Source organism: Bacillus sp. FSL K6-1366, assembly GCF_037976695.1.
Taxonomy (GTDB): Bacteria; Bacillota; Bacilli; order Bacillales; family Bacillaceae; genus Bacillus; species Bacillus subtilis.
Genome location: NZ_CP150268.1, coordinates 286,545 through 744,930, shown reverse-complemented (window position 1 = coordinate 744,930; position 458,386 = coordinate 286,545). Strand labels below are relative to the sequence as shown.

521 protein-coding genes, 1 tRNA gene, 1 other RNA gene, 19 pseudogenes and 4 riboswitches (2 of these 546 only partly in view) are annotated in these 458,386 nt (G+C 42.3%); of the genes and pseudogenes, 425 read left to right on the top strand and 117 right to left on the bottom strand.

Annotated features, from left to right (window positions below; genetic code table 11):
• From oatA to MHI44_RS04095, 4 genes are all read right to left on the bottom strand, one after another.
• Positions 1-208, bottom strand: the start of a protein-coding gene (oatA, locus tag MHI44_RS04110) for a peptidoglycan O-acetyltransferase OatA (RefSeq protein WP_339202949.1). Its footprint begins 1,697 nt before the window's first position; 208 of the gene's 1,905 nt are visible here — the first part of the coding sequence; the start codon lies at positions 206-208; its stop codon lies off the left edge, out of view.
• Between the two features lie 110 nt (positions 209-318).
• The gene (gene rsiV / locus MHI44_RS04105; RefSeq protein WP_212058923.1) at positions 319-1,176 is read right to left on the bottom strand and encodes an anti-sigma-V factor rsiV; all 858 of its coding nucleotides are present in this window, start codon (positions 1,174-1,176) and stop codon (positions 319-321) included.
• The gene (gene sigV / locus MHI44_RS04100) at positions 1,176-1,676 is read right to left on the bottom strand and encodes an RNA polymerase sigma factor SigV (RefSeq protein ID WP_015251591.1); all 501 of its coding nucleotides are present in this window, start codon (positions 1,674-1,676) and stop codon (positions 1,176-1,178) included. The genes rsiV and sigV overlap by 1 nt, the downstream gene beginning before the upstream one ends.
• A gap of 196 nt (positions 1,677-1,872) precedes the next feature.
• Positions 1,873-2,700, bottom strand: a complete 828-nt coding sequence (locus MHI44_RS04095) for a TrmB family transcriptional regulator (protein WP_208555880.1) — start codon at positions 2,698-2,700, stop codon at positions 1,873-1,875.
• Positions 2,701-2,853: 153 nt separating this feature from the next.
• On the opposite strand from MHI44_RS04095, the gene MHI44_RS04090 reads away from it, so the two are divergent.
• Positions 2,854-3,486, top strand: a complete 633-nt coding sequence (locus MHI44_RS04090) for a LysE family transporter (RefSeq protein ID WP_014477480.1) — start codon at positions 2,854-2,856, stop codon at positions 3,484-3,486.
• A gap of 84 nt (positions 3,487-3,570) precedes the next feature.
• Here the strand turns inward: MHI44_RS04090 and MHI44_RS04085 are convergent, their stop codons facing one another.
• Both MHI44_RS04085 and MHI44_RS04080 read right to left on the bottom strand, forming a co-directional pair.
• The gene (locus MHI44_RS04085; protein ID WP_015251593.1) at positions 3,571-4,959 is read right to left on the bottom strand and encodes an amino acid permease; all 1,389 of its coding nucleotides are present in this window, start codon (positions 4,957-4,959) and stop codon (positions 3,571-3,573) included.
• 38 nt (positions 4,960-4,997) lie between these two features.
• Positions 4,998-5,137 (bottom strand): annotated as a pseudogene (locus MHI44_RS04080) (hypothetical protein).
• A 555-nt stretch (positions 5,138-5,692) separates the two neighbouring features.
• On the opposite strand from MHI44_RS04080, the gene levR reads away from it, so the two are divergent.
• The 7 genes from levR to sacC all read left to right on the top strand — a co-directional run bounded on the left by levR (position 5,693) and on the right by sacC (position 13,480).
• Positions 5,693-8,500, top strand: a complete 2,808-nt coding sequence (gene levR / locus MHI44_RS04075; RefSeq protein WP_119899615.1) for a transcriptional regulator LevR — start codon at positions 5,693-5,695, stop codon at positions 8,498-8,500.
• Between the two features lie 189 nt (positions 8,501-8,689).
• Positions 8,690-9,130: a PTS fructose transporter subunit IIA gene (gene levD / locus MHI44_RS04070; protein ID WP_003246144.1), complete on the top strand. Its 441-nt coding sequence runs from the start codon at positions 8,690-8,692 to the stop codon at positions 9,128-9,130.
• Positions 9,130-9,618 carry a PTS fructose transporter subunit IIB gene (gene levE, locus MHI44_RS04065; protein ID WP_029318159.1) on the top strand — a complete coding sequence of 163 codons (489 nt, stop codon included), beginning with the start codon at positions 9,130-9,132 and terminating at the stop codon, positions 9,616-9,618. Before levD ends, levE begins: the two co-directional genes overlap by 1 nt.
• Positions 9,619-9,634: 16 nt before the next feature.
• Positions 9,635-10,441 (top strand): PTS fructose transporter subunit IIC, encoded by an 807-nt coding sequence (levF, locus tag MHI44_RS04060; protein ID WP_086344127.1) that lies wholly within the window; start codon positions 9,635-9,637, stop codon positions 10,439-10,441.
• 21 nt (positions 10,442-10,462) lie between these two features.
• A complete protein-coding gene (gene levG / locus MHI44_RS04055) occupies positions 10,463-11,290 on the top strand; it encodes a PTS fructose transporter subunit IID (protein ID WP_003229834.1) in 828 nt (275 codons plus the stop codon).
• Between the two features lie 80 nt (positions 11,291-11,370).
• Positions 11,371-11,538, top strand: coding sequence for a hypothetical protein (locus tag MHI44_RS04050; RefSeq protein WP_119123072.1), 168 nt, complete (start codon positions 11,371-11,373; stop codon positions 11,536-11,538).
• Complete coding sequence (gene sacC, locus MHI44_RS04045) at positions 11,471-13,480, top strand: levanase (protein ID WP_339203516.1); 2,010 nt, start codon at positions 11,471-11,473, stop codon at positions 13,478-13,480. Before MHI44_RS04050 ends, sacC begins: the two co-directional genes overlap by 68 nt.
• Positions 13,481-13,523: 43 nt before the next feature.
• On the opposite strand, the gene yraA is transcribed toward sacC, so the two are convergent.
• From yraA to MHI44_RS04030, 3 genes are all read right to left on the bottom strand, one after another.
• Positions 13,524-14,033 (bottom strand): cysteine protease YraA, encoded by a 510-nt coding sequence (gene yraA / locus MHI44_RS04040; RefSeq protein WP_003229836.1) that lies wholly within the window; start codon positions 14,031-14,033, stop codon positions 13,524-13,526.
• A gap of 129 nt (positions 14,034-14,162) precedes the next feature.
• Positions 14,163-15,212, bottom strand: coding sequence for a formaldehyde dehydrogenase AdhA (adhA, locus tag MHI44_RS04035; protein WP_014480388.1), 1,050 nt, complete (start codon positions 15,210-15,212; stop codon positions 14,163-14,165).
• Between the two features lie 130 nt (positions 15,213-15,342).
• Positions 15,343-15,537 carry a carboxymuconolactone decarboxylase family protein gene (locus MHI44_RS04030; RefSeq protein ID WP_256682903.1) on the bottom strand — a complete coding sequence of 65 codons (195 nt, stop codon included), beginning with the start codon at positions 15,535-15,537 and terminating at the stop codon, positions 15,343-15,345.
• Between the two features lie 182 nt (positions 15,538-15,719).
• Between MHI44_RS04030 and adhR the strand changes: the two genes are divergently transcribed.
• On the top strand, positions 15,720-16,142 hold the full coding sequence (adhR, locus tag MHI44_RS04025) for an aldehyde stress transcriptional regulator AdhR (protein ID WP_004398725.1): 423 nt from the start codon (positions 15,720-15,722) through the stop codon (positions 16,140-16,142).
• 262 nt (positions 16,143-16,404) lie between these two features.
• On the opposite strand, the gene MHI44_RS04020 is transcribed toward adhR, so the two are convergent.
• Genes MHI44_RS04020 through MHI44_RS04000 form a run of 5 tightly spaced genes read right to left on the bottom strand, consistent with a single transcriptional unit; the run spans position 16,405 to position 18,721 of the window.
• The gene (locus MHI44_RS04020; RefSeq protein WP_080529600.1) at positions 16,405-16,704 is read right to left on the bottom strand and encodes a spore coat protein; all 300 of its coding nucleotides are present in this window, start codon (positions 16,702-16,704) and stop codon (positions 16,405-16,407) included.
• Between the two features lie 15 nt (positions 16,705-16,719).
• A complete protein-coding gene (locus MHI44_RS04015; RefSeq protein WP_014480384.1) occupies positions 16,720-16,917 on the bottom strand; it encodes a hypothetical protein in 198 nt (65 codons plus the stop codon).
• Positions 16,918-16,934: 17 nt separating this feature from the next.
• A complete protein-coding gene (locus MHI44_RS04010) occupies positions 16,935-18,071 on the bottom strand; it encodes a zinc-dependent alcohol dehydrogenase (RefSeq protein ID WP_003229843.1) in 1,137 nt (378 codons plus the stop codon).
• Between the two features lie 18 nt (positions 18,072-18,089).
• Positions 18,090-18,458 carry a spore coat protein gene (locus MHI44_RS04005; protein ID WP_041333484.1) on the bottom strand — a complete coding sequence of 123 codons (369 nt, stop codon included), beginning with the start codon at positions 18,456-18,458 and terminating at the stop codon, positions 18,090-18,092.
• A gap of 17 nt (positions 18,459-18,475) precedes the next feature.
• The gene (locus MHI44_RS04000) at positions 18,476-18,721 is read right to left on the bottom strand and encodes a hypothetical protein (RefSeq protein WP_014477469.1); all 246 of its coding nucleotides are present in this window, start codon (positions 18,719-18,721) and stop codon (positions 18,476-18,478) included.
• Positions 18,722-18,995: 274 nt separating this feature from the next.
• On the opposite strand from MHI44_RS04000, the pseudogene MHI44_RS03995 reads away from it, so the two are divergent.
• The 4 genes and pseudogenes from MHI44_RS03995 (at position 18,996) to MHI44_RS03980 (ending at position 20,659) form a co-directional block, all read left to right on the top strand.
• Positions 18,996-19,381: pseudogene (locus tag MHI44_RS03995) on the top strand (VOC family protein).
• Positions 19,382-19,525: 144 nt separating this feature from the next.
• A complete protein-coding gene (locus MHI44_RS03990) occupies positions 19,526-19,627 on the top strand; it encodes a hypothetical protein (protein ID WP_121572432.1) in 102 nt (33 codons plus the stop codon).
• 263 nt (positions 19,628-19,890) lie between these two features.
• Positions 19,891-20,250: an SH3 domain-containing protein gene (locus MHI44_RS03985; protein ID WP_004399021.1), complete on the top strand. Its 360-nt coding sequence runs from the start codon at positions 19,891-19,893 to the stop codon at positions 20,248-20,250.
• Positions 20,251-20,302: 52 nt separating this feature from the next.
• Positions 20,303-20,659 (top strand): SH3 domain-containing protein, encoded by a 357-nt coding sequence (locus tag MHI44_RS03980; RefSeq protein ID WP_004398671.1) that lies wholly within the window; start codon positions 20,303-20,305, stop codon positions 20,657-20,659.
• 406 nt (positions 20,660-21,065) lie between these two features.
• Here MHI44_RS03980 and MHI44_RS03975 read toward each other — a convergent pair whose 3' ends face one another.
• Positions 21,066-21,881, bottom strand: a complete 816-nt coding sequence (locus MHI44_RS03975; protein WP_339202941.1) for an alpha/beta hydrolase — start codon at positions 21,879-21,881, stop codon at positions 21,066-21,068.
• Positions 21,882-22,017: 136 nt separating this feature from the next.
• Positions 22,018-22,281: a CD3324 family protein gene (locus MHI44_RS03970; RefSeq protein WP_003229850.1), complete on the bottom strand. Its 264-nt coding sequence runs from the start codon at positions 22,279-22,281 to the stop codon at positions 22,018-22,020.
• 442 nt (positions 22,282-22,723) lie between these two features.
• On the opposite strand from MHI44_RS03970, the gene csn reads away from it, so the two are divergent.
• The gene (csn, locus tag MHI44_RS03965; RefSeq protein WP_256682900.1) at positions 22,724-23,557 is read left to right on the top strand and encodes a chitosanase; all 834 of its coding nucleotides are present in this window, start codon (positions 22,724-22,726) and stop codon (positions 23,555-23,557) included.
• Between the two features lie 269 nt (positions 23,558-23,826).
• Here the strand turns inward: csn and MHI44_RS03960 are convergent, their stop codons facing one another.
• A complete protein-coding gene (locus MHI44_RS03960) occupies positions 23,827-24,930 on the bottom strand; it encodes a 2-methylaconitate cis-trans isomerase PrpF family protein (RefSeq protein ID WP_339202938.1) in 1,104 nt (367 codons plus the stop codon).
• A gap of 143 nt (positions 24,931-25,073) precedes the next feature.
• Between MHI44_RS03960 and MHI44_RS03955 the strand changes: the two genes are divergently transcribed.
• Positions 25,074-25,943 carry a LysR family transcriptional regulator gene (locus MHI44_RS03955; RefSeq protein WP_339202936.1) on the top strand — a complete coding sequence of 290 codons (870 nt, stop codon included), beginning with the start codon at positions 25,074-25,076 and terminating at the stop codon, positions 25,941-25,943.
• Positions 25,944-26,057: 114 nt separating this feature from the next.
• Positions 26,058-27,374, top strand: a complete 1,317-nt coding sequence (locus tag MHI44_RS03950) for a citrate:proton symporter (protein ID WP_015251605.1) — start codon at positions 26,058-26,060, stop codon at positions 27,372-27,374.
• Positions 27,375-27,647: 273 nt separating this feature from the next.
• On the opposite strand, the gene MHI44_RS03945 is transcribed toward MHI44_RS03950, so the two are convergent.
• Positions 27,648-28,628 (bottom strand): aldo/keto reductase, encoded by a 981-nt coding sequence (locus tag MHI44_RS03945; RefSeq protein WP_339202934.1) that lies wholly within the window; start codon positions 28,626-28,628, stop codon positions 27,648-27,650.
• Between the two features lie 135 nt (positions 28,629-28,763).
• On the opposite strand from MHI44_RS03945, the gene sigZ reads away from it, so the two are divergent.
• From sigZ to MHI44_RS03930, 3 genes are all read left to right on the top strand, one after another.
• A complete protein-coding gene (gene sigZ, locus MHI44_RS03940; RefSeq protein ID WP_015251607.1) occupies positions 28,764-29,294 on the top strand; it encodes an RNA polymerase sigma factor SigZ in 531 nt (176 codons plus the stop codon).
• 132 nt (positions 29,295-29,426) lie between these two features.
• On the top strand, positions 29,427-30,185 hold the full coding sequence (locus tag MHI44_RS03935; RefSeq protein ID WP_339202931.1) for a metal-binding protein ZinT: 759 nt from the start codon (positions 29,427-29,429) through the stop codon (positions 30,183-30,185).
• A gap of 53 nt (positions 30,186-30,238) precedes the next feature.
• Positions 30,239-30,376, top strand: a complete 138-nt coding sequence (locus MHI44_RS03930) for a hypothetical protein (protein ID WP_339203514.1) — start codon at positions 30,239-30,241, stop codon at positions 30,374-30,376.
• 319 nt (positions 30,377-30,695) lie between these two features.
• On the opposite strand, the gene MHI44_RS03925 is transcribed toward MHI44_RS03930, so the two are convergent.
• The 4 genes from MHI44_RS03925 to MHI44_RS03910 form a co-directional block, all read right to left on the bottom strand.
• Positions 30,696-30,773 carry a YjcZ family sporulation protein gene (locus tag MHI44_RS03925; protein ID WP_072175780.1) on the bottom strand — a complete coding sequence of 26 codons (78 nt, stop codon included), beginning with the start codon at positions 30,771-30,773 and terminating at the stop codon, positions 30,696-30,698.
• Between the two features lie 576 nt (positions 30,774-31,349).
• The gene (locus tag MHI44_RS03920) at positions 31,350-32,057 is read right to left on the bottom strand and encodes a YrpD family protein (RefSeq protein WP_339189431.1); all 708 of its coding nucleotides are present in this window, start codon (positions 32,055-32,057) and stop codon (positions 31,350-31,352) included.
• Positions 32,058-32,438: 381 nt separating this feature from the next.
• The gene (gene murI, locus MHI44_RS03915) at positions 32,439-33,236 is read right to left on the bottom strand and encodes a glutamate racemase (protein WP_192858457.1); all 798 of its coding nucleotides are present in this window, start codon (positions 33,234-33,236) and stop codon (positions 32,439-32,441) included.
• A gap of 348 nt (positions 33,237-33,584) precedes the next feature.
• Positions 33,585-34,628: a nitronate monooxygenase gene (locus tag MHI44_RS03910; RefSeq protein WP_339202929.1), complete on the bottom strand. Its 1,044-nt coding sequence runs from the start codon at positions 34,626-34,628 to the stop codon at positions 33,585-33,587.
• Between the two features lie 392 nt (positions 34,629-35,020).
• Between MHI44_RS03910 and aadK the strand changes: the two genes are divergently transcribed.
• A complete protein-coding gene (aadK, locus tag MHI44_RS03905; RefSeq protein ID WP_014477445.1) occupies positions 35,021-35,875 on the top strand; it encodes an aminoglycoside 6-adenylyltransferase AadK in 855 nt (284 codons plus the stop codon).
• A gap of 226 nt (positions 35,876-36,101) precedes the next feature.
• On the top strand, positions 36,102-36,605 hold the full coding sequence (locus MHI44_RS03900; protein ID WP_015251612.1) for a DinB family protein: 504 nt from the start codon (positions 36,102-36,104) through the stop codon (positions 36,603-36,605).
• 229 nt (positions 36,606-36,834) lie between these two features.
• Here the strand turns inward: MHI44_RS03900 and MHI44_RS03895 are convergent.
• Positions 36,835-36,951: pseudogene (locus tag MHI44_RS03895) on the bottom strand (TetR-like C-terminal domain-containing protein); the annotation flags it as partial.
• 265 nt (positions 36,952-37,216) lie between these two features.
• Here MHI44_RS03895 and MHI44_RS03890 point away from each other — a divergent pair.
• The 11 genes and pseudogenes from MHI44_RS03890 to MHI44_RS03840 all read left to right on the top strand — a co-directional run bounded on the left by MHI44_RS03890 (position 37,217) and on the right by MHI44_RS03840 (position 44,681).
• Complete coding sequence (locus MHI44_RS03890) at positions 37,217-37,372, top strand: hypothetical protein (RefSeq protein ID WP_014477443.1); 156 nt, start codon at positions 37,217-37,219, stop codon at positions 37,370-37,372.
• A 45-nt stretch (positions 37,373-37,417) separates the two neighbouring features.
• On the top strand, positions 37,418-37,789 hold the full coding sequence (locus tag MHI44_RS03885; RefSeq protein WP_010886579.1) for a YrdB family protein: 372 nt from the start codon (positions 37,418-37,420) through the stop codon (positions 37,787-37,789).
• A 228-nt stretch (positions 37,790-38,017) separates the two neighbouring features.
• The gene (locus MHI44_RS03880; RefSeq protein ID WP_015251614.1) at positions 38,018-38,581 is read left to right on the top strand and encodes a cysteine hydrolase family protein; all 564 of its coding nucleotides are present in this window, start codon (positions 38,018-38,020) and stop codon (positions 38,579-38,581) included.
• A gap of 98 nt (positions 38,582-38,679) precedes the next feature.
• Positions 38,680-39,180: a GNAT family N-acetyltransferase gene (locus MHI44_RS03875; RefSeq protein WP_250620402.1), complete on the top strand. Its 501-nt coding sequence runs from the start codon at positions 38,680-38,682 to the stop codon at positions 39,178-39,180.
• A 51-nt stretch (positions 39,181-39,231) separates the two neighbouring features.
• Positions 39,232-40,464, top strand: coding sequence for a cytochrome P450 (locus MHI44_RS03870; protein WP_181217278.1), 1,233 nt, complete (start codon positions 39,232-39,234; stop codon positions 40,462-40,464).
• A 271-nt stretch (positions 40,465-40,735) separates the two neighbouring features.
• A pseudogene (locus tag MHI44_RS03865) lies at positions 40,736-41,007 on the top strand (barstar family protein).
• 332 nt (positions 41,008-41,339) lie between these two features.
• Positions 41,340-41,813: an azlBCD operon transcriptional regulator AzlB gene (azlB, locus tag MHI44_RS03860; protein ID WP_015251617.1), complete on the top strand. Its 474-nt coding sequence runs from the start codon at positions 41,340-41,342 to the stop codon at positions 41,811-41,813.
• 12 nt (positions 41,814-41,825) lie between these two features.
• The gene (gene azlC, locus MHI44_RS03855) at positions 41,826-42,590 is read left to right on the top strand and encodes an azaleucine resistance protein AzlC (protein ID WP_009969035.1); all 765 of its coding nucleotides are present in this window, start codon (positions 41,826-41,828) and stop codon (positions 42,588-42,590) included.
• Positions 42,587-42,919, top strand: a complete 333-nt coding sequence (gene azlD / locus MHI44_RS03850; protein WP_041339917.1) for a branched-chain amino acid transporter AzlD — start codon at positions 42,587-42,589, stop codon at positions 42,917-42,919. The genes azlC and azlD overlap by 4 nt, the downstream gene beginning before the upstream one ends.
• A 164-nt stretch (positions 42,920-43,083) precedes the next feature.
• Entirely contained in the window at positions 43,084-44,406 is a 1,323-nt protein-coding gene (gene brnQ / locus MHI44_RS03845) for a branched-chain amino acid transport system II carrier protein (protein ID WP_029318143.1), read from the top strand.
• Positions 44,364-44,681 carry a hypothetical protein gene (locus MHI44_RS03840; protein WP_015251620.1) on the top strand — a complete coding sequence of 106 codons (318 nt, stop codon included), beginning with the start codon at positions 44,364-44,366 and terminating at the stop codon, positions 44,679-44,681. The genes brnQ and MHI44_RS03840 overlap by 43 nt, the downstream gene beginning before the upstream one ends.
• 157 nt (positions 44,682-44,838) lie before the next feature.
• Here the strand turns inward: MHI44_RS03840 and gltR are convergent, their stop codons facing one another.
• Positions 44,839-45,729: a glutamate biosynthesis transcriptional regulator GltR gene (gene gltR / locus MHI44_RS03835; protein WP_019712544.1), complete on the bottom strand. Its 891-nt coding sequence runs from the start codon at positions 45,727-45,729 to the stop codon at positions 44,839-44,841.
• Between the two features lie 332 nt (positions 45,730-46,061).
• On the opposite strand from gltR, the gene MHI44_RS03830 reads away from it, so the two are divergent.
• The 3 genes from MHI44_RS03830 to MHI44_RS03820 all read left to right on the top strand — a co-directional run bounded on the left by MHI44_RS03830 (position 46,062) and on the right by MHI44_RS03820 (position 48,812).
• Complete coding sequence (locus MHI44_RS03830) at positions 46,062-46,451, top strand: tautomerase family protein (RefSeq protein WP_004398711.1); 390 nt, start codon at positions 46,062-46,064, stop codon at positions 46,449-46,451.
• Between the two features lie 288 nt (positions 46,452-46,739).
• A complete protein-coding gene (gene czcD, locus MHI44_RS03825) occupies positions 46,740-47,687 on the top strand; it encodes a CDF family zinc transporter CzcD (protein WP_015714362.1) in 948 nt (315 codons plus the stop codon).
• Between the two features lie 87 nt (positions 47,688-47,774).
• On the top strand, positions 47,775-48,812 hold the full coding sequence (locus MHI44_RS03820) for an NAD(P)/FAD-dependent oxidoreductase (RefSeq protein ID WP_339202924.1): 1,038 nt from the start codon (positions 47,775-47,777) through the stop codon (positions 48,810-48,812).
• Positions 48,813-48,934: 122 nt separating this feature from the next.
• On the opposite strand, the gene czcR is transcribed toward MHI44_RS03820, so the two are convergent.
• Positions 48,935-49,801: a LysR family transcriptional regulator CzcR gene (czcR, locus tag MHI44_RS03815; RefSeq protein WP_004398672.1), complete on the bottom strand. Its 867-nt coding sequence runs from the start codon at positions 49,799-49,801 to the stop codon at positions 48,935-48,937.
• Positions 49,802-49,926: 125 nt separating this feature from the next.
• Here czcR and MHI44_RS03810 point away from each other — a divergent pair, with 125 nt between their 5' ends.
• From MHI44_RS03810 to MHI44_RS03800, 3 genes are all read left to right on the top strand, one after another.
• On the top strand, positions 49,927-50,892 hold the full coding sequence (locus tag MHI44_RS03810; RefSeq protein ID WP_004398909.1) for a DMT family transporter: 966 nt from the start codon (positions 49,927-49,929) through the stop codon (positions 50,890-50,892).
• A gap of 17 nt (positions 50,893-50,909) precedes the next feature.
• The gene (locus tag MHI44_RS03805; protein WP_014477437.1) at positions 50,910-51,053 is read left to right on the top strand and encodes a YrzO family protein; all 144 of its coding nucleotides are present in this window, start codon (positions 50,910-50,912) and stop codon (positions 51,051-51,053) included.
• 262 nt (positions 51,054-51,315) lie between these two features.
• Positions 51,316-52,620 (top strand): hemolysin family protein, encoded by a 1,305-nt coding sequence (locus tag MHI44_RS03800; RefSeq protein ID WP_339187319.1) that lies wholly within the window; start codon positions 51,316-51,318, stop codon positions 52,618-52,620.
• Positions 52,621-52,772: 152 nt separating this feature from the next.
• Here MHI44_RS03800 and bltD read toward each other — a convergent pair whose 3' ends face one another.
• Together bltD and blt are read right to left on the bottom strand one after the other, a co-directional pair.
• Positions 52,773-53,231, bottom strand: a complete 459-nt coding sequence (gene bltD / locus MHI44_RS03795; RefSeq protein WP_041850101.1) for a spermine/spermidine acetyltransferase — start codon at positions 53,229-53,231, stop codon at positions 52,773-52,775.
• A gap of 168 nt (positions 53,232-53,399) precedes the next feature.
• Positions 53,400-54,602, bottom strand: coding sequence for an MFS transporter (gene blt, locus MHI44_RS03790; RefSeq protein WP_212059449.1), 1,203 nt, complete (start codon positions 54,600-54,602; stop codon positions 53,400-53,402).
• 116 nt (positions 54,603-54,718) lie between these two features.
• Here blt and bltR point away from each other — a divergent pair, with 116 nt between their 5' ends.
• The 15 genes and pseudogenes from bltR to MHI44_RS03715 all read left to right on the top strand — a co-directional run bounded on the left by bltR (position 54,719) and on the right by MHI44_RS03715 (position 63,395).
• The gene (gene bltR / locus MHI44_RS03785; protein WP_256682891.1) at positions 54,719-55,540 is read left to right on the top strand and encodes a multidrug efflux transcriptional regulator BltR; all 822 of its coding nucleotides are present in this window, start codon (positions 54,719-54,721) and stop codon (positions 55,538-55,540) included.
• 64 nt (positions 55,541-55,604) lie between these two features.
• Positions 55,605-55,736: pseudogene (locus MHI44_RS03780) on the top strand (hypothetical protein); the annotation flags it as partial.
• Positions 55,714-55,857 carry a hypothetical protein gene (locus tag MHI44_RS03775; RefSeq protein ID WP_076458315.1) on the top strand — a complete coding sequence of 48 codons (144 nt, stop codon included), beginning with the start codon at positions 55,714-55,716 and terminating at the stop codon, positions 55,855-55,857. The pseudogene MHI44_RS03780 and the gene MHI44_RS03775, both read left to right, overlap by 23 nt.
• Before the next feature lie 225 nt (positions 55,858-56,082).
• Complete coding sequence (locus tag MHI44_RS03770; protein WP_339202920.1) at positions 56,083-56,643, top strand: cupin domain-containing protein; 561 nt, start codon at positions 56,083-56,085, stop codon at positions 56,641-56,643.
• A gap of 383 nt (positions 56,644-57,026) precedes the next feature.
• The gene (locus MHI44_RS03765) at positions 57,027-57,344 is read left to right on the top strand and encodes a sulfurtransferase (protein WP_339202918.1); all 318 of its coding nucleotides are present in this window, start codon (positions 57,027-57,029) and stop codon (positions 57,342-57,344) included.
• Positions 57,345-57,365: 21 nt separating this feature from the next.
• Complete coding sequence (locus MHI44_RS03760; protein WP_003237170.1) at positions 57,366-57,626, top strand: metal-sensitive transcriptional regulator; 261 nt, start codon at positions 57,366-57,368, stop codon at positions 57,624-57,626.
• 148 nt (positions 57,627-57,774) lie between these two features.
• A complete protein-coding gene (locus tag MHI44_RS03755; RefSeq protein ID WP_015251635.1) occupies positions 57,775-58,257 on the top strand; it encodes a DsrE/DsrF/DrsH-like family protein in 483 nt (160 codons plus the stop codon).
• A 23-nt stretch (positions 58,258-58,280) separates the two neighbouring features.
• Positions 58,281-58,376 (top strand): annotated as a pseudogene (locus MHI44_RS03750) (rhodanese-like domain-containing protein); the annotation flags it as partial.
• A 66-nt stretch (positions 58,377-58,442) separates the two neighbouring features.
• Complete coding sequence (locus MHI44_RS03745; RefSeq protein WP_181217271.1) at positions 58,443-59,000, top strand: sulfurtransferase TusA family protein; 558 nt, start codon at positions 58,443-58,445, stop codon at positions 58,998-59,000.
• A gap of 20 nt (positions 59,001-59,020) precedes the next feature.
• Positions 59,021-59,306, top strand: a pseudogene (locus MHI44_RS03740) (DsrE/DsrF/DrsH-like family protein).
• A gap of 29 nt (positions 59,307-59,335) precedes the next feature.
• A pseudogene (locus MHI44_RS03735) lies at positions 59,336-60,470 on the top strand (MBL fold metallo-hydrolase).
• Between the two features lie 33 nt (positions 60,471-60,503).
• Complete coding sequence (locus MHI44_RS03730; RefSeq protein WP_069322778.1) at positions 60,504-60,731, top strand: sulfurtransferase TusA family protein; 228 nt, start codon at positions 60,504-60,506, stop codon at positions 60,729-60,731.
• 59 nt (positions 60,732-60,790) lie between these two features.
• Positions 60,791-61,567 carry a sulfite exporter TauE/SafE family protein gene (locus MHI44_RS03725; RefSeq protein ID WP_212059456.1) on the top strand — a complete coding sequence of 259 codons (777 nt, stop codon included), beginning with the start codon at positions 60,791-60,793 and terminating at the stop codon, positions 61,565-61,567.
• A gap of 582 nt (positions 61,568-62,149) precedes the next feature.
• On the top strand, positions 62,150-62,626 hold the full coding sequence (locus MHI44_RS03720; protein ID WP_004398792.1) for an HXXEE domain-containing protein: 477 nt from the start codon (positions 62,150-62,152) through the stop codon (positions 62,624-62,626).
• A gap of 244 nt (positions 62,627-62,870) precedes the next feature.
• Entirely contained in the window at positions 62,871-63,395 is a 525-nt protein-coding gene (locus MHI44_RS03715; RefSeq protein WP_003246192.1) for an NAD(P)H-dependent oxidoreductase, read from the top strand.
• Between the two features lie 488 nt (positions 63,396-63,883).
• On the opposite strand, the gene MHI44_RS03710 is transcribed toward MHI44_RS03715, so the two are convergent.
• The 3 genes from MHI44_RS03710 to MHI44_RS03700 all read right to left on the bottom strand — a co-directional run bounded on the left by MHI44_RS03710 (position 63,884) and on the right by MHI44_RS03700 (position 66,170).
• Complete coding sequence (locus MHI44_RS03710; protein WP_029318133.1) at positions 63,884-64,441, bottom strand: GNAT family N-acetyltransferase; 558 nt, start codon at positions 64,439-64,441, stop codon at positions 63,884-63,886.
• 344 nt (positions 64,442-64,785) lie between these two features.
• Positions 64,786-65,034: a hypothetical protein gene (locus MHI44_RS03705; RefSeq protein ID WP_144483143.1), complete on the bottom strand. Its 249-nt coding sequence runs from the start codon at positions 65,032-65,034 to the stop codon at positions 64,786-64,788.
• Positions 64,959-66,170 (bottom strand): DUF418 domain-containing protein, encoded by a 1,212-nt coding sequence (locus tag MHI44_RS03700; RefSeq protein ID WP_339202913.1) that lies wholly within the window; start codon positions 66,168-66,170, stop codon positions 64,959-64,961. The genes MHI44_RS03705 and MHI44_RS03700 overlap by 76 nt, the downstream gene beginning before the upstream one ends.
• A gap of 267 nt (positions 66,171-66,437) precedes the next feature.
• On the opposite strand from MHI44_RS03700, the gene yrkP reads away from it, so the two are divergent.
• From yrkP to MHI44_RS03675, 5 genes and pseudogenes are all read left to right on the top strand, one after another.
• Positions 66,438-67,133, top strand: coding sequence for a two-component response regulator YrkP (yrkP, locus tag MHI44_RS03695; RefSeq protein WP_339202911.1), 696 nt, complete (start codon positions 66,438-66,440; stop codon positions 67,131-67,133).
• Complete coding sequence (yrkQ, locus tag MHI44_RS03690) at positions 67,120-68,418, top strand: two-component system sensor histidine kinase YrkQ (RefSeq protein WP_003246194.1); 1,299 nt, start codon at positions 67,120-67,122, stop codon at positions 68,416-68,418. Before yrkP ends, yrkQ begins: the two co-directional genes overlap by 14 nt.
• A gap of 45 nt (positions 68,419-68,463) precedes the next feature.
• Entirely contained in the window at positions 68,464-68,880 is a 417-nt protein-coding gene (gene psiE / locus MHI44_RS03685) for a phosphate-starvation-inducible protein PsiE (RefSeq protein WP_003246154.1), read from the top strand.
• A 544-nt stretch (positions 68,881-69,424) separates the two neighbouring features.
• Positions 69,425-69,589: a hypothetical protein gene (locus tag MHI44_RS03680; RefSeq protein WP_010886576.1), complete on the top strand. Its 165-nt coding sequence runs from the start codon at positions 69,425-69,427 to the stop codon at positions 69,587-69,589.
• A pseudogene (locus MHI44_RS03675) lies at positions 69,532-69,732 on the top strand (recombinase family protein); the annotation flags it as partial. The gene MHI44_RS03680 and the pseudogene MHI44_RS03675, both read left to right, overlap by 58 nt.
• Here the strand turns inward: MHI44_RS03675 and MHI44_RS03670 are convergent.
• The 3 genes and pseudogenes from MHI44_RS03670 to MHI44_RS03660 all read right to left on the bottom strand — a co-directional run bounded on the left by MHI44_RS03670 (position 69,698) and on the right by MHI44_RS03660 (position 70,697).
• Positions 69,698-69,814 (bottom strand): hypothetical protein, encoded by a 117-nt coding sequence (locus tag MHI44_RS03670; protein ID WP_003229898.1) that lies wholly within the window; start codon positions 69,812-69,814, stop codon positions 69,698-69,700. The pseudogene MHI44_RS03675 and the gene MHI44_RS03670 sit on opposite strands and share 35 nt — an antisense overlap.
• Positions 69,814-70,206, bottom strand: a pseudogene (locus MHI44_RS03665) (sigma-70 family RNA polymerase sigma factor); the annotation flags it as partial. The gene MHI44_RS03670 and the pseudogene MHI44_RS03665, both read right to left, overlap by 1 nt.
• A gap of 5 nt (positions 70,207-70,211) precedes the next feature.
• Complete coding sequence (locus MHI44_RS03660; RefSeq protein WP_326132435.1) at positions 70,212-70,697, bottom strand: ImmA/IrrE family metallo-endopeptidase; 486 nt, start codon at positions 70,695-70,697, stop codon at positions 70,212-70,214.
• 154 nt (positions 70,698-70,851) lie between these two features.
• Here MHI44_RS03660 and MHI44_RS03655 point away from each other — a divergent pair, with 154 nt between their 5' ends.
• Positions 70,852-71,388: an AAA family ATPase gene (locus MHI44_RS03655; RefSeq protein WP_106073593.1), complete on the top strand. Its 537-nt coding sequence runs from the start codon at positions 70,852-70,854 to the stop codon at positions 71,386-71,388.
• Positions 71,389-71,583: 195 nt separating this feature from the next.
• Here MHI44_RS03655 and MHI44_RS03650 read toward each other — a convergent pair whose 3' ends face one another.
• Together MHI44_RS03650 and MHI44_RS03645 are read right to left on the bottom strand one after the other, a co-directional pair.
• Positions 71,584-72,126 carry a PadR family transcriptional regulator gene (locus MHI44_RS03650; protein WP_029318118.1) on the bottom strand — a complete coding sequence of 181 codons (543 nt, stop codon included), beginning with the start codon at positions 72,124-72,126 and terminating at the stop codon, positions 71,584-71,586.
• On the bottom strand, positions 72,123-72,965 hold the full coding sequence (locus tag MHI44_RS03645) for a sialate O-acetylesterase (RefSeq protein ID WP_339202907.1): 843 nt from the start codon (positions 72,963-72,965) through the stop codon (positions 72,123-72,125). Before MHI44_RS03645 ends, MHI44_RS03650 begins: the two co-directional genes overlap by 4 nt.
• A 421-nt stretch (positions 72,966-73,386) precedes the next feature.
• Here MHI44_RS03645 and MHI44_RS03640 point away from each other — a divergent pair, with 421 nt between their 5' ends.
• The 11 genes and pseudogenes from MHI44_RS03640 to MHI44_RS03590 all read left to right on the top strand — a co-directional run bounded on the left by MHI44_RS03640 (position 73,387) and on the right by MHI44_RS03590 (position 80,303).
• Positions 73,387-73,788, top strand: coding sequence for a hypothetical protein (locus MHI44_RS03640; RefSeq protein ID WP_080529581.1), 402 nt, complete (start codon positions 73,387-73,389; stop codon positions 73,786-73,788).
• Between the two features lie 149 nt (positions 73,789-73,937).
• Positions 73,938-74,243 (top strand): annotated as a pseudogene (locus MHI44_RS03635) (ATP-binding protein); the annotation flags it as partial.
• The gene (locus tag MHI44_RS03630; RefSeq protein WP_254491044.1) at positions 74,234-74,383 is read left to right on the top strand and encodes a hypothetical protein; all 150 of its coding nucleotides are present in this window, start codon (positions 74,234-74,236) and stop codon (positions 74,381-74,383) included. The pseudogene MHI44_RS03635 and the gene MHI44_RS03630, both read left to right, overlap by 10 nt.
• 74 nt (positions 74,384-74,457) lie before the next feature.
• Positions 74,458-74,906 (top strand): annotated as a pseudogene (locus MHI44_RS03625) (RusA family crossover junction endodeoxyribonuclease).
• Between the two features lie 81 nt (positions 74,907-74,987).
• Positions 74,988-75,194 carry an XtrA/YqaO family protein gene (locus MHI44_RS03620; RefSeq protein ID WP_327842656.1) on the top strand — a complete coding sequence of 69 codons (207 nt, stop codon included), beginning with the start codon at positions 74,988-74,990 and terminating at the stop codon, positions 75,192-75,194.
• Positions 75,195-75,324: 130 nt separating this feature from the next.
• Positions 75,325-77,406 (top strand): RHS repeat-associated core domain-containing protein, encoded by a 2,082-nt coding sequence (locus MHI44_RS03615; RefSeq protein ID WP_327842655.1) that lies wholly within the window; start codon positions 75,325-75,327, stop codon positions 77,404-77,406.
• Between the two features lie 9 nt (positions 77,407-77,415).
• Positions 77,416-78,039 (top strand): hypothetical protein, encoded by a 624-nt coding sequence (locus MHI44_RS03610; RefSeq protein WP_268292864.1) that lies wholly within the window; start codon positions 77,416-77,418, stop codon positions 78,037-78,039.
• A 102-nt stretch (positions 78,040-78,141) separates the two neighbouring features.
• Positions 78,142-78,597 carry a sigma factor-like helix-turn-helix DNA-binding protein gene (locus MHI44_RS03605; protein ID WP_339202900.1) on the top strand — a complete coding sequence of 152 codons (456 nt, stop codon included), beginning with the start codon at positions 78,142-78,144 and terminating at the stop codon, positions 78,595-78,597.
• A gap of 261 nt (positions 78,598-78,858) precedes the next feature.
• Positions 78,859-79,221, top strand: a complete 363-nt coding sequence (locus tag MHI44_RS03600) for a hypothetical protein (protein ID WP_339202897.1) — start codon at positions 78,859-78,861, stop codon at positions 79,219-79,221.
• Positions 79,193-79,615 (top strand): hypothetical protein, encoded by a 423-nt coding sequence (locus MHI44_RS03595; protein WP_339202894.1) that lies wholly within the window; start codon positions 79,193-79,195, stop codon positions 79,613-79,615. Before MHI44_RS03600 ends, MHI44_RS03595 begins: the two co-directional genes overlap by 29 nt.
• Before the next feature lie 400 nt (positions 79,616-80,015).
• Entirely contained in the window at positions 80,016-80,303 is a 288-nt protein-coding gene (locus MHI44_RS03590; protein WP_327842653.1) for a hypothetical protein, read from the top strand.
• A 280-nt stretch (positions 80,304-80,583) separates the two neighbouring features.
• Here MHI44_RS03590 and MHI44_RS03585 read toward each other — a convergent pair whose 3' ends face one another.
• Together MHI44_RS03585 and MHI44_RS03580 are read right to left on the bottom strand one after the other, a co-directional pair.
• Positions 80,584-80,676 carry a YjcZ family sporulation protein gene (locus MHI44_RS03585; RefSeq protein WP_088326573.1) on the bottom strand — a complete coding sequence of 31 codons (93 nt, stop codon included), beginning with the start codon at positions 80,674-80,676 and terminating at the stop codon, positions 80,584-80,586.
• A gap of 40 nt (positions 80,677-80,716) precedes the next feature.
• On the bottom strand, positions 80,717-80,803 hold the full coding sequence (locus tag MHI44_RS03580) for a YjcZ family sporulation protein (protein ID WP_073991391.1): 87 nt from the start codon (positions 80,801-80,803) through the stop codon (positions 80,717-80,719).
• Between the two features lie 181 nt (positions 80,804-80,984).
• Here MHI44_RS03580 and terS point away from each other — a divergent pair, with 181 nt between their 5' ends.
• From terS to MHI44_RS03555, 5 genes and pseudogenes are all read left to right on the top strand, one after another.
• Entirely contained in the window at positions 80,985-81,755 is a 771-nt protein-coding gene (gene terS, locus MHI44_RS03575) for a phage terminase small subunit (protein ID WP_339202891.1), read from the top strand.
• A pseudogene (locus tag MHI44_RS03570) lies at positions 81,752-81,937 on the top strand (phage terminase large subunit); the annotation flags it as partial. The gene terS and the pseudogene MHI44_RS03570, both read left to right, overlap by 4 nt.
• 26 nt (positions 81,938-81,963) lie before the next feature.
• Positions 81,964-82,104: pseudogene (locus tag MHI44_RS03565) on the top strand (phage holin family protein); the annotation flags it as partial.
• 44 nt (positions 82,105-82,148) lie between these two features.
• Positions 82,149-82,969 (top strand): annotated as a pseudogene (locus MHI44_RS03560) (N-acetylmuramoyl-L-alanine amidase).
• Positions 82,970-83,162: 193 nt separating this feature from the next.
• Complete coding sequence (locus MHI44_RS03555; RefSeq protein WP_144483135.1) at positions 83,163-83,885, top strand: NPP1 family protein; 723 nt, start codon at positions 83,163-83,165, stop codon at positions 83,883-83,885.
• A 205-nt stretch (positions 83,886-84,090) separates the two neighbouring features.
• Here the strand turns inward: MHI44_RS03555 and MHI44_RS03550 are convergent, their stop codons facing one another.
• Positions 84,091-84,555 carry an SMI1/KNR4 family protein gene (locus MHI44_RS03550; protein ID WP_268353621.1) on the bottom strand — a complete coding sequence of 155 codons (465 nt, stop codon included), beginning with the start codon at positions 84,553-84,555 and terminating at the stop codon, positions 84,091-84,093.
• 13 nt (positions 84,556-84,568) lie between these two features.
• A pseudogene (locus MHI44_RS03545) lies at positions 84,569-86,334 on the bottom strand (T7SS effector LXG polymorphic toxin).
• 142 nt (positions 86,335-86,476) lie between these two features.
• On the opposite strand from MHI44_RS03545, the gene MHI44_RS03540 reads away from it, so the two are divergent.
• From MHI44_RS03540 to spoIVCA, 5 genes and pseudogenes are all read left to right on the top strand, one after another.
• A complete protein-coding gene (locus MHI44_RS03540) occupies positions 86,477-87,010 on the top strand; it encodes a hypothetical protein (protein WP_076458142.1) in 534 nt (177 codons plus the stop codon).
• 316 nt (positions 87,011-87,326) lie between these two features.
• Positions 87,327-88,457: a hypothetical protein gene (locus MHI44_RS03535; RefSeq protein ID WP_106073588.1), complete on the top strand. Its 1,131-nt coding sequence runs from the start codon at positions 87,327-87,329 to the stop codon at positions 88,455-88,457.
• 834 nt (positions 88,458-89,291) lie between these two features.
• Positions 89,292-90,389, top strand: coding sequence for a glycosyl hydrolase (locus tag MHI44_RS03530; RefSeq protein ID WP_339202883.1), 1,098 nt, complete (start codon positions 89,292-89,294; stop codon positions 90,387-90,389).
• Positions 90,390-91,045: 656 nt separating this feature from the next.
• Positions 91,046-91,224 (top strand): annotated as a pseudogene (locus MHI44_RS03525) (hypothetical protein).
• The gene (spoIVCA, locus tag MHI44_RS03520; RefSeq protein WP_339203511.1) at positions 91,182-92,642 is read left to right on the top strand and encodes a site-specific DNA recombinase SpoIVCA; all 1,461 of its coding nucleotides are present in this window, start codon (positions 91,182-91,184) and stop codon (positions 92,640-92,642) included. The pseudogene MHI44_RS03525 and the gene spoIVCA overlap by 43 nt, the downstream one beginning before the upstream one ends.
• A gap of 185 nt (positions 92,643-92,827) precedes the next feature.
• On the opposite strand, the gene MHI44_RS03515 is transcribed toward spoIVCA, so the two are convergent.
• The 3 genes and pseudogenes from MHI44_RS03515 to MHI44_RS03505 all read right to left on the bottom strand — a co-directional run.
• A complete protein-coding gene (locus tag MHI44_RS03515; RefSeq protein ID WP_339202881.1) occupies positions 92,828-94,240 on the bottom strand; it encodes an MDR family MFS transporter in 1,413 nt (470 codons plus the stop codon).
• A gap of 150 nt (positions 94,241-94,390) precedes the next feature.
• A complete protein-coding gene (locus MHI44_RS03510) occupies positions 94,391-94,861 on the bottom strand; it encodes a MarR family transcriptional regulator (protein ID WP_339202879.1) in 471 nt (156 codons plus the stop codon).
• Between the two features lie 145 nt (positions 94,862-95,006).
• Positions 95,007-95,351 (bottom strand): annotated as a pseudogene (locus MHI44_RS03505) (sigma-70 family RNA polymerase sigma factor); the annotation flags it as partial.
• Positions 95,352-95,546: 195 nt separating this feature from the next.
• On the opposite strand from MHI44_RS03505, the gene nucB reads away from it, so the two are divergent.
• Positions 95,547-95,957, top strand: coding sequence for a sporulation-specific Dnase NucB (gene nucB / locus MHI44_RS03500; RefSeq protein ID WP_009967785.1), 411 nt, complete (start codon positions 95,547-95,549; stop codon positions 95,955-95,957).
• Between the two features lie 32 nt (positions 95,958-95,989).
• Here the strand turns inward: nucB and MHI44_RS03495 are convergent, their stop codons facing one another.
• Positions 95,990-96,712: a hypothetical protein gene (locus MHI44_RS03495; protein ID WP_010886572.1), complete on the bottom strand. Its 723-nt coding sequence runs from the start codon at positions 96,710-96,712 to the stop codon at positions 95,990-95,992.
• 251 nt (positions 96,713-96,963) lie between these two features.
• On the opposite strand from MHI44_RS03495, the gene gnd reads away from it, so the two are divergent.
• A complete protein-coding gene (gene gnd / locus MHI44_RS03490; RefSeq protein ID WP_217011418.1) occupies positions 96,964-97,857 on the top strand; it encodes a phosphogluconate dehydrogenase (NAD(+)-dependent, decarboxylating) in 894 nt (297 codons plus the stop codon).
• Between the two features lie 18 nt (positions 97,858-97,875).
• On the opposite strand, the gene MHI44_RS03485 is transcribed toward gnd, so the two are convergent.
• A complete protein-coding gene (locus MHI44_RS03485) occupies positions 97,876-98,502 on the bottom strand; it encodes a TVP38/TMEM64 family protein (RefSeq protein WP_101172378.1) in 627 nt (208 codons plus the stop codon).
• Between the two features lie 186 nt (positions 98,503-98,688).
• Between MHI44_RS03485 and cwlH the strand changes: the two genes are divergently transcribed.
• Both cwlH and MHI44_RS03475 read left to right on the top strand, forming a co-directional pair.
• Positions 98,689-99,441: an N-acetylmuramoyl-L-alanine amidase CwlH gene (gene cwlH, locus MHI44_RS03480; RefSeq protein WP_015251672.1), complete on the top strand. Its 753-nt coding sequence runs from the start codon at positions 98,689-98,691 to the stop codon at positions 99,439-99,441.
• A gap of 251 nt (positions 99,442-99,692) precedes the next feature.
• The gene (locus MHI44_RS03475) at positions 99,693-100,424 is read left to right on the top strand and encodes an SGNH/GDSL hydrolase family protein (RefSeq protein ID WP_003229964.1); all 732 of its coding nucleotides are present in this window, start codon (positions 99,693-99,695) and stop codon (positions 100,422-100,424) included.
• A gap of 305 nt (positions 100,425-100,729) precedes the next feature.
• Here MHI44_RS03475 and MHI44_RS03470 read toward each other — a convergent pair whose 3' ends face one another.
• Complete coding sequence (locus tag MHI44_RS03470; protein WP_003226124.1) at positions 100,730-100,870, bottom strand: sporulation histidine kinase inhibitor Sda; 141 nt, start codon at positions 100,868-100,870, stop codon at positions 100,730-100,732.
• A gap of 361 nt (positions 100,871-101,231) precedes the next feature.
• Between MHI44_RS03470 and MHI44_RS03465 the strand changes: the two genes are divergently transcribed.
• From MHI44_RS03465 to MHI44_RS03430, 8 genes are read left to right on the top strand one after another with little or no spacing between them, the layout of a single operon-like run.
• On the top strand, positions 101,232-101,750 hold the full coding sequence (locus tag MHI44_RS03465) for a YqeG family HAD IIIA-type phosphatase (RefSeq protein WP_003226126.1): 519 nt from the start codon (positions 101,232-101,234) through the stop codon (positions 101,748-101,750).
• Between the two features lie 3 nt (positions 101,751-101,753).
• Positions 101,754-102,854, top strand: a complete 1,101-nt coding sequence (gene yqeH, locus MHI44_RS03460; RefSeq protein WP_003229966.1) for a ribosome biogenesis GTPase YqeH — start codon at positions 101,754-101,756, stop codon at positions 102,852-102,854.
• Between the two features lie 17 nt (positions 102,855-102,871).
• The gene (aroE, locus tag MHI44_RS03455; protein WP_029317883.1) at positions 102,872-103,714 is read left to right on the top strand and encodes a shikimate dehydrogenase; all 843 of its coding nucleotides are present in this window, start codon (positions 102,872-102,874) and stop codon (positions 103,712-103,714) included.
• Complete coding sequence (gene yhbY / locus MHI44_RS03450) at positions 103,708-103,998, top strand: ribosome assembly RNA-binding protein YhbY (protein WP_003226133.1); 291 nt, start codon at positions 103,708-103,710, stop codon at positions 103,996-103,998. Before aroE ends, yhbY begins: the two co-directional genes overlap by 7 nt.
• 11 nt (positions 103,999-104,009) lie before the next feature.
• Positions 104,010-104,579, top strand: coding sequence for a nicotinate-nucleotide adenylyltransferase (locus MHI44_RS03445; RefSeq protein WP_339202875.1), 570 nt, complete (start codon positions 104,010-104,012; stop codon positions 104,577-104,579).
• The gene (yqeK, locus tag MHI44_RS03440; protein ID WP_029317884.1) at positions 104,569-105,129 is read left to right on the top strand and encodes a bis(5'-nucleosyl)-tetraphosphatase (symmetrical) YqeK; all 561 of its coding nucleotides are present in this window, start codon (positions 104,569-104,571) and stop codon (positions 105,127-105,129) included. Before MHI44_RS03445 ends, yqeK begins: the two co-directional genes overlap by 11 nt.
• 17 nt (positions 105,130-105,146) lie before the next feature.
• Positions 105,147-105,503, top strand: a complete 357-nt coding sequence (rsfS, locus tag MHI44_RS03435; protein ID WP_014480315.1) for a ribosome silencing factor — start codon at positions 105,147-105,149, stop codon at positions 105,501-105,503.
• Complete coding sequence (locus tag MHI44_RS03430; protein WP_029317885.1) at positions 105,500-106,243, top strand: class I SAM-dependent methyltransferase; 744 nt, start codon at positions 105,500-105,502, stop codon at positions 106,241-106,243. The genes rsfS and MHI44_RS03430 overlap by 4 nt, the downstream gene beginning before the upstream one ends.
• Positions 106,244-106,308: 65 nt before the next feature.
• Here MHI44_RS03430 and comER read toward each other — a convergent pair whose 3' ends face one another.
• Positions 106,309-107,130 (bottom strand): late competence protein ComER, encoded by an 822-nt coding sequence (comER, locus tag MHI44_RS03425; RefSeq protein WP_014480313.1) that lies wholly within the window; start codon positions 107,128-107,130, stop codon positions 106,309-106,311.
• Positions 107,131-107,213: 83 nt separating this feature from the next.
• Between comER and comEA the strand changes: the two genes are divergently transcribed.
• The 3 genes from comEA (at position 107,214) to MHI44_RS03410 (ending at position 110,801) form a co-directional block, all read left to right on the top strand.
• The gene (gene comEA / locus MHI44_RS03420; RefSeq protein WP_029317886.1) at positions 107,214-107,831 is read left to right on the top strand and encodes a competence protein ComEA; all 618 of its coding nucleotides are present in this window, start codon (positions 107,214-107,216) and stop codon (positions 107,829-107,831) included.
• Positions 107,832-107,897: 66 nt separating this feature from the next.
• The gene (locus MHI44_RS03415; RefSeq protein ID WP_003229978.1) at positions 107,898-108,467 is read left to right on the top strand and encodes a ComE operon protein 2; all 570 of its coding nucleotides are present in this window, start codon (positions 107,898-107,900) and stop codon (positions 108,465-108,467) included.
• A gap of 3 nt (positions 108,468-108,470) precedes the next feature.
• Positions 108,471-110,801, top strand: a complete 2,331-nt coding sequence (locus MHI44_RS03410; RefSeq protein ID WP_339202871.1) for a DNA internalization-related competence protein ComEC/Rec2 — start codon at positions 108,471-108,473, stop codon at positions 110,799-110,801.
• Positions 110,802-110,840: 39 nt separating this feature from the next.
• On the opposite strand, the gene MHI44_RS03405 is transcribed toward MHI44_RS03410, so the two are convergent.
• Positions 110,841-110,975, bottom strand: coding sequence for a YqzM family protein (locus MHI44_RS03405; protein WP_003229983.1), 135 nt, complete (start codon positions 110,973-110,975; stop codon positions 110,841-110,843).
• Between the two features lie 40 nt (positions 110,976-111,015).
• Here MHI44_RS03405 and MHI44_RS03400 point away from each other — a divergent pair, with 40 nt between their 5' ends.
• Positions 111,016-111,165, top strand: coding sequence for a hypothetical protein (locus tag MHI44_RS03400; protein ID WP_003229985.1), 150 nt, complete (start codon positions 111,016-111,018; stop codon positions 111,163-111,165).
• Between the two features lie 39 nt (positions 111,166-111,204).
• Positions 111,205-112,248, top strand: a complete 1,044-nt coding sequence (gene holA / locus MHI44_RS03395; RefSeq protein WP_029317888.1) for a DNA polymerase III subunit delta — start codon at positions 111,205-111,207, stop codon at positions 112,246-112,248.
• Positions 112,249-112,262: 14 nt separating this feature from the next.
• Here holA and rpsT read toward each other — a convergent pair whose 3' ends face one another.
• Entirely contained in the window at positions 112,263-112,529 is a 267-nt protein-coding gene (gene rpsT / locus MHI44_RS03390) for a 30S ribosomal protein S20 (RefSeq protein WP_003229989.1), read from the bottom strand.
• Positions 112,530-112,732: 203 nt separating this feature from the next.
• Here rpsT and gpr point away from each other — a divergent pair, with 203 nt between their 5' ends.
• From gpr to mtaB, 12 genes are all read left to right on the top strand, one after another.
• Positions 112,733-113,839: a GPR endopeptidase gene (gpr, locus tag MHI44_RS03385; RefSeq protein WP_109962781.1), complete on the top strand. Its 1,107-nt coding sequence runs from the start codon at positions 112,733-112,735 to the stop codon at positions 113,837-113,839.
• A gap of 62 nt (positions 113,840-113,901) precedes the next feature.
• The gene (spoIIP, locus tag MHI44_RS03380; RefSeq protein ID WP_088326541.1) at positions 113,902-115,107 is read left to right on the top strand and encodes a spore autolysin SpoIIP; all 1,206 of its coding nucleotides are present in this window, start codon (positions 113,902-113,904) and stop codon (positions 115,105-115,107) included.
• Between the two features lie 16 nt (positions 115,108-115,123).
• On the top strand, positions 115,124-115,462 hold the full coding sequence (locus tag MHI44_RS03375; protein WP_033884453.1) for a YqxA family protein: 339 nt from the start codon (positions 115,124-115,126) through the stop codon (positions 115,460-115,462).
• 133 nt (positions 115,463-115,595) lie between these two features.
• The gene (gene lepA, locus MHI44_RS03370) at positions 115,596-117,434 is read left to right on the top strand and encodes a translation elongation factor 4 (RefSeq protein WP_003229999.1); all 1,839 of its coding nucleotides are present in this window, start codon (positions 115,596-115,598) and stop codon (positions 117,432-117,434) included.
• Between the two features lie 52 nt (positions 117,435-117,486).
• Positions 117,487-118,626: a radical SAM family heme chaperone HemW gene (gene hemW / locus MHI44_RS03365; RefSeq protein ID WP_015251676.1), complete on the top strand. Its 1,140-nt coding sequence runs from the start codon at positions 117,487-117,489 to the stop codon at positions 118,624-118,626.
• Positions 118,627-118,706: 80 nt separating this feature from the next.
• Complete coding sequence (gene hrcA / locus MHI44_RS03360) at positions 118,707-119,738, top strand: heat-inducible transcriptional repressor HrcA (protein ID WP_003246126.1); 1,032 nt, start codon at positions 118,707-118,709, stop codon at positions 119,736-119,738.
• 71 nt (positions 119,739-119,809) lie between these two features.
• Complete coding sequence (gene grpE, locus MHI44_RS03355; protein WP_029317891.1) at positions 119,810-120,373, top strand: nucleotide exchange factor GrpE; 564 nt, start codon at positions 119,810-119,812, stop codon at positions 120,371-120,373.
• 23 nt (positions 120,374-120,396) lie between these two features.
• Positions 120,397-122,232 (top strand): molecular chaperone DnaK, encoded by a 1,836-nt coding sequence (gene dnaK / locus MHI44_RS03350; RefSeq protein WP_004398786.1) that lies wholly within the window; start codon positions 120,397-120,399, stop codon positions 122,230-122,232.
• 199 nt (positions 122,233-122,431) lie between these two features.
• Positions 122,432-123,559, top strand: coding sequence for a molecular chaperone DnaJ (gene dnaJ / locus MHI44_RS03345; protein ID WP_003230010.1), 1,128 nt, complete (start codon positions 122,432-122,434; stop codon positions 123,557-123,559).
• Between the two features lie 24 nt (positions 123,560-123,583).
• Entirely contained in the window at positions 123,584-124,519 is a 936-nt protein-coding gene (gene prmA, locus MHI44_RS03340) for a 50S ribosomal protein L11 methyltransferase (protein ID WP_004398884.1), read from the top strand.
• Positions 124,520-124,541: 22 nt separating this feature from the next.
• Entirely contained in the window at positions 124,542-125,312 is a 771-nt protein-coding gene (locus MHI44_RS03335) for a 16S rRNA (uracil(1498)-N(3))-methyltransferase (RefSeq protein WP_339202868.1), read from the top strand.
• Positions 125,312-126,667: a tRNA (N(6)-L-threonylcarbamoyladenosine(37)-C(2))-methylthiotransferase MtaB gene (mtaB, locus tag MHI44_RS03330; RefSeq protein ID WP_014114458.1), complete on the top strand. Its 1,356-nt coding sequence runs from the start codon at positions 125,312-125,314 to the stop codon at positions 126,665-126,667. Before MHI44_RS03335 ends, mtaB begins: the two co-directional genes overlap by 1 nt.
• A gap of 35 nt (positions 126,668-126,702) precedes the next feature.
• On the opposite strand, the gene MHI44_RS03325 is transcribed toward mtaB, so the two are convergent.
• Entirely contained in the window at positions 126,703-127,626 is a 924-nt protein-coding gene (locus tag MHI44_RS03325; protein ID WP_221776794.1) for a Na/Pi symporter, read from the bottom strand.
• A 172-nt stretch (positions 127,627-127,798) separates the two neighbouring features.
• Between MHI44_RS03325 and rpsU the strand changes: the two genes are divergently transcribed.
• From rpsU to MHI44_RS03200, 25 genes are all read left to right on the top strand, one after another.
• Positions 127,799-127,972 (top strand): 30S ribosomal protein S21, encoded by a 174-nt coding sequence (gene rpsU, locus MHI44_RS03320; RefSeq protein WP_003152957.1) that lies wholly within the window; start codon positions 127,799-127,801, stop codon positions 127,970-127,972.
• 14 nt (positions 127,973-127,986) lie between these two features.
• Positions 127,987-128,433 (top strand): GatB/YqeY domain-containing protein, encoded by a 447-nt coding sequence (locus MHI44_RS03315; protein ID WP_003230022.1) that lies wholly within the window; start codon positions 127,987-127,989, stop codon positions 128,431-128,433.
• Positions 128,434-128,563: 130 nt separating this feature from the next.
• On the top strand, positions 128,564-129,877 hold the full coding sequence (locus MHI44_RS03310; RefSeq protein ID WP_339202865.1) for a nodulation protein NfeD: 1,314 nt from the start codon (positions 128,564-128,566) through the stop codon (positions 129,875-129,877).
• 21 nt (positions 129,878-129,898) lie between these two features.
• A complete protein-coding gene (gene floA, locus MHI44_RS03305) occupies positions 129,899-130,894 on the top strand; it encodes a flotillin-like protein FloA (RefSeq protein ID WP_014477375.1) in 996 nt (331 codons plus the stop codon).
• Between the two features lie 24 nt (positions 130,895-130,918).
• Complete coding sequence (locus MHI44_RS03300) at positions 130,919-131,338, top strand: hypothetical protein (RefSeq protein WP_339202861.1); 420 nt, start codon at positions 130,919-130,921, stop codon at positions 131,336-131,338.
• Positions 131,339-131,394: 56 nt separating this feature from the next.
• The gene (gene yqfC / locus MHI44_RS03295) at positions 131,395-131,676 is read left to right on the top strand and encodes a sporulation protein YqfC (protein WP_003226191.1); all 282 of its coding nucleotides are present in this window, start codon (positions 131,395-131,397) and stop codon (positions 131,674-131,676) included.
• An 18-nt stretch (positions 131,677-131,694) separates the two neighbouring features.
• Positions 131,695-132,891 (top strand): sporulation protein YqfD, encoded by a 1,197-nt coding sequence (yqfD, locus tag MHI44_RS03290; RefSeq protein ID WP_003230033.1) that lies wholly within the window; start codon positions 131,695-131,697, stop codon positions 132,889-132,891.
• Positions 132,888-133,847: a PhoH family protein gene (locus tag MHI44_RS03285; protein ID WP_014477373.1), complete on the top strand. Its 960-nt coding sequence runs from the start codon at positions 132,888-132,890 to the stop codon at positions 133,845-133,847. The genes yqfD and MHI44_RS03285 overlap by 4 nt, the downstream gene beginning before the upstream one ends.
• Before the next feature lie 78 nt (positions 133,848-133,925).
• The gene (pgpH, locus tag MHI44_RS03280) at positions 133,926-136,061 is read left to right on the top strand and encodes a cyclic-di-AMP phosphodiesterase PgpH (protein WP_010886570.1); all 2,136 of its coding nucleotides are present in this window, start codon (positions 133,926-133,928) and stop codon (positions 136,059-136,061) included.
• Positions 136,062-136,535 (top strand): rRNA maturation RNase YbeY, encoded by a 474-nt coding sequence (gene ybeY / locus MHI44_RS03275; RefSeq protein ID WP_003230039.1) that lies wholly within the window; start codon positions 136,062-136,064, stop codon positions 136,533-136,535.
• Positions 136,516-136,887, top strand: a complete 372-nt coding sequence (locus tag MHI44_RS03270; protein ID WP_015384119.1) for a diacylglycerol kinase family protein — start codon at positions 136,516-136,518, stop codon at positions 136,885-136,887. Before ybeY ends, MHI44_RS03270 begins: the two co-directional genes overlap by 20 nt.
• A 118-nt stretch (positions 136,888-137,005) precedes the next feature.
• On the top strand, positions 137,006-137,416 hold the full coding sequence (locus MHI44_RS03265; protein ID WP_003230049.1) for a cytidine deaminase: 411 nt from the start codon (positions 137,006-137,008) through the stop codon (positions 137,414-137,416).
• Positions 137,397-138,302: a GTPase Era gene (gene era / locus MHI44_RS03260; RefSeq protein WP_003230051.1), complete on the top strand. Its 906-nt coding sequence runs from the start codon at positions 137,397-137,399 to the stop codon at positions 138,300-138,302. Before MHI44_RS03265 ends, era begins: the two co-directional genes overlap by 20 nt.
• A gap of 147 nt (positions 138,303-138,449) precedes the next feature.
• Entirely contained in the window at positions 138,450-138,593 is a 144-nt protein-coding gene (locus MHI44_RS03255; RefSeq protein ID WP_003230053.1) for a YqzL family protein, read from the top strand.
• Between the two features lie 36 nt (positions 138,594-138,629).
• On the top strand, positions 138,630-139,397 hold the full coding sequence (gene recO, locus MHI44_RS03250; protein WP_014477369.1) for a DNA repair protein RecO: 768 nt from the start codon (positions 138,630-138,632) through the stop codon (positions 139,395-139,397).
• A 296-nt stretch (positions 139,398-139,693) separates the two neighbouring features.
• Positions 139,694-140,581 carry a glycine--tRNA ligase subunit alpha gene (gene glyQ / locus MHI44_RS03245; RefSeq protein WP_003226213.1) on the top strand — a complete coding sequence of 296 codons (888 nt, stop codon included), beginning with the start codon at positions 139,694-139,696 and terminating at the stop codon, positions 140,579-140,581.
• Complete coding sequence (gene glyS / locus MHI44_RS03240) at positions 140,574-142,613, top strand: glycine--tRNA ligase subunit beta (protein WP_339202858.1); 2,040 nt, start codon at positions 140,574-140,576, stop codon at positions 142,611-142,613. Before glyQ ends, glyS begins: the two co-directional genes overlap by 8 nt.
• A 132-nt stretch (positions 142,614-142,745) precedes the next feature.
• Entirely contained in the window at positions 142,746-143,384 is a 639-nt protein-coding gene (gene ccpN / locus MHI44_RS03235; protein WP_003237058.1) for a transcriptional regulator CcpN, read from the top strand.
• Positions 143,385-143,409: 25 nt separating this feature from the next.
• Positions 143,410-144,222 (top strand): pyruvate, water dikinase regulatory protein, encoded by an 813-nt coding sequence (locus tag MHI44_RS03230; RefSeq protein WP_003230064.1) that lies wholly within the window; start codon positions 143,410-143,412, stop codon positions 144,220-144,222.
• A gap of 253 nt (positions 144,223-144,475) precedes the next feature.
• Entirely contained in the window at positions 144,476-144,970 is a 495-nt protein-coding gene (locus MHI44_RS03225) for a YaiI/YqxD family protein (RefSeq protein ID WP_003230065.1), read from the top strand.
• A 33-nt stretch (positions 144,971-145,003) separates the two neighbouring features.
• On the top strand, positions 145,004-146,815 hold the full coding sequence (dnaG, locus tag MHI44_RS03220; RefSeq protein ID WP_064671022.1) for a DNA primase: 1,812 nt from the start codon (positions 145,004-145,006) through the stop codon (positions 146,813-146,815).
• Between the two features lie 198 nt (positions 146,816-147,013).
• Positions 147,014-148,129: an RNA polymerase sigma factor RpoD gene (gene rpoD, locus MHI44_RS03215; protein ID WP_003226225.1), complete on the top strand. Its 1,116-nt coding sequence runs from the start codon at positions 147,014-147,016 to the stop codon at positions 148,127-148,129.
• Between the two features lie 329 nt (positions 148,130-148,458).
• Positions 148,459-148,821: a cytochrome c550 gene (cccA, locus tag MHI44_RS03210; RefSeq protein ID WP_003230068.1), complete on the top strand. Its 363-nt coding sequence runs from the start codon at positions 148,459-148,461 to the stop codon at positions 148,819-148,821.
• Positions 148,822-149,077: 256 nt separating this feature from the next.
• Positions 149,078-149,728, top strand: coding sequence for a tRNA (adenine(22)-N(1))-methyltransferase TrmK (gene trmK, locus MHI44_RS03205; RefSeq protein ID WP_069837638.1), 651 nt, complete (start codon positions 149,078-149,080; stop codon positions 149,726-149,728).
• The gene (locus tag MHI44_RS03200) at positions 149,721-150,842 is read left to right on the top strand and encodes a Nif3-like dinuclear metal center hexameric protein (RefSeq protein WP_131227635.1); all 1,122 of its coding nucleotides are present in this window, start codon (positions 149,721-149,723) and stop codon (positions 150,840-150,842) included. The genes trmK and MHI44_RS03200 overlap by 8 nt, the downstream gene beginning before the upstream one ends.
• A 22-nt stretch (positions 150,843-150,864) precedes the next feature.
• Here MHI44_RS03200 and MHI44_RS03195 read toward each other — a convergent pair whose 3' ends face one another.
• Both MHI44_RS03195 and MHI44_RS03190 read right to left on the bottom strand, forming a co-directional pair.
• Positions 150,865-151,809: a 4-hydroxy-3-methylbut-2-enyl diphosphate reductase gene (locus tag MHI44_RS03195; RefSeq protein ID WP_014477361.1), complete on the bottom strand. Its 945-nt coding sequence runs from the start codon at positions 151,807-151,809 to the stop codon at positions 150,865-150,867.
• Between the two features lie 122 nt (positions 151,810-151,931).
• Positions 151,932-152,681 (bottom strand): YqfQ family protein, encoded by a 750-nt coding sequence (locus tag MHI44_RS03190; protein ID WP_256682879.1) that lies wholly within the window; start codon positions 152,679-152,681, stop codon positions 151,932-151,934.
• 168 nt (positions 152,682-152,849) lie between these two features.
• Between MHI44_RS03190 and cshB the strand changes: the two genes are divergently transcribed.
• Positions 152,850-154,166 (top strand): DEAD-box ATP-dependent RNA helicase CshB, encoded by a 1,317-nt coding sequence (cshB, locus tag MHI44_RS03185; RefSeq protein WP_004399101.1) that lies wholly within the window; start codon positions 152,850-152,852, stop codon positions 154,164-154,166.
• A 9-nt stretch (positions 154,167-154,175) separates the two neighbouring features.
• Positions 154,176-155,069, top strand: coding sequence for a deoxyribonuclease IV (locus MHI44_RS03180; protein WP_009967756.1), 894 nt, complete (start codon positions 154,176-154,178; stop codon positions 155,067-155,069).
• A gap of 26 nt (positions 155,070-155,095) precedes the next feature.
• Here MHI44_RS03180 and MHI44_RS03175 read toward each other — a convergent pair whose 3' ends face one another.
• Positions 155,096-155,350, bottom strand: coding sequence for a DUF2624 domain-containing protein (locus MHI44_RS03175; RefSeq protein ID WP_003230076.1), 255 nt, complete (start codon positions 155,348-155,350; stop codon positions 155,096-155,098).
• Between the two features lie 115 nt (positions 155,351-155,465).
• On the opposite strand from MHI44_RS03175, the gene MHI44_RS03170 reads away from it, so the two are divergent.
• Both MHI44_RS03170 and zur read left to right on the top strand, forming a co-directional pair.
• Positions 155,466-156,347, top strand: a complete 882-nt coding sequence (locus tag MHI44_RS03170) for a YitT family protein (protein WP_003230077.1) — start codon at positions 155,466-155,468, stop codon at positions 156,345-156,347.
• A gap of 137 nt (positions 156,348-156,484) precedes the next feature.
• On the top strand, positions 156,485-156,922 hold the full coding sequence (gene zur, locus MHI44_RS03165) for a zinc uptake transcriptional repressor Zur (RefSeq protein ID WP_003230079.1): 438 nt from the start codon (positions 156,485-156,487) through the stop codon (positions 156,920-156,922).
• A 42-nt stretch (positions 156,923-156,964) separates the two neighbouring features.
• Here zur and MHI44_RS03160 read toward each other — a convergent pair whose 3' ends face one another.
• On the bottom strand, positions 156,965-157,546 hold the full coding sequence (locus MHI44_RS03160; protein ID WP_003246215.1) for a nucleotidase: 582 nt from the start codon (positions 157,544-157,546) through the stop codon (positions 156,965-156,967).
• A gap of 132 nt (positions 157,547-157,678) precedes the next feature.
• On the opposite strand from MHI44_RS03160, the gene MHI44_RS03155 reads away from it, so the two are divergent.
• Positions 157,679-158,068: a DUF308 domain-containing protein gene (locus MHI44_RS03155; protein WP_339203508.1), complete on the top strand. Its 390-nt coding sequence runs from the start codon at positions 157,679-157,681 to the stop codon at positions 158,066-158,068.
• A 25-nt stretch (positions 158,069-158,093) separates the two neighbouring features.
• Here MHI44_RS03155 and ispG read toward each other — a convergent pair whose 3' ends face one another.
• From ispG to MHI44_RS03140, 3 genes are all read right to left on the bottom strand, one after another.
• Positions 158,094-159,227: a flavodoxin-dependent (E)-4-hydroxy-3-methylbut-2-enyl-diphosphate synthase gene (gene ispG / locus MHI44_RS03150; RefSeq protein ID WP_010886567.1), complete on the bottom strand. Its 1,134-nt coding sequence runs from the start codon at positions 159,225-159,227 to the stop codon at positions 158,094-158,096.
• Positions 159,228-159,349: 122 nt separating this feature from the next.
• Positions 159,350-159,649, bottom strand: a complete 300-nt coding sequence (locus MHI44_RS03145) for a LysM domain-containing protein (RefSeq protein ID WP_003230087.1) — start codon at positions 159,647-159,649, stop codon at positions 159,350-159,352.
• A 94-nt stretch (positions 159,650-159,743) separates the two neighbouring features.
• Positions 159,744-160,505, bottom strand: coding sequence for a DUF1189 domain-containing protein (locus MHI44_RS03140; RefSeq protein ID WP_015384107.1), 762 nt, complete (start codon positions 160,503-160,505; stop codon positions 159,744-159,746).
• Positions 160,506-160,614: 109 nt separating this feature from the next.
• On the opposite strand from MHI44_RS03140, the gene MHI44_RS03135 reads away from it, so the two are divergent.
• From MHI44_RS03135 to pstB (MHI44_RS03095), 9 genes are all read left to right on the top strand, one after another.
• Positions 160,615-161,097: a DUF456 domain-containing protein gene (locus MHI44_RS03135; protein WP_004398518.1), complete on the top strand. Its 483-nt coding sequence runs from the start codon at positions 160,615-160,617 to the stop codon at positions 161,095-161,097.
• A gap of 178 nt (positions 161,098-161,275) precedes the next feature.
• Positions 161,276-161,884 (top strand): superoxide dismutase SodA, encoded by a 609-nt coding sequence (gene sodA, locus MHI44_RS03130; protein ID WP_004398583.1) that lies wholly within the window; start codon positions 161,276-161,278, stop codon positions 161,882-161,884.
• 106 nt (positions 161,885-161,990) lie between these two features.
• Entirely contained in the window at positions 161,991-163,283 is a 1,293-nt protein-coding gene (locus MHI44_RS03125; RefSeq protein ID WP_339202851.1) for an MFS transporter, read from the top strand.
• A 113-nt stretch (positions 163,284-163,396) separates the two neighbouring features.
• Positions 163,397-165,550, top strand: a complete 2,154-nt coding sequence (pbpA, locus tag MHI44_RS03120; protein ID WP_339202849.1) for a penicillin-binding protein 2A — start codon at positions 163,397-163,399, stop codon at positions 165,548-165,550.
• Between the two features lie 154 nt (positions 165,551-165,704).
• Positions 165,705-166,607: a phosphate ABC transporter substrate-binding protein gene (locus MHI44_RS03115; protein WP_339202847.1), complete on the top strand. Its 903-nt coding sequence runs from the start codon at positions 165,705-165,707 to the stop codon at positions 166,605-166,607.
• 68 nt (positions 166,608-166,675) lie between these two features.
• On the top strand, positions 166,676-167,605 hold the full coding sequence (gene pstC, locus MHI44_RS03110) for a phosphate ABC transporter permease subunit PstC (protein WP_014477352.1): 930 nt from the start codon (positions 166,676-166,678) through the stop codon (positions 167,603-167,605).
• On the top strand, positions 167,605-168,489 hold the full coding sequence (gene pstA / locus MHI44_RS03105) for a phosphate ABC transporter permease PstA (RefSeq protein ID WP_003230103.1): 885 nt from the start codon (positions 167,605-167,607) through the stop codon (positions 168,487-168,489). The genes pstC and pstA overlap by 1 nt, the downstream gene beginning before the upstream one ends.
• A gap of 20 nt (positions 168,490-168,509) precedes the next feature.
• Positions 168,510-169,319 (top strand): phosphate ABC transporter ATP-binding protein PstB, encoded by an 810-nt coding sequence (pstB, locus tag MHI44_RS03100; RefSeq protein ID WP_015384102.1) that lies wholly within the window; start codon positions 168,510-168,512, stop codon positions 169,317-169,319.
• A 10-nt stretch (positions 169,320-169,329) separates the two neighbouring features.
• Positions 169,330-170,112: a phosphate ABC transporter ATP-binding protein PstB gene (gene pstB, locus MHI44_RS03095; protein ID WP_014480273.1), complete on the top strand. Its 783-nt coding sequence runs from the start codon at positions 169,330-169,332 to the stop codon at positions 170,110-170,112.
• A 28-nt stretch (positions 170,113-170,140) separates the two neighbouring features.
• On the opposite strand, the gene MHI44_RS03090 is transcribed toward pstB (MHI44_RS03095), so the two are convergent.
• The gene (locus MHI44_RS03090) at positions 170,141-170,605 is read right to left on the bottom strand and encodes an endolytic transglycosylase MltG (RefSeq protein ID WP_042976512.1); all 465 of its coding nucleotides are present in this window, start codon (positions 170,603-170,605) and stop codon (positions 170,141-170,143) included.
• Positions 170,602-170,955 carry a hypothetical protein gene (locus tag MHI44_RS03085; RefSeq protein ID WP_003245993.1) on the bottom strand — a complete coding sequence of 118 codons (354 nt, stop codon included), beginning with the start codon at positions 170,953-170,955 and terminating at the stop codon, positions 170,602-170,604. The genes MHI44_RS03090 and MHI44_RS03085 overlap by 4 nt, the downstream gene beginning before the upstream one ends.
• A gap of 179 nt (positions 170,956-171,134) precedes the next feature.
• Here MHI44_RS03085 and MHI44_RS03080 point away from each other — a divergent pair, with 179 nt between their 5' ends.
• From MHI44_RS03080 to MHI44_RS03025, 12 genes are all read left to right on the top strand, one after another.
• Positions 171,135-171,605 (top strand): hypothetical protein, encoded by a 471-nt coding sequence (locus MHI44_RS03080; RefSeq protein ID WP_009967744.1) that lies wholly within the window; start codon positions 171,135-171,137, stop codon positions 171,603-171,605.
• On the top strand, positions 171,602-172,681 hold the full coding sequence (locus tag MHI44_RS03075; protein ID WP_339202844.1) for a glycosyltransferase family 4 protein: 1,080 nt from the start codon (positions 171,602-171,604) through the stop codon (positions 172,679-172,681). Before MHI44_RS03080 ends, MHI44_RS03075 begins: the two co-directional genes overlap by 4 nt.
• Before the next feature lie 83 nt (positions 172,682-172,764).
• A complete protein-coding gene (gene rpmG, locus MHI44_RS03070; RefSeq protein ID WP_003153056.1) occupies positions 172,765-172,914 on the top strand; it encodes a 50S ribosomal protein L33 in 150 nt (49 codons plus the stop codon).
• 84 nt (positions 172,915-172,998) lie between these two features.
• Positions 172,999-173,562: a 5-formyltetrahydrofolate cyclo-ligase gene (locus MHI44_RS03065; protein WP_003230122.1), complete on the top strand. Its 564-nt coding sequence runs from the start codon at positions 172,999-173,001 to the stop codon at positions 173,560-173,562.
• Positions 173,563-173,628: 66 nt separating this feature from the next.
• Positions 173,629-173,802: a hypothetical protein gene (locus MHI44_RS03060; protein WP_003230126.1), complete on the top strand. Its 174-nt coding sequence runs from the start codon at positions 173,629-173,631 to the stop codon at positions 173,800-173,802.
• A gap of 89 nt (positions 173,803-173,891) precedes the next feature.
• Positions 173,892-175,415: a rhomboid protease YqgP gene (yqgP, locus tag MHI44_RS03055; RefSeq protein WP_128441727.1), complete on the top strand. Its 1,524-nt coding sequence runs from the start codon at positions 173,892-173,894 to the stop codon at positions 175,413-175,415.
• Positions 175,416-175,524: 109 nt separating this feature from the next.
• Complete coding sequence (locus MHI44_RS03050; RefSeq protein WP_004399107.1) at positions 175,525-175,740, top strand: YqgQ family protein; 216 nt, start codon at positions 175,525-175,527, stop codon at positions 175,738-175,740.
• Positions 175,741-175,750: 10 nt separating this feature from the next.
• Positions 175,751-176,716, top strand: coding sequence for a glucose kinase GlcK (gene glcK / locus MHI44_RS03045; RefSeq protein WP_130572563.1), 966 nt, complete (start codon positions 175,751-175,753; stop codon positions 176,714-176,716).
• A gap of 116 nt (positions 176,717-176,832) precedes the next feature.
• Positions 176,833-178,749 carry an LTA synthase family protein gene (locus MHI44_RS03040; protein ID WP_003230133.1) on the top strand — a complete coding sequence of 639 codons (1,917 nt, stop codon included), beginning with the start codon at positions 176,833-176,835 and terminating at the stop codon, positions 178,747-178,749.
• An 82-nt stretch (positions 178,750-178,831) separates the two neighbouring features.
• On the top strand, positions 178,832-179,962 hold the full coding sequence (locus MHI44_RS03035) for a M14 family metallocarboxypeptidase (RefSeq protein ID WP_339203506.1): 1,131 nt from the start codon (positions 178,832-178,834) through the stop codon (positions 179,960-179,962).
• A gap of 61 nt (positions 179,963-180,023) precedes the next feature.
• Positions 180,024-181,085 (top strand): hypothetical protein, encoded by a 1,062-nt coding sequence (locus tag MHI44_RS03030; protein ID WP_339202840.1) that lies wholly within the window; start codon positions 180,024-180,026, stop codon positions 181,083-181,085.
• A gap of 2 nt (positions 181,086-181,087) precedes the next feature.
• Positions 181,088-181,402, top strand: a complete 315-nt coding sequence (locus MHI44_RS03025; RefSeq protein WP_003230139.1) for an MTH1187 family thiamine-binding protein — start codon at positions 181,088-181,090, stop codon at positions 181,400-181,402.
• A gap of 31 nt (positions 181,403-181,433) precedes the next feature.
• On the opposite strand, the gene MHI44_RS03020 is transcribed toward MHI44_RS03025, so the two are convergent.
• Positions 181,434-181,607 carry a DUF2759 family protein gene (locus MHI44_RS03020; RefSeq protein WP_003230141.1) on the bottom strand — a complete coding sequence of 58 codons (174 nt, stop codon included), beginning with the start codon at positions 181,605-181,607 and terminating at the stop codon, positions 181,434-181,436.
• A gap of 156 nt (positions 181,608-181,763) precedes the next feature.
• Between MHI44_RS03020 and MHI44_RS03015 the strand changes: the two genes are divergently transcribed.
• Positions 181,764-182,399 carry an MBL fold metallo-hydrolase gene (locus MHI44_RS03015; RefSeq protein ID WP_042976503.1) on the top strand — a complete coding sequence of 212 codons (636 nt, stop codon included), beginning with the start codon at positions 181,764-181,766 and terminating at the stop codon, positions 182,397-182,399.
• Positions 182,400-182,438: 39 nt separating this feature from the next.
• On the opposite strand, the gene MHI44_RS03010 is transcribed toward MHI44_RS03015, so the two are convergent.
• Positions 182,439-182,684 (bottom strand): DUF2626 domain-containing protein, encoded by a 246-nt coding sequence (locus MHI44_RS03010; RefSeq protein ID WP_003226300.1) that lies wholly within the window; start codon positions 182,682-182,684, stop codon positions 182,439-182,441.
• A 231-nt stretch (positions 182,685-182,915) separates the two neighbouring features.
• On the opposite strand from MHI44_RS03010, the gene mgsR reads away from it, so the two are divergent.
• On the top strand, positions 182,916-183,296 hold the full coding sequence (gene mgsR, locus MHI44_RS03005) for a transcriptional regulator MgsR (protein WP_014477337.1): 381 nt from the start codon (positions 182,916-182,918) through the stop codon (positions 183,294-183,296).
• A 66-nt stretch (positions 183,297-183,362) separates the two neighbouring features.
• On the opposite strand, the gene MHI44_RS03000 is transcribed toward mgsR, so the two are convergent.
• A tRNA-Gln gene (locus MHI44_RS03000) sits at positions 183,363-183,433 on the bottom strand.
• 86 nt (positions 183,434-183,519) lie between these two features.
• On the opposite strand from MHI44_RS03000, the gene rsbRD reads away from it, so the two are divergent.
• Positions 183,520-184,356, top strand: coding sequence for an RsbT co-antagonist protein RsbRD (gene rsbRD, locus MHI44_RS02995; RefSeq protein ID WP_041850019.1), 837 nt, complete (start codon positions 183,520-183,522; stop codon positions 184,354-184,356).
• A 52-nt stretch (positions 184,357-184,408) separates the two neighbouring features.
• Here rsbRD and MHI44_RS02990 read toward each other — a convergent pair whose 3' ends face one another.
• The gene (locus MHI44_RS02990; protein ID WP_003230150.1) at positions 184,409-185,737 is read right to left on the bottom strand and encodes a hemolysin family protein; all 1,329 of its coding nucleotides are present in this window, start codon (positions 185,735-185,737) and stop codon (positions 184,409-184,411) included.
• Between the two features lie 142 nt (positions 185,738-185,879).
• On the opposite strand from MHI44_RS02990, the gene corA reads away from it, so the two are divergent.
• The 10 genes from corA to MHI44_RS02940 all read left to right on the top strand — a co-directional run bounded on the left by corA (position 185,880) and on the right by MHI44_RS02940 (position 191,435).
• Positions 185,880-186,833, top strand: coding sequence for a magnesium transporter CorA (gene corA, locus MHI44_RS02985; protein ID WP_015483432.1), 954 nt, complete (start codon positions 185,880-185,882; stop codon positions 186,831-186,833).
• 1 nt (position 186,834) lies between these two features.
• Positions 186,835-187,032 carry a CBS domain-containing protein gene (locus tag MHI44_RS02980; protein ID WP_014480259.1) on the top strand — a complete coding sequence of 66 codons (198 nt, stop codon included), beginning with the start codon at positions 186,835-186,837 and terminating at the stop codon, positions 187,030-187,032.
• A 211-nt stretch (positions 187,033-187,243) separates the two neighbouring features.
• Complete coding sequence (gene comGA / locus MHI44_RS02975; protein WP_004399124.1) at positions 187,244-188,314, top strand: competence protein ComGA; 1,071 nt, start codon at positions 187,244-187,246, stop codon at positions 188,312-188,314.
• Positions 188,301-189,338 (top strand): comG operon protein ComGB, encoded by a 1,038-nt coding sequence (gene comGB, locus MHI44_RS02970; RefSeq protein WP_029317912.1) that lies wholly within the window; start codon positions 188,301-188,303, stop codon positions 189,336-189,338. The genes comGA and comGB overlap by 14 nt, the downstream gene beginning before the upstream one ends.
• A gap of 13 nt (positions 189,339-189,351) precedes the next feature.
• Positions 189,352-189,648, top strand: coding sequence for a comG operon protein ComGC (gene comGC / locus MHI44_RS02965; protein ID WP_003230162.1), 297 nt, complete (start codon positions 189,352-189,354; stop codon positions 189,646-189,648).
• Complete coding sequence (gene comGD / locus MHI44_RS02960; RefSeq protein ID WP_014480256.1) at positions 189,638-190,069, top strand: comG operon protein ComGD; 432 nt, start codon at positions 189,638-189,640, stop codon at positions 190,067-190,069. The genes comGC and comGD overlap by 11 nt, the downstream gene beginning before the upstream one ends.
• Entirely contained in the window at positions 190,053-190,400 is a 348-nt protein-coding gene (gene comGE / locus MHI44_RS02955) for a ComG operon protein 5 (RefSeq protein ID WP_014480255.1), read from the top strand. The genes comGD and comGE overlap by 17 nt, the downstream gene beginning before the upstream one ends.
• A gap of 25 nt (positions 190,401-190,425) precedes the next feature.
• Entirely contained in the window at positions 190,426-190,809 is a 384-nt protein-coding gene (gene comGF / locus MHI44_RS02950; protein ID WP_029317913.1) for a ComG operon protein ComGF, read from the top strand.
• Complete coding sequence (gene comGG, locus MHI44_RS02945) at positions 190,810-191,184, top strand: ComG operon protein ComGG (protein WP_029726722.1); 375 nt, start codon at positions 190,810-190,812, stop codon at positions 191,182-191,184.
• A gap of 71 nt (positions 191,185-191,255) precedes the next feature.
• Positions 191,256-191,435 (top strand): YqzE family protein, encoded by a 180-nt coding sequence (locus MHI44_RS02940; RefSeq protein ID WP_014480252.1) that lies wholly within the window; start codon positions 191,256-191,258, stop codon positions 191,433-191,435.
• Positions 191,436-191,476: 41 nt separating this feature from the next.
• Here the strand turns inward: MHI44_RS02940 and MHI44_RS02935 are convergent, their stop codons facing one another.
• Positions 191,477-191,803, bottom strand: a complete 327-nt coding sequence (locus tag MHI44_RS02935; protein ID WP_003246051.1) for a YqzG/YhdC family protein — start codon at positions 191,801-191,803, stop codon at positions 191,477-191,479.
• A 271-nt stretch (positions 191,804-192,074) separates the two neighbouring features.
• Here MHI44_RS02935 and tapA point away from each other — a divergent pair, with 271 nt between their 5' ends.
• From tapA to tasA, 3 genes are all read left to right on the top strand, one after another.
• A complete protein-coding gene (gene tapA, locus MHI44_RS02930) occupies positions 192,075-192,836 on the top strand; it encodes an amyloid fiber anchoring/assembly protein TapA (RefSeq protein WP_029726724.1) in 762 nt (253 codons plus the stop codon).
• Positions 192,820-193,392, top strand: a complete 573-nt coding sequence (locus MHI44_RS02925; RefSeq protein WP_003230181.1) for a signal peptidase I — start codon at positions 192,820-192,822, stop codon at positions 193,390-193,392. Before tapA ends, MHI44_RS02925 begins: the two co-directional genes overlap by 17 nt.
• Positions 193,393-193,455: 63 nt before the next feature.
• A complete protein-coding gene (gene tasA, locus MHI44_RS02920) occupies positions 193,456-194,241 on the top strand; it encodes a biofilm matrix protein TasA (RefSeq protein WP_015251717.1) in 786 nt (261 codons plus the stop codon).
• Positions 194,242-194,333: 92 nt separating this feature from the next.
• Here tasA and sinR read toward each other — a convergent pair whose 3' ends face one another.
• The 4 genes from sinR to MHI44_RS02900 all read right to left on the bottom strand — a co-directional run bounded on the left by sinR (position 194,334) and on the right by MHI44_RS02900 (position 197,547).
• A complete protein-coding gene (sinR, locus tag MHI44_RS02915) occupies positions 194,334-194,669 on the bottom strand; it encodes a transcriptional regulator SinR (RefSeq protein ID WP_003226345.1) in 336 nt (111 codons plus the stop codon).
• A gap of 33 nt (positions 194,670-194,702) precedes the next feature.
• Entirely contained in the window at positions 194,703-194,876 is a 174-nt protein-coding gene (locus MHI44_RS02910) for an anti-repressor SinI family protein (RefSeq protein WP_003230187.1), read from the bottom strand.
• Between the two features lie 182 nt (positions 194,877-195,058).
• The gene (locus MHI44_RS02905; protein ID WP_003230200.1) at positions 195,059-195,853 is read right to left on the bottom strand and encodes a YqhG family protein; all 795 of its coding nucleotides are present in this window, start codon (positions 195,851-195,853) and stop codon (positions 195,059-195,061) included.
• 20 nt (positions 195,854-195,873) lie between these two features.
• On the bottom strand, positions 195,874-197,547 hold the full coding sequence (locus tag MHI44_RS02900) for an SNF2-related protein (RefSeq protein ID WP_029726726.1): 1,674 nt from the start codon (positions 197,545-197,547) through the stop codon (positions 195,874-195,876).
• A 168-nt stretch (positions 197,548-197,715) separates the two neighbouring features.
• Positions 197,716-197,817: riboswitch (glycine riboswitch) on the top strand.
• Positions 197,818-197,988: 171 nt separating this feature from the next.
• On the opposite strand from MHI44_RS02900, the gene gcvT reads away from it, so the two are divergent.
• The 3 genes from gcvT to gcvPB are packed head-to-tail and all read left to right on the top strand — an operon-like array spanning position 197,989 to position 201,912.
• Complete coding sequence (gene gcvT / locus MHI44_RS02895; RefSeq protein ID WP_339202833.1) at positions 197,989-199,077, top strand: glycine cleavage system aminomethyltransferase GcvT; 1,089 nt, start codon at positions 197,989-197,991, stop codon at positions 199,075-199,077.
• 29 nt (positions 199,078-199,106) lie between these two features.
• Positions 199,107-200,453, top strand: a complete 1,347-nt coding sequence (gene gcvPA, locus MHI44_RS02890; protein ID WP_029317920.1) for an aminomethyl-transferring glycine dehydrogenase subunit GcvPA — start codon at positions 199,107-199,109, stop codon at positions 200,451-200,453.
• Positions 200,446-201,912 (top strand): aminomethyl-transferring glycine dehydrogenase subunit GcvPB, encoded by a 1,467-nt coding sequence (gene gcvPB / locus MHI44_RS02885; protein WP_015714246.1) that lies wholly within the window; start codon positions 200,446-200,448, stop codon positions 201,910-201,912. Before gcvPA ends, gcvPB begins: the two co-directional genes overlap by 8 nt.
• A gap of 34 nt (positions 201,913-201,946) precedes the next feature.
• On the opposite strand, the gene MHI44_RS02880 is transcribed toward gcvPB, so the two are convergent.
• A complete protein-coding gene (locus MHI44_RS02880) occupies positions 201,947-202,327 on the bottom strand; it encodes a rhodanese-like domain-containing protein (protein WP_004398485.1) in 381 nt (126 codons plus the stop codon).
• Between the two features lie 190 nt (positions 202,328-202,517).
• Between MHI44_RS02880 and lipM the strand changes: the two genes are divergently transcribed.
• From lipM to MHI44_RS02865, 3 genes are all read left to right on the top strand, one after another.
• Positions 202,518-203,354 carry an octanoyltransferase LipM gene (gene lipM, locus MHI44_RS02875; RefSeq protein ID WP_014664579.1) on the top strand — a complete coding sequence of 279 codons (837 nt, stop codon included), beginning with the start codon at positions 202,518-202,520 and terminating at the stop codon, positions 203,352-203,354.
• A gap of 99 nt (positions 203,355-203,453) precedes the next feature.
• On the top strand, positions 203,454-203,882 hold the full coding sequence (gene mntR, locus MHI44_RS02870) for a transcriptional regulator MntR (RefSeq protein WP_003236923.1): 429 nt from the start codon (positions 203,454-203,456) through the stop codon (positions 203,880-203,882).
• A gap of 125 nt (positions 203,883-204,007) precedes the next feature.
• Positions 204,008-204,883, top strand: a complete 876-nt coding sequence (locus tag MHI44_RS02865; protein WP_015251724.1) for a patatin-like phospholipase family protein — start codon at positions 204,008-204,010, stop codon at positions 204,881-204,883.
• Here MHI44_RS02865 and MHI44_RS02860 read toward each other — a convergent pair.
• On the bottom strand, positions 204,880-205,275 hold the full coding sequence (locus tag MHI44_RS02860) for an SA1362 family protein (protein WP_003226367.1): 396 nt from the start codon (positions 205,273-205,275) through the stop codon (positions 204,880-204,882). The genes MHI44_RS02865 and MHI44_RS02860 overlap by 4 nt on opposite strands.
• Positions 205,276-205,314: 39 nt before the next feature.
• On the bottom strand, positions 205,315-206,271 hold the full coding sequence (locus tag MHI44_RS02855) for a DUF1385 domain-containing protein (RefSeq protein ID WP_339202831.1): 957 nt from the start codon (positions 206,269-206,271) through the stop codon (positions 205,315-205,317).
• A 226-nt stretch (positions 206,272-206,497) separates the two neighbouring features.
• Between MHI44_RS02855 and MHI44_RS02850 the strand changes: the two genes are divergently transcribed.
• From MHI44_RS02850 to spo0A, 27 genes are all read left to right on the top strand, one after another.
• A complete protein-coding gene (locus MHI44_RS02850; protein WP_003230222.1) occupies positions 206,498-207,034 on the top strand; it encodes a YqhR family membrane protein in 537 nt (178 codons plus the stop codon).
• An 86-nt stretch (positions 207,035-207,120) separates the two neighbouring features.
• The gene (gene aroQ / locus MHI44_RS02845; protein ID WP_003230223.1) at positions 207,121-207,567 is read left to right on the top strand and encodes a type II 3-dehydroquinate dehydratase; all 447 of its coding nucleotides are present in this window, start codon (positions 207,121-207,123) and stop codon (positions 207,565-207,567) included.
• Positions 207,564-208,625: an aminopeptidase PapA gene (gene papA, locus MHI44_RS02840; protein WP_339202829.1), complete on the top strand. Its 1,062-nt coding sequence runs from the start codon at positions 207,564-207,566 to the stop codon at positions 208,623-208,625. Before aroQ ends, papA begins: the two co-directional genes overlap by 4 nt.
• 24 nt (positions 208,626-208,649) lie before the next feature.
• A complete protein-coding gene (efp, locus tag MHI44_RS02835; RefSeq protein WP_003226377.1) occupies positions 208,650-209,207 on the top strand; it encodes an elongation factor P in 558 nt (185 codons plus the stop codon).
• Between the two features lie 146 nt (positions 209,208-209,353).
• The gene (locus MHI44_RS02830) at positions 209,354-209,635 is read left to right on the top strand and encodes a YqhV family protein (protein WP_004398639.1); all 282 of its coding nucleotides are present in this window, start codon (positions 209,354-209,356) and stop codon (positions 209,633-209,635) included.
• A gap of 75 nt (positions 209,636-209,710) precedes the next feature.
• Positions 209,711-210,634, top strand: coding sequence for a stage III sporulation protein AA (spoIIIAA, locus tag MHI44_RS02825; protein WP_144483064.1), 924 nt, complete (start codon positions 209,711-209,713; stop codon positions 210,632-210,634).
• Positions 210,628-211,143, top strand: a complete 516-nt coding sequence (gene spoIIIAB, locus MHI44_RS02820; RefSeq protein ID WP_014477309.1) for a stage III sporulation protein SpoIIIAB — start codon at positions 210,628-210,630, stop codon at positions 211,141-211,143. The genes spoIIIAA and spoIIIAB overlap by 7 nt, the downstream gene beginning before the upstream one ends.
• 22 nt (positions 211,144-211,165) lie before the next feature.
• Positions 211,166-211,372, top strand: coding sequence for a stage III sporulation protein AC (gene spoIIIAC / locus MHI44_RS02815; RefSeq protein ID WP_003153142.1), 207 nt, complete (start codon positions 211,166-211,168; stop codon positions 211,370-211,372).
• Between the two features lie 6 nt (positions 211,373-211,378).
• Positions 211,379-211,780 (top strand): stage III sporulation protein AD, encoded by a 402-nt coding sequence (gene spoIIIAD / locus MHI44_RS02810; protein ID WP_003230228.1) that lies wholly within the window; start codon positions 211,379-211,381, stop codon positions 211,778-211,780.
• Positions 211,781-211,798: 18 nt separating this feature from the next.
• Positions 211,799-212,998 (top strand): stage III sporulation protein AE, encoded by a 1,200-nt coding sequence (gene spoIIIAE / locus MHI44_RS02805; RefSeq protein WP_048655108.1) that lies wholly within the window; start codon positions 211,799-211,801, stop codon positions 212,996-212,998.
• A 13-nt stretch (positions 212,999-213,011) separates the two neighbouring features.
• Entirely contained in the window at positions 213,012-213,632 is a 621-nt protein-coding gene (gene spoIIIAF, locus MHI44_RS02800; RefSeq protein WP_015251730.1) for a stage III sporulation protein AF, read from the top strand.
• Positions 213,625-214,314, top strand: a complete 690-nt coding sequence (spoIIIAG, locus tag MHI44_RS02795; protein ID WP_017696430.1) for a stage III sporulation protein AG — start codon at positions 213,625-213,627, stop codon at positions 214,312-214,314. Before spoIIIAF ends, spoIIIAG begins: the two co-directional genes overlap by 8 nt.
• A complete protein-coding gene (spoIIIAH, locus tag MHI44_RS02790) occupies positions 214,315-214,971 on the top strand; it encodes a stage III sporulation ratchet engulfment protein SpoIIIAH (protein WP_003230250.1) in 657 nt (218 codons plus the stop codon).
• A gap of 155 nt (positions 214,972-215,126) precedes the next feature.
• Entirely contained in the window at positions 215,127-215,606 is a 480-nt protein-coding gene (accB, locus tag MHI44_RS02785) for an acetyl-CoA carboxylase biotin carboxyl carrier protein (protein ID WP_003230252.1), read from the top strand.
• 11 nt (positions 215,607-215,617) lie between these two features.
• On the top strand, positions 215,618-216,970 hold the full coding sequence (gene accC, locus MHI44_RS02780) for an acetyl-CoA carboxylase biotin carboxylase subunit (RefSeq protein ID WP_003230253.1): 1,353 nt from the start codon (positions 215,618-215,620) through the stop codon (positions 216,968-216,970).
• A gap of 20 nt (positions 216,971-216,990) precedes the next feature.
• The gene (gene yqhY / locus MHI44_RS02775) at positions 216,991-217,398 is read left to right on the top strand and encodes a fatty acid biosynthesis protein YqhY (protein ID WP_003230254.1); all 408 of its coding nucleotides are present in this window, start codon (positions 216,991-216,993) and stop codon (positions 217,396-217,398) included.
• 263 nt (positions 217,399-217,661) lie between these two features.
• Positions 217,662-218,057, top strand: a complete 396-nt coding sequence (nusB, locus tag MHI44_RS02770; protein WP_003230256.1) for a transcription antitermination factor NusB — start codon at positions 217,662-217,664, stop codon at positions 218,055-218,057.
• 11 nt (positions 218,058-218,068) lie between these two features.
• Entirely contained in the window at positions 218,069-218,920 is an 852-nt protein-coding gene (gene folD, locus MHI44_RS02765) for a bifunctional methylenetetrahydrofolate dehydrogenase/methenyltetrahydrofolate cyclohydrolase FolD (protein ID WP_003230259.1), read from the top strand.
• A gap of 137 nt (positions 218,921-219,057) precedes the next feature.
• Positions 219,058-220,404, top strand: coding sequence for an exodeoxyribonuclease VII large subunit (gene xseA / locus MHI44_RS02760; protein ID WP_015251733.1), 1,347 nt, complete (start codon positions 219,058-219,060; stop codon positions 220,402-220,404).
• Positions 220,401-220,655: an exodeoxyribonuclease VII small subunit gene (locus MHI44_RS02755; protein WP_003226409.1), complete on the top strand. Its 255-nt coding sequence runs from the start codon at positions 220,401-220,403 to the stop codon at positions 220,653-220,655. The genes xseA and MHI44_RS02755 overlap by 4 nt, the downstream gene beginning before the upstream one ends.
• The gene (locus MHI44_RS02750) at positions 220,645-221,535 is read left to right on the top strand and encodes a polyprenyl synthetase family protein (protein WP_003230262.1); all 891 of its coding nucleotides are present in this window, start codon (positions 220,645-220,647) and stop codon (positions 221,533-221,535) included. The genes MHI44_RS02755 and MHI44_RS02750 overlap by 11 nt, the downstream gene beginning before the upstream one ends.
• 174 nt (positions 221,536-221,709) lie before the next feature.
• Positions 221,710-223,611, top strand: a complete 1,902-nt coding sequence (gene dxs / locus MHI44_RS02745; protein WP_339202825.1) for a 1-deoxy-D-xylulose-5-phosphate synthase — start codon at positions 221,710-221,712, stop codon at positions 223,609-223,611.
• Positions 223,608-224,453, top strand: a complete 846-nt coding sequence (locus tag MHI44_RS02740; protein WP_003230264.1) for a TlyA family RNA methyltransferase — start codon at positions 223,608-223,610, stop codon at positions 224,451-224,453. Before dxs ends, MHI44_RS02740 begins: the two co-directional genes overlap by 4 nt.
• A gap of 97 nt (positions 224,454-224,550) precedes the next feature.
• Positions 224,551-225,000: an arginine repressor ArgR gene (argR, locus tag MHI44_RS02735; RefSeq protein WP_003230265.1), complete on the top strand. Its 450-nt coding sequence runs from the start codon at positions 224,551-224,553 to the stop codon at positions 224,998-225,000.
• Between the two features lie 36 nt (positions 225,001-225,036).
• Positions 225,037-226,767, top strand: a complete 1,731-nt coding sequence (gene recN / locus MHI44_RS02730; protein ID WP_003230267.1) for a DNA repair protein RecN — start codon at positions 225,037-225,039, stop codon at positions 226,765-226,767.
• A gap of 174 nt (positions 226,768-226,941) precedes the next feature.
• Positions 226,942-228,222, top strand: a complete 1,281-nt coding sequence (gene spoIVB / locus MHI44_RS02725) for a SpoIVB peptidase (RefSeq protein ID WP_004398697.1) — start codon at positions 226,942-226,944, stop codon at positions 228,220-228,222.
• 275 nt (positions 228,223-228,497) lie between these two features.
• Positions 228,498-229,301: a sporulation transcription factor Spo0A gene (spo0A, locus tag MHI44_RS02720; RefSeq protein WP_003226427.1), complete on the top strand. Its 804-nt coding sequence runs from the start codon at positions 228,498-228,500 to the stop codon at positions 229,299-229,301.
• A gap of 464 nt (positions 229,302-229,765) precedes the next feature.
• On the opposite strand, the gene MHI44_RS02715 is transcribed toward spo0A, so the two are convergent.
• A complete protein-coding gene (locus tag MHI44_RS02715) occupies positions 229,766-230,884 on the bottom strand; it encodes an NADH-dependent flavin oxidoreductase (protein WP_042976476.1) in 1,119 nt (372 codons plus the stop codon).
• A gap of 72 nt (positions 230,885-230,956) precedes the next feature.
• On the bottom strand, positions 230,957-231,109 hold the full coding sequence (locus tag MHI44_RS02710; RefSeq protein WP_014480226.1) for a hypothetical protein: 153 nt from the start codon (positions 231,107-231,109) through the stop codon (positions 230,957-230,959).
• A 307-nt stretch (positions 231,110-231,416) separates the two neighbouring features.
• Here MHI44_RS02710 and MHI44_RS02705 point away from each other — a divergent pair, with 307 nt between their 5' ends.
• From MHI44_RS02705 to prpB, 9 genes are all read left to right on the top strand, one after another.
• A complete protein-coding gene (locus tag MHI44_RS02705) occupies positions 231,417-231,713 on the top strand; it encodes a hypothetical protein (protein WP_029317929.1) in 297 nt (98 codons plus the stop codon).
• A 19-nt stretch (positions 231,714-231,732) separates the two neighbouring features.
• On the top strand, positions 231,733-232,353 hold the full coding sequence (locus MHI44_RS02700) for an N-acetylmuramoyl-L-alanine amidase (protein WP_151262328.1): 621 nt from the start codon (positions 231,733-231,735) through the stop codon (positions 232,351-232,353).
• 78 nt (positions 232,354-232,431) lie between these two features.
• Positions 232,432-233,163: a glycerophosphodiester phosphodiesterase gene (locus tag MHI44_RS02695; RefSeq protein WP_015714234.1), complete on the top strand. Its 732-nt coding sequence runs from the start codon at positions 232,432-232,434 to the stop codon at positions 233,161-233,163.
• Between the two features lie 126 nt (positions 233,164-233,289).
• Positions 233,290-234,471 (top strand): acetyl-CoA C-acetyltransferase, encoded by a 1,182-nt coding sequence (locus MHI44_RS02690; RefSeq protein ID WP_339202824.1) that lies wholly within the window; start codon positions 233,290-233,292, stop codon positions 234,469-234,471.
• 24 nt (positions 234,472-234,495) lie between these two features.
• Positions 234,496-235,359, top strand: coding sequence for a 3-hydroxybutyryl-CoA dehydrogenase (locus MHI44_RS02685; RefSeq protein ID WP_339202821.1), 864 nt, complete (start codon positions 234,496-234,498; stop codon positions 235,357-235,359).
• A 27-nt stretch (positions 235,360-235,386) separates the two neighbouring features.
• Positions 235,387-236,526, top strand: coding sequence for an acyl-CoA dehydrogenase (locus MHI44_RS02680; protein ID WP_032726112.1), 1,140 nt, complete (start codon positions 235,387-235,389; stop codon positions 236,524-236,526).
• Positions 236,527-236,559: 33 nt separating this feature from the next.
• On the top strand, positions 236,560-237,678 hold the full coding sequence (gene mmgD, locus MHI44_RS02675; protein ID WP_339202819.1) for a citrate synthase: 1,119 nt from the start codon (positions 236,560-236,562) through the stop codon (positions 237,676-237,678).
• 14 nt (positions 237,679-237,692) lie between these two features.
• The gene (locus tag MHI44_RS02670) at positions 237,693-239,111 is read left to right on the top strand and encodes a bifunctional 2-methylcitrate dehydratase/aconitate hydratase (RefSeq protein ID WP_080333419.1); all 1,419 of its coding nucleotides are present in this window, start codon (positions 237,693-237,695) and stop codon (positions 239,109-239,111) included.
• Between the two features lie 16 nt (positions 239,112-239,127).
• Positions 239,128-240,033, top strand: coding sequence for a methylisocitrate lyase (gene prpB / locus MHI44_RS02665; RefSeq protein WP_003230302.1), 906 nt, complete (start codon positions 239,128-239,130; stop codon positions 240,031-240,033).
• A gap of 41 nt (positions 240,034-240,074) precedes the next feature.
• Here the strand turns inward: prpB and MHI44_RS02660 are convergent, their stop codons facing one another.
• Complete coding sequence (locus MHI44_RS02660; protein ID WP_003230304.1) at positions 240,075-240,311, bottom strand: DUF2627 domain-containing protein; 237 nt, start codon at positions 240,309-240,311, stop codon at positions 240,075-240,077.
• Positions 240,312-240,463: 152 nt separating this feature from the next.
• On the opposite strand from MHI44_RS02660, the gene MHI44_RS02655 reads away from it, so the two are divergent.
• The 8 genes from MHI44_RS02655 (at position 240,464) to bfmBB (ending at position 250,535) form a co-directional block, all read left to right on the top strand.
• Positions 240,464-242,542, top strand: a complete 2,079-nt coding sequence (locus MHI44_RS02655) for a sigma 54-interacting transcriptional regulator (protein WP_339202816.1) — start codon at positions 240,464-240,466, stop codon at positions 242,540-242,542.
• Between the two features lie 124 nt (positions 242,543-242,666).
• Complete coding sequence (yqiS, locus tag MHI44_RS02650) at positions 242,667-243,566, top strand: phosphate butyryltransferase (protein WP_160245086.1); 900 nt, start codon at positions 242,667-242,669, stop codon at positions 243,564-243,566.
• A gap of 11 nt (positions 243,567-243,577) precedes the next feature.
• Positions 243,578-244,672, top strand: a complete 1,095-nt coding sequence (gene bcd, locus MHI44_RS02645) for a branched-chain amino acid dehydrogenase (RefSeq protein ID WP_003230309.1) — start codon at positions 243,578-243,580, stop codon at positions 244,670-244,672.
• Between the two features lie 18 nt (positions 244,673-244,690).
• Positions 244,691-245,782 carry a butyrate kinase gene (buk, locus tag MHI44_RS02640; protein ID WP_015384053.1) on the top strand — a complete coding sequence of 364 codons (1,092 nt, stop codon included), beginning with the start codon at positions 244,691-244,693 and terminating at the stop codon, positions 245,780-245,782.
• 20 nt (positions 245,783-245,802) lie between these two features.
• Entirely contained in the window at positions 245,803-247,227 is a 1,425-nt protein-coding gene (lpdA, locus tag MHI44_RS02635) for a dihydrolipoyl dehydrogenase (protein WP_167408276.1), read from the top strand.
• 21 nt (positions 247,228-247,248) lie between these two features.
• A complete protein-coding gene (gene bfmBAA / locus MHI44_RS02630) occupies positions 247,249-248,241 on the top strand; it encodes a 3-methyl-2-oxobutanoate dehydrogenase subunit alpha (protein WP_021479991.1) in 993 nt (330 codons plus the stop codon).
• A 13-nt stretch (positions 248,242-248,254) separates the two neighbouring features.
• Positions 248,255-249,238 carry a 3-methyl-2-oxobutanoate dehydrogenase subunit beta gene (gene bfmBAB, locus MHI44_RS02625; protein WP_004398638.1) on the top strand — a complete coding sequence of 328 codons (984 nt, stop codon included), beginning with the start codon at positions 248,255-248,257 and terminating at the stop codon, positions 249,236-249,238.
• A gap of 22 nt (positions 249,239-249,260) precedes the next feature.
• Positions 249,261-250,535: a branched-chain alpha-keto dehydrogenase complex dihydrolipoyllysine-residue (2-methylpropanoyl)transferase gene (gene bfmBB / locus MHI44_RS02620; protein ID WP_339202813.1), complete on the top strand. Its 1,275-nt coding sequence runs from the start codon at positions 249,261-249,263 to the stop codon at positions 250,533-250,535.
• 61 nt (positions 250,536-250,596) lie between these two features.
• Here bfmBB and bmrR read toward each other — a convergent pair whose 3' ends face one another.
• From bmrR to MHI44_RS02605, 3 genes are all read right to left on the bottom strand, one after another.
• Positions 250,597-251,433 (bottom strand): multidrug efflux transcriptional regulator BmrR, encoded by an 837-nt coding sequence (gene bmrR, locus MHI44_RS02615; protein ID WP_003230325.1) that lies wholly within the window; start codon positions 251,431-251,433, stop codon positions 250,597-250,599.
• Between the two features lie 72 nt (positions 251,434-251,505).
• A complete protein-coding gene (gene bmr / locus MHI44_RS02610) occupies positions 251,506-252,675 on the bottom strand; it encodes an MFS transporter (RefSeq protein WP_213385683.1) in 1,170 nt (389 codons plus the stop codon).
• A 100-nt stretch (positions 252,676-252,775) separates the two neighbouring features.
• Entirely contained in the window at positions 252,776-253,669 is an 894-nt protein-coding gene (locus tag MHI44_RS02605) for a diacylglycerol kinase family lipid kinase (RefSeq protein ID WP_029317938.1), read from the bottom strand.
• Between the two features lie 160 nt (positions 253,670-253,829).
• Between MHI44_RS02605 and brxB the strand changes: the two genes are divergently transcribed.
• The 6 genes from brxB to MHI44_RS02575 all read left to right on the top strand — a co-directional run bounded on the left by brxB (position 253,830) and on the right by MHI44_RS02575 (position 258,378).
• On the top strand, positions 253,830-254,267 hold the full coding sequence (gene brxB / locus MHI44_RS02600; RefSeq protein ID WP_003226477.1) for a bacilliredoxin BrxB: 438 nt from the start codon (positions 253,830-253,832) through the stop codon (positions 254,265-254,267).
• A 267-nt stretch (positions 254,268-254,534) separates the two neighbouring features.
• On the top strand, positions 254,535-255,302 hold the full coding sequence (gene artP / locus MHI44_RS02595) for an arginine ABC transporter substrate-binding protein ArtP (protein WP_004398706.1): 768 nt from the start codon (positions 254,535-254,537) through the stop codon (positions 255,300-255,302).
• A gap of 80 nt (positions 255,303-255,382) precedes the next feature.
• Positions 255,383-256,042 carry an arginine ABC transporter permease ArtQ gene (gene artQ, locus MHI44_RS02590; protein ID WP_003230340.1) on the top strand — a complete coding sequence of 220 codons (660 nt, stop codon included), beginning with the start codon at positions 255,383-255,385 and terminating at the stop codon, positions 256,040-256,042.
• Positions 256,035-256,757 (top strand): arginine ABC transporter ATP-binding protein ArtR, encoded by a 723-nt coding sequence (gene artR, locus MHI44_RS02585; protein WP_032730384.1) that lies wholly within the window; start codon positions 256,035-256,037, stop codon positions 256,755-256,757. The genes artQ and artR overlap by 8 nt, the downstream gene beginning before the upstream one ends.
• Before the next feature lie 70 nt (positions 256,758-256,827).
• Complete coding sequence (locus MHI44_RS02580; RefSeq protein ID WP_032730386.1) at positions 256,828-257,796, top strand: aromatic acid exporter family protein; 969 nt, start codon at positions 256,828-256,830, stop codon at positions 257,794-257,796.
• A gap of 51 nt (positions 257,797-257,847) precedes the next feature.
• Positions 257,848-258,378: a L,D-transpeptidase gene (locus MHI44_RS02575; protein WP_004398604.1), complete on the top strand. Its 531-nt coding sequence runs from the start codon at positions 257,848-257,850 to the stop codon at positions 258,376-258,378.
• 19 nt (positions 258,379-258,397) lie between these two features.
• Here the strand turns inward: MHI44_RS02575 and prli42 are convergent, their stop codons facing one another.
• A complete protein-coding gene (prli42, locus tag MHI44_RS02570) occupies positions 258,398-258,490 on the bottom strand; it encodes a stressosome-associated protein Prli42 (protein ID WP_003226489.1) in 93 nt (30 codons plus the stop codon).
• A gap of 89 nt (positions 258,491-258,579) precedes the next feature.
• Here prli42 and mce point away from each other — a divergent pair, with 89 nt between their 5' ends.
• The 3 genes from mce to MHI44_RS02555 are packed head-to-tail and all read left to right on the top strand — an operon-like array spanning position 258,580 to position 261,651.
• The gene (gene mce / locus MHI44_RS02565) at positions 258,580-259,002 is read left to right on the top strand and encodes a methylmalonyl-CoA epimerase (RefSeq protein ID WP_004399095.1); all 423 of its coding nucleotides are present in this window, start codon (positions 258,580-258,582) and stop codon (positions 259,000-259,002) included.
• On the top strand, positions 258,995-260,518 hold the full coding sequence (locus tag MHI44_RS02560; protein WP_072692739.1) for an acyl-CoA carboxylase subunit beta: 1,524 nt from the start codon (positions 258,995-258,997) through the stop codon (positions 260,516-260,518). The genes mce and MHI44_RS02560 overlap by 8 nt, the downstream gene beginning before the upstream one ends.
• Before the next feature lie 17 nt (positions 260,519-260,535).
• Positions 260,536-261,651, top strand: a complete 1,116-nt coding sequence (locus MHI44_RS02555) for a tripeptidase T (protein WP_003230352.1) — start codon at positions 260,536-260,538, stop codon at positions 261,649-261,651.
• Positions 261,652-261,690: 39 nt separating this feature from the next.
• Here the strand turns inward: MHI44_RS02555 and MHI44_RS02550 are convergent, their stop codons facing one another.
• The 3 genes from MHI44_RS02550 to mifM all read right to left on the bottom strand — a co-directional run bounded on the left by MHI44_RS02550 (position 261,691) and on the right by mifM (position 263,746).
• On the bottom strand, positions 261,691-262,419 hold the full coding sequence (locus tag MHI44_RS02550) for a DUF2071 domain-containing protein (protein ID WP_339202811.1): 729 nt from the start codon (positions 262,417-262,419) through the stop codon (positions 261,691-261,693).
• A gap of 181 nt (positions 262,420-262,600) precedes the next feature.
• Positions 262,601-263,428, bottom strand: coding sequence for a membrane protein insertase YidC (locus MHI44_RS02545; protein ID WP_003230359.1), 828 nt, complete (start codon positions 263,426-263,428; stop codon positions 262,601-262,603).
• A gap of 30 nt (positions 263,429-263,458) precedes the next feature.
• Positions 263,459-263,746 (bottom strand): membrane protein insertion/folding monitor MifM, encoded by a 288-nt coding sequence (gene mifM / locus MHI44_RS02540; RefSeq protein ID WP_010886563.1) that lies wholly within the window; start codon positions 263,744-263,746, stop codon positions 263,459-263,461.
• Positions 263,747-263,818: 72 nt separating this feature from the next.
• Between mifM and MHI44_RS02535 the strand changes: the two genes are divergently transcribed.
• Positions 263,819-265,063 (top strand): DNA polymerase IV, encoded by a 1,245-nt coding sequence (locus MHI44_RS02535; RefSeq protein ID WP_015251756.1) that lies wholly within the window; start codon positions 263,819-263,821, stop codon positions 265,061-265,063.
• A 109-nt stretch (positions 265,064-265,172) separates the two neighbouring features.
• Positions 265,173-266,582 carry an NADP-dependent phosphogluconate dehydrogenase gene (gndA, locus tag MHI44_RS02530; protein WP_003230365.1) on the top strand — a complete coding sequence of 470 codons (1,410 nt, stop codon included), beginning with the start codon at positions 265,173-265,175 and terminating at the stop codon, positions 266,580-266,582.
• 122 nt (positions 266,583-266,704) lie between these two features.
• Here gndA and zwf read toward each other — a convergent pair whose 3' ends face one another.
• The gene (gene zwf, locus MHI44_RS02525; protein WP_003230367.1) at positions 266,705-268,174 is read right to left on the bottom strand and encodes a glucose-6-phosphate dehydrogenase; all 1,470 of its coding nucleotides are present in this window, start codon (positions 268,172-268,174) and stop codon (positions 266,705-266,707) included.
• Positions 268,175-268,400: 226 nt separating this feature from the next.
• Between zwf and rnz the strand changes: the two genes are divergently transcribed.
• Positions 268,401-269,324, top strand: a complete 924-nt coding sequence (rnz, locus tag MHI44_RS02520) for a ribonuclease Z (RefSeq protein WP_080529516.1) — start codon at positions 268,401-268,403, stop codon at positions 269,322-269,324.
• 81 nt (positions 269,325-269,405) lie between these two features.
• Complete coding sequence (rpmG, locus tag MHI44_RS02515) at positions 269,406-269,555, top strand: 50S ribosomal protein L33 (protein ID WP_003226511.1); 150 nt, start codon at positions 269,406-269,408, stop codon at positions 269,553-269,555.
• A 43-nt stretch (positions 269,556-269,598) separates the two neighbouring features.
• Here the strand turns inward: rpmG (MHI44_RS02515) and MHI44_RS02510 are convergent, their stop codons facing one another.
• Positions 269,599-270,360 carry an alpha/beta hydrolase gene (locus tag MHI44_RS02510; RefSeq protein ID WP_003230373.1) on the bottom strand — a complete coding sequence of 254 codons (762 nt, stop codon included), beginning with the start codon at positions 270,358-270,360 and terminating at the stop codon, positions 269,599-269,601.
• 109 nt (positions 270,361-270,469) lie between these two features.
• Complete coding sequence (gene namA, locus MHI44_RS02505; RefSeq protein WP_003230377.1) at positions 270,470-271,486, bottom strand: NADPH dehydrogenase NamA; 1,017 nt, start codon at positions 271,484-271,486, stop codon at positions 270,470-270,472.
• Positions 271,487-271,657: 171 nt separating this feature from the next.
• Here namA and MHI44_RS02500 point away from each other — a divergent pair, with 171 nt between their 5' ends.
• The gene (locus MHI44_RS02500; protein WP_339202808.1) at positions 271,658-273,301 is read left to right on the top strand and encodes a M20/M25/M40 family metallo-hydrolase; all 1,644 of its coding nucleotides are present in this window, start codon (positions 271,658-271,660) and stop codon (positions 273,299-273,301) included.
• A 39-nt stretch (positions 273,302-273,340) separates the two neighbouring features.
• Here MHI44_RS02500 and proC read toward each other — a convergent pair whose 3' ends face one another.
• On the bottom strand, positions 273,341-274,177 hold the full coding sequence (proC, locus tag MHI44_RS02495; RefSeq protein WP_212058854.1) for a pyrroline-5-carboxylate reductase: 837 nt from the start codon (positions 274,175-274,177) through the stop codon (positions 273,341-273,343).
• 404 nt (positions 274,178-274,581) lie between these two features.
• On the opposite strand from proC, the gene MHI44_RS02490 reads away from it, so the two are divergent.
• From MHI44_RS02490 to MHI44_RS02470, 5 genes are all read left to right on the top strand, one after another.
• The gene (locus MHI44_RS02490; RefSeq protein ID WP_043857773.1) at positions 274,582-275,541 is read left to right on the top strand and encodes an MBL fold metallo-hydrolase; all 960 of its coding nucleotides are present in this window, start codon (positions 274,582-274,584) and stop codon (positions 275,539-275,541) included.
• Between the two features lie 5 nt (positions 275,542-275,546).
• Positions 275,547-276,326 carry an SDR family oxidoreductase gene (locus tag MHI44_RS02485; protein ID WP_015483409.1) on the top strand — a complete coding sequence of 260 codons (780 nt, stop codon included), beginning with the start codon at positions 275,547-275,549 and terminating at the stop codon, positions 276,324-276,326.
• Between the two features lie 75 nt (positions 276,327-276,401).
• Positions 276,402-277,748: a D-serine ammonia-lyase gene (dsdA, locus tag MHI44_RS02480; protein ID WP_192857883.1), complete on the top strand. Its 1,347-nt coding sequence runs from the start codon at positions 276,402-276,404 to the stop codon at positions 277,746-277,748.
• Between the two features lie 71 nt (positions 277,749-277,819).
• Positions 277,820-278,779 (top strand): type I pantothenate kinase, encoded by a 960-nt coding sequence (coaA, locus tag MHI44_RS02475; protein WP_003245966.1) that lies wholly within the window; start codon positions 277,820-277,822, stop codon positions 278,777-278,779.
• Positions 278,780-278,783: 4 nt separating this feature from the next.
• The gene (locus tag MHI44_RS02470) at positions 278,784-279,170 is read left to right on the top strand and encodes a VOC family protein (protein WP_192857882.1); all 387 of its coding nucleotides are present in this window, start codon (positions 278,784-278,786) and stop codon (positions 279,168-279,170) included.
• Here MHI44_RS02470 and MHI44_RS02465 read toward each other — a convergent pair.
• The 3 genes from MHI44_RS02465 to MHI44_RS02455 all read right to left on the bottom strand — a co-directional run bounded on the left by MHI44_RS02465 (position 279,167) and on the right by MHI44_RS02455 (position 281,367).
• Positions 279,167-279,325 (bottom strand): hypothetical protein, encoded by a 159-nt coding sequence (locus MHI44_RS02465; RefSeq protein WP_004398585.1) that lies wholly within the window; start codon positions 279,323-279,325, stop codon positions 279,167-279,169. The two genes, MHI44_RS02470 and MHI44_RS02465, sit on opposite strands and share 4 nt — an antisense overlap.
• Positions 279,326-279,354: 29 nt before the next feature.
• On the bottom strand, positions 279,355-280,608 hold the full coding sequence (locus MHI44_RS02460) for an MFS transporter (RefSeq protein WP_015714218.1): 1,254 nt from the start codon (positions 280,606-280,608) through the stop codon (positions 279,355-279,357).
• A 552-nt stretch (positions 280,609-281,160) separates the two neighbouring features.
• Complete coding sequence (locus tag MHI44_RS02455; protein ID WP_339203502.1) at positions 281,161-281,367, bottom strand: YqzH family protein; 207 nt, start codon at positions 281,365-281,367, stop codon at positions 281,161-281,163.
• A 165-nt stretch (positions 281,368-281,532) separates the two neighbouring features.
• Here MHI44_RS02455 and MHI44_RS02450 point away from each other — a divergent pair, with 165 nt between their 5' ends.
• The 7 genes from MHI44_RS02450 to MHI44_RS02420 all read left to right on the top strand — a co-directional run bounded on the left by MHI44_RS02450 (position 281,533) and on the right by MHI44_RS02420 (position 285,712).
• On the top strand, positions 281,533-282,771 hold the full coding sequence (locus tag MHI44_RS02450) for a DNA polymerase IV (RefSeq protein WP_080121355.1): 1,239 nt from the start codon (positions 281,533-281,535) through the stop codon (positions 282,769-282,771).
• Complete coding sequence (locus tag MHI44_RS02445; protein ID WP_024572747.1) at positions 282,768-283,106, top strand: YolD-like family protein; 339 nt, start codon at positions 282,768-282,770, stop codon at positions 283,104-283,106. Before MHI44_RS02450 ends, MHI44_RS02445 begins: the two co-directional genes overlap by 4 nt.
• A 185-nt stretch (positions 283,107-283,291) precedes the next feature.
• Positions 283,292-283,762 (top strand): GNAT family N-acetyltransferase, encoded by a 471-nt coding sequence (locus tag MHI44_RS02440; RefSeq protein ID WP_004398668.1) that lies wholly within the window; start codon positions 283,292-283,294, stop codon positions 283,760-283,762.
• A 9-nt stretch (positions 283,763-283,771) separates the two neighbouring features.
• The gene (locus MHI44_RS02435) at positions 283,772-284,116 is read left to right on the top strand and encodes an antibiotic biosynthesis monooxygenase (protein WP_339202801.1); all 345 of its coding nucleotides are present in this window, start codon (positions 283,772-283,774) and stop codon (positions 284,114-284,116) included.
• Positions 284,109-285,140 (top strand): GNAT family N-acetyltransferase, encoded by a 1,032-nt coding sequence (locus MHI44_RS02430; protein WP_339202799.1) that lies wholly within the window; start codon positions 284,109-284,111, stop codon positions 285,138-285,140. Before MHI44_RS02435 ends, MHI44_RS02430 begins: the two co-directional genes overlap by 8 nt.
• On the top strand, positions 285,137-285,460 hold the full coding sequence (locus MHI44_RS02425; protein WP_003226552.1) for an iron-sulfur cluster biosynthesis family protein: 324 nt from the start codon (positions 285,137-285,139) through the stop codon (positions 285,458-285,460). Before MHI44_RS02430 ends, MHI44_RS02425 begins: the two co-directional genes overlap by 4 nt.
• A gap of 12 nt (positions 285,461-285,472) precedes the next feature.
• On the top strand, positions 285,473-285,712 hold the full coding sequence (locus tag MHI44_RS02420; protein ID WP_003230411.1) for a YqkC family protein: 240 nt from the start codon (positions 285,473-285,475) through the stop codon (positions 285,710-285,712).
• Between the two features lie 39 nt (positions 285,713-285,751).
• On the opposite strand, the gene MHI44_RS02415 is transcribed toward MHI44_RS02420, so the two are convergent.
• The gene (locus tag MHI44_RS02415; protein ID WP_003230413.1) at positions 285,752-286,669 is read right to left on the bottom strand and encodes an alpha/beta hydrolase; all 918 of its coding nucleotides are present in this window, start codon (positions 286,667-286,669) and stop codon (positions 285,752-285,754) included.
• A gap of 159 nt (positions 286,670-286,828) precedes the next feature.
• Between MHI44_RS02415 and MHI44_RS02410 the strand changes: the two genes are divergently transcribed.
• On the top strand, positions 286,829-287,053 hold the full coding sequence (locus MHI44_RS02410) for a YqkE family protein (RefSeq protein ID WP_003230416.1): 225 nt from the start codon (positions 286,829-286,831) through the stop codon (positions 287,051-287,053).
• Between the two features lie 31 nt (positions 287,054-287,084).
• Here MHI44_RS02410 and MHI44_RS02405 read toward each other — a convergent pair whose 3' ends face one another.
• Both MHI44_RS02405 and mciZ read right to left on the bottom strand, forming a co-directional pair.
• The gene (locus MHI44_RS02405) at positions 287,085-288,005 is read right to left on the bottom strand and encodes an aldo/keto reductase (protein WP_033884657.1); all 921 of its coding nucleotides are present in this window, start codon (positions 288,003-288,005) and stop codon (positions 287,085-287,087) included.
• A 62-nt stretch (positions 288,006-288,067) separates the two neighbouring features.
• Entirely contained in the window at positions 288,068-288,190 is a 123-nt protein-coding gene (gene mciZ / locus MHI44_RS02400) for a Z-ring formation inhibitor MciZ (RefSeq protein ID WP_003230420.1), read from the bottom strand.
• A 74-nt stretch (positions 288,191-288,264) separates the two neighbouring features.
• On the opposite strand from mciZ, the gene nudF reads away from it, so the two are divergent.
• Together nudF and MHI44_RS02390 are read left to right on the top strand one after the other, a co-directional pair.
• A complete protein-coding gene (nudF, locus tag MHI44_RS02395) occupies positions 288,265-288,822 on the top strand; it encodes an ADP-ribose pyrophosphatase (protein WP_004398600.1) in 558 nt (185 codons plus the stop codon).
• The gene (locus tag MHI44_RS02390) at positions 288,819-289,982 is read left to right on the top strand and encodes a TIGR00375 family protein (protein WP_339202797.1); all 1,164 of its coding nucleotides are present in this window, start codon (positions 288,819-288,821) and stop codon (positions 289,980-289,982) included. Before nudF ends, MHI44_RS02390 begins: the two co-directional genes overlap by 4 nt.
• An 8-nt stretch (positions 289,983-289,990) precedes the next feature.
• Here MHI44_RS02390 and ansR read toward each other — a convergent pair whose 3' ends face one another.
• Positions 289,991-290,341, bottom strand: a complete 351-nt coding sequence (gene ansR / locus MHI44_RS02385; RefSeq protein WP_004399024.1) for an HTH-type transcriptional regulator AnsR — start codon at positions 290,339-290,341, stop codon at positions 289,991-289,993.
• Between the two features lie 181 nt (positions 290,342-290,522).
• Here ansR and ansA point away from each other — a divergent pair, with 181 nt between their 5' ends.
• From ansA to lysA, 23 genes are all read left to right on the top strand, one after another.
• The gene (gene ansA, locus MHI44_RS02380) at positions 290,523-291,512 is read left to right on the top strand and encodes an asparaginase (protein WP_004399032.1); all 990 of its coding nucleotides are present in this window, start codon (positions 290,523-290,525) and stop codon (positions 291,510-291,512) included.
• Between the two features lie 44 nt (positions 291,513-291,556).
• Positions 291,557-292,984, top strand: a complete 1,428-nt coding sequence (gene aspA, locus MHI44_RS02375) for an aspartate ammonia-lyase (protein ID WP_014480179.1) — start codon at positions 291,557-291,559, stop codon at positions 292,982-292,984.
• Between the two features lie 140 nt (positions 292,985-293,124).
• Positions 293,125-294,531: a malate-H+/Na+-lactate antiporter MleN gene (mleN, locus tag MHI44_RS02370; RefSeq protein WP_003230432.1), complete on the top strand. Its 1,407-nt coding sequence runs from the start codon at positions 293,125-293,127 to the stop codon at positions 294,529-294,531.
• Between the two features lie 17 nt (positions 294,532-294,548).
• The gene (locus MHI44_RS02365) at positions 294,549-295,868 is read left to right on the top strand and encodes a malic enzyme-like NAD(P)-binding protein (protein WP_339202795.1); all 1,320 of its coding nucleotides are present in this window, start codon (positions 294,549-294,551) and stop codon (positions 295,866-295,868) included.
• Between the two features lie 99 nt (positions 295,869-295,967).
• On the top strand, positions 295,968-296,183 hold the full coding sequence (locus MHI44_RS02360) for a hypothetical protein (RefSeq protein WP_015714209.1): 216 nt from the start codon (positions 295,968-295,970) through the stop codon (positions 296,181-296,183).
• Positions 296,184-296,283: 100 nt separating this feature from the next.
• On the top strand, positions 296,284-296,928 hold the full coding sequence (spoIIM, locus tag MHI44_RS02355) for a stage II sporulation protein M (protein ID WP_225722038.1): 645 nt from the start codon (positions 296,284-296,286) through the stop codon (positions 296,926-296,928).
• A gap of 112 nt (positions 296,929-297,040) precedes the next feature.
• Positions 297,041-297,490, top strand: a complete 450-nt coding sequence (fur, locus tag MHI44_RS02350) for a ferric iron uptake transcriptional regulator (protein WP_003223972.1) — start codon at positions 297,041-297,043, stop codon at positions 297,488-297,490.
• Positions 297,491-297,614: 124 nt separating this feature from the next.
• On the top strand, positions 297,615-297,842 hold the full coding sequence (locus MHI44_RS02345) for a YqzK family protein (protein WP_014477240.1): 228 nt from the start codon (positions 297,615-297,617) through the stop codon (positions 297,840-297,842).
• A gap of 7 nt (positions 297,843-297,849) precedes the next feature.
• Positions 297,850-298,740 (top strand): site-specific tyrosine recombinase XerD, encoded by an 891-nt coding sequence (gene xerD, locus MHI44_RS02340; RefSeq protein ID WP_004398985.1) that lies wholly within the window; start codon positions 297,850-297,852, stop codon positions 298,738-298,740.
• A gap of 160 nt (positions 298,741-298,900) precedes the next feature.
• Entirely contained in the window at positions 298,901-300,085 is a 1,185-nt protein-coding gene (gene deoB, locus MHI44_RS02335) for a phosphopentomutase (RefSeq protein WP_003230444.1), read from the top strand.
• A gap of 12 nt (positions 300,086-300,097) precedes the next feature.
• Positions 300,098-300,913, top strand: a complete 816-nt coding sequence (locus tag MHI44_RS02330) for a purine nucleoside phosphorylase I, inosine and guanosine-specific (protein WP_003230447.1) — start codon at positions 300,098-300,100, stop codon at positions 300,911-300,913.
• Between the two features lie 154 nt (positions 300,914-301,067).
• On the top strand, positions 301,068-302,237 hold the full coding sequence (gene dacF / locus MHI44_RS02325; protein WP_004398637.1) for a D-alanyl-D-alanine carboxypeptidase DacF: 1,170 nt from the start codon (positions 301,068-301,070) through the stop codon (positions 302,235-302,237).
• 95 nt (positions 302,238-302,332) lie between these two features.
• Positions 302,333-302,686 carry an anti-sigma F factor antagonist gene (spoIIAA, locus tag MHI44_RS02320; protein ID WP_004398633.1) on the top strand — a complete coding sequence of 118 codons (354 nt, stop codon included), beginning with the start codon at positions 302,333-302,335 and terminating at the stop codon, positions 302,684-302,686.
• Positions 302,683-303,123 carry an anti-sigma F factor gene (spoIIAB, locus tag MHI44_RS02315; protein ID WP_014477237.1) on the top strand — a complete coding sequence of 147 codons (441 nt, stop codon included), beginning with the start codon at positions 302,683-302,685 and terminating at the stop codon, positions 303,121-303,123. Before spoIIAA ends, spoIIAB begins: the two co-directional genes overlap by 4 nt.
• Before the next feature lie 11 nt (positions 303,124-303,134).
• Positions 303,135-303,902, top strand: coding sequence for an RNA polymerase sporulation sigma factor SigF (gene sigF, locus MHI44_RS02310; RefSeq protein WP_003230458.1), 768 nt, complete (start codon positions 303,135-303,137; stop codon positions 303,900-303,902).
• A gap of 126 nt (positions 303,903-304,028) precedes the next feature.
• On the top strand, positions 304,029-304,649 hold the full coding sequence (gene spoVAA / locus MHI44_RS02305) for a stage V sporulation protein SpoVAA (protein ID WP_015714205.1): 621 nt from the start codon (positions 304,029-304,031) through the stop codon (positions 304,647-304,649).
• A complete protein-coding gene (gene spoVAB / locus MHI44_RS02300) occupies positions 304,639-305,064 on the top strand; it encodes a stage V sporulation protein SpoVAB (RefSeq protein WP_003230463.1) in 426 nt (141 codons plus the stop codon). Before spoVAA ends, spoVAB begins: the two co-directional genes overlap by 11 nt.
• Positions 305,065-305,076: 12 nt before the next feature.
• Positions 305,077-305,529 carry a stage V sporulation protein AC gene (gene spoVAC, locus MHI44_RS02295; RefSeq protein ID WP_003223947.1) on the top strand — a complete coding sequence of 151 codons (453 nt, stop codon included), beginning with the start codon at positions 305,077-305,079 and terminating at the stop codon, positions 305,527-305,529.
• A 12-nt stretch (positions 305,530-305,541) separates the two neighbouring features.
• Positions 305,542-306,558: a stage V sporulation protein AD gene (spoVAD, locus tag MHI44_RS02290; protein WP_003230465.1), complete on the top strand. Its 1,017-nt coding sequence runs from the start codon at positions 305,542-305,544 to the stop codon at positions 306,556-306,558.
• 1 nt (position 306,559) lies between these two features.
• Positions 306,560-306,910 carry a stage V sporulation protein AE gene (gene spoVAE / locus MHI44_RS02285; RefSeq protein ID WP_003230467.1) on the top strand — a complete coding sequence of 117 codons (351 nt, stop codon included), beginning with the start codon at positions 306,560-306,562 and terminating at the stop codon, positions 306,908-306,910.
• A gap of 7 nt (positions 306,911-306,917) precedes the next feature.
• Positions 306,918-307,529, top strand: coding sequence for a stage V sporulation protein SpoVABEA (gene spoVAEA, locus MHI44_RS02280; RefSeq protein ID WP_003230469.1), 612 nt, complete (start codon positions 306,918-306,920; stop codon positions 307,527-307,529).
• Positions 307,480-308,961, top strand: a complete 1,482-nt coding sequence (gene spoVAF / locus MHI44_RS02275; RefSeq protein WP_003230471.1) for a spore germination protein SpoVAF — start codon at positions 307,480-307,482, stop codon at positions 308,959-308,961. Before spoVAEA ends, spoVAF begins: the two co-directional genes overlap by 50 nt.
• A 105-nt stretch (positions 308,962-309,066) precedes the next feature.
• Entirely contained in the window at positions 309,067-310,386 is a 1,320-nt protein-coding gene (gene lysA, locus MHI44_RS02270; RefSeq protein ID WP_273796683.1) for a diaminopimelate decarboxylase, read from the top strand.
• 29 nt (positions 310,387-310,415) lie between these two features.
• On the opposite strand, the gene MHI44_RS02265 is transcribed toward lysA, so the two are convergent.
• Complete coding sequence (locus MHI44_RS02265) at positions 310,416-311,288, bottom strand: DUF1002 domain-containing protein (RefSeq protein ID WP_009967658.1); 873 nt, start codon at positions 311,286-311,288, stop codon at positions 310,416-310,418.
• Between the two features lie 256 nt (positions 311,289-311,544).
• Here MHI44_RS02265 and MHI44_RS02260 point away from each other — a divergent pair, with 256 nt between their 5' ends.
• Positions 311,545-311,976 carry a peptidylprolyl isomerase gene (locus MHI44_RS02260; protein WP_003223931.1) on the top strand — a complete coding sequence of 144 codons (432 nt, stop codon included), beginning with the start codon at positions 311,545-311,547 and terminating at the stop codon, positions 311,974-311,976.
• Positions 311,977-312,111: 135 nt separating this feature from the next.
• On the opposite strand, the gene MHI44_RS02255 is transcribed toward MHI44_RS02260, so the two are convergent.
• Positions 312,112-312,324, bottom strand: a complete 213-nt coding sequence (locus MHI44_RS02255) for a spore germination protein (RefSeq protein ID WP_003230479.1) — start codon at positions 312,322-312,324, stop codon at positions 312,112-312,114.
• Positions 312,325-313,003: 679 nt separating this feature from the next.
• Here MHI44_RS02255 and MHI44_RS02250 point away from each other — a divergent pair.
• Positions 313,004-313,221 (top strand): annotated as a pseudogene (locus MHI44_RS02250) (hypothetical protein).
• Between the two features lie 620 nt (positions 313,222-313,841).
• On the top strand, positions 313,842-314,048 hold the full coding sequence (locus MHI44_RS02245) for a zinc ribbon domain-containing protein (RefSeq protein WP_003230483.1): 207 nt from the start codon (positions 313,842-313,844) through the stop codon (positions 314,046-314,048).
• Here the strand turns inward: MHI44_RS02245 and MHI44_RS02240 are convergent.
• Positions 313,991-314,227, bottom strand: a complete 237-nt coding sequence (locus MHI44_RS02240) for a hypothetical protein (protein ID WP_010886560.1) — start codon at positions 314,225-314,227, stop codon at positions 313,991-313,993. The genes MHI44_RS02245 and MHI44_RS02240 overlap by 58 nt on opposite strands.
• 266 nt (positions 314,228-314,493) lie before the next feature.
• Here MHI44_RS02240 and lepB point away from each other — a divergent pair, with 266 nt between their 5' ends.
• The 7 genes from lepB to ribT all read left to right on the top strand — a co-directional run bounded on the left by lepB (position 314,494) and on the right by ribT (position 319,959).
• Entirely contained in the window at positions 314,494-315,048 is a 555-nt protein-coding gene (gene lepB / locus MHI44_RS02235; RefSeq protein ID WP_003246166.1) for a signal peptidase I, read from the top strand.
• A 234-nt stretch (positions 315,049-315,282) separates the two neighbouring features.
• Positions 315,283-315,627: a hypothetical protein gene (locus tag MHI44_RS02230; RefSeq protein ID WP_003230488.1), complete on the top strand. Its 345-nt coding sequence runs from the start codon at positions 315,283-315,285 to the stop codon at positions 315,625-315,627.
• A 119-nt stretch (positions 315,628-315,746) separates the two neighbouring features.
• Positions 315,747-315,891: riboswitch (FMN riboswitch) on the top strand.
• A gap of 129 nt (positions 315,892-316,020) precedes the next feature.
• Entirely contained in the window at positions 316,021-317,106 is a 1,086-nt protein-coding gene (gene ribD / locus MHI44_RS02225) for a bifunctional diaminohydroxyphosphoribosylaminopyrimidine deaminase/5-amino-6-(5-phosphoribosylamino)uracil reductase RibD (protein WP_004398763.1), read from the top strand.
• A gap of 10 nt (positions 317,107-317,116) precedes the next feature.
• Positions 317,117-317,764 carry a riboflavin synthase subunit alpha gene (gene ribE, locus MHI44_RS02220; protein WP_029317961.1) on the top strand — a complete coding sequence of 216 codons (648 nt, stop codon included), beginning with the start codon at positions 317,117-317,119 and terminating at the stop codon, positions 317,762-317,764.
• A gap of 14 nt (positions 317,765-317,778) precedes the next feature.
• Entirely contained in the window at positions 317,779-318,975 is a 1,197-nt protein-coding gene (locus MHI44_RS02215; protein WP_014480160.1) for a bifunctional 3,4-dihydroxy-2-butanone-4-phosphate synthase/GTP cyclohydrolase II, read from the top strand.
• 32 nt (positions 318,976-319,007) lie between these two features.
• Positions 319,008-319,472 carry a 6,7-dimethyl-8-ribityllumazine synthase gene (gene ribH, locus MHI44_RS02210; RefSeq protein WP_003223915.1) on the top strand — a complete coding sequence of 155 codons (465 nt, stop codon included), beginning with the start codon at positions 319,008-319,010 and terminating at the stop codon, positions 319,470-319,472.
• Positions 319,473-319,584: 112 nt separating this feature from the next.
• Positions 319,585-319,959 (top strand): GNAT family N-acetyltransferase RibT, encoded by a 375-nt coding sequence (ribT, locus tag MHI44_RS02205; RefSeq protein WP_003223910.1) that lies wholly within the window; start codon positions 319,585-319,587, stop codon positions 319,957-319,959.
• A gap of 13 nt (positions 319,960-319,972) precedes the next feature.
• Here ribT and MHI44_RS02200 read toward each other — a convergent pair whose 3' ends face one another.
• Entirely contained in the window at positions 319,973-320,497 is a 525-nt protein-coding gene (locus tag MHI44_RS02200) for a DUF309 domain-containing protein (RefSeq protein WP_076458070.1), read from the bottom strand.
• Between the two features lie 280 nt (positions 320,498-320,777).
• Here MHI44_RS02200 and scpA point away from each other — a divergent pair, with 280 nt between their 5' ends.
• From scpA to aroD, 15 genes are all read left to right on the top strand, one after another.
• The gene (gene scpA / locus MHI44_RS02195) at positions 320,778-321,533 is read left to right on the top strand and encodes a segregation/condensation protein A (RefSeq protein WP_015714192.1); all 756 of its coding nucleotides are present in this window, start codon (positions 320,778-320,780) and stop codon (positions 321,531-321,533) included.
• Positions 321,523-322,116 carry an SMC-Scp complex subunit ScpB gene (gene scpB, locus MHI44_RS02190; protein WP_003223904.1) on the top strand — a complete coding sequence of 198 codons (594 nt, stop codon included), beginning with the start codon at positions 321,523-321,525 and terminating at the stop codon, positions 322,114-322,116. The genes scpA and scpB overlap by 11 nt, the downstream gene beginning before the upstream one ends.
• Positions 322,117-322,170: 54 nt before the next feature.
• A complete protein-coding gene (locus MHI44_RS02185) occupies positions 322,171-322,710 on the top strand; it encodes a YpuI family protein (RefSeq protein ID WP_014477219.1) in 540 nt (179 codons plus the stop codon).
• A gap of 122 nt (positions 322,711-322,832) precedes the next feature.
• Complete coding sequence (dacB, locus tag MHI44_RS02180) at positions 322,833-323,981, top strand: D-alanyl-D-alanine carboxypeptidase DacB (RefSeq protein WP_003230505.1); 1,149 nt, start codon at positions 322,833-322,835, stop codon at positions 323,979-323,981.
• The gene (spmA, locus tag MHI44_RS02175; RefSeq protein ID WP_004398980.1) at positions 323,969-324,559 is read left to right on the top strand and encodes a spore maturation protein SpmA; all 591 of its coding nucleotides are present in this window, start codon (positions 323,969-323,971) and stop codon (positions 324,557-324,559) included. The genes dacB and spmA overlap by 13 nt, the downstream gene beginning before the upstream one ends.
• 4 nt (positions 324,560-324,563) lie before the next feature.
• On the top strand, positions 324,564-325,100 hold the full coding sequence (spmB, locus tag MHI44_RS02170; RefSeq protein ID WP_029317965.1) for a spore maturation protein SpmB: 537 nt from the start codon (positions 324,564-324,566) through the stop codon (positions 325,098-325,100).
• A gap of 91 nt (positions 325,101-325,191) precedes the next feature.
• Positions 325,192-325,926 carry a 23S rRNA pseudouridine(2605) synthase RluB gene (gene rluB / locus MHI44_RS02165; protein ID WP_004398815.1) on the top strand — a complete coding sequence of 245 codons (735 nt, stop codon included), beginning with the start codon at positions 325,192-325,194 and terminating at the stop codon, positions 325,924-325,926.
• A 94-nt stretch (positions 325,927-326,020) separates the two neighbouring features.
• Positions 326,021-326,560, top strand: coding sequence for a thiol-disulfide oxidoreductase ResA (gene resA, locus MHI44_RS02160; protein ID WP_003230513.1), 540 nt, complete (start codon positions 326,021-326,023; stop codon positions 326,558-326,560).
• Positions 326,557-328,185 (top strand): cytochrome c biogenesis protein ResB, encoded by a 1,629-nt coding sequence (resB, locus tag MHI44_RS02155; protein ID WP_038429221.1) that lies wholly within the window; start codon positions 326,557-326,559, stop codon positions 328,183-328,185. The genes resA and resB overlap by 4 nt, the downstream gene beginning before the upstream one ends.
• Before the next feature lie 19 nt (positions 328,186-328,204).
• Complete coding sequence (gene resC, locus MHI44_RS02150; protein WP_339202788.1) at positions 328,205-329,380, top strand: cytochrome c biogenesis protein ResC; 1,176 nt, start codon at positions 328,205-328,207, stop codon at positions 329,378-329,380.
• An 80-nt stretch (positions 329,381-329,460) separates the two neighbouring features.
• On the top strand, positions 329,461-330,183 hold the full coding sequence (resD, locus tag MHI44_RS02145) for a DNA-binding response regulator ResD (protein ID WP_003246107.1): 723 nt from the start codon (positions 329,461-329,463) through the stop codon (positions 330,181-330,183).
• Positions 330,180-331,949: a sensor histidine kinase ResE gene (resE, locus tag MHI44_RS02140; RefSeq protein WP_015714187.1), complete on the top strand. Its 1,770-nt coding sequence runs from the start codon at positions 330,180-330,182 to the stop codon at positions 331,947-331,949. The genes resD and resE overlap by 4 nt, the downstream gene beginning before the upstream one ends.
• 203 nt (positions 331,950-332,152) lie before the next feature.
• Positions 332,153-332,737 carry an RNA polymerase sigma factor SigX gene (gene sigX / locus MHI44_RS02135; RefSeq protein WP_003230521.1) on the top strand — a complete coding sequence of 195 codons (585 nt, stop codon included), beginning with the start codon at positions 332,153-332,155 and terminating at the stop codon, positions 332,735-332,737.
• The gene (gene rsiX / locus MHI44_RS02130; RefSeq protein ID WP_339202786.1) at positions 332,673-333,779 is read left to right on the top strand and encodes an anti-sigma-X factor RsiX; all 1,107 of its coding nucleotides are present in this window, start codon (positions 332,673-332,675) and stop codon (positions 333,777-333,779) included. The genes sigX and rsiX overlap by 65 nt, the downstream gene beginning before the upstream one ends.
• A 111-nt stretch (positions 333,780-333,890) precedes the next feature.
• The gene (aroD, locus tag MHI44_RS02125) at positions 333,891-334,658 is read left to right on the top strand and encodes a type I 3-dehydroquinate dehydratase (RefSeq protein WP_003230523.1); all 768 of its coding nucleotides are present in this window, start codon (positions 333,891-333,893) and stop codon (positions 334,656-334,658) included.
• Between the two features lie 42 nt (positions 334,659-334,700).
• Here the strand turns inward: aroD and serA are convergent, their stop codons facing one another.
• The gene (serA, locus tag MHI44_RS02120; protein WP_004398713.1) at positions 334,701-336,278 is read right to left on the bottom strand and encodes a phosphoglycerate dehydrogenase; all 1,578 of its coding nucleotides are present in this window, start codon (positions 336,276-336,278) and stop codon (positions 334,701-334,703) included.
• A 208-nt stretch (positions 336,279-336,486) separates the two neighbouring features.
• Positions 336,487-336,621, top strand: a riboswitch (FMN riboswitch).
• A 153-nt stretch (positions 336,622-336,774) separates the two neighbouring features.
• Between serA and fmnP the strand changes: the two genes are divergently transcribed.
• A complete protein-coding gene (gene fmnP, locus MHI44_RS02115) occupies positions 336,775-337,347 on the top strand; it encodes a riboflavin transporter FmnP (RefSeq protein ID WP_004399159.1) in 573 nt (190 codons plus the stop codon).
• A gap of 39 nt (positions 337,348-337,386) precedes the next feature.
• Here the strand turns inward: fmnP and MHI44_RS02110 are convergent, their stop codons facing one another.
• The gene (locus MHI44_RS02110; protein ID WP_003225461.1) at positions 337,387-337,635 is read right to left on the bottom strand and encodes a ferredoxin; all 249 of its coding nucleotides are present in this window, start codon (positions 337,633-337,635) and stop codon (positions 337,387-337,389) included.
• 265 nt (positions 337,636-337,900) lie between these two features.
• On the opposite strand from MHI44_RS02110, the gene MHI44_RS02105 reads away from it, so the two are divergent.
• The 17 genes from MHI44_RS02105 (at position 337,901) to fni (ending at position 353,754) form a co-directional block, all read left to right on the top strand.
• The gene (locus tag MHI44_RS02105) at positions 337,901-338,959 is read left to right on the top strand and encodes a helix-turn-helix domain-containing protein (protein WP_004398594.1); all 1,059 of its coding nucleotides are present in this window, start codon (positions 337,901-337,903) and stop codon (positions 338,957-338,959) included.
• Complete coding sequence (locus MHI44_RS02100) at positions 338,952-340,442, top strand: ATP-dependent DNA helicase RecQ (protein WP_015251799.1); 1,491 nt, start codon at positions 338,952-338,954, stop codon at positions 340,440-340,442. Before MHI44_RS02105 ends, MHI44_RS02100 begins: the two co-directional genes overlap by 8 nt.
• 26 nt (positions 340,443-340,468) lie before the next feature.
• The gene (locus MHI44_RS02095; protein ID WP_014477208.1) at positions 340,469-341,071 is read left to right on the top strand and encodes a CPBP family intramembrane glutamic endopeptidase; all 603 of its coding nucleotides are present in this window, start codon (positions 340,469-340,471) and stop codon (positions 341,069-341,071) included.
• Complete coding sequence (locus MHI44_RS02090) at positions 341,022-341,744, top strand: LysM peptidoglycan-binding domain-containing protein (protein ID WP_264099018.1); 723 nt, start codon at positions 341,022-341,024, stop codon at positions 341,742-341,744. The genes MHI44_RS02095 and MHI44_RS02090 overlap by 50 nt, the downstream gene beginning before the upstream one ends.
• A gap of 62 nt (positions 341,745-341,806) precedes the next feature.
• Positions 341,807-342,250: a YpbF family protein gene (locus tag MHI44_RS02085; protein ID WP_003230531.1), complete on the top strand. Its 444-nt coding sequence runs from the start codon at positions 341,807-341,809 to the stop codon at positions 342,248-342,250.
• An 86-nt stretch (positions 342,251-342,336) separates the two neighbouring features.
• The gene (locus MHI44_RS02080; protein ID WP_003230532.1) at positions 342,337-343,116 is read left to right on the top strand and encodes a metallophosphoesterase; all 780 of its coding nucleotides are present in this window, start codon (positions 342,337-342,339) and stop codon (positions 343,114-343,116) included.
• A gap of 158 nt (positions 343,117-343,274) precedes the next feature.
• Positions 343,275-343,859: a genetic competence negative regulator gene (locus MHI44_RS02075; RefSeq protein ID WP_003230533.1), complete on the top strand. Its 585-nt coding sequence runs from the start codon at positions 343,275-343,277 to the stop codon at positions 343,857-343,859.
• Between the two features lie 155 nt (positions 343,860-344,014).
• Positions 344,015-345,289: an NAD-specific glutamate dehydrogenase gene (gudB, locus tag MHI44_RS02070; protein ID WP_003230536.1), complete on the top strand. Its 1,275-nt coding sequence runs from the start codon at positions 344,015-344,017 to the stop codon at positions 345,287-345,289.
• 107 nt (positions 345,290-345,396) lie between these two features.
• Positions 345,397-346,371 carry a YpdA family putative bacillithiol disulfide reductase gene (locus MHI44_RS02065; RefSeq protein WP_185183811.1) on the top strand — a complete coding sequence of 325 codons (975 nt, stop codon included), beginning with the start codon at positions 345,397-345,399 and terminating at the stop codon, positions 346,369-346,371.
• Positions 346,372-346,490: 119 nt separating this feature from the next.
• Positions 346,491-347,147 (top strand): glutamic-type intramembrane protease PrsW, encoded by a 657-nt coding sequence (gene prsW / locus MHI44_RS02060; RefSeq protein ID WP_014480144.1) that lies wholly within the window; start codon positions 346,491-346,493, stop codon positions 347,145-347,147.
• 138 nt (positions 347,148-347,285) lie between these two features.
• Positions 347,286-348,203: a spore cortex-lytic enzyme gene (gene sleB, locus MHI44_RS02055; protein WP_015714181.1), complete on the top strand. Its 918-nt coding sequence runs from the start codon at positions 347,286-347,288 to the stop codon at positions 348,201-348,203.
• 34 nt (positions 348,204-348,237) lie between these two features.
• Complete coding sequence (ypeB, locus tag MHI44_RS02050) at positions 348,238-349,590, top strand: germination protein YpeB (protein WP_003230547.1); 1,353 nt, start codon at positions 348,238-348,240, stop codon at positions 349,588-349,590.
• Between the two features lie 93 nt (positions 349,591-349,683).
• Entirely contained in the window at positions 349,684-350,337 is a 654-nt protein-coding gene (gene dgrA, locus MHI44_RS02045; protein WP_339203499.1) for a cyclic di-GMP receptor DgrA, read from the top strand.
• A gap of 44 nt (positions 350,338-350,381) precedes the next feature.
• Positions 350,382-350,558, top strand: coding sequence for a YpfB family protein (locus tag MHI44_RS02040; RefSeq protein WP_003230553.1), 177 nt, complete (start codon positions 350,382-350,384; stop codon positions 350,556-350,558).
• Between the two features lie 78 nt (positions 350,559-350,636).
• Positions 350,637-351,311: a (d)CMP kinase gene (gene cmk, locus MHI44_RS02035; RefSeq protein WP_128993068.1), complete on the top strand. Its 675-nt coding sequence runs from the start codon at positions 350,637-350,639 to the stop codon at positions 351,309-351,311.
• 232 nt (positions 351,312-351,543) lie between these two features.
• Complete coding sequence (rpsA, locus tag MHI44_RS02030; protein ID WP_014477197.1) at positions 351,544-352,692, top strand: 30S ribosomal protein S1; 1,149 nt, start codon at positions 351,544-351,546, stop codon at positions 352,690-352,692.
• A 12-nt stretch (positions 352,693-352,704) separates the two neighbouring features.
• On the top strand, positions 352,705-353,754 hold the full coding sequence (gene fni / locus MHI44_RS02025) for a type 2 isopentenyl-diphosphate Delta-isomerase (protein ID WP_032722383.1): 1,050 nt from the start codon (positions 352,705-352,707) through the stop codon (positions 353,752-353,754).
• Between the two features lie 42 nt (positions 353,755-353,796).
• On the opposite strand, the gene MHI44_RS02020 is transcribed toward fni, so the two are convergent.
• Positions 353,797-353,928, bottom strand: coding sequence for a YpzI family protein (locus tag MHI44_RS02020; RefSeq protein ID WP_003225499.1), 132 nt, complete (start codon positions 353,926-353,928; stop codon positions 353,797-353,799).
• 77 nt (positions 353,929-354,005) lie between these two features.
• Between MHI44_RS02020 and MHI44_RS02015 the strand changes: the two genes are divergently transcribed.
• The 36 genes from MHI44_RS02015 (at position 354,006) to ypjB (ending at position 385,814) form a co-directional block, all read left to right on the top strand.
• On the top strand, positions 354,006-354,605 hold the full coding sequence (locus MHI44_RS02015; protein ID WP_003230560.1) for a hypothetical protein: 600 nt from the start codon (positions 354,006-354,008) through the stop codon (positions 354,603-354,605).
• Positions 354,602-355,495: a YIEGIA family protein gene (locus MHI44_RS02010; protein ID WP_003230562.1), complete on the top strand. Its 894-nt coding sequence runs from the start codon at positions 354,602-354,604 to the stop codon at positions 355,493-355,495. The genes MHI44_RS02015 and MHI44_RS02010 overlap by 4 nt, the downstream gene beginning before the upstream one ends.
• Positions 355,492-355,686, top strand: coding sequence for a hypothetical protein (locus tag MHI44_RS02005; RefSeq protein ID WP_003230563.1), 195 nt, complete (start codon positions 355,492-355,494; stop codon positions 355,684-355,686). Before MHI44_RS02010 ends, MHI44_RS02005 begins: the two co-directional genes overlap by 4 nt.
• 153 nt (positions 355,687-355,839) lie before the next feature.
• Complete coding sequence (engA, locus tag MHI44_RS02000; protein ID WP_003230565.1) at positions 355,840-357,150, top strand: ribosome-associated GTPase EngA; 1,311 nt, start codon at positions 355,840-355,842, stop codon at positions 357,148-357,150.
• A gap of 17 nt (positions 357,151-357,167) precedes the next feature.
• Positions 357,168-358,205: an NAD(P)H-dependent glycerol-3-phosphate dehydrogenase gene (locus tag MHI44_RS01995; protein WP_015251807.1), complete on the top strand. Its 1,038-nt coding sequence runs from the start codon at positions 357,168-357,170 to the stop codon at positions 358,203-358,205.
• A 337-nt stretch (positions 358,206-358,542) separates the two neighbouring features.
• Positions 358,543-358,746 carry a DUF2768 domain-containing protein gene (locus tag MHI44_RS01990; protein WP_004399143.1) on the top strand — a complete coding sequence of 68 codons (204 nt, stop codon included), beginning with the start codon at positions 358,543-358,545 and terminating at the stop codon, positions 358,744-358,746.
• A gap of 21 nt (positions 358,747-358,767) precedes the next feature.
• On the top strand, positions 358,768-359,502 hold the full coding sequence (locus tag MHI44_RS01985) for a hypothetical protein (protein ID WP_003230571.1): 735 nt from the start codon (positions 358,768-358,770) through the stop codon (positions 359,500-359,502).
• Between the two features lie 180 nt (positions 359,503-359,682).
• Complete coding sequence (spoIVA, locus tag MHI44_RS01980) at positions 359,683-361,161, top strand: stage IV sporulation protein A (protein WP_003230572.1); 1,479 nt, start codon at positions 359,683-359,685, stop codon at positions 361,159-361,161.
• 373 nt (positions 361,162-361,534) lie between these two features.
• Complete coding sequence (gene hbs / locus MHI44_RS01975; RefSeq protein ID WP_003153447.1) at positions 361,535-361,813, top strand: non-specific DNA-binding protein Hbs; 279 nt, start codon at positions 361,535-361,537, stop codon at positions 361,811-361,813.
• Between the two features lie 187 nt (positions 361,814-362,000).
• A complete protein-coding gene (folE, locus tag MHI44_RS01970) occupies positions 362,001-362,573 on the top strand; it encodes a GTP cyclohydrolase I FolE (protein ID WP_003225516.1) in 573 nt (190 codons plus the stop codon).
• 21 nt (positions 362,574-362,594) lie between these two features.
• Positions 362,595-362,822: a trp RNA-binding attenuation protein MtrB gene (mtrB, locus tag MHI44_RS01965; RefSeq protein ID WP_003230576.1), complete on the top strand. Its 228-nt coding sequence runs from the start codon at positions 362,595-362,597 to the stop codon at positions 362,820-362,822.
• A gap of 163 nt (positions 362,823-362,985) precedes the next feature.
• Positions 362,986-363,741 carry a heptaprenyl diphosphate synthase component 1 gene (hepS, locus tag MHI44_RS01960; RefSeq protein WP_004398550.1) on the top strand — a complete coding sequence of 252 codons (756 nt, stop codon included), beginning with the start codon at positions 362,986-362,988 and terminating at the stop codon, positions 363,739-363,741.
• Between the two features lie 6 nt (positions 363,742-363,747).
• The gene (gene menG, locus MHI44_RS01955) at positions 363,748-364,449 is read left to right on the top strand and encodes a demethylmenaquinone methyltransferase (RefSeq protein ID WP_339202782.1); all 702 of its coding nucleotides are present in this window, start codon (positions 363,748-363,750) and stop codon (positions 364,447-364,449) included.
• A 25-nt stretch (positions 364,450-364,474) separates the two neighbouring features.
• On the top strand, positions 364,475-365,437 hold the full coding sequence (hepT, locus tag MHI44_RS01950) for a heptaprenyl diphosphate synthase component II (protein WP_003246013.1): 963 nt from the start codon (positions 364,475-364,477) through the stop codon (positions 365,435-365,437).
• A gap of 115 nt (positions 365,438-365,552) precedes the next feature.
• The gene (gene ndk / locus MHI44_RS01945) at positions 365,553-366,002 is read left to right on the top strand and encodes a nucleoside-diphosphate kinase (RefSeq protein ID WP_010886554.1); all 450 of its coding nucleotides are present in this window, start codon (positions 365,553-365,555) and stop codon (positions 366,000-366,002) included.
• A gap of 236 nt (positions 366,003-366,238) precedes the next feature.
• Positions 366,239-367,009: a protein-glutamate O-methyltransferase CheR gene (cheR, locus tag MHI44_RS01940; RefSeq protein WP_015251811.1), complete on the top strand. Its 771-nt coding sequence runs from the start codon at positions 366,239-366,241 to the stop codon at positions 367,007-367,009.
• Between the two features lie 74 nt (positions 367,010-367,083).
• Positions 367,084-368,256 carry a chorismate synthase gene (gene aroC / locus MHI44_RS01935; RefSeq protein WP_004398727.1) on the top strand — a complete coding sequence of 391 codons (1,173 nt, stop codon included), beginning with the start codon at positions 367,084-367,086 and terminating at the stop codon, positions 368,254-368,256.
• Complete coding sequence (gene aroB / locus MHI44_RS01930) at positions 368,256-369,344, top strand: 3-dehydroquinate synthase (protein ID WP_339174779.1); 1,089 nt, start codon at positions 368,256-368,258, stop codon at positions 369,342-369,344. The genes aroC and aroB overlap by 1 nt, the downstream gene beginning before the upstream one ends.
• On the top strand, positions 369,341-369,724 hold the full coding sequence (aroH, locus tag MHI44_RS01925; RefSeq protein ID WP_004398675.1) for a chorismate mutase: 384 nt from the start codon (positions 369,341-369,343) through the stop codon (positions 369,722-369,724). The genes aroB and aroH overlap by 4 nt, the downstream gene beginning before the upstream one ends.
• A 215-nt stretch (positions 369,725-369,939) precedes the next feature.
• On the top strand, positions 369,940-371,487 hold the full coding sequence (trpE, locus tag MHI44_RS01920; protein WP_339202780.1) for an anthranilate synthase component I: 1,548 nt from the start codon (positions 369,940-369,942) through the stop codon (positions 371,485-371,487).
• Entirely contained in the window at positions 371,459-372,475 is a 1,017-nt protein-coding gene (trpD, locus tag MHI44_RS01915; protein ID WP_159376945.1) for an anthranilate phosphoribosyltransferase, read from the top strand. The genes trpE and trpD overlap by 29 nt, the downstream gene beginning before the upstream one ends.
• Positions 372,468-373,220 (top strand): indole-3-glycerol phosphate synthase TrpC, encoded by a 753-nt coding sequence (gene trpC, locus MHI44_RS01910; protein ID WP_134981822.1) that lies wholly within the window; start codon positions 372,468-372,470, stop codon positions 373,218-373,220. Before trpD ends, trpC begins: the two co-directional genes overlap by 8 nt.
• A gap of 4 nt (positions 373,221-373,224) precedes the next feature.
• Positions 373,225-373,872 carry a phosphoribosylanthranilate isomerase gene (locus MHI44_RS01905; RefSeq protein ID WP_213379464.1) on the top strand — a complete coding sequence of 216 codons (648 nt, stop codon included), beginning with the start codon at positions 373,225-373,227 and terminating at the stop codon, positions 373,870-373,872.
• On the top strand, positions 373,853-375,055 hold the full coding sequence (gene trpB, locus MHI44_RS01900) for a tryptophan synthase subunit beta (protein ID WP_339202777.1): 1,203 nt from the start codon (positions 373,853-373,855) through the stop codon (positions 375,053-375,055). The genes MHI44_RS01905 and trpB overlap by 20 nt, the downstream gene beginning before the upstream one ends.
• Positions 375,048-375,851: a tryptophan synthase subunit alpha gene (gene trpA / locus MHI44_RS01895; RefSeq protein ID WP_339202775.1), complete on the top strand. Its 804-nt coding sequence runs from the start codon at positions 375,048-375,050 to the stop codon at positions 375,849-375,851. Before trpB ends, trpA begins: the two co-directional genes overlap by 8 nt.
• Before the next feature lie 10 nt (positions 375,852-375,861).
• Complete coding sequence (gene hisC / locus MHI44_RS01890) at positions 375,862-376,944, top strand: histidinol-phosphate transaminase (protein WP_029946590.1); 1,083 nt, start codon at positions 375,862-375,864, stop codon at positions 376,942-376,944.
• A gap of 48 nt (positions 376,945-376,992) precedes the next feature.
• Positions 376,993-378,108, top strand: a complete 1,116-nt coding sequence (locus tag MHI44_RS01885; protein WP_339202773.1) for a prephenate dehydrogenase — start codon at positions 376,993-376,995, stop codon at positions 378,106-378,108.
• A gap of 10 nt (positions 378,109-378,118) precedes the next feature.
• On the top strand, positions 378,119-379,405 hold the full coding sequence (aroA, locus tag MHI44_RS01880; protein WP_031315588.1) for a 3-phosphoshikimate 1-carboxyvinyltransferase: 1,287 nt from the start codon (positions 378,119-378,121) through the stop codon (positions 379,403-379,405).
• A gap of 334 nt (positions 379,406-379,739) precedes the next feature.
• A complete protein-coding gene (locus MHI44_RS01875) occupies positions 379,740-381,011 on the top strand; it encodes a tetratricopeptide repeat protein (RefSeq protein ID WP_021481536.1) in 1,272 nt (423 codons plus the stop codon).
• 71 nt (positions 381,012-381,082) lie between these two features.
• Entirely contained in the window at positions 381,083-381,622 is a 540-nt protein-coding gene (locus tag MHI44_RS01870) for a ReoY family proteolytic degradation factor (protein ID WP_003225551.1), read from the top strand.
• A 54-nt stretch (positions 381,623-381,676) separates the two neighbouring features.
• Positions 381,677-382,123, top strand: a complete 447-nt coding sequence (locus MHI44_RS01865; protein WP_128480807.1) for a YpiF family protein — start codon at positions 381,677-381,679, stop codon at positions 382,121-382,123.
• A 142-nt stretch (positions 382,124-382,265) separates the two neighbouring features.
• Positions 382,266-382,769: a ubiquinol-cytochrome c reductase iron-sulfur subunit gene (locus MHI44_RS01860; RefSeq protein WP_003230627.1), complete on the top strand. Its 504-nt coding sequence runs from the start codon at positions 382,266-382,268 to the stop codon at positions 382,767-382,769.
• A gap of 1 nt (position 382,770) precedes the next feature.
• The gene (qcrB, locus tag MHI44_RS01855) at positions 382,771-383,445 is read left to right on the top strand and encodes a menaquinol-cytochrome c reductase cytochrome b subunit (RefSeq protein WP_003225560.1); all 675 of its coding nucleotides are present in this window, start codon (positions 382,771-382,773) and stop codon (positions 383,443-383,445) included.
• A 34-nt stretch (positions 383,446-383,479) separates the two neighbouring features.
• Entirely contained in the window at positions 383,480-384,247 is a 768-nt protein-coding gene (locus MHI44_RS01850; RefSeq protein ID WP_004398051.1) for a menaquinol-cytochrome c reductase cytochrome b/c subunit, read from the top strand.
• Between the two features lie 110 nt (positions 384,248-384,357).
• Positions 384,358-384,951 (top strand): DUF1405 domain-containing protein, encoded by a 594-nt coding sequence (locus MHI44_RS01845; protein WP_017696530.1) that lies wholly within the window; start codon positions 384,358-384,360, stop codon positions 384,949-384,951.
• 68 nt (positions 384,952-385,019) lie between these two features.
• On the top strand, positions 385,020-385,814 hold the full coding sequence (gene ypjB, locus MHI44_RS01840) for a sporulation protein YpjB (RefSeq protein ID WP_015251822.1): 795 nt from the start codon (positions 385,020-385,022) through the stop codon (positions 385,812-385,814).
• A 41-nt stretch (positions 385,815-385,855) separates the two neighbouring features.
• Here the strand turns inward: ypjB and MHI44_RS01835 are convergent, their stop codons facing one another.
• Positions 385,856-386,728: a YitT family protein gene (locus MHI44_RS01835; RefSeq protein WP_003230635.1), complete on the bottom strand. Its 873-nt coding sequence runs from the start codon at positions 386,726-386,728 to the stop codon at positions 385,856-385,858.
• A 139-nt stretch (positions 386,729-386,867) separates the two neighbouring features.
• On the opposite strand from MHI44_RS01835, the gene MHI44_RS01830 reads away from it, so the two are divergent.
• The 18 genes from MHI44_RS01830 (at position 386,868) to MHI44_RS01745 (ending at position 403,094) form a co-directional block, all read left to right on the top strand.
• Positions 386,868-387,203: a nucleotide pyrophosphohydrolase gene (locus tag MHI44_RS01830; RefSeq protein ID WP_004398044.1), complete on the top strand. Its 336-nt coding sequence runs from the start codon at positions 386,868-386,870 to the stop codon at positions 387,201-387,203.
• Between the two features lie 11 nt (positions 387,204-387,214).
• Positions 387,215-388,018 (top strand): 4-hydroxy-tetrahydrodipicolinate reductase, encoded by an 804-nt coding sequence (gene dapB / locus MHI44_RS01825; RefSeq protein ID WP_339202769.1) that lies wholly within the window; start codon positions 387,215-387,217, stop codon positions 388,016-388,018.
• A gap of 15 nt (positions 388,019-388,033) precedes the next feature.
• Positions 388,034-388,447, top strand: coding sequence for a methylglyoxal synthase (mgsA, locus tag MHI44_RS01820; protein ID WP_339202767.1), 414 nt, complete (start codon positions 388,034-388,036; stop codon positions 388,445-388,447).
• Positions 388,440-389,150 (top strand): bacillithiol biosynthesis deacetylase BshB1, encoded by a 711-nt coding sequence (bshB1, locus tag MHI44_RS01815; RefSeq protein ID WP_014480112.1) that lies wholly within the window; start codon positions 388,440-388,442, stop codon positions 389,148-389,150. Before mgsA ends, bshB1 begins: the two co-directional genes overlap by 8 nt.
• Positions 389,147-390,280, top strand: a complete 1,134-nt coding sequence (bshA, locus tag MHI44_RS01810; protein ID WP_339202764.1) for an N-acetyl-alpha-D-glucosaminyl L-malate synthase BshA — start codon at positions 389,147-389,149, stop codon at positions 390,278-390,280. The genes bshB1 and bshA overlap by 4 nt, the downstream gene beginning before the upstream one ends.
• A 4-nt stretch (positions 390,281-390,284) precedes the next feature.
• Positions 390,285-391,478, top strand: a complete 1,194-nt coding sequence (locus MHI44_RS01805) for a CCA tRNA nucleotidyltransferase (RefSeq protein ID WP_014480110.1) — start codon at positions 390,285-390,287, stop codon at positions 391,476-391,478.
• Complete coding sequence (locus tag MHI44_RS01800) at positions 391,463-392,440, top strand: bifunctional biotin--[acetyl-CoA-carboxylase] synthetase/biotin operon repressor (protein ID WP_015714159.1); 978 nt, start codon at positions 391,463-391,465, stop codon at positions 392,438-392,440. Before MHI44_RS01805 ends, MHI44_RS01800 begins: the two co-directional genes overlap by 16 nt.
• Before the next feature lie 245 nt (positions 392,441-392,685).
• Positions 392,686-393,519: a 3-methyl-2-oxobutanoate hydroxymethyltransferase gene (gene panB / locus MHI44_RS01795; RefSeq protein WP_003230652.1), complete on the top strand. Its 834-nt coding sequence runs from the start codon at positions 392,686-392,688 to the stop codon at positions 393,517-393,519.
• A gap of 1 nt (position 393,520) precedes the next feature.
• Positions 393,521-394,381, top strand: a complete 861-nt coding sequence (gene panC / locus MHI44_RS01790; protein ID WP_024571841.1) for a pantoate--beta-alanine ligase — start codon at positions 393,521-393,523, stop codon at positions 394,379-394,381.
• Position 394,382: 1 nt separating this feature from the next.
• Positions 394,383-394,766, top strand: a complete 384-nt coding sequence (gene panD, locus MHI44_RS01785) for an aspartate 1-decarboxylase (RefSeq protein ID WP_003225586.1) — start codon at positions 394,383-394,385, stop codon at positions 394,764-394,766.
• Positions 394,767-394,891: 125 nt separating this feature from the next.
• Complete coding sequence (dinG, locus tag MHI44_RS01780; protein ID WP_015251827.1) at positions 394,892-397,687, top strand: ATP-dependent DNA helicase DinG; 2,796 nt, start codon at positions 394,892-394,894, stop codon at positions 397,685-397,687.
• Positions 397,688-397,829: 142 nt separating this feature from the next.
• A complete protein-coding gene (locus MHI44_RS01775) occupies positions 397,830-398,000 on the top strand; it encodes a YpmA family protein (protein WP_003225588.1) in 171 nt (56 codons plus the stop codon).
• A gap of 8 nt (positions 398,001-398,008) precedes the next feature.
• Positions 398,009-398,494 (top strand): cell wall elongation/penicillin-binding protein regulator TseB, encoded by a 486-nt coding sequence (gene tseB, locus MHI44_RS01770; RefSeq protein ID WP_003230665.1) that lies wholly within the window; start codon positions 398,009-398,011, stop codon positions 398,492-398,494.
• A 22-nt stretch (positions 398,495-398,516) separates the two neighbouring features.
• Positions 398,517-399,698, top strand: a complete 1,182-nt coding sequence (gene aspB / locus MHI44_RS01765; protein WP_003230667.1) for an aspartate transaminase AspB — start codon at positions 398,517-398,519, stop codon at positions 399,696-399,698.
• 143 nt (positions 399,699-399,841) lie between these two features.
• A complete protein-coding gene (gene asnS / locus MHI44_RS01760) occupies positions 399,842-401,134 on the top strand; it encodes an asparagine--tRNA ligase (protein WP_004398777.1) in 1,293 nt (430 codons plus the stop codon).
• A 92-nt stretch (positions 401,135-401,226) separates the two neighbouring features.
• A complete protein-coding gene (gene dnaD, locus MHI44_RS01755; RefSeq protein WP_004398499.1) occupies positions 401,227-401,925 on the top strand; it encodes a DNA replication protein DnaD in 699 nt (232 codons plus the stop codon).
• An 18-nt stretch (positions 401,926-401,943) separates the two neighbouring features.
• Entirely contained in the window at positions 401,944-402,603 is a 660-nt protein-coding gene (nth, locus tag MHI44_RS01750) for an endonuclease III (RefSeq protein WP_009967580.1), read from the top strand.
• Positions 402,600-403,094: a YpoC family protein gene (locus MHI44_RS01745; RefSeq protein WP_009967579.1), complete on the top strand. Its 495-nt coding sequence runs from the start codon at positions 402,600-402,602 to the stop codon at positions 403,092-403,094. The genes nth and MHI44_RS01745 overlap by 4 nt, the downstream gene beginning before the upstream one ends.
• Before the next feature lie 75 nt (positions 403,095-403,169).
• Here MHI44_RS01745 and MHI44_RS01740 read toward each other — a convergent pair whose 3' ends face one another.
• Entirely contained in the window at positions 403,170-405,929 is a 2,760-nt protein-coding gene (locus tag MHI44_RS01740; RefSeq protein ID WP_212060687.1) for a PBP1A family penicillin-binding protein, read from the bottom strand.
• 21 nt (positions 405,930-405,950) lie between these two features.
• Entirely contained in the window at positions 405,951-406,571 is a 621-nt protein-coding gene (gene recU, locus MHI44_RS01735; RefSeq protein WP_004399067.1) for a Holliday junction resolvase RecU, read from the bottom strand.
• Positions 406,572-406,611: 40 nt separating this feature from the next.
• Here recU and MHI44_RS01730 point away from each other — a divergent pair, with 40 nt between their 5' ends.
• A complete protein-coding gene (locus tag MHI44_RS01730) occupies positions 406,612-407,574 on the top strand; it encodes a DUF2515 domain-containing protein (protein WP_015251830.1) in 963 nt (320 codons plus the stop codon).
• A gap of 24 nt (positions 407,575-407,598) precedes the next feature.
• Here MHI44_RS01730 and sspM read toward each other — a convergent pair whose 3' ends face one another.
• Complete coding sequence (sspM, locus tag MHI44_RS01725; RefSeq protein ID WP_003225606.1) at positions 407,599-407,703, bottom strand: acid-soluble spore protein SspM; 105 nt, start codon at positions 407,701-407,703, stop codon at positions 407,599-407,601.
• 198 nt (positions 407,704-407,901) lie between these two features.
• Here sspM and MHI44_RS01720 point away from each other — a divergent pair, with 198 nt between their 5' ends.
• Entirely contained in the window at positions 407,902-408,147 is a 246-nt protein-coding gene (locus MHI44_RS01720; RefSeq protein ID WP_015251831.1) for a YppD family protein, read from the top strand.
• Between the two features lie 45 nt (positions 408,148-408,192).
• Positions 408,193-408,564, top strand: a complete 372-nt coding sequence (locus MHI44_RS01715) for a YppE family protein (protein WP_003246080.1) — start codon at positions 408,193-408,195, stop codon at positions 408,562-408,564.
• Between the two features lie 38 nt (positions 408,565-408,602).
• Here the strand turns inward: MHI44_RS01715 and MHI44_RS01710 are convergent, their stop codons facing one another.
• A complete protein-coding gene (locus tag MHI44_RS01710; RefSeq protein ID WP_003230690.1) occupies positions 408,603-408,791 on the bottom strand; it encodes a YppF family protein in 189 nt (62 codons plus the stop codon).
• Between the two features lie 187 nt (positions 408,792-408,978).
• Here MHI44_RS01710 and MHI44_RS01705 point away from each other — a divergent pair, with 187 nt between their 5' ends.
• Positions 408,979-409,356, top strand: coding sequence for a YppG family protein (locus MHI44_RS01705; RefSeq protein WP_015251832.1), 378 nt, complete (start codon positions 408,979-408,981; stop codon positions 409,354-409,356).
• Positions 409,357-409,376: 20 nt separating this feature from the next.
• Here the strand turns inward: MHI44_RS01705 and MHI44_RS01700 are convergent, their stop codons facing one another.
• On the bottom strand, positions 409,377-409,796 hold the full coding sequence (locus MHI44_RS01700) for an Hsp20/alpha crystallin family protein (RefSeq protein ID WP_015251833.1): 420 nt from the start codon (positions 409,794-409,796) through the stop codon (positions 409,377-409,379).
• A 137-nt stretch (positions 409,797-409,933) separates the two neighbouring features.
• Between MHI44_RS01700 and MHI44_RS01695 the strand changes: the two genes are divergently transcribed.
• The 9 genes from MHI44_RS01695 (at position 409,934) to MHI44_RS01655 (ending at position 417,298) form a co-directional block, all read left to right on the top strand.
• Positions 409,934-410,440, top strand: a complete 507-nt coding sequence (locus tag MHI44_RS01695) for a PTS glucose transporter subunit IIA (RefSeq protein WP_044052678.1) — start codon at positions 409,934-409,936, stop codon at positions 410,438-410,440.
• 102 nt (positions 410,441-410,542) lie between these two features.
• On the top strand, positions 410,543-412,792 hold the full coding sequence (gene mrfA, locus MHI44_RS01690) for an ATP-dependent helicase MrfA (RefSeq protein WP_003230697.1): 2,250 nt from the start codon (positions 410,543-410,545) through the stop codon (positions 412,790-412,792).
• Positions 412,793-412,807: 15 nt separating this feature from the next.
• Entirely contained in the window at positions 412,808-414,049 is a 1,242-nt protein-coding gene (mrfB, locus tag MHI44_RS01685; RefSeq protein ID WP_015251835.1) for a metal-dependent exonucleaseMrfB, read from the top strand.
• 100 nt (positions 414,050-414,149) lie between these two features.
• On the top strand, positions 414,150-414,278 hold the full coding sequence (locus tag MHI44_RS01680) for a hypothetical protein (protein ID WP_003230707.1): 129 nt from the start codon (positions 414,150-414,152) through the stop codon (positions 414,276-414,278).
• Positions 414,279-414,361: 83 nt separating this feature from the next.
• Positions 414,362-414,589, top strand: coding sequence for a spore coat protein CotD (gene cotD / locus MHI44_RS01675; protein ID WP_010886551.1), 228 nt, complete (start codon positions 414,362-414,364; stop codon positions 414,587-414,589).
• An 88-nt stretch (positions 414,590-414,677) separates the two neighbouring features.
• The gene (locus MHI44_RS01670) at positions 414,678-415,220 is read left to right on the top strand and encodes a DUF1273 domain-containing protein (RefSeq protein WP_015251836.1); all 543 of its coding nucleotides are present in this window, start codon (positions 414,678-414,680) and stop codon (positions 415,218-415,220) included.
• A 77-nt stretch (positions 415,221-415,297) separates the two neighbouring features.
• On the top strand, positions 415,298-415,594 hold the full coding sequence (gene gpsB, locus MHI44_RS01665; RefSeq protein ID WP_003225629.1) for a cell division regulator GpsB: 297 nt from the start codon (positions 415,298-415,300) through the stop codon (positions 415,592-415,594).
• Positions 415,595-415,659: 65 nt separating this feature from the next.
• An RNA gene (gene rnpB / locus MHI44_RS01660) (RNase P RNA component class B) lies at positions 415,660-416,040 on the top strand.
• A 100-nt stretch (positions 416,041-416,140) separates the two neighbouring features.
• Entirely contained in the window at positions 416,141-417,298 is a 1,158-nt protein-coding gene (locus MHI44_RS01655; RefSeq protein ID WP_339202757.1) for a class I SAM-dependent RNA methyltransferase, read from the top strand.
• 52 nt (positions 417,299-417,350) lie between these two features.
• On the opposite strand, the gene MHI44_RS01650 is transcribed toward MHI44_RS01655, so the two are convergent.
• Positions 417,351-417,503 (bottom strand): YpzG family protein, encoded by a 153-nt coding sequence (locus MHI44_RS01650; protein ID WP_010327933.1) that lies wholly within the window; start codon positions 417,501-417,503, stop codon positions 417,351-417,353.
• 163 nt (positions 417,504-417,666) lie between these two features.
• On the opposite strand from MHI44_RS01650, the gene MHI44_RS01645 reads away from it, so the two are divergent.
• Both MHI44_RS01645 and MHI44_RS01640 read left to right on the top strand, forming a co-directional pair.
• The gene (locus MHI44_RS01645; RefSeq protein ID WP_003246090.1) at positions 417,667-417,858 is read left to right on the top strand and encodes a hypothetical protein; all 192 of its coding nucleotides are present in this window, start codon (positions 417,667-417,669) and stop codon (positions 417,856-417,858) included.
• A gap of 102 nt (positions 417,859-417,960) precedes the next feature.
• On the top strand, positions 417,961-419,886 hold the full coding sequence (locus MHI44_RS01640) for an ATP-dependent DNA helicase (protein WP_041849955.1): 1,926 nt from the start codon (positions 417,961-417,963) through the stop codon (positions 419,884-419,886).
• A gap of 40 nt (positions 419,887-419,926) precedes the next feature.
• On the opposite strand, the gene kduD is transcribed toward MHI44_RS01640, so the two are convergent.
• A complete protein-coding gene (gene kduD / locus MHI44_RS01635; RefSeq protein WP_029726792.1) occupies positions 419,927-420,691 on the bottom strand; it encodes a 2-dehydro-3-deoxy-D-gluconate 5-dehydrogenase KduD in 765 nt (254 codons plus the stop codon).
• Position 420,692: 1 nt separating this feature from the next.
• Entirely contained in the window at positions 420,693-421,520 is an 828-nt protein-coding gene (gene kduI / locus MHI44_RS01630) for a 5-dehydro-4-deoxy-D-glucuronate isomerase (protein ID WP_017696982.1), read from the bottom strand.
• Between the two features lie 220 nt (positions 421,521-421,740).
• On the opposite strand from kduI, the gene kdgR reads away from it, so the two are divergent.
• The 14 genes from kdgR (at position 421,741) to exnP (ending at position 436,376) form a co-directional block, all read left to right on the top strand.
• On the top strand, positions 421,741-422,760 hold the full coding sequence (gene kdgR / locus MHI44_RS01625) for a pectin utilization transcriptional regulator KdgR (protein WP_339202753.1): 1,020 nt from the start codon (positions 421,741-421,743) through the stop codon (positions 422,758-422,760).
• 37 nt (positions 422,761-422,797) lie between these two features.
• Positions 422,798-423,772, top strand: coding sequence for a 2-dehydro-3-deoxygluconokinase (gene kdgK / locus MHI44_RS01620; RefSeq protein WP_015251846.1), 975 nt, complete (start codon positions 422,798-422,800; stop codon positions 423,770-423,772).
• A 1-nt stretch (position 423,773) separates the two neighbouring features.
• The gene (gene eda / locus MHI44_RS01615) at positions 423,774-424,364 is read left to right on the top strand and encodes a bifunctional 4-hydroxy-2-oxoglutarate aldolase/2-dehydro-3-deoxy-phosphogluconate aldolase (protein WP_015383933.1); all 591 of its coding nucleotides are present in this window, start codon (positions 423,774-423,776) and stop codon (positions 424,362-424,364) included.
• 44 nt (positions 424,365-424,408) lie between these two features.
• The gene (gene kdgT, locus MHI44_RS01610; protein WP_014477146.1) at positions 424,409-425,401 is read left to right on the top strand and encodes a 2-keto-3-deoxygluconate transporter; all 993 of its coding nucleotides are present in this window, start codon (positions 424,409-424,411) and stop codon (positions 425,399-425,401) included.
• A 111-nt stretch (positions 425,402-425,512) separates the two neighbouring features.
• Entirely contained in the window at positions 425,513-427,018 is a 1,506-nt protein-coding gene (gene ypwA, locus MHI44_RS01605) for a carboxypeptidase (protein WP_041336383.1), read from the top strand.
• 140 nt (positions 427,019-427,158) lie between these two features.
• A riboswitch (purine riboswitch) is annotated at positions 427,159-427,258 on the top strand.
• A gap of 90 nt (positions 427,259-427,348) precedes the next feature.
• The gene (xpt, locus tag MHI44_RS01600; protein WP_015714142.1) at positions 427,349-427,933 is read left to right on the top strand and encodes a xanthine phosphoribosyltransferase; all 585 of its coding nucleotides are present in this window, start codon (positions 427,349-427,351) and stop codon (positions 427,931-427,933) included.
• A complete protein-coding gene (pbuX, locus tag MHI44_RS01595; RefSeq protein ID WP_015714141.1) occupies positions 427,930-429,246 on the top strand; it encodes a xanthine permease PbuX in 1,317 nt (438 codons plus the stop codon). The genes xpt and pbuX overlap by 4 nt, the downstream gene beginning before the upstream one ends.
• 72 nt (positions 429,247-429,318) lie before the next feature.
• Entirely contained in the window at positions 429,319-430,416 is a 1,098-nt protein-coding gene (gene bpsA, locus MHI44_RS01590; protein WP_029726798.1) for a type III polyketide synthase BpsA, read from the top strand.
• A gap of 3 nt (positions 430,417-430,419) precedes the next feature.
• Positions 430,420-430,926 carry an alkylpyrone methyltransferase gene (gene bpsB / locus MHI44_RS01585; protein ID WP_004398552.1) on the top strand — a complete coding sequence of 169 codons (507 nt, stop codon included), beginning with the start codon at positions 430,420-430,422 and terminating at the stop codon, positions 430,924-430,926.
• A gap of 70 nt (positions 430,927-430,996) precedes the next feature.
• Positions 430,997-431,086, top strand: a complete 90-nt coding sequence (gene fbpC / locus MHI44_RS01580) for a Fur-regulated basic protein FbpC (RefSeq protein WP_100069434.1) — start codon at positions 430,997-430,999, stop codon at positions 431,084-431,086.
• A gap of 175 nt (positions 431,087-431,261) precedes the next feature.
• Positions 431,262-434,843, top strand: coding sequence for a dynamin GTPase (gene dynA, locus MHI44_RS01575; protein ID WP_339202748.1), 3,582 nt, complete (start codon positions 431,262-431,264; stop codon positions 434,841-434,843).
• 64 nt (positions 434,844-434,907) lie between these two features.
• On the top strand, positions 434,908-435,165 hold the full coding sequence (locus MHI44_RS01570; RefSeq protein ID WP_003230757.1) for a YpbS family protein: 258 nt from the start codon (positions 434,908-434,910) through the stop codon (positions 435,163-435,165).
• Between the two features lie 74 nt (positions 435,166-435,239).
• Positions 435,240-435,386 (top strand): hypothetical protein, encoded by a 147-nt coding sequence (locus MHI44_RS01565; RefSeq protein WP_003230761.1) that lies wholly within the window; start codon positions 435,240-435,242, stop codon positions 435,384-435,386.
• A gap of 99 nt (positions 435,387-435,485) precedes the next feature.
• A complete protein-coding gene (exnP, locus tag MHI44_RS01560; RefSeq protein WP_003230763.1) occupies positions 435,486-436,376 on the top strand; it encodes a 5'-3' exonuclease ExnP in 891 nt (296 codons plus the stop codon).
• Positions 436,377-436,383: 7 nt separating this feature from the next.
• On the opposite strand, the gene sspL is transcribed toward exnP, so the two are convergent.
• Genes sspL through MHI44_RS01545 form a run of 3 tightly spaced genes read right to left on the bottom strand, consistent with a single transcriptional unit; the run spans position 436,384 to position 437,641 of the window.
• Complete coding sequence (sspL, locus tag MHI44_RS01555) at positions 436,384-436,512, bottom strand: small, acid-soluble spore protein L (RefSeq protein ID WP_003218255.1); 129 nt, start codon at positions 436,510-436,512, stop codon at positions 436,384-436,386.
• A gap of 41 nt (positions 436,513-436,553) precedes the next feature.
• On the bottom strand, positions 436,554-436,952 hold the full coding sequence (locus MHI44_RS01550; RefSeq protein ID WP_015251853.1) for a reverse transcriptase-like protein: 399 nt from the start codon (positions 436,950-436,952) through the stop codon (positions 436,554-436,556).
• Positions 436,952-437,641, bottom strand: coding sequence for a queuosine precursor transporter (locus MHI44_RS01545; RefSeq protein ID WP_014477139.1), 690 nt, complete (start codon positions 437,639-437,641; stop codon positions 436,952-436,954). The genes MHI44_RS01550 and MHI44_RS01545 overlap by 1 nt, the downstream gene beginning before the upstream one ends.
• 82 nt (positions 437,642-437,723) lie before the next feature.
• On the opposite strand from MHI44_RS01545, the gene MHI44_RS01540 reads away from it, so the two are divergent.
• Positions 437,724-438,404: a ribonuclease H family protein gene (locus tag MHI44_RS01540; protein WP_017696925.1), complete on the top strand. Its 681-nt coding sequence runs from the start codon at positions 437,724-437,726 to the stop codon at positions 438,402-438,404.
• Positions 438,397-438,579 carry a zinc-finger domain-containing protein gene (locus tag MHI44_RS01535; protein ID WP_004399003.1) on the top strand — a complete coding sequence of 61 codons (183 nt, stop codon included), beginning with the start codon at positions 438,397-438,399 and terminating at the stop codon, positions 438,577-438,579. Before MHI44_RS01540 ends, MHI44_RS01535 begins: the two co-directional genes overlap by 8 nt.
• Positions 438,580-438,606: 27 nt before the next feature.
• Here MHI44_RS01535 and MHI44_RS01530 read toward each other — a convergent pair whose 3' ends face one another.
• Positions 438,607-438,876, bottom strand: coding sequence for a DUF2564 family protein (locus MHI44_RS01530; RefSeq protein WP_004398863.1), 270 nt, complete (start codon positions 438,874-438,876; stop codon positions 438,607-438,609).
• A gap of 155 nt (positions 438,877-439,031) precedes the next feature.
• Between MHI44_RS01530 and degR the strand changes: the two genes are divergently transcribed.
• A complete protein-coding gene (gene degR / locus MHI44_RS01525; RefSeq protein WP_003230774.1) occupies positions 439,032-439,214 on the top strand; it encodes a transcriptional regulator DegR in 183 nt (60 codons plus the stop codon).
• Between the two features lie 51 nt (positions 439,215-439,265).
• On the opposite strand, the gene cspD is transcribed toward degR, so the two are convergent.
• The 4 genes from cspD to metA form a co-directional block, all read right to left on the bottom strand.
• Entirely contained in the window at positions 439,266-439,466 is a 201-nt protein-coding gene (gene cspD / locus MHI44_RS01520) for a cold-shock protein CspD (RefSeq protein ID WP_003230776.1), read from the bottom strand.
• Between the two features lie 15 nt (positions 439,467-439,481).
• On the bottom strand, positions 439,482-439,628 hold the full coding sequence (locus MHI44_RS01515; protein WP_123373170.1) for a hypothetical protein: 147 nt from the start codon (positions 439,626-439,628) through the stop codon (positions 439,482-439,484).
• 80 nt (positions 439,629-439,708) lie between these two features.
• Positions 439,709-440,857, bottom strand: coding sequence for a diglucosyl diacylglycerol synthase (locus MHI44_RS01510; RefSeq protein ID WP_015483359.1), 1,149 nt, complete (start codon positions 440,855-440,857; stop codon positions 439,709-439,711).
• Between the two features lie 230 nt (positions 440,858-441,087).
• Positions 441,088-441,993, bottom strand: coding sequence for a homoserine O-succinyltransferase (metA, locus tag MHI44_RS01505; protein ID WP_339202745.1), 906 nt, complete (start codon positions 441,991-441,993; stop codon positions 441,088-441,090).
• Positions 441,994-442,335: 342 nt separating this feature from the next.
• On the opposite strand from metA, the gene MHI44_RS01500 reads away from it, so the two are divergent.
• The 11 genes from MHI44_RS01500 to MHI44_RS01450 all read left to right on the top strand — a co-directional run bounded on the left by MHI44_RS01500 (position 442,336) and on the right by MHI44_RS01450 (position 451,388).
• The gene (locus tag MHI44_RS01500; RefSeq protein WP_088326326.1) at positions 442,336-442,818 is read left to right on the top strand and encodes a glutathione peroxidase; all 483 of its coding nucleotides are present in this window, start codon (positions 442,336-442,338) and stop codon (positions 442,816-442,818) included.
• Between the two features lie 13 nt (positions 442,819-442,831).
• Complete coding sequence (gene hdhQ / locus MHI44_RS01495) at positions 442,832-443,449, top strand: Mn(2+)-dependent (deoxy)ribonucleoside pyrophosphohydrolase (protein ID WP_106073504.1); 618 nt, start codon at positions 442,832-442,834, stop codon at positions 443,447-443,449.
• A gap of 59 nt (positions 443,450-443,508) precedes the next feature.
• Complete coding sequence (locus MHI44_RS01490) at positions 443,509-444,642, top strand: conserved virulence factor C family protein (RefSeq protein ID WP_185183833.1); 1,134 nt, start codon at positions 443,509-443,511, stop codon at positions 444,640-444,642.
• Positions 444,643-444,931: 289 nt separating this feature from the next.
• Entirely contained in the window at positions 444,932-446,608 is a 1,677-nt protein-coding gene (ilvD, locus tag MHI44_RS01485; RefSeq protein WP_009967560.1) for a dihydroxy-acid dehydratase, read from the top strand.
• A 106-nt stretch (positions 446,609-446,714) separates the two neighbouring features.
• Positions 446,715-447,149, top strand: coding sequence for a bacilliredoxin BrxA (brxA, locus tag MHI44_RS01480; protein ID WP_339202741.1), 435 nt, complete (start codon positions 446,715-446,717; stop codon positions 447,147-447,149).
• A gap of 41 nt (positions 447,150-447,190) precedes the next feature.
• Positions 447,191-447,964 (top strand): class I SAM-dependent methyltransferase, encoded by a 774-nt coding sequence (locus MHI44_RS01475; RefSeq protein WP_339202739.1) that lies wholly within the window; start codon positions 447,191-447,193, stop codon positions 447,962-447,964.
• 259 nt (positions 447,965-448,223) lie between these two features.
• Positions 448,224-448,835: a YpjP family protein gene (locus MHI44_RS01470; protein WP_009967559.1), complete on the top strand. Its 612-nt coding sequence runs from the start codon at positions 448,224-448,226 to the stop codon at positions 448,833-448,835.
• A gap of 17 nt (positions 448,836-448,852) precedes the next feature.
• Positions 448,853-449,386 carry a phosphatidylglycerophosphatase A gene (locus MHI44_RS01465; protein ID WP_003230797.1) on the top strand — a complete coding sequence of 178 codons (534 nt, stop codon included), beginning with the start codon at positions 448,853-448,855 and terminating at the stop codon, positions 449,384-449,386.
• A gap of 83 nt (positions 449,387-449,469) precedes the next feature.
• Positions 449,470-450,264 (top strand): thymidylate synthase, encoded by a 795-nt coding sequence (locus MHI44_RS01460; RefSeq protein WP_024572096.1) that lies wholly within the window; start codon positions 449,470-449,472, stop codon positions 450,262-450,264.
• Entirely contained in the window at positions 450,261-450,767 is a 507-nt protein-coding gene (gene dfrA / locus MHI44_RS01455) for a dihydrofolate reductase DfrA (protein WP_088326321.1), read from the top strand. Before MHI44_RS01460 ends, dfrA begins: the two co-directional genes overlap by 4 nt.
• Positions 450,768-451,388 (top strand): hypothetical protein, encoded by a 621-nt coding sequence (locus MHI44_RS01450; RefSeq protein ID WP_004398497.1) that lies wholly within the window; start codon positions 450,768-450,770, stop codon positions 451,386-451,388.
• A gap of 38 nt (positions 451,389-451,426) precedes the next feature.
• Here MHI44_RS01450 and MHI44_RS01445 read toward each other — a convergent pair whose 3' ends face one another.
• Positions 451,427-452,068 (bottom strand): hemolysin III family protein, encoded by a 642-nt coding sequence (locus MHI44_RS01445; protein ID WP_181217139.1) that lies wholly within the window; start codon positions 452,066-452,068, stop codon positions 451,427-451,429.
• A 20-nt stretch (positions 452,069-452,088) separates the two neighbouring features.
• Complete coding sequence (locus MHI44_RS01440; RefSeq protein WP_339202737.1) at positions 452,089-453,084, bottom strand: sigma-54-dependent transcriptional regulator; 996 nt, start codon at positions 453,082-453,084, stop codon at positions 452,089-452,091.
• A gap of 248 nt (positions 453,085-453,332) precedes the next feature.
• Between MHI44_RS01440 and ilvA the strand changes: the two genes are divergently transcribed.
• From ilvA to MHI44_RS01405, 7 genes are all read left to right on the top strand, one after another.
• Positions 453,333-454,601, top strand: a complete 1,269-nt coding sequence (gene ilvA, locus MHI44_RS01435; RefSeq protein ID WP_003230803.1) for a threonine ammonia-lyase IlvA — start codon at positions 453,333-453,335, stop codon at positions 454,599-454,601.
• Positions 454,602-454,686: 85 nt separating this feature from the next.
• On the top strand, positions 454,687-454,938 hold the full coding sequence (locus MHI44_RS01430) for a DUF2535 family protein (RefSeq protein WP_004399020.1): 252 nt from the start codon (positions 454,687-454,689) through the stop codon (positions 454,936-454,938).
• A gap of 147 nt (positions 454,939-455,085) precedes the next feature.
• On the top strand, positions 455,086-455,667 hold the full coding sequence (gene scuA / locus MHI44_RS01425; RefSeq protein ID WP_014477121.1) for a cytochrome c oxidase assembly accessory protein ScuA: 582 nt from the start codon (positions 455,086-455,088) through the stop codon (positions 455,665-455,667).
• 77 nt (positions 455,668-455,744) lie between these two features.
• On the top strand, positions 455,745-456,512 hold the full coding sequence (locus MHI44_RS01420; protein WP_339202735.1) for an SGNH/GDSL hydrolase family protein: 768 nt from the start codon (positions 455,745-455,747) through the stop codon (positions 456,510-456,512).
• A gap of 9 nt (positions 456,513-456,521) precedes the next feature.
• Positions 456,522-457,085, top strand: coding sequence for a YpmS family protein (locus MHI44_RS01415; protein WP_003230807.1), 564 nt, complete (start codon positions 456,522-456,524; stop codon positions 457,083-457,085).
• A gap of 12 nt (positions 457,086-457,097) precedes the next feature.
• Entirely contained in the window at positions 457,098-457,292 is a 195-nt protein-coding gene (gene ypmT, locus MHI44_RS01410) for a protein YpmT (RefSeq protein WP_003230808.1), read from the top strand.
• Positions 457,293-457,363: 71 nt separating this feature from the next.
• Positions 457,364-458,386: the 5' portion of an MATE family efflux transporter gene (locus tag MHI44_RS01405; RefSeq protein WP_024572007.1), read on the top strand. Its footprint extends 315 nt past the window's final position; only the first 1,023 of its 1,338 coding nucleotides appear in the window; its start codon is at positions 457,364-457,366; the stop codon falls past the right edge of the window.

Sequence of the window (458,386 nt, the reverse complement as noted above, 5' to 3'; positions counted from 1 at the left end):
GAAAATCAAGATTGATATCATTTCCATATGCCGGTAATAGAATAGATGTAATCAAATATCCGGATAAAACAAAAAAGATATCAACTCCGATAAAACCACCGTTAGCCCAATTGAAATTTAGGTGATAAGCGATAACTGACAGGACGGCGAAAGCCCGAAGGCCATCAAGTCCAGGAATGTATCGATGATGCTGTGTCTTGTGATACATGGGTATTCCTCCAATAGTATGCAAATATTCTCGTTGTTTTTGGTAGCGAGGTTACGACCTCGAATAGAGAAGAGAGAAAACATCCATAATCTTAGATGGATGTTTTTATTTTATCGAATATAACGTTCTCCCACGAGCAAGTTTGAAATGACACGGGTTGGAATTGTAAACTCTGTAACGCCCATATAGCCGGGGGCGACTTCATATTCGTCAAATGAGATCACAAGTTTATGGTCTTCAGTAATGTAAAACGTCTGATCAGGAAGAATCGTTTTGAACGGTTCTGCATCTTCGTCAGTGAGCCAATATATTTTATTTGGATCTTCCTTCATTTGCTGTTTCATTTGCTCTCTAATATTTTGACTGATGACTTTAATATAGCGCTCATCTTTGAATAAGCTTTTTAATGTAAGTAAAATATCATTCTTTTTGTCAATTGTAATATAACGGCTTTGTGTGTAGGAAGATGCTTGTGTTTTTTCAATATTGCGCCGGATAGAGAGTAAATCTGGCGTGTCTGTGACCGTCTCGTAATCACTGTAGATGCTGAGATGCCCTTTTTTGTTTTTGGATGTGGACTGTATAAACTCTTTATACAGCTGCTGGCTTTCTTTCAAGTATTTCTGGTTAATGCTGTTTTCAAGCTCTTTATTAGAAAGCCCGGACAAAGCAGGTGTTTTGACATCAATGCTTGATTGGTCTTTTTCCTCTTTGATTTCAATAAAGGTGATCGCTTGGACGATTTTGCCGATGACAGGGATCTTGGACATAGCCTGAGCGGCGTCCGGGTTGATATTAACAAGCGCAGTGAATAAAATAGCTGCAGCGATTGCTGCTGATGTCGGCCACATGACGATTCTTTTCTTTTTTGGTTCTTGCTGAAGGGCTTTTTCAACAATGATATCCAATTCTTTAGGAATCTGAACATTTTTATATTCTTCTCTTAATTGCTGTAATCTCTTATCCATTAAGAAAGATCCTCCTTCGTCAACTGAATGCGCATCAGCTTCAATGCTCTGTATAGGCGCGTTTTGACGGTATTCGTGTTTTCTCCTGTAATTTCCGCAATTTCTTCTAATTTGAGGTCTTCAAAAAAACGTAAAATAATAATGGTTTTATAGCGGTACGGCAATTCGTCAAGCGCTTCATGGAGATCAGTATCCTTGTAATGGTCTTCCTTTCCTTTGCTTAAAAATTCTATCGTTTCGTCGTCCATCACTCTTATCTTTTTTTGTTTGCGCAAAAAATCAATGGCTGTCCGTACTAAAATTTTATAAAACCAGCTTTTTATCGTCCCAGGGTTCCTGACCGTTTCAACTGAGCTCAGCGCTTTTTTTATAGATTCCTGAACAATATCTAATGCGTCATCTTGATTTTTCACATAACTGAAAGCCAACCTGTAGAAATCTTGCTTATGGTCAGTTATGCATGTGACAAGCAACGCTTTTGTTGTTTGTTTTTTCTTCATTGCAATAAAGGGCTCCTTTTTGAATATACGTATATCGTAGGCTGTTACCTAGGATAGACGCGGCAGGCTGAAAAATAGTTTGCGCAGAATCACATTTTTTTAAAAGAGAGAAGTAAATCAGCATGGGGGGTTTATGCATAAAAAAACAAGGCTTGTTTTGTACAAGCCTTGTTTTTGGGGTAAGAGATGCCAAACATTATTCCAAATAATGTTTCTTGAAATCTGAGTGAATAGAAAATTTACGGCGCAACTGGATGAGATTTTTCCCGAAGCTCTCTTCTAATAGCTCTCTATGCTTTTTCAGAATTTCCATGAGGTACAGATCATGAATGATCACTTCAGTAATAGGCATGACTAAACCTACATGCATCGTCCATGCAGCACGGCTGTCATTGCCAAGTGAGACAATGCCCGCTACTACTTCTGAATCATCTCCGCTATAGACAAGCCACCGTCCGTCATACTCTTCTGTAATTTCACTGCTCATATCATGAAGGTAAACATTGGCAAAATCAGATACGATGTCTCCGTACGCAATAATGGTGACAATAACGCCTTGATCTGCCGCCTGTTTGAGCTCTGCTTCTATCTCCTCAAAATCCTCTTTCCATATTTCTAAGAGGATTCTTTTTTTGGCGGATAAGATACAAGCCTTCACCTTTTCAAGAATTTCACTGCGGCCGGTGATATTCCAGATGTTTTCCCGGTCATTAGCAGTCTGCTCGAACTTTTCAAAATATTTCTCAGCCTGATCAAAATGCTCTTCCGCTTTGAGCCGGCGGTTTTTAATCAGTTCTTTTGCGGGGACTGGAACATACTGAGGCGTATTTCCATGACTGACAAAAACATCTCCCCTTATGACAAGGCTTTCCAATACTTCATAAATTTTAGAACGGGGCACTCCGGATTTTTTGGCAACGGCATAGCCTGTTAAAGGTGATTCTTGCAATAATGCCAAATACGCTTTCGATTCATATTCTGTAAAATTGAGGTTTTTTAAAATGTCTAACATATTTTCTTTCATATATCCTCCAATATAAAGAGCAATCGCTGCCTTAGTAATCGCTATTTTAACAAACCATATTGATTTATTCCAAACGCATTGATACACTTTTATAAGTAGTTACTTTTGTAGTCACTATATGATTGAGGGGATTTTTTAAAGGGGGAGAGAACAATGCACAGCTTACTCGCATACATACCGATTGCTGCCATGATGGTTATCATGCCGGGGGCAGATACGATGCTTGTGATGAAAAATACGCTTAGGTATGGCCCGAAAGCCGGCCGTTATAACATTCTCGGATTGGCAACAGGACTTTCCTTTTGGACGGTGATTGCCATTTTAGGATTATCAGTGGTGATCGCAAAGTCAGTGATTCTTTTCACAACGATCAAATATTTGGGAGCGGCATACTTAATTTATTTAGGTGTAAAAAGTTTTTTTGCGAAAAGTATGTTTTCGTTAGATGACATGCAATCCCAAGCAAAAAATATGGCAAGTTCTCCGAAACGTTATTATAAAACTTCCTTTATGCAGGGATCACTCAGTAACATTCTCAATCCTAAAACTGTTTTGGTGTATGTTACAATCATGCCCCAATTTATCAATTTGAACGGAAATATAAACCAGCAGCTCATTATTTTAGCTTCAATCCTAACCTTATTAGCGGTGTTGTGGTTTCTGTTTCTTGTTTATATTATTGATTACGCAAAAAAATGGATGAAAAACTCAAAGTTCCAGAAAGTGTTTCAAAAAATTACCGGAATAATATTAGTAGGTTTCGGCATCAAAACTGGTTTGAGTTAACACTTAAATGAAATTTGAAACCAAAGTTTAATTTAGTGTTTGGCCCTATAAAAAAGACAAGGGAGTGAGTATCCCTTGTCTTTTTTATTTCACCTTATGTCCTCTGCGGGTTTGCACCTTATACAAAATAATCAATAAAACAAACCAGACCGGGGTGACAAACAAAGCAATACGTGTATCATTTGCCAGTGCCAATATGACAAGAATGAACGCGAGAAATGCAAGTGTTAAATAGTTGGATAATGGGTAAAAAGGCATTTTAAATTTGTTTGCTTTCGCTTCATGCTGCCTTGTTTTTCGATATTTCAAATGGCAAATCACCGTGATGCCCCAAATAAAAATGAAGCATATTGTAGAAACACTTGTAATCAGTGTGAAGACTTGCTCAGGCATTAAATAATTCAGACTAACGCCAATCAGAATGGCGACGGATGAAAAGAACAGCGCATTGCTTGGCACGTTAGAAGAAGTTAATTTCTTTAATAGTCCAGGTGCGTGATGATCCTTTGCAAGTGAATAGACCATTCGGCTTGTGCTGAATAAAGCGCTATTTGCAGCTGACGCGGCTGATGTTAATACAACAAAATTGATCAAACTGGCAGCCACAACGATGCCTACTGCAGAGAAGACCTGAACAAATGGGCTTTCGTTTGGATTCAACACATTCCAAGGATAGATACACATAATCACGAAAAGTGCGCCAACATAAAAAAGTAAAATCCGGACAGGGATTTGATTGATGGCTTTAGGGATCACTTTTTGGGGATTTTCTGTTTCACCTGCTGTCAGTCCAACCAGTTCAATACCCACGAAAGCGAAGACAACCATTTGGAACGATAGGATAAACCCATGCCATCCATTTGGGAACATGCCGCCGTGGCTCCAAAGGTTGGTGAGGCTGGCAGGGCCGGAAGCTGCGGAAAAACCTTTCGCAATCAGGAAAATACCAGTTACGATCAGAGCCAGTATGGCAATGACTTTGATCAATGCAAACCAAAATTCTAATTCTCCGAAAAGTTTAACGGTGGCAAGGTTCATGATCAGCAGGATAATAAGCGCAAGAAGACCCGGCAGCCATTGAGGCACATCGGGAAGCCAATATTGCGTATAAATGCCGACCGCCGTTAAATCAGCCATCGCGAGGGAAATCCAACAGAACCAGTAGGTCCACCCAGTGATAAATGCTGCCATGTTTCCTAAATAGTCCCTTACAAAATCAACAAAAGAGTGGTATCCCGCATTTGATAAGAGCAGTTCTCCGAGCGAACGCATAATGAAAAAGCAAAATACGCCGGTGATCAAGTAAGCAAATAAAATGGATGGTCCTGCGAAATGGATGGATTTACCTGAACCTAAAAATAAACCTGTACCGATTGCACCTCCAATCGCCATTAATTGTATATGCCTGTTTTTAAGGCCTCTAGACAATTTCTGTTGCTGGCCAAAATTGTCTTTGCTAGAATTGCCTATCAATTTTATTTTCCTCCAGTAATAAAAAGATGAGTAAAGTTTTATCGGATATTATAACATTTAAAAGAATAGATACTTTTATTTTTAAATTTTAAAACTATTTTAAGTGCTGTTACATGTCTTGTGGCTCTATTTTTACTCGTGATTCTACCTGAATAGCAGAGTAAAACAGGAAAGTCATTTGGACAATCTGACAGGCTAGTTTTAATCGGTAACGATTTGTATAATTGCATACCCACTATGTTTGAGGCCTGCAGGGGGGATCAAATCGAGAGAATCGGAGATAAAGTTTTTAAGCTTACAGATTCCTTAACCTCCAATGTGGATTGCAAAATGACGAAGTTTTGCAAATTGTAATACTGTGGCGGTCACATAGAGTGTTCGTCTTTTTAGTTGTGAACGAACTTAAGGGGTTATATTTGGGTAATTTGTCATGATCTATAAGATTCATTTTTTGTCATTGATGATTTTGACATCATTACATTCCCCGAGAATGATAAACTGTTTACTGATTATTACTTTTGAAGGGGACTGGCCCTCTAGAACTGAGCATCTATCATACTAATATGAGATGCAAATGATTCAACATGTAAACATATACGCATAAAAGCCAGCTTTGTCAATCTGCTATAGAGACCTTTTTAAACGTGTATCAGCAGATAATCTCAACGCGGACTATAAAGTTTCGAAATATTCTTGTTAATGGCTTATCTAATAAGGACAAAGGATGATAGACGTGAGAAGAATAGATAAAATATACCATCAGCTCAAGCATAATTTTCATGATTCAACCTTAGATCATCTTTTAAAAATACAGGGGAATTCAGCAAAGGAGATTGCCGAGCAGCTGAAAATGGAGCGGTCCAATGTCAGCTTTGAATTGAACAATCTCGTCCGGTCCAAAAAGGTCATCAAAATTAAAACGTTTCCTGTAAGATACATCCCAGTCGAGATAGCAGAAAAATTATTCAACAAGAAATGGGATACAGAGATGATGGAAGTGAAAGACCTTCAGGCGTTTTCCGGAAATTCAAAGCAAAATCATCAACACATTTCCACGAATCCCCTAGAGCTTATGATAGGGGCAAAAGGGAGTTTGAAGAAAGCGATCTCCCAGGCAAAAGCAGCTGTCTTTTATCCGCCGACCGGTCTGCATATGCTCCTCCTAGGGCCGACTGGTTCCGGTAAATCCCTTTTTGCGAACCGAATTTACCAGTTTGCCATTTACTCTGACATATTGAAGGCCGGCGCACCATTTATTACATTTAACTGTGCAGACTACTACAACAACCCTCAATTATTGCTTTCTCAATTATTCGGACACAAAAAAGGTTCATTTACAGGTGCTGCCGAGGATAAGGCGGGTTTAGTCGAACAGGCCAATGGGGGCATTCTTTTTATGGATGAAATCCACCGTCTCCCTCCCGAGGGACAAGAAATGCTGTTTTATTTTATTGACAGCGGTTCTTATAACAGGCTTGGAGAATCTGAACATAAACGAACATCGAACGTATTGTTTATTTGTGCGACTACAGAAAATCCGAGTTCTGCACTATTGAAAACGTTTTTGCGAAGAATCCCAATGACCATTCATATTCCTTCGCTTGAAGAACGATCGCTTAAAGAAAGAGTGGATCTGACGACGTTTTTATTAGGGAAAGAAGCAGAGCGAATTAAGAAGAATCTGAGTGTGCATATCGATGTCTATAATGCGCTTATTCACTCTGCGAAATTTGGGAATGTCGGACAGCTGAAATCAAATGTCCAGTTAGTTTGCGCACACGGATTTTTGCATAACCTTGACAGAAATGAGGTTATTGAACTGACTGTTCGCGATCTGCCTGATGAAATCAAGCAAGAATGGATGTCCAGCAGCAAAAACATGCAAAGAAGCAAAGCCATTTCTGAATATGTCAATATTACAACGATTATCTCTCCGATTGTAGAAGATGAAACAACAAAAATTGACGAAGACCTCTCATTTAACTTATATCATTTGATTGAGGAAAAAGTGAAAACGCTTATGAAAGAAGGTTTATCCAAAAAGGATATTAACCAGTACATCTTGACTGATGTCCATTTGCATGTCAGAAGTTTTTTTCATCATCAAGCTTTTCAAAAAGACAACCTGCTGACATTCGTTGAAGACGATGTGATTCAAATGACAAAACAGTTAAAAGAAATAGCTGAACATGAGCTGGATTGCACATTTGACCGTAAGTTTATTTATTTCTTGAGTATGCATATTGACGCATTTTTAAAGCGAGGAAAGCAAATTGATGTTTTGAATACACAGGAGACAGATGAAATTCGTGATACCCATGTGAAAGAATATCGGGTGGCGATGATTTTTAAAGATAAAATTCAGGAATATTTTAAAGTGGCTATTCCTGAAATAGAAGTCATCTACTTAACGATGTTAATTCATTCCATCAAATCGTTAAAGGAGAACAAAAGAGTCGGTATTATCGTGGCTGCTCATGGAAACAGCACGGCGAGTTCAATGGTTGAAGTCGCGACAGAACTGCTAGGGAGTACGCCGATTGCAGCAGTTGACATGCCGCTTACTGTTTCACCTTCGGACATTCTTGAATGCGTAGCAGAAAAAATGAAACAGGTTGATGAAGGTGAAGGTGTTTTAATGCTGGTAGATATGGGGTCGCTTGCAATGCTGGAAAGCAGGCTGGAGGAAAAGACAGGCATTTCTATTAAAACGATCAGCAATGTTACGACTTCAATGGTGCTGGATGCTGTCAGAAAGGTCAACTATTTGAATTTAAATTTGCATGCGATCTATCAATCGGTCACGAAGGATTTTATCGAGTTGTGGGAGCGTCAGCCAGCGGCATCCGGCAAAAAGAAGGCATTGGTATCCATCTGCACGACGGGTAGCGGAACGGCCAAAAAGCTGGAAGACATTCTAACCACGATCGTAAACAAGGCCTCCGATACCCCCATTCATATATTGACCGTATCATCGATTAAGCTGGCCAACAGCATAAAAGAAATCGAAAAAGAGTATGAAATCCTTGCGACAGTCGGAACGAAAGACCCTAAAATCAATGCTCCGCATGTATCTTTAGAAGTGTTAATTGAAGGGGAGGGAGAGAAGCTGATTCAACAGGCGATTACAAAAGGAAGCATCTCCTTGAGCAATGGATTGAACGAAGCAAATATTATTGTCAGGGAGCTTTGCGAGGATAGCCTGAAAAAATACCTTGTCTTCTTGAATCCCCACCATGTGATCGACATGTTATTGGAGTGGCTGCAAACCGTTCAGGATGAGCTGGGGGTCATTTTCAATAATGCGGTTTTGATCAAAGTCATTATGCACACGGCTTTCGCCTTTGAAAGGGTAATTAAGCAGAATCCGATCGCTTTCTCAGAGGAAGAAGAGATCAATGATCAGCTGAAGGAAATGGTGTACGTGACAGAGCGAACATTAGCCCCTTATGAAGAAAAGCTCGGACTTCGCATAAGTGATGATGAAAAATTATTTATAGCCGCCATATTTGCTGAAGAAGTGCATGGCCAGCTGTTTTAAAAACAGTTTTTTCATATGAACCTGTATTAAATGGAACACCATTTTAATACAGGTTTATTTTTTTCGTTTTAAGTGTTTCAACAACAAATTGCTATTGGCTGAAATAACAATGAAAACGCTTAACACAACTGTGTTGGCACGATCCTTGCATTATATATGGATGTACAAAACAGGAAAGGAGCAATAGATATGATTTCAGTTATTATCAGCGGTCATGGAGATTTTCCCATAGCATTAAAAGAGTCTTCAGGGATGATATTCGGTGAAGAAAATAACCTGATTGCAGTGCCGTTTTTTAAAGGGGAAGGAATACAAACGCTGCAAGAAAAATATCATCAGGCGCTCAAGGATATCCCGGAAGAACATGAAGTGCTTTTTTTAGTCGATATTTTTGGAGGGACGCCATATAACGCGGCAGCTTCCTTTATTGCTGAGGATCAAAGAATGGATATGGCAGCCGGCGTAAACCTGCCGATTCTGCTGGAGGTATTAAGCCTGAGAGAACATCTGGCTCTCAAAGATTTGCTGAACAACTTAAAAGCAATGAGTCAGCAAAGCTTTCAAGTGTGCAGTGAACATTTAGAAAAAGTAAAAACAGCCAATCAAGATACAAGAGAGGATGAATTATGATGAACATTGTGTTAGCAAGAATTGATGACCGCTTTATTCACGGCCAAATCCTGACAAGGTGGATAAAAGTCCATGCAGCCGACCGAATCATCGTTGTCTCCGACGATATTGCTCAGGACGAAATGAGAAAAACGCTGATCCTTTCTGTTGCTCCTTCAAATGTAAAGGCAAGTGCCGTCTCGGTTTCTAAAATGGCAAAAGCATTTCATAGTCCGCGCTACGAAGGCGTAACAGCAATGCTCTTGTTTGAAAATCCGTCTGATATTGTATCTCTTATAGAAGCAGGTGTACCGATCAAAACCGTAAACGTCGGGGGAATGCGTTTTGAAAATCATCGCAGGCAAATCACAAAATCAGTCAGTGTCACAGAACAAGATATAAAGGCATTTGAAACATTAAGTGACAAGAGCGTGAAACTGGAATTGAGGCAGCTGCCTTCAGATGCCAGTGAGGATTTTGTACAGATTTTACGGAACGTAACAAAATAATCAAGGGGATGAGAATATGTCTTCATTACAAATTATTTTGTTGTTAATCATTGCAGCAATCACCGGAATCGCAAGTGTATTGGATGAAGGGCAGACACACCGGCCGCTTGTGGCCTGTACGTTAGTTGGCTTGGTGCTCGGGGACTTAAAAACGGGAATTATTCTTGGAGGCACACTGGAGCTGATGGCGCTCGGCTGGATGAACGTCGGGCTTGCCATGGCACCTGATACAGCGATCGCCTCTGTCATCTCAACCATTTTAGTTATTACCGCTGATCAGGGAATTGGCGAAGGGATTGCTGTTGCTGTTGCTTTAGCAGCTGCGGGTCAGGCGCTGACGATTTTTGTTCGGACGATCACTGTCTTTTTCATCCACCGCGCTGATCAATATGCAAAAGCGGGAAATATAAAAGGAATTGAAATTATGCATATTACCGCGATGGTGTTTCAAGCTTTGCGCGTCATGATTCCTACATTGATTGTTGCTTTAATTAGTGTCAGCGCTGTTCAGGCGTTCCTGGGAAATATTCCTGATGTCATTACAAAAGGACTGCAAATAGGCGGAGGCATTATTGTGGTTGTCGGGTATGCCATGGTGATCAATATGATGAATATTCCTTATTTAAAGCCATTTTTCTATATTGGTTTCTTATTAGCGGCGTTTACCGATTTTAACTTAGTGGGATTTGGAGCCCTTGGTCTCTGTCTGGCGCTTTTATACCAGCAGGTGATGCAAAAACAAAGCGCTCACAGAGCAGTCGCGGCCGCATCAGACAGTGGCAGTGTTGCTGTTTATGATGACGATGATGATCTTGATGCCTAAACGATGAGGGGGGAAGAAAAAATGGAGAAAGAAAAACGATTAACGAAAAAAGAAATTTTTAGCATGTTTATTCGTTCAAATTTTTTACTCGGTTCCTTTAACTTCGAACGTGTGCAGGCAATGGGATATTGCTATGTCATGATACCGGCGATCAAAAAATTGTACGGTCCCGGAGCGAAAAGAAACGAAGCCTTGCAGCGGCATTTGGAATGGTTTAATACACATCCGTGGCTGACAGCGCCTATATTTGGCGTGACGGCAGCCATGGAAGAAGAAATGGCGAACAATAAAGGAATTGACGGAAAAGCGATAAGCGGAATGAAAATTGGTTTGATGGGACCAATAGCGGGCGTAGGCGACCCAATTTTCTGGGGAACGATTCGTCCTGTCTTAGCTGCGCTAGGAGCCTCCCTTGCTTTAGGAGGAAACATTGCCGGCCCTTTGCTATTCTTTTTCTTGCTGAATGCCATAAGATTAAGCACAAAATATTATGGATTAAAGTATGGCTATGTGAAAGGAATGGAGATTCTTCAGGATTTAGCTGGTAATCGCATTCAAAAGCTTACAGAGGGCGCTTCGATTCTCGGGTTATTTGTTATGGGGGCTCTCGTGTCCAAATGGACCACCATCAACATTCCAATCGTTGTATCCAGGATTAAGGATGAAAGCGGAAAAGTAGATGTTCAAACGGTACAAAACGTGCTAGATAGCATTATGCCGGGGGCGCTGCCTCTCGGATTAACGTTATTGGTGGCATGGATGCTTCGCAAAGGGGTGAATCCACTTCTCATTATTTGCGGCATCTTTGTCATCGGGATTCTCGGGTATTGGGCTGGATTCTTAGCATAAGGTGTGTGAAGGAAAGAGAGAGAAACTGCAGCAGTCTTTTCATATATAAATCATTCGGATAACAGTGAAACAGAGGAGAATTGCCAGAAACGGACCAGCTTGCGCAGCAGTCTCTCTTGAAAGTGTTCAAACATGAAGAGAGGAGCGAAGGAACAAATGAAAAAGAGACTGATTCAAGTCATGATCATGTTCACCCTGCTGTTGACTATGGCATTTTCGGCAGATGCAGCCGATTCAAGCTACTATGATGAGGATTACCGTCCTCAATATCACTTCACACCGGAGGCAAACTGGATGAATGACCCAAACGGAATGGTATATTATGCTGGGGAATATCACTTGTTCTATCAATACCATCCATACGGGCTTCAGTGGGGGCCCATGCATTGGGGGCATGCCGTCAGCAAAGATTTGGTTACATGGGAACACCTTCCTGTTGCGCTGTATCCGGATGAAAAAGGCACGATCTTTTCTGGAAGCGCAGTTGTAGATAAAAATAACACAAGCGGTTTTCAAACAGGCAAAGAGAAGCCGCTTGTGGCCATTTATACACAGGATCGGGAAGGCCATCAAGTGCAAAGTATTGCCTATAGCAACGACAAAGGAAGAACATGGACGAAGTACGCTGGCAACCCTGTCATTCCAAACCCGGGTAAAAAAGATTTTCGCGATCCAAAAGTCTTTTGGTATGAGAAAGAAAAAAAGTGGGTGATGGTGCTTGCGGCCGGTGACCGAATCCTCATTTATACATCAAAAAATCTGAAGCAGTGGACGTATGCAAGTGAATTTGGACAGGATCAAGGAAGCCACGGGGGAGTATGGGAATGCCCGGATTTATTTGAGCTTCCGGTAGACGGCAATCCGAATCAAAAGAAATGGGTCATGCAGGTCAGTGTCGGAAACGGAGCGGTCTCGGGAGGATCAGGCATGCAATATTTTGTAGGGGACTTTGATGGAACTCATTTTAAAAATGAAAACCCGCCAAACAAAGTTCTCTGGACGGATTACGGCAGAGACTTTTATGCGGCTGTATCCTGGTCTGATATTCCATCCACAGACAGCCGCCGGCTATGGTTAGGGTGGATGAGCAATTGGCAATATGCGAATGATGTTCCGACATCCCCATGGAGAAGTGCAACGTCCATTCCAAGAGAGTTAAAATTGAAAGCGTTTACCGAAGGGGTTAGAGTGGTCCAAACACCAGTGAAAGAGCTGGAAACCATTCGCGGAACCTCTAAGAAGTGGAAGAATCTGACCATATCGCCTGCAAGTCATAATGTGTTAGCGGGGCAATCTGGAGATGCCTATGAAATAAATGCAGAATTTAAAGTAAGCCCTGGTTCAGCTGCTGAATTTGGTTTTAAGGTCCGAACAGGTGAAAATCAATTTACGAAGGTCGGCTATGACCGAAGGAACGCCAAATTGTTCGTTGACCGGAGCGAGTCAGGCAACGACACCTTTAATCCGGCCTTTAACACCGGAAAAGAAACAGCCCCGTTGAAGCCGGTAAATGGGAAGGTTAAGTTGCGCATTTTTGTTGACCGCTCCTCGGTTGAAGTATTTGGGAATGACGGAAAGCAGGTCATAACGGATATTATTCTCCCAGACCGATCAAGCAAAGGGCTTGAATTATATGCTGCAAAGGGCGGTGTAAAGGTAAAATCTTTAACCATACACCCTTTAAAAAAGGTATGGGAAACGTCACCTTTTATGTCCAATATGACTGGCTGGACGACTGTAAATGGCACATGGGCCGACACAATTGAGGGGAAACAAGGGAGGTCGGACGGAGATTCCTTTATCTTGTCTTCAGCATCCGGGTCAGACTTCACTTATGAATCTGATATCACCATTAAGGATGGAAACGGAAGAGGGGCAGGAGCACTAATGTTTCGCTCTGACAAAGATGCCAAAAACGGTTACCTTGCCAATGTGGATGCGAAGCATGATCTAGTGAAATTCTTTAAATTTGAGAACGGTGCTGCTTCTGTCATTGCTGAATACAAAACACCGATAGACGTTAATAAAAAGTATCATCTGAAAACAGAGGCCGAGGGCGATCGCTTTAAAATCTATTTAGATGATCGTCTTGTGATTGATGCACATGATTCCGCATTTTCAGAAGGCCAATTTGGCTTGAATGTGTGGGACGCGACTGCTGTCTTTCAGAATGTAACGAAGGAGTCTTAATTTTAAAAAAGGCACAGACCTGAACAGTCTGTGCCTTCTCGTTTTATTTTAACAAATTTAATGATTCGCGGTTAAATGCTTCCAAATCATCAGGTGTTCTGCTTGTGACAATGTTATGGCTGACGACTACTTCTGCATCTTTGTAGTTTGCACCGGCATTGATTAAATCTTTGCGGATGCTGCGGTAGCCTGTGATATCTTTGCCTTTTAGAAGATCCGTATCAATCAGTACTTGCGGGCCGTGGCAAATTGCGAAAACAGGTTTTTTGTTTTCGACAAATGCTTTTGCGAATTCACCCGGACGGTCATCTGCACGAAGCAAATCCGGAGAGAATCCTCCAGGAATTAGAAGTGCATCAAAGTCACTTGCATCCACATCAGAGATGGCTTTGTCAATCTTTACTTTCTCGCCATGTTTACCGGTGACTTCTTTGCCGGCTTCCAAATCGATAGCCACAACACTGTAGCCTGCTTCTTCATATGCTTTTACCGGACTTGTATATTCGATGTCTTCGAATTGGTCTGTAACAAGAACTGCAATTTTTTTGCTCATAAATACCCTCCTAATAACTCTCTATTCATAGAATAACAGGAAGATTGACCGGCCTTCAAAATATTTGCTTAAGGAGATCATTTTTCGTGAGTTTCAATAAAAGCGGCAGCCCATATAAGGACTAACCTATTACAATGTGGAAATATCAATCACAAATCGATAACGGACATCGCTTCGGAGGATACGTTCGTATGCTTCGTCCACTTGGTCAGCTCCGATGACTTCGATTTTAGGTTCGATGCCATGCTCAGCTGCGAAATCCAGCATCTCTTGAGTTTCTTGAATTCCGCCGACTAGAGAACCTGCAATGCTGCGGCGCCCCATGATTAGGGAAAACACACTGTATGTGTCCGGCTTGGCAGGAGCTCCAACGTTTACAAGTGTCCCGTCTATACGAAGCATTGATAAATAGGCATCTACATCGAGATTTGCCGATACCGTATTTAAGATCACGTCAAAACGCCCGGCCAATGCAGTGAATGTAGCTGGGTCACTTGTTGCAAAGTAATGATTTGCACCGAGTTCCAGAGCTTCCTCTTTCTTATTCATGGAACGGCTCAGAACGGTTACCTCTGCACCCATCGCATGTGCAAATTGAATCGCCAAATGTCCAAGGCCACCCACGCCTACAATCGCAACTTTTTTACCAGGGCCAACATTCCAGTGTTTCAGCGGGGAATACGTGGTGATACCTGCACACAACAGCGGACTGGCAACATCCATTTCCAAACGATCTGGTATGCGAACAACAAATCTGTCAGTGACAACGATTTTTTGGCTGTACCCGCCATAAGTGGGGTTTCCGTCGTAGTCTACTGAGTTATACGTTTGAACAACACCCTTCGTGCAGAATTGTTCCTCTCCGTTGAGACAGTATTCGCATTCTCCGCAAGAGTCAACAAAACAGCCGACACCAACGCGGTCTCCGACAGCAAACTTGGTGACTTCTGCTCCAACGGCTGTTACGACACCGGCTATTTCATGTCCAGGCACCATTGGGAAGATGCCACCGCCCCATTCATCAAAAGCGCTATGAATGTCTGAATGGCAAATACCGCTGAATTTAATATCGATTAAGACATCGTGCGGCCGTAATCCTCTTCGCTCAATCGTCGTTTGTTCAAATTTGGCTTTTGCATGTGACACGCTTAATACACGGGTTTGATGTTGATTACACATATGAACCTATCCTTTCTTCATCATAAGTGTTGTAAATAAAAACATGCACTTATTTATGTTTTATGGTGTCTTCAACATAACGATAAACCTTAAAGTCTGCTTTAAGGCAAGGGTTTTTTAAAAAAACCATTTAAAATGAACCTGATTTATAAGCTGAGAAACAGTCAGTAATTAATGCAGAAACTGTAATCATGCTGCGATCCCGGGATGAAAGTTCTTCTTCTCTTGTCCAAATGTCACCGAATAGAACATCATCATGAAGTTCAGCAAACTTTGGCGCAAATTCTCCTAATTGTTCTCTTCCGGCAGTGTGTTTATTTGCCATTCAGCAATCCCTCCAACTACACTGTTTTTAGTGCATGGAGAAGTATAGAGTTTAAAGTGTGCTTTAAGGCAAGTCCCGAATATATAAACCCAGATTCAGCAGCTAACCACTTGTTTTGAGCTTGACTTAAAGTTAACTTTAAGTGTTACCTTCACAACATACAGGATAGAGAGGTGAAGATCATGAATATTGCTCAGGTGGCAAAGCAGTTTGGCCTGACAGCCGCAACACTCCGATATTACGAACGTGTAGGATTAATCCCGCCTGTAAAACGAAAAGACAGTGGCATTCGCGACTATGATGAAGAAGATATCAAATGGATTGAATTCATTAAATGCATGCGAAATGCGGGACTATCGATAGAAGCGCTAATTGAATATACAACATTATTTACCGAAGGTGACCGTACAGTAGAAGCTCGAAAAAATATCCTGGCTGACGAACGACAGCGGCTGATAGAGAAGCGGAAAGAAATTGATGAAACAATTAAAAGATTAGACACAAAAATTAAAGATTATGATGGGAAATTGCGCGAAAACGAGGCAAAGCTCAAAAGCAGGCCTAAAACGGAAAGTCTTCACGGATCAGTGGAGCAAAGAAGGTAGCATTCTTTGCGTGTGAAGAGGGCAGGTCAAAAACGAAGGATTTTGTTTCTGGCCTGTTTTCTCCATCAAGAGATCGCATAAAAAGAGGTGGTTACGATTCCTTATTTGGATTGGAGAATTTGCAAACATTATCGGAGATCAGATGGAGAAAAGCGGTTAATCTATTTACGGTCATAGGACCCGAACAAACAGTGCTCATTTTGAAGCTGAGGAACAGTTGTGGCCAATCAATACTGTTCCTCAGCAAATCAGTCATTGTATGTTAAAGGGTTGGCAATTGAATGGCTGTATCAATATTTTTTAAATTCAGCTTGACTTGTTCGTCAGGGTTCCAAGGATGGTACCAGCCTTTCTCCATCATATAGTTTGAGAGTTGTTCGTGCATATCGAGTGCTTCTTCCAAATGGCGGATAAGGACCTCTTTTACTTCAGGTGTTCCGGCTTCAGTGGCTGCCATCGCATAATTTCTGACTCCGTTTTTTGCTGAAATTAATAAGTCCATAGCAATGATTTGGTCTGTTAGAACATTCATGCCAGTCAGATATTCTATGATAGGATTCATGATTTATTCATCTCCTCATTCGTGCTTTGCATTAGATAAAATAGAGGCAAATTCCTGCAGCTGGCGTGTGGTGATATCAACATCTTGCTGCATGATTTCTTTCAGCTTCGGATCAGATACCAGTGCTTTCATTGTTTTAGATTTCGTCAAACAAAGTGTCTTAAATGCAGTCATTTCCTGAACCTCAAGCACTTCGTGTAAGGCGTATTCCATTTCTGTAACCTCCGTTTTTAAGGCTTTAACACAACTTTGATACAATCATCCATTTTTGAATCAAAAATGTCATAGCCATGCTTGGCTTCACTAAGCGGCAGGACATGGCTGACAACATCTCCCGGATCAATTTTGCCTGTCGATACTAGTTCAAACATGTACGGCATATAGTGGATCACTGGAGCCTGTCCAGAGCGTATATTGACGTTTCGCTGCATAATATCTCCTAACGGAAAACCGTTATATCTGCCTCCGTACACACCTGTAATTTGTATGGTTCCTCCTTTGCGAACAGCTTGGGAAGCAATGACCAATGCACTCATCGTTCCACCATGAAGCTTTAAGCCGCTGGCAAGGAACTCGAGATCGCTCATTTTACCATCCATCCCAACAGCGTCAATGACTACATCCGCTCCGCCTTTCGTGATTTCCTTTAAATAATTCCCTGTATTCTCATGGTCTTCAAAATTAACGATTTCTACTTTGTTTGTACGTTTCGCATGCTGTAAGCGATAGTTTACATAGTCAACTGCTATGACTCGTTTTGCGCCTTTTAGCCAACAAAACTTTTGAGCAAACAGGCCGACTGGTCCGCAGCCGAGAACGATAACTGTATCGCCTTTTTTTACGCCGGCATTATCCACACTCCAAAAGCCGGTGGTCATGGCATCGGCAATCACGCTTAATTTCTCATCGGGTTCCTCACAAGATTCAGGGATTTTAAAATGGGTAAAATTCGCAAACGGCACTCTTAAATATTCAGCTTGCCCGCCTGGATAACCGCCAGTTTGCCCTGAATAGCCGAAATAAGCACCCATTTCCCCATTGTCATTAGACTGATCACATTGGCTTTCCAGCTGGTTTTTACAAAAAAAGCATTCCCCGCATGCTATATTAAAGGGAATAATTACCCGATCTCCCTTTTTTAGTTTAGTCACCCCAGAACCAACTTCTTCGACGATTCCCATCGGTTCATGGCCGATGACATAGTCTTCTTGCATATTCGGAATGAATCCATGGATTAAATGTAAATCTGATCCGCAAATGGCTGTACTGGTGACTTTGATAATCATGTCATCGGATTTTTCAATCTTTGGATCGGGGACATCTTTGACAACAACATTTTTAATGCCTTGATACGTTACTGCCTTCATGCTGTAAAACCTCCAGTGTTAGTGTTCATCAGGTGTCCGGTCAAACATCCCTTTACGATTTGTTTCATCAGGAAAGAGATTCATATTGCCGACCATGATCGTGTTTTTTGCAGAGAGCTGATCCAGCTTATACTGTTCGCTCAGCTCATATGGATGGAACCATTTTTTGCTGATCATCAGTTCCGTAATCTCTTGGTGCATTGCAATTCCTTGCATCAGCTGTTTCCGCAGCAAGGCCCTTACATCTGGTGAAGCGGTTTCTGTCAAAGCTACAGCAGTATTCCTTACGCCTTCCTTAGCTCGTATAACAAAATCCATCGCGAATGTAGTGTCTGCTAGTTCAGGCACATTCAGCGAATTAATGGGGTCTAAATGATCATTATTCAAAGAGGCTTACCTTCCTTTCAATTGATGATTGGCGTTGGGCGGCTTTGAGGGACAGGGGCCTGAAATGAGGCACGCTCATAAACCGCTTGTAATTCAGTAAGGTCTTGAATGGATTGCTGTACATCTTTTTGCATCAAGTCCTTCAGTTCTTGGTCAAACACAAGTCCTTGCATTAACTTTGATTTCGCTATACAAAGTGTTTTAAAGTTCACGATTTCATGTAAGTCAACAGCCTCGTGAGCTGCCAATGTTTGATGATCCATATTGATGTAACCTCCTTTATCAACGTTACATTTCCCGAAATGAAGTTGAAGCATACAGAAAATACACTCGGTATCATTTTTTGTTTTAAGAATCGCTGTTTTTGCTCGTTAGCGTACATTTCTTATGACATGGAATAAACTGCACTTAAATCTGAAATAAAGGTGAAGTATGGAAATTTATTTATGGAAACTTGACATAGTGCTGTCAGGTTTCCTTTTGTATCATTAAATTGGATGACCAGTAAAAAGTATGGTTTTATAGGAGGCACTCGATATGAAGCTGTTGCAAATTAGACTGTTGGTGAATGATTTTAAGAAAAGCGTGGAGTTTTACAAAGATTCATTAGGACTTCCAATAAGTTGGTTAGAGAATGAAATGGAATATGCACTCTTTGATAATGGGGAAACGAAAATAGAGCTTTTATCTCGTGAAACGATGGCTGAAATCGTTGGAGAGGAAAAAAATCGTTGGAAGGAGAAGCTCAATCAAAATTTTTGCTTCAGTTTAAGGTAGAAGATGTTGATAAAACATATGACGATTTACACGAAAAAGGAGTTAAATGTGTGAATAAACCGCATGATCGCAAGGAATGGAGTGCCCGAGTTGCTCACTTCAGAGATCCAGATCATAATCTGATTGAAATATATAAAATGTTATGATTTTTCGACTCGCAAAATCATAGAATATAACGTTTGATAACGTACCTAATCATTTTTATACGCCCTGGTAAAAGAAAGCAAAGTCATAATAGGTTGCGGACACTGAACTTGCAGCATTTACGCTGATTTGTTTGGTGTCCGTTTTTGATTGGTGAAAAAGGTGGAGTATCTATGAATCGAGAAGAAGCGTGGATACAAGGCAGAAGTACACTGATTGAGTTAATTGGTGGACACGAAACCGCTTGATCCATGTCCTTTTTCCTGATTGTCAATCGTGATTACCGACTGGACAAATGCCAAATGTAACACACCATCAATATCAAGCCTGACTACCATTTATTTTGTATCCTTAATTGTCGAAAACATAGGAATAATTCCACTTTTGAAAGATCTAGTTTATGGTACATTGATAAATATATGGGAGGGGAGGGGGCATGGTATCTGAAAGTAAATCCTTAACTGGATGTAAGAAAGTCAAACGTACGGCATTTATAAGGGGAGGGTATAAGGTGAATAAGCTAAAGAGGCTAAGTATGCTAACGGTGATGATTGCATCTGTGTTCATTTTTTCTAGCCATGCACTTGCAGCTCAGTATTATACGGTTTCAACAAGCAGCGGTGCTCCTGTCAATATGCGCAGCGGCCCAGGTACAAGTTGGGGAATTGTAACGACCATTCCGAGCGGAACCCGCATCCCGATCTATTGCTACAAAACCGGTACAACTGTAACTGGAAAGTATGGAACGAGTAATATTTGGAATTACACAGAGCGGACGCTTGCCAGCGGGGAGATCGTTCCTGGATTTGTCTCTGATACATATATGTATACAGGCTCAGACGGTCCGGTTGTTCCTAAATGCAGCTGGTAGCCTATGTTCTATCGTTTTTTAAAATGAAGGAATTGAAGAAAGAGGGATGACATTGACTAAACTGAAAATGCTGAGTATGTTAACCGTTATGATTGCATCATTATTTATTTTTTCCAGTCAGGCACTTGCCGTTCAGTACTTTACTGTCTCAACAAGCAGCGGTGCTCCTGTCAATATGCGCAGCGGTCCTGGTACAAATTATCCTATTATGCTTTCCATTCCGAGCGGCTCCCGTGTTCCTTATTATTGTTATGCTTATGGAACGACTGTTACAGGGAAGTATGGAACGAGTAATATCTGGGACCAAATCCAGTGGAAAGATTCCCGGGGTGTCGTGAATATTGGATATGTGTCTGACACATATGTGTACACAGGTTCAGACGGCCCTGTCGGTTACAAATGCAATTAGCTAAATACTCCGTACAATAGAATCTCTTCTTAAGGGCCTATCTAGGACGAACCATACCAACAACAATAGTTGGTATGGTTTTTGCTGCGATGAAGTCTTCCATACCTGCATTTGTGGTGATTTTCAAAAGAGATTCATGATGTTAGACACTGGTTGTTGTTGAGGACAAAATAACGAGCCGCTTTAGAGTTGTATCTAATGGTATAAATACGGAATTAAGATAGGAAATAATCAATAGGAGAACGTAATGTACAAACCTATTTTTCGATGAAATCCCTAATATCACTTTGGTTAGAGATCTCACATTGCGTTCTTGTTAGTGAAAAGTTCTTTTTACGCTTCGTGAAATCTTCTCCAATTCCATAGTTAGTTTTATCTTTCCTATTATGAAAATTTTAATCAATCCTTAACACGTATGTTTCTTTTCTTTTTCTAACATGTCGTGTAACCTCTCAGAAAATTCTTTATGGTATATTGTGTACCCCGTATGATTTCCGGGGAATTCAACCAATTCTGTTTTCAATTGTTCCGCTAGGGCGTTCGCGCAACGATAAGGAAAAAGCTCCCGAGAAGCACTTCCGCCAGCTGGGAGTATCTTCATCGGTGAAGATGTAAACACAGTTTTTAATGCTTCGAAATCTAATGTATAGCTGAGAATTCCTTGAATTTCATACTCAGTGAAATACGTTGAATTGCCGAGAAGCCGCTTTGTCAGCACTGCCTTTGATTGTTCGTCTGTCTCTAATCTTGACATTAACTTAATGACTTCACTTCGGTGATTTTTCTTAAGGTCTTCCATGAATTGCTCGGCTTGTTTCAGCTCATTTCCATGCAGAAGCTGCAATAAGATTGGTTCGTGTGAGATCATGACATGTACTTGTTCGGGATGGCGTATGCACAGATCAAGCCCGATAACAGCCCCGGAGCTGCTTCCAAATATGTATGCCGGTTTATTGGTGATTTTGGCTAGAAGACGGTGAGCATCGTCACTGTGTGTTTCCACACGGTAATCCTCAATCTGATTGGCGAGATTGCTGCGGGAATGGCCGCGGCGATCGTAAGTAACAACCGTGTACCAGTTAGCCAGATGATTGGCAACATGATGGAACTTGTCGGCATCACCGCCTCCGCCGTGGACCAAAAGAATGATTGGACCTGAGCCACGCACCTGATAGTGGATGTTCGCGCCGGGTACTTGCAACGTTCCATTGTTTATCGTCATTTGTAGGACCTTCCTTTCTTCTCATCTCCCTTAACTTTACACAATTGGCCAATGGTATCATATGCAGGAAATAACTAAGAAACAAACTCGCCATATAAAAAGCACTGATTATTTTTTATCAGTGCTTCCGTTTTGTTTATTTAGAGTAGACAATTTTTTTTATTGTTTCAATAGAGAGGTGATATTCATCAGATAATTGATGAATGGTTTTGCCGTTTTTAAATGCTTTTTTAATAGAAGCGTTTCTGTCATCGATCAGCTTTCTTGTTCCTGAACACGCACCCCATTTTTGATGAGAGGATTCAGGTTTAGGGATATATATTGTTTTTCCTTGAACATACTTTTGAATTTCCGATATCAGCTTTTCAGGTAAAATAGCGGTTGCTTTTACATATGCCATTTCTGCCAGCTCCTTATTTTTTATGTCAAATAAGGTGCAAAGCCACTATATCAGAAAAGCTTACTTGGGCGATCTTTTAGAAAGTCTACCCCATGCAAAGTATCGCCTTCCCAATAGTAGGCTTTGCATGGGACGTTGCGGAATCTGGCATTCTCATCTTGTTTGCCATTTACATCACCTCCCTAACGATTTTCGATGATCACTTCCATTATAAAATAGAGTAAAGCCTTATGGCATCTTGTTAATGAAAGTTGAAGCAGTATGAAAATCAAGGGACCTTCCCAGTGAGAGGGGCTAAGGCTGATTGGCAATGAATAGAGTAAGATTCAAGCTATATTACTTTAGATTCAAAATATTGACAAATTGATGTATTTTCAACAATAGGGCAGTTTCTTCATGTATACTGAGTCTGTATTTACAATATTTAGAAAGGGGAAGTAAAATGAAAATCAGTATGCAAAAAGCAGATTTTTGGAAAAAGACAGCGATCTCATTACTTGTTTTCACCATGTTTTTTACCCTGATGATGAGCGAAACGGTTTTTGCGGCGGGACTGAATAAAGATCAAAAGCGCCGGGCGGAACAGCTGACAAGTATCTTTGAAAACGGCACAACGGAGATCCAATATGGATATGTAGAGCGATTGGATGACGGGCGAGGCTATACATGCGGACGGGCAGGCTTTACAACGGCTACCGGGGATGCATTGGAAGTAGTGGAAGTATACACAAAGGCAGTTCCGAATAACAAACTGAAAAAGTATCTGCCTGAATTGCGCCGTCTGGCCAAGGAAGAAAGCGATGATACAAGCAATCTCAAGGGATTCGCTTCTGCCTGGAAGTCGCTTGCAAATGATAAGGAATTTCGCGCCGCTCAAGACAAAGTAAATGACCATTTGTATTATCAGCCTGCCATGAAACGATCGGATAATGCCGGACTAAAAACAGCATTGGCTAGAGCTGTGATGTACGATACGGTTATTCAGCATGGCGATGGTGATGACCCTGACTCTTTTTATGCCTTGATTAAACGTACGAACAAAAAAGCGGGCGGATCACCTAAAGACGGAATAGACGAGAAGAAGTGGTTGAATAAATTCTTGGACGTACGCTATGACGATCTGATGAATCCGGCCAATCATGACACCCGTGACGAATGGAGAGAATCAGTTGCCCGTGTGGACGTGCTTCGCTCTATCGCCAAGGAGAACAACTATAATCTAAACGGACCGATTCATGTTCGTTCAAACGAGTACGGTAATTTTGTAATCAAATAAGCAGTGAGGAAAAGAAATCGCTGCAGATGAACTCAATCTAAAAGATACCAATGATATTGGTATCTTTTTATTTGCAGTAAAAAGTATTCAATTTTCTCTAATGATTATGTCATGCTTGAGGCAGATACATGAAAGGACCTTGGCGATTTCATAAAAAACAATATAGAGGCTTTCCTAAAGCCATGCAAGATTACAATGGATCTGTGCAAGAAGGCGCATTCAATCCATCTATTAACGATGGAAAGGGGGAGGCTTTTTGCACAGTCCATCTACATCATTTGATAGTCTCCATGCGTATAAACTGTTCCGTCCATAATACGTCGTGCGGTACGGACGATCTTTATACCAGTGGACTCCACCATTGTTTCAATAATACCAGAAGAATGAGCTAGCCGAACCTTTGTAGAGTGGTTTTTTGCTATTCTTGCAGGGATTGCACCTTCCACTGAAAGGGCTCTTGTTGTACATATCGCTCCAGTGACAGCCAGTGCTTGATGTGGCTTTTGCATGGACATCATCCTGATGTGTAAGTCCATCTCAACGCTTGAATGCCAAGCACCTGTACTATCCTTATATTTCTCTGGTTTTGCTACTATAGCCAGTTTGGGGACAGCCGGCGATAACTTTGTAGCTGAAAATCGACTGGCAAAGCCGCATTTCTCTGCCGCAATGGATCTTAATTCTTCAAATTGAGCCAACTGTAGATCAGTAAATTCTTCTGCAAGTTCCGTTCCCTCCAGGCCGATACTGCTCGCTTCCACAAAAACTAATGGATTTGCATAGTCGATAATAGACACCTCTATTTGGCCTTGACTTGTATCTAAAAACTCCGAACTATTTCCAGTAGGCAATAAATGACCGGTAACTGAACCAGCGGCATCATGAAAGTTTAAATAGATTGGAGATCCAGATCCAGGTACTCCAGATATCGTAACATCTCCGTCATATTTGACCTGACCGTCTTCCACTTCCACTTCCGCAATGATCATTTTATTCGTATTGGTATTCAGTATCCTTACCGCAGTCATTGGTTCTTTCGCTTTTACAAGTCCTTCTTCAATAGCGAATGGACCAACAGCAGCGGAGATATTTCCGCAGTTCCCCTTAAAGTCCACCTTTTCTTCCGAAATGCTGACTTGACCGAAAGTATAGTGAACATCAATATCCGAAGTATATGCTTTCTTTATTATTGCCACTTTACTAGTAAGGGAATTACCGCCACCCAAACCATCTATTTGTCTTTTATCAGGACTTCCCATGACATCAAGCAAAAAGGGCTCCCATTCGTTTTTATTGTTAGGCATGGCTGATTCATGGAAAAAAACGCCTTTGCTTGTTCCGCCTCTCATGATTGTTACATTCGTCTTGACCATCGTCATCATCCTCATCTTAAAGGTAGTATTTTTTATGTTTTTTAGTGTAGAAGGTAAAAAGATGAAAATAAAATATAAATTTTCTTAATATTCAATAAAAAACTTTTATAATTGTGAAAGAAGGACTAGAAAGGAAGATGAAAATGGATGAAAAAGATTGGATTTTATTGAAAATTCTTTACGAAGAACAAAGTGTAACAAAAACAGCAGAACGATTATTTACGTCACAACCGTCCATCACTTATCGGTTGAATAAGATTGAGGAGATTTTTGGAATTGAATTATTCACCAAAAGGCATAAAGGAATTACCTTTACTGCCGAAGGAGAACACTTAGTTTCTTATGCCAGAAGAATGCTACAGGAACTCCAAGACACCAAAGATAATATCTCTAATCTAAGCAAAGAGGTGCAAGGACATCTAAGACTGGGGGTTTCAAGCAATTTTGCTCAATATAAGCTCCCTAAGTTATTAAGGGAATTTTCCATTATGTATCCTAATGTCCAATATAGTGTACAAACAGGCTGGAGCACAGATGTCATGAAATTATTAGATGCTGGTATTGTACAAGTCGGTATACTGAGAGGAAGCCATCGCTGGAAAGGGGTGGAGGAACGGCTGATACGGGAAAAATTACATATCATCTCAAAAAAACCAATAACGATAGAGCAGCTTCCTTTTTTACCTTTTATCAAATATAAAACGGATGCTTCTTTAAAAACGATTATAGAAGATTGGATGCATACGAATCTAAAACAAGCCCCCATTATTGCAATGGAAGTGGATCGACAAGAGACTTGCAAAGAGATGGTAAAGCATGGTCTTGGTTACTCCATAGCACCAGAAATTTGCCTGCAGGAATCTGATCATTTGTACACAATGGAACTGTATAATGCTAAGGGTAAGCCTCTAATGAGAGATACTTGGCTAATGTACGATCAAAAATCATTAGGAATCAAACTCGTTAAAGCATTCATTGATTTTTTAAAGGGTGAACAAATGGTAACCATTTAAAGTTATGATAGAATTTTTTTTGAAACACAGTAAAAAAATATTTATTTAACTTATTACACCGTATAAGATATGTTAATCAAAAGTCATTTGAAAGCGCATTCTTGGAGGTGTAATATGCTTACTATTTTAGGTTTTTCGATGGTAACTGTTTTTACAATATTAATAATGACAAAGAAAGTCTCGCCTATTGTTGCCTTGACCATCACTCCCATTGTTTTTGCTCTTATTGGAGGTTTTGGTAAGGGTATTGGCGACATGATTTTAGAAGGAATTCAAACAGTTGCAAGTTCAGCGGCATTGCTATTGTTTGCTATTCTTTTTTTCGGAATTTTAATTGATGCAGGTTTATTTGATCCGCTAATAGAAAAAATTTTATCTATAGTAAAGGGAGACCCTGTGAAAATAGCGATAGGGTCTGCCGTCTTGGCAATGCTTATCGCTTTAGATGGGGACGGTACAACAACCTATATGATAACAGTCTCAGCAATGTTACCTTTGTATAAAAGAATTGGTATGAATCCCATGGTTATGGCGACATTAGCAATGCTGTCGTTGAGTATCGTTAGCGGAATGACTCCATGGGGCGGACCAGCTACAAGAGCGATTTCAGTGCTGGGTTTGGATCCTTCAGATTTTTTTGTGCCATTACTTCCGACCATGCTTGGAGGTATTGCTTGTGTGATATTTCTGGCTTTTCTAATGGGAAGGAAAGAGAGGAATCGAATAGGCATCGTTCAATTAGAGCCTAGACATATAACAAAGGACAGCTCTCAATCTTATATGGCTGCTAGTTTGGAGAGCGAGCAATTGAAAAGGCCACGCTTAATATATCTTAATTTATTCCTCGTTATAAGTATCATGGTGTTTATTGTGCTTGGAACTAAGCATCCGTCAGTTTTATTTTTAATTGGTTTTGTTCTTGCCCTTACTATAAATTATCCGAATGTAAAAATGCAGAAGGAGCGAATCGCCGAGCATTCTGGTAATGCCATAACTGTAGTATTATTGGTATTTTCAGCAGGAGTATTTGCTGGTATATTATCGGGGACAAAGATGGTGGATGCCATAGCAGGATCATTAATATCCGTCATTCCCTCATCAATGGGAGGGTTTTTCCCCGTTATTGTAGCACTCACTAGTATTCCGTTTACTTTTGTTTTATCAAATGATGCATATTACTTTGGTATGGTACCTATCTTTGCAGAAGCTGCCTCAGCATATGGTATAGAACCAGTAGAAATTGCAAGGGCTTCTATAATGGGGCAGCCGGTTCATCTGATGAGTCCATTGGTTGCGTCAACAGTATTGCTAGTAAGCATGCTTAAAATGGACTTGGGGTCATTTCAAAGGTTTGCCGTTAAGTGGGCTGTAATTACATCATTAGTTATTACGTTGTTAGCAATCATTACAGGGGCTATTACTATTTTGTAAAGAAACAATAATAATATTTAGACTGCCAATGAATCATTAGTTTGATTGATTTAAATACAGCTGAAAGGGGTCCCAAGCTGATCAAGCCAGTTGTCTTTCCAGTTACTCTATTGTTTAGGGTTCTTTTTTAAGCGGCAGCATTTTTGTCGATGTTTAGCCAGCATTTTCAGCACGATGTGGAAAAGACAAGAGACAAACATGCTCTTGTCTTTCTTAATATGATAGTTCAGTATAAATATTTAAGAAAAATGTCAGTATTGAGTAATGAATGTATCACCAGGCGTATGCCTCAGGTGTCTCTCCTCCAGGTCCGGGAAAGATATCATTTAACATGCGGAGAATCTCCTTATCCAGACTGATTTCAACGGCTTTTATCGTATCACGCAGCTGCTCAACCGTTTGTGGTCCGATGATCGGCGCAGTTAAAACTGGATTTGCCAGCACCCATGCCAAAGCCACATTTGCTTCTTTTTCTCCTAGTTCTTTGCATAAATCTGAAAATTTCTCGAGTTGCAAACGATGTTTTTCAATTAAATCTGCTCTTTTTGCTGTACGAGTTCCGGCATTGCTTTTCAATGCCTTCCCGCCAAGAAGCCCTCCTGCAAGGGGACTCCACGCCACTACTCCTAAACCAAGATCCCGTGCAGCCGGCAGCACTTCCATTTCAGCTGTTCGTTCTAATAAACTATACTTATGCTGTTCAGTGACGAGTCCCATGAATCGCCGTTTTTCAGCTTCAGCTTGCGCTTTAACTAAATGCCAGCCTGCAAAATTACTGGATCCAATATAGTCTACTTTGCCGGAGCGAACCTGAGTCTCAAAAGCTTCCCATATCTCATCCCACGGTGTCCGCCTATCGATATGATGCATTTGGTACAATTCGATATGATCTGTCTGAAGCCGCTTCAGTGATCCTTCCAGATGACGTCTGATTTTGTATAGAGACAAGCCCCTCATATCATTTGGTCCGTCATTCGGATCAGAAATCGGTTCATATACTTTTGTCGCCAGAACAACTTTCTCGCGGCGCTGTCCTCCTTGTGCAAACCATTTTCCAATGATGCTCTCTGTCAATCCTGCGTTTTTGCCCCAGCCGTAAATATTGGCAGTATCAAAAAATTGAATGCCGTTATCAAGCGCTTCATCCATGATACGGAACGCAGTCTTTTCGTCTGTATCAACTCCAAAATTCATCGTGCCTAAACATAAACGGCTCACCCGCAATCCTGTTCTCCCTAAATAGGTATACTCCACAACAAACCTCTCCTTTATCATTATTTTTTGCAACAGCTGCAATACAATTGATTCAACAATTGTTTCGCTCTTTGTTACGATTAAAAAGACGAAGCAAATGTAAAACAGACGCAAAATTATAGGAGGTTCTTTCAAATGAATATAGAGGATCTATGGGATCAATTTCATCAGCCGTTAAAAACATATATTTCACATAGGGTTAACGATCAATCTATCGTTGATGACCTCTTGCAAATCGTATTTATGAAAATACAAGTGCATCTCCCAAATCTGATCGATGAACAAAAGATCGACAGCTGGATTTATCGGATCACTAGAAATACGATTATTGATTTTTACCGTACAAAAAAAACAAGCGAAATATTGCCTGATGTTCTACATTTTAATGACAGTGCAGAGGAAGAAAATTTCACCAAGGAAGCAACTGTGTGTATTCGATCGACCATCAAACGGTTGCCTGAAAAGTATCGAGAGGCGCTCGAGTTAACTGAATTCCAGGGGTTATCACAAAAAGAGTTGAGTGAAAAGCTCGGCATTTCTTACTCCGGAGCAAAATCAAGGGTACAACGCGGACGGGGAAAATTAAAACAGCTGCTTGAGGGGTGCTGTCATATTGAAGCGGATCGATATGGAAATATCGTAGACTTTCGTATTTTAAAGGAATAACTGATGAACATAGTCAGTTATTCCTTTAAAATAGGCCATCCGCATGAAGAGCATTTCCCTTTGATGTTTGCAAAAGATGTATGTATAATATAAATCGTAACGTTTTCGATTTAATGAAAAAGGAGTGTTGGAATGAACATTTTATTTTCAAAGCCGCTAGGCATATTAACGATTGGTTCATTACTAGTTTTGGCAGGATGTCAGACTTCCGGTTCTTCTGCAGGTGAGTCTAATCAAACAACATCATCCTCCTCAGCAGTTGAAGAAGACTCTTCCAAAACGCAAGAGCAAACATCTGACAGGCATATACACGAACATTCTCACGATCATAGTTATGCGCATGATGAAGAAACAGAAAAAATATATGAAGGCTATTTTAAAAACAGCCAAGTAAAGGATCGCTTACTTTCTGATTGGGAAGGAGATTGGCAATCTGTATATCCATACCTGCAAGATGGTACTCTTGACGAAGTGTTTTCATATAAATCAGAACACGAAGGCGGCAAGACAGCTGAAGAATATAAAGAGTATTATAAAAAAGGCTATCAAACAGATGTTGACCGTATTGTAATCCAGAAAGATACTGTAACGTTCTTCAAAAATGGAAAAGAATATTCTGGTAAGTATACGTATGACGGATACGAAATTCTAACCTATGATGCGGGCAATAGAGGGGTAAGATACATATTCAAACTAGCTAAAAAAGCAGAAGGGCTGCCTCAGTATATTCAGTTTAGTGATCATAGTATTTACCCGACTAAAGCTAGTCATTACCATCTCTATTGGGGGGACGACCGTGAAGCTTTACTTGATGAAGTCAAAAACTGGCCTACCTACTACCCGTCAAAAATGGATGGACACGATATTGCCCATGAGATGATGGCTCATTAAATGATGATTACTCTATGAAAGTTGTTCTGCCATAGCCATTTTTTCTGTGGAGAATTGATAGAACGGGGAAAAAACTGATTGAGACCATTCAGTATCCGCCATATTATTGTGACGTGGCATACCTTGAGTCATCTCACATGAAGAGTAGAAGAAACCTATTTCAAAATAAAAAATCATTGGATGTATGGTAGTGGATTACGCTTGAAATCTATTGGCTTATATGAAGCAAAGAAGAGACCCAAAAACCGCAAAGCTTCTTCAAGAAAGCTTTGCGGTTTTTTATATGTCTAAGCCTCGATTCATCTCACCATAAAAATGCATTTCAACTTTCTCTTTTGATCGACAATAGTCCATAAAGGGAAGAATATTTCCCTCACAAAGAAGTCGTGGCAGTAATCTCCATAGGTGTGTTTGCATGGCCCACTTTAATGGTTTTGTTTAAATCTAATAAAAAACAGACGCCATAAAGATTTCTTATGGCGTCTGATGGATATGAGGTAAGGTGTGTTCTTAATAGCCACCAAAGAAAGATGTCCCAACGATGATTAATAGGATGAATAGAACTACGATTAATGGAAATGACCTCATAACATCACCTTCCTTAAAAGAGGATAGTACATGATATGCAGATCGAGCTTATTCGATAGTGATGCTAGTTTAATTGATGTAAAAATATTTTTAAGGCTGGACTGCTAACTGATCTTTATTAGTTATTGGATCATACTTATGATTTTGGAATGAATCCGTTTCAAAGTGATGTGTTGTTCTCGGCCAATCGTTGGCTAATCTTCCTGATGCAATCGAGCTATATGAAGCCATCCCTCTTTTATGAAAGTACACCCAAAACTTCTCTCTCTTGCAGACCCTTAATCATTTGACTTGCATATCGAGCGTAAGCATGCCTCATCTAAAAATAAAGTGCACTATCTGCTATTTGTTTTAACATTTTTAAGACAGTGATGCACACCTTTTGCGTTGAGCAAATGGAACAGGCTCAGAAGGGGCGAGCTGCTCCTTACTTCACCCAGATAAAAGACGGGGATAGACGGCATGCACCGAAGCTAACTGAAAGTTAAATTGAAATGAAAAAAGGGGCATGTTAAGCCCCCTTTAAGACTATCGAGAACTTCTCAATAGCCTAACGCATTGTATGTTTAACATGTTTTAATTTTTCACAACGGATAAACTGACACTGTTGCCTGAGACTGTTACTTTAGCGAAGTCTTGTGTATCAATTACAGGTGTTATTGCTTTGTTGTCGATGGTGATGTTTGTAAAAGATGTTGAAAAATTTGATTTGATAGATTGGCGTGAACCTGTTGTTGCAACTGTAGCGAGCGCTTTCCATTTGGAGATGGAGCCGACATTTGTTTTGCTGATTTCTGAAATGAGACGGCCGTTGTATCCTGCATTGTTTGTGCCCCAGTATGTAGCGCGTGTATTGCCGTTAAGGTTTTTGTAGATGGTAAGTTGTACGGTGCTGCCGGGACGGAAGCCTTTCGTATTCGTAAATTGGCTTCCTCCTTCGAGGTACTGAACCTGATCCTGTCCTTTTGAACCGACTTTCATATATGGTTTCCATACGTTATATTTATCACTGTACTGAAACCCGATATCGGATTCTGTGCCCCCGCTAAAGCCAGAGTAGATGTAGGCTGTCCCATTTGAAACCTGAATGGAGCTAGGAAGCTGGATTTTCATAACAAAAATGGCACCAGTGCTGTTCAAGTAAGCCCTTCCGCCGATTCCATCAGTTAGCTGTGATGCAGCTTCTGCGGTTTTTGGACTAATAATACCCGGCACATCTACTGCACATGTGCCAAAAAGCACAGTTGCCGTAAGCGCACCCGCGAGCAGTCCTTTTTTCATCATCATTATTTCCCCCTATCATTATAATTAGAAAACGCTATCATCTTGTATTATAAAACATTATGAAAATAATTCCATAATCAACATGAAAATAGACACAGAATTTACACATTATGACTTTGTGTATCTGGCAAACGGTCGATTTCTAATCTCGAAAAATGTCCTGTGAAGTGTAAATGTTACGATAACTTTTCAATCGAGACTTGTGTTTTATTGAAATAGAAAAGCTATAAGAGATGGGGGAGAAATAAGAGGGGAAAGAGCGAAAACACTGTAATCAGATATGTGTGTATAACTCAATTGTTTGTTAGAAAAAAAGTGGGCTTTTTAAGCCCGCTTCTTAGTTCATGTTTCTCTTCAGGAGATTGTCTTTTTCATTTACATTCAATGTCCAACATGACTCCTTTGAGTTTCATCTAATATTTCAAACAATCTTTTGTACTTTGATATGACTACTTGGTCCACAATTTTATGGCCAGAATTGAAAAAGGTGATTGAGCCCGATCCTTTACCAAGCTGGTTACGATCTGCAAGAACTTTTTTCAACTGTTTTGCAGTACCGACACTGCCTGAAATCATATCAACTTTTATCCCAAATAGTTTTTCAAAACTGTTTTTGAAAAACGGAAAATGAGTGCATCCTAACACAATCGTTCCATATTGTTTCAGATCAAAAGAAGATAGTTCGTTCTTTAGATATTTAATGATTTTGTCTTCACTAAAATCAAAGTTCTCAGCAAATTCAACTAGTCCTGGAAGAGCTAAGCAATCAACAAGGTCATGGTGATCAATTTCTTTAACTAGATTATGAAATTTCTCTTCTTTAAGCGTCAAATTAGTAGCAACTACCAGAACTCTTTTTCTTTCCTCTGTACATTTATTTATAGCAGGCTTTACAGCGGGTTCGATTCCGATTATCGGAAAGTCGAAGTTTCTCCGAAGATCCTCTATCGCAATGCTAGTAGCTGTATTACACGCAATAACAAGAGCTTTGATATTTTGACTGGCCAGAAATTTAGCTGCATTGAAAATATATTCTTTAACTTTACCCTTTGATTTTTCACCGTATGGAACGTTTAACGTATCTGCATAAAAAATGTAATCTTCATAAGGAAGAACTTTTATGGCCTCATACAATACAGTCATGCCACCAATTCCTGAATCAAAAAATCCTATTTTCATCACTTCTCACGCTTTCTGTCTCATTCTTTTTTTATCATATGACTTTATATCATCTGAATCAAACGAAAAAGAACCATTTTACTATTCAAATTTAATATGGGAGCTATCGATTATTCGAATAGGGAGCAAAACTTGAGAAGGGGAGATAAGATCGAAATGTTGGTAATGTATTGTGGTTGTGGTGAAATTATCAAGATCGCATCGTATCAATGTGATGATTGATAACCCGATTCAAATTAGCTTTGAAAATGTAGGAGTATTTAGATTTCCAGAGTCAGTGGATGAAATTACGAAAAAAAAGCAAACTGCCTGTCAAAGTTTGCTTTTTGCTCTATCAATGAGGTGCGCCTATATTTTTATATCCTCTTGGCAAAGCTGATTTAAAAGCTGCTTAACCGAAATTTCCTCAGTCAATGACCGTATCCCTTGACCTGCCCATAAAGACATCTGATCATGGTTATTTTGAAGTGAAGCCTTCTGTCTCATTGCCTTCGTTAGTGTATTTTGATAAGGGTACGGAAGGGTTTGTGTCTCAAACTGTTCATTTTCTTCCATCCATTTATTTACGATTCCTCTGGCCTCTTTACCTGAAAATAATGTCGTAAGCTTTGTATCTGCTTCGTTTGCTTCTAGTATTTTCTGTTTATGTACTGGATGTGCGTTACTCTCGTGACAAATTAAAAAGGCAGAACCGATTTGAACGCCTTGGGCTCCAAGGGTTAAAGCTGCTTTTACTCCTCTGTGGTCTATCATTCCCCCAGCAGCTATGACAGGTACGCTCAGTGCATCTGCTGCTTGTGGAATCAGAGCCATTAAACCTACGGCAGATTCACCTTTGGAAGGTAAGAATGCTCCGCGATGTCCACCGGCTTCACTTCCTTGAAGGACTACTATATCCATTCCCCGTTCTTCCATTAACAATGCTTCTTCTACTGTTGAAGCGGTTCCTATTAAACAGCATCCAGCGGTTTTTAGCTCCTTTACTGCGTCTTCAGGCGGCAGATCAAAAGTGAATGAGCAAGCCTTAACCTTATATTTTAAAATTAGATCAATTTTTTGATAGAAGTCATCCCACTCTTCTTGTACAGATGTGAATTGATTTACTTGATTAGCTAACGGTATGTTTTCTTTCCACTTTTTAACCTGATCTTCTGGTGGCATTTCTAGACCAAGCGGAACAAACACATTAATTTGAAAAGGAGCGTCTGTCAGCTCAAACATTTCTTTTATCTGTTGTTCTAGCAGGTCTGGCGTAAGATACCCCGATGCTAAGCTGCCAAGAGCACCTTGATTCGAAACTGCAGATGCAAGTCGGGGCTTTGTAATACCGCCGGCCATTGGAGCTTGAATAATCGGTTTTGTTAAGGAAAACTTCTTCATAAATTCATTCATACCGAATCCCCCCGTTAAGACATGATTTTTGAAAAAGTGTCATTTTTAAGTTTACTCAAAAACTCGTATTCGCTTAAATATATCGTTTTCCTTCTTTTTGTCAATCTCTCATACCAGTTAACATGTCGATAAAGCAGGGGAGATTAAAGTGTGTCAAAGAGTGTCGTCCCATGGCGGCTCTACAAAAAACTGAATATTCATGTAGTCCTTCATAGTTGATATCTGATTTTGAGATGTCTTGCATCTTAATTTTGAATGATATATAGAAGGACTTCATGTAAAATAAAGCTTAGAAGAATACATCACATTCAAGAGTAAAAAAATCTATAAGACGTACAGATCAATATTCGGTTTTACAGTTAGATATTAAGGCTGAAACGGAGGAACATGCGATGCGAAGTGAGCAGGAAATGATGGACATTTTTTTGGACTTTGCTTTGAACGATGAGAGAATCCGATTGGTCACTTTGGAAGGGTCGCGTACAAACAGAAATATCCCTCCTGACAACTTCCAAGATTATGACATCTCGTATTTTGTAACTGATGTAGATTCTTTTAAAGAAAATGATCAGTGGCTCGAAATCTTTGGGAAGCGCATTATGATGCAAAAACCAGAAGATATGGAGCTTTTTCCTCCCGAATTAGGTAATTGGTTTTCATACATTATTCTTTTTGAGGATGGCAACAAATTAGATCTAACCCTTATTCCAATTCGTGAAGCAGAAGACTATTTTGCTAATAACGATGGTTTGGTTAAGGTATTGCTTGATAAGGATTCGTTCATCAACTATAAAGTGACCCCAAATGATCGCCAATACTGGATGAAAAAGCCGACTGCAAGGGAATTTGATGATTGCTGTAATGAGTTCTGGATGGTTTCGACTTACGTAGTAAAAGGATTAGCAAGAAATGAAATCCTTTTTGCCATTGACCATTTAAATGAAATTGTACGTCCTAATTTATTGAGAATGATGGCCTGGCATATCGCATCTCAGAAAGGGTATTCATTTAGTATGGGGAAGAACTATAAATTTATGAAACGGTACCTTTCAAATAAAGAATGGGAGGAACTCATGTCTACATATTCTGTGAATGGGTATCAGGAAATGTGGAAGTCTTTATTTACTTGCTATGCATTATTTAGAAAGTATTCAAAAGCTGTATCAGAAAGTCTTGCATATAAGTATCCTGATTACGATGAAGGCATCACTAAGTATACGGAAGGTATTTATTGCTCAGTAAAGTAATAAGAATATAGGATTGTTTTCATATGATATTTGATTCTCGCTGACAATGGAGACCAAGGAGTCACCATGTTTTTAAAAAGATGCGTAAATCGTTATGTTTAAGAATGTCTACGCATTTTACTATGATTATTCTTGTCCAAAATTTTTGTTCTTTTTAACGAAACGAGGCATTATAATTAACCTATAGGCACATTAAAAAAATAATAGAATGTAAAGGAGGATTTTTGTGTTCCAAACCTTAGACCATTTTTTGAAATCTTGGGAGTTCGAAGCAGATGCTACACAGAAACTATTAAATAGTCTGACTGATGAATCACTTAAACAAGAAATAACTTCACAAAATTGGACTCTAGGCCGTATTGCTTGGCATACTGTTGCTGCCATTCGCATCATTACCTCAAACACAGACTTAACGTTCCATGCCCCAGCTGAAGATTATCCTGTTCCAACTTCGGCTCAGTTTATAGCTGACAGCTATCATCAAGCCAGTAATGCATTTGTACAGGCATTAAAAACCCAATGGACTGACCATACACTTCAAGAACGTATCAACTTTATCGGACAACAATTGCCTAACGGTTCACTTTTGATGTTTTTAATTCAACATCAAAATCACCATCGGGGACAAATGACTGTTCTTATGAGACAAGCAGGTTTAACTGTTCCAGGTATTTATGGTCCAGCAAAAGAAGAATGGGCAAAATTTGGTTTGGAAGCCCCGAAAATGTAATCAACCTTTTTATAAAAAAGTTACGCTATGACAACATATAAGAAGATGTTTTGATCTATCTTTTTTCAAAACATGTTCTTTTTTTGTTCGTTTACCAATGATAAGAACATATTCGAATCATTTTTATTCCAAACCACTTCAAATGACAACGTTCTTCCGCTTTATTGTTGGCCTATTCCCAACGATGTAAGTATAATTTTTAATGCTGTCAAATCTTCGATACACATATCTATAGATTCCTCTCTAACAAAACCCCCGCTTTTTCTGCCATCACTCGAGGTGGGGAAGGCATTTCATTTTTCAACCACCATTCGACTACTCCTACGTATGCATTTGCAACAAATTCAGCAGCGATCGATGGTTCAGAAATTCCAATGAAACATTCAGGTGTTGCTCAATTTTTGAATAAAAGCAGCTGCGCCAAAAGGAAGCCTATTGGAAGAGTCTAGCTGAGTTGGAACGTCTTCTCAAAAGGGAAGGCAATTTATTTACTGTAATTCATACAATGAGTAAAGCCTCTAAGGTATATTCTTTACTTCGTTCGACAAATTCTGCAAATTGTAGACAACTTCCTGATTATTTGGATAATTAACTGGATAGGAGGGGAAAAGTTGTCATATTTCATTATACTTATCATCGTTCTATTAATCGGAGCATTGGTAACAGCAGCAGTCGGTATCATCTCTTCAAAAGTAGAGGTAATCTCGCCGAAAACTACAATAGAATCTAAAGAGGAAGAACAGAAAAGTTTTTATACGCTGAAATAAAGCAGAGAAAGAGCATCTCCTGCGGGGGTGTTTTTTATAGAGGAGTTGGAAAAACTGAATCAGACTAATTTACTTTTAAGATTCACCCTTGAAATTGCTGCACTAATCTCCTTAGGGGTGTATGCTTGGATAAGCTTTAATGGTTATTTTAAATATGTTTTAACTTTGGTTTTACCTATTGCAGTTATGATTGTCTGGTCTGTATTTGCAGTACCTCATGATCCTAGTCGAAGCGGACAAACTGTAATAGCTGTAAACGGAGTAACAAGGTTAGTTATTGAATTATTGATCTTTGCAATGGCTGTTGCAGCGCTTTATTTTAGTTATTTAAAACCAGTTAGTATTGTCTTTTTATGTCTTATAATACTCCACTACATCATTTCAGCTGAGCGTATCAAATGGCTTCTAAATCAATAGTTTTTCATTTCAGCACTCGTTATTAGAGTGTTTTTTATTATTCTCTGTAGAGCCAGTGATTCTCAGATTAGATTTGAAGGTTAACGGCTTGGGCACAGTTGCAGTATAGAACGCATTTTCCAATAAAGAAGGCGCTCATTTGAAATTCATCATTAAACAATTGTACAAAAGTAAAATTTGTATTTAGAATGTAGTAATAAATAGAAATTCTACGTAGGAGGGTATCTTGTGGAAGAAAAGAAAGCTTTAATCATTGTGGATGTACAAAAAGCCTTCGATGATAAAAAATGGGGGGAACGGAATAACGTAAAGGCGGAAGAAAACATTAGTAAAATACTAAAATTATGGAGAGAAAAAGGATGGACAGTCATATACATACAACACACTTCTGATAAACCTCATTCTTTATTCCATCCAAAGAATGAAGGGTTTGCGATAAAGGAAATAGTTAAGCCTATGGATGAAGAAGTCATTATAACCAAGACAGTAAATAGCAGCTTTATTGGTACGAATTTAGAAGAATTCTTAAAATTAAATGAAATAACCACTGTAGTCATAACTGGTTTAACCACGCCTCACTGTGTATCAACCACCACAAGAATGAGTGGTAATTTAGGGTTTGATACATACCTGATTTCAGATGCAACAGCAGCCTTCGGAATGAGAGACCAAAATGATACATATTATGATGCGGCGACTATTCATAATATATCTCTAGCTACATTGCATGATGAATTTGCCACAATATTGACAACTGATCAATTAATAAATGATTTTATAAAAACTCACTGATGAAAAACATTTTGGCACAGTAAAACGGCAGGCGCCTTTCCGATAGGAAGGGCGCTTTAATTCGATTTCCTGCTTTACTGCTCAGAGGAGGTGCATCAATGTTTCTTTATCGACAAGCAAGAGCAGATGAAGTAAGCAAAGTGGCAAAGCTATTCCATCAATCTTTCAATCAATATCCTTTTATGGATTTTGAAATGCATAAAGTACTGACAAGAGCATATTTTAAAAAGCATTTCTTTTTTGTTGACATTCAGAATGGTGAAATGGTTGTTGTCGCTCTATTAAAACATCGTGATAAACCCGACATTAACTTGATCGATTATATAGCAGCAGGTGGAATAACATTAATCAAAATGGGGGGATTTTCAGTATTGAACATGTTGACGGTGACTAATGAGGCTGAAAAATCTTACAATTCCTTAAAAGAGCCGGCATGGTATTTAGAAGTATTAGGAGTTTCGCCATTTTATCAGGGAAAGAGTTTAGGCAGCAAAATGATTAATGACTGTCTCATATCTTTTATTTCAAAATGCGGGGACGGCATTTTGGCCCTTATCATGAATACTGATCTCAATGGATCATTTTACAAATCGTCCTGATTTTATATTTAAAGATTATCATAACCTTTCATAAAGATGGAGGTCGAATGAATGTCTTCAAAAGAAAAAAAGAGTGTAACCATCTTGACGGAAAGTCAATTGTCTTCGAGAGCATTTAAAGATGAAGCGTATGAATTTTATAAAGAATTGCGAAAATCACAGCCTCTCTACCCATTATCTTTAGGATCTCTGGGGAAAGGCTGGCTCATATCGAGATATGATGATGCAATACATTTATTAAAGAATGAAAAATTAAAGAAAAACTATGAAAATGTATTTACCGCAAAAGAAAAACGTCCTGCTCTATTGAAGAATGAAGAGTCTTTAACAAAACATATGCTTAATTCAGATCCCCCGGATCACAACCGCTTGCGAACTCTTGTTCAAAAAGCATTTACGCATCGGATGATTTTGCAGTTGGAAGACAAAATTCAACATATCGCAGATTCTTTATTGGATAAAGTGCAGCCCAACAAATTCATGAACCTGGTAGACGATTATGCGTTTCCTTTGCCGATTATCGTGATAAGTGAAATGCTCGGCATTCCCTTGGAAGATCGTCAAAAATTCAGAGTGTGGTCGCAAGCAATTATTGATTTTTCAGATGCCCCTGAAAGACTTCAGGAGAATGACCATTTGTTAGGGGAATTTGTTGAATATCTGGAATCCTTAGTTCGCAAAAAAAGGAGAGAACCTGCAGGAGATTTAATCAGTGCATTAATTCAAGCGGAAAGTGAAGGCACACAATTAAGTACAGAAGAATTGTACTCGATGATTATGCTGCTTATCGTTGCAGGTCATGAAACAACCGTAAACTTAATCACCAATATGACATATGCTCTGATGTGTCACCATGATCAACTAGAAAAGCTCCGCCAGCAGCCGGACTTGATGAATTCAGCCATAGAAGAAGCATTGCGGTTTCACAGCCCTGTTGAGCTAACGACAATTCGCTGGACGGCTGAACCGTTTATACTGCATGGGCAGGAGATTAAACGGAAAGATGTGATCATCATTTCTTTAGCATCAGCAAACCGTGATGAGAAGATATTTCCAAATGCCGACATATTTGATATTGAAAGAAAGAACAACCGCCATATTGCTTTTGGCCATGGCAATCATTTTTGCCTTGGTGCACAGCTAGCCCGCTTAGAAGCAAAGATTGCGATGTCCACCTTATTACGCCGCTGTCCAAATATACAGTTAAAAGGCGAAAAGGAACAAATGAAATGGAAAGGGAATTTTCTGATGAGAGCACTCGAAGAACTGCCGCTTAGTTTTTAATTTTTTGGGAATATGTGATTTTCAAACATATCTCGTTTTACTCCTCAATTAGATTAAACGATAGTAAAAGCTGTAACATAATAATTTGATATGATAGCTTTTCAAAAACAAAGTTTAGCATTATTTATGCCTACCGGGCATGAAAATGTCTTGCAAACACCAATAGTTTCTCCCTATCGGTGTTTTTTATTTGTTTTCAGCCTCATTTGGACAAACAGCTGTTACATAGTAAACGTTTGTTAAGATAAAATAATGGAGGGCATAGTTTCTAATGAGAAAAATAATGATAGATGGAAGAGACTTTGAAAATATAGAAGTTTTACATGATGTTTTAAAAGATAAATTAGACTTCCCAGACTACTATGGGAGAAATTTAGACGCTTTATGGGATTGCCTGACAGGGTGGGTGGATTTGCCGCTCACTTTAGTCTTGAAAAATTTTGAGTTCATACATTTTTAGGTTCATACGCTGACGATGTATTAGAAGTTTTACAAGAGGCTCAAGAGGAACTAAAGGACGAATTTAAAATAATAATAGAGTAGACTTTCTGTTTTGCGAATTTTAACAATTTTCGTTCGCAGAAAAAGGCAATGGGCACCGCAAATTCAATTTTCGGTGAGACCGCAATAACTTTTTGGCTTCTGATAAGTTTCTTATGATGTTGGTATCAAGTCACACAAGTACATAACTCTCCCATGACTTCTTTCTGATGTAAGTTAATTTCATTATGAGGTAATCATGGGGATAATTTTATTCTGTGAATAATATTTTAAAAGGAATTAAATTTAAAAAATATTTGATTACCGAATGAAAATTCGTTATTATTTAAATTGGACGAAATGTAATTCTGTTAAGTTGTATTGGGGGTTGTGAAATGGGTATTATGCTTGACGAAACTGATAAGGCCATCTTAAGAGAATTGCAGGAAGATGCTTCAATATCAAATCTAAATTTATCTAAGAAAATTGGGCTTTCACCATCAGCTTGCCTTGCAAGAACAAAGAACCTAGTAGAAGCAGGTATAATTAAAAAGTTTACGACTATTGTTGATGAGAAAAAACTTGGAATCGAAGTCACAGCACTAGCTCTCATCAATTTATCACCCTTAAATAGGGAGACAATTCATTCATTTTTAGAGGATATAAACAAATTCCCACAGGTTCAAGAATGCTACACACTTACAGGAAGCCATGACTATATGCTTAAGATTGTGGCGAAGGACATGGAGAGTTATCGGAATTTTATCATTGATTCATTAATGCAGAACCCTGCTATTAGTGGAGTTGACACAAGCATAGTCATGAGTACAGAAAAAAGAACTGTCAGTGTGCCAATTGATGAAATGTAGGAGGTTGTTGATTTGAATAAAAATAAAGAATCGTTACATTTAAGCTCTCCTGCTATAAACACTCATATGAATAAGAGAAGTCAAATATGGGCTGCATTTCGTTCTGCATTCCCATATACAATTCCGATTTTTGCGGGGTTTTTGTTTTTGGGGATAGCTTATGGAATCTTTATGCATTCTTTGGGATTTAGCGCAATCTATCCAATCATCATGAGTTTTATGATATTTGCGGGCTCAATGGAGTTTGTTGCAGCGAATTTTTTACTTGGTGCGTTCAACCCTATGAATGCTCTTTTTTTGACGTTAATGGTCAATGCCAGGCATTTGTTTTATGGAATTTCCATGTTGGATAAGTACAGGGGGACTGGAAAGAAAAAGCTTTATCTGATTTTCGGAATGTGCGATGAATCATTTTCTATCAATTATACCGCTAATGTTCCGGCGAATGTTGATAAGGGCTGGTTTATGTTTTTTGTGACACTGCTTAATCATTTATATTGGGTCGCGGGGGCAGCGATAGGAGGTATTTTTGGGTCGTACGTGAAGTTTAATACCGAAGGGCTTGATTTTGTGATGACTGCTCTGTTTATTGTGATATTCATAGAACAATGGATGAAAGAGAAAAAGCATTACAGTGCTCTCACGGGACTTGGACTTTCAGTAGCCAGTCTTATCCTTTTTGGCGGAAACCAATTTATTATTCCTGCTATGCTCGCCATTTTAGGGGTACTGACTGTTCTGAGAAAACCATTGGAGAAAGCTGAGGTTTCCGTATGACGATGACTATGACGCAGCAAATGATCACCATTGCAATGGTCGTGCTAGGAACAATGCTGACACGGTTCCTTCCATTCATGATTTTCCCGTCTGGCAAACCGACACCGAAATATGTACAGTATCTTGGTAAAGTGCTGCCATCAGCGGTAATCGGGCTTTTGGTCATTTATTGTTTAAAAGATGTGAGTCTGCTTTCTGGAAGTCATGGCATTCCTGAATTGGTTGGGGCAGCTGTAGTTGTACTGCTTCACTTGTGGAAGAAAAATATGCTTCTTTCCATAGCGGGGGGAACCGTTGTTTATATGGTTTTGGTGCAATTGGTTTTTTAACCGATATCGGAAACTATCAAAATGATCATGCTTTTGTTGAACTTGATAAAAATATATAAAACTGACACAAACTTATTTTGGAATCAACACTGCGCCAGTGCAGATAGCATCTGTAATGTTTCCTGGCTATTCAAGAAGTGTCTACTTTAATCGGAGGATGTATAATGTCAAAAAAAGTGTCTGCTTCCTATATCATCATTATAGGATTAATGCTATTTGCATTGTTTTTTGGAGCAGGAAATCTCATTTTTCCGCCTATGCTTGGTCAATTGGCCGGGAAAAATGTATGGGTCGCTAATGCAGGTTTCTTAGTGACCGGAGTTGGATTGCCATTACTGGCTATAACAGCATTTGTTTTTTCGGGTAAACAAAACTTACAGTCGTTAGCCAGCCGTGTTCACCCGGTGTTTGGCTTTGTATTTACGACGATTCTCTATTTGGCAATCGGGCCTTTTTTCGCTATCCCGAGATCAGGAAACGTATCGTTTGAAATTGGGGTAAAACCTTTTTTATCAAATGATGCAGGCCCTGTCTCATTGATCATATTTACAATATTATTTTTCGGATTGGCATGCGTGTTATCACTTAATCCTTCAAAAATCATTGATATAGTTGGGAAATTTTTGACACCAATTAAGCTGACATTTATCGGATTGCTTGTAGTGGTAGCTCTTATTCGCCCAATTGGAACCATTCAAGCACCATCAAAAGGGTACACATCACAAGCGTTTTTTAAAGGATTTCAGGAAGGATACCTTACTCTGGATGCCCTTGTAGCATTTGTTTTTGGAATTATCATCGTGAATGCATTGAAGGAACAAGGAGCTTCTACCAAAAAACAGCTGATGGGTGTTTGTGCAAAAGCAGCCGCGATTGCAGCTGTACTCTTAGCAGTTATGTATACAGCTCTTTCCTATATGGGGGCTTCCAGCGTTGAAGAACTAGGGATTTTAGAAAATGGAGCAGAGGTTTTGGCTAAGGTTTCATCCTATTATTTTGGTTCTTATGGTTCAATCTTATTGGGCTTAATGATTACAGTGGCGTGTCTGACGACAAGTGTCGGACTGATCACTGCGTGTTCTTCATTTTTTCATGAACTATTCCCGAACATTTCTTATAAAAAAATTGCTGTCGTTTTATCAGTGTTTAGTACGCTTGTCGCAAATATAGGATTAACCCAGCTTATTAAGGTGTCAATGCCTGTCTTACTGACGATGTATCCTATCGCGATTTCCTTAATATTTTTAACGTTTTTGCATTCTGTATTTAAAGGGAAGACAGAAGTGTATCAAGGCAGTTTATTATTCGCATTCATCATCAGCTTATTTGACGGTTTGAAGGAGGCGGGAATAAAAATTGAAGTTGTGAATCATATTTTCACTCAGATTCTTCCTATGTATAACATAGGGCTGGGGTGGCTCATTCCAGCTATTACAGGGGGAATATGCGGCTATATACTGAGTATATTCCGAACAAAAACAAGTTGATCAATCAACAGCAATATCACTCAGATCTGCAGGATCTCCTCCATCAGTGGATACTTCAACTGTTACAATTGGATGTTCTGCCCCTGTCCAACCGAAAATATCAATCTTTCCGTTGTCACCCGAAATCTGTAGGTGAATATTTAATAGTTGTGAGAGCGATTGACTCTTTAGGAAATAGTCAGCCTTTAACTTCAAGACGCAACCAAGTGTCTAGGGCAATGATCTTCGTTCAAAATTCTTTGAATGAGGAAAATCTACATTCTAATATCGACTAGGTTTCACAATTCAGAGTGCAAAATCACGAAGAAAAAGCAAACTACATACCGAAGTTTGCTTTTTTGCTCTATACAAACAATGAGATGCGCCTATATTTTTATATCAGACAACTGATCAGAGGTATTTTGAGGCGAAGCCTGCCTTCCATCCATTTATTTACGATTGATCTGGCCTCTTTACCTGAAAATGATCCCTCATATGCGTTAAAAAAGCAGATAAAGCAGGGGTAATTAAAGTGTCTTTCCGCCTTATAAACATGGTTGATACGAAAGAATATTTGTCAGAGATAGTGTGGCTGCGAATGCGGCCTTCTTTTTCATGCGAAGCAATGATTGAACGAGGCAGCAGTGAAATCCCCAAGCCGGCGCTTACACAGCCAATGATCGCTTCAAGTATGCCAAATTCCATTAATTTTATAGGTAATAAACCTTCTTCTTGGAGGATATGATTGAGCTTTGCTCTGTAAGAGCATCCTTTACGGAATACAAGCATTGTTTGTGTTTGAACATCCTGAATGGAAGAAATCACAGGGTGTGAAGCGCTTGTAACAAGAACCATCTCTTCATCCAATACCTTTTCTTGAACTAAATCAGGGTGTTCAATAGGCCCTGAAATAAAAGCGCCGTTTAACTCATAATGTAAAACTGCTTGTATTTGTTGTTCCGTAGGGCCTGTTACTAGGTTCAAATCAACATTTGGATAGAGGTTATTATAATGTGCAAGGAGTTGAGGAAGCCAAACTGCAGCTGTTGTTTCCATTGATCCTATACGCAGTGGCCCAGAAGGCGCGGATGATTCGCCCATGGCTGCTCTAGCTTCTTCAATAGTATGTAGAATTTTCTCTGAGTAAGAAACAAGAATTTGCCCTGGGGGAGTAAGTGTGATTCCTCGACTATGGCGATAGAATAATTTTGTCTGTAAATCGTTTTCTAGTTGTTGTATCTTATTCGTTACGTTCGATTGTGCATAATTTAAAGTCTGAGCAGCCTTGGAAATACTGCCTTCACGAGCAGTAGTGAGAAAAACCTGTAACAACTGAATATTCATCTAGTCCTCCATAGTTGATATCTGATTTTGAGATGTCTTCCATCTTAATTTTGAATTATATATGATAGCAGAGCTTCATGTAAACTAAAGCTTAGAAGAATAAATGATTTCTAAAGTAAGTGATAAGGCTATTTCAAAAAATGGTTAATTTACTCGAAGTTGATTCTGTATATTGCCTATGGAAATACACATCATAACATAGGCTTGACTAACACCAGAATGAAGGGGTTATTGGGAAATTACTTTATTCTAAATGTAGCAGCTGCTTGGAAATAGCTGACACATTAACGAATGAAATTAAAAAGACTGTTGTAGTAGAAGGAGGGGATTTTATGCCATTACTTCGTTTTGACTTAATAGAAGGGCGAGATCAATCAAGTTTGAAAAAACTTTTAGATGTCGCTCACAATGTTGTAGTAGAGGCTTTTGATGTGCCTCAACAAGACCGTTATCAAATTGTTCATGAACATCCAGAAAATCATATGATTATTGAGGATACTGGGTTAGGATTTAACCGAACTAAAAATCTTGTTGTTCTTTCAGTTACAAGTAAATCCCGACCGGAAGAGAAGAAACAAAAATTTTACAGGCTGTTAGCTGAAAGACTGGAATCTGAGTGTGGTATCGCATCAACTGATTTAATTGTATCTATTGTTGAAAATGATAATGCTGACTGGAGTTTTGGACTTGGTGAGGCCCAATTTTTAACAGGTAAATTGTAGTTGAATACTACCCTCAAATGCTTGATTGAAGAAAAGGATAGAGAAACTAGGGTAGCGGAGCAAACCATGTGTTTGCTCCGCTTTTTTATGTTTATAAAAGAATAATTAAGGAGGTATTGTGGATTTCTATAAAAAATATTTTGACATTTCAGTAAAGAGCAGATATATTTATATATGAACACATGCTCATATATAAATATTGTTTGCATTATGTTAGAATGCTTCATAACAGATTTGAAATAATAAATACATATGTATCAATAAACTTTAGGTAAGGAGGAGTTTTTTATGGGTCACAATCATAGTCACAATCATAATGAAGGAGCAAATAAAAAGGTTTTATTGATCTCTTTTATCATGATTACAGGTTATATGATAATAGAAGCTATAGGAGGATTTTTAACAAATAGTCTGGCGCTTTTATCTGATGCAGGCCATATGCTGAGTGATTCAATTTCATTAATGGTTGCCCTGATTGCTTTTACATTAGCTGAAAAAAAGGCAAATCACAATAAGACATTCGGCTATAAACGATTTGAGATTCTTGCAGCTGTGATAAACGGTGCTGCCTTAATTCTTATTTCTCTTTATATCATTTATGAAGCAATCGAACGCTTCTCTAATCCACCAAAAGTAGCAACAACTGGAATGCTTACAATTAGTATCATCGGGTTAGTTGTGAATCTATTGGTCGCTTGGATTATGATGAGTGGCGGAGATACAAAGAATAATCTGAATATAAGAGGAGCTTATTTACATGTAATAAGCGATATGCTCGGCTCTGTAGGTGCCATTTTAGCTGCCATCCTCATCATCTTCTTTGGATGGGGCTGGGCAGACCCATTGGCTAGTATCATTGTGGCTATTCTTGTTCTAAGAAGCGGTTACAATGTGACTAAAGATTCCATTCACATATTAATGGAAGGAACTCCAGAAAATATCGATGTCTATGATATCATTCGTACAATTGAAGGGACAGAGGGAATTCAAAACATTCATGATTTACACATATGGTCTATCACAAGCGGATTGAATGCTCTTTCTTGCCATGCAGTTGTTGACGATCAACTGACCATTTCAGAAAGTGAAAATATTTTACGCAAAATTGAACATGAACTTGAGCATAAAGGCATTACGCACGTAACCATTCAAATGGAAACCGAAGCGCATAATCACGACAATGCGATCCTTTGTCAGCCCAAAATGGAGAAGCCACGTGACCACCATCACCATTAAATTTTTTATCTAACTTTATAGTGAGGAGATCAACTAGCATTTTGCAGATTCTGTCTACTGACAATTTGAAATTGGCGGGGTGATAATGTGTACGACACTATAGTAATCGGGGCTGGTCAAGCAGGGATCTCGATAGGGTATTATCTAAAGCAGTCCGATCAAAAGTTTATTATTTTGGATAAAAGTCATGGGGTGGGGGAGAGCTGGAAAGATCGGTATGACTCATTAGTTTTATTTACTTCTCGAATGTATAGCTCTTTGCCTGGAATGCATCTTGAAGGAGAAAAACATGGATTTCCTTCAAAAAATGAAATTGTTGCTTATCTAAAGAAGTATGTTAAAAAATTTGAAATTCCAATCCAATTACGGACAGAAGTAATAAGTGTCCTAAAAATAAAGAATTATTTCTTAATAAAAACAAATCGGGAAGAATATCAAACGAAGAATCTTGTCATTGCTACAGGGCCTTTTCATACCCCTAATATTCCATCAATATCAAAGGATTTATCCGATAATATTAATCAACTACACTCATCACAATATAAGAATTCAAAACAATTGGCATATGGAAATGTACTAGTAGTTGGTGGTGGGAATAGTGGTGCTCAAATAGCTGTTGAATTATCCAAAGAAAGAGTTACATATTTAGCTTGTAGTAATAAACTTGTTTATTTCCCTTTAATGATCGGAAAAAGAAGCATCTTTTGGTGGTTTGATAAACTAGGAGTTTTACATGCAAGTCATACATCAATAGTAGGCAAATTCATTCAAAAGAAAGGTGATCCAGTATTTGGGCATGAATTAAAACATGCAATAAAACAGAAGGAGATCATCTTAAAAAAAAGAGTCATTGCCGCAAAGCAAAATGAAATCATTTTTAAAGATTCATCTACATTAGAAGTAAACAATATTATTTGGGCTACTGGTTTCAGGAATCCCTTATGTTGGATAAATATAAAAGGTGTTATGGATCAAGAAGGTCGAATCATACATCATAGAGGTGTTTCACCTGTAGAAGGATTGTACTTTATAGGTTTGCCTTGGCAGCATAAGCGAGGTTCAGCGTTGCTTCAAGGCGTAGGAAATGATGCTGAATACATTGTAAAACAAATGAACGGTGAATAAACGAAGCAGAGCAGTAACTCACATGTTTACTGCTCTATTTTTTGCGTGAAAAAGGGTAGCGAAGTGGAGATGAGCCTTCTCTTTTATTTAAGAAGTTAGAATATAGAAAGAGAAAAATCACTTTAAGCCATACTCATATTTTTATGTTCAACAATGGTCTTAAGGAGGCTGCGCATTGAATTTGTCAGGTACGCATCTTTATGGCGTATAAAGATTGTGGAGATACAGCTGTCTTTCTCAGGCAATGGGTGGCAATAAACCTTACCTTGTACAGCTAGATGCATGACAGCAGATTCCGGTACCACTGTTATACCGAGTCCAAGTGCAACACTATTTAAGATTGTCTCTAGGATGTTAAATTCCATCATTCTGTTTGGGAGCACACCTTCATCTTTGAGCCATTGTTCAAGCCTAGACCGATACCCGCACCCCTGGTTAAAAACAAGAATCGGAGTCGTTGAAAAATCCTCTATATTAAACGTTTTGTTACTGGTTACAAGAGTAAGTTTTTCAGTATAAACATCATACTGTTCCAGAATAGAATGTTTCAAGGGGCCTGAAATAAAAGCTCCGTCTAATTCGTGATTCATGACCTTTTTAATAAGTTCCTCTGTTAGACCAGCCTGCAATGATAAATCCACATTAGGATACTTTTTATAATAGGAAGCTATGATGGTCGGCAGTATCCTCACTGTTTCCACTGTACCGATTTTTAATATTCCAGACGGTATTTCAGTATCTAGAAAGACTTGCTCCAGTTCTTCAACATCTTTCAAAATTTTGTTAACGTATTCAATCATTTTTCGGCCCTCTGGGCTTAGTGAAACCCCTTTTTTATGGCGATTGAAAAGAGGTGTTTTGAGCTCATTCTCTAATTGCTTAATCCGCGCAGTTACATTAGATTGTACATAATTTAACTCTTTTGCAGCACCGGTAATACTCTTGTGATGGGCTACGCATTTGAAAATTTGTAAGTCTCGCAGTTCCATGAAGATCCCCCCTTCATTAAAGTATCATTATCAATGATGTTTTTCATCACTTTTGTTCATTTTACTTGATGCTTACTTCTTTTTATAATTCTCATTGTAATTTTAAAGAAAAGGAGGGGAATTCAATGAAAAAAGGTCAATTATTCATTGGTGCCCTTACATGTTTAGTAGCAAGTATGTCTTGGGGCGCGATGTTTCCAGTTGCAGATCATGCATTAGAATTTGTTGATCCGTTTTATTTTTCATTTATTCGCTACGGTGTGGTAACGATTATGTTAGTGATTTTATTATTGGTGAGAGAAGGAAAGAAATCATTTCATTTAGAGGGTAAAGCAAAATGGATCATTTTATTTGGGGTGATGGCGTTTACTATATACAATGTTCTTATTTTTTTAGGTCAAAGGTTGATGGGGAAGTCTGGAATTATGACAGCATCCATTGCCGAGGCACTCATGCCGATGCTTTCAATTGTTATTCTATGGGGATATAAACATGTGAAACCTAAAAAATACACAATGATCAGTATATTGATTGCCTTTTTGGGGGCTTCGATGGTCATAACCAAAGGTAATATAAGTTTCTTTTTTTCATTAGGGGATCATCTATTCTCGATACTCTTTATATTCATTGGTGTTTTAGGGTGGGTTGTCTACACAATGGGGGGACAGATATTCCGAGAGTGGTCCACACTTCGTTATTCAACTTTGACATGTTTATTCGGCACAGCTATAACAGGAATCATGACAGCTATACTTACCGCGCAAGGTTACGTGTCGGTACCGAGTATTAAAGTGATTGCAGCAATTAAGTATGATTTTTTATTTATGATTACTTTACCAGGTATCATAGCCCTCCTTAGTTGGAACTATGGCATTAAAATCCTATCATCCATTAATGGGATTTTATTTATTAACTTTGTCCCCATTACTACATTGTTAATCATGGTGATCAAAGGATATAACATAACTGCATTTGATATAGTAGGAACACTGTTTGTCATTATTGGACTCATTTTAAATAACATATATCAGCGTAAGGAAGATTATAAGCAGGTATTACAAAAAGAAAAAACAAATTTGACTATCACTTAGACGGTGGGGGATTTAAAATGTTTGAAGGTTTATTGTTTTTCATTTCAGCTGGAATTGTCTGTGAACTTGCTGCAATTAATAGAAATGGCCGCAAAAATATAAAGCAACAGGCGGAATTGATTCAAATTTTAAAAGAAAACCTTAATAAAGACATTAAATAAATCAAGACGGTTGGATATTATTGAAACACATCAGAAAATTCAGGTGTGTTTTTATTTTGCTTTCTATTTTAAGCCTTAAAACGTCACTAATCGTTAGTTGAAGACTATGGGAACCACTCTCCATACGGAAAAAGATGATTATTTACATCATTCAGAGTTGATTTTAGGTTCTTTTGAACTTATAATGTTATATATACTGTTTTTTGTTTATTCAATAAATATTTACATCGGAGGTGTACGCCTTACTAGGTAAGGCAAATCATTGACAACCATTAACCTTATAATCTTTACTCTTTTAATTGTCTTAACAGCATTTTTTGTTGCGACTGAATTTGCGATAGTAAAGATCAGGTCATCAAAAATTGACCAACTCATATTAGAGGGAAAAAAAGGTGCCATATCAGCCAAAAAGGTCATTACTCATTTGGACGAATATTTGTCAGCTTGTCAATTAGGGATCACGGTTACAGCGTTGGGAATTGGCTGGGTCGGAGAATCGACTTTTGAAGTGATTTTGCACCCCTTATTTGCTCATTTTCATGTAAGTGAAACAGTCTCACATGTATTGATCTTAGTGATTGCTTTTGTGATGGCGACTTTTTTGCACGTTGTAGTTGGAGAGCTTGCTCCTAAAACACTCGCTATCCAAAAAGCGGAAACCATCACTCTTTTGACTGCAAAGCCAATTATTTGGTTTTACCGCATCCTGTTCCCTTTTATATGGTTTTTAAATGGTTCAGCCCGGTTTATAGTAGGACTCTTCGGTTTGAAACCTGCATCAGAACATGAACTTGCTCATTCTGAAGAAGAACTGCGCATCTTACTGTCTGAAAGCTATAAGAGCGGTGAAATCAATCAAAATGAGTTGAAATATGTAAATAATATTTTTGAATTTGATGAAAGAATCGCCAAAGAAATTATGATTCCGAGAAGAGAGATCGTAGCGATTTCTAGTGAGGATTCTTATGAAACTATTGTTAAGACCATTAAGACAGAGAGCTATACAAGGTACCCCGTCCTAAATGGAGATAAAGATTCAATCATTGGTTTTATCAATGCTAAAGAATTTTTGTCAGCTTATATTGACACAGACCAGAAGATAAAAGAGGATTTCAAGTTAGAAAATCATATCAACCCTGTTATCCATGTTATTGAATCCGTTCCAATTCATGATGTATTGGTAAAAATGCAAAAAGAGCGAACACATATCGCTATTCTTGTGGATGAATATGGCGGCACTTCAGGTTTAGTCACTGCTGAAGATATTCTTGAAGAAATTGTCGGGGAAATCAGAGATGAATTTGATAAAGATGAAGTGCCTAATATTAGAAAAGTAAATGATAATCACTATATCTTAGATTCGAAAGTGCTCATTGAAGATGTAAATGATTTATTGGGAACGACGTTAGCAAGTGACGAAGTGGATACAATAGGCGGCTGGTTTATGACTCAACAAATAGACGCTGCAGTTGGATCCGTTATAGAAGCCGATGGGTATATTTTTAAAGTGCACAAAACAGTTGGCCGGCATATTAATTATTTAGAAATTGTCCGGAAAAAAGAATAACATCTAGATAAAGCACATGAGATTTTGACTAGATGCTTAAAGCCTGAGATGAAATTTTCATCCAGGCTTTTTTAAACAATGATCTTGCAGTTTAAGTAGGTAATCATGATCGAAATTCAAACGTTTCTCAGCAAACAAGGAGGCTTGGATATCTATAGCTCTTTTACCATTACCTTCTCACCATTAAAGTCGAGTTCACCATTAAATCGAAAACCAAACCTTTGATAAAGGCGTATAGCATGAATATTATTTTCAAATATACTTAAATAAATTCTCTTGCATTTATATAGCTCTGCAAGGTGCTGAATGAGGGCTTTAAGCATTTTCTTCCCTAATCCTTTTCCCTGATAGCGTTCGTCAATAAAAAATCGGTCAAGCCAGACTCGTCCGTTTTTATTATCTTCATCATACTCGGGAAACAATCCATACATTGCAAAACCGACTAGATCTCCATCATAGTAAAGCCCGACAGGTTTATAATAGTGACATTCTTTTGCATCCTCTAAACATACTTTTGTAGATTCAATATATGATAATTGATTCTGGCTGACATGCAGATCAAGAATTGCAGCACGATTATCATCAGTTACTGCTTTTATGTTTATACTCATACTACATTCTCCTTTTTTCTTATCCCGGTATCCTGATATTGCTAAAACTCAGCTTAAACTATATTCACGTCAAGCAACATGTAGCCTATCAAATTAAGTACCTTTTCTTATTGTGCCTAACCAGAGGCATTCCCTGCATCCAAATGACTTGACTTTATAGAGGCTGAATTAATTCAAAGCTGTAGCATCATTCTTTTTTTCTTTCCAAACCATTGTAAGACCAAGGCCGACAATCATAACGAAACCTGCAAAAAGGAAAGGATAATGAATGTTAAGATCAAATAGTATACCGCCTAGAGCAGGTCCAAATATATTTCCCAGGCTGGTGTATGTGGAGTTCATGCCTGCTACGAAACCCTGCTGGTTACCGGCCATATTGGATAAATGAGCGGTTAAGGCCGGACGTAGCAAATCGAACGCCAGAAAAATAAAACAAGTTACAAGCAAAACAGTTAAAAATCCTGACATAACAGTAGACACGAAAGCCAAGATCGCACCGGTTATTAAGCACAGCTGAATCATTCTTTTCTCTCCAAGTTTGTTGACCAATTTCCCGAAAAGTAAAACTTGAATAACTACCGCAACAATGGAGCTAATCGTAATAATGGCTGCAATATCTTTTGGTGTGAAGCCAAATTTATGATCAGAAAACAAGCTGAATACCGTTTCATAAGCTGATAAACCAAAAGCCATTACAAAGACGATAATAAATGCAATGAAATAGACAGGATGAATGGATCTCTTCAAGTCTTTAATGAAATTTGATTCCTTTGTATGAGATGAGAGTTGATGGCGTTCTTCTATCGACAATGACTCTTTTAGTATAAAAACAGAAGTGACAGCTGCTATTAACGCGATGGCGGAGGCGAAGAAAAACGGCATGCGGATGCCAAAGCCGGCAATAAATCCTCCCGCACCAGGCCCAATAATAAAGCCTGTGCTAATTGCAGCAGAAACATACCCCATAGCCTTTGACCTTTCCTTTAGGGTTGTAATATCAGCTACATATGCTGTTACCGCGGGCATGATAAAAGCCGCACTTACACCACCCAATATCCTCGAGAAATAAAATATTGAAACATGGGTCCCTAATCCGAAAATCAACTCAGATAAACTGAATATAAGCAGCCCGAGAATAATCATTTTTTTTCTCCCGAAACGGTCAACCCACCTACCTGCAAAAGGTGAAGTAATTAACTGAGAAATGGCAAAAGCCGCAACAAGATAACCCATTGTGCTGCCGGATAAATGCATGATTTTCATAAAAGAAGGCATAACTGGAATGATTAAACCGATACCAAGAAATGCTACGAAGATGTTGCTTAATAGTATAATGAATATCGTTTTTTGCTCATTTATTGATTTTTTCATCTGAATTCCCCTTTTACTCAATTGAACCCTTTTTACCTATCCTTTTCGCTTGACGCTTTTTTCAAGTACAATCAAATCATAAGGTATATGGTTACCGTATAGTCAAGGAGGTTTTTATGAGCGAAGATGTTAAGAAGTATTTCACAACAGGGGAGTTTTCGAAGCTCTGCCGTGTAAAAAAACAAACCTTATTTCATTATGATGAGATTGGTCTTTTCTCGCCGGAAATAAAAAAAGAAAATGGGTATAGATATTATTCCTATCATCAATTTGAGATTTTTCAAGTCATCAGTCTATTTAAAGAGCTTGGGGTTCCATTAAAAGAAATAAAGTGTCTAATAAAAGGAAAAACACCAGACAAGATCCTGCATGTTCTAAAAGAAAAGTCTATTGAGATTGATAAAAAAATAAATGAGCTTAAGCAGTTGCAAATGATCTTACAAACAAAAGTGACGCTTACAGAACAAGCACTTGAGACTGATTTTTCCTCAATTTCTTTTGAATATTTAAATGAAGAAACATTCATGTTAAGCCGAAAAACATTAAACTTACCGGAACGAAAATATGTGGCAGCCATTTCAGAACTCATTCATGAAGTTCAGCAATATGAATTAGATGAAGGATATCCGATAGGCGGAATCTTTGCACGGGAACAAATCTTAGAAAAAGACTTCTACAATTACAGTTACTTTTATATAAAAGTAAAAGATGGGGCAGAGAACATAAATTATCATGTACGACCAAAAGGCCTGTATGCAGTTGGATATGAAATAGGCGGAAATACTGAAGAGGCGTACCGGAGAATCATTGAGTTCATTGAAAGAAATGGAATGCAAATAGGGGAAAATGCATATGAGGAATATATGCTGGATGAGATGGTAGTTGACGGGTATGAAAATACATATGCAAAAATCCTCCTTCAAGTTAAAGAGGTGTAAGATTACGAGATTTTCATATGGGAAAATTGTTTCTGTTGTGTGCCCAAAAAGAATATAAACTGGTTTACTAAAAGCGAGCCCACATACAGGAGACGGTACAAACGGCACTGGGAACCGCAAGTCTATCGGCGTTGAAATATGCTATAACGATTCAGGAGGCGCTAAATACTACGCTGCTGAAAAGCTGGCCATCAAGGCGCATCCAAAGAGATAAATCTAAAAGAGCTGGGATAGGGGGGACAAACAACAGAATTCCGTATACTCTGTTGTTGTGCTATGTAAATGTTCAAAAGCCATTTAGGATCGTCGACTTTTGATAATCCATCATATAAAGGTGTCATTCGATGTCATGTTAACAAAGGCTAGTGAAATTCAACATCCAGAAAACGATTACAAGGTCGGTGATAAATTATTCATCCATGAATCAAACGGTGATCGAACATTCATTTTTGTGTTTAATATGAGTTTTCTTGATTTAGCACACTCCCTTAATAAATGCATAGGATACTATCACAAAAATTTATAATTGCGGGGATCAAAAAATGTACTATAACCCTTTTTCGCCTCAATGTTATTATTATGTGACTGTGCCGATGTATAATGATGGAAGATCTGTTTATTGGACTATTCCAAATGAGATGGAGAACGTACACAGAGGTGCCGATTTGCGCTCTTCATATGAAGATAGAAACCTTCTTTTGAGGGATTATGGACCAAAACCATTTGTTGTAAATATCAATAGAGCCACAAAACAAAACAATACGTTCCGTACTGCTTTATGGACAGGAAAGCATTTTCAAGTTACTTTGATGAGTATTGGTATTGGAGAAGACATTGGTTTGGAAATCCATCCTAACGTTGACCAGTTCTTACGGATTGAGCAGGGGCGTGGGATCGTCAAAATGGGAAAGAGTAAAGATAATTTGAACTTTCAAAGAAATGTCTATGATGATTCTGCCATTGTTGTCCCTGCCGGCACTTGGCACAACGTAATTAATACAGGAAATACGCCATTAAAACTTTACTCCATTTATGCTCCTCCTAACCATCCATTTGGTACAGTTCATAAAACCAAAGCAGATGCAGTGGCTGCGGAAGATTAGCACAGATATTCTGCAGAATTCTAGAATAATTAAAGTCACATTCAGCATGAAACATGGGGAACCAGTACCATGCTAATGAAACCCCATTTAATATCCAAGCAGCGTGTCTTGTGCTAATTTTAAGTAATTGATAAATAAAGCCGATTTAAAATTAAATCGGCTTATTGCTTTATTCGAGTTCCTTTTAGCAGAATTGGCATTATCGAATGTAAGTATTTTTTCAATCCGCGGATATCGAAATGAATCTATCAGCTCAAAGAAAGTAACTTTCACACTTGACTATATACCTATAGGGGTATATTATTGTTTTGTGAATAACAAAGAGTTAATAAGGTGGTGTAAGTAGTATCAATTATTTAGTTATTGCATTCCTGCTTATTTTTGTGATTATCATTGCAACGTATAGACGTTATTATCCTATAACCGGAATCTCTTGTATCCATAAAGATAAATTAAAGGCTATGGACATCACAATATTAGATATTCGCCATTATAACGATGTACCCAATTTTTCGGATAATATTATTTTAAACATCCCATATGCGTATCTAAAACGTTTTTATTTAGAGATTCCACGTGATAAAATACACATAATAGCTCGTGACCAGGTGGAATTAAATTTAGGAGTGCGTTTTCTAAAGCGCAAAGGTATCCATGTAAACAGTTATGAACTGGCAGCATGTAAATGTAAAAATAAATGAAAGAAAGGATTTCATTGATATATGGAGTATGATCAAAAGATTAAAAACCGCTTACGACGGATTGAAGGACAAATTAAAGGTGTATTGACTATGATGGAACAAGGAAAAGATTGTAGAGAGGTTGTGACCCAATTAGCAGCTTCCCGTAATGCGATCGATCGAGCGATGGGTTTAATTGTGAGCACAAACCTTGAACATTGTGTTCGTGAAAGTTTAGAAAAAGGCGAAGACACACAAAATTTAGTAAAAGAAGCAGTCGACTTATTGGTAAAGAGCCGATAAAAATTCATCAACCTAAGGTTGACGAATTTTTATATGCGTTATATTATACCCCCTACGGTATTTAAAGAGTTGAATAAAAGCAGATCTTTCGAAAAAAAATTTTTTGACTTTAATATACCCACAGGGGTAATTAGTTGGGGGAATAAACATGACAGAACAAACAAAACGCACAACAATTGTTTTATTTAGCGGGGATTATGATAAGGCAATGGCAGCCTATATTATTGCAAATGGTGCAGCTGCCTACGATCATGAAGTGACGATCTTCCATACTTTTTGGGGATTAAACGCTTTACGTAAAGAAGAGCTGATTCCAGTGAAAAAAGGATTTCTTGAAAAAATGTTTGGAAAGATGATGCCTCGTGGTGCTGATAAGATGGGTTTATCTAAAATGAACTTTGCAGGTATGGGCCCTAAAATGATTAAAAATGTGATGAAAAAGCATAATGCACTTCCTTTGCCTCAGTTGATTGAGATGGCTCAAGAACAGGGGGTAAAGCTCGTAGCTTGTACGATGACAATGGATCTTCTTGGTTTACAGGAAAAAGAACTATTAGATGATATTGACTATGCTGGTGTAGCAGCTTATTTGGCAGATGCTGAGGAAGGCAGTGTCAACTTATTTATCTAATGCTACTCATTTACTCATTGCTAAGCGGAATGAGAAGTTTAAAGGCAAGTAAAATATTGAAGAAACAAGGATTTAAAAAGATCACAAATATAAAAGGGGGTATGAATACATGGTATTAACTTCCAGTGAGAAACTTTTTGTATGTTTATATACCCCCACCCCTATATGAGAAAAGGAGGAAAAAAATGATGAAAGCAACTATTGTACTAGACGCTAAAGGTTTGGCGTGTCCAATGCCTATCGTAAAAACGAAGAAGAGAATGAAGGATTTAAAAGCTGGTGAAGTATTGGAAATTCATGCGACAGATAAAGGTTCTACAGTAGATCTGGAAGCATGGGCAAAAAGTACAGGCCATGAATATCTAGGTACTGAAGCAGAGGGAGAAATACTTCGTCATTTTCTTCGAAAAGGAGGAGAGCATTCATCAGAAAATGCATCTTCAATTCCTGAGATTTCATTAGAAGCTTTCAAACAGAAAGTAGATAGTGACGAGTCTCTTAACATTTTAGATGTTCGAGAGATAGAGGAATATGAAAAAGCTCATATCCCTGGAGTTGTGCATATCCCTCTTGGTGAAGTGGAAAAGCGCTCTGACGAATTAAACAAAAATGATGAAATTTATATTATCTGCCATTCGGGAAGAAGGAGTGAAATGGCGGCCCGCACCATGAAGAAACAAGGTTTTAAAAAGGTTATTAATGTTGTCCCCGGTATGCGGGATTGGACAGGTAAAACCGAATAAATAAAAAGCATGATGAACAGATGAGTACAAGAGTAGCGATTATTGCGGCAAATGGCGGTCTGTTTGATGCTTATAAAGTCTGTAATATTGCGACAAGGAAAAGAACATGTCGCAGAAGGTTGTAAGAAAGCAAATGTGCCTTCTATTCCTAAACTGATTGAAATGGGAGTTGCATGATTTGGTTGTCAAATAACGATGGACGTTATGGGTTTAACAAAAGATGATTTTATGGAAGGAATCGAAGTAGGCGGGGCTGTTACCTTTTTAGATTTTACTAAAGATGCTGATGTATCCTTAACATTTTAGTCCCGCTAAAAGATTCGATATAGGAGGTATTGAAACATGACCGTAAAGGCAATGACCCCAAAAGAAGTCACACAAAAAATCTTTAACAAAGAACCTTTATTTATTTTGGATGTGCGTAATGAAAATGATTTTAACGATTGGAAGATTGAAGGACATGACTTTGACCATTTAAATATACCGTATTTCGATCTTTTAGATGGCGTAGAAGATATCTTGGAGAAAATTCCTTCTGATAAAGAAGTGCTGGTCGTTTGTGCAAAAGAAGGTTCATCCGTCATGGTATCCGAAATGCTATCTGAAGCAGGTCATTCTGTATCCTATCTTAAGGGTGGAATGAAAGCATGGAGCGAACATTTAGAGCCGGTAAAAGTCGGGGATTTAAAAGATGGCGGTGAGATGTATCAGTTTGTTCGAATCGGTAAAGGCTGCCTGTCATACATGGTCATTTCCAATGGTGAAGCAGCAATTATTGATGCGACACGTATGGTAGATTTCTTTATGGATTTTGCGAAGGAGAAGAGTGCAACGATTACTCACGTATTTGATACACATCTTCACGCGGACCATATTTCAGGCGGCAGAGTCATTGCTGAAAAAACAAAAGCAACCTACTGGTTACCGCCTAAAGATGCTGAAGAAGTGGTATTCGATTATCAGCCGTTGGAAGAAGGAAACGACATGATCATTGGAAATACAACGATTAAAATTCAACCGATTTATTCTCCGGGGCACACGATTGGGTCCACTTCTTTCATTGTCGATGATCTGTATCTTCTTTCAGGTGATATTTTGTTTATTGATTCAATTGGCAGACCAGACTTAGCCGGTATGGCAGAAGATTGGGTAGGAGATTTAAGAAAAACGCTTTATAGCCGTTACAAAGCGTTATCAAAGGATTTAATTGTATTACCAGCACACTTTACGATCATTGACGAGCTAAATGAGGATGGAAGTGTTGGTAAAAAACTAAGTACATTATTTAGCGAGAACCATGGTTTGAACATTGCGGATGAAACAGAATTTAGACACCTAGTAACAGATCATTTGCCTCCGCAACCAAATGCATACCAAGAGATTCGAGAAACAAACATGGGGAAAATCAGCCCAGATGAAGAAAAACAGCGTGAAATGGAGATTGGTCCAAACCGCTGTGCAATACGGTAACACAAGTTTCTATTAAAAAGAGGAGAGATGAACATGAAATCAGATAAAGTATTAGACGCAAAAGGCCTGGCATGCCCAATGCCAATCGTCAGGACAAAAAAAGCGATGGATGAACTGGAATCAGGTCAAATATTAGAAGTGCATGCAACAGATAAGGGAGCTAAAAGTGATCTTGCAGCTTGGTCTAAATCAGGCGGGCATGACCTTTTAGAGCAAACTGATGAAGGTGATGTATTGAAATTCTGGATTAAAAAAGGCTAATAATGTGAAAGGGTATCGAATAAAAAGATACCCTTTTCCTTTGAAAGGAGGAAACCAAAGTGGATATTGCCTTTATCACAACTCTTTTCATTATAGGGTTTATTGGTGCCTTTATTTCCGGAATGATTGGTATTGGCGGAGCAGTTATTAATTATCCAATGCTATTGTACATTCCTTCTTTAGTGGGAGTGATGTCATTAACTGCCCATGAAGTTTCAGGGATAGGGGCTATTCAAGTTTTCTTTGCGACACTCGGCGGTGTTTGGGCTTATCGTAAGAGTGGTCTTCTAAATAAAGCATTAATTATTTACATGGGAAGCAGCATCCTTTTAGGGAGTGTATTGGGGAGTTACTTTTCTCATTACATATCTGAAAAAGGAATTAACTTTATATACGGAATTCTGGCTATTTTAGCAGTTATTTTAATGTTGATACCTAAAAAAGGACAAGAACATAGCGAAGATAAGGAAGTGATATTTAATAAATGGTTGGCTTCTTCCTTAGCGTTTATCATTGGTGGCGTATCAGGTATTTTAGGAGCTGGCGGCGCCTTTATCCTAGTCCCCATTATGTTATCGATTTTAAATATTCCTGTTAGAGTCACAGTCGCTTCATCTCTTGCGATTACATTTCTTTCATCCATTGGCGCAACAGTTGGAAAAGTAATCACGGGCCAGGTTCTTTTTGTACCAGCGCTGGTTCTTATGATTGCTAGTTTAATTGCATCTCCTATTGGTGCATCAGTTGGGCAAAAAGTAAATACAAAATTCCTGCAATGGGTTTTAGCGCAATTAATAGGTGCGACAGCTATTAAAATTTGGTTAGAGCTCCTTTGATATGAGCCAGCGGGTAAAATGAAAGATTAAAAGATTCATCACTCGTTGGTTTCTTATTAATGTTATGACACTTGGCCGCGTTCAATAAATGTTTCAAGTGTTTGATGATATTCATTTTGATAATGGTGACTTGGACAAGTCTTGACTATAGTACCATGAAATGCATTTGACTTAGTGGTGTCCAGTGTTGTTTTGCATTAAGACAGCATTCATAAAATAAAAGAGACCATAACTTAATCTTTGATCACCTTTTTTAAAACATTTTAATCCTGATTGGTTTAAGGGGTATGGTATGTGATGGGTATAATGAGTCAATATAAATTATGTCTATTTTGTGCCCAAAATAAATAGAGGGACTCGAACTAAAAAAGAGGATGCCAAACTATATAGGTATCTTTGTTTGCTTTAGAGTTATTATATTTGAATATGACATGCCACGTAACAACACGTTATTGCACATATAATTAAGAAGCAACTACTAAGGCAGATTCTTCTCTCTTTTAACACCATATCCAATCAGCCTCAAATGTAATATAATGTTGCCAAACCATATTGGTTGTGGCACCGAGGAGAAAATGATAGGTGGTTTATTTCGTAGCATTTTTTTGTTTTGCTATTACACTTCATAATATTGAGGAAGCTATTTGGTTACCTGAGTGGTCACAACAATCTTCAAAGTTTCAAAAGCCAGTAACTTCAAATGAATTTCATTTTGCTGTCATTGTTATAACTATGTTGGCTTATTTATCTGCATTTGGTTTTTTATATATGCCAGAATCAGATATTGCAAAATGGATTTTCATTGGCTTTCTAGGTTCTATGGTTATCAACGCTATTTTTCCACATCTTATCGCAACTGTTGTAATGAAAAAGTATGCACCTGGACTTCTTACGGGCTTATTGCTTAACATTCCAGTAAACTCATTAGTTATTTATCAAATGTTTTTAAAGAATTTGATTGTATGGAAGGAGTTAATAATATCTACGTTGGTTGTAGGAATTATTTTATTAGCACTTATTCCATTATTATTTAAAGTTGGTGATAAAGTATCTCCTTAATGAGTTTAAATTGGTAAGGATTGAGGGGAAAGGTGGAAATTTTCTAAATAATGGATTATTCTGTTATATCGGATTTCTACAAAACAATGTCTTAAGTCATCATTGATTTTGGTGCCCAATTAGTTGCCCTGAATTCATGAAAAAGGATAAAATAGGTGTAAATAAAGTTGCTATTTTAAAATTAGAATCAATTCATTATCGTAAAAAATAATAACTAATTGGCAAAGAAAGGATAATCAGTCTAATGAAAACATTAGTTATCGTTATACATCCTAATTTGGAAACGTCTGTTGTCAACAAAACCTGGATGAATCGTTTAAAGCAAGAGAAAGACATTACGGTTCATGACCTGTACGGTGAATACCCTAATTTTATCATTGATGTAGAAAAAGAGCAGCAGCTCCTGTTAGATCATGAGCGTATCGTTTTTCAGTTCCCAATGTATTGGTACAGCAGTCCCGCGTTACTCAAACAATGGGAAGATGATGTGTTAACACATGGCTGGGCTTATGGAACTGGAGGAACTAAATTGCATGGAAAAGAACTACTCTTAGCTATCTCCTTAGGCGCACAGGAATCTGATTATCAAGCAGGCGGAGAATATAATATCACGATCAGCGAGCTTATCAGACCGTTTCAAGTCACTGCTAACTATATAGGAATGCGTTTTCTTCCTGCGTTTACACAATATGGGACACTTCATCTTTCAAAAGAAGATGTTAAGAACAGTGCGGAGAGATTGGTTGACTATCTTAAAGCCGAGCATTAATCCGGTATTCGCGAGGGAAGCTGAAACAAATGATGTGTTATGAAATAAGGGTTTGTGACAGATTTTCATAAACTTAATTTCAAAGTTACATCAAATACTTAATTCAGGGGGGCATAGTGCGAGGGCTTAAAATTAATTAAAGCAGGGCAATGAGTACGTATTTCTTAATGAAATGTAGAGTTCCTTGGCCTCTAATAGGTACCCGATTTGTGTCCAGAATTCTGAAAAATGATGAAAATAAGTATAAATAAAATAAACATATGCTTTGAATAAAAGCTTTTGTAACTCATGATATGTTTTTACTATGTTGAGGGACTAGTGGGCGTGGTATATGTCAGAAAAGAAACCGATGATTCAAAGGTGTTTTGACCCCTGTTTATGAGACAGGGATCAAAACACCTTTTAAACATCATTATTACCTTCCTCTGATAATGAAATATAAAAAAGTTACCAGCAACTCTCTGCGGCATCTCGCCGTGTTCAATTGTTTAGTCCTTTTTTTTCATAATCTTTACAAATCTGAAAAAGTCATCATCATTCAGTAGGGGCTTGTCATCTTCACGTCCATTGCGATGCATATGCGGATCAGAGTGATGTTCATTGTAGAACTCTACGATATGAAATCCACACTTATTCACATAGAAGTTGATATTTCGCTTTTCGAAATAAGGTGTCACGGTTTCCCAAAGCACAGTATCCGGATACTGTGCTTCAATGGCTTTCCAAGCAGAAAGACCAATCCCTTGGCTGTGATATTCTGGAGATACATAGAATAAATCTAGCGAATTATGATTTGTTTGGCTGTTGATACGTACTACTGCACCACCGACATTCTTACCATCCTGAAGAATATGATATACCACTGCTCCGGGAGCATTGAAAGACTCCTGAACATCATTGTCCGATGGAATCGGCCCATCTTCGCAATCACCGAACGTTTCAATCACGGCGATCGCAAAGGCTTCTTGTAATTTTTTTTGGAATTCTGGCAGATCAGATTCCTTTGCTAGTTCCAGAATAACTTTTGGTTCATTTTTAGTTTTCATGATTGTTCACTCCCTCAGTTGCTAAAATATAGAGTTCAGTCGTTCAGTAAAACATTCGAGCTGCTCTGCGAGGCCTTTTCACAAAAAAGTGATTCCATCGCTCTTTCTTCCGCGGTAAATTTGGCGTTAAAATACTTCAAAAGCTTTCTCCTGTCTTTTTGTATGATTCTTTTTCTTTGTTTCATTGGAAAACAAGCTGCATGTAACCCTAATTTACTATTGTTCACTACCGTATTAAGTGTCGTATGCGGGATTTGTCATCATTCTCGAATTTTTCCTGCGAAAAGTTACAAAAATAGTCGAATGAGGCGCCTTTGACTATGAACATGCGTAAAAGATTCAATTTAGATTCGATCATGAGCAATGCACATTGAGTAAACTCTGGTGGATTTATTAGCCCAAAGAAGCCTAAATGATATAAAAATAACTAGTCCATATATCAAATCTGTCCGTTTAATGCTCGCTTCATTCAACAACACTAATTTGAAGTCATGCAATCTGTGCAAGGGGGTTATTTCTAAATAGATTTTTCCGAATGCAGCGGAGTTGCTTTGGGACTCCCGTTTACTTTGCCGTACGTCAGCTTGCGCCATACTAATTCCATCGGACCGTACCTAAACCGTTTCAACCACAATGTACTAAAGCTCATAAGAACGAAGTACACGGCCAGACTGAACATGAACGTGCCGGCGGATTGAATATGATCCGCAAGCCCGAATCCGTACCTGAGGAACAGAACTGTTCCAATGATAGAGTGAAGCAGATAACAGGTCAATGACATCCGTCCGACTTTGGTGAATATCATCATAGGGCCTCGCAGCTGAGGAAGGTATAGAAACAGCATTGCAAAAGTGCTCATATAAAACATACTTCCGGTTAAGCCGCCATTTTGACCCAAGACAGAGGAAATGTCCTTCCACAGCATATTCTCAGAAAGATTAAACATGTCTAGTAATATACTGCTTTGTGTTATTAGAAAAGCGATTGTGCTAATGATCCAGATACGCTTCCATATAGGCTTTTTCGCTTCCATGTCTTTGAAAAATTCCATCTTAACAAAGTACACGCCCAGCAGAAACATGAGAAACATGGAATAGATCATAGAGAAAGAGCCGGCAGCCATCGTGACCATATCTGTCCACCGAGTGCTGATGGATTCCATGTAGGTAAGGCTGCTGTGGCTAAACAAAGTAAACTCTGAAAAATTCGGGTTTTTTGACCCTGCAGTATTGATGACATTGTACAACATTGTGAAAACAGGAGTCAGGAATTGAAACACGATAAGTGCGATAATCCATCTAAGCACCGTTTTGGCCGTGCGTTTATAGAAGGCGAGTAACAGGAAGCCACTTACGGCGTAAAAGGCCAATATGTCACCGACCCAAACAAATGTGATGTGCAAAATGCCAAATCCCAACAGGATAGATAACCTGCGGGCAAACAGCTTGTTGGGACTCTCTACCTTCTGCGCGGCTCGATCCATAAAGATCATAAACCCGACTCCGAACAGGAAGGAGAATAACGTAACGAATTTCCCTTCGGCAAACCAGGAAACCAGCTTATGCAGTACGTCATCGGAGGCCATTTCGAATCCCTTTACTGAATCTACGATCAGAAAATAATTGACAATAATAATGCCAAGCAAGGCAAATCCTCGTACGATGTCCAGAAAATGAACCCGTTCCCGCAGACTCACCGGTTGCCCGCGTCCTTCTTTTTGTACAATCATATCAATACTCCTTTCCCATTTATCACGGCAATGTGTAGTGCGGATCTGAAAAACTTGAGCCTTACAATGGATAAATATAAAGACCGAATCTTAACAATTTATGAAGAGTCATCATTTTTTTTAGAAAATGTGACAAATTTGTGGCGAGCATCAGCTTTCATAAATTGTTAAGATTTACGTAGTATCTTATAACGTACTTATTACTATGAACGATATATAGTAAGGACACACGAGAAATAACAACAAGAATCATGAGGTGAGAGAGACATGGCCTATCGAATATTAGTCGTAGAGGATGATGAGGATATTGGTGATCTTTTGGAGGAATCCCTTACACGTGCAGGTTACGAGGTGCTAAGAGCCAAGGATGGAAAGCGAGCATTGCAACTTGTGAATGACTCGCTTGATTTGGTTATTTTGGATATTATGATGCCAGGCATTTCGGGAATTGAAACATGTCAGCACATCAGGAAATCCTCTAGCGTCCCGATTCTGTTTCTGACGGCCAGATCGAGTACACTCGATAAAACTAAGGGATTACTCGCCGGCGGCGATGATTATATGACTAAACCATTCTCGGAAGAGGAACTTCACGCTAGAGTGATTGCTCAATTACGCAGATATACTATCTATCAGGAAAAGAAGGAACAGGAAGAAACATTTCTTATCGGGGGCAAACTAAGAGTGAGCGAAGAATTTAATGAGGTGTGGAAAGAGGAGAAGCAAATCAAGTTGTCAGATCTGGAGTATCGTATCCTGAAACTTCTGATGAACAAACGCAACAAAATATTTTCTGCCCAAAATATATATGAGAGTGTGTGGGGACAGCCTTACTTTTACTGTTCCAACAATACGGTGATGGTGCATATACGGAAGCTGCGCTCCAAAATTGAGGATGATCCGACACGTCCGGTTTATATAAAAACTGAATGGGGAAGAGGATATCGATTTGGCGCATCTTAAATTTACGCTAACCAAAAAACTGGCTTTGCTGATAATGGTTGCTGCGATTGTGAGTGGTGTGATCTTTCTGACGTTGCAAAAGATCACAGATGATCTGATCGAGGGATATCTGAGTTCGGAAGAGTATTATCACGAGGAGTCAGCAAGATACATTCAAAAATTCAGCAAGTACGTTTCAGAAAATGAGTTGTCTACATCAGATAGAAAAGCGTTTGGCGAGTGGGTCAAAAAAGAAAATTACATTAACCTCACCATATTCAAGGATCAGGAGCTGCAATATGATTCTATTTATTCCGAATCGGATTATGGAAAGGAAAAGCTGACTCAGTACGCTCAAAATCATTCACATCCTGTCAAGTTTAGCGATGGTGAAGGACGAGTCATTATCGACGGTTTCTACTCTTCCCGATATTATGATCTGGCCTTTGCATTGGATTTGCTCGGGGCAACCCTCATCTTTTTAATCATTGTTCTCTTCGGAATTCGCCAAAGTCTTCGCTACCTTAAAACGATTCATCAAGAGATTCATATTCTTGAAGGGGGCGAACTGGACTACGAGATGACGATAAAAGGGCATGATGAATTAGCGATGATTGCAAAGAGCATTGAGGATCTGCGGAAAGCTTTCCTGGATAAACTTAAAGCTATCGAGGAATTGCAAGCTGAGAGCCGCAGCCTGGTTACCGAAATGTCGCACGATATGCGCACACCGCTGACGTCGCTGATCATGAATCTGGAGTTTGCCAAAAAAGAGGGAGGCGAAGCGGGTGCCAGCAAAGATCGGTATGTAGCCAATGCTTATGGTAAAGCACTGCAATTAAAAAGCTTGTCTGACAATCTGTTTGCGTATTTCCTGCTGAACAAGGAATATGAGGCCGATCTGGAGACCGTTGCAGTGAAAGAAGTGATCTACGATCTAATATCAGATCAGATTGCTATCCTTCATCAGGAGCATTTTCGGGTCCATATTTCAGGCGAGCTGCCGGAAACCTATATTAACGTGAATTTGGAGGAGCTTGGTCGTGTATTTGATAATGTGATGTCAAACTTATTGAAATACGCAGATCCGGAAGAAAAAATCAGTATCACGTTTGTATCGGATCAAGAGATATTTGAGATCCATGTTAGCAATACGATTAAACTTGCAGATATAACACCGGAAAGCAACGGACTCGGTGAAAGAAGCATTGCGCGAATGATGTCCCGCATGCAGGGACAGTTTCACAGTATACAAAAGAATTCTAAGTACTACATTGTGCTACGATTTTGGAACACCAAGATGTAGGCTGAGAATAAAAACCACGAATATATTGAAATAGGAGACAACATGATGAGATTTTCTAACAAATTCAAAAAGGTGCCTTACCTGTTACAAGCGCTTCTCAACGTCTGTCTGTTCTTTCTGGCGTTAGCCTTAAGCGCACTTCTGATCAGCGAGACTTGGTACATTGTGCTATTCGTATACAAGTCACTGTTCAACAAAGTGGACAGCTATTATGAGATGCTTGGAGAACTGCTTATATTCTTCATGTACTTTGAGTTCATTGCTTTGATTATCAAATACTTCAAATCAGACTTTCATTTTCCGCTTCGCTACTTCATTTATATTGGCATCACAGCTGTCATTCGTTTGATTATCATCGATCATGATCAGGCGATCTCAACGTTCTGGTGGGCGATGGCCATTCTTGCAATGATTTGTGGATTCTTTATTGCCAATAGACGAAATTCTGTTGTTGAACATTAATAAATTAGTTCGCATTATGCCGATACGCCGCCGAAATGTCCTAATTGTGAAAGGGAACTGGTACAGATTTTTATAACTCTATCTGTTTAATGTCAGCTCAGAAATCTGTAGTGGATCAAATTGAATCGTGGTTGTAAGTGGATATCCGAATGTATTTATTGGCTACTTTAACAGACATGTCCCGATGAAATAGCATTAACTGTTTGGAGATGAAAATCGCTTCTTTATTTTACAAGGAAGAGGTTAAAATTCTTAATAAATAAGATGAAAAAGTTAGGTTGGACGTTTATTGGGTTTTTGTAACCATTTTTTACCATAATTGATATAAACGTATAGAAATGATAACAAATTAATATATAGTGTGTAATGAAAATAAGCTTTCATAACCAATGAGCTAGATTTACTATATTGAGGGCCTAGTGATATAGAAAACAGATCGATGGTACAAACCATCGGTTTTTTTATTTGTTTTCATACTCATTGAAAATCACCTCATTAGGACAAACAGGTATTACGCAGCATTACCCAAGGGGTGATGTATTTTATGAAGGTAATAATCATCGAGGGACTGCAAACTGACAAATGCATGAACGATTGCTATCATTATTTAATAAAACTTTATAGGCAGGAGATCCAGGGTGATAGCAATATATCGTGGAACAAGCGATCAAGGGATCGAGCATCGACAGCCAGATCGAGGCCTGTATAAAGAAAGCAGGGACTAAAGATGTACTGAAGTATACCGATCTAAGGATTTTCTCAGGAGAGCTTTTAGAACGTCCGGCTTTGAATGCCTGCGGGAGGATTATAAGTCAAGTTATTTGTTACGATCCTGCCTGTCTTTCTCGGAGAGCTTATCAGCGATGAAAAAAATGATTTTCATAACTCTTTCAAATAGAGAAAGCCGGAGTATGAGATCCGGCTTCTTCTGCATTATTTCCCCTTCGCCTTCTTCCGCTTTTCCTTCTCTGCCCGATAAAACTCATGAAACATCTTCATCAGCGCCCGCTTTTCAATCCGCGATACATAGCTGCGTGAGATACCGAGTTCTTTGGCAATCTCTCGCTGCGTTTTTTCCTTCTTCAAATCAAGTCCAAACCGCCCGACAATCACTTCCTTCTCACGGTCATCTAAAATGTCAATGTATTGTTTCACTTTTTCAAGCTCCATATTGAGCTGGATCGTATCTATCACGTCTTCGTTTTCTGATTTCAAAACGTCAATCAGGCTTATTTCATTCCCTTCCTTATCCTGCCCGATCGGATCGTGAAGGGAGACGTCTTTTTTTGTTTTTTTCAATGCGCGCAAATGCATGAGGATTTCATTATTCATTACAAAAAGGGGGGGCATAAATTTCCCGTAACAGTTTGACTAAATAAATGTTGAGTCAGTTTCCTGTAATAAATGCTTAAACGTTTCTTAGCGAATGAAGGGGATACCTTAAATAACCAAGCTACATTTTCAATTGCATGTGATTGTATGTACGGAAGATTGATATTACGCAACATGCAAGTTGGAATGCAAAAGTGATATGTAAAATAATTGGACTGCCAATCCAAATAATCAGTCCAAGTTGCAGGCATTGTTTTTTTATCGCCTTCATGTCTATATATATGGCAAAATTCATGAGCAAAATCATACCATTGTTCAGTTCGGCTTTTTCGGCTGTCCAAGCATATGTTATAAATTCCGCTGTGTTTAAGTGCGAAGCTTGTAACAGGTTTAAACGACAGCCTAATATCTAAAGCCTCGGCAATCCGTTCAAAATTAATTTGTTCAGGCTCTGTAATATCAATCTTTCTGTATAAGTTTTCAATCCAATCCTCTAAATGACTGTTTTCGTAAGTATGATGATTTTAACACGCATCTGGATTTCTCTAGAAAAGTAAAGGTCTTTAGGGATTTATGTCAAAATAATAGTAAGTACCTTATGCAACAGGGAGTTTGGTTGCTTAATAAGGAGGGGGAAGTATGAAAAAAAATATTCACATATTGGGAGCCTCTGGGGTCGGAACGTCAACATTGGGTGCTGCATTATCAAAGCATTTGCCTCATACGCATCTTGATACCGATGATTACTATTGGTTAGATAAATTCACTAAAAAAAGAGAAATTCCTGAAAGACGAAAGTTGCTTGAAAAAGACTTAACAATAAATGAGAAATGGATTCTTTCTGGTGCAGTGTGTGGCTGGGGCGATAATCTAAAAAGTTATTTTGACCTTGTCGTCTTCTTATGGATTCCACAAGATATACGGCTTGAGAGATTAAGGCATAGGGAATTTCAGCGTTATGGAAATGAAGTGTTAGCCGGTGGCAGTAAATATGAACAATCAAAAGCATTTTTAGAGTGGGCTTCTTTATATGATACTGCTGGAATGGAAGTTAGAAGTAGAGCTTTGCATGAACATTGGATGGCAGATTTATCTTGTCCAGTGTTAAAAATTGAAGGCGATTGCTCAGTCAGCGAAAGAGTTCACCGCGTCTTGGATTATTTGAATTCTAATTAAACTAACGGCTAGCGATTGAAAAAGAAGAACACGGAGCTGATTCACTTGCTCTTGTTGGGGGCAAGTGCTGACAACCCTATTACTGGTTTAATTAAAGAAGGAGTATAAAACCTGTATAAAAGATGTTACTAAATATCTACGACACAGGTTTTATATGTAGGTAACTAATATTCTTATTTTTAACTTTGCATTTTTTTATTCTGCAATAGTCGATTCTATTTCTGCTTTCAATTTTTCGAACCACTCTAAGTTAACCAAGTGATGTGAACGGGAATTTTCGTTCATACGGCGAAAGTAATCGATTGTGCCGGGAATTTCTTGAGTGATGGACAGGTATTCATCAAGGAGCTCGATTCGAGCTTTAGTCTGATCGATTTGTGATTGGATCAGCTCCAGTAATTTATTTTTGTCGAATTCATCTGCAAAGAGTAACGCCCCATAAAATTGCAGGTTCACATATTCCGATTTGGCGCCGTATTTGATCATTAATTTTTCGAATTCTGCCCTTCCCGAATCTGTGACTTTGTAGTTACGGATTTCACGCCCGCTGGTTGAGGGTTTCTGCTCAATCTGTTCAATAAAACACTTTTCTTCAAGCTGCTGCAGATTGTAATAAAATGAACCTTTCGTGAAGTTAACAATGTATTTGTAATGACGCTTTTCCATTAAGGCCAGAAGTTCATAGCCGTGAGCTCCGGGGTTTTGGATTAGCAAGCCAAGGATAAGTAAGGGAATCATGGTTTCATCACCTTCGCCATCCGCGCCTCAAATTCCGCGTACGTGATTTTACCCGAAGCCAAATCCATACTATGAAGGTAAATCTGTTCTGTTTTAGAATAGTCACCATTCACTTTCAGCGATTGCTCCTCTCCCGAAATGGGTTTCAGGATATGGTGCTTTTTCGAAAAAGCCTCGAAATAGCGGTAACCGAATTTGCGTTGTGAAGCTGCGTCTAAATGAATGCCATCAGGATTCGCAGTCAAACCTGCTGCAGTAACAAAATAACAATTCTGTTGTTCATTAGCAAAACGCAGCAATTGTTCATTAACCTGTCGAAATTCAGTCGCGGGCTGTCCAAAACCGGTCTTTCCAAGAAAGTCACCAAGCCCTCCAATAATCAACGGTACCTCATCAAGTTCCAACTCGTTTCTTAGTGTCTCGATGATAAGAGTTAATTTCTCGTAATAAGTTTCATGTAGCGAACGATAACTGTCACTCTCACCTTGGTGCCAAAGGATTCCACAAATTTGACTGGACCGGAGGGCGAAGCGGGCTTCGGACAAAGCATGCTGAAAAAGGATGCCTTCCGGATGCCAGTCATTCAATGAACTGCCACCTTCGGCACAAGGGATCAAGCCAATTTCTTCATCAGGATGAGCTTTCGACCAAGCATCTGCAAAAGATGCCGCCAGGCCAACGCCGGAAACCGGACGGTCGTAATTAATCGGCTCTGTCATCATCTGCCACTGTCCATTGCGCAGCATTTTTATTTTTTCATTATAGATCGGGTCTACTTCATTCAAAAATCCACGGCCCGCCATATTCGACTGCCCCAACATTAAAAAAGACTTTATCATCTAATTTTTCACTTCTTTACATCAATATTTTAGTCTAATTAGACTATAGTCGATTCAGTTTGTCTTGTAAAGTTTTAATAAGGTTTTACTTTTATTATTAGTATGTATGAAAAACAAACTAACATTGAACATTTGGTGGATGTATTTGAGAAATAGCAAGTTCTTTTGCTATTTCTTATCCCACTATCGGGGGCGATTATTGAACAAAAACTAAAGGAGTGATACATATTAGTCATGTATAATATGTATCACTCCATATTTTTTATAGCTTTTTTTGATTTAGATCTTGATAGACAATGAAAAAACAACAAAAACCCTGTCATGTAAGGGTTCCTATGAGCTTCAAAACATTTTTCATAGGAAATACCTTCAATGATGGGGGTGTATCCCAAATGAAATGGATTGTTAAAAAGGGAGGACTATGTTGAAGAGGTTAAATATCAATAAAAAAGTATTAAAAAGGTTAACGATTGTACCAATTCTATTCATTTGTTATGTTTTATTTTTAAATCCTGAAGTTATACTTGAAGAGCAATGTCCTAATAAGCCTTATAGTTTAACAATCGTAAAGCACGGGACAGGTATATTTGATAAGAAAATTGTTCTAATATATTACAAAATCAACGGAAAAACAGTAGCTGTTGGAAATTTGGTGTTTTTTGAGAATTTGGGAAGAGATATAGATGTTACTTGGGATACTAATACTGATGATGGAACTTGGTGGATAGATAAAAGCGTACATTTAACAATGACTTATGCTAAAAATTTTGAGGGGGATTTAGACAAGAAAGATATTGATTTTGATTATGGTACTGTCCAATAATAATGAAGTCAAATAGGAATATATACTAAAAGAACCGCCAGTTGCGGTTCTTTTGTGTTTAGATTTAAACGGATTTAAGAGCCCTTTTTTTCTTTCCTTGCAAGTACCATGATTCCAGAAGATTATCATAAGTATTGCTGGCATAACTTGACAACTTAGTTGTAAAACTCGATGTCATGAGAAAGGTCGAAGTCCTATTCATTGATGACTTATTCAAACCAATAAACGGTCAACCAAGGGCAACAGATTGGCAGGTTGAACAAATCCAGTCAGTCTTAAACTACCGATATTTAAATCACAAGCCTTTGCTGATTTCTTCGGAGTTAACAGTCGATGAGATTTTAGATATAGACGAGGCTCTTGGTTCACGAATTCACCAGATGTGCCGTGATTACATAGTGATTATTAAAGGCGATCGAATGCAATTAAATCATAGGTTAGGTGATTGGGAATGAAGGAGAAAATGAATGTAAAAGCAACTGGTGGACTTTATATATTCGGACCTCTAAGTCCTACAGAAGGTAAAGATCTTACACCAACTATCCGTTTACTTGAGGAAAAAATAAAGCAAATGGAGCGGATGCTGAGTGCTTAAAGCAGTCGTGTCTCTGCTGTCAGTTTTAATCTCGGCACCGAGAATAGAAAAAGAAATTCAGCTTTGGGAACAGCTTGACGGGAGGTAAGAGCAGTTGGGATTGCATTAAGTTCACTGTTTATGGTGAGCCAGTTGCACAGGGCCGGCCGCGTAGATCAATACGAAATGGGAAGGTGCATATGCGTGATCCAGCGAAATCAAAGTATTTCAAGCAGTATGTAGCTTTGGTTGCGTCTCAGCATCGACCAGAAACAGTTATTACTGGTACTGTCTCAATGAATGTCAAAGTGTACAGACCAATGCCTAAGTCAGTTTCAAACTCAAAAAAGAAGAAAGAGAAAGCTGAAAATGGTCTTTCGCGGCCGACCACAAAGCCTGATGTTGATAACTATGTAAAGGGTGTGAAGGATGCTTTGAATCATCTGATATATAAAGATGATAGCCAAGTAGTGGACCGAAAGTCAGCAAGTTTTATAGCGAAGAGCCGAGGGTGGAAGTCATGATAAAAGAGGTTTCTGCCTAAAAATAAAAAACACCGAAGCGCCTAGCCTCAGTGTTCTTGATATGAACTGGTACTTCTATCATAACATAGGGGGCGCATTGAGTGTACAGTCCAAGAGAAATAAACATCAAAAAAGACTTCACTATTCAGCAGAAAATTGATCCAGGGAAGGTTAAGATCATTGTTTTAGATGGGAATCAGGGAACTGCACATGTCTTAGATGCTCCGGAGCATGGTAAAACTGTTATTCAAACTGTAAAGGGGAGCTTTGCAAGGGTAGATCATGAGATAGGGTTTAAAGTGAAATGATAGTTAAATTTTTAACAAAGATGTTGTTTCAAGAGTGCGAGTGTCGAATTTTGTCGTTCGAAAAAAATGGAAAAATATTTAGAGATGTAATATAAATATATAGGTTGAATTACATAGAGGAGGAATTTTTGTGAGTAAAAAGACTCATTTTGCATCAAAGTTAACACTCGTTGCTCTATCAACATCTATGTTTGTTACAGGAGTTGGAACATCTTATGCCAATGCAGAAGAATTAAACAAAAAGTTAGTAGAGACATATGACGATTCTGGAGCAAAGTTATATTATACCTATGATGATAAAGGAAATATTATTAAAGAAACAACAAAAGACAAAAATAATAAAGTTATAAATGAACTTACTTATGAGTATAATGATCAAAATCAAGTAGTTAAAATAATTGATTTTGATAAAAATGTTACGGAATATGCATATAACGAAGCCGGACAAGTTGTAAAAATTAAAAATCCAGAAAAGGATGAAATAAAATTCAACCTTGATGATGATGGAGAAGTCAGTTCCCTAAGTCTAAATAAAACTGATAAGTACACTGTGGAAAAATCTAATTACGTAGATAAGGAAGCCGGGGAAAAAGAAGATGATGGAACAGTAGTTGGTAGTGAATTAACTGATTATGCTGTCCAAAATAAGGAGCAGGGGCTAAATAAAGTCACTACTTTAGATGATTTATCAAGATTAAGAGAATTACATACTGATGATGGAGACATCTCCTGGGAGTATAATCAATTAGCTCTGAGTTCAATTAAAGTAAAGAATAAGTCTAATTATATTAATGAAAATCATAAATATGACGAGGAAAACAACTTAATTAGCATAGCATCAGAAGACAGTAAAACTGATATTGAATATAATGATCAAGGTCAGCCAATAAGTTATTCTTATAAGAATGGTCTAAGAGAGTCGCTTACTTATAACGAACAGGGAGTTATGACGGAGAAAACTGTTTTTGATAAAGCAGAAAATGTTTTAAGCAGCGATAAATATGAATATGATGAAAAAGGTAATATAGTTTCTGATACAACAAAAGATGATCAAATAGAATATAAGTATGATGATAATAATCAACTTTTACAAGAAACCTCTAAAGACCAAATCATTAAATATTCTTACGATGTAAAAGGGAACCGTATTAGTAAGGAAGTTACTGACAGGAAAACTGGTAAAGTAACATTAAACGACTATACTTTTAATAAATTGAACCAATTTGAATCACAAGGAAGTTCATACAATGACAACGGTCAGTTGATTGAAAATGATACCTTCAAATTTACTTGGGATGAAGCAGGACGTCTTGTTGAAGCAACTAACAAAAAATCTGGCGAGAATATCAAATACAAATATGATGAGTATAGCAGAAGGATACAAAAGCAAGTAGGTGACGAAGTTACCAATTATGTGTATGATGACAGTAATAACAAAGTTATTTATGAAACTGATGCAAATCATAACATTACAAAGTATTATACATACTTGAAAAATGGAGAAGTTAATAGTGTCAAAGACTTCAGTGAAAATCAAACCTTTTATTATCACCATAATTTAAGAGGTGATGTGATTGAAATCACTGATGAAAAAGGGCAAGTAGTTGCAAACTATAAGTACGATTCATGGGGAAATATAACTGAACAAACTGGTTACTATGCTAAAGATAATGATATCAATTATGCTGGTTATAAATATGATAAAGAAACTGGATTATACTATCTAGAAAACCGGTACTATAACCCTTCTACTGCGGTCTTTTTATCAAGGGATGCCTGGTACGGCACAGAGGACCAGTTAGTCACACAGAATGGTTATAATTATGCAAATAACAACCCGTTAAGATACTATGATCCGACTGGTAATACACCAATAGCATTAGCAGCAGTTGCTATTCCAGGCGTAGGAGAAGTTGTAATAGGGGCAGCAGCAATTTATTTAGGCTATCTGGGTGTAAAATCTCTTTGGTCTCACCATAGATCAGTTTTAAGATTTGATATCCCAGGAAGATTGTTAGAAAGTGATTCCCGTGTAGATTTAGGAGCGTTTAATCAAAAGGTTAAAGGTAAAAAAGCTTATAAGAATCCAAAAACAGGTTGGACAATCGAAAAAGATAATGCCGGACATGGTGGACGTAAATGGAAACTGAAAGACAAAAGTGGGAAACGTGTCGCTTCACTTGACGGTAAAGGAAAAATTTTATCTAAATAGGTGGAAAAAATGAAATTAGAAACATCAAAACTATTAAGTGTTCTATCTCAATATCAATTTTTTAATTGGGAAAATGAAGAAGAGAATCACCATAAACTTGTTATTGGTCTCCCAGAAGACATTGTTGAAATAAAAGACTTTTATGATTCATTTGGTTTTGAATCGGTTGATAATGAGTATTCTGATATTAAGATCTCTAAACAACAGTGGATAGATATTGAAAATAAATTTTTTCAATGGATTTCTCCTTATTTATCAACTTTCAACCAAACAATTGTTACTCCGTATTTGAGCAATGATTGGGAAGGAGAAATTGATTTAGAAGATATTGAGGAAGATGAGCTAGCTCCTGTATATAAAGAATACAAGGAATTTTTATCATCTAATGATTTGTATGATGATATGGCGACCTTGGTTGAAATAAGTAGAGGTTATAAAATCGATGATTTAGGTGATTTTTCAACATTAGGTAAGATGGCTGCGAGAAATAATAAGTATCTATTTTTTGCTGATGGAGATAAGGTGTTTATGTTTACAGATTCACTAACCCTTAAAGTTTATTTTAAGGACCAAGAGGTTTTAGAGAAAGAAAAGAAAAAGATTGAAAGATTATTAAATCCTAAATTCTTATAAACAAACCAAAAGTCCAAGACGGAAAGCCTGCGGACACTAAACTTACAGTATTACACTGTTTGTTTGGTGTCCGTTTTTTATTTGGAAAAGGAGGACACAATCATGAATCGAAAAGATATTGAAAATCTAATCAATAGCTATCACTGGATGGCAAAAGAGGTTCATCGATTGCAAAGGGTACTCTATGGTTCAGTAATTCCCATGAAGAATTGGGGTGTTGCTCAATATGGGTTAGAAGCTGCTATGCCAAAAGGAAGTCCTGGGAAGAGTCAGGCTGAATTGCAGCAAATGGATATGCGAGAGGAACGTCTTTTCAAACGTCTTAAGTATTATGAAGAACGAGTATATGCGGTGGAGTTAGGGGCTGAAAAGATCAAAGGGGAGCAGCACAAAGTTATTTATGATTGCATGATGGAGGGTATGAGCTACCGCGCAATAGGTCTTCACCTTGGCATTTCAAGGGAAACTGTACGCAAAATGAAAGATGAGTTCATCAGCCAATTATGCCAAGATTGCCACTTTGAGCGTTTGTTGAATCTGAAAAAATCTGTGGTGTAAAATGGGAGGCAGGTCGGCGCGGCGAATTATTCCTGCGTCACCACCAATTCTATACAACGAATAAAACCTCCCAGCGATAAGCGAGGATCAACTCAGTTGGGAGGCTTACATAGTCAATGGGTGATAAAACAGCAGCAGTATTGCGTACAAATTAATATCCCCGACAAATAATGGTTTTATTCAACATTTTCGTTCGACAAATTTTGCAAATGGTTCTATAGTCATCCTCCTTATCCGATAATAAAGTAGGGGGTTTATGACATGAACTATAATATTAAAGGTTTTGAAAAAATTAATTTTTTAGTAAAGTTTCTTAAGGATGAATATGTAGAGTCGTTATTAAGTGGAAATTTGCACATGAACAATTTTCAATTCTTTATTGACTTAGAGCGAAAAAGTAATGTGAAGGGTCAAGGGGATAAACTTGAGGCTGGGTTTGTTTCTAGAGGAACTAAAATTAAACTGATTGATCCTAAGACAAAGAAAGTTATAGGTACTGCCCGGAAAGCAGAATTAATTGAAAGATATACGGATGTACCAAAAGTTCCTTTGTTTTGTTTCACTTGGTTTAATCATAGAGATATGAAAATAACGGGTGAAACTGAAAAAATCGTTTACTGTTAAAATAAATTTAAGTGAAGAGGAAAAAGAATTATTTGTTAAAGACTTTGGGGATACTGCAGTGGTTTTACCCGGTGACTTTATGGAGATATTAATCAATTCTGCAAAAGAACAGAACAAAAGAGCACAAATTAAGTCAGTAATTTATTGTGATTATGATATTTATGACTCTGAGAGAAAGAAATTATTCGATGAGGCATCTTTGGATATGTTTTATTGGAAAGATGAATTTTTTAAATATCAGCGTGAAGTTCGTTTTATTTTACCGGAAACTAGATCTAATGAGGCAGTGAATTTTAAATTCGAAAGTATAGAAAAAAGAGCTATCGTTATGAAGACAACTGAATTATTAGAAACAGCTGAGTTTGAATTGCCAAAAGAAAGTCTTATAGATTAAAGTATCCTACGGGTGTTTTTTTCTAGTCTAAGTTGTAACGGCAATAAGGTAGGAGATGAAAACCTGACAAGAACAATTAATGTTAATCAACAACATTTGTTAGAACAGTTAGCAGGTGGATCGGTAAACCGTCAATGCACAATAGAAGCTCTAATTGATATTCTCATTGATAAAAAAGTGTTCACTGAAGAAGAATTCGTTAAATACTAAATGCATCATTTAGAACAGTCAGCAGATGAGCATTCTGCGGAGCTTTTAGGAATCAGTAAAGAGGATTATATAAAAAGCAGAAAATAATAAAGCATCTCTTTTTAGGGGTGCTTTTTTGTTCGACAAATTTTGCAATTGGTTCCATTGTCATGCTCCTTAACCGATAATTAGGTTGAAGGGGGTGAGAAACATGAATGTTGATTCTCTAATCAAAGAAGGCGAACTCCTTGAAGCAAAAGCAGAATCAATTAATTATGGTTCTGATAAAGCATTAAGTGGAGTTGAATACGAAACATGGACATCTAAAGTTATATTATACTTAGAAAGTTCCCATCCAGAATCTTCTTTAACTAAAAAAGCTATTGAAGTAAACAAAGAATTAACAGAAAAAAGTTATCAAAAATATCAATTCCTTTTAGGAACATTAAAAGCAGTTAAAGAGTTTGATGAAAATTTTGAAGTTCCTAATTTCATGTAATTTATCAGCATCCTTAGGGATGCTTTTTTATGTTCTCTGTAAACTGCTTCCGGTAAGTCTCAGGATAGACAGTTGGCGATTACAGATTGAGGCGGTGGCGGTTTAGAGGGAATATCTTTTCCAAAACAACACAATTCAAAAGAAGGCGGCGGTGGATATTTACCTGATTTTGAAACTTTATCAGCATTGATAAAGTTAATAACATAGCAAAACGCCATAAAAACTTCTTATGGCGTCTTCGTACAGGGAGGTGAAATCAAAAGGCTAAAGTGCCTCAAGACTAATAAAGGAATGCAGCACCAACAATGATTAATAGAATGAATAGCACTACGATTAATGCGAAGGTGCTACCATAACCATTCGAGTATCCCATATAGTTACCTCCTTTAATAGTAGATTAAAATATTTCAAGACTAATAAAGGAATGAAGCACCCACAATGATTAACAGGATGAACAACACCACAACTAACACGAAGGAGCTATTGTAACCATTTGACATGTTATCACCTCTTTTAGTGGAGTTAGTATAAGATATGTCAAACAATAATTTTCGACATAGATTTAAGTCTAAATAAGAGAAAATGAATATTTTGTCTAAAGGTGTAATAGCAGATACATCAGCAAAAACTATTAAAACAAACACAAACTCAAACATGAGGTCCGGAGGTGGGTAAGATGTAATGCCAAGACCACGAGATCCACGCAGAGACAAAGCCTTTCGTTTTTGGGAAGAGAGCGGCGGGAGTAAGAAGTTAAAAGACATTGCTGAGCAATTAAACGTAACAAGCAGCACTGTCCGAAAATGGAAAACAAACGATAAATGGGAAGAAAAAATAAAAGGGAGCGCTCTTTTGCGTCGAGGCGCACCTAAAGGGAACAAAAATGCAAAAGGAAATAAGGGAGGAAGAGCACCGCTTGGAAATAAAAATGCATTAGGAAATAAAGTTGGTGCAGCTCCACTGAGAAATCAAAACGCTGTGACTCATGGATTCTTCTCTAAGTTCCTGCCAGAAGAAACGCTATCCATCATGGAAGGTATTCAAGAACGTTTGCCTGTCGATATGATATGGGATCAGATACAGATCCAATATGCCGCAATTATAAGGGCGCAAAAAATCATGTTCGTTTCTGATAAGCAAGAAATGATTAAGGAACTAAAAAAGAAAAAGTCTGTCCTATCTAAGACAAACGAAGTCGAAGAGGAAGAATACGAATTCCAATTTTCTTTGGATCGTCATGCCACGTTCTTGAACGAGCAATCTCGGGCAATGGCAGAGCTCAGGAACCTTATAAAGCAGTTTGACGAATTAGCTAATTCAGAAGACGAACGACGCCTTAAATTGGAACATATGCGCTTAAATATTAACAAGAAAAAATTAGAGGTTGAAGAGCTTACAGAAGAAGATAAACCTTTTGAAATCACCATTGTGAACAAGAGTGATGACAAATGATTAAACAAGTAAATCCTCATTTTAAAGAATTTCTCTTTGACTGGAATCAAAAGTTTCATTTTCTTGTGGGCGGTTATGGATCATCCAAAAGCTACCATGTGGCACTCAAAATTGTTCTGAAATTGCTTAAAGAAAAACGAACTGCACTTGTTATCAGAGAGGTCTACGACACACATAGGGATATTTTACCTACGTGCGTCAGGAAGCTGTCGCTAATGAAGAATTGTCAATAACTGAAAACTTAGCACAGATCGGTGTTAAAATCCCTTCAACAATAACAGATCGATTACAAACAATTGAGAACGAAAAAGAACAGAGTAAGAATAACGCAGACAAAGCTGCTGGCTAAGCCAGTGGCTTTTTTTATTACACAAACAGAGGGAGAGAGGATATATGGCCATTAAAGTTGTAAAGAATCTAGTCTCCAAATCAAAGTATGGATTGAAATGTCCTAACCCAATGAAAGCTGAGTATATCACTATCCATAACACTGCGAATGATGCTTCAGCAGCCAATGAGATTTCTTACATGAAGAATAACTCTAGCTCAACGAGTTTTCACTTTGCAGTAGACGATAAACAAGTCATTCAAGGGATTCCAACGAATCGTAACGCTTGGCACACAGGAGATGGAACAAACGGTACAGGGAATCGTAAGTCGATTGGTGTCGAAATTTGTTATAGCAAGTCAGGAGGGGCACGATATAAGGCAGCGGAAAAGCTTGCTATTAAGTTTGTGGCGCAGCTACTTAAAGAACGCGGCTGGGGCATTGATCGTGTCCGCAAGCATCAAGACTGGAACGGTAAGTATTGTCCGCATCGTATTTTGTCAGAGGGAAGATGGAATCAAGTTAAGACTGCCATTGAAAAAGAATTAAAGTCGCTAGGTGGCAAAACAAGCTCAGACAAAACAAGTGCAACTAAAAAGAAAACAACAAACTCAAGTAGCAAAAAAACGTCATATGCGCTGCCTTCTGGCATCTATAATGTCACAAGCCCTATGCGAAAAGGGGCTGACGTAAGGCAGATTCAAAAAGCTCTAGCGGCTCTCTTTATTTCTATCCGGACAAAGGTGCGAAGAATAACGGTATTGATGGTGTGTATGGACCAAAAACAGCAAATGCAGTCAAACGGTTCCAATCTATGTATGGTCTTACCCAAGACGGTATTTATGGACCGGATACGAAAGCTAAACTTGAAGCATTATTGAAATAACAACCCTCTTTTTTAAAGAGAGGACATTTTATGTATTTTTGAAGAGTGTATTATTTACTGAATTTAAAGACCGAAGAAAAATAAAATAGTACTCTAGTATGGATATTCAGTTAGCTCTCAAAAAAGATATTGATATTTATTCCAACTCTGTGGTATTTAATTGTTGTCAATATTCTTAAAAGGAGTTGGAATAATGAACAAATTTTTCTTGGCTCTCTTTTTATCTGTAATCACTTCTGTTAGCATGGTTTCAACAGCAAATGCAGCTGTAATCGATCATGATAAAGTAGTGGGTTTTAGAGAGGTGGTGCCTACAACTGTTACTCAAAAAGCGGCGAAACGTTTTCAGCCATATTTAAAGGTTTATAGCGGCTGTGTACCTTTTCCTGCAGTAGATGCGCAGGGTAATACAAGTGGTGGTTTAGAGCCGACTGGAGCACCTGAAGGACATTGCAGCAAAAATACTGGACAAGTATATTCACGTTCTGCATGGTACAATGGGGTTTGGGCAATTATGTATTCTTGGTATTTTCCTAAAGATGAAGCCTCTCCAAGCTTAGGTCACAGACATGACTGGGAAGGAATCGTTGTATGGATTGATAATCCAGCAAATCAAAATCCAAAGGTTTTATCAATTGCATATTCTGGACATGGAAAATTTACAAATGTAGCACCAAGCGGAACCAACATGAAAGATGGCACTCATCCTTTGATTGCTTATGACAGCACATGGCCTCTCAACCACGAATTGATGATGAGCGATCGTGTTGTAGGTGGAACTCAACCGTTAATCGGCTGGGATGATTTAACTCCTGCCGCAAGGAATGCATTAAATACAGCAAATTTCGGTAAAGCAAATGTTCCTTTTAATAATAGTAATTTTACCAACAATTTAAAGAAAGCTTGGTTTAAATAGAAAAAATAAAATAATTCTGTACTGAGAAGAGTCCTTACTTAAAGAAGGGCTCTTTTTCTACTGAAATCAAGACGGTAGTTACGGACAGAAAACAAAAAAGACTGGATGGGCTATTATAAATATCTTGTTAGCTTTGCAAAGAAAAACACCAATCAATTTAAAAAAAGCCCCTCATTTGCAAGGAGCACTAAATTCAATTTTTTGTTTAATCGTCCCAGTCTTCATCCTCTTCCCAGTTTTCTTTCATCTCATGGAGCCTTTCATAAAAGAACTTTATAAAATGCGCCGAATCAAGCTCTTTATAGCCACCAAATTCACTCCAAATAACAACTGGACATTCTCCTTCACTGTTCATTTTATTGGTATCTAAGCAATAACCAAAAAAATCAACATGCTCTATAACTACCAATCCACTTGGCAATTCCCTATACTCACGATATTCCCTGGTTGTTTCAACAACTGAAGCACCGCCAAAGTCATAGCCTAATAAATCGATTCCATAAACTCCGCCAGAACCATAGTTTCTAAGAAACCACTTGTAGCTATCTGGAAGTGTGACTTGAAGATCTTGTTCGATTTTTAAAATTTTATCTTCGCTAATTCCACCTGTGAAATCTTTTTCCTTTGCATTTTCAGCTAAGAATTCTTTTACTTTCAAATAAAAATCCATGGTTTATAACCCCTTATTCTTTCTTATATTGTTTTGCTCTCCACTTCCAATACCTTGTCTTAAAGTTATTGTATTGTTTCTCCAGGTAAACATCATTTCTAAAGCTTTCGCCATTACCTTTTAGGCCATGTATCACATCACTATACTTTGTATGTAAACTGTTAGGTATCTCAAGCAATGTTCCACTTTCTTCTTGTATGAGGTGATGTAAGTTAATCTGTGTTCCGTCTTTAGCATAAGGAGATTTACCATCCTTCATTAATTCAAGATTGGTTTTTCCTCTTGGAGTTTTTTGATTAATATCAATGTCCTTTAAGGTATAGACTCTCCGGCTTACATCTCTAACTTCACCTTTAACCTTTACTTTGCCGCCTATTTCAACAGCACTGTACTTTTCTTTATTTAACCAAGGGAGATTTATTTCCTTACCTGTAAATGGTTTTCTTGTTTCATCTAATTTTTTAGCAAGCTGAAGTAGCCTGTCTTTTGCACTCACATCGTTGATGACATTATACGGCACACCACCTGCTACAACAACATCTTCTCGCATGGCAAACGGTTTAATTACTGTTAGTGGATCAGGAGTTTCATCCAGTTTTTTAGACACTTTATTGACTGCAGCTTTTCCGGCTGCTTTCAATCCTATTTTAGCAACTGAACCAGCACCTTTTAAAGCAAAGATGTTTACTGCTGCACATGTAATCCAGTGAGCCGTTGATTCTGCGTCTCCATTCTTTACATCTCTAACATAAGAGGTTATTATTGCATCTTTAATTGACTTTAATGTGGAATCATAGTGATAAACTGCAACTGCAGAATTAATAAGCATGTCGACAGGATGATTGTGTGCCATATAGTCTAATGTTTCAGCTGTCATATCATAAAGAGCTGTAACAGTACCTTTGGCTCCAGCCATTAGCTCACGTGTGTTCTCAATCTGTGTGAAATATCTTTGTTGATCTGCTGTCAGATTTTCATACCCAATTGTTTTAGCCATTGAATAGAATTCATCGGCATCCGCATAATCGTAATTCTTCAGTCTTTCTTTCAGTTTTTCAATTTCCCGTTCTTTTTCTTCTTTCTTTTTAATCGTCAAATAAGCTTCCGTTCGCTTTTCAATATCGCCTTTTTTCTTATGTATGTCACTCTCACGGTACGCCTTAGCGTTGTAGTGGATAGGCGTAGCGTTTTTGCCTTTACCCGTTGCTTCTTGGAGCTTTTGGAAATCTGACTTGATGAATTGTTCATTTGGTTCTGACATAGCATATTCTGTCAGTAAATCTTCGTCAAGATCACCTAGTTTTTCAATTGTTTTTTTGCGTTTGTCATTGGCATCCGCAAGCTCATCCTTGAAGGTTTCTGTTGAAAACAGGTCGAGCGGAAGGATGTCGTCTATGTCATTTAGGATATCTTTCATGGCTTTTTTCTGTTCAGACATGATGGACTTTGATCTTTTATGAGCGTTAGCCAGTTCATGTTCTAAAAAAGACTCTTCAATATAAGCATCAGAGAGGCCTTTGTCCTCGACAGCTCCGGCAATGCTTTAAAAAATGCGATCTTCATGTCAATGTAGTCGATCCATTGATCAGTGACACCAACATGATCGTGATAGAATGCTTTAATGTTATTAGCGCCTTTACCTGAGAATTCGCTGTCGTCAAGTTCAGCGACGCTTTGTAAAGCTTTTCTCAAGTTGACCATTTGCGTCCTTAGTTCTTTATATTCTTTGGCGCGGTCTGTAGCTTCAGACATAAGTGTTTTAGCTTCAAAGACTTTCATGACCTATCCCTTCTAAACTGTTATGATATCAAAATAGTACCATGGAATAGAGAAATATGTAAATTATGGTTGATAAGCATATAAATAATTGATATAACAATATTAGGTAATATTGATCATTTCCAAAGGAGGAGTTTCAAAGTTGATTGCCTTAAAGAGAAATTGGAAGTCTGTTGTTGCCTTGTTGTGTGCTTTAGCTTTATCTGTAGCGGTGTTTACGCCTTTCGCTAATGCGCAAAATCTTTCAGAAGAAGATCAACTAGCACAGGACATGCAGTTTATTTTTGATGAAGCATCTACTCTCGAAAACGGTAAATATGTTGTAAATGAGCAATTAGTCTCCGAAAAATTCGGACCTGAGAACGTTGCGTCTATCGTTGCCTTTGTTAAAATGGTTAATGGTGAAGAACTCACTGAATCTGACCTAGTAGGTGTTCCAAATCCTGTAGGAGATTTCTCGACAGCATCATATATGGGGTGCTTGAAAGATAAGATCATTGACTTCACTGGAATCGGATTTATTTCAGGTGGTTTGCAAAAATTACTTGAAAAGAAACTCTGGAAAGAAGCTGCAATTCAGATCATTAAAATTGTAGGTAAAAATGCCATTAAAGGCGGAGTTGTTGGTTTAGCTGCAAGTTTAGCTTGGTTTAGTGTACGTTGTATCGGTAAATAAAAATGCTAAAGGGGATGTTCTAACATGAAAAGTATGAAGTACATATTGTTTTTCCTGGTCTCTTTGATTTTACAAGCTATTTTGTTTTTTGGAATAAAAAGAGATTCGGGGATTACTATACTCGACATGTTAGTTATGTCCTTGTTATTCAGTTTATTTATGTTTTTAATTGATAGAGTCCTTACAAAAAAGCAGGCATAATGCCTGCTTTTTTTTTATGAACAAACCGAATAAAAAGTTTGCGGTTTTTTTGCGGTTCAAACACTTTTTGGAAATGTTAGAATATTACATAAAAAGACATAAAAGGAGGGGTCCTGTGAATCCGGTTTTATCATCGTCAGAAGTTGGCGTAAAGATCAATGAATGGTATAAAATGATACGTCAATTTAGTGTTCCGGATGCAGAGATTTTAAAGGCAGAGGTGGAGCAAGAAATCCAACGGATGGAGGAAGATGAGTATTTACTCATTTACTTCTCCCTAATGAAATTCCGTCATCAGCTCATGTTAGATTATTTGGAACCCGTAACGACACGTATAAGACCAACTATTGATGAGTTACTTGAAAAAATAGAAGCATCCAACAAGGGGATAACTGGCCTGTTGTCTTACTATTCTCTGTTTTTTCGTGGAATGTATGAGTTTGATAAAAGGGAATATGTCAAAGCGATAGGTTTTTATCGAGAAGCAGAAAAACATCTTACTCATGTTAATGATGATATTGAGAAGGCGGAATTTCATTTTAAGTTGGCTGAAGCTTACTATATTATGAAGCAAAATCATATCTCGATGCACCATGTTAAACAGGCGATGGACATTTATAATCAATATGAACTTTATAAAGTGCGAAAAATACAATGTCATTTCGTGATATCTGGAAATTACGTTGATTTTAAACATTTCGAGAAAAGCTTGCCGCACCTTGAAAAAGCCTTAGAGTTGTCCAAACAATTAGATCGCAATGAAAGGCTACTTAGCTCGGCTTACTACAATCTCGGAAAGAATTACGCAGATTTAGGAATAAATGATAAAGCAGATCATTTCTTAAATGAGGCTGCCAAGGTATCAGAAAGTGCTAAGTTGAGCAATTTACCACATTCCTTGTTTACATACGCTAAATTTCTTTTTAAGCAGGGGAAAACAAGTGAAGCAATAAAAATGAGTAAAAAGGGTTTATCCGCTGCAATATCCCAAGGTGATAAACTTTTTGTGTCCCTGCAAAAGTATTTGGAAGCACTTTATATTAATGCAGTAGATCAAGTGGGTATCAAAAAAACGATTGATTACTTAGAAAGAAATAAGAATTATGCGTATGTGGAAGATATCGCAATTGATACGGCTGAAGTTTTTGCAAAATCAAAGGAATTTGAAACATCATATGTTTATCATCAAAAAATGCTTGAAACGCAAAAACAAATTCAGAGGGGAGAATGCCTGTATGAATTTTAAAAAGGGCGTAATCATTACTCTTACTGTAGTTACTTTAAGTTTAGGACTCGTTACTAATTTTACTGTAGAGCACAGTGAAGCATATCATCAACTTTCTGACCGAAATCAGACATGAAAACTGATAGGTATAATAACCTTATTTTTGCGGAGAGAAAAAGGCAATAGGGCACCGCAATTTAAATTTTCGATGAGACCGCAATAACTTTTTAGCTTCGTATTAAGGAGCTTGATTATATGCTAGGTAACGGAGAAAGTGACAGACAGGTTGGGCTGTCAAAGAAAACACCAGAATATGCAGAAGCAAAAGGTAAAGCAACTAAGTTAGAGGAGTAAACCATATGTTTGCTCCTCTTTTTTCTGTTTATAAAAGGATTGTTGCGGAATCGTCATCAAGTCGCAAAAGTATTGTTGAGCTCTATTGTTGGTGACTATTGGGGAGTATTTCAAACATTTATTTTAAAAATCGTTTCGAAGAAAGGAAAAAAGAGAGTGAAAAAATGGTTCACCTCTTTATATCGATAATAAATAAACCAGATAAATAGGAAAAAAGAATTCAATACAAAAGAAAAAGTTTATTTTATAGACTGTTAGGCATATATAAAAACAGGAAAACTGTCTGATGTAAGAAGGTAGTTTTAGGTTTAATATAGTTAATGCCCAAAAAATGGAGATTTATAATGGGTAATGTAATATCTCGAAGGAAAACTCTCTTAATTTAAAACTGAAAGGAGAATCATAAACTACTAGGAGAAAGATAGATTAAATTGTTAGTGAATTAATCTTAAGAGAATTAATGATTAGTAATCCTAAAAACAAAGAAGATGGAGAATATGTATGTTTAAAAAAGTTAGTATTTTTATATTACTTTCTTCAATAATCATTTCAGCTTTTTCACAGACAGCATCTGCTCATACAGTCAACCCTGTGAATCCTAATGCTCAGGCGACAACGAAAGAGTTGATGAATTGGCTAGCTCATCTACCAAACCGATCTGAAAATCGCATACTGTCAGGTGCATTCGGCGGATTCACAAATGCTTCGTTTTCCATGAAAGAAGCCAACCGAATTAAGAATGCTACAGGCCAGTTACCCGCAATTTATGGTTGTGACTATTCCAGTGGATGGTTGGAGAAGCCCTATATTTCTGATATTACTGAGACGATCGACTATAGTTGCAACAGTGACTTAATCTCATATTGGAAAAGTGGTGGAATACCACAGATTAGCTTACATCTAGCTAATCCTGCATCCAGTACTTTTGGGAAAAATGCTTCCCATATTTCAAACAGTGAGTATGAAAAAATCTTAGACTCATCAACTACAGAGGGTAAGCGATTAGAGGCTGTTCTGAGCAAAGTTGCAGATGGCCTTGATCAGTTAAAAAATGAAGGTGTACCTGTTCTATTCAGGCCTCTTCATGAAATGAATGGAGAATGGTTTTGGTGGGGACTAACCGAATATAACAAAAAAGACAGCCAGCGCATCTCACTTTACAAACAACTTTATCAAAAAATCTATCATTATATGACTGATACAAGAGGTTTGGACAACCTGATTTGGGTATATGCACCAGACGCTAACAGAGACTTTAAGATAGATTTTTATCCTGGCTCATCATATGTTGACATTGTGGGATTAGATGCATATTTCTCAGATGCTTATTCGATTAAAGGATATGACGAGTTAACGGCTCTGGATAAGCCATTTGCTTTTACAGAAGTTGGTCCGCAAACAAAAAATGGCAGCCTGGATTATTCACAATTTATCAATGCAGTTAAACAAAAATATCCTAAAACCATCTATTTCTTAGCTTGGGATGAGGATTGGAGCCCTGTGGCTAATCAAGGTGCCTCTAATCTCTATAATGACAGTTGGACACTGAATAAGGGCGAAGTGTGGAGTGGTAGTTCACTTACACCAATAGTTGAATAACTGAAATGACAAAGGACATAAACAATTTCTTCATGTCGTTGAGTAACACTTGCTGAATTTCTTACAGAAAAATTCATCTCATCATAGAAGAAATTGACGTTATGGTTTCCAAAAGAAGATACTAGTCGTTGTGCAAAGAAAAACGTTAAGGAGCAGACATGAGTTTGCTCCTCTTTTTTTGTTTATAAAAGGATTGTCGTGATGTTGATGAATTTTCGGTGAGACCGCAATAACTTTTTGGTTTCAATGAAAAATTTACAGGCAGGGAATTAAGTGGTTTTGAGGGTTACTTAATAAAAAACTCCTTCTTAGATGAAGATCAAATGGTGGTTTCAAAATAGCCGCAGATCGAGTTTGTGCATAAAGAGGAAGGGTATTGTACCTTCCTTTATTATATGATGTATTTTTGAAGACCTGCTTATACCTTGAACTCAAAATGATTGACTTTAAATGATTGACTTTAAATGCTTGAAATAACAGACATTTGTAACTGAATATACACTCCCACTTTATAGAGACCTAGTGGGTTTAGTAAAAACTCTAGAAAACAACGATGGTTTCAAACTATCGGTGTTTTTATTTGTTTTCAACTCTTAAAATCACCTCATTAGGACAAACAGTTATTACATAGCATTACCCAAGGGGTGATGCATTTTATGAAGGTAATAATCATCGAGGGACCGCAAGCTGACAAATGCATTAACGATTGCTATCATTATTTAATAAAACTTTATAGGAAGGAGATCCAGGGTGATAGCAATATATGTAAGGGTATCGACCGAGGAGCAAGCGATCAAGGGATCGAGCATCGACAGCCAGATCGAGGCCTGTATAAAGAAAGCAGGGACTAAGGATGTACTGAAGTATGCCGATGAAGGATTTTCTGGAGAGCTTTTAGAACGTCCGGCGTTGAATCGCTTGAGAGAGGATGCAAGCAAAGGACTTATAAGTCAAGTCATTTGTTACGATCCTGACCGTCTTTCTCGGAAGTTAATGAATCAGCTTATCATAGATGATGAACTCCGAAAGCGAAACATACCCTTGATTTTTGTAAATGGAGAATACGCCAATTCTCCAGAGGGTCAATTGTTTTTCGCAATGCGCGGGGCAATCTCAGAATTTGAAAAAGCCAAAATCAAAGAACGGACATCAAGCGGCCGACTTCAAAAAATGAAAAAAGGCATGATCATTAAAGATTCCAAGCTATATGGCTATAAATTTGTTAAAGAGAAAAGAACTCTTGAGATATTTGAAGAGGAAGCAAAAATTATTCGAATGATTTTCAATTACTTCACCGATCATAAAAGCCCTTTTTTCGGCAGAGTAAATGGTATTGCTCTACATTTAACTCAGATGGGGGTTAAAACAAAAAAAGGCGCCAAAGTATGGCACAGGCAGGTTGTTCGGCAAATATTAATGAACTCTTCCTATAAGGGTGAACATAGACAGTATAAATATGATACAGAGGGTTCCTATGTTTCAAAGCAGGCAGGAAACAAATCTATAATTAAAATAAGACCTGAAGCAGAGCAAATCACTGTTTCAATTCCAGCAATAATCCCAGCCGAACAATGGGATTATGCTCAAGAACTCTTAGGTCAAAGTAAAAGAAAACACTTGAGTATCAGCCCTCACAATTACTTGTTATCGGGTTTGGTTAGATGCGGAAAATGCGGAAATACCATGACAGGGAAGAAAAGAAAATCACATGGTAAAGACTACTATGTATATACTTGCCGGAAAAATTATTCTGGCGCAAAGGATCGCGGCTGCGGAAAAGAAATGTCTGAGAATAAATTGAACCGGCATGTATGTGATGAAATTTTTAAATTCATCACAAATCCCCAAAAGTATGCTTCTTTTAAAGAGATTGAACAATCAAATCACCTGTCTGATGAATTAGAACTCATTCAAAAAGAGATAGAGAAAACAAAAAAAGGCCGCAAGCGTCTTTTAACGCTAATCAGCCTAAGCGATGACGATGATTTAGATATTGATGAAATCAAAGCACAAATTATTGAGCTGCAAAAAAAACAAAACCAGCTTACTGAAAAGTGTAACGAAATTCAATCAAAAATGAAAGTCCTGGATGATACAAGCTCAAGTGAAAATGCTCTAAAAAGAGCTATAGACTATTTTCAATCATTCGGTGCAGATAACTTAACTCTTGAAGATAAAAAAACAATTGTTAACTTTATCGTGAAAGAAGTTACCGTTGTGGATTCTGACACCATATATATTGAAACTTATTAAAGAGGGTATTGCCCTCTTTTTGTAATTGGAACCTCTGAAGTAGATCCAGACATCGAAGAAAACAGATAGCCAATCAAATTAGTAAGCGCCTTTCTAAATGGGCTTATGAAACTGGTGCACATTACATGTATCAACATTTATCCAAACAAACCATTCAGCAGTCGAGTATTCAAGTGCAGATTTCTTTATTGTGCATGCTTTTTATGTGTGAGAAATAGACTTGGGATGAAGATTACTGCAAGGACAATGGCGGATACTAAGAATCCGGCATGGTAACCTTTTAAGTCATTCGCAATCGTTGGTTGCAATCCTTGTATAGTAGTTGCGACAACAGTTGCGATAACAGCTGAACCAAAACTTGAACCAAGGTTTTCAATAATATTAATACCGACACCTGCTTCTGGAAGTTGTTTGCTGTCAAGTCCTGTATAAGCATCACTTGTCAACGGAAGCATAATCCCTCCAAAACTGGTCCCGCGGATGAATAATATGATAGAAATCCAAATCATACTTGTTTTATCGGTGATAAAGATAAGCGGAATAGATCCGATAAGCGAAAGAACAAGACTGACCATAACCACGTATTTTGCACCGATCTTATCAATCATTTTTCCAATCATTGGCCGAGTAACGAGCATCCCAACTCCTTGAGGGATTAATGCAAGCGCAGCTTCGATTGCCGTGAAATGACGGAAGTTTTGAAAGAACAATGGAAGTATTAACATGGGTCCCATGACGGCAATATTCGCTAATAATAACCCGACGCTGGATGTTAAGAAGTTTTTGTGTGCAAACAAATTTATAGGGAGTACGGTTTGATTTTTTCTGATTCGATTATATACGATGTAAATTACAGCTAAAGCGAGGCCGAAGCCCACCCATAGGATTGTTTCGCTATTGTTAAATGATGCATGGTCTGCTGCTTTTGTAATTCCGTATATCATTGCTGCACTCATTAAGGATAGATTGATAATTCCAAAAATATCAAGTTTACTATTTTTGTTGAATGGCTCAAAGTCTGGAAGAGTTTTCATCATCAGTGGTGCAGCAATCAAAACGATGAACACGTTGATGAAGAAAATCCAATGCCATGATGTAGCTTGAACGATGAAGCCCCCGATTACAGGTCCTAAGATTGGGCCCAAAATCATAGGTGTGCTGACGATAGCCATAACTTTTCCTATATTCTCTGGACCTGCTGTTTTAACCAAGAGTGTTGACATAAGTGGAGTAATAATCCCAGCGCTAAATCCTTGAAGCAAACGAAATAAGATAAAGCTAGAAACATCCCAACTAATTCCAGTAAAAACAGAAGTTACACCAAAGGCAATGACTGCGCCGATTAAGATTTTCTTTCCATTAAATTTGTTCATAAGCCATCCGGATACTGGAACTGCAATAGCAAGAGCTAAAACATAACCTGTAATGGACCATTGAATGGTATCCAACGTCGTACTGAAATCCTTATTTAATTTGTCGATGGCAATGTTCACCATAGTTGAGTCAAGCATTGGGGCAATTGCTCCAAGTGCAATAGCCCAGGCAGCCATGAGGATTTCTTTTGGTAATCCTGGTTCCTTTACTTTGCCTTTTAACATATTATTCTCCTCTCAAAAGTTGTATTTTTGTTTCCTAGTCAACAAAAAATAACATAATTTTGTTTCCGCGTCAACAAAATAACGGTAATAAAAAGGCAGCCGAAACTCAATAGAGTTGGCTGCCTGTGGTTACATTTTCATTATTTAAATTTATTCCGACTTAATATCAACACCATGTTTTTTTATTTCTGAATCCAAATGTCTATTATACTTTTCCGCAAAGTTAATCATAAAATCAAATTGTTCCTCGGTTACCTGTTCAAATACTGCCTTATCACGCTCTAGAAACTCTTTGTGCAGTTTATCATGGATTTTATAAATTTCTTTCCCTTGCTCGGTAAGCCTAAAATGAATTTCTTTCTTGTTATCTGGCTTCTGGTAGCTCTCGATTAAGCCTTTTTCTATGAGCTTTTTAGTCATTTTACTAATGGCGCCCCTCGTCATATAAAGGGACTCAGCAAGTTTTGTCACATTAGTATTTCCATGTTCAATGGATTCTATACAATGTACTTCAGAAGGCTTATACCCTTTAAGACAGACTTCCATCTTTGGCTTATTAAGCCAAGCCATCTTGTTAAACAAATCCCTGAAATTCATTAGGAGCAGTTCTTTTTTGTTCATGGCGAGTCCTCCCACCCGTTGGTGCATCAGCAATAGTGTAATGGATTTTTGTTTCCGTTTCAATAATAAACCTAGAGAGGAGAAGAGATCACCGAATATATGTAAACGTATTAAAGAGGAGTATGCACCCCCCTTTTGTAATTACAATCTCATTTTCAATACACCTCGCTGCATACGTCGCCAGCTTTGTCCCTTTACCAGCGGAATAGCTTTCAATTCCTTTTATCAGCCCGATCGTTCCGATGGAGATTAAGTCCTCTGCATCCTCACCTGTATTTTCAAATTTTTTCACAATATGGGCGACCAAGCGAAGATTATGCTCAATCAGCATGTTTCTGGCATGTTCATCCCCTTTAGCCATGAGCTCTAAGTATTTTTTTTCTTCGCTGCTTGAGAGCGGTTGTGGAAAGGCATTGTTTTTCACGTAAGATACTAAAAAGACAAGCTCTTTAACAACAAAGCCGAGCGCTGCGAAAACACCTGTCACCATCGTCACCTCCACAAAAGTATGTAGGCAAAAGCCTATATGTAAATGTATGTGACCGGGAGGCTGTCTGTGTCTGTACCGGGAAATTTCTCGCGGGGGAGTCCGGCTTTGGTAAGCAGCATACTAACTTCAAATGTTAAAAATATTCTTCATCAAGCGCCCATACATTGAAATGAACAAAGGTATGGGGGGATGGGAATGAAAAAATGGATGGCAGGCCTGTTTCTTGCTGCAGCAGTTCTTCTTTGTTTAATGGTTCCGCAACAGATCCAAGGCGCATCTTCGTATGACAAAGTGTTATATTTTCCGCTGTCTCGTTATCCGGAAACCGGCAGTCATATTAGGGATGCGATTGCAGAGGGACATCCAGATATTTGTACCATTGACAGAGATGGAGCAGACAAAAGGCGGGAGGAATCTTTAAAGGGAATCCCGACCAAGCCGGGCTATGACCGGGATGAGTGGCCGATGGCGGTCTGCGAGGAAGGCGGTGCAGGGGCTGATGTCCGATATGTGACGCCTTCTGATAATCGCGGCGCCGGCTCGTGGGTAGGGAATCAAATGAGCAGCTACCCTGACGGCACCAGAGTGCTGTTTATTGTGCAGTAATAAAGAAGAGGCTCTTTCTTGAGCCTCTGTTGTTACAATCCTTCGCCGAGCTGAATTTTCGGGGGATAGGTTTCTGCTTTTCGCCAATATTGGCGTGTGCCTTCGTCCCGTACAACGATGCCCAGCTGTGCCAGTTCGAGACGGAATTCTTCAATATCGTCTTTTTCTTCGTCCTGCAGTGCTTTGTGACGAGCTTTTAATAAGGCATGGGCGCCTTGCGATAGGTCTGGTGCATCAGGAATCCATCGGCGAAATTGATCTTTAAACGGATCACCATCTGTTGCCCATTCGTAATGATGCTGTCTAAAGGCCTTCTCAACGTTTACTGGTTTTTCATCAATTTCTTCCCGTACCAATTCATATCCGGCTGTTCCCAGGAGGACAAGCCGTTTGTGATCCATAAATACAAGAGCGATGTCATCGGAATGAATTGTTTGCACTTTTTTTCCTTTGATGAATTCCACTGTGTGATCTGTAATTTTGACAGACAGCAGCATTGCAATAACAGAATGAGCGAACCAAATCCCCGCACACATACCGAGAAGAGCAGTGATAAATGAAGCTGTAGATCCCTGAAAAGAGGTAATGAGCCGAAGTGGTCCTTCAAGAGGGATCCAGGGGAGGGATAATGCCCATTTCGCAATCTGCGGAATAAAATACCCGATTGCAAAACCGATGATTGCAAGTGCAGCGTATAAAAAGAATACAGCGGTTTTCGTAACTCCGATAAGAGTATGAGATTGATTCTGCAACATGTCACCTTCTTTTTACTAAAAAAATCGAATACCTTCCCATATTTTAACTTAAACTAATGGTAAATCAAGGATAAAGTGATAATTATGGATATAAAGAGATTCAGTAATAGAACTGGCAGGCACAGTCAGTCATGAAAAATAAAATTTACATGCGCAGACGATGTAAGCCCCATTTGTTTTCTGCGTATCACAATACAATCCAAAGGGAACATAAAGAGTAAAGGCTTTTTAGACAATCAGGAGGAACAGATATGAAAATTGGATTAATCGGCTTAGGGAAAATGGGCATAAACATAGGAAAGCAATTCATTGACCGCAATCATCAAGCGGTTGGATATGATGTAAATCAAGCGGCTGTTGATGAACTGAAAGCATACGGGGCTGAGGGGACAACGAATCTTAAAGAGTTCATTTCTTTATTAGACCCGCCGCGTATCCTATGGGTTATGGTACCGCATGGCATTGTCGATGCTGTTTTGCGTGATGTATCACCTTTATTAAGTAAAGGCGATATGATTATCGAAGCTGGAAACTCTCATTATAAAGAATCAATTCGCCGCTACAATCAAATGAAAGAAGCGGGTATCCATTATCTCGATGCCGGAACGTCGGGCGGAATGGAAGGCGCACGGCATGGAGCCTGTTTTATGGTGGGGGGCGATCATGAAGCATGGGAGATTGTGGAACCGCTTTTTCGTGATACTGCCGTCGAAAATGGTTATCTATACGCTGGTGAAGCGGGAAGCGGACATTTTTTAAAAATGATCCATAATGGAATTGAGTATGGAATGATGGCCGCGATTGGTGAAGGATTCGAAGTGCTTGAAAACAGCCAATTTGATTTTGACTACGAGAAGGTTGCCAGAGTGTGGAATCATGGTTCTGTCATTCGTTCTTGGCTTATGGGACTGACTGAGCGAGCTTTCGCTAAGGATGCGAAACTGGATCAGATCGAGGGCATTATGCATTCCTCAGGTGAAGGAAAATGGACGGTGGAAACCGCGCTTGATCTGCAGACGGCAACTCCGGTCATCGCCATGTCACTGATGATGAGATACCGTTCTTTAACAGACGATACGTTTACAGGAAAGGTGGTCGCTGCGCTTCGAAATGAATTTGGAGGCCATGCGACAGAAAAAAAGTAAGGGGGCCAACAAGCCTCCTTATTTTTTTGGCATCTTTAGAAGATGAGGGAACTTTTTATAAATGACCAGCATGATGATCAGAATATATGCACCGTAAATGCTGATAGACAATAATTTATTGCTGGTGAAATTGGCACCTGCAATAGTGACAACAACAATATTGGGGATTTTCCCTATTAAAGACGCAAAGAAAAAAACATGCCAGCGAACCTGGCTCAGCCCGCAGATCACGTTCATTACAAGTGAAGGTATGACAGGTATCAGCCTTCCTAATAAAACAGCGGTAAAAGCGTTTTTGTTGAAGGAAGCCTCGTAGCTTTGTATGGCAGGATAGGCCTGAACTTTTTTTCTGGCCCAATCTCTAAAACTGTACCTGGCGAGAAAAAACAGCAATATTGTACCAAGCATTGAGCCGGTCAGTGTAATCCAAATTCCATTTGCAGTCCCGAACACTGCGCCATTTAAAGCAGCAACCAAAGCAAACGGCACTATTGGGAAAAAAACATCGGCAGCAATCAGCAGCATACTAAATAAAACGGAAAACATCCCTCCTGCTTTGATTGCATCAAGCCAAGCTTCTTTCTGAAAAAAACCGACTGCAATGATAGCGATAATCACAAGTATACCTATTACTTTTTTTAACATGTCTATGGTCACTCCCAACTTAGGTGATGTCAGGAGCCAAAACCTCCGTCATCTAAATTAGTATAACTGGTGCCATTTCAGCGGTTCAACTGAAAACCAGGTTGAGAACACAATTCTTTTTTACCTCATAAAAAAGGCTGTCCATCTCTCTGTTTTCTGCATTCTTAATAATAGGGAGGGATAGAAATGGTAACCATAAAAAAGGATTTTATACCGGTATCAAATGATAATCGTCCTGGCTATGCGATGACGCCTGCTTATATTACGGTGCATAATACAGCGAATACAGCAAAAGGCGCTGATGCGAAAATGCACGCCAATTTTGTAAAAAACCCGAGCACATCCGAAAGCTGGCATTTTACAGTTGACGATTCAGTCATTTATCAGCATCTCCCGATAGATGAAAACGGCTGGCATGCGGGAGACGGTACAAACGGGACAGGAAACCGCAAATCGATCGGGATTGAAATCTGCGAAAATGCTGATGGCGATTTTGAAAAAGCAACATCAAATGCCCAGTGGCTGATCAGAAAGCTGATGAAGGAAAACAATATTCCGTTACATCGTGTTGTTCCCCACAAAAAATGGTCTGGGAAAGAATGTCCGCGGAAACTCTTGAACCACTGGAACTCTTTTATAAACGGAATTTCTTCCTCGGATACACCTCCAAAAGAACCTTTACCATCATATCCTCTGCCGTCTGGGGTTATAAAGCTCACTTCGCCTTATCGAAAGGGCACAAACATTCTCCAACTGCAAAAGGCTTTAGCTGCACTTCACTTTTACCCTGATAAGGGAGCCAAAAACAATGGCATAGATGGAGTTTACGGACCGAAAACAGCGAATGCCGTCAAGCGTTTTCAGCTCATGAACGGATTAACTGCAGACGGGATTTATGGGCCAAAAACAAAGGCCAAGCTTAAATCGAAGTTAAAGTAAATGCAGGATTTAACGGATAACCTGTTTCCAGTGCGGATTCAGGTTATTTTCTTTTCTTTGGTTTGTGTGTTTTTCAGATTGGAAAGAAGGGAATTTTAAAAAATCATCAGCTGCGCCGCAATGAAAGCAGAATGATATTCACTGAGGGGGACACGTTAACTATAGGAAAAAACAGTGATAGCGAAAAACTCTTCATTGAACGAAGAGAAACAGAGGTATAACATTAAGGTGAGGCTTTTGGGGGTGTAAAGATGAAACATTTTATCATCCTTTTCCTTCTGCTGTTCGTTACAGCAGGATGCGAGGGAAGGGGATACGAAGACGTTGTAGCATTTGGTGACAGCAATACGCGTGGCTCTAATTGGGATTATCGCGATTATCCAAAAGCACAGCAGTGGGTCAATATATTAAAAACAGCTGAGCGCGGTAACCTTGATATACTCAATGCGGGAATCGGCGGACAGACGACAGAGGATGCCCGTCTCCGATTTCAGACAGATGTGCTGGATCAAAAACCGAAGTATTTGTTTATTATGTTCGGCACCAATGACGCTGCCATACTGACTGAGGGGAAACCGAGAGTGTCGAAGCAGCGTTTTAGAGAAAATCTGGTTTATTTTATTGAAGAAAGCAGAAAACACGGGATCAAGCCAATCTTAATGACGTGTATCCCAATTATAGAAGGTAATGGGAAGCATCATTTGTTTTACTATTCCAGATATCAAGCAGCTGCTTTTGAACCAAAAGGCGGAGCAAGGAAATGGCACAACTCATATAACGATATTACAAGAGATGTGTCGAAGCGCCTGGATGTCCCTCTTGTAGATAACTGGAAGCATTTTATAGAAGCAGACGGCGGAAAAGCAACTGATGAAGCGCTTATCCAATCTGGTCTTATAGATCCTTCTGGAAATCATATGACACCTAAAGGGGCAAGGATCGTATATGAAGGAATACAAGATGGGCAGATCCTGCAGCGTTGAGCCGGACAACCGCCTAGTCCGATTTATTTCTCCTACATAGGCTGTTATAAAACCTTATTAAGGAGGCGCTTCACATGTATGGCGCAGGCAGAGCATATGGATACGCTTTTATTGTTGTTTTAGTTGTTGTTCTCCTGGTTGTGGGCGGCATATACTGGTTAGCATAATAACCGGCCCTTTAAAACACCTCTTTTTAGGGGTGTTTTTTGCTGAAAATAGTAGTAAAGCGCGCAGCCAAAGTGATATAATATCAGTCATCTGAGTAAAAAAAGGAAATACGCCCGGAAAAAATAGACAAATTCCTATTAAGAAGATACGGAAATAATATGTCCGAGCGATCTTCTTTTTATTTCGTTTTCAATTAACTCGATAAAGTCACGGTTTAAATTCATTTCGGTGGCTTTGAAATAAGATTCTATTAGTAATTCATCAGACAGTTTTCTCATGCTAGGAACCCAATTAATGGGAGAGGCACCTCCTTAAAAGTTGGAATCATTCATGATTTTAACGCATACAATGATAAGTTGCGTTCATCTGAGGTTGAAGTTATCTTTAATCTACCATGAAATGCATATAAGAACAATCGTTCTGTTATCCACACCAAAAAGTGGATAACTTGTGAGTATCGTGTTTATAATTTGTCTAAAGAGTGATGTAATAAGAGTGGATAGTGTGTGTAAATTTATCCACACCTGGTGAAGAAACCCAATTTTTGTCGAAATTTTTTTGCTCAGTTTTTCTTTAGGCGCAAGTTCGATTTTTTTCGACAATCATTTTGAAAGAAAGAAAAAGGGAAGGGTGCGGGTTTTGTTAAAAAAGTTTTTTTTACCTGACGAGTTTGTAAAAAATATTTTTCATATTACACCTGAGAAATTAAAGGAACGAAATGTAAAAGGGATTATTACTGACCTGGATAATACGCTTGTTGAATGGGACAGGCCGAACGCGACGCCGCGATTGATCGAGTGGTTTGAAGAAATGAAGGAACACGGCATTAAAGTGACAATTGTCTCTAATAATAACGAAAGAAGAGTGAAACTTTTCTCAGAACCGCTTGGAATCCCATTCATCTATAAAGCAAGAAAACCGATGGGTAAAGCCTTTAATAGAGCGGTGCGCAATATGGAGCTGAAAAAAGAGGACTGCGTTGTCATCGGAGACCAGCTGCTGACCGATGTACTCGGGGGAAACCGAAACGGCTACCATACGATTTTGGTCGTGCCAGTCGCTTCCTCTGACGGATTCATTACGCGCTTTAACCGCCAGGTCGAACGCAGAATACTGAGTGCTCTCAAACGAAAAGGGCACATTCAGTGGGAGGAGTAAGAAATGGAAAAGGTTGTTTGTATCGGGTGCGGAGTTACGATCCAAACCGAGGACAAAACAGGTTTGGGGTACGCGCCGCCTGCATCGCTTACGAAAGAAAATGTGATTTGCCAGCGTTGCTTCAGACTGAAAAACTATAATGAAATACAAGATGTCTCCTTAACTGATGATGATTTTTTGAACATTCTTCACGGTATTGGCGAAACGGACTCTCTTGTCGTAAAAATTGTTGATATTTTTGATTTTAACGGCAGCTGGATTAATGGGCTGCAGCGCTTGGTGGGGGGAAACCCTATCTTATTAGTTGGCAATAAAGCGGATATTTTGCCTAAGTCACTGAAAAGAGAGCGTCTGATCCAATGGATGAAGCGTGAAGCGAAAGAGCTTGGCTTAAAACCGGTTGACGTATTTTTGGTCAGTGCGGGACGCGGCCAGGGAATCAGAGAAGTAATTGACGCGATTGAGCATTACCGCAATGGAAAAGACGTCTATGTTGTCGGATGTACAAATGTAGGAAAGTCAACCTTTATTAACCGGATTATTAAAGAAGTGTCAGGTGAAGAAGATATTATTACAACATCCCAATTTCCTGGCACAACCCTTGATGCGATTGAAATCCCGCTGGATGACGGTTCATCGCTTTATGATACACCGGGAATTATCAACAACCATCAAATGGCGCATTATGTCAATAAAAAGGATCTGAAAATATTATCTCCTAAAAAGGAGCTGAAGCCTCGCACATTCCAGCTTAATGATCAGCAAACACTGTATTTTGGCGGACTTGCAAGGTTTGATTATGTGTCTGGGGAAAGATCTCCTTTTATTTGCTATATGCCGAATGAACTGATGATTCATAGAACAAAACTTGAAAATGCAGACGCGCTTTATGAAAAGCATGCAGGGGAATTGCTCACACCTCCGGGTAAAGATGAAATGGATGAGTTTCCGGAATTGGTCGCCCATACGTTTACGATAAAAGACAAAAAGACAGATATCGTTTTCTCTGGGTTAGGCTGGGTTACTGTCCATGACGCTGATAAAAAGGTAACTGCATACGCGCCAAAAGGCGTTCATGTATTTGTTCGGCGTTCATTAATTTAAGAAAAGGGGAGAGGAGTATGAAAAAGCTGTACGGGGTTATCGGAAATCCGATTGGCCATTCTATGTCACCTGATATTCATAACGCATCATTGAAAGACCTCGGGCTTGACGGACATTATCATGCCTTCAAGGTAGAAGAGAATGATCTGGAGGATGCGGTAAAAGGAATAAGAGCTCTAGGCGTACAAGGAATCAATGTGACTGTTCCGCACAAGGTTTCCATTATGGATTATTTGGATCATATTGATGAGAGTGCAAAAGTGCTCGGTGCCGTAAACACGGTCAGAAGAGAGGGAGATAAGCTTGTCGGATACAATACCGATGGGGAAGGCTTCGTGAAGTCATTAATGAAGGTATTAGACAAGCCCATCTCTGAACTGTCATTCTTAATGATCGGCGCTGGCGGAGCGGCGAGAGCCATTTTTACAACAATTGTCCGAAATACCCCGAAAAAATTTGACATTTGCAACCGGACGTTAGAAAAAGCAAAGCGGCTTACAGAAGCTACTCCCTCGTTTCACAATAAAGAAGTATTAAGCATAAAAGAAGCAGAAGAACGTCTTGAGCAGTATGATGTTATCATCCATACAACGTCTGTGGGCATGTATCCGAACGTGGACGATGTGCCGCTTTCATTACAGCGTGCCGCGAGCAGTGCCGTCGTATGTGATATCGTGTATAATCCAATACAGACGGCCCTTTTAAAGGAAGCAAGCCAAAAAGGCTTGAAAACACTCGACGGTGTGGGCATGTTTGTTGAACAGGCAGCATTGTCTTTCCAATTGTGGACTGGACAAGAGCCTGATATTGAAAAAATGAGATCCATTGTAACAGGAAAATTAGGAGGAACAGAATGTTAACAGGTAAACAAAAACGTTTTTTGCGTTCAAAAGCGCATCATTTAACGCCGATTTTTCAAGTAGGTAAAGGCGGAGTAAACGACAACATGATTAAACAAATTGCTGAGGCGCTTGAAGCGAGAGAGCTGATTAAAGTCAGCGTGCTTCAGAATTGCGAAGAGGATAAAAACGATGTAGCGGAAGCTCTTGTAAAAGGAAGCCGCTCTCAATTGGTGCAGACAATCGGCAATACGATTGTGTTATATAAGGAATCAAAGGAAAATAAACAAATCGAGCTTCCTTAAAGGTGGTTGAAATGAAGAAAATCGGAATTTTCGGAGGCACGTTTGACCCTCCGCATAATGGTCACCTCTTAATGGCTAATGAGGTGCTGTACCAGGCGGGGCTTGATGAAGTTTGGTTTATGCCTAATCAAATTCCGCCGCATAAACAGAACGAAGACTATACCGACAGCTTTCATCGCGTGGAAATGCTAAAGCTTGCAATTCAATCTAATCCGTCCTTTAAGCTGGAGCTTGTTGAAATGGAAAGAGAAGGGCCATCATATACCTTTGATACCGTTTCTTTACTGAAGCAGCGTTATCCAAATGATCAGCTGTTCTTTATTATCGGCGCTGATATGATTGAATATTTGCCGAAATGGTATAAGCTGGACGAGCTGCTGAACCTCATTCAATTTATTGGAGTAAAGCGCCCCGGTTTTCATGTTGAAACCCCTTATCCGCTTCTCTTTGCAGACGTTCCGGAATTTGAGGTATCATCAACTATGATAAGGGAACGGTTTAAAAGCAAGAAGCCCACTGACTACTTAATCCCTGATAAAGTGAAGAAGTATGTAGAGGAGAATGGTTTATATGAATCGTGAGGAGGCACTTGCATGCGTGAAGCAGCAATTGACCGAACACCGATATATCCATACGGTTGGCGTGATGAACACGGCGATCGAACTTGCGGAGCGTTTTGGAGCCGATTCTAAAAAAGCGGAAACAGCGGCAATCTTTCATGATTACGCCAAATTCCGCCCGAAAGAAGAAATGAAACAAATTATTGCCCGAGAAAAAATGCCTGCGCATTTATTGGATCATAATCCGGAGCTCTGGCACGCTCCGGTCGGCGCTTATTTGGTCCAAAGAGAGGCAGGGCTTCAAGATGAAGACATTCTTGACGCCATTAGGTATCATACCTCAGGGCGCCCCGGCATGACACTTTTAGAAAAAGTCATTTACGTTGCCGATTACATTGAGCCAAACCGGGCATTTCCCGGTGTCGATGAGGTGCGTAAGCTTGCTGAGACAGATTTGAATCAAGCGCTGATTCAGTCCATTAAAAATACAATGGTTTTTCTTATGAAAAAAAATCAACCGGTTTTTCCAGACACATTTTTAACGTATAACTGGCTTGTGTCTGGCAGCTGAACAGGAGGAATTTGTGAATGAACCAAAAGTCCATTTTAAAGATCGCAGCTGCGGCTTGCGATGATAAACGGGCAGAGGATATTTTAGCACTGGATATGGAAGGTATTTCTCTGGTTGCTGATTATTTTCTGATCTGCCACGGAAATTCAGATAAACAGGTACAGGCTATTGCCCGTGAAATCAAGGATCAAGCTGATGAAAACGGCATTCAAGTCAAAAAGATGGAAGGCTTTGATGAAGCAAGATGGGTTCTCGTTGATCTAGGCGATGTAATTGTCCATGTCTTCCACAAGGATGAAAGAAGCTACTACAACCTTGAAAAGCTGTGGGGAGACGCTCCACTCGCAGATCTTGATCTTGGAATGAATCAATGATTTATCAAGGCTTTGCAAGCGTGTATGACGAGTTAATGTCACACGCGCCTTACGATCAATGGACAAAATGGATTGAAGCATCTCTCCCGGAAAAAGGCCGTATTCTCGATCTAGCATGCGGCACGGGGGAAATCTCCATCCGGCTTGCCGAAAAAGGCTTCGAGGTTACAGGCATCGATCTCAGCGAAGAGATGCTTTCTTTCGCCCAGCAAAAGGTATCGAGTAGCCAGCCTATTTTATTTCTTCAGCAGGATATGAGAGAGATTACCGGCTTTGACGGTCAGTTTGACGCTGTTGTGATATGCTGTGACTCATTAAATTATTTAAAAACAAAAAATGATGTGATCGAAACCTTTAAAAGTGTATTTCGGGTATTAAAGCCTGAAGGCATTTTGCTGTTTGATGTCCATTCATCTTATAAAATTGCGGAAGTCTTTCCGGATAGCACATTTGCTGACCAGGACGAAGATATCAGCTATATTTGGCAGAGCTTTGCCGGAAGTGGCGAGCTTTCTGTCATTCATGATATGTCGTTTTTTGTGTGGAATGGAGAAGCGTATGATCGTTTTGATGAGACACACGAGCAAAGAACGTTCCCAGTGGAAGAATACGAAGAAATGCTTAAGAACTGCGGCTTTCAGCTCCATCGCGTGACAGCTGATTTTACGGATACCGAGCCATCAGCACAATCAGAACGCCTATTTTTCAAGGCGCAGAAATCAAAAACCATCGTTTCCTAAAACGATGGTTTTTTAAAATGCTTTTTTATGCTTTTGCAGTACAGACGAACGTATGACATACTCGCCTACACATGAAACTGCTTTTTCACTGCGGAAATATCCTCCTCGTACTTCATATGAGTATTTTGAAATACCCGGTGAAACATATCCTGCACACCGCTTTCCAGCGCTTTAATGCCTTCTCCTGTTACACCGCCTTTAACGCAAACCTTTTCCTGTAATGCAGGCAGGGTATACAATTCGGTTTCTAACAGTTTTCCCATTCCGACAAGCATTTCCTTACACATCAAAATCGCGTCCTGTTTAGACACTGATGTTTCCGAAACAGCTGCATCTATAAACCGCTGAATCAGATAGCTCATAAAAGCGGGGCCGCAGCTTACGATGTCTGATGCAACCCTGGTGATGTCACTTTCAATTTGCAGCGGATGAGAGATATGCTGCATCAGCTCATTGATTTTCGTTTTTGCAGATTCGCCGCAGCTTGTGCCGAAAGTGACGAGAGAAACACCTGCCAGCGCTCTGTTCGTAATACTTGGGATCACTCGAGCCACTTGACACGGCACATATTGTTCGAGCTGTTCGGTTTGAACGGGGCTTGTAATTGAGATGAGAATATGATCTTTTCTTAAATAAGGTAACGCTCTTGCCAGTAAAGGATATATATCAAGCGGCTTAACACAAATAAAAATCATCTCGTTTTCAGAAACGAGCTTTTCGAGACTTTCGGTAACGTTTATGCTGTTGTAGCGGTTTTTTATGTGCAACGCTTTTTCAATTGTGCGGTTTGTGATTGTCATGTTTGAGGGATCGGCTGCTTTTGATTCAATAAATGATTCGATAAGGATCGTACCCATATTTCCTGTGCCGATAAAGCCTATCTTCAATGGTTTCCCCTCCTTTGAGCTATTATCCTCTAAACCATATGTGTTATGAAAATAAAATATGACGAAAGCGGGGAACATGCACGATGAATTGGTTGAATCAGCATAAGAAAGCAATTATTTTAGCGGCTTCTGCGGCTGTTTTCACAGCGATTATGATCTTTCTGGCCACAGGGAAAAATAAAGAGCCGGTGAAGCAAGCTGTACCAACAGAGACAGAAAATACAGTGGTAAAGCAGGAAGCAAACAACGACGAGTCAAACGAAACAATTGTGATAGACATCAAAGGTGCTGTTCAGCATCCTGGCGTTTATGAAATGCGAACAGGGGACAGAGTATCTCAGGCAATTGAGAAAGCGGGCGGGACCAGTGAACAAGCAGACGAAGCGCAAGTAAATTTGGCGGAGATTCTGCAGGACGGGACAGTGGTGTACATCCCGAAAAAGGGAGAGGAAACAGCAGTGCAGCAAGGTGGCGGAGGGGCTGTCCAAAGCGATGGAGGGAAGGGAGCGCTGGTGAATATCAATACAGCAACCTTAGAGGAGTTACAAGGCATCTCAGGGGTGGGGCCATCCAAAGCTGAAGCTATTATTGCATACCGGGAAGAAAACGGGCGTTTCCCAACAATTGAAGATATCACTAAGGTTTCAGGAATAGGTGAAAAGTCATTTGAGAAAATAAAGTCTTCCATTACAGTAAAGTGATTTGACGGTCATGCATTATGATAGGTAAACTAAAGGTCAGGCAACACAACATTTGGAGGGAACAACGTGGAACGAATTTCATGGAATCAATACTTTATGGCTCAAAGCCATTTATTGGCGCTGCGCAGCACATGTCCGAGATTATCTGTCGGCGCTACTATAGTCAGAGACAAACGCATGATAGCAGGAGGCTACAATGGGTCAATCGCGGGCGGCGTACATTGTGCAGATGAAGGATGCTTAATGATAGATGATCATTGCGCAAGAACCATTCACGCTGAAATGAATGCGATTCTTCAATGCTCTAAGTTTGGGGTGCCGACTGATGGAGCCGAGATTTATGTGACGCATTATCCGTGCATTCAATGCTGCAAATCTATTATTCAAGCTGGTATCAAAACGGTTTATTATGCTGAGGATTACAAAACACATCCGTATGCGCAGGAATTATTTGAACAGGCGGGTGTAACAGTTGAACAGGTTGAACTCGATGAAATGATCGTTGATCTGAAAAACAGGGAAAAGCTTTCATTTGTAGCGGGTCTTATAGGGAAATTGGCTGATGCCGGTTTAGCGGAGGAAGAATTGAAAAAGATACATGAACAGGCGAATACACTTTTCACGAGCTACGTGTGATGAATGCGTAATTCGCGCTTATTATTGCCTATGGCGGCAGCTTCGGCAACGGCTGGAATTACTGCCGCCGCTTATTTCCCCGCTATTTTTCTTTTCAGCCTCTTTCTCCTCATCATTTTAATCAAAACGAGGCACGCTTTTCTCATTATTGTTTGTTTCTTCTCTTTTATATTGTTTTTTGTACTGTATGCAGTCACAGATTCTCAGAATGTCTCTTCCTATCGGCAGGGAACTTATCAATTCAAGGCAGTGATTGACACTATTCCCAAAATTGACGGCGACCGTATGTCTATGATGGTTGAGACACCTGATAAGGAAAAATGGGCTGCTGCGTATCGCATTCAGTCTGCTGGTGAAAAAGAACAGCTGTTATACATAGAACCAGGAGTGTCATGTGAGTTAACTGGTACATTGGAAGAACCGAATCACGCAACTGTGCCGGGTGCATTTGATTATAACGAGTATCTTTATCGGCAGCATATTCATTGGAACTACTCTGTCACGTCTATTCAAAACTGCAGCGAACCTGAAAATTTTAAGTACAAGGTGCTCAGCTTGAGAAAACATATCATATCATTCACAAACAGCCTTTTGCCTCCTGATTCGGCAGGGATTGTACAGGCACTTACAGTTGGTGACAGATTTTATGTGGAGGATGAAGTGCTTACCGCGTATCAAAAGCTTGGTGTTGTCCATCTCTTGGCAATATCAGGACTCCACGTGGGGATTTTGACAGCAGGTTTGTTTTATATCATGATTCGCCTTGGTATAACTAGAGAAAAGGCGTCAATTCTGTTGCTGTTATTTCTGCCGCTCTATGTGATGTTGACCGGCGCTGCTCCTTCAGTGCTACGCGCCGCTCTCATGTCGGGTGTTTACTTAGCTGGAAGCCTTGTCAAATGGCGTGTCCACTCTGCAACTGCAATTTGCCTTTCATACATCGTCCTTCTGCTCTTCAATCCTTATCATCTCTTTGAAGCCGGTTTTCAGCTATCGTTCGCCGTCAGTTTTTCTTTAATTCTATCCTCTTCTATTTTTCAGCAGGTTAAAACCTCCTTGGGACAGCTGACAATTGTATCACTCATCGCTCAGCTGGGCTCGCTTCCGATTCTTCTATATCATTTTCATCAGTTTTCTATCATCAGCGTACCGATGAATATGTTGATGGTACCATTTTATACCTTCTGTATTTTGCCGGGAGCTGTAGCAGGTGTTCTTCTATTAAGTCTTTCCGCTTCGTTTGGGAGATTGTTTTTCAGTTGGTTTGATTTATTGATAAGCTGGACCAATAGGCTAATCACAAACATTGCAGATGTTGATGTGTTCACGATTATGATCGCACATCCTGCACCTGTTTTGCTTTTTTTATTCACGGTCACGATCATCCTATTGCTTATGGCGATTGAAAAACGCTCCTTGTCGCAGTTGATGGTAACCGGCGGCATTTGCTGCACGGTGCTGTTTCTGCTCTTTATATATCCGTGTCTTAGTTCCGAAGGAGAAGTGGATATGATAGATATTGGACAGGGTGACAGCATGTTTGTAGGTGCTCCGCATCAGCGGGGTCGTGTCTTAATTGATACCGGCGGCACTTTGTCTTACTCGTCAGAGCCTTGGCGCGAAAAACAGCATCCGTTTTCACTGGGGGAAAAGGTGCTGATTCCGTTTTTAACTGCTAAGGGAATCAAACAGCTTGACGCTTTAATTCTGACGCACGCTGACCAAGATCATATCGGAGAGGCGGAGATTCTGCTGAAGCATCATAAAGTAAAGCGCCTCGTGATTCCGAAAGGGTTCGTTTCTGAACCTAAAGATGAGAAAGTGCTGCAGACAGCCAGAGAAGAGGGAGTGACAATTGAAGAGGTGAAGCGAGGCGATGTATTGCAAATAAAGGATTTGCAGTTCCATGTACTGTCACCTGAAACACCTGATCCGTCAAGCAAAAATAATTCCTCTCTCGTTCTGTGGATGGAGACGGGCGTTCTGAGCTGGATTTTGACGGGTGATCTGGAGAAAGAAGGGGAACAGGAGGTGATGGACGTGTTTCCAAATATTAAAGCAGATGTCTTAAAGGTGGGGCACCATGGGAGCAAAGGCTCTACCGGTGAAGAATTCATCCAACAGCTTCAGCCGAAAACGGCCATTATCTCAGCCGGGAAAAACAATCGGTACCATCATCCTCATCAAAAAGTTCTGCAACTATTACAGAGACATTCTATCCGCGTGCTGCGAACAGATCAAAACGGAACGATCCAATATAGATACAAAAACAGAGTTGGAACCTTTTCTGTCTATCCTCCATATGATACATCAGATATAACAGAGACGAACTAAAAAAGACTGCCGAGAAATCAGCAGCCCGGGCAGTCGCTGTTATGAACCAACTAGGTGAATAACCGTTGCCATGACAAACAAGAAGGCGAAAAATCCGAAGGACACAACAAAACCAACAGCTGAATCTACAGCATCATTTCGTTTGCTTTGAACGTTTTTTTCAAAATCATTCAACTTTATCCCTCCTGACTGACTTAAGTATAATGGAATTGTTTTGAAAAATCTAGAAGCTAAGGTAACGTTTTCTGTTCTGGTGATTATCGCCTTTTTACAAGCTGTCCCGGGGGCTTGCGAACAGGCGTTTAATATAAATGGGGAAGCAGCAGTCAGGCTTCCTCTTTACTATTTTGCAAACTCAATTTAGGATAGAAGGGGATGATGAAAGAGAGGAAGTCGTACAACAATGGTATTTGATGTGTGGAAAAGCCTGAAAAAAGGAGATGTCCATCCAGTTTATTGTTTATACGGAAAAGAGACATATCTGCTGCAAGAAACCGTCAGCAGGATCAGACAGACGGTCGTTGATCAGGAGACAAAGGATTTCAATCTATCCGTTTTTGATCTGGAAGAGGACCCGCTGGATCAAGCGATTGCAGATGCTGAAACGTTTCCGTTTATGGGAGAGCGGCGTCTTGTCATTGTGAAAAATCCATATTTTTTAACAGGTGAAAAGAAAAAAGAAAAAATTGAGCACAACGTCAGTGCGCTTGAATCATATATACAATCACCTGCGCCTTACACAGTCTTTGTCCTGCTTGCTCCGTATGAAAAGCTTGATGAGCGGAAAAAGCTGACGAAAGCGTTAAAGAAGCACGCGTTTATGATGGAGGCGAAGGAATTAAACGCAAAGGAAACGACAGACTTTACTGTCAACCTTGCAAAAACAGAGCAGAAAACAATCGGCACGGAAGCGGCGGAGCATTTGGTTCTGCTTGTGAACGGGCATCTGTCATCGATTTTTCAGGAGATTCAAAAGCTCTGCACGTTTATTGGAGATCGTGAAGAAATTACGCTGGATGATGTGAAAATGCTTGTTGCTAGAAGCCTTGAACAAAATATTTTTGAGCTGATCAATAAAATCGTCAACCGAAAACGAACTGAGAGTCTGCAAATTTTTTATGATTTGCTTAAACAAAATGAAGAACCGATCAAAATTATGGCGCTTATTTCGAACCAGTTCCGGCTGATTCTGCAGACAAAGTACTTCGCGGAACAGGGATACGGACAAAAACAAATCGCTTCTAATCTAAAAGTTCACCCATTTCGGGTAAAGCTGGCGATGGATCAAGCAAGGCTTTTTTCAGAGGAGGAGCTCCGTTCAATTATTGAACAGCTTGCCGTCATGGACTATGAGATGAAAACCGGAAAAAAGGACAAGCAGCTTCTGCTCGAACTGTTCCTTTTACAGCTGTTAAAAAGAAATGAAAAAAACGATCCCCATTATTGAGGATCGTTTTTATATTATGCAGAAAGTCCGTTCACTTTTTTCGCTAGTCTTGATTTGTATCGAGCTGCGGTATTTTTGTGTACAAGACCTGTTTTCACTGCTTTATCAATACGTTTAGCTGCTTCAGTAAGAGCAGTTTTCGCTTTGTCAGCTTCGTTGTTGGCAACAGAAGCTTCAACTTGTTTGATTGCAGTACGCATAGCAGATTTGATTGTCGCGTTATGAACGCGGCGTTCGTTGTTTGTTTTTGTACGTTTAATCGCTGATTTAATGTTTGGCATGTGTTTCACCTCCTAAGATACAACCTGTAGCACAGTGTCTTAAGGTTAAATCTTCTTCACAATAGAACAAATTGTATTCTATCAAACACACCTTTAGATTGCAATATAAATGTAAAGTATTTTTCATTGAAGGTTCTCTTTTTAGCATGATTTATTCAGCAAATGGCAACAATATAGGTACTTAATGTGAAGGAGGCCCCTGTATGAAAAATAGTGAGCTGGATGTGAATCAGTATTTGATACGGACCGATTTGGCAGTGGAAACGAAGGAAGCAATGGCCAATCAGCAGGCTGTGCCGACAAAAGAAATTAAAGGCTTTATTGAAAAAGAGCGTGATCACGGCGGTATTAAAATCCGCACAGTTGATGTTACAAAGGAAGGCGCAGAGCTTTCGGGAAAAAAAGAAGGGCGCTATTTAACGCTTGAAGCACAGGGAATCAGGGAGAATGATTCGGAAATGCAGGAGAAGGTCTCTGCTGTCTTTGCGGAGGAATTCTCAGCTTTTCTTGAAAACCTTAATATCTCAAAAGATGCGAGCTGTTTGATCGTTGGGCTCGGCAACTGGAACGTGACACCTGATGCGCTTGGGCCGATGGCAGTAGAAAATCTGTTGGTAACAAGGCACTTGTTTAAGCTTCAGCCGGAAAACGTACAGGAGGGGTACAGGCCTGTCAGTGCTTTTGCACCGGGTGTAATGGGGATAACAGGAATCGAAACAAGTGACATTATTAAAGGTGTGATTGAGCAATCGAAGCCTGATTTTGTCATCGCCATTGATGCGTTGGCGGCGCGGGCGGTGGAAAGGGTCAACACAACCATTCAAATATCGGATACAGGCATTCACCCGGGATCTGGAGTGGGGAATAAACGAAAAGATTTAAGCAAAGACACGCTTGGTGTTCCGGTGATTGCTATCGGTGTTCCGACAGTAGTTGATGCCGTGACAATTGCCAGCGACACGGTGGACTACATATTAAAACATTTTGGCAGAGAAATGAAGGATAACAGGCCATCAAGATCGCTTGTTCCGGCAGGCATGACGTTTGGGAAAAAGAAAGTGCTCACTGAAGAAGATCTTCCCGATCAAAAGCAGCGCCAATCGTTCCTAGGTATTGTCGGAACCCTTCAAGAAGATGAAAAACGGCAGCTCATTCACGAGGTGCTTTCGCCTTTAGGGCACAACTTAATGGTTACACCGAAGGAAGTCGATTCATTTATCGACGATATGGCAAATGTTTTAGCGAACGGATTAAACACAGCGCTTCATGAAAAAGTGTCACAAGAAAACAAAGGCTCCTACAATCACTAAACAGTTCTACTTCCTCTAGCTTGTTCATAGAGTAATTACTAGACAAGCGCTGGAGGGATTCAATGAGAAATAAACGCAAAAACAGACAGATTGTTGTTGCGGTAAATGGAGGGAAAGCGGTAAAAGCCATCTTTCTATTTATCGTAAGCCTTATCGTGATTTTTGTTCTATCCGGTGTGCTGACGTCTCTCCGGCCGGAACTTAGGCCGTCGTCTGACTCTTTTTATGGGATTGCTGAAGAATTGCCGGGTGACGTATTTGCACATTTGCTGCGGATGGAAAACCATTATTTCGCTTCTGACCTCTCTCAAACAGACAGCTCATTTCATCTTTCTCGTCTTTCTTTAAAGCTGGCGACGAGCATTAACCTCGAAGATCCGCGGAGCTTTCTCGGTCGGGAGCTGCCGGGGTTTGCACAATTTGATACCGAGATTTTGTTAGCTGGACAAGGGACGGATTATACGAATATGCCTGCGGAATCGCCGCCGCCGTCTAAGGTGATGGAGGAAGAAAGGGAAGCGAATTTGGCAGAGATTGAAAAACAGCAAACGCAATCAGATAATGCGCAAAAAGATCCGCCGAAACAAACAACAGGTGATAAAAAGGTCGTGTTTATCTATCACACGCACAATACGGAATCATATCTCCCTCTATTAAAAGGCGAGACCGATCCTGACATGGCGCGCCATTCTAAAGCCAATGTCACGCTTGTAGGAGATATGTTCGGACAAGCGCTTGAATCCCAGGGAATCGGAGCCACAGTGAATAAAACCGATATACAGTCAAAATTGAATAAAAAAGGCTTAAACTATGCCAGGTCCTATGATGAATCAAGGCCGGTCGTGAAAGACGCCCTCGCTTCAAACAAAAATCTGCAATATATCATTGACATCCACAGAGACTCTCGGCGCAAAAAAGACACAACCGCAACGATTAAAGGGAAAAGCTATGCCAGGGTAGCCTTTGTCGTCGGGAAAAAAAGCAAAAACTTCGAAGAAAACTATAAAATTGCAAGTGAGCTTCATAAACTGATGGAGAAAAAATACCCCGGACTTAGCACAGGTGTCTTTTCCAAAGGCTCGCCAGGCGATAATGGTGTTTACAATCAGGATTTAACCGATAGAGCGCTTTTGCTCGAGTTTGGCGGAGTGGATAATAATCTCGAAGAGCTGCAGCGTGCGGCTAACGCGGCCGCGGACGTATTCAGCGAAATGTACTGGGATGCTGAAAAGGTCAACGCAGCGAGCGGGGAGACGAAAAAACAATAAGAAATAGGTGGTTGATTTGATTGCATACTTTGGAAAGTGCTTACTGCTTGTCACGATCATGTTTTTAGGCGTTCTGTTCGGCATGCAGCAGGCAAACAACGGGATGCTGAGTATGAAAGGCTATCATGACGCTTCACTGAAGGGGGCGTTTACGCTCACCGACGGAAAAGATAATGAAAAAGAAGCCTCAATCCTAGGAGAAACAGTCACGGCAAAAGATTTAGAAGAAAAACAAAAAGAGCTGGAAAAGGTGGAGACATTCAATATGTTTTCAAAAGCCGGAAAAGCGCTTTCGGACACCGTAACCAATACTGCCCAGTCAATGTATGAATGGATACGGGATATGAATCAATAAGTACGTGAAAGAGAAAAGCAGCCCAGATATGATAGGGAACTTTTCTCTTTCTTGTTTTACATTGAATCTTTACAATCCTATTGATATAATCTAAGCTAGTGTATTTTGCGTTTAATAGTAGGAGTGATAGATTGTGACAGATAAAGAAAAGCGTTTAGAGAGGCAATCGAGAATACGGAATTTCTCTATCATTGCCCATATTGACCACGGAAAATCGACCTTAGCGGATCGTATTTTAGAAAAAACGTCGGCAATCACTCAACGAGAAATGAAAGAACAATTGCTCGATTCTATGGATCTTGAACGTGAGCGGGGCATAACCATTAAATTAAACTCTGTTCAGCTTAAATATAAAGCAAAAGACGGAGAAGAATATATCTTTCATCTAATCGATACGCCGGGACACGTCGACTTCACGTATGAAGTATCCCGAAGCCTTGCTGCCTGCGAGGGAGCGATTCTTGTCGTGGATGCAGCCCAGGGGATTGAAGCGCAGACGCTCGCCAATGTCTACTTAGCGCTTGACAACGATCTTGAAATCCTTCCGGTCATCAATAAAATCGACCTTCCGAGCGCCGAGCCCGAACGTGTGCGCCAAGAGGTAGAAGACGTTATCGGCCTTGACGCATCAGAAGCCGTGCTTGCTTCAGCAAAAGCCGGTATCGGGATTGAGGAGATTTTAGAACAAATCGTAGAAAAGGTGCCAGCTCCGACCGGAGATCCGGAGGCGCCGCTCAAAGCGCTGATCTTCGACTCGCTTTATGACGCCTACCGCGGTGTCGTGGCTTATATCAGAGTCGTTGAAGGAACGGTAAAGCCGGGACAAAAAATCAAAATGATGGCAACCGGCAAAGAATTCGAAGTAACAGAGGTGGGCGTGTTCACGCCGAAAGCAACTCCGACAAATGAACTGACGGTCGGTGATGTAGGCTTCCTGACTGCCTCAATCAAAAATGTCGGTGACACACGTGTCGGTGATACAATAACGAGCGCTGCCAATCCTGCAGAAGAAGCGCTGCCGGGATACCGCAAGCTAAACCCGATGGTGTACTGTGGTTTGTATCCGATTGATACAGCGAAGTATAATGATTTAAGGGAAGCTCTTGAAAAGCTTGAGCTGAATGATTCCTCCCTTCAATATGAAGCGGAAACTTCGCAAGCGCTTGGATTCGGGTTCCGCTGCGGATTTTTAGGCATGCTTCACATGGAGATCATTCAGGAGCGAATTGAGCGTGAGTTCAACATCGACCTGATTACGACAGCGCCAAGCGTTATCTATGACGTGTATATGACAGACGGCGAAAAGGTCGTTGTCGACAACCCGTCCAACATGCCGGATCCTCAAAAGATCGAAAGGGTTGAGGAGCCATACGTAAAAGCGACGATGATGGTGCCGAATGACTATGTCGGCGCTGTAATGGAGCTTTGCCAAGGAAAACGCGGCAATTTCATTGATATGCAGTATTTAGACGCAAACCGAGTCAGCATCATTTATGATATGCCATTAGCGGAAATCGTATATGAGTTTTTTGATCAGCTGAAATCAAGCACTAAAGGCTATGCGTCCTTTGATTATGAACTGATCGGCTACAAACCGTCCAAGCTTGTGAAAATGGACATTATGCTGAATGGTGAAAAAATCGATGCCCTTTCCTTTATCGTGCATCGTGATTACGCATATGAACGCGGAAAAGTGATCGTTGAAAAACTGAAAGAACTCATTCCGCGCCAGCAGTTTGAAGTTCCGGTACAAGCCGCAATCGGCCAGAAAATCGTGGCCCGCTCCACCATAAAAGCAATGCGTAAAAACGTATTGGCTAAATGTTACGGAGGGGACATCTCGCGTAAACGGAAACTTCTTGAAAAACAAAAAGAAGGAAAACGCCGTATGAAGCAGGTCGGCTCAGTTGAAGTGCCGCAAGAAGCATTTATGGCAGTTCTGAAAATGGACGACAGTCCGAAAAAACAATAGAAGCCGCCGCAGTCTTGTACTGCGGCTTCTTTCTGTAAAGAAGGTGAATCCGTTGAAATCAGCTTATATCCATATCCCATTTTGTGAGCATATTTGCCACTACTGCGATTTCAATAAATATTTTATTCAAAGTCAGCCAGTCGACGAGTATTTAAACGCACTCGAACAGGAAATGATAAATACAATAGCAAAAACTGGGCAGCCTGATCTCAAAACAATCTTTATCGGAGGAGGCACGCCGACCTCCCTGTCTGAGGAACAGCTTAAAAAGCTGATGGACATGATCAACCGCGTACTGAAGCCCTCAAGCGACTTATCGGAATTTGCGGTTGAAGCGAATCCGGACGACTTGTCCGCAGAGAAATTAAAAATATTAAAAGAAGCAGGCGTAAATCGCCTCAGCTTTGGTGTGCAAACGTTCGAAGACGATCTGTTAGAAAAAATCGGCCGAGTGCACAAGCAAAAAGATGTATTCACCTCTTTTGAAAGAGCGCGGGAAATCGGTTTTGAGAATATCAGTCTTGATCTCATGTTCGGGCTTCCGGGGCAAACCCTCAAGCATCTGGAACATTCCATAAACACTGCTTTATCATTGGACGCCGAGCATTATTCCGTTTACTCCCTTATTGTAGAACCGAAAACGGTATTTTATAATTTGATGCAAAAAGGGCGGCTTCATCTTCCGCCGCAGGAGCAGGAAGCTGAAATGTATGAAATGGTGATGAGCAAGATGGAAGCTCACGGCATTCATCAATATGAAATCAGCAACTTTGCTAAGGCAGGCATGGAATCTAAGCACAATCTAACGTATTGGAGCAACGAACAATATTTCGGTTTCGGAGCCGGCGCTCACGGATATATCGGCGGCACACGAACAGTGAACGTCGGACCTGTTAAGCATTACATTGACCTGATAGCTGAAAAGGGTTTTCCGTACAGAGATACACATGAAGTAACAACAGAAGAACAGATTGAGGAAGAAATGTTTTTAGGTTTGAGAAAAACAGCCGGTGTCAGCAAAAAACGATTCGCAGAAAAATACGGCCGTTCCCTGGATGGACTTTTCCCAAGCGTGTTAAAAGACCTCGCTGAAAAAGGGCTGATTCACAATTCGGAGTCTGCCGTTTATTTGACTCATCAAGGGAAATTATTAGGCAATGAAGTTTTTGGCGCTTTTTTGGGTGAGTTATAATTGACATTTTTCTTGTGGTTTGATACTTTTGTTATAGAATTAGCACTCGCTTATTGAGAGTGCTAACAGAGGTGATGATGATGTTAACAAATCGTCAGCTGCTGATCCTTCAGGTTATAATCAACGATTTTATTAAATCGGCACAGCCGGTGGGATCAAGAACTCTTTCGAAAAAAGATGAAATCACATTTAGCTCTGCAACAATAAGAAACGAGATGGCTGACTTGGAGGAATTGGGCTTTATTGAAAAAACCCATTCATCCTCAGGACGTGTTCCGTCAGAAAAAGGGTATCGGTACTATGTTGACCATTTGCTGTCACCCGTCAAACTGACGAAAAGCGACCTGGACCAAATCCACTCGATCTTCAAAGAGAAAATTTTCGAGCTGGAGAAGACAGTTCAAAAATCAGCGCAAATTTTGTCCGATCTGACGAATTACACATCCATCGTACTCGGGCCGAAGCTGAGTGAGAATTACCTTAAACAGATTCAAATCATTCCGATTCAGCCTGATATGGCGGTAGCGATTCTCGTTACCAATACGGGGCATGTGGAAAACAAAACGATTAACTTTCCGACCAAAATGGATCTGTCTGATATTGAAAAACTGGTAAATATACTGAACGACCGTTTAAGCGGCGTTCCAATGGATGAACTGAATGAGCGCATATTTAAGGAAGTTGTCATGTACCTAAGACAGCACATTAAAAACTATGACAATATACTCGACGCGCTTCGTTCAACCTTTCATTCCACAAATCACGTTGAAAAGTTGTTTTTTGGCGGGAAAATCAATATGCTGAACCAGCCTGAGTTCCATGATATCACCCGAGTTCGGTCGCTGCTTTCATTAATTGAGAAAGAACAGGATGTTTTAAAGCTGGTTCAATCCCCGCACACGGGAATTTCGATTAAAATCGGAAAAGAAAACGACTATGAAGAGATGGAAAATTGCAGTCTGATTACGGCTTCTTATTCCGTAGACCAGAAGCAGATCGGCTCAATTGCGATTATCGGCCCGACCCGCATGAATTATTCCAGGGTTGTCAGCCTGCTTCAGCATGTGACTTCGGACTTGTCAAAAGCATTAACAAGTCTGTATGATGAATAAGGGAATTTTGGCAAATTTTATCGAAGGGCAGCACCTGTCCTTCTCCTTACACTTTGAGGGAGGTGAACACAATGTCAGAAGAAAAACAAACCGTTGAACAAAACGAAACAGAAGAGCAAGAAATCATTGAAGAACAAGCTGCCGCTGATGAACATCAGGAAGAAACAAATGAAAGCGAACTTCTTCAAAACCAAATTAACGAATTGCAAGGTTTGCTTGAGGAAAAAGAAAACAAACTTTTGCGTGTTCAAGCAGACTTTGAAAACTATAAACGACGCAGCCGTTTAGAGATGGAAGCGTCCCAAAAATACCGTTCTCAAAATATCGTGACTGATTTACTGCCGGCTCTTGACAGCTTTGAACGAGCGCTTCAGGTTGAAGCCGACAATGAACAGACGAAAAGTTTGCTCCAGGGAATGGAAATGGTCCACCGTCAGCTCGTAGAAGCCTTGAAAAAAGAAGGCGTCGAAGCCATCGAAGCTGTAGGGCAGGAATTTGATCCTAATCTGCACCAAGCTGTTATGCAGGCTGAAGACGAAAACTACGGCTCAAACATTGTTGTTGAGGAAATGCAAAAAGGCTATAAGCTGAAGGATCGCGTCATTCGCCCTTCCATGGTCAAAGTGAATCAATAATTACATAGCAGGAGGTTATTCAAGTGAGTAAAGTTATCGGAATCGACTTAGGAACAACAAACTCATGTGTGGCAGTGCTTGAAGGCGGCGAGCCTAAAGTTATTGCTAACGCTGAAGGAAACCGCACAACGCCATCAGTTGTTGCATTTAAAAACGGCGAACGTCAAGTAGGGGAAGTGGCTAAACGTCAATCTATTACAAACCCTAACACAATTATGTCTATCAAACGTCATATGGGTACTGATTATAAAGTTGAAATTGAAGGAAAGGATTACACTCCACAAGAAGTGTCTGCTATCATCCTTCAACACCTTAAATCATACGCTGAAAGCTATCTTGGCGAAACAGTATCAAAAGCAGTTATCACAGTTCCTGCATACTTTAACGATGCTGAGCGTCAAGCAACAAAAGACGCTGGTAAAATTGCAGGTCTTGAAGTAGAACGTATCATCAACGAGCCGACTGCAGCAGCGCTTGCATACGGACTTGATAAAACAGATGAAGATCAAACGATCCTAGTATACGACCTTGGCGGCGGTACATTCGACGTTTCCATCCTTGAGCTTGGCGACGGTGTATTCGAAGTTCGTTCAACTGCCGGCGACAACCGTCTGGGTGGGGACGATTTTGACCAAGTTATCATCGATCATCTTGTGTCTGAATTCAAAAAAGAAAACGGCATTGATTTATCAAAAGACAAAATGGCGCTTCAGCGTTTGAAAGACGCAGCTGAAAAAGCGAAAAAAGATCTTTCCGGCGTATCTTCTACGCAAATTTCTTTACCGTTTATCACAGCTGGAGAAGCAGGACCCCTTCACCTTGAACTTACATTAACTCGCGCTAAATTCGAAGAGCTTTCTTCTCATTTAGTAGAGCGCACAATGGGTCCTGTCCGTCAAGCGCTTCAAGATGCAGGACTTTCTGCAAGCGAAATCGACAAAGTCATCCTTGTCGGCGGATCAACTCGTATCCCTGCCGTACAAGAAGCAATCAAAAAAGAAACTGGAAAAGAAGCGCATAAAGGCGTAAACCCGGATGAAGTTGTAGCGCTTGGTGCTGCGATTCAGGGCGGCGTTATCACAGGTGACGTAAAAGACGTTGTTCTTCTTGACGTTACACCGCTTTCTCTCGGTATCGAAACAATGGGCGGCGTGTTTACAAAACTGATCGACCGCAACACGACGATCCCGACAAGCAAATCTCAAGTGTTCTCAACTGCTGCTGATAACCAAACAGCTGTTGATATCCATGTTCTGCAAGGTGAGCGCCCAATGTCTGCCGACAACAAAACACTCGGCCGCTTCCAGCTTACTGATATCCCGCCAGCACCGCGCGGCGTGCCTCAAATCGAAGTTTCTTTCGATATTGACAAAAACGGTATCGTAAACGTAAGAGCAAAAGACTTAGGCACAGGAAAAGAACAAAACATTACAATCAAATCTTCTTCAGGTCTCTCAGATGAAGAGATCGAACGCATGGTAAAAGAAGCGGAAGAAAATGCTGACGCTGATGCGAAGAAAAAAGAAGAAATCGAAGTCCGCAACGAAGCAGATCAGCTTGTTTTCCAAACTGAGAAAACATTAAAAGATCTTGAAGGCAAAGTGGACGAAGAACAAGTGAAAAAAGCCAACGATGCCAAAGATGCTTTAAAAGCAGCGATTGAGAAAAACGAATTTGAAGAGATCAAAGCGAAAAAAGATGAGCTTCAAACAATCGTTCAAGAGCTTTCTATGAAGCTTTATGAAGAAGCTGCTAAAGCACAGCAAGCTCAAGGCGGAGCAAACGCTGAAGGCAAAGCGGATGACAACGTTGTCGACGCTGAATACGAAGAAGTAAACGACGACCAAAACAAAAAATAAGTTCTTTTTAGTGTCAGCCCCGCTTCCGGAGCTGACCGAAAAGAACACATTTCATAATCTGATTCAATGATTAGAAAGTCAAAGTCAGGCATCTCTTGGCTTTGACTTTTTTTCTTGCCCGGGATAAAAGGAATTGAAAAATCATAATTCAAAATGATACAATCTAATTTATGTGAGAAATTCGGGAGAGTGAAGCGAGATGAGTAAGCGTGATTACTATGAAGTGCTGGGAGTAAGTAAGAGCGCTTCAAAGGATGAAATTAAAAAAGCTTATCGGAAGCTGTCAAAAAAATATCATCCTGATATTAACAAAGAAGCCGGATCAGATGAAAAATTTAAAGAGGTAAAAGAAGCATACGAAACGCTGTCAGATGACCAAAAACGTGCGCATTACGATCAATTTGGTCACACTGATCCTAACCAAGGCTTCGGCGGCGGAGGTTTTGGCGGCGGCGATTTCGGCGGTTTTGGTTTCGATGATATTTTCTCAAGTATATTCGGCGGAGGCACAAGACGAAGAGATCCCAACGCTCCGCGCCAGGGTGCTGATTTACAGTATACGATGACCCTGTCGTTTGAGGATGCTGCTTTCGGTAAAGAAACAACCATCGAAATTCCCCGCGAGGAAACGTGCGAAACATGTAAAGGCTCAGGTGCGAAACCTGGAACAAATCCAGAAACATGCTCCCACTGCGGAGGCTCCGGCCAGTTAAACGTGGAGCAAAATACACCGTTTGGAAAAGTCGTTAACAGACGGGTCTGCCACCACTGTGAAGGTACAGGCAAAATAATTAAAAACAAATGTGCGGACTGCGGCGGCAAAGGAAAAATCAAAAAACGCAAGAAAATCAATGTGACAATTCCAGCCGGTGTAGATGACGGGCAGCAGCTTCGTCTCTCGGGACAGGGTGAACCAGGAATAAACGGCGGCCCTGCCGGGGATTTATTTGTCGTGTTCCATGTACGCGCACACGAGTTCTTCGAGCGTGACGGCGATGATATTTACTGTGAAATGCCGTTAACGTTTGCTCAGGCTGCTCTTGGAGATGAGGTAGAAGTGCCGACGCTGCATGGAAAAGTGAAATTGAAAATTCCGGCCGGTACACAAACAGGAACGAAATTCAGATTAAGAGGCAAAGGCGTTCAAAATGTCAGAGGCTATGGACAGGGTGACCAGCATATCGTCGTCCGCGTCGTTACGCCGACAAATCTGACTGATAAACAAAAAGACATTATCCGCGAATTTGCCGAAGTCAGCGGAAACCTGCCTGACGAACAGGAAATGAGTTTCTTTGACAAGGTAAAACGCGCGTTTAAAGGCGATTAATTATTGGATGAGGAGTTGGTAGTTTTGAAATGGTCCGAATTAAGCATTCACACAACACATGAAGCGGTCGAACCTATCTCAAATATATTGCATGAAGCTGGTGCAAGTGGGGTTGTGATAGAGGACCCGCTTGATTTAATTAAAGAACGTGAGAATGTGTACGGGGAAATCTACCAGCTCGACCCCAATGATTACCCAGATGAGGGTGTCATTGTCAAAGCATATCTGCCGGTTAACAGTTTTCTGGGCGAAACTGTAGACGGCATTAAAGAAACGATTAATAATCTCCTTCTTTACAATATTGATTTGGGCAGAAACCACATCACTATTTCTGAAGTAAATGAAGAAGAGTGGGCGACTGCCTGGAAAAAGTATTATCATCCTGTGAAAATTTCTGAAAAGTTTACAATTGTGCCGACGTGGGAGGAATATACGCCGGTCCATACTGATGAACTGATTATTGAAATGGACCCGGGAATGGCTTTCGGCACAGGGACACATCCGACAACCGTACTCTGCATTCAGGCGCTTGAACGCTTTGTGCAAAAGGGTGATAAGGTGATTGATGTGGGCACTGGTTCGGGAATTTTAAGTATTGCGGCTGCAATGCTTGAGGCTGAATCGGTTCATGCCTACGATCTTGATCCCGTGGCTGTAGAAAGTGCACGCCTCAATCTCAAGCTGAACAAAGTCAGCGATATTGCTCAAGTGAAGCAAAACAATTTGTTAGACGGGATTGAAGGGGAACATGATGTGATTGTGGCCAATATTTTGGCTGAAGTCATTCTTCGCTTTACTTCACAAGCGTACAGCCTGTTAAAAGAGGGCGGCCACTTTATTACGTCAGGAATCATCGGTCATAAAAAACAAGAAGTAAAAGAAGCACTGGAACAAGCTGGCTTTACCATTGTAGAAATCCTTTCAATGGAAGATTGGGTCAGCATTATTGCGAAAAAATAATAGTTAGTAGGTGTCACAGCGTATGCAACGATATTTTATCGAGCTCACGAAGCAGCAAATAGAGGAAGCGCCGGCTTTTTCGATTACCGGCGAAGATGTTCATCATATTGTGAACGTGATGAGAATGAATGAGGGAGATCAGATTATCTGCTGCTCTCAAGACGGCTTCGAGGCAAAATGTGAACTTCAATCTGTTTCCAAAGATAAAGTGTCCTGCCTTGTGATAGAATGGACGAATGAAAACAGAGAGCTTCCGATAAAGGTCTATATTGCGAGCGGCCTTCCGAAAGGAGATAAGCTTGAATGGATTATCCAAAAGGGGACTGAGCTCGGAGCTTATGCCTTTATTCCTTTCCAAGCCGCGCGTTCTGTTGTCAAGCTGGATGACAAAAAGGCAAAGAAAAAGCGGGAAAGATGGACGAAAATTGCAAAGGAAGCGGCTGAGCAATCGTACCGTAACGAAGTGCCGCGAGTGATGGATGTCCATTCTTTTCAGCAGCTTCTTCAAAGGATGCAGGATTTCGATAAATGTGTCGTTGCATACGAGGAGTCATCGAAGCAAGGGGAAATAAGCACATTCAGCGCGATTGTAAGCAGCCTTCCGAAAGGATCATCTCTATTGATCGTATTTGGTCCCGAAGGCGGTTTAACAGAAGCGGAGGTTGAACGGCTCACAGAGCAAGACGGTGTGCCGTGCGGCCTTGGACCGAGAATTTTAAGGACAGAAACCGCTCCGCTATACGCGTTGAGCGCGATTTCTTATCAAACAGAGTTATTAAGAGGTGATCAGTAATGGCAACTGTTGCTTTCCATACGCTTGGCTGTAAAGTCAACCATTATGAAACAGAAGCAATCTGGCAGCTTTTCAAAGAAGCGGGCTATGAAAGAAGAGACTTTGAACAAACAGCTGATGTATATGTCATTAATACATGTACGGTTACAAATACGGGAGATAAAAAAAGCCGCCAAGTGATCAGACGAGCCATTCGTCAAAATCCTGACGGTGTCATCTGTGTCACAGGCTGCTACGCGCAAACCTCACCTGCTGAGATTATGGCGATCCCCGGTGTCGACATTGTAGTTGGAACACAGGACCGTGAAAAAATGCTTGGCTACATTGACCAATACCGAGAAGAACGCCAGCCGATTAATGGCGTCAGCAACATCATGAAAGCAAGAGTATATGAAGAGCTTGATGTGCCTGCTTTCACGGACCGCACAAGAGCGTCATTGAAAATACAGGAGGGCTGCAATAATTTCTGCACATTCTGTATCATTCCGTGGGCGCGCGGCCTGCTCCGCTCCCGCGACCCTGAAGAAGTCATTAAACAAGCGCAGCAGCTTGTTGATGCCGGATATAAGGAAATTGTTCTTACGGGTATTCATACAGGCGGCTACGGCGAAGATATGAAAGATTACAACTTCGCGAAGCTTTTGAGCGAATTAGACACCCGTGTGGAAGGCGTGAAACGGATCAGAATTTCTTCAATCGAAGCCAGCCAAATCACTGACGAAGTGATCGAGGTCTTAGACCGCTCAGATAAGATAGTGAATCATTTGCATATTCCGATCCAATCCGGATCAAACACAGTGCTTAAACGGATGAGACGCAAATATACAATGGAATTCTTTGCAGACCGTTTAAATAAATTGAAAAAAGCACTGCCAGGCTTAGCTGTTACTTCTGATGTCATCGTCGGATTCCCTGGAGAAACAGAAGAAGAATTTATGGAAACCTATAACTTTATTAAAGAACATAAATTCTCTGAACTGCATGTTTTCCCTTACAGTAAACGTACAGGAACACCAGCTGCGCGAATGGAAGACCAAGTGGATGAAAACGTGAAAAACGAACGTGTGCACCGCCTGATTGCTCTTTCTGACCAGCTTGCAAAAGAATACGCTTCTCAGTATGAAAATGAAGTGCTTGAGATTATTCCTGAGGAAGCCTATAAAGAAACAGAAGAAGAGAACATGTTTGTCGGTTACACAGACAACTATATGAAGGTTGTTTTCAAAGGCACGGAAGATATGATCGGCAAAATCGTAAAAGTCAAAATCCTAAAAGCAGGTTATCCTTACAACGAAGGACAGTTTGTCCGTGTGGTTGAGGATGAAATAACTGAACACATGCGTTTGTCTTCTTAACCTAAAAAATCGGTGCATTAAAATGTACCGGTTTTTTATTTAGCCGGGATAAGAAGGTGAATCAATCGGTAAAACAAGTTTGTAAGCGGAAGAAACAAAAGAGCTGTCACCACATTAAATAAAAGGCTGAAATGAGCAATCCTTTGGGCAGGATCAGGTGATAACTGTTCTACAAAGCCGGTCGCTGCGGTCAGAAAAGGCAATACTAGAGCGACCCCTAGCACGTTAAATACCACATGGGCATACGCTGTCTGTTTCGCCGCATATCCGCCGGATACAGCAGCCATGACAGCTGTAATGCATGTCCCGATATTTGATCCGAGTACGACGCTCATCGCCTGTGTCAGTCCGATAATCCCTTCATTCATAAAACTCATCAAAATGCCGATACAGACAGAACTGGAGTGAATGATGGCAGTTAACACCATCCCGATGAGCAAAGCGGACCAGTTTGAATCGTTAACATGGTATAGAACGTCGGCGCCCGTTTTCAGCTTTGTCAGCGGCCCGGCAAGATGGCTGAATCCGCTGATGCAAAAGAAGATGATGCCCAGTCCAAGGAAGCTTGTTCCCAGCTGTTTCAAAGGATACCTGCCAGTCAGAAAAAACAATAAACCTCCTATTAAAAGAACCCAAATCACAATATCCATTTTGATAGCAATAAATTCAGTTGTAAAAGTAGAGCCAACATTTGTCCCCAGAATCATCGGGATCGTCCGCTTAAAAGAAAGAACGCCCGCACTTACAAAGCCGATGACAATGACCATAAAGGCTGAGCTGCTCTGAAGTATCCCCGTAAATACAATACTGATAAGAAACGCTTTTAACGGATGGTCTGTAAATAAAAGCAAACGTTCTTCAATTTTTGAGTACGCCATTGAAATTAAGCCCTTTCGAAGCATGTTCATGCCTGCGAGAAAGAATAATATAAGAGCAGTAAAGCTAATCAGAATTAACATCCTATTCACCAACCCCTTTCTTTCATTATATAGACAGGCAGTCGCACTCATGACGGAAAAGTGAACTCACTTAGTTGACCTGACTGATGGCTTATATTATAATGTCAAAGTACATGTTTATATGTGTAACTTAAAGGTAGTCGATTGGTGTATTCGGAGGGAGGGAAAGAGAATGTCAAAAACGGTCGTTAGAAAAAACGAATCGCTTGAAGATGCTCTTCGTCGCTTCAAACGCAGTGTATCAAAGACAGGTACTTTGCAAGAAGCAAGAAAGCGTGAATTTTATGAAAAACCTAGCGTAAAGCGCAAGAAAAAGTCTGAAGCTGCTAGAAAACGCAAATTCTAAAAGAGGGTGGATTTATGAGTCTTCTTGAGCGTCTCAACCAGGATATGAAGCTGTATATGAAAAACCGTGAGAAAGACAAACTGACTGTCGTTCGAATGGTTAAGGCTTCACTTCAAAATGAAGCAATTAAGCTTAAGAAAGACAGTTTGACCGAGGATGAGGAACTCACTGTCCTTTCTCGTGAACTTAAGCAACGTAAAGACTCCCTCCAGGAATTTTCAAACGCTAATCGTTTAGATTTAGTAGATAAAGTTCAAAAAGAGCTGGACATTTTAGAAGTTTATTTACCTGAGCAGCTGTCAGAAGAAGAGCTGCGTACAATCGTAAATGAAACCATCGCGGAGGTCGGTGCGAGCTCAAAAGCGGACATGGGCAAAGTGATGGGGGCAATTATGCCTAAAGTAAAAGGTAAAGCTGACGGAAGTTTAATTAATAAGCTTGTGAGCAGTCAACTGTCTTAAATGGCAAAGAAAAGGACATCTTTCTAAGAGAGATGTCTTTTTTTATACATAAAAAAATGAAACCTTTGATACATTTGTTACGTATGAAGAGAAGGCACTTATTATAAAAGGAAGGAGGGATACACCGCCCTTGCTTCAAATCAAAGGATTCCGTGCTGCTCTTTTGAGTATATTTTTGCTTTCTTTATTAGGCGTACAACTGAACGCAAAAGCAGAAAAACAAACTGTTTATGTGATTCCGGTAGAAAAAAATGTCGAACAGGGTCTCGCCTCGTTTTTGTCCCGTTCGTTACAAGATGCAAAGGATGCACATGCAGACCATATTATTCTCGATATCAATACCCCGGGGGGATTGGTCAAATCTGCTATAGATATGGCCGATTTGATAACCGAAAGCGAGATCCCCGTAACTGCATATGTCAACAAACGCGCGTTGTCTGCTGGTGCATATATTGCACTTCAAGCAGATCACATTTATATGGCGCCTGGCGGAAAAATGGGAGCCGCCGCGATTGTTGATGGCCAAGGCAATGCCGCTGACCAAAAAGCTCAATCACTTTGGCTGGCAGAGATGGAAGATGCCGCAGTGAAAAATAACCGCGATCCAAAATATGCGCTCGCAATGGCTGACCCGGATATAGGTGCCAAGGAAGTCGGCGCGCCTAAGGGAGATCTGTTGACACTTAACGCAGACAAGGCAATTGAGGTAGGCTATTCAGAAGGCACTGCTGACAATTTGTCCACGCTCGTAAAGAAGCTTGGGCTCGAAAAGGCGCAGATCAGCTACGCAAAGGAGAGCTTTGCGGAAAAGACAGCAAGATGGCTGACGAATCCGGTCATTGTCCCTATTCTGCTGACAATCGCTTTTTTAGGTCTGACGGTGGAGCTTTTTTCCCCGGGTGTCGGCCTCCCTGGAACGGCTGGACTCATTGCGTTATTGCTGTTCTTTTACGGGCATCTTGCAGCCGGTCTTGCCGGGTATGAGACGGTTCTCCTCTTTATAGCAGGGGTGATTCTCATTCTGCTTGAGATTTTTCTTCCCGGAGGAATCATTGGATTACTGGGCTTGGGAGCGATTATTGCGAGCCTGTTTTTAGCCGCGGGGAGCTTCACTGTCATGGCGGTTTCTCTCTTGATCGCCTCAGCTGTTTCGATTACAGCTTTTATTTTACTGACAAGGGTGTTGGGAAAGCGTATGAAATTCTTTAAGAAATTGATATTAAATGATTCTACAAACACGGAGAGCGGCTACGTTTCAAATCAAACGCGCACGGACTTAATGGGAAAAGTGGGTATAACCTTTACACCGCTGCGTCCTTCCGGTACCGTGATTATTGATGATGAACGCCTTGACGTTGTTTCGGAGGGATCGTTTACAGAAAAAGATAAAAAAGTAAAAGTGATTAAAGTAGAAGGCTCACGCATTGTCGTGAGAGAAATTTAAATAGAAACGAGGAGAAGTTATATGGATCCGTCAACACTTATGATTCTGGCAATTGTCGCAGTAGCGATCATTGTTTTGGCAGTATTTTTTACATTTGTGCCTGTAATGCTTTGGATTTCAGCTTTGGCAGCCGGAGTGAAAATCAGCATTTTCACTCTAGTTGGGATGAGGCTTCGCCGTGTCATTCCGAATCGGGTTGTTAACCCGCTGATTAAAGCCCATAAAGCGGGACTTAATGTTGGAACAAACCAGCTTGAAAGCCACTACCTGGCTGGAGGTAATGTTGACAGAGTCGTCAACGCGCTTATCGCCGCTCAGCGAGCTAACATTGAACTCACATTCGAGCGCTGTGCTGCCATTGATCTTGCAGGCCGGGACGTGTTGGAAGCTGTTCAAATGAGCGTTAATCCTAAGGTGATTGAAACACCGTTCATTGCCGGTGTCGCAATGGACGGGATTGAAGTGAAAGCGAAAGCGAGAATCACAGTAAGAGCGAATATCGAGCGCCTCGTCGGGGGAGCAGGAGAAGAAACCATTGTAGCTCGTGTAGGTGAGGGGATCGTTTCTACAATCGGTTCATCTGGCAATCATAAAAAAGTGCTTGAAAACCCTGACATGATTTCTCAGACAGTCCTTGGAAAAGGATTGGACTCAGGAACTGCGTTTGAAATTCTCTCAATTGATATTGCAGATGTAGATATCGGCAAAAACATCGGTGCAATTTTACAAACCGATCAGGCCGAGGCTGATAAAAACATCGCGCAGGCAAAAGCGGAAGAACGACGTGCGATGGCTGTCGCTCAAGAACAGGAAATGCGTGCCCGCGTAGAAGAAATGCGCGCGAAAGTGGTAGAAGCCGAGGCGGAAGTGCCGCTTGCGATGGCAGAAGCTTTGCGTGAAGGGAATATTGGCGTCATGGATTACATGAATATCAAGAACATCGATGCTGACACAGAAATGCGTGATTCATTCGGCAAGCTGACGAAAGACCCTTCGGATGAAGACCGCAAATCATAATCTCTCTAAGAAGGGAGAACGCTGATGGAAGATTTACTGACCAATCCGCTTATTATTGCAGCGATCATCGGAATCATTTCTGCGATTTTCGGCAAAAAGAGCAAAGAAGAAAAGCAAAACAGCCAAAAAAGAAAAAAACCTCAACACGTGCAATCTGCTTCTCCTCAAAAGAAGCAGTCAAAAGAAGATGCCCCTGTACCTATCCCTAACCGTATGGAACAGGCAAGACGGGAAGCGGAAGAAAGACGCAGGGAAACAGCAAGAAACCTGAAAGGGCTGGAACGAGATCTTGCTGCTGCCAAACAAAAAACAGTATACACAAAACAAAAAATGCTTCAGGTGAATAAAGACACCGTCGTACAGGGGATCGTTCTAGGAGAGGTGTTCGGGCCTCCACGGGCGAAAAAACCTCACCGTACGATGCGCTCGGCCCGTAAAAATTAAAGTGTTAGAACCTCCTTTCAAATCATACATATGAGATGAAAGGGGGTTCTTTTTGTATGGGGCAAAGAAAGAATCGTATGAAAGCTTGGCTGACAAGAGCATTGGAAATTCCCCCGGACGTTATGATGGATCTGCCGAGGATTACAATGGTTGGCAGACTTCATATCTACATAGAAAACCACAGAGGTCTTTTGCTTTTCAGTGAGAATGAAGTGAGGCTGATGCTGAAGCAGGGCCAGTGCATCATATCTGGTAAAAATTTTGTCATCAAGGCGATTCTTCCGGAAGAGATACTTTTGGAGGGTACGATTGATGTCGTTCGATATGTTGAGTCATAAAGCCGAGGGGGAAATGTTGTGAAAAATAAATGGCTGTCTTTTTTTTCGGGTAAGGTCCAGCTTGAATTGACGGGAAGAGGGATTGAGCGGCTCCTTAATGAATGCACAAGACAGGGGATTCCGGTCTTTCATGTCAAAAAAAAGAAAGAAGCCGTATCGTTATATATACAGCTTCAGGATGTACATGCCTTTCGGCGGGTGAGAAGTAAATTTAAATGTAAAGCCCGATTTATCAATCGGAAGGGTTTTCCCTTCCTGTTGCTGAAATCAAAGCTGAATATAGGGTTTACGATCGGTTTTGCGATTTTTTTCATCCTTTTGTTTTTGCTGTCCAATATGGTGTGGAAAATTGATGTGACAGGCGCTAAGCCTGAAACAGAACATCAAATGAGGCAGCATCTTAATGAAATCGGCGTCAAAAAGGGCCGTCTGCAGTTTTTAATGATGTCGCCCGAAAAAATACAGAAATCATTAACTAATGGAATAGACAATATCACTTGGGTCGGAGTTGATCTGAAGGGGACGACCATTCACATGAAAGTTGTGGAGAAAAATGAGCCCGAAAAAGAAAAGTATGTTAGCCCGCGCAATATTGTCGCCAAAAAGAAAGCAACCATTACGAGAATGTTTGTGCAAAAAGGACAGCCCATGGCCGCCATACACGATCATGTTGAAAAGGGGCAGCTACTTGTTTCGGGATTGATCGGCAGCGAAGACCATCAGCAGGAAGTCGCCTCAAAAGCAGAAATTTACGGAGAAACCTGGTATAGATCAGAAGTGACAGTCCCGCTTGAAACATTATTTAACGTCTATACGGGCAAAGTAAGGACAAAGCACAAGCTTTCTTTTGGTTCTTTGGCAATCCCGATCTGGGGGATGACGTTTAAAAAAGAGGAATTGAAGCATCCAAAAACAGAACAAGAAAAGCATTCGCTTCATTTTCTCGGATTTAAGCTCCCTGTATCCTATGTCAAAGAGCAAACGAGAGAAAGTGAAGAGGCTTTGCGAAAATATACAAAAGAAGAAGCAGTTCAAGAAGGCATTAAATTGGGTAAACAGGATGTAGAGGATAAAATAGGCGAAAACGGCGAGGTGAAAAGTGAAAAAGTTTTGCACCAGACTGTTGAGAATGGTAAAGTAAAGTTGATTATTCTCTACCAAGTTATAGAAGATATCGTTCAAACCACACCTATTGTCAGGGAGACTGAAGAATGACAGAACATTTACTTGCGATGAATCAAAAACTGAAAAACCCGGACGAGGCGCTTTCACTCTTCGGGAACCAAGATTCTTTTTTGAAATTGATGGAGAAAGATCTGAATGTAAATATCATTACGCGCGGCGAGACGATTTATGTTTCAGGCGATGATGAATCGTTTCAGATTGCAGACAGGCTGCTGGGATCGCTCCTCGCTTTAATTCGCAAGGGGATAGAGATCTCTGAACGTGATGTGATTTACGCCATCAAAATGGCAAAGAAGAATGAACTTGAATACTTTGAAAGCATGTATGAAGAAGAAATTACAAAAAACGCAAAAGGCAAATCAATCCGTGTAAAAACAATGGGACAGCGGGAATACGTGGCCGCTATGAAGCGGAATGACCTTGTATTCGGCATTGGTCCGGCGGGAACCGGGAAAACGTACCTGGCTGTCGTAAAAGCAGTCCATGCTTTAAAAAACGGACATATCAAAAAAATCATTTTAACAAGACCTGCCGTGGAAGCCGGTGAAAGCCTTGGTTTTCTCCCAGGTGACCTAAAAGAAAAAGTAGATCCTTATTTGCGCCCGCTGTATGACGCTCTCCATGATGTGCTTGGGGCAGATCATACAGAACGTCTGATGGAAAGAGGCATCATTGAAATTGCTCCGCTCGCATATATGAGGGGGCGGACGCTCGATGATGCTTATGTTATACTTGATGAAGCACAGAATACCACGCCTGCTCAAATGAAAATGTTTTTGACGAGACTGGGTTTTGGCTCTAAAATGATCATTACAGGTGACGTCAGCCAAATTGATCTGCCGAAAGGCGTCAAATCGGGACTTGCAGTAGCGAAGGAGATGCTGAAAGGAATAGACGGCATTTCTATGATTGAGCTAGACCAGACAGACGTGGTCAGACATCCGCTTGTTGCGAAAATTATTGAAGCATACGATAAGCAAAATTAATGCTGAATGACCCGATCGCGCGTTATCGGGTCATTTTTATGATTGCTTATGGGCTTGATGTTTCAAGAGGAGGTTCTTGTGTTGAAAAAGAAGGCTAAGACCAAAAGCAGCTCAAAAAAATGGAGCAGTTTTAAAAATGCCCGCTCCATGCATGTACTGCTGTATCTTCTGCTGGCTGCCATTATGTTTGCTTTGCTCTTTGTACATGTTAAGCCGGAAACACTTGATTTAGACCTGTTTTCAGTCAGCGACAAGACCATTTACGCTCCGGCAACCGTAGAAGATCAAAAAGCCACAGAGGAAAAAAAGCAAGCCGCTGAGGACGCGGTTGAAGATCAATATACATTAAAAAAAGAATATACAGACAATCGGATTGACCTTGTGTCATCAATATTCGACAGTATTAGTGAAGTGAAAAAATCATCGGAAGAAGGCAGTAAATCACCATCGGAAAAATCAATGGTCAAATCTGTAAAGGACAAATTGACATCAGATGTGAATGATTCTATATCGGAGGATTCCATCAAGACATTGCTGAAAGCAGACAGTGAAGACTTTTCTTTTGTCAGAGATACGGTCATTACCGCAGTAAATACGGTCATGAGCAGTGAAATCCCCTCGGATAAACTATCTGATGCAAAGGATAAGGTAGAAAAAGAGCTAAAGAGCAATTCTATTCCTTCTAAATACTTGGGAGCTGCGACAGAAATCGGGCGTTTTGCTATTATTCCGAATTACGTCTTCGATCCGAAAGCAACAGAGGCAAAACGGCAGGAAGCCTCAGATAATGTCCAGCAGGTTCAAATCAAACAGGGGCAAGTGCTCGTGGAAGAAAATGACCTCATTGATCGGGAAGTGTACAGAAAACTTGAGCTGACCGGGTTATTAAATAACTCAAATCTCTTTAAACCGATCAGCGGGCTATTGATTATGATCGGACTTTTCATTGCAACACTTGTATATTATTTTGAAAAACAGAAACAAAATCTGAAGTTTAAAAACCAATCCATTCTGTTATTCTCCATAATCACAACACTTTTGCTTGTGATCATGGAGGTTGTCAGTTTGTTTCAGAAGATGGAGTATAATAATATCGGCTATCTGGTCCCCATTGCGGCCGGCGCCATCTTAATCAAACTGCTGATGAATGAACGCATTGCCATTTTGGGAAGTATCATTCTTGCGATTTGCGGAAGTATGATGTTTAATCAGGGTGTGACAGGAACATTCAATTATGTCATAGGGATTTATTATTTGATCAGCGGCATTTCAGGTGTATTATTTTTAGGAAAACACAATGCAAGATCAAAGATTTTGCAGACCGGACTTTTCGTGGCGTTTATTAATATGGTTGTCGTTCTATCCTTATTATTGATCCAGAACACTGCGCTGTCGGGTCTTGAAATCGGCACGTTAATGCTCATGGGGGTTGTGTCGGGGTTTGCTTCATCTGTATTGATCATCGGCCTGATGCCGTTTTTTGAGACGGGCTTTGGCATTTTATCCACCATGAGGCTGCTCGAGCTGTCTAACCCTAACCATCCGCTATTGCGCAAAATACTGACAGAAACACCAGGTACATATCATCACAGTGTAATGGTTGCCAATTTATCAGAGGCAGCCTGTGAAGCGGTTGGGGCTAATGGTTTGCTTGCAAGAGTCGGCGCATATTATCACGATCTCGGAAAAACAAAGCGCCCGCAATATTTTATTGAAAACCAAATGAATATTGACAATCCGCATGACAAGCTGTCACCTCAGTTGAGTAAAAATATTATTATCTCGCATACGACAGACGGTGCGAATATGCTGAGAAGCTATAAATTTCCGAAAGAGCTTGTCGATATTGCTGAGCAGCATCATGGAACCTCGCTTTTAAAGTTTTTTTACTATAAAGCGAAGGAAAAAGGCGACCAGATTACAGAGGAAGAGTTCCGTTATCCGGGGCCGAAGCCGCAGTCAAAGGAAGCCGCAATTATATCAGTGGCCGACAGTGTTGAAGCGGCCGTCAGATCCATGCATAATCCAAATCCTGAACGAATTGAAAAGCTTGTCCGGGGTATTATATCCGATAAGCTTCAGGACGGACAGTTCAGTGAATGCGATTTGACATTTAAAGAGCTGGATACAATCGCAAAAACGCTCTGTGCAACATTAAAAGGAATTTTCCACTCCCGGATTGAATATCCGGAGGCTACTAAGAAGGTGAAATAGATGAGTTTACTGATTGATATCGTTGATGAAACGGGAAGCGTCTCAGAAGAGATGCTCAAAGAAGTAGAAAATCTGCTTCAATTTGCCGCTGAGCGTGAAGGCGTTCAGGATCAGGCTGAAGTTTCTGTCACGATTGTTTCCAATGATGACATACATCAGATTAACAAAGAATACCGGGGAAAGGATGCTCCGACAGATGTCATCTCATTTGCTCTTGAAGAAGAGGGGGAAGGCGAGATCGAAATCGTGGGCGCCGAAATGCCTCCGGTTTTAGGTGATATTATCATCAGTGCCGATCGCACAAGAGAGCAGGCAGAGGAGTATAATCATTCTTTTAAAAGAGAGCTCGGATTTCTAGCTGTACACGGATTTCTGCACCTTTTAGGATATGACCATATGACGAAAGAGGAAGAAGAGGAGATGTTTACTAAGCAAAAGGAATTGCTGGACGCTTATGGACTCAAAAGATCATAGAAACGAGCTGAAGCGATTCTTCAAAAGCTTCGTGCATGCAGGCCGGGGCATCTGGGAAACAGCGCGGACGGAGCGGAATTTCCAATTTCATGCCGCAGCCGCCTGCGCTGTTCTCATTTGCGGCTTCCTTGTAGAGCTCAGCATGATTGAGTGGATGATTATATTCCTTTTGATAGGCGGTATGTTTTCGCTTGAGCTTTTAAATACAGCCATTGAACATACGGTTGATTTAATAACTGACAAACATCACCCTCTTGCTAAAGCGGCCAAGGACGCTGCCGCCGGGGCTGTTTGCGTTTTTGCCGTGATTTCGTGTATCATTGGTTTACTTATTTTTTTGCCAAAGCTGTAATGGCTGAAAATTCTTACATTTATTTTACATTTTTAGAAATGGGCGTGAAAAAAAGCGCGCGATTATGTAAAATATAAAGTGATAGCGGTACCATTATAGGTAAGAGAGGAATGTACACATGAACAGACAAGAATTAATAACAGAAGCTTTAAAAGCGCGTGATATGGCATATGCGCCGTATTCCAAATTCCAAGTAGGAGCCGCTCTTCTTACCAAGGATGGAAAAGTGTACAGAGGCTGCAATATTGAGAACGCGGCATACAGCATGTGCAATTGCGCCGAGCGTACCGCTTTATTTAAAGCTGTTTCTGAAGGGGATACAGAGTTTCAGATGCTGGCCGTTGCGGCTGACACCCCTGGACCGGTATCTCCGTGCGGAGCCTGCCGCCAGGTGATTTCTGAGCTTTGCACAAAAGACGTTATTGTCGTACTGACTAATTTACAAGGACAAATAAAAGAAATGACTGTGGAAGAATTATTGCCAGGCGCATTTTCATCGGAGGATTTACATGACGAACGAAAGCTTTAAATCAGGATTTGTATCCATTATTGGAAGACCAAACGTAGGAAAATCTACATTTTTGAACAGAGTCATTGGACAAAAAATCGCGATCATGAGCGATAAGCCCCAAACGACGAGAAACAAGGTGCAAGGAGTACTGACGACAGGCACATCACAAACCATTTTTATTGACACACCAGGGATTCATAAACCTAAGCATAAGCTTGGGGACTTTATGATGAAAGTGGCGCAAAATACATTAAAAGAAGTCGATTTGATCTTGTTTATGATCAATGCTGAGGAAGGCTACGGGAAGGGCGACGAATTCATCATTGAGAAATTGCAGACGATGTCTACGCCTGTATTCTTAATCGTAAACAAAATCGATAAAATTCATCCCGACCAATTGCTTCTGCTAATTGACGAATACCGCAAACGTTATCCTTTTAAGGAAATTGTTCCGATTTCTGCTTTAGAAGGAAATAACATCGAAACCTTGCTCGCTCAGATTGAAGCGTATTTGCCGGAAGGGCCGCAATTCTATCCGAGTGACCAGGTAACTGACCACCCTGAGCGATTTATCATTTCTGAATTAATCAGGGAAAAGGTGCTGCATTTGACGAGAGAAGAAATCCCGCACAGCATTGCGGTGGCCATCGAATCCATCAAAGGGCAGGACAACGGTTCTGTGCACGTAGCGGCAACGATTGTGGTCGAGCGGGATTCCCAGAAAGGCATCGTGATCGGTAAAAAAGGAAGCCTTCTAAAAGAGGTTGGAAAAAGAGCGAGAGCGGATATTGAAGCACTGTTGGGCTCCCGTGTCTACCTTGAATTGTGGGTGAAAGTGCAGAAAGACTGGCGTAATAAAATGTCCCAGCTTCGCGATTTTGGCTTTAAAGAGGACGAATATTAATCTCTAGCTGTGTGTGTCATTATCTCACAGGAACAGGGATACATTAGCAAATTTTGTTTAACATGAAATGGAGGACATCTGGTCAAGATAAAGGTAAGAATTTGGAGTTTAGGTAAGCTAGTTTAACTACAGAAAGGTGGGTTTCTTGTGTTGAATTTTACCTGGAACGTATTTTCTCAAACAGGAAATGTTGATACGTATCTTCTTTTTAAAGAACTGGAAAAAGAGAACATGGAAAGACCCGAAGAACTAGAAGATGAGCTAGCCCGATTTGATTATCCAATTTTATAAACCTCTTGGCCGCTCCTGCTTGAGGAAGGTGCGGAAATGCTGACAAAATGTGAAGGAATCGTTCTTCGCACAAATGATTACGGAGAGACGAATAAAATCGTAACTTTACTGACAAGAGAACACGGAAAAATAGGTGTTATGGCACGAGGCGCCAAAAAACCGAACAGCCGTTTATCAGCAGTCAGCCAGCCCTTTTTGTATGGTTCTTTCTTAATGCAAAAAACATCGGGCCTCGGAACGCTTCAGCAGGGGGAAATGATCCTCAGCATGAGAGGCATCAGGGAAGACTTGTTTTTAACAGCATATGCTGCCTATATTGCTGAGTTAGTCGACAGAGGCACAGAAGAAAAAAAGCCAAATCCTTATTTATTTGAATTCATATTAGAATCATTAAAACAGCTGAATGAAGGAACAGATCCGGATGTTATCACCTTCATTGTTCAAATGAAGATGCTCGGTGTCATGGGCCTGTATCCTGAGCTAAATCATTGTGTACATTGTAAAAGCCAAGACGGAACCTTTCATTTCTCTGTTCGTGATAATGGTTTTATATGCCACCGCTGTTTTGAAAAAGATCCTTACAGGATACCGATCAAACCGCAAACGGCAAGGCTGTTAAGACTCTTTTACTATTTTGATCTGTCGAGGCTCGGCAATGTGTCCTTAAAAGAGGAAACAAAAGCTGAATTAAAGCAAGTGATTGATTTATATTACGAAGAATATTCGGGATTGTATTTAAAATCAAAGCGCTTTTTAGATCAAATGGAAAGCATGAAACATCTTATGGGTGAAAACAAAAGTTGACTTTTGGTCCATCTTTTTATATGATCATTTATTATAAAATATGTTGCAGTGAGAGAAAGAAGTACTTGCGTTTACCTCATGAAAGCGACCTTAGGGCGGTGTAAGCTAAGGATGAGCACGCAACGAAAGGCATTCTTGAGCAATTTTAAAAAAGAGGCTGGGATTTTGTTCTCAGCAACTAGGGTGGAACCGCGGGAGAACTCTCGTCCCTATGTTTGCGGCTGGCAAGCATAGAGACGGGAGTTTTTTGGTTGCTGCCGCAGTCAACTTATGAAAGAAAAGTGGAGGTGCTTGAAATGAATATTCAAGACATGATTCTAACCTTGCAAAAGCATTGGTCCAGTCAGGGCTGTGTGCTTATGCAGGCTTACGATGTAGAAAAAGGAGCCGGCACGATGAGCCCGTATACATTTTTGCGCAGTATCGGTCCTGAGCCGTGGAAAGTGGCTTATGTAGAGCCTTCCAGACGTCCGGCAGACGGCCGCTACGGGGAGAACCCGAACAGACTGTATCAGCATCATCAGTTCCAGGTCATTATTAAACCGTCACCTGATAACATTCAAGAGCTGTATTTGGATTCCTTGCGTGCTCTTGGAATTGATCCGCTTGAGCACGATATTCGCTTTGTTGAAGACAACTGGGAGAATCCGTCTTTAGGCTGCGCGGGTCTAGGCTGGGAAGTTTGGCTTGACGGAATGGAAATAACACAATTTACGTATTTCCAGCAGGTCGGGGGATTAGAGTGTAAACCCGTTTCTGTAGAGATTACGTATGGAATTGAGCGTCTCGCGTCTTATATCCAGGATAAAGAAAACGTGTTTGACTTGGAATGGACGTCAGGGTTTACAGTAAAAGATTTATTCATGATGGCTGAATATGAGCATTCTGTTTATACGTTTGAAACATCAGACGTCGATATGCTGTTCCAATTGTTCAGCACATATGAAAAAGAAGCGATCAAGCAAATGGACAACGGACTTGTTCATCCAGCATATGACTATGTGCTGAAATGCTCGCACACTTTCAACCTGCTTGATGCCAAAGGTGCGATCTCTGTTACCGAGCGGACGGGCTATATCGCAAGAGTGCGGAATTTAGCTAGAAAAGTAGCAAAAACCTACTATGAGGAACGAGAAAAACTAGGGTTCCCAATGCTTAAAGGGGAGGGTTCTTCTCATGAGTAAACAGGATTTACTTTTAGAGATCGGATTAGAGGAAATGCCGGCGCGCTTTTTGAATGAAAGCATGGTTCAGCTTGGCGACAAGCTGACAGGCTGGCTTAAAGAAAAAAATATTACTCACGGTGAAGTGAAACTCTTCAATACACCGAGACGTCTTGCTGTGTTCGTTAAGGATGTCGCAGAAAAGCAGGATGATATAAAAGAAGAAGCAAAAGGGCCTGCGAAAAAAATTGCCCTTGATGCGGACGGGAACTGGACAAAAGCGGCAATCGGCTTTTCAAAAGGCCAAGGCGCAAATGTGGAAGACCTGTACATCAAAGAAGTAAAAGGCATAGAGTATGTATTCGTGCAAAAATTCCAAGCCGGCCAAGAAACGAAGTCGCTTCTGCCAGAATTGAGCGGTTTAATTACAAGCTTGCATTTCCCGAAAAACATGCGCTGGGGAAATGAAGATTTGCGTTATATCCGACCGATCAAATGGATTGTCGCATTATTTGGACAGGATGTCATTCCATTTTCGATCACAAACGTTGAGTCTGGACGGACAACACAGGGACACCGTTTCCTCGGACATGAAGTGTCAATTGAATCACCTTCAGCTTATGAAGAGCAGCTGAAAGAACAGCATGTTATTGCTGATCCTAGCGTCCGAAAGCAAATGATTCAATCTCAGCTGGAAGCAATGGCTGCTGAAAACAATTGGAGCATTCCAGTTGACGAAGACCTTCTTGATGAAGTGAATCATTTAGTAGAATACCCGACAGCTCTTTACGGTTCATTTGAATCCGAGTTTCTGTCAATTCCTGAAGAAGTGCTTGTCACAACAATGAAAGAGCATCAGCGCTACTTCCCTGTCAAAGACAAAAACGGTGACCTGCTGCCTCACTTTATCACAGTCCGAAACGGCAACAGCCACGCGATTGAAAATGTGGCCCGAGGTAATGAAAAAGTGCTGCGCGCACGTTTATCTGATGCTTCATTCTTCTACAAAGAAGATCAGAAACTAAACATTGATGCAAATGTGAAGAAGCTTGAAAATATCGTTTTCCATGAAGAGCTTGGTTCTCTTGCTGATAAGGTTAGAAGAGTCACATCAATCGCAGAGAAACTTGCCGTTCGTCTTCAGGCTGATGAAGATACATTAAAACATGTGAAGCGGGCTGCTGAAATTTCTAAATTCGACCTTGTGACGCATATGATATATGAATTCCCTGAACTTCAAGGAATTATGGGCGAAAAGTATGCGAGAATGCTTGGCGAAGATGAAGCTGTGGCGGCGGCAGTTAATGAACATTATATGCCTAGATCAGCGGGCGGAGAAACGCCTTCTACTTTCACCGGAGCTGTTGTAGCAATGGCGGATAAGCTTGACACAATCGCTTCATTCTTCTCTATCGGCGTAATTCCGACCGGTTCCCAGGACCCTTACGGACTGCGCCGCCAAGCAAGCGGTATTGTTGCGATTCTTCTTGACCGCAACTGGGGAATTTCATTTGAAGAGCTGCTTACTTTCGTTCAAACCAATAAAGAAAATGAACTGCTGGATTTCTTCACTCAGCGCTTGAAATATGTCTTGAATGCTGAACAAATCAGACATGATGTCATTGACGCCGTGCTGGAAAGCTCTGAGCTTGAGCCGTACTCTGCGCTGCATAAAGCACAAGTACTGGAGCAAAAGCTTGGTGCACCTGGCTTTAAGGAAACAGCCGAAGCGTTAGGCCGAGTGATCTCTATCAGCAAAAAAGGAGTCCCCGGAGACATTCAGCCTGATCTGTTTGAAAATGAATACGAAGCAAAACTGTTTGATGCCTACCAAACAGCGAAGCAAAATCTGCAGGAAAACTTCAGCAAAAAAGATTATGAGGCGGCGCTTGCTTCACTTGCAGCCTTAAAAGAACCGATCGATGCTTACTTCGATCATACAATGGTTATAGCGGATAATGAGTCATTAAAGGCAAATCGTTTAGCGCAAATGGTAAGCTTGGCGGATGAGATCAAGTCCTTTGCGAATATGAATGCCCTTATTGTAAAATAAAGAGAGAAAAGGCGGTTGCTGTGTGATCGGTAATCGTCTTTTCCCCATTTATAAGTTTTTTGTTTGATTACAAGATATTTACGTTATAATATGGATTATTATTTCTTTACATAGCTATGAAGTGAAAAGGTGGTGAGTACGATCGAACTAAATAAACGGCAAGAACATATTTTGCAGATTGTAAAAGAAAACGGGCCGATTACAGGGGAGCATATTGCAGAAAAGCTGAACCTAACCAGGGCGACATTGCGCCCGGATTTAGCCATACTCACCATGTCAGGATTCCTCGAGGCGCGCCCGAGAGTCGGTTATTTCTATACGGGAAAAACCGGCACGCAGCTTTTGGCGGATAAACTCAAAAAGCTTCAGGTGAAAGACTTTCAATCTATCCCCGTAGTGATTCACGAAAACGTTTCTGTGTACGATGCGATTTGCACCATGTTTTTAGAAGATGTAGGTACTCTGTTTGTGGTGGACCGCGATGCTGTTTTAGTCGGGGTGCTTTCACGAAAAGACTTGCTCAGAGCGAGCATTGGCCAGCAGGAGCTTACATCGGTCCCTGTTCACATCATCATGACAAGGATGCCGAACATTACGGTGTGCAGACGCGAGGATTATGTGATGGACATTGCAAAGCACTTAATAGAAAAACAAATTGATGCACTGCCTGTCATCAAAGACACCGATAAAGGCTTTGAAGTGATCGGCAGAGTGACAAAAACAAATATGACAAAAATACTTGTCAGTTTATCTGAAAATGAAATCCTATAAGATTGCAAACTAACGGGGGGATAATATGAATAACCGCATCATCTATGTTGTATCGGATTCCGTCGGTGAAACGGCTGAATTGGTAGTAAAAGCAGCACTCAGCCAATTTAACGGATCAGCGGATGATACTCATGTAAGAAGAATTCCTTATGTTGAAGATATAGGCACTATCAATGAAGTGATTTCACTTGCAAAGGCAGACGGCGGCATTATCTGTTTTACACTCGTGGTGCCGGAAATCAGAGAATATTTGATAGCCGAAGCGGAAAAAGCAAATGTTTTATATTATGATATTATCGGCCCGTTGATTGATAAAATGGAAACAGCCTACGGTTTAACAGCGAAATACGAACCGGGGCGGGTGCGCCAGCTTGATGAAGATTATTTCAAAAAAGTGGAGGCCATCGAGTTTGCAGTTAAATACGATGATGGACGTGATCCAAGAGGAATTTTAAAAGCTGATATCGTTTTGATCGGCGTGTCAAGAACGTCTAAAACACCGCTGTCTCAATATCTCGCACACAAACGCCTGAAGGTTGCCAATGTTCCGATTGTACCGGAGGTTGATCCGCCGGAAGAACTCTTTAACGTTGATCCGAAAAAATGCATCGGTTTAAAGATTAGCCCTGATAAACTGAATCATATCAGAAAAGAACGTTTAAAATCACTCGGGCTTAATGATAAAGCGATTTATGCAAATATCAACAGAATCAAAGAGGAACTCGAGTATTTCGAAAAGATTGTGGATCGGATCGGCTGCCAGGTTGTTGATGTTTCAAATAAAGCGGTTGAGGAAACAGCAAATATTATCCATCATCTCAAAACAAAAAACATATAACTCAGGACGCTCTATCCTGGGTTTTTGGCTGTGCCAAAAGGGAATAATGAAAAACAATAGCATCTTTGTGAAGTTTGTATTATAATAAAAAATTGTGATAAAATGATTAATTTTAGGTTTAAGGATCGTGTGATACGAATAAACTATTATGGGTAAGATGTCAAGAATTTCTCCCGGAAATTTTTCGACAAATTCATATACATCCACAATAATAAAGGATGTGCGATTTTGCTTGCTTTTATGCAGGAGTTTAATGGAGGGATGGAGAATTACTCTTCTTAATGAACAAGAAAAGACGATTTTTGTCGATGCTGATGCTTGTCCGGTAAAAGATGAAATTTTACAAACAGCATCCGAGTATGAAGTTCAAGTTCTTTTTGTCGCTTCATTTGAACATTATCAGCTTTCCAGAAGCAATGAAGAAAAATGGAAGTATGTTGATCCTCATAAAGAAGCTGCTGATTTATATATCGCAAATCACGTGAAACCGGGAGATATTGTTGTGACGCAGGACATCGGATTAGCATCTCTGCTGTTGAACAGAAATGTCTCCGTTATGTCGGAAAGAGGTCGTCTTTACAAAGAAGACACGATTGATTTTGCCCTAGAGGGCCGTCATTTTTCCGGCAAACAAAGAAGAAAAGGCGTATATGCCAAAGGGCCTAAAAAATTGAATAAAGAAGATCGAGAACGATTTATTACACTGCTGCAAAAAATCCTGTCGAACGATGAAGGGATTTTGCACTAAAGCATCGAATAATGTACGACGGAGTGTTATAAGATGGGAAATCGGATACCAGATGAAATTGTGGATCAGGTGCAAAAGTCGGCAGATATCGTTGAAGTCATAGGTGATTATGTTCAATTAAAGAAGCAAGGCCGAAACTACTTTGGACTCTGTCCTTTTCATGGAGAAAGCACACCTTCGTTTTCCGTATCGCCCGACAAACAGATTTTTCATTGCTTTGGCTGCGGAGCGGGCGGCAATGTTTTCTCTTTTTTAAGGCAGATGGAAGGCTACTCATTTGCCGAGTCGGTTTCTCACCTTGCTGACAAATACCAAATTGATTTTCCAGATGATATAACAGTCCATTCCGGAGCCCGGCCAGAGTCTTCTGGAGAACAAAAAATGGCTGAGGCACATGAGCTCCTGAAGAAATTTTACCATCATTTGTTAATAAATACAAAAGAAGGTCAAGAGGCACTGGATTATCTGCTTTCTAGGGGCTTTACGAAAGAGCTGATTGATGAATTTCAGATTGGCTATGCTCTTGATTCTTGGGACTTTATCACGAAATTCCTTGTAAAGAGGGGATTTAGTGAGGCACAAATGGAAAAAGCGGGTCTCCTGATCAGACGCGAAGACGGAAGCGGATATTTCGACCGCTTCAGAAACCGTGTCATGTTTCCGATCCATGATCATCACGGGGCTGTTGTTGCTTTCTCAGGCAGGGCTCTTGGCAGCCAGCAGCCTAAGTATATGAACAGTCCTGAAACCCCGCTCTTTCATAAAAGCAAACTGCTTTACAATTTTTATAAGGCCCGCCTTCATATCAGAAAGCAGGAAAGAGCAGTCTTATTTGAAGGGTTTGCTGATGTCATATCGGCCGTAAGCTCGGGTGTAAAAGAAAGCATAGCCACGATGGGAACATCTCTTACAGATGATCATGTCAAGATCCTGAGAAGAAACGTCGAAGAAATCATTCTTTGCTATGACTCTGATAAAGCCGGTTATGAAGCCACCTTAAAAGCTTCGGAGCTTCTGCAAAAAAAAGGCTGCAAAGTCAGAGTTGCAATGATTCCTGACGGATTGGACCCTGATGATTACATCAAAAAATTCGGCGGGGAAAAATTTAAAAACGACATTATTGACGCAAGTGTCACCGTAATGGCGTTCAAAATGCAATATTTCCGAAAAGGAAAGAACCTGTCCGATGAAGGCGACCGCCTAGCTTACATTAAAGACGTACTGAAAGAAATCAGCACGCTTTCAGGGTCTCTAGAGCAGGAAGTCTATGTAAAGCAGCTTGCTTCAGAGTTTTCGCTTTCACAGGAGTCTTTAACTGAGCAGCTGTCTGTTTTCAGCAAACAAAACAAACCTGCTGACAATAGCGGTGAAACTAAAACGCGGCGAGCGCATCTGACGACAAAAGCAAGGCAAAAACGTTTGCGTCCGGCGTATGAAAATGCAGAAAGGCTGTTACTCGCTCACATGCTTCGAGATCGGAGCGTCATCAAAAAAGTGATTGACCGGGTAGGGTTTCAATTTAATATTGATGAGCACCGGGCATTAGCCGCCTATCTTTATGCTTTTTATGAAGAGGGAGCCGAGCTGACGCCTCAGCATCTGATGGCCAGGGTGACGGATGATCATATAAGCCAGCTCTTGTCTGATATATTAATGCTTCAGGTTAGTCAAGAGCTTAGCGAAGCCGAGTTATCAGATTATGTAAAAAAAGTGTTGAATCAAAGAAATTGGTCAATGATAAAAGAAAAAGAGGCGGAAAGAGCCGAAGCCGAAAGGCAAAAAGATTTTTTAAGAGCTGCTTCTCTGGCTCAAGAAATCGTTACATTGAACCGATCTTTAAAATAACTGGAGAACTGATGAGGAGCATGTATTGGCAATGATTCCTTGCGGAGGAGCAAATAGATCGCTTAACCTCATCATGAATTGTCATTTCATTATTCGCACATTGTTAAAGGCAGTTCACATAGAAAACGCCTGAATGGACCGAATAAGAATCATACCGCTTATAGAATTCGTTGCAAGCTTTGGAAGGAGGGATCCATAATGGCTGATAAACAAACCCACGAGACAGAATTAACATTCGACCAAGTAAAAGAGCAATTAACAGAGTCTGGTAAAAAACGTGGCGTTTTGACATATGAAGAAATTGCTGAGCGTATGTCCAGCTTTGAAATTGAATCAGACCAAATGGATGAGTATTATGAATTTTTAGGTGAACAAGGTGTTGAATTAATTAGTGAGAATGAAGAAACAGAAGATCCTAATATTCAGCAGCTTGCCAAAGCCGAAGAAGAATTTGACCTTAATGACCTAAGTGTACCGCCTGGCGTTAAAATCAATGACCCAGTTCGTATGTATTTAAAGGAAATCGGTCGGGTTAACCTTCTTTCTGCAAAAGAAGAAATCGCCTACGCTCAAAAGATTGAAGAAGGTGACGAAGAATCTAAACGCAGATTGGCTGAAGCGAACCTGCGGCTTGTTGTCAGTATCGCAAAACGGTATGTCGGACGCGGTATGCTGTTCCTTGATCTGATCCAGGAAGGAAACATGGGCCTGATGAAAGCCGTTGAAAAATTTGATTATCGCAAAGGTTATAAATTCAGTACGTATGCTACGTGGTGGATCAGACAGGCGATTACACGCGCCATTGCCGATCAGGCGAGAACGATCCGGATTCCCGTTCATATGGTTGAAACCATTAATAAATTAATCCGTGTGCAGCGTCAATTACTGCAAGACTTAGGCAGAGAACCAACACCTGAAGAAATTGCGGAAGATATGGATTTAACGCCTGAAAAAGTACGCGAAATCTTAAAGATTGCTCAAGAGCCGGTATCTCTGGAAACACCGATCGGTGAAGAGGATGACTCGCACCTTGGTGATTTCATTGAAGACCAAGAAGCAACTTCACCTTCTGACCACGCCGCATACGAGCTATTGAAAGAGCAGCTGGAAGATGTGCTTGATACGTTAACTGATCGTGAAGAAAATGTATTGCGTCTTCGATTCGGTCTTGATGACGGCCGTACAAGAACATTAGAAGAGGTCGGCAAAGTATTTGGAGTAACGAGAGAGCGTATTCGACAAATCGAAGCCAAAGCGTTGCGGAAACTAAGACATCCTAGCAGAAGTAAACGTTTGAAAGATTTCCTTGAATAAGATGGAACGGGTCTTGAAGATCCGTTCTTCTTTTTTTTAAAAAGATATATGGATAATATGCCTTTATTTTACTGAAAAATGATGTCATTTGCAAATGAACATTGTGGTGAAAAATTTCAAAATCTAATTCCATATTTACTATTGTAAGCGTATACAATACATTATACAATAGAATAAAAAGGATATTAGAGATTTAGGCATGTTTCTATTCAATTTTGTACAAAGTGTGAATAAAAAACTTTTGTATAGCAATCCATTTACTTTTTGTAAAAATAAGTTAGAATTAGAAGTGTTTACATAGGGGGAAGGATCAAAAAGGGGGAAGGGAAATGAAATGGAACCCGCTTATTCCATTTTTGCTGATCGCTGTTTTAGGAATTGGTCTAACTTTCTTTTTATCAGTAAAAGGACTTGATGACTCTCGGGAGATTGCGAGCGGAGGAGAAAGCAAATCTGCTGAAAAGAAAGATGCAAACGCTTCACCAGAAGAAATTTACAAGGCAAACTGCATCGCATGCCACGGTGAAAATTATGAAGGTGTTTCGGGTCCTAGCTTAAAAGGTGTAGGGGATAAGAAAGATGTCGCTGAAATTAAAACAAAGATCGAAAAAGGCGGTAATGGAATGCCTTCTGGTCTTGTTCCGGCCGATAAGCTGGATGATATGGCAGAGTGGGTGTCAAAAATTAAATAAAAGAACTATTTTTCTCTTTATACATTCACAGGCCGCCGAGATGTTCTCGACAGCCTTTTATTTTTGACTGCCGCGTGCAGACCCGCATCAAAAGAAATAATCTCAAAATCATTTGCTTCAGCTTGGATTCCGGGCTGATTTTTTATATGATAGTAAAGGAAAAAATGATTGAGAAAAGTTGTGATGACAAGTGAACGAATTAAAATTATCTAAACGATTGCAAACAGTAGCGGAGTACATACCGAATGGAGCGGTGATGGCCGATATCGGCTCTGACCACGCATACCTTCCTTGTTATGCGGTGCTGAATCATAAAGCCAGCGGGGCGATTGCCGGAGAAATAACAGACGGCCCATTTTTGTCTGCAAAGCGGCAGGTTGAAAAATCAGGCTTAAACTCGCACATTTCTGTAAGGCAGGGAGACGGACTGGAAGTGATTAAAAAAGGTGAAGCTGATGCCATTACGATTGCCGGAATGGGCGGGGCTTTGATCGCTCACATTTTAGAAGCGGGCAAAGACAAATTAACGGGGAAGGAACGGCTCATTTTACAGCCGAATATTCATGCTGTTCATATCAGGGAGTGGCTTTATAAAGAAGGATATGCGCTGATAGATGAGGTAATCCTTGAAGAGGACGGAAAGTGCTATGAGGTGCTGGTGGCAGAAGCGGGAGACAGGGATGCGGCTTATGACGGTATTTCTTTATCAGCCGGGATGCTCGTCGGCCCTTTCTTGGCAAAAGAAAAAAATGCTGTCTTTTTGAAAAAGTGGACACAAGAGCTTCAGCACACTCAAAGCATTTATGAACAGATCAGCCAAGCGGCGGATACAGAGCAAAACAAACAAAAATTAAAGGAGCTCGCCGATCGAATGGAGCTGTTAAAGGAGGTAATCGATCATGGCTAAAAGTGTAAATGGGCAGCAGATCATCCAGCTGTTTGAACAATTTTCCCCGAAAGCCTATGCGGTTGAAGGAGATAAAATCGGCCTGCAAATCGGCACTTTAAACAAACCAATTAAAAATGTGATGGTTACACTTGATGTGTTAGAGAGCGTTATCGATGAAGCGATTGAAAAAGAGGTTGACTTGATTATTGCACACCATCCTCCTATTTTCCGACCGCTAAAGCATATTTCAACAGATCAGCCTGCCGGAAGGTTAATTGAAAAGTGTTTGAAGCATGATATTGCTGTTTATGCAGCTCATACAAATTTAGACGTTGCGGACGGCGGCGTGAATGATTTGCTTGCTGAAGCATTAGAGCTGAGTGAGACGGAAGTGCTGGCACCTACTTATACGGATCCTCTGAAAAAGCTGGCAGTTTACGTGCCGAAGGAATATGAAGAGCAGGTCAGAGCCGCGCTCGGAAATGCGGGGGCCGGCCATATCGGTGAATACAGCCATTGCGCGTTTTCATCTGAAGGAATCGGCAGCTTTAAGCCATTGGACGGAGCTAAGCCTTTTATCGGTGAAGTGGGAGAGCTTGAGCTTGTTCATGAAGTAAGGCTTGAGACTGTATTTCCTAAAAGCGTCGAAAAAGCTGTTATCAATGCAATGATAAAAAGCCATCCATATGAAGAAGTCGCTTACGATATCTATCCTGTCGAACAGACTCCCGCCGAAAAAGGGCTCGGCCGTGTCGGAATCCTTAAAAATGAGATGACGCTCAAGGAATTCGCTTTATTTGTGAAAGACAAGCTTGACGTCAATGGTGTCAGAATGGTGGGAGATGCTGACAGTATGGTGAAAAAGGTAGCTGTTCTTGGCGGAGATGGAAACAAGTATATTCATCATGCAAAACGAAAGGGAGCCGATGTTTACGTCACAGGAGATTTATACTTCCATGTGGCCCATGATGCGATGATGCTTGGCCTAAATGTGGTTGATCCGGGCCATTACGCGGAAAAAATCATGAAAGAAGGCGTCACGAGAAAACTGACATCAATGTGTAATGATAAAAAGTTTGACGTGAATATCATTGTTTCTGAAACAGATACAAATCCATTTATATTTCTATAAAAAAACTGAGGCTTTTACAGCCTCAGTTTTTTGCTTTTACTTTTGGAAGTATTTTTTTGAGCGGTATATTATGTTCAGTTGTCCAAGTTGATGGATCTTCGTGATCAAACTGCTCTAAAAAGCGAATGACTTCTTTTGTGATCGGCGTCGGTGTTGAAGCTCCCGCTGTAACTGCAACGGTATTAACGCCTTTCAGCCATTCGAGCTTCAATTCGCTTAAGTCGCCGATCCGGTATGCTTTTGTCCCGGCTATTTCCTCTGACACTTGAGCAAGCCTATTTGAATTGTTGCTTTTCGGGTCTCCGACAACGATTGTTAAGTCCGCTTTTTTTGCCTGCTCTGATACAGCTTCCTGCCGCACTTGAGTAGCGAGGCAAATCTCTTGGTGATATTCGACATGAGGATATTTTTCTTTGACAAGCTCCATAATGTCGTGAACATCCCATTGAGACATTGTTGTTTGATTCGTCACGATTAACTTCTCTGCTTGGATATCAAGGTTCTTTACATCTTCTTCTGTTTCAACTAAGTGAACGATCTCCGGCGCTACGCCAACGGCTCCCTCAGGCTCTGGATGCCCTTTTTTGCCGATATAGATCACGTGATATCCTTTTTCTTTCATCTCTAAGATTAGATTATGAGTTTTCGTCACATCCGGACATGTAGCATCAATTGCGACTAACCCTTTTTCTTCTGCGATTCTTCTGACTTCGGGAGAAACACCGTGCGCAGTGAAAATGACAGTTCCTTTGTCAACCTGCTTTAAGATGTCCAGACGGTTAGAGCCGTCCAATGTAAAAATCCCTTCCTCTTCAAACGCATCAGTGACGTGTTTATTATGAACAATCATCCCGAGTATATAGATGGGTCTTGGCAAGCTTTTATCTAGTGACGCATTTTTGGCAATCACCATAGCATCAACAACACCATAGCAATAGCCGCGCGGTGAAATTTTAATTACGTCCATTTTCGGTTGTCCTCCAATACTGAAGTGAGTAAAGGCAATATAAAAAGCCGTAATCAAACGGCTCTATTCTTGCATTCTTCTGATCTCATTATAGCCAATCTCACTTCAGATATCAAAGAATGTTAAATATATAATCTCGGTTTTGAACTGCCTGATGTTCTTTTCGGAGCAGGAGAGGCAGCTTCCTTTTTCTTCGGGGCAGATGTTTTTGATTCTTGTTCTTTATTGTCAATTGTTTTAGATTTCTTTGGGAGAGAAGAACTTTTTGGTTTTGATTTTTTGTTCCCATCTGAGGTTTTTGTTTCAGTCTCTTTCTCTTTTTCTGATGATTCTTCTGAAACGGATTGTTTTTCACTTTCCTCATTGGCCTCTGTCTCAGTATCATCACTTTTACTTAATTGGCTGTACAGCTTCATCATTGCTGGCAGATTGCGGACTAATGGGCCGTACTGCTGGATCATAGGGGTGACTTGCTGCGCCATGCCGAGTACTTTTTGCACATTTCCAAGCATACTGGATAATGATGCAGGATTGGCGATATTTTGAATGCCTTGCAGGCCAGCACCTCCGCTCGCTGCTGCACCTGCTCCTGGAATTCCAGGAACTCCGGCGCTGCCAGCGCCTCCTCCGCCGGGTAGGAACCTTGACAGCATTCCTTTTAAGCCTCCGCCTGTACCTGCACCTGCACCATTTCTCGCTCCGGCATTTGCCTGAGGAAGAAATTGTCCGGCTTGCTGAAAACCTTGCTGCTGTGCTCCAAATGAAGGTCCTCGCATATTAGGCGGTCTTCTGCCCATCATTCGCTGATTTGGCATGGGGCGGGGCGGTCCGGGCTGTGGGTAATTTCTCATTGGCTGCTGCGGTGAAAACATACTTGTACCTCCTTTCAGCTCTCTCTGCTATTAGAATATGCATGGGCTGCGGTATTTGCTTTACATAACTGAATAAAACAAACGCCTTGCAAACGTGGTGTTTTTAAGCAAAATCGGGTATAATGTGATGATGGACACATAATGTGCCGCTTTAAGGAGCTGGGAAAAATGAAAGAAACGAAATTTGAACTTTATGAATTGAAACCATTTATTATAGATGCAGTACATCGCCTTGGTTTTTACGAACCGACTGATATCCAGAAAAGGCTGATTCCTGCAGTGTTAAAAAAAGAAAGCGTCATCGGCCAGTCTCAGACGGGTACTGGAAAGACTCACGCTTATTTACTGCCTTTATTAAACAAAATCGATCCTGCTAAGGATGTCGTTCAGGTAGTCATTACGGCTCCGACAAGAGAGCTTGCCAACCAGATTTATCAGGAAGCGCTTAAAATCACGCAGGGTGAGGAAGGCAGTCAGATTCGCTCGAAATGTTTTATCGGAGGCACTGATAAACAAAAATCAATTGATAAATTGAAAATACAGCCGCATCTTGTTGTCGGTACACCTGGACGGATTGCTGACTTAATCAAAGAACAGGCGTTAAGTGTTCATAAAGCGGAATCTCTTGTTATTGATGAAGCGGATTTAATGCTGGACATGGGATTCCTTGCAGATGTAGATTACATCGGTTCCCGCATGCCTGAGGATCTGCAAATGCTTGTGTTCTCAGCGACCATACCGGAAAAGCTGAAACCATTCTTGAAGAAATACATGGAAAATCCGAAATACGCCCATGTGGAGCCAAAACAGGTGACTGCTGCGAAAATCGAGCATATCCTCATTCCTTCGAAACATCGTGACAAGGACAAGCTCCTTTTTGACATCATGTCGCATCTGAATCCATACCTGGGGATTGTGTTTGCCAACACGAAAAATACGGCTGACCATATTGCCCAGTATCTGACTGGCAAAGGCATGAAAATCGGCTTGCTGCACGGCGGATTAACACCACGTGAGCGGAAAAAAGTCATGAAGCAGATCAATGATTTGGAATTCACATATATCATTGCAACTGACCTTGCCGCAAGAGGTATTGATATTAAAGGTGTCAGCCATGTTATCAACTATGAGCTGCCGGATGATCTCGATTTCTATGTTCACCGTGTGGGCAGAACGGCTCGTGCCGGCTCATCAGGACAAGCGATGACCATTTATGAGCTTACTGATGAGGATGCATTAGTAAGACTTGAAAAAATGGGCATCGAATTTGAGTACTTAGAGCTTGAAAAGGGCGAATGGAAAAAAGGCGATGACCGTCAGCGCCGCAAAAAACGTAAAAAAACGCCGAATGAAGCGGATGAAATTGCTCATCGTCTCGTGAAAAAGCCGAAGAAGGTTAAGCCTGGGTATAAAAAGAAAATGAGCTATGAGATGGAGAAAATCAAGAAAAAACAGAGAAGAAACCAATCTAAGAAAAGAAAGTAGGGGAACCTGTTGCTGAGAATAGGCTCACACGTCTCTATGAGCGGAAAACATATGCTTCTGGCTGCAAGCCAGGAAGCAGTCTCTTATGGGGCGAATACGTTTATGATCTATACAGGCGCACCGCAAAATACGCGCCGAAAGAAAATTGAAGACTTAAATATAGAAGCAGGCCGGGCACATATGCAAGAAAACGGCATTGACGAGATTATCGTACACGCGCCTTATATTATTAATATTGGCAACACGACAAATCCGTCCACTTTTGAGCTGGGTGTTGATTTTCTTCGTTCAGAAATTGAACGGACAGCGGCCATCGGAGCGAAGCAAATTGTCCTTCATCCTGGCGCTCACGTAGGGGCAGGAGCTGAAGCCGGCATCAAAAAAATTATTGAAGGCTTAAATGAAGTGATTGATCCGAATCAAAATGTCCAGATTGCATTAGAAACAATGGCTGGAAAAGGATCAGAATGCGGCAGAAGCTTTGAGGAGCTTGCGCAGATTATCGAAGGCGTTACACACAATGAGCAGCTGTCAGTGTGCTTTGACACGTGCCATACACATGATGCCGGGTATAACATTGTCGAAGACTTTGACGGAGTGCTAAATGAGTTCGATAAAATCATTGGCATTGACCGTATTAAAGTGCTTCATATCAATGACAGCAAAAATGTCAAAGGTGCGAGAAAAGACCGCCATGAAAATATTGGCTTTGGTGAAATAGGTTTTGACGCACTGCAATATGTTGTTCACCATGAGCAGTTAAAAGACATTCCAAAAATTCTTGAAACACCATACGTCGGTGAAGATAAAAAGAACAAAAAACCGCCATACCGTTTTGAGATTGAAATGCTGAAAGAAAAACAATTTGATGATACATTGCTTGAAAAGATTTTACAGCAATAAAAAATGGGGGATAACACCCCCATTTTTTAGCTTGTAAATTGTTTGAATAGTTCATTAACTGTTTGAGCTGTTTCTTTCGATGTAATCGTCTCTACTTGTTTCAGCAGCCGCATTCGTTCACTCTCATTAAAGATGTTTACATTTTTCCCGTATAACAGGTTCGCTACTTCAACGGCCTGCGATCTTGTTAAGCTGATTCCGTATTGTTTTGAGTACTTCAGCAAATCATCAGCAGTAGCCTGATTAAGCCGCTGCAAAATAATTCTTTGAAATAAAATCATCGGTCATTCCACCTCCAGACTTAATGTATGGGCAAATCAGTAAAATGTGTCAGTGTTTAATGGTAAAATAGATTTATAATGTATTTAAAATAGTTATTGCAGGAAAGGAGATTTTATGACCCCAACAAAACAACATAAGAAAGAAACATTTACCCATTTTATTTTCAGGGTCTTTATGATTCTGGTAGGAGCTGCATCTGCGGCTGTAAGTATTGAATTATTTTTAATCCCCAATGATTTTATTGATGGCGGGATTATCGGTGTATCACTTATTTTAGACCACCTCTTTATGTCAAACCCCTTTCTGAATTTCGCTTTTTTCGTTGTCATATTAAATATTCCTTTTATGATCTTCGGATATAAATATATCGGTAAGACCTTTCTAGTCTCTACGTTTATAGGGATTGTCGGGCTTGCCGTTATTGAATCCTCACTTCACCATGTAGAAGCCATTACAACCCAGCCTATTTTGGCTACTGTGTTCGGAGGTCTTTTACTCGGCTTTGGCGTCGGGCTTGTTATTCGAAACGGAGGTTCAATGGATGGTACAGAAATTCTCGGTATTTTGCTGACCAAAAAACTCCCGTTTTCAGTAGGTGAGTTCGTTATGTTCATCAATGTGTTCATTTTCATTTGGGCAGTTTTTGTGTTCGGTCCTGAGCAAGCGATGTACTCATTCATGACTTATTATATTGCGATGAAAACGATTGATGCCGTGATCCAAGGGCTTGATGAAACAAAAGCTGTCATTATTGTGTCTGAGCAGTATGATGAGATTTCCGACGCGATTTTGCACCGTCTTGGTCGGGGCACAACGAAGCTGAAGGGGAAAGGCGGGTATACGGACGAAGAAAAAGACGTAATTTACGCGGTTGTCACAAGGCTGGAAGTGACAAAGCTCAAATCGATTGTGTTTGAAGTCGATCAAAATGCATTCATAACAATTATGAATACTCATGAAACGAGAGGCGGAAAATTCAAAAACGCAATCCACTAGGCTTTCATTTACTTTTATTCATTTTATGGGTATAATTTTATCTGCAGTAAAGAAAATGGCTTGCTGGACAGACAGCTGCCATTTTCTTTTTCATACATGTAATACGTTCTTAAGCAAAGCGAAAAGGGGGACCCTTCATGAACGTACAAGAAGCGCTGAACCTACTAAAAGAAAACGGATATAAATATACAAACAAACGGGAGGATATGCTGCAGCTTTTTGCTGATTCAGACAGATATCTTACCGCTAAAAACGTACTGTCTGCACTGAATGATGATTATCCAGGCTTAAGCTTTGATACAATCTACAGAAATCTTTCTTTATATGAAGAACTTGGGATTTTGGAAACAACTGAGCTGTCCGGTGAAAAGCTCTTCCGATTTAAGTGTTCATTCACCCATCACCACCATCATTTTATTTGTCTTGCCTGCGGCAAAACAAAGGAAATTGAATCATGTCCGATGGACAAGCTTTGTGATGATTTGGATGGCTATCAGGTCAGCGGGCATAAATTTGAGATTTACGGCACATGCCCTGATTGTACAGCGGAAAACCAAGACAACACTACTGCGTAAAATGCGTATATATGAAAAAGGGGCCCGGTTTGGGCTCCTTTTTCAGTTATTGACGCGTATTAAGTGATGCTTGTTGTTGTTCATCCATTGAACGGCTTCTAGCCAGTTGTTTACTCTGATGATGTTTGAATCAATCGGAAGCTGATTATAAGGGGAATTGAACAAAATCACCGGTATCCCGGCTTCTTTCGCAATCATCATGGCGTTACCGTGATGATCCTCAAAAAACAGGTCGATGTTATGATTCTTGACCGCTTCAACTTTGTGATGACCGCCAACGAGTTCGATGTGGTCATAATGAATGTTTTGTCTGTCAAACCATTCATAGGTAATATCAGTTAAATGAGTCCGTCTCGCTGTAATATAAATAAGCTTGTGCTCCTCTTTGAGAAGATCAAGTGACTGTTTCGCATGCTGTGCAAGCAATGCTTCCTTATATATGATCGCTTCATTTTGATTCATCCAATCCCAAAATTCTTCCTGGGTAATGTTTAACAGCTTTGTTAAATCATAATCCGTCATATCGTTTAATGAAATGGAAAGATTAAACGAACGGTTCAAATAAGGGACGAATGTATCCTGAGCCGTGATTGTGCCGTCAATATCTATTCCTAAGCGTAACATGCCCACACTCCTTCAGTTTCATCCCTTCAAGTGTAACATAAACAATTGACATTAACAGAAAAGTTTAGCAAACATGAATCAGGCAAAATGGATCAAACTATAAAAGCTCCTTTAATAAAACAGAAGGGGGAATTGAAGGTGGCAAACGATTACGAAAAGCGTGATAACAACAGTTACTATGTTGATCATGGATCTGAAGGGACAAATATTACCCGTGACAATGACGGTTTTTTTGAGGAAACAGCTGCTGAAATCGCAGAGCCTTATCGTGCTGCTGAACGCAGCAATGACCAAGACAATGATCGCAGCGGCGGCAATGTCAATGAAGGACGGGGAATAGGATATATCGCTTTAGCCTTGTCTATTATTTCATTGTTTGTACTGCCTGTTTTATTGGGAGCTGCCGGTATTATTGTCGGCTATATCGCAAGAAGAAGAGGTGCTCAAGGCCTTGGCGCCTGGGCAATGGGTATCGGTGTCGTTTCATTAGTGCTTGGAATATTTATTATTCCATTTTTCTAACACAAAAAAGCTTGACGGGTTCCCGTCAAGCTTTTTGTGTTTCTTCTTTTAATTTTGCTTTTTCAGCTTCAAGTTTTGCGTAGTGTTCCTCAGCAAGAATGTCAATTTCTTTTTTGAGTTCTTCTACCATCGTTTCCTCTGGAACCTTACGGACAATTTTCCCTTTCCGGAACAGCAGTCCTTCACCGCGTGCGCCGGCGATTCCGATATCAGCTTCTCTCGCTTCACCAGGTCCGTTTACAGCGCAGCCGAGAACAGCAACTTTAATCGGCGCTTTTATCTTAGAAATATACTCTTCCACTTCATTGGCAATGCTGATTAGATCAATTTCAATACGGCCGCAAGTCGGGCATGAGATGAGCGTGGCAGCATTGGAGGCTAAGCCGAAAGATTTCAGAAGCTCCCTTGCTACTTTTACCTCTTCTACAGGGTCTGCGCTTAGTGAAATGCGCATGGTGTTCCCGATGCCTTTGCTTAAAATGGCGCCGAGTCCTGCTGCGCTCTTTACTGTGCCGGCAAACAGCGTTCCTGACTCGGTGATCCCGAGGTGAAGCGGGTAGTCAAACGCTTTCGCCGCTTTTTCATAAGCCTCGATTGCAAGGTTCACGTCAGAGGCCTTCATGCTGACAATAATATCGTGAAAATCAAGATCCTCAAGAATTTTAATGTGATGAAGTGCGCTTTCTACCATTCCATCGGCAGTCGGATAACCGTATTTTTCTAAAATCCGTTTTTCCAATGAACCGGCGTTTACTCCGATTCTGATCGGAATGCCTTTGTCTTTGGCCGCTTTAACAACCGCTTCAACTTTTTCGCGCCGGCCGATGTTGCCGGGGTTGATTCGGATTTTATCTGCGCCGCCTTCAATGGCTTTCAACGCAAGTTTATAATCGAAATGTATGTCAACAACGAGAGGAATGGAAATGCGCTTTTTAATATCCGCAATGGCGTTTGCTGCCCGTTCATCCGGACATGCTACCCGAACGATTTGGCATCCGGCTTCAGCCAAACGGTTAATTTCCGCAACCGTTGCTTCTACATCATGTGTTTTCGTTGTTGTCATGCTTTGGATGACAACTTCATTGTTGCCGCCTATTGTTAAAGGTCCCACTTTGACGGGACGCGTTTTTGTACGATGTGTGATTTCACTCACTTGCAATCGCTCCTTAATTGTAGTTGCCGCTTCTAGAGATAACAATTCTAGTATGGTTTATGTGAATTTATTTTACAAATTACATTGTAACAGTGTCTTCGCCGAACTGACAAGAAATTAACGTTAAATTAAGGGTAGACCGGGAATTTATACGCTGTTCCCGCTTGAATGGCATTGGCTTTCACATTTGGATTCAGTGCTTCAAAATCCTTTACAATGTCATCCGGAGAACCTGCTGATCCGACTATCGACATAACCGTATCACCCGGCTTTACCTTCACCGTTTTATAAGCCGGTTCTTGTACAGCCGTTTTTGCTGATGCTTCATAGACAGGGAGGTCCTGAATGGGTATGGTTCCAATTTTAAGGTCATAAAAAAGAATAAAAAGTATAAAAACAATGCTGCATACTAAGGTGAGACGCTTCATCGCTTTTCCTCCCGCATACGAAATTTTATACCATAGTATGCTTGTCCATTTCGATTCATGACAAAAGAAAAGAGACTGCGAATGCAGCCTCGGTTTATACAGCAGCTTTTTTGGACGGAATCTCTTTTAAAACGAGAAACAGGATGACAAAATTGACAAACCAGTTCAGCAAAAATTCACTTGGTACGGTTGCTTCTAATGCCCGCATGATTGTAAAGAATACAGTTGAAAGGGTGATGGAATAAGCAGAAAGCTTCCAGAGCTGATGATAGGATAAATGTTTTTTCTGCGAATTCTTAATGATTAACCCGATAAGCGCTAAAAACGATACTTCAATAAATTTTCCCGCTGCTGTTACGAGAAAAATAAGAGCTGAGAGAACAGTTACAATCATCGCTTTATTTTGGTTTAACCCTGCAATGACATCTTTTTTCTGTAACTCTGACGGCATCATTGAGTAAGACATTTCTTGGGCTTGTCCGTCAATGGCCAAAACAAATTTGTTCTGAAGGATGCCGATTGCGTTTTGCTTTGCTTCAATTTGTTCAGTGCCATAGGAGTCTGTTGGATCGAACACGATAACGAAACCATTTGCTTGAGATTCCGTGGCTTTTTTCTCATCCGTTTGAAGTTTGCCGTTTGAAATTGTGAAATCAGGGAAATCTTTGTTTAAAACAGTTTTAAAGCCGTTCATTGATTTTACGGTCCCTGTACTTACATAATAAGCGGTAGGGATTGCAAACAGGACAGAGAGCAAAAATACATAAAGAATCGCTTTTCCGATTCCTTGAAATCTTGTTTTTGCAATATCACGGGGAGAGTATGTACTTTTAATGAAAAGCTGAAACACATTCACTATCTTCACTTCCTAGCTAAACTAATATATGTTGCTTATTGTATCGTTGCATGCGTGTGAATACAAGGAAGACATGAAGAAGACAGAGTAAAATGGGAGGATGGAAGCTATGGATATGTTGTATTGGCTGTTGATTGCAGCGGTTTTTATCATTGCCTTTATCGGGCTGGTGTATCCTGTTATTCCGAGCGTAGTATTTATTGTTGCCGGATTTGTATTGTACGGATTTTTATTTTCATTCAGTCCGTATTCTTATATGTTCTGGCTTGTTGAGGCAGTTTTTGCCGCAGTATTATTCGCAGCAGATTACGTGTCGAATCTGCTTGGAGTAAAAAGGTTCGGAGGAAGCAAAGCTGCCATATGGGGAAGCACGATCGGTTTATTAATCGGGCCTTTTGTCATTCCGGTTGCAGGGATCATATTGGGGCCGTTTATCGGGGCTGTTTGCGCAGAACTTATCGTTCATCAGAAGGACTTAAAGTCAGCGTTTAAAATTGGCCTCGGCTCACTCATTGGTTTTTTAACAGGGGTTATTGCAAAGGGCATCATACAGCTTTTGATGATCGGATACTTTTTATGGACGGTCCTATAAGAAATGCTGGCGGCAGGTTTAATGGGACAGATTATCGGTTAAAGTGAAATATGTCCGCTGAAATGAGCTAAATCGTGAGCTTTTTCATTGATTACAAAGCATTCTTTTGTTACATTGAATGAAGAAAGGCTCGCTGTGAAGCGGCATTTCAGTACATATATACTAAGGAGGAATTATCATGGCTTACGAACTTCCAGAATTACCTTATGCGTACGATGCATTAGAACCGCATATCGACAAGGAAACTATGACTATTCACCATACGAAACACCACAACACATACGTGACAAATTTAAACAAAGCGGTTGAAGGAAACACTGCTCTTGCCAACAAATCAGTTGAAGAGCTTGTTGCAGATCTTGATTCTGTTCCTGAAAACATCCGAACTGCAGTCCGCAACAACGGCGGCGGGCACGCGAACCACAAATTATTCTGGACACTTTTATCTCCAAACGGCGGAGGCGAACCGACTGGCGCGCTTGCTGAAGAGATCAACAGTGTATTTGGAAGCTTTGACAAATTCAAAGAGCAATTCGCAGCAGCAGCAGCTGGACGCTTCGGTTCTGGCTGGGCATGGCTTGTTGTGAACAACGGTAAACTTGAAATTACAAGCACGCCAAACCAAGATTCTCCGCTTTCAGAAGGCAAAACGCCTATTTTAGGTCTTGACGTTTGGGAGCATGCTTACTACCTTAACTATCAAAACCGCCGTCCTGATTACATTTCAGCTTTCTGGAATGTTGTAAACTGGGACGAAGTGGCTCGTCTATACAGCGAAGCAAAATAATGGCACAAACAAGGTCCTTATTATGGGGCCTTGTTTTTTTATGTCTTCTTTTTACATATCTCGGTTTGAGTGAGACAGACTAAGGGATAGTAAAGGGGAGTCAGTAATGAGCAAACTAAAAAAAGTGATAGGCGATGTAGACGTAAACAAAGGGTTACTCTTTCTGCTGACCATTGGCGGGCTTTACTCACTGGGAATTGCACTGTCCAATACATTTGTTAATGTGTATCTTTGGAAGCAGTCAGGGAAATTTATTGATTTGGCGATATATAATTTATCCATTGTGACAATGCAGCCGATAACCTTTTATTTGGCTGGACGGTTAGCCAAAAAAATAGACAGGGTATTCATTTTAAGGTTCGGCGTCATTTTTTTAGCTGCCTTTTATTTAAGTGTGCTTTTAGCCGGAGAAACGGCGGCCAGCCGCCTCGTGCTAATCGGCGCGGTGCTCGGAGTTGGCTATGGCTTTTATTGGCTAGCGTTTAACGTACTGACCTTTGAAATAACAGAGCCGGATACACGAGACTTTTTCAACGGGTTTATGGGCATTCTGTCTTCCTCTGCAGGAATGATCGGCCCGATTGTAGCCGGATTCGTGATCTCAAGGCTTGAAAATAATACGGGTTATACAGTGATTTTCAGTCTCTCCCTCAGTTTATTTGCCCTGGCTGTCGTGATGAGCTTTTTCTTAAAACGGAGAGAATCAAAGGGCCGTTTTATGCTGAGTAAAGTATTTGGAGAGCGCCATAGCAATATGAATTGGCGGAGAATCACGAATGCGCATTTTTTTCAGGGTTTGAGAGAAGGGATTTTTGTCTTTTTAATCAGTGTGTTTGTATTTATTGAGACAAACAGCGAACTTGCTCTCGGTACATTCGGTCTTGTCAATTCAGCTGTTTCCTTCTTTGCCTACTACTTTGCATCCAGGCTGATTAAGAAAAAGGCGAGAAAAAAATCGATTTTGCTGGGCGGACTTATTTTGTATGGCGCGCTGTTTTTGATTCTGTTCCATATGAGCTTTTCGACATTATTAACGTACGGCGCTTTTATTGCCATCGGCTATCCTCTGTTGCTTGTGCCATATGTATCACTTACATATGATGTGATAGGGCGCGCGAGGCATGCCAGAAAAGCAAGAATTGAATATATCGTGCTTAGAGAAATGTTCTTGAACGCCGGCAGAATTGTTTCCATTTTGTGCTTTCTCCTGATTGTGGCCCTTCTGAAAGAGGATGTGGGAATTCCTTTGTCACTTGCGATATTGGGTATAGGACATCCTTTGATTTATTACTTTGTCAAGGATATCCGTTTTAAGGAGAAAGAAGGGGAAAATGAAACCATGGAAGAAGACGGCCAAAAACGGGTAACAGAACCGACCCTGTTAAAAGGCGAGAGATAATTTTTTTGCCAAAAAGGGGTTATCTGTAGAAAAAAGTCGAAAAAACCTTTAAAATGAAAACTGGCACTCTTACTTGAGTGTCTTTTCTTTCTGTAAATAGAAAAGGTGATGTTATGAGGAGAAATAAACCAAAAAAGCAAAATCAAAAAGAGAAAAAGAAGTCGCTTCCGATCCGGCTGAATATTTTATTTTTAGCTGCCTTTGTTATATTTACCTGGATTATTGTGGAACTGGGCATCAAGCAGATCGTGCAAGGCGATGATTACAAAAACCAAGCGAATAAGCAAGAACAAAGTGAAGTCAGCTCAGCGGTACCGCGCGGGAAAATTTATGATCGAAACTTTAATGCCATTGTGACAAATAAGGCTTTAAATGCAATCACATACACGAGATCTAAATCGACCACGCAAGAACAGCGCTTAAAGATCGCAAAAAAGCTGTCTGACATGATCAAAGTCGATACAAAAAAAGTAACAGAACGGGATAAAAAAGATTATTGGATTTTGACTAGACCGAAAGAAGCGAAAAAGCTCATTAGCTCTAAAGAAAGACAGCAGGTTGAAGACAAAAAAATATCCGATGACGATTTATACCAGCTTCAGCTAAAACGGATTACTGATAAGCAGCTGAATGAATTGACGGATAAAGATATGCAGATCCTCGCTATCAAAAGACAGATGGATTCGGGCTATGCATTGACCCCTCAATATATCAAAAACGAAGATGTATCAGCGAAGGAAATGGCAGTGGTAAGTGAACATTTAGACGAACTGCCAGGTGTTGATGTCACGTCCGATTGGGAACGTGAATATCCGTATAAAAACCTTCTTCGCTCAGTGCTCGGAAGTGTTTCCAGCTCTAATGAAGGATTGCCGTCCAACTTGCTCGACCATTATCTGTCGCTTGGCTACAGCCGTAATGACAGGGTCGGAAAAAGCTATTTGGAATACCAATATGAAAGCCTTCTGCAGGGACAAAAAGCCAAAGTCGAAAATATCACAGATTCAAACGGCAATGTCACGGGAACAAAAACGGTATCTGAAGGCAAAGCCGGTAAGGATCTCGTGCTTACGATTGACATTGATTTGCAAAAAGAAGTGGAAAAAATCATTGAGAAGAACCTCAAATCTGCTAAAGCAAGACCAAGCACTCAATTGTTAGACCGGGCATTCGTTGTCATGATGGACCCAAGAAACGGTGAAGTGCTTTCAATGGCGGGCAAGCAGATTAAACAAGAAAATGGGAAATATAAAATTGATGATTACGCTTTAGGTACAATGACGTCATCTTACGCTATGGGTTCAGCAGTCAAAGGCGCAACAGTCTTGACAGGCCTTCAAACCGGAGCCATCAATCTGAATACAGTTTTTCAGGATGAACCATTGTATATCGGCAGTCAGGATAAACGCGGTAAAAAGTCATGGACTAACTTAGGACCGGTCAATATTCAAAGAGCCTTAGAGCAGTCTTCCAACGTATTTATGTTTAAAACTGCGATCGCGCTCGGAAAAGGTGAATATAAACCGCACCAGGCTTTACCGATTGATACGACGGCCTTTGATACGTTCCGTAATTACTTCAGCCAATTTGGACTGGGTGTCAAAACTGGAATTGATCTTCCGAATGAAATGACAGGCTATAAAGGAACAGACAGATTGACGGGATTCTTGCTTGACTATGCGATCGGCCAATACGACACGTATACACCGCTGGAACTCGCGCAATACGTATCAACGATTGCAAACGGCGGATATCGCTTAAAGCCTCAGCTTGTAAAGGAAGTCAGAGAACCTGATGCTAAAAGAGGGATCGGTGCTGTCGTACAATCCGTTCAGCCGGAAGTGCTGAATAAAATCGACATGAAGAGTGAATATATTAAAGAGGTTCAGGCCGGATTCAGGCGGGTGATGACAAAAGGGACAGCTGCCAGCCAATTTGCTTCAGCGTCATATCAGCCTGCCGGTAAAACAGGAACAGCACAATCGTTCTATGATGGACCTGATAAATCAAAAACAGGAACATCGACTTATAATACGACACTTGTTGCCTATGCACCGGCTGATAATCCTGAGATTGCGATCTCTGTAGTAGTCCCTTGGGCTTATATTGATTACAGCGCTAAATATACCATTACAAACGAAATCGGCAGGGAAGTAATGGATAAATATTTTGAGCTGAAATCGAAGCAGGACAAAGAAGATACTCAGCAAAAGAATAAAGACAAAATTGAAGAAAATGCAGAAAACACAACGTCTTCTGATAACTAAAAAGAAACGCTCACATGATGTGGGCGTTTTTTTTATACAAAAAAACGCACTGATTTACAAAACCTTAACATTCGGTTCAAACCCTTTTTACATAGAACCTTTACTCTATACGTGTAGGACAAATTACACATTATACGCAGGGGGAATTCAGGAAATGAAAAAAAACAAATTGGTGCTTATGCTTCTGATGGCTGCTTTTATGATGATTGCAGCTGCATGCGGAAATGCAGGAGAAAGTAAAAAATCGAATAGCGATTCTGCAAAAGGAGAAGAAAAGGCATCAGGTTCTTTAACCATTTCTGGTTCATCGGCAATGCAGCCACTAGTACTTGCAGCCGCGGAAAAATTTATGGAAGAAAACCCTGATGCTGATATACAGGTACAAGCTGGCGGTTCTGGAACAGGGCTTTCTCAAGTCTCTGAAGGAGCTGTTCAGATCGGGAATTCAGACGTTTTTGCTGAAGAAAAAGAAGGCATCGATGCAAAAGCGCTTGTCGATCATCAAGTCGCTGTAGTTGGTATGGCAGCAGCTGTAAACCCTGATGCTGGTGTGAAGGATATTTCAAAAGATGAATTGAAAAAAATCTTCACTGGAAAAATCAAAAACTGGAAAGAGCTCGGCGGCAAAGACCAAAAGATTACACTTGTAAACCGTCCTGATTCTTCTGGCACACGTGCTACATTTGTAAAATATGCGCTTGACGGAGAAGAACCTGCAGAAGGCATTACTGAAGATTCCTCCAACACGGTGAAAAAAATCATTGCTGATACTTCGGGAGCGATTGGATATCTTGCATTCTCATATTTAACAGATGATAAAGTAACTGCTCTATCTATTGACGGTGTTAAACCTGAAGCGAAAAATGTAGCAACTGGCGAGTATCCGATCTGGGCTTATCAGCATTCTTATACAAAAGGTGAAGCGACAGGTTTAGCTAAAGAATTTCTTGATTATCTAAAGAGTGAAGACATTCAAAAAAGCATTGTTACTGACCAAGGCTACATTCCGGTTACTGATATGAAAGTGACACGCGATGCCAACGGGAAGCAAAGCTGATCTTAATAAAAAGAGGAGTGCGGGGACAACCGTTTCTCCTCTTAACACATTCATAGGAGTGTAAAACAATGATAAACAATAGAGAAAATATGTCTGTGAGCGAGCGTTTAATCAGCTCAAGGCAAAATCGGCAATTGGATGAAGTTCGGGGAAGAATGATTGTGACAGCATGTGCGCTGATTATGATTGCGGCATCTGTTGCAATCACCATTTTCCTCGGCGTGAAGGGGCTGCAATCTTTTCTTGTAAATGGTGTAAGCCCAATTGAATTCTTAACGAGCTTAAATTGGAATCCTACAGATAGTGATCCGAAATACGGAGTGCTGCCATTTATTTTTGGCTCATTTGCAGTAACGATTCTTTCTGCTCTAATCGCTGCGCCGCTTGGCATTGCAGGTGCGATTTTTATGACAGAGATTGCCCCGAATTGGGGAAAGAAAGTGCTGCAGCCGGTGATTGAGCTTTTAGTCGGTATTCCATCTGTTGTTTATGGATTCATAGGTCTTACAGTATTGGTGCCGTTTATCGCCCAGTTCAAATCGAGCGGAACAGGGCACAGTTTATTGGCGGGAACGATTGTCCTTTCCGTCATGATTCTGCCGACGATCACATCGATTTCTGCTGATGCAATGGCTTCTCTTCCGAAGAGTTTACGAGAGGGTTCTTACGCGCTCGGTGCGACAAGATGGCAGACGATCAGAAAAGTACTTGTGCCTGCAGCTTTTCCAACATTGATGACAGCTGTTGTGTTAGGCATGGCTCGGGCGTTCGGTGAAGCTTTGGCTGTTCAGATGGTCATTGGAAATACAAGAGTATTGCCGGAAAGCCTGTTTGACACTGCGGGAACGCTGACAACGATCATCACGCTGAATATGGGTCACACCACATACGGAAGCGTTGAAAACAATACGCTGTGGTCAATGGGGCTTGTGCTTCTGGTGATGTCATTCTTGTTCATCCTGCTTATTCGCTACTTGTCATCTAGGAGGAAAGTGTAATGAACCGCAAAATAACAGATAAACTGGCGACCGGAATGTTTGGTTTGTGTGCAGCCATTATCGCTGCCATTTTAGTAGGTTTGTTTTCCTATATTATTATAAACGGTGTTTCTCAGCTCAGTTTTCAATTTATTACAACAAAATCGAGCGCCATTGCAGCTGGAGGAGGCATACGAGATCAGCTGTTTAACTCCTTTTATATTTTGTTTATTACAATGCTGATTACAATCCCGCTCGGTGTGGGCGGCGGAGTCTTCATGGCTGAATACGCGCCTAATAACAAAGTAACTGACTTCATCAGAACATGTATAGAGGTGCTTTCATCTCTTCCGTCTATTGTCATTGGGATGTTTGGATTATTGATGTTTGTCAACTTAACAGGCTGGGGATATACGATCATAGGCGGAGCGCTTGCGTTAACTGTTTTTAACCTTCCTGTCATGGTGCGTGTGACAGAAGACGCGATCCGTTCAGTCCCTAAAGATCTGAAGGAAGCCTCTCTCGCTTTAGGTGTATCACGCTGGCATACCGTAAAAACAGTTTTAATTCCAAGTGCGATTCCTTCTATCATCACAGGAGCAATTTTAGCGTCAGGAAGGGTGTTCGGGGAAGCGGCCGCATTATTATTTACGGCAGGCCTGACAACACCGCGTCTTAATTTTACGGAGTGGAACCCGTTTTCGGAAACATCACCGCTTAATATTTTCAGGCCCGCTGAAACACTTGCGGTCCACATTTGGAACGTCAATACACAAGGAATGATTCCGGATGCTGAAGCGATTGCCAACGGTGGTTCTGCCGTGCTGGTGATTTCTGTTCTTGTGTTTAATCTCGCGGCGAGATGGCTTGGCACGATGATCTACAAAAAGCTTACGGCAAATTAGAACGGAAAGAGGCGAAAAACATGTCTGAACAAATGGTAAAAGAAAAACCTGAGCGAGCTGTTATTGTTCCGAAGCAGAATCACGTGCTTGAGGTCAAAGATCTGTCTATTTTTTACGGAAATAAACAAGCCGTTCATCATGTAAACATGGATATTGAAAAAAATGCGGTGACTGCTTTAATTGGGCCGTCGGGATGCGGAAAATCTACTTTTTTGAGAAATATTAACCGAATGAACGATTTAATTCCATCTGCAAGAGCGGAAGGTGAAATCCTTTATGAAGGATTAAATATATTGGGCGGCAATATTAACGTTGTCAGCTTGAGAAGAGAAATCGGAATGGTTTTTCAAAAACCAAATCCATTTCCGAAATCGATCTATGCGAATATCACACATGCATTGAAATATGCCGGAGAGCGGAATAAAGCTGTTTTAGATGAAATTGTGGAAGAAAGTTTAACAAAAGCGGCCCTCTGGGATGAGGTGAAGGATCGTTTACATTCATCCGCACTCTCGTTATCCGGCGGCCAGCAGCAGCGTTTATGCATCGCGAGAACACTTGCGATGAAGCCGGCTGTTCTTCTGCTTGATGAACCAGCTTCAGCGCTTGATCCGATTTCAAATGCGAAAATAGAGGAATTAATTACAGGATTGAAAAGAGAATACTCAATTATTATTGTCACGCACAATATGCAGCAGGCTCTGCGGGTTTCTGACCGGACGGCATTCTTTTTAAACGGCGAGCTTGTAGAATACGGACAGACCGAACAGATTTTCACGAGTCCGAAAAAGCAAAAGACAGAGGATTATATTAACGGGAAATTCGGATAGGAGGGCGGCAATGAGTATTGCTACCGAAGCTGTAATGAAACAGGAAGTCTATCAAGTCAATGGAATGAACTTATGGTATGGACAGCATCATGCTTTAAAAAATATCAATTTGAGCATTTATGAAAATGAGGTTACGGCGATTATCGGTCCATCCGGATGCGGGAAATCGACCTTTATCAAGACATTGAATTTAATGATTCAAATGACGCCGAATGTAAAGCTTGCAGGTGAGCTGAACTATAATGGCAGCAACATTTTAAAGGATAAAGTGGACATCGTGGATTTGCGAAAAAATATCGGCATGGTATTCCAAAAAGGGAATCCGTTTCCGCAATCTATTTTTGATAATGTGGCTTACGGACCGAGAGTCCACGGCACCAAAAATAAGAAGAAGCTTCAGGAAATTGTGGAAAAGTCATTAAAAGACGTGGCGTTATGGGATGAGGTGAAGGATCGATTGCATACGTCCGCTCTTTCGCTGTCAGGGGGCCAGCAGCAGCGTCTTTGCATCGCCAGAGCACTTGCGACCAATCCTGATATTTTGCTGATGGATGAACCGACATCTGCACTAGATCCAATCTCAACGAGAAAAATTGAAGAACTCATTCTAGAGCTGAAAAATAAATATACAATTGTCATTGTCACGCATAACATGCAGCAGGCAGCAAGGGTTTCTGATCAAACCGCCTTTTTCTACATGGGCGAGCTTGTTGAATGCGACAATACGAATAAAATGTTCTCTAACCCGAAGGACCAAAGAACTCTCGATTACATTTCAGGAAAGTTTGGATGAAAAAAACAGGCTGAGTCAGCCTGTTTTTTTATCGTGTTAACGTTTTTACGATCTTTTTGAAACTCATGTCTGATTTTACTTTAAACTCGCCGGCACGAATTTCTTTGTGATAGCCGGCATCAATGACATAGTCATTAAAGTCTTGAGCCGAAGAGATAATGCCCTCTTTTTCAAGAATAGCAGATACATCCGCAGTGCTCATGCCATCTTTAATTTTGAGCTTGTACGTTTTGACTTTGTCTGTTTTCGTGTCTGAGCTGCTGTCATCGGTCAACGATTTCTCTTTTGAATCAAGAAGTTTTTGATATTCATCACGGTTCACAGAAACCATTTTTTTAGAATCAAGGTAATTGTTCACGTCTTGTTCAGTTACTGTTTTATTTTCTTTTACAGCAGCGGCCTGGTCTTCGTCAGTCAGATAAAAAACAGCTGCAAGAACGGCTGTCGCTAAAATGATGCCGCCAGCAAATGCCTGAATGCCCCGTTTTGTCATACGAGCACCTTCTCATTATCTTTGATAATCGTATTCACGTCTTCCACTGATACATGCTCAGCTTTAGCAATCGCTTCAGCTGACATACCGTTATTATATTTAGAAAGTATTTGTTTAGCGATTTTTTGATTGATGTCGTTCTGCTTTGATTTGCGAATGACAAGGTTTGTTTCCAGTAATTCTTCCTCAAGCACTGTCATTTTCTTTTTGAGCTTGTAAATTTCCTGCATCGCAGAAAGCTGCAGTGTTTCGAGCTCCTGTTCTACATCTTTCATCGGGTCTCTTTGAGAATATGAGAATGCAATTAGCGCTATACTGACGATAAACAACGCAATAATAGCAATTTCCACGTTTCATCACCTTCTATTCTTTTTTTATCCTTCTTTTTTATACCATAAAACCAATAGTTTCTAAAGGAATTCGCGAAAAAAACGAGATTTTGTCGAGAAATCTTTCTTCGCTTCTTCTTCATGTAATGGTTTAATAGGAACACGAAGTGAACGATTGGAAAGGAGAATGTTAGGAGTCCATGGATAAACACCCATTTCCCTATAATATACGACATAAGCTTTCCTTTTTTAGGGACACATTCGACATAATCATTCAAAACGCTCACACCTTGACCGTAAGCTGGGAAATCTCAGAAGAAACAATGCGGCTGGCTGAAGCGGTCCTTTTCGAAAAAACGCAGGATATGATAAAAGAATTGCGCATTGTCATCAAAAGAAAAGACATTGAAGCTGTCAGGACAAAACGCACAACGTATGATAAAGGAGAATGGACGATTAGACAGGCGGCTGGTGATGCTGTATATCGGGCTGAATACAGAATTGTGAATTCAATGAATGTCTCTCTCAAGCTTGCCGGTACAGACGACATCTATCTTGATGAAAATGGGATTCGTCATATAAACAGCTTTCAGATTGAAGAAGCGCACACCAGGTGGGAGGCGCAATTTTCTGCATACACCTGTTATGGGAGAGGGGAAAAAGAACGGTGAACATTCTCATGCTTTCACCCGAACATCCCGATGAGCCGAAAAGCGGGCTCGGTGTCCATTTAAACCGCCTCATTTCCTATTTAAACCCTCATATCAACATTACGGTTTTTACTCCGAGCGGGCAGCTGTTTTCGTATGCGAAGTTTGAAGATTACATAGCTGATGCTAACTTTACAATGGTTCGCCATGTGTTATCACACAATAAACGCTTTGATCTGATTCATGCCCATGATGACACAACTGCCCCTGCCGCCCAGTATTTGAAACAACGGCTTGGCCTTCCGCTTGCTGCGACAATCCACGGTCTTGAAAGCGAAAGGAAGAAGGTGTGCCGAGAAGCCCCACACCCATACAGGCTCATGACCGAACGGCTCCTTATAGAATCCGCTGATGCATTGATCGTATTAAGCACATTTATGAAGCGGTCTCTTAATAAGGCAGCACATAAAAAAATAACCGTTATCCCAAGCCCTGCATCTATGGAGGAAGAGAAGGGGAAAATCCAAAGAAGCATAAATAGAAGATTCCTCTTTTCATATGGAAGGTTCGTTCCGGAAAAAGGATTTTCGCAGCTGTTAAAGGTATTTGCCAACTTGAAGCAGCGTCAGCCTGACCTCTATCTAGTGCTGGCTGGGGAGGGGCCGTCTCTGTCCTCCTATGAGAAATTGGCTGCGGCATATAACCTGAAGGATCGTGTCATGTTTCTGCCGTTTCTCAATAGGAAAGACATCAGAACGTTACTGTCTCACTGTGAAATGGCTGTTTTCCCTAGTTCTTATGAACCGTTTGGGCTTGCCGCGCAAGAAAGCATGGAACAAGGTGTGCTGACTGTCGTTTCTCAGTCGGGTGGTTTTTGTGATTATGCCGTTCATGACAAAACGGCAATCATCGCTGATTTTACGCTCGTACAGGAAGCGGCTGATCTGCTGGACAGCTTTTTAAAAGACCGGGAAAAAGCCCGCCGGATAAAAGAAGCTGGCAGACAACAAGTGTTCAAGCTCCACCACCCCCGACTCATTATGTCATCATATTTGCAGCTTTATGAGCGTATCTTCAATAATTCAGCAATTCATTGAAAAACAGCCTAGCATTCCGTCCATTATAGTGGTATTATATATAAGTCTGAATAAGTAAATGATTTTAGTTTGGAGGGAAAATAATGCGCGTTAATATTACTTTGGCTTGCACTGAATGTGGTGAGCGTAACTATATTTCTAAAAAGAACAAACGCAACAATCCAGACCGCGTTGAATTTAAAAAATATTGCCCACGTGATAAAAAATCTACGTTACACCGTGAAACAAAATAACAGCTTTGCTGTTTGAGGTGTAAGAAAAAAGCCAGAGCTTTGAAAAAGGTTCTGGCTTTTTTTCTATTCCGAGGGGGATGAGAGATGAAATCACAATTAAGAAAAAAGACGCTGGAGGCACTGTCTGCTTTATCAAATGAAGATATTCTTCAAAAAACGGAACGTATGTATAAGTACTTGTTTTCTCTGCCGGAGTGGCAAAATGCCGGCACCATTGCCGTCACTATTTCCAGAGGATTAGAGATACCGACGCGTCCTGTCATTGAGCAGGCTTGGGAAGAAGGGAAACAAGTTTGCATCCCAAAATGCCATCCGGACACGAAGAAAATGCAATTTCGCACATATCAGACTGATGATCAGCTCGAAACCGTGTACGCCGGACTGCTCGAGCCGGTAATTGAAAAAACAAAAGAAGTAAACCCATCACAAATTGACTTGATGATCGTTCCGGGTGTTTGTTTTGATGTTAACGGGTTTAGGGTCGGCTTTGGAGGCGGCTATTATGATCGCTATTTAAGTGAATATGAAGGGAAGACAGTCTCTTTGCTTTTGGAGTGCCAGTTGTTTGCGCACGTACCCCGTCTGCCGCATGACATCCCGGTACATAAGCTGATAACAGAGGATCGGATTATTTCTTGTTTTTCATAACTTTCCTGTCCCTTATTCGAGAATAAATAAGGTAGAATAACAAACCCTATTGGCAGGAGGGATATCATGAAAAAACTTTTGATATATGCCATTTTCGCGGTTTCTGCCGTCATGTTTTATCAAAATCGCTACCGTCTTATGAATACTGTACTCAGCCAGCCAGGAATCAGGCGGTCTTTTATCCATTTGTTTTTAAGAATTCCATTTATCCGCAATAAGTTTATACAGCAAGCTTTCTAAAATCCCGTGAAAAACGGGATTTTTTGCTTTCAGTAGGCGTTTCGGAGCGCCAGCTGTTATAATGAAAAAAAACTATTGGAGCGGTAAACATGTTTTTGCTGGAGTATACATATTGGAAAATTGCGGCGCACCTGGTGAATAGCGGGTATGGCGTCATACAAGCCGGCGAGTCAGATGAAATATGGCTGGAAGCGCCGGACAAGTCCTCTTATGATCTAGTTCGTCTTTATAAGCACGATCTTGATTTCCGTCAAGAAATGGTTAGAGACATCGAAGAGCAGGCCGAACGAGTAGAACGAGTCAGACATCAATTGGGCAGACGAAGCATGAAACTGCTGAATGTGTTTTTTTCAACGGAAGCCCCTGTTGATGACTGGGAAGAGATTGCAAAAAAAACTTTTGAGAAGGGAACTGTGTCAGTTGAGCCGGCGATCGTTAGAGGAACGATGCTTCGAGATGATCTTCAAGCGGTTTTTCCATCATTTCGTACAGAAGATTGTTCAGAGGAACACGCTTCGTTTGAAAACGCGCAAATGGCGCGAGAACGCTTCCTTTCGCTAGTGCTGAAACAAGAAGAACAGAGAAAAACTGAAGCGGCGGTTTTTCAAAACGGAAAACCGACTTTTACATATTTATTTATTGCGCTTCAGATCCTGATGTTTTTCTTGCTCGAAATAAACGGAGGCAGCACTAATACGGAGACACTGGTGGCTTTTGGAGCAAAAGAAAACAGCCTGATTGCACAAGGAGAATGGTGGCGGCTTCTGACACCGATCGTGCTTCACATCGGCATAGCGCATTTAGCTTTTAATACGCTGGCTTTATGGTCGGTTGGTACAGCGGTTGAGCGGATGTATGGATCGGGGAGATTTTTGCTGATTTATCTGGCTGCTGGCATTACGGGTTCGATTGCGAGTTTTGTGTTCAGCCCGTATCCTTCGGCAGGGGCATCAGGAGCCATATTCGGATGCTTAGGTGCATTACTGTATGTTGCTTTGTCTAATCGAAAAATGTTTTTAAGAACCATAGGAACCAATATTATTGTCATTATTATCATCAATCTGGGCTTTGGTTTTGCGGTTTCGAATATTGATAATTCAGGACATATCGGCGGCTTGATTGGCGGCTTTTTCGCTGCAGCAGCACTGGGGTTGCCCAAAGCCGGAGCCTTTGGAAAAAGATTGTTGTCAGCGGTTTTGCTGATTGCTTTGGCTGTTGGATTTTTATATTACGGATTGCATTCGCCTTCACACCAGGAGTCAGCGCTGATTCAGCAGGCAAGCGAGCTGTATCAGGAAGGAAAGTATGAAGAAGTAACAGAATTGCTGAACGGAGAAGCAGCGCAAAAAGATGCCTCTGCCGATCTTTTGAAAATTCTTGCTGTTTCTGATATTCAAATCGGCGAATATGATCAGGCGGTTTCCCTTTTGGAACGAGCAGTGAAAAAAGAACCTAAAGACCATGCTTCCTATTACAATTTAGCGTTATTGTATGCGGAAAAAAATGAGCTTGCACAAGCAGAAAAGGCCATCCAGACGGCTGTGAAACTGAAGCCGAAGGAGCAGCGCTACAAGGAGCTGCAGCGGCAAATTGAAAACAATAAAGAATCATAGAGGTGGAATATGGAAAGGAGGCTGGCTTTTTTGTCAGCGTTTTCTTCTTGACTGACCGCTTCCTTATGAATACGCTTATGATAGTTAAGTTCAAGAAATGGTGAGGAAAATGAATACATTTTATGATGTGCAGCAGCTGTTAAAAACGTTTGGCCACATTGTTTATTTTGGAGACAGAGAGCTTGAAATTGAGTTTATGCTGGATGAATTAAAGGAATTATACATGAACCACATGATTGAAAAGGAGCAGTGGGCCAGAGCGGCAGCTGTCCTTCGAAAAGAATTGGAACAAACAAAAAACGGAAGAGATTTTTATAAAGGCTAAGGTGATAAAAATGGACGAGATATGGTTTGCGGGCATTGACCTGGGAGGAACGACGATTAAACTCGCTTTTATTAATCAATATGGCGAAATTCAGCATAAGTGGGAAGTTCCGACTGATAAAACCGGCGACACGATTACTGTCACAATTGCAAAAACAATCGACAGCAAGCTGGATGAGCTGCAAAAACCGAAGCACATCATCAAATACATCGGAATGGGTGCACCAGGCCCTGTAGATATGGCGGCAGGAGTGGTTTATGAAACAGTAAATCTAGGGTGGGAAAATTATGCTTTGAAAAACCATCTGGAGACAGAAACCGGCATCCCAGCTGTTATAGAAAATGACGCGAATATTGCTGCGCTCGGGGAAATGTGGAAGGGAGCGGGTGATGGCGCAAAAGACGTCATTCTCGTGACGCTTGGCACAGGAGTTGGCGGCGGCATCATTGCAAATGGTGAAATTGTACATGGTATAAATGGCGCCGGCGGAGAAATCGGCCATATTTGCAGCATCCCTGAAGGCGGAGCGCCCTGCAACTGCGGCAAAACGGGCTGTATCGAAACAATTGCGTCAGCAACCGGAATTGTAAGAATTGCAAAAGAAAAAATAGCAAATGCTAAAAAGACGACACGTTTAAAAGCAACCGAACAATTGTCAGCGCGGGATGTGTTTGAAGCGGCGGGTGAAAATGATGAAATTGCCCTTGAGGTGGTTGATTATGTAGCCAAGCATCTTGGTTTGGTGCTCGGAAATTTGGCAAGCTCGCTTAATCCATCCAAAATCGTTCTTGGCGGCGGCGTATCGAGAGCCGGAGAACTGCTGAGATCAAAAGTCGAGAAAACATTCCGCAAATGCGCGTTTCCGCGGGCAGCCCAAGCTGCTGATATTTCAATCGCAGCACTTGGAAATGATGCCGGCGTTATCGGAGGCGCTTGGATCGCTAAAAATGAATGGCTGAAACATCAAAATTGTTAAAATTGTGTAAATGAAATTGATTTTTTGTTGTGCTCAGGTTAAGATTTAATTTGATGTGTTAATGAGAATGTTGGGAATAGACTGATTTTTTTGAGCGTGCTGCATAGGAGGTTGAAATGCGAAAAACGTTTTTTTCGAAGATTTCATTTATGCTGATTGCCATTTTATTGATGTGGCTGAAAACGTATGCTGTTTACAAAACCAGTTTTCATATTAAAATCGACAATCTAACACAGGAATTTATTCTGTTTATCAACCCATTGAGTTTTTTGTTGCTTATTTTTGGCCTCAGCCTGTTTTTGAAAGGCAAAAACAGAAATCGCTATATTATCGCGATGAGCTGTCTTGTCACGTTTGTATTGCTGGCAAATATGGTTTTTTACCGTTTTTACAATGATTTCTTAACAATCCCTGTTCTTTTTCAAACGAGCAATATGGGTGATCTCGGAAGCAGCATCGGAACACTTCTTGAGCCGACAGACCTCCTATTAGCTGTAGATATTGCGGTTTTAATATGGCTTCACATCCGGCAAAAAGCTTTTCAATCGGACATTCCCTCAACGAAAAATGAACGGGCGGCTTATTTTTTGTTCGTTGCTTCTGTTTATTTCTTCAACCTAGGCTTGTCTGAGGCGGAAAGACCTCAGCTATTGACACGCTCATTTGACAGAGAAATGCTTGTTAAAAACATTAGCCTGTTTAATTTTCATATTTACGATGGCGTTCTTCAGTCAAAGCAATCCGCACAGAGAGCGTTGGCAGACAGCAACAGCCTGACGGAGATTGAAAACTACGTAACCGCTAATGCGAAGGATGCCAACAAACGCTTATTCGGCGCTGCAAAAGGAAGGAACGTCATTCTCGTATCCTTAGAGTCGACGCAAAGCTTCGTGATTAATGAAAAATTGAATGGAGAAGAAATCACGCCTTTTCTGAATGACTTTATAAAACAGAGCTACAACTTTAATAATGTTTACCACCAAACAGGCCAGGGGAAAACCTCGGATTCTGAATTTATCGTGGACAATTCACTGTATCCGCTTGGACGAGGTGCCGTATTTTTTACGAATGCGGGCAATCAATATATGGCCGCTCCTGAAATTTTGAAAAACAGCGGATACTATTCAGCGGTGCTCCACGCTAATAATAAGAGCTTTTGGAATCGTGATTTAATGTACGACTCATTTGGATATGATTCGTTTTTTGATATTAACTCGTATGATGTAACTGACGAAAATTCAGTCGGCTGGGGACTTAAGGATAAAGAATTTTTTGAGCAGTCTTCAGAGCTGATGAAAAATCTGCCTCAGCCGTTTTACTCGAGGCTGATTACACTGACGAACCACTTCCCGTTTGATCTTGATGAAGAGGATCAATTGATTGATGAATATGATTCAAGCAGCCAGACGCTAAATAAATATTTTCCGACAGTGCGTTATCAGGATGAGGCGCTGAAACGGTTTATCGAAAAGCTGAAGGAAGACGGGTTATACGACAACTCTGTTATTGTATTATATGGTGACCATTATGGTATATCAGAAAACCATAATGAAGCGATGGGGCAGTTTTTAGGAAAAGAAATAACCCCATTTGAAGAGGTACAGCTCCAAAAAGTGCCGCTGGTCATTCATATTCCGGGTATTACTGATAAAAAGCCGCAAACCATTGAAACAGTAGGCGGGCAGATTGATATCAGGCCGACGCTGATGAATCTTTTAGGGATTGATACGAAAGATCAAATTCAATTCGGCAACGATCTGCTTTCAGACGAAAAACTGGACTTCACGGTGCTCCGGGACGGGAGCTTTATCACAGATCAGGTTGTTTATACAGACGGTGCGTGTTATGACAAAGAGACGGGAAAACCGTTAGAAGAGACAAAACAATGTGAAGCATTTGCTGATAAAGCAAAACAGGAGCTATCACTTTCTGATGAAATCATTTATGGGGATTTGTTGCGATTTTATGACCAGAAAAGGCTGGACAATTCGTCAAAGCGGAAAGAAAAACAAATGCTTGATCAGGCATCATAATCACAATGTCTCCCGCATCGAAGTGAGCGGGAGGCTTTCTTTTTTTAAATACGCTGTCATATAGTAACAAAAAAGGGGGATGATGATGGCGTTTATTACTGTGAAACCTGAGATCAAGAACAATTTGGCCAATGTGGCGAAAGAACTGAAGATAGACGAGGAATTGCTTAAAAGTGCAAATCGCTCCGCACAAAAACATCAATTGTATTGCCCTGGTTATGTGATAGAGGAGCATAGCGGCAAAGAGCTTCAAACCATTCAGGACATAAAGCGCTTTTTACAGCCTCGGCAGCTGAAACTTTCAGATAGCTGGATTGAGCAAGAGAAAATCTATGATGATTCAGCTGTTGAAAAGGAAATAAAGAAGATTATTGATGTTTTTCCGTTTGTCTCATGCCGGGAAATTGGCCGTTCTGTACTCGGCAGGCCAATCTGGGAGCTGAAGGCTGGTGGGGAGCATGCCGTAAAAAAGGTCCATATGAACGCGTCATTTCATGCGAATGAGTGGATTACAACGTCTGTCCTGCTAAAATGGTTTAAGGAATACTGTATGTCATTATGCTGCAATTCGCCTTTCTTTGGCTTTTCTCCCATGAAACTGTTTAACAGCACATCCTTATCCCTCGTTCCTCTTGTCAATCCGGATGGCGTTGATCTTGTTTTAAACGGATCAGAAGTCATGGGAGCCAGAAGAGATGAGCTCGAAAGGCTAAATGAACATCGTCCGAATTTTAATGAATGGAAGGCGAATATAAACGGGGTTGATTTAAATAAACAATTTCCATCATTATGGGAAATTGAAAAATACCGAAAACCGACAGCACCCAGCTACCGCGATTTTCCGGGAATCTCTCCGCTTACGGAGCCGGAATCTATTGCGATGTACCGGCTGATCACGGAGAATCCGCCTGACAGACTGCTGGCTCTTCATACTCAAGGAGAAGAAATTTATTGGGGCTATAAAGGCCTTGAGCCTGAGGAATCTGCTACCGTCATAAAGGAGTTTGAGGAGTTAAGCGGGAACATTTATAAGGGAGTAAGGGATATAGACAGCTATGCTGGATTTCGTGATTGGTTTATTCACCATTATTTTAAGGAAGGGTATACGGTGGAACTTGGAAAAGGCCAAAATCCTTTGCCGTTTCAGCAGTTTTCACACATATATAACGCCACAAGCGGCATCTTGTGGAGGGCGTTATTTTTTTATGAATAACTGAAACTTTTTCTTTTTTCTGCCGAAGCAAATATGAGAGAATAAAGATGATCGGAGGGGAATGCTGATGAGATCAGTTTGTTTTATTCTGCTGGCGGTATTGCTGTTTAGTTTATCGGCATGCGAACCATCTCATCAGCAGCAAAAACAGGCATCGGCGGCAAAAGATGAGAAAAAAGACATCATACCGCTTTCCACGGAAAAAGCGGATGGGGCGGAAGGCTGGCTGAATAACAGCACAATATTATATACTGCGTCTAATCCGACGAAAACAGAGCTTTTTGCGTACCGCATCTTTACAGGCAAAGCGAAAAAGCTCTATCAAACGGATGGTCAAATCGTTGATGTTCAAATCAATGCGAGGGAGCAGATGATTCTGCTGCAAATCACACATAGCCAAAAGACGGCAGTGGTTTTGCTTAATGCAGAAGGGGAGACGCTTTACGAAAAAGATTACGAAACGTATGAGCTTGAAGCTGCTTGGAATCAGTATGATCCTTATCAAATGATGGTGACGGAATTCAATGAAAACTGGGATTTCCATACATATCAGGTGAATGCTAAAAAAGACGAATCTTTCTTAAGCCCAGTACAGGTTCCGTTCATTCATTGGACATCCAAAAATACATTTGATTATGTAAAAGAGGGAAGAGACGATAAAACAGGGCCTTTATATACGTTCGATACAGCTTCTAAGACGGAACAGAAGCTTGAGGATAACGTTCTATTCTTCGATTCTTTCCATCAAATGAGTTTTACTGTCAAATCAGCTTCCGGAGGAAAAGGGACGTATCAGTTTAAAACGCCGCAATCAACATCACCTGTTACAGCGAAATGGCCGCTCCAAGCGAAATATACAAGTTTGGCTCCAATGGAGTATGACTATGATGAAGCAGGAGGCCTGTTTTATACATTCAAACAAAGCGGCGATGCATATAAGCTCGCAGCAATCAATGTAGCATCGGGAGAGACAAAAGATCTTGTGTCTCTGCGGGAAATGGAGCCGATTCAAATATCTCCGAACGGGAAATATGCGTTATACGGCTTTCATTTTGAGCAAATTATTTTATTGAAATCACATGAAACGAAGCAACTTATCATTGATCAAAAGGAGATGGAATAACGATGGCTATCGCAGATGTAACCATTATCCCAATCGGTACGGAAACACCCAGTGTCAGTGCTTACGTAGCCGATGTGCAAAAGATATTAGAAGGATATCAAGCAGAAGGGAAAATCAAATATCAGCTGACACCGATGAATACGCTGATTGAGGGAGAACTCAGTGACCTTTTTGCAGTCATTCAGGCAATTCACGAAGCGCCATTTCAAAAAGGATTGCACAGAGTGGCAACGAATATCCGCATCGATGACAGGCGTGACAAAAAAACGACGCTTGAGAGCAAAATAGAAAGTGTCAATAAACATTTACAGCCATAAAAATAAACCTGTATCCGATCGGATACAGGTTTTAATGTGCGGTTGGATACCCGCTGTTTATTACGGTCATCACGGTAAACCATCCAAAGACAAATAAGGTGGCACCGGCTAATAAAAACCCGAGTATATTTTTATTTCTAACAGAACGCAAGACTCCCCATAAAGCGAAAAGAGCGACAAGGCCGAAAATCACGACAAGTAACATAACACAGCCCCCTTTACATTGAAAAACCTGCAATTCTTTCCAGTTTTATTCTACCTGTTTTTTATAGGTTTGTCGATAGCGTTTTCATTGCGATTGTTTGAATCTTTTTTAAAAAACCCTCATAATAAGAGCATAAAAAAGAAAGAGGTGATAATAGTGAAATGGAGACGAATGCCAGTAGGGCCGATTCAAGCGAACGCATATTTTCTCATCAGTGATGATCAATGCCTTATTTTTGATCCGGGCGGCGAGGGACATAAAATCAATCAATACATAAAAGAAAAAGGGCTGACGCCTTTAGCCATTTTGCTTACACATGCCCATTTTGACCATATTGGGGCGCTTGATGAAGTGAGAGAAAAATGGGATATCCCTGTTTACCTGCATCAAAATGAAAAAAATTGGCTTACGGACGCTTCTTTAAATGGCTCCGGCATGCTGCGAGGGATAGAAGTAACAGCTAAGCCTGCAGATCATTTAATTGAAGGTGACGGTGAGTTGAATATCGGGCCGTTTCATTTGGAAACATTATTTACGCCGGGGCATTCACCAGGCAGTGTGTCTTACTACGTGAAAGATGCAGACTTGGTCATCTCCGGAGATGTTTTGTTCCAAGGCGGTATAGGACGTACGGATTTAATAGGCGGCGATCAAGAGACGCTGCTGACGTCCATTCATGAAAAACTGCTTACGCTTCCGGAACACACGCTGGTGTTAAGCGGCCATGGACCTGAAACAAACGTACTGACTGAGCAGGACCAAAATCCGTTTTTAAATGGGTTTTCATTGTAAAAAAAGAGACAAACCGATAAGGTTTGTCTCTTTCTGCATTTAATGGCCTCCGCCGCCGGGCACCATAATAAAAATTGAGTAATATGTAAAGCCGGCGAAGAAAATTGTTAAATAAGCGCCAAAAATATAAATATACATGCGTTCGGTTAAGTTCAAATACGATAGAAACACAAATAAGATCGTCTGTCCAAAAAATAAAAGGGAAGCATCTTTCATATCACCTAAATAAAACATGACTGCAAAAATTCCCGTCCAAAATCCTAACACCCGGAACATGCGATTCATTTTTATCCCCTCCCGAGAGTCCCTCTGACTGTTATTATAATAGATCACACCTAGAAATGTAAACATTTTCATTATTAATATACAAATGGAATTTGTCCCTTTGATTGTGTTTTCTATTGTATGAATGTTTTTTAAAAAATAATCCGAAAAAAGTTCTGTAAATGGTTTAAATGAAAAATGATCCGGGTAGTTATTCTACAAAGAGATGGTTAACTGAGGAGGAAAAAACGAATGGAACAACAATTAACTTTTTACTCATATCCAAGCTGCACGTCATGCCGAAAAACAAAACATTGGCTTAAAGCACATCAAATTGAATTTAACGAACGGCACTTATTCAGAGAAACCCCGACAATAGAAGAATTAAAGTACATTTTATCGTTAACGACAGAAGGAATTGATGAAATTTTGGCGACAAGAAGCCAGACTTTCAAAAATTTAAATTTAAACATTGAAGAAATGACGGTAAATGAGGTGCTGGAACTTTTAATCGAGAAGCCGAAGCTTTTGCGACGCCCGATTCTAGTAGACAACAAAAAGCTGGTGATTGGTTATAACCCGGGAGAATTGTTGAAGTTATCGAAGAAGAAAACGGTTCATCAATCTGCATGATGAAAAACCGAAGATCCGCTGATTTATTCGAATCAGCTTATCTTCGGTTTTTCACCTGTTCAGAAACTGGGCTAGCTGGATTCGAACCAACGATCACGGAGTCAAAGTCCATTGCCTTACCGCTTGGCTATAGCCCATTGAATCTAAACATAGTATGTGTAAAGGCAGACGCGTTATACATATATAGCGTACATTTTTCAAAAACAGGAGGGAGCTCATTAAGATGATAGCTCTTGATCAGCACTTAACAGAGCACAAAGAAGATATCACGCAACAATGGCTGGAAGTTTGTACGTCAAACGGCAGCTGGCTGTATTCAGCGAAAGATCAGCAAAAACTAGAACAAAAGTTAAAAGACCAGCATGAATTATTGGTGACCATCGTAGCAAAATCCCTTAGAAAAGAAGACGTAGAGGATGAGCTCAACCGGTGGTCTCTTCAATGCGCCAGAGACCGTGCCGTTCATGAGGTGACGGTTACACAAAGTGTCGGCCAGTTTAACACTTTCAGGCACATCATGTTTGAATGGATTCAGAAATTCAGCGAAGCTTCTTCTCAAGACATCAGCATTCAGGAATTTTATGAGTGGAGCCGGATCTTGAATCAAAACATTGATGAGATCATCGAAGTGTTTACGGAAGAATATCACCAGGTGACCATGATACAATTAAACGCGCAAAAAGAAATGATTAATGAATTGAGTGCGCCGATTATGCCGATTACTGATGGGATTGGGATTCTTCCGCTTGTCGGTGAAATTGATACGCACAGAGCGAGGACGATTTTGGAGTCTGTGCTGGAGCAGTGCTCAGCGTTAAAGCTCTCGTATTTATTTTTAGATATTTCGGGCGTTCCTATCGTTGATACCATGGTAGCCTATCAAATTTTTAAAGTGATTGACAGCACCAAATTGCTCGGCATTGAGACGATTATTTCAGGAATCAGGCCGGAAATTGCCCAAACTGTCGTGAAGCTGGGTCTGGATTTTTCGAATGTGAAAACCGAGCAAAGTCTTGCTAAAGCACTGGCCAATAAAGGGTTTAAAATAAAAGAGTGTTGATGCCTTTGCCATGTTAATCTTGAAAGATAGCAGCTGAACAGCCTTTCACGGGCTATTCAGCTTTTTTAACTTCTATAAATAAAATGTGATGGCTGTTGATGTCTTTTACCTTAAAAGAGTAGCCATCATATTCTATGGTACTTTCAGGCTCAGCGTCTATGTTTTGTGTCAAAAACCAGCCGCCCAAGGTGTCTACTTCTGCGTCCGATAAATCGGTTCCAAGCAGGCTGTTAACATCGCTGATTAATAATTTTGCATTTAACAAGTAATGATCCTTTCCAAGTTCGCGGATATGAGGCACTTCATCCGCATCAAATTCATCACGGATTTCTCCTACAATTTCCTCGATAATATCCTCGACAGTGACCAAACCGGACGTCCCGCCATATTCATCTATGAGGATCGCCATATGAGTGCGTTCCTTTTGCATTTTCAGCAATAGTTTATAAATAGGAATCGTCTCAATGACATGGATAACGGGCTGTACGAAAGGTTCAATTTGATGCTTCTTGATTGAAAAATCTTTCGTCAGCATGGAAAACAGCACTTCTTTCATATTAATCACGCCAATAACGTTATCTTTATCCTCTCTTACAACTGGGTACCGTGTATATTTTGTTTGCTTGACTGTTTCCTGAAGATTTGAAATGGAGTCTTCATCTAGTGACAAACTGACCATTTCATTTCGCGGCACCATAATTTCCTTTGCCATTCGTTTATCAAAGGTGAAGATATTATTCATGTACTTTAATTCACTTTTTCTAATCTCGCCGCTTTTATAGCTTTCAGCCAATAGGACACGAAGTTCTTCCTCTGTATATGCCAGCTCGTGCTCTGATGCCGGCTTCAGTCCAAACACTCCTGTAATCAATCGGGCAGAGTGGTTCAACAGCCAAATGAATGGAAACATGATCTTATAAAACCAAATAAGCGGTTTAGCGAACAACAAGGTAATGCTTTCTGCTTTTTGAATGGCGAAACTCTTTGGAGCCAGCTCCCCGATAACGACATTTAAATACGTAACCGCTAAAAATGCGATGACGAGTGAAAGCAGGTGGGTAAGCGATTCATTTAAGCCTGCTTTATGAAAAAGCGGTCGAAGCAGAGTTTGCACAGTCGGTTCCCCAAGCCATCCTAGACCTAAAGCTGCGACTGTGATGCCCAGCTGACAGGCTGATAAATATTCATCAAGGTGAGTGATGACATGCTTTGCCGCTTTAGCACCTTTCTTTCCTTTTGCGACAAGCTGATCAATTTTGGACCGCCGCACTTTTACGATTGAAAATTCTACGGCAACAAAAAATCCTGTTAACAAAATGAGAATAGCGACTGCTAGTAAATTGACAAATTCCAAAACAACTGCCTTCTCCAAGGAAGGCATGCACCTCCCTTTTCCGATGTCTTTCTACATTCCATACCACCTGAAAATGCTCATAAAACATGTGTTGAAGCGGCAGACTGGTTTAGTGACGCGGTTATTGGGCAATTAAAGAATAAAGAACAAAAGTTTGGAGGATCTTGACATGAAGGCACATACAGGAAAGGATTGGTTTTGGTACCAAATGGGGCCTCAAGAAAGAAGTAAGGCAAGAGATCTAATCCATTTTTCTCACTGGCCTCAGTGTGAAAAGTGGTTTGAAAATAACCATCACGTTAATTTTTTGCGAGTAGATACAACTGAAACGGAAAATGAAGCGGTATTTGGGTCGATTGTTTATGATCAGGGGCTTGGTGAAGAAAAAGATCATACTGTTTTTCACTTTTATATCACCAGACAATATTTTTTTACAATCAATTTTGATTTTTCGATTTTGAGAGAGATTAAAGGAAAAGAAGTTGTCCGGCAAATGGAAAGAGCGGACAATGCGATAGAGGGGTTTTTAATTCTTCTCGGCGAACTAATGAATGCGTATTTAATCGGTGTTGATGAATTTGAAGTAAAGCTGAGAAAGCTTAGATGGCAGATTAAAGACGACAATAGCAAAAGCATTTTAAACCGTGTCCATCTCCTGCGCCATGAACTGATGATTTGGAAAAATTTGATACTAAGCGCTAAAAAAATTGAAATGGCGTTGAAAGAAACCTTTTTACCTCAAAATGAAGAGAAAAAGGATTATCAGCGGACACAACTGAAGATTGACAGGGGATTTACATACATCAGCGAATTTGAAGGGGAGCTTAACAATCTGCTGCATTCAGAGGAAGTCATTACCTCACATAGGGGGAATGAAATTGTAAAAGCGCTGACCATTTTCACGACGCTTTTTACGCCGATTACAGCTCTGGGGGCCTTATGGGGGATGAACTTTTCAGTGATGCCGGAACTGAATTGGAAATACGGATATCTCTTTTCTCTCTTATTGATTGTCACATCTACAGTTCTGATCTATCTCTATTTGAGGAAAAAAGGCTGGACGGGAGATATGCTGCAGGAGCGGAAGAAGAAAAAGAAACCTCGAAAAAGGCGGACTCTATAGGATGTTTCATATTTTGTACAGCGTGCCCCGTTTTTTCACCAGTCATATCAGGGTGACCGGATACGATGTCAAGGCGCTTATGGCAGAGCATCAAATCCGCCGTTTACCGATTCTTGAATATGGCCAAATTGCCGGTATTGTTGCATTAGGCGACCTTTCCGTTGAGAAAGATACTGGTCAAAAAGCGAAAACAGCATAATGAAAATGGAATCTAGCAGGCATGGTGACCATGTCTGCTTTTTTATTTATAGGGAAAATTATAATGACAGGGGTACATTCAGTTGAAAGTCTTTTTCTTGCCAGAAAGAAGGGATTTTTCAGCATATAACGTCTCACAAAATCACGTTTTCCCTGTTTGATTACCGCTCCTTCTTTTTCTACAATACGCATTGAAAGGAGAGGGAATCAAATTGGATTCAATAGAAAAGGTAAGCAAAAACTTGATTGAAGAAGCATATCTAACAAAGGCTTCTGATATTCACATTGTGCCGAGGGAGCGGGACGCTATCATTCATTTTCGGGTCGATCATGCCTTGCTGAAAAAAAGGGACATGAAAAAAGAAGAGTGCGTAAGGCTGATTTCACATTTTAAATTTCTTTCAGCAATGGATATAGGTGAAAGGCGAAAGCCGCAAAACGGTTCGCTTACGTTAAAGCTGAAAGAGGGAAATGTTCATTTAAGAATGTCAACGCTGCCCACAATTAATGAAGAAAGCCTCGTGATCAGAGTGATGCCCCAATACAATATCCCTTCGATTGATAAATTGTCGCTATTTCCGAAGACAGGAGCCACATTACTCTCGTTTTTAAAACATTCCCATGGCATGCTCATTTTTACCGGGCCAACTGGTTCAGGGAAGACTACCACACTATACTCTCTCGTTCAATATGCAAAAAAACACTTTAATCGAAATATTGTCACATTAGAGGACCCTGTTGAAACAAGGGACGAAGATGTTCTTCAGGTTCAGGTGAATGAAAAAGCCGGTGTAACTTATTCCGCAGGTCTGAAAGCAATTTTGCGCCATGACCCCGATATGATTATTTTAGGTGAGATCAGAGACGCGGAAACAGCTGAAATTGCGGTGCGGGCAGCGATGACGGGACATCTGGTACTAACGAGCCTTCATACGAGAGACGCAAAGGGCGCCATTTACAGACTGCTTGAATTCGGTATCAATATGAATGAAATTGAACAGACTGTCATTGCAATAGCGGCTCAGCGCTTGGTTGATTTGGCTTGCCCGTTTTGTGAAAACGGATGTTCATCAGTGTATTGTCGCCAGTCACGAAATACCAGGAGAGCTAGCGTTTATGAGCTTCTTTACGGGAAAAATCTTCAGCAATGTATCCAGGAGGCAAAAGGAAATCATGCAAATTACCAATATCAAACGCTTCGTCAAATTATCAGGAAAGGAATTGCGCTCGGCTATTTAACGACAAACAACTATGACCGGTGGGTTTATCATGAAAAAGATTAGAAAAGTCTGGTCGTTAAAGGATCAAGCGAGGTTATTAAAGAGGCTCGGTGAAATGACTGCGGGCGGATATACGCTTCTGGATGGATTACGCCTGATGGAACTTCAGATGAATAAGAGGCAGGCGGCTGACTTGACTGGTTCGGTCACTTGTTTGAGGGAAGGGGCTCCGTTTTATCAAGTACTAAAGAGTTTGTCATTTCATAAGGAAGCCGTAGGTATTTGTTATTTTGCTGAAACACATGGTGAACTGCCTGCTTCCATGATCCAGAGCGGAGAGCTGCTGGAACGAAAAATTGCACAGGCAGACCAGCTGAAAAGAGTGCTGCGCTATCCGCTTTTCCTCATCTTTACGGTCGCTGTCATGTTTTATATGTTACAGTCCATCATCATTCCTCAGTTTTCCGGTATCTATCAATCGATGAATATGGAAACCTCACGTTCAACCGATATGCTTTTTGCTTTTTTTCAGCATATTGATCTTGTGATCATTTTGCTTGTTCTTTTTACAGCAGGTATCGGGATTTATTATTGGCTTGTGTTTAAGAAAAAATCACCTGCCCGGCAAATGCTGATTTGTATCAGGATTCCTTTGGTTGGAAAGCTTGTAAAGCTGTTTAACAGCTACTTTTTTTCTTTGCAGCTAAGCAGCCTTTTAAAATCAGGCCTCTCAATTTATGACAGCCTTAATGCATTTAAACATCAAACGTTTCTCCCTTTCTACCGCTGCGAGGCTGAACAATTGATTGAACGGCTAAAAGCCGGTGAGTCAATTGAATCCGCTATTTGTGGAAGCCCTTTTTATGAAACTGATTTATCAAAAGTCATATCTCACGGCCAGCTGAGCGGCCGATTGGATCGGGAGCTTTTCACATACAGCCAATTCATATTACAGCGGCTGGAACACAAAGCGCAAAAATGGACAGGCATCCTTCAGCCAATGATTTATGGATTTGTTGCAGCGATGATCTTACTTGTGTATTTATCTATGCTTGTGCCTATGTATCAGATGATGAATCAAATGTGAAAGGAAGAGGCTGATGAATGAGAAAGGATTTACACTTGTTGAAATGTTAATCGTGCTCTTTATTATTTCGATTTTGCTTTTAATTACGATACCGAACGTCACGAAACATAATCAAACCATTCAAAAAAAGGGCTGTGAAGGCTTACAAAACATGGTTAAGGCACAAATGACTGCATTTGAGCTTGATCATGAAGGACAAACTCCGAGCCTTGCCGATTTACAGTCAGAGGGCTATGTGAAAAAGGATGCTGTCTGTCCAAATGGTAAGCGCATTATCATCACCGGCGGAGAAGTTAAGGTTGAACATTAAATTAAACGAGGAGAAGGGGTTTACCCTTTTAGAAAGTTTGCTTGTGTTAAGCCTTGCCTCTATCCTCCTGATTGCCGTCTTCACCACACTTCCTCCTGCTTATGACAATACAGCTGTCCGACAGGCAGCAAGGCAGCTGAAAAATGATATTATGCTCACACAGCAGACTGCTATTTCCCGTCAACAAAGAACAAAAATTCTCTTTCATAAAAAAGAATATCAATTAGTCATTGGTGATACGGTCATTGAACGTCCGTATGCAACGGGACTTTCTATAGAACTGCTGACATTAAAAGACCGTTTGGAATTTAATGAGAAAGGGCACCCGAATGCAGGCGGAAAAATACGAGTAAAAGGCCATGCCGTTTATGACATAACAGTTTATCTAGGGAGCGGGAGAGTCAATGTGGAGAGAAAATAAAGGTTTTTCTACAATAGAAACAATGTCTGCGCTAAGCCTGTGGCTGTTTGTGCTGCTGACAGTCGTCCCCTTGTGGGACAAGCTGATAGCTGATGAAAAAATGGCGGAATCACGAGAAATCGGCTATCAGATGATGAATGAGAGCATTAGCAAATATGTCATGAGTGGTGAAGGAGCCGCGTCAAAAACAATTACAAAGAACAATCATATCTATGCAATGAAGTGGGAGGAGGAGGGCGAATATCAAAACGTATGTATCAAAGCCACAGCTTATAAAGAGAAATCATATTGCCTCAGCATCCTGCAGACAGAATGGCTATACGCTTCTTAACGTATTATTTTCGCTCTCAGTCTTTTTGCTCATATCAGGATCGTTAGCTGCGATTTTCCATCTGTTTTTGTCTCGACAGCAGGAACATGACGGTTTCACACAGCAAGAATGGATGATTTCGATAGAACAGATGATGAATGAATGCAAGGAGTCACAGGCAGTTAAGACAGCCGAGCATGGGAGCGTGTTAATCTGCACCAATCTTTCCGGGCAGGACATCCGTTTCGAAATTTATCATTCAATGATAAGAAAAAGAGTGGATGGTAAAGGGCATGTTCCGATTTTAGATCATATTACTGCCATGAAAGCTGATTTTGAAAATGGTGTTGTTTTGCTGAAAATTGAGAGTGAGGACCAAAAAGTGTATCAAACTGCTTTTCCAGTCTATTCGTATTTAGGAGGGGGGTGAATGTATTGTACAAGAGGGTTTATTTACCCAGCTGTTCTTTTTGTGTCAGCGCTTGTGCTGTTAATCGTGAACTTTGCTGCTGCTCAATATATTTCACGCTGCATGTTTGAGAAGGAAACAAAAGAGTTATACATAGGAGAGAATTTGCTTCAAAATGGGGTGCTTCTTTCGGTCCGGCATGTTCTAGAGGAACGGAAAGGCCAGGAGGGTACGGAGCAATTTCCATATGGACGGGTTTCTTATTACATTCATGATACATCGATAAAAGAACAAAAAGAAATCAACTTAAGAGTGTCAACGGAGTCGGGAACAGAAAGAACTGCACAGATCGTGTTTGATCAAAAACAGAAAAAACTGCTGAGATGGACAGAATAAAACAGTGTAAAGGGTATAAAAAAAGTCATGTGAGACAACACTTCATAATAATTGAATGATGAGGTGATCACGTGAAAACGAATGATTATGTTAAATATATGACGCAGCAATTTGTCAAATATATAGATACTCCGAGAGATGAGCGAAAAGAACGAAAAGAGGTGCGGAAAGAAACAAAAACGCCTGCTTCCCAGCAGTGGTTCGGTATTTTACCCTATGGCTTCAGACTTTGGCTGAAACGGAAAAAATAACCGCAAATAAACGAATAAGGTCCTTCAAAAAATGGAGGACCTTATTGATATTCTTCTAATATGGCGATTTTATTGACCTTTTGGCTATAAGGATCAAATGAAATCGTCACAAAAACGCCGAATTCTTTTGACCCTTCCCTCAGAGTTAAATGGTATTGCTTCACTGCTTCATCTTTTCTTTTACGGTCCCATACTTTTTGTTTGAACAGTACCTGTGCAAGCGGGTACCTTTTTTTTGCTTCTTTTACAGCAATCTCTTCCCATTTGGACATGTGGCGGGCGGTTACAAGCGGTGTTTCTTCTGCGTGAGCGGCTGTGGTGCCAAAGACGAGAAGAGATAGACAAATCACACATTGTTTGATCATCATGCTGTCACCCTTTCTTTGTTTATTATTACCAAATAATAATGGGATATGCATTTAAATTCTCACATAACAATCCCAAAAATTTCAAAAAAATTGAAAAAATGAGCAATACTGAGCAAGACTTTGTAATATGATGAAAACATTCTTTTTAACGAACGAAATGAGCGATTTCGGTGTTTTTAAATCTATAAATCGTTGATTATACTCTATGTGTAAAGTTCTTTAAAGAGAACGATTGTCATATCAAGTTACAGTGTTTTACAGGAGGTAAGATATGTTTCGATTGTTTCACAATCAGCAAAAGGCGAAGACGAAACTGAAAGTTCTGCTTATCTTTCAGCTTTCAGTCATTTTCAGTCTGACTGCCGCAATATGCTTACAATTTTCCGATGATACAAGCGCTGCTTTTCATGATATTGAAACATTTGATGTCTCACTTCAAACGTGTAAAGACTTTCAGCATACAGATAAAAACTGCCATTATGATAAACGCTGGGATCAAAGTGATTTGCACATATCAGATCAAACGGATACGAAAGGCACTGTATGCTCACCTTTCGCCTTATTTGCTGTGCTCGAAAATACAGGTGAGAAACTTAAGAAATCAAAGTGGAAGTGGGAGCTTCATAAGCTTGAAAATGCCCGCAAACCGTTAAAGGATGGGAACGTGATCGAAAAAGGATTTGTCTCCAATCAAATCGGCGATTCACTTTATAAAATTGAGACCAAGAAAAAAATGAAACCCGGCATTTATGCATTTAAAGTATATAAACCGGCAGGCTACCCGGCAAACGGCAGTACATTTGAGTGGTCGGAGCCTATGACGCTTGCAAAATGCGATGAAAAACCGACTGTCCCTAAAAAAGAAACAAAGTCGGACGTCAAAAAGGAGAATGAAACAACACAAAAGGATATACAGGAAAAAACAATGAAAGAAGAAACATCTCAAGAAGCTGTAACCAAAGAAAATGAAACTCAATCAGACCAGAAGGAAAGCGGGGAAGAGGATGAAAAAAGCAATGAAGCTGATCAGTAATATTTTATACGTGATCATCTTTACTCTTATTATTGTGCTGACACTTGTCGTGATTTCAACACGTTCATCCGGGGGAGAGCCGGCTGTGTTTGGGTATACATTGAAATCAGTTCTGTCAGGTTCGATGGAGCCGGAGTTCAATACAGGTTCCTTAATATTGGTCAAAGAAATCGCTGATGTGAAAGAGCTTCAAAAAGGTGACGTTATTACATTTATGCAGGATGCAAATACGGCGGTCACCCACAGAATTGTTGACATAACAAAGCAAGGAGACCATTTGTTATTTAAAACAAAAGGTGATAATAATGCAGCAGCTGATTCAGCGCCTGTATCGGACGAAAATGTTCGCGCACAATACACAGGTTTTCAGCTTCCATATGCAGGCTATATGCTTCATTTTGCCAGCCAGCCGATTGGAACGGCTGTATTATTGATTGTTCCCGGCGTGATGCTGTTAGTGTACGCTTTTGTGACGATCAGCAGCGCCATTAGAGAAATTGAAAGAAAGACAAAAGCCTTGGAAACAGATACAAAGGACAGCACCATGTCTACTTAACTTCAGTTGTAAACCTGGCAACAGGTTTCGATATAAAATCATTCAATAAAAGGGGAGTTTACCATGGGTATGAAAAAGAAATTGAGTTTAGGAGTTGCTTCTGCAGCACTAGGATTAGCTTTAGTTGGAGGAGGAACATGGGCAGCATTTAACGACATTAAATCAAAGGATGCTACTTTTGCATCAGGTACGCTTGATTTATCTGCTAAAGAGAATTCAGCGAGTGTGAACTTATCAAATCTAAAGCCGGGAGATAAGTTGACAAAGGATTTCCAATTTGAAAATAACGGATCACTTGCGATCAAAGAAGTTTTAATGGCGCTTAATTATGGAGATTTTAAAGCAAACGGCGGCAGCAATACATCTCCAGAAGATTTCCTCAGCCAGTTTGAAGTGACATTGTTGACAGTTGGAAAAGAGGGCGGCAATGGTTACCCGAAAAACATTATTTTAGATGATGCGAACCTTAAAGACTTGTATTTGATGTCTGCTAAAAATGATGCAGCGGCTACTGAAAAAATCAAAAAACAAATTGACCCTAAATTCTTACATGCAAGCGGTAAAGTCAATGTAGCAACAATTGACGGTAAAACTGCTCCTGAATATGATGGTGTTCCAAAAACACCAACTGACTTCGATCAGGTTCAAATGCAAATCCAATTCAAAGATGATAAAACAAAAGATGAAAACGGGCTTATGGTTCAAAATAAATATCAAGGCAACTCCATTAAGCTTCAATTCTCGTTCGAAGCTACACAGTGGAACGGCTTGACAATCAAAAAGGACCATACTGATAAAGACGGTTATGTGAAAGAAAATGAAAAAGCGCACAGCGAGGATAAAAATTAATAACAACAATAAAAAGAGACGGCCCAGTATTCATATACTGGGCCGTCTCGATGGTTATTGACAAAAGAGGAGTTAGTGCCTCTGCTCAGGCACTACTCCTCTTTTTGGGATTTTCTCCATTTTTGATAATCTAAAAATTCACGAAATTGTTTTTTCGATACCCCGGATGTCATCGCATCGCGAACCAATTTCTCCCATTCACTATCTAATTGACCATCGTATTCGGTTTCATGTTTCTCATCGAGCAAAGTATGAACCGAGACGTCCAGAACAGCGGAGACTTTTTCGAGAAATTGAATGGAGGGGTTCGTTTGTAGATTTCGTTCTATTGAGCTTAAATAAGACTTCGCTACCCCAGCTTTTTCAGCTAGTTCTGATAGTGAGTAGCCTTTTTCTTTACGGTATTGTTTAATACGCTGGCCAATCAATGTCATCACCTTCCTTGTGATATTATAGCACATTCAGAAAGGATTTACGGTATGACTTCTGGCTGCCGGACCAGGATGAGCAGACTTTTTGTTTAAAAGTAAATATTTTCGTATTTCTTCCGGGCTGATATTTGCCTCTTTGGCTTCCACCATTAATTCAACCCATTCTTGATCCAATTCAAAGTGCTCTTGTTTTGCATTCTTCATGCAGTTTCTCCTCCTAAAATACTTGTTTATGTATTTCAGCCAGTCCGGCCATGACTTATTGTATGCTTCATTAGTCTCTGGAAGTCATTTGCCATTAAATCACCAGAATTTTTTTCCAATATACCTTTATTATAATCGTATTTTCTCAAAAAAAACGAGAATGATGTCGAATGGTAAAAAAGTTAGCTTGAAATATTATTTTGCAGATAAAACAATCCGCCATTTTCAATTTCAACTGATATCTTTGGTTGATACAAGGTTTTCAGCGCCTGTTTTTCTAGATGGTATTCTTCTGGTTTTTCTTCTATATGCTCGTAAAACTTATCAAGCAATGTCATATCATTCTTCCACCTGTTAACCGCCTGTTCCGCCCAGTCGGACGGCTCCTGCATAGCGGATTTGGAAATATAGTTTTCCATACGCTTAAGTCCGCTTTCTGGTTTGATCATAGGTGAAATGGTGAAGCAATAGTCACATATTTGAGACGTCAGTGAAAACTGGGTCAGCTTGCTTTGAAAATCTTCAATTATCGTTCCAGAGACTAGGTGAAGACCTAGTGACAATAACTTATCCTTTTTCATGTCGGACTGGTATGAAATCGTGACATTTATACCAAGCCAAGGCTGAAGTGGGACTTTGGCTCCGGCTGATTCAATTTTCTCATACATTCTGGTAAATCTCCCATTTTGTTTAACAGCTTTAAATATTTGAAAAAGACGCGGGGCCCCAAAATATATAAATTCACCATCTAGGTCTTTTGGCGCATTTTCTTTATCTGTAATAAAAGTGATTTTCATTGGATTCGGATCACCGCCTGTCTTCTCGCGCCAATGCCAGTAGAAAGGGCGGTTCATGATTTGTTTGTCCATTTCAACTGTAAGCTGCACTGTCATATAGCCTAAGCCTTGATCGACGATTTGGCAGCTGTTTGCTTGAAAAAAACGCAGCAGAAAATCGTGAACCTCTTGCTGTCTCACTAGTAAAACCTCCTTACAGGCTAAGATCCTCTTTTTTCAGCAGGCTGCTGTTTTTTATAAGACAAAAATGAGGTTAAGTTATCCATTTTTATTTTCATTTCTTCTTCTGTTGCTGAGTGATACAAAATGTCATGAAGGTGCTCTTCAAAATTGTTCACTTGAATTTTCGTTAAAATATCATCAAGTTCACCGACCACTTTTTCAAACAAATGAATTTTTTCATATAAAAGCTTTAGAATATGCTCTTCCACCGTATGTTTTGTCGCCATGTTATAAATATGCACGTCACGCTCCTGCCCGAGTCTGTGAATTCTTCCGATTCTTTGCTCAAGTCGCATCGGATTCCATGGCAGGTCATAGTTGATCATGTGATTGCAAAATTGCAGGTTAATCCCCTCACCGCCTGCTTCAGTTGCAATAAGGACTTGGATTTTTCCGCGGAAAAGATCCTTCATCCAGTCTTTTTTTCCACGTTTAAATCCGCCTCTAAACGGCACAGAACTGATGCCGTTTTGCTGAAGAAACCACTGCAGATAAATCTGGGTTGCACGGTATTCTGTAAAAATGATGACCTTATCGTCGATCTTTTTGATCAAGTCAACAACTTGAAGCGCTTTAGAGTTTTGTGTCACTTGATTGATGCGATCTATCAAAACTGAAATCGTATCCTCATCAATGGCAGGTGCTTGTTTCTCTTTTTGATCAAGCATCTTTTTCAGCGTCATATATACCGCTTCTCTGCTCGAACAGCATTCTCTTTGCAAGGTCATAATCGAGAACATGCTGGCTGGTTTATTGATACTGTCCTTCAAACGAGAAATTTCATCATAAAGCGCCTGCTCTGATGGAGAAAATTGAATCGGCACTGTTTCAACATGGCGCTGTTTCCAATTCAGCCCTGTATCATGCCGCCTGTTACGGATCATGACTTTATTCACAAGATCTTTTAAATGTTCATGCGCTTCTAAACTGGATTTCTTCTTGGCGAACTCCTCCTGAAAGTGATTCTGACTGCCTAAATGGCCGGGTTTTAATAAGGACACCAAATTGAAAATCTCTTCGATACGGTTCTGGATTGGCGTCGCGGTAAGAAGCAGGCAATATTTTTTTACGAGATTCCGGACAAATTCATAGTTCTTCGTTTTGCTATTTTTCAGTTTGTGTGCCTCATCAATAATGACAAGATCATATGGGATAGACAGAACGATTTCTCGATGGGGCGAGCGCTTCGCGGTGTCTATTGATGAGACGACAATATCGCATTGCTCCCACACATAGCTTTTCTTTTGTTCAACAGCCGGAATCAAAAATTTTTCCTGAAGCTCTTTGACCCACTGTGACACAAGGGAAGCGGGCACAAGGATCAAAATTTTTTTTGCTAATCCGCGAATCATATATTCTTTTAAAATTAAACCGGCTTCCACCGTTTTCCCGAGACCAACCTCATCTGCTAAAATCGCTTTCCCGTTCATTTTTTCAACCACTTTTTGCGCCACCTCAAGCTGGTGGGGGAGCGGCGTAAAGGAAGGCAGATATAAAGGAGCCCGTAAGCCTTCAAAATCTGGAATTGCTAATGTTTTCTGGATTTCTGCAGAGAGCTTGTACAGTTCCCAGTTTGCCCAAGGGCCATCGTTTTTCAGTCTTTCAGCAAATTCTTCAGGCCATTTTGCATCGTAGATCATTTCTGTATTCATTGCTTTGAAACCGCCTTTCTTATTCTTCGATTCTTAAGATGAACAATATAAGAAAAATCTGCCCAAATTGCTGTTGCCCAGCATATAGTGATGATGGTAGGATATGAGTATGTATTTGATGTAAGATATTGCTATAGTATGTCCATAACAGCATGAAAATATGAGCGAATGACAGCAAGGGGAGAGACCTGACCGAAAACCTCGGGATACAGGCGCCGAAGGAGCAAACTGCGGAGTGAATCTCTCAGGCAAAAGAACTCTTGCTCGACGCAACTCTGGAGAGTGTTTGTGCGGATGCGCAAACCACCAAAGGGGACGTCTTTGCGTATGCAAAGTAAACTTTCAGGTGCCAGGACAGAGAACCTTCATTTTACATGAGGTGTTTCTCTGTCCTTTTTTGTATGTTTTTTAGCTGCGCCGTTGATAAAGGGGAGGAATTAGATGCTGAAAAGAACGCCGTTATTTGACCTGTATAAGGAATATGGAGGAAAAACGATTGATTTCGGGGGCTGGGAGCTTCCTGTTCAATTTTCTTCTATAAAAAAAGAACACGAGGCTGTCCGAACTGCAGCCGGTTTGTTTGATGTATCTCATATGGGAGAAGTCGAAGTGTCAGGGAACGACAGTCTGTCTTTTTTGCAAAGATTGATGACAAATGATGTTTCCGCATTAACGCCAGGCCGTGCTCAATATACAGCGATGTGTTACCCGGATGGCGGAACCGTCGATGATTTGCTTATCTATCAAAAAGGAGAGAACCGCTATCTGCTTGTCATTAATGCTTCTAATATAGATAAAGACTTGGCTTGGATGAAAGAACATGCAGCAGGTGATGTGCAGATTGACAATCAGTCAGATCAAATCGCGCTCTTGGCTGTACAGGGACCGAAAGCAGAAGCGATCTTAAAAAATCTGACAGATGCAGATGTGTCTGCATTAAAGCCGTTTGCGTTTATTGATGAAGCCGATATCAGCGGCTGCAAAGCACTTATTTCACGCACTGGCTATACGGGAGAAGACGGGTATGAAATTTACTGCCGCAGTGATGATGCTATGCATATTTGGAAAAAAATCATCGATGCAGGGGATGCATACGGATTGATTCCATGCGGTCTCGGTGCACGTGATACACTCCGGTTTGAAGCGAAGCTCCCGCTCTACGGTCAGGAGCTGACCCGGGATATTACACCGATTGAAGCAGGTATAGGCTTTGCTGTAAAGCACAAAAAGGAGTCTGTCTTTTTCGGTAAGTCAGTATTGAGTGAACAAAAAGAAAACGGAGCGAAGCGCAAACTTGTCGGTCTCGAAATGATTGAAAAAGGGATACCGCGGCACGGATATGAGGTTTTCCAAAATGGCAAGTCTGTCGGAAAGGTGACAACCGGCACGCAGTCACCGACATTAGGGAAAAACGTCGGTCTTGCCTTAATTGATTCGGAAACGAGTGAGATCGGGACTGTTGTAGATGTAGAGATTCGCAAAAAATTAGTGAAAGCAAAGGTTGTCAAAACACCATTTTATAAACGCTAATATTTTTTCTTGGAGAGAGGAGACAACACATGAAGCACCGTTATTTGCCCGCAACAGAAAAGGATAAACAGGAGATGCTTGCTACTATCGGCGTAAGCAGCATCGATGATTTATTTGCTGATATACCGGAAAACGTCAAATATAAAAAAGAGTATCAAATCAAAAAAGCGAAATCAGAGACAGAATTAACAAGAGAACTGACAAAGCTGGCCTCTAAAAATCGTGATACCGTACAATACGCTTCTTTCTTAGGAGCGGGTGTATATGACCACTATCAGCCTGTCATTGTGGATCATGTCATTTCGCGCTCTGAGTTTTATACCGCATATACGCCTTATCAGCCAGAGATTTCACAAGGAGAGCTCCAGGCTATTTTTGAATTCCAAACGATGATCTGTGAACTGACAGGCATGGATATCGCCAACTCCTCGATGTATGACGGCGGAACAGCCTTGGCAGAAGCAGCAATGCTTGCTTCAGGCCACACGAAAAAGAAAAAAATTGTTGTGTCAAAAACCGTGCATCCTGAATCGCGAGAGGTGCTGAAAACGTACGCAAAAGGTCAGTATATTGATGTTGTTGAAGTACCCGCTGCGGATGGCGTTACGGATCTTGATGCATTGCGCCAAACCGTTTGCGAGAACACAGCCGCAGTGATCGTTCAGTACCCGAATTTTTTCGGCCGGATCGAGCCGCTAAAGGATATTGAGCCTATCGCTCATCAAGGGAAATCCATGTTTATTGTTTCAGCCAACCCGCTGGCGCTAGGTCTTCTCACTCCGCCGGGCAAGTTTCAGTCTGATATCGTCGTCGGTGATGCGCAGCCTTTCGGCATTCCTTCAGCATACGGCGGCCCGCATTGCGGCTTTTTTGCCGTTACTAAAAAATTAATGAGAAAGGTGCCGGGCCGTCTCGTCGGACAAACGGAAGACGAAAACGGAAAAAGAGGCTTTGTGCTTACCCTGCAAGCCAGGGAGCAGCATATCCGCCGGGATAAAGCAACATCAAATATATGCTCCAACCAAGCTTTAAATGCGCTGGCAGCATCAGTAGCCATGACTGCTCTCGGAAAAAACGGCGTAAAAGATATAGCCCGCCAAAATCTCTTAAAAGCCAACTATGCAAAGCAAGAAGCAAAAAAAGCAGGCCTTACCGTTATGTTTGACGGGCCGATGTTTAATGAATTTGTCATCAAACTTGATGAGCCGGTGAGAGCTGTGAACAAGCGTTTGCTGGCAAAAGGCATGATTGGCGGATATGATCTTGGGTTGACGTATCCGGAGCTGGACTGCCATATGCTGATTGCTGTAACGGAGCTGAGAACAAAAGAAGAAATTGACGCACTCATTCAGGAATTGGGGGATCGCCATGAGTAATCAGGACCAGGCACTTATTTTTGAACTTTCAAGAGAAGGCCGAATCGGCTATAGTCTGCCGGAGCTCGATGTACCGGAAATCGAATTGGGGGACCTCTTGTCAGACACCTATATTCGTGACGAAGACGCAGCGCTGCCGGAGGTTTCAGAGCTGGACATCATGCGCCATTATACAGCGCTGTCCAAACGCAATCACGGGGTGGATTCCGGTTTTTATCCTCTCGGTTCTTGCACGATGAAATACAATCCGAAAATCAATGAAAAAATCGCACGTATACCTGGTTTTGCTGCGATTCATCCTCTTCAGGATGAAGACACGGTGCAAGGCGCATTAGAGCTTTTATATGATTTAAGCAAGCACCTTGAAGAAATAACGGGAATGGATGAGGTTACGCTTCAGCCTGCTGCCGGAGCGCACGGCGAATGGACGGGGCTGATGATGATCCGTGCCTATCATGAAGCTCGCGGGGATTTCAAGCGGACGAAGGTCATTGTCCCTGATTCCGCGCATGGGACGAATCCTGCATCAGCAACAGTAGCAGGCTTTGAAACCGTTACGGTGAAATCGAATGAAAAAGGGCTTGTTGATTTAGAGGATTTAAAAAGAGCAGTGAATGAAGAAACTGCAGCTCTTATGCTGACGAATCCGAACACGCTCGGCTTGTTTGAGGAGCAGATTACAGAGATGGCGGAAATTGTACACCAAGCGGGGGGGAAACTGTATTATGACGGCGCTAATTTAAATGCCGTTTTAAGCAAGGCGAGACCTGGAGATATGGGATTTGACGTGGTGCATCTCAACCTGCATAAAACATTCACAGGCCCTCATGGCGGCGGAGGCCCGGGCTCAGGCCCTGTCGGCGTAAAACAAGATCTGATTCCTTATTTGCCAAAGCCAGTTTTAGTCAAAAAAGAAGGGCGCTTTACGTTTGATTATGACCGCCCTCATGCGATCGGCCGTGTGAAGCCGTATTACGGCAACTTTGGCATTAATGTGAGAGCGTATACGTATATTCGCTCCATGGGGCCTGACGGATTAAAGGCTGTTACTGAGAACGCAGTGTTAAACGCCAACTATATGATGAGAAAGCTCGCGCCTTATTACGATCTTCCGTTTGACCGCCATTGCAAGCATGAATTTGTATTATCAGGGAAGCGGCAGAAAAAGCTGGGAGTGCGTACGCTTGATATAGCAAAACGGCTTCTTGATTTCGGCTATCATCCGCCGACGATTTATTTCCCGCTTAATGTTGAAGAATGCATCATGATCGAGCCGACAGAGACCGAATCAAAGGAAACACTGGACGCGTTTATTGATGCTATGATTCAAATCGCAAAAGAAGCGGAGGAGAATCCGGAGCTTGTTCAGGAGGCCCCGCATACAACGATTGTAAAAAGAATGGATGAAACAAAAGCGGCGAGACACCCGGTGCTCAGATACGAGGCGGTAGAAAGATAAATAAAAACAGCTGTCTACCAGACAGCTGTTTGCTTTATTTCTTCGCTTTAATCTTTCCGCCCCATTTTTTAAAGCCGCCTTTTAGGTTGTAAATCTCAGTGCAGCCGTTTTTGCGCAGGGTTTGTGCCGCGCGTCCGCTGCGGACACTGTTTTGGCAGTACAGGTAAACAGGCTTGTCCGTACGGATCTCATTTTTTCTCTGTTTCAGCTGGGAAAGCGGGATGTTGCGGGCGCCTAAAATATGTCCGCCCTCAAACTCATTTGGCTCACGAACATCAATAAGCTGCGCTTTGCGGTAACCCGCGCGGAATTCTTCTTCGGTAAGTGTTTTCATAATTCGCTGCTGATAGACATATGAAGCAATCATATAGATGATAAACGCAGCAAAAATAATCAAAACGATCATATTAGACAATGTGATTCTACTCCTTTAGCATATAAAATCAAAACCCTGCTTCATAAAACAAGGTCATAGAGCCGTTTTCGACAAATACTATTATAGTAAAGCACAGCGTGATTGTCATCTATAATGGAACTAAAATATTTTTCATTTTCCCGACAGTTTGATAAACTGATTCTATTAAAACGGTAAGGAAGGTCTTAAAATGCAAAAAGAAACTTGGCGGTTTATAGACTCAGGCAATGCAAGTCCTGCATTCAATATGGCGCTTGATGAAGCGCTTTTATATTGGCACAGCGAAAAGAAAATCCCCCCGGTTATCCGTTTTTACGGCTGGAATCCGGCGACACTTTCTGTAGGGTATTTTCAAAATATTAAAAAGGAAATCAATTTTGAAGCAGTACATAAATATAATCTCGGATTCGTCAGACGCCCGACCGGCGGGAGAGGTGTGCTGCACGATCAGGAACTGACATACAGCGTAATTGTTTCGGAAGAGCACCCCGAGATGCCGGCGACTGTTACTGAGGCTTACCGGGTTATTTCAGAAGGCATACTTCAAGGCTTTAGAAATCTCGGTCTGGACGCTTACTTTGCCATCCCGAGAACTGAAAAAGAAAAAGAAAGCTTAAAAAATCCGCGGTCATCTGTTTGTTTTGACGCGCCTTCGTGGTATGAACTAGTGGTTGAGGGGCGCAAGGTGGCGGGAAGCGCGCAAACGAGACAAAAAGGCGTGATTCTTCAGCATGGCTCCATTCTTCTTGATTTAGATGAGGACAAGCTGTTCGATCTGTTCTTATATCCAAGTGAAAGAGTAAGAGAGCGGATGCAGCGCAATTTCAAAAATAAAGCGGTTGCCATTAATGAACTCACCGAAAAGCGGGTGACGATGGATGAGGCTCGTAAAGCCTTTAAAGAAGGATTTGAAACAGGTCTTAACATTCATTTGGAGCCATATGAACTTTCTCAGGAAGAGCTTGATTTTGTTCATCACTTGGCTGAAACAAAGTACGCTTCAGATGAATGGAATTATAAGCGGTAAACAGGGCTTTTGACCCGCGGAGCATCCTTGTTTTTTCAAGTTCATTAGTGTAAACTTGTAATGGTTTATAAAGTTAAGGTGCTTTTTGGGAGGGTTTCGATGACAACACCAAGTATGGAAGATTATATTGAACAGATTTATATGCTGATTGAAGAAAAAGGATATGCACGAGTTTCCGATATCGCGGAAGCATTGGCAGTCCATCCCTCCTCTGTAACAAAAATGGTTCAAAAACTAGATAAAGACGAATATTTAATTTATGAAAAATATCGCGGTCTCGTGTTAACGTCTAAAGGGAAAAAAATAGGCAAACGGCTGGTATACAGACATGAATTGCTTGAGCAGTTTTTAAGAATCATTGGTGTTGATGAAGAGAAAATATATAACGATGTCGAAGGAATCGAACATCATTTAAGCTGGAACAGCATTGATCGCATCGGGGATCTTGTTCAATATTTTGAAGAAGATGATGCCCGTAAAAAAGATCTGAAATCAATCCAAAAGAAAACAGAACATCATAATCAGTAAAAAGGCGGTCTCGAAGGAGGCCGTCTTTTTTGATACGCTGACGCCGCCCGTCATTCATTGGTCTATTTCTTCGCGTGTTTTCTTAAAATGGTAATAAACGATCGGATGGAGGGGGAGGGAATGAGATGTATATTGACGGTGTGTTTTCCGGCGGAGGAGTAAAAGGCATTGCGCTTGCAGGCGCTTATGAAGCGCTTGAGGAAAAAGGCTTCCGCTTTAAAAGGGTTGCGGGTACAAGCGCGGGCGCCATTATTGCCGCTTTCATTGCGTCAGGTTACACCAGTAAGGAAATCCACGCTTTAATTGAAGAAGTGGACGGAGAGAAATTGCTGGATCAGAGGTACTCTTTTCTCCCCTTAAAAATGCTCCAGTGGGTGTCCATCTACTGGCGTCTTGGATTATACAAAGGCGATACGATAGAAAAATGGATTGCTGATCTGTTAAGAGCGAAAGGCATAAGGGTTTTCGGCGATTTACAGAAAGGGTCTCTGCGCCTTATTGCTTCTGATCTGACAAACGGCACCATGATTGTTTTGCCGGACGATTTGGCCCGTTACGGGTTAAATCCCGATATGTTCCCGGTTGCCAGAGCGGTCAGAATGAGCTGCAGCATTCCGTATTTTTTTGAACCGATAAAATTAAAAACGGACACAGGCACCGCCACGGTTGTCGACGGAGGTGTGTTAAGCAATTTCCCCATCTGGCTGTTTTCAAAGGAAAGAAAGCGCCCTGTGATCGGTGTGACGCTTGCGCCGCGTGAAAGAGAGCGTCCGAAAAAAAATATCCGCAACGCTTTTGAACTGTTCGGCGCCCTGTTTGAAACCATGAAGGATGCCCATGACGCAAGGCACATTGCATCACGCTATGAACAAAATATCATTTTTCTCCCGGTTGATGGCGTAATGGCAACTGATTTTCATTTAACACAACAAAAAAAACTAGCCCTGATTGAGCTAGGTAAAAGACGGACAGAGCTGTTTTTAAAGCAGTGGACCTATTAAAAAAGCGCCCTGTTTTTCTTTTTATTTTTTTTCCCTTCTATAACAGTCAGCTGAGTCTGGCTTTTTTTCTTGAGAATCATCGGCTTAGGCTTGCTGGCGCTCGGAACGCTTCGCAGGTGGCTGACACGTCCCTTATGTCCGGCGCGGTGTTTTGCTTTTTGTTCTTTCATCCGGCGCCGCGATTGTTTCGCCGCTTTTTTGAAGGCTGCTCCTTCGCTGCCCGCATTTCGATTCATTACATATTTCACAATAAAATAAATAATGATACCTGCCACGATGACGGTTACCGCCATTTTTGCCATTTCTCCGGGATTGGTTACCAGCACATAGAGGAAACCGAACGCTCCCAGCGCAATTAATACAGCAATAATAGGTTGTACACGATGATTCATAACTGTCCACCTCCGAAAGTAATAGCAGGGCAACGGATTTTAGATGACGTTGTGAGAAGGCTTCTGATTTTGCTCAGACAATTCTTCGAGTCTGAGAAGTTCGTTAAAGCTTTCGATGGCAACTTCAACCTGGTCATCCTTAGGTTCCTTTGTGGTTAACAGCTGAAGCCAAAGTCCCGGGTACCCAAGTAATTTCAGACCGGGAATGTCACGCACTTTGTTTGTCAGCTGCAGAACTTCAAAGGATATACCAAGCACGACCGGTATCAGTGCGACACGATCTATAACACGCAGCCAAAGCGGATCTGTCGGAACGAGTAAATAAACAAACATGCCGACAATAATCGTAAATAAAATAAAGCTTGATCCGCAGCGGTAATGAAGCCGAGATTGGTTTTGGACATTCTCTACGGTAATTGGCAAATTCTGTTCATAACAGTTTATGACTTTATGTTCGGCTCCATGATATTGAAACACTCTTTTAATGAGCGGTGTCATGGACAAAAAATAGATGTAACCGAGCAGCAAAATCAACTTAAACAGGCTTTCAACCGCGATTTGCGCTGTGTCCGAGGGAAAAATCGGCCTTGTCAGTTCAGCTAAGAAAACTGGAACCAATGTAAATACGAATTTACTGAACAAAAATGATAGGACGCCTATAACTGCGAGGCTGAGATACATGGACAGCCCGGAGGATTTTTTTTCTTCCTGCTCAAGTGTCTCGTCTTCAGATGGATCGAGCCCGTAACGTTCGCTTGAAAAATTCAGATGCTTTGTGCCGTTTGCACTCGCTTCGATAATGGCCGCGATCCCCCGTAAAAACGGTATCTTTTTCACGATGTTCAGTTTCGGGTTGTGTTTGCGTGGAAGCTTAAAAAAGTCAATGCTTCCATCCGTTCTTCTGATGGCTGTAACGTAATGATGCTTTCCGCCAAACATAACGCCTTCCACAACAGCCTGCCCGCCGTAAGCGGGCGGAACTTTATGTTTTGACATATTATCAACCTGCCTATTTCTTTAGGATTGCTAACCATTTCCTTTCACTCTATTGTACAGGAAACAGCGCTAAACCTCTAGATTGACAGGCTGAAAAAATTGCCATAGCCTTGCTTTTTCTACATGCATTATACCCGTTATTTTCAAATTTTACTCGCAGCTGTCAAAAAGTGTGAGCTTTTTTATTGACATTTCTTTTTTTGGGCACACTTTAACTGGAGGTGCCATGATGACAAGCGAAAAAGATACAGAACAAAATGAAGAATTGAATGAGAAGCAAAAGCCGCCTGTTTCAATGGCCGGCAGGGTGGCGGCAACAGGTTTTTGCGGAGGCGTACTTTGGAGTTTCGTTGCTTATATCGCATATTTGTTTCATTTTTCCGAAATTAGCCCGAATATGATATTGCAGCCGTTTGTACTCGGAGAGTGGAAAAAACATGGGCTGGGAACGGTAATCAGCATCATTTTGATTGGAGTAATTTCAATTGGCGCAGCATTTCTTTATTTTCTTCTATTGAAACGTTTAAAAACAATGTGGCCGGGTATTTTATACGGCTTGGTGCTTTGGCTGCTCGTGTTTTTTGTTTTTAATCCGATTTTTCCAGATGTGCGCACGGTGACCGAACTGACATCAGATACAATTATTACGACCATTTGCATTTATTTGCTTTACGGGCTGTTTGTCGGGTATTCCATTTCATTTGAATACAATGAGCTGAATTCGGAAAAGCTTGCACGTGCGCTGGGAATGCATAGAGAATAGTGTATAATCCTTTTCCAGTATGATAAAATGTTCACGAGAAGTGAACATTTTTTACATGAGAAACCCTCGCGAAAAGGAGAGATTATGTGCCTCATTTTTTGATTTTGAACGGACCGAATGTTAACCGGCTTGGGAGTCGTGAGCCTGAAGTATTCGGCCGCCAGACACTGACCGATATTGAAACAGATCTTTTTCAGTTTGCTGAAGCCTTACATATCCAGCTCACTTTCTTCCAGTCTAATCACGAAGGTGATTTGATAGATGCGATACATGAGGCTGAGGAGCAATACAGCGGGATTGTTCTGAACCCCGGCGCCCTGAGTCATTACAGCTATGCGATCAGGGATGCTGTTTCAAGCATCAGTCTTCCTGTGGTAGAGGTGCATTTATCAAACTTATACGCCAGGGAAGAATTCAGGCATCAGTCGGTTATCGCTCCTGTTGCGAAAGGGCAGATTGTCGGTCTTGGAGCTGAAGGCTACAAGCTTGCTGTTCGCTACTTATTAAGCCAGCAAGGGGGAGAATCAAGATGAAGCTAGAGAAATTAAGAAACCTGTTTGGACAGCTGGGAATTGACGGCATGCTGATTACAAGCAACACGAATGTACGCTATATGACAGGGTTTACAGGTTCGGCGGGTTTGGCTGTTATATCGGGTGACAAAGCAGCGTTTATTACGGATTTTCGTTATACTGAGCAGGCGAAGGTTCAGGTAAAGGGTTTTGAGATCATTGAACATGGCGGCAGCTTGATTCAGACCACTGCCGACACTGTTGAATCGTTTGGCATCAAGCGTCTCGGCTTTGAACAGAACAGCATGACATATGGCACTTACGCTTCATACAGCGCCGTTATCAGTGATGCCGAATTAGTGCCTGTGGTTGAATCCGTGGAAAAGTTGCGCTTGATTAAGTCTAGTGAAGAGATTAAGATATTAGAGGAAGCTGCGAAGATTGCAGATGATGCCTTCAGACATATCTTGACGTTTATGAAACCCGGCATTTCTGAAATCGCTGTTGCCAATGAGCTGGAGTTTTATATGAGAAGCCAGGGAGCAGACAGCTCTTCTTTTGATATGATTGTCGCCTCAGGCCTTCGTTCAAGCCTTCCGCACGGTGTGGCCAGTGACAAACTGATTGAAAGCGGAGACCTTGTTACGCTTGATTTTGGCGCTTATTATAAAGGATATTGTTCTGATATTACCCGGACGGTCGCTGTAGGTCAGCCCAGTGATCAATTGAAGGAGATCTATCAGGTTGTATTTGATGCTCAGGCGCTTGGCGTCGCACATATTAAGCCGGGAATGACAGGAAAAGAGGCTGACGCCCTCACAAGGGATCATATTGCTGCAAAAGGCTACGGTGACTATTTCGGCCATTCAACCGGGCACGGGCTCGGCATGGAAGTTCATGAATCGCCGGGATTATCCGTCAGATCTTCAGCTATCCTTGAACCGGGTATGGTGGTCACAGTGGAGCCGGGCATTTACATACCAGAAACAGGCGGTGTCCGCATTGAAGATGACATCGTGATTACAGAAAACGGCAACCGGACAATCACCCATTCCCCAAAAGAACTTATTATTTTGTGATTGGAATATAGGAGGACATTAAACATGATTTCAGTTAACGATTTCCGTACAGGATTAACAATTGAAGTAGATGGCGGCATTTGGCGCGTCGTTGACTTCCAGCACGTAAAACCTGGAAAAGGTGCGGCATTTGTCCGCTCTAAACTCCGCAACCTTCGCACTGGCGCCATTCAGGAAAAAACATTCCGCGCTGGTGAAAAAGTAGCGAAAGCGCAAATCGAAACCAAAACAATGCAATATCTATATGCAAACGGAGATCAGCACGTATTTATGGATACTTCTTCTTATGAGCAGCTTGAACTGAGCGCAACTCAAATCGAAGAAGAATTAAAATACCTGCTAGAAAACATGTCTGTGCATATCATGATGTACCAGGATGAAACACTTGGTATCGAACTTCCAAACACAGTTGAGCTGAAAGTTGTTGAAACTGAACCTGGTATTAAAGGTGATACAGCGTCAGGCGGTACAAAACCTGCGAAAACTGAAACCGGGCTTGTTGTAAACGTGCCGTTCTTTGTGAATGAAGGCGACACACTTGTTGTCAATACATCAGACGGTTCTTACGTTTCAAGAGCATAGAAAGAAAAAAAGAAGTCTGTTCCCAAATGGGAGCAGGCTTTTTTTTTGTGCCCAAAAACAGAATCTTTCTTTTATACGAAAATGACAAGACTACTTCAGCAAGCTAGAGCATATCATATAAAAAAATGGGAGGTTGGGAGAGTGCTATGAAATTTTTACTTGGAAATATCAATTCTACTGTTTTAACAATGGCGGGATTACGAGTTTTATCCTCTATGATTGAGCTGACGGCAGCAATTGTCATGCTTGTGACCAACGATGTCCGGAAGGCGGTTGTGGTTAACAGCATTCTCGCTATTGTCGGTCCGTTGATTTTTATCATTACGATGACTGTCGGAATCTACCAAATTGCCGGGCAGCTTTCGTATGCAAAGCTGATTCTGATTTTTACGGGTGTTGTTTTGATTTTGGCGGGTGTTCATAAATAAAGAGAGGCTTGTCATAAAGTCTGCCTCACATCATACATTTTAAAGAAGCCAATCGGTAGAAAGGAGGAGGCTCTGTTGAATGAAATCGCTGAGGTTCTCCCCGAATCCATGAAAAACGCCCTTTCTGAAATACCGGAACAACAATGGCTGGAAATCGAAGAAGTCAGAATTCGGATCAACCGCCCTGTTGAATTGATTCGAAGAGGACAACCTGTTTATTTGTCCTATGCGGGCACGGCCGAGGATGCCCATCTGATCCTGAGCCGGCTTAGCAACTATAGTATGTATACTCTTGAAGAAGAGCTGAAGAAAGGGTATGTCACGATCAGAGGCGGCCACAGAGTCGGACTGGCGGGCAGAGTCATTACGGAAAACGGAGGTGTGAAAGGCCTCCGTGACATCGCATCTTTTAATATACGAATTGCCCGGCAAAAGCTGGGGATTGCGGAGCCGCTGCTTCCATACTTATATCAAAACAGCTGGCTGAATACGCTGATTATCGGACCGCCCCAAACAGGCAAAACAACACTTCTCCGGGACCTTGCGAGGCTCTCAAGCACCGGCAAAAAACCCATGCTGCCCGTTAAGACAGGAATCGTCGATGAACGGTCAGAAATTGCCGGATGTCTTCGCGGCATTCCGCAGCATCAATTTGGTCAGAGAATTGACGTGTTAGACGCCTGTCCAAAAGCTGAAGGGCTGATGATGATGATTCGATCCATGAGCCCTGAGGTGATGATTGTCGATGAAATCGGGCGTATGGAAGATACAGATGCACTTCTGGAGGCGCTGCATGCCGGTGTTTCAGTAATCGTATCGGCGCATGGCTGGAGCATATCCGACCTGATGAAGCGGCCTTCATTGAAGCGTTTGTGGGAAGAAAGAGCCTTTGACCGCTATTTGGAATTATCAAGAGCAAAAGGGCCGGGCACAGTGAGCCGCATTTATGACAAAGACGGAAATGTGCTGTCTAGGACGACGGGCGTGAAAACATGCTGAAGTTGCTGGGCGCTGTATTCATTGTGGTAGCGACAACATGGACAGGTTTTGAGATGGCGAAGATTTATACAGAACGGCCGCGGCAAATCCGCCAGCTGCGTGCGGCGCTTCAATCCCTCGAGGCTGAAATCATGTACGGCCATACACCGCTTCATACTGCTTCACAGCAGATTGCCAAACAGCTCGCACAGCCTGTTTCAGCTCTTTTTTCCGCATTCAGTGATCAGCTGGACAAGGGAAGTGATTCCGCGAAAACGGCGTGGGAGCAAAGCTTAAAGAAAGTATGGGACACCCTGTCTTTGAAAAAAAGCGAATACGAAGTGCTGAAGCAGTTTGGCGAGACGCTCGGGATTCATGATCGAATCTCTCAGCAAAAGCACATCAAGCTGGCGCTGACACATTTGGAAGCCTCTGAAGCGGATGCTGAACAGGCGCAAGCGAAAAATGAAAAAATGATAAAAAGTTTGGGCTTTTTAGCGGGCTTGTTACTCATTCTTCTATTGATGTAAACGTGAGGGGAGCAAAAATAAAATGGGAGTAGACGTGAATGTCATATTTCAAATTGCCGGAGTGGGAATCGTGGTCGCTTTTTTACACACGATATTGGATCAGATGGGCAAGAAAGAATACGCTCAGTGGGTGACGCTGTTAGGTTTTATCTATATTTTATTTATGGTCGCCACGATTGTAGATGACCTATTTAAAAAGATAAAAGCTGTGTTTTTATTCCAAGGATAGGGGGGCTTGCAGATTGACATTGTTCAAATTGTAGGTTTAGGGCTGATCGCCACCTTCCTTTCTTTAATTGTAAAAGAACAAAAGCCGACTTTTGCGTTTTTAATCGTCGTTTTTGCCGGATGTGCCATTTTTCTTTATTTGGTAGACCAAATCTACGACATTATTCGAATGATAGAAAAAATTGCGATTAATGCAAATGTCAACATGGTCTATGTTGAAACCATTTTAAAGATTATCGGAATCGCCTATATTGCTGAATTCGGGGCACAGCTCACAAAAGATGCCGGTCAAGGAGCCATCGCCTCGAAAATAGAATTGGCGGGGAAAATTTTAATACTCGTAATGGCTGTGCCTATTTTAACCGTCATTATCGAAACGATTCTCGGACTTATACCTTCTATGTCATAACCGAAAGGAGGCGGTAGATTGAAGCGCTTTCAATGGGTATTGCTTTTGGCCGTGCTGATCATAGCAGGCCGTGCAGAAATTGTACAAGCAGCTGGTAATGCAGAACAAACGGAAGACCATGCTGAAACAGCCGAGCAATTAGCGGAAAGGACAGCAGTCTCACTTGAAACAGATAAGATCGGGGAATTTTGGAATGACATTATGACAGAATACGGCGGACTGCTGCCGGAAAGCCAAAAAGGCAGCTTAATGGAGTTTATCAATGGCGATAAATCATTCTCACCGCAAGAATGGCTGAAAGCTCTCTTTTCTTATTTGTTTCATGAAGTGCTTGCCAACGGAAAGCTGCTTGGCACATTGATTTTGCTCACGATTTTTTGCGTCATTCTGCAGCTTTTGCAAAATGCTTTTCAGCAAAGCACCGTCAGTAAGGTCGCTTACTCAATTGTGTACATGGTGCTGATTATCCTTGCGCTTAATAGCTTTCATGTGGCGATTAACTATGCAACTGAGGCCATTCAGACGATGACCAGCTTTATCCTGGCGCTCATTCCGCTCCTCTTGGCGCTTTTGGCTTCCTCAGGCGGAGCTGTATCTGCTGCCTTCTTTCATCCTGTTATCCTCTTCCTGATGAACACGAGCGGTCTCTTGATTCAGAATATCGTCATGCCGCTGATTTTTTTATCAGCGATTCTGAGCATTGTCAGCACGATGACTGAACAATACAAAGTAACACAGCTGGCTAACCTGCTCAGAAATATCGCCATCGGAGCACTGGCTGTTTTTCTTACCATCTTTCTCGGCGTCATCTCTGTTCAGGGAGCCTCAGCTGCAGTGACTGACGGCATTACGCTCAGGACGGCTAAATTTATAACCGGAAATTTTATTCCTGTGCTTGGCCGAATGTTTACAGACGCAACAGATACAGTAATCAGTGCCTCTTTACTGCTGAAAAATACGGTAGGGATTCTCGGTGTCGCTATTTTGATCTGTATCGCGGCATTTCCGGCAATCAAAGTGCTTTCCCTCGCTTTTATTTATAAGCTGGCAGCCGCGATTCTTCAGCCACTAGGAGGCGGGCCCGTCATCACCTGCCTCGACGTCATCAGCAAAAGCGTCATTTATATTTTTGCAGCTCTCGCCATTGTGTCTCTCATGTTTTTTTTAAGCCTTACTGTCATAATCACAGCCGGAAACCTCACGATGATGATGAAATGAAGGAGGCAGGCGAATGAGTTTTTTAACGGAATGGCTTACCACCATCGTGTTGTTTATCCTATTTGCAATTGTGATTGATATGCTGCTGCCGAGCTCCAGCATGCAAAAGTACGCAAAAATGGTAGTCAGCCTGCTCTTGATTGTCGTCATGCTTACGCCGATTTTTAAACTTTTCAAGACAGATCCCGAAATCATCTTTGAATATCTCACAAAAAACGGGCAGTCAGAGTCTGCCGACATAAAAAATCAAATCAATTCAAAAAAAATAGAAATACAAGCTTCCCAGCGCGCATATATTCTAGAAGAAATGGCTGTCCAACTAAAAAAGAAAGCGGAGGAGAGATTCAGTCATGATGAATATAAAGTAGGCCGCATCAAACTCACGGCAGGAGAAAAGGTAGATTCAGAAGAGGATATTAAAACAATCAGCGTGTATATGGCCCCGTCTTCTGAAAAAACGGTCCAAACGGTCGCGCCGGTCCACATTGATACAGATCATGCATACGTAACGAAAGAAGCAGCCGAACAAAAAGAAGCCAAACAGATAAAAACGCAGCTCGCGGACATTTGGGAAATCGGAAGTGAGAAAATTACGGTTCATATGGAAGGCGGGGAGAGTGTCGGCAATGAATAAAAACGGATTATGGAATGTATTGAAAAAGCAGTTTCTTCCGGGACAAACGAAGGACGGCGAAAAGCCGAAGCTGACCAAATATCATTACTTTCTATTCGTTTTTGTTCTCGGAGTTTCCTTTATGCTTGTCAGCCAGCTGTTTTCTTCACCTGAGAAAACAGAAAACGCCAAAACGATAACGGCCGTATCATCGCAACATTCCGCGGGCAGCAAAGAGAAAACAGCTGAAGTGTTTAAAGCCTCAAAATCTGATAAACCTAAAGACTCGATCGATGACTATGAAAAAGAATACGAAAATCAGCTGAAAGAAATTCTTGAAACAATCATTGGTGTGGACGATGTCTCGGTTGTCGTGAATGTAGATGCAACGTCGCTGAAAGTATACGAAAAAAACAAATCAAACAAAAATACAACCACTGAAGAAACTGATAAAGAAGGCGGAACAAGAAGCGTTACAGACCAAACATCGGAGGAAGAAATCGTCATGATCAAAAACGGCGATAAAGAAACACCTGTCGTCGTCCAAACGAAAAAACCTGATATACGCGGTGTACTCGTTGTTGCTCAAGGAGTGGACAACGTTCAAATAAAACAAACCATTATCGAAGCGGTGACACGGGTCCTGGATGTTCCAAGCCACCGGGTTGCGGTTGCCCCTAAAAAAATAAAGGAGGATTCATAAATGCTTAAAAAACAAACCGTTTGGCTATTAACAATGCTTAGTCTTGTCGTGGTGTTAAGCGTCTACTATATCATGTCGCCGGAAAGCAAAAACGCCGTGCAGATGCAAAGTGAAAAAAGCGCGTCTGACAGCGGAGAGGTCGCAACTGAAAAAGCGCCTGCCAAGCAAGACACGAAGGAAAAAAGCGGTACAGAAACTGAAAAAGGAAAAGAAGATGGAACAAAGGGAACGAAAGATTCATCAGCAGACAAGGAAACATCCGCTGAAGCCAGTGAAAAAGGAACTGTTGTTACGGAAACAGCCGATGATGATTTGTTTACAACGTACCGTCTTGATTTAGAAGATGCCAGAAGCAAAGAAAGAGAAGAGCTGAATGCCATTGTATCAAGCGATGATGCAACAGCCAAGGAGAAAAGCGAAGCATACGATAAAATGACGGCTCTCAGTGAAGTGGAAGGAACAGAAAAACAGCTGGAAACGCTGATTAAAACACAAGGTTACGAGGATGCGCTCGTTAATGCTGAAGGAGATAAAATCAATATTACAGTCAAATCAGACAAACACTCCAAATCGAAGGCGACAGCCATTATAGACCTTGTGGCAAAAGAAATCAAAACAATGAAAGATGTCGCTGTCACATTTGAACCATCCAAGTAAGAAAGAGGAAAAAGAAGCCCGCTAAACAAGCGGGCTTTTTGCGTTGCTCTCATATTAGAGTTGAATTCAAAAGTCCGCTCCTGTAAGATGAACATAGTATGTACTTTTAGTAGTAACCTATAAAAAAGAAATTTCATACATAGGAGTGCGATTGAATGTTAAATATCAAAGAAATCCACGAGCTGATTAAAGCAATTGACGAGTCTACAATTGACGAATTCGTATATGAAAATGAAGGTGTATCCTTAAAACTGAAAAAACACGAAGCAGGCACGGTTCAAGTCATGCAGCAGGCACCGGCAGCACCTGTACAAGCACAGGCTCCGCAGGCAGTTCAGCCGCAAGCGCAGCAAGCAGCGGCACCTGCCCAAGAAGCACCAAAGCAAGATGAGAATCTGCATAAAATCACTTCACCAATGGTAGGAACATTTTATGCTTCTTCATCACCGGAAGCTGGCCCGTATGTAACAGCCGGTTCAAAAGTAAATGAAAACACAGTTGTCTGCATTGTAGAAGCGATGAAGCTTTTCAACGAAATCGAAGCAGAAGTGAAAGGCGAAATCGTTGAAGTATTAGTAGAAAACGGCCAGCTGGTCGAATACGGACAACCTCTATTTCTTGTAAAAGCGGAGTAAGGAGACTGAACATGATTAAAAAGCTATTGATCGCCAACAGAGGAGAAATTGCTGTCAGAATCATCAGAGCCTGCAGAGAGCTCGGAATTGAGACTGTCGCTGTTTATTCAGAAGCTGATAAAGATGCCCTTCATGTTCAAATGGCCGATGAAGCTTTTTGTATCGGACCGAAAGCATCAAAAGACAGCTATTTAAACGTTACAAATATTGTGAGTGTTGCAAAGCTGACTGGCACGGACGCCATTCATCCGGGATACGGATTTTTAGCTGAAAATGCTGATTTCGCTGAATTATGTGAAGAAGTGAATGTCACGTTTGTCGGCCCGAGCGCTGACGCCATTTCAAAAATGGGAACAAAAGACGTTGCGCGGGAAACGATGAAACAGGCCGGCGTGCCAATCGTACCGGGTTCACAGGGAATTATAGAAAATGTGGAAGAAGCGGTTTCGCTTGCTAATGAAATTGGGTATCCTGTAATTATAAAAGCCACCGCAGGCGGAGGCGGAAAAGGAATTAGGGTTGCTCGCACTGAAGAGGAACTGATTAATGGCATTAAGATTACACAGCAGGAAGCGGCAACTGCATTCGGAAATCCAGGTGTATACATCGAAAAATACATAGAAGATTTTCGCCACGTTGAGATCCAAGTGCTTGCTGATAACTACGGAAATACGATCCATTTGGGCGAACGCGACTGCTCGATCCAAAGACGCCTGCAAAAGCTTTTGGAAGAATCACCGTCTCCTGCCCTTGATTCAGAAATCAGGGAGCAAATGGGAGATGCAGCGGTAAAGGCTGCAAAAGCGGTTGGCTATACAGGTGCTGGAACAGTTGAATTTATCTATGACTACAATGAACAGCGCTATTACTTCATGGAAATGAACACGAGAATCCAGGTGGAGCACCCAGTCACAGAAATGGTGACGGGAACTGACCTGATCAAGGAACAAATCAAAGTGGCTTCAGGAATGGAACTGAGCCTCAAGCAAGAAGATGTTGAATTTGAAGGCTGGGCCATCGAATGCCGAATCAACGCAGAAAACCCAAGCAAAAATTTCATGCCGTCACCTGGTGAAATTAAAATGTACCTGCCTCCTGGCGGTCTTGGTGTCCGTGTCGATTCAGCTGCGTACCCTGGCTATTCCATCCCACCGTACTATGACAGCATGATTGCAAAGGTAATCACATACGGAAAAACGAGAGATGAAGCGATTGCCCGCATGAAGCGCGCATTGAGCGAATTCGTCATCGAAGGCATTGAGACAACAATCCCTTTCCATTTAAAACTGCTTGAACACGAAACATTTGTGAGCGGAGAGTTTAATACGAAATTTTTAGAAACATATGATGTAATGGGCTCATAATTTTTACGGAGGTGAATTGAATGAAAGACAACAGCTTGCTTAAAATGGATCACGAAGATACGCATTTGGGTAAGGTTGAGATTGCACCGGAGGTCATTGAGGTCATTGCCGGCATTGCAGCATCAGAAGTTGATGGAGTTGCCGAAATGCGCGGAAACTTTGCGACAGGCGTCGTTGAGCGCTTTGGCAAAGTGAATCATGGCAAAGGTGTCAAAGTCGACCTGGCGGATGACGGAATTACGATCGATGTATACTGTGTCGTTACATTTGGCGTTTCGATTCCGAAAGTTGCAGCATCCGTTCAGGAAAACATTCGTCAAACCTTATTAAATATGACGTCTCTTTCGATTAACGAGATCAATATTCACATCGTCGGCATTCAATTTGACACAAAAGCCCAAGAAGTCCAAATCGACGAAGAAATGTAAATGGCTTAACACGAAACCAAGGGGAGGGCGGCCCTTTGGTTTTTTTACACGTTACCCTTTATTTCAAAGCATGAAGAAAGCCGGCTTACATAGCCGAGTTTCTTCATGAACGTGAAATCCGAATAATCATATTAAGGTGTGTGAAAATATTCGGTAATAGGGTAAAAAAACCTTGATTTCAATATGCGGATACGAAAAAAATATGTTATGATCTCTTTGTGGCTTAACGACAAGCGGATAAAGAGGATCAAAGGAGAAAGAAAATGAAAAGAAGAACAGCAAGAGAAAAAGCTTTGCAGGCACTATTTCAAATTGATGTCAGCGATATTGCAGTGAATGAAGCCATAGAACACGCACTGGATGAAGAAAAAACAGATCCTTTCTTTGAACAGCTTGTACACGGGGTATTGGAACACCAAGACCAGCTGGATGAAATGATCTCCAAGCATCTGGTGAATTGGAAGCTCGATCGGATTGCCAATGTTGACCGTGCGATTTTGCGCCTGGCAGCATATGAAATGGCATATGCCGAAGACATTCCGGTGAATGTCTCCATGAACGAAGCGATTGAGCTGGCAAAACGGTTTGGTGATGACAAAGCGACAAAGTTTGTAAACGGGGTTCTTTCTAACATTAAATCTGATATTGAACAATCATAGGAGGAAAGAAAATGACTGCAACAATCATCGACGGAAAAGAAACGGCTAGAGAAAAACGCGAACAATTGGCAAAAGAGGTAGAAGAGCTTAAAAAGCAAGGCGTCACTCCCGGACTGGCGGTTATTTTGATTGGAGATGATCCTGCTTCTCACTCTTACGTGCGAGGAAAGAAAAAAGCGGCAGAAACAATGGGAATGAATTTCAAGCTCGATCAATTTGACAGCAGCCTCACAGAAGCTGAACTGCTTTCCATTATTGATCAATATAACCAAGACCCTGAGTTTCATGGCATTCTCGTTCAGCTTCCGCTCCCAGACCATATTTCTGAAAAAGCGGTGATCGAACGTATCTCTCCTGATAAAGATGTAGACGGTTTTCATCCGTTAAACGTAGGGAAAATGCTGCTTGGCGAAGATACGTTTCTTCCTTGCACGCCTCATGGAATTGTTGAGCTTTTGAAGAAAACCAATATTGACCTTTCCGGTAAAGAGGTTGTTGTAGTCGGCCGAAGCAACATTGTCGGCAAACCTGTCGGCCAGCTTTTATTAAATGAAAACGCGACGGTTACTTACTGTCATTCAAGAACAGAAAATATTACTGAACATACGAAAAAAGCGGACATCCTGGTGGTGGCAGTCGGCAGAGCCAACTTCATCAGTGCAGACCAGATCAAAGAGGGCGCTGTTGTCATTGACGTCGGCGTTAACCGTCTGGAAAACGGAAAGCTTTGCGGAGACGTTGAATTTGAAGGGGCAAAGGAAAAAGCGTCCTTCATCACGCCGGTTCCGGGCGGAGTAGGCCCGATGACCATCACGATGCTTGCGCATAATACTGTTAAATCTGCGAAACGTACGTTATCATAGATAATTGGAGATATTCACAGGCGAAATGTTTACCCGCCTTGAATATGAGCACGATACCCGCTTCTTCAGGCTCCTAAAGCCAGGGCGGGTTTTCTTTAGTTATGGTGCAGGAATGCTTAGGAGAGGAGTTTTTAGACATGGGTGAAGCAGCGTATGTGACCGTCTCAGCGCTGACAAAGTATATAAAACGAAAATTCGATGTAGATCCTCACCTTGAAAATATTTGGATTAAAGGCGAATTGTCGAATGTAAAGATACACACACGAGGGCATATTTATTTCACTTTAAAAGACGAAAACGCAAGAATGCAGTCGGTGATGTTCGCGAGACAAAGCGAGCGTCTGCCTTTTAAACCTGAAAACGGAATGAAAGTGCTGGTCAGAGGCGGAATTTCCGTATATGAACCGAGCGGAAACTATCAATTATATGCCAAAGAAATGCAGCCTGACGGGGTTGGAGCGCTTTATTTAGCGTACGAAGAATTAAAAAAGAAGCTTGCCGGAGAAGGTTTATTTGACGACCGCTACAAAAAACAAATCCCCGCATTTCCAGCCACAATCGGGGTTGTGACATCTCCAACGGGTGCCGCTGTCAGAGACGTTATTACAACTCTAAAAAGAAGATATCCCCTTGTAAAAGTCATTGTTCTTCCAGCGCTCGTACAAGGTGAAAATGCGAGCAGATCCATCGTTACGCGCATTGAAGAGGCAAATGAAAAAGAGATTTGCGACGTATTAATTGTCGGGAGAGGCGGCGGTTCGATAGAAGAACTGTGGGCATTCAATGAAGAAATTGTAGCACGCGCCATCTTTGCTTCCAATATTCCGATTATATCGGCAGTCGGACATGAGACGGATTTTACGATCAGTGATTTTGTCGCCGATATCAGAGCCGCGACGCCGACAGGAGCAGCTGAGATTGCTGTGCCTCATACCACTGATTTAATCGAACGCACAAAAACAGCGGAAGTCAGAATGACAAGAGCAATGCAGCAGCACCTCGGCCAGAAAAAAGAACGGATTCAAACGCTGCAATCGTCCTATGCCTTTCGTTTTCCAAAGCGTTTGTATGCGCAAAAAGAGCAGCAGTTTGACCTCGCGTACCAGCAGTTTCAAGCACAGCTGACCGCTCTTTTAGATCGGAAAAGCAGACAGCTGGAGCGTGAAACGTACAGATTAGAGGCACTGCATCCTCATGAACAGCTGAAACAAGCGAGAACACGATACCAGGAACAAACAAATCAGCTGAGAAAAAATATGAATATCCAAATGAAGCAGCTGCATTCCCAATTTCAAACCGTTCTTGGCAAGCTGAATGCACTAAGTCCTCTTCAAGTGATGGAAAGAGGATACAGCTTGGCTTATAAAGAAGATAAACTCATTAAAAGTGTCAGTCAAATAGAAGAGCAGGACCGGCTTGAAGTCAAGCTGAAGGATGGCGTGCTGACCTGTGAAGTATTAGAAAAGAGAGGGGAAGAAAAATGACAGACGTGAAAAAAAATGAAAACATGACATTTGAAGAAGCGATGAAAGGGCTTGAGAGCATTGTATCAAAGCTTGAAGAGGGAGATGTGCCTCTAGAGCAAGCCATTAACTATTTCCAAGAAGGCATGGCTCTGTCAAAAATGTGCCATGAAAAGCTGCAAAAAGTCGAAAAGCAAATGGACTTCATTTTAAAAGAAGACGGCGAACTGGCACCTTTCAGTGTTCAGGAGGAAGACGAAGGTGACAAATAAATTAACGAGCTTTCTGGCGGACCGGAAAAAAACAATTGAAAATCAGCTTTCTGTCTATACAGAAAAGCTTGATATGCCGGACTCATTAAAGAAATCTATGCTATATTCTTTACAGGCCGGCGGAAAGCGGTTGCGGCCTCTGATTGTACTGGCTGTTTTAAATGCATATGGAAAAAGCGAAAAAGACGGCATTCCGGTGGGCTGTGCTGTCGAAATGATTCACACGTATTCGTTAATTCATGATGATCTTCCATGCATGGATGATGACGATTTGCGCCGCGGGAAGCCGACAAACCATAAAGTGTTTGGTGAAGCGACGGCAGTATTAGCGGGTGACGGGCTGCTCACAGAAAGCTTTAAGCTGATTACCTCCCACGTGTCAGACGAGGTGTCAGCAGAAAAGCGCCTGCGGCTTGTGAATGAACTGATTTCAGCGGCAGGCACCGAAGGCATGGTCGGTGGGCAAGTAGCTGATATGGAAGCGGAAAACCGACAAGTCACGCTTGAAGAGCTCGAATCCATTCATGAACGGAAAACTGCCAAGCTCCTTGGCTTTTGTGTAATCGCCGGTGCTATTTTGGCTGATGCGCCTGAGGAAGACATTGAAACACTGCGTACCTTCAGCAGCCACATTGGAATCGGATTTCAAATCAGAGACGATATTTTAGATTTAGAAGGCAGTGAAGAGAAAATCGGCAAACGTGTCGGCTCGGATACCACAAATGACAAATCGACATACCCGTCGCTTCTTTCATTGGAAGGGGCCAAACATAAATTGGATGTTCATATAAAAGAGGCGAAGCGATTGATCGGCGGACTCTCTCTTCAAAAAGACCTTTTATATGAGCTTTGTGATTTAATTGCGGCAAGAGATCACTAAAACGATCCTAATTTGAAGCGGCTGCACGAGGTATGGTAAAATGTAAGCAGTTTATATGAAAAATGAAAAGGAAAAGCGCGTTTGTCTTTTTTTATGTCTGAGATTATTGTCAGCTCGGCATGCAAAAGACATGTATCATTGCAGAAATTCATGCTGAAAGTGAGTTGATCCGCTTTGGATCTTTTATCAATACAGGACCCGTTGTTTTTAAAAAACATGTCCATTGATGAATTAGAGAAATTAAGTGATGAAATCCGTCAGTTTTTAATTACAAGTTTATCCGCTTCCGGCGGCCACATCGGCCCAAACTTAGGTGTCGTAGAGCTTACTGTTGCCCTGCATAAGGAATTTAACAGCCCGAAAGACAAATTTTTATGGGATGTAGGCCATCAGTCGTATGTCCATAAGCTGCTGACAGGACGCGGAAAAGAATTTGCGACGCTTCGCCAGTACAAAGGGCTTTGCGGATTTCCAAAGCGGAGTGAAAGCGAGCACGATGTTTGGGAAACCGGGCACAGCTCGACTTCTCTGTCAGGCGCGATGGGAATGGCAGCTGCCCGTGATATTAAAGGAACGGATGAATATATTATTCCGATCATTGGTGACGGCGCGCTGACCGGCGGTATGGCGCTCGAAGCCCTTAACCACATCGGCGACGAGAAAAAAGACATGATTGTCATCCTTAATGATAATGAAATGAGTATTGCGCCAAACGTCGGTGCTATTCACTCTATGCTCGGACGGCTCCGCACTGCGGGGAAATACCAGTGGGTCAAAGATGAGCTTGAATACTTATTTAAAAAGATTCCGGCAGTTGGGGGCAAGCTTGCCGCCACGGCGGAACGGGTCAAAGACAGCCTGAAATACATGCTCGTCTCCGGAATGTTTTTCGAGGAGCTCGGTTTTACGTATTTGGGCCCAGTGGACGGACATTCTTATCATGAGCTGATTGAGAATCTTCAATACGCCAAAAAAACGAAAGGCCCTGTTCTTCTGCACGTCATTACGAAAAAAGGGAAGGGGTACAAACCGGCTGAGACCGATACGATTGGGACATGGCATGGTACCGGACCATATAAAATTAATACCGGTGACTTTGTAAAGCCGAAAGCCGCAGCTCCTTCGTGGAGCGGTCTTGTCAGCGGAACTGTGCAGCGAATGGCGCGCGAGGACGGACGCATTGTAGCCATTACGCCGGCTATGCCTGTCGGTTCAAAGCTTGAAGGCTTCGCAAAGGAATTCCCTGACCGGATGTTCGACGTAGGAATCGCAGAACAGCATGCCGCAACAATGGCTGCAGCTATGGCAATGCAGGGTATGAAGCCGTTTTTGGCGATTTACTCAACCTTCCTGCAAAGGGCATATGACCAAGTTGTTCATGACATCTGCCGCCAAAACGCTAATGTGTTTATTGGAATTGACCGTGCAGGACTCGTTGGCGCTGATGGAGAGACACATCAAGGCGTGTTTGATATTGCGTTTATGCGCCACATTCCAAACATGGTCTTAATGATGCCGAAAGACGAAAATGAAGGCCAGCACATGGTTCATACAGCACTTAGCTATGACGAAGGCCCGATAGCAATGCGTTTTCCGCGCGGAAACGGACTCGGCGTAAAAATGGATGAACAGTTGAAAACGATTCCGATCGGTACGTGGGAGGTGCTGCGTCCAGGGAACGATGCTGTCATCTTAACATTCGGCACAACAATCGAAATGGCGATTGAAGCAGCCGAAGAGCTGCAGAAAGAAGGCCTTTCCGTGCGCGTTGTGAATGCGCGTTTTATTAAGCCGATTGATGAAAAGATGATGAAGAGTATCCTAAAAGAAGGCTTGCCAATTTTAACAATTGAAGAAGCGGTCTTAGAAGGCGGTTTCGGAAGCTCGATTTTAGAATTCGCTCATGATCAAGGTGAATATCATACTCCGATTGACAGAATGGGTATACCTGATCGGTTTATTGAACACGGAAGTGTAACAGCGCTTCTTGAGGAAATTGGACTGACAAAACAGCAGGTGGCAAATCGTATTAGATTACTGATGCCGCCAAAGACACACAAAGGAATTGGATCATGACGTCAAAGAAAGAACGATTAGATGTATTATTAGTGGAAAGAGGGCTGGCGGAAACGCGTGAAAAAGCCAAAAGAGCCATTATGGCGGGGATCGTCTATTCAAACGAAAACCGCTTGGACAAGCCTGGAGAAAAAATTGACCGCGACCTTCCGTTAACTGTCAAAGGAAACCCGCTGAGGTATGTGAGCAGGGGCGGCTTAAAGCTCGAAAAAGCGTTGAAGGAATTTCCCGTCTCTGTCAAAGATAAAATTATGATTGATATTGGCTCCTCCACCGGCGGTTTTACGGACTGCGCTTTGCAAAATGGAGCTAAGCAGTCATACGCTGTGGATGTAGGCTATAATCAGCTTGCATGGAAGCTTAGACAGGATGAACGGGTCGTCGTGATGGAACGGACGAACTTTCGTTATGCAACACCGGCAGACTTTACAAAGGGCATGCCGGAGTTTGCCACAATTGATGTGTCCTTTATTTCACTGCGGCTCATCCTGCCTGTCCTAAGGACTTTGCTCGTACCGGGCAGCGACTGCATGGCTTTAGTTAAGCCTCAGTTTGAAGCGGGACGGGAATCCGTCGGCAAAAAAGGGATTGTTAGAGATCCTAAAGTGCATGCTGATGTGCTCAAGCGAATGATCAGTTTTTCTGCCGCTGAAGGCTATATCTGTAAAGGCTTGTCATTTTCTCCAATCACGGGAGGAGACGGAAATATTGAGTTTCTCCTTCATTTGCATTGGCCGGGAGAGGGACAGGAAGGCCAGGAACTGCCGGAAGAAGAGATCATGCGCGTTGTAGAAGAAGCACATAAGACGTTAAAAGAAAAAAAAGCAGATGTACCGGAATAATAGGGCGCTATTATTCCTTTTTTCTGCATTCATGTACAATGTGCAGAGAATCATATAACATAAAAGAACAGATAAGCTTGGAAATAGAGGTGCTTACATGAACAAAGGCCAGAGGCATATTAAAATCAGAGAGATCATTACAAGCAATGAAATCGAAACGCAGGATGAATTGGTCGACATGCTAAAGCAGGATGGATACAAAGTAACGCAGGCCACGGTATCACGGGATATTAAAGAACTTCACCTTGTAAAAGTGCCTACAAATAATGGTTCTTACAAATACAGTCTTCCGGCGGACCAGCGTTTCAATCCGCTGTCAAAGCTAAAGCGGGCATTGATGGACGCATTTGTGAAAATAGACTCAGCAAGCCATATGATTGTGCTGAAAACGATGCCGGGCAATGCCCAGGCAATCGGGGCGCTGATGGACAATTTGGACTGGGATGAAATGATGGGGACCATTTGCGGAGATGATACGATTTTAATTATTTGCCGGACTCCTGAAGATACAGAAGGCGTAAAAAACAGGCTCCTTGAACTGCTGTAACAGAAAATCTAACAAAGATAAGAGGTGTAATGCTGTTTGTTAGCTGAACTATCGATTAAAAACTTTGCCATTATTGAGGAACTGACGGTTTCTTTTGAACGCGGGCTTACGGTTTTAACAGGAGAAACCGGAGCCGGCAAATCCATCATCATAGATGCCATTTCTCTTTTAGTCGGAGGCCGCGGATCATCTGAATTTGTTAGATATGGGGAAGCAAAAGCCGAACTTGAAGGGCTGTTTCTGTTGGAGAGCGGCCATCCTGTTTTAGGCGTATGCGCTGAGCAGGGAATCGACGTTTCAGACGAAATGATCGTCATGAGAAGGGATATCAGCACGAGCGGGAAAAGCGTTTGCCGTGTCAATGGCAAGCTTGTCACGATTGCTTCACTAAGAGAGATCGGCAGGCTTTTATTAGATATTCACGGGCAGCACGATAACCAGTTGTTAATGGAAGACGAAAATCATCTCCAGCTTTTGGACAAGTTTGCCGGGGCCGAAGTGGAAAGCGCGCTCAAAACGTATCAGGAAGGGTACCAGCGGTATGTGAAGCTGCTCAAAAAGCTTAAGCAGCTTTCTGAAAGCGAACAGGAAATGGCCCATCGTCTTGATCTTATTCAATTTCAGCTCGAAGAAATCGAATCGGCAAAGCTTGAGCTTAACGAAGATGAACAGCTCCAAGAAGAGCGCCAGCAAATTTCAAACTTTGAGAAGATATATGAGTCGCTGCAAAATGCATATAACGCGCTTCGCAGTGAGCAGGGCGGATTGGACTGGGTTGGAATGGCATCAGCGCAGCTTGAAGATATATCTGATATAAACGAACCGCTGAAAAAAATGTCTGAAAGTGTTTCGAACTCCTACTATTTGCTTGAGGATGCCACATTTCAGATGAGAAATATGCTGGATGAGCTTGAATTTGATCCGGAACGCCTGAACTATATTGAGACGCGACTTAATGAAATCAAACAGCTGAAACGAAAATACGGTGCCACTGTTGAAGACATTTTGGAATATGCTTCTAAAATTGAAGAAGAGATTGACCAAATTGAAAACAGGGACAGCCACCTTCAAAGCTTGAAAAAGGAGCTTGACTCCGTCGGCAAAGATGTCGCAGTGGAAGCGGCAAATGTGTCACAAATCCGAAAAACATGGGCGAAAAAGCTGGCTGATGAGATTCATCGGGAATTAAAAAGCCTGTACATGGAAAAATCAACTTTTGATACGGAATTTAAGGTCAGAACAGCGTCACGCAATGAAGAGGCGCCGCTTGTAAACGGCCAGCCCGTTCAGCTGACTGAACAAGGGATTGACCTGGTGAAGTTTTTAATTTCAACCAATACAGGCGAGCCGCTGAAATCCCTTTCGAAAGTCGCTTCAGGTGGAGAGCTGTCACGGGTGATGCTTGCCATAAAAAGCATTTTTTCCTCACAACAGGATGTGACATCGATCATTTTTGACGAGGTTGATACCGGTGTAAGCGGCAGGGTCGCACAGGCAATTGCTGAGAAGATCCATAAGGTGTCAATAGGATCACAAGTGCTGTGCATTACACACCTGCCTCAGGTGGCTGCCATGGCCGATACGCATCTTTATATTGCGAAGGAGTTAAAAGACGGCAGAACGACGACACGTGTCAAGCCGCTCTCTAAGCAGGAAAAGGTAGCGGAAATCGGGCGCATGATTGCAGGTGTCGAAGTAACCGACTTAACGAAACGCCATGCGAAAGAACTTTTAAAACAAGCGGATCAAGTCAAAACAACTGGGTAAGCTGCGCGAGAAGCGCAGCTTATTTTTTTCGTGCACATCCATTCGTTCATCAGTATATCCAATGTTTTTCTTCATATGACAGTTATAAATAAGCCGTCAGAAGGCAAAATTAAATGATGTAGCAGCAAGTCATAAAGAAGGTGTGGGATAGGAGCGAGGAGAGTGAAGTAGTGAATGCCCGATAACATCAGAAAAGCAGTAGGTTTAATTCTCCTTGTTTCGTTATTAAGTGTAGGTTTATGCAAACCGCTAAAAGAATATTTACTGATTCCAACGCAAATGAGAGTATTTGAAACCCAAACACAAGCGATTGAAACGAGTTTATCGGTAAACGCTCAGACATCAGAATCCTCAGAAGCGTTTACAGTAAAGAAAGATCCGCATGAAATCAAGGTGACGGGCAAAAAATCAGGTGAGTCAGAATTGGTATATGATCTTGCCGGATTTCCAATTAAAAAAACAAAAGTGCATGTTCTTCCTGATTTAAAAGTTATACCTGGCGGACAATCAATCGGTGTAAAACTTCATTCCGTCGGTGTTCTTGTCGTCGGATTTCATCAAATCAATACAAGTGAAGGCAAAAAATCCCCGGGAGAAACGGCAGGAATTGAAGCGGGCGACATCATTATTGAGATGAATGGACAGAAAATTGAAAAAATGAATGATGTAGCCCCATTTATTCAAAAGGCTGGGAAAACTGGTGAATCTTTAGATTTACTGATCAAACGTGATAAACAGAAAATCAAAACGAAGCTGATCCCAGAAAAGGATGAAGGAGAAGGCAAATACAGAATCGGGTTATATATCAGAGATTCTGCTGCCGGCATCGGCACTATGACCTTTTATGAACCGAAAACAAAAAAATACGGAGCACTTGGCCACGTGATTTCCGATATGGACACAAAGAAACCAATTGTAGTGGAGAATGGAGAAATTGTTAAATCCACTGTAACATCAATTGAAAAAGGGACAGGCGGTAATCCGGGAGAAAAACTGGCGCGATTTTCCTCAGAACGCAAAACGATCGGGGATATTAACAGAAACAGCCCGTTTGGGATTTTCGGCACACTGCATCAGCCGATTCAAAACAACATATCAGATCAAGCATTGCCGGTTGCGTTTTCTACCGAAGTCAAAAAAGGGCCGGCTGAAATTTTAACGGTTATTGATGATGACAAAGTAGAAAAATTCGATATTGAAATCGTCAGCACAACGCCGCAAAAATTCCCTGCGACAAAAGGAATGGTGTTGAAAATTACCGATCCAAGACTGTTGAAAGAAACAGGAGGCATCGTACAGGGGATGAGCGGAAGCCCGATCATTCAAAATGGAAAAGTGATCGGTGCTGTCACCCATGTATTTGTAAATGACCCGACAAGCGGCTACGGTGTTCATATTGAATGGATGCTGTCAGAAGCAGGAATCGATATTTATGGAAAAGAAAAAGCAAGCTGACTGCCGGAGTTTCCGGCAGTTTTTTTATTTTGATCCCTCTTCACTTCTCAGAATACATACGGTAAAATATACAAAAGAAGATTTTTCGACAAATTCACGTTTCCTTGTTTGTCAAATTTCATTTTTAGTCGAAAAACAGAGAAAAACATAGAATAACAAAGATATGCCACTAATATTGGTGATTATGATTTTTTTAGAGGGTATATAGCGGTTTTGTCGAATGTAAACATGTAGCAAGGGTGAATCCTGTTAACTACATTTGGGGAGGAAGAAACGTGGAGAAAATTAAAGTTTGTGTTGCTGATGATAATCGAGAGCTGGTAAGCCTGTTAAGTGAATATATAGAAGGACAGGAAGACATGGAAGTGATCGGCGTTGCTTATAACGGACAGGAATGCCTGTCGCTGTTTAAAGAAAAAGATCCCGATGTGCTCGTATTAGATATTATTATGCCGCATCTAGACGGACTTGCGGTTTTAGAGAGGCTGAGGGAATCAGATCTGAAAAAACAGCCGAATGTCATTATGCTGACAGCCTTTGGGCAGGAAGATGTCACGAAAAAGGCCGTCGATTTAGGCGCGTCCTACTTTATTCTCAAACCGTTTGATATGGAAAACCTTGTCGGCCATATCCGCCAGGTCAGCGGAAATGCCAGCAGTGTGACGCATCGTGCGCCATCATCGCAAAGCAGTATTATACGCAGCAGCCAGCCTGAACCAAAGAAGAAAAATCTCGACGCGAGCATCACAAGCATTATCCATGAAATCGGCGTCCCAGCCCATATTAAAGGCTATCTCTATCTGCGCGAAGCAATCTCAATGGTATACAATGACATCGAATTGCTCGGCAGCATTACAAAAGTCCTCTATCCGGACATCGCCAAAAAATTTAACACAACCGCAAGCCGTGTAGAAAGAGCGATCCGTCATGCAATTGAAGTGGCATGGAGCAGAGGAAACATTGATTCCATTTCCTCGTTGTTCGGTTATACTGTCAGCATGACAAAAGCTAAACCGACAAATTCGGAGTTCATTGCAATGGTTGCGGATAAGCTGAGGTTAGAGCATAAGGCTTCTTAAACATGAGCTTATTAAGTGGTCATTAAATCAAACGTCTTTTATTTATTAGTTTGCGCTGATAAATAGGAGGCGTTTTGTTTTGGGGACATTTGTTAGTATGGGAGAAGAATATTAAGTACCCGAATATAGTAAAGGATGGGTTTGAAAAGTAAGGAAAGCAAATGGCGGTATTACCTGCACTCTTGGTCCATTCATACATCTTATAGGATCACGAGCATGATCGACCCTAGATGTGTCCGTTATAAAATGAAACCTTTCTCCTGCAAAATCGTAAGTAAGGCGTATTCATGTAAAAAGGAGACGTACGAATGAAAAAGAAAAAAGCAAGAAAGCGTGAGGGGTTTTTCCTGGATTTTCTTTTCGAAGTTGGCGGGGAGCTCTTTCTTTTGCTGTTTAGATGTGTACACAAACTATTTATATAAAGGGAAAAAAGACTGCCGAATCGTTTCGGCAGTCTTTGCACATTAATCTTTATAAGGCACCCAGCCTGGCGTGTTCACAATTGCTTGCCATAGCGGTTCAGGCAAATGATATTTTTCTTTATCTGTGCCTTTGATCACTGTTTCGATTTGCTTTTCACGGCCTTCTTTTACTTTTACCGTCCAGTCAGGGTCAACTAGAATTTCGCGTCCCATAGCGACCAGCGGAATACCGTTTTCGATGACGGCAAGCGCGTCATCAGCGGAATGGATGGAACCGACGGCGATCAGCGGCACTTTGTTTCCGACACGTTCATTCAATAAGTCCATGCGTGTGCGAGTCGGATCTGCACCACGGCGCGCTTTTGAGTTCACGTCCATCAGTGAGACATGAAGATAATCCAATTCTTTATCTCCTAAAGCATCAACAAGCGTATAAGTTTCAGTCATTGTCAATCCCGGTGTCTCAGGTTCTTCCGGAGACAGGCGGTATCCGACTAAGAACGCACCCTTCGCATGTTCTGAAGCGGCTTTTTTCACTTCATCGACAATAGCGAGCGGGAAGGCTAATCGTTTTTCATCGCTTCCTCCCCAGCGATCCGTGCGCTGGTTGGTTTTCGGAGAATAAAACTGCTGAATTAAGTAGCCGTTTGCACCGTGAATTTCGACACCGTCAAAGCCGGCTTCAATGGCGCGTCTTGTCGCTTCTCCAAACGCCTTCACAATGTTTTCCACTTCTTCTTCTTTTAATGCGCGAGCAATTTGTTTGCCGTTATCAAACACGTCACTTGGCCCCACAACATCCTGTTGAGGAACGAGCTCAGACGGGCACTCAATACCGCCGTGATGAATTTGTACAACAGCTTTAGCGCCTTGTGCCTGAATGGCTTGTGCTAACTTTTTTAAACCTGGAATGTTGGAATCGTCATGGATGGCCGGCTGCCCGGGGAATGCTTTTCCGTCCGGTGTAACATTTGCGCAGGCTGTAATCACCATTCCCATCTCTTTTGAACGGGGGATGATGTAGTCGAGCTCCGCTTCAGATATTGTACCGTCTTCATTAGAAGCGTAATGAGTCATCGGTGCTACTGCGATCCGGTTGTTGATTGTAACGCCGCTTTTAAACGTAAATGGTTCAAAAAGTGGCTTATACTTAGGATTCATTTGATCATCTTCTTTCGTTTGGATTCGCACATATTCTAGCCTATATGTAAAAATTAATGCAATTGATCTGCTTTACCGACTGAATATCTTGAGTGCAGAGTGATGTTTTCGCCGCTCTTTTTCGGGGCCTTTGTAGCCGCCGCTGATTTGGTGGCCGATGGAGCATGTGATGACAGCTGCCGCCAGCAGCAGAACGAATTTTTTCATGGCTTTAACTTCTTTCAATAAAGTAAATATCCTTTAAAAGGTTACGCTTGGCTGACCCACCCGTCAAACGATTTGCTCACCCTATTCTCAAATTTTTTAAAATGAATAAAAAGTTGCTTCTTTCCGCTAATTTTTTCTAATTGGCACCTCAATTAGAGCCATCCTCATAGACAAATCTGCTCGTTATCTTTCTAACAACAGGAAATGATCGGGTCGTATAACCCTTTTGAAAATCATGGAACTTGCTCGCCTGCATTCGCGTTGTCTTTACAAATTCGCCATTCTGGTCAAAGATAAAAGCCAAACATCAGGAAGAGGTGGTCATGTGAAACAAACGGTTCTTTTGCTGTTTACTGCGCTCTTTCTTTCGGGGTGCAGTGTTGCAAGTGCGGATGACTCAGTGCCAAGGTTTACCGAAGAGGGAAAATACATTGGCTCGGCTGATCCTCATACGATTGCGGTTTCTCTTAATGGAGAAGAAACCATGATACAAGTTCCGAAGGATAAACGTGATGAATGTGAATTACTGCCAGATCAGACACATGTCCTGGTGAAATATACAAAGAAGGATAATGGAACTTTACAGCTGGAAGATATTCAGCTGCGAAAGAACTCGTCATAAAAAGACCGGAGGGAGTAAGTTGAGAATGTTATGGAGGAGCTTGGCGCTGTGCGGATTGGCTTTGACGCTCGCGCCTTGTGCACAGGCAGCAGAGCCGATAGAAGGGAAAACAGTGTATATTGATGCCGGACACGGCGGTGAAGATAGTGGAGCGGTCGGAAACGGGCTCTTTGAAAAGGATATTAATTTGTCTGTCTCAGAGCATGTGACAGACAAACTAAAAGAGGAGGGAGCCAATCCTGTTGCATCCCGGTCTGACGATCATTTTCTGACCTTGGAGGAAAGAGTGGCTAAGGCAAGTGCCAAACAGGCTGACCTTTTTGTCAGCATCCATGTGAATTCAGGGGTTGCTTCAGCTTCAGGAACAGAAACGTATTTTCAATCTGATTATGAAGGGGAGAGCAGCCGGCGTCTAGCATCCGATATTCAGTCAGAGCTCGTTTCTTCCTTACAAACGAGAGACAGGGGCGTGAAAGAATCAGACTTTTACGTCATTACATATTCACAAATGCCAAGTGTGTTGGCGGAGCTTGGGTTTATCACGAACAGCTCTGATGCGGACAAGCTGGGAAGTGAAGAATACCAGCAAAAGGCCGCAGATGCGATTGTCAACGGCATTGATTCTTATTATGATCAGTAGATTGATACAGCCTTAATCCTAGAGTGGAGCCGACAAAATAAGTATAATGGAGAAAACTTTAGGGTTTGAGGTGAAACGATGACAAAGATTTTTGCCCACCGGGGGGCCTCAGGTCAATTTCCCGAAAATACAATGCTTGCATTTGAAAAAGGAATTGAAGCCGGAGCGGATGGGATAGAGCTTGATGTACAGCTGACGAAAGACGGACGCATTGTTGTGATTCATGATGAAAGACTTAATCGCACGACATCACTTAAAGGATTCGTGAAGGATACAGCCTATGATGAGGTAAAGACTGCGAATGCGGCCGCTGGTCACGATCAAGCGTACAGCGATATAAAAGTGCCGCTGCTAGAAGATGTGCTCTCGTGGGCGGTAAAAAAGGATTTTCTCATCAACATTGAATTAAAAAACAGCGTGATCCGCTATGAGGGAATGGAAGAAAAAGTGCTGGAGGCAGTGAAGCGATTTAATGTAGAGGACAGAGTCATCCTATCCACGTTTAATCATGACAGCTTGGCGCTGTGCGCCCGGCTTGCACCGCATATCGAACGGGCAGTATTAACTTCAGATGTGCTTTATCAGGCAGATCGATATATCGCGTCTATTCCGGCTTCCGGCTATCACCCGAAGTTAAACAGCCCAGGGGTCACAGATGAAGTACTGAAGAAAATGAGGAACGGTTTGATTAAGGTAAGGCCGTATACAGTCAATCGTCCGGAAGATATGAAGCGTCTCATTGAAGCGGGAGCAGACGGCATGTTTACCGACTTTCCAGAAAAGGCTTCGGCATTGCTGAAAAATGAATAGTTGTTAGAAGGAGGCTATTTGACGCAGCCTTCTTTTTTCATTCATTCATGCCCGTTTCAAAGCATACATTCATAGAAGACAACTAGAAATTGTAAGCGCTGTCTATCTTCTGAATGAGGTGAAACCATGAGGAAAACAGTCATTGTAAGTGCTGCAAGAACTCCATTTGGCAAATTCGGCGGAGTTTTGAAAGAGGTGAAAGCTGCTGAGCTTGGGGGCATTGTGATGAAGGAGGCGCTGCAACAGGCTGGAGTCTCTGGAGATGATGTAGAAGGAAACGTCATGGGCATGGTTGTCCAGGCCGGCTCAGGGCAGATACCTTCCCGTCAAGCTGCCCGTCTGGCGGGAATGCCTTGGAGTGTGCCGTCAGAAACACTAAATAAAGTCTGTGCTTCCGGCCTTCGCGCTGTCACTTTATGTGATCAAATGATTCGGGCGCAGGATGCGGACATACTTGTTGCGGGGGGGATGGAAAGCATGAGCAATATTCCGTATGCCGTTCCCGCCGGGCGCTGGGGAGCACGGATGGGGGACGGCGAGCTTAGGGACTTAATGGTGTATGACGGATTAACGTGCGCATTTGACGAGGTGCACATGGCTGTTCACGGAAATACAGCTGCCAAGGAATATGCAATCTCACGAAGAGAGCAGGACGAATGGGCGTTGAGAAGTCATGCAAGGGCAGCTAAGGCCGCCGATGAAGGGAAGTTTCAGGATGAAATTGTTCCCGTCAACTGGATCGGTCGAAAAGGAAAACCAAACGTTGTTGATAAAGATGAAGCGATTCGCCGTGACACAAGTCTGGATCAGCTCGCGAAACTTGCTCCGATTTATGCAAGTGACGGTTCTATCACAGCCGGCAATGCTCCTGGAGTCAATGACGGAGCCGGCGCGTTCGTGCTGATGTCTGAGGAAAAAGCTGCTGAGCTTGGCAAACGGCCTCTGGCTACAATTCTTGGTTTTTCAACTACGGGAATGCCAGCGCACGAGCTGGCGGCAGCGCCGGGGTTTGCCATTAACAAGCTCCTGAAAAAGAACGGTTTAACTGTCCAAGATATTGACTTGTTTGAAGTAAATGAAGCTTTTGCTTCAGTTGTTTTGACATGTGAAAAAATCGTAGGTTTCGATCTTGAAAAAGTAAATGTAAATGGCGGTGCGATCGCGCTCGGACACCCGATCGGCGTGAGCGGTGCGAGAATTCTCATGACGCTTGTTTATGAATTAAAGCGACGGGGAGGGGGTCTGGGCGTTGCCGCTATTTGCAGCGGGGCAGCACAGGGAGACGCCGTCTTAGTGCAGGTTCATTAAAACATGATGAAAAAGGGGATTTGAATGGAAATCAAACAAATCATGGTAGCTGGCGCAGGTCAGATGGGAAGCGGAATTGCTCAAACAGCTGCCGACGCAGGCTTTTATGTGCGGATGTATGATGTGAATCCAGAGGCCTCGGAGGCAGGATTGAAACGGCTGAAGAAACAGCTGGCCCGTGATGCTGAGAAAGGAAAAAGGACCGAGACGGAAGTGAAGAGCGTAATCAGCCGCATTTCGATTTCTCAAACGCTTGAGGAGGCAGAGCATGCGGACATTGTGATTGAGGCTATCGCAGAAAACATGGCGGCAAAAACTGAGATGTTTAAAACGCTTGATCGCATGTGCCCGCCTCATACGATTTTGGCCAGCAATACATCTTCCTTGCCTATTACAGAAATCGCTGCTGTAACAAACCGGCCTCAACGGGTTATTGGCATGCATTTTATGAATCCCGTCCCTGTAATGAAGCTGGTTGAAGTGATTCGCGGCTTGGCTACATCAGAAGAAACGGCCTTAGATGTTATGGCATTAGCGAAAAAGATGGGGAAAACAGCGGTAGAAGTCAATGATTTTCCTGGGTTTGTTTCCAACCGTGTGCTTCTTCCAATGATTAATGAAGCCATCTATTGCGTGTATGAGGGAGTGGCGAAGCCGGAGGCAATAGACGAAGTGATGAAGCTGGGCATGAATCATCCGATGGGTCCGCTTGCATTAGCGGATTTTATCGGACTGGATACGTGTTTATCAATTATGGAAGTCCTTCACTCAGGCCTTGGCGATTCCAAATACCGTCCATGCCCGCTGCTCCGCAAGTATGTCAAAGCAGGCTGGCTTGGCAAAAAGAGCGGACGCGGTTTTTATGACTATGAGGAGAGGACTTCCTGAAGTCTATTCCATCCGGGGGTGGCCGAGTTGCATGTAACCCAAGAGCAAGTCATGATGCGAAAAATGGTGCGTGATTTTGCACGAAAAGAAATTGCTCCCGCTGCGGAAATCATGGAGAAAACGGACGAATTTCCCTTTCAGCTGATCAAAAAAATGGGTGAACACGGACTGATGGGAATACCGGTGCCGGAACAATACGGCGGTGCCGGGGCGGACGTTGTTTCTTATATTTTGGCGATTCATGAGATTTCTAGAATCAGTGCGGCTGTCGGCGTGATTCTCTCCGTTCATACCTCGGTCGGCACAAATCCGATTCTGTATTTCGGCAACGAAGAACAAAAGATGAAATATATACCAAAGCTCGCGTCAGGAGACCATTTGGGCGCATTTGCACTAACGGAGCCTCACTCGGGGTCGGATGCTGGGAGCCTCCGCACAACAGCAATCAAAAAGAACGGCAAATATCTATTAAACGGATCGAAAATATTCATAACGAATGGCGGAGCAGCTGATATCTATATCACATTTGCTTTAACAGCTCCAGATCAAGGCAGGCACGGGATTTCGGCTTTTATTGTTGAAAAAAACACACCCGGTTTTACCGTTGGAAAAAAAGAAAGAAAGCTGGGGCTTTATGGCTCCAATACTACGGAACTGATTTTTGATAATGCAGAAGTGCCTGAAGCCAATTTGCTTGGCAAAGAGGGGGATGGCTTTCACATTGCCATGGCGAATTTAAATGTCGGTCGGATCGGCATTGCGGCACAGGCCCTCGGAATTGCAGAGGCGGCTCTTGAGCATGCCGTTGATTATGCGAAGCAGCGAGTGCAATTTGGAAGGCCGATTGCAGCCAATCAAGGCATATCATTTAAGCTGGCTGATATGGCGACTAGAGCTGAGGCGGCAAGACATCTTGTCTACCACGCTGCAGACCTTCATAACCGCGGCCTAAACTGTGGAAAAGAAGCGTCTATGGCTAAACAATTTGCTTCCGATGCAGCCGTAAAGGCGGCGTTAGACGCCGTTCAAATTTATGGGGGATATGGCTATATGAAGGATTATCCAGTTGAGCGCCTGCTTCGCGATGCAAAGGTGACGCAAATTTATGAAGGGACGAACGAGATTCAAAGACTGATTATTTCCAAGTATTTGCTTGGCGGAACCTGATAGACAAAAAACGCAAAAACGGAGGTTGAGGATATGGAGGAGAAACAGCATTATTCTCCAGGGTTGGACGGTGTGATTGCGGCAGAAACTCATATTTCTTATCTTGACACGCAGTCCAGCCAGATTTTGATAAGAGGCTATGATTTAATAGAACTTTCTGAAACAAAAAGCTATCTGGAGCTTGTCCATTTATTGCTGGAGGGCAGGATGCCAGAAGAAAGTGAAATTGAGACGCTGGAACGTAAAATAATCAGTGCCTCAAGCCTGCCTGCTGATCATCTCCGTCTGCTTGAGCTGCTCCCTGAGGACACTCATCCAATGGATGGTCTGCGTACCGGCCTGTCGGCACTTGCTGGCTATGATCGGCAAATTGATGATCGGTCTCCTTCCGCAAACAAAGAACGCGCCTATCAGCTTCTTGGGAAAATGCCTGCCCTCACTGCTGCCAGCTACAGGATCATTAATAAGAAAGAACCGATTCTTCCGCTTCAAACCCTATCCTACAGTGCGAATTTTCTCTACATGATGACAGGGAAATTGCCGTCTTCATTGGAAGAACAGATTTTTGACCGGTCGCTCGTCCTGTACAGTGAGCATGAGATGCCGAATTCAACCTTTGCGGCCAGGGTCATTGCATCTACACATTCAGATCTTTATGGGGCTTTGACTGGGGCTGTCGCTTCCCTGAAAGGGAATCTTCACGGAGGAGCAAACGAAGCTGTGATGTATTTGCTTTTGGAGGCAAAAACGACATCTGATTTTGAGCAGCTTTTGCAAACAAAACTGAAAAGAAAAGAAAAAATCATGGGCTTCGGCCACCGGGTGTATATGAAAAAAATGGACCCGAGAGCACTCATGATGAAAGAGGCGCTGCAGCAATTATGCGATAAAGCCGGTGACCATCGTTTATATGAGATGTGCGAAGCGGGTGAGCGGCTGATGGAGAAGGAAAAAGGGCTTTACCCGAATTTGGATTACTATGCTGCCCCAGTGTATTGGATGCTCGGCATACCGATTCCTTTATATACGCCGATCTTTTTCAGCGCGAGAACGTCCGGTTTATGCGCCCATGTGATCGAACAGCATACCAATAATCGGCTCTTCCGTCCCCGTGTCAGTTACATGGGCCCGCGATATCAAACAAAACCATGAAAGGAGCTGGTAGAATGCCGAAAACGGATCGTGTTATCGAAGAAATCACAGACTATGTGCTTGAGAAAGAGATTACTAGTGCCGAAGCGTATACAACAGCGGGGCATGTATTGCTGGATACCCTGGGCTGCGGGATCTTGGCGCTACGGTATCCGGAATGCGCAAAGCTGCTTGGCCCGATTGTTCCAGGAACGACTGTGCCGAATGGAAGCAAAGTGCCGGGAACGTCATATGTTCTCGATCCTGTGAGGGCAGCGTTTAATATCGGCTGCATGATTCGCTGGCTCGATTACAACGATACGTGGCTGGCGGCGGAGTGGGGGCATCCATCCGATAACTTGGGAGGAATCCTTGCCGCTGCTGATTATGTATCAAGAGTGAGGCTGTCTGAAGGAAAAGAGCCGTTAACAGTACGCGACGTACTTGAGATGATGATCAAAGCACACGAGATCCAAGGTGTGCTGGCGTTAGAAAACAGCTTAAATCGAGTTGGCCTTGACCATGTGCTGTTTGTCAAAGTTGCGACAACCGCTGTTGCGGCAAAGCTTTTGGGCGGCGGAAGAGAAGAAATCAAAAATGCGCTTTCGAATGCATGGATTGACAATGCAGCATTGAGGACATACCGCCATTCACCAAATACAGGCTCGCGTAAATCATGGGCGGCAGGAGATGCAACGAGCAGAGGTGTTCATTTGGCGCTGATGTCGTTAAAAGGGGAAATGGGTTATCCGACAGCCTTGAGTGCACCGGGTTGGGGGTTCCAAGACGTTTTATTCAATAAGAAAGAGATCAAGCTTGCCCGTCCGCTCGACGCTTATGTCATGGAAAATGTGTTATTTAAAGTGTCTTATCCTGCGGAATTTCACGCCCAGACAGCGGCGGAGTGCGCCGTCATTCTTCACCCGCAGGTAAAGAACCGGATTGATGAGATTGACCGAGTTGTCATCAGAACGCATGAATCCGCTATCCGAATCATTGATAAAAAAGGCCCGCTCCACAATCCGGCAGACCGTGATCACTGCCTCCAATACATTACAGCAATCGGTTTGCTTTTTGGTGATATCACCGCACAGCATTATGAAGCTGAAACAGCGAGTGATCCGAGAATAGATAAACTTCGTGATAAAATGGAAGTGACTGAAAATAAAACATATACCGAGGATTATTTGAAACCTGATAAACGTTCCATCTCAAATGCCGTTCAGGTTCATTTTAAAGACGGAACGAGCACGGAAATGGTGGAATGTGAGTTTCCCCTCGGCCATCGTTTTCGAAGAGAGGAAGCAGTGCCGAAACTGCTGGAAAAGTTTTCTGACAATCTCAAAACCCATTTTCCTGATAAACAGCACAAACACATTTATGAGCGCTGTACCAGCTATGAGACATTACAAACGATGCGCGTAAATGAATTCGTAGACATGTTCTGCATGTAAAAGGGGGATTTGTTTCATGTCGTGGATCGTCAATAAGCAATCGTCACAAGAGGAGCTTGCCGGGCGTTTCCGCAAGCTGATGTCAGCACCGGACATTCTTCAAATTCCCGGCGCCCATGACGGGATGGCCGCTTTGCTTGCGAAAGAAGCCGGTTTTTCTGCTATTTATTTGTCCGGTGCTGCCTATACAGCCAGCAGGGGGCTGCCTGATTTAGGGATCATCACATCGGCAGAGATAGCTGAACGGGCCAAAGATCTTGTACGTGCAGCTGATCTGCCTCTGCTTGTGGATATCGATACGGGATTTGGCGGTGTCTTAAATGCCGCCCGAACAGCCCGGGAGATGCTTGAAGCAAGGGTAGCAGCCGTTCAAATAGAAGACCAGCAGCTTCCAAAAAAATGCGGACATTTAAATGGCAAACAGCTAGTTCCGATAAAGGAAATGGCGCAAAAAATAAAAGCTATTAAACAAGCGGCACCCTCCCTTATTGTTGTTGCCCGTACTGATGCCAGGGCGCAGGAAGGGCTTGCTGCCGCAATAAAACGTTCAGAGGCTTACATTGAGGCGGGAGCGGACGCAATTTTCCCGGAAGCGCTACAGGCGGAGAATGAATTCCGCCAGTTTGCTGAGCGTATCCCCGTTCCGCTCCTTGCGAATATGACTGAATTTGGGAAAACGCCATATTATCGTGCCGATGAATTCGAAGATATGGGGTTTCACATGGTGATATATCCTGTCACCTCGCTTCGAGCGGCGGCAAAAGCTTGTGAGCGGATGTTTGGTTTGATGAAGGAGCACGGCTCACAAAAAGAAGGACTTCATGATATGCAGACACGAAAAGAACTGTACGATACGATTTCTTATTATGACTATGAAGCGTTAGACAAAACGATTGCCAAGACCGTTTTGCCTGACGAATAATGCAACAAAAAAAGCCGGAGCATTCTCCGGCTTTTTTTCAGCTATCGTTTTCTGAATCGCGGGCTGACTTGATTGCGTTTTCTGTCTCTGTATAAAATGAACCCGGCCAGCACATAGAGGCCGATCGCAAAAAAGATGAATCCTGACAACCCTTGGAGCCAAAGAGCTGAAAATGGCTTGATTGTATGGCCGAAAAGTGTATCTCTCATCAGTTTAATGCCTAAAGCAGAAATAGCCCCGGGGATGACTAATATTAAAAGCGCAAGAAGTCGGCTCATCTTCAGAAAACCCCTTTATCTTTTCATTTCCTTTATTGTCCAGCGGAAAAAATATTTTGTCAAGAGAAGAAAACGTGGTAACATAGGGTTGTGCAAATTATTGCAACGGAATAAATAGGTGTGCAAATTTTTTCATACAAAGGGGTATCGGGATGCAAAAGGTACTGATAGTAGGTGCCGGCAAAAGGGGAACGGCGTTATTACATATTCTGATTAAAACAGCCATCATAGATATCATTGCCGTAGTTGACAAAGACCCCGAGGCGCCGGGATTGAAAGAAGCAGAACAGTATGGGATTGCCGTATCATCTGATTGGAAACCTTACATACAACAAAAACCGGATATCGTCATTCATACCACCGGCGATCAAGCCGTGTTTGACGAGCTCCTTCAAAGAAAGCATGAATATACCATTGTCATGCCGGGAAAAATGGCATACATCGTTTTTCAGCTGATGGAAGAAAAGCAGCACCTGATTCAAATGCTAAAAGAGCAAACCTATAAATATGACAGAATTTTTAATTCCACCCATGATGGAATGATTTTTATTGATATCAATGAAGAAATCATTCTCTTTAACCATATGGCCGAAAAAATGGTCGGAAAAAAACGTGAGGAAGTCATTGGGCGCCCAATAAAAGAAGTGATTCCGAGCACGAAGATGCCGCGGATTTTAAAAACAAGAGTGCCTGAATACAACCAGAAGCAGCTGTTAGGCGATCATTTGCAAATTGTGACCACAAGACTGCCGATTATTGATGAAGGCGGACGTCTGCTCGGGGCTCTTTGTGTGTTTAAAGATATCACTGATGCGGTCGAGCTGGCAGAGGAAGTGACCAACTTAAAGCAGGTCCGTACGATGCTGGAGGCGATTATTCAATCCTCCGATGAGGCGATTTCTGTCGTTGATGAAAACGGCATCGGCCTGCTAATCAATAAAGCGTATACGAAAATGACGGGGCTTTCTGAAAAAGAAGTCATCGGCAAGCCTGCAAACACTGATATTTCCGAAGGCGAAAGCATGCATTTAAAGGTGCTTGAAACAAGACGTCCTGTCCGCGGTGTCAGAATGAAGGTCGGCCCGAATGAAAAAGAGGTCATCGTTAATGTAGCACCGGTGATTGTGGACGGGATTTTGAAAGGCAGCGTCGGCGTGATTCACGATGTTTCCGAAATTAAAATGCTGACAGCGGAGCTTAATCGCGCCAGACAAATTATTCGCACGCTTGAAGCGAAATACACGTTTGACGACATTATCGGCAAAAGCGAGCAAATGCTGGTTGCGCTTGAGCAGGCGAAGCTCGGTGCGAAAACACCGGCAACCATCTTGCTGCGCGGGGAATCAGGAACAGGAAAAGAACTGTTCGCCCATGCCATCCATAACGAAAGTGACCGGAAATACAATAAATTTATTCGCGTGAATTGTGCAGCCCTTTCTGAGTACCTGCTCGAATCAGAATTGTTCGGCTATGAGGATGGTGCGTTTTCAGGAGCGAAGCGCGGCGGTAAAAAGGGTTTATTTGAGGAAGCAAATAACGGCAGTATTTTCTTAGATGAAATCGGTGAGCTGACACAAAATATGCAGGCCAAATTGCTGCGCGTCCTTCAAGAAAAGGAAATCGTCAGAGTGGGCGGCACGAAAGCGATCCCTGTCAACGTCAGAGTGATCGCGGCGACAAATGTAAATATTGAAAAGGCGATGGCGGACGGAACATTCCGGGAAGACCTGTATTACCGGATCAATCGCTATCCGATCTCCATCCCGCCTTTGCGGCAGCGGTTGGAGGACATTGAAGCATTGAGCGTCAGACTTATCCAAAAGATCAACCGGGATTACGGCAGGAATGTAAAAGGGCTCTCACAGCAAGCCTTGCGCGCCTTATCTGCCTACCATTGGCCTGGGAATGTCCGGGAGCTTGAAAATGTCCTTGGACGAGCCATGATTTTTCTGAATCCGCATATGGAATGGATTGAAAAAGATCACTTGCCTGTATTCGAACTTGAGCAAAAAGAAAATGACACAGACCAGGGAACAGCTTTTGATTTTCCGGATATTGAAGGCGAAAAGCTGTCTGTCGCAGTAGAAAAATTTGAAGCACATTTGATTCAGCAAACGCTTGAAAAGCATCATTTTAACCGGACAAAAACAGCAAAAGCTCTCGGTGTCAGCATTCGGAACTTATATTACAAAATGGATAAATATGGCCTTGCAAATGAAGGCATGCAATAATTTGCAGAATAAACGCAAACATCTGCACGAATGTTTCAATATACCTGGTATGACAGCACCCTTAAGAGCTGGCATGGAACTTGCATAATAAAAGGCGGAGTCGAAACAAGAAAGGTGGTAACAGATGAAGCTGAAAGATTTAATCGGCAAAGCGTCGATACACAAAAATAAGACCATTGCGGTTGCTCATGCTGAGGATGAGGAAGTGATCCGGGCTGTAAAGCTGGCAGCCGAGCACCTATCCGCCCGTTTCTTGTTAACGGGCGACAGCACAAAACTGAACGATCTGACATCATCCATGCAAGGGCATCAAGTGGAAATCGTCCATGCTGATACTCCTGAGGAATCGGCGAAATTAGCGGTTCGTGCTGTACACCATAAAACAGCGGACGTTTTAATGAAAGGCAATGTGCCGACTTCTGTTTTGCTTAAAGCGGTATTGAACAGACAGGAGGGGCTTCGGTCAGCAAGTGTCCTTTCTCACGTGGCTGTCTTCGATATACCGGATTTTGACCGGCTGATGTTTGTGACAGATTCGGCAATGAATATTGCTCCTTCGCTGGAAGAGCTCCGGCAGATTTTGCAAAATGCCGTTCATGTGGCCCATGCAGTGGGGAACAATATGCCAAAAGCAGCTGCTCTTGCAGCGGTCGAAACGGTGAACCCTAAAATGGAAGCGACCGTGAATGCAGCTTCTCTAGCTCAAATGTACAAAAGGGGCCAGATCAAAGGCTGCATTGTTGATGGACCGCTTGCTTTGGATAACGCAGTTTCACAAATTGCCGCGGCTCAGAAAAAAATTTCGGGAGACGTAGCGGGCAACGCAGATATCCTTCTCGTCCCAACAATTGAGGCCGGCAATATTTTATATAAATCACTGATTTATTTTGCCAAGGCCAGCGTGGCGGCTGTCATTACAGGAGCAAAAGCACCGATTGCTTTAACAAGCAGAGCGGACTCTGCTGAAAATAAACTGTATTCCATTGCGCTGGCAATATGCGCATCTGAAGAATACACACATTAGGAGGAACGAACATGGAACTTTTTAAATATATGGAGAAATACGATTACGAACAATTGGTATTCTGCCAGGATGAACAATCTGGATTAAAAGCGATTATCGCCATTCATGATACAACGCTTGGTCCGGCGCTTGGCGGAACGAGAATGTGGACATATGAAAATGAAGAAGCGGCAATTGAAGATGCGCTCAGATTGGCAAGAGGCATGACCTATAAGAACGCGGCGGCAGGCTTAAACCTTGGCGGCGGAAAAACAGTCATTATCGGCGATCCGCGCAAAGACAAAAATGAGGAAATGTTCCGCGCGTTTGGCCGCTATATTCAAGGGCTGAATGGCAGATACATCACGGCTGAAGATGTGGGTACAACGGTCGAGGATATGGATATCATTCATGATGAGACAGACTATGTCACAGGGATTTCTCCTGCTTTCGGCTCTTCTGGAAATCCGTCCCCAGTCACAGCGTACGGGGTGTACAGAGGAATGAAGGCAGCAGCTAAAGCTGCTTTCGGAACCGACTCTCTTGAAGGAAAAACCATTGCTGTACAGGGTGTTGGGAACGTAGCCTATAACCTTTGCCGCCACCTGCATGAAGAAGGAGCAAACTTAATCGTTACGGATATCAACAAACAATCTGTACAGCGTGCAGTTGAAGATTTTGGCGCCCGTGCTGTAGATCCTGATGACATTTATTCACAAGACTGCGATATTTATGCGCCGTGTGCCCTTGGTGCGACTATTAACGACGACACCATTAAACAGCTGAAGGCGAAAGTGATCGCAGGTGCGGCTAACAACCAATTAAAAGAGACACGCCATGGTGATCAAATTCACGAAATGGGCATTGTTTATGCACCGGATTACGTGATTAACGCGGGCGGTGTTATCAACGTGGCAGATGAGCTTTACGGCTATAATGCAGAACGTGCATTGAAAAAAGTCGAAGGCATTTACGGCAATATCGAGCGTGTACTAGAGATTTCTCAGCGTGACGGCATTCCTGCATATTTAGCGGCTGACCGCTTGGCAGAGGAACGGATTGAACGCATGCGCCGCTCAAGAAGCCAGTTTTTGCAAAACGGCCACAGTGTATTAAGCAGACGTTAAGAAATTGATCTGGAGGTTATGAAAGTGCTACATGACGAAAAACGCATTCTCACAATTAATCCAGGCTCAACTTCAACGAAAATCGGTGTTTTTCATAACGAAAGAAGCATTTTTGAAAAAACATTGAGACACAACATAGAAGAGCTGCAGCGATTTGACCGAATTATTGATCAGTATGAATTTCGTAAAAACCATATTCTCGAAACGCTTCATGAACAGGGAATCAATATTTCAAAGTTTGATGCAGTCTGCGCAAGAGGCGGCCTTCTCCGGCCAATTGAAGGCGGGACCTACGTAGTGAATGATGAGATGATTGAGGATTTGAAAAGCGGCTACGCCGGTCAGCATGCTTCTAATCTCGGCGGCATTATCGCGCGGGAAATCGCTGATGGCCTGAATATCCCTTCGTATATCGTCGACCCTGTTGTCGTAGACGAAATGTCAGTGCTTGCGAAAGTGTCAGGCATGCCTGAAATTGAACGGAAAAGCATTTTCCATGCGTTAAACCAAAAAGCTGTCGCTCGTAAAGCGGCAGCCTCTCTTGGCAAACGATATGAGAACATGAAAATGATTATTACCCATATGGGCGGAGGTATTACAATTGGCGTCCATGACCGCGGGCGAGTGGTAGATGTCAATAACGGCCTGCACGGCGAGGGACCATTCAGTCCTGAACGAGCAGGAACAGTGCCTGCGGGAGATCTTGTTGATCTATGTTTTTCAGGGGAATATACAAAAGAAGAAATCATGAAAAAGCTTGTTGGCACCGGCGGACTTTTAGGCTATCTCGGTACTAATGATGCAGTAAAAGTGGAACAGATGATTCAAGGGGGCGATGGAAAAGCCCGCTTCATTTATGATGCCATGGCATATCAGGTAGCAAAGGAAATCGGGGCAGCCAGCGCGGCGTTAAAAGGCGAAGTTGAAGCGATTGTGCTGACGGGAGGCCTTGCGTACGGCAAAAGCTTTGTTTCTGCTATCAGATCATACATAGATTGGATTTCAGACGTTTTAGTCTATCCGGGGGAAAATGAACTGCAGTCTCTTGCCCAAGGGGCGCTCAGAGTATTGCAGGGCGAAGAGCAATCCAAACAATATCGTATTGAATAGACAGACAGGAGTGAGTCACCATGGCAACTGAGTATGACGTAGTCATTCTGGGCGGCGGTACCGGCGGTTATGTTGCGGCCATCAGAGCCGCTCAGCTCGGCTTAAAAACAGCCGTTGTGGAAAAGGAAAAACTCGGAGGAACATGTCTGCATAAAGGCTGTATCCCGAGTAAAGCGCTGCTTAGAAGCGCAGAGGTATACCGGACAGCTCGTGAAGCCGATCAATTCGGGGTGGAAACGGCTGGCGTGTCCCTCAACTTTGAAAAAGTGCAGCAGCGTAAGCAATCCGTTGTTGATAAGCTTGCAGCGGGTGTAAATCATTTAATGAAAAAAGGAAAAATTGACGTGTACACCGGATATGGACGTATTCTTGGACCGTCAATCTTCTCTCCGCTGCCGGGAACAATTTCTGTTGAGCGGGGAAATGGCGAAGAAAATGACATGCTGATCCCGAAACAAGTGATCATTGCAACAGGATCAAGACCGAGAATGCTTCCGGGTCTTGAAGCGGACGGTAAGTCTGTACTGACTTCAGATGAGGCGCTCCAAATGGAGGAGCTGCCACAGTCAATCATCATTGTCGGCGGAGGGGTTATCGGTATCGAATGGGCGTCTATGCTTCATGATTTTGGTGTGAAGGTAACGGTTATTGAATACGCGGATCGCATATTGCCGACTGAAGATCTAGAGATTTCAAAAGAAATGGAAAGTCTTCTTAAGAAAAAAGGCATCCAGTTCATAACAGGGGCAAAAGTGCTGCCTGACACAATGACAAAAACATCAGACGATATCAGCATACAAGCGGAAAAAGACGGAGAAACCGTTACCTATTCTGCTGAGAAAATGCTTGTTTCCATCGGCAGACAGGCAAATATCGAAGGCATCGGCCTAGAGAACACCGATATTGTTACTGAAAATGGCATGATTTCAGTCAATGAAAGCTGCCAAACGAAGGAATCTCATATTTATGCAATCGGAGACGTAATCGGTGGCCTGCAGTTAGCTCACGTTGCTTCACATGAGGGAATTATTGCTGTTGAGCATTTTGCAGGTCTCAATCCGCATCCGCTTGATCCGACGCTTGTGCCGAAGTGCATTTACTCAAGCCCTGAAGCTGCCAGTGTCGGCTTAACCGAAGACGAAGCAAAGGCGAACGGGCATAATGTCAAAATCGGCAAGTTCCCATTTATGGCGATTGGAAAAGCGCTTGTATACGGTGAAAGCGACGGTTTTGTCAAAATCGTGGCGGACCGAGATACAGATGATATTCTCGGCGTTCATATGATCGGCCCGCATGTCACCGACATGATTTCTGAAGCGGGTCTTGCCAAAGTGCTGGACGCAACGCCGTGGGAGGTCGGGCAAACGATTCACCCGCATCCAACGCTTTCTGAAGCAATTGGAGAAGCAGCGCTTGCCGCAGATGGCAAAGCTATTCATTTTTAAAAGCATAAAGGAGGGGCTTGAATGAGTACAAACCGACATCAAGCACTAGGGCTGACTGATCAGGAAGCCGTTGATATGTATAGAACCATGCTGTTAGCAAGAAAAATCGATGAAAGAATGTGGCTGTTAAACCGTTCTGGCAAAATTCCATTTGTAATCTCTTGTCAAGGACAGGAAGCAGCACAGGTAGGAGCGGCTTTCGCACTTGACCGTGAAATGGATTATGTATTGCCGTACTACAGAGACATGGGTGTCGTGCTCGCGTTTGGCATGACAGCAAAGGACTTAATGATGTCCGGGTTTGCAAAAGCAGCAGATCCGAACTCAGGAGGCCGCCAGATGCCAGGACATTTCGGACAAAAGAAAAACCGCATTGTCACGGGATCATCTCCGGTTACAACGCAAGTGCCGCACGCAGTCGGTATTGCGCTTGCGGGACGTATGGAGAAAAAGGATATCGCAGCCTTTGTTACATTTGGGGAAGGGTCTTCAAACCAAGGCGATTTCCATGAAGGGGCGAACTTTGCCGCTGTCCATAAGCTGCCGGTTATTTTCATGTGTGAAAACAACAAATACGCAATCTCAGTGCCTTACGATAAGCAAGTCGCATGTGAGAACATTTCCGACCGTGCCGTAGGCTATGGGATGCCTGGCGTAACTGTGAATGGAAATGATCCGCTTGAAGTTTATCAAGCGGTCAAAGAAGCACGCGAAAGGGCACGCAGAGGAGAAGGCCCAACATTAATTGAAACGATTTCTTACCGCCTTACACCACATTCCAGTGATGACGATGACAGCAGCTACAGAGGTCGTGAAGAAGTAGAGGAAGCGAAAAAAAGTGATCCCCTGCTTACTTATCAAGCTTACTTAAAGGAAACAGGCCTGCTGTCCGATGAGATAGAACAAACCATGCTGGATGAAATTATGGCAATCGTAAATGAAGCGACGGATGAAGCGGAGAACGCCCCATATGCAGCTCCTGAGTCAGCGCTTGATTATGTGTATGCGAAGTAGGGAGGAAGAACAAATGTCAGTAATGTCATATATTGATGCAATCAATTTGGCGATGAAAGAAGAAATGGAACGAGATTCTCGCGTTTTCGTCCTTGGGGAAGATGTAGGAAGAAAAGGCGGTGTGTTTAAAGCGACAGCGGGACTCTATGAACAATTTGGGGAAGAGCGCGTTATGGATACGCCGCTTGCTGAATCTGCAATCGCAGGAGTCGGTATCGGAGCGGCAATGTACGGAATGAGACCGATTGCTGAAATGCAGTTTGCTGATTTCATTATGCCGGCAGTCAACCAAATTATTTCTGAAGCGGCTAAAATCCGCTACCGCAGCAACAATGACTGGAGCTGTCCGATTGTCGTCAGAGCGCCATACGGCGGAGGCGTGCACGGAGCCCTGTATCATTCTCAATCAGTCGAAGCAATTTTCGCCAACCAGCCCGGACTGAAAATTGTCATGCCATCAACACCATATGACGCGAAAGGGCTCTTAAAAGCCGCAGTTCGTGACGAAGACCCCGTGCTGTTTTTTGAGCACAAGCGGGCATACCGTCTGATAAAGGGCGAGGTTCCGGCTGATGATTATGTCCTGCCAATCGGCAAGGCGGACGTAAAAAGGGAAGGCGACGACATCACAGTGATCACATACGGCCTGTGTGTCCACTTCGCCTTACAAGCTGCAGAACGTCTCGAAAAAGATGGCATTTCAGCGCATGTGGTGGATTTAAGAACAGTTTACCCGCTTGATAAAGAAGCCATCATCGAAGCTGCGTCCAAAACTGGAAAGGTTCTTTTGGTCACAGAAGATACAAAAGAAGGCAGCATCATGAGCGAAGTAGCCGCAATTATATCCGAGCATTGTCTGTTCGACTTAGACGCGCCAATCAAACGGCTTGCAGGTCCTGATATTCCGGCTATGCCTTATGCGCCAACAATGGAAAAATACTTTATGGTCAATCCTGATAAAGTGGAAGCGGCGATGAGAGAATTAGCGGAGTTTTAAAGACGTAAGGGAGGATACAATCATGGCAATTGAACAAATGACGATGCCGCAGCTTGGAGAAAGCGTAACAGAGGGGACGATCAGCAAATGGCTTGTCGCCCCCGGTGATAAAGTGAACAAATACGATCCGATCGCGGAAGTAATGACAGATAAGGTAAATGCAGAGGTTCCGTCTTCTTTTACTGGTACGATAACAGAGCTTGTGGGAGAAGAAGGCCAAACCCTGCAAGTCGGAGAAGTGATTTGCAAAATTGAAACAGAAGGCGCGAATCCGGCTGAACAAAAACAAGAACACCCAGCTGCTTCAGAAGCCGCTGAGACGCCTGCTGCAAAAATTGCCGAAGCAGCTGATCAGCCCAATAAAAAGCGCTACTCGCCAGCTGTACTCCGTTTGGCCGGAGAGCACGGCATTGACCTCGATCAAGTAACAGGAACAGGTGCTGGCGGGCGCATCACACGAAAAGATATTCAGCGCTTAATTGAAACAGGCGGCGCGCAAGAACAGAAGGCTGAGGAGCCGAAAACAGCAGCTCCTGCACCGAAGTCTGCATCAAAACCTGAGCCAAAAGAAGAGACGTCATATCCTGCGTCTGCAGCCGGTGATAAAGAAATCCCTGTCACAGGTGTAAGAAAAGCAATTGCTTCCAATATGAAGCGAAGCAAAACAGAAATTCCGCATGCTTGGACGATGATGGAAGTCGACGTCACAAATATGGTTGCATATCGCAACAGTATAAAAGATTCCTTTAAGAAGACAGAAGGCTTTAATTTAACGTTCTTCGCCTTTTTTGTAAAAGCGGTCGCTCGGGCGTTAAAAGAATTCCCGCAAATGAATAGCATGTGGGCGGGGGACAAAATTATTCAGAAAAAGGATATCAATATTTCAATTGCAGTTGCCACAGAGGATTCTTTATTTGTTCCGGTGATTAAAAACGCTGATGAAAAAACAATTAAAGGCATTGCGAAAGACATTACCGGCCTAGCTAAAAAAGTAAGAGACGGAAAACTCACTGCAGATGACATGCAGGGAGGCACGTTTACCGTCAACAACACAGGTTCGTTCGGGTCTGTTCAGTCGATGGGCATTATCAACTACCCTCAGGCTGCGATTCTTCAAGTAGAATCCATCGTCAAACGCCCGGTTGTCATGGACAATGGCATGATTGCTGTCAGAGACATGGTTAATCTGTGCCTGTCCTTAGATCACAGAGTGCTTGACGGTCTCGTGTGCGGACGATTCCTCGGACGAGTGAAACAAATTTTAGAATCGATTGACGAGAAGACATCTGTTTACTAAATAAGCAAAAAGAGCATTTTTTGAAGTTTTGTTTCAAAAAATGCTCTTTTTCTATGCTGTATTATTCAGCGATCCGTATTTTCATTTCAACCCGATATTCTTCTTGTTTTTTTGGGGAGTAATGAATCGGTATGATTAACTCGTATACATCACTGACTACTGTTAATTGGCGGTCCGCGATATATTTGATAAGCTTCTGTAAGTTGAGAAAATAATGTTCAGGCGAAAAATTATACGCGATACACGCATACCTCCCTTTAGGGATCGTTGTGATTTCCATATCCGGCGTAATTGATGAAATCTGTTTATTCGTCAATACAGGCGTGAAAATATGACGGTAAGTCATTTCATCAATGCTGGTGTAGGGCTGAAAAGAGAAAGTAGCGCCGTAGCTATTGTTCGTAAATCCATCTGCTGACTCGATAAATTTTTTTAATTTGCTGTAGGAGGCGTTGAGCACGTTTTCAGGCCCGATTCCTTCTGCCTCTGTCTGAATAATCCGTATTTCTTCTTCATCTAACACAAACACTTCACCGAGTGCTGGGTATTCCATCTGCCGTTTCATCCGCTTTTTCACCAACGAAATCGTTTGCTCCAGTGCTGATAAAAAGTCTAATTTCTCCCTGATTTGCCTCTCCTGCTCTGTATAAAAAGCAAACAGTTCTTCCATCTCTAAGTCCTGTGCTTTTTTCATTTCTTCTAAAGGTGTGCCGATATATTTCAATGATTTGATCAAATCCAGATGAATGAGCTGAGAATCTGTATAATAGCGGTAGCTGGTATCCGGGTCGACGTAGGCGGGTTTAAATAAATCAATTTTATCGTAATAACGGAGCGCTTTTATCGACACGTTTGCCAGTTTTGATACTTCCCCAATTGAGTAATACGATTCCTTCATGCCATCACTCCTTCTATCATCAGTATAAAGAAGAAGCGCATTCTTTGCAGTACACAAAGAATGCGCTTCTTATCACGTGCTGGCTTTAAGATGTGCAGGCGATTTCCAAGCAATGGTCAGTGCAATCCCTATGGCTAAGGTGACCGTTGCAAAGTAGAAAGGATAGTTTACATCAATATCGAACAGCATTCCGCCGATAATAGGCCCGAATACATTGCCGATACTTGTAAACATTGAATTCATACCGCCGGCAAACCCCTGTTCATTTCCCGCAATCTTTGACAGGTAAGTCGTTACCGCAGGCCGCATGAGATCAAATCCGACAAACACGGTGACTGTCACCAACAGAATCGCAACATATGAATGTACTGTTGTCAGCAAGAATACCAGACTCGTAGAGAGAATTAAGCTGTACCGAATTAAATGGATTTCGCCAAACCATCTTGTGAAGCGGTCGAATAAGACGACTTGCGTAATGGCGCCAACAATCGCTCCTCCTGTAATCATAATGGCAATGTCGCTGGCCGTAAATCCGAATTTATGATCTACGAATAATGCAAATAAAGATTCAAATGATGCTAAACCAAAAGACGAAATTAAGATAATGAGAAAAGCTATGAAATACATGGGGGCAAAAATTCGTTTAAAGCCTGTCTTCTGTCCTTTTATTTCCTGATTTTCAGGGTTTCGTTCCGGCTCGCGCAGCGTGAGGATTGATAAAATGGCTGCTAACAGTGCAAAAGCTGCCGCAAAGAAAAAAGGCAGCCGGGAATGGACTTCTGCTAAAAATCCCCCGATGCCGGGGCCGATAATAAATCCTGTTGAAATAGCGGCTGACATATAACCGAGCGCTTTCGGGCGTGTTTTAATGGTCGTGATATCTGCGATAAAAGCCGTGACCCCAGGCATAATGAAGGCTGCGCTGATACCGCCCAGCATACGGGAGATAAATAACATCTCAACTGTTTTTCCAATGCCGAATAAAAACTCCGACACACTAAAGAACAATAGGCCGATCACGATCATGATCTTGCGCCCGAAGCGATCAACCCATCGTCCGGCTATTGGTGAGACAATGAGCTGTGTAATAGCGAAGCAGGCAACCATATAGCCGACCGCAGTCCCTGATAAATGCAATTCATTCATAATGGTCGGCGTTACTGGAATCACAAGCCCGATCCCCAAAAAAGCAATAAATAAATTGGTTAATAATATAGTTAAGGTAATATTTTTCTTCTCCATATGACTTCCCCTTTTTCAAGTGTGTATCCCTTATACTGTAAGACCTCCTCCTAGGGGAGAGTCAACGGATTTGCAAAATCTTTCTAAAGCCTTATGACAGTTATTCATTTGCGGGAACAAGCATGTCGATATGCTGCGGCAGGACCTGAATGACTGCGGGTGTATGTGTATAAACTTCTCCATCCATATCCGCCTTTTTGGCAGTGTCTGTTTCAATCTCGATACGGGAGGCCTGGACATAGGACAGCTCTCCGGTAAAACGGTCAATTGAGCCCTGTTCCATGCTCATCAGCTCCCGCAGCGCGGTGAGGTTGGTGTTGCGGCATATGAGAACATCAAGTAAGCCGTCTTCAATACTGGCATCGGGCAGAGGAATTCGATTCGTTCCAATGTATTGGCCATTCATCACAAGCAGCATAACGGCTTCTTCTTTAATTTCTTCTCCATCAATTTTTAATGTCATCGGAAACGATGCAGCGGATGAGACGGTTCGCAAGGCACTTGTAAAATAGCTGATTTTTCCCAATAATGCTTTTTCCGTTTCGTTGATTTGATTCGACGTTTCTGCAATTAAGCCGATCCCCCAGAAATTCAAAAAATAACGGTCATTCATCTGACATACGTCTACGCTGGTTTTTTTTCCTGCCATAAGTGCTTCCGCGGCCTTTGCAAGATTTTGAGGGATGCCAAGCACTCTTGAAAAGTCATTGCACGTGCCGCCGGGCAAAATTCCGACAGCGGGTTTTCTTTCTAGAGCGCTGATAGCATTTATGCATTGATGGATCGTGCCGTCGCCGCCGAGAATGAAGACGGTGTCGACAGAATCATCAATGGATTGGCAAAAATGATACGCATCATCCTTTTTCTTTGTCTGCTTAATAATCACCTCATCTAAATGGTGAGATAAAACCGGCACCACAGCACCAAGTGCTTTTTCTATATTTTTGTTACCGGCATTTCCGTTATGAATCAGTAACGCTTTCCTGTGGCTCATATACAACTGCTCCTTTATTTTACTTCTAGTTATATAATCCCCTTTTTCTGTAAGCAGTAAACGAAGAGCAAAAAAAGTGCACGGCGAAGCAAAGTCATTTGCCGATATGGACGTTTCCTTGCTATCATAAGAACAGATGATGAAAAAGGAGAGGTCTTCATTGAACATGGACTTTAATTTATTTATGAATGATATTGTCCGCCAAGCGAGACAAGAAATAACAGCTGCCGGATACACCGAGCTTAAAACAGCCGAAGAGGTGGATGAGGCACTTACGAAAAAAGGAACGACGCTCGTCATGGTAAACTCTGTTTGCGGATGCGCCGGAGGAATTGCAAGACCGGCAGCCTACCATTCCGTTCACTATGATAAAAGACCTGATCAGCTCGTCACCGTTTTTGCCGGACAGGATAAAGAAGCGACAGCGCGTGCGCGTGACTATTTTGAAGGTTATCCGCCATCTTCTCCGTCCTTTGCGATTTTGAAAGACGGAAAGATCATGAAAATGGTAGAGCGCCATGAAATTGAAGGCCATGAGCCGATGGCCGTAGTGGCAAAGCTGCAGGAAGCCTTTGAAGAATATTGTGAAGAAGTATAAGACGAACAACCCGGATGCTCAAAGCAGCCCGGGTTTTTTTGTGCATAAATTTCCAAGGATATATGAATAAATATTAAGGGGTTATTCAATCGGATTGTATAGTGATTTAATTTTTATCTAGTAATATCAGAAGAGATCACTGGAAAGATAAGCTTAAAGATAATTTTTAAAAATAGTATTGCATAAAAATGAGAAACTGTTTAAAATACAAATTAACGAATAAATATTCAAATACACCAAAAGTAATGAATACGGGGGAAATGGATCATGAAAAAATGGCTCTTATTACTTGTAGCTGCTTGCATCACCTTTGCATTAACTGCGTGCGGCTCAAGCAATTCAGGTTCAGAAAGCGGAAAGAAAAAATTAATTATGGGTACTTCGGCGGATTACAAACCGTTTGAATATAAAGAAGGAGATAATATTGTCGGCTTTGATGTAGAGCTGGCAAAAGCTCTGGCAAAGAAGGCAGGCTATGAAATTGAAGTGCAGGATATGGACTTCAACAGCTTAATTACAGCGCTTAAATCAAAACAGGTGGATCTCGTTCTGTCAGGAATGACACCAACGCCTGAGCGTAAAAAACAAGTTGATTTTTCCGATGTGTATTACACAGCGAACCATATGATTGTCAGCAAAAAAGACAGCGGCATTCAATCTTTGAAAGACCTGAAAGGAAAAACAGTTGGCGTTCAGCTTGGCTCTATTCAGGAAGAGAAGGGGAAAGAGCTTTCTCCGGAATATGGTTTTAAAACAGAAGACCGCAACAGAATTTCTGATTTGGTGCAGGAAATCAAATCTGACCGCTTCGATGCCGCGATTATTGAAGACATTGTTGCAGAAGGGTATTTCAAATCAAATGATGACCTGCAAGGCTTTGTGATTCCTGATGCGAAAGCGGAAGAAGCCGGTTCAGCAATTGCTTTCAGAAAGGACAGTGAACTGACAGACAAATTCAATAAAGCGCTCAAGGAAATGGAAGATAACGGAGAGCTTGAGAAATTGAAGAAAAAATGGTTCACTGGCGAGAAGTAAAAAAAAGCGGCTCAACTTTTTCGTTGAGCTTTTTTATTGAATAGGAAACTTTTTTCCTGTAAGAAAAGGAGACAAAGGCTATGAATTTGGATTTTTCAGCAACGATCCCCCAAATTCCTTTTATATTAGAAGGCTTGGCAATTACATTAAAAATTGTTGTTGTATCTGCTATTATCGGACTTATACTCGGTATTGTGCTAAGCTTATGCAAGATCAGCACATTCCGCCCGTTTATCTGGATCGCTGATTTTTATACATCAGTGTTCCGAGGCACGCCTTTAGTGCTGCAGCTTATGATTGTCTATTTTGGCCTTCCTCAGCTGCTCGGATTTCAAATTGACCAGTTTTGGGCTGCGGTTGTCGCATTGTCTTTGAATTCCGCCGCTTATGTATCGGAAATTATCAGAGCCGGAATCAATGCCATTGATAAAGGGCAAAAAGAAGCTGCTGTTGCACTCGGTGTCCCGTATGGAAAAATGATGAAGGATCTGCTGCTGCCGCAGGCCTTCAAAAATATATCACCTGCAATTGTGAATGAATTAATTACGTTAACAAAAGAATCGGCGATCGTCACCGTCATCGGGCTTGGTGATGTCATGAGACGCGCATATCAAGCTGGCGCCGCCACTTACAATTACCTTGAGCCGCTCATTATCGCGGGATTGATTTATTATGTGCTTGTCCTGATTTTAACGTTTATCGGCAAGGCTGTAGAAAGGAAGCTGAAATCCAATGATTAAGGTTGAAAAGCTGTCAAAATCATTTGGGAAACACGAAGTATTAAAAAACATTTCAACAACAATCGCTGAGGGTGAGGTTGTTGCCGTGATCGGTCCTTCAGGCTCAGGCAAATCAACGTTCTTACGCTGTTTAAACCTGTTGGAAAAGCCTAACGGCGGAACCATTACAATAAAAGACACAGAGATTACGAAGCCGAAAACCAACACATTAAAGGTCCGGGAAAACATCGGGATGGTTTTTCAGCATTTTCATCTCTTTCCGCACAAAACGGTTCTCGAAAACATCATGTACGCGCCTGTCAATGTAAAAAAAGAATCAAAACAGGCTGCACAGGAGAAAGCTGAGGACCTGCTCCGCAAAGTCGGTTTGTTTGAAAAGCGAAATGACTATCCAAACCGTTTGTCTGGCGGACAAAAACAGCGTGTCGCGATTGCCAGGGCTCTTGCGATGAATCCGGACATCATGCTGTTTGACGAGCCGACCTCCGCCCTTGATCCAGAGATGGTCAAAGAAGTGCTACAGGTGATGAAAGAGCTGGTCGAAACCGGCATGACCATGGTGATTGTCACACATGAAATGGGCTTCGCAAAAGAAGTGGCAGACCGTGTGCTGTTTATGGACCAAGGAATGATTGTCGAAGACGGCAATCCGAAGGAATTTTTTATGTCGCCAAAATCCAAAAGAGCGCAGGACTTTTTAAAGAAAATATTATAGAATATAAAAAAGAAGAAGGCTGGCCGCCTCTTCTTTTTTATTGAAGAAACAAATAGAAATGGAGTCCGACATGTTTAAAATTGGTTACCGCACAACAAAGACCGCGCTTGGAACAGCTTTGGCTATTTATATAAGCCAGTTATTGCATTTGCAAAACTTCGCATCAGCAGGAATCATCACCATTTTGTGCATACAAATCACACAAAAACGGTCGCTCCAGGCCTCATGGGCCCGCTTTGCGGCATGCTGTCTGGCAATTGCTTTTTCTTATCTCTTTTTCGAGCTTATTGGCTACCACCCGTTTGTGATCGGAGCGCTTCTTTTGATATTCATTCCGATAACGGTTCTGTTAAAAATTAACGAGGGTATCGTCACCAGTTCTGTTATTATCCTTCATTTATACATGTCCGGCGGCATTACGCCTACTTTCATCTGGAATGAAGTTCAGCTGATTACGGTCGGCATCGGCGTCGCTCTATTGATGAACTTGTATATGCCGAGTCTTGATCGGAAGCTGATTGCTTACCGTAAAAAGATAGAGGATAACTTTGCTGTCATTTTTGCAGAAATCGAACGGTATTTGTTAACTGGTGAGCAAGATTGGTCAGGAAAAGAAATTCCGGAAACGCACCAGCTCATTACGGAGGCTAAAAACCTGGCATATCGAGATGTGCAAAACCACATTTTGCGTTACGAAAATCTGCATTATCATTATTTTAAAATGAGAGAAAAGCAATTTGAAATTATTGAACGCCTTCTCCCTAAAGTGACATCGATCTCCATCACGGTAGATCAGGGAAAAATGATCGCTGAATTTATTCATGATTTGCGGGAGGCGATACACCCTGGGAATACAGCGTATAAATTTCTGAAAAGACTTGCTGACATGAGAAAAGAATTTGAGGAGATGCCGCTTCCTGCGACTAGAGAGGAATTTGAAGCGAGGGCCGCTCTCTTCCATCTTCTCGGCGAAATGGAACAATATTTAGTGATTAAAAGTTATTTTAAAGGAATAAAAGCGCAAAAATCACTCGGATGATTCGCATGAGCTCTTCCTTCATTGGTCAACCTAATGAAAAAGGAGGAGCTTATGCGTTTTTTCTTATGTTCGATTTTCATGATGATTTCACCGATTTGGCCGCTCGGCGAAAATCCGCTGCCGGGTGATCCGTATGTTATTGTCAACAAGCGAACAAATGAACTTGCTGTTATCCTCGACAACAAAGTAGAAGGCGTGTATAGTGTGGCGACTGGAAAAACAGATGATTTGACGCCTGAAGGAGAGTTTTCGGTAACGGTAAAAGCGGAAAATCCTTACTACAGAAAGAAAAATATTGAAGGGGGATCTCCTGATAACCCGCTTGGGGCAAGATGGATCGGATTTGATGCGAAAGGAACGGACGGGCGGATTTATGGAATTCATGGGACAAACCGAGAGGAATCAGTAGGGAAATTTGTGTCTAACGGCTGTATACGTATGCATAACGATGAGGTTGTTCATTTGTTTCAAACGATACCAGTAGGAACGAGAGTGCTGATCACGGACGACAACCGCTCTTTTGAGGAGATTGCCATCGAGCATAAAGCTCTGATAAAAAAGCAGGATATTCCCATTGAATAAGGCGCCTGCTTTTTTATCGTTATAGAAACATGACGATTCCTGAGAGTACAGTTGAAAGAATAAAAACTCCCAAAATCACGATCAAAACGCTTTTCATCAGTTTTTGAGACATGATTTTCACTCCTTAAACAATCTGTCTATATTTTAGCGTGTTTTGAATGGGCGGACAAGCGATATCTATTAGCGAAAGCAGGGATGAAAATGAACAGGCTTGACCATATCGGGATAGCCGTTTTTTCGATAAAAGATGCAAGAAGCTTTTATGAAAATGTATTGGGGCTTGCATTTCTTCATCAAGAAACGGTTGAAGAGCAAAAGGTGAATGTTGCTTTTTTTCAAGCTGGTAGCGTCAAACTTGAGCTGATAGAGCCGTTGACAGCTGACAGCCCCGTCCATTTATTTTTGGAGAAGAAAGGGCAAGGACTGCATCATATTGCGTTTTTGTGCAACTGCCTATCTGAACAGCTTCAAGCATTGTCTGACCAGCATGTTCAATTGATTGACAGGTTTCCAAGACAGGGAGCGAACGGGAAAAAGATCGCGTTTATTTCCCCTCGGGAAACAAACGGTGTTCTTGTAGAGCTTTGTGAACCGAAAGGAGACCAACACAATGAACATGAATGAGCACATGGATCATTTATACACGAAACGCAAGCAGGCAGAAGAAGGCGGAGGACGGGAAAAGCTGGCTCAGCAGCGGCAAAAGGGCAAGCTCACTGCTCGGGAAAGGATCATATTTCTTCTAGATCAGGACAGCTTTATCGAATTACATCCCTTCATGGAAAGTCAAGTGTTAACAAGAGAACAGCGCATGTTAGGGGATGGGGTCGTGACAGGGTACGGCACAATTGACGGCCGCTCAGTTTATGTATTTGCGCAAGACTTCACAGTGTACGGAGGGGCGCTTGGCGAAACCCATGCCAGGAAAATCTGCGCTTTGATGGATCTGGCAGCAAAAAATAAGGCGCCGATTATCGGGCTGAATGACTCAGGTGGTGCGAGAATTCAAGAGGGTGTGTTATCATTAGATGGATACGGTCACATATTTTACCGAAACGTCTTATATTCCGGAGTCATTCCGCAAATATCGGTTATTTTAGGGCCGTGCGCTGGAGGCGCTGTATATTCTCCGGCACTCACAGATTTTATATTTATGGCTGAACAGACCGGCCGGATGTTTATTACCGGCCCGAAGGTGATTGAAAAAGTGACAGGGGAACAGGTTGATGCGGAGAGCTTAGGCGGAGCGGGGATACATAATGCCGTCAGCGGAAACGCCCACTTTTCCGGACATACGGAGAAGGAGGTTCTGACAGGGGTGAGAAAACTGCTGTCTTATTTGCCGCTGAATGGCCGGACAACAGAGCCAAAGCCAGAGAAAGAGGCGTCCAGACCGTTATTAAACCGTCTAGTGCCTGCTGACACGACAAAGCCGTATGATGTTCGGACGGTGATTAAGGAGATGGCCGACCCGCAGTCTTTTTTTGAGATTCAGCCATTTTTTGCGAAGAACATTGTCATTGGGTTTGCAAGGCTGGGTGAAAAAACAATCGGCATCGTGGCGAGCCAGCCGAAGCATCTGGCGGGAAGCTTGACGATTGACGCTGCTGATAAAGCAGCAAGGTTCATCCGTTTTTGTGACGCATTTGATATCCCGCTGTTGACTGTTGAGGATGTCCCGGGGTTTCTGCCCGGTATTCAGCAAGAGCACAACGGAATCATCAGGCATGGAGCAAAATTATTGTTTGCTTATGCAGAAGCGACTGTCCCAAAAGTCACACTCATCATTAGAAAAGCGTACGGCGGCGCCTATGTGGCCATGAACAGCAAAGCAATCGGAGCGGACCTTGTGTTTGCATGGCCGAATGCTGAAATCGCAGTGATGGGTCCAGAAGGTGCGGCATCGATTTTGTATGAAAAGGAAATCAAAGCTTCAGCTGACCCGCAAAAGACGAAACGCGAAAAAACAGCGGAATACAAAAAGCAAAACGCCGGCCCATACAAAGCGGCCGCTTGTGGAATGGTCGATGACATCATTTTGCCGGAAGAATCAAGGGGAAGACTGATTCAAGCTTTTCATATGCTTGCACATAAGACAGAAGAGAGACCGAAAAAAAAGCACGGTAACATACCGCTTTAATATGGAGGGACTTACAAATGGTGAATGAAAAACGCCTGCTGGAAGAATTTTTAGAGCTTGTCCAAATTGACTCAGAAACAAAGCACGAAGCTGAAATCTGCAAAGTGCTGAAACGAAAATTTTCTGATTTAGGTGTGGACGTTAAAGAAGACGATACAATGGATATCACGGGCCACGGAGCCGGTAACCTGATTTGCACGCTAAAAGGGACAAAACAAACAGATACGATCTATTTTACATCTCATATGGACACAGTTGTACCCGGAAACGGCGTAAAACCAGTTGTAGAGAACGGTTACGTCAAAACTGACGGCACGACGATTTTAGGCGCTGATGATAAAGCGGGATTGGCTGCAATGTTTGAGGCGATTAAGGTGTTGAAAGAAGAAAACATTGAACACGGCACGATTGAATTCATCATCACAGTAGGGGAAGAATCGGGTCTGATCGGAGCGAAGGCTCTTGACCGTTCTATGATCACTGCATCCTACGGCTATGCTCTTGATTCAGACGGAAAAGTCGGAAATATTATTGTGGCCGCGCCGACACAGGCGAAGGTAAGAGCGGCAATTTTCGGGAAAACCGCGCACGCCGGGGTTGAACCTGAAAAAGGCATTTCAGCGATTACAATCGCTAGCAAAGCCATTTCAAAAATGCCATTGGGCCGTATCGATGAAGAAACAACAGCTAATATCGGCCGGTTTGAAGGCGGCACACAAACAAACATTGTGTGCGACGAAGTTCATATTCTTGCTGAAGCGCGCTCTTTAGTTCCTGAGAAAATGGAAGCTCAGGTTCAAAAAATGAAAGCTGCTTTTGAAGAGGCAGCTGCTGATATGGGCGGACGCGCAGAAGTCGAAATTGAGGTTATGTATCCGGGCTTTAAATATCAAGACGGCGACCAAGTTGTTGAAATCGCGAAAAAAGCGGCTGCTAAAATCGGACGTCCAAGCGAGCTGCAAACGAGCGGCGGCGGAAGCGACGCGAACGTAATCGCTGGTCATGGCATCCCGACGGTCAATCTTGCTGTCGGTTATGAGCAAATCCATACAAAAAATGAAAAAATGCCGATCGAAGAGCTCGTTAAAACGGCAGAAATGGTTGTTGCCATTATTGAAGAGGCTGCAAAATAAAAAAAGAAAACCCGAGTGCGATTTCCCGCATCGGGTTTTTTAGCTCCATTTCCTAAGCGGCCAAAATAACACATCCTGTTTTTTAGCGTAATGAAGCAAGGGGTCTGACTCCGGCAATGTAATGCCGTGAGCATCAGTCACCGTATTGACTGAAATTTCCGCTTCGGCGTTTTGCAGCAGCCATGGATGATGATGGATGTCTTCGTAATAGAGTTTGCTCTGATTGGTAGTATAGAGTCTATACCGTTCTGTCAGCCAGTAATCGAGCGAATCCTTTTCTGCTGTAAAAGGCGCTGAAATGGGCCGGTATGCGGCGTGGAATGCTGCTTCTTTGTCATTTTTCCGCTTGCTGACATAGTCAATGGCATCACCGTTTTTTTCGGACTTCATATCCGCGTAAAAATAAGGCAGATGAAAGAATGTGCGAGCGCCAAGGACCGCCAGACGATGATCGGCATCTAAGCTAAAAAAATAAATGCCGGGCTTGCCTTTATACGTGACATAGGTGCGGAGGTTAAGCTCAGGAAATGCACGCGCACCGGGAATGACAGGAAGATAACGCGCCCTCAGGTTCGTGAGCATAAAGGGAAGCATGCTGATCCAAGCTTGCCCGTTATATGTATCTAATTCTAAAACGGACGGTACCAAAGCGCGAAGGATAGAAACATCAACAGGCCAGTGGGCAAATAAGACATCATTCCAGGTTTGTCTCATGATCCAGATTCCATCAGGTACAGAAATATTTTTTTGCTGAAAGCGTTCCGTCAACGTATATGCTCCTTTCGGTTGGAGGTGAGTAAAGGTATTCCCGATTTCCTTCTTTTTAAACGATACGGCTATTTTTTAGGATGGCCATTTCTGCTTCAGCCATGATAAACAAGACTGTTTGGCGCGGTATGCTTTGCAAGTAACAAAAAACAACCCCGGCTTTTCGCACGGGGTTGCTTTTTTATTTCACCGACTCAGTAAGAGCGGCTGTTTTTTTGCTTTTATGATGCGTCATCTGAAGGACGATGTTTTGCACTGTCAAAAACAGTCCGCTTGTAAACCAGTACAGCGGAAGGGCTGCCGGAACATTAAGCGAGAAAATCGTCATCATCACAGGGAAGATGAACACCATCAATTTTGCGGATTGCTGCGCCGCAGGGTTTTGCGGGACAGCGGAATATTTCGCGCTCAGTTTTTGAGCGATATAGGCTTGGACAAAATACATAATCCCTGCACTAAGGGACATGAGAATATCAGATTGCCCTAAACTGAACCATAGAAACGAGTGTGACGCAATTTCAGGTGTTGAGCGAATCGCGTAATAAAGCCCAATCATAATCGGAGACTGAATCAGCATTGGAAGACAGCCCATCGCAAGCGGGTTGATATTATGCTCCTGATACAGCTTCATCATTTCCATTTGCAGCTCTTTTTGCTTTTCCGGGTCCTTCGTCTTTTTCAACTTAACCTGGATACTGTCAACCTGAGGTTTAATAACGGCCATTTTCTCTTGGAAGATGCGCTGTTTTTTGAACTGATTGACAAACAAAGGCAATACAACTATACGCACAATAATGGTTACGAGGATAATAGAGAGTCCGTATTCTCCGTGAAACAGCCCGGCAACACCCTTAAGCAGAGCGGAAAACGGTTCGATTAAATAATCGTGGAAAAAACCTACGTTGCTGAGGCCTCCCACCTGATTAGTCGCTGCAAATGCAGCATTGCCCGAGCATAATACGATCAAAAAGATACCCATAGCCAAAAGTTTTTGATATGTTTTTAACAATTTTGTTCTCCTCCTTTTTATAAATGCGGTTTATAAAAGAAGAGAACCGGCGTCTTCCTCATCGTTCACAGGCGAATTCATGCGGAAGACTTTACGTATCCAAGTTGTAATGCGATGATATATAATAATAAGAAAGTCTGTTCGGTTAATGTGAAAGACCGTCTGATGTTCATCTGTTCGTTTTGATTTCCATTGCTCGCCCGCACGGCACTCCCGTAAGAGAAATGCAATCCCGATTGCCGTTAGAGCAGGAAGAATAATTGTGAAAAAATCGACTAAGAATAAAACGTCATTTATCGATTCCACAAACATTGTCATCACATCCATTCAATAGCTTCATTTTACTATATGTACAAGCTGTTGTCTAATGACCGAAAAGGAGATTTGTTTATGCCGGGAAAGAGCCGAATTATTTTCCATATTGATATGAATAGCTTTTATGCGTCGGTTGAAATGGCATATGATCCGGCTCTCCGGGGAAAGCCGGTCGCAGTTGCCGGAAACGTAAAAGAGCGAAAGGGCATTGTGGTAACATGCAGCTATGAAGCAAGAGCGCGCGGCGTCAAAACAACGATGCCGGTTTGGCAAGCGAAGCGTCATTGTCCTGAGCTCATCGTTCTTCCGCCGAACTTTGACCGCTATAGAAACTCTTCACGAGCGATGTTTACCATTCTTCGTGAATATACTGACCTGGTGGAGCCTGTCTCTATCGACGAAGGCTATATGGACATGACCGATACACCATACAGCAGCCGCGCTCTAGAGACGGCAAAAGAAATCCAAAGCAGGCTGCAAAAAGAGCTGCTGCTCCCGTCAAGCATAGGGATTGCGCCGAATAAATTTCTCGCTAAGATGGCGTCTGATATGAAAAAACCGCTTGGAATTACGATCTTAAGAAAGAGGCAAGTGCCTGATATCCTGTGGCCGCTTCCTGTTGGAGAGATGCACGGAGTCGGCAAAAAGACAGCGGAAAAACTGAAGGGACTCGGCATCCATACAATCGGAGAGCTAGCTGCAGCTGATGAACACTCGCTGAAGCGCCTGCTTGGCATCAACGGTCCGCGCCTTAAAAATAAAGCAAATGGCATTCACCATGCGCCGGTTGACCCGGAGCGCATTTACGAATTTAAAAGCGTCGGCAACTCATCGACACTTTCCCATGATTCCAGTGATGAAGAAGAGCTGTTAGGCGTCTTTAGAAAGCTTGCCGCTTCTGTGAGTGACCGTTTACAGCGCAAGGAAGTCATGGCTTCGAAGCTTTTTATTATGATTAGATATGCGGATTGGAAAACCATCACAAGAAGCACTACGCTGAGAAACCCGATTGATCAAAAAAATGACATTTTGAAAGAAGCGGAGCACCTCTTTTTTAAACATTGGAATAAAAATCCTGTCAGGCTGCTTGGCATTACCGGAACGGATTTAGTAGAAAAAGAGCAGGCCTATAAACAGCTCGATTTGTTCAGCTTTAATGAAGATGCGAAGGATGAGCCCATTCAGCAGATGATGGAAAAGCTGAATAAAAAGTACGGTACCAAACTGATCAGAAAAGGGGCAACGTTAAAAAAAGAGGAGAGCAAAACAAAGGGAACAAGCTTTAATAAAGATTTTTTTCAAGATGAAAAGAAAAGCTGAATCGCTTGAAAAAAAGGGTGAATGTATGGTAATTTCTTTATTATAAATATCATTTTATTTTAATTTAAATTTTAAAATGATTAAACGTTTGCAGAAGGGACGTTAGAATATGTCAAAACAACAAATCGGCGTTATCGGACTTGCGGTCATGGGTAAAAATCTGGCTTTAAATATCGAAAGCCGGGGATTTTCTGTTTCTGTTTACAACAGATCAAGCAGTAAAACTGAGGAGTTTTTACAGGAGGCAAAAGGAAAAAATGTTGTTGGCACTTACAGCATTGAAGAATTTGTCCAATCCTTGGAAACACCGCGCAAAATCTTATTAATGGTTAAAGCGGGAACTGCAACAGATGCGACAATTCAATCTCTTCTTCCTCATCTAGAGAAGGATGATATTTTAATTGACGGCGGTAATACATACTATAAAGATACACAGCGCCGTAACAAAGAACTCGCTGAAAGCGGCATTCATTTTATCGGAACAGGCGTTTCCGGCGGAGAAGAAGGAGCGCTTAAAGGACCTTCTATCATGCCTGGCGGACAAAAAGAAGCACATGAGCTTGTAAAACCGATTCTTGAAGCCATTTCTGCAAAAGTTGACGGAGAACCTTGTACGACATATATCGGTCCGGACGGCGCCGGCCATTACGTAAAAATGGTGCACAACGGAATTGAATACGGAGATATGCAGCTGATCTCTGAATCATATTTCATTCTGAAACAGGTGCTGGGCCTTTCTGCTGATGAGCTTCATGAAGTTTTCGCTGAATGGAATAAAGGTGAGCTTGATAGCTACCTGATTGAGATTACGGCTGACATCTTCACAAAAAAAGACGAAGAGACAGGCAAACCGCTTGTTGATGTGATTCTTGATAAAGCAGGCCAAAAAGGAACAGGAAAATGGACAAGCCAAAGCGCACTTGACTTAGGCGTTCCGCTTCCGATTATTACTGAATCTGTATTCGCACGCTTTATCTCAGCTATGAAGGAAGAGCGTGTAAAAGCGAGCGGACTTCTTTCAGGACCAGAAGTGAAGCCTGTTACAGAAAATAAAGAAGAGCTGATTGAAGCGGTCAGAAAAGCGTTGTTCATGAGTAAAATCTGTTCATACGCGCAAGGATTTGCCCAAATGAAAGCTGCTTCTGAAGAATATAACTGGGATCTGAAATATGGTGAAATCGCTATGATCTTCCGCGGTGGTTGCATCATTCGCGCGGCATTCCTTCAGAAGATCAAAGAAGCTTACGATCGCGAGCCTGAGCTTGACAACCTGCTTCTTGACAGCTATTTCAAGAATATTGTAGAAAGCTATCAAGGAGCGCTTCGCCAAGTGATTTCACTTGCAGTTGCCCAAGGTGTGCCGGTGCCATCATTCTCAAGCGCATTAGCCTACTATGACAGCTACCGCACAGCCGTACTGCCTGCAAACTTAATCCAAGCACAGCGCGACTACTTTGGCGCTCATACTTATGAGCGTACTGACAAAGAAGGCATCTTCCATACTGAATGGATGAAGTAATCAATAGAAACCCCCGAAGCTCTTAAGCTTTGGGGGTTTTGTTATTAAGGAGATTGTTATACCTTTGTTCAGCGTAAAAAAGCCGAAAATGCTTGTAAACATTTTCGGCTTTTTTCTTCTTATTATATATTCCACCAGTGTAAGCCGTCTTTCACCAAAAGATCATCAGATTCTTTCGGTCCCATTGAGCCTGATTCGTAGTTAGGAGATAAGGTTTTGTTTGCTGCCCATGTTTCAGAAATAGAGTCGACAAAGCTCCAAGAAAGGGCAACTTCATCCCAGTGTGCAAAGTTTGTTGCATCGCCAAGAAGACAGTCGTGAATTAGTTTTTCATATGCTTCAGGGGTGTTCAACTCGTCATTGCAATTGCTGCAATAATCGAGTTTGATTGGCTGTGCGTGTGCTGCTCCGCCAAGCTTTTTAGCATTTAAGTAAAGCGTAATGCCTTCGTCAGGCTGAATATGAATGACAAGCAAGTTCGGATTCATGTTGTTTTCATTACCGTAGTACAGGTTCATCGGAATGTCCTTAAATTGAACGACAATTTTTGTGGACTTTTCTTTCATTCGTTTTCCGGTTCTGATGTAGAATGGAACACCAGCCCATCTGAAGTTGTCGATCAAGAGCTTGCCGGCAACAAAGGTTTCTGTATTGGAGTCAGGAGCGACATTATCTTCATCTGTATAAGCAGGAACCGGTACACCGTCAATTTCACCAGCTTGATATTGTCCGCGCACAAAGTATTCATCCACTTCGTCTTTTGCAATAGGACGCAGTGCTCTCAGCACCTTCACTTTCTCGCTGCGGATTTCTTCTGTGTTCAATTTGATAGGCGGCTCCATTGCAAGAAGGGCAACCATCTGCATAATATGGTTTTGCACCATGTCGCGAAGGGCGCCTGATTTTTCGTAATATCTTGCGCGGTCTTCAACGCCTAGTGATTCGCTAGATGTGATTTGAATGTTTGAAATGTAGCGGTTTGTCCAAAGCGGTTCGAAAATCGCATTGGCAAATCGAATCACTTCAATGTTCTGAACCATTTGTTTGCCTAGATAATGGTCGATTCTGTAAATTTGATCTTCCGTAAATGCTTCGCGGATTTCTTTATTCAATGCCTGTGCGCTTGGCAGATCATGGCCGAACGGTTTTTCGATGACAAGGCGGGACCAGCCGGTTGTAGCTGTTACACCCTCTGATTTTAATGTTTTTGCAATCGTTCCGAAGAATTCAGGAGCCATTGCCAAGTAGAACATTCTGTTGTTAGGAATTTGATATGTATCTTCCAGCTGGTTAAGCAATACGTTTAGCTCTTGATAAGAACCAGGGTTTGTCACGTCAAACGGGTGATAGTAAAAATGAGACGTGAAATCATCTATATGCTTATCTGCAGATGAGGAAATGGATGTTTTAACAGTTTGGCGAAGATCCTCATTAGACCAAGGTCTTCTTCCAACTCCTACCACTGCAAACTCTTCTCCGATTTGTCCGTTTTGATATAAACGGTGAATAGACGGATACAATTTTCGTTTTGCTAAATCTCCAGTTGCACCGAATATGACAATTACTGCTTTTGGTTGTTGGTTTGTTTTCACTAAAAGTACCTCACTTTATTCGAAGCTTTATTTTAGTACACCCCGTATATTTCCTTCATTTTAAATCTAAAATTCAACGAAAGCAAACATTTAAGCCCTTTTTTAAGCAGAATGCTGAAAAAATGTTTCTAGCACGAAAGGATTGTTCTTTTCAGAGGCAAGATTCACATTTTCCGCTTGATCCTGTATTCTTGTAGGTATCTGGTTCTAGTAGGAGGAAGGAAACGTGGAATTACTTTTTTTAGGGACGGGAGCCGGCATCCCCGCCAAGGCGAGAAATGTAACGTCGGTGGCATTAAAATTGCTTGAAGAAAGGCGTTCGGTATGGCTTTTTGACTGCGGGGAAGCCACACAGCATCAAATTTTACATACAACGATTAAACCTCGTAAAATAGAGAAAATCTTTATTACACACATGCACGGCGATCATGTATACGGACTTCCGGGGCTTCTGGGGAGCCGTTCCTTTCAAGGCGGAGAGGACGAGCTGACAGTGTACGGACCTAAAGGGATCAAGGCGTTTATTGAAACAAGCCTTGCCGTCACGAAAACCCATTTGACATATCCGCTTGCGATCCAGGAAATTGAAGAAGGAATCGTGTTTGAGGACGATCAGTTTATTGTCACAGCGGTATCTGTTATTCATGGAGTGGAAGCCTTCGGGTACCGTGTGCAGGAAAAAGACGTACCGGGTTCCTTGAAGGCTGACGTATTAAAAGAAATGAACATCCCGCCCGGACCTGTATATCAGAAAATCAAAAAAGGCGAAACGGTAACGCTTGAAGACGGACGAATCATCAATGGGAATGATTTTCTGGAGCCTCCTAAAAAGGGAAGATCTGTTGTGTTCTCCGGTGATACGAGAGTAAGTGACAAACTAAAAGAGCTTGCGAGGGATTGTGATGTGCTTGTTCATGAAGCAACCTTTGCTAAGGAAGACCGTAAACTTGCTTATGATTATTATCACAGTACAACGGAACAAGCGGCTGTAACAGCGAAAGAAGCAAGAGCGAAGCAGCTCATTTTAACCCATATCAGCGCAAGATATCAGGGAGATGCTTCTTTGGAGCTTCAAAAAGAAGCGGTTGACGTTTTCCCCAATAGCGTGGCGGCATATGATTTCTTAGAGGTAAACGTCCCGCGAGACTGAAGGCGGAGCTCTTATTTGACAATTTGTGATGACGTTGTATAATAAAACGTAATCATTACGCTTTATAAGGAGATGTTAATTATGAGAGTAAATGTTACTTTAGCCTGCACTGAAACGGGAGACCGAAATTACATCACAACAAAAAATAAACGCACCAATCCAGACCGTTTGGAGCTGAAAAAATATTCACCGCGTTTAAAGAAATATACCCTTCACCGTGAAACAAAATAATATAAAAGACCGGGAATCCCTTACGGCCCGGTCTTTTTTTACGTTAATTGACTGCCTGGTAAAGAGGAGCGGCCTGCTGGCACGCTGCGCACCATACGTCATAAATAGCCAAGTGAACGATATGAGGTTCATCATGATGGATGTTGTGGGAGCTGTTTTTAGCTTGAATCCAGCCGCTTTGGTTAGATAGAGACAATATGCTGCTGTGCAAGTTTTGCCACTCCTGTTCAGCAGCGAATTTCTCAGTCCGTTCTCCTGATGACAACACAAGAAGAGGCATGTTTCCTAAGTGGACTTGCCGCTTTTTGAGCTCCTGCAGACTTTTTGAAAACTCTGCATGTGTGCCCTCAAGCATCATCTTTCTCGTATGTGATTTGTGCATTTCTTCGGGTATAAAGGTAAAGCTGGCGCAATCGCCTAAAGCTGGGTCAAGAAGGACCATGCCGATAATATCATGCTTGTTTTTGCAGGCCCATAAACCGGTGATGACAGCTCCGTATGAGTGTGAAACAGCCAAATAAGGAGGTTTTACATCAGCTGCTTTAAGCAAACTCTCCAATTCTTTCACTTGTTGATCAGCTGTTCGTTTAGCTCTGCTTTGCCCGCTTTTTCCTATGCCTGCCCGATCATATGTGAAAATGCCAAATTCATCATCAATGTCCGCCATTAATGGTTTCCACGTCTCAGAAGAAGTACCATAGCCGGCCTCAAAGACAATCGTTACACCGCTTGATCCTTTCCGGTGCTGTGTATGAAACGCACATCCGTCAATTGTATATGTCTTTTCCATCCAAGCTGATTTCATTGGAGTCATCTCCTCTAATTGGTTCTACTAGGGAGACGGAGAACCTTAGCCGATCGTTTCTCTAAAAATAAAAAAAGAGATATCCTCTACAGGATATCTCTTATGGGCATTACCAGCCTCTTTCGTATTGAACAGGGGCCGGAATCTCTGTATTGAGCTGTTTCGCAGCAGTTCTTGCAAAGAATGGATCCCGCAAAAGCTCTCTGCCGATAAAGATGAGGTCGGCACGTCCGTTTTGCAGAATTTCTTCAGCCATTGAACCGTCTGTAATCATGCCGACGGCACCAGTAGCCATGTCCGCCTGTTCACGGATTTTCTCAGCGAAGCTGACCTGATAGCCAGGGAATACGTTAATGTCTGCGTGAACAAGGGCGCCTGAGCTGCAGTCAATTAAGTCAACACCCTGCTCCTTCATCCATTTTGCAAAACCGATGTGATCGGCAATGTCTAAGCCTTTATCAGTGTAGTCAGAAGCAGATACACGGACAAATAAAGGACCGTCCCATACTTGTTTGACTTCATCAATGATCTCTCTCAAGAAACGATAGCGGTTTTCAGGTGAGCCGCCATATTCATCTGTTCGATGGTTGGAAAGCGGAGACAAAAATTCATGAATTAAATATCCGTGCGCCGCATGAATTTCAATCACATCAAAGCCGGCTTCTTTTGCGCGGGCAGCCGCTTGCTTGAACTCCTGGACCGTTTCTTTTACTTTTTCTGCTGACATTTCTACAGGTGTTGCTGATTGTTCGTCAAACGCAATCGCCGATGGAGCGAAGATATCTCCTTCAAGCTCAGCTTTACGTCCGGCATGGGCAAGCTGAATGCCGATTTTTGAACCTTGTTCTTTGACCTGCTCAGTCAGTTTTGCAAAGCCTTCAATATGCTCGTCGCTCCAAATGCCTAAGTCTTGGTCAGTGATTCGTCCTTGAGGGTTAACTGCTGACGCCTCTACAATAATCAGTCCGACCTGGCCGATTGCGCGCGATATGTAATGTGCCATGTGGAACGGTGTTAATTTTCCGTCCTTTTCATGAGAAGAATACATGCACATTGGCGACATGACAATGCGGTTTTTTAACGTCATATCTTTAATTGTAATAGGTGTAAATAATTTTCTGGCCATTTCTTTCGCCTCCCGTAAGGTTTTTAGAGATTGATTATATCAAGTCATTTCTTTCCCGTCATATAAACTGCTCAAATGAACCGCTTTTGTCAAACATTTCTGTATAATAGACGAGAAATCAGTTTATTTTTCAGTATAGAAGCATTTTTATTCATAGGAGGGGCGGAATCAATGAATTGGCAGACGAAGGACGAATTGCTGGCACTTTTAACTTCTCTTGTGCAATACGAAAGCATCACCGGTTCAAAGGGCGAGGCAGCGCTTGCAGAGTATCTTTATTTTATTTTGAAGGACAAGCCCTATTTTCAAAAGCACCCTGATGATGTAACACTTCATCCGATGGACGATGGCAGATCTTTTCTTACGGCTCTAGTCAAAAAGAAGAATGTCAAAAAGACAGTGCTTCTGCTGAGTCATTTTGATGTCGTTGACATAGAAGATTACGGCGAATTTAAACATATGGCTTGCAAGCCTGCTGAGCTTTTGAGCTCCTTTTTAGAGAAAAAAGAGCTGCTCCCGGAACGTGTGAGAAGAGATGCCGAAAGCGGAGACTGGCTGTTCGGAAGAGGGACGATGGATATGAAAGCGGGGCTTTGTATTCAACTGTCGATGCTGGAGAGGGCAATGAACGGGCATTTTGAGGGCAATCTGCTGTTGATAACGGTTCCGGACGAGGAAGTGAATTCAAGAGGCATGATTGAAGCGGTTCCTGCATTGAAGGAGATGGAGAAAAAGCATGATATCACATTAACCGCTTGCCTGGATGCCGAACCGATGTTTGAAAAATTTCCCGGCGATCAGCAGCAATATTTTTATACAGGAAGCATTGGCAAGGTGCTTGCGGGTTTTTTCTGCAAGGGGATTGAGACACATGTTGGAGAGCCGTTTTCAGGTCTAAACGCAAATTTAATGGTATCTGAGATTAACCGTTTGCTTGAACTGAATGCTGATTATTGCGAAAAGGTTGATGGCGAGGTCACTCCGCCGCCGGTAAACTTAATGCAAAAGGACTTGAAAGAGGCATATTCAGTCCAGACACCGCATACAGCCGTCACATTATTTAATGTGCTGTCAATGAAACGCTCAGCTAGTGAGCTGCATCAGATGCTGCTTAAAACAGCAGAACAGGCGGCGGAGGAAATCATGTCGAACGTTCGGAAGAAAACACAGGATTTTCAACAATTTGAGCCATTTCAGCCGATTGAGCGGGACGTCACTGTTTTGACATTTGATGAGCTGGTCTCGCGTGCAAAAAAGCGTGCGGGGATCTCGGAAACAGAGCGGGCTCTAAATTATGCCTTTGCTAACAGGGGGGAGCTTGGAGACAGGGATTTTTCGACGAAAATTGTTTCTGAGCTTGCTTCGCTTTGTAAGGAGGATGCGCCGCTCATCGTTCTGTTTTATAGTCCGCCGCTTTATCCAGCTGTTTCTTCAAAGGATGATCAATTGATCAGAAATACAGCAGATCAGATAAAGCATTATGCGGCTGAGCGATACGGCATTGCATTACGGGAGGTTCAGTACTTCCCCGGACTTTCGGACTTGAGTTATCTTCAGCTGGAAAAACAGGAGGTTGATGCATACACAAGCAATATGCCGCTCTTTAACAGAGGATATTCATTGCCAAGCGGTAAAAATCAGGCTTTATATGTTCCGGTTTTAAATGTCGGTCCGGCTGGTAAAGACCCGCATAAATGGACGGAAAGATTGTATATGCCTTATTCCTTTGAAGTGCTTCCCGATTTGCTTTCATTTACGATCTCCGCGCTATTAAAGCAATCAGAATCTGCCGGCCAGCTGCTGCGGGAAAAATAAAAAACAGAAGGCACAGTGCCTTCTGTTTTTGTCTTACATCTAAGAATGTCTCTCTAAGGCGGCAACGGCAAACTGTTCTTTGATTTCTGCGCTCCGTTTAGCTGTTTCTTCAATACAGTGAATAATTGCTTCTTCAAAGCGGGAGTCCTGTAAAGCGCGAAGACCTGCCTCTGTAGTGCCCCCAGGACTGGTGATTTCTTTACGCAGCTTTTCCGGCTGTTTGCCGCTTTGAAGGAGCATATCTGTTGCCCCTGCCATTGTCTGCAAAATGAGTGCTTTTGCCGTTTCTTTATCTAATCCTACTTTTTGTGCCGCTTTTTCCATCGCCTCAATATAACGATACACATAGGCCGGGCCGCTGCCTGCGATTGCAGTGACAGCGTCAAGATCTCGCTCCTCAACCAGTGTTGCATCACCGATTGTTTTCAATAGAGCTTTTGCGGCACTAATATCATTCTGGCTTGCTTCAGCGCTTACGGAAAATCCGGTTGCTGATTTTCTGATTGCCGCTGATGTATTCGGCATGACGCGAATGACCGGGAGCTTTCTGCCAAAATAATGCTGAATGGTTTCGATGGTAAGGCCTGCAAGTACTGAAATGACAAGCTGGTCCTTGATATACGGCCGTATGCTGTCGATGCTTTCCGCCGCGTCTTTCGGTTTGAAAGTGAGGATAATGATATCGGTGTGAGTGAAAAACTCATTTTTATCTCTGCATGGACGCACGCCGTACGTTTCCTTTAATTCAATCAGACGCTCGTCATTTGAGCGATTTGTAATATAGATATGTTCTGGTTTTGTGATGCCGCTTTGCAAAATGCCGTTGATCATTGCTTCTGCCATTGACCCGGCGCCGACAAATCCTATCTTTTTCATTGATATCCTCCTTCTATCAGAACAACAAAAAACCTTTTCATCACGTAAAGGACGAAAAGGTTCGCGGTACCACCCTCATTAGCACAAATTGTGCTCAGCTCAAATCCCCGTAACGCGGGAAACGTTTAGGTTTTCCTAACCGCGACTTGAGGGCAGGTTCTACAAACAAGCGGGCCGCAACACCTTTCAGCCGGGGGTATCGCTCTCTTAGGCCATTGCCTTGTATACTATTCCTCGTCATAGCGTTCCAATGGTTCTCGTTTTAGTTTGTTGTTCATTATGCAATGGCGGACAAGCTAATGTCAATAGCTTTTTCAAAAAGGTTTGTTCTCATTCTGCAATAATGACACAAGACCGAGAAAAAGCTAAAATATGAATAATGAATGAAGACAAGGAGCGAAAGGATGACAACTGAAGATGTAATTGCGATCCGCGTCCCGACGCCGTTTGCTGTCGGCGATGTTATCGTTTACCTCGTAAAAGGTGATGCACTGACACTTATCGATGCCGGGCCGAATACAAAAGAGGCTGCCAGAGCCCTGCAAGAGCAGCTTGCCGCTGTAAATGTGAAAATGTCAGATATCGAGCAGGTTGTACTGACTCACCATCATGCTGATCATGCAGGCTTGCTTGATGTCTTTTCAGATGAAATCGAAGTGATTGGGCATACATTCAACGAACCTTATATCAGCCGAAATCAAGCCTTTATGGATTGGCAAAAACGTTTTTTTCAAAAGCTGCTGCCTGAATTAGGCGTTCCATTTGATACGGGGAAGGCGGAAAAGCTGATTCGATCAGCGTACGCATTTTCCTGTACGAGATCTCTGACAAAATCAATCAGAGAAGGTATGGGCATAGATGGGCTTGAGGGCTGGTCTGTGTTGGAGATGCCTGGACATGCTGAATCGCATATCGTTCTGTTCCATGAAAAAAGCGGAAGGATGCTTGGCGGCGATCTACTGCTGGCCAACAGCTCGTCTAATCCGATTTTGGAAGCGCCGAAAGCGGGAGACGTCAGGTCAAAGCCTTTAGTGGATTATCAGCGGTCATTGCGAAGGCTGTCTCAACTTGATCCAACAATCGTATTTCCTGGTCACGGCGAGCCTATCACCAGTGTACAAGCGCTGATTGAGAAGCGTTTTGACAAGCAGAGGAACAGGACGGAGGATGTGCGTCGCATGCTGGATGAAAAGCCAATGACCGCTTTTCAGGTCTGTCAGCAGCTTTTTCCTGCTGTATATGAAAAGGAATTGTTTTTAACGATGTCAGAAACGGCAGGTCACCTTGATGTGTTGGAGGCTGAAGAAGCCATCACGTCATATTGGGAAGGAAATACCGCATACTTTAAAACAATGAAGAGGTGAAATGGGTGAAACATATAGCGGGAAAAAGGATTTGGATAACCGGCGCTTCAGGAGGGCTTGGTGAAAGAATCGCATACTTATGCGCGGCTGAAGGAGCCCATGTCCTGCTGTCGGCTAGACGCGAGGATCGTTTGATAGAAATCAAAAGGAAAATAACCGAGGAATGGAGCGGACAGTGTGAGATTTTTCCTCTGGATGTCGGCCGCCTAGAGGATATTGCCCGGGTCCGCGATCAGATCGGCTCGGTTGATGTACTGATTAACAATGCGGGCTTCGGTATATTTGAAACGGTTTTAGACTCTACATTGGATGACATGAAAGCGATGTTTGATGTGAATGTCTTCGGCTTGATCGCCTGTACAAAAGCGGTGCTTCCGCAAATGCTTGAGCAAAAAAAGGGCCATATCATCAATATCGCCTCTCAAGCGGGGAAAATCGCAACACCGAAGTCTAGCCTGTATTCCGCGACCAAACATGCCGTGTTAGGTTACTCAAACGCTTTGCGGATGGAGCTTTCGGGAACCGGCATTTATGTGACAACAGTCAACCCGGGACCGATTCAGACGGACTTTTTTTCCATTGCTGATAAAGGCGGGGACTACGCCAAAAATGTCGGCCGCTGGATGCTTGATCCTGATGACGTGGCAGCTCAAATTACAGCTGCAATTTTTACGAAAAAGCGGGAGATCAATCTTCCGCGTTTAATGAATGCCGGCACTAAGCTGTATCAGCTGTTTCCAGCTCTTGTAGAAAAGCTGGCAGGACGCGCGCTCATGAAAAAATAATGATGGAACTGCCTGTGGTGGAGTGGCTTGTTTCTCACGAGGCAGTTTTTGATAGTGGAAGGGAGAGATTGTTGAATGTCAGTTCATTCAGAAGTCCTTCATGCTCTGCTTAAAGATCCGTTTATTCAGAAACTGATTGATGCAGAGCCTGTATTCTGGGCAAATTCAGGCAAGAAAGAGGGGCCAATACCCCGTGCAGATGAGTCGGCAACCGAGATAGCGGAAGCGGAAAAAAGAATGCAGCGGTTTGCACCTTACATTGCCGAGGTGTTTCCTGAGACGAAAGGCGCTAAAGGAATCATCGAGTCTCCGCTTTTTGAGGTGCAGCATATGAAGGGAAAGCTGGAAGCGGCATATCAACAGCCATTTCCCGGAAGATGGCTTTTAAAGTGCGACCATGAGCTTCCGATTTCAGGATCGATTAAAGCGAGGGGCGGGATTTATGAAGTGTTAAAGCATGCTGAAAATCTCGCGCTTCAAGAAGGAATGCTTCAGGAAACCGATGATTACCGCATCTTACAGGAAGAGCGGTTTACCGGGTTTTTCTCCCGCTATTCGATTGCTGTCGGTTCGACAGGAAATCTAGGTTTAAGCATCGGCATCATCGGCGCGGCACTCGGCTTTCGCGTGACAGTGCATATGTCCGCCGATGCTAAGCAGTGGAAAAAGGATCTCCTCCGCCAAAAGGGAGTCACTGTTATGGAGTACGAAACAGATTACAGCGAAGCGGTGAACGAGGGGAGACGGCAGGCGGAACAAGATCCATTCTGTTATTTTATTGATGATGAACATTCTCGTCAGCTGTTCTTAGGATATGCTGTTGCCGCAAGCCGATTAAAAACACAGCTTGACTGTATGAATATAAAGCCAAGTCTTGAGACGCCCTTGTTTGTGTATCTGCCGTGCGGAGTCGGCGGAGGACCGGGCGGTGTAGCATTTGGGCTGAAGCTTTTATACGGAGATCATGTTCATGTGTTTTTCGCAGAACCAACTCATTCACCTTGTATGCTGTTAGGGCTTTATTCAGGACTTCACGAAAAGATCTCCGTCCAGGATATCGGCCTGGATAATCAGACTGCTGCTGACGGACTTGCCGTAGGGAGACCGTCAGGATTTGTCGGCAAGCTGATTGAACCGCTTCTGAGCGGCTGTTATACGGTAGAGGACAATACGCTTTATACTTTGCTTCATATGTTGGCTGTATCTGAAGATAAATATTTAGAGCCCTCTGCTCTTGCCGGCATGTTCGGGCCGGTTCAGCTTCTTACGACAGAAGAGGGAAGGCACTATGCTCAGAAATATAAGATGGAACATGCCGTACATGTCGTCTGGGGAACGGGAGGAAGCATGGTTCCAAAAGATGAAATGGCTGCGTATAACCGAATCGGTGCTGATTTGCTAAAAAAACGAAATGAAAAATAAGCAGACAGTGAAAAGGTTTTCCGTTACAATCTTTGTAAGGGTTTTAACCTACAGAGAGTCAGGTGTAAACAGTGAAAAATAAAGAACTTAACCTACATACTTTATATACACAGCACAATCGGGAGTCTTGGTCAGGTTTTGGGGGGCATTTGTCGATTGCTGTATCTGAAGAAGAGGCAAAAGCTGTGGAAGGATTGAATGATTATCTATCTGTTGAAGAAGTGGAGACGATCTATATTCCGCTTGTTCGCTTGCTTCATTTACATGTCAAGTCTGCGGCTGAACGCAATAAGCATGTCAATGTTTTTTTGAAGCACCCACATTCAGCCAAAATTCCGTTTATTATCGGCATTGCTGGCAGTGTCGCAGTCGGAAAAAGCACGACGGCGCGGATCTTGCAGAAGCTGCTTTCGCGTTTGCCTGACCGTCCAAAAGTGAGCCTTATCACGACAGATGGTTTTTTATTTCCTACTGCCGAGCTGAAAAAGAAAAATATGATGTCAAGAAAAGGATTTCCTGAAAGCTATGATGTAAAGGCGCTGCTCGAATTTTTGAATGACTTAAAATCAGGAAAGGACAGCGTAAAGGCCCCGGTGTATTCCCATCTAACCTATGACCGCGAGGAAGGTGTGTTCGAGGTTGTAGAACAGGCGGATATTGTGATTATTGAAGGCATTAATGTTCTTCAGTCGCCCACCTTGGAGGATGACCGGGAAAACCCGCGTATTTTTGTTTCCGATTTCTTTGATTTTTCGATTTATGTGGATGCGGAGGAAAGCCGGATTTTCACTTGGTATTTAGAGCGTTTTCGCCTGCTTCGGGAAACAGCTTTTCAAAATCCTGATTCATATTTTCATAAATTTAAAGACTTGTCCGATCAGGAGGCTGACGAGATGGCAGCCTCGATTTGGGAGAGTGTCAACCGGCCGAATTTATATGAAAATATTTTGCCGACTAAATTCAGGTCAGATCTCATTTTGCGTAAGGGAGACGGGCATAAGGTCGAGGAAGTGCTGGTAAGGAGGGTATGAAATTGTGCATCATATTGAACTGTATGTCTCTGATTTGGAGGCGTCTAGGCGGTTTTGGGGCTGGTTCTTAAAAGAACTTGGTTATAAAGAGTATCAAAAATGGAGCTCAGGCATCAGCTGGAAGAAAGATCGTTTTTACCTAGTGATTGTGCAGGCGAAAGAGTCATTTCTAGAGCCGAAATACCATAGATGCCGAGTCGGTCTGAACCATCTCGCATTTCATGCTGAATCCAAGCTTCAAGTCGATTTGATGACCGAAAAACTCACGGCAAAAGGCTATCGTGTGTTGTACCGAGACAGGCATCCTTTTGCCGGAGGAGACGGGCATTATGCAGTCTTTTGTGAGGATCCAGACCGGATTAAGGTAGAGCTCGTTGCCCCAAGCTGTTAATCGTGATCTTCGGACAGGCTGTTCAGCTTTTTCTCAATGCGATCCAGCTGCGCTTTTCGGTTTTTCGCATACTTGAAGCCTGTAACAGCCGCAAAGACGACAGCGGCAAATATAATAAATACAAACAGCTGAAACATCACATCACCTATATTCATGTTCTTCACCTCATGTTTGCGGGAGAGATTCATTCTCTTCCGTTTTTTATGTAAAGCGGCTTTTCCAGACGGGAACGGTGTTTTGTGGTCTCCATTTTCATTTGCCGATAGGCGAACGCTAAAAATGGCAGGCCGAGCAGGGTAATGCCGCTCAGGACAGAAAAAATATAAATCGGCCGGCCAGCGCCAAACAGGTCTATACATATCCCCCCGACCCAAGGGCCGATGACGTTTCCGAGCTGTGAAAAACCGATTGCCCCGAAATAAGTGCCCTTTAATCCTGGTTTTGCAATCTGGTCTACATACAAATCCATCATAGAGAATAAAAGCACTTCGCCGATTGTAAATGTGATGACAATCATCACAATTGATGGAACACCGTGTGATACGGTGAAAATGGCCATGCTGATGCTAACCATCACATTACCGAGCATCAGAGAACAAAGCGGCGAAAACCGTTTTGCAAAATGGACAATGGGAAATTGCGTCGCCAACACAACGATTGCGTTTAATGTCAGCATCAGCCCATACAGCTTCGTTCCATTGCCGATCAAGGGGTTCTGCGCCATATACTGAGGGAATGTGGAACTGAATTGTGAGTAGCCGAAGGTGCATAGCGTAATGCCGACCAAAGCAATGGTAAAAAGATAATCCTTTTGCGTGACCATAAACGCTTCCCGCACGCTCATATTTCGGGACTGGGCTGGTGCTGATAAGGATGGATGTTTTTTAAATTGGAGGGCAAGCACAATTCCGTATAGTCCGTAAATGACTGCAGGCACCAAAAAGGGCGTAGTCGATTGCGATGAGCCGAAATATAGGCCAAGCACAGGTCCGAAGACAACGCCGATATTAATAGCCGCATAGCGTAAATTAAAAACTAGCAGTCTCGTTTTTTCTTCTGTCATATCAGACAACAAGGCCTTTGAAGCGGGCTCAAACAGTGATTTGCAAAGACCGTTTAATGCGTTTACTACAAAAAACACCCAGAGATTAGATGCTGCCGCAAAGCCTGCAAATACCAGCATCCATCCGAAAATCGATACAAGCATCATGTTTTTTCTGCCGAATTTATCTGAGATATATCCGCCGTAAAAGCTTGCGAGGATGCCGACTGATGAGCTCGCGGCAATGACCAGCCCTGCATAGGAAGCTGATGCGCCTTGGACGGCTGTCAAATAAATCGCTAAAAAAGGAATGCTCATCGATGTTGCCATTCTGCCGAAAATGGTTCCGATTATAATTGTCCAGCTGATCGGGTGGATATCTTTCCATTTCTTCATGAATTATATTCTCTCCTGTATGTATGATCTTTCTCTATCATATATGAAAAAATTTCCTTCTCCAATAGATCGTTCAAAATATTTCGTTATTGACATGTAGTATGCCTGATTGTATGGATGGCAATATACTATGCGTTGAGGATGCGTGTGGCTGACGGAGTTTACATCTTGAAATTGAAGAAGGAAAATGACGGGATGTCCGATGAAAAGCAAAGCGATTGGTCAGTGAGAGTGTGTTAGTTTAAGCCGCCAGGACGTAGATCATATCGGCAGTGAAACCGGCTATGAGATCAAGATGTACGCTGAAAACCGGCATGGGCCGCATGACAGAACAAGAGAGCACATCTCTTCGAAAAAGTGTATACGCGTGATCATGGACAGCTTATTCCGTTTTGCGCGAGCACTGAGGGGAATTTTACGCCAGGCCATATGAATCTATGGAGCGTGAGAAAATCCTGCTTTTTTCTGTAAGCCTGAGACTGTTTATTTGTTTCAGGCGGTGTTTTCAAAGGGAAGCCGCATCAGCGGCTGAAAGAACTGACAGTCATGCGTTTAAGAGAACAGACCTTGGTTTGTGACATAGTCATAAATGATATCTTCTATATGCGCATGCAAATCCTCATCCGGTTCTTCATTCCGTCTCTCTTGTAGAGCCGCTTTCAGGCTTTGTTTTTCATACGGGCTTAACGGGTCTATAGCAACGTTTCTGCCGTATTGACGCAATGCCTGTCCCATCATTTTTTCGACAAATTCCTCCATCATGACTCTCCTATCCTTATGCTTCGCTTTTATTCTACTAAATGTTTTTCTTCTCTCAAACCCTTGGATCATATTTTCTGTCAGACAAGAATCATTTACCAGTATAAAACGAACATACTTTCGCATATAATGAAAAACGAACATAAGTTCTTTTTAGAGGTGTGTATGATGAAAGAAAAAGTGATTTTTCTCGTTGACATGCAATCGTTTTATGCATCTGTAGAGAAAGCGGAAAATCCACATTTGAAAAATAAGCCTGTCATTGTTTCGGGTGACCCTGAAAAAAGGGGCGGAGTGGTATTGGCTGCCTGCCCGCTGGCGAAACAAAAAGGTGTGGTGAATGCTTCACGGCTGTGGGAGGCGCAGGAAAAGTGTCCTGAGGCTGTTGTGCTCCGGCCGCGTATGCAACGGTATATTGATGTATCACTGCAAATTACGGCCATTCTCGAGGAGTATACAGACCTTGTGGAGCCTTATTCTATCGATGAACAGTTCATGGACATTACAGGCAGCCAGAAGCTGTTTGGGACGCCGATGGAGATCGCGAAAAGCATTCAGGGCAGAATCATGCGGGAGATCGGCGTTTATGCACGGGTCGGAATCGGCCCTAACAAAGCGCTGGCCAAAATTGCGTGTGACAATTTTGCCAAAAAGAATAAGAACGGTATTTTTACTTTAACGAAAGAAAATATGAAAACCGAAATGTGGCCGCTCCCGGTGGGCAGCATGTTTGGCGTCGGGAGCCGCATGAAGCATCATTTAAATCGAATGGGCATCAGCACGATCGGCGGGCTCGCGGCTTTTCCGCTCGATCTTTTAAAAAAGAAATGGGGCATTAACGGCCACGTGCTGTGGATGACGGCAAACGGAATCGACTATTCCCCTGTGTCAACTTCGTCTCTGGACGGGCAAAAGGCGATAGGCCATGGAATGACTCTCCCGAGAGACTACGAACACTTTGACAAAGAAATCAAGGTCGTATTGCTTGAGCTGAGTGAAGAGGTGTGCAGGCGAAGCCGAAACGCCGGGGTCATGGGGCAGACAGTGTCAGTGAGCTGCCGGGGTGCTGATTTTGATTGGCCGACGGGCTTCAACCGGCAAGTGAAGCTGGCAGAGCCGACTAATTCTACGCAGGATGTATATGAGGCTGTACGACGGCTGTTTCTTACATTTTGGGACGGGAAACCCGTCCGCCGCCTCGGTGTCAATCTGTCTCAGCTCTCATCTGATGACATATGGCAGCTCAATTTATTTCAGGATTATGCAAAGAAAATGAGCCTAGGCTATGTGATGGACGGCATTAAAAATCGATTCGGCGATACAGCAATCATCAGGGCGGCGTCACTGACAGCGGCAGGCCAGGCATTTGAACGCGCGGCTAAAATAGGGGGGCACTATAAATGAACGACCATTTAAAAAGGGGCAACCTGCTGTGGGAAGGGAGCAGGATGTTTCTGCCGGAACATAAGCAAAGCCTGCTGGAGAGAAAGCGACTTAAACAGAAGCTGCAAAAGCCGATCCTTGACCCCGATAAGCTGGAAGAGCTGAATCAAACGCTTTGCGCCGCGATGGAGTTTGCTCAGGATATCACTGTCAGCTGCTTTCAGGACGGTGAGATTGTCCGCTGCACCGGGAAGATCTGCCGGTATGAAGAGTTTGAAAAAGCAGTATGGATAAAAGGAGACGAGAATCAGCTTTATAAGCTGAAACTTGATCAAGTGCTTGATATTGTGCTGTAAAGTCTCTCCTCCTGCTTGGGGGAGAAATAGGTTTAAAATGATCAAACATTGTTCCCTCGGCAGTCTGGAAACGTATGATACAGGAAAGAAGGCATTTACAATTCCAGCCAGGCAAAATATAATTTTTATATTGTGAGAAAAAGAGCTGACATTCGTTTTGCCAGACGGAGGGAGATCAAATCGTAATGGATATTCGAACAATCACGTCTTCAGATTATGAAATGGTAACGTCTGTACTGAATGAATGGTGGGGCGGCAGACAGCTGAAAGAAAAATTGCCGAGACTATTTTTTGAGCATTTTCAGGACACAAGCTTTATTACATCCGAACATAACAGCATGACCGGATTTTTAATCGGATTTCAATCGCAATCGGATCCTGAAACGGCGTACATTCATTTTTCCGGTGTGCATCCAGATTTCAGAAAAATGCAAATTGGGAAACAATTGTATGATGTATTTATCGAAACAGTAAAACAAAGAGGCTGCACCCGGGTAAAGTGCGTCACTTCACCTGTGAATAAGGTATCAATCGCATATCACACAAAATTGGGGTTTGATATTGAAAAGGGCACCAAGACGGTAAATGGCATCTCAGTGTTTGCAAACTATGATGGCCCAGGCCAAGACAGGGTACTGTTTGTCAAAAACATATGAGGGGGAAATATGATGAATTTTTTATCAAAAACACCTGAGCCTCCTTACTATGCAGTCATTTTTTCTTCTGTCAAAAGCGAAAATGACACAGGATATGGAGAAACAGCGGAGCGGATGGTATCGCTTGCGGCGGATCAGCCTGGATTTTTAGGCGTGGAAAGCGTACGTGAAGCGGATGGAAGGGGCATCACAGTTTCCTATTGGGACAGTATGGACGCAATTAACCATTGGAAGCATCACACTGAACATCAAGCAGCAAAAGAAAAAGGAAAAAGCGTTTGGTACGAGTCGTATGCAGTCCGCGTCGCAAAAGTCGACAGACAGCGGCTGTTTCAGGAGAACACGAATGATTGAATTTCTCCAGCATAAGGAAGCCGCTATAGCGCGTGAGATTTTAGCCATACAGATCCCCGCCTACATAAAGGAAACAGAGATTATCGGTTTTGACGGTATTCCCGCTTTACAAGAGAAGGTGAAGGATATTCAAGCATCCCATGAACGGTTTGCGGGATATCGGGAAAACGGCAAGCTGATCGGTGTCATTTCATATGAGAAAAACATGCATCATCTCACCATTTGCAGGCTTGTTGTACATCCTGACGGTTTCAGAAAAGGAATTGGACGAGCACTTCTGCAATTTGTCATTGATCATAATGAAGACGCTGAGAAAATCGAAGTAGTCACAGCCGAGAACAATATCCCGGCCGTGTCACTCTATACACAGGCCGGATTCCAAAAGGCAGAAACCGTCAAAGCAGCGCAGGGTCTATTGCTGACGGTCTTTCATTTGTATCCGAAAAGAAAAGTTGAGGTCATTCTCTACAACGAAAAATGGGCAGAATGTTTCGATGAAGAAAAAGAACGGCTAAAACTTGTGTTCGGGCCGGAGATTATCGCTGTTCATCACATCGGAAGCACATCAATACCGAACATGGCAGCGAAGCCAATCATTGATATGTTAATTGAAGTCAGAAGCATTGAAGCCGTGAGCCAATTTGATGAACAAATGAAGGCTAACGGCTATACACCAAAAGGTGAGAACGGCATAGCTGGCAGGCGTTATTTCCAAAAGGGCGGAAATAAACGCACTCATCATGTCCATATGTACGAACAGGGAAACCCTGCTATTGAAAGGCATCTGTTATTCAGAGATTATCTCAGAGCTCATCCAAACATAGCGAAAGAATACGCCGTTCTCAAAAAACGGCTGGCGGCCCAGCATCCTGACAGCATCAATCAGTACATACAAGGGAAAGATGAGTGGATCAAGACTGCAGAAGAAAATGCGAAGCGGTGGAAAAAAGGCAGAAACAATGCGAATGGCAGTGTTGTATGCTACAATAGCGAAAATGATGAAAACGGGGGTTTCACCTTATGAACATACATGTGACAGATGCAGCAAAACAGGCACTGCAGCAGGCGTTTGACGCCAACCCGGGAAAAAAAGCCCAGCTTCGTTACGATGCAGAAGGATGCGGCTGCGCTGTAAGCGGTGTCCCGACAATCTGGCTGGCAGAAGAATTAACGGGACAGTGCGAGCAGCTGGAAACGAACGGCATTCCGCTGTATATCCAATCGTCGCAAAAAGTGTTTTTTGACGATCAAATGACGATCGATTACAATGAAAAAGCCAAAACATTGGCGCTGAAAAGCCCGGCTGAAATGCTCAGCCCCAGAATGAGCATATTAGTAAAGTAGGAGACGCGAAACGTGGAACAAAAGCTGAAGGCAATGAAGAACACAGCACAAAATAAAACGTGGGTATCCTTCCTGAATCAAAACCATCCCTATACCTTGCTTCACTGGTCAATCGGAGGAGCAGAGTCCATCAAGAAAGATGTCTGGCTATTGCAGGATGAAATGACCTTCGAGACGCAGGAGTTTACAACGATAGATCTTGCGATTGAATGGATCAGAGAAAATATGGATGGCATTACCGACGTTCTGTAACATAAAAAAGCGGAAGAGCCGAATAGGCCTTTCGCTTTTTTATTCTGTTGAATCATTCATGTTGTCTAAAAACTCCTGCACTGTTTTTCGGTACGTATCCCGATTTTTGGTATATGACATGGCGTGTTCACCGTTCTCGGCAATGTACAGCGCTTTCGGCCCGCGTTTCTTTTCATAAAGCCGCTCGGTTGAAGAAACAGGAATGTAGTCATCATCCTTACTGTGAATAAAGAGGACCGGCTTTTCGATTTTATCAATGACAGCAAGCGGAGATACTTCACGTGCGCGATAGCCGCCCCTCAGCTTCAAAAAGAAGTCGGCGATAGGGAGCAGGGGCCAAGACGGGAGCCTGTATTCCGCTCTCAGCCGGTAGGCAAGCTGCTCATCAAAACATGCGAACGGACAATCGGCAATATAAAAATCAGCACCATCGCTGCAGTGTGCACCAGCGTAAAGCAGGGCGGTCACAGCCCCCATCGACTCACCGTGAATTCCGATCAATCCGCGATGATTTGTTTTGTTTTTGAGCCAGCTGACAACCTTATTGAGATCATCCTTTTCGTAAAATCCGTAGCTGGTCGTCTTTCCGCCGCTTTGGCCATGCCGGCGGTGGTCATAAATGAGCACATTCCAGCCGAGATCAAGAAATAAATGCATATACTTAAGAGAATTCAGCACATTCATCGTCACCCCGTGGCAGATGATGATAGTGTTTGGTGTGTCATGCGGTGCGACATGGTATCCTTTTATGTCATACCCGTAAGCGGAGGGTATCACAAAAGCTGTTTTCTCCATTTGCTCAAATGATTCAAACACATCATGTCCGTTGTCTGTCTCTCTTTTGATAATGTCTTCATCCGTTTTTTTCTTGATGAATAGAATCATATTTGAAAAAACAATTCCGATTGCGATGACAGCTGTTACGAGAGCGCCAATGGCCAAAAGGATTTTCTTCAAAAGTCACAGCACCTTTCAACTAAATATAGGTAATTCGTGTTTAAAATCATTATACCTAAACACTGCTCCGCTGAGAAAGTGATCAGAAGAGAGTCTGCTTGTTCAGTGTATATGCTCCGTGATAAACTGTCTTCAAAACAAAACATGGGGGAAGTCTGAATGAAAAAACAAAAATCCGCTGACAAACACCAGCTAAAAGACGGCCTTCAATCCGATATCAAAGCAAAGCTTATGGAGATGAAGAGCCAATTGAAGGAAGAGGATGAAAAGAGGCAGGAAAGAGAAAAAGCAGAACAGATTAGAAAGAAAAAAGAGATCGAAAAAAATAAGAGCTTTGAAGAACTCCTAAATGAAAGCCAAATGGATTGGCATCAATATAAATAAACCAGCACCCGTACAGGTGCTGGTTTTTCTGCTATGAGCGATGAGCTTTGTAAATGTCTTGTTTCGTATGAGATTGGAGCGCTTTGATTTCCTCTTCGGTTAAACGCCGTGCATTTGCTGCCTGAATATTTTCCCGTAACTGCTCAATCTTACTGGCGCCTGTAATCACTGAAGCGACAGCCGGCTGTGCTAGCAGATACTGCAGCGACTTTTCTGTCATGGAAAGATCGGGAGCCACTTCCTCCATTGCCTTGCGTGCATTTGTCAGTTCCTCGAATGAATAGGACAAGTACCCGTTTTGTTTCATACTGTCTGAAGCTTGATCAAGCGGTTTTTCAGTTAAGAGCCCTTTGGCAACAGGACCTCTGGCGACTACGCTGATTTGATGTTCCTCTAAAAGCGGGAGCCATTCCTCAGGGCGTCTGTCAAACAGGCTGAATTGCATCATAATGCTGACGATGTTTGATTTTTTTACATATTCTTTAATCACATTCGGGCGGATGGAAGAAATGCCGTAGTAGCGGATGACACCTTCTTGTTTTAATTCCTCAAACGCTTCGATCGTTTCATCAATGTTGTCCTCTATCGTGCCGCCGTGAAGCTGATAAAGGTCGATATAATCTGTTTTCAGCCGTGTAAGGCTCTTTTTTACAGCCTCTTTTATGTAAGCTTTTGAAGGGTCCCAATACCAGCCCTCGCTTCCGTCATCCCAACGGTTTCCCGCTTTTGTTGCCAGTATAATATCCTGGCGTCTGTTTTGGATCGCATCACCGACAATTTCTTCGTTGCGTCCCCGGTCATACAAATCCGCTGTATCCAAATAGTTGATGCCAAGCTCGATCGCTTCATCCAGAATGGACAATGCTTTGTTTTTTTCAGTTCCAAGAGACATACAGCCGAGTCCGACTTCACTAATGTCTAAATCAGATGTACCCAATTTGCGCTTTTTCATGTGCACACTCCTTTTTTAGGCTTTGTATTGACCGTAATATAAAGGAGCTAAAGTTTCAACTTTTATGGCTTTGAGATCCAATCTTTCACATATTGAAATGTGCGTCCATACTCTTTTAACTTCGCCCGAATTTCCCATGCTTTTCCGACTAAGACAACACCTTTTGGCATGCGGTGCACTTTCACGAAGAAGCCCCCTTTTGCTCTAGTATGATAAAATGTATGGGGCATCATATAGAGACAGAACGGGAGATGAAGAAATGAAATCATTAGAAGAAAAAACAATTGCCAAAGAACAGATCTTTTCGGGTAAAGTCATTGATCTTTATGTCGAGGATGTAGAGCTGCCAAACGGCAAAGCCAGTAAACGTGAAATTGTGAAACACCCTGGAGCTGTAGCGGTACTAGCCGTCACAGATGAAGGGAAAATCATCATGGTCAAACAATTCCGTAAGCCGCTTGAGCGGACGATCGTTGAAATTCCGGCCGGTAAGCTTGAAAAAGGTGAGGAGCCGGAGTATACGGCACTTCGGGAACTTGAAGAGGAAACCGGTTATACAGCAAAAAAACTGACAAAAATAACTGCGTTTTATACATCACCCGGATTTGCAGATGAAATCGTTCACGTTTTTCTTGCTGAGGAGCTTTCTGTGCTTGAAGAAAAACGGGAGCTTGATGAGGACGAGTTTGTTGAAGTGATGGAGGTGACGCTTGAAGATGCGCTAAAGCTGGTTGAATCGCGTGAAGTATACGATGCTAAAACAGCCTACGCCATTCAGTATCTTCAGCTGAAAGAAGCGCTCCAAGCACAAAAATGAAAAAGATTTACGCGGATTTACATATTCATATCGGCCGGACCTTTACAGGAAGGGCTGTCAAAATAACAGGTGCCAAAACATTAACGCTGGACAGAATATTGGTTGAAGCCAGTGAACATAAAGGAATTGAACTCCTCGGCATTATCGACTGTCATTCTCCGGAAGTCATTCTAGAGCTTGAGGAAGGCATTTCATCTGGAAAATATCGCGAGCTTGACGGGGGAGGAATTCGTTATCGCAGCACGACTCTTTTATTGGGGAGCGAGCTGGAGATTTATGATGAAGCCTGCAGCGGACCGATCCATGTGCTCGTATTTATGCCGACGCTGGCTGATATGAAACAGTTTTCAAACTGGCTGTCAGCCCGGCTGAAAAATATTCATTTAAGCTCGCAGCGGATTTATGAAACGGGCTTAAACCTGCAAAAAAAAGTGCAGGATATGGGCGGCTTGTTTATCCCCGCCCATATCTTTACGCCGCATAAAAGCTTATATGGAAAAGGGGTTAAATCAAGCTTAACTGAGGTTTTTGATCCATCTATGATAGACGCGGTGGAGCTTGGATTAAGCTGTGATACAGACATGGCATCACAGGTATCTGAATTGAATCCATATCCTTTTTTAACAAATTCTGATGCGCATTCGTTGGGGAAAATCGGCAGAGAATATAATGAACTATATGTGCAGTCAGCTGATTTTACTGAATTTGCTCTTGCATTAAAGGGACAAGATGACAGGAAAATTATCGCAAATTATGGCTTGGACCCGTTATTGGGGAAATATTATCAGACGGCTTGCGAAGCGTGCGGAGAGCCTGCTGTAAGCGGGGAAACAGCGTGCGCGAATTGCGGAAATGCCAGATTTACCAAGGGAGTCAGCGAAAGATTGCGTGAATTGAGTGATCAGCTTGAAGATCGCGTCCCGCGTCCGCGATATGTACATCAGATCCCGCTGCAATTTGTTCCGGGTGTAGGCCCGAAAACGCTGGACAAACTAAAAAAAGCCTTCGGAACAGAAATGGCTGTTCTTCACGAGGCTGCAGAAGAAGATTTGGCTCGCGTTGTCCCGCCGAAACACGCGGCGCTTATCGTAAAAGCGAGATCCGGAAAACTGGAATTGAAAGCCGGAGGAGGAGGAACCTACGGTAAAATTAAACCGTGAGCTAAAGATTAACTCAGTTCCTCCTGTACTTTTCTTTTTGTGCGTATAAAGGTAATCAGCTGGATGATTTCATCTTCACTCAGCGGCTGGCCATCAACAGAAATGGTAAAGTCAAGGCTGCTCCACGTGGCCAATTCTATGGCCTGAGGAGCAGTCTGCTTTTGTTTCTCGCGGCCTAAAAGTTCATCGCAGGTTGTGTCAAAGAGGTCAGCCAGCATGGCAAGCGCTTCAAGTGAAGGCCGTCGGTAGCCTGACTCGTAGCCGGCATATGTGCTTTTTGCGATACCGAGAAGGTCAGCTGTATATTGAAGCGACCAATTTTTCTTTTTTCTCAATTCAGTTAAACGATCTAGATTCATGAACTTCCGCTCCTTTTTAACCTTGAGCTGATTATATCATATAGGTATTAGGAAGTGTACGCGAATTGAATAATAATGTCTTGCGTATTTTATTTTCCGTGTCTATAATTGCATTAAAAGTATGCGAAAAGCGAATACCTTCTCGCAACCCATCTTTAGATACAGTGAAGAGGTGCATGGTATGAAAAAATTATTGATGTTGACAACTGGGGGAACGATTGCTTCAGTTGAAGGGGAAAATGGGCTGGCTCCCGGAGTCAAGGCTGATGAATTATTAAGTTACGTATCAAAACTTGATAACGATTACACAATGGAAACTCAGTCGCTTATGAATATAGACAGCACCAATATGCAGCCTGAATACTGGGTGGAAATAGCGGAAGCCGTTAAGGAAAATTATGATGCCTATGACGGGTTTGTTATTACTCACGGTACAGATACAATGGCCTATACATCTGCAGCACTATCGTATATGCTGCAGCATGCCAAAAAGCCGATTGTCATCACCGGCTCGCAGATTCCGATCACGTTCCAAAAAACCGATGCCAAAAAAAATATTACTGATGCCATTCGATTTGCCTGTGAAGGCGTGGGCGGCGTTTATGTTGTATTTGACGGCAGAGTCATTCAGGGAACGCGTGCGATCAAATTAAGAACGAAAAGCTACGACGCATTTGAAAGCATCAATTACCCATATATCGCTTTTATCAATGAAGACGGGATTGAATACAACAAACAAGTAACGGAACCTGAGAACGACACCTTCACAGTTGACACCTCACTATGCACAGATGTATGTCTGCTGAAGCTGCATCCAGGCTTAAAGCCCGAAATGTTTGATGCCCTGAAAAGCATGTACAAAGGAATTGTCATTGAGAGTTATGGCAGCGGAGGGGTGCCGTTTGAAGGCAGGGACATTTTGTCAAAAGTGAATGAGCTGATCGAAAGCGGCATTGTCGTCGTCATTACGACTCAATGTCTTGAAGAAGGCGAAGACATGAGCATTTACGAGGTTGGCCGCAGAGTCAACCAAGACTTAATTATCCGATCAAGAAATATGAACACAGAAGCAATTGTGCCAAAATTGATGTGGGCGCTAGGTCAGTCTTCGGATCTTCCTGTCGTCAAGAGAATTATGGAAACGCCGATAGCTGATGACGTTGTCCTGTAAAATGTAAAAACGATAACCAGCAAAGAGAAAGAAGGTTAAAGATTATGTTAAACGGCCAAAAAGAATATCGCGTGGAAAAAGACTTCCTTGGGGAAAAACAAATTGAAGCAGATGTTTATTACGGAATTCAGACGCTCCGTGCTTCTGAAAATTTCCCGATCACAGGATACAAAATCCATGAGGAAATGATTAACGCACTGGCGATTGTGAAAAAAGCTGCGGCTCTTGCCAACATGGACGTGAAACGGCTGTATGAAGGAATTGGCCAAGCTATCGTACAAGCCGCTGACGAGATTCTCGAAGGCAAGTGGCACGATCAGTTTATCGTCGATCCGATTCAGGGCGGTGCCGGAACTTCTATGAACATGAACGCGAATGAGGTTATCGGAAACCGGGCGCTTGAAATCATGGGACATAAAAAGGGAGATTACATTCATTTAAGTCCAAACACACATGTGAACATGTCACAGTCTACGAACGATGTGTTTCCGACTGCTATTCATATTTCCACATTGAAGCTCTTAGAAAAACTGCTGAAAACAATGGAAGATATGCATAGCGTTTTTAAGCAAAAAGCACAGGAGTTTGACTCTGTTATTAAAATGGGCCGGACACACCTTCAAGATGCGGTTCCGATCCGTCTTGGCCAGGAATTCGAAGCTTATAGCCGTGTTCTCGAGCGTGATATCAAACGAATCAAGCAATCGCGCCAGCACCTATATGAAGTCAACATGGGCGCAACTGCTGTTGGTACAGGGCTGAACGCTGATCCTGAATATATCAAACAGGTAGTAAAGCACCTTGCTGATATTAGCGGGCTTCCTCTTGTCGGCGCTGATCATCTTGTTGATGCGACACAAAATACAGATGCCTATACAGAGGTATCAGCTTCATTAAAAGTCTGCATGATGAACATGTCGAAGATCGCAAACGACCTGCGCTTAATGGCGTCGGGACCGCGCGCCGGACTTGCGGAAATTTCTCTGCCTGCACGTCAGCCGGGTTCATCTATTATGCCGGGGAAAGTCAATCCGGTTATGGCGGAGCTGATCAACCAAATTGCGTTCCAGGTTATCGGAAACGACAATACAATCTGCCTTGCTTCAGAAGCCGGCCAGCTTGAGTTGAACGTCATGGAGCCCGTGCTTGTCTTTAATTTGCTTCAATCCATCAGCATCATGAACAACGGCTTCCGTTCGTTCACTGATCATTGCTTAAAAGGCATCGAAGCCAACGAAAAGCGGTTGAAGCAATATGTAGAAAAAAGCGCTGGAGTGATTACTGCTGTCAATCCGCATCTTGGATATGAAGCGGCTGCCAGAATTGCCAGGGAAGCGATTATGACAGGCCAATCAGTCCGTGACCTTTGCCTGCAGCATGATGTGCTGACAGAAGAAGAATTGGATATTATTTTAAACCCATATGAGATGACCAAACCAGGTATCGCAGGGAAAGAACTATTAGAAAAATAAAATTTGTATAAAATACAGCTTATTCATCTCCGAATAGTCGGATGAATAAGCTGTTTACAACATAGGGATGAGGAAGTATAGTATACGTGTTGCACTATATATTGAAAGCGTTTTAGCTTTTACATGAAGGGGGACTTCTTTTGAAGGATGTAAGATTGCCAACACTATTTGAAATTATTATTGTACTAGGAGTATTTTTAGCACTTGTTCTATCGTTTACAGTCTTTCTCGACTTGCCGATACAGCTGGCGCTTTTTGTTTCATGGTTTATTGCAATGCTTTTAGGTATAAGACTCGGTTATTCTTATAAAGATTTACAAAATGCGATTGTACATGGGATATCAAATGGCCTTGAAGCCGTACTGATTCTCGTTTCAGTTGGGGCGCTCATCGGAACATGGATTGCCGGAGGCGTTGTGCCGACTTTGATTTATTACGGACTGGAATTTATTCACCCAAGTATCTTTTTACTGGCAACGTTAATTATTTGTTCCATTATGTCTGTGGCAACAGGAACGTCATGGGGAACAGTCGGAACTGCCGGCATTGCCATGATCGCAATTGGAGAGGGTTTAGGCATTCCGCTTCCTCTAGTAGCGGGAGCTATTCTTTCAGGTGCTTATTTTGGGGACAAGCTGTCTCCGCTGTCTGACAGTACAGTTCTAGCTTCTTCACTATCAAAAGTCGATGTATTGGCTCACGTGAGAGCAATGCTTTATTTATCAATACCTGCTTATGTCATTACAGCTATACTCTTTACAGTTGTTGGATTTATGTACGGCGGGAAAAATATTGATCTTGATAAAGTTGAATTCTTAAAATCATCTTTGCAAAACACGTTTGACATTCATATTTGGATGCTGATCCCGGCAGTTCTCGTCATAGTCTTATTGGCGATGAAAAAGCCATCTATGCCGGTTATCGTAATTGGCGCTTTACTCGGTGCAATCTGGGCTGTTGTTTTCCAAGGAATGGATATTGCCCATGCGATTGCAACTGCGTACAACGGCTTTTCTATTAAAACGGATGTTGAATTTTTGAACGGCTTGTTAAACCGCGGTGGAATTGTCGGTATGCTTGATTCTCTCGTCGTCATCATCTTTGGCCTTGGTTTTGGCGGTCTGCTTGAGAAACTCGGCGTGTTAAAAGTCATTGTTTCAACGTTTGAAAAGAAATTAACTTCAGCCGGCAATGTCACATTGTCTACACTGATCGTAGCGTTTTTAGCAAACATCTTCGGCTGTGCGATGTATGTATCTCTTATTTTGACTCCGAAAATTATGGAAGACAGCTATGATCGCTTACATCTGGACAGAAGAGTGTTATCACGTAACTCAGAGGTCGGGGGAACATTGACTTCGGGGATGGTTCCTTGGTCTGATAATGGGATTTACATGGCTGGTATTTTAGGTGTTTCTACCTTCTCTTATCTGCCGTTTATGTGGCTCAGTTTTGTAGCAATAGGTCTTGCAATTATCTATGGTTATACAGGAAAATTTATATGGTATACGAAAAACAATACAGTTAAAGCCGAAAAACTAGGCTAATAGGGGAGGATCACTGAATGATAGCGAAACACATGATTCGGACACTGATGATCGAAACGCCTTCGGTTCCCGGAAATCTTGGAAGGGTGGCTACGGCCATCGGCCTTCTGGGCGGGGATATTGGTGAAGTGGAGACGGTAAAAGTCGGACCCAATTACACAATGCGGAATATTACCGTTCAAGTGGAGAATGAAGAACAGCTTCAGGAAGTGATCGCGGCTGTACAGGCCCTCGGAGAAGGGATCAGGCTTCACACCGTATCTGATGAAGTCCTGTCCGCACATGAAGGCGGAAAAATCCAAATGAAAAGCAAAATGCCGATCCGTTCATTGGCAGAGCTGGGACGTGTCTACACACCAGGTGTTGCGGACGTGTGCCGACTGATCGAAAAAGAACCTGAAAAAGCTTCTATTTATACAACGATCAGCAATTCTGTTGCAATTGTAACGGATGGAACCGCAATTTTAGGCCTTGGGAATATCGGCTCTGTGGCTGGCATGCCTGTCATGGAAGGAAAGGCTGCTTTATTTGATCAGCTGGCGGGTATTAGCGGCATTCCGATACTGCTTGATACGAGTGATCCTGAAGAAATCATCAAAACAGTAAAACATATTTCTCCGGGCTTTAGCGGCATCCTTCTTGAGGATATCGGTTCGCCGCATTGTTTTGTAATCGAGGATCGCCTAAAAGAGGAGCTGAACATCCCTGTTATGCACGATGACCAGCATGGTACAGCTGTAGTGACGCTGGCAGCTGCCATTTCGGCATGCAGGAGTGCGGGAGTTGACCTGAAGGAAGCGAAAGTGGGGCAAATCGGCCTTGGCGCAGCAGGCGTGGCCATCTGCCGGATGTTCATGGCTTATGGTGTGAATGCTGTGTACGGAACAGACAAATCAGAGTCAGCAATGAACCGTCTCGAACAATACGGCGGACAGGCAGTTTCCAGTATTGAGGAGCTCATGGAAACATGTGATATTGTCATTGCTACAACGGGCGTTCCGGGTTTAATAAAACCGGCATTTGTACGTTCTGGTCAAGTAATTTTGGCTTTATCGAATCCGAAGCCGGAAATTGAACCGGAGGCCGCGCTGCAGGCTGGCGCCGCATATGCAGCTGACGGGCGTTCTGTTAATAATGTACTCGGTTTTCCGGGGATTTTTAGAGGAGCGCTTAACGCAAAAAGCACGGAGATTAATCATGATATGCTTGTCGCAGCAGCAGAGGCCATCGCAGCCTGCACTAAACAAGGTGATGTTGTCCCTCAGCCGCTTGATTCAAAAGTCCATCATGCGGTAGCAGCAGCTGTCGAGCATGCAGCTCTTACAGCAGTGAAATAAATGTAGCTAAACAGCACCTGTCGTAGCAGGTGCTGTTTTTTTCTTATCATTGTTCAATTTTGTTATCATTACTATGAAAATAAAAAAGGGAGTGATCACATGGCAAAAAGCCAAGCGAAAAAGAAGCGGGGGCATCGATTGAGAAACGGCGGACGTGACGTCTTATTATCAAGAGGCAGCACACCATCTTTCAGCACACATGAAAGAATGACAAAAAGCAAAAAAGAGATTTTGAATAAACGGAAGCATAAGAATCCTTATGATCATACAGCAGTTGATGATAAGGATTTTTTTGTGCCCCAAAAAGCCGCCTAGCATTCATCTCTATCGTTTCTTTTTGAAAAAGGGCATGTTTTTCCGTTTCTTTCATACAATCTATTAAATCAAATCACTAGAACGGGCGGGAGGAAACGGTATGCGAAAAATCTCTTATAAGGACATGTTTCTCAGGCATGTCAAAGATCATCTCTCTCTTTATATATTTGTGTCAGTGCTGTTTTTCATGGGTGTCATCTTTGGCGCGATTATTGTCAACAGTATGACCATCAGCCAGAAAGAAGATTTATACTACTACTTAAGTCAATTTTTTGGACAGCTTTCGGATGGAAAACAGGCAAGTTCAGCTGATATGTTTGGGCAAAGTATCTTTCATAATGCAAAGTATTTAGGCCTGATGTGGATACTCGGAATTTCCGTCATTGGGATGCCGATTATTTTCATTATGATCTTTCTGAAAGGGATCGTCGTCGGCTTTACTGTCGGGTTCCTAGTCAATCAGATGGGAGTAAGCGGGTTTTTCCTATCATTTGTCGCCGTTTTGCCGCAAAATGTGCTGCTGATTCCGGCTTATCTCATTATGGGCACATGTGCAATTGCGTTTTCTTTAAAGTTAATCAGACAGCTGTTCGTGAAACGAAGCCTGCATGACGCGCCGATTCAATGGTTCGGGCGGTATGCCTTTGTGCTGCTGGTCATTCTGTTTTTAGCGCTGATCTCATCTCTGTTTGAAGCATACTTATCTCCTGTTTTAATGGAAAAGCTTACATCTAGACTTTTTTAAAATCATTATTAAAAGAAAACCATTTTATTTATCAGTTTATAATAATTATAGTTGGAACTCTGCGCGTATTTTGTTATAATGAGTCATGGAATGCGGCGTAGGAGGGAAAGACATGGAAAACCGTATTGATCGTATTAAGAAACAACTGCACTCATCCAGCTATAAACTTACGCCACAGCGTGAAGCGACAGTAAGAGTGCTGCTTGAAAACGAAGAAGACCATTTAAGCGCAGAAGATGTATACCTCCTCGTAAAAGAGAAATCTCCTGAGATCGGTCTCGCTACAGTATACCGTACGCTTGAATTATTAACTGAATTAAAAGTCGTAGATAAAATTAACTTTGGAGACGGTGTGTCCCGTTACGACCTTCGGAAAGAGGGAGCAGCTCACTTTCATCACCACTTGGTGTGCATGGAGTGCGGAGCCGTTGATGAAATTGAAGAAGATTTGCTTGAAGACGTGGAAGAAATCATTGAACGTGATTGGAAATTTAAGATTAAAGATCATAGATTGACGTTTCACGGCATTTGCCACCGCTGTAACGGAAAAGAAACTGAATAGACGGTGCCGAGCGCGAACCTTTTCTCATAGGGAAAGGGTTTTTTGCTGTTTCTATGTATAAAACCTTTCTGATTTGGCATATGGTTTATATAACTGGAACCATAGGGAAAGGATCGATTAGGACATGGGAAGATTCCTGAAAACAGCTGTCGATGCATTGAAAGTTTTCATCCTGTTTACCGGTTTTACCGCTTTGTTCTATTATGCTATGATATGGGTGAATCAAGAGTATGAAAACTATCATCGGTATGATAAACCGGAAGGCTCCGCTGTAAAAGTTGTTGAAATGGATCAGGATGAAAAAGGCGGATGGCTCGACCGGTTGATCTTTTTTTACCAAAACGGGGAGTAGATCAAGAGTGAAAGATCAAATAAAGGATTTCATCCACTACGTCATGGTAGAGAGAGGGCTCTCTCAAAATACGATCGTATCCTATGAACGTGACTTGAAAAGCTATTCTCTCTACTTAACAGAAACCCTTCATGTGACGGATTGGAATCACGTTACCCGCATACATATTATCCAATACTTAAAGCATTTGAAGGACTCGGGGAAATCCGGCAAGACATCGGCGCGGCATTTGGCATCCATTCGCTCTTTTCATCAATTTCTGCTCAGGGAAAAAGTAACGGATAAGGACCCTTCCGTTCATATCGAAACACAAAAGACGGAACGGGCGCTTCCGAAGGTGCTCGCGCTCAATGAAGTCGAGCGGTTATTGGACACGCCTAAGCTGACGAGCCCTTTCGGATATCGGGATAAAGCAATGCTGGAGCTGCTTTATGCGACAGGCATACGAGTCAGTGAAATGATTGAATTGAAAACGGCTGATGTTCATTTATCTATGGGGTTTATCCGATGCTTCGGCAAAGGAAGAAAAGAACGGATTGTGCCAATCGGTGAAGCCGCTGCTTCCGCCATTGAGGAATATATGACAAAAGCCAGGGGAAAACTGTTAAAAAATAATGTATCTGACGCCCTCTTTTTAAATCATCACGGCAAACAGATCAGCCGCCAGGGATTTTGGAAGAACCTGAAAAAAATCGCATTGGAAGCCGGCATTAAGAAAGAGCTGACTCCGCATACACTCAGGCATTCCTTTGCGACGCATCTGCTTGAGAACGGGGCAGATTTAAGAGCGGTGCAGGAAATGCTCGGTCATGCGGATATATCCACGACGCAAATTTATACGCATGTGACGAAAACAAGGCTGAAGGATGTGTACAAGCAGTTTCATCCGCGAGCATAGCCGCAGGTGGCTGCGGCTTTTTTGTTTAGAGCGACAGAAAATATTGAAGTTTCTCATTATTTCCAAATACATTGTCAACGGGAATGAAAACGGTTTATACTTGAGTTGTCAGACCTCTTAGCGATACAATAGACGTATAGAAAAAAAGGAGGCTTTCAAGATGCCTGCATACAAATATAATCGTGTGTTTTTAATTGTGATGGACTCAGTCGGAATCGGCGAAGCGCCGGATGCCGCTGACTTTAATGACGAAGGCGCTCATACGCTCGGTCATATTGCCGAGCATATGAACGGATTACATATGCCGAATATGGCAAAGCTCGGCCTTGGTCTTATCGAAGATATCAAAGGTGTAGAAAAAACAGAACATCCGCTTGCCTATTATGGAAAAATGCAAGAAGCGTCAAACGGCAAAGATACGATGACCGGCCATTGGGAGATTATGGGTTTATACATTGATAAACCGTTTAAAGTGTTCCCGGAAGGCTTTCCTGATGAATTGCTTCAAGAGCTGGAAAAGAGATCTGGCCGCAAAATTATTGGAAACAAGCCGGCTTCCGGCACAGCGATTTTGGATGAGCTTGGCCAGGAGCACATGGAGACAGGGGCTTTAATTGTTTACACGTCTGCTGACTCTGTTCTGCAAATTGCCGCTCACGAAGAGGTTGTGCCGCTTGAGGAGCTGTATCGCATTTGCGAAACGGCGAGAGAGCTGACGCTTGATCCGAAATATATGGTTGGCCGCATTATTGCACGGCCGTTCGTCGGAGAGCCGGGTCAATTCAAACGGACGCCAAACCGCCATGATTATGCGCTGAAGCCGTTTGACCGCACTGTCATGAATGAATTGAAAGACTGCGGCTTAGATGTGATTTCAATCGGTAAAATCTCTGATATTTACGACGGAGAAGGCATTACTTCTTCACGCAGAACGGTTTCTAATATGGACGGAATGGACAAGGTGATCGATACGCTGGGAGAAGATTTTACGGGTCTGAGCTTTGCGAACCTTGTTGATTTTGACGCGTTATTCGGACACCGCCGTGACCCTGAAGGCTACGGACGCGCGCTTGAAGAATTTGATGCGCGGCTTCCGGAAGTGTTTGAAAAAATGAGAGAAGACGATCTGTTAATTATTACAGCCGACCACGGCAATGATCCGATTCATCATGGGACTGACCATACACGCGAGTATGTGCCGATTCTCGCTTACAGCAAAAAACATAAGAAAGCGCAAATGCTGCCGCTTGCAGATACATTTGCCGATATTGGCGCAACGATCGCTGATAATTTCCAAACAAATAAACCGAAATACGGGAAAAGCTTTTTATCTTTATTACAATAGGGGGACTGTTTCTTGAAGGACAGAATTGAACGCGCAGCCGCTTTTATTAAACAAAACCTGCCGGAATCTCCAAAGATCGGCCTTATTTTAGGCTCAGGTCTTGGCATTTTGGCGGACGAAATCGAAAATCCGGTCAAGCTGAAATATGAAGATATACCTGAATTCCCGGTATCTACTGTTGAAGGGCATGCCGGACAGCTTGTGCTTGGCACTCTTGAAGGAGTTTCCGTCATTGCAATGCAGGGCCGCTTTCATTTTTATGAAGGCTACTCAATGGAGAAAGTCACATTCCCTGTACGCGTGATGAAAGCGCTCGGTGTGGAAGCGTTGATCGTGACAAATGCCGCAGGCGGTGTCAACACTGAATTCCGTGCGGGAGATTTAATGATTATTACCGATCATATCAACTTTATGGGAACAAACCCGTTAATCGGGCCAAACGAAGCAGATTTCGGCGCCAGATTTCCAGATATGTCTTCAGCCTATGACAAAGATCTGTCCAGCCTGGCTGAAAAGATTGCGAAAGACCTTAATATCCCAATTCAAAAAGGCGTGTACACTGCTGTGACAGGACCTTCTTACGAAACACCGGCAGAAGTCCGTTTCTTAAGAACGATGGGCTCTGATGCAGTCGGCATGTCTACTGTTCCGGAAGTCATTGTAGCGAATCATGCGGGAATGCGGGTTCTTGGCATTTCCTGCATCTCTAACGCGGCAGCCGGAATTCTGGATCAGCCTTTAAGTCACGATGAAGTTATGGAAGTGACCGAAAAAGTAAAAGCTGGATTCTTAAAGCTTGTTAAAGCGATCGTCGCTCAGTACGAATAAATATGAATCAATGCAGGACCAAAAGACAGCTGTGTCTGATATCACACAGCTGTCTTTTTTTATGCCCAAAATTCGAAACATTTTCCATCAGTGGCGTATAAAACCATCACGCTTGGAAAAAATAAAAAGGATTATGAAATGGAGGGCTTTTGAGATGAAACGTCTTTTATCCACTTTGTTGATTGGTATAATGCTGCTTACATTTGCACCGTCTGCATTTGCAAAACAAGACGGAAAACGTACATCGGAGCTTGCTCATGAAGCGAAGTCTGCGGTGCTGATAGAACGTGACACGGGAAAAGTGCTTTACAACAAGAACAGCAATGAGAGACTGGCGCCTGCAAGCATGACGAAAATTATGACGATGCTTTTGATTATGGAAGCTTTAGATAAAGGCAAAATCAAAATGAGTGATAAGGTCCGTACAAGCGAGCATGCGGCGTCAATGGGCGGCTCACAGATATTCCTTGAGCCCGGCGAAGAAATGACTGTCAAAGAAATGCTGAAAGGCATCGCAATCGCTTCGGGAAATGACGCTTCCGTCGCCATGGCTGAATTTATTTCCGGCTCTGAAGAAGAATTTGTGAAGAAAATGAATAAAAAAGCAAAAGAGCTGGGATTGAAAAATACATCCTTTAAAAACCCAACAGGACTGACCGAGGAAGGACACTACAGCTCTGCTTATGACATGGCAATCATGGCTAAGGAATTATTGAAATACGAATCAATTACGAAGTTTACCGGCACGTATGAAGATTATCTGCGTGAAAATACAGATAAAAAGTTTTGGCTTGTAAATACAAATCGCCTTATCAAATTTTATCCTGGTGTAGACGGCGTAAAAACAGGCTATACAGGCGAAGCGAAATATTGTCTGACTGCTTCGGCTAAAAAAGGAAACATGCGGGCCATAGCGGTTGTATTCGGAGCGAGCACGCCTAAAGAAAGAAACGCGCAAGTGACAAAAATGCTTGACTTCGCCTTTAGCCAATATGAAACGCATCCTTTATATAAACGAAATCAAACAGTAGCAAAAGTAAAGGTCAAAAAAGGGAAACAAAAATTTATCGAACTCACTACATCTGAGCCGATTTCAATATTGACGAAAAAAGGCGAGGATATGAACGATGTGAAAAAAGAAATCAAGATGAAGGACAATATTAGTGCTCCGATTCAAAAAGGCCAAGAGCTTGGCACTCTTGTTCTGAAAAAGGATGGAGAAGTACTCGCTGAAAGTCCTGTTGCTGCAAAAGAAGATATGAAGAAAGCCGGGTTTATCACATTCTTAAAGCGGACGATGGGAGACTGGACAAAATTTAAGTAATTATGCCGAATGACCACTAGTTTTGTCACGGTGAAGGAATTCATTCCGTCGAAATCGAAACACTCATTATCCGATCATATCAAGGAGGAATGAGCATGAGCCTTGGAATTGACATGAATGTCAAAGAATCTGTGCTTTGTATTCGATTAACAGGCGAACTCGATCACCATACGGCTGAAACCCTGAAGCAAAAAGTGACTCAATCATTGGAGAAGGATGATATTCGCCATATCGTGCTGAACTTGGAGGACCTCTCCTTTATGGACAGCTCGGGGCTTGGCGTTATTTTAGGAAGATACAAGCAAATTAAGCAAATTGGCGGGGAAATGGTCGTTTGCGCTATCTCTCCTGCGGTGAAGCGATTGTTTGATATGTCGGGTCTGTTTAAAATTATCCGATTTGAACAATCTGAACAGCAGGCGCTCCTGACACTGGGGGTGGCATCATGAAAAATGAAATGCACATTGAGTTTTCTGCCCTCAGTCAGAATGAATCGTTCGCCCGTGTGACAGTTGCATCATTTATAGCTCAGCTGGACCCGACAATGGATGAACTGACTGAAATCAAAACAGTCGTGTCAGAGGCTGTCACGAATGCGATTATCCATGGATATGAAGAGAACTGTGAAGGAAAAGTTTACATTTCAGTGACGCTGGAAGATCATGTCGTATATATGACTATTCGTGATGAAGGCTTAGGCATTACAGATCTTGAAGAAGCCCGTCAGCCTCTATTTACGACTAAGCCTGAGCTTGAGCGCTCTGGAATGGGCTTTACCATTATGGAAAATTTCATGGATGATGTCAGTATCGATTCATCGCCTGAAATGGGAACAACGATTCGCTTAACAAAGCACTTATCAAAAAGCAAAGCGCTTTGTAATTAAGGAGATTTGTTATGGATGTGGAGGTTAAGAAAAACGGCAAAAACGCTCAGCTGAAGGATCATGAAGTAAAGGAATTAATCAAACAAAGCCAAAATGGCGACCAGCAGGCAAGAGACCTCCTCATAGAAAAAAACATGCGTCTTGTTTGGTCTGTCGTACAGCGGTTTTTAAACAGAGGATATGAGCCTGACGATCTCTTCCAGATCGGCTGCATCGGGCTGTTAAAATCTGTTGACAAATTTGATTTAACCTATGATGTGCGTTTTTCAACGTATGCAGTGCCGATGATTATCGGAGAAATCCAACGATTTATCCGTGATGACGGAACCGTAAAGGTATCAAGGTCATTAAAAGAGCTTGGAAACAAAATCCGGCGCGCAAAGGATGAGCTTTCGAAAACACTGGGCAGAGTGCCGACGGTGCAGGAGATCGCTGACCATTTGGAGATTGAAGCTGAGGATGTTGTACTGGCCCAAGAGGCGGTAAGGGCTCCATCTTCGATTCACGAAACCGTTTATGAAAATGACGGAGATCCGATTACCCTGCTTGATCAAATCGCTGACAACTCAGAAGAAAAATGGTTTGACAAAATTGCGCTGAAAGAAGCAATCAGCGATTTGGAGGAAAGGGAAAAACTAATCGTCTATCTCAGATATTATAAAGACCAGACACAGTCCGAGGTGGCTGAGCGGCTCGGGATCTCTCAGGTGCAGGTTTCCAGGCTTGAAAAGAAAATATTAAAACAGATCAAGGTTCAAATGGATCATACGGATGGCTAGTCTGCAGTGCAGGCTAGCTTTTTTGTGTGCAAAAGCGTGGTAATTTATGGTCTTTTCGAGCGGATGAATGAGAACAAAATCGAACCACATACTACATATATAACCACCGAAAGATGGTGATCAATGATGGAACGACGAATATTTATCCGGCTTCGCCACCGGGTGCTGGCACATCCAGGGGATATTATTACCGTTGGAGATGCCGCGCAAATAGAAGGGCAGCTTCAGCTGAAAAAGAAACTTTCGGCTATGCCGCTTTATCAGGTGAGCGAAAAAGATAAAAATATCGTAATTCTGGATATCATACAAGTCCTCAGAGCCATTCATTTACAAGATCCGACACTTGATGTTCAAACCGTAGGCGGAGCAGAAACCATTGTTGAAATTCAATATCGAAAGCGAAATTTATCAACGGTTCTATTTATCGGTGTCTGGCTGCTTCTGTTTATTGGATCGTGTCTTGCCATCATGAACTTTCATGAGGATGTAAGCATGAGAGATGTTCATATCGCACTATATGAAATCATAACCGGAGAGAGGAATGACTATCCATATTTGCTTCAAATCCCATACAGCATCGGTTTGGGACTGGGGATGATCGTGTTTTTTAACCACATATTTAAAAAGCGCCTAAATGAAGAGCCCAGCCCGCTGGAGGTTGAGATGTTTAACTATCAGCTTGATCTCGATCAATATGTGGCCATGCATGAGAATCAAGAAACCATAAAGGATCTGCATGATCGTTAGTGTATTGTTCATTATTTTTGTCGGGCTCGGCGGAGGCATAACGGTGGGGGCGGGTTTCGTTGCTTTTTTAACCGTAATGGGAATCATTCCGCGGCTGATGCAGCTCACCAAAACAATGAGATTTGTTCAGGCTTATGAAGCGGCTGTTATTCTTGGCGCGGTTTGCGGGGGATGGGAGACGCTTCATATGAATCATCTTTATCTAACAAAATGGATAGCTGTGCCGGTCGGGCTTCTGGCAGGTTTGTTCGTCGGGATGCTAGCTGCTGCTCTTACAGAGGTTTTAAATGTCCTGCCGATTTTGGCAAAACGAATCGGGCTCAGAAGTAAAATCATTATTTTATTAATGGCCATCGTGATTGGGAAAATCGCGGGATCTTTATTTCACTGGCTGTACTTTATTGACCATTCATAAGGAGGTTTCAAGATGACAAACATAAAAGAAAATTACAAATCAAAAGTGAAAACATATCAGCCTAAGCCCCCTTACGTCTGGAACTGTGTAAAAGCCTTTTTAGTGGGCGGACTGATTTGTGCAATCGGGCAAGGTCTGCAAAATTTTTATATCCATTTTTTTGATTTCAATGAAAAAACTGCGGGGAATCCAACAGCTGCAACGCTGATATTAATTTCTGCCCTGCTTACAGGGTTTGGAATCTATGACAGAATCGGACAATTCGCAGGCGCAGGTTCAGCCGTACCTGTCACAGGTTTTGCCAACAGTATGGCAAGCGCGGCTCTTGAATATAAAAGCGAAGGATTAGTGCTTGGAGTAGCGACAAATATGTTTAAACTGGCAGGAAATGTTATTGTTTTCGGAGTTGTAGCTGCATACATCGTTGGAATGATTCGGTTTGCTTTTGAGAAACTGATGTCATAGGAGGAGAAGAAAATGAAATTAACAGGAAAGCAAACCTGGGTATTTGAACATCCCATATTTGTCAACTCAGCGGGAACGGCAGCAGGACCAAAGGAAAAAGACGGACCGCTCGGCTCTTTATTTGATAAAACCTATGACGAAATGCATTGTAATCAAAAAAGCTGGGAAATGGCGGAACGGCAGCTGATGGAAGACGCTGTTAATGTTGCGCTTCAAAAAAACAATCTGACAAAAGATGATATTGACCTATTGCTGGCAGGCGACTTGCTGAACCAAAACGTGACGGCTAACTATGTCGCAAGACACTTGAAAATCCCATTTCTTTGTATGTTTGGCGCCTGTTCAACATCAATGGAAACAGTGGCTGTCGCATCAGCCTTAGTTGATGGCGGGTTTGCCAAAAGGGCACTCGCTGCCACCAGCAGTCACAATGCAACTGCGGAAAGACAGTTTCGCTATCCGACAGAATACGGAGGCCAAAAACCGGACACTGCTACCTCCACTGTAACCGGAAGCGGTGCAGTTGTCATCAGTCAGACACCGGGTGATATCCAAATCACAAGTGCGACTGTCGGGAAGGTTTCTGATTTAGGAATTACAGATCCTTTTGATATGGGATCGGCTATGGCTCCGGCTGCAGCTGATACGATTAAGCAGCACTTTAAAGATCTCAACCGGACAGCGGATGACTATGATCTAATCCTGACAGGTGACCTGTCAGGCGTCGGTTCTCCAATCGTAAAAGACATTTTAAAAGAAGATGGATATCCAGTCGGCACAAAGCATGATGATTGCGGGCTTCTGATTTACACTCCGGATCAGCAGGTCTTTGCCGGGGGGAGCGGCTGTGCTTGTTCAGCGGTTGTCACCTACTCTCATATTTTTAAGCAGCTGAGAGAAGGAAAACTAAACCGTGTATTTGTCGTGGCGACCGGGGCGCTATTAAGCCCGACGATGATCCAGCAAAAAGAAACCATCCCGACTATCGCCCACGGGGTTGTATTTGAGCGTGCAGGAGGTGCATCTTAACATGGACTACCTTTTGGCTTTTGTCTGCGGCGGGGCCATTTGTATCGTCGGCCAGCTGCTCTTGGATATTTTTAAATTGACGCCAGCTCATGTCATGACATCATTTGTTGTAATCGGTGCAATATTAGATGGTTTCGGCATTTACGATAAATTTATTGAATTTGCCGGAGGAGGCGCCACCGTTCCGATCGTCAGCTTCGGTCACAGTCTTCTGCACGGCGCCATGCATCAGGCGCATATACACGGATTTATCGGAATCGGCATGGGGATTTTTGAGCTGACCTCGGCCGGTATCTCAGCCGCTATTCTTTTCGCCTTTATCGTAGCTGTTATTTTCAAACCGAAAGGATAATGCCGACATGACGACAAAACGCAAGGTCATACTGGTAACAGACGGGGATGTTTATGCCGCTAAAACAATTGAATACGCCGCAAGCAAAGTGGGAGGCCGATGCATTTCACAATCAAAAGGGAATCCTTCCACCCGCAGCGGCGCCGAGCTTGTCAAGCTGATCGCCTCAGCACCGTATGATCCTGTATTTGTCATGTTTGACGACTCCGGCCTTCAAGGAGAGGGTCCAGGAGAAGCCGCTCTAACCTATGTCGCAACCCATCCGTCTATTGAAGTGCTCGGTGTGATTGCGGTCGCGTCAAAAACACATCAGGCTGAATGGACCAGGGTCGATGTAAGCATTGACCGCAATGGAGAAATAACTGAATACGGCGTCGATAAAGTCGGGGAAAGGGAATTTGATGACCACAGAATGAGTGGAGATACAGTCTATTGCCTTGATAAACTTGATCTCCCGCTTATTGTCGGTATCGGGGATATCGGCAAAATGGGCAGAAAAGACGATATCTCAAAAGGGTCGCCAATCACCATGAAAGCGGTCGAGTTTATTTTAGAAAGGAGCGGGTATCATGCCGGACCACAAGGAAGAGAAAATTCGGGTTTATCGGAATCCAGCTAAAAATGAAGAGTATTTCAAAAACCGTGTTGGGATGGGGACGAGCTATGATGTAGGTGTTCGCAAGCTCACGATTTTAGATAAAGAGATCCAGCTTTACTATCTAAATGGATTATGCGATACAGCCTATATTATTCATTTAATGAGAGAGCTTGTTGCCATTAACAATCGGAAAGAAGACCCTGATGAGCTGGTCGACATCGTCGAAAACAGGCTGCTTAACGCCCAGGTCGAAAAAGTAAAAACCTTGGATGAAACCACCGACCAAGTGCTGTCCGGGCTCGTCGCTGTCATTGTTGAAGGTGCAGGCTTCGCATTTATAATTGACGTCAGAAGCTATCCGGGCAGAAACCCGGAAGAACCTGATACGGAAAAGGTAGTCAGGGGAGCCAGAGACGGATTTGTTGAAAATATCGTCGTCAATACGGCCCTTCTCAGAAGGCGGATCAGAGACGAACGCCTTCGAGTCAAGATGACTAAAGTTGGTGAGCGGTCAAAGACGGATTTAAGCATTTGTTATATAGAAGATATAGCTGATCCGGATCTGGTTGAGATCGTAGAAAAAGAAATTGCATCCATTGATGTCGATGGATTAACAATGGCAGACAAAACTGTCGAGGAATTCATTGTTAATCAAAGCTATAATCCTTTTCCGCTCGTGCGCTATACAGAAAGACCGGATGTGGCCGCAAATCATGTTCTAGAAGGCCATGTTATCATTATAGTGGACACATCGCCGAGTGTGATCATTACCCCGACGACTTTATTTCACCATGTGCAGCATGCTGAAGAATATAGGCAGGCGCCTTCAGTCGGGACCTTTTTAAGATGGGTAAGATTTTTCGGTATTCTTGCTTCTACTTTATTTCTTCCGATCTGGTTTCTCTTTGTGCTTCAGCCTGATCTGCTCCCGGACAACATGAAATTTATCGGTTTAAATAAAGATACGCATATCCCGATCATCCTGCAGATATTTTTAGCTGACTTAGGAATCGAGTTTCTCAGAATGGCTGCCATTCACACACCGACGGCTTTATCGACAGCAATGGGTTTAATTGCCGCTGTTCTGATCGGGCAGATTGCGATTGAGGTCGGCCTTTTTTCTCCTGAGGTGATTCTGTACGTCTCACTTGCGGCGATTGGAACCTTTACGACGCCTAGTTATGAATTAAGCTTGGCAAACAAAATGAGCCGTCTTGTCCTCATGATACTCGTTGCTTTATTTCATATAAAAGGGCTCGTCATCGGATTTACAGTGCTAATTATTGCCATGGCAAGCATCAAATCCCTTCAGACACCGTACTTATGGCCGCTGATTCCCTTTAACGGAAAGGCGCTGTGGCAGGTTCTTGTCCGCACAGCGAAACCTGGCGCAAAAGTAAGACCCAGCATCGTTCACCCCAAAAATCGCTTAAGGCAGCCTACCAATTCATAATCGCATTGAAACTGACTGAAGAGTATGATAATGTATGTCTTAATTATGAAGGGACAGTCCATAAAACTGTCCTTTCATCCATAAGCGGAGAAAGAGGGAATGACATTGTTCTTACACGGCACAAGCAGACAAAATCAACATGGTCATTTAGAAATCGGAGGTGTGGATGCTCTCTATTTAGCGGAGAAATATGGTACACCTCTTTACGTATATGATGTGGCTTTAATACGTGAGCGTGCTAAAAGCTTTAAGCAGGCGTTTATTTCTGCAGGGCTGAAAGCACAGGTGGCATATGCGAGCAAAGCATTCTCATCAGTCGCAATGATTCAGCTCGCTGAGGAAGAGGGACTTTCTTTAGATGTCGTATCCGGAGGAGAGCTTTATACGGCTGTTGCGGCAGGCTTTCCGGCAGAACGCATCCACTTTCATGGAAACAATAAGAGCAGGGAAGAACTGCGCATGGCGCTTGAGCACCGCATCGGCTGCATTGTGGTGGATAATTTCTATGAAATTGCGCTTCTTGAAGACCTATGTAAAGAAACGGGTCACTCCATCGATGTTCTTCTTCGGATCACGCCCGGAGTAGAAGCGCATACGCATGACTACATTACAACGGGCCAGGAAGATTCAAAGTTTGGTTTCGATCTTCATAACGGACAAACTGAACGGGCCATTGAACAAGTATTACAATCGGAACACATTCAGCTGCTGGGTGTCCATTGCCATATCGGCTCGCAAATCTTTGATACGGCCGGTTTTGTGTTAGCAGCGGAAAAAATCTTCAAAAAACTAGACGAATGGAGAGATTCATATTCATTTGTATCCAAGGTGCTGAATCTTGGAGGAGGTTTCGGCATTCGTTATACGGAAGATGATGAACCGCTTCATGCCACTGAATACGTTGAAAAAATTATCGAAGCTGTGAAAGAAAATGCTTCCCGTTACGGTTTTGACATTCCGGAAATTTGGATCGAACCGGGCCGTTCTCTCGTGGGAGACGCAGGCACAACTCTTTATACGGTTGGCTCTCAAAAAGAAGTGCCGGGTGTCCGCCAATATGTGGCTGTAGACGGAGGCATGAACGACAATATTCGTCCTGCGCTTTACCAAGCTAAATATGAAGCTGCGGCAGCCAACAGGATCGGAGAAGCGCATGACAAAACGGTATCAATTGCCGGAAAGTGCTGTGAAAGCGGAGATATGCTGATTTGGGATATTAACCTGCCGGAAGTAAAAGAAGGCGATCTTCTTGCCGTTTTTTGTACAGGCGCTTATGGATACAGCATGGCCAACAATTATAACCGTATTCCGAGACCCGCCGTTGTATTTGTCGAAAACGGTGAGGCTCATTTAGTCGTGAAGCGAGAAACATACGAAGATATTGTAAAACTTGATCTGCCATTTAAAACGGGTGTAAAGCAATAAAAGAAAGCGCCGATTTTTCGGCGCTTTTCCTATTTGAATATAGATACAATCGCATTCCAGATAGATACGAAGAAATCAATGACTTTCTGGATGAAGTTTTTGCCTTCATCTGATTCTATGAATTTCGTAATCTTATCTTTCGCTTTATCTAGCTGGTCACTGACCTGTCCCCAGTCAATGTCAGCGTTTTTCATCTTATTGAATAGGGAGACAAGCTGATTCTTTTGGCTGTCTGTAAGTGTGACGTTTAAATCAGAAGCTGCGTCATCCACTTGTTTTTCGATGTCAGCTTTATTATCAGGCACCCCGTTTTTAGCAAACTCTTCTTTGATTTTTGCAATCAGGGCTGCCGCATTTTCGTTACCGATTTTGTCTCCAAGCTCTGATGTCGTGACAAGCTCTTGGTTGGCGACCTGCTTAACATCCTCCGAGATCGCTTCGTCAGAAGAAACTTCATACGCCTTAATCAATCCAGTTAAAGCGGCAGTCCCGGATACTTCAAACGGTGCTGTAACATACACCTTCGCATCTTTAACACCGGCTGTCATCAGTGCATTCAGGTACATTTCATCTGTGATGCCGCTGATATTATGGGTCTCAACATTCAATCCGGAGCCTTTTTTGGCAATGGTGATTGACGATGAAGAAATCGCTCTCGATCCGATTTGCGCGTTCGATATATATTTTCCTAAATATTCATGTTCTTCCTTATTGGTCACGGTTACCGTTGTGGCATTATCAGGGACATTCATTTCATCAAGCACTTTTTGTTTGTCAGATTCTGACAAATCAGCACCCAGTGTTACAATGACATCTCCAACTGCGGCATCCGCGAGACTGACCTTCGGAACCATCAGCAGCAAAACGGCCGCTGCCAGCATTCCAATCCAAATTTTCTTCAAAGCAGTTTGACCTCCTTCAATTTCACAAGCAGCTGGATAGTGCTGCTTTGTGAGGACCTGAATCATGAAAAATACAGTTCCGTTAGGTTAGACGGAGATAAAGAGATTCAGGTTTCATTTTTATTTTTTAGTAAAGCTCGGGAGATTCGTTTTCCCCCGAAAGGTGTGGTATAATAGCCGCGACAAGGAGAGACAGGCTATAACCTATCATACATAATCTCCTTTGAAAATTAAAATAAAGAAAGTAGGCATACAATTGAAAACAGGTTACTTTTTATTAGAAGACGGGAACAAAATTGAATTTGAACTTTATCCTGAAGCTGCACCTGGAACTGTTGCAAACTTTGAAAAGCTTGCGAACGAAGGCTTTTATGACGGGCTTACATTCCACCGAGTGATCCCTGGCTTCGTCAGCCAAGGCGGATGCCCGCACGGAACTGGTACAGGCGGTCCGGGATACACAATCAAATGTGAAACAGAAGGCAACCCGCATACACATGAGGCGGGCGCACTTTCTATGGCACATGCCGGAAAAGACACTGGCGGCAGCCAATTTTTCATCGTTCATGAGCCACAGCCTCATTTGAACGGTGTTCACACTGTATTTGGTAAAGTAACAAGCGGATTAGAATTCGCGAAAAACATGTCTAATGGCGATGTCATGAAAGAAGTTCGTGTAGAAGGCTAATCGGCAGGCAAAAGGCTTCCTCTTAGAGAGGAAGCTTTTTTTATTGGCCAAAAATGTTCAATAAAAAACCGCCGAATGCTGATGGCGGTTGGCAAAACCAGGTGTTTAGTTAGTGACCCCCGTGTATTGAATACATTAAAAAGTTTTGGTGACGTTCTGATCAGTAAATTGATGATTAATCATTTTAGCCTTGCTTACAAAGTTATTTTCAAAGACAATTCCTGTGTTTAAACCTCCGGAGCCAAACACAGATTTGGACAAAGTTAAAGGCCTGATCATAAAAGCGCCACCTACGTTAATTACACTGTTCCCGGAAACGTTGTTTATATTAATAGGATAATCAATCATACTATTAAGTCTCCTTTCATATCATTCTATTGTTTATATGTATTAGTGCTAGAGTTGATTAGCGTAAACTTATCGGCAAAAATATTTAGGAGATGCCTGTTTTTATTGATTTATAAAAATGCTCGAAAAAAGATCCTCTTTTAAAGCTTCTGGAAGCCCAGCTATCTGTCTATTCTTTTAACTACTCTGAATGCGGCAGCTGCTTTTCTGGCGAATGTAATAGGATCATCCTGTGCTGACTCAAAATGCATATACATTGCACCCGGCTCACTAAATAACTAGTGGTTATGCAATGCAGTAATCGTCATGCGCCGCTATCCTAGTTCGGTGAGCAAAGAATTTACCTCTTCATGTACGAAACTAAGTGAAATACTTTATCATTTCGAACCTCAAACGGGGAAAATGGGGAATGGCCAAGGAATGAGGTAGGCAAACAAACACCTGACTCGGTGGCAGAAAGAACTGCCCAAAATTTTGGCAAACTCCCTGTGTATCTTTTGTTTCCTCCCATTTCATGCTATTGCTCCTCCTATGTCAAAAAAGAATGTATGAGTGACGAGTATAGGAGAGAAGATCCCGCCATAGACAATGTTGTTGGACGACTGAAGGTGAAATTGTGCTGATTATACAAAAAGTGGATTGGGAATGATAAAAGAACAAAAAAGTTTAAGGAGAATCCGTGCAAGTTTTGACGGGTTTGCTCGAACAGTACGGATATGCCGTCTTGTTTATTGTCTTGATGTTAGAGCTTCTAACTTTACTTGGACCGGGAGAGTTTCTGATGGGTTATGTCGGTGTTCTCGTGTTTCAAGAAAAGTTAAACTGGGTGCTAAGCATGTTAGCGGCCGGATTGGGGAGCTGTGTGGGAGTGAGCATGTCGTATTGGATCGGGTATAGACTGGGCCCAGCTGCAATTCAGATAGCTTTTGCCTCGAGAGGTGTTCTGTTAGCCGTTATTGTTCTAACTTTTCTTTGGACGGTATTCAAAGGGCAAGGTTGGAAAATCGAACTCTCTTTCTTATTTTTCCTAGTCATTGGTGGAGAGCTTTATGAAGAGGGAATCAGACGGCTCTTTCATTCCCTTCATCCTGTTCACGCTCCTTTGGAAAGTCATGTATTATATCCATTCCCAAGCGAACAGACGTTAACGGCATTTGTCATTTTTGGTTTTTATGCTTATCTTTTTGTGCGTCATTCTCACAAGGCGTGTCTGCAAACTGTTGCGTTTTTTTGTTTATTATCGTTTTATTCCTCATCGGGCTGAGCCGTGTGTACTTTATGAGCAGTATCCGAGTGATGTTGCTGCGGGTTACGCCTTCGGCGGTGTTTGGCTGAGTTTGAATGTTTTGGTCATGGAGCTTTTCCGTTTCTCCAGAAGATTTACCAAGCTGAGAAACGAACCCAATTAGTATGTAATCAAAATTAAGTAAACTTTAAAGTAGTACGGTTCATTGGGATTGGTATTTTGTAGTAAAATAAATCAAACAAACGTGATGTAATGAAAAGGAGATCGCGATATGGACAACAAAGGCTGTATAAAATGCGGCAGTACAGAAGCCGGACAAAAAGAAATAGCCACAACCGGCACGGGATTATCAAAGCTGTTTGACGTGCAGCATAACCGATTTCTAGTGGTTTACTGTAAGAACTGCGGATATTCAGAATTTTATAATAAAGAGTCTTCAACTGCCGGGAATATATTGGATTTATTTTTTGGAGGCTGATCCATGTTTTCGAGCTTGAATGATTTTAAACATATTATGAAAGCAAAAAACGGGGTGCGGTTATCACCTGTGAAATAGGTTGCCGCAAACATTCCAGTAACCTTCATGACGTTAATTGTTTTGTCAAGTGCCATGGGTATCATGGACTGGGAGATCAATGGAATGCAGTAAATGAACAAACTGCCCGTAACCTCATGCTTTATATACGATCTAAAGATTTTGCATATGAGAACTCTCTTTCTTCTGAGTCCATCGCTTCTGAATTATGCGATTCATTTCTTTCAATATTTTCAGGCCTAGTTATGATCGACAAGAAAAAATAGGCATGATGTGGGTAGAAGATGAAGATTAACAGTTTGTAAAATCACTTCAATGGTCCTAATGGGATTTTTTTTCGATTCGTGATAACATAAATTGAAGACCGTTGTTTATTGGAGGAAATCAGTTGAAATCAGAAAATGTTTCGAAGAAAAAATCAATATTAGAATGGGCAAAAGCAATTGTGATTGCTGTCGTTCTTGCTTTGCTCATCCGCAACTTTATTTTTGCGCCGTATGTCGTTGATGGTGACTCTATGTATCCTACACTTCACAACCGTGAAAGGGTCTTTGTTAATATGACAGTCAAATACATCGGCGAGTTTGATAGAGGAGACATCGTCGTGTTAAACGGAGATGATGTTCACTATGTCAAACGTATTATCGGCCTTCCCGGCGATACGGTTGAGATGAAAAATGACCAGCTCTATATTAACGGGAAAAAGGTGGACGAACCTTATTTGGCGGCTAATAAAAAGAGAGCGAAACAGGACGGTTTTGACCATTTGACCGATGATTTCGGCCCGGTTAAAGTGCCTGATAACAAGTATTTTGTGATGGGTGACAATCGTCGGAATTCCATGGACAGCCGTAACGGACTTGGCCTCTTCACGAAAAAACAAATTGCGGGTACGTCAAAGTTTGTTTTCTACCCGTTTAACGAAATGCGCAAAACAAATTAGGATCAAGCAGTTTCCCATTGGGGCTGCTTTTTTTATATCTTTTTTACGTTCATCCCCTAAAAACAGAACATAAATTCGTATATCTATAGAAAAGAAATTTTTGCAGAAATGTGAAACATATTCCCGTTATGCATCGTTATATTAATAATTTACGAGAATTTACGGTTTTTTATTCATGAAAAAAAGGAATAACTCATATGAATGAATAGATTCATATTGGCTGGAGGTTTAGAAATGGGAAGAATAAAAACCAAGATTACCATTCTGTTAGTGCTTTTGCTTTTACTTGCAGGCGGTTATATGTACATAAATGACGTTGAGCTGAAGGATGTTCCGACAGCAATTGGACAAACCTTGTCCTCGGAAGAAGAGGAATACACCATCCAGGAATATAAAGTGACGAAAATTGACGGCTCAGAGTATCATGGAGTAGCAGAAAACGGAACGAAAATCATCTTCAACGGAAAAAAATTAAATCAGGATTTATCTGATATAAAAGAAGGTGACAAGATTAAGGCATACTTCAGCAAATCAAAGCGGATCGACGGATTAATCAAGGTTGCAAAAGTGAATGATTAAAAAACATCACCTTTCGGATCGAAGGGTGATGTTTTGTTTTTCTCAAATTGTAAGTTTATTTCATTGCGTACTTTAAAAAGGATCGCTATAATAGCCAATAAGGACAAATGAATAAAGATTGTATCCTTCGGGGCAGGGTGGAAATCCCGACCGGCGGTAGTAAAGCACATTTGCTTTAGAGCCCGTGACCCGTGTGCATAAGCACGCGGTGGATTCAGTTTAAGCTGAAGCCGACAGTGAAAGTCTGGATGGGAGAAGGATGATGAGCCGCTATGCAAAATGTTTAAAAATGCATAGTGTTATTTCCTATTGCGTAAAATACCTAAAGCCCCGAATTTTTTATAAATTCGGGGCTTTTTTGACGGTAAATAACAAAAGAGGGGAGGGAAACAAATGGAAGAGTATTATATGAAGCTGGCCTTAGATCTTGCGAAGCAGGGCGAAGGACAGACCGAATCCAATCCGCTCGTCGGCGCTGTTGTCGTAAAGGACGGACAAATTGTCGGAATGGGCGCCCATTTAAAATATGGTGAAGCTCATGCAGAAGTTCATGCCATCCATATGGCTGGAGCACATGCAGAGGGTGCCGACATTTACGTTACACTCGAACCGTGCAGCCATTACGGAAAAACACCGCCATGTGCAGAATTGATTATCAACTCTGGTATCAAAAGAGTGTTCGTGGCGATGAGAGATCCTAATCCGCTTGTGGCTGGAAGAGGGATCAGCATGATGAAAGAAGCTGGCATTGAGGTAAGGGAAGGCATCCTGGCAGACCAGGCGGAGAGGCTGAATGAAAAATTTCTGCACTTTATGAGGACAGGCCTTCCGTACGTCACGCTAAAAGCGGCTGCCAGCCTTGACGGCAAGATAGCTACCAGCACGGGTGACAGCAAATGGATCACGTCAGAGGCTGCAAGACAGGATGCTCAGCAATACAGGAAAACACACCAAAGCATTTTAGTCGGAGTTGGCACAGTGAAAGCCGACAATCCGAGCTTAACCTGCAGACTGCCGAATGTAACAAAACAGCCGGTTCGGGTCATACTTGATACCGTACTCTCGATTCCTGAGGACGCTAAAGTGATTTGCGATCAAATAGCGCCGACATGGATTTTTACGACGGCACGCGCAGACGAGGAAAAGAAAAAACGGCTTTCAGCTTTCGGAGTGAACATATTTACACTTGAAACCGAGCGCATTCAAATTCCTGATGTTTTGAAGATCCTAGCGGAAGAAGGCATCATGTCGGTGTATGTGGAAGGCGGTTCAGCTGTTCACGGAAGCTTTGTCAAAGAAGGCTGTTTTCAAGAAATCATCTTCTATTTTGCCCCTAAACTAATCGGAGGAACGCATGCTCCCAGCTTAATCTCCGGTGAAGGTTTTCAATCAATGAAAGATGTCCCCTTATTACAATTCACTGATATAACCCAAATCGGCCGTGATATCAAACTGACGGCAAAACCGACAAAGGAATAGGATGGTGACCATGTTTACAGGAATTATCGAAGAAACAGGCACAATCGAATCCATGAAAAAAGCAGGGCATTCAATGGCCTTAACAATTAAATGCTCAAAGATTTTAGAGGATGTTCATCTTGGCGACAGCATTGCAGTGAACGGCATTTGTCTGACTGTCACTGATTTTACAAAAAATCAATTCACAGTGGATGTTATGCCTGAAACAGTCAAAGCTACGTCACTGAATGATTTAACAAAAGGAAGCAAAGTAAATCTGGAAAGAGCAATGGCGGCAAACGGCCGTTTCGGAGGCCATTTCGTCTCAGGCCATGTCGACGGAACTGCGGAAATCACACGAATTGAAGAGAAAAGCAACGCAGTTTACTATGATTTAAAACTGGACCCGTCATTAACAAAAACATTGGTTTTAAAGGGATCAATTACTGTGGATGGCGTGAGCTTAACCATATTCGGCCTGACAGAAGACACAGTGACGATCTCCTTAATACCGCATACAATCAGCGAAACGATCTTTTCAGAAAAAACGATCGGCTCTAAAGTGAATATCGAATGCGATATGATCGGAAAATATATGTATCGATTTTTGCATAAAGCCAATGAAAATAAGACCCAACAAACCATTACAAAAGCCTTCTTAAGCGAAAACGGCTTTTAGAGAGGAAGATTTGCATGTTTCATCCGATAGAAGAAGCACTGGACGCTTTAAAAAAAGGCGAAGTCATCATCGTTGTAGATGATGAAGACAGAGAAAATGAAGGAGACTTTGTGGCTCTTGCCGAGCATGCAACGCCGGAAGTCATTAACTTTATGGCGACACATGGGAGAGGACTGATCTGCACGCCGCTCAGTGAGGAAATCGCAGACAGGCTTGATCTTCATCCTATGGTTGAGCATAATACAGATTCTCACCACACTGCATTTACCGTAAGCATAGACCATCGTGAAACGAAGACAGGTATCAGCGCTCAAGAAAGATCTTTTACCGTTCAAGCATTGCTGGACAGCACATCCGTGCCATCTGATTTTCAGCGTCCGGGGCACATTTTTCCGCTGATTGCGAAAAAAGGAGGTGTCCTGAAAAGAGCGGGCCATACAGAAGCTGCTGTTGATCTTGCTGAAGCCTGCGGATCTCCAGGAGCCGGCGTCATTTGTGAAATTATGAATGAAGACGGAACGATGGCGAGAGTGCCTGAGCTCATTGAAATTGCGAAAAAGCATCAATTAAAAATGATCACCATTAAGGATTTGATTCAATACCGTTACAATCTGACAACACTTGTCGAGCGTGAAGTTGACATTACGCTGCCTACTGATTTTGGGACATTTAAGGTTTATGGATACACAAATGAGGTAGATGGAAAAGAGCATGTCGCATTTGTGATGGGAGAGGTGCCGTTCGGAGAAGAACCGGTATTGGTCCGGGTACATTCAGAATGTCTCACAGGTGACGTGTTTGGCTCTCATCGCTGTGATTGTGGACCGCAGCTGCACGCTGCGCTGAACCAAATTGCCGCAGAAGGCCGTGGAGTGCTTCTGTACTTGCGCCAAGAAGGACGAGGCATCGGTTTAATCAATAAATTAAAAGCTTATAAGCTTCAGGAACAAGGCTATGACACCGTAGAAGCCAATGAGGCGCTTGGATTCTTGCCGGATCTTCGCAACTATGGCATCGGAGCACAAATTTTACGCGACCTCGGTGTCCGGAATATGAAGCTTTTGACGAATAATCCGCGAAAAATCGCAGGCCTTGAAGGCTACGGACTCAGTATTTCAGAAAGAGTGCCGCTTCAAATGGAGGCGAAAGAACACAATAAAAAATATTTGCAAACCAAAATGAACAAGCTAGGTCATTTACTTCATTTCTAATCATAAATATCACAAAAAAGGATGGGAATCATATGAATATCATACAAGGAAATTTAGTTGGTACAGGTCTTAAAATCGGAATCGTAGTAGGAAGATTTAATGATTTTATTACGAGCAAGCTGCTGAGCGGAGCAGAAGATGCGCTGCTCAGACATGGCGTAGACACAAATGACATTGATGTGGCTTGGGTTCCAGGCGCATTTGAAATACCGTTTGCTGCGAAAAAAATGGCGGAAACAAAAAAATATGATGCTATTATCACATTGGGCACTGTCATCAGAGGCGCGACGACACATTACGATTATGTCTGCAATGAAGCTGCAAAAGGCATCGCGCAAGCAGCAAACACTACTGGTGTACCTGTCATCTTTGGAATTGTAACAACTGAAAACATCGAACAGGCTATCGAGCGTGCCGGCACAAAAGCGGGCAACAAAGGTGTAGATTGTGCTGTTTCTGCCATTGAAATGGCAAATTTAAACCGCTCATTTGAATAATTTGCTGAAAACAGTTTAAAAATATGGCGAAAATGATATAATGTGAGAAAACGGATCACCTATTCGTATCCGTTAATAGCAGACTGGACATTTTGGATATAGAGGGGTTTTTATGTTAATTCGTTATAAAAAATCGTTTGAAAAGATTGCGATGGGGCTTCTTTCGTTTATGCCGAATGAAAAAGACCTTAAGCAGCTTCAGCAGACAATTAAGGACTACGAAACGGATACAGACCGCCAGCTCTTTCTTTGGAAAGAGGACGAGGATATCGTTGGAGCAATCGGAGTCGAAAAAAAGGATTCTGAGGTTGAGATCCGGCATATCAGTGTGAATCCTTCTCATCGCCATCAAGGAATCGGAAAACAGATGATGGATGCTTTAAAGCATTTATTCAAAACGCAAGTACTGGTTCCAAATGAATTAACGCAGAGCTTTTTCGAACGTTGTCAAGGTCAGCAGGATCAAGACATTTCATACAATAATTAAGCAGAGGCTGTGATCAGTCTCTGCTTTTTTTTCTGCGTTCTATTTCTTTTTCACGTTCACGGATGACGTCAGTCCGATCCCGCAAACGGTGTTTGTCGATAAGAAATATGTTGCTGAGTGCACTGGGCTGCCCCCATGTATACTTTTTTTTCCTGCATTCGATCCTGCATGCTTCCTCCAGTTTCTTATCTTTGATTGGCAGCATAATGCTTTTATAGGCAGAGCCCGTTTCAATTTGTTCGTAAACCGATTGCATAAGCTCGAGCAAACGGCCATGATCAAGCCCTAAGTCTTCGACTGCCCGGTGTTCTGCTTGAAGAATCCGGATGCTGTTCGCCATCAGTCTTTTTGCCCCGGCTGTATTCTGCCTTCTGTGATGATATAAAGCCACTGCAAGCTGAATAAAGCCCACCCAATAGCGTTTTCGTTTCTTTGGCGGGTCTTCCTTCCAGAATTCTTCTAATATTTCATGGCATTCAAAATAATCCCGTGTCGCGTGAAACTCAACGAGATACTCTATATAAGCTTTCGGATACAAGGTGTTTCCTCCTTTAATGTGCTTTTAGTGTACCATAGAAGGGATAAAAGGAAAAAAGAACGCTCGGCCTCTATTGCTTCTTAGAAAGGAAAACCAGAAGCTAAGGCTTTTTCTCCCGCTTCTGCGCTCCGAGCAAACACCTCTCGTGTTTTGAATATTCTGTACAAACTTGTTCAAAACAGGAAATGAAATAGTATTGGACGAGAGCTTTTTGGTGGCTTATACTATAGGGTAGCCAGTTTTTCCGGCAATGAGAGTGATACTTGAAAATGGTGAGATGATGGAAGAATATCAAGTGAAAATTGATACGTTTGAGGGCCCATTGGACCTGCTGCTTCATTTAATCAATCGTCTTGAAATTGACATATATGATATACCTGTGGCGAAGATCACTGAACAATATTTATTATATGTACATACGATGCGTGTGCTTGAGCTCGATATGGCCAGCGAGTATTTGGTTATGGCTGCCACGCTGCTCAGCATTAAAAGCAGAATGCTGCTCCCAAAGCAAGAGGAGGAGCTTTTTGAAGATGAATTGCTTGAAGAAGAAGATCCGCGGGAGGAACTGATTGAAAAGCTGATTGAGTATCGAAAATATAAAGATGCGGCGAAGGAATTAAAAGAACGGGAAGAAGAAAGACAAAAATCGTTCACGAAACCGCCGAGTGATTTGAGTGAATATGCAAAAGAAGTAAAACAGTCTGAGCAAAAGCTCTCTGTCACGGTCTATGATATGATCGGAGCTTTTCAAAAAGTGCTGAAACGCAAAAAAATAAACAGGCCGATGGAAACAACAATTACAAGACAGGACATACCAATCGAAGCCAGAATGAACGAAATCGTGCACAGCTTGAAATCTAGAGGAACGAGAATCAACTTTATGGATCTGTTTCCATATGAGCAAAAAGAACATTTAGTAGTGACCTTTCTAGCTGTTCTTGAGCTGATGAAAAATCAGCTGGTCCTCATTGAACAGGAGCACAATTTTTCAGATATTTACATTACGGGGAGTGAATCCATTCATGGGGCTTGATATCGTGAATTGGAAAGCTATTGTGGAAGCCCTTCTTTATGCGGCAGGCGATGAAGGGCTTACAAAAAAGCAGCTGTTAACAGTGCTTGAAATCGAAGAGCCTGAACTGAACACGATCATGGCGGATGTGGCGGACGAATACCGCGGAGATACACGAGGGATTGAACTTATTGAGTATGCAGATACGTACATGCTCTCTACCAAAAAAGACTTTGCGCCTTACTTGAAAAAACTGATTGAAGTGCCGTCAAAGGGCCTTTCTCAAGCATCTTTAGAAGTACTGGCCATTGTTTCATACAAACAGCCAATTACGAGAGCAGAAATTGAAGAAATCAGAGGAGTAAAATCAGAGCGGATTTTACACAGTCTTGTCGCGAAGGCGCTATTGTGTGAAGTAGGGCGTGCCGATGGTCCGGGGCGGGCCATTTTATACGGTACTACGCCGACTTTTCTTGAACAATTCGGTCTGAAAACGCTGGACGAGCTTCCGCCGCTGCCTGAAAATGCGGAAGAAGACGTTCTTCAAGAAGAAGCAGATTTATTTTTTGAAAACTTTAACCAAACCTTCGAAGATATAAAATAGAAGTTTAATGAATCGCGCTTTTTCATCATCATAAGATATAAGGAAGAAGCTATCATGAAAGAAGCAAAATGTGAGAGACAAAGACATGAGGGGAAGATACCAAACGAAATGGGACATTCGATTGTGCGAGCGCAGACTCAAAAAACAGGCGAATTCTTATCAATGGTTGTCAATACCGTGAACGATTACCTAAATCAAACGACGCTTGAGTCCTTACAGGCTGAATTGCCTATTGAAAAAGGATACTGCTGTGATGTGCTGAGCACTCTGAGAAGAATGGCAGTATTTTGTGAAGGAGGCGCAGAAGCGTGCCGCCGTCTCCTGATGCAGGAGCCTTTTCAGGAAGCCAGAGCGGAAAAAACACTTTATAATGTGTATCACCAATGCATTGAAGAGTTCTTTATGCCGAAAAAAGACACGTGGTGTGAAAATAGCCGGGCGTCTTATACCGGGGTCAGCGCAATTGAGTTTTATCATGCTGTTCCTGCGTCGCTTGAGCAATTATTATTGCCGTTGAGCGCGGCCTTTCTGAAGATGAGGGAAGAGCTGGCTCATTACGAAGCGTCCGGATCAAGCATGGCGCCAATCAGATAACGTTTACTCTCCCTTTTTCAGGGAGAGTTTTTTTATGTTTGCTTCCAGAAATATAATTGTTATTCATAACTGATGGACATGCGCATAAACTTGTACAAACCACCACAAGGACGTGAGCAAACATGCGCATTTTCAAAAAAGCAGTATTCGTGATCATGATTTCTTTTCTAATTGCAACCGTAAATGTGAATACAGCACATGCTGCTATAGATGTCAGTGCAAAAAGCGCGATCATTATTGACGGTGCGTCAGGCAGAGTGTTATATGCCAAGGATGAGCATCAAAAAAGGCGGATCGCGAGCATCACAAAAATTATGACCGCCGTCCTCGCCATCGAATCCGGCAAAATGGATCAAACAGTGACGGTTTCGGCAAATGCTGTCAGAACAGAAGGCTCCGCCATTTATTTAACAGAAGGTCAAAAAGTGAAGCTGAAAGATCTTGTGTATGGCCTGATGCTAAGATCAGGAAACGATGCCGCTGTCGCGATTGCTGAGCATGTCGGTGGGAGCCTCGATGGGTTTGTTTATATGATGAATCAAAAAGCCGAGCAGCTTGGTATGAAAAACACCCGTTTTCAAAACCCGCACGGATTGGACGACCATGAAAATCATTATTCAACAGCCTATGACATGGCCATTTTAACTAAGTATGCTATGAAGCTGAAAGACTATCAAAAGATTTCAGGCACAAAAATATACAAAGCGGAAACGATGGAAAGCGTATGGAAAAACAAAAACAAACTGCTGACCATGCTTTATCCGTACAGCACAGGAGGAAAAACAGGCTATACAAAACTTGCAAAACGGACACTGGTCTCTACGGCTTCAAAGGACGGCATTGACCTGATAGCCGTCACCATTAATGACCCTAATGATTGGGATGACCATATGAAGATGTTTAACTATGTGTTTGAGCATTATCAAACCTATTTAATTGCAAAAAAAGGGGATATTCCAAAGCTGAAAGGCACATTTTATGAATCGAAGGCTTTTATCAAACGTGATATCACCTATTTGCTGACCGAAGAGGAAAAAGAAAATGTAAAAATTAATACCACACTGCTCAAGCCGAAAAAAGCATGGGAAAAAGATGCCTCGAAAATCCCTGACATCGTAGGGCACATGGAGATCATGTTCAACGATGCAACCATCGCAAAAGTGCCGATCTATTATGAAAATGAGCGGCATCAAAAACCGAAGAAACAATTTTTTGAAACGTTTAAATCAATCTTTCTGAATGCGGCAGGCGGAGCAAAATGGTCAATATAATTTGGGTCAGTTTAACCGTGATCGGACTCGTTTTTGCGATGTGCAACGGAACTCTGCAAGATGTAAATGAAGCCGTGTTTAAGGGTGCGAAAGAAGCGATTACGATCTCATTTGGATTGATGAGCGTGCTTGTTTTCTGGCTTGGCTTAATGAAAATCGCCGAGCAGTCAGGGCTTTTGGATATTTTCAGCCGGATGTGCAGACCTTTTATATCTAAACTGTTCCCTGATATACCGCCGGATCACCCGGCGATGGGCTATATTTTATCTAATCTTATGGCGAATTTCTTCGGCCTCGGAAATGCAGCAACTCCGCTTGGCATTAAAGCAATGGAACAAATGAAAAAGCTGAACGGAAACCGATCGGAAGCAAGCCGGTCGATGATTACTTTTTTAGCTGTTAATACGTCCTGCATCACACTCATCCCGACAACGGTGATCGCTGTCCGAATGGCTTATTCCTCCAAAACGCCGACAGATATCGTCGGGCCAAGCATTTTGGCAACGCTTATTTCCGGAATCGGTGCCATTATCATTGATCGGTATTTTTATTACCGCCGCAAAAAGAAGGGAAGGTGAGCGGATGGAAATCATCAACTGGCTGTCTTTAGCCATGATTCCAATCATTATTGCCGGAATTCTTCTTTATGGAACGATCAAAAAGGTTCCGACATATGAATCGTTTGTCGAAGGCGGGAAAGAGGGGATAGAAATTGCCTTTTCCATTATCCCCTATTTAGTCGGAATGCTTGTCGCTATAACTGTTTTCAGATCATCAGGCGCGCTTGATTTTATAATGGATCTTTTAAAACCGGCTTTCTCCGCTATCGGCATCCCTGCTGAAGTAGCGCCGCTTGCTCTGATCCGCCCGATCTCCGGTACGGCCGCACTCGGAATGACGACCGATTTAATTGCAGTATACGGGCCCGATTCCTTTATCGGCAGGCTGGCTTCCGTCATGCAGGGATCTACAGATACAACGCTTTACGTACTGACTGTGTATTTCGGAGCAGTCGGCATTAAAAAAATGGGTGATGCATTAAAGGTGGGACTTCTTGCAGATTTAATCGGCGTAGTTGCATCTATCATCATCGTTACGTTATTATTTGGGAGCGCCTGAAAACGGCGTTTTTTTTAGATTTGGCATAGGAATTTGAAAAAGCTTGTTTGTTAAGGTTGAAAAAAGTAAGATAATACTTGAGGTGAAAGACATGGAAAGACTGCAAAAAGTGATTGCTCATGCCGGAGTTGCGTCGCGCAGAAAGGCAGAAGAGCTGATTAAAGAAGGAAAAGTAAAGGTGAATGGCAAAGTAGTAACAGAGCTAGGTGTTAAGGTCACCGGTTCTGATCAGATTGAGGTAAACGGGTTAAAGGTTGAACGCGAAGAGCCGGTTTACTTTCTCTTATATAAACCAAGAGGCGTTATTTCCGCAGCGCAAGATGATAAAGGACGCAAAGTGGTGACGGACTTTTTTAAAAATATTCCGCAGCGCATTTATCCGATTGGGCGTCTGGACTATGATACGAGCGGTCTTTTGCTTTTAACCAATGACGGCGAATTCGCCAATAAGCTAATGCATCCTAAGTATGAAATAGACAAAACATACGTGGCGAAGGTGAAAGGAATCCCGCCTAAAGAGCTGCTCAGAAAGCTGGAGCGCGGAATTAGGCTGGAGGAAGGCAAAACAGCGCCTGCTAAAGCGAAGCTGCTGTCTTTGGATAAGAAAAAGCAGACAAGCATTATTCAGCTGACGATCCATGAGGGACGCAACAGACAGGTGCGCCGCATGTTTGAAGCGATCGGACATGAGGTAATCAAGCTGAAGCGTGAGGAATACGCGTTTTTAAACCTGCGAGGCCTGCACACGGGCGATGCCAGAGAGCTTACGCCTCACGAAGTAAAAAGGCTCAGAGCACTGGCGGATCACGGTAAAAACGCTTTCTAAATTTCACATAACCTTCAAAAAGTAAGAAATGTGAAATGAACGTGCAATGATATAATTGAATGGATCTGCAATAGGGGGAAGGGGGCAGTGGACAATGAAGAAAAAAAGGCGTTTATTCATTCGGACCGGCATCCTTCTCGTTTTAATCTGCGCACTCGGCTATACCATTTACAACGCTGTATTTGCCGGCAAAGAGAGTATATCCGAAGGGTCCGACGCACCGAATTTTGTCCTAGAGGATACGAATGGGAAACGTATCGAGCTCAGTGACTTAAAAGGGAAAGGTGTTTTTTTGAATTTCTGGGGTACATGGTGTGAACCGTGCAAAAAAGAGTTTCCTTATATGGCAAACCAATATAAGCATTTTAAAAGCCAAGGTGTTGAAATTGTCGCTGTAAATGTTGGGGAGTCAAAGATAGCAGTACATAATTTTATGAAATCCTACGGAGTCAATTTCCCGGTTGTTCTGGATACAGATCGCCAAGTGCTTGATGCCTATGACGTATCTCCGCTTCCGACAACCTTTTTGATCAATCCGGAAGGAAAAGTTGTCAAGGTGGTGACCGGCACTATGACAGAAAGCATGATACACGATTATATGAATCTCATAAAACCCGGAGAGACTTCGGGATGAAGCAAGTCAAATGTGAATGCGGACATATAAACCCGGTCGGAACCGTTTTATGCGAATCGTGCGGAAGAGCTCTTCAGGAAACTCAACCTCCGCTCGCTGATATGAGATATGACGGAAGCGCAAGACGTTCGCAAACCTATAACAAAACGATCATCGACAAAATTTGGAATTTCTTTTCCTCGGTTAAGGTGGGAATATGGCTTATCGTCATAACCCTTGCCGCATCAGCGTTCGGCACCATTTTTCCCCAGGAAGCCTATCTGCCTCCGGGCGCACAGGCTGATACTTATTACAAGGAGCAGTACGGCACGTTTGGCCAGCTTTATTATTTGCTCGGGTTTCATCATTTATATGGTTCTTGGTGGTATTTGCTGCTCATTGCCTCGATCGGCATTTCACTCGTGATTTGCAGCCTTGATCGGGTCATTCCGTTGTATAGAGCGTTAAAAAACCAAGGTGTCAGAAGGAGCCCGGCCTTTTTAAGAAGGCAGCGCTTGTTCAGTGAAACAGTTACTGTACTGAACGGGGAATCGAAAGAAAAGATAGTTGCTCTATTAAAGAAAAAACATTATAGAATCAGAGAAAAAGAGGGCAGCATTCTTGCTGAAAAAGGACGCTTTTCCCGCTGGGGCCCGTATGTCAACCATATTGGATTGATCATCTTTCTGATTGGTGCGATGCTGAGATTTGTGCCTGGCATGTACGTCGATGAGACGCTTTGGGTCAGAGAAGGCGAAACCGCCGCAATTCCGGGTACAGACGGAAAATATTATTTGAAAAACAATCAATTCAGCGTAGAGACCTATAACAGCAAAACGGAAAAAAAGGTATTTGCAGATGCCATTGACAGAGTCGGGGACGGTAGAGTGGCAAAGAACTTTCAAACCGATGCCGTACTCTACAAGAGAGAAGGAAAAATTGTTTATGGCGAGAAGCCGAAGCTGAAAAAAGTAACAGAAGAAGACATCCGTGTCAATCAGCCGCTGCGTTTTGATTCTTTTTCCGTTTACCAGGTGGATTATAAAGAGAATCAGCTTGACCAAATGGTGTTCCAGCTGATTGATAAAAAAACAAAAAAATCCTTTGGGAGCCTGAAGATCAACCTTCTGGATCCAGATTCGGTCTATGATCTTGGCAACGGTTACAAAGTGGAAATCGCCAGCTACCTGCCAGACTTCTATTTTAATCAGGACGGAGAGCCGAGCACAAAAACAAAGATCCCTAACAATCCGGCTTTTGTCTTTAATATTATAACGCCGGACAAACCGAAAGGCGAAAAGAGCTTTGTCGCCATCCAAGAAACCATCGAAGGATCAGGCAATAATAAATACAAGCTGAAATTTGACCATGTCGAAACGAAAAACATTACTGGACTTACAGTCAGAAAGGATCTGACACTCTGGGTGCTTGCTGTCGGCGGAGCCATTTTTATGATCGGTGTTATTCAAGGTATGTACTGGCAGCATCGAAGAATTTGGCTGCACTCACAGGACGGTGCAGTTATGGTAGCAGGGCATACCAATAAAAACTGGTTTGGCCTGAAGAAGGATTTAGCATTTATATTGGCTGATTCCGGACTGACTGAACCGGTGGACCAAAAAGAATTAATCAAAACACAGAAATAGGCGAAAAGGGAGTGATGTCATGGCAGAGCTGAGCGGAAATTTTCTTTATGCGGCCTTTCTTGTGTATTTAATCGCTGTCCCAATCTTCGGCGGGGCCATACGCGGGAATAAAGATAAAAAGGGCAGGCCAAACCGATGGGCCAACATTGGAATCACCCTTTCTATTGTCGGTTTTTTCTGCCACCTAGGATATTTCATCACAAGGTGGGCTGCCAGCGGCCATGCGCCTGTCAGCAATATGTTTGAATTCACCACCGCTTTTGGCATGATGCTTGTTTTGGCGTTTATCATTCTTTATTTTCTCTATAGATTGCCTTCATTAGGCCTGTTTACGCTGTCAATTGCTTTATTGCTGATTGCCTACGCCAGCATGTTTCCGACAGATATCTCGCCTTTAATTCCTTCGCTCCAAAGCAACTGGCTGTATATTCACGTAACAACGGCCGCGCTTGGGCAAGCTATACTTGCCATCAGCTTTGTCGCTGGTGTCATCTTTCTTTTGAAGCATGTAGACCAGACAAAGCCAAGCAAAAAGACCTTCTGGCTTGAAGCGATTATGTTTATCCTGGTCACAACCGTCGCCTTTATTGCAATCACATCGGCATTTCGTCTTGCAGGCTATGAAGCGGAGTTTAACTGGGTGGACAAAAGTAAAGAAAAAAGCGTGATGGTGTACGAAATGCCCGCGCTTGTCGGTCCGCATCAGGGAGAGCTTTTGACCGAAGGAAGAATGGAACCGCTTGTTGATCTTCCCGCGCTTTTCTCAGGCAGAAAAGTGAACACTGTCATTTGGTCATTTGGAGCAGGTCTTGTGTTGTATGGGGCTCTCCGTCTGATCATCAGAAAAAGAATCAGCGCTCTATTACATCCGCTGGTGAAAAACGTCAATCTTGATCTGGTGGATGAGGTTGGGTACAGGGCCGTATCAATCGGATTTCCGATCTTTACACTCGGCGCGCTGATCTTTGCAATGATTTGGGCTCAGCTCGCGTGGACCAGATTTTGGGGCTGGGACCCTAAGGAAGTATGGGCGCTGATCACATTTTTGTTCTATGCCGCTTACTTGCATTTAAGACTGTCAAGAGGCTGGCACGGTGAGAAGTCAGCATGGCTGGCCGTAATCGGTTTTTCTATTATTATGTTTAATTTAATATTCGTAAATCTTGTGCTTGCCGGACTTCATTCTTATGCATAGTCCTTTGAAAGCGACACAGTTCTCAAACTTTCTCACGATTTGATAAAATGAAAGTAACAGAAGGAAAGCAGGGGGAAAACATGGACCAAACGAACGAAACAAAAATATTAGTAGTTGATGACGAAGCCAGAATTCGCCGCCTTTTAAGAATGTATCTTGAACGTGAAAATTATGCTATAGATGAAGCGGAAAATGGTGATGAGGCCATTGCCAAAGGGCTTGAAGCCAATTATGACTTAATTTTGCTTGATCTGATGATGCCGGGGACTGATGGAATTGAAGTGTGCCGGCAAATTCGTGAAAAAAAAGCGACACCCATTATTATGCTGACCGCAAAAGGAGAAGAAGCAAACCGGGTGCAGGGGTTTGAAGCGGGAACAGATGATTATATTGTTAAGCCGTTCAGCCCGAGAGAAGTCGTGCTGCGTGTAAAGGCCCTTTTGAGAAGAGCATCCCAAACCTCTTATTTCAATGCCAATACACCGACGAAAAATGTGCTCGTGTTTTCACATCTGTCCATAGACCATGATGCTCACCGCGTAACAGCTGATGGAACAGAAGTGAGCCTGACGCCAAAAGAGTATGAGCTTCTATATTTCTTAGCGAAAACGCCTGACAAGGTGTATGATCGGGAAAAGCTTCTGAAAGAAGTGTGGCAATATGAGTTTTTTGGTGATTTACGGACAGTGGACACTCACGTCAAACGCTTGAGAGAGAAGCTGAACAAGGTTTCTCCGGAGGCTGCGAAAAAAATTGTCACCGTATGGGGTGTAGGTTATAAATTTGAGGTCGGCGCTGAATGAAATTTTGGAAAAGCGTAGTAGGCAAGCTGTGGTTTACGATCCTTTCACTCGTCTTGATCGTATTGTTCATTTTAACGGTTCTTTTGCTGGAGTTTATTGAAAACTACCATGTGGAAGAAGCCGAGAATGATTTAACACAGCTTGCGAATAAAGTTGCTGTCATCCTAGAAAATCACGAGGACCAGGCACTGGCAAGGTCAATCACTTGGGAGCTCGCTGATAACTTAACAAGCATTGCCATCATCCAGGATGAGAAGAACCACTGGTATTCTCCGAATGATAAAAATCGCCTGTCGTCTATTACGGTTGAGCAAATACAGCATGACAAAGACTTAAATAAAGCTCTCAAAGACCATAAAAAAGTAAGCAAACGGACGGGATTGAGCGATACAGACACGGATAATGAACGCCTGATTGTAGGTGTCCCGTATGAAAAAGACGGAAAGAAAGGCATGGTCTTTTTATCCCAGTCTTTGCTTGCCGTTAAAGATACAACAAAACATACGACCCGCTATATTTTTCTTGCCGCTGGAATTGCGATTGTGCTGACCACATTTTTCGCATTCTTTTTATCAAGCAGGGTCACGTACCCTCTCCGAAAAATGAGAGAAGGCGCGCAGGATTTGGCGAAGGGCAAGTTCGATACAAAAATCCCGATTTTAACTCAGGATGAAATCGGTGAACTGGCGACCGCTTTTAATCAAATGGGCCGGCAGCTTAACTTTCATATCAATGCGCTCAATCAAGAAAAAGAGCAGCTTTCTAACATTTTGAGCAGTATGGCTGACGGGGTTATTACCATTAATATTGACGGTACGATTCTTGTGACCAACCCGCCGGCTGAACGTTTTCTTCAGGCTTGGTATTATGAACAGAACATGAATATCAAAGAAGGCGACAACCTTCCGCCTGAAGCAAAAGAGCTGTTTCAAAACGCTGTCAGCACTGAAAAAGAACAAATGATTGAGATGACGCTTCAAGGCAGATCATGGGTGCTTTTGATGTCGCCGCTTTATGCGGAATCGCACGTCAGAGGAGCGGTTGCCGTACTGCGTGACATGACAGAAGAACGCCGCCTTGATAAGCTGCGGGAGGACTTTATCGCAAATGTCAGTCATGAGCTGAGAACACCGATCTCCATGCTTCAGGGATACAGTGAAGCAATTGTTGATGACATTGCAAGCTCTGAAGAAGACCGGAAAGAAATTGCCCAAATCATTTATGACGAATCGCTCCGAATGGGCCGTTTAGTTAATGATTTGCTTGATTTAGCCCGAATGGAATCAGGCCATACAGGCTTACATTATGAAAAAATCAATGTGAATGAGTTTTTAGAAAAGATCATTCGGAAGTTTTCCGGTGTTGCTAAAGAAAAAAATATTGCTTTACATCATGACATTTCTCTCACAGAAGAGGAATTTATGTTTGATGAAGACAAGATGGAGCAGGTATTTACCAATTTGATCGATAACGCGCTGCGGCATACTTCAGCCGGCGGCAGTGTCTCCATTTCAGTCCATTCTGTGAAGGATGGATTGAAAATTGATATCAAAGACTCCGGGTCCGGCATACCGGAAGAAGATCTGCCATTTATCTTTGAACGGTTTTATAAGGCAGATAAAGCGCGGACAAGGGGCAGAGCAGGAACCGGGTTAGGGCTGGCTATCGTTAAAAATATCGTGGAAGCCCACAACGGATCAATCACTGTGCACAGCCGAATAGATAAAGGAACAACATTTACTTTTTATATTCCGACAAAACGGTAAAATCGAGTCTGAATTTGCCGAAGAATCTTGTTCCATAAGAAACACCCGCTGACTAAGCGGGTGTTTTTTTAATAGCCAACATTAATAAAATTTAAGGATATGTTAATATAAATTCCCTTCCAAATTCCAGTTACTCGTAATATAGTTGTAATGTAACTTTTCAAGCTATTCATACGACAAAAAAGTGAACGGAGGGGTTTCAAATGGAAGAAACCTTTCAATTATTATATGATACATATCATCAAGATTTGTACCAATTTTTATTTTATATGGTAAAGGATAAAAACCAGACAGAAGACCTTCTTCAAGAGGTTTATATCCGGGTATTAAATTCTTATCATACGTTTGAAGGAAGAAGCAGTGAAAAAACATGGCTATTGTCTATCGCACGCCATGTTGCGATAGACTGGTTCCGTAAACAGCAAACAATCAGACAGCGTATACTCGGTACATTTGACTGGGATACACAGGATGTCAGGGATCAGCAATTGCTACCCGACGAACTTGCCGTTCAACATGAAAATGTCCGGGAAATTTATGCTGCGCTTGATCAATGTACAATCGATCAAAGAGCTGTGATTATCTTGCGGTTTATTCAGGGATATTCAATACAGGAAACAGCCAAGGCTCTGCGCTTCTCGGAAAGCAAAGTAAAAACGACCCAACACAGAGGGCTCAAAGTACTTCGGAAACATATGGAGCTTTTGAGGGAGGAGCTAATGGATGATGAAGTCAGAATGGAACGAAGAACAGATAAAGGAGTTGTTAAGTCAACTTCCGGCAGTTAAAGACCATCGTTCGCCTCAGGATATTTACAAGCGGCTGACGATGGCAAAGCGTAAAAATAAGCCCGCTGTCAGGTGGATTGGCCCCGCGTGTGCCGCTGCAATTGCGGTTTATATCGCCTTCATTATTTCTCCTCATTTCTTTGATCAGGCACAGCCTCAACAAAAAGAAGCGTCCCAAGAGAACGCAGTAACGAAAACTGAGACAGAAGACAGCCCAAAAGCTGCATCATCCCTGGATCAGACATCGTTTGTCGTTCCTGAAAAGGAACAGAACAACTACATAACTGTAGCGGTTGCTGATGCCGATACATCTGCAATCATACCCGTCAGCATTCAAAAAACAAATGCAGACCAAACGATCCAGGATATGCTGTTTGAAAGTAGTGAATTGGGCATCCTTGATCATGCCATTACAATTCCATCCTTCATAGATGAAGTAGAAATAAAGGAAAAACCAAAGCAGAAAGAATTAAGTATACGAGTCCATCAGCCAGCTACGGCATTTTCTATAAAAGATGATACACTGTTAAAAAAATTGCTTAAAGAATCCTTAAAATGGAGTCCTTATGAAAAAGTCAAATTTTTATCGGATCAAAATGAGACTGGGGTTCGGATTGGCTCATATGGCACTTTTACGGAAATTTCGATTCCCAAACAGTCAAAACGATCCTACTACTTGTACCAAAATAAACAAGGACAAGACTTTCTCGTTCCGTCAAATCATTCTTTTGATACAGTAAAAGAAGCGATTAAGGAAATGGAATCGAGCAGCCAAGAAGATACGACACCTCTTATTCAAGCGGGTGCTGTCCAATCTGTAACGAAGAAACAGAAACACTTATATATCCGCTTTTCAAAGGAGTCAGAAGTTGATGATTCTATTGCCGGTATTTTAATGATTGAGGGACTACTTTTGACTGCAAAAGAGTTTGGCTTCACAGAAGTGACCTTTACGGAAACCAGAACGAAAAAAATCGGCAAATATGACATATCAGATGCAATTCCGGTGCCAGCTGCTCCAAATCCGATTTCCTTAAACTAAAAAGAGCCCTTTAAGGCTCTTTTTTAGTTGCTATTCATATAATAGAAATTTTCAAAAAAAAGTTGTACGTGTATAATAAAACAAGGTAAAGATTGAAAGGATTTGAGACGAGTGAACGTGTTAACGATTAAAGGAGTTTCCATCGGGGAAGGAATGCCGAAAATCATCATTCCGCTGATGGGAAAGACGGAAAAACAAATTCTGAATGAAGCAGAGGCAGTAAAATTACTGAATCCGGACATTGTTGAATGGAGAGTCGACGTATTTGAAAAAGCGAATGACAGAGAAGCGGTCACAAAGCTCATTTCTAAGCTTCGTAAATCTTTAGAAGACAAGCTATTTCTATTTACATTCAGAACCCACAAAGAGGGCGGGAGCATGGAGATGGACGAAAGCTCCTATCTTGCTTTGCTGGAATCGGCAATCCAAACAAAAGACATCGATCTGATAGACATCGAATTATTTTCAGGAGATGCAAATGTAAAAGCGTTAGTATCGCTGGCGGAAGAAAACAACGTCTATGTGGTGATGTCAAATCACGACTTTGAAAAAACACCTGTAAAAGATGAAATTATTTCCAGACTTCGAAAAATGCAGGACTTAGGCGCGCATATTCCAAAAATGGCTGTCATGCCGAATGATACTGGAGATCTCCTAACACTGCTTGATGCGACGTATACAATGAAAACAATATATGCAGACCGCCCCATTATTACAATGTCAATGGCTGCAACAGGGCTCATCAGCAGGCTGAGCGGTGAGGTTTTTGGATCGGCTTGTACTTTTGGAGCTGGAGAAGAGGCGTCCGCACCAGGCCAAATTCCTGTTTCTGAGCTAAGGAGTGTCTTAGATATTTTGCATAAAAACACACGGGGATAGAACAATAAAAAAACTCAAGCTATATAGCTTGAGTTTTTTTAATTATGGCAGATCAATGAGCTTCACAGACACAATATCAGGGACATTTGTTAGTTCTTTCACAATTTTATCTTCCAGATGTCTGTCAAAGGAAAGCATCATGATGGCTTCTCCGCCTTTTTCCTTACGGCCAACCTGCATAGTTGCAATGTTAATATCATTATCTCCGAGAATACGTCCTACTCGGCCGATGACACCTGTTGTATCTTGATGCTGGATATACACCAAGTGACCAGTCGGATAAAAATCAATATTAAATCCATTGATCTCGACAATTCGTTCTCCGAAATGAGGAATATACGTAGCCGTTACAGTAAAGGTGCTGCGGTCTCCTGTCACTTTTACGCTGATGCAGTTATCGTATCCAGATTCAGAAGAGGAAATTTTTTCACTGAAGCTAATGCCGCGTTCTTTTGCGACACCCCCGGCATTGACCTCATTAACAGTAGAGTCTACGCGCGGTTTTAAAAAGCCTGACAGAAGGGCTTTTGTAATGAACGATGTTTCAAGTTTAGCAATTGTGCCTTCATATTGAATGGCAACATCCTGTACTGGTTCTTTCATGCACTGTGATACAAGGCTGCCAATTTTTCCTGCAATTTGATGGTAAGGCTTAATTTTAGCAAATTCATCTTTTGTCATGGCAGGCAGGTTGATAGCTGACATGACAGGCAGGCCTTTTGCGAACTGCAGAACTTCTTCTGACACTTGGGCGGCGACATTGAGCTGTGCTTCTTTCGTTGATGCTCCCAAGTGAGGAGTGGCAATGACTAATGGATGATCAACAAGTTTGTTGTCAACTGGCGGTTCGACTTCGAAAACGTCAAGCGCTGCTCCCGCAACATGCCCGTTTTCCAAAGCTTCGAGAAGTGCTGCTTCATCGATAATTCCGCCTCGCGCACAGTTAATTAAGCGAACGCCTTTTTTCGTTTTTGCAATCGTTTCTTTATTCAATAAGCCTTTTGTTTCTTTTGTTAAAGGCGTGTGAACGGTAATGATATCCGCACTTTCAAGCACTTCTTCAAATGTACGGCTGTTTACGCCGATTTTTTTCGCTCTTTCTTCCGTTAAGAAAGGATCAAAAACGTGCACAGTCATACCGAACGCTCTCGCACGCTGTGCAATTTCACTTCCGATTCGGCCTAATCCTACAATACCAAGCGTTTTTCCATAAAGCTCTGAACCGACATAAGCTGTGCGGTTCCACTCTCTGGATTTCACTGAGATATTAGCCTGCGGAATGTGTCTCATTAAAGAAGAGATCATTGCAAATGTATGCTCAGCTGTCGAAATGGTGTTGCCGTTCGGAGCATTGATCACGATTACCCCGTGTTTCGTAGCCTCATCAATATCGATATTATCGACACCGACACCGGCTCTTCCGACAATTTTTAAAGAAGTCATTTTGTTGAAAAGGTCTTCTGTTACTTTTGTCGCGCTTCGCACCAAAAGAGCATCAAAAGTATGTAATTCATCTTCTGCATCTGCTACGTTTTTTTGAACGATTTCAATAAAGTCTGATTCAATAAGTGGCTGTAAACCGTCGTTGCTCATTTTGTCTGAGACCAATACTCGAAACATCGTTAGATTTCCTCCTAAATTGACAAACTAAATATCTGATAATTTAACATATTCTCAAAAGAGTGTCAACGTGTATTGACGCAGTAAAGGATAAAAGTAAAGCCTAATAAATCAATGATCTGACAGCTTGCAGGTAATATATTTAATTTGAAGCAATTCTCTATACAGCCAACCAGTTATCGTTTATAATGTAATTAAATTTCATATGATCAATCTTCGGGGCAGGGTGAAATTCCCTACCGGCGGTGATGAGCCAATGGCTCTAAGCCCGCGAGCTGTCTTTACAGCAGGATTCGGTGAGATTCCGGAGCCGACAGTACAGTCTGGATGGGAGAAGATGGAGGTTCATAAGCGTTTTGAAATTGAATTTTTCAAACGTTTCTTTGCCTAGCCTAATTTTCGAAACCCCGCTTTTATATATGAAGCGGTTTTTTTATTGGCTGGAAAAGAACCTTTCCGTTTTCGAGTAAGATGTGATCGAAAAGGAGAGAATGAAGTGAAAGTAAAAAAATTAGTTGTGGTCAGCATGCTGAGCAGCATTGCATTTGTTTTGATGCTGTTAAATTTCCCGTTTCCGGGTCTTCCGGATTATTTAAAAATCGATTTTAGCGACGTTCCCGCAATTATTGCCATTCTGATTTACGGACCTTTGGCGGGTATTGCCGTAGAAGCGATAAAAAATGTTCTTCAGTATATCATTCAGGGAAGCATGGCCGGAGTTCCTGTAGGGCAAGTTGCGAATTTTATTGCAGGAACACTCTTTATATTACCGACTGCTTTCTTATTTAAAAAACTCAACTCAGCAAAGGGCTTGGCTGTCAGCCTGCTTTTGGGAACTGCAGCGATGACCATTTTAATGAGTATTTTAAATTATGTTCTGATTCTTCCGGCATACACGTGGTTTTTACATTCACCGGCATTATCCGACAGCGCGCTAAAAACAGCAGTCGTCGCAGGTATCCTGCCGTTTAACATGATAAAAGGTATTGTAATTACGGTTGTATTCTCACTAATTTTTATCAAGCTTAAGCCATGGATTGAGCAGCAGCGAAGTGCACATATCCATTAAATAAAAAAGCTCCCGTTCGGGAGCTTTTTTTAGTTACTTCTATTCAAATTTAAGCGGGTCGCCTTCAAATGGCTCATCCGCCACTTTGATGGAATCAGTAGGGCATCCTTCAAATGCGTCAATCATATCTTCTTCCAGTACCTCAGGAACTTCGACAACACCTTTGTTTTCATCAAGCGTTACGAACGCGATGCCTTCATCATCGTAATCGTAAATGTCTGGTGCAGCAGCTCCGCAAGCGCCGCATGCAATACATGTATCTTTGTCTACGATTGTGTACTTTGCCATGAATAAAACCTCCCAGATTGTTCTTGGTGGAACAAATGGATCAATCTTTATATTTAATCAATTTAACACCTATTCCTCTTACTTATTGTAATGATGTTGCTGCCACATTTCAACAGAAAAATGATTGAGAATGCTTATCACATAAGGGGTTATCTACATAACATCCCCCTTAATGATGACTTTAAACGTCGATTTCTGTTTGAAATCTGTTAAAATAAAAAGAGCAAATCAACGATTTTTGTCAGGAAGAATGTAGGTGGATAGGTTGTCATTAAATTACTTCGATATTATGGTTCTCGATTGTCTTTGCAAAATAAACGGGGAACGGTCGGGAAGCGCTGTTTTTCACCTATTCAAAGGCAAGAGATCGTCACAGACCATTCAAGATGCCGGCTTATTTCAGACTGCAAAATACTTTGGAATGGCGGCAAAATGTTCGAGAAGCGATATTTCTGCGTCGCTTGACAAGCTTGAAAAGCATTCATATCTCGCGCCAATGTCTGAATCAGATACATACAAAGTGACAGCCAGCGGCGCAGCAGTTTTGAGACATGCCCTTAGCGAGCGGCCTTGGCCCGTTCATTGTCACGGCGCTCATTATCAGCAGGCTGCCGGCGTGCTTTGGAAAAGGCTTTCGCTGCTTGTGCAGGTCCTATCCCATAAACAGCAAGGGAGCAGGCAGTATATCCCTGTCACAAAGGATCATAAGACACTTCACTGGGTAAAGAAATACCTGTCCCGGCATACGGATCATATAGAGATGGCAAAAAGCCTTTTTGCCATGCTTGAGGCGCATTTGAAAAAGATTGAAAACAAAGCAGCGCAAATTTTTGTCTACTCCTTAACCTCGCACCATCGGATCGGTTATACGAGCAGGCAGCTTGCTGATACGCTGAAAGAAGACGAATGGTATGTCTATATCATGTTTTGGGCTTCGGTACATTATTTTATTCATTCTCTTCCGGAGTGTGAAGATGCTTTGTTAAAGGATCTCCTTTCTGATGTGCACTTAGATAATGCCCTGACAGAGTCGACGAGGAAAACATGGCAGATGGTCAAACAAGGGTTTCCGATACAGCGAATTGCTGAAATCAGAAAGCTGAAAACAGCGACGATTGAAGACCACATTGTCGAGATTTCTCTCCATGAGCCTGCGTTTATGATTAATGACTATGTATCAGCAGAAGACCAGCTTCAAATCGCAGAGTTTGCCAAACGGATGCGGACGAATAAAATCAAACAAATTCGCGACGGGCTGGAACAGCGGTTCAGCTACTTTCAAATCAGACTGGCATTGACAAAGCAGGTGCAGCAATATGACTAAATTACAGCAAACGTTATATCAGTTTTTTGGTTTTACTTCCTTTAAAAAAGGGCAGCAGGACATTATTGAAAGCATACTCAGCGGGAAGGATACCATTGCAATGCTCCCGACTGGGGGAGGGAAATCGCTTTGCTACCAGCTGCCTGGTTATATGCTTGACGGCATGGTATTAATCGTTTCTCCACTGCTTTCTTTAATGGAGGATCAGGTGCAGCAGCTCAAAGCCCGGGGGGAAAAGCGTGCTGCAGCTTTGAACAGCATGCTTAACAGGCAGGAAAGACAATTTGTTTTAGAACATATTCATCGATATAAATTTTTGTACTTGTCTCCTGAAGCTTTACAGTCTCCATATGTATTGGAAAAATTGAAAAGCGTCCCGATCAGCCTATTTGTTATTGACGAAGCGCATTGTATTTCTGAATGGGGACATGACTTCAGGCCTGATTATTCAAAGCTCGGACAGCTGAGAAAAAAACTTGGACACCCGCCCGTTCTGGCATTGACCGCCACGGCTACAAAGGAAACGCTGCAAGATGTCATGAACCTGCTGGAGCTGCAGCATGCTGTACGCCATCTCAACTCAGTCAACCGCCCAAACATCGCACTGAGGGTTGAAAATGCGGCGGATACTGCCGAAAAAATAGATAGGGTCATTCAACTGGTTGAAAACCTGCAAGGTCCGGGAATTGTTTATTGTCCGACACGGAAATGGGCTGAGGAATTAGCGGGTGAAATTAAAAGCAAAACGAGCAGCAGAGCCGACTTTTACCATGGCGGTTTGGAGTCAGGGGACAGGATTTTAATTCAGCAGCAGTTTATTCATAACCAGCTTGATGTGATATGTTGTACGAATGCGTTTGGAATGGGTGTCGATAAACCCGATATCAGATATGTGATTCATTTTCACCTCCCGCAGACGGCAGAAGCTTTTATGCAGGAAATCGGCAGAGCGGGCCGCGACGGAAAGCCGAGTGTCAGCATTTTGCTGCGGGCGCCAGGGGATTTTGAATTGCAGGAACAGATTATCCAGATGGAGAGTGTCACAGCTGAAGAAATCGCCGACGTGATCCGTGTGCTAGAGAAGACGGAGGAGCGGGATGAGAGAAGGCTTCGTGACGTATTACTTCAGTATGGCGTCGGAGAGACACAGGCCCGTATGATGATTCATCTCTTTATGCAGGGGAAAACATCAGTTGAACTGATGAAGAAAGAAATTTCATATCGCATGGAGCTGAAGCTGGAAAAAATGCACCGTGTATCATTTTTGCTTCAGCGTGATGGCTGTTTAAGGCAGGCACTATTAACCTACTTTGATGAATCATACGAGCCTGATGACGGAAACCTCCCGTGCTGTTCACATTGCGGTTTTGATTTATCCTTGTATGAACAAAAAGGGGAACGGAGTAAAATGGCGCCATTAGACAGCTGGAGTTCGGAATTGCACCGGATATTCAGCTTGCAGACTGTAGGTGAGCTGAACTGAAACAGCAAAAAGATTATATTCAGCATATGACTGACCGTGATATGCTGAAGCAGTTATATTTGACGCAACTACTCATCATCTTTGCCGCTGCTGCAGCAGGACTGTTCTTTTTTGAGGATGTACGGGACGTATTAAAGCTCTGGGACATTCGCGATATGCGAATCATCTGGTATGGTGTTTCTATAGCTGTTATTGTTATTTTAGCCGATATGGCAGTAATGAAATGGTTTCCGTCTCATTTATATGATGACGGCGGAATCAATAAAAAAATATTCAGTAAGAGGTCAATCCCTCATATTATATTTTTAACGCTTCTGATTGCTTTCGCGGAAGAAATGTTATTCAGAGGAGTGCTGCAGACTCATATCGGTTTATGGGCGGCCAGCCTTATATTTGCCGCTCTGCACTTTCGGTATTTGTCAAAATGGCTGTTATTTATTATGGTGACAGCAATCAGCTTTTTGCTCGGTCTGATGTATGAATGGACCGGCAACTTATTTGTTCCGATGACGGCGCATTTTATCATTGATGCCGTGTTTGCCTGTCAGATTCGTTTTGAACATGTGAGGAGGGATAAACATGACGAACATGTCGAGAGTAGAGAGAAGAAAAGCCCAGAATCTTTATGAAGATCAAAACGCCGCATTGGCGGACGATTATGTCGATGATGGAGAAAGCCTTCCGACAAGACAATCTGTAAAAAATCAAAGAGAACAGAAAAAAAAGCAAGGCAAAACAAAAACGCCATTATTCACAGTACTCGCAGTAATATTTGTATTTGTGCCGGTTATCGTTTTAGTCACCTTATTTTATCTAAAGAGCCACCCGGATAATCATGACGATTATGAAGATGTTTTTATTGACAGCAGCCAAAGCAAATATGAGGTTGTCCCGAAATCAGAGGATAAAAACGATACCGCAGACACTAAAGAAACCGCACTGCAGAAGGAGTCAAAAAAAGAGCCAGAAGATTCCAAGCCAAAAGAGCAAACAGCTGCTGATAAGAAACAGACTGCTGTAGCGGAAAAAGAAGACTCGGCAAATAAGGAGGAAGCAACCGCCGCGGCTGCTTCCTCTTCCCAATCAACAGTACAACAGCAAGAACAGCCAGCTGAGCCAGTTCAAAATGTGCCGAATCGCGTTGTCAAGCACACCGTCCAAAAGAAAGAAACGCTATACCGCATTTCCATGAAGTATTATAAAAGCCGGACAGGAGAAGAAAAAATTCGAGCGTATAATCATCTAAATGGAAATGATGTTTACACCGGACAAGTTTTGGACATCCCCTTAATGGATGAATAGGGTATTATTTTTATTTTACGTTCATATATTGTAGCAATGAAAATGGACAAGGTGTGAAGCGTATGGAATCCTTATGGAATCAGCTGGATCAGTTTACAGACGCGCCGACCAAACAGATGCTCCAAGCGCTGGTAAAACGAAAACAAAAATTCGAAAATTATGCAGCACAATGCCGTAGATGGCGATGGGCTTCACTTATCTGCCTAGGCTTATTATGTGTTATGATCATGATCAAAAGCCCGGAGCCTCAGCTTATACTTCAAGAAATACTTAGCCATACCTTTTATTTATTTTGGATGCTGGCAACCGCTTTTGCCTACTGCACTTCATATTATTTCAAGAAAAAGGAAGAAAAATCCGAGACTGATTTCCATAAACTGAGATGTGAAATTATTCAGAAAAGCACTGATCTCTGGCCGCAGCCCGATAAATGGAAGGCGAGAGAGTCTGTTTTTCATATGATGAAGCACAAATATGACATTAATCTATATTTTGAAAGTAAATAAAATGGGGCGTTTTCTCAAACGATAGAAACGTCTTTTTTTTATTGTCCGTCTTATTGATAAGTTCTAAAAAGAATGGAGAGTTTTTTATGAAGCTATCAGTGAAAATTGCCGGTGTACTAACTGTTGCGGCAGCGGCAATGACGGCAAAAATGTATGCAACAGCAAAAGGCAATCATTTGAAGACACATACGTTTCCTTTATCAAAGATGAAGGGCAAGCCGCCTCTGACAATCTTTTTTATTTCAGACATTCACAAACGTCTCATCGATCAAGACCTTTTAGAAAAAGCGCGAAGCCATGCCCCCCACTTGGTTATAATCGGCGGTGATTTAGCTGAGGGCGGGGTGCCCAGTGCGAGAATCGAGGAAAACATCAAAAGGCTCGTACATTTCGGGGTCCCTATCGTGTTTGTGTGGGGGAATAATGATTATGAAGTCAGGCAGCATAAGCTGTATTCCATATTTAAAGCGCACGGCGTCATCACTCTGAGAAATGAGTCAGTCCCGTTTTCATACAATGGGCATACGATTGCGATTGCGGGGGTTGATGATATCAGGATGGAGATGGATCATTATGAGGAAGCCATCAAAGAACTTGATGAAAGCCAGCTGAATATTCTGGTTTGCCATAATCCGGAGATTCATGAACAAATCAATGAAGATGACGGTATTGATGTGATACTCAGCGGACATACCCATGGAGGCCAGATCAGGTTTGGAAAATTCGGCCCTTATGAACTGGGGAAAACAGGTATTGTTAAAAACGCGGCATATCTGATCAGCAACGGCTACGGCACGACAAAAGTGCCTCTTCGTTTAGGTGCTGAGCCTGAAACTCACATTGTGACTCTTTGCGGGCCAGAATAACTTCTAAAAAGCAAAAATCCGTATGGCAATAAAAACTGCATTGTGCTTGTCTTACTAGTGAACTCAGTGTAAACTGATAACAATTAAGAACCTATGACTCATCATCTCATATAATGTGTTATATGATTTGTGTGCAAGTAGAGGCAGGAGGGAACGTTATGCGGCTTGAGCGTCTGAATTATAATAAGATCAAAATCTTTTTAACCCTCGATGATTTGACAGACCGGGGATTGACAAAAGAAGACCTCTGGAAGGACTCATTTAAAGTCCACCAGTTATTTAAAGATATGATGAATGAAGCAAATACAGAGCTCGGCTTTGAAGCGAATGGACCGATTGCAGTGGAAGTGTATTCTCTCCAAGCACAAGGGATGGTCGTGATTGTAACAAAGAACCAAGACGCCGATTCAGAAGACGATGAGTATGATGATGATTACATCGAAATGCAAGTCAAGCTTGATGAAAGCGCGGACATCATATATCAATTCCATTCCTTTGAAGATATCATTCAGCTTTCAGAAAGCTTACAGCGAATCGGTATCACAGGGGGAACTGTCTACCACTATGACGGGCAGTACTTTTTAAGCCTTGAAGATCTAGGGTCACATACGGCTGAAGGGGTTGTGGCGGTTCTGGCTGAATACGGCAATCCGACAACTTTAACGATTTATCGCCTGCAAGAGTATGGTAAGCTCATTATGGACGGTAATGCCGTAGAAACGATACAAACTCATTTTTCATAAGAATGCAACGGAAAACTGCTGATTTCAGCAGTTTTTTTTCGTTAAAAAACATGGAAAAACATAACGTTTATTCTATGCACAGATCATATGAAGGTGTATACTATTCTCTGAAAGGGAGCATGTGAGAAACAGAAGATTCTAGGAGGTTAACTCAAATGGCAGCCGATCGAAACACCGGTCATACAGAAGAGGACAAACTTGATGTATTAAAATCAACCCAAACCGTAATACATAAGGCTCTGGAAAAATTGGGATATCCCGAAGAGGTATACGAATTGTTAAAAGAGCCGATGAGATTATTAACGGTAAAAATACCTGTTCGTATGGACGACGGTTCAGTAAAGATTTTCACAGGATATCGTGCGCAGCACAATGACTCTGTCGGTCCAACGAAAGGCGGGATACGTTTTCACCCGAACGTAACAGAAAAAGAGGTGAAGGCGCTTTCAATTTGGATGAGTTTAAAATGCGGCATAATTGATCTTCCATATGGCGGTGGTAAAGGCGGAATTGTTTGTGATCCAAGGGATATGTCGTTTAGAGAGCTGGAGCGTCTGAGCAGAGGGTATGTCAGAGCGATCAGCCAAATTGTCGGCCCGACAAAAGACGTGCCGGCACCGGATGTATTTACAAACTCACAAATCATGGCTTGGATGATGGATGAGTATTCAAGAATTGATGAATTTAATTCGCCTGGATTTATTACAGGCAAACCGCTTGTGCTTGGCGGATCTCACGGGAGAGAATCTGCGACAGCAAAAGGTGTTACCATCTGTATTAAAGAAGCGGCTAAGAAGAGAGGCATCGATATTAAAGGTGCGCGTGTCGTTGTCCAAGGCTTCGGAAACGCGGGAAGCTATTTGGCAAAATTTATGCATGATGCGGGGGCAAAAGTTGTCGGCATCTCAGATGCGTATGGCGGACTCTATGATCCGGAAGGCCTTGATATCGATTATTTACTCGACCGACGCGACAGCTTCGGTACCGTAACAAAGCTTTTCAACGATACCATTACCAACCAAGAGCTGCTGGAGCTGGATTGTGATATTCTCGTTCCTGCTGCGATTGAAAATCAAATTACAGAAGAAAATGCCCATAATATCCGGGCTAAAATTGTCGTTGAAGCAGCGAATGGGCCAACAACGCTTGAAGGAACAAAAATTCTTTCAGACCGGGACATTCTGCTTGTACCAGACGTGCTGGCAAGTGCCGGTGGCGTAACAGTTTCTTATTTTGAATGGGTTCAGAATAACCAAGGCTTCTACTGGAGTGAAGAAGAGGTAGAAGAAAAATTAGAAAAAATGATGGTCAAATCATTTAACAATATTTACGAAATGGCTAACAACCGAAGAATTGACATGAGGCTCGCTGCATATATGGTCGGCGTTCGCAAAATGGCTGAAGCTTCGCGTTTTAGAGGCTGGATATAAGTTGATGATTTGCATAAAAATAAAAAATCTCCTATGATAAAATAGGAGATTTTTTTATTCGGAAATAGAAAATATGAAGTGAAATGCCAATGCAGGAGTTGACAGAAATGATTCAAGAAAAAGCAATTATTATAGGCGGAGGGCCTTGCGGACTATCTGCTGCCATTCACCTAAAACAAATTGGCATTGATGCCCTCGTCATCGAAAAAGGCAATGTCGTTAACAGTATTTACAATTATCCGACGCATCAAACCTTTTTCAGCTCAAGTGAAAAGCTCGAAATCGGAGATGTGGCATTTATTACGGAAAACAGGAAGCCTGTCAGAATTCAGGCTTTATCGTATTACCGGGAAGTCGTCAAACGGAAAAACATCCGTGTTAACGCATTTGAAATGGTGCATAAAGTGACGAAAACGGAAAATAATACATTTGTTATTGAGACGTCAAAAGAGACCTACAAGACGCCATATTGTATCATCGCCACAGGCTATTATGATCATCCAAACTATATGGGCGTACCCGGTGAGGATTTGCCGAAAGTATTTCATTATTTTAAAGAAGGCCACCCGTATTTTGATAAAGATGTTGTTGTCATCGGCGGGAAAAATTCAAGCGTGGACGCCGCCCTTGAACTCGTGAAATCTGGGGCGCGTGTCACAGTTTTATATAGGGGCAATGAGTATTCTCCGAGCATTAAGCCGTGGATTCTGCCGGAATTTGAAGCTCTCGTCAGAAACGGTACAATCCGTATGGAATTTGGCGCTTGTGTCGAAAAAATCACCGAGAATGAAGTTGTGTTTCGCTCCGGAGAGAAAGAACTCATTACCATTAAAAATGATTTTGTATTTGCCATGACAGGCTATCATCCCGATCATCAATTTCTTGAAAAAATTGGTGTTGAAATTGATAAAGAAACAGGGCGTCCATTTTTCAACGAAGAAACGATGGAAACGAACGTTGAAGGTGTCTTTATTGCCGGTGTTATTGCTGCGGGAAACAATGCAAACGAAATATTTATTGAAAACGGCAGGTTTCACGGGGGGCATATCGCAGCGGAAATCGCCAAAAGAGAAAACCATTAAAGATGAGGAGCATATGATGCATTCGTATGCTCTTTTTGTTTTTTTAAGTGCAGACAGATGTAAAATTTTAAACAACATGGTAGGATAGACGTAGGAATATAAAGGAAAGAGGTTGCCTGATGTTTGCAATCATCTCTGCAGGAATTGCCCCCGGCATCGCGTTATTAAGTTATTTTTATTTAAAAGATCAGTATGATAATGAACCTGTACATATGGTGCTACGGTCGTTTTTTCTCGGGGTTGTTCTTGTATTTCCCATAATGTTTATCCAGTATGTACTTGAAAAAGAGAATGTAGGAGGCGGAAGCTTTTTCGTTTCTTTTTTATCTTCGGGGTTTTTGGAGGAATCATTAAAATGGTTTATACTGATGATCAGTGTTTACCCGCACGCCCACTTTGATGAGCATTATGACGGGATTGTGTACGGTACAAGTGTATCACTCGGTTTTGCAACCCTCGAAAATATTCTTTATTTAATTGGCCACGGCGTGGAGCATGCGTTTGTCAGGGCGCTGCTGCCTGTTTCATGCCATGCCTTGATTGGCGTTATAATGGGATTTTACCTTGGAAAAGCCCGTTTTTCCGCTGATAAGGCGCGTGTAAAGTGGCTTACTCTTTCTTTAGTTGTCCCATCCCTTTTGCATGGATCATATGATTTTATCCTAACAGCGCTTAGCAATTGGATTTATTATATGCTTCCATTTATGGTATTTTTATGGTGGTTTGGTTTGCGTAAAGCGAAAAAAGCCCGTTCCGTTAATATGATGCAAGTATAGAAGCCGCACAGCAACCGTGCGGCTTTTTTGTGTGCAGTTTTTATGTTCTGAGGGATAACAAGGAAAGAGTGTATAAAAATAACCTCGTTACAGAAAATACGATTACACTTAAAAATTTGCAGTAGGAGGCTTGAAAAGATGAAGTCCAAAGGATCGATTATGGCATGTCTCATCCTTTTTTCCTTTACAATAACGACGTTTATTAATACTGAAACGATCTCTGCCTTTTCGAATCAGGTCATTCAAAGAGGGGCAACCGGGGATGATGTGGTCGAGCTTCAGGCGCGTCTTCAATACAACGGATATTATAACGGAAAAATTGACGGGGTTTATGGATGGGGGACGTACTGGGCAGTTCGAAATTTTCAGGATCAATTCGGGTTAAAAGAGGTTGACGGCCTTGTAGGAGCTAAAACAAAGCAAACCTTAATATGTAAATCAAAATACTATCGTGAATATGTCATGGAACAGCTCAATAAAGGGAATACATTCACGCATTACGGAAAAATTCCGCTAAAGTATCAGACGAAACCATCAAAAGCAGCAACACAAAAGGCAAGACAACAAGCAGAAGCACGGCAGAAACAGCCTGCGGAAAAAACAACGCAGCAGCCTAAAGCGAATGCGAATAAACAGCAAAACAATACACCAGCAAAAGCAAGAAAACAGGATGCGGTAGCAGCGAACATGCCTGGTGGATTTTCCAATAACGATATCAGGCTGCTTGCTCAAGCGGTTTATGGCGAAGCCCGGGGCGAGCCGTACGAGGGGCAGGTTGCTATTGCAGCAGTCATTTTAAACCGTTTGAACAGTCCGTTATTTCCAAATTCAGTAGCGGGGGTTATTTTTGAGCCGCTTGCCTTCACAGCAGTAGCCGACGGACAAATTTACATGCAGCCGAATGAAACGGCACGAGAAGCAGTGCTGGATGCCATCAATGGCTGGGACCCATCAGAGGAAGCACTTTACTACTTTAATCCGGATACGGCTACAAGTCCGTGGATTTGGGGGCGTCCGCAGATTAAAAGAATCGGTAAACACATTTTCTGTGAGTAGCAGATATGAGAAAGCATAAAAAGAGGTGTGATAAATGATCAGAGGAATTTTAATCGCCGTGCTTGGTATTGCAATAGTCGGTACAGGCTACTGGGGATACAAAGAACACCAGGAAAAAGACGCAGTTCTTCTTCATGCTGAAAATAACTATCAGCGGGCGTTTCATGAGCTTACCTATCAGGTGGATCAGCTTCATGATAAAATCGGAACAACACTTGCCATGAACAGCCAAAAATCACTGTCGCCTGCATTGATCGATGTGTGGAGGATTACATCAGAAGCTCATAACAGCGTCAGTCAGCTGCCGCTTACATTAATGCCGTTTAATAAAACTGAAGAGCTATTATCAAAGATCGGCGATTTCAGCTATAAAACGTCAGTCAGAGATTTGGACCAAAAGCCGCTTGATAAAAACGAGTATACATCACTAAATAAGCTATATCAGCAGTCCGAAGATATACAAAATGAATTGCGTCATGTTCAGCACCTTGTCATGAGCAAAAACCTTCGCTGGATGGACGTAGAAATGGCTCTGGCTTCTGACGAAAAACAAAGTGATAATACGATTATCAACAGCTTTAAAACAGTCGAAAAAAATGTTGGTGCATTCTCCACCGGCACTGATCTTGGCCCGAGTTTCACCAGCACGAAAAAAGAAGAGAAAGGCTTCAGCCATCTGAAGGGAAAACAAATTTCCGAACAGGAAGCAAAACAAATTGCTGAGCGCTTTGCCCCAGATGACAATTATTCAATTAAAGTGGTAAAGAGCGGAAAAAAAACAAATCGCGATGTATATAGCATCAGCATGAAAGACCCAGACCATAAAGCAGTGATTTATATGGATATTACGAAGAAGGGCGGGCATCCGGTATACTTGATCCAAAACAGAGAAGTGAAAGATCAGAAAATCAGTTTAAATGACGGATCGAACCGAGCGCTTGCATTTTTAAAGAAAAACGGATTTGAAACAGATGATTTGGAAATTGATGAAAGTGCCCAATATGATAAAATCGGTGTATTTTCATATGTTCCTGTTGAAAATAAAGTCCGGATGTACCCCGAGGCAATTCGTATGAAAGTGGCCTTGGATGACGGTGAGGTTGTCGGCTTTTCAGCAAGAGACTTCCTCACATCTCACAGAAAAAGAACCATACCTAAGCCTGCAATTACTGAAGCAGAGGCAAAGTCTAAATTAAATAAAAATGTACAAGTGAGAGAAACAAGGCTCGCTTTGATTACAAATGAACTAGGTCAAGAAGTGTTATGCTACGAAATGCTTGGGACAATTGAAAATGACACATTCAGAATGTATATCAATGCCAAAGACGGATCGGAAGAAAAGGTTGAAAAACTAAAAAATGCAGAACCTATATATAAAGACCTATAAAAAACAGGAGGAAAGGACTAAATGTCTTTTCCTTTTTTTCATTACGTGCTTTAATAAAAACGTGAGTATATTGAATGCGAAAGAGTGAAGTCAATGATAGAGATTGGAGAAAATGTACTTTTAGAATATATAGAAGAAAATGAATTGAAAAAGGCAAAAAGCAAGGCGGTCAGCATCGAAAACAATGAACTTTTGATCGCGTATCCTGTTGATGTAGTTACAGGGCGAACTGTGATTTTACATAACGATATGGAAGTAACGGTAGAGTTTGTGGGAAAAGACGAAGTTCCTTATCGCTTTATAAGCCGTATAAAAGGTAAAGTGAAGGACAAACTTCAAATGATCTGTCTTGAAATGCCTCCCCGTGAAAAAATGAAAAGAATCCAGCGCCGCCAATATGTAAGAACTGATGCGGTATTAGATGTGCAAATTCAGCCGGGAAATGAAGAAGAGATCCGCACACTATCCTATAACATCAGTGCAGGCGGCATCGCCGTGGTTTTAGCTGATGGCCTTTCTTTTCAATCGGGGGAATCATTGCGCCTGATCATCCGTCTTCCTGAAGAGGAGCACACACGTCAAATAGAAACAGAAGCAGTTGTCAGACGAATCTTTAATGACCCCAAGTCAGAAAAACGAAAAATGACTTTAGAGTATTCAGAAATTGCAGCAGGTGACCAGCAGGCTTTGCTTCAATACTGCATCAGGCGCCAGTTAAATAAGAGAAGAAAGGCCCGGCTGGAATAAACATCGGCAAACACTTCCATACTATTTGTAATGGAGGTGCTCCAATGAAAACATTTGAACGGCTGCTGATCAAATTATTGTTCATTCAGGCCATCATTTTACTTGGTGTCCAATTTCTTTTTCACTATCAGCATATTGAACCATACGTATCAAAAGTGATTCAATATGAAGGGGTGGATAAAATGGAGGAAAACAATAGGATTGAAACCTTCAAACATTAATTATTCATCAATTTTTCACCCTTTTTCATAAAGTTCGTGATACAATCCTTAGAGGAGAAAAGAGCAAGGAGAGGAATTATGGAAAAGAAATTATCGATTGCAATCGACGGCCCGGCAGCTGCGGGGAAAAGCACCGTTGCCAAAATTGTGGCTGAGAAAAAATCGTACATATATATTGATACAGGAGCGATGTATCGGGCGATTACGTACGCGGCTTTACAGGAAAACGTTGATCTGACAGATGAAGAAAAACTGGCTGAGCTGCTAAAGCGGACAGACATTGAGCTGATTACAACAAAAGATGGACAAAAAGTGCTTGTAAACGGCACCGATGTAACTGAGGCGATCAGAACAGATGAAATCAGCAACCAAGTTTCAATTGCGGCCAAGCACAGAAGTGTCAGAGAAGAAATGGTGAAACGCCAGCAGCAGCTTGGGGAAAAAGGCGGCGTCGTCATGGATGGTCGTGACATCGGGACGCATGTGCTGCCAAATGCAGAAGTAAAAATCTTTCTTTTGGCATCTGTGGAAGAGAGAGCGAAACGCCGTTATGAAGAAAATGTGAAAAAAGGCTTTGATGTCAACTACGAAACATTAATTGAGGAAATTGCAAGAAGAGACAAGCTTGATTCAGAGCGCGAAGTATCTCCGCTGCGTAAAGCAGAAGACGCTCTTGAAATCGACACGACATCGCTTTCCATTCAAGAGGTAGCTGATAAAATCCTCGAGGCTGTGGAGCAAAAGTCCCGCTGAGGATGGCAAATGCCACTTTTTTTGAATTTTTCAACGAAGATAGAATGTTATTGCTTGACAAACCTGTCCTTTTATTAGAAGTTAATACTAATAAAACTTTTTATTGATCATTCAAAAAACTTTTTTGGATGATTCTTTAATACATATTCGGCTAAAAGCGGGCATGTTATATGTTCAGCTTTCAAACCGTTTTAATTAAGCTGTGTAGGTTTGGACCAAGGAGGTTATTCAAATGACAGAGGAAATGAATCAAATTGATGTTCAAGTGCCAGAGGTTGGAGATGTAGTTAAAGGGATTGTGACAAAGGTAGAAGACAAACATGTAGATGTAGAAATTATCAATGTCAAACAATCCGGTATTATTCCAATCAGTGAATTATCAAGTCTTCATGTAGAGAAAGCATCGGATGTTGTTAAAGTAGACGACGAGCTTGACCTGAAAGTAACAAAAGTGGAAGACGATGCTTTGATTTTATCTAAACGTGCTGTTGATGCAGACCGCGCTTGGGAAGACCTTGAGAAAAAATTTGAAACAAAAGAAGTGTTTGAAGCTGAAGTGAAAGATGTCGTGAAAGGCGGCCTTGTCGTTGATATCGGCGTTCGCGGTTTTATTCCGGCATCACTTGTTGAAGCACATTTCGTTGAAGACTTCACTGACTATAAAGGAAAAACACTGTCACTGCTCGTTGTAGAGCTTGACCGTGATAAAAACCGCGTGATCCTTTCACACCGTGCTGTTGTTGAAAGTGAACAAGCGAATAAAAAACAAGAACTTCTTCAGTCTCTTGAAGTTGGAAGTGTACTTGATGGCAAAGTACAGCGCCTGACTGACTTTGGCGCGTTTGTTGATATTGGCGGCATCGACGGACTTGTACACATTTCACAGCTTTCCCACTCTCATGTAGAGAAGCCGTCTGACGTTGTTGAAGAGGGACAAGAAGTAAAAGTGAAAGTGTTATCGGTTGACCGTGATAATGAACGTATTTCTTTATCGATCAAAGATACACTGCCTGGACCTTGGAGCCAAATCGGCGAAAAAGTGAAGCCTGGCGATGTGCTTGAAGGAACTGTACAGCGTCTTGTAAGCTTCGGTGCCTTTGTTGAAATCCTTCCAGGTGTTGAAGGTCTCGTTCATATTTCTCAAATTTCCAATAAACACATCGGCACGCCGCATGAAGTCCTTGAAGAAGGACAGACTGTAAAAGTGAAGGTTCTTGATGTGAATGAAAATGAGGAGCGCATTTCATTAAGCATGCGTGAACTTGAAGAAACGCCTAAAGCTGACCAGGAAGATTACCGTCAATATCAAGCGAAGGAAGAAACAAGCACTGGCTTCCAGCTTGGAGATCTGATCGGAGATAAGCTGAATAAACTAAAATAATTGGTGATAAACGTGACTCGAGCAGAACGAAAAAGACAACACATCAATCATGCCTTGTCCACCGGCCAGAAGCGGGAAACAGGTCTTGATGATATTACGTTTGTTCACGTCAGTCTGCCCGATCTTGCATTAGAACAAGTAGATATTTCCACAAAAATCGGCGAACTTTCAAGCAGTTCGCCGATTTTTATCAATGCAATGACTGGCGGCGGCGGAAAACTTACATATGAGATTAATAAATCGCTTGCGCGAGCGGCTTCTCAGGCTGGAATTCCCCTTGCTGTGGGATCGCAAATGTCAGCATTAAAAGATCCATCAGAGCGTCTTTCCTATGAAATTGTTCGAAAGGAAAACCCAAACGGGCTGATTTTTGCCAACCTGGGAAGCGAGGCAACGGCTGCTCAGGCAAAGGAAGCCGTTGAGATGATTGGAGCAAACGCACTGCAGATCCACCTCAATGTGATTCAGGAAATTGTGATGCCTGAAGGGGACAGAAGCTTTAGCGGCGCATTGAAACGCATTGAACAAATTTGCAGCCGGGTCAGTGTACCGGTCATTGTGAAAGAAGTCGGCTTCGGTATGAGCAAAGCATCAGCAGGAAAGCTGTATGAAGCTGGTGCTGCAGCTGTTGACATTGGCGGTTACGGGGGAACAAATTTCTCGAAAATCGAAAATCTCCGAAGACAGCGGCAAATCTCCTTTTTTAATTCGTGGGGCATTTCGACAGCTGCAAGTTTGGCGGAAATCCGCTCTGAGTTTCCTGCAAGCACCATGATCGCCTCTGGCGGTCTGCAAGATGCGCTTGACGTGGCAAAGGCAATTGCGCTGGGGGCCTCTTGCACCGGAATGGCAGGGCATTTTTTAAAAGCGCTGACTGACAGCGGTGAGGAAGGACTGCTTGAGGAGATTCAGCTGATCCTTGAGGAATTAAAGTTGATTATGACCGTGCTGGGTGCCAGAACAATTGCCGATTTACAAAAGGCGCCCCTTGTGATCAAAGGTGAAACCCATCATTGGCTCACAGAGAGAGGGGTCAATACATCAAGCTATAGTGTGCGATAAATGATAAAAGCCCAAAACCATATGTGGTTTGGGCTTTTTGTATTATGATTTTCGCTTTTTGAATCTTCCGTTTTGTTCAAGGCTTGTCGCTCCGTCATAGTGAATGGACTGGTCGCGATCTGATTCGACTCTGCCTGAAGCTTTGAGTTTTTTCTCTTGTCTGTCTTTTCCCATGATCATACTCCTTAATGTGAGATCGATTGTTTAAAAAATGTGCTTGAACTCCATACTGGGAATATGGAGGAAGTAAAATGGAACAATTTTATTACTATTGGTCAATGTGGTTTCTGTGGGTTCTGACAACATTTATTTTTGAAAAGACGAAAAGACGAATTGCCGTCTCTGTCTTTATTTTAACTAATATTATTCTAAGCATACATGACATCGCTTTATATTTTTCCCTGAATGCTGCATATTTGATGTTTTTCGTTTGCGGATGTGTCTATGCCGGGTATTTGGGAATGTATCGTTTTCGTTACATCATGGTCTATCTGACGCTTGTTGCCGCGTATGCGTTTGTTTATCTTTTTGCATTATATGACCCGGTTTGGTTCATCATAAAACCTGAGTGGGCTGCTGTTATATTAATAGTGCTTTTAACAGCTTCTGTTGAAAGGAATTTTGAGAAGCAGCTTGTCTTATTTGTCCTAGGGATGTGCCAAGGCGAACTGGTGTATTCATTTGTGATCCAGAAGTTGGCCGGGGCTATGGCTGTCGGCGGCTTTCAATGGCTGAATGCGTGTTCTGCGGGGATGATATTGCTGTTTGGCATATCTAAATACGAACACCTCGCAAGCCAGATTGGTCAGAAAAGCAAAAGATCAAACAAAGGAGCTACCAAAATGTCATGAGTGATTACATCTATCCGATTATTGCTGGGGTCATTGCCGGAATTGCGACAAGGCTTTATATGCTGAAAACGGATTACCGCCAGTATCCGACCTATGTTCATGGGAAAGTGATTCACATCGCACTGGGGTTGATAGCGGCTGGTTTAGGTGCAATTATTATGCCGGCGCTTTTGCAGGAGGAATTTACGGCCATCACATTTTTAACATTGGCAGCGACGCAATTTAGAGATGTCCGAAACATGGAGCGGAACACATTGACGCAAATGGATTCGTATGAACTTGTCTCAAGGGGAAGCACATATATTGAGGGGATTGCCATTGCGTTTGAAAGCAGAAATTATATTGTGATCTTTACAGCGCTTTTGACAACCTCTGCGTATGTGTTTTTATCCATCTGGGCTGCAGTCATAGCGGCTGTCGTTTGTTTTTTACTGGCCATGAAGTTTATGTCGGGCAGTGTGTTGAAGGATATTGTAGATATCGAGTACATAAAGCCGCGCTTTGACGGTCCGGGACTGTTTGTTGATAATATTTATATGATGAATATCGGGCTTCCAGAGAAACAGGAACTGATTTTAAAGCATGGCATGGGCTTTATTTTGACGCCGAAAAACTTTAATTCAGCAGCGACGATAGCAAATTTAGGGCAGCGTCAGGCCATTTTATTTGATGTTTCCAATGTGCTCGGGGTTTATCGGGATTCAGGAGAGCCATCTTTGACACCAATTGCAAAACGGGATTTAAATGATGGGAGAGTGGCAGTATTTGTTCTCCCGCAAATTCACCATCCCGAAACGGCTGTTCAAATTATTAGCAATGTTCCAACCCTGGAAAATGCGATTAGAATGCCGACTGAATTTATCAAGAATCAGGATAAGGTGATAGGATGAGTGAATCTCTTACGAAAGTGATTTTGTCTGTAATCACGACAAATCGAAATCGGGTTGCAGGGGGAGCACCTGTCTTTTTTTGCAATGACCAAAAGGAGATGGAGCTTTTCGCTAAAAATCTTGAGGCGATCCTTGATGGAATAGCTCACAGAATCGGAGATGACGTGTATTTGATCGTGAAACATTTTTAAGAATAGTTGTGATCCCAGTAAAAACTGATATAATAAATGAGTTAAGCCCTTCCTCTGAAGGGTTTCTTTTCATAAAAGTGAATGAAATGATTTTAATAACCGGTTGAAAATTTATGTAAAAATGAAAGCGGCTGGATTGAAAGGAAGGGTACTATGGGTAAACCTGTCGTAGCCATTGTCGGGAGACCAAATGTAGGAAAATCCACAATCTTTAACCGGATTGCGGGAGAAAGAATTTCAATAGTAGAAGATACCCCTGGCGTGACAAGGGATCGGATATACAGCTCGGCTGAATGGCTGAATTATGATTTTAATTTGATTGATACGGGCGGTATTGATATCGGTGATGAGCCGTTTTTAGCGCAGATTCGCCAGCAAGCTGAAATCGCCATGGATGAAGCGGACGTGATTATTTTTATGGTGAACGGCCGTGAAGGCGTGACAGCTGCTGATGAAGAAGTGGCGAAAATTTTGTACCGCACAAAAAAGCCTGTTGTTTTAGCGGTTAATAAACTGGATAACACAGAAATGAGAGCGAATATTTATGATTTTTATTCGCTAGGCTTTGGCGAGCCGTATCCAATTTCGGGAACACACGGACTCGGACTGGGTGATTTACTGGATGCCGTTGCAGAGCATTTTAAAAACATTCCTGAAACGAAATACAATGAAGAAGTTATTCAATTCTGTCTGATCGGACGTCCAAATGTCGGAAAGTCCTCACTTGTGAATGCGATGCTCGGCGAAGAACGCGTTATTGTCAGCAACGTGGCTGGAACGACAAGAGATGCTGTTGATACGTCATTTACTTACAACCAGCAGGAGTTTGTCATTGTCGATACTGCAGGTATGCGAAAAAAAGGGAAAGTCTATGAAACGACTGAGAAGTATAGTGTACTGCGGGCGCTGAAAGCGATTGACCGCTCAGAAGTCGTGGCGGTTGTGCTGGATGGCGAAGAAGGCATTATTGAACAGGATAAGCGCATCGCCGGCTATGCACACGAAGCGGGCAAGGCCGTCGTCATCGTCGTAAACAAATGGGATGCTGTTGACAAAGATGAGAGCACGATGAAAGAATTTGAAGAAAATATTCGCGATCATTTTCAATTTCTGGATTATGCGCCAATCCTATTTATGTCTGCCTTAACGAAAAAACGGATCCATACTCTGATGCCTGCGATTATCAAAGCTAGTGAAAATCATTCACTTCGAGTTCAAACAAACGTCTTAAATGATGTCATCATGGACGCTGTGGCAATGAATCCGACACCGACTCATAACGGTTCTCGTTTGAAAATTTACTATGCGACTCAAGTGTCGGTAAAGCCGCCAAGCTTCGTTGTGTTTGTAAACGATCCGGAATTGATGCATTTTTCATACGAACGGTTTTTAGAAAACCGAATCAGAGACGCGTTCGGTTTTGAGGGGACACCAATCAAAATATTTGCAAGAGCTAGAAAATAAAAAGGTGTGAAGCAAATATGAAAAAAGTCACAATGCTCGGAGCGGGGAGCTGGGGAACAGCACTGGCTTTAGTGTTAGCTGATAATCATCACGATGTAACCATGTGGGGGCACCGTGCAGATCTGATCCATCAAATCAATGATCAGCATGAAAATAAAGATTATTTGCCGAACGTCAAGCTTCCAGAATCAATAGAGGCAACAACGGATATGAAGACAGCTGTTTCAGACGCAGATTTCATTATCGTTGCGGTCCCGACAAAAGCAATTCGGGAAGTGCTGAGACAGGCTGTCCCTTTTATAACGAAAAAGGCAGTCTTTGTTCATGTCAGCAAGGGTATTGAGCCAGATTCACTTCTGCGCATTTCTGAAATTATGGAAATTGAGCTCCCGAGTGATGTCAGAAAAGATATCGTTGTCCTTTCCGGCCCGAGTCATGCGGAAGAAGTAGGGCTGCGGCACCCCACAACTGTTACTGCATCTTCAAAGAGCATGAGGGCAGCAGAAGAGGTGCAGGATCTATTTATTAATCACAATTTTCGGGTGTACACAAATCCTGACATTATCGGAGTTGAAATCGGAGGGGCTTTAAAAAATATTATTGCCCTTGCTGCAGGAATTACAGATGGTTTAGGGTACGGCGACAATGCCAAAGCTGCTTTGATTACACGCGGACTTGCCGAAATCGCGAGACTCGGAACGAAAATGGGCGGAAATCCCTTGACGTTCTCTGGATTGACAGGAGTAGGCGATCTGATTGTGACGTGCACAAGTGTTCATTCCAGAAACTGGCGTGCGGGCAATTTGCTCGGAAAAGGGTACAAGCTTGAAGATGTTCTTGAAGAGATGGGAATGGTAGTCGAAGGCGTCCGCACGACGAAAGCGGCTTATCAGCTTTCGAAGAAATATGATGTTAAAATGCCGATTACAGAAGCTCTCCATCAGGTCCTATTCAACGGACAAAAAGTGGAAACCGCTGTTGAATCTTTAATGGCGAGAGGGAAAACCCACGAGATGGAGGATTTGGTAAATACGTTTGAAAATCAAGTGAAGTAAAAGTGTCAATCAAATGGTGAATCGCATATCTTAATTGAACGAAAGCCCGAAAAACAGAAGAACACCCAAGTCTTGGGATCTCCTGAAACATTTTGCCGATTTAGGCAATAGAGGATGCATCTGTATGCCAAGTCGCATACTATAGCATCGAAGTCCAAGAGAGTGTTTCTTAAACGTGCAGGTGAATATAGTCAAGTTGACTGAAGCGAAGGTCCCCCTCTTTGCTTCAGTTTTTTTGTTCTATCAATGGATGGAAAATCTGGTTGATCTTTTCCGGCGCTGTATATTAAAATATAATATAACGCTTACATCTTACATATCGGGGAGGCGCACGTCATTGAATCTGGCATTGATGAAAATGTGGTTTGCTCTAGGGTCCATGGGTCTGATGTTTCTGGCTGTAGCTTCCATCTATTTAAGCCGCTTTAAGTGCCAAAACCGTTTTTTGAAGATTGCGATTTCATCATTCGCATACATGTGTATGCTCATATCTGGAATTATTGTGTTTGTCGTGGTTTTTAGCGGCCCTGTCAATGAATAAAGCTGTAAAAGGAAGTGCTGTATGGGTAAACTGAAGTGCGCAATCATTTTTGCGGCAGTCGTGTTTTTATCCGGATGTTTATATCCAAATGAACGGAAAAGCAGTGTGCATGCCATTCCTTATCAAGACCAGCTAAAGCAGGTTCAATCTGCTGTTGATGAATTTCAAAAGGCAAATGGAGGCCTGCTTCCCATTCAAACCAAAGATATGTCGACACCGCTATATCAAAAATATCCGATAGACTTTAATCGGTTAGCGCCAAGGTACATAGCTGAACCTCCAAGTACGGCATTTGAAAGCGGGGGAGACTATCAATACGTGCTTGTTGACGTAGAGAACGATCCGACTGTTAAATTAATTGATCTAAAGATGGCAGAAAAAATTCGCGATGTGAAATTGCGCATCCAAATGTACCGTCAGGAGCATCAATATCCGCCTTACAAGGATGTGCTATCTCGTGATTTATTTACACTCGATGAGAAGAAGCTTGGGGATGGCAGCTCTCTTACAGTGACAAGCCCAATCTCAGGGAATTCCTTGCCGCTTATGATTGACGGAGACGGAGAAATATATGCCGATTACCGGACTGAGCTGGCTTCTTGCCTCAAAAAAAGCAAAAAAACGTTTAAACCCGGGACTGAAATCCAGGATATGATTTGGCATGAAACCCCCTTTGTCCCCGCGTTTTCTGTAAAATATACGGTAAATGACAAACAGGAACCTGTTTTTTTAGAAAATGATATGAAAAAGGAATGAACCTTTCTCCCTTGCATACAAATAGGGAGAAAGGTTTTTTTATATTAATAGATTGAGGATGAGAAATTTTCTAAAGATGTCATATTCAAATAGGACAACGTCATACACATATAGTGTCCTGTGTTTGATTGAAAGAGCTTAATAAAATTGAAAAGGATAGGAAGTCCGGGAGGGGATCACTTGGAAAAGGTCGATATTTTCAAGGATATCGCTGAACGAACAGGAGGCGATATATACTTAGGAGTCGTAGGTGCTGTCCGTACAGGAAAATCCACGTTCATTAAAAAATTTATGGAGCTTGTGGTGCTCCCGAATATCAGTAACGAAGCAGACCGGGCCCGAGCGCAGGATGAACTGCCGCAGAGCGCAGCCGGCAAAACCATTATGACTACAGAGCCTAAATTTGTTCCGAATCAGGCGATGTCTGTTCATGTGTCAGACGGACTCGATGTGAATATAAGATTAGTAGATTGTGTAGGTTACACAGTGCCCGGCGCTAAAGGATATGAAGATGAAAACGGGCCGCGGATGATCAATACGCCTTGGTACGAAGAACCGATCCCATTTCATGAGGCTGCTGAAATCGGCACACGAAAAGTCATTCAAGAACACTCGACCATCGGAGTTGTCATTACGACAGACGGCACCATTGGAGATATCGCTAGAAGTGACTATATAGAGGCTGAAGAAAGGGTCATTGAAGAGCTGAAAGAGGTTGGCAAACCTTTTATTATGGTCATCAACTCAGTCAGGCCGTATCACCCGGAAACGGAAGCCATGCGCCAGGATTTAAGCGAAAAATATGATATCCCGGTATTGGCAATGAGTGTAGAGAGCATGCGGGAATCAGATGTGCTGAGTGTGCTCAGAGAGGCCCTCTACGAGTTTCCGGTGCTAGAAGTGAATGTCAATCTCCCAAGCTGGGTAATGGTGCTGAAAGAAAACCATTGGTTGCGTGAAAGCTATCAGGAGTCCGTGAAGGAAACGGTTAAGGATATTAAACGGCTCCGGGACGTAGACAGGGTTGTCGGCCAATTCAGCGAGTTTGAATTCATTGAAAGTGCCGGATTAGCCGGAATTGAGCTGGGCCAAGGGGTGGCAGAAATTGATTTGTACGCGCCTGATCATCTATATGATCAAATCCTAAAAGAAGTTGTGGGCGTCGAAATCAGAGGAAGAGACCATCTGCTTGAGCTCATGCAAGACTTCGCCCATGCGAAAACAGAATATGATCAAGTGTCTGATGCCTTAAAAATGGTCAAACAGACGGGATACGGCATTGCAGCGCCTGCTTTAGCTGATATGAGTCTCGATGAGCCGGAAATTATAAGGCAGGGCTCGCGATTCGGTGTGAGGCTGAAAGCTGTCGCTCCGTCGATCCATATGATCAAAGTAGATGTCGAAAGCGAATTCGCCCCGATTATCGGAACGGAAAAACAAAGTGAAGAGCTTGTACGCTATTTAATGCAGGACTTTGAGGATGATCCGCTCTCCATCTGGAATTCCGATATCTTCGGAAGGTCGCTGAGCTCAATTGTGAGAGAAGGGATTCAGGCAAAGCTGTCATTGATGCCTGAAAACGCACGGTATAAATTAAAAGAAACATTAGAAAGAATCATAAACGAAGGCTCTGGCGGCTTAATCGCCATCATCCTGTAATACCGGTAGACCTCTTTATAGAATGGGAGGTCTTTTTTCTTTGCTCTTAATAATGGAAAAGGATCAAGGAATAGGATGAAAAAAGGAAAAAAAGGAATATTCGTTCGGTAAATCACCTTAAATCCTTGACGAGCAAGGGATTGACGCTTTAAAATGCTTGATATGGCTTTTTATATGTGTTACTCTACATACAGAAATTCTTCACTTTGTTGGACAAACATTCCTCAGAGTGCAGTTTTTCTTAAAAAGCCGTTTAATTGTCTTTCTCTTACTTGCTCTCATTTTTTTCTGAGACAGGTTTAGAATCAGACTGAACTGTGAAGAAATGATAATAAACGAACTGAATGTATCCTTTTGGGAGGAGGTGAAAGGCATGAACAAAACAGAACTTATCAATGCGGTTGCAGAAGCAAGCGAATTGTCTAAAAAAGACGCTACAAAAGCAGTTGACTCTGTTTTTGATACGATCTTAGATGCACTTAAAAACGGTGATAAAATCCAACTGATCGGTTTTGGTAACTTCGAGGTGCGTGAACGTTCTGCACGTAAAGGACGCAATCCTCAAACAGGTGAAGAAATCGAAATTCCAGCAAGCAAAGTACCTGCTTTCAAACCAGGTAAAGCGCTTAAAGACGCAGTTGCCGGAAAATAATTGTGAATATAGATCGTGTATGCATCTAGCTTACATACACTTTATTTCTTCACAGAAAAGCCCCTTTCTAAGGGGCTTTTCATATTTCAAGAGCATGGGCTTCCTGACAGGGCATTCACTTTGCTTTTAGCGGGGCATATGTGCTAGAATCGAAATTAAATGTATTCATTGGTGGAGGACATAGAACATGAAAGAAGTTAATAAAGAGCAAATCGAACAAGCTGTTCGTCAAATTTTAGAAGCGATCGGAGAAGACCCGAATAGAGAAGGGCTTCTTGATACTCCGAAAAGAGTCGCAAAGATGTATGCCGAAGTATTCTCCGGCTTGAATGAAGATCCAAAAGAACATTTCCAGACTATCTTCGGTGAAAACCATGAGGAGCTTGTTCTTGTAAAAGATATCGCATTTCATTCTATGTGTGAGCATCACCTTGTTCCCTTTTATGGAAAAGCACATGTTGCATATATCCCGCGAGGCGGAAAGGTCACAGGGCTCAGCAAACTGGCACGTGCCGTTGAAGCCGTTGCAAAGCGCCCGCAGCTTCAGGAACGCATCACTTCTACAATTGCAGAAAGCATCGTAGAAACGCTTGATCCGCATGGCGTAATGGTAGTGGTTGAAGCGGAACACATGTGCATGACGATGCGCGGTGTAAGAAAACCGGGTGCGAAAACTGTGACTTCAGCAGTCAGAGGTGTTTTTAAAGATGATGCCGCTGCCCGTGCAGAAGTATTGGAACATATTAAACGCCAGGACTAATAAAGATAGAGGGTGCTATAAATGAACCAAAAGCATTCAAGTGATTTTGTCGTCATTAAAGCCGTTGAGGACGGAGTGAATGTGATCGGCCTGACAAGAGGAACAGACACAAAGTTTCACCATTCCGAAAAACTCGACAAGGGAGAAGTGATCATCGCTCAGTTTACAGAGCATACTTCTGCCATTAAAGTCAGAGGAGAGGCACTGATTCAAACCGCGTACGGAGAAATGAAAAGCGAAAAAAAATAAGCTGGCTGTCCCCGCTGTTAAAAGCAAATGCTCGCAAACAGCGGGAGGATACAGCCAATTTCTTTTTTTTATGCTATAATGATACCTGCGTAAGCGAATGAAAAGATAAAACTCATACATAGATTAAGAAATAAATGTGAATTTGGGGACAAGGGTGATATTTTTGCAAGACATCTACGGAACTTTAGCCAATCTGAACACGAAATTAAAACAAAAGCTGTCTCATCCTTATTTAGCGAAGCATATTTCTGCGCCGAAAATTGATGAGGATAAGCTTCTTCTTTTTCATGCTTTATTTGAAGAAGCCGACATAAAAAACAACGACAGAGAAAATTATATTGTAACAGCGATGCTTGTACAAAGCGCCCTTGATACCCATGATGAAGTGACGACAGCTAGAGTCATAAAACGAGACGAAAACAAAAACCGCCAATTGACTGTTCTCGCGGGCGATTATTTCAGCGGGCTGTACTACTCTTTACTATCTGAAATGAAGGATATCTACATGATTCGGACGCTTGCTACAGCCATTAAAGAAATCAACGAACATAAAATTCGTTTATATGACCGTTCTTTCAAGGACGAAAACGATTTTTTCGAAAGTGTCGGCATCGTTGAATCAGCTTTATTCCATCGTGTGGCGGAACACTTCAACCTTCCGCGCTGGAAAAAGCTGTCGAGTGATTTTTTTGTATTTAAGCGGCTTATGAACGGAAATGATGCATTTCTGGATGTGATCGGCAGTTTTATACAGCTGGGAAAAACAAAAGAAGAGATATTAGAAGATTGTTTTAAAAAAGCGAAAAACAGCATTGAGTCACTTCTGCCTCTAAATTCACCTATTCAGAACATTTTAATAAACCGTCTGAAGACAATCAGCCAAGATCAAACCTATCATCAGAAAGTGGAAGAAGGGTAAACCATTATGCAGGACTCAAAAGAACAGCGCGTACACGGAGTATTTGAAAAAATATATAAAAACTATGACCAAATGAACTCTGTCATCAGTTTTCAGCAGCATAAAAAATGGCGCGACAAAACGATGCGCATCATGAATGTAAAAGAAGGCGCAAAAGCACTTGATGTCTGCTGCGGAACGGCTGACTGGACGATCGCTCTTGCAAAAGCGGCCGGCAAAAGCGGCGAGATCAAGGGCTTGGATTTCAGTGAAAAAATGCTGAGTGTCGGCGAGCAGAAAGTAAAAGACGGCGGATTCAGCCAAATTGAACTGCTGCACGGAAATGCGATGGAGCTTCCTTTTGATGATGATACATTTGATTATGTCACCATTGGCTTCGGACTCCGCAATGTCCCTGATTACTTGACTGTACTGAAAGAGATGAGACGTGTAGTGAAGCCGGGCGGGCAGGTGGTATGTCTGGAAACGTCCCAGCCGGAAATGTTCGGATTCAGACAGGCTTACTTTATGTACTTTAAGTATATTATGCCGTTTTTCGGGAAACTGTTTGCGAAGAGCTATAAAGAATATTCTTGGCTTCAAGAATCAGCCAGAGATTTCCCTGGAATGAAGGAACTGGCAGGCCTGTTTGAAGAGGCGGGCCTGAAAAATGTTAAATATCATTCGTTTACTGGCGGAGTCGCTGCCACGCATATCGGATGGAAATGAAAACACAGATGTTTGGGTGAATGATATGAAATTTAAAATGGCCTACTCTTTTTTAAATGACGATATTGATGTAATCGAAAGAGAACTTGAACAAACCGTACGTTCCGATTACCCGCTTTTAAGCGAGGCAGGTCTTCACCTGCTGCAGGCCGGAGGGAAACGTATTAGGCCTGTTTTCGTGTTGCTTTCCGGCATGTTTGGCGATTACGATATTAATAAGATTAAATATGTCGCCGTCACTCTGGAAATGATTCACATGGCATCTTTGGTTCATGATGATGTCATTGATGATGCGGAGCTTCGCCGAGGAAAACCGACAATCAAAGCAAAGTGGGACAATCGTATTGCGATGTACACAGGCGATTATATGCTTGCGGGATCTCTTGAAATGATGACGAGAATTAACGAACCGAAAGCCCATAGGATTTTGTCACAGACGATCGTTGAAGTTTGTCTAGGGGAAATTGAGCAGATCAAAGACAAATACAACATGGAACAAAATCTCAGAACGTATCTCCGCCGTATCAAAAGAAAAACAGCTCTCTTGATCGCGGTCAGCTGCCAGCTTGGTGCCATTGCGTCTGGAGCTGATGAGAAGATTCATAAGGCATTGTACTGGTTTGGGTATTACGTCGGCATGTCTTATCAGATTATTGATGATATTCTTGATTTTACTTCAACTGAGGAAGAGCTGGGTAAACCCGTAGGAGGAGATTTGCTTCAAGGAAACGTCACATTGCCAGTGCTGTATGCCCTGAAAAATCCTGCATTAAAAAACCAGCTTAAATTGATTAACAGTGAGACAACGCAGGAACAGCTTGAACCAATCATTGAAGAAATCAAAAAAACAGATGCAATTGAAGCATCTATGGCAGTAAGCGAAATGTATCTGCAGAAAGCTTTTCAGAAATTAAACACGCTTCCTCGAGGGCGCGCACGCTCGTCTCTTGCAGCCATCGCAAAATATATCGGTAAAAGAAAATTTTAATTTTTGTAGATATTAAGAAATTTCTCCGCCCCGGATTGATTAATTATCAGAAAGATGTTACGATTTCGGTGTGCAGTGTGAAAGCCTATACATACATAATGATGGGGTGGAGAATATGATGGAAAAGACTTTTATCATGGTGAAACCAGACGGTGTCCAACGTCAGCTCATTGGGGACATTTTATCTAGATTCGAACGTAAGGGCTTACAATTAGCTGGCGCCAAGTTAATGAGAGTGACTGAACAAATGGCTGAGAAACACTACGCCGAACATCAAGGTAAGCCTTTCTTCGGAGAGCTCGTTGAGTTTATTACTTCAGGACCTGTATTCGCAATGGTGTGGGAAGGCGAAAATGTCATTGAAGTGACGAGACAGCTGATCGGGAAGACAAACCCTAAAGAAGCTTTACCTGGTACGATTCGTGGGGATTATGGCATGTTTGTCGGAAAAAACATCATCCACGGCTCTGATTCTCTCGAAAGTGCAGAACGCGAGATTAACATTTTCTTTAAGAATGAAGAATTAGTATCATATCAGCAGCTTATGGCAGGCTGGATCTATTAATCATTGTGAAAATAAGCAACAGAGCCGGCAACATATAACGCCGCCGGTTTTTGTTCTGTTTTGTAAAGGTTTACATTAAAGTGAATAAAGGGTTGAATGGCAGTGTGCATCAGACCTCTGCCTTTCCCAACGATCTAAAATCAGCTGAAAAGCTGATTTTTTTATTGAAACAATACAATTTCCTGATAAAACAAGCTATACTAGGACAAAAAGACAGCGAGACTGGGAGAGTAGAGATGGATACATACAGCGTATTTACAACGAAATGGAAACAATTAACCGGAGTCGATTTGACACTATATAAAGAAGCACAAATGAAGAGAAGGCTAACGTCACTTTATGAGAAAAAGGGGTTCCAAAGCTTTAAGGACTTTGCGGCGGCATTGGAAGAGGATCAAGCTCTCTTAAATGAAACATTGGACAGAATGACGATCAATGTTTCAGAATTTTATCGTAATTATAAAAGGTGGGAAGTTCTTGAGACTGCAATTCTGCCGTTAATCAAGACCTCTAGGCCTTTAAAGATTTGGAGTGCCGCCTGCTCAACGGGGGAGGAGCCATACACGCTTGCCATGCTTTTGGACCAGCAAAAAGGTCTTCCGGGCTATCAGATTTTAGCGACGGATATTGATGAAAAAGCATTGGAAAAAGCGAAAAAAGGCGTTTATCAGGAGCGGTCTTTACAGGAAGTGCCGCTATCTGTGAAAGATCGTTATTTTACGCAAAACGCAAATAGAAGTTATGAAGTGAAAACGGAAATCAAAAAGAATATTACATTCAAAAAGCACAATTTGCTGGCGGATCGTTATGAACAAGACTTTGACTTAATCGTGTGCCGCAATGTATTTATTTATTTTACAGAAAGCGCGAAGGAAGAGCTGTATTTAAAAATGGCACATAGCTTGAAGAAGAATGGAGTTCTTTTTGTCGGCAGCACCGAGCAAATCTTCAATCCCGAGAAATTTGGCCTAGTCCCAGCCGATACATTCTTTTATCAAAAAAGATAGACTGACTTTTTGCTGAAAAATATGTTATAGTAGTCTTACTTAAAAGCGTTAATGCGATGAAGGGAGAAGAAGTCATGAGATATTTAACAGCCGGAGAATCACACGGCCCCCAACTGACAACCATTATTGAGGGTGTACCTGCCGGGCTTTACATAACGGAGGAAGATATCAATTTTGAGCTTGCCAGACGCCAAAAAGGACACGGCCGCGGCCGCCGCATGCAGATCGAAAAAGACCAGGCCAAAATTATGAGCGGGGTGCGCCATGCACGTACACTCGGTTCACCAATTGCTCTCGTAGTTGAAAATAACGATTGGAAGCATTGGACAAAAATCATGGGCGCCGCTCCAATTACAGAAGATGAAGAAAAGGAAATGAAGCGCCAGATTTCCAGACCTAGACCTGGGCACGCTGACTTAAACGGTGCAATTAAATATAATCATCGTGATATGAGAAATGTGCTTGAGCGTTCTTCAGCAAGGGAAACAACTGTCAGAGTGGCGGCAGGGGCTGTAGCTAAAAAGATTCTTTCTGAGCTTGGCATTAAGGTGGCGGGCCACGTGTTGCAAATTGGCGCTGTTAAAGCTGAAAAAACAGAATATACGTCAATTGAAGACCTGCAGCGCGTAACGGAAGAGTCTCCTGTCAGATGCTACGATGAAGAGGCAGGCAAAAAAATGATGGCTGCCATTGATGAAGCAAAGGCAAACGGAGATTCCATCGGCGGAATAGTAGAAGTCATTGTCGAGGGAATGCCGGTAGGCGTGGGCAGCTATGTCCATTATGACCGCAAACTGGATAGCAAGCTTGCTGCCGCTGTACTGTCAATTAATGCATTTAAAGGTGTGGAATTCGGGATCGGATTTGAGGCGGCAGGCCGAAATGGAAGCGAAGTCCATGACGAGATCATTTGGGACGAGGAAAAAGGATACACCCGTGCTACTAACAGACTTGGCGGACTGGAAGGCGGCATGACGACAGGGATGCCAATCGTTGTCCGCGGAGTCATGAAGCCGATTCCGACTTTGTATAAACCGCTGAAAAGTGTAGATATTGAAACGAAAGAACCGTTTTCCGCCAGCATTGAACGTTCAGACAGCTGTGCTGTTCCTGCAGCAAGTGTAGTCGCTGAAGCGGCTGTCGCTTGGGAAATTGCGAACGCAGTCGTTGAACAATTCGGATTAGATCAAATTGACCGCATTAGAGAAAATGTGGAGAATATGAGAAAACTGTCGAGGGAATTTTAATGAAGACACTGCATGTTCAAACTGCTTCCTCGTCATATCCTGTTTTTATCGGACAAGGTATCAGAAAAAAGGCTTGCGAACTATTAACCTCTTTAAACAGGCCTTTAACAAGGATTATGCTTGTCACGGATGAAGAGGTGGACCGCCTGTATGGTGATGAAATGCTCCATTTGCTGCAAGATAAATGGCCTGTGAAAAAAGTGACGGTACCGAGTGGAGAGCAGGCAAAATCCATGGACATGTACACAAAGCTGCAGAGTGAAGCGATTCGTTTTCATTTGGATCGCTCCTCATGCATCATCGCATTCGGTGGCGGTGTTGTAGGGGATCTTGCCGGTTTTGTGGCTGCCACTTTTATGCGCGGCATTGATTTCATCCAAATGCCTACGACGCTCTTGGCGCATGACAGCGCAGTCGGAGGAAAAGTAGCCGTGAACCATCCGCTTGGAAAAAATCTAATCGGTGCGTTTTATCAGCCGAAAGCCGTGCTCTATGATACAGATTTCCTGCGTTCTCTGCCTGAAAAAGAGCTTAGGTCCGGAATGGCAGAAGTGATTAAACACGCTTTTATCTATGACAGAGCGTTTCTGGAGGAGCTGCTGAATATCCACTCACTGCGTGATATCACTAATGATCAGCTGAATGACATGATTTTTAAAGGCATTTCAATTAAAGCGTCTGTCGTTCAGCAGGATGAAAAAGAAGAGGGGATAAGAGCTTACTTAAACTTCGGGCATACGCTCGGTCATGCCGTTGAGGCGGAATATGGATACGGGCAGATCACTCACGGTGATGCCGTAGCCCTCGGAATGCAGTTTGCTTTATATATAAGCGAAAAGACTGTAGGCTGTGAAATGGACAGAAAACGTTTGGTCAGCTGGCTAAAAAGCCTGGGTTATCCAAGTCAAATCAGAAAAGAGACGGAAACTTCGGTTCTCTTGGACCGTATGATGAATGATAAGAAAACCCGTGGCGGGAAGATTCAGTTTATTGTGCTCAACGAATTAGGGAAAGTTGCTGATCATACATTTTCCAGAAATGAACTTGAGAGCTGGCTGAACATATGGCGATTGGAGGAGACATCATGATGATTCGCGGAATTCGCGGAGCAACTACAGTTGAACGGGATACTGAAGAAGAAATTTTACAAAAAACTAAACAGCTGTTAGAGAAAATCATAGAAGAAAATCATACAAAACCGGAAGATGTTGTTCAAATGCTTCTGTCGGCTACACCTGATTTGCACGCTGTTTTCCCGGCAAAAGCTGTTCGCGAGCTTTCAGGATGGCAGTATGTACCGGTAACATGTATGCAGGAAATGGACGTAACAGGCGGTCTGAAAAAGTGCATAAGAGTCATGATGACGGTCCAGACAGATGTCCCTCAGGATCAGATCAGACATGTATATTTAGAAAAAGCCGTCGTATTGAGGCCCGATTTATCATTGACAAAAAATACTGAATTGTAATACGATAAGAATAGCTTAGAAATACACAAGAGTGTGTATAAAGCAATTAGAATGAGTTGAGTTAGAGAATAGGGTAGCAGAGAATGAGTTTAGTTGAGCTGAGACATTATGTTTATTCTACCCAAAAGAAGTCTTTCTTTTGGGTTTATTTGTTATATAGTATTTTATCCTCTCATGCCATCTTCTCATTCTCCTTGCCATAAGGAGTGAGAGCAATGAATTTCCAATCAAACATTTCCGCATTTTTAGAGGACAGCTTGTCCCACCACACGATACCGATTGTGGAGACCTTCACAGTCGATACACTGACACCCATTCAAATGATAGAGAAGCTTGACAGGGAGATTACGTATCTTCTTGAAAGCAAGGACGATACATCCACTTGGTCCAGATATTCGTTTATCGGCCTGAATCCATTTCTCACAATTAAAGAAGAGCAAGGCTGTTTTTCGGCCGCTGATCAGGACAGCAAATCTCTTTACACAGGAAATGAACTAAAAGAAGTGCTGAACTGGATGAATACCACATACAAAATCAAAACACCTCAGCTTGGCATTCCTTTTGTCGGCGGAGCTGTCGGGTACTTAAGCTATGATATGATCCCGCTGATTGAGCCTTCTGTTCCTTCGCATACAAAAGAAACAGACATGGAAAAGTGCATGCTGTTTGTTTGCCGGACATTAATTGCGTATGATCATGAAACCAAAAACGTCCACTTTATCCAATATGCAAGGCTTAATGGAGAGGAAACAGAAAACGAAAAAATGGATGTATTCCATCAAAATCATCTGGAGCTCCAAAATCTCATCGAAAAAATGATGGACCAAAAAAACATAAAAGAGCTGTTTCTCTCTGCTGATTCATACAAGACACCCAGCTTTGAGACGGTATCTTCTAATTATGAAAAATCGGCTTTTATGGCTGATGTAGAAAAAATCAAAAGCTATATAAAAGCAGGAGATATCTTCCAGGGTGTTTTATCACAAAAATTTGAGGTGCCGATAAAAGCAGATGCTTTTGAGTTATACCGAGTGCTTAGGATCGTCAATCCTTCGCCGTATATGTATTATATGAAACTGCTAGACAGAGAAATAGTCGGCAGCTCTCCGGAACGGTTAATACACGTTCAAGACGGGCACTTAGAAATCCATCCGATTGCCGGTACGAGAAAACGCGGCGCAGACAAAGCTGAAGATGAGAGACTGAAGGTTGAGCTGATGAAGGATGAAAAAGAAAAGGCGGAGCATTACATGCTCGTTGATCTTGCCCGAAACGATATCGGCAGAGTAGCAGAGTATGGTTCTGTTTCTGTGCCGGAGTTCACAAAAATTGTCTCCTTTTCACATGTCATGCACATTATCTCGGTGGTTACAGGCCGATTGAAAAAAGGGGTTCATCCTGTCGATGCACTGATGTCTGCTTTCCCGGCGGGGACTTTAACAGGCGCACCCAAAATCCGTGCCATGCAGCTTTTGCAAGAGCTCGAGCCAACACCGAGAGAGACATACGGAGGGTGTATTGCCTACATTGGGTTTGACGGGAATATCGACTCTTGTATTACGATTCGCACGATGAGTGTAAAGAACGGCGTTGCATCGATACAGGCAGGTGCTGGCATTGTTGCTGATTCTGTTCCGGAAGCCGAATACGAAGAAAGCTGTAATAAAGCCGGTGCGCTGCTGAAAACGATTCATATTGCAGAAGACATGTTTCATAGCAAGGAGGATAAAGCTGATGAACAGATTTCTACAATTGTGCGTTGACGGAAAAACCCTTACTGCCGGTGAGGCTGAAACGCTGATGAATATGATGATGGCAGCGGAAATGACTCCTTCTGAAATGGGGGGTATATTGTCAATTCTTGCTCATCGGGGGGAGACGCCAGAAGAGCTTGCAGGTTTTGTGAAGGCAATGCGGGCACACGCTCTTACAGTCGATGGACTTCCTGATATTGTTGATACATGCGGAACAGGGGGAGACGGTATTTCCACTTTTAATATCTCAACGGCCTCGGCAATTGTTGCCTCGGCAGCTGGTGCGAAAATCGCTAAGCATGGCAATCGCTCTGTCTCTTCTAAAAGCGGAAGCGCTGATGTTTTAGAGGAGCTAGAGGTTTCTATTCAAACCACTCCCGAAAAGGTCAAAAGCAGCATTGAAACAAACAACATGGGATTTCTTTTTGCGCCGCTTTACTATTCGTCTATGAAACATGTAGCAGGTACTAGAAAAGAGCTAGGTTTCAGAACGGTATTTAATCTGCTTGGGCCGCTCAGCAATCCTTTACAGGCGAAGCGTCAGGTGATTGGGGCCTATTCTGTTGAAAAAGCTGGATTGATGGCAAGCGCACTGGAGACGTTTCAGCCGAAGCACGTTATGTTTGTATCAAGCCGTGACGGTTTAGATGAGCTTTCAATTACAGCACCGACCGACGTGATTGAATTAAAGGACGGAGAGCGCCGGGAATATACCGTTTCACCCGAAGATTTCGGTTTCACAAATGGCAGACTTGAAGATTTACAGGTGCAGTCTCCGAAAGAGAGCGCTTATCTCATTCAGAATATTTTTGAAAATAAAAGCAGCAGTTCCGCTTTATCTATTACGGCTTTTAATGCGGGTGCTGCGATTTACACGGCGGGAATTACCGCCTCACTGAAGGAAGGAACGGAGCTGGCGTTAGAGACGATTACAAGCGGAGGCGCTGCTGCACAGCTTGAACGACTAAAGCAGAAAGAGGAAGAGATCTATGCTTGAAAAAATCATCAAACAAAAGAAAGAAGAAGTGAAAACACTGGTTCTGCCGGTAGAGCAGCCTTTCGAGAAACGTTCATTTAAGGAGGCGCTGGCAAGCCCGAATCGGTTTATCGGGTTGATTGCCGAAGTGAAGAAAGCATCGCCGTCAAAAGGGCTTATTAAAGAGGATTTTGTGCCTGTGCAGATTGCAAAAGACTATGAGGCTGCGAAGGCAGATGCGATTTCCGTTTTAACAGACACCCCGTTTTTTCAAGGGGAAAACAGCTATTTATCAGACGTAAAGCGTGCTGTTTCGATTCCTGTACTTAGAAAAGATTTTATTATTGATTCTCTTCAAGTAGAGGAATCAAGAAGAATCGGAGCGGATGCCATATTGTTAATCGGCGAGGTGCTTGATCCCTTACACCTTCATGAATTATATCTTGAAGCAGGTGAAAAGGAGATGGACGTGTTAGTGGAGGTTCATGATGCATCAACGCTAGAACAAATATTGAAAGTGTTCACACCCGACATTCTCGGCGTAAATAATCGAAACCTAAAAACGTTTGAAACATCTGTAAAGCAGACAGAACAAATCGCATCTCTCGTTCCGAAAGAATCCTTGCTTGTCAGCGAAAGCGGAATTGGTTCTTTAGAACATTTAACATTTGTCAATGAACATGGGGCGCGAGCTGTACTTATCGGTGAATCATTGATGAGACAAACTTCTCAGCGTAAAGCAATCCATGCTTTGTTTGGGGAGTGAGGTTGTGAAGAAACCGGCATTAAAATATTGCGGTATTCGGTCACTAAAGGATTTGCAGCTTGCGGCGGAATCACAGGCTGATTACCTAGGATTTATTTTTGCTGAAAGCAAACGAAAAGTATCTCCGGAAGATGTGAAAAAATGGCTGAACCAAGCTCGTGTCGAAAAACAGGTTGCAGGTGTTTTTGTTAATGAATCAATAGAGACGATGTCACGTATTGCCAAGAGCTTGAAGCTCGACGTCATTCAGCTTCACGGTGATGAAAAACCGGCGGATGCTGATGCTCTTCGCAAGCTGACAGGCTGTGAAATATGGAAGGCGCTTCACCATCAAGGTAACACAACTCAAGAAATAGCCCGCTTTAAAGATAATGTTGACGGCTTTGTGATTGATTCATCTGTAAAAGGGTATAGAGGCGGAACTGGTGTTGCATTTTCTTGGGAATGTGTGCCGGAATATCAGCAGGCGGCTATTGGTAAACGCTGCTTTATCGCTGGCGGCGTGAATCCGGATAGCATCACCAGCCTATTGAAATGGCAGCCAGAAGGAATTGACCTTGCCAGCGGAATTGAAAAAAACGGACAAAAAGATCAGAATCTGATGAGTCTTTTAGAAGAAAGGATGAACCGATATGTATCCATATCCGAATGAAATAGGCAGATACGGTGATTTTGGCGGAAAGTTTGTTCCGGAAACACTCATGCAGCCGTTAGATGAAATAGAAACAGCATTTAAACAAATCAAGGATGATCCCACTTTTCGTGAAGAGTATTATAAGCTGTTAAAGGACTATTCCGGACGGCCGACTGCATTAACATACGCTGATCGAGTCACTGAATACTTAGGCGGCGCGAAAATCTATTTGAAACGAGAAGATTTAAACCATACAGGTTCTCATAAAATCAATAATGCGCTAGGTCAAGCGCTGCTTGCTAAAAAAATGGGCAAAACGAAAATCATTGCTGAAACCGGTGCCGGCCAGCATGGTGTTGCCGCTGCAACAGTTGCAGCCAAATTCGGCTTTTCCTGTACTGTGTTTATGGGTGAAGAGGATGTTGCCCGCCAGTCTCTGAACGTTTTCCGCATGAAGCTTCTTGGAGCGGAGGTAGTGCCTGTAACAAGCGGAAACGGAACATTGAAGGATGCCACAAATGAGGCGATCCGGTACTGGGTTCAACATTGTGAGGATCACTTTTATATGATTGGATCAGTTGTCGGCCCGCATCCTTATCCGCAAGTGGTCCGTGAATTTCAAAAAATGATCGGAGAGGAAGCGAAGGATCAGTTGAAACGTATTGAAGGCACTCTGCCTGATAAAGTAGTGGCATGTGTAGGCGGAGGAAGCAATGCGATGGGTATGTTTCAGGCATTTTTAAATGAAGATGTTGAACTGATCGGCGCTGAAGCAGCAGGAAAAGGAATTGATACGCCTCTTCATGCCGCCACTATTTCGAAAGGAACCGTAGGGGTTATTCACGGTTCATTGACTTATCTCATTCAGGATGAGTTCGGGCAAATTATTGAGCCCTACTCTATTTCAGCCGGTCTCGACTATCCTGGAATCGGTCCGGAGCATGCATACTTGCATAAGAGCGGCCGTGTCACTTATGACAGTATCACTGATGAAGAAGCGGTGGATGCATTAAAGCTTTTGTCAGAAAAAGAGGGGATTTTGCCGGCAATCGAATCTGCCCATGCGTTAGCAAAAGCATTCAAACTCGCCAAAGGAATGGATCGCGGTCAACTCATTCTCGTCTGTTTATCAGGACGGGGAGACAAGGATGTCAACACATTAATGAATGTATTGGAAGAAGAGGTGAAAGCCCATGTTTAAATTGGATCTTCAACCATCAGAAAAATTGTTTATCCCGTTTATTACGGCGGGCGATCCAGTTCCTGAGGTTTCGATTGAACTGGCGAAGTCACTCCAAAAAGCAGGCGCCACAGCATTGGAGCTTGGTGTTGCATACTCTGACCCGCTTGCAGACGGTCCGGTGATCCAGCGGGCTTCAAAGCGGGCACTTGATCAAGGAATGAATATCGTAAAGGCAATCGAATTAGGCGGAGAAATGAAAAAAAACGGAGTGAATTTTCCGATTATCCTCTTTACGTATTATAATCCTGTGTTACAATTGAACAAAGAATACTTTTTCGCTTTACTGCGGGAAAATCATATTGACGGTCTGCTTGTTCCGGATCTGCCACTAGAAGAAAGCAACAGCCTTCAAGAGGAATGTAAAAGCCATGAGGTGACGTATATTTCTTTGGTTGCGCCGACAAGCGAAAGCCGTTTGAAAACCATTATTGAACAAGCCGAGGGCTTCGTCTACTGTGTGTCTTCTCTGGGTGTGACCGGTGTCCGCAATGAGTTCAATTCATCCGTGTACCCGTTCATTCGGACAGTGAAGAATCTCAGCACTGTTCCGGTTGCTGTAGGGTTCGGTATATCAAACCGTGAACAGGTCATAAAGATGAATGAAATTAGTGACGGTGTCGTAGTGGGAAGTGCGCTCGTCAGAAAAATAGAAGAATTAAAGGACCGGCTCATCAGCGCTGAAACGAGAAATCAAGCGCTGCAGGAGTTTGAGGATTATGCAATGGCGTTTAGCGGCTTGTACAGTTTAAAATGAGGTGACTGATTTGCGTATCAAAGAACATTTAAAACAGCTGAAGCCTTATCAGCCTGGAAAGCCGATTGAAGCAGTGAAATCAGAATATGGCTTGGATAAAGTTGTGAAGCTTGCTTCAAACGAGAATCCTTACGGCTGTTCAGAGGCTGCAAAAGAGGCGCTTCATCATGAGATTCAACAGCTAGCCCTTTACCCGGACGGGTATAGCGCCGCTTTGCGGACAAGGCTCAGTAAGCACCTCAATGTCAGCGAAACATCACTTATTTTCGGCAACGGTTCTGATGAAATCATACAGATCATCTGCCGGGCATTTTTAAACGATAAAACAAACACGGTTACTGCTGCCCCCACTTTTCCGCAATATAAACATAATGCGGTCATTGAAGGTGCTGAAGTACGTGAAATTGCACTTCGTCCCGACGGCTCACATGATTTAGACGCCATGTTAGAAGCCATCGACGAACAGACACAAGTCGTTTGGATATGCAGCCCGAATAATCCGACTGGCACTTATACATCTGAAGGAGAATTACTCGCATTTCTGGAGCGCGTTCCTTCACGTGTCCTTGTTGTTCTTGACGAAGCATATTATGAATATGTAACAGCAGAGGATTACCCGGAAACCGTGCCGCTCTTAAGCAAGTATTCCAATTTGATGATTTTGCGCACATTTTCAAAGGCATACGGTCTGGCAGCGCTCAGAGTCGGATACGGAATTGCTGACGAGAACCTGATTCGCCAGATTGAGCCGGCGAGAGAGCCGTTTAATACGAGCCGTCTGGGCCAGGCTGCGGCGATTGCCGCTCTTGATGATCAAGCGTTTATTGCTTCCTGTATCGAGCAAAATAATGCAGGCCTTCAGCAGTATTATGATTTTGCGAAAACTCATGGTTTAAAGTGCTACCCTTCACAGACAAATTTTGTGTTAATTGACTTTAAACGTCCTGCTGATGAACTGTTTCAGGCTCTGCTGGAAAAAGGCTATATCGTCCGGTCAGGAAATGCATTAGGTTTCCCGACATCACTCCGGATTACGATCGGAACAAAAGAGCAAAATGAAGAAATACTTGCCATTTTAGCTGAAATTTTATAAGAGGTGATCAAATATCACCTCTTTAGTCTATAAACCAGGTGATGACGTATGAATCAAATGAAAGATACAATATTGCTCGCCGGTCTCGGATTGATAGGCGGTTCGATTGCCCTAGCGATCAAAAAAAATCATCCCGGCAAACGGATTATCGGAATCGACATCTCTGATGAACAGGCGGTAGCGGCATTAAAATTAGGTGTGATAGACGATCGTGCTGATTCGTTTATTAGCGGTGCGAAAGAGGCAGCTACAGTAATCATTGCGACACCTGTCGAACAAACACTGGTTATGCTTGAAGAGCTGGCTCATTCAGGAATTGAACATGAGCTTTTGATTACGGATGTAGGAAGCACAAAGCAAAAAGTGGTTGATTACGCTGATCAAGTGCTGCCTAGCCGCTATCAGTTTGTCGGAGGGCATCCGATGGCGGGTTCACATAAATCAGGAGTGGCCGCTGCGAAGGAGTTCCTGTTTGAAAATGCATTTTATATTTTAACGCCAGGCCAGAAAACGGACAAACAAGCTGTGGAACAGTTAAAAAACCTGCTGAAGGGGACGAATGCCCATTTTGTGGAAATGTCGCCAGAGGAGCATGATGGTGTTACAAGTGTAATCAGTCATTTTCCGCATATTGTAGCAGCCAGTCTTGTTCACCAAACCCATCATTCGGAAAACCTGTATCCGCTTGTTAAGCGTTTTGCTGCCGGCGGATTCAGAGATATTACAAGGATTGCATCAAGCAGCCCGGCAATGTGGCGGGATATTTTATTACATAATAAAGATAAAATCTTAGACCGTTTTGATGAGTGGATTCGTGAAATTGACAAGATCCGTACATATGTAGAACAAGAAGATGCGAAAAATCTATTTCGTTATTTTAAAACCGCCAAGAATTATCGCGACGGGCTGCCGCTTCGGCAGAAGGGAGCGATACCTGCATTTTATGATTTATATGTGGATGTACCCGATCATCCGGGTGTAATATCCGAGATAACAGCGATCTTAGCTGCGGAGCGCATCAGTATCACGAATATCCGCATTATCGAAACACGAGAGGATATTAACGGGATTTTAAGGATCAGTTTTCAGTCTGATGACGACCGCAAAAGGGCAGAACAATGCATTGAAGCCCGGGCGGAATATGAAACTTTTTATGCTGATTGAGGTGGAAAAAATGAAACGAGAAAAGGTGCAGACCTTACATGGAGAAATACATATTCCCGGTGATAAATCCATTTCTCACCGCTCTGTTATGTTTGGCGCGCTAGCGGCAGGCACAACAACAGTTAAAAACTTTCTGCCGGGAGCAGATTGTCTGAGCACGATCGATTGCTTTAGAAAAATGGGTGTTCACATTGAGCAAAGCAGCAGCGATGTCGTGATTCACGGAAAAGGAATCGATGCCCTGAAAGAGCCAGAAAGCCTTTTAGATGTCGGAAATTCAGGTACAACCATTCGCCTGATGCTCGGAATATTGGCGGGCCGTCCTTTTTACAGCGCGGTAGCCGGAGATGAGAGCATTGCGAAGCGCCCAATGAAGCGTGTGACTGAGCCTTTGAAAAAAATGGGGGCTAAAATCGACGGCAGAGCCGGCGGAGAGTTTACACCGCTGTCAGTGAGCGGCGCTTCATTAAAAGGAATTGATTATGTATCACCTGTTGCAAGCGCGCAAATTAAATCTGCTGTTTTGCTGGCCGGATTACAGGCTGAGGGCACAACAACTGTCACAGAGCCCCATAAATCTCGGGACCACACTGAGCGGATGCTTTCTGCTTTTGGCGTTAAGCTTTCTGAAGATCAAACGAGTGTTTCCATTGCTGGTGGCCAGAAACTGACAGCTGCTGATATTTTTGTTCCTGGAGACATTTCTTCAGCCGCGTTTTTCCTTGCTGCTGGCGCGATGGTTCCAAACAGCAGAATTGTATTGAAAAACGTAGGTTTAAATCCGACTCGGACAGGTATTATTGATGTCCTTCAAAACATGGGGGCAAAACTTGAAATCAAACCATCTGCTGATAGCGGTGCAGAGCCTTATGGAGATTTGATTATAGAAACGTCATCTCTAAAGGCAGTTGAAATCGGAGGAGATATCATTCCGCGTTTAATTGATGAGATCCCTATCATCGCGCTTCTTGCGACTCAGGCGGAAGGAACCACCGTTATCAAGGACGCGGCAGAGCTAAAAGTGAAAGAAACAAACCGCATTGATACTGTTGTTTCTGAGCTTCGCAAGCTGGGTGCTGAAATTGAACCGACAGCAGATGGAATGAAGGTTTATGGCAAACAAACGTTGAAAGGCGGCGCGGCAGTGTCCAGCCACGGAGATCATCGAATTGGAATGATGCTTGGTATTGCTTCCTGTATAACGGAGGAGCCGATTGAAATCGAGCACACGGATGCCATTCACGTTTCTTATCCAACCTTCTTCGAGCATTTAAATAAGCTTTCGAAAAAATCCTGAAGTTTTACTTCAGGATTTTTTATGCAGATCATAATTCGAGGCGAAAAAACATAGCTTGTCTTATAGAGGGGATAGAAAAACGAAAAGGGGGGATGTGCTTTACTTACAAGCCGGCAGGTCAAAGAGCTGCTTTACTGTACAGAGGGCGATCTTCCTTTTTTCATTTTCTATCTCAAGATCTTTTGGTAAACTAATAAGACTCAATAATTCCCTTCCGTACAGAAGCATCTTATTTGCCGGGGGCATTCGTCTGAATTATGATAAGATTAACCCGAACAAATAAAGCTTTTTTGTATGGTTGATGTTGTATAGGAAAAGAAAGGACCGGTCCGATTTGAATACATTGATACAAGAAGCCATAAAATTAGTTGAAGCAGGTGAAACAGAAAAAGGCCTCAACACACTCTCGAAGGCTGAAAAACAGCTGCATGATGAAGATAAAGCCATTGCAGCCCAGCTTTATTACGAGTGGGGCGATGTAGAAAAAGCAATTTCACTGATTAGTGATCTACATGATTTATATCCAAATGAAACAGAACTGACGAATTTCTACGCTGAACTTTTAATAGATATTGACGAAGAAGAAAAAGCCCTCGCTGTGCTGGAGACTATTCCGGAAACAGATCCATCATATCCGGAAAGTTTGCTGCTTATGGCGGATCTTTATCAGATGCAGGGGTTATTCGAAGTCAGTGAACAAAAGCTTTTACAGGCAAAGTCCATTCTGGACAATGAACCTGTTATTGATTTTGCACTGGGAGAACTTTACTTTGCTCAGGGAGCCTATGCAAAAGCGGTTCAATATTTTAAAACAACGGCTGAGGAGCAGAGTGAGATCGGAGGCGTTAATGTCCATCAAAGACTGGCAGAATCGTTAAGTGCCTCAGGTGAATTTGAGGATGCCATTCCATGGTATGAGAAAGCTGTTGATGAGAATCCTGATCCTAATACGATTTTCGGCTATGGTTTTACAGCCTTACAGGCGGGGCTTGTGAAAACAGCTATTAAGCAGCTGTCTGATTTAAAGGAGCTTGATCCATCTTATACTTCACTTTATATGCCGCTCTCGAAAAGCTATGAAGCTGAAGGAATGTATGAAGAGGCATTAAAAACGGCAAAAGAGGGGATCAGATATGATGAATATAACAAAGAACTTTTCCTTTATGCCGCCAAAATGGCCTTAAAAATCGGGAAGTCAGAAGAGGGGAAAAAGCTGCTTCAGGAGGCGCTTGCGCTTGATCCGGGCTTTGTCGAGGCGCTTCATACACTTCTTGCCGTGTATCACAAAGAAGAGGATTATGATCAGATCATTGATCTTATTCAAGAGGTTCGAAGCTACGGTGAAGAAGATCCGAAATACAATTGGTATCTTGCAAGCGCATATACTGAATTAGAGCAATACGAGGAAGCAAAACAATCCTTTGAGGCTGCCTATCTTCATTACCGGGAGGATAGAGATTTCTTATATGAATACGCAAGCTTCCTATTAGAAGAAGGTCTTCAAAAAGAAGCGCTGCCGCTTTTGAAAAAGGTTCTTGAAATGGACGGAGCCAATGAAGAGCTGGAAGAAACGATTTTGCGAATCGAGGATGAATTTTCTAGATAAGCAGGAATATTAACCATTCATGTGGAACATATAAGTATATAGATTATACGAACGATAGAGGAGGGAATTACATGCAGACCCCTGTTTCTGTCAATGAGAAAAAAGATTTTATCCGTTGGTTTTTAAACCATTATCAGTTAAAGCGCCGAGAGTGCGTTTGGATCTTGAACTACTTAATGAGCCATGATTCTCTCATGGAGAAGGTTCATTTTGTGGAGCAGGCTGAATTTTGCCCGAGAGGCATTATAATGTCAACACATTGTGTTGAAGAAGTTCCGTTCCGGTTCTATAAAGAGAATGTCATGACTACCGACGCGGAAAAATCTTTTCATGATATTAGATTAAATAAACAGCAGGATTTGTTTATCCAGCTTAATTTCCGTTCGGCTTACAGCTCACCTGAATATGCGGCGGTGCTGGAGTCCAACCCGCATATTCCGAAAGATCTTTTTGAGAATAAAAAAGATCAGGGATTGGCGGAACAGATTTTAGAGCACGCTATTTCCACATTCCAAAGAGAAAAATTATTAAAAGACATTGACGACGCGTTAGATCGTCATGATAAAGAGGCATTTGAACAATTATCGCGCCAATTAAATCAGCTCACATAATATGACCAGCCTTGCAGTGAATTGCAAGGCTTGTTGCCGTAAAGGGGGAGAACGATGAGGTGGAGAATCACTGATGCCAAGGACTATTTACAAGCTAAGGATTACATTGATACCGCTGTCATACCATTAATTAACATAAGGGTTAATAACCATTTTAAAATGGCGGCGGAGAAAGGCGAGTTTACGCAGCTGATCTCAGAAGAACTTGAAAGGCAATTAAAGGGACGGGTATATTTACTTCCGCCTTATACATATGTTGATAGAAATGAAATAACCGTTCAAGGGCTTAAGGATTTGCGGGAAGAGCTGATAACGGAATTTCCGCATGTTGTCCTGCTCACATCTGACGAAAGTTGGAGAGCTGAGGAGGCGTTAGGCAAAATGATTGTTACACCGTCTGTTCCATTAGAGCATTTAAATGACTCTTTAAAAAGAAAAATATTGGATGAACGCACTGCTGAAATTTTGAACGTTTTGTTACAGTTATGGAGCACTTCATAAAAACACTTACATTTCCTTATAAACAATATTTTGGCTATATTGACCTTGCTGAGAGATTCATATATTATGAGGGTGTCTAGAGTTATTGCAATATTTTCTATTTTAGTCAGTTTGCAGGGGTGACCTAGAGGGGGGAGAAGAGATGGGCGGAAAACATGATATATCCAGACGTCAATTTTTGAATTACACGCTCACAGGCGTAGGAGGTTTTATGGCGGCTAGTATGCTCATGCCTATGGTTCGCTTCGCACTCGACCCGGTATTAAAATCGACAGGGAAGCAGGATATGGTTCAGGTTGTCAGCGTTGATGAGTTGACAAAAGAGCCGCAGCGCTTTGATTTTAAAATTAATCAAGTCGATGCCTGGTATGAGTCAGAAGAGTCAAGATCAGCCTGGGTCTTCAAAAACGGGGATGAAATTGTAGCACTTTCGCCAATTTGTAAGCATTTAGGGTGTACGGTGAACTGGAATAGTGATCCTAAAAACCCGAATAAATTCTTTTGTCCATGCCATTACGGACTCTATGAAAAGGACGGCACCAATGTCCCTGGCACGCCGCCGCTTGCGCCTCTTGATCATTATGAGCAAGAAGTAAAAGACGGCTTCCTGTATCTTGGAAAAGCAAAGCCTAAGGGGGAAGGGTGACATGCTGAACAAAATTTATGACTGGGTAGACGAGCGGCTTGATATTACACCGATGTGGAGGGATATTGCCGATCACGAAGTACCGGAACATGTGAATCCCGCCCATCATTTCTCTGCGTTTGTGTATTGCTTTGGGGGACTGACGTTTTTTGTAACCGTTATCCAAGTATTATCTGGAATGTTTTTAACGATGTATTATGTGCCTGATATCAAAAATGCCTGGGAATCGGTATATTATTTGCAAAATGAAGTGGCATTCGGCCAGATTGTCAGGGGGATGCACCACTGGGGTGCGAGCCTGGTCATTGTGATGATGTTTTTACATACGCTGAGGGTCTTTTTCCAAGGCGCGTATAAAAAACCGCGCGAGCTGAACTGGATTGTCGGTGTGCTGATCTTCTTTGTTATGCTCGGTCTTGGCTTTACAGGCTACTTGCTTCCTTGGGATATGAAGGCTCTGTTTGCAACAAAAGTCGGGCTGCAGATCGCCGAAGCCACGCCTTTGATCGGAACGCAAGTTAAAACGCTCCTTGCAGGGCATCCGGATATTGTAGGCGCCCAAACGCTGACTAGGTTTTTTGCGATCCATGTATTTTTTCTTCCTGCCGCATTGTTCGGGCTGATGGCTGCACATTTTATTATGATCCGGAAGCAGGGGATTTCAGGACCGCTTTAAACTCTTGATCTGCGAATAAAAGGGAGGGGATGACATGCACCGGGGCAAAGGGATGAAATTTGTAGGCGACTCAAGGATACCGGCTGAAAAAAAGCCGAATATACCGAAGGATTATTCGGAGTATCCGGGTAAAACAGAGGCTTTCTGGCCAAATTTCTTGTTAAAGGAATGGATGGTTGGAGCTGTCTTTCTCATCGGTTTTCTCGTTTTGACGATTGTGCATCAGCCGCCTTTGGAGCGGATGGCGGACCCGACTGATACTGGTTATATTCCGCTGCCGGATTGGTATTTTCTTTTCTTATACCAGCTGTTGAAGTATGAATACGCCGCCGGAAGCTTTACAGTGGTCGGCGCCATGATTATGCCAGGTCTCGCTTTTGGGGCCCTGCTTTTGGCTCCATTCCTGGACAGAGGGACAGAAAGAAGGCCGTGGAAGCGTCCGGTCGCTGTCGGTATGATGCTTCTGGCCATTTCCGCTGCTGTATTTTTGACGTGGCAGTCAGTTGCTACTCATGATTGGGCCAAGGCAGAGGAACAGGGGAAAATCACAAAAGAAGCCGACATTGACACCAATGCAGAAGGATATAAGGTCTTTAAGGAACAGGGCTGTATTTCTTGCCATGGGGATAACCTTCAGGGAGGAGCGGCTGGGCCTTCATTGGTTGACAGCGGGCTGAAACCGGAAGAAATCAAAAAAATCGCTGTAGAAGGGAAAGGCAAAATGCCGGCGGGTGTGTTCAAAGGAAATGATAAACAGCTCGAAGAACTTGCAAAATTTATTTCTGAAACAACCGCAAAATAACGTATTGTGAATTGTCAAATGGAAGGATATACTTTTATTATCAAAAGCTGACCCGGCGTCAGCTTTTTTATATGGACATATTATTTTTACAGACTGAGAGTTGATTCGATGTGAAATGGTTTCAATATGTATTAGGGCAGCGGCCGATGCTTATTCTTGTCTTAGCCATTAATTTTCTAGGAACGGTTTACGGCTACTATTGGTACTTGCCGCAGCTTTTGGAGACACCGGCCCGTTTCCTGATTTTTGTTCCGGACAGTCCGACAGCAACGTTTTTCTTTCTGTTTGTGCTGCTTGCCTTTCTCATGAAACGGAATGCTCCGCTCTTTGAGGCGCTTGCGCTAGTTACCCTCGTAAAGTATGGCCTATGGGCGGTGGCTATGAATTTTCTTGTGCTTGCAGTAACTGGTGACTTGCCGTGGGAGGGCTACATGCTAATTGCTTCGCATTTTGCAATGGCAGTTCAAGGCGTATTATACAGTCCGTATTTTCGTTTTTCATTTTGGCATCTTGCAATTGCTGCAGTCTGGACACTGCATAACGATGTCATTGACTACTTGTTTGATATGATGCCGCAATACTCTATGCTTTCTGATTATATGACTGAAATAGGATACGGAACATTTTGGCTAAGCATCTTTTCAATCGGGCTTGCTTACTTTCTTGTGGTCTCAAAAAAGCAAACGAAGCTTGAGCTGATGTAAAGACAATGTTGGTCTATCCTTGTCCCTTTCTTCATATTCTGTAAGGAGAGAGAGTGGGAGGGACCTGCATGAAACGAAAGCTGACGATCTGTTTGTTGATTGCACTTATTTTTTATAATGGAAATGCCAAGGCTGCAGAGCGGGGAAGCCTCGAGGAATTGAATGATTTATCCGATACAGTCTTTCAAATGACCCGACAGGCGAAATATGAAGAGGCGCTTCAAGTCTTGGAGTATTTTGAAAAAACATTAAAATCCGCTGAGAAAAAACAGCAAGACCCCATGCTAACGGGAGCCCAAATCCGTCAAATCACATTGGGCTATAATGATATGGTTCGGAGTTTAAAGCAAGCTGATACATCAGACACACAAAAACTCAGAGCAGCCGCGCAGTTCAGAATGCTGATGGATGCGGTTGACAATCGGTCGGACCCGCTTTGGGGCTCACTGGAAAAACCGATTATGGAAGCTTTTACTGAGCTGAAGCGAGATGTCCAGAAGAATGGAAGCACAAGCTTTCATGAAAAATGGAATGAATTTATCAGTTTATATGACTTGATTTACCCCAGTCTTACAATCGATGTATCAGAGGATCAGCTTGAAACAGTCGGAAAACATATAGATGTTATTGAGCAAGAGGAATTTCAGCAAATGACAGAGAGCACAAAGCTTGAACGGCTTTCCCTTCTTCAGCATGACCTGAAAAATGTGTTTGACAGGGTGGAGGAGGATGATGCCGATCCGTCTTTACTCTGGGTGATGATTACAACCGGCAGTATCATCATTACTGCTCTTACCTATGTCGGTTACAGAAAGTACAAGGCGGAAAAAAACAAGCTGAAAAAAAGGGACTACCCTAAATAAGGATGAGGGGCGGCGGTCAGCCGCCTTTTTTCTATTACATGTCAGCGCGGAAGCGGATTTTTATTTTCATCAAGCGTAAATCCTTCTCCGAGCACATCGTGAACATCGCTTACCGCTACAAAGGCATGGGGATCAATGGAGTTAATCACGCTTTTCAGCATCACCAATTCGTTTTTCGGCACCACACAATAAAGTACATCTATATCCTCTTTTGTGTAGGAACCTTGTCCTTTCAAAATGGTGACGCCCCGTTCCATTTCTTCAAGAATCTTTTTCTGAATCAGGTCGTTTTTCGAAGAGATGATCGTAGCGCCTTTAGCAGCGTATCCGCCTTCCTGAATAAAATCGATTAATCTTGCCGCTACAAATACAGCTACCAGCGTATACATTGCTTCTTTATAGGAGAGATAAGTAAGCAAAGACAAAATGATGACGCAAGCATCGAAAGCAAACATCGTTCTGCCCATCGGGATCCCAAAATACTTATTCACTAAACGTGCGATGATATCAACACCGCCTGTCGTACCGCCGAACTTAAAAATAATTCCCAGTCCGGCTCCGATGAATACGCCGGCAAATAAAGCGGCGAGCGCTAAGTCGTGCTGAAGGGGCATATGGATTTCATATCGCTGAAAGATGCTGAGGAACAAAGACAAGGCTACAGTGCCGACAAGGGTATAAACAAACATTGTCCTGCCGAGCAAACGCCAGCCAATAAAAAAAATCGGAATGTTCAACACCAGGTTCGAGATAGAGGGGCTGATGTGGAAAAGGGCATAAAGCAAAAGTGTAATACCTGTAAAACCGCCCTCAGCCAGATTGTTCTGCATATTGAAATGAACCAAGCCAAATGAAAAAATTGCCGCTCCGATTAAAATAAAAAATATGTTTTTTAATCTAATTTCTCCAAGCATCACACAAAACCCCTTTTCCTTCCATTAGATAGCGTTTATATTATAGTGGATGAAAAAGAAAACAGCAAACGTGCTTAAACATTTGTCAAACGTATCTGAATTAGCTAACATGTAAGAGGATGATAGGAGGTTTCGTTCAGTGAGTGATAAAACAATGAAAGACATACAGGCTGAAGTAGACCGTTACATCGGCCAATTTAAAGAAGGATATTTTAGCCCGCTGGCCATGATGGCGAGGCTGACTGAAGAACTGGGCGAGCTTGCCAGAGAAGTGAATCACCGTTATGGAGAAAAACCAAAAAAAGCGACTGAAGATGATAAAAGCATGGAAGAGGAAATGGGCGATGTGCTATTTGTATTGGTTTGTTTAGCCAACTCTCTTGATATCTCTTTAGAGGAAGCTCACGACCGAGTCATGCATAAATTTAATACAAGAGATAAAGATCGCTGGACCAGAAAAGAAGAAGGAAAGTAGAGGAGATCAAGATGTCAAACGAAACAATTAAAGTAGTCATTGCGGGACCGCGCGGAAGAATGGGGCAGGAAGCTGTTAAATTGGCAGAACGAACACCTCATTTTGACCTTGTCGGGGCCATATACCATACATACGATCAGCAAAAATTATCTGATGTGATGCCTGTTGAGTCAGATGCTTTAATTTACACAGATATCCATGCCTGCTTTACAGAAACACAACCGGATGTCTTGATTGATTTAACAACGCCCGAAATCGGAAAAGTACATACAAAAATTGCATTAGAGCACGGAGTCCGTCCAGTTGTCGGAACAACCGGTTTCTCAGAAGCTGATTTAAAAGAGCTCACGTCTTTAACAGAAGAAAAAGGGATCGGAGCCATCATCGCGCCAAATTTTGCGCTCGGTGCGATACTGATGATGAAATTTTCAAAAATGGCTGCCAACTATTTTGAGGATGTTGAGATTATTGAGCTTCATCATGACCAGAAGCTTGACGCACCAAGCGGAACTGCGCTTAAAACAGCGGAAATGATTTCAGAAGTCCGTAAAGAAAAGCAGCAAGGACATCCGGATGAAAAAGAAATTCTCCCAGGAGCAAGAGGAGCGGAGCAAAACGGCATTCGCTTGCACAGCGTCCGTCTTCCGGGACTGATCGCGCATCAGGAGGTCATGTTCGGCATGGATGGCCAAACGCTTCAGATACGCCATGATTCTTATAACCGCGCTTCTTTCATGTCAGGCGTTAAACTGTCAGTCGAACAAGTCATGAAGATTGATCAGCTTGTGTACGGTTTAGAAAATATCATTGATTAGACGGGGGGATAAACAATGAAAATTGCTTTGATCGCGCATGACAAGAAAAAACAGGACATGGTTCAATTTACGATTGCCTATCGGGATATTTTAAAGAATCATGATCTATACGCAACCGGAACCACAGGGTTGAAAATTCAAGAGGCGACAGGTCTTCAAATTGAACGTTTTCAATCCGGCCCTTTAGGGGGAGACCAGCAAATCGGTGCATTGATCGCTGCCAATGCACTCGATCTTGTCATTTTTTTGCGCGACCCGCTGACCGCGCAGCCGCATGAACCGGATGTCTCGGCATTAATCCGGTTATGTGATGTGTATTCCATTCCGCTCGCCACAAATATGGGTACTGCGGAAATTCTTGTCCGCACACTTGATGAAGGTGTTTTCGAATTCCGTGACCTTCTTCGGGGAGAAGAGCCGAATGTATAATGCTGACGTTCTTGCTTTTGGCGCCCACAGTGATGATGTCGAGATCGGAATGGGCGGCACAATAGCGAAGTTTGTCAAACAGGGAAAAAAAGTAATGATATGCGACTTGACAGAAGCGGAACTCTCTTCTAACGGTACGGTCAGTTTACGTAAAGAAGAAGCAGCTGAAGCAGCCCGCATATTAGGCGCAGATAAAAGAATTCAGCTGACGCTTCCAGACCGCGGCCTAATAATGAGTGATCAGGCAATTCGGTCGATTGTCACTGTCATCAGAACCTGCCGCCCAAAAGCGGTTTTTATGCCGTATAAAAAGGATCGCCATCCGGATCACGGCAATGCGGCTGCACTGGTGGAAGAAGCGATCTTTTCCGCCGGAATCCATAAATATAAAGATGAAAAAAGCCTTCCGGCGCATAAAGTCAGCAAGGTTTACTATTATATGATAAATGGTTTTCATCAGCCGGATTTTGTCATTGATATCTCGGATACAATAGAGGCAAAGAAACAAAGCCTCAACGCCTACAAAAGCCAGTTTATCCCGTCAAAGGATTCAGTTTCTACTCCTCTGACGAATGGTTATATCGAGATCGTTGAAGCGAGAGAAAAGCTTTACGGTAAAGAAGCGGGCGTGGAGTATGCCGAAGGTTTCTTTTCCAAACGGATGCTGATGCTTGATCATGATGTGCTTGGGGGCGAACAATGAGAAAACTAAAAGTAGGAATCACATGCTATCCGAGCGTTGGAGGCTCAGGTATCATTGCGACAGAACTGGGGAAGCAGCTTGCTGAAAAGGGACATGAAATCCATTTCATCACATCAAGCATTCCGTTTAGACTGAATACATATCATCCCAATATTCATTTTCATGAAGTTGAGGTTAATCAATATGCTGTTTTTAAATATCCTCCGTATGATTTGACATTGGCAAGCAAAATCGCTGAGGTGGCGGAACGGGAGAATTTAGACATTATCCATGCTCACTATGCTCTTCCGCATGCCGTTTGCGCCTATCTTGCAAAACAAATGCTGAAACGCAATATCGGCATTGTTACAACTTTGCATGGCACGGATATCACGGTGTTAGGTTATGATCCGTCTCTAAAAGATCTGATCCGTTTTGCTATTGAGTCATCAGACAGAGTGACGGCAGTCTCCTCAGCGCTTGCGGCTGAAACGTACGATTTAATTAAACCGGAGAAAAAAATTGAAACGATTTATAACTTTATAGACGAGCGCGTGTATCTGAAGAAAAACACAGCGGTGATTAAAGAGAAACATGGAATTTTACCAGATGAAAAAGTCGTCATCCATGTGTCCAACTTTAGAAAGGTTAAACGCGTGCAGGATGTCATCCGTGTGTTCCGCAATATCGCTGGCAAAACGAAAGCGAAGCTGCTTTTAGTCGGAGACGGTCCGGAGAAATCGACAGCCTGCGAGCTTATCAGAAAATATGGCTTGGAAGACCAAGTCTTAATGCTTGGAAATCAAGACCGTGTTGAAGAGCTTTATTCTATTAGCGATTTGAAGCTGCTGCTATCTGAAAAAGAAAGCTTTGGCCTTGTCCTGCTTGAAGCGATGGCTTGCGGAGTGCCTTGTATTGGAACAAATATTGGCGGTATCCCTGAGGTTATTAAAAACAATGTGAGCGGATTTTTGGTGGACGTCGGTGATGTTGGGGCCGCAACAGCCCGCGCGATGAGCATTTTAGAAGATGAACAGCTAAGCAATCGTTTTACAAAGGCGGCAATAGAGATGCTTGAAAATGAATTTTCTTCCAAAAAAATTGTCAGCCAGTATGAACAGATTTATGCCGATTTAGCAGAACCGGAGTGATTACATGGAAAAAGTTTTTATCAAAGCACTTCCCGTGCTCCGCATCTTAATCGAAGCAGGCCATCAGGCTTATTTTGTCGGGGGCGCAGTTCGTGACAGCTATATGAAACGAACGATCGGAGATGTCGATATCGCGACAGATGCGGCACCTGATCAAGTAGAACGGCTGTTTCAGCGGACTGTTGATGTAGGCAAAGAGCACGGGACCATTATTGTGCTCTGGGAGGATGAAACCTATGAAGTCACGACATTCCGGACTGAATCTGATTATGTTGATTTCAGAAGACCGTCAGAAGTGCAATTTATCTCATCATTAGAAGAGGATCTAAAACGCAGAGATTTAACGATCAATGCGATGGCCATGACAGCGGATGGGAAGGTGCTTGATTATTTTGGCGGCAAGAAAGATATTGATCAGAAAGTGATTCGAACCGTTGGAAAGCCTGAGGATAGATTTCAAGAGGATGCGCTTCGTATGCTGAGAGCCGTACGCTTTATGAGCCAGCTTGGCTTTACGCTTTCACCGGAAACAGAAGAAGCCATTGCGAAAGAAAAATCACTCCTCTCCCATGTTTCAGTCGAACGAAAAACTATAGAGTTCGAGAAATTGCTGCAGGGAAGAGCTTCTCGCCAGGCGCTTCAAACACTCATTCAAACGAGATTGTATGAAGAGCTTCCTGGTTTTTATCATAAACGAGAAAACCTGATTTCAACGAGTGAGTTTCCATTCTTCTCTTTAACATCCCGTGAGGAGCTTTGGGCTGCTCTTTTAATTAACCTTGGCATAGTCTTGAAAGACGCGCCGCTTTTCCTGAAGGGTTGGAAGCTCCCGGGAAAAGTGATCAAGGAAGCCATTCACATTGCCGATACGTTTGGCCAGAGCCTTGACGTAATGACAATGTACAGAGCTGGGGAAAAAGCACTGCTCTCAGCGGCCAAAATATCGCAGCTTCGGCAAAACGAAAAACTGGATGAAAAGAAACTGAAGGACATTCAGTACGCTTATCAAAACCTGCCGATCAAAAGCCTTAAGGATCTTGATATCACGGGTAAGGACTTGCTTGCGCTTCGAAACCGGCCGGCCGGAAAATGGGTGTCGGAAGAATTACAGCGGATCGAGCAGGCTGTTGTGACAGGGAAGCTCTCCAATCAAAAGAAACACATAGAGGAGTGGCTGAAGACATGCGGTCAACATTAAGAAAAGACCTTATTGAATTATTTTCTCAGGCCGGCAATGAATTTATTTCCGGCCAAAAAATCAGTGATGCTCTCGGCTGTTCAAGAACTGCTGTGTGGAAGCATATTGAAGAGCTTCGGAAAGAGGGTTATGAAGTAGAAGCCGTTAGAAGAAAAGGATATCGGCTCATCAAAAAGCCCGGAAAACTCAGTGAAAGCGAAATTCGTTTTGGATTAAAAACGGAAGTGATGGGCCAGCATCTTATTTACCATGACGTTCTTTCAAGCACGCAAAAAACGGCTCATGAGCTCGCGAATAATAACGCACCGGAAGGCACCCTCGTGGTGGCTGACAAACAAACTGCCGGAAGGGGCCGAATGTCTAGGGTATGGCATTCTCAAGAAGGAAACGGCGTTTGGATGAGCCTGATTTTGCGGCCTGACATTCCGCTCCAAAAAACACCGCAGCTGACTCTGCTTGCTGCAGTAGCTGTTGTGCAGGGAATAGAAGAGGCAGCAGGCATCCAAACGGATATTAAATGGCCAAATGATATTTTGATTAACGGAAAAAAAACAGTCGGCATCCTAACGGAAATGCAGGCTGAAGAAGACCGCGTACGTTCAGTGATCATTGGGATCGGCATTAACGTTAACCAGCAGCCTAATGATTTTCCAGAAGAATTGAAGGACATCGCGACAAGCCTCAGCCAAGCTGCTGGGGAAAAAATTGATCGGGCCGGCGTCATCCAGCATATTTTACTATGCTTTGAGAAACGGTACCGGGATTATATGACGCACGGATTTACGCCGATTAAGCTTTTATGGGAAAGCTATGCGCTCGGTATTGGCACTAATATGAGAGCCAGAACGTTAAACGGAACCTTTTACGGTAAGGCGTTAGGTATAGATGATGAAGGCGTTCTGCTTTTAGAAACGAACGAAGGCATTAAAAAAATCTATTCTGCCGATATCGAATTGGGCTAATGTGTTGGTACAAGCCCGTTGATTTTGGTATACTTCCATTGGGCAGTATCGCCTGCGAACTGCACCTATTATTAAAATAGATAGACATTGCAGCAGTCTGCCTTGATCCAAAAAAGGACTGGGACAGAGGGATGAAACTCGCCGAACTTTAGAAAGTGAAGAATCCTTCTCGTTGTAACGGAAGGTTTTTTGGCTTGTAGAAGAAAACGGCAGATCATCTCCTCTAAACATGAGGAGGAGAAAACATGAAAACAAAACTGGATTTTCTAAAAATGAAGGAGTCTGAAGAACCGATTGTCATGCTGACCGCTTATGATTATCCGGCAGCTAAACTTGCTGAACAAGCGGGAGTTGACATGATTTTAGTCGGTGATTCACTCGGAATGGTCGTCCTCGGCCTTGATTCAACTGTCGGTGTGACAGTTGCGGACATGATCCATCATACAAAAGCCGTTAAAAGGGGGGCGCCGAATACCTTTATTGTGACAGATATGCCGTTTATGTCTTATCACCTGTCTAAGGAAGATACGCTGAAAAATGCAGCGGCTATCGTTCAAGAAAGCGGAGCTGACGCACTGAAGCTTGAGGGCGGAGAAGGCGTGTTTGAATCCATTCGCGCATTAACGCTTGGAGGCATTCCAGTAGTCAGTCACTTAGGTTTGACACCGCAGTCAGTCGGCGTATTGGGCGGCTATAAAGTACAGGGCAAAGACGAACAAAGCGCCAAAAAATTAATAGAAGACAGTATAAAATGCGAAGAAGCAGGAGCTATGATGCTTGTGCTGGAATGTGTGCCGGCAGAACTCACAGCCAAAATTGCCGAGACGCTAAGCATACCGGTCATTGGAATCGGGGCTGGTGTGAAAGCAGACGGACAAGTTCTCGTTTATCATGATATTATTGGTCACGGTGTTGAGAGAACACCTAAATTTGTAAAGCAATATACGCGCATTGATGAAACCATCGAAACAGCAATCAGCGGATATGTTCAGGATGTAAGACATCGTGCTTTCCCTGAACAAAAGCATTCCTTTCAAATGAACCAGACAGTGCTGGACGGCTTGTACGGGGGAAAATAAGATGAGACAGATTACTGATATTTCACAGCTGAAAGAAGCCATAAAACAATACCATTCAGAGGGCAAGTCAATCGGATTTGTTCCGACTATGGGGTTTCTGCATGAGGGGCATTTAACCTTAGCAGACAAAGCAAGACAAGAAAACGACGCCGTTATTATGAGTATTTTTGTGAATCCTGCACAATTCGGCCCTAATGAAGATTTTGAAGCATATCCGCGCGATATTGAGCGGGATGCAGCTCTTGCAGAAAACGCCGGAGTTGATATTCTTTTTACGCCAGATGCTCATGATATGTATCCCGGTGAAAAGAATGTCACGATTCATGTAGAAAGACGCACAGACGTGTTATGCGGGCGCTCAAGAGAAGGACATTTTGACGGGGTCGCGATCGTACTGACGAAGCTTTTCAATCTAGTCAAGCCGACTCGTGCCTATTTCGGTTTAAAAGATGCGCAGCAGGTAGCTGTTGTTGATGGGTTAATCAGTGACTTCTTCATGGATATTGAATTGGTTCCTGTCGATACGGTCAGAGAGGAAGACGGCTTAGCCAAAAGCTCTCGCAATGTATACTTAACAGCTGAGGAAAGAAAAGAAGCGCCTAAGCTGTATCGGGCCCTTCAAACAAGTGCGGAGCTGATCCAAGCCGGTGAAAGAGATCCTGAAGCGGTGATAAAAGCTGCAAAAGAAATCATTGAAACGACTAGCGGAACCATAGACTATGTAGAGCTTTATTCCTATCCGGAACTCGAGCCTGTGAATGAAATTGCTGGAAAGATGATTCTCGCTGTTGCAGTTGCTTTTTCAAAAGCGCGTCTAATAGATAATATCATTATTGATATTCGAGAAATGGAGAGAATATAATATGTATCGAACAATGATGAGCGGCAAACTTCACAGGGCAACTGTTACGGAAGCAAACCTGAACTATGTGGGAAGCATTACAATTGATGAAGATCTCATTGATGCTGTGGGAATGCTTCCTAATGAAAAAGTACAAATTGTGAATAATAATAATGGAGCACGTCTTGAAACGTATATTATTCCTGGTAAACGGGGAAGCGGTGTCATATGCTTAAACGGTGCAGCCGCACGCCTTGTGCAGGAAGGAGATAAGGTCATTATTATTTCCTACAAAATGATGTCTGATCAAGAAGCGGCAAGCCACGAGCCGAAAGTGGCTGTTCTGAATGATCAAAACAAAATTGAACAAATGCTGGGAAACGAACCCGCCCGTACAATTTTGTAGAAGAAAAGCCCCCTTTATCGGGGGTTTTCTTTTAAGATTTTGAGAGTAAAACGGTTTTGCCGCTCCATTTCCGTACAAAACGTGTTACACTTTTGTCGTATGCAAGAATTGAGGTGTCCATTTTAATGAATAAGCAACGGTTCGTTGTTATAGATGTAGAGACAACAGGGAATTCGCCGAAGAAAGGCGATAAAATTATACAAATCGCAGCGGTTGTAATCGAAAATGGACAAATTACTGAGCGGTTTTCAAAATACATTAATCCAAATAAATCAATCCCTGCTTTTATTGAGCAGCTTACTGGAATCTCTAATCAAATGGTCGAGAATGAACAGCCATTTGAAGCAGTTGCTGAAGAAGTATTCCAATTGCTTGATGGCGCTTATTTTGTCGCCCACAATATCCATTTTGACCTTGGATTTGTCAAGTATGAGCTGCATAAGGCGGGCTTTCAGCTCCCAGATTGTGAAGTGCTTGATACTGTCGAGCTCTCACGCATTGTTTTTCCGGGATTTGAAGGGTATAAGCTGACGGAATTAAGCGAGGAGCTTCAGCTGCGGCATGATCAGCCGCACCGGGCTGACAGCGATGCTGAAGTGACAGGGCTTATTTTTTTGGAAATCCTTGAAAAGCTGCGGCAGCTTCCTTATCCGACTTTAAAGCAGTTAAGAAGGCTTTCGCAGCATTTCATCAGTGATCTGACGCATTTGTTGGATATGTTCATTAATGAAAACAGACATACCGAGATACCGGGCTATACGCGCTTTTCTTCGTTTTCTGTCAGAGAACCTGAAGCTATCGATGTTCGTATAAATGAGGACGAGAACTTCTCATTTGAGATCGAAAGCTGGGAAGCGGGAAATGAAAAAGCGCTGTCAGAGTTAATGCCTGGGTATGAAAAAAGAGACGGCCAAATGATGATGATGAGAGAGGTGGCTGATGCGTTTGCCAATCGTGAGCATGCGCTGATTGAAGCTCCTCCAGGCATCGGAAAAACGATTGGCTATCTGATTCCGGCTGCGCTTTTTGCCAAGAAATCAAAAAAGCCGGTCATAATCAGCACGTATTCGACGCTTTTACAGCAGCAGATTCTCACAAAGGATTTGCCGATTGTCCAAGATCTGTTTCCATTTCCGGTAACAGCGGCGATTTTAAAAGGGCAATCGCATTATTTATGCCTGTATAAATTTGAGCAGGTGCTTCATGAAGAAGATGATAATTATGATGCCGTACTGACAAAGGCACAGCTTCTCGTTTGGCTGACAGAGACAAATACAGGAGATGTAGCGGAACTGAATTTGCCTTCAGGCGGAAAATTGCTGTGGGACAGATTGGCTTATGACGATGACTCCTATAAAAGAAGTCGCAGTGAGCATGTGATCGGTTTTTACGAGCGGGCCAAACAGATTGCTATGCGCTCCGATTTGGTGATCACCAATCATTCCCTTTTGCTGACCGATGAAGGCAGCCAGAAAAAAAGGCTTCCCGAAAGCGGCACATTTATTATTGATGAAGCACACCATTTTGAACGTGCGGCAAGCGAACATTTAGGGAAAAGAGCCACGTACATAGAATTGCATACGAAATTGAGCAGAATCGGCACTCTGAAGGAGCAGGGACTTCTAAAAAAGATGAGACAGCTATTCCAGCGAAACAGCCTGCCGGTTGATTCATTTTTCGAATTGGAAGAGTGGCTTCAGCACGTTCAAGCAGAAAGTGATGCTTTCTTCAGCTCTGTACATTCTTTTGTCAAACGAAGAAAACCTAAAGAAGACTTAAACCGTCTAGTGTTTAAGGTGAACAAAGAAAGCCAGGATAAAAGCTGGTCGATCTTAACGGATGGTGCGGAGAGGCTTTGTTCCATGCTGACACATTTGCAGCAGCTTTTTGAGGCACAGTCATCCCTGATGGAAAAACATTTGAAGGGTATGAAGAGCAAAACAGTCTTTTTAGCCGATGAATACCAAAGAAGCATGAAAGGCTTGCAGCATTACTGTCAGACGTTGCAGAAGCTCTTCTTTGGGTCTGATGACGATGAAGCGGTTTGGATTGAAATAGATGCAAAGGGTGCGAAAAATGCAGTGGCCATTTACGCACAGCCTCTTGAACCTGGTGAACTTCTGGCTGATCAGTTTTTCGCGCGCAAAAATAGTGTGGTGCTGACATCTGCAACCCTTACAGTCGAAGGTTCTTTTCAATTTATGATTGAACGACTGGGACTGAGTGACTTTTTCCCGCGGACAATGAGAATTGAGTCACCCTTTTCTTACGATGAGCGTATGCAGGTGATGATTCCAAAGGAAATGAAATCAATTCAGGATACAGGGCAACCTGAATTCATACAGGATACAGCCCGTTATATCGAACTGATGGCAAAGGAAAAACAGCCTAAAATTCTTGTGCTGTTTACATCCCATGATATGCTGAAAAAGGTTCACCAGGAGCTTAAGCATAACATGAGTGCTTCCGGCATTCAGCTCTTGGCACAAGGGATTACAGGCGGAAGTCCCGGCAAGCTGATGAAGACTTTTAAAACATCCAATCAGGCGATCCTGCTCGGAACAAATCATTTTTGGGAAGGCGTTGATTTCCCTGGTGATGAGCTGACGACAGTAATGATCGTGAGGCTCCCATTTCGGTCCCCTGATCACCCGCTTCATGCTGCAAAATGTGAGCTTGCCCGTAAAAAAGGAAAGAATCCGTTTCAAACAGTGTCATTACCGGAAGCTGTGCTGACCTTCAGGCAAGGAATCGGACGCTTGCTGCGTTCTGCGGGAGACAAGGGAACGATTATTATATTGGACAGACGGATTAAAACCGCTGGTTACGGCCGGCTGTTTCTTGATGCCTTGCCGACAACCTCGGTATCCGAAATGACTGACAGCGAGCTTGAAGCTTATGTTGCAGGGGAAAAAGAATAAAAGCCGCATAAAGCGGCTTTTGCGGTGTGGGAGTAGGATGGTGTTTTATTTAAAAGCGGATTTCCCGCTCTGTGATACTAGTATGGCGTGTCCTGAAATGGAGTATGACTAACAATATTTGCTCAAACTGGAGGATGAAAAAATGGAAAGTAAAATCGAAATTCTTTCAACAATTAATGTAGAGCATTCTGATGATCTGTATAAAATTGTGGACACATTGAATCGTACACTGAAAAGAGACAATCTGATGTTCGGCCTTGCGCTGGATGAAGAAAACAAAAACCAAGCCGTTTTTACCATTTATCGTACGTAGGTGAGAAGATGAGAAAAAAAGCATTAATATTTACCGTCATTTTTGGTATTATTTTTTTAGCAGTACTTCTTGTCTCGGCAAGCATTTATAAATCAGCCATGGCACAAAAGGAAGAGGGGCACGAAGCAGCAGCTGCTGAAGCTAAAAAAGAAACCGATCTCGCCCATGTTGATCAAGTCGAAACATTTGTCGGAAAAGAGAAATATTATGTTGTAAAGGGAACGGATAAAAAAGGCACTGCATTATATGTCTGGGTTCCTGCTGATAAAAAAGCAAAAATTCTCTCAAAAGAAGCGAAAGAGGGAATCTCTGAAGACAAAGCGGCGAAAATCATAAAGGATGAAGGGCTGGTTTCAAAGCAAAAAGAGGTTCATCTGGCAAGAGAAGGAAACGTCCTGCTTTGGGAAGTGACGTACTTAGACAAAGAAGGGCAATACAGTTTAAGTTATGTGGACTTTACAACTGGAAAGATTCTCAAAAATATCACGCCTTAAGACGAATTAGGGGGAGTTCAAGTTGAAACTGGCAAAAAGAGTATCCGCATTAACACCATCAACCACACTGGCAATCACAGCGAAAGCGAAAGAACTGAAAGCCGCAGGCCATGATGTCATCGGCTTAGGAGCAGGAGAACCTGACTTCAATACACCGCAGCATATTATTGATGCCGCTGTGCGTTCGATGAACGAGGGCCATACGAAATACACGCCTTCCGGTGGTTTGGCTGAACTGAAAAACAGCATTGCAGAGAAATTTAAACGCGACCAGAATATTGAATACAAACCGTCTCAAATTATTGTCTGCACTGGTGCCAAACATGCTCTGTATACCCTTTTCCAAGTGATTTTGGATGAAGAAGATGAAGTTATTATTCCAACGCCTTACTGGGTAAGCTACCCGGAGCAGGTGAAACTCGCTGGCGGAAAGCCTGTTTATGTAGAAGGGCTTGAGGAAAATCACTTCAAAATTTCGCCTGAGCAGCTGAAAAATGCAATTACGGAAAAAACAAAAGCAATCGTTATTAACTCTCCAAGCAACCCGACTGGTGTCATGTATACGGAAGAAGAACTATCTGCGCTCGGTGAAGTGTGCCTTGAACATGATATCTTGATTGTGTCAGATGAAATTTATGAAAAACTTACATACGGCGGAAAGAAACATGTTTCCATTGCACAGCTGTCAGACAGACTGAAAGAGCAAACGGTCATTATAAACGGCGTATCGAAGTCCCACAGCATGACAGGCTGGAGAATCGGTTATGCGGCAGGCTCTGAAGACATTATTAAAGCGATGACGAACCTTGCAAGCCACAGCACGTCAAACCCGACATCAATCGCACAATACGGAGCGATTGCTGCTTATAACGGGCCTTCTGAGCCATTGGAAGAAATGAGAGAAGCATTTGAACATAGATTAAATACGATCTATGCAAAGCTCATAGAAATCCCAGGGTTCAGCTGTGTGAAGCCGGAAGGTGCTTTTTACTTGTTCCCAAATGCAAAAGAGGCAGCTCAATCTTGCGGTTTCAAAGATGTAGATGAATTTGTTAAAGCGCTTCTCGAGGAGGAAAAAGTTGCGATTGTTCCAGGATCCGGGTTTGGCTCTCCTGAGAATGTCCGTCTTTCTTATGCAACATCGTTAGATCTTCTTGAAAAAGCCATTGAAAGAATCAAGCGTTTTGTAGAAAAACATAGCTAACAGATCAAAAAGCGGCTGACAGAAAAGCCGCTTTTTATCTGCATTGACCCGGTTAGTTAAGAGCGGGTATAATAAAGTGATGATAAAAGAGTTCGCGGGGCAATGAGCTTCCGAATGTCTTTCTTGTTTTGGAGGGAAATATGTTGAAAACAACAATCAACCAAGTGTACAAGCACGTAGGTGAGGAAGTAACGATCGGAGCTTGGGTCGCTAATAAGCGTTCAAGCGGGAAAATTGCGTTTTTACAGCTTCGGGACGGTACCGGTTTTATTCAGGGTGTCGTAGTAAAAGCGGAAGTGGAAGAAAGCATTTTCCAAACAGCTAAATCAGTGACGCAGGAAACGTCGCTCTATATAAAAGGGATTGTCAAAGAGGACGAGCGTTCTCCGCTTGGATATGAACTTGCTGTGACAGATATTGAAGTCATTCACGAAGCGACCGATTATCCAATTACACCAAAAGAACACGGAACGGAATTTTTGATGGATCACAGACATTTATGGCTGCGTTCAAAGCGCCAGCATGCGATCATGAAAATCCGTAATGAAATCATTCGCGCGACTTACGAATTCTTTAATAACGAAGGCTTCGTAAAAGTGGATCCGCCGATTTTGACTGGAAGCGCACCTGAAGGAACAACAGAACTCTTTGCGACAAAGTACTTTGATGAAGATGCATATCTGTCTCAAAGCGGACAGCTCTACATGGAAGCTGCGGCAATGGCTTTAGGAAAAGTATTCTCTTTCGGACCGACATTCAGAGCGGAAAAGTCTAAAACAAAGCGTCACTTAATCGAATTCTGGATGATCGAACCGGAAATGGCGTTTGTAGAATTTGAAGAAAATCTCCAAGTACAGGAAAATTACGTTTCTTTCATCGTGCAATCAGTTCTTAAAAATTGCAAAATTGAACTAAACACATTGGGAAGAGACACGTCAAAACTTGAGCAAATCAAAGCCCCGTTCCCAAGAATTACGTATGATGAAGCGATTGAATTTCTGAAAGAAAAAGGCTTTGACGATATCGAGTGGGGAGATGATTTCGGAGCGCCTCATGAAACAGCGATTGCTGAACATTATGACAAACCGGTATTCATCACTCGCTATCCGACGTCCTTAAAACCGTTCTATATGCAGCCGGCTTCTGACCGTGAGGACGTTGTGCTTTGCGCTGACTTGATTGCGCCGGAAGGCTATGGAGAAATCATCGGCGGGTCTGAACGAATTCACGATATGGAACTTTTGGAATCGCGTCTTAAAGAACATGGACTGGATTCTGACGCATATAAATGGTATGCTGAACTTAGAAAATATGGATCAGTTCCTCATTCCGGCTTCGGCCTTGGATTAGAGCGGACAGTAGCTTGGATCAGCGGAGCGCCTCACGTTCGTGAAACGATTCCGTTCCCAAGACTGTTAAACCGTCTGTATCCGTAATACATTCAAATGAAACAAAAAAGAGTCTCCTGCAAGGGAGACTTTTTACAGTAAAGGGGCAATCACAATCCTTTACAGTAAGAGGTGTGACGATGAAAAAACAGCAATTTATTGATATGCAGGAGCAGGGAACATCAACCATCCCCAATCTTCTGCTCACGCATTATAAACAGCTTGGGCTTAATGAAACAGAACTTATTCTGCTGTTAAAAATTAAAATGCATTTAGAAAAAGGATCATATTTTCCTACACCGAATCAGCTGCAGGAAGGTATGTCAATTTCTGTTGAAGAATGTACAAACAGATTGCGGATGTTTATTCAAAAAGGCTTTCTGTTTATTGAAGAATGCGAGGATCAAAACGGCATCAAATTTGAGAAATATTCTCTTCAGCCTTTATGGGGGAAACTGTACGAGTATATTCAGCTTGCACAGAATCAAACACAGGAAAGAAAAGCAGAAGGGGAACAAAAAAGCCTTTATACCATTTTTGAGGAAGAGTTCGCAAGGCCGTTATCGCCTTTGGAGTGTGAAACGCTGGCGATCTGGCAGGACCAGGATCAGCATGACGCACAACTGATCAAACACGCGTTAAAAGAGGCTGTACTATCAGGAAAACTCAGTTTCCGCTACATTGACCGGATTTTGTTTGAATGGAAGAAAAACGGGCTTAAAACTGTGGAGCAGGCAAAAATACACAGCCAAAAATTCCGGCGTGTACAAGCAAAGCAGAATGAACCGCAAAAAGAGTATAAAAGGCAGGTTCCTTTTTACAATTGGCTTGAACAATAAAGTGAAAAGGTGACAATCGTGTTAAATCTAAAACAAATTGAATTCTGTTTAGACAAGATAGGTGACATGTTTCCTCATGCGGAGTGTGAACTGGTTCATTCCAATCCTTTTGAATTAGTGGTGGCTGTTGCTTTATCTGCGCAATGTACAGATGCACTTGTAAACAGAGTGACCAAAACATTATTCCAAAAATATAAACGGCCGGAAGACTATTTGGCTGTTCCGCTGGAAGAGCTTCAGCAGGATATTAAATCAATCGGTTTATATCGTAATAAAGCGAAAAATATTCAAAAGCTGAGTAAAATGATTATTGAAGATTACGGCGGAGAAGTGCCGAGAGACCGCGATGAGCTTGTCAAACTGCCAGGGGTCGGGAGAAAGACCGCAAACGTAGTGGTATCCGTTGCGTTTGGCGTGCCGGCCATAGCCGTAGATACCCATGTGGAGAGAGTCAGCAAACGATTGGGCATTTGCCGGTGGAAGGACTCGGTTCTGGAAGTTGAAAAGACGCTGATGCGCAAGGTTCCCAAAGAAGATTGGTCCGTTACGCATCACCGGCTTATTTTCTTCGGCAGATATCACTGTAAAGCCCAATCTCCGCGCTGTGCGGAGTGTCCGCTGCTTTCTTTGTGCAGAGAAGGGCAGAAGAGGGATAAAAAAGGACTGGTGAAACGATGACGCAAGCAAAAGAAGTGTTGGCTTCCTATGAGCAATACTTGCGCAGTCTTGGCCAGAAGAGTTCCTCGGATATGAAGAAAACCTTGCAGACCAATCCCGTGTATTTTGATTTCTGCACGGAATTACAAGGCGATTTGCCATGGGAGGACAGCGGGAAATACGTTCCGCTTTTATTTGAAGTGTGGGATGACATCAAAGCATCACTTCTCCCAGTCTTTCAAACACGAAAATCGAGATGTGACCAAAACGAAATGTTAAAGGGCATTGTGTGTTTGCTGGCTTCGTTACATTGGACAGCAGGTGAGCCGGTGAAATCGCTCGATTGGCAAGAACTGAGGGAGAAATCATATCCCGCAAAGCCGATTAATTGGGCTGAACGAGTGGAATTTATTCTTCTTAAGCCGACCCAATACCATTGCTTTATTCAGCTTGATGAGCTGATTACCGAAATGAAAAAGCACTTTTATAAATATCATGCGATGAATCGATAAAACCTCCTGATAAAACGGGAGGTTTTTTATTGTGTACCAAAAAAGCCATCACCCCAAAGGTGACGGCTTTTTTGGTTAATTTGTTTTTTCAATTGATGATGAGTTTGTTTGTGTTTTATTAGATGTGTCTGTTTTATTTTTATTCGTGTCAGTACCTGTTGAGTCATTCGTATCTGAGTTCGAATCACCATCCGACATATCCTGGTTGTTGCTGTTATTACTGTTATTGTTATTACTATTGTTAGATTGGTCTTGGTTACTGTTGTCAGACGGATTGGTGTTCGTGTTGTCTTGTTTTTTGTCTTGATCATTTGTTGAATCATCTGTCTGATCTTGATCCGTCTGACCGTCATCTTTTTGAGAATCATCAGTTTGTGTATCATCCTGAGTCTTCTCATCATCTTGTTTTTCATCATCCGTTTGTTGCTGGTCTTTTTTATCTTCATCGTCTTCAGCTTTTGGCACCTCATAAGATGTGGAAGCTGTACTTTTGCCATCATCACTGACGGCTGTTACTTCGAATTTGTACACAGATCCTGGCTGCACACCCGAAATGACTGCCTCTTTTGCAGAGCTGTTTTGAATTTCCGAGTAGCTGCCGCCGTCAACAGATTGCTTTACAGCAAAGGTCGCATCTCCGTCATAATTCCAGCTTAACGTTAAAGATTGATTGTCTTTATCGTATTTCACGTTTAAACCAGACAGTTTAGCTGTTTCCTCTTTTTCTTCTTTCTCATATGTTTTAGAAACAGTAGAAGGAGCTGTGCCTTTAACAAAGTACTCTGTGAGCTTCTTATCGCTTGGCGTATTTGGCCCTGCCAGTTTTGCAGGGTTTGAGCCTTTTTCTACAGAGGCTTCCACTACGCTGTCAGGCTTCTCAAATGATCCGCTTCCGTCATCGACATCGGCGATGAGCTGGGCGAAGATGCGCTTTGCAATCTGTTGCTCTGTTTTATTTAAAGATTTTTTTCCTATCTTATTTTGAGAATCTACACCTGTCCAAACAGCAGCGGTATATTGAGGTGTATATCCTACAAACCATGAATCTGGTACACCGCCTTGTGCAATATTGTATTTTTGCATATCCGCTTCATCAAAGTTGGTTGTACCTGTTTTACCTGCAACTTCCACTCCCGGAACTTGTGCAAGCTGTCCAGTACCTGTTTTAACAGCTGTTTTCAGCATATCTGTAATCATAAACGCAGTATAATCGCTCATTGCTGACTTTGATTTTGGTGTTAAATCAAGCTTTGTGCCATCGTTAAATTCAATAGACTTTACAAAATGCGGTTCGTTATATGTTCCGTTATTTCCGAATGCACTGTATGCTCCAGCCATAGTTAGAGTAGAGACACCGGGATTACCTTCTCCGAATCCACCGATAGAATATGATTCATACACTTTTTCTTTATTTAATCCGAGCCCCAGTCCATTAGCAAAATCAACTGCTGCATCTTTTCCGACTGCTTGGAACGCTTTTAGAGCCGGGATGTTACGTGATTGGGCGAGGGCTTCACGCATAGACATGACCCCTTTATAGGAACGGTCAAAGTCTCGAATAGGTGTTCCATCTGAATACGTGTAAGCTGAGTCATCAATTTGCTCGTAAGTTGACCATTTTTTATTTTCAATCACTGGACCGTAGTCGAGAATAGGTTTAATGGTAGACCCAGGCTGTCGCTGGGCTTGGGTCGCGTAATTATAGCCACCAACCGTAGAATCTCTTCCGGAGCCAATCGCCCGCACTTCTCCGGTTTTCGTATCGAGAAGGGTAACGCCGCCCTGCATGCCTTCAGTAAATCCGACGGTGTCTCCGTCCATTAATTCATCTAGTTTATCTTGTGCTTTTGTATCTAATGTCGTATAGATCTTTAATCCGTCAGCAGATGGATCGACATCAGATTTTTCATCAATTTCCTTCATAACCTCTTCAACAAATGCGCTGTATTTGTTTGTACTTGCTTTTTCATATTCCTTCTGTGACACGACGCCTTCGTCTTTCACTGCCACTTTTTTCGCTTTGTTATATTGAGAATCAGAAATAAATCCTTGCTTTTTCATCAGACTGAGTACGATGTTCCGTCGTTTTTCCGCTTTATCCGGGTTTTTGACCGGGTTGTACGCTGTTGGGCTCTGCGGCATTCCTGCAAGCGTCGCAGCCTGTTCGACAGTCAATTTGCTTAAATCTGTAACGCCGAAAAATTCTTCCGCCGCTTTTCCGATTCCGTATGCTCTAGGAGAAAAATAAATCCGGTTTAAATACATTTCTAAAATTTCATCTTTAGAGTAATTGCGCTCCAGCTGAATCGAAAGCCATACTTCCTGCACCTTCCGTTTCAACGTTTTCTGATGTGAAAGAAGGGAGTTTTTGACGACCTGCTGGGTGATCGTACTTCCGCCTTCAGCCCCGAAGCCGTCTTTAAAGTTGGCAACTAAAGCACCGCCGATACGGACAGGGTCAATCCCGTGGTGCTCATAAAAACGAGCGTCTTCTGTCGCGATAAAGGCTTCTTTTACAACATCGGGAATTTCATCTATCGAGACGTAGGTCCGTTTTTCGGCGCCGACTTCGGCGATCTCTTTTCCATTTTTATCATAAATCGTTGATGAATAAGGCGTCTTCAATTTGCTTTCATCAAGGGACGGCGCATCAGAAACCATGACGGCAAATGTAACAGCACCGCCGACTACGCCTAAAACAAACAGAATGAGTAAAGTGAAAAGGGTCTTTTTAAACAATCCGCCCTTTTTTCGTTTCTTGCCTTTTTTCGGTGAAGGACTCGACTTGCTGTTCGCTTTTCGTCGAGCTTCACGGCTGTTAAATTGATCTGACATAACATCTCAACCTTTCGTTAATCAACCTTTCGCACCAGATGATGGCGAAAAATAAAGCTGTTCAATAATACTAATATAATCAATTCTGGGTGCGTATCCAAGAGAAATCGGATAAGCTGTTTCTTCCAACTCATCTTTTCGAATTGATTTTCTGCCGTTTTTTTCTTTTCTGTCCCAGAAATAAAACAGCTTATCGGCTTCCAAAAAATAAACCTGGTCGAAAGCGGATATAATAACAAAACAAATACCGTCTTGAGCCTTTACCTGCTTCATGTGCTCGATTTGATGGTCATGAAAATTCTGCAGGGGGAAAGAGGTCTTGTTTTTCGTTTCTTTCGCCTCAAAATCAATATACCGCCCTTTGTAAATCCCATTGTAGTCTGTTGTCGATGATTGTTTAAAGTAAGCTTCTTTAATCACTGCGGCACTTCTTTTTGGATAATGGACATTTACAATTTGAACAGGTGTCGGCTTTTTGTGTATAACGGCAATTTGGTTTGTCAGATAATACTTATTCGTTTCGTTTAAGTCATCTTCGAGGGTCATTCCGCGATTACTGTAAGACGGGGCCCTTTTCTGACTGTTTTGGGATGAAACCGAATGTTTCGGCTGAAATGTTTTTCCGTTAGGATACCGAATCACTTTCTCATCCTCCTTATTAAACTAATCATGACGGAAGTGAATGAACGTGCAAGAACAACAGACCATTAGAAAGCTTCTGAGCCGGATTGAGCGGCAGACAAAAATAAAAAACGCGGATAACATTTCAAGAACAAATGCTTATAAAGCATTTTACGACCGTCATCCGGAAATCAAATGGTCACTCTTGGCTTCTTTCGTTTCTCGTAATGCCGGCTGGTCAATGACTGACTTAAAAGGCAGTCTGTTTCAGCTTGGACTCCGTGAGAGACAGCAAAAATGGTTCTTTTTAGCCTATGAAAGAGCGAACTGGCTTATTTTTTCGGATGCCTATCCGCAGCTTCTTTTATACCACTGGTCAAAAAGAGTTGGGAAGCCGCTGTTTCATCTGCTGCATGTGTTTGGCGTCTCGCAATTTATGTCGGAAGAATGGACCCGTTTTTGGCATGAGCGAAATACGGAGCGGCTAATGTACGCCCTCATTATAAATGAACAAAACACTATCCAAACACCTATTATACAAAATCCTTCGTTTAAAAAGAATGTTTTTGACACGATTCCTTTTTATTTAAGTGACTGGTTTCATTTTAACACCGTTATTTTTCCTTCCTCAAATGGGTTTTTTTACGGCATTTCAGTGAAACGCTTTTCGAAGGCGGAGGAAAGGATAAGGCTGGGAAAGCAGCTGTCTCAATTGCTGTTCAAGCCAGAATTGTTCTCCTCTTTTTATCACTTTTTGCACACAGTGCCGCACACAGGTTCCCGTTTTGATATGGAAAAGATGATCGGGATTACAAAAAGAACATCTCCTATGCTAAGGACATGCTACCCTGAGTTAATCCACTCATTAGACGGAACGAAAACAGATTGGTTTCATGGAAAGATAAAGAAAACGTTCTTTAGGCGCGAGGAATTGCCGAAGCAGATTGAATTGACAGACTGGTATTTACATAAAAAGCGCCAGCTTCATGCGCTTTTTGCGGTGGAGCAGTGGCTCAAAAAATAAAGAAGCAAGGAAATTCCTTGCTTCTTACGTAGAAGGGCGGTTCGGGCCGCCTAATTTTTTATCTAAAGAATCGATTGCCTTTGATTCAGTCTTTTTTTGCTGGCCGGCTTTTTTCGGTCTTGTTTTCATACGGCACCTCCTCACAAGTATCGTTTGCATTAAGGAGGAGGATCATACAATTTTTGCGGGTGTTTTTGTCGAAAACTTCAGCTTTTCGTGGAATACCTGTTTGTTTGGCGATTTGCTTCTAGTTTTGTCATGAGGAAGGAAAGAGCCTTGAGAGCAAAGAATTTTAACCGGGAGAGACAAGGAAAGGGAGGTACACGAATGTCCGGTTATGTATGCAAGACAGATATTCTCCGTATGCTTTCTGATATAGAAGATGAATTAACGCGAGCTGAGCAAAGCCTGAATCATTCTGTAAATGCATTAGAGGCTGAGATGCGGGAAACGGAAAACGATCGCCTAAGTATGCTGGAAGAAGAAATCATAGATCTTCATATTTGTATAAATGAGCTGTATCAATCGCCTGAACACAGGTATGCGTTTGAGAAGGTATACCGTATCGGCTGAATTTGCGAGTGAAATTTGGTACGATAGGCATTGAGGTGAAAGATATTGCTATCACAAACTTTGCTGGAAATGACCGAGCAAATGATTGAAGTTGCTGAAAAAGGCGCTGATCGGTATCAGGAAGGAAAAAACAGTAATCATTCTTATGATTTTTTTGAGACGATAAAGCCTGCAGTTGAAGAGAATGATGAACTGGCTGCTCGCTGGGCAGAGGGTGCTCTTGAATTGATAAAAGTCCGCCGGCCAAAATATGTGCATAAAGAGCAAATTGAGGCCGTAAAGGATAATTTCCTGGAATTGGTCCTTCAATCTTATGTTCATCATATTCATAAAAAACGATTCAAGGACATCACTGAGTCAGTCCTTTATACATTGCACGCAGTAAAGGATGAAATTGCAAGAGAAGACAGCCGGTAAAAGGCTGTCTTCTTTTCGTTTTTATAGGGGGCCGGACGTTAATTCATCTCATATGCCGGGCTTTCTGCTCCATTTGCTTCGAGAACCTTCATACTGTTACGAAACTCAGTTATGCTGAGATGTCCTTGAATATAGAGGAACTTGGCAAAGTCCATCAGTTTATTCATACAGTCTGTTTCATATTTCTTCATTTCTGCAAAACGTTTGCTTAAGTATGATACGTTCATTATGGTGCATCCCCTCTCATCTGTATTGAAAATATGGTACCATAATGATTCGACTTTTTTCTGTTTTTAAAAAATTTAAACTTTCGACACAATTTGACAAATGCTAATCATCACTTGTGACACAAACAATAGAAGTCATTCATACATATATAGAAGAGAAATATGTTGTGTTTAAGGGGGAATCGCAATGAACGGGAGCTCTCGAAGCTATCCTCGGCAAATGGGCTATTATTATCCTCAGCAAATGCAAGGATATTATCAGCAGGCTGCACCCGGTTATTTAGAGCAACAACTGCCTCAGCAGCATTATGGACAGCAGGATTATTATCAGCCTTATGCTCCGATTCAGCCTATGCCTATGCAGCCGCCTGTATTTTCTAACCCTTATCCTATCCCAAGGCCTAATCAACAGCAGCCTTCGCAATTTCAAAGCATTATGTCGCAGTTTAAAAAAGCCAATGGGCAATTTGATTTTAATAAAATGATGGATACGACAGGTCAAGTAATGAGTGCAATGAATCAGGTCGGATCTTTAATAAAGGGATTTACCAGCTTTTTTAAATGATAGAAGCATGAATGAATCGTTCATTCATGCTTATTTTTTGGAAAGAAAAGTGTCATTGTCTGCTCGTTCCAAGACGTTTCCATATCTTCTTGGCGAACTTCATAAGGCAGCTGAACCGTTCTTGTCATGCTTGTAAAGGTAGCCTCATTTTGGTGTTTCTGTTTTTCTTGGAGTGTTACATGGAGATACCTCGATTTAACATCAACGACGATCTCGCCATCTCGAAACGTCGCCGGAATGGTAATATCGATATACAGCCCAGTATCTCTTTCTCTGACATGTATGGTCGTCTGCACATCCTTTAAACTCGAGTTGATCAGGTTCTGAAATCTGTTTATAAGGTTGCCGAACGCTGAGGATTGAAAAAGAGTGTCGATTGCCTCCGTTATGATTTCTTCTTTCTTTTGCAGTTCGTTCTTTTTGTCATCATAGAATTCCAATTTCGCCACCGCCTTTTTTATCCAGATTATGCGTCTATGCCAGATGTTGTTATAAATTGAAGCAAAATTGAAAGTGTGGTTAAATAGTGGTGAATGAAGGGATAACGGTTGAAGTGAATGAGAAGGGAGAAAATACATTGCTGAAAAAATTATTCGGAATGGGCAAAACTCAGGAAAAGGTGACAGAAGAGGTTATTTATTCTCCGGCAGACGGTACAGTAATGGACCTGTCAGATGTACCGGACCCTGTTTTTTCACAGAAAATGATGGGAGAAGGAATAGCGGTGGAACCTTCTAGCGGTGAAATCGTTTCTCCCGCTGAAGGTGAAGTCATTCAGATTTTCCACACCAAACACGCCGTTGGCATTCGGACTCGCTCGGGAATTGAGCTGTTAATTCATGTCGGGCTGGAGACAGTCAATATGAACGGAGAAGGATTTACTGCCCACATTAAAGAAGGGGATAAAGTGAAGGTCGGTGACCCGCTGATTACATGTGATTTGGAATTAATAAAAGAAAAAGCGAGCAGCACAGTCATCCCAATCGTTATAATGAATGGTGAGGCTGTAGGATCAATGGTATCGGCAGGCGAAAAGGCTGCTCGTAAAGGCGAATCAAAGCTCCTTACAATAAAAGCGAAATAAGCAGGGCGTATGCCTTGCTTTTTTTATTCAACTGTATAAAATTTGCACCTAGCCATGCAAACAAATATTCGGTAAACTGTACTTGACAAAGAGGTGTAAAGAATGAAAAAGAAATCACTGACTGAACTCATTTCTGATTTAAAAGGAAATGAAAACGTTGTGAATTGGCATGAAATTGAGCCTCGGGAAGCAAAAACAAGGCCTATGCCCGAAAGTATAGACGAGAGAATCAAAGCGGCCCTTTCGAAAAGGGGCATTGATGAACTATATACTCACCAATATTCCGCTTTTCAATATGTGCAAAAAGGAGAAAGCATCGTTACCGTAACGCCAACAGCATCAGGAAAAACGTTATGCTACAACCTCCCAGTCCTGCAGTCCATCGCCCAAGATGAAACAAACCGGGCGTTATATTTATTTCCGACTAAAGCGCTGGCACAAGACCAAAAGAGCGAGCTAAATGAAATTATTGATGAAATGGGCATTGATATTAAAAGCTTTACATATGACGGGGATACGTCTCCGGCAATCAGACAAAAGGTGAGAAAAGCAGGTCATATTGTCATTACAAACCCCGATATGCTGCATTCTGCCATTCTACCGCATCATACGAAATGGGTCAGTTTGTTTGAAAACCTTAAGTATATCGTCATCGATGAGCTTCATACGTATCGAGGTGTGTTCGGCAGCCATGTGGCAAATGTGATCCGGCGGCTAAAGCGGATCTGCCGGTTTTATGGAAGTGATCCGGTTTTTATTTGTACTTCCGCAACAATTGCCAACCCAAAGGAATTGGGAGAGCAGCTGACAGGCAAACCGATGCGGCTGGTCGATGACAATGGCGCACCGAGCGGACGCAAGCATTTTGTGTTTTACAATCCGCCAATTGTGAACAAACCGCTGAATATTAGAAGGAGCGCAACCGCAGAAGTGAATGAACTGGCGAAAGAGTTCCTTAAAAACAAAGTGCAGACCATTGTTTTTGCCAGAAGCAGAGTTCGGGTGGAAATTATTTTAAGCCATATTCAGGAGCTTGTGAAAAAAGAGATTGGAACAAAATCAATCAGAGGCTATCGGGGAGGCTATCTGCCGAAAGAGCGAAGAGAAATCGAAAAAGGCCTGAGAGAAGGCGACATTTTAGGAGTGGTCAGTACGAATGCCTTAGAGCTTGGTGTTGATATCGGCCAGCTGCAAGTGTGTGTAATGACGGGGTATCCCGGAAGTGTTGCAAGTGCTTGGCAGCAGGCGGGACGAGCCGGCAGAAGACACGGTGAATCTTTGATTATCATGGTAGCCAATTCAACACCGATTGACCAATATATTGTGCGGCATCCTGAATATTTCTTTAATCGTTCGCCTGAATCTGCAAGAATCAATCCGGAGAATTTGATTATTTTAGTAGACCACTTAAAGTGTGCGGCTTATGAGCTTCCTTTTAGAGCTGATGAAGAATTTGGACCCATGGAAGTCAGTGATATTCTTGAGTATCTTGAGGAAGAGGCTGTTCTTCACCGCAACGGCGAACGGTACCATTGGGCAAGTGAGTCGTTTCCTGCTTCAAACATCAGTTTGCGTTCCGCCTCCCAGGAAAATGTCGTTATAGTTGATCAGTCGGATATTGCAAATGTAAGGATTATCGGTGAAATGGACCGTTTTAGTGCGATGACGCTTTTGCATGATGAAGCGATTTATTTGCATGAAGGCGTTCAGTATCAAGTTGAGAAGCTCGATTGGGACCATAAAAAGGCGTATGTCAGAAAAGTCGATGTCGAATATTATACGGATGCAAACCTGGCAGTTCAGCTGAAGGTATTAGAAATCGATAAAACGAAAGAAAAAAGCCGTACATCATTGCACTACGGAGATGTCACTGTCAATGCCCTGCCGACCATTTTTAAAAAAATAAAAATGACCACTTTTGAAAATATTGGGTCTGGACCCATTCATTTGCCGGAAGAAGAACTGCATACAAGTGCAGCTTGGCTCGAAATCAAAACAGCGGATGAAGACATCGGGGAAAAGACACTGGAACAGCTGCTTCTTGGCATCTCGAATGTGCTGCAGCATATTGTCCCTGTGTATATCATGTGTGATCGAAATGATGTTCATGTTGTTTCTCAAATTAAAGCAGCCCATACCGGATTGCCAACCATATTTTTATATGATCATTATCCGGGCGGTATCGGTTTGGCGGAGGAAGTCTTTAAACGTTTTTCAGACATTAATGAAGCGGCGAAACAACTGATTACACATTGTCCTTGTCATGACGGCTGTCCGTCTTGTATAGGTACGGAAATAGAAGGGATAAAAGCAAAGGAAAGAATTTTGCAGCTGTTGGATCAAATGTCGTAAGGAGGGAGGCCGGATATGTCATTAAAAGGGAAACTCCAACGGATGAAAAAGCACATGGCGCTCGACGAAGGAGAACAAAAAATAGAAGCAGGCAAACAAGAAAACCACTTTGATGACATCCCGTTTTTAGAAGAGTGGGAGGCTTTTGGCATGAAGCCTTTCATCTTCGAAGATGAATATTGCCTCATCAGAGAAGTAGAATATCCGCTTTCTCACCGCCATGGGTTATACAGCTTTTCTGAGCTTGAGGAAGTGATCACAATGTGGAATCAAAGCGGCCTGTCGCATACATTGTCAGCAAAAGGGTATAACAAAAACAACCTCTTTTTCTTTGATACAGAAACAACCGGTCTTGGGGGTGGAGCTGGGAATACCATTTTTTTGCTTGGGCATGCGAGAGTATATGAAGACCGAGTGACAGTCAAACAGCATCTTTTGCCCAAACCGGGGAACGAAGTCGCCTTGTACCAAAGCTTTTTAAGCGAGGTTGACATTACATCACTTGTGACCTACAACGGCAAAGCCTTTGATTGGCCGCAGGTGAAAACAAGACACACCTTGATCCGTGACAGACTTCCGAAGCTTCCGGAATTTGGCCACTTTGATCTTTTGCATGGAGCTAGACGCCTCTGGAAACACAAAATGGACCGCGTATCTCTTGGCACGGTTGAAAAAGAGGAGCTCGGCATCCGCAGACTAGAAGACACACCGGGCTACTTGGCGCCAATGCTTTACTTTCATTTTATCAAGGCGCAAGAGCCGGATCTTTTAAAAGGTGTCCTGCATCATAATGAAATGGATGTGTTATCACTCATTTCATTGTACATCCATATGTCTAAAAAAATCCTTTCAGAATCACATGCGCCAAAAGAACACAGTGAAGCCTATGCTATGGCGAAATGGTTTATGGCTCATAAGGAAACGGACCAAGCGATCAAGCAGTTGGAAAGGCTTATAGAAAAATCGTTTGAGGATCAGGACAGTGCACGGCTGGATTTATCGCTCCTGTACAAAAAACAAAACCGCTTGGAAGAAGCAGTGCCGCTTTGGGAAAAGCTGTCCCGCTCGCAAAACCAGAAGTGCAGATACGCTGCTGTAATAGAGCTCGCGAAATATTTTGAGCATAAGAAAAAAGAATTCGAAAAAGCATTGCAAGTAGCAGAGCAATTGCTTAGCGATGCGGCATGCTTATCAGAGAAAGAAACTGAAAAACTGCATGTGAGAATTGCCCGGCTGAAGAGGAAATATTCCTCTTAAATATTCCCCGGGAAAGCGCAAAAGACGACTTGTTTCGCCATGAATTTTTTTTGCTGAATTCACATTGATTTTGTTGTAGAATAGCGGCGAATCCTGTAAAATGACGTTAGTTATTTTTAAAGGGAGAGTTGGTATGTATAAGGGTGTTTTTTACTTGTTCTTTGTTGTGGTATTTTTGATTGCTTTTGTGTTTTCAAACTTTAAAGACAGCTTAATTGCACACTTTTAAAATAGGTCTTTGCATCAGAACATGTACCCCTTATTTTTCATAGCTTAGTATTGTAATAAAGTTTATGGAAAGGGGATTTTATCATGCATCACTGCAGACCGCATATGATGGCGCCAATTGTCCATCCTACTCATTGCTGTGAACACCATACGTTTTCGAAGACTATCGTGCCGCACATTCACCCACAGCATACAACAAACGTAAACCACCAGCATTTTCAGCACGTTCACTACTTTCCACACACTTTCTCAAATGTTGACCCGGCTACGCATCAGCATTTTCAAGCAGGAAAACCTTGCTGCGACTACTAGTATGGAAAACGTGCAGCTTGATGGTGTAAACAATGCAGCACAACAAATGGGGCCCACGGGAGCCCCATTTTTTAAAGCAGGTGAAATGATGAAAGTATTGGCAATAACGGGCTATAAACCGTTTGAACTCGGGATATTTAAGCAGGATGACAAGGCGCTGTATTACATAAAAAAAGCCATTAAGAATCGGCTGATTGCTTTTTTGGATGAAGGATTAGAATGGATTTTAATTTCGGGCCAGCTTGGAGCGGAGCTGTGGGCGGCAGAAGCTGCATATGATTTGCAGGAGGAATTCCCTGACTTAAAGGTAGCTGTCATCACACCATTTTACGAGCAGGAAAAGAACTGGAAAGAACCGAATAAGGAACAGTATGAAGCAGTTCTGTCTCAGGCAGACTATGAAGCAAGCCTGACTCACCGTCCTTATGAAAGCCCGCTTCAATTCAAACAAAAAAATCAGTTCTTCATTGATAAGTCCGACGGGCTTCTGCTTTTATATGACCCGGAAAAGGAAGGCTCCCCTAAGTATATGCTTGGGACAGCGGAAAAAAGGCGCGAACAGGATGGCTATCCCATCTACTTTATTACAATGGATGACTTGAGAGTGACAGTGGAGGAAGACAGCTACTAACAATGAGAGAGAAATTTGACAACCGTACAGATTTCTGAAAAAATATATGTGATGATTCACGATACGAGGTGAAAAAGATGCTTGCTGATAAAGTAAAGCTTTCTGCGAAAGAAATTTTGGAAAAAGAATTTAAAACAGGCGTTAGAGGCTACAAGCAAGAAGACGTTGACAAATTTTTAGATATGATTATTAAGGATTATGAAACCTTCCATCAAGAAATTGAAGAACTGCAGCAGGAAAATCTGCAGCTGAAAAAACAGCTTGAAGAAGCCAGCAAAAAACAGCCTGTGCAATCTAACACAACAAACTTTGATATTTTAAAACGGCTGTCTAACTTAGAAAAACACGTTTTTGGCAGCAAGCTTTATGATTGATCACGCTTGAAAAAAATGGCGCTTGTAAATTGTAATCAGTTGTTATATAATAATTCATGTTCTTAACGTTCGGGTAATCGCTGCAGATCTTGAATCTGTAGAGGAAAGTCCATGCTCGCACGGTGCTGAGATGCCCGTAGTGTTCGTGCCTAGCGAAGTCATAAGCTAGGGCAGTCTTTAGAGGCTGACGGCAGGAAAAAAGCCTACGTCTTCGGATATGGCTGAGTATCCTTGAAAGTGCCACAGTGACGAAGTCTCACTAGAAATGGTGAGAGTGGAACGCGGTAAACCCCTCGAGCGAGAAACCCAAATTTTGGTAGGGGAACCTTCTTAACGGAATTCAACGGAGAGAAGGACAGAATGCTTTCTGTAGATAGATGATTGCCGCCTGAGTACGAGGTGATGAGCCGTTTGCAGTACGATGGAACAAAACATGGCTTACAGAACGTTAGACCACTTACATTTAAAATGATGAAAACAAGCTCTCCCGTATAAGGAGAGCTTTTATCTTGAAAAGAGAAAAGTTTTAAAAGACAGGGTGATACGATGACGAAGTATACACTAATTGCAACGGCGCCGATGGGCATTGAAGCTGTTGTCGCAAAGGAAGTACGAGATTTAGGATACGAATGCAAGGTTGATAACGGGAAAGTTATTTTTGAAGGTGATGCACTTGCCATCTGCCGTGCGAACCTTTGGCTTAGAACAGCCGACCGCATAAAGGTTCAGGTTGCTTCTTTTAAAGCGAAAACATTTGATGAACTGTTTGAAAAAACGAAAGCGATTAACTGGCGCTCATTTATACCTGAAAACGGGAAATTCCCTGTCATCGGAAAATCGGTAAAATCAACACTTGCAAGCGTTCCTGACTGTCAGCGGATCGTCAAAAAAGCAATTGTCGAAAAGCTCAAGCTGCAGTCCGGCAAAGCCAATGATTGGATTGAAGAAACAGGTGCCGAGTATAAAGTCGAAATTTCTTTATTGAAAGATCAGGCTTTGATTACACTGGACTCATCAGGGACAGGCCTTCACAAACGAGGATACCGTGTCGATCAGGGCGGTGCGCCGATTAAAGAAACACTTGCTGCCGCTTTGGTGCAATTAACCAATTGGACGCCGGACCGCCCGTTTGTTGATCCTTTCTGCGGCTCCGGAACAATCGCGATAGAAGCGGCGCTAATTGGCCAAAACATCGCCCCGGGATTCAATCGCGATTTTGTTTCAGAGGATTGGGAATGGATCGGTAAAGATCTGTGGAACAAAGCGCGGCTTGAAGTCGAAGAAAAGGCAAATTATGATCAGCCGCTTACAATTTTCGCTAGCGACATAGACCACCGCATGGTTGAAATCGCAAAAGAAAATGCAGAGGAAGCAGGATTGGGAGATCTAATCCAGTTCAAACAGATGCAGGTCAAAGACTTTACCACAAATCTGGAATTTGGCGTAATTGTCGGCAACCCGCCATATGGAGAGCGTCTCGGCGAGAAAAAAGCCGTTGAGCAGATGTACAAAGAAATGGGGAAGGCGTTCGAGCCGCTTGATACTTGGTCTGTGTATATGCTGACATCAAATGAAAACTTTGAGGAAGCATATGGCAGAAAAGCAACGAAGAAACGAAAGCTCTTTAACGGGTTTATTAAAACGGATTATTATCAATACTGGTCAAAAGTAAGACCGCAGCGCAAGAAAACAGAAAACGCATAAAAAGAAGACGCTCTGCATGCGTCTTCTTTCATCTTTCAGCCCTATTCTATCGTTACCAACGGTGAGCTTTCGCGTTGCTTCTCAATATAATGTTGGTTTGGGACATTTCAGTGTGACCGTTTACTTGAGACTTAGAACGTTTAGGCCGCGTCCAATTGTGATGAAACAGTTCAGAATGCTGATCTAATCGGTTTCTATAACTCATGTCAACATCACTCCCTGATAGAATATTGTTGATAAGACGGATAATCCGGAGACGGAATATCAAGTGTAGTTTGTGCATGTTTCGGTGATAACATGCGGTAAAGCATGTATATAAAATGAAAAGTTCGCATACAATGATGATTATTTCCATCAGAGGTGATCTCATGCTGAACAGCGAACATTTTAATCTTATTCAAAGGGCGCTTGACGCAACAGCAAACGAGCTGAAGGAGCTCGGGACTGATTCGTCTCCGTCTGTGATTTCGCATGCGCAAACTGATTTAGAAAAAGCGGTAGAACATATTTATTCAACAGACCATCCTTTTTTATCGTCGCATGTGATCAATCGTAAGTAAACTGCAAAAAACTTGGCATTGCCAAGTTTTTTTATTGTATTCATCAGCGGAAAATGATATTATTGGTGGTCTGAATGTCGAATAGTTGGGGGTTGGAACTAGGTGACAACATCACGCTTGCCTTTTTCTTTAACGAAAACAAAGAATTTTTATGAAGAATTGAACAATTGGATTGGTGACGTGTTTTACGATATCCTTCCCGAAAAAGGGTTTGATCTTCGGGACGAGCAAGTGTTTATGGCTTTTCAGCTGGAGCGGGCGTTTAAAGAGAAAAAAGTCATGTTCGCCGAAGCTGGAGTGGGAACGGGGAAAACGCTGGTATATCTTCTTTTTGCAATCAGCTATGCAAGGTATGTCGGCAAACCTGCCATCATCGCTTGTGCGGATGAAACATTAATTGAACAGCTGGTGAAAAAAGAGGGCGATATTTCTAAGCTGGCTGAGCATCTTGATCTGAAAATTGATACAAGGCTGTCAAAATCACATGAGCAATATTTATGCTTGAAGAAGCTTGAAAAAACAATGCAGCGTTCTGATGATGATAAATGGCTGGATCTTTATGAGTCGTTACCGTCATTTGTCCACGAGTCCCAGGCGATGCAGCGCTTTTATCCGTATGGCGACCGTAAGCAGTACGCAAATCTATCGAATGAAGAGTGGTCTGACGTAAGCTACGACTCGTTTCAGGACTGTCTGACTTGTGATATGAGACACAGATGCGGTCTGACACTTTCCAGAGATTACTACCGCAAGTCAACGGACTTAATCATTTGTTCCCATGATTTTTATATGGAGCATGTGTGGACGGAAGAATCACGCAAACGAGAGGGCCAGCTGCCGCTCTTGCCTGATCATAGTGCAGTTGTATTTGATGAGGGGCATTTGTTAGAGTTTGCTGCGCAAAAAGCGCTAACCTATAGAGTGAAGCAGTCTACTCTTGAATTGTTTTTAGAACGATTGCTGCAAAATGACATCAGAGAAGAGTTTGCAGAATTGATTGAAGATGCGCTTGCTGCAAACGACGAATTTTTCTATGTTCTTTCTGAAGAATCAAAGGAAGTAGCCGGTTCACACCGTTTAGAAATAAAAAATGACCAGCGTGTCAAAAAGGCGGCGGACGAGCTTTGTCGTTTACTTGATAAAATCGGTGAGGCACTTGTATTTGAGTCTGAAATGTATACGATTGATCAATACGAGCTGTCAGTAGTGGAAGAATATGTTGAACAAATGGCGTATTCATTATCTCTATATCAAAAGGATGCAATCAGCTGGCTGGAGAAAAAGGAAGCAGAATCAACTTTTGTCGTGATGCCGAGAACGGTAGCAGAAGTACTTGGCGAAAAAGTGTTTTCTAAGAAAATTCCTTATATCTTCTCTTCTGCTACGCTGTCAGAAGGCGGTTCGTTTGATTATATTGCCGACAGTCTTGGGATTCATGATTATTTGTCATTAACTGTTGATTCCCCTTATGATTATGACGAGCAAATGAGTATTAATTTATACGCAAAAACAGATATGGCCGCTGAACAAAAAACGGCTGAAACGATTGAAACAATCAAACGATACAAAGGAAGAACGCTGGTGCTTTTCCCTTCTTTTGAAGAATTAAACGAGTTTAAAGAGCTGTCGGCGGCATGGGAGCTGCCGTATCCAATTTTCTTCGAAGGTGATGAGGAAATCAGCAGCTTAGTAGAGAAATTCCAAGAGGAAGAAGAAACAGTACTTTGTTCAGTTCACTTATGGGAAGGACTCGACATTCCCGGTGACGCATTGAAGAATGTTACCATTTGGTCATTACCGTTCCCGCCACACGATCCTGTATTTACAGCGAAGCGCAACGGAGCGAAAAAAGATCCGTTCGAAGAAGTTGATCTGCCATATATGTTGTTACGTGTACGGCAGGGCATCGGGCGCCTGATTCGCTCGAATCAAGACAGCGGCTCGATTCACATTTACGCTGGCGGAGAAAATGAACGCATCATTGATGAGGTCAAAAAGGTCTTGCCTGTTGAACCGCACATGATGTAATGGAAAAAAGCTGACGATCGTTCGTCAGCTTTTTTATTTGTCAGCGGGATAGCCAGCCGCCATCAACTGCTAAAATATGTCCATTTACATAATCTGAAGCACGTGATGCCAAAAAGACTGCAGTCCCCCCGATATCATCCGCTTGGCCCCAGCGGCCGGCAGGAATTCTCTTTAAAATGTCCTCATTTCGCTTTTCGTCATCCCGAATAGGCTTTGTATTCGCAGTAGAAATATAGCCTGGGGCGATTGCGTTGACCTGAATACCTGACGCTGCCCACTCATTTGCAAATGATTTTGTCAAACCGGCAACAGCGTGTTTGCTCGCGGTGTAAGCCGGAACGAGGATGCCGCCTTGAAAAGACAGGAGAGAGGCAATATTAATAATCTTTCCATGACCTCTTTTCAGCATGTGCCTGCCAGCAAGCTGTGTCAGAATAAACAGGCTGTTTAGATTGACATTCAGTACGTGCTGCCAGTTCTCTTCTGAAAAATCTTCCGCTTTTTCCCGATGAATAATGCCGGCATTATTGACAAGGATGTGGATCTGCCTGTTTTCAAACAGCTCAGCTGCAGAATCCTTTATCGCTTCCGGCTTGCTCATGTCCAATGTAAAAGATGTAAATATCCGGCCTTCCTGTTCCACAAGCTGCTGTGTTTCAGACAGGCTGCTTTTATGTGATGTGCCGATAATATCAGCGCCAGCACCGGCTAGGGCTTTGGCAATTCCTTGACCGATCCCTGTTCCAGGGCCTGTCACCAGCGCTGTTTTTCCTTCTAATGAAAAGGCGTCATGTAGATAACCCATCTTATTTCAGCCCATCCATCGGAACGAGATCCATGTCCGTAAATGTGTAATTTTCTCCAGCCATCGCCCACACAAAGCTATAGTTTGATGTTCCTGCGCCAGAATGAATAGACCAGGCGGGAGAAAGGACAGCCTGCTCATTTCCAACAACAAGATGGCGTGTTTCGTCCGGCTGGCCCATGAAATGAAATACCTTTGAATCCTTTTCAAGATCCAGATAAAGATAAGCCTCCATCCGACGGTCATGAACGTGTGCTGGCATGGTATTCCAGTTGTTGTTTTGATCTAACATCGTTATTCCCATCATCAGCTGACAGCTTTTAATGCCATCCTGATGAATAACTTTGTACAGACTTCTGACATTAGACGCTGCATCATCACCAAGGCGGTCCGGTGTCAGTTCAGCTAGGGCGGCTTTTTGTGTTGGATAGCTTTTGTGGGCGCAAGCGGAGACGAAGTAAAACTTCGCTTTTTCACCGTTCAGGCTTGAAAATGATACATCCTGATTACCCATTCCGATATAGAGAAAATCCTTTGTTTGAAGCACATATTCATCATCGCCGACTCTAACGGCACCAGGCTGGCCGACATTAATAATCCCGATTTCACGCCGTTCCAAAAAGAAGTCTGTTTTTAGAAAATCACCTGCATCAAGCTTCAGTTCACTTTGCCCTGGAGCCGCTCCGCCGATGACAACCCGGTCTTCATGTGAGTAATACATCGAAAGTTTATTTTCTGTAAATAAAGGATCCATTAAGAAATGACTGCGAAGCTCCTCTGTTGTAAAGCGTTTTACTTGTTCAGGATGTACAGAATAACGATTTTCCATTATATTTCCCCCTTGGTTAGGATTTCAGCATCACTTGAATGAAAATATTTTGGTAACGGTTTCAAAGAAAATTTTAGGATAAATAGTGAAAAGAGTCAACGGAAAATAATGAATTGACACATTATTAAAAAAACTCTTTCCAAATTTTAAAATTATGGTATTCTTTTGTTGTAACGGTTTTGAAATCGGTTTCAAATATATGAGATACAGGAGCACTTGAATGAAAAAGAAAACAACAGGCCATACAACCATCAAAGATGTAGCTGAATGTGCAGGAGTTTCGAAATCGACAGTTTCCCGCTATATTAACGGAAAAATTGACGCGATTTCTCCTGAAAAAGTGAAAAACATTAAAAAGGCAATCGCAGAATTGAATTATCGGCCGAGTAAAATGGCACAAGGTTTGAAAATAAAAAAAAGCAAGTTAATCGGATTTGTTGTAGCTGACATTACAAATCCTTTTTCGGTCGCTGCTTTCAGGGGAGTCGAAGAGGTTTGTGATCAATATGGTTACAGCATTATGGTGTGCAACACAGATAACAGTCCTGAAAAAGAGCGGGAAATGCTCTTAAAGCTAGAAGCCCATTCGGTTGAGGGCTTGATTTTAAACGCAACAGGGGAAAACAAGGATGTACTCCGCGCTTTTGCTGAACAGCAAATTCCAACAATCTTAATTGACCGGAAACTGCCGGATCTGAAACTGGATACCGTAACGACTGACAACAGATGGATCACAAAAGAGATTCTTCAGAAGGTGTACAGCAAAGGGTATACTGATGTCGCGCTGTTTACCGAACCGATTTCCTCTATCAGCCCTCGTGCAGAAAGAGCAGCTGTGTATCAGGAAATGGCTTCGGTTCAAAATGTGAACGGGCTTGTCAGATTGCATGAAATTGACGTAAAAGACAAGGAGCAGCTTAAGGCGGCGCTTTGTTCTTTTCAAAAGGAAATGCCGGAGCAAAAAAAAGCGATTCTGGCTTTGAATGGCTTGATTATGCTGAAAATCATCAGCTGTATGGAAGAGCTTGGCCTGCGCATCCCTCAAGATATAGGGATTGCAGGATTCGATGATACGGAATGGTATAAACTGATCGGTCCAGGTATTACAACGATCGCCCAGCCGTCACATGATATGGGCAGGACGGCGATGGAACGTGTATTAAAAAGGATTGAAGGTGACAAAGGAGCGCCTCAAACCATTGAATTAGAGGCAAAAGTCATCATGAGAAAGTCACTTTAATCCTAGGTGCCCTCAACTAAGAGGAGGTTGGGAAGAGATGAAGCTTGATGCGGTGACATTCGGGGAATCAATGGCCATGTTTTATGCAAATGAGTATGGAGGCCTTCATGAAGTATCCACTTTTTCTAAAGGGCTTGCCGGAGCAGAAAGCAATGTCGCCTGCGGCCTTGCCAGACTCGGATTTCGAATGGGATGGATGAGCAAGGTCGGCAATGATCAGCTCGGAACGTTTATTTTACAAGAGCTTAAAAAAGAGGGAGTGGATGTGTCCCGCGTGATCCGCTCGCAGGACGAAAATCCCACCGGGCTGCTGCTGAAGTCAAAAGTGAAAGAAGGCGACCCGCAAGTTACCTACTATAGGAAAAACTCAGCTGCAAGCACATTAACTTCAGCTGAATATCCGAGAGATTATTTTCAATGCGCAGGCCATTTGCATGTGACAGGCATTCCGCCTGCCTTGTCAGCCGAGATGAAAGACTTCACGTATCATGTCATGAACGACATGAGAAACGCAGGGAAGACCATTTCATTCGACCCTAATGTAAGACCTTCGCTTTGGCCTGATCAAGCAACAATGGTACATACAATCAATGATCTGGCTGGGCTTGCAGACTGGTTTTTCCCGGGTATCGCAGAGGGAGAGCTATTGACCGGAGAAAAAACACCTGAAGGCATTGCCGACTATTATTTGAAAAAAGGTGCCAGCTTTGTTGCTATTAAACTTGGAAAAGAAGGCGCTTACTTTAAAACGGGGACAAGTGAAGGATTTCTAGAAGGCTGCCGGGTCGACCGGGTGGTTGATACGGTCGGCGCCGGAGACGGATTTGCAGTCGGTGTAATCAGCGGTATCCTAGACGGTTTGTCGTACAAGGATGCGGTGCAAAGGGGAAATGCGATTGGCGCTTTGCAAGTGCAGGCACCGGGGGATATGGACGGTTTGCCGACCAGGGAGAAATTAGCTTCTTTTTTATCTGCTCAAAGAACGGTTCACCAAAAGAAAGGGGATTATTAATATGGAGTCCAAAGTCGTTGAAAACCGTCTGAAAGAAGCAAAGCTGATTGCAGTCATTCGTTCAAAGGATAAGCAGGAGGCCTGTCAGCAGATTGAGAGTTTATTAGATAAAGGGATTCGTGCAGTTGAAGTGACGTATACGACCCCCGGGGCATCAGATATTATCGAATCCTTCCGTAATAGGGAAGATATTTTAATTGGCGCGGGCACGGTCATCACCGCGCAGCAAGCTGGGGAAGCTGCTGAGGCTGGCGCGCAGTTTATTGTCAGTCCGGGTTTTTCAGCTGATCTTGCTGAACATCTATCTTTTGTAAAGACACATTATATCCCCGGCGTCTTGACTCCGAGCGAAATTATGGAAGCGCTGACATTCGGTTTTACGACATTAAAGCTGTTCCCAAGCGGTGTGTTTGGCATCCCGTTTATGAAAAATTTAGCGGGTCCTTTCCCGCAGGTGACCTTTATTCCGACAGGCGGGATACATCCGTCTGAAGTGCCGGATTGGCTTAGAGCCGGAGCTGGCGCCGTCGGAGTCGGCAGCCAGCTGGGCAGCTGTTCAAAAGAGGATTTGCAGGCTGTTTTCCAAGTGTAAGTGGAATTGTTTTTTCATAACCGGAGGATGGGAGAATCCACAATATGAAAATCAAGGCGACAATTGAACGGGTACCTGGCGGAATGATGATTATTCCGCTATTTCTTGGAGCGGCGCTCAACACGTTTGCGCCTGGAACAGCGGAGTTCTTTGGAGGGTTTACGGGTGCTTTGATTACCGGAACGCTGCCGATACTGGGTGTTTTTATCTTTTGCGTAGGAGCAACGATTGATTTTCGTTCTTCAGGCTATATCGCAAGAAAAGGAATCACGTTATTATTGGGAAAGGTCGGATTTGCGGCACTGCTCGGCGTGATCGCAGCGCAATTTATACCTGACGAAGGCATACAATCCGGCTTTTTTGCAGGCCTTTCTGTTTTAGCAATTGTCGCGGTAATGAATGAAACGAACGGCGGACTGTATTTGGCGCTCATGAATCACATGGGAAGAAAAGAGGATGCGGGTGCTTTCGCCTTTATCAGTACAGAATCTGGTCCTTTTATGACCATGGTGACGTTTGGTGTGACGGGACTTGCCGCATTCCCATGGGAAACGCTGGCAGCGACAGTCATCCCGTTTTTACTTGGATGTATACTTGGAAATCTGGATCATGATCTCAGAGACTTATTCAGCAAGGTTGTGCCGGCGATCATTCCATTTTTCGCCTTTTCGCTCGGCAATACCTTGAATTTTGGAATGCTGATCCAATCAGGGCTGCTCGGCATATTTATCGGAGTTTCTGTCGTCATTTTATCGGGCAGTTCTTTGTTTTTGCTTGATCGTTTTATTGCGCGGGGAGATGGTGTCGCGGGAGTGGCCGCTTCTTCTACGGCAGGGGCGGCTGTAGCCGTGCCATATGCATTAGCGGAAGCGAATGCCTCATTTGCGCCAGTTGCTGAGTCGGCAACTGCAATTATCGCGACAAGCGTTATTGTCACCTCGCTCTTAACCCCGCTGGCAACAGTGTGGGTAGATAAAAAAATCAAGCAGAAAAAGCGGAGAACACCTCCGCCAAAAAATCAAATGACGATCAACTGAATAAAAAGGCTGCCACAAAACATACCGGCAGCCTTTTATACAAACAATTTGACTTTCATACCCCCTTCCATTAGCCTGTAATGGAACGGCTAGAATAGGGAGGGAATGGATATGGAGATACATACATATGAAAAAGAATTTTTTGATCTTTTAAAAAGAATCTCACATTACAGCGAAGCAGTTGCGTTAATGCACTGGGACTCCAGAACAGGCGCGCCGAAAAACGGCTCAGAGGATCGTGCCGAAAGCATCGGCCAGCTTTCAACAGATATATTCAATATCCAAACATCAGATCGAATGAAGGAGCTTATCGATGTCCTGTATGAACGATTTGATGACTTGTCGGAAGATACGAAAAAAGCAGTGGAACTGGCGAAAAAAGAGTATGAAGAGAATAAGAAAATCCCTGAGGCTGAATACAAAGAATACGTGATTCTGTGTTCAAAGGCAGAAACAGCGTGGGAGGAAGCGAAAGGAAAATCTGATTTCAGCTTGTTTTCTCCTTATTTAGAACAGCTGATTGAATTCAATAAACGTTTTATTACGTATTGGGGATATCAAGAGCATCCTTATGATGCATTGCTTGATTTGTTTGAGCCCGGCGTCACGGTAAAGGTGCTTGATCAGCTGTTTGCTGAGCTGAAGGAAGCGATTATCCCTCTTGTTAAACAGGTGACAGCTTCCGGAAATAAACCAGATACAAGCTTTATTACAAAAGCGTTCCCGAAAGAAAAGCAAAAAGAGCTCAGTCTGTATTTTTTACAGGAGCTTGGCTACGATTTTGATGGCGGAAGACTTGATGAAACCGTTCATCCGTTTGCAACTACGCTGAATCGGGGAGACGTTCGGGTCACGACGAGATATGATGAAAAAGATTTCCGGACGGCGATCTTTGGCACCATTCATGAGTGCGGGCACGCGATTTACGAGCAAAATATTGATGAAGCACTCAGTGGCACGAACTTGTCAGACGGCGCATCGATGGGAATTCATGAATCGCAATCATTATTTTACGAGAATTTTATCGGCCGCAACAAGCATTTTTGGACTCCGTACTATAAGAAGATTCAAGAGGCATCACCGGTACAGTTCAAGGACATCTCCCTGGATGATTTTGTCCGGGCAATCAATGAATCAAAACCTTCATTTATCAGGGTCGAAGCGGATGAATTGACGTATCCTCTTCATATCATCATCCGTTATGAAATTGAAAAAGCGATTTTCAGCAATGAAGTGTCTGTGGAAGATCTGCCGTCGCTTTGGAATCAAAAATACCAGGATTATTTAGGGATTACACCGCAGACCGACGCAGAGGGGATTTTACAGGACGTCCATTGGGCAGGTGGAGATTTCGGCTACTTCCCATCCTATGCGCTCGGCTACATGTATGCGGCTCAGCTGAAACAAAAAATGCTTGAGGATCTCCCTGAATTTGACGCTCTCTTGGAAAGAGGAGAGTTCCATCCGATAAAGCAATGGCTGACGGAAAAGGTGCACATTCACGGAAAACGGAAAAAGCCGTTAGACATTATTAAAGATGCAACAGGAGAAGAGCTGAATGTTCGCTATTTAATTGATTATTTATCAAACAAATATTCAAATCTCTATCTGTCATAATCAAAAGCCTGGCGGCGCGTCGTCAGGCTCTTTTATATCGAATCCCCTTGAAATACGAATGATATCTAAAAAAACAAAAATAAAGTTCGGGAATTTTTATTTTCAGCCTATGCAAGAGATTAGAATCTTGATATAATTTATTACAATATAATAGGAACACTCATATAATCGCGTGGATATGGCACGCAAGTTTCTACCGGGCACCGTAAATGTCCGACTATGGGTGAGCAATGGAACCGCACGTGTACGGTTTTTTGTGATATCAGCATTGCTTGCTCTTTATTTGAGCGGGCAATGCTTTTTTTATTCTCATAACGGAGGTAAGACAAGATGGAAGCACTGAAACGGAAAATAGAGGAAGAAGGCGTCGTATTATCTGATCAGGTATTGAAAGTGGATTCTTTTTTGAATCACCAAATTGATCCGCTGCTTATGCAGAGAGTTGGTGACGAATTTGCGTCCAGGTTTGCAAAAGACGGTATTACCAAAATTGTGACAATCGAATCATCAGGTATCGCTCCCGCTGTAATGACGGGCTTGAAGCTGGGTGTGCCAGTTGTCTTCGCGAGAAAGCATAAATCGTTAACACTCACCGACAATTTGCTGACAGCGTCTGTTTATTCCTTTACGAAACAAACAGAAAGCCAAATCGCAGTGTCTGGGACCCACCTGTCGGATCAGGATCATGTGCTGATTATCGATGATTTTTTGGCAAATGGACAGGCAGCGCACGGGCTTGTGTCGATTGTGAAGCAAGCGGGAGCTTCTATTGCGGGAATTGGCATTGTTATTGAAAAGTCATTTCAGCCGGGAAGAGATGAACTTGTGAAACTGGGCTACCGAGTGGAATCTTTGGCAAGAATTCAGTCTTTAGAAGAAGGGAAAGTGTCCTTCGTACAGGAGGTTCATTCATGAGAAATGGATTCGGCAAAACGCTGTCTTTAGGGATTCAGCATGTTCTTGCCATGTATGCCGGCGCTATTGTTGTTCCTCTGATTGTTGGAAAAGCAATGGGACTGACTGTCGAGCAGCTGACTTACTTAGTATCGATTGATATTTTTATGTGCGGTGTGGCTACCCTTCTGCAAGTGTGGAGCAACCGATTTTTTGGGATCGGGCTTCCGGTAGTGCTTGGATGTACCTTTACAGCTGTATCGCCAATGATTGCGATTGGATCTGAATATGGGGTTTCAACAGTTTACGGCAGCATTATCGCTTCAGGCATTCTTGTCATTTTTATTTCATTTTTCTTTGGAAAGCTCGTATCGTTTTTTCCGCCGGTCGTGACAGGCTCTGTTGTTACGATTATCGGTATTACATTGATGCCGGTTGCCATGAATAACATGGCCGGCGGAGAAGGAAGTGCAGATTTCGGAGATCTCTCCAACCTTGCTCTTGCTTTTACCGTGTTGAGTATCATTGTGCTTCTGTACCGTTTTACAAAAGGCTTTATCAAGTCCGTCTCGATTTTGATCGGTATTTTGATTGGCACCTTCATCGCTTATTTTATGGGGAAAGTTCAATTTGATAATGTTTCGGATGCGGCAGTTGTTCAAATGATTCAGCCATTTTACTTCGGCGCGCCGTCTTTTCATGCAGCGCCTATCATTACGATGTCCATCGTTGCAATTGTCAGCCTTGTGGAGTCAACTGGTGTTTACTTTGCTTTAGGTGACCTGACAAACCGCCGTTTGACAGAGAAAGATTTGTCTAAAGGCTATCGAGCTGAAGGACTGGCTGTGCTTCTGGGCGGTATTTTTAACGCTTTTCCTTATACGGCATTCTCTCAAAATGTCGGGCTTGTTCAGCTCACAGGGATCAAAAAAAATGCCGTCATTGTGGTCACAGGTGTGATACTAATGGCATTTGGGCTGTTTCCAAAGATCGCTGCTTTTACGACCATTATTCCATCCGCTGTTTTGGGCGGTGCAATGGTGGCGATGTTTGGAATGGTGATCGCTTACGGAATTAAAATGCTCAGCCGCATTGATTTTGCGAAACAGGAAAATCTGCTGATTGTTGCCTGCTCAGTGGGATTGGGGCTCGGTGTGACCGTTGTGCCGGATATTTTCAAACAGCTTCCGAGTGCCTTAACGCTGCTTACAACGAATGGCATTGTGGCGGGCAGCTTTACTGCAGTCGTCTTAAATATTGTATATAACGTTTTTTCTAAAGCTAAAAAAACAGAACAAGAAGCTGACCTCGCTGAACAAAAAACAGCAGTCTAACTCCGCCGCGGCGGAGTTTTTTTGCATATAAAAAAGATTGTTGCGGCACAATGTATGCAAAGAGGTGATCGCATGGCGTTTATTTTATCCATTGGAACAAGTCTTCCTGCGTATAATGTAAACCAAGAGAAAGCGGCCGAGTTCGCCCGCTATATGTTTCAGCATTCTTTTAAGGATATTGACCGGCTGTTATCCTCCTTTAAAAACGGGCAAATCTATTCGAGACAGTTTGTTAAGCCGATTGAATGGTATAAAGAGGGGCACAGCTTTGAAGAAAAAAATCAAATATACATAGAAGAAACACTTAAACACAGCAGAGCGGCTGTTCGTGAGTGCCTCTCTCATCCGGAATTTTTTCAAGAAGCCATTCCTTATGAGAAAGTGGAAGCTGTTTTTTTCGTCTCCAGTACAGGTCTTTCCACACCGAGTATCGAGGCGCGGCTTATGAATGAACTTCCGTTTTCTCCATATACGAAGCGGATTCCGATTTGGGGGCTTGGCTGTGCAGGAGGAGCCAGCGGACTTGCGCGTGCAGCCGAATACTGCAAAGCGTATCCTGAGGCTTTTGTGCTTGTCATTGCTGCCGAGCTGTGCAGCCTGACATTCCAGCCGGAAGATAAAACGAAAAGCAATCTGATTGGCACCTCGCTTTTTGGTGACGGCATTGCCGCAGCTTTATTATGCGGAGAGAAGGCGGACCGCAGGATGTCAAAGCTGAAGCTTGCGCCGAAGATAATGGACGCCCAATCTGTTTTGATGAAACAATCAGAAGATGTCATGGGCTGGGACTTTACCGATCAAGGATTCAAAGTCATTTTCTCACGAGACATTCCGACCTTGGTGGAAAAATGGCTCAAAACAAATGTACAGATTTTTTTGGACAAACATAAGCTGTCATTCCATGATATCAGTGTTTTTTTGGCGCATCCAGGCGGAAAAAAAGTGATCGATGCATACATCAAAAGTCTCGGGCTGTCGTCAGAAAAGCTTTCATCTGCGCAAAGCATTTTGCAAAAGCACGGAAATATGTCTTCAGCTACAATCTTGTATGTGATCAAAGACCATCTGCAGAACGGACATAAAAAGGAAGCTGAACGAGGAATGATTGGCGCATTAGGGCCGGGTTTCTCATCAGAGTTGCTATTATTCAGCTGGGAAAAGGAGGCCTGACTCATGTTTTGGTTGTTGATCGCCATTCTCATTGTTCAAAGAGCAGCAGAAATGGCAGTGGCCAGGCAAAACGAACAAAAGGTAAAGAAGCAAGGAGCAATTGAATTTGGCGAGAGCCACTATCCGTATATCATTACGATGCATATCCTTTTTTTCCTGTCCTTAATTGCCGAGGTGCTGCTGATGAATAAACAGCCGTCCAGCTGGTGGCTCGGTATCGCTGCAGTGATTTTAAGCGTACAGATCGTACGGTATTGGGCGCTTTGTTCCTTAGGGGCATATTGGAATACGAAAATCCTTGTTGTTCCAGGTGTAGAGCTTGTAAAAAAAGGTCCATATAAATGGATGAAACATCCAAACTATGCCGTTGTTATACTTGAAATTTTGCTGATTCCGCTGCTTTATCAAGCATACGTCACCATGTGTCTGTTTTCCATTTTCAATGCCGTGTTGTTAAGCGTCAGAATTCGCGCAGAAGACAAAGCATTACAGGAATACAGCGTAAAATAGCGATTGAAAATCATTCTCAACCATGTTAAAATGAATTTGAAAAAGATTCTCAATCAGGATGGTGAAGCAAATGACTATGCTGTTTTTGCTTGGAGCGGTTTGTACATATAGTGTATTAATTGGTTTTGTATTAAAAGGAATCTCTAATAAATCTGTTTGATGAATCTGGAACTTGTAAAAGTTGCAGATTTTCTTTTATAGAAGCTGCCGTAATGGCGGCTTTTTTCTATTCTCCTAAAGAAATTTGGTTTATTCTTGTGTAAAATGAAAAGGGAATGAATTCAGATCTTTCGAAAAAGGTTCACAATTGAAACGGCACAAAGGGGTTTAGACTTATGACAGATCAAAACAGAAAAGAGCTTTTGCATAAAACCGGGGAACTTTATAAGCAATTTATTGAGAATCAAGATGAACAAAGGGCTGCTAAACTGGCTGCGGTCATGAAAAAAACGGCTGATGAAGAGGTTTATATCGCGTTTACCGGGCATTATTCAGCGGGAAAATCGTCACTGCTGAACTGCCTGTTAATGGAGAATATTTTGCCGACAAGCCCGATTCCGACAAGCGCTAACCTTGTTGTGATCAGAAACGGGGAAAAGCGAGTTCGGCTTCATACAACAGACGGAGCGTGTGCTGAGCTGGAAGGGACTTACCAGAAAGACAAGGTGCAGCAATATTGTAAAGACGGGGAACAGATTGAAAGCGTCGAAATTTTTGACAGGTATACTGAGATCGATTCCGGGGTTGCGTATATTGATACTCCAGGGATAGATTCAACAGATGATGCTCATTTTCTATCGGCTGCTTCTATTCTTCACCAAGCGGATGCGCTGTTTTACGTCGTTCACTATAATCACGTGCACTCTGAGGAAAATGTAAAGTTTCTCAGATCAATAAAAGAAAGCATTCCGAATGTGTATTTTATCGTCAATCAAATTGACCGCTATGATGAGACGGAGACGAAATTTGGAGACTATCAAGCGCAGGTAGAGGAGATGCTTTGCAATGAAGGGATTTCAAGGGAAGCGCTCTATTTTACATCAGTAACAGAACCGGATCACCCGTTCAATCAGATGGGGGCCCTGAGAGAAGAGTTAAGCAGAATAGAACAGCAATCAAAAAGCAATATGCAGGCTTTAACCGAACAAAAAGTCCGTAATCTGCTAAAGGAACATACGGAAATGCTGAAGAAAGACGAAGCAGGCGCTCCGAGTTTCGCTGAACAGCTTAATATCCATACTGGACTGGTCCAATCGCTGCGTGATCAATTGGATGAGGCCGAAAAACAAATGACTGAGGCAGAGAAGAGGATGCAGGAAGAAATCAATCGTATTTTAAAAAACGCCAACCTGACGCCTTTTGAAATGCGTGAATTGGCGGCTGCATTTTTAGAATCACAAGAGCCTTCCTTTAAAACCGGCTTTTTCTTTTCTAAAGCGAAAACTGCACAGGAAAGAGATAAAAGGCGGAATGCTTTTTTCTCTGATGTGGCAAAACGAACAGAGGCCGAAGCGGATTGGCATATAATAGACACGCTTCATAAACTCGCCAAGGCATTTGATGTCTATACCGCTGAAAGTGAAAAGCTGATTCAGGCCTATCGCACACCGCTTGATATAAGCATCATTGAACGCGCGGTCAAGCATGGTGCAGCCTTTTCCTCTGAATATGTATTGCAATATACAAAAGATTTGGCAGAGCTCATCCGGAAAGAGGCGAAAAGAGAAGCCGCAGACATCATAAAGGTGCTCTCCGCTATGGTGAAAGAGCGTGTTTCCAAAGATGTGCAAACAATTAACGACCGGCTCGTCCAAGAATCAGAAAAACTTGTCTTTCTTCAAGAACAGGCGCGTTTAGAGAATAATGCCCGAGAGAAAACCGATCGCCTGTGGGCCATTTGGGAAGAAGAGTCCGCATGCCCAATGCATATAGACACAGAATGGTTTAAATCGAAGAAAACAAGAGTGGCGGCTCCAGAGCAGAAACAAGGCCGAAGCCAGCTGACGGCGCAGCCGATGCCGAAATCAGAAATCAAAATGGAACAAGAAATGCCGCTTCAAGACCAAATCAAACGCTTTTACACTTTGTCTGACCTTTTAAGCGAATGCAGCATGTTGTTAAAGCAAACTTCAGCGTTTCGTGAAAGGGTGAAAAGGCTAGAGGAACGGAAATTTACACTCGCTCTTTTTGGAGGCTTCAGCTCGGGGAAATCATCATTTGCCAATGCGCTTGTCGGCGAAAGAGTGCTGCCATCCTCACCAACGCCAACCACAGCGACAATTAACAAGATCACAAAGCCAATCAATGGCAACTTAAACAAAACAGCGGATGTAGTGTTTAAGACAGAGGATGACATAACGGCTGAAATTTTGCAGCTCACCGGAATACCAAAGGAACCGGCAGGCCGTTCCTTCACAGAGAAGTGGGAAAAGGCAGTCAAAAAAAACAGGCTGCAGGAAGAACACGTGAAATTGATCAGCAATTTCCTGCTTGCATACGAGAAGTATCAGCAGTATATACAGGAACAGAAGAAATTAACGATTCCGCTCTCTGAATTAAAGCCGTATGTAGCAGAGGAAACAACGGCCTGTGCTGTGAAAGAGGTAACGGTCTACTATACATGCCCGCTCACTGAAAAAGGGATTACGATCGTTGATACACCCGGCGCGAGCAGCATGAATAAACGGCATACAGAACTGGCATTCCAATATATCAAAGATGCCGATGCATTTTTTTATATGACTTATTATCAGCACTCTTTTTCAAAAGGAGACCGTTCATTTTTGCGAAAGCTTGGACTTGTGAAAGAATCGCTCAGCATGGATAAAATGTTTTTTATTATTAATGCTGCAGACCTTGCAAAAGATAAAACAGAACTCGAAACAGTGACCGATTATGTCAGCGCAGAGCTTGTAAAAGAAGGGGTTTATGAACCGCAGCTCTTTACCGTATCAAGTAAGGAGGAACTGGTGGGAAAACCGGAGTCATTTTACAATCAGTTCTCAAAAGTAAGAAAACACTTAGACCGGTTTATCGAAGTGGACGTAAAAAAAGCGTCAGCAGCGCAGCTCAGTTCGGAGGCAGACAAACTATGCGAAACCGTTTTTCAGCTTCACCAATCCCAGCATCAGTCCCGAGAAGAGAAGGAAGCGCAGAAACAGCGCCTTATGCTGTCATTTGAGCGGACAGCGGCCGATATCGAGAAACGGCGGAACTCAAAAACCATCATTGAAAAAGTAAAAAAAGATACAAGAGAGCAGCTATATCACATTGCACAGCGATTATCATATTTTGCAAATGATTTATTAAAATCGGCATTTCATCCCGGGCTGCAAAACGGGGATTGGAAAAAGAACGTCAGTAAGGCGATGACAACAGCCTTACATGAATATCAATTTGAATATATTCAGGAAATCAAAACGCTTGATGTTCGCATGAGCGGTTTCATCGAACGGCATATCAATGAAGAATGGCTGGATCAATTTCAAAAAACATTAAACGAGGACGGTTATTTTTCCGTTTATGCAGGTGATCAGCATTCGAACGGCATACAGTTGAAGGAAGTTGAACCGGAAATAGAAGAACGTGCTTTTGAGCAAGAACTAAAAGAGGTCAAATCACCGAAACAGTTTTTTGAGCAGAAAGGAAAATCGGCCTTTATCGAAGCTGTACGGATGAAACTTACGAAAATCACAGAGGCATGGATAAAAAATGAAGAAGAAAGCCTGATCTCTCATTACACAGCTCACCTCAGACGCTTACAGGAAGATATGGGTGAAAAAGCAATCGCGCAAATAACGGATCAAAAAGAGACATATTTAAGAGGATATGCGGAAGGGGAACATGCGAAAGAGATTGAAATAGCGTACCAGTCGTGCATCTCCTGGAAAAATTCAGACAATACAATAAAAATGTAAAATTCAGTTGGCTTGTATTTCAAGTCATGATAGACTAAATAGAAAAAAGCGAGATGAACGATTAATGTCAGAGGTACATAAAGCAATTTCAGCACATTCATCAAAACAGCACGAGCATATCAAAGCATTTATGCGTCTTGAAAATATGCGTGAATTGGCGATTGAAGAAGCTGTTGCTAAATGCAGAAACGATGAGCCTTATACTACAGATGCAATTAATGAAATTACCGAGCAAATGAATCAGCTCGCTAAAAAAGGCATCGTCCCGACAAGACGGCTTGTATCAAAAGAAATGGTCAGAGAATACGTAAGCCGCATGTAAGCTGGATGATCCTGTCGCGAGTGAACCTCCTGCCGGAAGCATATACTATATGCATCCGACGTAAGGGGGGATTCATGTTGGGCAGAACAAAGCTCGGAAACAGAAATGCACAGGCGAATAACAATGCCAAAAAGAAAAACGGATTTCAAACCCATTTTGACTCTTACGCAGGACGCGAAGCTGAAAAGCTGATCGCCAGCAACAAAAGACACAACGATTGATAAATATCCAAACAGTATCTCTAATTAAAGAGATACTGTTTTTTATTTTTGGGCTGCTTATGATAAAATAGAAGGAATGAAAGAAAAGGGAGTTATTTGATGAATAATAATAAACTATTGCTGGTTGACGGCATGGCTCTTTTATTCCGGGCCTTTTTTGCCACGGCCGTACATCGCAACTTTATGATAAATGACAGCGGGGTGCCGACGAACGGCGTCAACGGCTTTTTAAAGCATTTGATTACAGCTGTGGAAACATTCCAGCCGACACACGTCGTCTGCTGCTGGGACATGGGGAGCAAAACGTACCGAAATGACTTGTTCCAAGATTATAAGGCTAACCGCAGCGCGCCGCCTGTGGAGCTGATTCCGCAGTTTGATTTGGCAAAGGAAGCAGCCGCAGAGCTTGGAATTATGAATATTGGCTTTGCCGGCTATGAAGCGGATGACTGTATCGGTACTCTTGCCGATTTATTTGCGAATGAAGCGGACATTACGGTCGTAACAGGAGACAGAGATTTACTTCAGCTGTTAACGGATAAAGTAAGCGTTGCTTTGCTTCAAAAAGGAATCGGAAATTATAAAGTCTATACAAAAGAGACTTTTTATGAAGAAACAGGCGTAATGCCGAAGGCTTTGATTGATATTAAAGCGCTTATGGGAGATTCCAGTGATAACTATCCCGGAGTCAAAGGGATTGGAGAAAAAACAGCCTACAAACTGATTCGTGAATACGAAACGATTGACCGTTTATTGGAAAATCTTTCTCTTCTTCCAAAAGGACAGCAGGGAAAAATTCAGCAAGGTTTAAGCGATTTGGAGATGTCGAGGAAGCTTGCGGAAATTCATTGCTCAGTGCCGCTGGCCTGCACACTGAAAGACGCTTTATTTACTTTGCAAATGGAGCAGGCGGCTGACATGCTTCGCCGCCACCAAATCAAAGGAATTGAGCGTATGCTTGAAAAGCTGAACGCTAGAGAGATCGTTTAGATCTTCTCTAGCGTTTTGTATTGCTTTTTTTTGCTCTCTCCTCAAGCTCTGTTTTAGGGTCATTATGTGTATTGCCTTCCAGGTCGCCTTGCGGAGTAACACCGCCGGTCAGCCGGCCTTTATCTTTCTTTTTCATGTTAGTTCACCTCGCCATTAGGATGAACCAATGATCAAGATTTAATTCTTTTCATTCAGCCGAATCGCTTCTTTTGCCAGAAGATCGGCTTTTTGGTTTTGCTTGCCCGGTATCCATTTGATGAAAAAAAGAGGGAATGCCGCTTTTAATCGGATGATTTCTTCTACGAACGGTTGAAACGTTTTATTTTTAACCATTTCAAGCTCAGTGGCGCGTTCCACAATATCTGAATCGGTTCGAAAGGAAACCGATTGATACCCGCGCGTTGCACATAGCTTCATCCCTTCAATTAATGCAAGAAATTCCGCTTCTTGATTTGTATGCACTCCGATTGGAATAGAGAAGGATTCTGCTGTTCCCTCATGTTTGATAAAAATGCCGATACCGGAAGGTCCGGGATTACCAGCGCTTGCGCCGTCTACGTATATTTCTGTAGGCATTATGAACTCCTTTCATCTTTAGGTATCATTTTTTTGGCTGCATAAGCATAAGGCAATGAAATCAAAGATACCGCAAACTTAATCAAATATGTAGAAATAAAAATATGAAGCCACACGCCTGCCGGATAAATGCCGAGAAAGGCGACTGCAGTGAATATGAATGTATCAAACAACTGGCTGACTGCTGTACTGCCGCCGTTTCTGAGCCATAAAAGCCGATCAGAAGGAAATATCCTTCTAATTGCCGAATATACATAAACATCCAGCGTTTGGCTGAAGATAAAGGCAAGCAGACTTCCTAACGCAACTCGCGGAAGGAATCCGAAGATCGTTTCCAGCGCTGTTTGTGATATGTCGCTGGAAGCCGGTTCGAAAAGCAGCACGCCCTGCATGACAAATGTCAGCGTCAGGAGCGTTGAGAATCCGAGCCATACCGCTTTTCTGGCTTCAGCTGGCCCGTATTTTTCATTCAGCACATCTGTCGCAAAAAAGATTGTGCCATACATCACATTCCCAAGTGTCGCTGTTAAGCCAAACAGTTCGACTGTTTTGACGACTTGGAGGTTGGCGCAGACTGTCGCAAAACCGATCCAAACAAACAGCCCCATTTTGCCAAATCCTTTATAAAATAAAAGAACAATGATAAAATGAATGATCGCAAAAAAGATCCAAAACGAATTATTAAACAAGATGAAAAAGCTTCCTTTCCGGGGTAAGATTGGTTTGATTATAGCATAAGCCCGACAACTAATGAATGGTAAGGTGATTGTAATGAAGCTCAGACCGCATTTGAAAATAGAAGCAAAAGGAACGGGATCCGTCTCATTTTTTAGCGAAGACTGGCTGACAGCACAGCAGGCACGTATGTTCGCCAGAGAACTTGGCCGTTTTCCATACATGAAGGAGCTAGAGTTCGAAGACGAGAAAGGCGGCAGCTGGACGCTGAAGGAATTGGAAAAGCTGACAGAGGAGCTTGCTCAAGAGCCTGATGACATTACTGTTTATTTTGACGGCAGTTTCGATAAAGAGAGCGAACTGGCCGGTCTCGGGATCGTCATCTATTATTCATTGGGAGGAACCCGGCATCGCTTAAGAAAAAATAAAAGCTTCCGGCTGAAAACCAATAATGAAGCTGAATACGCAGCGCTTTATGAAGCAATAAGAGAAGTAAGAGAGCTGGGGGCAAGCAGAAATTCAATTACAATCAAAGGGGACTCGCTTGTTGTGCTGAATCAGCTTGACGGCAGCTGGCCTTGTTATGATCCATCTCATAATGAATGGCTGGACAAAATAGAAGCACTCCTTGAATCGCTGAAGCTTACTCCAACCTACGAAACAATACAACGAAAAGACAATCAGGAAGCTGACGGCCTCGCTAAAAAAATTCTATCCCATCAATTCGTAGAAAGCCACACGAAATTAGACCGTAACGGAGATGACGATATTGGATAAGAAAATGATCTTTAAAGAACTGACAGAACTGCACGATGAATATTGCAAGGACTGTTTTATTAAGAAGCAGTTTCGCAAAGAATTTGGCAAAACTTATGCGCATTCATTTTGTATCAATAAATGTACGGTTGGTGAAAAGCTGAAACAATACGGAGATGTCTTAACCAATCACTAAAAATAAAAACCGCAGAAGCTGCGGTTTTTATTCTTTGAATTCATCGAGCTGATGCTCGCTGTCATCTAGCAGCTGCTGTTGCTGCTTTACAAATTCAGGATCATCGAGAGCTGCCAGCTCTTCAGATTGTGACAGTTCTCTAGCATCCTCAATGGCTTGGTATGCAGAGTCAACTAATGTTTTGCTTTGGCCTCTCGTCGCAGCTCCTGTTGTTTTCTGCGCTGTTTCCACCGCTAGTTCCAGCTGCCGCTTATCCGTAAAGCCAGTCTGATCCTCATTATGAAATTCTGAAGTCACCAAAAACACCTCCGCCATTATTTTGCAGAGTTTTTTTGAAATTTATGTACCAAAATAGAAAAGAAAATAAAAATAAGCCGATATAACTATTGAACCAGAATAAATAGGACTGTTTTACTATTTGAGGTATCTTGATAGAGAAGGGGAACGCAGCTATGGATGATAAAGACTTGAAGTTGATCCTTCACAAAACATTTATAGAAATATACAGTGATTTAGAAGAACTGGCGGATATCGCGAAAAAAGGAAAACCATCAATGGAAAAGTATGTTGAAGAGATTGAACAGAGGTGTAAACAAAACATTTTGGCGATTGAAATCCAGATGAAAATCAAATAGGAGAGGCGAATGCCTCTCCTCTATTTGTCATCTCATCATCATGTATTGAGTTTAGAGTTTTACAACATTAGAAGCTTGAGGTCCACGATTACCTTCGACAATTTCAAAAGAAACTTCTTGTCCTTCTTCTAATGATTTGTATCCATCTCCTTCGATAGCTGTGAAGTGAACAAATACATCGTCTCCGCCTTCAACTTCAATGAAGCCGAATCCTTTTTCGTTGTTGAACCATTTTACTTTACCGTTTTGCATATTGCTTAATTCCTCCTAGTACTGTAGCACCCATGTGCTAAAAAAAATTTTGTCATCATCTAACTTTGATTCATTGTTAAATGATGGTTCAACTATACACCATCTGGGAGCACCCGTCAAGTTTCGAAACGGCTTATTTTTCAAAAGAAGGGCAAGTTTCATAAAAAAATGTAACCGCTTTTATTAATGGCTGAATATAAATAAAAAGAGCACACGATTTTCGTATGCTCTCAAGTACGCCATTAAGATAGTGCTTTGGCTTTTTGTTTGGCAGTCATCATTTCTGATTCCTTCAGGATATCCTCTAAAATCACTTCAGAGGAGTTTGCTAAATGAAGGTCCTTAATGTTTTTCTTCATGCGATGCAAGGTATCTTCATCTGCAAGAAGGGAAGTGACTGACTCGAGAATCTCTTCATGACGGTTCACAACGATGGCAGCTCCGCGGTCTTCAAAGAAGTTTGCATTTTCTTTTTCCTGGCCAGGCACGGGTTTGTACAGAATGACAGGCACTCCAATGGCTGTGGCTTCTGTCAAAGTAATGCCGCCGGGCTTGGTAATCATGCAATCTGTGATCCGAAATAGCTCATCAATGCGCTCCACATAGCCCAGAACTTTTAATTTGTCACCATTTTCCGCCTCAAGCGCACTCAAAGATTCTTTTAAAGCCGTATTTTTCCCGCACACGACAACTACTTGCACTTGGTCATCCTTGACAAGGTTTTCGCACAGCTCTTTTACGTTCTTTAATACACCGTGAGCACCTGCCATGATCAGAAGCACTTTTTTGTTTGGTGAAAGATTGTACTTTTTATATATCGGGCCAACCGGCATGGATTCTTCAAATTGCGGCCTGATTGGAATTCCTGTGATTTTTACGTTGCTTGGATGAGTGCCGATCTCCAGCAGTTTTTCCTTCACGTAATCTGTCGCCACATAATATTTATCCACGTTTTCGTGAACCCAAATTTTATGAAGACAAAAATCAGTCATAACGTTGAAGGTAGGAATGACTCTTCCAGTTCGGCGTCTGTATTCCGGCACGACGATCATCGGAAATGTATTAATAATAATATCGGGCTGATGTTCATCGACAAGTTCGCCCAATCTTTTATTACCCATTTTAAAGTAAATATTGAATTTACGTTTATTATAGATTTTGTCAACTCCGTAATAAAACAAACGATAAAACTGTTTCCCGATTGAGAAGCTTTTTAAATAAAGGTATTGAGTTACCTCTGAAACAATCGGATTTGACTCTTGGTACAAATTAGAAACTGTTACATGCTGAAAGCCGAGCCGTACACATTGTTCATAAAGTGTTTTGGCTACCTGCACATGTCCATTTCCGTAATTTGCAGTCAAAATTAATACTCTTTTATTGGTATTCAAGTAAATTCACCTCAATGTAATCAACAACAAGCAAGCTTCATGCATCGTAAGGAGTTATTGTCTATACATAAACATAACACAAATACATAATCGAATTATTAATGCAGTGAAAAAGTTAAGCTAATTTTAAATGATTTGGATTCCAGTATTTTAAATTTTTGTTATACGCAGACTGAATCAGATGTATTTTATCATATTTTTTGCTCAGCGTATCACTAAAAAAAGAAAAATTAGTCCCATTCATAAGGAGTTTCCTGGTAAACGTAATAATTCAGCCAATTCATAAACAATAATGTGGCATGCGCTTTCCAGCGATTCACTGGCTCGTTGCTGCCTTTTGCAAAATAATGTTTAGGCGCCTCGACAGTAGGAAGGTTTCGTTCCAAATCTCTTTCATACTCTTGAAGAAGCGTATTTGTATCATATTCAGGGTGCCCTGTCAAAAAGACTTGTTTTTCGTCTTTAGACACAATTAAGCAAACCCCGGCTTCCTTTGATGCGGTAAGAATGTTTAACTCGGGCACTGCTTGAAGCTGTTCCATATTTATATCTGTATGCCGGGAATGCGGCACGTAGTATAGCTCGTCAAAACCTCTTACCAATCTTTCGTGTTTTGAAAGAACGGTATGTTCGAACACACCGAAGATTTTTTTCGGCATTTGAATTTTTTCCACACCGTAATGGTAATACAAACCTGCTTGAGCACCCCAGCAAATATGCAAGGTTGAAGTGACATTTGTTTTGCTCCACTCCATGATTTCCTTGAGCTCTTCCCAATATGAAACCTCTTCAAACGCCAAATGCTCGATCGGCGCACCGGTGATAATCATGCCGTCAAACCTCTTGTGACGGATATTGGAAAAAGTCGTGTAAAATTCGTCAAGGTGTTCTCTCGCAGTATTTTTCGGCGTGTGTGTGCTTGGGATTAAAAATGTGAAATGAACCTGTAAAGGCGAATTTCCAAGCAATCTGAGAAGCTGAGTCTCTGTTTGGATTTTTTTCGGCATCAAATTTAATATAATAATTTTTTGCGGCCGGATATCCTGATGAAATGCTCTGCTTTCATCCATTACAAATATATGTTCACTTTCAAGCACCTGTTTTGCCGGCAGGTGTGTTGGTATATTAATAGGCAACGTGCCACCTCCATTATTTCCCCGTTTAATTTTCTTCATTATAGGAATTTTCACGCCAATTTTCAATCTATCTATACGTGTTGAGGGGGAAACAACAGAAAACTCTTTAAATAAAACGCACTGACACGCCTTTTGGTTTCACAGTAAAATGATTTTCAAAGATGTCAGAGGGAATTGTAATGTTTTATAGAATGATAAGATAAAAAATGAGCCATATGAATTGATAATGAACGGACGCTCATATCGTCAAATTACTTATGAGTTCTTAAATGATGTTTACATTTTGAATTGCGATTTAAAAAAGGTAAAATAATCAGCACCAAGGACATAGGAGGGACTTACATGTCTATTTATCAAATAAAGGTACGTACAATAACAGGGAAAGACATGACACTTCAGCCTTTCGCGGGAAAGGTACTGATGATCGTGAATACAGCAAGTAAGTGCGGTTTTACTCCCCAATTAAAGCAGCTGCAGGAATTATATGATACATATCAGCAGGAGGGGCTGGAGATCTTAGGGTTCCCCTGCAATCAATTCATGAACCAAGAGCCTGGTGAAGAGGCTGACATACAGGAATTTTGTGAAACAAATTACGGTGTTACATTTCCTATGTTTTCAAAAGTGGATGTAAACGGGAAAAATGCCCACCCGCTGTTTGTGTATTTGACAGAACATGCGAAAGGGATGCTGGGAACTAAGGCGATCAAGTGGAATTTCACGAAATTTATAGTGGATAGAAATGGAGAAATCGTTGGCCGTTATTCACCAAATACAAATCCGAAAGAGCTGGAAGACGCTATCGTGAAGCTATTAGAGCAATAAAGAGGGTGTTTTTGTGAAGGAATTGAAGCAGGCAGAGCAAATCAGGACATGGGTTCAATCTATCCTGACTGACGAAAGCTCTGGACATGACTGGCATCATGTATCAAGAGTAGCAGATCTTGCAGCGTATATTGGAGAAAAGGAAAAAGCGGATTTGTTCATTGTTGAAACCGCGGCTTTGGTTCATGATTTAATTGATGTGAAGCTGCCTGACACGGTCAGGCTTTCTGTGAACGAAGTATATGACCAGCTCGTTTTTTTCGGAGTAGGAAAAGAGAATGCTGACAGGGTGATTCATATTATAACAAGGATGTCCTTTCGAGACAGGGAAAAGCTGGCGAAGGAGCCGCTCTCAATTGAGGGAAAAGCCGTACAGGATGCTGACAGACTTGATGCGATTGGTGCTGTCGGCATTGCGAGAGCTTTCATGTTTGCGGGCGCAAACGGGCATAGCCTTTATGGAGATGATCAAAGCGCCTACGCTCATTTTTTTCATAAGCTGCTGCGGCTGAAAGATATGATGAATACAGACACTGCACGGGAACTGGCAGAAGAAAGACACAATTTTATGCTTCAGTTTGTCCGCCAATTAGAAAAAGAAATATCCGGGATTGATGCCAAAACGTCGTAATAGAAGGCTTGGAGCGACTATGATAGAATAAGTCACAGATATGCTATAGGAGGACGATCATGAAGATAAAATCAATTGAACCTACACCAAGCCCGAATACAATGAAAGTCATCTTAACGGAAGAGCTTCCGGCGGGCAAAAGCAATAACTATAAACCTGAGCAAGCAGAAGGCGCACCGCCTGTTATAGCGGAAATCCTTAAAATAGATGGAGTTAAAGGGGTATATCACGTCGCAGATTTTCTTGCTGTTGAACGGAATGCAAGATACGACTGGAAAGACATTTTACCGCAAGTCCGCACTGCATTTGGGATGGAAAGTGCTGAAAGCGCAGAAGAAAATCGTTCTGATCAAGAATCTTTTGGAGAGGTAAAAGTTTTTGTGCAGATGTTCAGCGGCATTCCTATGCAAGTTAAATTAACCGATGGGGAGCGGGAAGAACGCTTCGGCTTACCTGAACGCTTTCAGCAGGCGATCTTAAAACTTAGATCTGAAGCTTCAAATGTTGTGTTTGAGCGGGCTTGGAAAGAACAGGGTGTCAGGTTCGGTGACTTTGATGAAATCGGCCATGACGTGACAGAAGAGCTTCAGGCGGCATACAGTGATGAACGGCTGAAACGACTGACTGAAGCAGCCGCTCAAGGAAAGGGCGAAGCAAAACAAGCTGTACAGCGCAAAGCGTATAAAGTAACGCTTGACATGCTGGATGATGAGGACTGGAAAAAGCGTTATGCACACTTGGAACAGATGGATCCGAAAGAAGAGGATATCCCGGTTTTACAGAAGGCATTGGATGATCCAAAGGTGTCCATCAGAAGACAGGCTGTTGTGTACTTAGGAATGATTGAAACACCTGATGTTCTGCCTCTATTGTATAAAGCACTTGAGGACAAAGCTGTATCAGTCAGAAGAACGGCCGGAGACTGCCTGTCTGATATCGGCGATCCTCAAGCCATTCCCGCTATGATCAAGTCGTTAAGCGACTCCAGCAAGCTTGTTCGCTGGCGTGCGGCCATGTTCCTGTACGAAGTCGGGGATGATAGTGCAATTGAAGCTTTGCGCGCTGCCGAAGATGACCCCGAATTTGAGGTCAGCCTTCAAGTCAAAATGGCGCTTGAACGTATTGAGCATGGAGAAGAAGCAAAAGGTTCTGTTTGGAAACAAATGACGGAAAGCAGAAAAAAAGGCGAATAGAAATAAAAAAGGTGCAGATCATGCACCTTTTTTATGTGAATTCACTTTTTATAAAAATTATTTCGAATATTGTTGAAAAATATCCGAAAACTATTTATAGTAAGTAACAATATTAATAGTTGGAGGGTTCAAATCGAAAGAAAAGCTATATAAATATAAAAACACGAAAGAACAAAACAAGGTGAGGGCGGCCTGAATTTATCTTATTTGCAAAAACAGCTCATAAATAAACTGAAAATTTTCAAAATAAAATCCAATCAAACAATTGAAAGAATTTAGGAGGATCACCATGGCAGAATTACGCAGTAATATGATCACACAAGGAATCGATAGAGCTCCGCACCGCAGTTTGCTTCGTGCAGCAGGAGTAAAAGAAGAGGATTTCGGCAAGCCGTTTATTGCGGTGTGTAATTCATACATTGATATCGTTCCCGGTCATGTTCACTTGCAGGAGTTTGGGAAAATCGTAAAAGAAGCAATCAGAGAAGCAGGGGGCGTGCCGTTTGAATTTAATACCATTGGGGTAGATGATGGCATCGCAATGGGGCATATCGGTATGAGATATTCGCTGCCAAGCCGTGAAATTATCGCAGACTCTGTGGAAACGGTTGTATCCGCACACTGGTTTGACGGAATGGTCTGTATTCCGAACTGCGACAAAATCACACCGGGAATGCTTATGGCGGCAATGCGCATCAACATTCCGACGATTTTTGTCAGCGGCGGACCGATGGCGGCAGGAAGAACAAGTGACGGGCGAAAAATCTCCCTTTCCTCAGTATTCGAAGGGGTAGGCGCCTACCAAGCAGGGAAAATCAACGAAAACGAGCTTCAAGAACTAGAGCAGTTCGGATGCCCAACGTGCGGATCTTGCTCAGGCATGTTTACGGCGAACTCAATGAACTGTCTGTCAGAAGCACTTGGTCTTGCTTTGCCGGGTAATGGAACCATTCTGGCGACATCTCCGGAACGCAAAGAGTTTGTAAGAAAATCGGCTGCGCAATTAATGGAAACGATTCGCAAAGATATCAAACCGCGTGATATCGTTACAGTAAAAGCGATTGATAACGCGTTTGCACTCGATATGGCGCTCGGAGGTTCTACAAATACCGTTCTTCATACCCTTGCCCTTGCAAACGAAGCCGGCGTTGAATACTCTTTAGAACGCATTAACGAAGTCGCTGAGCGCGTGCCGCACTTGGCCAAGCTGGCGCCTGCATCGGATGTGTTTATTGAAGATCTTCATGAAGCGGGCGGCGTGTCAGCGGCTCTGAATGAGCTTTCCAAGAAAGAAGGAGCGCTTCATTTAGACGCGCTGACTGTTACAGGAAAAACTCTTGGAGAAACCATTGCCGGACATGAAGTAAAGGATTATGACGTCATTCACCCGCTGGATCAACCATTCACTGAAAAGGGAGGCCTTGCTGTTTTATTCGGTAATCTAGCTCCGGACGGCGCTATCATTAAAACAGGCGGCGTACAGAATGGGATTACAAGACACGAAGGGCCGGCTGTCGTATTCGATTCTCAGGACGAGGCGCTTGACGGCATTATCAACCGAAAAGTAAAAGAAGGCGACGTTGTCATTATCAGATACGAAGGGCCAAAAGGCGGACCTGGCATGCCGGAAATGCTGGCGCCAACATCCCAAATCGTTGGAATGGGACTCGGACCAAAAGTGGCATTGATTACGGACGGACGTTTTTCCGGAGCCTCCCGTGGCCTCTCAATCGGCCACGTATCACCTGAGGCCGCTGAGGGCGGGCCGCTTGCCTTTGTTGAAAACGGAGATCATATTATCGTTGATATTGAAAAACGCATCTTGGATGTACAAGTGCCAGAAGAAGAGTGGGAAAAACGAAAAGCGAACTGGAAAGGTTTTGAACCGAAAGTGAAAACCGGCTACCTGGCACGTTATTCTAAACTTGTGACAAGTGCCAACACCGGCGGTATTATGAAAATCTAGATAGCTGGGGACACTTTCTTTTATTTTAAGGCGTGAACATTTGAAATCCGGCCCTCTCTATAGTATCCTTTACTTCAGATGAAGGATACTAGAGGGGGCTTTTTTTATGTCAATGGCTTATGAAGAATACATGCGCCAGCTTGTCGTACCGATGCGCCGCGAGCTGACTGGAGCAGGTTTTGAAGAGTTAACAACAGCAGAAGAAGTAGAAAACTTTATGGAAAAGGCAGAGGGTACAACTCTTGTAGTCGTTAACTCTGTATGCGGCTGCGCGGCAGGCCTTGCGCGTCCTGCGGCTACACAGGCAGTCCTCCAGAATGAAAAAACACCTGACAATACGGTGACTGTTTTTGCGGGCCAAGATAAAGAAGCTACTGCGAAAATGCGTGAGTATTTTACTGGCCAGGAGCCTTCTTCACCATCAATGGCTCTTTTGAAAGGCAAAGAAGTCGTACATTTTATTCCGCGTCATGAAATTGAAGGACACGATATGGAAGAAATCATGAAAAATCTGACTGCTGCCTTCGATGCGCACTGCTAAATGCCCGTTTTCCGGGCATTTTCTTTTTGGGAGTATAGAAGATGATAACAACAAGCTATAGACCGTCTGAACACACCATAAAAACCGCAAAGCAGCTTTCTAAAGAGCTAAATATGCCATACTGCGACCGGAATAAACAAACGGTTGAACACCTGCTGAGGTCAGCTGAACGTGATTTGCTTGTGGTCGGCAAAGAGCGGTTTGAGCTGTATACGAAACAAGGTGCCAAATTCTTTTTTCATCCGAATACAGCGATGTTTAGAGCCAAACGCTTCTTACAGGGAGAGCAAGAGCCTATGCTTCGGGCTGCCGGATTATCTGAAGGGGATACGTTTTTAGATTGCACACTCGGGCTGGGGTCAGATGCCATTATCGCAAGTATGGCAGTAGGCGAAACGGGTTCTGTTGTTGGGATTGAAAAAAACCATCTTGTGTCTGTTTTAGTGAGGACGGGGCTGCATTCATGGGAAACGGGTATAGAAGAGCTTCAAGCTGCGATGAGAAGAATCCAGGTGAAGAATGGTGATTGCTTTGAACACATCAAGCAGCTTCCTGACAACTCTGTTGATGTGGTTTATTTCGATCCAATGTTTCATGAACCTGTAGAAACCTCTGACGGCATCGCGCCTTTACGTGATTTGGCAGAGGATTCAGTTTTGCACGAAGGATGTATCAATGAAGCGGTACGAGTCGCCAGAAAAAGCGTTGTGCTAAAAGACCACTGGAAAAGCCCGCGGTTTGAACAGTTTGGTTTTAGCGTCATGAAAAGAAAAACAGCACTGTTCCATTATGGCGTCATTCAAACAAGCCCGTGATTCATATCACGGGCTTTCTGTTAATCGGTGACCTCCATGACGACAAAGTATAATAATGTTAAGAGTGAAACTGTGGCAAACAGAGCGTCAATCATGCGGAAAGCCTCCTTTCATGAAATATTGTAAGCGTTTTTACACAAAGTGCATAGCAACGAATCTCCTAATTTGCATATCAGTTTCATATAGTACATGACTTGCATGTTTTGGATGTGCTAAAATAAGAGAAACATGACAATGAAATAGAGAGGGATAAGCAGTCATGAAATTGTGGATGAGAAAGACCCTTGTGGTTTTATTTACCATTGTAACGTTCGGGCTCGTATCTCCTCCGGCTGCCCTTATGGCGGACAAGCCTTCCGGACAGCCGAGCAGTCTTGAGCAGAATGATTACACCGCTTTTTATGATGAGCATGACCTGTACGATGATGAGTCGGATGACAGGCGAGATCCTGAACTGCTTTTTCAATCGTACAAGGAACAGCTCCTTGACAGCGCTGAGGATCAGTCCTTTTTAAAATTCGGCAGCAGAATCGCTCCTGTCATTGAGGATGACTATCGGAAAGAGATCCTGCCAAAAATCGAAAATGTGATTAGTGATTATTTAGCGACATTGCAAGATGATGAGGCGTACCAAGATGTTGTGATCTCAAGCATGCCTTCAGCGGGCAAAACGGAAAAAATTTTCAACGTTTATAATCGGACAACTGGAGAAGATCTTCTCAGATTCCATGTGCGAAGAGACCACCCGCCTCATGACGGCTACTGGTTTAATTTTCATTATCATACAGCAGAAGATGGATTTCAATCACATCATGAGCTTGGGAGCATTTACTGGGACCGCAACACGCCTCCCAACTGGATGAGTGCCTAAAGGAGATGCCATTAGACATGAAAAAGTACACAATGAATGAAATGGTCGATATAACAAAGGATATGCTGAACAAACGGGGCGTTATGATAGAAGATATTGCACGGATTGTTCAAAAACTTCAGGAAAAATACAATCCAAATCTGCCGCTCAGTGTTTGCATGGAGAATGTAGAAAAAGTCCTGAACAAACGTGAAATTATTCATGCTGTTTTGACAGGCCTTGCACTCGATCAGCTTGCAGAACAGAAGCTTCTCCCCGAGCCGCTGCAGCACCTTGTTGAAACGGATGAACCGCTTTACGGCATAGATGAAATTATCCCGCTTTCAATCGTTAATGTGTACGGGTCGATCGGTTTGACCAATTTCGGTTATTTGGATAAAGAGAAGATTGGAATTATTAAGGAACTTGATGAAAGTCCAGACGGTATTCACACCTTTTTGGATGATATTGTGGCAGCTCTTGCTGCAGCAGCGGCGAGCAGAATTGCACATACACATCAGGATCTGCAAGATGAAGAAAAAGAACAGGATGAAAAGCCTGTTGTCAGCTGACTATAAAAAAATCATTTCTGGGTTCAGAAATGATTTTTTATTGTGTTACACTACTAGAAGACTACTTTTAAAGGATGAAAAAAATGAAACAGTATAAGGATTTATGCAGACATGTTTTAGAGCATGGTGAGAAAAAGGGAGACCGGACAGGGACCGGAACAATCAGCACTTTCGGATATCAAATGAGATTTAATTTACGGGAAGGCTTTCCGATGCTCACCACTAAAAAACTCCACTTTAAATCAATTGCGCATGAACTGCTGTGGTTCTTAAAAGGAGATACGAATGTACGCTATCTGCAGGAAAACGGAGTGCGAATCTGGAATGAGTGGGCTGATGAAAACGGTGAACTTGGACCTGTATATGGCTCCCAATGGCGTTCTTGGCGGGGAGCTGATGGAGAAACCATTGATCAAATTTCCCGTCTTATTGAAGATATTAAGACAAATCCGAACTCCAGACGCTTAATCGTCAGCGCCTGGAATGTTGGTGAAATTGATAAAATGGCGTTGCCGCCGTGCCATTGCCTGTTCCAATTCTATGTGTCTGACGGCAAGCTGTCCTGTCAGTTGTATCAGCGCTCTGCCGATGTTTTCTTAGGTGTGCCGTTTAATATTGCATCTTATGCCCTCCTAACCATGATGATTGCTCATGTGACTGGGCTTGAACCGGGCGAGTTCATCCATACGTTTGGTGATGTTCATATTTATCAAAATCATATTGAACAAGTCAATTTGCAGCTGGAAAGAGATGTTAGACCGCTTCCGCAGCTTCGTTTCGCCAGAAAGGTTGATTCTATTTTTAACTTTGCATTTGAGGACTTTATCATCGAGGATTATGATCCGCATCCTCATATAAAAGGGGCGGTCAGCGTATGATTTCATTCATTTTTGCGATGGATGCCAACAGGCTTATCGGCAAAGACAATGATTTGCCGTGGCATTTGCCCAATGATCTTGCATACTTTAAGAAAATAACATCGGGCCATTCAATTATTATGGGCCGGAAAACATTTGAATCGATCGGACGTCCGCTTCCAAATCGGAAAAATATTGTCGTTACCTCAGCGCCGGATTCAGAATTTCCGGGATGCACGGTTGTCAGTTCATTAAAGGATGTACTGGACATTTGTTCAGGCCCTGAAGAATGCTTTGTGATCGGAGGGGCTCAGCTCTATACGGACCTGTTCCCTTATGCGGACAGACTGTATATGACGAAAATTCATCACGAGTTTGAGGGTGACCGTCACTTTCCTGAATTTGATGAATCCAATTGGAAGCTGGTTTCTTCTGAGCAGGGGACCAAAGACGAAAAAAACCCGTATGATTACGAATTTCTAATGTATGAAAAAAAGAATTCTTCTAAAGCGGGAGGATTTTAATTGGTTCGCTACAGCCTTCTAGTGGTTTATATTGTGTATATGCTGTTAAAAAATATGAAACAATTATTTAATCAAACAATGCTCGATCCCCGTCTGTCATACAAAAAACAGATGGCTCTTGTGTACGAACAGCCAAAGGCGTTTTTAGAAGGCTGTATCGGCATCTCCGGTTCAGTTGTGACGATCCATCAGCCAGAGCCAATACCACACGGTCCTGTTTTGTATGTGCATCCCCGTTTGCGTTTGGCTGAACTGGCCTTAATTGCTGGATATATTGAGGAACCGGCCGGCTTTATCGCTAACCCAAAAGTGTTCCGCTTGCCTTTTATCGGGCAATGGCTGGATCGGATGGATGTGATTTCAGACGGGGATTCAGAAAAGGTATATGAAGATGTGACAAAACAGCTGGAAAAGGGACAAAGCCTGATTCTTTCACTAGATGGTTCTATTGATCCTGTAGAACTTGCGGCCCGCTATCATCTTCCGTTGGTGATGGTGGAAACGAAAGGAACAGATAACATGCAAAATGGCTCGTTTTTTAAACGCTTAAAACCGGCAGACATTGAATTGTCCTTTTCAAAAGCTTATATACCTGCCAATGAAAAACAATTACGTGCATAAAAAAGCGCAGTCGTGAAGACTGCGCTTTTCTGTTACTGTTACGAAAGGAAAGGCACCTTTACACAATAGAAGAGCACGCAGAAAAACATGGCAGCGCTCCCGCCCAATACAAAGCTGTGCCAAATGGCGTGATGGAAGGGGATCTTTTTCCAAATGTAAAAGATGGTTCCGACAGAGTATAAAATGCCGCCGAGAAAAAGGAGGCTGAATCCCGCTCCGCTCAGTGAAGTATATAAAGGTTTAACTGCAATAATCATCAGCCACCCCATGACTAAATACACGAAGGTTGACAATAGGATAAACCGTTTCACAAAGAAAATTTTAAAAACGATTCCGCCTAGGGCAAGTGACCATACGATAACCAACAGGGTAAAGCCGAGTGTGCCTTTCAGCGGCCCAAGCAAAAAAGGCGTGTAGGTTCCGGCGATGAGTACGTAAATTGCGCTATGATCAATAATCTCCAAAATGTCCTTCGTTTTTTTATGTGTGATGCTGTGAAGCAGGGTGGAGCTCAAATATAACAGCAGCATAGAGACACCGAATATTGTAAAGCTGACAATGTCCCATGCAGACCCGTAATTAGCCGCAAATATGATTAGAAACACTAATGCTGGGATGGATAAGAGGACACCGATGCCGTGTGTAATCGCATTGGCGATCTCTTCTTTGATTGTAAACAAGTACATTCTCCTTTCGATCGCTAGATCATTTGATTTTTTAACGTCTCTATAAAGCTCAAGCCCTCAAAGGTAATTTTTGTGCCTGCGCGTCCGCGGCTTTTGGTGACATAATCTTTTTTCTCCAAATAGTCGAGACGGCTTCTGACCTGCTGAGGAGTTAACGAGGTTTGGGTATTTTTGCTGTGTTCAGAAATGATCCGTCTGCTGGCAGGCTCTCCTTTTTCGTTCAATACTTTTATTGTTTCCAAAATAAACAAAAACTCAGCTTTTTCCATTAAAGTCAGCAGCTTCGCTTTTTTCTTCGACGTTTTTCCGTCTATCGCGCCTCTAATATATGGCGGCAGGTCATATGGCTGGATCGTTCCTCCACTTGATACTGCCGTCATATAATCTGCAGCGTTTTTTAATTCCCTGACATTGCCTTCAAATGCATGCTTCTCAAGCACGGGAAAAACGGAGGGATCGATTAACAATTGCTGACCGGAATTTGAGAGAAAATGCTGTGTCAAAAGCGGAATATCGCTTTTTCGTTCCGATAATTCAGGCAGTGTGAGCGTTAAAATGTTCAGTCTGTAGAATAAGTCTTGCCTGAATGTATGTTCCACGGATCGGTCTGCAGAAGCACAGATCATTCGCGGTTTCTCCGTGTCTGAATCAAGCGCTTTTAACAGCTGAGCTTGTACAGAAGCAGGCATGCGCCATACATCATCAAGAAAAAGGGTTCCTCGTACCGCTTTTTGAAAAACACCTGTGTTTCCGTTAGGGCCAAAAAGCTCATGAATAAGGGTTTCTTCCGAATGGGTGCTGCAATTGACGCTTATAAACGGTTCATTGCTTCTCGAAGATTCCAAGTGTATGGCATGTGCGAAGTGATTTTTGCCTGTTCCGATTTTTCCTGTTATTAAGACAGGAAGCTCCGATAACGAGAACTGCTTGGCGATTCGCTTCGCTTCCAGAAAAGTTTGATGTTCTCCGATTAGATGTTGAAATGTATTGAGTTTTGGTGCACTATTCATCAATTGGCTCCTTTTGGTTCTAATTGGTTTCATTATATCATGCCTTTTGGTTGAAAACACCCTTTATTTTACGATCATCTTTTTTCTTGGCTCTGCAGGATAATGGTTGAACAGAAGTTACCACAAGATGTGGTGGACATAGTCTGTATTTTTTTAATTATTAAATAAAAATAATTGTCTTATTTTTTGAATATTCATGTTATAATGGCATATTAAATAGGGATTTAAAACAAGAAAGGAATCTGTACATGAAACCGTTGCTTAAAGAAAACTCTCTCATCCAAGTGAAAGACATTTTGAAGGCTCACCAAAACGTAAAGGACGTTGTCATTCACACACCTTTGCAGAGGAATGACAGACTTTCTGAGAGATATGAATGCAATATCTATTTAAAACGCGAAGACTTGCAAGTTGTCAGATCTTTTAAGCTCAGAGGGGCTTATCATAAAATGAAACAGCTTTCCAGCGAGCAGACAGAGAACGGAGTTGTGTGTGCAAGTGCCGGAAATCACGCTCAAGGTGTGGCATTTTCGTGTAAACATCTTGGCATTCACGGGAAAATTTTTATGCCGTCTACTACACCGAGACAAAAAGTATCTCAAGTTGAACTATTCGGAAAAGGATTTATCGATATTATTTTGACAGGCGATACGTTTGACGACGCGTATAAAAGCGCTGCTGAATGCTGTGAGGCGGAATCTCGGACGTTTATCCATCCGTTCGATGATCCGGATGTGATGGCCGGACAGGGAACGCTCGCAGTCGAGATTTTAAATGACATTGATACAGAACCGCATTTTCTTTTTGCAAGTGTCGGAGGCGGCGGCCTTCTCTCTGGGGTAGGTACATATTTGAAAAACGTGTCTCCTGATACAAAGGTAATTGCTGTTGAGCCGGCGGGAGCGGCATCCTACTTTGAATCAAACAAAGCTGGGCATGTCGTCACACTTGATAAAATTGATAAGTTTGTAGATGGTGCAGCTGTTAAAAAAATTGGCGAGGAAACCTTCCGGACGCTGGAAACTGTCGTTGATGACATTCTCCTTGTGCCTGAAGGAAAAGTATGTACATCCATTCTTGAATTATATAACGAATGTGCGGTTGTTGCTGAACCGGCTGGAGCTCTTTCTGTCGCAGCGCTTGATTTGTACAAGGATCAAATTAAAGGGAAAAACGTGGTGTGTGTGGTAAGCGGGGGCAATAACGATATCGGAAGAATGCAGGAAATGAAGGAGCGTTCCTTGATTTTTGAAGGCCTTCAGCATTATTTTATCGTCAATTTTCCGCAAAGAGCGGGGGCGCTCCGCGAATTTCTTGACGAAGTCCTCGGGCCGAATGATGACATTACAAGGTTTGAATATACGAAGAAAAATAATAAAAGCAATGGACCTGCTCTTGTCGGCATCGAGCTGCAGAACAAAGCCGATTATGGGCCGCTGATTGAACGGATGAACAAAAAACCGTTTCATTATGTAGAGGTGAACAAGGATGAGGACTTGTTCCATTTGCTAATCTAATTTTTTTACACAACCGCGCAAAATGACAGACAGCCCGGCTGGCATCATATATAATAGAAGAAAAACAAAAAAGAGGATTGATAGCTTGTTACTCAAAAGCCTAGAGTTCAAACGCGGTGACGGGATTCAGGTGAAAGTGACAGAAATACCTGTATTAAAGGAAGATGAGCACTATTTCTTTATGTTACATCACCATTTGCAATTCTACTTAAAAGAAGTGTTTTCATCAAACAGCAGGGCAAAAGTGTATTCTTTCCGACATTATATGAAGCGCCGGATGAAGTGGGCAGATTATCAGGCTGTATTTCATCAAGAGGTGTTAAAGCACAACGCGTAACATGCCGTTTTTTACCTGCATGCCCTCCTTTGTAATCGTTAATGGGGAGGCATGCAGGATTTTTTTTGCTCAGTATCGAATACAAACATGGGACAGTAAGGACGGTTTTAGAAAGCGTTTTTATGCTGGCTGGAAAGGATGGATGTCATGAAGGTTATCAAGGGGTTAACGGCTGGGCTGTTTTTTCTGTTTTTGTGTGCATGCGGAGGACAGCAGATTAAAAATCCGCTCAATTACGAGGTGGAGCCTTTTACATTTCAAAACCAAGACGGCAAGAACGTTTCTTTAGAGAGTTTAAAAGGAGAAGTATGGCTGGCGGATTTTATTTTTACCAATTGTGAAACTATATGTCCGCCAATGACCGCTCATATGACCGATCTGCAAAAAAAACTGAAAGCCGAAAATATAGATGTCCGCATCATATCATTTAGTGTTGACCCAGAAAACGATAAGCCGAAACAGCTGAAGAAATTTGCCGCAAATTATCCATTATCTTTTGATAACTGGGATTTTCTCACGGGATACAGCCAGAGTGAGATTGAGGAGTTTGCACTTAAGAGCTTTAAAGCGATTGTAAAGAAGCCGGAGGGAGAGGACCAAGTGATTCATCAATCTTCTTTTTATTTGGTAGGTCCGGACGGTAAGGTGCTGAAAGATTACAATGGAGTGGAGAATACACCGTACGATGATATCATTTCCGATGTGAAGTCAGCCAGTACACTCAAGTAAGCTAAGAGACTAGGCATTTGCAAATCTTCTAAAACATGATACACTTTCCACTAGTAGAATGGGAAGGAGCAACAAGATTGAAGCTGCGCATTTTTTCAATCATGGCCAGTTTGATTTTGCTTCTTACTGCGTGTACGAGCATACGTACAACATCTGAGGGAAAACAAAAAGCCCATGAAACGAAAACAAAAGAACACATTGTCATAGCGGCTGTCGGAGATTCGCTGACAGAAGGAGTCGGAGATCCCGACGGAAAGGGATATGTCGGCAAGGTGGCGGATTCTATCCGGTCAGATAAACAAGTCAAAACGGTCGACGTGAAAAATTATGCCGTAAAAGGGAACCGTTCGGATGATTTATTAGAAAAACTAAAAGATAAAAAGGTTCAAAAAGGCATAAAGGACGCAGATTATGTCTTTTTTACAATTGGCGGTAATGATTTGATGAAAATCCTTCGCCAAAACTTTCTGCAATTAACCGTTGAACCGTTTCAGGAAGCGGAAAAACCGTACGAAAAGCGCTTTGAAAAAATCATTTCTGAAATTCGCGAGCTGAATGATCACGCTGAGCTGATTTATGTCAGCATGTACAATCCGTTTACGTTTACATTATCAGAACTAAATGAAATAAATGGTGTCGTCACGGATTGGAACCATATTGCTGAAAAAGAGCTGAAAAAAGATAAACATGCAAAAATCGTTCATATCGAAGATTTGTTCAATCAAAAAAGTGACAGCAGCCGAATTTCTGAGGAGGATGATTTTCATCCTAATGGTACGGGTTATTCTCTTATCGCAAAGCGCGTCTATCAAGCCATTAAAAAAGAAGGATTACCGAAAGAGTAGGGTGACAGCATGAATAAGTGGAAGCGACTGTTTTTTATATTGCTTGCAATCAATTTTATCCTCGCCGCCGGGTTTGTGGCACTTGTTTTGCTCCCGGGGGAACAGGCTCAGGTGAAAGATGCATCTGAGAGCGAGTATGGATTTCAAGTGACAAGCACAAAAGAATCATTAGCTGCGTTTGTTAACTCATATTTAAACGACAAAGCATCAAACAAGCTTGATTATAAAGTAGAGATTGATGATGATGTTCATGTCGCAGGGAAAATCAAGGCATTTTCCACGTCTATTGATGCGTTTATCGCTTTTGAGCCGACCGTGAAAAAAAACGGTGATGTAGAGCTGAATGTCACGAAATTTTCGTTAGGGAAATTGAGTATACCAATTAGCTTTGTGTTAAATTATATGGACAGCTTTTATGAATTGCCGTCATTTGTCCATGTTCACCCCGGAGATAAAAGCATTGAAGTGCGTTTGTCAGAAATGCCTTTAACGAATGGAATGTATGTCAAAGCGGATAAGATAAATTTAGAAAAAGATGAAATTGAGTTTTCCTATTACCATCCTAAACAATAGAGGTGACTGAAAATGAAACGGATTTACCAGTATTTCAGTTTATTATCCTTTACATTTTCCCTGTACTTCGGCTGGCTTGCTTATCATCATCTGGCTGCTGAAGACATGGATCAAATGTATTTGAATGTTTCCTATTGTGCCTTGTTCCTAAGTGTGATGGTGTTTACATTCGGTATGCGAGACCGAAAAAAAACCGATAAGTCATGAAAAAAGAGACATGAAACAACGTCTCTTTTTTCGTGCGGTCCGAAGAAAATTTGAGAACACAAGGAGAAAAGATGAAAGCATACGATTTTACACAGGGGAATGTGCTGAAACAGCTTGTACTGTTTTCAATGCCTATTATGCTCGGAAACGCATTGCAGGTTTCCTTTCAATTTATAGACAGCTTGTGGATCGGCAATTTACTGGGGGCAAAGGCCCTTGGGGCAGCCGCGGTATCAAGCACGATTGTTTTGACCGTGCTGTCTTTTATTTTGGGCCTTAACAATGCGACGTTAACCATTTTATCTCAGCAAAAAGGAAAAGATGATGTAAAAGGAATGGCGTCGTATATTAACGCTTTTGTTGTTTTATTAACAGGCCTAAGCATCGGATTCGGCGTTGCCGGTTTTTTTCTCTCAGAGCTTTTGCTGCGTCTTCTAAAAACGCCGGAGTCAATGATTCCGCTTGCTGAGACGTATTTACAGATTCAATTTATCGGCATTTTATTTTTGTTTGGTTATAACTTTATCAGTACTGTGCTTCGTGCGCTGGGCGACAGCAAGACACCTCTCCGGTTTATTGCGTTTGCTGTTGTACTGAATACAGTGCTTGCGCCGCTCTTTATTTCTGTGTTCCGCATGGGAATAGCGGGAGCGGCTTATTCAACGATTTTGTCACAGGGCATTGCGTTTCTGTATGGGTTGTTTTATGTCATCAAACACAAGCTTGTGCCATTCTCGATTCCGAGAATGCCCAAGTGGGAAGAGTCCGCGCTAATTTTGAAACTCGGGATTCCGGCAGGTCTGCAGATGATGGTGATTACAGGCGGTATGATGGCGATTATGAGTGTTGTTAACTCATACGGGGATCACGTGGTATCAGGATTTGGCGCGGTGCAGCGGCTTGATAGCATCATCACGCTTCCAGCAATGGCTGCCGGTACGGCCGTCAATAGTATGGCAGGGCAAAATATTGGAATCGGAAACGAAAAAAGAGTGGGAACAATTGCAAGGCTAGGTGTGATAGCTGTTATTTCCTGCATGCTGGTGATTGCGGTTATGATTTGGGTATTTGGTAAATATCTCATAAGGTTATTT

Coding starts and splice junctions, on each gene's coding strand:
- ribT (WP_003223910.1), top strand. CDS start 319,585: ATGTTAATTCGTTATAAAAAATCGTTTGAAAAGATTGCGATGGGGCTT.
- MHI44_RS03955 (WP_339202936.1), top strand. CDS start 25,074: ATGGATGAAAAAGATTGGATTTTATTGAAAATTCTTTACGAAGAACAA.
- rpsT (WP_003229989.1), bottom strand. CDS start 112,529: ATGCCAAACATTAAATCAGCGATTAAACGTACAAAAACAAACAACGAA.
- bltR (WP_256682891.1), top strand. CDS start 54,719: ATGAGCGAAGATGTTAAGAAGTATTTCACAACAGGGGAGTTTTCGAAG.
- gpr (WP_109962781.1), top strand. CDS start 112,733: ATGAAAAATAGTGAGCTGGATGTGAATCAGTATTTGATACGGACCGAT.
- levD (WP_003246144.1), top strand. CDS start 8,690: ATGATTTCAGTTATTATCAGCGGTCATGGAGATTTTCCCATAGCATTA.
- kdgR (WP_339202753.1), top strand. CDS start 421,741: ATGAAAAAGAAAACAACAGGCCATACAACCATCAAAGATGTAGCTGAA.
- MHI44_RS01885 (WP_339202773.1), top strand. CDS start 376,993: ATGAATCAAATGAAAGATACAATATTGCTCGCCGGTCTCGGATTGATA.
- MHI44_RS01515 (WP_123373170.1), bottom strand. CDS start 439,628: ATGAAACTTGCCCTTCTTTTGAAAAATAAGCCGTTTCGAAACTTGACG.
- MHI44_RS02510 (WP_003230373.1), bottom strand. CDS start 270,360: ATGAAATCAGCTTGGATGGAAAAGACATATACAATTGACGGATGTGCG.
- MHI44_RS02230 (WP_003230488.1), top strand. CDS start 315,283: ATGGGAAGAATAAAAACCAAGATTACCATTCTGTTAGTGCTTTTGCTT.
- sigV (WP_015251591.1), bottom strand. CDS start 1,676: ATGAAGAAAAAACAAACAACAAAAGCGTTGCTTGTCACATGCATAACT.
- MHI44_RS01550 (WP_015251853.1), bottom strand. CDS start 436,952: ATGCCTACAGAAATATACGTAGACGGCGCAAGCGCTGGTAATCCCGGA.
- MHI44_RS02345 (WP_014477240.1), top strand. CDS start 297,615: ATGGGAAGATTCCTGAAAACAGCTGTCGATGCATTGAAAGTTTTCATC.
- dynA (WP_339202748.1), top strand. CDS start 431,262: ATGACAGATCAAAACAGAAAAGAGCTTTTGCATAAAACCGGGGAACTT.
- rsiV (WP_212058923.1), bottom strand. CDS start 1,176: ATGGATAAGAGATTACAGCAATTAAGAGAAGAATATAAAAATGTTCAG.
- MHI44_RS02695 (WP_015714234.1), top strand. CDS start 232,432: ATGACAAAGATTTTTGCCCACCGGGGGGCCTCAGGTCAATTTCCCGAA.
- rsiX (WP_339202786.1), top strand. CDS start 332,673: ATGATGAAGTCAGAATGGAACGAAGAACAGATAAAGGAGTTGTTAAGT.
- MHI44_RS03715 (WP_003246192.1), top strand. CDS start 62,871: ATGAAAACATTAGTTATCGTTATACATCCTAATTTGGAAACGTCTGTT.
- spmB (WP_029317965.1), top strand. CDS start 324,564: ATGGAAATCATCAACTGGCTGTCTTTAGCCATGATTCCAATCATTATT.
- adhR (WP_004398725.1), top strand. CDS start 15,720: ATGAATATTGCTCAGGTGGCAAAGCAGTTTGGCCTGACAGCCGCAACA.
- MHI44_RS01475 (WP_339202739.1), top strand. CDS start 447,191: ATGATAACAACAAGCTATAGACCGTCTGAACACACCATAAAAACCGCA.
- spoVAEA (WP_003230469.1), top strand. CDS start 306,918: ATGACGACAAAACGCAAGGTCATACTGGTAACAGACGGGGATGTTTAT.
- folE (WP_003225516.1), top strand. CDS start 362,001: ATGAAAGAAGTTAATAAAGAGCAAATCGAACAAGCTGTTCGTCAAATT.
- MHI44_RS02075 (WP_003230533.1), top strand. CDS start 343,275: ATGCGGCTTGAGCGTCTGAATTATAATAAGATCAAAATCTTTTTAACC.
- MHI44_RS03265 (WP_003230049.1), top strand. CDS start 137,006: ATGAACAGACAAGAATTAATAACAGAAGCTTTAAAAGCGCGTGATATG.
- MHI44_RS02900 (WP_029726726.1), bottom strand. CDS start 197,547: ATGAATACAGAAATGATCTACGATGCAAAATGGCCTGAAGAATTTGCT.
- era (WP_003230051.1), top strand. CDS start 137,397: ATGACGAACGAAAGCTTTAAATCAGGATTTGTATCCATTATTGGAAGA.
- lipM (WP_014664579.1), top strand. CDS start 202,518: ATGCAAAAAGAAACTTGGCGGTTTATAGACTCAGGCAATGCAAGTCCT.
- MHI44_RS02655 (WP_339202816.1), top strand. CDS start 240,464: ATGCAAAAGGTACTGATAGTAGGTGCCGGCAAAAGGGGAACGGCGTTA.
- bfmBAB (WP_004398638.1), top strand. CDS start 248,255: ATGTCAGTAATGTCATATATTGATGCAATCAATTTGGCGATGAAAGAA.
- MHI44_RS02605 (WP_029317938.1), bottom strand. CDS start 253,669: ATGAGCCACAGGAAAGCGTTACTGATTCATAACGGAAATGCCGGTAAC.
- MHI44_RS02740 (WP_003230264.1), top strand. CDS start 223,608: ATGACGTCAAAGAAAGAACGATTAGATGTATTATTAGTGGAAAGAGGG.
- MHI44_RS04090 (WP_014477480.1), top strand. CDS start 2,854: ATGCACAGCTTACTCGCATACATACCGATTGCTGCCATGATGGTTATC.
- MHI44_RS04015 (WP_014480384.1), bottom strand. CDS start 16,917: ATGGAATACGCCTTACACGAAGTGCTTGAGGTTCAGGAAATGACTGCA.
- MHI44_RS03680 (WP_010886576.1), top strand. CDS start 69,425: ATGAAGGTAATAATCATCGAGGGACTGCAAACTGACAAATGCATGAAC.
- bshB1 (WP_014480112.1), top strand. CDS start 388,440: ATGTATAATGCTGACGTTCTTGCTTTTGGCGCCCACAGTGATGATGTC.
- MHI44_RS02670 (WP_080333419.1), top strand. CDS start 237,693: ATGCCGAAAACGGATCGTGTTATCGAAGAAATCACAGACTATGTGCTT.
- MHI44_RS03010 (WP_003226300.1), bottom strand. CDS start 182,684: ATGAATCGCATGTTCCGGGTGTTAGGATTTTGGACGGGAATTTTTGCA.
- MHI44_RS02095 (WP_014477208.1), top strand. CDS start 340,469: ATGACTGACCGTGATATGCTGAAGCAGTTATATTTGACGCAACTACTC.
- MHI44_RS03230 (WP_003230064.1), top strand. CDS start 143,410: ATGAATAACCGCATCATCTATGTTGTATCGGATTCCGTCGGTGAAACG.
- MHI44_RS02910 (WP_003230187.1), bottom strand. CDS start 194,876: ATGAAGAATGCAAAACAAGAGCACTTTGAATTGGATCAAGAATGGGTT.
- MHI44_RS03020 (WP_003230141.1), bottom strand. CDS start 181,607: ATGTTACTTGTCGTGATTTTCGGCCTTGTCGCTCTTTTCGCTTTATGG.
- corA (WP_015483432.1), top strand. CDS start 185,880: ATGAAGGCACATACAGGAAAGGATTGGTTTTGGTACCAAATGGGGCCT.
- papA (WP_339202829.1), top strand. CDS start 207,564: ATGAAGCTAGAGAAATTAAGAAACCTGTTTGGACAGCTGGGAATTGAC.
- MHI44_RS03610 (WP_268292864.1), top strand. CDS start 77,416: ATGAAATTAGAAACATCAAAACTATTAAGTGTTCTATCTCAATATCAA.
- MHI44_RS03495 (WP_010886572.1), bottom strand. CDS start 96,712: ATGTTGCAGAATCAATCTCATACTCTTATCGGAGTTACGAAAACCGCT.
- gcvPB (WP_015714246.1), top strand. CDS start 200,446: ATGAGTAATCAGGACCAGGCACTTATTTTTGAACTTTCAAGAGAAGGC.
- MHI44_RS03510 (WP_339202879.1), bottom strand. CDS start 94,861: ATGAACAAAAAAGAACTGCTCCTAATGAATTTCAGGGATTTGTTTAAC.
- hbs (WP_003153447.1), top strand. CDS start 361,535: ATGAACAAAACAGAACTTATCAATGCGGTTGCAGAAGCAAGCGAATTG.
- dnaD (WP_004398499.1), top strand. CDS start 401,227: ATGAAAAAACAGCAATTTATTGATATGCAGGAGCAGGGAACATCAACC.
- aroB (WP_339174779.1), top strand. CDS start 368,256: ATGAAGACACTGCATGTTCAAACTGCTTCCTCGTCATATCCTGTTTTT.
- MHI44_RS01415 (WP_003230807.1), top strand. CDS start 456,522: ATGAATAAGTGGAAGCGACTGTTTTTTATATTGCTTGCAATCAATTTT.
- bpsB (WP_004398552.1), top strand. CDS start 430,420: ATGTTTTGGTTGTTGATCGCCATTCTCATTGTTCAAAGAGCAGCAGAA.
- sigZ (WP_015251607.1), top strand. CDS start 28,764: ATGAATATAGAGGATCTATGGGATCAATTTCATCAGCCGTTAAAAACA.
- MHI44_RS03225 (WP_003230065.1), top strand. CDS start 144,476: ATGGAGGGATGGAGAATTACTCTTCTTAATGAACAAGAAAAGACGATT.
- comGG (WP_029726722.1), top strand. CDS start 190,810: ATGTATTGTACAAGAGGGTTTATTTACCCAGCTGTTCTTTTTGTGTCA.
- MHI44_RS02080 (WP_003230532.1), top strand. CDS start 342,337: ATGAAGCTATCAGTGAAAATTGCCGGTGTACTAACTGTTGCGGCAGCG.
- dsdA (WP_192857883.1), top strand. CDS start 276,402: ATGTCAGTTCATTCAGAAGTCCTTCATGCTCTGCTTAAAGATCCGTTT.
- MHI44_RS02005 (WP_003230563.1), top strand. CDS start 355,492: ATGAGTGAATCTCTTACGAAAGTGATTTTGTCTGTAATCACGACAAAT.
- comGC (WP_003230162.1), top strand. CDS start 189,352: ATGAATGAGAAAGGATTTACACTTGTTGAAATGTTAATCGTGCTCTTT.
- yraA (WP_003229836.1), bottom strand. CDS start 14,033: ATGAGCAAAAAAATTGCAGTTCTTGTTACAGACCAATTCGAAGACATC.
- gpsB (WP_003225629.1), top strand. CDS start 415,298: ATGCTTGCTGATAAAGTAAAGCTTTCTGCGAAAGAAATTTTGGAAAAA.
- rpoD (WP_003226225.1), top strand. CDS start 147,014: ATGGCTGATAAACAAACCCACGAGACAGAATTAACATTCGACCAAGTA.
- MHI44_RS01470 (WP_009967559.1), top strand. CDS start 448,224: ATGAAATTGTGGATGAGAAAGACCCTTGTGGTTTTATTTACCATTGTA.
- MHI44_RS03925 (WP_072175780.1), bottom strand. CDS start 30,773: ATGAGGTCATTTCCATTAATCGTAGTTCTATTCATCCTATTAATCATC.
- bcd (WP_003230309.1), top strand. CDS start 243,578: ATGGAACTTTTTAAATATATGGAGAAATACGATTACGAACAATTGGTA.
- comEA (WP_029317886.1), top strand. CDS start 107,214: ATGAATTGGTTGAATCAGCATAAGAAAGCAATTATTTTAGCGGCTTCT.
- xseA (WP_015251733.1), top strand. CDS start 219,058: ATGGGTGAAGCAGCGTATGTGACCGTCTCAGCGCTGACAAAGTATATA.
- MHI44_RS02410 (WP_003230416.1), top strand. CDS start 286,829: ATGAAAAAACAAAAATCCGCTGACAAACACCAGCTAAAAGACGGCCTT.
- MHI44_RS03670 (WP_003229898.1), bottom strand. CDS start 69,814: ATGCAGAAGAAGCCGGATCTCATACTCCGGCTTTCTCTATTTGAAAGA.
- menG (WP_339202782.1), top strand. CDS start 363,748: ATGCAGGACTCAAAAGAACAGCGCGTACACGGAGTATTTGAAAAAATA.
- MHI44_RS03145 (WP_003230087.1), bottom strand. CDS start 159,649: ATGAAGCGTCTCACCTTAGTATGCAGCATTGTTTTTATACTTTTTATT.
- MHI44_RS01800 (WP_015714159.1), top strand. CDS start 391,463: ATGCGGTCAACATTAAGAAAAGACCTTATTGAATTATTTTCTCAGGCC.
- mtrB (WP_003230576.1), top strand. CDS start 362,595: ATGAACCAAAAGCATTCAAGTGATTTTGTCGTCATTAAAGCCGTTGAG.
- hrcA (WP_003246126.1), top strand. CDS start 118,707: ATGTTAACAAATCGTCAGCTGCTGATCCTTCAGGTTATAATCAACGAT.
- trpE (WP_339202780.1), top strand. CDS start 369,940: ATGAATTTCCAATCAAACATTTCCGCATTTTTAGAGGACAGCTTGTCC.
- rsfS (WP_014480315.1), top strand. CDS start 105,147: ATGAACCAAAAGTCCATTTTAAAGATCGCAGCTGCGGCTTGCGATGAT.
- MHI44_RS03745 (WP_181217271.1), top strand. CDS start 58,443: ATGATGAAAGCAACTATTGTACTAGACGCTAAAGGTTTGGCGTGTCCA.
- rsbRD (WP_041850019.1), top strand. CDS start 183,520: ATGATAGCTCTTGATCAGCACTTAACAGAGCACAAAGAAGATATCACG.
- MHI44_RS02455 (WP_339203502.1), bottom strand. CDS start 281,367: ATGGAGGAATTTGTCGAAAAAATGATGGGACAGGCATTGCGTCAATAC.
- MHI44_RS04020 (WP_080529600.1), bottom strand. CDS start 16,704: ATGAATCCTATCATAGAATATCTGACTGGCATGAATGTTCTAACAGAC.
- MHI44_RS03640 (WP_080529581.1), top strand. CDS start 73,387: ATGTTGAAGAGGTTAAATATCAATAAAAAAGTATTAAAAAGGTTAACG.
- MHI44_RS02440 (WP_004398668.1), top strand. CDS start 283,292: ATGGATATTCGAACAATCACGTCTTCAGATTATGAAATGGTAACGTCT.
- yqgP (WP_128441727.1), top strand. CDS start 173,892: ATGTTTTTGCTGGAGTATACATATTGGAAAATTGCGGCGCACCTGGTG.
- MHI44_RS01565 (WP_003230761.1), top strand. CDS start 435,240: ATGTTGGGCAGAACAAAGCTCGGAAACAGAAATGCACAGGCGAATAAC.
- bfmBAA (WP_021479991.1), top strand. CDS start 247,249: ATGAGTACAAACCGACATCAAGCACTAGGGCTGACTGATCAGGAAGCC.
- MHI44_RS03445 (WP_339202875.1), top strand. CDS start 104,010: ATGAAGAAAATCGGAATTTTCGGAGGCACGTTTGACCCTCCGCATAAT.
- MHI44_RS03285 (WP_014477373.1), top strand. CDS start 132,888: ATGACAGAACATTTACTTGCGATGAATCAAAAACTGAAAAACCCGGAC.
- mgsR (WP_014477337.1), top strand. CDS start 182,916: ATGGAACAACAATTAACTTTTTACTCATATCCAAGCTGCACGTCATGC.
- MHI44_RS03325 (WP_221776794.1), bottom strand. CDS start 127,626: ATGTTAATTCTGATTAGCTTTACTGCTCTTATATTATTCTTTCTCGCA.
- MHI44_RS03550 (WP_268353621.1), bottom strand. CDS start 84,555: ATGGATTTTTATTTGAAAGTAAAAGAATTCTTAGCTGAAAATGCAAAG.
- eda (WP_015383933.1), top strand. CDS start 423,774: ATGGAGTCCAAAGTCGTTGAAAACCGTCTGAAAGAAGCAAAGCTGATT.
- prli42 (WP_003226489.1), bottom strand. CDS start 258,490: ATGTCTCAAAAACTGATGAAAAGCGTTTTGATCGTGATTTTGGGAGTT.
- MHI44_RS02690 (WP_339202824.1), top strand. CDS start 233,290: ATGAGGAAAACAGTCATTGTAAGTGCTGCAAGAACTCCATTTGGCAAA.
- ribD (WP_004398763.1), top strand. CDS start 316,021: ATGGAAGAGTATTATATGAAGCTGGCCTTAGATCTTGCGAAGCAGGGC.
- MHI44_RS03730 (WP_069322778.1), top strand. CDS start 60,504: ATGAAATCAGATAAAGTATTAGACGCAAAAGGCCTGGCATGCCCAATG.
- mgsA (WP_339202767.1), top strand. CDS start 388,034: ATGAAAATTGCTTTGATCGCGCATGACAAGAAAAAACAGGACATGGTT.
- MHI44_RS02865 (WP_015251724.1), top strand. CDS start 204,008: ATGTATATTGACGGTGTGTTTTCCGGCGGAGGAGTAAAAGGCATTGCG.
- pstB (WP_014480273.1), top strand. CDS start 169,330: ATGAGTATTGCTACCGAAGCTGTAATGAAACAGGAAGTCTATCAAGTC.
- cccA (WP_003230068.1), top strand. CDS start 148,459: ATGAAATGGAACCCGCTTATTCCATTTTTGCTGATCGCTGTTTTAGGA.
- MHI44_RS01490 (WP_185183833.1), top strand. CDS start 443,509: ATGAAGATAAAATCAATTGAACCTACACCAAGCCCGAATACAATGAAA.
- MHI44_RS03175 (WP_003230076.1), bottom strand. CDS start 155,350: ATGATTTTATTTCAAAGAATTATTTTGCAGCGGCTTAATCAGGCTACT.
- MHI44_RS01805 (WP_014480110.1), top strand. CDS start 390,285: ATGGAAAAAGTTTTTATCAAAGCACTTCCCGTGCTCCGCATCTTAATC.
- spoVAC (WP_003223947.1), top strand. CDS start 305,077: ATGACAAACATAAAAGAAAATTACAAATCAAAAGTGAAAACATATCAG.
- MHI44_RS03710 (WP_029318133.1), bottom strand. CDS start 64,441: ATGAAAACTAAAAATGAACCAAAAGTTATTCTGGAACTAGCAAAGGAA.
- yqiS (WP_160245086.1), top strand. CDS start 242,667: ATGAAGCTGAAAGATTTAATCGGCAAAGCGTCGATACACAAAAATAAG.
- adhA (WP_014480388.1), bottom strand. CDS start 15,212: ATGTGTAATCAACATCAAACCCGTGTATTAAGCGTGTCACATGCAAAA.
- dinG (WP_015251827.1), top strand. CDS start 394,892: ATGAATAAGCAACGGTTCGTTGTTATAGATGTAGAGACAACAGGGAAT.
- sacC (WP_339203516.1), top strand. CDS start 11,471: ATGATCATGTTCACCCTGCTGTTGACTATGGCATTTTCGGCAGATGCA.
- rpmG (WP_003153056.1), top strand. CDS start 172,765: ATGCGCGTTAATATTACTTTGGCTTGCACTGAATGTGGTGAGCGTAAC.
- dacF (WP_004398637.1), top strand. CDS start 301,068: ATGAAACGTCTTTTATCCACTTTGTTGATTGGTATAATGCTGCTTACA.
- MHI44_RS03840 (WP_015251620.1), top strand. CDS start 44,364: ATGCGGCTATATACTGAGTATATTCCGAACAAAAACAAGTTGATCAAT.
- MHI44_RS02935 (WP_003246051.1), bottom strand. CDS start 191,803: ATGATGATCAAACAATGTGTGATTTGTCTATCTCTTCTCGTCTTTGGC.
- MHI44_RS01705 (WP_015251832.1), top strand. CDS start 408,979: ATGAACGGGAGCTCTCGAAGCTATCCTCGGCAAATGGGCTATTATTAT.
- MHI44_RS02685 (WP_339202821.1), top strand. CDS start 234,496: ATGGAAATCAAACAAATCATGGTAGCTGGCGCAGGTCAGATGGGAAGC.
- dnaJ (WP_003230010.1), top strand. CDS start 122,432: ATGAGTAAGCGTGATTACTATGAAGTGCTGGGAGTAAGTAAGAGCGCT.
- glyS (WP_339202858.1), top strand. CDS start 140,574: ATGAGTAAACAGGATTTACTTTTAGAGATCGGATTAGAGGAAATGCCG.
- MHI44_RS01440 (WP_339202737.1), bottom strand. CDS start 453,084: ATGAATAGTGCACCAAAACTCAATACATTTCAACATCTAATCGGAGAA.
- MHI44_RS01670 (WP_015251836.1), top strand. CDS start 414,678: ATGAAAGTATTGGCAATAACGGGCTATAAACCGTTTGAACTCGGGATA.
- pbpA (WP_339202849.1), top strand. CDS start 163,397: ATGAGGAGAAATAAACCAAAAAAGCAAAATCAAAAAGAGAAAAAGAAG.
- aroE (WP_029317883.1), top strand. CDS start 102,872: ATGAAAAAGCTGTACGGGGTTATCGGAAATCCGATTGGCCATTCTATG.
- mce (WP_004399095.1), top strand. CDS start 258,580: ATGAACAGGCTTGACCATATCGGGATAGCCGTTTTTTCGATAAAAGAT.
- MHI44_RS03875 (WP_250620402.1), top strand. CDS start 38,680: ATGTTTCTTTATCGACAAGCAAGAGCAGATGAAGTAAGCAAAGTGGCA.
- MHI44_RS03935 (WP_339202931.1), top strand. CDS start 29,427: ATGAACATTTTATTTTCAAAGCCGCTAGGCATATTAACGATTGGTTCA.
- MHI44_RS03160 (WP_003246215.1), bottom strand. CDS start 157,546: ATGTTACGCTTAGGAATAGATATTGACGGCACAATCACGGCTCAGGAT.
- trpC (WP_134981822.1), top strand. CDS start 372,468: ATGCTTGAAAAAATCATCAAACAAAAGAAAGAAGAAGTGAAAACACTG.
- MHI44_RS04030 (WP_256682903.1), bottom strand. CDS start 15,537: ATGGCAAATAAACACACTGCCGGAAGAGAACAATTAGGAGAATTTGCG.
- MHI44_RS02445 (WP_024572747.1), top strand. CDS start 282,768: ATGAACGACCATTTAAAAAGGGGCAACCTGCTGTGGGAAGGGAGCAGG.
- MHI44_RS02560 (WP_072692739.1), top strand. CDS start 258,995: ATGAATGAGCACATGGATCATTTATACACGAAACGCAAGCAGGCAGAA.
- glcK (WP_130572563.1), top strand. CDS start 175,751: ATGGACGAGATATGGTTTGCGGGCATTGACCTGGGAGGAACGACGATT.
- MHI44_RS01870 (WP_003225551.1), top strand. CDS start 381,083: ATGCAGACCCCTGTTTCTGTCAATGAGAAAAAAGATTTTATCCGTTGG.
- terS (WP_339202891.1), top strand. CDS start 80,985: ATGCCAAGACCACGAGATCCACGCAGAGACAAAGCCTTTCGTTTTTGG.
- resB (WP_038429221.1), top strand. CDS start 326,557: ATGAAGCAAGTCAAATGTGAATGCGGACATATAAACCCGGTCGGAACC.
- resC (WP_339202788.1), top strand. CDS start 328,205: ATGGCAGAGCTGAGCGGAAATTTTCTTTATGCGGCCTTTCTTGTGTAT.
- csn (WP_256682900.1), top strand. CDS start 22,724: ATGAAAATCAGTATGCAAAAAGCAGATTTTTGGAAAAAGACAGCGATC.
- MHI44_RS02755 (WP_003226409.1), top strand. CDS start 220,401: ATGACAGACGTGAAAAAAAATGAAAACATGACATTTGAAGAAGCGATG.
- qcrB (WP_003225560.1), top strand. CDS start 382,771: ATGCTGAACAAAATTTATGACTGGGTAGACGAGCGGCTTGATATTACA.
- dfrA (WP_088326321.1), top strand. CDS start 450,261: ATGATTTCATTCATTTTTGCGATGGATGCCAACAGGCTTATCGGCAAA.
- MHI44_RS03805 (WP_014477437.1), top strand. CDS start 50,910: ATGTTTGAAGGTTTATTGTTTTTCATTTCAGCTGGAATTGTCTGTGAA.
- MHI44_RS03025 (WP_003230139.1), top strand. CDS start 181,088: ATGGCTATCGCAGATGTAACCATTATCCCAATCGGTACGGAAACACCC.
- spmA (WP_004398980.1), top strand. CDS start 323,969: ATGGTCAATATAATTTGGGTCAGTTTAACCGTGATCGGACTCGTTTTT.
- resA (WP_003230513.1), top strand. CDS start 326,021: ATGAAGAAAAAAAGGCGTTTATTCATTCGGACCGGCATCCTTCTCGTT.
- MHI44_RS03810 (WP_004398909.1), top strand. CDS start 49,927: ATGAAAAAAGGTCAATTATTCATTGGTGCCCTTACATGTTTAGTAGCA.
- MHI44_RS03755 (WP_015251635.1), top strand. CDS start 57,775: ATGACAGAACAAACAAAACGCACAACAATTGTTTTATTTAGCGGGGAT.
- czcR (WP_004398672.1), bottom strand. CDS start 49,801: ATGGAACTGCGAGACTTACAAATTTTCAAATGCGTAGCCCATCACAAG.
- ybeY (WP_003230039.1), top strand. CDS start 136,062: ATGAGTTTACTGATTGATATCGTTGATGAAACGGGAAGCGTCTCAGAA.
- pstA (WP_003230103.1), top strand. CDS start 167,605: ATGAACCGCAAAATAACAGATAAACTGGCGACCGGAATGTTTGGTTTG.
- kduD (WP_029726792.1), bottom strand. CDS start 420,691: ATGGGTTATCTACATGACGCCTTTTCATTAGAAGGAAAAACAGCGCTG.
- gltR (WP_019712544.1), bottom strand. CDS start 45,729: ATGAATATTCAGTTGTTACAGGTTTTTCTCACTACTGCTCGTGAAGGC.
- czcD (WP_015714362.1), top strand. CDS start 46,740: ATGGGTCACAATCATAGTCACAATCATAATGAAGGAGCAAATAAAAAG.
- levF (WP_086344127.1), top strand. CDS start 9,635: ATGTCTTCATTACAAATTATTTTGTTGTTAATCATTGCAGCAATCACC.
- brnQ (WP_029318143.1), top strand. CDS start 43,084: ATGTCAAAAAAAGTGTCTGCTTCCTATATCATCATTATAGGATTAATG.
- MHI44_RS01460 (WP_024572096.1), top strand. CDS start 449,470: ATGAAACAGTATAAGGATTTATGCAGACATGTTTTAGAGCATGGTGAG.
- MHI44_RS02450 (WP_080121355.1), top strand. CDS start 281,533: ATGATGAAAGAAAAAGTGATTTTTCTCGTTGACATGCAATCGTTTTAT.
- MHI44_RS01500 (WP_088326326.1), top strand. CDS start 442,336: ATGTCTATTTATCAAATAAAGGTACGTACAATAACAGGGAAAGACATG.
- artQ (WP_003230340.1), top strand. CDS start 255,383: ATGAATTTGGATTTTTCAGCAACGATCCCCCAAATTCCTTTTATATTA.
- cmk (WP_128993068.1), top strand. CDS start 350,637: ATGGAAAAGAAATTATCGATTGCAATCGACGGCCCGGCAGCTGCGGGG.
- recO (WP_014477369.1), top strand. CDS start 138,630: ATGCTGACAAAATGTGAAGGAATCGTTCTTCGCACAAATGATTACGGA.
- MHI44_RS02575 (WP_004398604.1), top strand. CDS start 257,848: ATGCGTTTTTTCTTATGTTCGATTTTCATGATGATTTCACCGATTTGG.
- ansR (WP_004399024.1), bottom strand. CDS start 290,341: ATGAATCTAGATCGTTTAACTGAATTGAGAAAAAAGAAAAATTGGTCG.
- MHI44_RS03645 (WP_339202907.1), bottom strand. CDS start 72,965: ATGATAAAGTCTTTTTTAATGTTGGGGCAGTCGAATATGGCGGGCCGT.
- MHI44_RS03600 (WP_339202897.1), top strand. CDS start 78,859: ATGAACTATAATATTAAAGGTTTTGAAAAAATTAATTTTTTAGTAAAG.
- xpt (WP_015714142.1), top strand. CDS start 427,349: ATGGAAGCACTGAAACGGAAAATAGAGGAAGAAGGCGTCGTATTATCT.
- MHI44_RS01570 (WP_003230757.1), top strand. CDS start 434,908: ATGTCAGAGGTACATAAAGCAATTTCAGCACATTCATCAAAACAGCAC.
- artR (WP_032730384.1), top strand. CDS start 256,035: ATGATTAAGGTTGAAAAGCTGTCAAAATCATTTGGGAAACACGAAGTA.
- trpD (WP_159376945.1), top strand. CDS start 371,459: ATGAACAGATTTCTACAATTGTGCGTTGACGGAAAAACCCTTACTGCC.
- spoIIAB (WP_014477237.1), top strand. CDS start 302,683: ATGAAAAATGAAATGCACATTGAGTTTTCTGCCCTCAGTCAGAATGAA.
- MHI44_RS03910 (WP_339202929.1), bottom strand. CDS start 34,628: ATGAATGAATTTATGAAGAAGTTTTCCTTAACAAAACCGATTATTCAA.
- mtaB (WP_014114458.1), top strand. CDS start 125,312: ATGGCAACTGTTGCTTTCCATACGCTTGGCTGTAAAGTCAACCATTAT.
- MHI44_RS02430 (WP_339202799.1), top strand. CDS start 284,109: ATGATTGAATTTCTCCAGCATAAGGAAGCCGCTATAGCGCGTGAGATT.
- MHI44_RS01985 (WP_003230571.1), top strand. CDS start 358,768: ATGGGTAAACTGAAGTGCGCAATCATTTTTGCGGCAGTCGTGTTTTTA.
- dgrA (WP_339203499.1), top strand. CDS start 349,684: ATGATAGAGATTGGAGAAAATGTACTTTTAGAATATATAGAAGAAAAT.
- MHI44_RS02555 (WP_003230352.1), top strand. CDS start 260,536: ATGGTGAATGAAAAACGCCTGCTGGAAGAATTTTTAGAGCTTGTCCAA.
- MHI44_RS03650 (WP_029318118.1), bottom strand. CDS start 72,126: ATGATTCCCTTACTTATCCTTGGCTTGCTAATCCAAAACCCCGGAGCT.
- ndk (WP_010886554.1), top strand. CDS start 365,553: ATGATGGAAAAGACTTTTATCATGGTGAAACCAGACGGTGTCCAACGT.
- aroH (WP_004398675.1), top strand. CDS start 369,341: ATGATGATTCGCGGAATTCGCGGAGCAACTACAGTTGAACGGGATACT.
- lpdA (WP_167408276.1), top strand. CDS start 245,803: ATGGCAACTGAGTATGACGTAGTCATTCTGGGCGGCGGTACCGGCGGT.
- pstB (WP_015384102.1), top strand. CDS start 168,510: ATGTCTGAACAAATGGTAAAAGAAAAACCTGAGCGAGCTGTTATTGTT.
- fur (WP_003223972.1), top strand. CDS start 297,041: ATGGAAAACCGTATTGATCGTATTAAGAAACAACTGCACTCATCCAGC.
- holA (WP_029317888.1), top strand. CDS start 111,205: ATGGTATTTGATGTGTGGAAAAGCCTGAAAAAAGGAGATGTCCATCCA.
- psiE (WP_003246154.1), top strand. CDS start 68,464: ATGAGATTTTCTAACAAATTCAAAAAGGTGCCTTACCTGTTACAAGCG.
- kdgK (WP_015251846.1), top strand. CDS start 422,798: ATGAAGCTTGATGCGGTGACATTCGGGGAATCAATGGCCATGTTTTAT.
- MHI44_RS03300 (WP_339202861.1), top strand. CDS start 130,919: ATGGAAGATTTACTGACCAATCCGCTTATTATTGCAGCGATCATCGGA.
- prsW (WP_014480144.1), top strand. CDS start 346,491: ATGTTTGCAATCATCTCTGCAGGAATTGCCCCCGGCATCGCGTTATTA.
- spoVAA (WP_015714205.1), top strand. CDS start 304,029: ATGGAACGACGAATATTTATCCGGCTTCGCCACCGGGTGCTGGCACAT.
- argR (WP_003230265.1), top strand. CDS start 224,551: ATGAACAAAGGCCAGAGGCATATTAAAATCAGAGAGATCATTACAAGC.
- cheR (WP_015251811.1), top strand. CDS start 366,239: ATGGATACATACAGCGTATTTACAACGAAATGGAAACAATTAACCGGA.
- resE (WP_015714187.1), top strand. CDS start 330,180: ATGAAATTTTGGAAAAGCGTAGTAGGCAAGCTGTGGTTTACGATCCTT.
- MHI44_RS02535 (WP_015251756.1), top strand. CDS start 263,819: ATGCCGGGAAAGAGCCGAATTATTTTCCATATTGATATGAATAGCTTT.
- MHI44_RS03920 (WP_339189431.1), bottom strand. CDS start 32,057: ATGATGAAAAAAGGACTGCTCGCGGGTGCGCTTACGGCAACTGTGCTT.
- MHI44_RS02580 (WP_032730386.1), top strand. CDS start 256,828: ATGTTTAAAATTGGTTACCGCACAACAAAGACCGCGCTTGGAACAGCT.
- MHI44_RS03700 (WP_339202913.1), bottom strand. CDS start 66,170: ATGATTGTACAAAAAGAAGGACGCGGGCAACCGGTGAGTCTGCGGGAA.
- engA (WP_003230565.1), top strand. CDS start 355,840: ATGGGTAAACCTGTCGTAGCCATTGTCGGGAGACCAAATGTAGGAAAA.
- degR (WP_003230774.1), top strand. CDS start 439,032: ATGGATGATAAAGACTTGAAGTTGATCCTTCACAAAACATTTATAGAA.
- MHI44_RS02990 (WP_003230150.1), bottom strand. CDS start 185,737: ATGCCTTCCTTGGAGAAGGCAGTTGTTTTGGAATTTGTCAATTTACTA.
- MHI44_RS03870 (WP_181217278.1), top strand. CDS start 39,232: ATGTCTTCAAAAGAAAAAAAGAGTGTAACCATCTTGACGGAAAGTCAA.
- MHI44_RS03530 (WP_339202883.1), top strand. CDS start 89,292: ATGTTTAAAAAAGTTAGTATTTTTATATTACTTTCTTCAATAATCATT.
- yhbY (WP_003226133.1), top strand. CDS start 103,708: ATGTTAACAGGTAAACAAAAACGTTTTTTGCGTTCAAAAGCGCATCAT.
- yqfC (WP_003226191.1), top strand. CDS start 131,395: ATGGGGCAAAGAAAGAATCGTATGAAAGCTTGGCTGACAAGAGCATTG.
- kdgT (WP_014477146.1), top strand. CDS start 424,409: ATGAAAATCAAGGCGACAATTGAACGGGTACCTGGCGGAATGATGATT.
- spoIIIAF (WP_015251730.1), top strand. CDS start 213,012: ATGAGTTTTTTAACGGAATGGCTTACCACCATCGTGTTGTTTATCCTA.
- bshA (WP_339202764.1), top strand. CDS start 389,147: ATGAGAAAACTAAAAGTAGGAATCACATGCTATCCGAGCGTTGGAGGC.
- sspL (WP_003218255.1), bottom strand. CDS start 436,512: ATGAAAAAGAAAGATAAAGGCCGGCTGACCGGCGGTGTTACTCCGCAA.
- MHI44_RS02405 (WP_033884657.1), bottom strand. CDS start 288,005: ATGAAAAAGCGCAAATTGGGTACATCTGATTTAGACATTAGTGAAGTC.
- serA (WP_004398713.1), bottom strand. CDS start 336,278: ATGTTTCGAGTATTGGTCTCAGACAAAATGAGCAACGACGGTTTACAG.
- MHI44_RS02460 (WP_015714218.1), bottom strand. CDS start 280,608: ATGAAGAAATGGAAAGATATCCACCCGATCAGCTGGACAATTATAATC.
- trpB (WP_339202777.1), top strand. CDS start 373,853: ATGTATCCATATCCGAATGAAATAGGCAGATACGGTGATTTTGGCGGA.
- MHI44_RS02715 (WP_042976476.1), bottom strand. CDS start 230,884: ATGAATCCTAAGTATAAGCCACTTTTTGAACCATTTACGTTTAAAAGC.
- gudB (WP_003230536.1), top strand. CDS start 344,015: ATGGCAGCCGATCGAAACACCGGTCATACAGAAGAGGACAAACTTGAT.
- yrkP (WP_339202911.1), top strand. CDS start 66,438: ATGGCCTATCGAATATTAGTCGTAGAGGATGATGAGGATATTGGTGAT.
- mrfB (WP_015251835.1), top strand. CDS start 412,808: ATGTCATTAAAAGGGAAACTCCAACGGATGAAAAAGCACATGGCGCTC.
- MHI44_RS03475 (WP_003229964.1), top strand. CDS start 99,693: ATGAAACATTTTATCATCCTTTTCCTTCTGCTGTTCGTTACAGCAGGA.
- MHI44_RS03270 (WP_015384119.1), top strand. CDS start 136,516: ATGGACTCAAAAGATCATAGAAACGAGCTGAAGCGATTCTTCAAAAGC.
- panB (WP_003230652.1), top strand. CDS start 392,686: ATGAAAACAAAACTGGATTTTCTAAAAATGAAGGAGTCTGAAGAACCG.
- accC (WP_003230253.1), top strand. CDS start 215,618: ATGATTAAAAAGCTATTGATCGCCAACAGAGGAGAAATTGCTGTCAGA.
- bpsA (WP_029726798.1), top strand. CDS start 429,319: ATGGCGTTTATTTTATCCATTGGAACAAGTCTTCCTGCGTATAATGTA.
- MHI44_RS02015 (WP_003230560.1), top strand. CDS start 354,006: ATGGAACAATTTTATTACTATTGGTCAATGTGGTTTCTGTGGGTTCTG.
- ribE (WP_029317961.1), top strand. CDS start 317,117: ATGTTTACAGGAATTATCGAAGAAACAGGCACAATCGAATCCATGAAA.
- proC (WP_212058854.1), bottom strand. CDS start 274,177: ATGAAAAAGATAGGATTTGTCGGCGCCGGGTCAATGGCAGAAGCAATG.
- MHI44_RS03430 (WP_029317885.1), top strand. CDS start 105,500: ATGATTTATCAAGGCTTTGCAAGCGTGTATGACGAGTTAATGTCACAC.
- MHI44_RS01730 (WP_015251830.1), top strand. CDS start 406,612: ATGAACGTGCAAGAACAACAGACCATTAGAAAGCTTCTGAGCCGGATT.
- MHI44_RS02065 (WP_185183811.1), top strand. CDS start 345,397: ATGATTCAAGAAAAAGCAATTATTATAGGCGGAGGGCCTTGCGGACTA.
- MHI44_RS03035 (WP_339203506.1), top strand. CDS start 178,832: ATGATGGCGTTTATTACTGTGAAACCTGAGATCAAGAACAATTTGGCC.
- cotD (WP_010886551.1), top strand. CDS start 414,362: ATGCATCACTGCAGACCGCATATGATGGCGCCAATTGTCCATCCTACT.
- gndA (WP_003230365.1), top strand. CDS start 265,173: ATGTCAAAACAACAAATCGGCGTTATCGGACTTGCGGTCATGGGTAAA.
- panC (WP_024571841.1), top strand. CDS start 393,521: ATGAGACAGATTACTGATATTTCACAGCTGAAAGAAGCCATAAAACAA.
- prpB (WP_003230302.1), top strand. CDS start 239,128: ATGTCGTGGATCGTCAATAAGCAATCGTCACAAGAGGAGCTTGCCGGG.
- artP (WP_004398706.1), top strand. CDS start 254,535: ATGAAAAAATGGCTCTTATTACTTGTAGCTGCTTGCATCACCTTTGCA.
- trpA (WP_339202775.1), top strand. CDS start 375,048: ATGTTTAAATTGGATCTTCAACCATCAGAAAAATTGTTTATCCCGTTT.
- spoIIIAB (WP_014477309.1), top strand. CDS start 210,628: ATGCTGAAGTTGCTGGGCGCTGTATTCATTGTGGTAGCGACAACATGG.
- gcvPA (WP_029317920.1), top strand. CDS start 199,107: ATGAAGCACCGTTATTTGCCCGCAACAGAAAAGGATAAACAGGAGATG.
- MHI44_RS01995 (WP_015251807.1), top strand. CDS start 357,168: ATGAAAAAAGTCACAATGCTCGGAGCGGGGAGCTGGGGAACAGCACTG.
- spoIVB (WP_004398697.1), top strand. CDS start 226,942: ATGCCCGATAACATCAGAAAAGCAGTAGGTTTAATTCTCCTTGTTTCG.
- ypjB (WP_015251822.1), top strand. CDS start 385,020: ATGAAACGAAAGCTGACGATCTGTTTGTTGATTGCACTTATTTTTTAT.
- MHI44_RS03195 (WP_014477361.1), bottom strand. CDS start 151,809: ATGGACGTAATTAAAATTTCACCGCGCGGCTATTGCTATGGTGTTGTT.
- sodA (WP_004398583.1), top strand. CDS start 161,276: ATGGCTTACGAACTTCCAGAATTACCTTATGCGTACGATGCATTAGAA.
- cspD (WP_003230776.1), bottom strand. CDS start 439,466: ATGCAAAACGGTAAAGTAAAATGGTTCAACAACGAAAAAGGATTCGGC.
- MHI44_RS03060 (WP_003230126.1), top strand. CDS start 173,629: ATGAAAAAACTTTTGATATATGCCATTTTCGCGGTTTCTGCCGTCATG.
- tseB (WP_003230665.1), top strand. CDS start 398,009: ATGAGAAAAAAAGCATTAATATTTACCGTCATTTTTGGTATTATTTTT.
- dapB (WP_339202769.1), top strand. CDS start 387,215: ATGTCAAACGAAACAATTAAAGTAGTCATTGCGGGACCGCGCGGAAGA.
- MHI44_RS02360 (WP_015714209.1), top strand. CDS start 295,968: ATGGCAAAAAGCCAAGCGAAAAAGAAGCGGGGGCATCGATTGAGAAAC.
- mifM (WP_010886563.1), bottom strand. CDS start 263,746: ATGACAATGTTTGTGGAATCGATAAATGACGTTTTATTCTTAGTCGAT.
- cshB (WP_004399101.1), top strand. CDS start 152,850: ATGAAAGAAACGAAATTTGAACTTTATGAATTGAAACCATTTATTATA.
- MHI44_RS03830 (WP_004398711.1), top strand. CDS start 46,062: ATGCCATTACTTCGTTTTGACTTAATAGAAGGGCGAGATCAATCAAGT.
- MHI44_RS03040 (WP_003230133.1), top strand. CDS start 176,833: ATGCGAAAAACGTTTTTTTCGAAGATTTCATTTATGCTGATTGCCATT.
- azlD (WP_041339917.1), top strand. CDS start 42,587: ATGACGATGACTATGACGCAGCAAATGATCACCATTGCAATGGTCGTG.
- MHI44_RS02365 (WP_339202795.1), top strand. CDS start 294,549: ATGATAGCGAAACACATGATTCGGACACTGATGATCGAAACGCCTTCG.
- hepT (WP_003246013.1), top strand. CDS start 364,475: ATGAAATTTAAAATGGCCTACTCTTTTTTAAATGACGATATTGATGTA.
- MHI44_RS01850 (WP_004398051.1), top strand. CDS start 383,480: ATGCACCGGGGCAAAGGGATGAAATTTGTAGGCGACTCAAGGATACCG.
- yqhY (WP_003230254.1), top strand. CDS start 216,991: ATGAAAGACAACAGCTTGCTTAAAATGGATCACGAAGATACGCATTTG.
- dnaG (WP_064671022.1), top strand. CDS start 145,004: ATGGGAAATCGGATACCAGATGAAATTGTGGATCAGGTGCAAAAGTCG.
- MHI44_RS02090 (WP_264099018.1), top strand. CDS start 341,022: ATGACGAACATGTCGAGAGTAGAGAGAAGAAAAGCCCAGAATCTTTAT.
- MHI44_RS03470 (WP_003226124.1), bottom strand. CDS start 100,870: ATGAGAAAACTGTCTGATGAATTACTAATAGAATCTTATTTCAAAGCC.
- MHI44_RS01720 (WP_015251831.1), top strand. CDS start 407,902: ATGTCCGGTTATGTATGCAAGACAGATATTCTCCGTATGCTTTCTGAT.
- sleB (WP_015714181.1), top strand. CDS start 347,286: ATGAAGTCCAAAGGATCGATTATGGCATGTCTCATCCTTTTTTCCTTT.
- MHI44_RS02425 (WP_003226552.1), top strand. CDS start 285,137: ATGAACATACATGTGACAGATGCAGCAAAACAGGCACTGCAGCAGGCG.
- MHI44_RS02245 (WP_003230483.1), top strand. CDS start 313,842: ATGGACAACAAAGGCTGTATAAAATGCGGCAGTACAGAAGCCGGACAA.
- levE (WP_029318159.1), top strand. CDS start 9,130: ATGAACATTGTGTTAGCAAGAATTGATGACCGCTTTATTCACGGCCAA.
- MHI44_RS01465 (WP_003230797.1), top strand. CDS start 448,853: ATGAAAAAGTACACAATGAATGAAATGGTCGATATAACAAAGGATATG.
- spoVAF (WP_003230471.1), top strand. CDS start 307,480: ATGCCGGACCACAAGGAAGAGAAAATTCGGGTTTATCGGAATCCAGCT.
- rpsA (WP_014477197.1), top strand. CDS start 351,544: ATGACAGAGGAAATGAATCAAATTGATGTTCAAGTGCCAGAGGTTGGA.
- spoIIM (WP_225722038.1), top strand. CDS start 296,284: ATGCGAAAAATCTCTTATAAGGACATGTTTCTCAGGCATGTCAAAGAT.
- MHI44_RS04000 (WP_014477469.1), bottom strand. CDS start 18,721: ATGGATCATCAAACATTGGCAGCTCACGAGGCTGTTGACTTACATGAA.
- blt (WP_212059449.1), bottom strand. CDS start 54,602: ATGAAAAAATCAATAAATGAGCAAAAAACGATATTCATTATACTATTA.
- comGE (WP_014480255.1), top strand. CDS start 190,053: ATGTGGAGAGAAAATAAAGGTTTTTCTACAATAGAAACAATGTCTGCG.
- pstC (WP_014477352.1), top strand. CDS start 166,676: ATGATAAACAATAGAGAAAATATGTCTGTGAGCGAGCGTTTAATCAGC.
- fbpC (WP_100069434.1), top strand. CDS start 430,997: ATGACTATGCTGTTTTTGCTTGGAGCGGTTTGTACATATAGTGTATTA.
- MHI44_RS01835 (WP_003230635.1), bottom strand. CDS start 386,728: ATGCTTGGAGAAATTAGATTAAAAAACATATTTTTTATTTTAATCGGA.
- ansA (WP_004399032.1), top strand. CDS start 290,523: ATGAAAAAATTATTGATGTTGACAACTGGGGGAACGATTGCTTCAGTT.
- MHI44_RS03065 (WP_003230122.1), top strand. CDS start 172,999: ATGAAATCACAATTAAGAAAAAAGACGCTGGAGGCACTGTCTGCTTTA.
- levG (WP_003229834.1), top strand. CDS start 10,463: ATGGAGAAAGAAAAACGATTAACGAAAAAAGAAATTTTTAGCATGTTT.
- MHI44_RS01775 (WP_003225588.1), top strand. CDS start 397,830: ATGGAAAGTAAAATCGAAATTCTTTCAACAATTAATGTAGAGCATTCT.
- MHI44_RS02980 (WP_014480259.1), top strand. CDS start 186,835: ATGTTTCATATTTTGTACAGCGTGCCCCGTTTTTTCACCAGTCATATC.
- spoIIIAC (WP_003153142.1), top strand. CDS start 211,166: ATGGGAGTAGACGTGAATGTCATATTTCAAATTGCCGGAGTGGGAATC.
- MHI44_RS01655 (WP_339202757.1), top strand. CDS start 416,141: ATGACGAAGTATACACTAATTGCAACGGCGCCGATGGGCATTGAAGCT.
- MHI44_RS03555 (WP_144483135.1), top strand. CDS start 83,163: ATGAACAAATTTTTCTTGGCTCTCTTTTTATCTGTAATCACTTCTGTT.
- bmrR (WP_003230325.1), bottom strand. CDS start 251,433: ATGAAGGAATCGTATTACTCAATTGGGGAAGTATCAAAACTGGCAAAC.
- rluB (WP_004398815.1), top strand. CDS start 325,192: ATGGAAAGACTGCAAAAAGTGATTGCTCATGCCGGAGTTGCGTCGCGC.
- yqeK (WP_029317884.1), top strand. CDS start 104,569: ATGAATCGTGAGGAGGCACTTGCATGCGTGAAGCAGCAATTGACCGAA.
- nudF (WP_004398600.1), top strand. CDS start 288,265: ATGAAATCATTAGAAGAAAAAACAATTGCCAAAGAACAGATCTTTTCG.
- folD (WP_003230259.1), top strand. CDS start 218,069: ATGACTGCAACAATCATCGACGGAAAAGAAACGGCTAGAGAAAAACGC.
- MHI44_RS03115 (WP_339202847.1), top strand. CDS start 165,705: ATGAAAAAAAACAAATTGGTGCTTATGCTTCTGATGGCTGCTTTTATG.
- MHI44_RS03975 (WP_339202941.1), bottom strand. CDS start 21,881: ATGACGATAAACAATGGAACGTTGCAAGTACCCGGCGCGAACATCCAC.
- MHI44_RS02215 (WP_014480160.1), top strand. CDS start 317,779: ATGTTTCATCCGATAGAAGAAGCACTGGACGCTTTAAAAAAAGGCGAA.
- grpE (WP_029317891.1), top strand. CDS start 119,810: ATGTCAGAAGAAAAACAAACCGTTGAACAAAACGAAACAGAAGAGCAA.
- MHI44_RS01745 (WP_009967579.1), top strand. CDS start 402,600: ATGACGCAAGCAAAAGAAGTGTTGGCTTCCTATGAGCAATACTTGCGC.
- ypwA (WP_041336383.1), top strand. CDS start 425,513: ATGGAGATACATACATATGAAAAAGAATTTTTTGATCTTTTAAAAAGA.
- MHI44_RS03705 (WP_144483143.1), bottom strand. CDS start 65,034: ATGGCGCAAGCTGACGTACGGCAAAGTAAACGGGAGTCCCAAAGCAAC.
- ilvD (WP_009967560.1), top strand. CDS start 444,932: ATGGCAGAATTACGCAGTAATATGATCACACAAGGAATCGATAGAGCT.
- gnd (WP_217011418.1), top strand. CDS start 96,964: ATGAAAATTGGATTAATCGGCTTAGGGAAAATGGGCATAAACATAGGA.
- mntR (WP_003236923.1), top strand. CDS start 203,454: ATGACAACACCAAGTATGGAAGATTATATTGAACAGATTTATATGCTG.
- MHI44_RS01645 (WP_003246090.1), top strand. CDS start 417,667: ATGCTGAACAGCGAACATTTTAATCTTATTCAAAGGGCGCTTGACGCA.
- MHI44_RS01680 (WP_003230707.1), top strand. CDS start 414,150: ATGACGTTAGTTATTTTTAAAGGGAGAGTTGGTATGTATAAGGGTGTT.
- aadK (WP_014477445.1), top strand. CDS start 35,021: ATGCGAAGTGAGCAGGAAATGATGGACATTTTTTTGGACTTTGCTTTG.
- spoIIAA (WP_004398633.1), top strand. CDS start 302,333: ATGAGCCTTGGAATTGACATGAATGTCAAAGAATCTGTGCTTTGTATT.
- tapA (WP_029726724.1), top strand. CDS start 192,075: ATGTTTCGATTGTTTCACAATCAGCAAAAGGCGAAGACGAAACTGAAA.
- MHI44_RS03485 (WP_101172378.1), bottom strand. CDS start 98,502: ATGTTAAAAAAAGTAATAGGTATACTTGTGATTATCGCTATCATTGCA.
- panD (WP_003225586.1), top strand. CDS start 394,383: ATGTATCGAACAATGATGAGCGGCAAACTTCACAGGGCAACTGTTACG.
- aspA (WP_014480179.1), top strand. CDS start 291,557: ATGTTAAACGGCCAAAAAGAATATCGCGTGGAAAAAGACTTCCTTGGG.
- murI (WP_192858457.1), bottom strand. CDS start 33,236: ATGAAAATAGGATTTTTTGATTCAGGAATTGGTGGCATGACTGTATTG.
- bfmBB (WP_339202813.1), top strand. CDS start 249,261: ATGGCAATTGAACAAATGACGATGCCGCAGCTTGGAGAAAGCGTAACA.
- MHI44_RS02100 (WP_015251799.1), top strand. CDS start 338,952: ATGACTAAATTACAGCAAACGTTATATCAGTTTTTTGGTTTTACTTCC.
- MHI44_RS02085 (WP_003230531.1), top strand. CDS start 341,807: ATGGAATCCTTATGGAATCAGCTGGATCAGTTTACAGACGCGCCGACC.
- MHI44_RS01740 (WP_212060687.1), bottom strand. CDS start 405,929: ATGTCAGATCAATTTAACAGCCGTGAAGCTCGACGAAAAGCGAACAGC.
- MHI44_RS03950 (WP_015251605.1), top strand. CDS start 26,058: ATGCTTACTATTTTAGGTTTTTCGATGGTAACTGTTTTTACAATATTA.
- bltD (WP_041850101.1), bottom strand. CDS start 53,231: ATGAGTATAAACATAAAAGCAGTAACTGATGATAATCGTGCTGCAATT.
- MHI44_RS03050 (WP_004399107.1), top strand. CDS start 175,525: ATGAATACATTTTATGATGTGCAGCAGCTGTTAAAAACGTTTGGCCAC.
- MHI44_RS02850 (WP_003230222.1), top strand. CDS start 206,498: ATGATGACAAGCGAAAAAGATACAGAACAAAATGAAGAATTGAATGAG.
- MHI44_RS01860 (WP_003230627.1), top strand. CDS start 382,266: ATGGGCGGAAAACATGATATATCCAGACGTCAATTTTTGAATTACACG.
- tasA (WP_015251717.1), top strand. CDS start 193,456: ATGGGTATGAAAAAGAAATTGAGTTTAGGAGTTGCTTCTGCAGCACTA.
- glyQ (WP_003226213.1), top strand. CDS start 139,694: ATGAATATTCAAGACATGATTCTAACCTTGCAAAAGCATTGGTCCAGT.
- cwlH (WP_015251672.1), top strand. CDS start 98,689: ATGGTAACCATAAAAAAGGATTTTATACCGGTATCAAATGATAATCGT.
- gcvT (WP_339202833.1), top strand. CDS start 197,989: ATGCTGAAAAGAACGCCGTTATTTGACCTGTATAAGGAATATGGAGGA.
- MHI44_RS02490 (WP_043857773.1), top strand. CDS start 274,582: ATGACAACTGAAGATGTAATTGCGATCCGCGTCCCGACGCCGTTTGCT.
- zur (WP_003230079.1), top strand. CDS start 156,485: ATGAACGTACAAGAAGCGCTGAACCTACTAAAAGAAAACGGATATAAA.
- MHI44_RS01540 (WP_017696925.1), top strand. CDS start 437,724: ATGAAGCTCAGACCGCATTTGAAAATAGAAGCAAAAGGAACGGGATCC.
- MHI44_RS01710 (WP_003230690.1), bottom strand. CDS start 408,791: ATGAACGTATCATACTTAAGCAAACGTTTTGCAGAAATGAAGAAATAT.
- namA (WP_003230377.1), bottom strand. CDS start 271,486: ATGGCCAGAAAATTATTTACACCTATTACAATTAAAGATATGACGTTA.
- sigF (WP_003230458.1), top strand. CDS start 303,135: ATGGATGTGGAGGTTAAGAAAAACGGCAAAAACGCTCAGCTGAAGGAT.
- aroA (WP_031315588.1), top strand. CDS start 378,119: ATGAAACGAGAAAAGGTGCAGACCTTACATGGAGAAATACATATTCCC.
- aroC (WP_004398727.1), top strand. CDS start 367,084: ATGAGATATTTAACAGCCGGAGAATCACACGGCCCCCAACTGACAACC.
- MHI44_RS03090 (WP_042976512.1), bottom strand. CDS start 170,605: ATGACAAAACGGGGCATTCAGGCATTTGCTGGCGGCATCATTTTAGCG.
- brxA (WP_339202741.1), top strand. CDS start 446,715: ATGTCAATGGCTTATGAAGAATACATGCGCCAGCTTGTCGTACCGATG.
- sspM (WP_003225606.1), bottom strand. CDS start 407,703: ATGAAAACAAGACCGAAAAAAGCCGGCCAGCAAAAAAAGACTGAATCA.
- MHI44_RS02860 (WP_003226367.1), bottom strand. CDS start 205,275: ATGAATCATCGTGTACAACCTATTATTGCTGTATTAATTGCGCTGGGA.
- accB (WP_003230252.1), top strand. CDS start 215,127: ATGTTAAATATCAAAGAAATCCACGAGCTGATTAAAGCAATTGACGAG.
- MHI44_RS02465 (WP_004398585.1), bottom strand. CDS start 279,325: ATGAATATAGGTGATGTGATGTTTCAGCTGTTTGTATTTATTATATTT.
- MHI44_RS03200 (WP_131227635.1), top strand. CDS start 149,721: ATGGCTAAAAGTGTAAATGGGCAGCAGATCATCCAGCTGTTTGAACAA.
- spoVAE (WP_003230467.1), top strand. CDS start 306,560: ATGGACTACCTTTTGGCTTTTGTCTGCGGCGGGGCCATTTGTATCGTC.
- MHI44_RS02390 (WP_339202797.1), top strand. CDS start 288,819: ATGAAAAAGATTTACGCGGATTTACATATTCATATCGGCCGGACCTTT.
- MHI44_RS01865 (WP_128480807.1), top strand. CDS start 381,677: ATGAGGTGGAGAATCACTGATGCCAAGGACTATTTACAAGCTAAGGAT.
- mmgD (WP_339202819.1), top strand. CDS start 236,560: ATGGAGGAGAAACAGCATTATTCTCCAGGGTTGGACGGTGTGATTGCG.
- sigX (WP_003230521.1), top strand. CDS start 332,153: ATGGAAGAAACCTTTCAATTATTATATGATACATATCATCAAGATTTG.
- MHI44_RS02040 (WP_003230553.1), top strand. CDS start 350,382: ATGAAAACATTTGAACGGCTGCTGATCAAATTATTGTTCATTCAGGCC.
- scpB (WP_003223904.1), top strand. CDS start 321,523: ATGGGGCTTGATATCGTGAATTGGAAAGCTATTGTGGAAGCCCTTCTT.
- MHI44_RS03080 (WP_009967744.1), top strand. CDS start 171,135: ATGGATAAACACCCATTTCCCTATAATATACGACATAAGCTTTCCTTT.
- MHI44_RS02830 (WP_004398639.1), top strand. CDS start 209,354: ATGAAATTTTTACTTGGAAATATCAATTCTACTGTTTTAACAATGGCG.
- MHI44_RS03605 (WP_339202900.1), top strand. CDS start 78,142: ATGAATCGAAAAGATATTGAAAATCTAATCAATAGCTATCACTGGATG.
- ilvA (WP_003230803.1), top strand. CDS start 453,333: ATGAAACCGTTGCTTAAAGAAAACTCTCTCATCCAAGTGAAAGACATT.
- ypeB (WP_003230547.1), top strand. CDS start 348,238: ATGATCAGAGGAATTTTAATCGCCGTGCTTGGTATTGCAATAGTCGGT.
- trmK (WP_069837638.1), top strand. CDS start 149,078: ATGGCCGATATCGGCTCTGACCACGCATACCTTCCTTGTTATGCGGTG.
- spoVAB (WP_003230463.1), top strand. CDS start 304,639: ATGATCGTTAGTGTATTGTTCATTATTTTTGTCGGGCTCGGCGGAGGC.
- MHI44_RS02110 (WP_003225461.1), bottom strand. CDS start 337,635: ATGGCAAAGTACACAATCGTAGACAAAGATACATGTATTGCATGCGGC.
- rpsU (WP_003152957.1), top strand. CDS start 127,799: ATGTCAAAAACGGTCGTTAGAAAAAACGAATCGCTTGAAGATGCTCTT.
- resD (WP_003246107.1), top strand. CDS start 329,461: ATGGACCAAACGAACGAAACAAAAATATTAGTAGTTGATGACGAAGCC.
- MHI44_RS03585 (WP_088326573.1), bottom strand. CDS start 80,676: ATGGGATACTCGAATGGTTATGGTAGCACCTTCGCATTAATCGTAGTG.
- ribH (WP_003223915.1), top strand. CDS start 319,008: ATGAATATCATACAAGGAAATTTAGTTGGTACAGGTCTTAAAATCGGA.
- comGB (WP_029317912.1), top strand. CDS start 188,301: ATGAAAAAGATTAGAAAAGTCTGGTCGTTAAAGGATCAAGCGAGGTTA.
- spoIIIAG (WP_017696430.1), top strand. CDS start 213,625: ATGAATAAAAACGGATTATGGAATGTATTGAAAAAGCAGTTTCTTCCG.
- MHI44_RS03410 (WP_339202871.1), top strand. CDS start 108,471: ATGCGTAATTCGCGCTTATTATTGCCTATGGCGGCAGCTTCGGCAACG.
- MHI44_RS02020 (WP_003225499.1), bottom strand. CDS start 353,928: ATGGGAAAAGACAGACAAGAGAAAAAACTCAAAGCTTCAGGCAGAGTC.
- MHI44_RS03335 (WP_339202868.1), top strand. CDS start 124,542: ATGCAACGATATTTTATCGAGCTCACGAAGCAGCAAATAGAGGAAGCG.
- ypmT (WP_003230808.1), top strand. CDS start 457,098: ATGAAACGGATTTACCAGTATTTCAGTTTATTATCCTTTACATTTTCC.
- MHI44_RS02660 (WP_003230304.1), bottom strand. CDS start 240,311: ATGAGCCGACTTCTTGCGCTTTTAATATTAGTCATCCCCGGGGCTATT.
- exnP (WP_003230763.1), top strand. CDS start 435,486: ATGAATAATAATAAACTATTGCTGGTTGACGGCATGGCTCTTTTATTC.
- kduI (WP_017696982.1), bottom strand. CDS start 421,520: ATGGAAAATCGTTATTCTGTACATCCTGAACAAGTAAAACGCTTTACA.
- MHI44_RS03125 (WP_339202851.1), top strand. CDS start 161,991: ATGAGCAAACTAAAAAAAGTGATAGGCGATGTAGACGTAAACAAAGGG.
- yqeH (WP_003229966.1), top strand. CDS start 101,754: ATGGAAAAGGTTGTTTGTATCGGGTGCGGAGTTACGATCCAAACCGAG.
- MHI44_RS03190 (WP_256682879.1), bottom strand. CDS start 152,681: ATGTTTTCACCGCAGCAGCCAATGAGAAATTACCCACAGCCCGGACCG.
- MHI44_RS04010 (WP_003229843.1), bottom strand. CDS start 18,071: ATGAAGGCAGTAACGTATCAAGGCATTAAAAATGTTGTTGTCAAAGAT.
- MHI44_RS02010 (WP_003230562.1), top strand. CDS start 354,602: ATGAGTGATTACATCTATCCGATTATTGCTGGGGTCATTGCCGGAATT.
- MHI44_RS02435 (WP_339202801.1), top strand. CDS start 283,772: ATGATGAATTTTTTATCAAAAACACCTGAGCCTCCTTACTATGCAGTC.
- MHI44_RS02925 (WP_003230181.1), top strand. CDS start 192,820: ATGAAGCTGATCAGTAATATTTTATACGTGATCATCTTTACTCTTATT.
- MHI44_RS03970 (WP_003229850.1), bottom strand. CDS start 22,281: ATGGCATATGTAAAAGCAACCGCTATTTTACCTGAAAAGCTGATATCG.
- floA (WP_014477375.1), top strand. CDS start 129,899: ATGGATCCGTCAACACTTATGATTCTGGCAATTGTCGCAGTAGCGATC.
- MHI44_RS02185 (WP_014477219.1), top strand. CDS start 322,171: ATGAAAGAAGCAAAATGTGAGAGACAAAGACATGAGGGGAAGATACCA.
- MHI44_RS03515 (WP_339202881.1), bottom strand. CDS start 94,240: ATGTTAAAAGGCAAAGTAAAGGAACCAGGATTACCAAAAGAAATCCTC.
- MHI44_RS03135 (WP_004398518.1), top strand. CDS start 160,615: ATGGATATGTTGTATTGGCTGTTGATTGCAGCGGTTTTTATCATTGCC.
- azlB (WP_015251617.1), top strand. CDS start 41,340: ATGGGTATTATGCTTGACGAAACTGATAAGGCCATCTTAAGAGAATTG.
- MHI44_RS03770 (WP_339202920.1), top strand. CDS start 56,083: ATGTACTATAACCCTTTTTCGCCTCAATGTTATTATTATGTGACTGTG.
- scuA (WP_014477121.1), top strand. CDS start 455,086: ATGAAGGTTATCAAGGGGTTAACGGCTGGGCTGTTTTTTCTGTTTTTG.
- MHI44_RS03580 (WP_073991391.1), bottom strand. CDS start 80,803: ATGTCAAATGGTTACAATAGCTCCTTCGTGTTAGTTGTGGTGTTGTTC.
- pbuX (WP_015714141.1), top strand. CDS start 427,930: ATGAGAAATGGATTCGGCAAAACGCTGTCTTTAGGGATTCAGCATGTT.
- MHI44_RS03760 (WP_003237170.1), top strand. CDS start 57,366: ATGGAGTATGATCAAAAGATTAAAAACCGCTTACGACGGATTGAAGGA.
- buk (WP_015384053.1), top strand. CDS start 244,691: ATGAAAGTGCTACATGACGAAAAACGCATTCTCACAATTAATCCAGGC.
- scpA (WP_015714192.1), top strand. CDS start 320,778: ATGGAAGAATATCAAGTGAAAATTGATACGTTTGAGGGCCCATTGGAC.
- mrfA (WP_003230697.1), top strand. CDS start 410,543: ATGAAAAAGAAATCACTGACTGAACTCATTTCTGATTTAAAAGGAAAT.
- spoIIP (WP_088326541.1), top strand. CDS start 113,902: ATGAGAAATAAACGCAAAAACAGACAGATTGTTGTTGCGGTAAATGGA.
- nusB (WP_003230256.1), top strand. CDS start 217,662: ATGAAAAGAAGAACAGCAAGAGAAAAAGCTTTGCAGGCACTATTTCAA.
- MHI44_RS03315 (WP_003230022.1), top strand. CDS start 127,987: ATGAGTCTTCTTGAGCGTCTCAACCAGGATATGAAGCTGTATATGAAA.
- dacB (WP_003230505.1), top strand. CDS start 322,833: ATGCGCATTTTCAAAAAAGCAGTATTCGTGATCATGATTTCTTTTCTA.
- rpmG (WP_003226511.1), top strand. CDS start 269,406: ATGAGAGTAAATGTTACTTTAGCCTGCACTGAAACGGGAGACCGAAAT.
- MHI44_RS03030 (WP_339202840.1), top strand. CDS start 180,024: ATGCTGATGAGATCAGTTTGTTTTATTCTGCTGGCGGTATTGCTGTTT.
- MHI44_RS01650 (WP_010327933.1), bottom strand. CDS start 417,503: ATGAGTTATAGAAACCGATTAGATCAGCATTCTGAACTGTTTCATCAC.
- spoVAD (WP_003230465.1), top strand. CDS start 305,542: ATGAAATTAACAGGAAAGCAAACCTGGGTATTTGAACATCCCATATTT.
- deoB (WP_003230444.1), top strand. CDS start 298,901: ATGCCTGCATACAAATATAATCGTGTGTTTTTAATTGTGATGGACTCA.
- efp (WP_003226377.1), top strand. CDS start 208,650: ATGATTTCAGTTAACGATTTCCGTACAGGATTAACAATTGAAGTAGAT.
- MHI44_RS03590 (WP_327842653.1), top strand. CDS start 80,016: ATGAATGTTGATTCTCTAATCAAAGAAGGCGAACTCCTTGAAGCAAAA.
- MHI44_RS03170 (WP_003230077.1), top strand. CDS start 155,466: ATGACCCCAACAAAACAACATAAGAAAGAAACATTTACCCATTTTATT.
- MHI44_RS02500 (WP_339202808.1), top strand. CDS start 271,658: ATGAATTGGCAGACGAAGGACGAATTGCTGGCACTTTTAACTTCTCTT.
- MHI44_RS03655 (WP_106073593.1), top strand. CDS start 70,852: ATGAAAAAAAATATTCACATATTGGGAGCCTCTGGGGTCGGAACGTCA.
- MHI44_RS03960 (WP_339202938.1), bottom strand. CDS start 24,930: ATGGTCAAGACGAATGTAACAATCATGAGAGGCGGAACAAGCAAAGGC.
- bmr (WP_213385683.1), bottom strand. CDS start 252,675: ATGGAGAAGAAAAATATTACCTTAACTATATTATTAACCAATTTATTT.
- MHI44_RS04095 (WP_208555880.1), bottom strand. CDS start 2,700: ATGAAAGAAAATATGTTAGACATTTTAAAAAACCTCAATTTTACAGAA.
- MHI44_RS02855 (WP_339202831.1), bottom strand. CDS start 206,271: ATGTCAAAACATAAAGTTCCGCCCGCTTACGGCGGGCAGGCTGTTGTG.
- MHI44_RS02255 (WP_003230479.1), bottom strand. CDS start 312,324: ATGATTGATTATCCTATTAATATAAACAACGTTTCCGGGAACAGTGTA.
- spoIIIAH (WP_003230250.1), top strand. CDS start 214,315: ATGCTTAAAAAACAAACCGTTTGGCTATTAACAATGCTTAGTCTTGTC.
- nucB (WP_009967785.1), top strand. CDS start 95,547: ATGAAAAAATGGATGGCAGGCCTGTTTCTTGCTGCAGCAGTTCTTCTT.